Source organism: Nonlabens dokdonensis DSW-6 (assembly GCF_000332115.1).
Taxonomy (GTDB): Bacteria; Bacteroidota; Bacteroidia; order Flavobacteriales; family Flavobacteriaceae; genus Nonlabens; species Nonlabens dokdonensis.
Map to the genome: position 1 here is coordinate 1,498,696 of NC_020156.1, position 461,373 is coordinate 1,960,068.

Genomic DNA, 461,373 nt, shown 5'->3' on the forward strand with positions numbered 1-461,373 from the left:
GTGGCAAAAACGCTTAAAAAACAAGGACTTGAAATCACAAAAAGTAATAAAAAAGAGAATCCAAAGTATTACATAGAATACAGCGAGGTGATGCCACCTATAAAAGCATTTTCTAAACTATTTGAACATGAGTCCAACCCTACATCTAACTTTGTTGCTGTAATGACATGTGATCACGCATCAGAAAATTGTCCCTTTATTCCAGGAGCAGAGAAAAGAGTAGGTATTACTTATCTAGACCCAAAAGTTAGCGATGGTACACCTGAGCAAAAAGCCATTTATGAAGAACGCAGCACACAAATTGCTACTGAAATGAAGTATGTTTTTTCTAATGTGAATTCAATCTAATTTCATTGAAAACAATTACACGTTTTTTAAAACCAATCGGTATTATCTCCTATTTATCAATCGTATTTATGGGTAGTATGATTGGTTTACCTTTATGTTTATGGTTGGTTTTTGCTTTATTGAATCCAGCAGATTTAGAATTCTACCTAGCGTTATCAAGTCTCATAGGATTGATTTTAAATTTAGTAATTATAAGCAAAGCTAATTTTTCAAAATCAAGGAGCTTAGAAATTATTGCATTTATGTTTTTGTTGAGTCCTATTATTTATAAAATATTCAAGTATCCTATTGTTCTATCTCAGTATTTTTTTCTAATACCTTTTCTAATATTTCTAATTAGTTACCTTTTATTTATACTCAATTCATTTAAAATTATCGAAAAATCTAAGAATTAGATATTTTAAACTAATTCTTATTAAATGTAATTTATGAGCACAAAAAAACTCTCTTTTCTCAATCAATACCTAACCTTATGGATCTTTCTTGCCATGGCGATAGGTGTAGGATTAGGCTATGCGATTCCTGATATGGCGACTTATATCAACTCTATGAGCTCTGGAACAACAAATATTCCCATTGCTATAGGATTGATTCTTATGATGTATCCACCACTTGCAAAAGCCGATTATAAACTACTACCCAAGGTTTTTAAGAACACTAAAATATTAAGCATCTCGCTGTTGTTGAACTGGATCATCGGTCCTGTTTTAATGTTTGCGCTTGCGCTGATTTTCCTTCAAAACCATCCAGAATATATGGTTGGGCTTATTTTAATAGGTTTAGCACGTTGTATCGCCATGGTGCTGGTCTGGAATGACCTTGCTGATGGTTCTCCAGAATATGGAGCAGGATTAGTAGCTTTAAATAGTGTTTTTCAAGTTTTCGGTTATTCCTTCTATGCGTGGTTGTTTATTACCGTGTTGCCACCTTATTTTGGTTTTGACGGTGCAATTGTAGATATCTCTATTTCCACCATTGCAGAAAGTGTTGCGATTTATCTAGGAATCCCTTTTCTCATGGGAATATTGAGCCGCTATTTCTTAGTAAAAACACAAGGTAAAGAGTGGTATGAGAATGTTTTTATTCCAGCTATTTCACCTATAACGTTAGTGGCGTTATTGCTTACTATTGTTTTAATGTTTTCACTTAAAGGAGAATTGATCGTAGAGATTCCGTTTGATGTGTTGTTGATCGCTGTTCCATTAGTGATTTACTTTATTGTAATGTTCTTAATAGGTTTCTTTATCAGTAAATACCGTGGTGCGACGTACAGCGAGAATGCGGCTATTTCTTTTACTGCAGCAGGTAATAATTTTGAACTAGCCATCGCAGTAGCGATTGCGGTTTTTGGACTCAATTCTGGTCAGGCGTTTACTGGTGTAATTGGGCCACTTGTTGAGGTTCCTGCTTTGATTTTACTGGTTAGAGTAGCTTTTTGGTTGAGGAAGAGGTATTATTAATTTAAACAAGAAGGTTCACAATTGATAAGTAAATGTTATTTTTAAGTTTAAAAAAATCCTTTATATGGTTTACAATTTGAAAATTCTGTTGATATTTTTATGTGGATTAAGTTCATTTTCTCAGCATATACCTCAAGACTTTATAGTTACTAAAGAAAATGATACTATAAGGGGTTACTTCACTGAAGAAGGTTTAAAAGAATTTCACCCTAAGGATAAGCCGTATTTGAAATACCGCATGCATTACATTAAAGATGCAGTTGCTTATAGTCGTAATGGAAAATTATATGAATATTTTAGAAAAGATGTGGTAGATGGGATTTACAATAATGACAATTCTTATCTAACCGAAGAAGATCCTAATTATAATTATGATTACAAAAAAAACTTTTATCACAAATCTCTAAAAAAGCCCGACTATATTATTACCGTTTCTAAAGACACTGTATTCGGAAAGATATTTGAACAAGCAATAGGTGAAAAGTTATATTTAAAAAATAGAAATGATGAAAAAATTAAAATTAGATATAAGGAGGTTTTAGCCTATCAATACAACGGTAGTTTTTATACTACTTTTCCAGATTTAAAGAATGGTAAAAAAGATTTTTATAAATTGGAACGGACTGGAGAAATAGAACTTTATTCTCTGGAAAAAATTAGTTATTTCAACAGCACCGATGCATTTGGAAATTACAGTGGTGGAACTTATATATTTAATTATTATTTGTACGACGGCAATGAATTAAAACGAGTTAAAAATTTATACAAATCCATTTGTAAAGGACTCTTCAAAAAGGAATCTCTCATCTGTAATAAAATTAAAAGGAAAGAATTAACTATTGAAAATATGCCTTTAATTATGGATTATTACAATAATTTATAGAATCAAATCAACGATTTGTAGTAAATAAACATTTAGTCAATAAAGAAATTACTAATATTCTAAAAAAGTATTGAAGAAGAACCATTGATAATTCTATTTATAGATGAAGACTTAAAGCCGAATTGTTGATTTAAATTAATTTTAATTCAAACCAACTTTTAGTGCTATCTTTATATAAATTCACTGTTATGGTTGACTATAAAAAATATATTACCGTAGATAACGAAAGGAGATTTGGTACTCCTATCATCTCTGGAACTCGCATAAGTGTTTCTGATGTTCTCAACTGGTTAGCAAATGAAATGTCTGTAGCAGATATAATAAGTGATTTTCCAGAGCTGAACGAAATGCAAATTAATGCTTGTCTTTCCTTTGCTGCGCAAAGGGAAAGCAGAACAAGGGTCGCTTAATGAAACTTCTATTAGATCAGAATATTTCTTTTAGAGTCATTCCAAGTATCATTGAATATTTTCCAGAATCTCAACAAGTAAAATATTTGAATCTTCAAAACGCTACAGATCATGAGATTTGGGAGTTTGCACAACTACATGGATTTACTATTGTAACATTTGACGCAGATTTCTATAATATAAGTCAGATCAAGGGGTTTCCACCTAAAATTATCTGGTTGCGTACAGGAAACTTGACTTCAAATGCAATTACTACATTATTAATGAAGCACAAAGTAGTAATCAATGATTTTATAAATCATGACGACTTTAATAAAATAGCTTGTTTAGAGATAAATGAGTAATGATATATTCTTCAAAATTTATTTTTTCATTACAGATAAGCATAAATTTAATAGAAGTTCCTTCGCTTATTTTATTAGTACGTGCGGCATTTTGTTTAAGGAAAAGTTGCTATTCCTAAGATTAAAGATCGCTGCGTTGTTAGAAAATTTGATAGTATCTCGATTCAACCAAACATGCCAAGACGAATAATTGGCATATTGGTTACGAAAAAAATTTTAGGATTTGACATGCCAACTATTGGTGTTGGCATCGTCTAAATCTAATCGAGTTGCTTTTTATAAGCATAAGGTTTGACGATATTTGCAGCACCTAAAACCATTTAGGAATCGATCTCATGACCATCGTTTCAAAAGACCTATTAAAAGCTGCAGAAATTCTTTCTAAAGAAGAACTCGTTGCTATTCCTACAGAGACCGTTTATGGACTTGCTGGCAATATTTATAGCGAGACAGCGATCAAGAAGATTTTTGAGATGAAAAATCGACCGTTTTTTAATCCGCTGATTGTGCATATTCATAGTGTGGAACAAGTTGAAGATCTGGCGGTTGATTTTCCAGAAAAAGCACAAGAATTAGCAAAGGCTTTTTGGCCAGGATCGTTGACATTGGTTCTTAAAAAGAATGATAAAGTTCCAGACCTCATCACAGCAGGAAAAGATACCGTCGGGATAAGAATGCCCAATCATTCCTTGACCTTAGAACTACTGAGAAATTTAGACTTTCCAGTCGCCGCGCCTAGTGCAAATCCGTTTACTCACATTAGTCCAACGACAGCGCAACACGTGAAAAACTATTTTGACGGAAAGCTAGAAATGGTTCTTGATGGCGGCAATTGTACAAACGGTATTGAATCCACCATTGTCGGTTTTGAAAATGGTGAACCAGTTGTTTATAGATTGGGTTCTATTTCTGTTGAAGAAATAGAAAGGGTTGTAGGTAAAGTATCTGTCAGAAACAACAAAGAGCAAGCACCCAACGCTCCAGGAATGTTAGAGAAACACTATGCGCCACGCACAAAAACCTATTTAGTACAGGATATTTCAGCTTTTATCAAGCAACATCCTGATAAAAAAATAGGCCTACTACTCCACTCCACAGATCATGAGAGTTTTGACGTTTCTAGTATTACTTATTTATCAAAAACTGGAAATTTGAAAGAAGCCGCATCAAGATTATACAGCGCCATGCATGAAATGGATCAGCTAGATCTAGATATGATCATTGCGCAACGATTACCAGATTATGATTTAGGAAAATCTATTAATGATCGACTCGAACGCGCAACCAAGTAAAAGTTTTATTTTAATCTAGTATATAAAACTCAAAAGGTCGCAATACCAGCTGTCCATTAAATGTAATAGAAGTATTTGTCATAATATCAGTCCAGGTAGTATTATCTAAAGCAGCTGGGATAGTAATAGTTCTAGAACTGTTTCTAGTATTAGCAATTAGGATTACCTCATCTCCGTTCAATGATTTTTTAAACATGATTACATCAATATCATTATAAACTGTATTTGTTCCTTTTCTAGCAGTTGGAGAATTAGAATAAAAAGTCATCATTTTTTTATAACTTTCTAACATGGTTGGATTTTGGTTCCAATCGATGGACGAATTAGAAAAAAATGGAACTGTAGATAATTGGCCTACTTCCTGACTACCGTAAATTAAAGGAACGCCACCCATAAAAACAGTAACTGCTTGAGCAGATAAAGCTCCATCTATACCTCCAAAAATACTCACCGTAGTAGCATCCCAAGCAGATTCATCATGGTTAGTTGTAAATCTAACTACCTCTTTACCAGTAGGAACAGAAGTATATTCAATTGTTGCAACCTGAATTAAATTACTAGCAGGTTGTCCACTATAGACATTTTTTAAACCGCTATAAAAGTCCCAACCAAAACTCAAGTCAAATCCAGCATCAAAATGATCACTTCTATCGCCTTCTGCAAAAAGGATCAGGTCACGATTAGGAATACTGCGTACTTCTTGCCATGCCTGCGACCAAAAATCTGCAGGAACGCCGTCTGCATAATCGCATCTAAAACCGTCAATATTTGCCTCATAAATCCAGTATTTCATCGCATCGATCATAGCATCCCGCATATCTTCATTCTCATAATTAAGATCTGCAACGTCCTGCCAGTTCGTTCCAGCAGGATGAATAATAATACCATTAGCATCTTTTGTGTACCAGTCACTATTATTTCTAATCCACTCATTATCCCATGAAGTATGATTTGCGACCCAATCCAGTATTACAGCTATTTCACGTTGATGGGCTAGTGTCGTTAACCTTCTTAAGTCTTCTAGATCTCCATATTCTGTACTTACCGCTTTATAATCTCGCACAGAATAAGGAGAACCTACACTTCTCAGCTGGCCTTGTGGGTAAATAGGCATTAACCAAATCACATTCACACCTAGACTTTCAATATGATCCAGTTTATTAATCACGCCTTGTAAGTCACCACCGTTACTAAACGCTCTCAAATTAACCTCATACATGACGATATCCTCATTTGCTGGGATATCATTAAATGGTACTCCATATTGTTGGTAACCTTCTGGTTCTGTTACTCCTACTGGTTCTGTCTCATTTCCATTGGGACTTTCATCATCCTGATTGCAAGAAACAAATAACAAAAACGTATATAACAGCAAAAATCTTGATAGGTATTTCATGATCTTAATTAAATCTAATTTTTAACACTAAAATACGAGATTCTGAGAGTAATTGTTATTAGTTAGAATTTTGAAATAAGTTGTTTTAAGTTTCGCTTTCGCGAAAGCGGAACACCAATAATTAATTATCATTTTATAACAAGAACCATCGCTTGATGTGGAATTCCATCTTCAAGATATTTTTCACCGGTAGAAATAAATCCCAAATCGGTATAGAATTTATCGAGATAGCACTGTGCAGATATTTTTACAGATGGAAAATTTTCCGCTTTCGCATAAGCGAGACTAGCAAGCATAATGTCTTTACCAAAAGATTTACCTCTTTGTGAAGGACTTACCACTACTCTACCGATGCTCGCTTGCTCAAAGTAATCACCAGGTTTAAAAATGCGCGTGTAAGCAGCAATATGTTCCTTTTCATAACCTAAAATATGAATCGCTTTTTGATCTTTATCATCGATATCTTGATAAACGCAATCCTGTTCCACAACAAAAACCTCAGATCTGAGTCTTAAAACCGCATAAAGTTCTTCAATACTAAATTCATTAAATGATTTAATTACTGTTTTCATTTAAAACTGTTTAGGAACATTTTTAGGTTGTGGTGGCTTTACTCCTATGCGTATATCAGTAATAATCTTCTCTAGCATATTACCAAATTCTTCATCACCGTTTGCCATAAATTCTTGACGTCTCGCATCGAGATCATCGAGAGTTTCTTCTTTATCGTGATCGTCAAATTCTTCCAGATCACGCCATATCTCCATCAATTTTTTATGTGGATGAACAGCGGTTCTTAACTGGTGTATAATAATAGTTGCTTCTTTTCTCATAAAATGCCCAGCTTGACTGGATATCTTTTTATCGTTAATCACAAATCTTTGTTCCGCGTAGGCGGAGATCTTTTTTTCTTTATTCTTAATTAATGAAAAATGGCAGGTAGGAATCTCTAGGAATCCATCGCCTACTTTTTATTAATTACTGATTTCTGTATTTACAAAAATGACTTGTTATAATTTCTCAGTCCAAAAATACTATCATTTCTTACCTCTATAAGCTAAAGAAATCCTATTGTGTTCCAATAAGAGCTGCTCATCATCGAGATAACTCTTTAATAAATGAATGACATAATCGAGCTGGTCTTCGGTAATATTTCTGTAAGCAGGAGCTGGAACTACACTTTTCCACGGAGCAAACAAGGTATTATCTAAAGCGATGCGCCAGTAACAATGGTTATCAAAATTAAGGTGCAAATGTTTATTTGCCAGCTGATTGCCAAGATCTAAATACTGTTGCCGTTTGTTGAGATTCATATTTTTAAGAATCAAGATGAAAGAGTCAAGATACAAGAATTATGTTCTACAAATAAAATGAAGGTATTTATAGTTTGTAATTTTATGCTTTCGCGAAAGCGGAAAAATTCATTTATTAATTATCAAACCACCAGATTCCTGCCTGCGCAGGAATTTTACTTACGAACAAGCTATCTTATTCACACGATTTGCGTGACGTCCACCGGCAAATTCAGTTTCTAAAAACACTTCAACCATAGCTACCGCCTGTGGAATAGAAGTAAATCGTGCTGGAATACAAATCACATTGGCATTATTATGTTCTCTAGCAAGGCCAGCAATTTCTTTGATCCAGCACACAGCGCCGCGCACATTTTGATACTTATTAACCGTCATGGAAACACCTTGTGCACTACCACAAATAACTATCCCTATTTCTGAGCGGTTTTCTTGAATATCTTGAGCAACTTTGTGTGCAAAATCTGGGTAATCTACACTATCAAAAGTATCGGTACCGTGGTTAGTAATGTCATGACCTTTTTCTTCAAGCATTTTAACCACTGCTTGTTTATAATCTGGTCCAGCGTGATCATTTCCTATAGAGATTTTCATAAGAGGTGTGTTTTTACAAAAGTAATTTTATAATGTAAGTATTAGGATTAAATTCAAATAGTTTCATTAACAATGTTGGGGCGTTAAATTCATTGTTAATAACCTCATATAACTGTGGATAACATCAATTCATTTTAATTCAAATAAATGTAAATCAGTTTTTTATATATTGAAATAAGAGAATTTTCATTTATGAATGCCAGTAATTGAGGCTTCAAAAAACTATAGAATTATGGTTATTAACAACGACTTTTTTTTATGTAGTATAAGCCATAAATAACCTGTTGATAGAAATGGAAAGATGGTATTAGGAAAATCAAATTAAAAATTCCATAGAGATTTTATATCGAGAAAACCTAAATATAAGTCGTGAATTTTCCAGCTAGTTTTAAGACATAAATGCATAGAAATACACATTAAAAATAGCTGTATTTTGTCTACAATTAGATGTGAATAAAGCTTGTTAACAAATGTCAATAACCATATAGTTTATTGCTTATTATTTTACTTTACAATTAGTTAACGTTTAGACAACATGTGTATAACTGAGCATAAGTTTAGAACTTATCATAAACCTAATTATTTGCAGTAAAGTTATACCGCTATTCACACTACATCATCATCATCAATTTTATTTAAATTTTAAAAAAGAAAAAATGATATTGTTTATATATGTTGATAACAGTAAATATTAAAAACTGAATCGTAATTTGAATGTTAAGCTGTAGTGAAATAAAAATTAGACATAATTGAATGATCCAGAATATCTAGTATATAAAAATCTTAAGTAGACTTAAAAAGAAGGGATTTTTCTATAGCTTAAAAAACGTAATAGTAAAATTTAGACGTTTTGATCTAGGTGTAAAATCTCAGTGTATGTACTATTATTGGTAGTAGCGCTGGTAGGATTTAAAGCCGCAGAGGTTAAAATGTAAAGCACAACGATACCTGCTAGAAGGATTCCAGCAAATATATAAGTCGATAACAAAGGCTTTTTGATTTTCATGTATAACTATTAACTATTATATAACGCAAATAGTTGTACAAAGTTACACTATTTTCTTAATTAAATGTTAAGTAGAGTTAACTAAATGGTTATCATGGTGCTTTTAGAAAACATTTAAATTCTTACCCATCCTAAAAGGTTAACTTTGTACACAATATGAAGAAAAAGAAAAATAGAAACTCAAAGACGAAGTTTCCAAATTTAAGCCAGTCTGTGCTTAATGCGATTAAACAAGATCCTAACAAATCATTTAATTATAAACAAATCTGTGCAAGTCTAGGGATTACAGATTCCAGTGGCCGCAACCAGGTAATAAAGAAATTACACCAGCTTAAATCTAAAGGAAAGATTGAAGAAGTAGATCGTGGAAAATTTAAAATAATTAAAGCCATAGATTACTATACCGGTAGAATAGATGTGAGTACTCGAGGTACTGGTTATGTGATAACGGAAGAACTTGAAGAAGATATCATGATTCCTAAACGTTCTTTAGGTCAAGCGCTTAATGGTGATGAAGTAGAAGTCTATGTGTACCATAGAAAAAGAGGACAGCAACCAGAAGGTGAGATTACTAGAGTTATCAAACGTAAGAAAACAGAATTTGTAGGAGAAATACAAGTTCATGAAAAATTTGCATTTGTAAACGTTACAGATCCTAAAATATCTACAGACTTTTTTATTCCAGGTCGTGAAATTAATGGAGCCAAGGATGGACAAGTCGTCCTCGTAGAATTTGTAGAATGGAATGATAAACAAGATTCACCTAACGGTAGAGTAAAAGACATTCTAGGAGAACCTGGAGAACATGATACAGAAATACATGCAATTCTTGCACAATACGGTCTTCCTTATGAATTCCCTGCAGAGGTTGAAGAATATACTGAAAAATTAGACAAATCTATCTCTGGTAAAGAAATAGAAAAGCGTCGCGATATGCGCAATACTCTAACTTATACCATTGATCCGGCAGATGCTAAGGACTTTGATGATGCATTATCATTTAAAACTTTAGAAAATGGAAATTATGAAATAGGTATTCACATTGCAGATGTTTCTCATTATGTAAAAGAAGGAACTGTTCTAGATGATGAAGCTTATGAACGCGCAACATCAGTATACCTGGTAGATCGTGTAGTACCTATGTTGCCTGAAGTACTTTCTAACGGCGTTTGTTCCTTAAATCCGCATGAGGATAAGTTATGTTTCTCTGCTGTTTTTGAGATGGATAATGATTGTAAGATTCATAAAGAATGGTTCGGACGTACTGTGATTCATTCAGATCAGCGATTTGCTTATGAAGAGGCGCAACATATTATAGAAACTGGAAAAGGAGAAATTCCTGTTGAGATCTCGCTTTCGCGAAAGCAAACTTCCATAAAAGCTGAGATTGTAGAAGCCACGTTAAAACTAGACGAACTTGCAAAAAAAATGCGTGAGAAACGTATGGATTCTGGAGCGTTGAGTTTTGATAAAACAGAGGTAAAGTTCAATCTTAATGATGCTGCAGAACCTGTAGGAGTCTATTTTAAAACTTCTAAAGATGCTAATAAACTCATTGAAGAATTCATGTTACTAGCTAATAGGAAAGTAGCAGCATTTATAGGAAAAAAACAACCTAAGAAAACATTTATATACCGTATTCACGATGAGCCTAATGATGAGAAATTAGGAGCTTTAAAGAATATTGTAGTGAAATTTGGTCATAGTTTGGATTTGAGAGATCGTAAAACGGTAACTAAATCATTAAACAAATTATTGAGCGATGTAAAAGGTGCTAAAGAACAAAATATGGTAGATACTCTTGCCATACGTACCATGTCTAAAGCAGTTTATTCTACTAATAATATAGGTCATTACGGTCTGGCCTTTGATTACTATTCTCATTTTACTAGTCCTATACGTCGTTATCCAGATGTTATGGTGCACCGTTTATTACAGCATTATTTAGATGGTGGTAAAACAGCTAGCGAAGATTTATATGAAGAAAAATGCGAGCATTCTTCTGAAATGGAAATTCTTGCTTCTAAAGCAGAGCGTGATTCCATCAAATACATGCAGGTGAAATACATGAAAGACCATGCCGATGAGGAATTCCTTGGAGTAATTTCTGGAGTTACTGATTGGGGTATTTATGTAGAGATCATTTCTAACAAGTGTGAAGGGATGATACGACTAGGTGATCTTGATGACGATAGTTATGAATACGTAGAAGAAGAGTTTGCTGTTGTAGGTCGTAAGACTAAAAACACTTATACACTAGGTGATGAAGTTTATGTAAAAGTAAAAAATGCAGACCTTGTTAAGAAACACCTAGATTTCTGGATGATAGGAAGTAGGGAAGAGGTGGAGAGATAACATTATTAATTAGGTAATAAATTTAATTTAGGTGTTAGTTTTGAAGAGACTTCCGCCTGCGCGGGAGCTTTCATGAAAACCAAAATTTGTGCTACTTGTAATAAGGAAGATACTGTAATGTATAGAGTACAAATTACAGCAGGAAAGAAATGGATTTTCTGTTGTAAATCTTGTACTGAAAAACATCAGTCTCTACCCAATTATAAATATGGTGGCACCTGGAAAGGCAAAAGACATTGATATGAAAAAGCTTATTTACATTGTTGTTATAGTTTCATTCATATCCTGCAAGATGGAAAAACAACCTGTTGAAAATGATACCGTTGTATTGACTCAATTTCATTGGTTAGAAGGAAACTGGCAGCGTGTTAACGATAAAGAAGGATTGAAAACTTATGAATACTGGGAGCAAGATGTTAATCAAGACTATTTAGCTTATTCAGGAATAGGTTTTACACTTCAAGAAAAGGATACCGTTTTTAAAGAAGATTTACAGATATTATTTGAAGATAAACATTGGAATCTAGTAGTAACTGGTGTCAATGAAAATCCTACAGTTTTTAAAATAGAAGAATTTACAGAGGATAGTTTTACCGCTGTAAACCTTCAAAATGAATTTCCTACTCATATACGTTATTCACTTGAGAATGACACTTTAAAAGCAAGTGTTTCCAAGGATAGTACGGCAATAGGTTTTCATTTTATTCGATTATAGTACTATTTTGACGTGTTTCACCGATCATTTAATCACATGATCGATTATAATATTTCATTAGGAAACATTTTTTTACTAATACAAACAATAGTGAGATATTTGTACACTAGAGCCTGAGAAACTCTAGATCAAATATTCTTGATAATTGTATTGATGATTATCTTTCTTTTAAGATATAGATACAGTTTATCATAGTTTTTTTGGTTGGTTAGTATGAAATCCCAAATCATCTTTTGATGTTTGGGATTTTTTTAATTAAGAGTTTTAAAAACATTATTGGCACGAGTTTTGGATATATATGTATGAAGGTTATTAAGAGTAATTTTCATAAAGTTTTTTGGTTGGTTAGTAAAAAGCGGTATTTAGTAATAATTACCGCTTTTTCATTTAACGAGTTATTTTAACCTTAACTGTAACATATTCATAAAACGATTGTCTTTTAAAAAAATTAAATCATGAAATATCTATTTACCCTTGTAGTACTGTTCATATCTATCTCAAGTTTTTCTCAAAATCCTATTGAAACAGTAGTATCTGATTTTGATACTGTAAAAACTTTTGATTTAGTTACCGTAAATCTGGTAAAATCTACCGAGAATAAAATCATTATTTCTGGAGAAGATGCTGAGTTTGTGGAATATGTTCAAAAGAATAACATTTTAAAAATCAGAATGAAAACTGATAAGATTTTTGATGGTACGGAGACTTTTGTACATGTTTATTATAAAGAATTAAAAACGATAGATGCAAATGAAGGATCTATAATCCTTTCTAACGAACTGATCGAGCAAAATAGATTAGAAATTAAGGTGCAAGAAGGCGCTACTGTTAAAGCTGGTCTTACTGTTAAAAATTTAGATCTAAGAGCGGTTACTGGTGGTATTATTAACTTAACTGGTCAGGTAGAAGACCAAATAGTTGTTGTAAATACTGGCGGTATTATTGAAAATGCAAAATTAAAGTCAGATTATACTAAGGTAAAAGTACAAGCTGGTGGAGAAGTGGAAGTATATGCTACTCAAACAGTAGACGTCAACGTTAGAGCAGGTGGAGATGTCATCGTGTATGGTAATCCTACTAAGGTTGATAAGAAAACTTTATTTGGCGGTAGGATAAAAATTATGGATTAATCCATTTTATTTTACAGACAGTTTTTTAAGGATTCCGCTTTCGCGAAAGCGAGACCACAACAAAACAAATTCTCTATTTGTAAACCTATCGTCTTTTCCTACCTTTGAGCATAATCAATTTTTGAATGCTTGAAGATATTTTAAAAGCCTTACCATTAGGTCTTGTTATGGCATTTCTAATAGGTCCTGTATTTTTTGCTTTATTAGAAACTAGTGCGATTAAAGGTTTTAGAGCGGCAATAGCTTTAGACATAGGCGTTATAATTGCCGATATCTTATTCTTGCTTGCTGCCTATTTCATGACGTCAAGTATTCTGGATAAGTTAAAGGATGATCCTAGCTTATTCATTTTTGGAGGTAGTATTTTGTGTATTTATGGAATCGTTTCTTTTGTAAAAACTAAAAAAACGTTTTTAAAAGAGGTAGACACAAACGTTCTTGTGGTTAAAAAGAACAATTATCTTACATTATTCATAAAAGGATTCCTGCTCAATTTTATTAATATAGGAGTATTGGGCTTTTGGCTGGGACTTATTGTAGTTTTTAGCCCGCAGTTAGATAATGATGGTGAGCGCATTACTGTCTTTTTCTCTACCGTATTGATCACATACTTTATAGTAGATATAGGTAAAATTATTCTTGCCAAAAGCTTGAACAGATACCTGACGCCATTGAGAATTTACTGGCTCAAAAGATTGATAGCTATTATTATGTTTATTTGTGGTGCTGTTTTAATTTTTAAAGGAGCCTTTCCTAGCGCAACAGAAGAAATAGAGAATCAATTTCATTTAATGCCGGAAACAGAAGAAGTACGTCCTGTAGATCCAGAGCTTGAAGGAATGGAAGAATTTAAGGAAAAGGTGCAGCCTAAGATGGATGAAGAGAAATTACCATAATCCACAGTTATTTATTACCAGCAGCTAATTCTAAGCTCCATTTTTTAAACAAAAAATCCCCAATCAATTAAGATCGAGGATTTAAGAGGTACCAAGCGGATTCGAACCGCTGTACTAGGTTTTGCAGACCCATGCCTAGCCGCTCGGCCATGGTACCATAAGTGGATGGCAAAAATAACAATAAATTACTCGATTCCTATTTTGATCTTAAGAAAATAACGATCTTATTTTCTTTCCTCATTCATAATAATAACCACACTTTGAACATCACCACCTATAGGAGGATTAATCTTTGCAACTTTAACTTCAGCATATTGTACGAGAGATTCTTCTTTAAATATACGATTCAAAATACGTTGAGCGACTTGTTCAAGAAGTTTAGACCGCACAGCCATTTCTTCTACTATGATTTTATTTAAAGAAACATAATCTACAGTATCCTTAAGATCATCACTTATAGCACTTCTAGAAAGATCGGCCCTTACTTCTAGATCTACTCGGTATTCACTACCTATTAATTCTTCTTCGTGTAGACAACCATGGTTGGTATAAACTCTTACGTTTTCTAATCTTATTTTATGCATAGAACAAAGATAGGACGTACTGCGCTAGCAGTAAAATAAAGATTAAATTTGTACTCTTAAAATGAGTAGTAACGATGAGCGAAGAAACACGACCTAATAATTTTATAGAAGATATCATAGAAGATGATTTAGCAAATGGTCTTTCTAAGGATAAATTAAGATTCCGTTTTCCACCAGAACCTAATGGATTTCTACATATCGGGCACGCTAGTGCTATATGCCTCAATTTTGGTCTTGGAGAAAAGTACAATCAACCGGTTAATCTACGTTTTGATGATACTAACCCAGCAAAGGAAGAGGCAAAGTATGTAAAGGCGATTCAAGAAGACGTAAAATGGCTGGGTTATGAATGGGATAATCTATGTTTTGCCTCAGATTATTTTCAAGAATTGTATGATTGGGCGATTCAAATGATTAAAGACGGTAAAGCTTATGTAGATTCACAATCTAGTGAAGAAATGGCTGCTCAAAAAGGTACACCGACAGAACCTGGAGTAGATGGACCGTATCGCAATAGAAGTGTAGAAGAAAACCTAGCCCTTTTTGAGGGAATGAAGAATGGTGAATATGGTGAAGGTGAACATATCCTTCGTGCCAAAATAGACATGCAGTCTAACAATATGTTGATGCGCGATCCTATCATGTATCGTGTGGTAAATCGTGACCATCATAGAACAGGTAGTGACTGGAAGATTTATCCTATGTACGATTGGACTCATGGAGAAAGTGATTACCTAGAACAAATATCTCATTCCTTCTGTACGCTAGAATTTAAGCCTCATAGAGAACTTTACGATTGGTTCCTTGATAAAGTTGTAGATGCTGAAAAAGTACGTCCTAAGCAACGTGAATTTGCCCGCAGGAACGTTTCTCATACGGTAACAAGTAAGCGTAAACTTCAAAAACTGGTAGAAGCAGGAATCGTTAATGGATGGGATGATCCTCGTATGACCACTATTTCTGGTTTAAGACGTCGCGGTTATACAGCAAATGCCATAAAAAACTTTGCCGATTCTATAGGTATTGCAAAACGTGATAATCTTGTAGATATGAATCATCTAGAATTTCACTTGCGAGATGATTTAAACAAAAATGCAGATCGTGTCATGTGTGTTCTAGATCCTGTAAAGCTTGTCATTACTAATTATCCAGAAGATAAAGTGGAAATGCTTCAGGCAGAAAATAGTCAAGAAGATGAGTCAAGAGGTTTTAGAGAAGTTCCTTTTTCAAGAGAATTATATATAGAACGAGAAGATTATAGAGAAGAAGCAAACAAGAAATTTTTCCGTTTAAAGAATGGAAAAGAAGTACGTCTTAAGAATGGTTATATCATTAAAGGTGAAGGCTGTATCAAAGATGAGAATGGTGTAATAACTGAAATTCATGCGACTTACGATCCAGATTCTAAGAGTGGTAGTGGTACAGAGGCTAGTATGCGTCGTGTAAAAGGAACCCTACATTGGGTAAGCGCTGCACATGCGGTACCTGTAGAAGTAAGATTGTACGATCGTCTTTTTACAGTTCCTTCTCCAGATACTGATAAAGAAAAGGATTTCATGGAATTCATAAATCCAGATTCTTTAAATGTCATCACTGCCATGGCAGAGCCTGCGATGAAAAATCTTGAAGTAGGAGAAACGGTTCAATTTCAACGTATGGGATATTTTTGTGTAGATCCAGATACTACAGACGAGAAAATGGTATTCAATCGCACGGTTACTTTGCGAGATACATGGGCAAAGCTTGATATGTAAAATAATAATTCTAAGTGTTCCGCTTTCGCGAAAGCGGAATACTTAACAATGACTTTTAACAGCTGTTAATTTGTTGATGTAATCATTTTTAAAAGGTACATTTTATCAAAAATTTTATCATTAAAATATGATTTTAACTATTATTAACAGATAATTGATGAAATTAATAAGGATTTAGTAATAATGTTTGTAAGCTTAACTCACTATTAACCTTACTCAAATGACTTTAGCTCTAACTTTGTGGTACACAAAAAATTATATACATGTCAAAGTCATCAAATACATTAGTAGCATTAGTAGCAGGAGCAGCCATAGGTGTTGCCGCAGGAATGCTTTATGCTCCAGATAGTGGAGAGAAAACTAGAAAGAAATTAAAGAAACAAGCAAAGAAAGCTCAAAAAGATATCGATGCACAAGCTCGTAAGACTTACGCACAGGTTTCTGATAAAGCTGCACAGCTTACTTCAACTGTATCTTCCAAAGCGACTGAATTAAGAGGAACTGTAGGAGATCGCATTGAAACTGCATTATCAAGTGCAAGTTATAAGGCAGATGATGCTATCGTAGCACTAGAAGCAAAATTAGAGCAATTGCGTGAGCAAAATGCTAAGTTACAAAAGCCAAATACGGTACAGAATGCGATTAAGAAAGCATCTGCAAAAGTAAACGCATAAAACTTAGATTTGGGAAACAACATAACCGACAATTTTAGAGAATTTACTACGGCGACTCAAGATTATATTGAGTCGTCGATTAGTTACCACAAATTAGATCTTTTCAAAAAGGTTATGAAAGGAGTGGTATCTGGAACTTATAAACTCATTTTGGGTTTCTTCTTACTTATTGCTTTGTTGTTTTTAAGCGTATCCCTAGCCATTTATTTAGGTGAATTATTAGATAGTATTGCTTTAGGTTACCTTGTAGTAGGTGGAGTTTATTTAGTTTTAATGTTTGTTTTAACGTTATTCTTGAAGAAGTTTCTAGAGAAAAACTTGCTAAGAAAAGCTAGTGCTCAATTCTTCAACGATAATGAAGATATAAAAATTGATAAGTATGAGAGTTTACAATAGTTTTGACGAAATGGATCGTGATTTAAGATATCTTAAATTACAACAACAAGTCCATCAAGAAACGATGAAACTTCAAGTAAATGAAGTGAAAGAAAGCTTATCTGCAGTTTCTATATTATCTAATATCGTAGGTTCTATTGCAAAGAAAGCAGTAGTTCTTAAAGTAGTAAATAAACTTATAGGACTTAAAAAATAACTTGAGTGAAGGAATTAAAACAAAAAATGCGATCAGAAATGATCGCATTTTTTTTATTGGAAATAGTTTAAATCAAGTCTTATAAATCGTCGCTATCACCATATCCTGATTCACGATCTCTAGATGGACGTTCTCTTTTAGTTTCTCCATCTTTCTTTGCTGCCGTCTTTTTCATTTGTTCTCCTATTTGAGCACTTGCAGTAAAACTAGCTATCATGTTGTTAAGCATGTCGCTACCAGCTTGTGGAGAATTAGGTAATAGTATAAGATTTGAGTTAGTTTCTTCACCTAAAGATTGTAATGTATCATAGTGCTGTGTTACTACAATTAAAGCACTTGCTTCTTGTGAATTAATACCTACGTTGTTAAGAACATCTACACTTTCTTCAAGACCACGAGCAATTTCTCTCCTTTGGTCTGCAATACCTTGACCTTGTAATCGCTTAGACTCTGCTTCTGCACGTGCTTTTGCAACAATCTTGATACGATCTGCTTCTGCTTCATATTCTGCTGCTGTTTTTTCACGTTCTGCGGCGTTAATTCTATTCATTGCAGCCTTTACCTGTACATCTGGATCAATGTCTGTTACAAGTGTTTTAATGATGTCATAACCGTAATCCATCATCGCCTCGTTTAATTCACGCTTTACAGCAATGGCGATATCGTCTTTCTTTTCAAAAACGTAATCCAACTTCATTTTTGGAACTTCAGCACGTACTACATCAAAAACGTAAGCAGTAATCTGATCATGCGGATTTTGCAATCTATAAAACGCATCATATACCTTTTCTCTACGTACTTGAAATTGCACAGAGATTTTAAGACGCACAAACACGTCATCTTTTGTTTTAGTTTCAACGATTACATCCAGCTGCTGAATCTTCAAGTTTATTCTACCAGCAATTTTATCAATTACTGGAATTTTAAGTTGTAGACCAGATTGTCGCATACTGGTAAATTTACCGAAACGTTCTACTACCGCAGCGGTTTGTTGTTTTACAGTAAAGAATGTTCCCAGCAATAGGAAAAAGCCTATTACTAATAAAATCGGAATTAGAAATACCCCAAAGCCTCCCATATTATTTAAGTTTTAATGATTAGAAAAAGTGATCGATATAAATGTAATCTAGTTACTCTATATTAGTGTTATTTTTACGAATATTGTTACAAATATTATGAAATATACCTTTTTTGCTTTTTTACTAGTTACTCTTTATTTTACTTCAACCGCTCAAAATCAACTCACTGAATCAAATGTTATTCCTGCCATCCAGAATAGTTTTGAAGAGGTAGATCACGATATTACAACCACATCATCTGTAAATTATAGCCTACCGTCTCGCAAAACTTCTTACAACAACCGTTTAGGACTAGGTGTAGACGCTACATTTTTTAATATTTCTAGTGATGATGTTGAGGTTACTCAAGGAACAGGCTTCTCTATAAATTTTGAAACGCGAGGTGATTTTAGAGATGATTTTGATTTGATTTATTCTTTAGGAATTTTCAATCATAATTTTTCAGTAAATGAAAATTTCACAGGTGATCAAATAGATATGAGTATGCTAGGTGTAGAGATTAAATTCTTACTAGCCTGGAAAATTGCCCAGAAAGATTATTTCTCTATAGAGGCTGGACCAGCATTACAGCTCAATGGAGAATTGAAGATCGATAATGAAGACCGCTATGAAGAATCTTTTACCGGTGGATTAAATCCCATTCAATTGAAAGAGTTTCAAAACACCATGCCAGTAAATCTTAATGGTGTGGTAGGTTTCTCTGGTGGTGTGAGAAACTTTAGAGTTACCGCTCATTACCATTATTCATTTGTTGATGCTTTGACAGGTACAAATGCAGCAGATCAAGATATTGATGGAAACTTTAGTTTTATAAGTGTAGGAGCGAGGTTTTATTTCTAATCTCAGAAAATTTAGTTCCTTATTATAAAACCATAGATAATAGTATTTTAAATTTATCTGAGATCTCTTATTTAAAATTATCACTTCCCTAGTTACACAAAAAAGCCTGTTAGATATTATTTCTAACAGGCTTAATAGTAAAATTTATTTTTAGGTTATCCCAACTTTTCCATCGCGGTTTCAATACGCTTTACTGTTTCTTCTTTACCTACCATAGAAGCAATTTCAAAAACATCTGGACCCATAAGACTGCCTACTAAGGCAAGTCTTAAAGGCATCATTACTTTTCCAAAACCTATTTCTTGAGAGGTAATCCATCCTTTTACAGCAGTACTCAAGCCGGCAGCGCTATCATCATCGGTATTTTTAATTACTTCAATCACTTTAGACATGGTTTTGTTAGTATCTTCTTTCCATGATTTTTTAGCATTTTTCTCATCATAAGAATCTGGAGCGGTGAAAAAGAATCCAGCCAATTCAAAAAGATCTTCTGTAAAAACAGCACGTTCTTTTACAAGTCCAGCGACCATGTTTACATATTCCTGTGAACCGTATAAGATGTTTTTTTCTTGTAACGCTTTCGCGAAAGCGGCACCTATAACAGCATCATCTTGTTTTACATACCATTGCTGCTGGAACCATTTTGCCTTTTCTGGATCATATTTAGCACCAGAACTATTCACTTTATCTAAGCTAAATGCTTGAACCAACTCATCTAGACTAAAGATTTCTTGTTCTGTTCCTGGATTCCAGCCCAAGAAAGCAAGGATATTTACCATAGCTTCAGGTAAAAAACCATCTTCCCTAAAACCAGTAGATATTTCACCACTTTTAGGATCTTTCCACTCTAGCGGAAATACTGAAAAGCCCATTTTATCACCATCGCGTTTACTCAATTTTCCTTTACCAGTAGGTTTTAAAATCAGCGGTAAGTGTGCAAATTTAGGACGTTCCCAACCGAAGCTTTCATACAACAAAACGTGTAATGCCATACTAGGCAACCATTCTTCACCACGTATCACATGAGAAATTTTCATTTCATGATCATCTACCACGTTTGCAAGGTGGTAAGTAGGCATTCCATCACTTTTAAAAAGCACTTTATCATCTAGAAGACTGGTATCGATTTCAATCCCTTTACGGATTTCATCATACATGTGTAACGTCTTCAATTCTGGTTTAAAACGTACTGTATAATCATCTCCACGATCGATTCTTTCCTGAACTTCTTCTTTAGAAAACGTCAACGAGTTGGTAAAGTTGAGCCTATTATTATGATTGTAAATAAAAGTTTCTTTGTTTGTTTCAGCAGTTGCGCGGGCTTGTGCCAGTTCTTCTGCAGTGTCAAATGCGTAGTAGGCTGCATCTTTTTCGATCAATTCTTCTGCAAATGCGCGGTATATCTCTTTGCGCTCGCTTTGACGGTATGGCCCGCAAGTTCCTTCTTTTCCAGGTCCTTCATCATAAGGAATGTTGCACCAGTTTAATGCTTCTACTATATAATCTTCTGCACCTTCTACATACCTATTTTGATCGGTATCTTCTATGCGTAGAATAAAAGTTCCGTTGTGTTTTTTGGCAAATAAATAGTTGAAAAGTGCTGTTCTTACACCACCTATATGAAGTGGTCCCGTAGGACTAGGAGCAAATCTTACACGTACATCTGTACTCATTTCTTAGCATTTTTTAATGGAGTGCAAAGTTAGTGGTTAAATCTAAACTTAAACTTAAACTTAAACTTAAGTTTAGGTTTTGCCTGTTAAGAGTTTTTACTGACTATAACTTTTCCATAGAGGTAGAATTAATTCTGCACTTTTAGAATAGTATTATTCGTTTAATTTTTTAATTCTGCTATTTTCAGGATTGTTTCGTTCATACAGAATCTCAACGGAATCTACATTTTCAATATTATAATCAAAATATTGTGAATAAATGTTTTGGTAAACATCTTCACTTTGTTCATAAAAGAAATCATTTACTGTATATCGGTAAGTAATTCTAATAAAACCATTCATAGGCGCAATGCCTTGCAAAGTATTACTCGAATTATTCTTTAAATTAAGAATTTTTGCATGAGTGGAAATACTATTTGATAGAAAAGACTTTTTTATAAAATAGTTACTTGCTAATAATATAGTAATACCAAGAAGTAAAGCTAGAATTAAATATTTGAGCCATTTCCCATCTTTTCCATGTTTACGATCATGTTGTTGAATTAAATTATCTTCCGCTTTCGTTTCGGGACTTTTATTGGTGCTGTAAAATCTACTCCTAAACATTAATTAGTCAGTTCTTTTAGTTTTTGCAATTCTAATGATTCTTGCTTTGAACCTAAGTTTAAATTTAAATCTTACTCAACGCCACCATATCCTCAGGTACATGCTTATTAACTATAGAAAACCATAAAGGTGGAATAGTAGCAATGACCATCATGGTAGGATAGCCGTAAGGCAATTGTGGACTTACATCATGATAGTCGAGTAGTTGGTATTTTTTGTTTGCTCTGTAATGATGATCGCTATGTCGTGTTAATTCGTATAATAAAATTCTACCTAGCGCATGATTAGAGTTCCAGCTGTGAATTTCTCGCACTACTTCATAACGTCCAGACTTTTTCTTAGCTCTTCGTAAACCGTAATGTTCTAAATAATTTATAATTTCAAGCAATGAAAAACCTACAAACGCAACTCCTAAAGCTATGAACATGGTAGACCATGAAAAAATGAATCCTATAAAAAGCAAATAAGAGATTTGAACAATAGTGTACCAAAACATGTCATTCTTAAGTGAGAAAAAAGATCTACCAGCAGCTTTATTTAATCGGCTTTGAATTTTCCAAGAACTGGTGTATTGAGTAGTTACAGATCGCAGCCAGAAAGCGTAAAGATTTTCATTGTATCGAGCACTTGCAGGATCTTCTGGCGTTGCTGCTTTTAAATGATGATTGTAATTATGCTCTATATAGAAATGCATATACAAACTAGGAAGTAACAATAGCTTACCTAAAAACCGTTCCCATGTTTCCTGACGATGACCCAATTCATGAGCTACATTTATTCCATTACTACCTGCAACAATTCCTAAAGAAAAAATTAAACCTATCACTTCATAAGTCTCGTAAGTTTGAGTATAATAGGAGTAGAGCCCGTAAAATAGTGTACCAAAAATTATAGGAACATTAAGCCAGAGCAATACATCAAAGAAACTATTTTTAATTTTGCTTTCTTTTTCTTCGTCACTCAAATTTGATTTTAATGATGGCATCCATAGTTCAACTAAAGGAACAATAATAAATATGACAAACGGAGTTAGGAACAACCATATTTCTCCATAAGTAATTCCTATAATGCAAAATAACGGAACGATATATGCCGATAAATATTTAAGATCTTTCATTTACTATAAATAGATAAGTAGATAAATATACAACATAGTCGCAAACGTTAAGAATTACTTAAAAACCTACCCAATAGAACGCCGTTTTAATGACTTGTAACTCCATATACTTGATAAGATAACCTCTAACATAGAGTAGTATCATAAACCTCAGTCTAATCCGTTATATTTACGACTAGTACACGACAATATACAAAATGACAAATTTTGAAATCATAGAGCAAAAGCTCACACGTTTTATAAGTAAATACTATCGCAATGAATTGATCAAAGGATTGATCCTTTTTCTGGCGCTGGGTTTATTGTACTTTTTATTTACTGTAGTGATAGAGTATTTTCTTTGGTTGAACCCTTTGGGACGAACCATTCTTTTTTCACTCTTTATAATAACAGAGGTATTTTTACTCATTCGTTTTGTTGGGATTCCTTTGGCAAGATTGTTTAAATTATCTAAAGGAATAAATTTCAGAGATGCAAGTACCATGATAGGAACGCACTTTCCAGAAGTTTCTGATAAGTTAATTAATGTATTGCAACTGCATAAAAATGGTGGAGACGATGAGCTCACTTGGGCAAGTATCAATCAAAAGAGTGAGGAGTTAAAACCCATTCCTTTTACACTTGCGATTGATTATAAAAAGAACAAGAAATACTTACCGTATCTCGCAATTCCGGTGGTAATTATCGCTGGACTTTTATTTACCGGCAACAATGAAATAATTACAGACAGTGCAAAACGCGTAGCAGATTTTAATAACGAGTACATTCCGCCAGCGCCGTTCACATTTAAAATTCTCAATGAAGATTTAAATACGTTACAGCGCCGTGATTTCAAATTAAATGTAGAAGTGAGCGGCCGTAAGCTTCCAGAAAACGCTACTATCGTTTTTAATGATCAAACTTACTTCTTGACTCAAGAGGCTCCAGGTAAATTCAGTTTTATTTTCTCTAAACCTTCTATTTCTACACAATTTTATTTGCTAGCAAATGAAGTGACGAGCAAGAGGTATACTTTACATGTAGATGACGTTCCCGTACTAAATGGTTTTGAATTATTCATGGATTATCCGTCACATACTGGTAAAAAAGATGAGAAATTGTCTAGTACTGGTAACGCCATTGTCCCACATGGAACAACCATTACTTGGAATTTGAATACGTCTAACACGTCGCAAGTAGACTTTATAAGTAACAATGTTAGAAACAGTTTTGAGAAGATAGATGATGGTTTCGCTTTCGCGAAAGCGGTACTACAACCACTTAAATACAGCATTGCCACCACAAATGAAAACGTTAAAGATCACGAGGTGCTCAATTTTAAAATTGATGTGGTAAAGGACGAATTTCCAGAGTTAAAGCTAGAAATGAAAAAGGATTCTATAGATGATGACTTAATGTACTTTAAAGGGCAAGCGGCTGATGATTATGGAATTCGTAAAATGCAATTGGTTTACTATCCGTCAGATGATGTGTCCCAAATTAAAAGTTATGATTTAGGTAGTAATCGAGGTACATTCGACGAGTTCTTATTAACTTTTCCAGGTAATGTGCCTTTGGAAGCTGGTAATAGCTATCAGTTTTACTTTGAAGTTATTGATAATGATGCAGTTAGTAATTACAAATCTACTAAGTCAGAAGTTTTTTCCTATCGCAAACTATCTGACGATGAATTTGAAGACAAACAGCTTTCACAACAAAAAGAGTCTTTAACAAATGTTGAAGAAGCGCTCAAAGAACAAGAAAAGCAGCAAGAAAAACTGGATGAGCTCTCTAAGGAACAGTTACAGAAGAAGGAGCGCAGCTTTAATGATAAGCGCAAGCTAGAACAAGCTTTAAAAAATCAACAGAAGCAAGAGCAAAAAATGCGTCAGGAGTTAGAAAAGATGAAAGAGAATCTTGAAAAGTCTAATCCTGATGAAGATCCTATGAAAGAATTGCTGGAGGATCGTATGGAGAAAAGCGCAGAGGAGTTAAAGAAGAACGAAGAGTTACTCAAAGAATTGCAAGAATATCAAGACAAGCTCACTCCAGAGGAACTGAATGAGAAAATGGAGAAGTCTAAGAAGAATTCTAAAAAACAAAAGAGAAATTTAGATCAATTGCTGGAGTTAACGAAAAGATATTATGTGCAACAAAAGTTTGAACAATTAGGAAAAGAGCTACAAAAAATTGCACAGAAACAAAAAGAGCAATCAGAAAAAGATGGTGAAGAAAATAAGAAGGAAGATCAAGACAAGCTTAATGAAGAGTACAAGGAGTGGGAAAAGGAGCTTGAAGAATTAGAAAAGGAAAATGATGGTTTAAAAGATCCTATGCCTATGGAATTTGAACCAGAGGAGTCTGAAGAAATTAAAGAGGAGCAAGAGCAATCTAGTGATGACCTTCAAGAGTCTAAAACTTCTGATGCCAAGAAAAAACAAAAGAGTGCTGCTAAGAAAATGCAAAAGCAGGCTCAATCTATGGCATCTCAAATGCAAGCCATGGCCCAGGAAGGAATGGAAGAAGACTCTGATAGTTTACGTCAGATTCTAGATAACCTTCTAGTTTTTTCAGTAGAGGAAGAAGAACTGATGGAGTCCATGAAACAAATGAATAGACTAAGCCCAAGTTTAGGTAAGAAATTAAAGTTACAAAAAGACTTAGAGAAGGCGTTTGAACATGTAGACGATAGTCTATTTGCATTGGCGACGCGCAATCCAAAAATAGGTCAAGAAATCAATGATGAGGTAACTGATATTTATTATTACTTAGAGAAATCATTAGAACAAATTGCCGAATTCGAAATGCAGAATGGACAGATATCTCAGCACTTTGTGTTTAAAGGAGCAAATACGCTAGCTGAAATGTTAAGTAATACGCTAGATGCTATGAATAACGCAATCCCAAAACCTGGTATGGGAAAAGGTGGCGAACCGGGCGAAGGATTTCAATTACCAACCATTATTAAAAAACAAGAAAGTCTTTCTAAACAAGGTGAAGGGAAAGATGGTAAAGAGGGAAAAGAGGGCGAGTCTGGAAAAGAAGGTGAATCTGGGGAGTCTGGTGAAAGCGGTCAATCAGGGCAGAGTGGGCAATCTGGTGAGTCAGGTGAATCTGGACAAAGTGGTCAGTCAGGCCAGAACGGTGAATCTGGTGAAGGTGGAGAAGGTGAAGGTGGTGAATCAGGAGAAGGAAATGGAAAAGGAGGAGATGGAAAAGGTAAGGGTAATGGTAACGGAAATGGAGAAGGTCAAGGTGATGGAGAAGGCGAGGAGCAAGGTTATCGAGAGAGTGAGGAAGAAGCAAAACGTATTTATGAAATTTACAAGCAACAGCAAGAATTACGAGGTCAGTTAGAAGATATGATTCGTCGAGAAGGGCTCGAAGGCAAGGTAGGAGATATCACAGATAAGATGAAAGCCGTAGAACGTAAACTTCTTGATCAAGGTTTTAATCGTGAAGTACAACAGCGCATGATGGAAATCCAGCATGATTTGTTGAAGTTAAAAGATGCCGGATTAGAGCAAGGAGAAGAGAATCAGCGTGAGGCTAGAACTAATGTGAGAGACTTTTTAAATAATACAAATGCTAAAATTCCAGACGCATCTAAGTATTTTAATAACAAGGAGATATTAAATAGACAAGTATTACCTTTGCAGCCGCAATTTCGGAACAAGGTGAAGGACTATTTTAAATCTAATGATTGAATTTAATTACCAGAATAATTTTGAGCCATTAGGCGATCTAGAATATAGCAATTGGTTGAATGCGGTTGCTGTTTCCGAACAGAAAACTATCGGTAATCTATCCTACGTCTTTTGCTCTGATGAATTCCTTTTAGAGATTAATCAGTCGTATCTGAATCATGATAACTATACTGATATTATCACCTTTGATTATAATGAAGATGGATTACTTAATGGTGAGATTTATATTAGTACGGATCGTGTAGTAGAAAACGCGTCACGCTTTCGCGAAAGCGAGACAGACGAACTTCATCGTGTAATGGTTCATGGATTGTTGCATTTATGTGGCTATCCTGATAAAACGAATGAGGAAAAGGATGTAATGCGCAAGCTGGAAAATGAAAAAATAAAGATGTTTCACGTGAAACAATAGACTATGTTTAGTAGAGAATATGATGTTATAGTGGTAGGAGCAGGTCACGCAGGTAGTGAAGCTGCAGCTGTTTCTGCAAATATGGGAGCGAGCACGTTGTTAGTAACAATGAATCTTGAAACTATCGGTCAGATGTCATGTAATCCTGCCATGGGTGGTATTGCAAAAGGACAAATAGTTCGCGAGATTGATGCTTTAGGTGGACTCAGCGGAATCGTTTCTGATAAGAGTGCTATTCAATTTAAAATGTTGAACCTCTCCAAAGGTCCTGCAATGTGGTCGCCAAGAACCCAAAATGATCGTATGCTCTTTTCAGAAGAATGGCGTATGCAATTAGAAGCTATTCCATTATTAGATTTCTATCAAGAAATGGTAGTAGGTTTAATTGTCGAAGGCGGAAAAGTTGTAGGTGTTAAGTCATCTTTAGGTATTGAAATACGAGCTAAAGCTGTTGTATTAACTAATGGAACCTTCTTAAATGGTTTGATTCATATCGGTGATAAAAACTTTGGTGGTGGACGTGCTGGTGAAAGAGCTTCTACTGGAATTACTGGACAATTGGTCGACTTAGGTTTTGAGTCAGGGAGAATGAAGACAGGAACGCCACCAAGAGTTGATGGTAGATCATTAGATTATTCTAGAATGATTCCTCAACCTGGAGATGTAAATACCTCTAAATTTAGCTATAGTAATCTTACGACAAATTTGACCAATCAGAGAGATTGTCACATGACTTATACAAGTCCAGAGGTGCATGATTTGCTTCGTGAAGGGTTTGATCGCTCTCCAATGTTTAATGGTAGAATCCAATCTATAGGTCCAAGATATTGTCCGAGTATTGAAGATAAGATTGACCGTTTTGCAGATAAAGACAGGCATCAAATTTTTGTAGAACCAGAAGGATGGCAAACGTGTGAGGTCTATGTTAATGGATTTAGTACTTCGCTTCCTGAAGATGTCCAATTTAAAGCATTAAAATCGGTTGCAGGATTTGAGAACGTAAAATTTTTCAGACCGGGCTATGCAATCGAGTACGATTACTTCCCGCCTACGCAGTTAAAACATACTTTGGAAACTAAGCTGGTTGATAATCTCTACTTTGCTGGACAGATTAATGGAACAACTGGTTATGAAGAAGCTGCCTCTCAAGGTATGATGGCTGGTATTAACGCAGTAAGAAAGATACGTGAGGAAGAAGCTTTTATTCTACAAAGGGATGAGGCTTATATAGGTGTTTTAGTTGATGATCTAATAACAAAAGGTACAGAAGAACCTTATAGAATGTTTACGTCAAGGGCTGAATATAGAACTTTATTAAGACAGGATAATGCCGATTTACGTCTAACACCTCGTGCAGTTGATTTGGGTATTGTAACTGATGAAGCTCTAAAAAGAGTAGAGCGTAAACAAAACGAGTCTGAAAAAATGGTTCAATTTTTACGTGATACGAGTTATGATTTTAATGAAATGAATCCGTTATTGGAATCTAAAGGAAGTAAAAAAGTCACTCAAAATGATAAGTTATTTAAGGTTTTCTCAAGACCTCAAATTACTCTTGATGATATTAAGACTATTTCTCAAGTAAAAGAATACTTAGAAAAGAATGATTTAAATGATGATATTTTAGAACAAGTTGAAGTACACGTCAAATATGCTGGCTATATCGACAAGGAAAAAAACAATGCCGATAAGTTACACCGATTAGAGAATGTAAAGATTCCAGCTAACTATGATTTTAAAAGCATCAAGTCACTTTCTTATGAAGCAAGAGAGAAACTTACCAAAGTACAACCGGTAACCGTTTCTCAAGCAAGTCGTATTTCTGGTGTGTCACCTAGTGATATTTCAGTTTTGTTAGTTCATATGGGTCGATAGTTTCACGTGAAACAATTTATGAATTTGAAGTTTCCTAAATATTTTCTAGAACTTAAAGATCACTTTCTAACTCAAGAAAAATTTGATCTTTATATTGATCCAGAAACCGAATTAATAAAAACTATTCCGCAACCAGAAAATTTAGATCCTTATTATGAGAGTGAAGATTACCTATCTCATGATGACAATCAAGATTCATTTTTTGCGCGGTGCTATAATTTTGCAAAAGGTTTCAATCTCAAATCTAAAACTTCTTTAATAAGGAAATTCGCTCAAAATGGATCTGTATTAGATATCGGTGCTGGAGTAGGAGATTTAGTTCTGGCGCTGAAGGAAGCTCAATTAAGCGCAACTGGTTTCGAACCTAGCGAGAAAGCAAGAACTGTTGCTAGAAATAAAGGCGTGGATTTATACGCAAGCTTAAATGAAGTAGAGGCTAATAGTTTTCAACTTATTTCTATGTATCATGTTTTAGAACATGTACCAGATGTTGAAAAACAAAAGGAAAATATTTTGCAATTGTTAAAACCAAATGGTGTTTTAATCCTTGCTTTACCTAATTACGAATCTTTTGATGCTAAATATTACAATAGTTATTGGGCAGGTTATGATGTGCCGCGACATTTATTTCACTTCAATAAAAAAGCCGTAAAAAGTATTTTTGATAAAGAATTTGAGATTATAAAAATGCAACCGATGTGGTTTGATAGTTTATATGTTTCCATTTTATCATCTAAATACAAAAAATCAGCCTTCCCATTTCTTTCTGGAATATTCATTGGTTTGTTTTCTAATTTGAAAGCTATCTTCACAAATGAACCTAGTTCCATCACTTATGTGTTAAAAAAACGTTTTTAATACGTTTTGTACATCCGTTTTATCTGAAACTATGATATGTGTAGCGATAAACACAAAAGCGGCTTAAATCGCTTTATTTCGAACCAATTTCAATAGATGTAAATGATGGAAATTTTAGAAACTATAAGTTTTTATAATTCCATCAAATAAAGTCCAAAAATGCTAATCAAAAAGTAAATTCCTATTTGTGCAGCTCCTTGATAATCTTTTGCAATTCGCAAGCCGCTTAAAAGTACAAGTAATAAAATTGACGATATTATAAATGCATATTGCAACACTATTCTACTTTCTGAATTGATAAAAGAAAAGTTTCCATATAGAAATAGTAGGATCGAAGATAGTTCTACAACAATTATTACATAAATAGAAACAAGAACTAATTTTCTAGAAAGCCTTCCTTTAAACATTTCGTTGTAATACTTAATCGTTTTATTCCAATCCTTAATTTTTTCAAAAGCAGAAAAGAAATAAGTAATCGAAAGAAAAGCAGAGATTAGTATTACTGTCGAATTTGATAGGAGCATTTTTGTAAATTTATATTTTACTATCGGCTATTTTCCTAAAGGGTGGAGTTAATTCCACCCTTTAGGAAAATGACAAAGTGATTGTTTTATTCATTATTTGACTCGCGAGCCTTTCAATAAAAATCTTACTTAGAATGTAAGATACGCGTCATCCCTATACTCAAATCAGTAAGTACTATTTTACCATTTGCATTACGTTCTATATGATAAATGGCATCTTGAAGCTGCTTTTGTACTTCAAGCATACGGTTACCATCTACAAAAGGGGCAAATTTGCTTAAATCAAAACCACTTTGTGGTGATAAATAAACGGCGCTCTCTGCTTTATAATTTTTAAGCATTGCTTGCCTAAAGAATTCTATGCAATAATTTAAAAAGCGAATTTGAGTTTCTCTATTTACTGCAGCAATAGTATTTGCCCAATTCATTAAATCACTTATGGCGGTTATCTTGGTTTTAGCAACAAAAGCAGTACGAACCCATTGCACAAACCATTCTTCAAATTGTAAATCTTCAGCACTATTTTGTGAGAATTGAACTGCTTTACGGTAATCTCCATCAGCTTGCCTAGCTATTATAGAGCTTTGACTTTCAGTTAATTGTAGGTTTTTTTGTAATCCTTGGGCGATGACCGCAGCGTTTAATTTAGGTACATTAATGATTTGGCACCTGGATTTAATCGTGTTGATAATGCGATCATCAGATTCTGCTACTAATAAAATGATAGTATTTGCTGGTGGCTCTTCGATAAGCTTCAATAATTTATTAGCCGCTTCAGTATTCATTTTATCGGCTCCCCAAACGATGAGCACTTTATAACCACCTTCATAAGACTTAAGGCTTAGCTTTTTCATGATAAGCTGAGCCTCAGCAACACGTATTTCAGCATTTTTTTTCTCAATATCGATCGCTTTGTACCAGTCTGGTAAACTACCGTAGCTATTGGTCTTTACAAACTCGCGCCACTCTGCTAAGAATATATCAGATGTTGCCTTACTACTACTTCCTACACTGGCAGGCATAGGAAAGGAGAAATGTAAATCAGGATGCGCTAGGTTGTTTAATTGCGCATGACAGCTACTAGAATTATCATGACATAGAATATGTCTAGCATAAGCCACAGCCAGTGGTAAGACACCACTTCCTGTAGGACCTACAAATAATTGCGCATGAGCAATACGACTATTTTCTACCGTAGATTGTAGGTGCTTTTTAATGTGATCTAATCCTAAAACATCTTGATATTGCATAATGCAAATATAAGTTGATCACTTGTTTTTATTAATTTATCATTATAGCTTATTCTTAGGGTTTTCCCTTGAGGAAAATGTCCGCAGTACAAAGGGTTTTTGCGATGATATAATGATTATTTGTTATCTTCATATTAATGCGAAATCATAATATTTTACCTTATACACCAGAGGCCAGGGATCTTTCTAGAAAATTGAGAAATTCAATGACTAAGTCAGAAGGTTTGTTTTGGAAAAAAACGAAATCTTCACAACTAGGTGTAGTAATGAGAAGACAGATGCCTATACTGGATTATGTTGTAGATTTTTATATTAAAGATTTAGGAATTGCCATAGAAATTGATGGAAGTTCTCATGAGAATAATTTCTTGGAAGACGCAACAAGACAAGATAGAATAGAAGAACTTGGAGTGACTTTTGTCCGATTTTCAAATCATCAAATTCAGAATAACATGAATGAGGTACTAGCAGAGTTAAGGGAGTTAATCCATGATTTATCAGATTAATTTTTGCCGGTAAACACCCAACTCTCATCTTCCCTCAAGGAAAGAAGGTATTCTTTGATTTTCATCTACCTATAATTGCATTATGTTAACTAGGATTTTCCCTTGAGGGAAATGTCCGCAGGACAAAGGGTGTTTGCTCATGAGTAAAAATACCGCAAACACCCAACTCTCATCTTCCCTCAAGGAAAGACGGTATTCTTTGATTTTCATCTACCTATAATTGCATTATGTTAACTAGGATTTTCCCTTGAGGGAAATGTCCGCAGGACAAAGGGTGTTTGCTCATGAGTAAAAATACCGCAAACACCCAACTCCCATCTTCCCTCAAGGGAAGACGGTATTCTTTGGATTTCATCGACCTATAATTGCATTATGTTAACTAGGATTTTCCTTTAGGGAAATGTCAGCAGGACAAAGGGTGTTTGCTCATGAGTAAAAATACCGCAAACACCCAACTCTTATCTTCCCTCAAGGGAAGACGGTAATTTTTGATTTTTATCACCTTATCGCTACATTTTGTTCTTTAGTTTTTCCCTCGAGGGAAATGTCCGCAAGACAAAGAGTGTTTGCTCAAGAGTAAAAATACCGCAAACACCCAACTCTTATCTTCCCTCAAGGGAAGACGATATTCTTTGATTTTCATCACCTTATCGTTACATCTTGTTCTTTAGTTTTTCTCTCGAGGGAAATGTTCGCAGGACAAAGGGTGTTTGCTCAAGAGTAAAATGACCTCATTCTTTAGGTAACGATAACGTTATTGTAATTTCATATCCATTATATTTGTTTTTAAACCATTTGAAATTCAAAGAATGACCATAGAACAAATTAATTTTGAGAATAAAAAAGCTTTAATACGTGTAGATTTTAACGTACCGCTAGACGATGACTATAATGTCACTGATGCGACCAGGATACAAGCTGCCAAAGACACCATTATTCATGTGTTAGAACACGGTGGTTCCGTAATACTGATGTCGCACCTAGGTAGGCCTAAAAATAGTGAAGAAGAATTTTCATTAAAGCATGTTTGTGCAAAAGCAAGCGATATTCTAGGTGTTCAAGTAAAATTTGTAGAAGATTGTATAGGAGCAATGGCCGAAAATGCTGCTGCAGCTCTAGAAAGCGGTGAAGTCTTATTACTAGAGAACTTAAGATATTATAAAGAGGAGACTGCTGGAGATGCCGCTTTCGCGAAAGCGTTATCAAAACTAGCTGACGTATATATTAATGATGCCTTCGGTACTGCACATAGAGAACACGCCAGCACTGCCGTAATTGCTCAATATTTTGAAGAAAAATGCTTCGGAATGCTCATGAATAGAGAGATAGAAAGTCTAGATAAGGTAATGAAAACCCCAGAAAGACCTCTAGTGGCAATTTTAGGAGGCGCAAAAGTTTCGTCAAAAATTACGGTGATAGAAAACATTCTTAGCAAAGTAGATGACTTGATCATTGCAGGTGGGATGGCATACACTTTTATCAAAGCTCAAGGTGGTAAAATAGGAGATTCGCTGGTTGAAGATGATAAACAAAAATTGGCTTTAGAAATCCTTGAAAAGGCAAAAGAAACGAAAACAACTATACATTTACCAGTAGATGTCATTACGGCAAGTGATTTTTCAGAATTAGCAGATAGAGACGTGTCTGCTATAGACGCTATTCCCGACGGCTGGATGGGACTGGATATAGGAGAAGAGTCTAGAACAAAATTTCATCAAGTGCTTCAAAATGCCAAAACTATTTTATGGAACGGTCCAGCTGGTGTTTTTGAAATGGAACCTTTTTCAAAGGGTACGATTGCGTTAGGAAACTCTGTTGCAATGGCAACAAGAAACGGTGCGTTCTCGTTAGTAGGTGGTGGCGATAGCGTGGCTGCGGTAAAGCAATTTGGTTTTGAAGATCAAGTAAGTTATGTTTCCACTGGCGGCGGCGCAATGCTAGAGATGCTTGAAGGAAGAACGCTTCCTGGTATTGCTGCGATGAATAAATAAGCATTTAAATTACAGTTAAATACCTATTATAATTAAATTTTTAGAATCAGATGCTAGCCGGATATTTAAATCTAGTGCATCTGGCTCTATGAATTAGTAAGATACACTATGTATAAATACCTCCTATTTTTCCTTATTCCTATTTACACACTGCCTACTACAGCACAAGTGGTCGAGCAAGATTCTATAAAAACGCAAGGTAAAGTAGTCACGTATGAAGAGTATAAAAAACAGCAAATTCAAAATGATTCTTTAGAAGCAGAGACCATCCTTTCTGTAGAAATTCCTGTGCAAGAAATAGCGGTAGATACTACAATTTCAGGGACACCTTTGAAAATATATCCTGAGGTAGATGATTTTGATGAGAAGTTGCTTAATGAGTTGTATAATAACGATTTATATGATTATATGTACGATGAGATCGTACAAATGGATTATAGTGAGACAGTAAATCAAACGCTTCCTACAGATACGCTCAAGGCAAGACTTGCTATTATCAATGAGACCACACCTTTTCAGATTGATTATAACCCTATTTTAGAGAAGTTGATCAATAAGAAATTGAGTTATCAGCGTGTTTACATGGAACGTTTAATGACGCTTAGCGATTATTATTTTCCCATGTTTGAGCCTTACCTAGATCAATATGATATTCCACTAGAAATGAAATATCTGGCAGTTGTGGAAAGTGCTCTCGATCCTCGTATCAAGAGTAGAGTAGGAGCGACAGGATTGTGGCAATTTATGTTTACCACAGGTCGCAATTATGATCTTGAGGTCAATTCTTATGTAGATGAGCGCATGGATCCTATAAAATCTACACAAGCAGCGTGTAAATTTATGCGCAGTTTGTACAATATTTATGGAGATTGGGATCTGGTTCTTGCGGCTTATAATTCTGGTCCAGGAAATGTAAATAAAGCGATACGACGCAGTGGTGGCTATAAAAACTACTGGAATATAAGACCCTATTTACCCAGAGAAACAGCTGGTTACGTTCCAGCGTTTCAAGCGATGATGTATTTATTTAAATATGCGCCAGAGCATGGTTTCCAGCCGCAACAAACCATTTATAAAAGCATTGCGACAGATACCATTAGGGTAAAAAGAACTATTTCGTTAGAACATGTAGCACAATTTACAGATCAAGATCTCGAGGTCGTGCAATTTCATAATCCGTCGTATAAACTGGATATTATTCCAGTGGTAAAAGGCAGAAACTACAGTTTGCGATTGCCCATAAGAGATGCCGCAAAATTTGTGAGTAATGAGGATGATGTGTACGCTTTCGCGAAAGCGGAATTTGAAAAGAAAGAAAAACCGATACCAGAGCTCCTCAAAGCAGAAAGCAGAATCGTATATCGAGTGAAAAGTGGCGATTACTTAGGTAAAATAGCCAATCGTTATGGCGTGCGCGTCAGTCAAATCAAACGCTGGAACAGTCTAAGAAGTAATAATTTAAGCATCGGTCAGAGGCTGTATATTCATTCAAGAAATCCGATTACGAGCTCCAGCTCAAAATCGACTAAAACACCTAACACTTACAAAGTGAAAAGCGGTGACAGCTTGTGGAAAATAGCCAATAAATATGGCATATCTATTGCAAGCATACGTAAATTAAATCCTTCTAAATCCCAAAACTTAAAAGCTGGGACAACTTTAAAACTAAAGTAAAATGAATAAAATATACTTAATCCTTGCCGTTTGTTTTGTGTTGATAAGCTGCGATGATAGGGCAGTAGTAGTACAAGATAGCGCAGGAAAACTAAACGATATTCTAGTAATCATAGAAAATGACGACTGGAATGGCGCTTTAGGAGATACCATAAGAAAAGAATTTGCAAGACCTCTCGATGGCATCGTGAGAGAAGAACCTATGTTTACTCTTAATCATGTAAAACCTGCAGCTTTTAAAGGTATGTTGAGAAAGTCGCGTAACTACTTATTTGTTCAAAAAGCAGATAGCAGCGGTGTACGCATCAAGAAAGACCTGTTTGCAAATCCGCAAATAGGAATTATCGTTCGTGGAAAGAATAATGAAGAGATCAGCAATGTTATTACAGAAAATGCTGATGATATGGTTGCTATATTTAACAAGGGCGAGATAGAACGCAAGCAATTCCTAATGGATAAGGTAGCATTGAACACAGATCGACTCAAAGAGCGATTTGGTATTGATATTATTGTTCCACGAGCTTATCGCTATGCCACTTATAATGGTGAAGTAGATAACAATTTTTTCTGGTTGAGACGTCCTATCAAAGAAGGGACGATGGACTTGATGTTTTATGAAGTAGATCGCAACCGCATTAAACGTAGTGACAGTACTGTATTGGACATCGTTAAGGTCAGAGATTCTATTGGAGCTATAAAAATCCTTACCGATGGTGGTCCATTCCAGACCGAGCCAGCCTATTCTCCTTTCTTAAATGAAAGCCAAATAGACGGTAGGTTTGCTTTTGAAACCAAAGGAACTTGGGAAATTAAAGATATGTTTGCAGCTGGACCATTTGTCAATTATGCGATTTACAATAAAGAAAAAGACAACTGGATGATCATAGAAGGTTATGTAAGTGCACCTAGTAGTGCACAACGCAATTACCTTTTTGAAATAGAAGCGATCTTAAAAAGTTTAAAGTTTATAGAGCTGCAGAAGGTGAGTAGCAACTAGTGTATCATCTTTTTTATGAAGCAAGTTTCAAATAAAAACGCAACAAGCCTTGATGATTATAGAGCAAACTTGAATGCATTAGGAAAAGACAACCCTGCTGACATTTTACAACTCTTTAATAATTGGTAAAATGAAATATATTATACAAATATTAGTCATTTTTTTTGTATCCTTTTGCACAAGAACGGAAGATGAAAAAGCAACTTGTTACTCATTTTTAAATGGAACTAATAAAGAGGTTCAATTGGAGTTATATAATTATAACGGTAATAGAATAACAATCGAGATAGGCACTTACTTATCTTCTGGTCCTGGCTTATTAGTTAATAAATGTAAAGAAAGTCTGGATGTTCCTGGTCCTGTTTCAGTTTATCGTTTTGATTCGATTGTGGTGAAATTTGATAATACTAAAAAATTAACATTTTTAGGTAGATTATCTCAAGATGTCCCAGATCCCCTATTTTTTGAAGATTCATACCAAAGAGACGGCAATTCCTTGAACTTTTCCTATACCTTTACTGAAGAAGATTACAATAATGCAGTACCTTATTAAAAACGCAACAGATCTTGATGATTATAGAGCAAACTTAAATGCATTAGGAAAGGACAACCCTGCGGACATCTTGCAGTTATTCAATAATTGGTAGTATGAAAAAGCTATTAATTTTATTATCACTAGTACTAATTATATCATGTGATCCCGATCAGGAAGATAAAACAACTTGTTATTCATATTTAAATGGAACTAATAGAGATTTAAAACTTGAGTTTTATGATTATAATAGTGGACAATTTGTTACAGAGATAGGGATTTACGATAAAAATGGAATAGGATTGTTAACTAATTTTTGTAAATCGAGTAGAAGGGCATTGGGTCCAGTTTCAGTGATTCGAATGGATTCGATAGTTGTTAAATTTGATAATAATAAGAGGTTAGTGTATTTAAAGGAAAATGATTTAGGAGGTCCTGATTTACTATATAATACTGATGATTACCAGCGAGACGGCAATTCCTTAAACTTTTCTTACACTTTTACTGAAGAAGATTACAACGATGCAATTCCTTATTAAAAACGCAACTAATGAAAACAAAGTCTCAAATTATATTATTACTATTATTTTCAGTAATTCTTTACAGTTGTAATCCTGATGATGATAATCCTTCTACGCCTACACCAGTTGCAGTAGATAATCAATTTACAGTAGGTAGTACTGTCTATGATCTTGATGCTGGTTATAGATCACCTAGTTTTCCCGATAGTCCTGGTTTATTTTTAACTACCGTTGCATTAACAGGCGATGGTTTAACACGTAGTGGCAATCAGTTAACAGGAGTAGGTGATATAGTCGTTATTGAATTCTATACAGCTGCTAATAATGGACTGCAAGCCGGCACCTATAATTTAGACAGCCTTAATGATCAAGCGCTTACCGCATATGCGTACTATGGAATTGATTATGACTCTCAAACTGATAGTGCTGTAATAGAAGATGAGGTTTTTCAAGGAACGATTACTGTTGACTTGCTTACAAACGGTGATTTTAGAATTACAGGAACAGGCATCGCAGATGATGCAAATGCAAATTTCACGGTAAATTTTAATGGAGATATACCGCTAGTCAATTAGTTCTTGTCAATATTATTCCACAAAAAACGGCATCATTCTTAAAATGATGCCGTTTTTTATGAACCTTAATTTGAAAACTAACTTTCTATATTGTTAGTATCTTCTTTTTTATCGTTTTCATCTTTTGAGGCCTCTTTAAATTCTTTGATTCCGCCACCTAAGCCGCGCATCAATTCTGGTATTTTCTTACCTCCGAAAATGAGAAGAATCACTACTACAATAAGTATGATACTCCATAAGCCTGGCATTGCCAAAAAGAAATTTGCTATCATGATTTCAATTTTAATAGATTACAAAGATACAATAAGCCATAGAACAAGAAGTATTAAGGCTGTTAATCTTTAAAAATTTCACTTTATATCAAAATAAAGATAACAGGAGCATTTTTTCAAATCCAAAAATTTATTTTACCACATACCACATACCACATACCACATACCACATACCACATACCACATACCACATACCACATACCACATACCACATACCACATACCACATACCACATACCACATACTTTATTCCCTTAAAAACTATTTATATTTGTTACACGTTAGATAAACATGGCAAAAAAGAAAAAAAAGAACCAAAAGAATAAATGGACGCACCATTACCGCATGGTAGTGCTTAATGATGATACTTTTGAAGAACGCTTCAGTCTCAAATTGAACAGATTAAACGTTTTCATTGTTACCATTATAAGTGCGGTTCTTCTTATAGGTCTTACTACAGTTCTCATAGCATTTACTCCCATAAGAGAATATATTCCAGGTTATGCAGACGTGACGACTAAAAAAATTGCGCTACAACTCACTAAAGAAACCGATTCTTTAAAGCAACTCGTGGCAACAAATGACGAGTTCTACGGCCGTATAAAAATGCTACTAAATGGAGATATCACTGCAGATGAGTATGCCAGAATAGACAGCATCGCCAAAGTAGAAACAACAGTTGAGGTGCCAGATCTCAGTCCTATCAAAGAAGATAGTCTGTTAAGAGAAGAAGTCGCCCAAGCAGATCGTTATAGCGTCATCGCCGGAGCAAAAGCAAAAACCAACTTTGTTTTCTTCCCACCAGTAAAGGGAACTATTTCCGGCAATTATGATACAGAAATCAAACATTATGCGGTAGACGTGGTCGCAGCTTCAGGAACTCCCATAAAAGCCGCTGCAGACGGCACTGTGGTGTTTGCCAGCTGGAGTGCAGATACTGGTTACACTATTTTAATTGAGCATGCTTACGGCCTGATAACGGTTTACAAACATGCTGGTAGTCTCAATAAAGAACAAAACGATCAAGTTCTTGCAGGTGAGGTTATTGCAGGTGTAGGTAATACAGGAGAACTCACTACTGGACCGCACTTGCATTTTGAAATTTGGAGCGATGGCTATCCTCTCGATCCTACTAATTTTATCAATTTTGAATAAATGTCAATAAAGTCTCTTGCCGCAAAGGTTTTTGCCGCTACCATTGATAAGAAAACAAAAAAATGGGCATCTGATCCAGTAGGCTCACAGGATAAAGTTTTTAAATATTTATTGAAGACTGCTGGTAATACCGCTTTCGCGAAAGCGCACTCTTTTTCCAGCATTAAAACACATCATGACTTTATAGATCAAGTTCCAGTTCGTGATTATGAACAACTGCGACCTTTTGTCGATAGAGTAGTGGCAGGAGAAGAAGATATCTTATGGCCAGGAAAACCGCTTTACTTTGCTAAAACATCGGGAACAACCAGCGGTGCAAAATACATTCCTATCACAAAGGAATCCATGCCAGAGCATGTAAAAGCCGCCCGTAACGCCATTTTGAGTTATATCCACGAGACAGGAAATTCAAAATTTGTCGATGGTAAAATGATTTTCCTTCAGGGAAGTCCAGATATGGAGACTAAAAATGGCATTCAGTTGGGGCGTTTGAGTGGTATTGTGGCTCATTATGTACCTAATTACCTTCAGAAAAACAGGTTGCCTTCTATGAAAACCAATTGCATCGACGATTGGGAAACTAAAGTAGAAGCTGTGATTGATGAAACCCTGCCAGAAAAAATGAGCGTGATTTCTGGTATTCCTAGTTGGGTGCAAATGTATTTTGAACGTATTGTACAACGTACTGGTAAAAAAGTAGGCGAAGTATTTCCAGACTTTAATTTGTTCATTTATGGTGGCGTCAATTTTGAACCGTATCGAGCAAAATTTGACCAATTAATAGGTCGTAAAGTAGATAGTATTGAGCTTTTTCCAGCTAGTGAAGGTTTTTTTGCCTATCAGGATAAACAAAATGAGAAAGGGATGTTACTCCTTCTCGATGCCGGCATTTTTTACGAGTTCATTCCAGCCGATAAATTTTATGATAAAAATCCACCAAGATTAACAATAGGTGAGGTAGAAATAGGTGTCAATTATGTGCTTATTATTTCTACTACAGCAGGTTTATGGGCATACAACATAGGTGATACTGTTGCGTTTACGAGTACAAAACCTTATCGAGTTGTTGTTACAGGAAGGATCAAACATTACATTAGCGCTAGTGGTGAACACGTAATAGGTAAAGAGGTTGAAGAAGCAATGAAAGCCGCTTCACAAGAACTAGATGTTGTAATTAACGAATTTACCGTTGCACCACAATTAAGCCCGCTAGAAGGAGCGTTGCCTTATCATGAATGGTTTGTAGAATTTGGTGAGATTAATACCGACTTAAAAAAACTAGAAGCTTCACTAGATCTTCAAATGAGAAAACAAAACTCCTATTATGACGATTTAATAACTGGTAAAATTCTACAGCCTTTAAAAATTACATCAGTTCCTGAAAATGGTTTCAAACAATACATGAAAACCATAGGTAAATTAGGTGGTCAGAATAAATTGCCAAGACTTTCTAATGATCGTAAAATTGCTGAGGTGTTGGAGAAGATTATTTCTGACTCTTAGATCAAATTAGAATTCTATTTCCTTGAAAAAGCTAGTTTTCAATCCAAGCTTACAACCACATTTCGACACTTGAAAATAACTATCTTTGTCCCGAAAGAGAAAATATGCCAATAATAAACGTAGAACCACGTACAAGAGCTCAAGAAAGTACTAACGCCATAGAACGCATGTACATCACCATGCGACATTTATTTAATAGAGGTTTTTATAAACCCATGGGCGTAAGTGGAGAATCTTTAAGAGAATCTTTACTAACCTTGCGACCAGAAATTTATGGTTCCATAGGAGAAGCAAAAATAGAATTGAGTGGTTTACTTTATGTAATGGATCGATTGCCAGTAGGTATTGAAGAATGTACTTATATCAACTTGACTAGTGATGAAGGTTATGAAGGCTCTCATTTTAAAGCTATTATTCCTAAAAAAAGAAGGCGCAATTGCTATCGTATCGATGAGCAGCAAATGAATATAGAGGTGACTCGTGGAAGATCAGAGATCTATGATATTCTAACACACCTTACCTTCTTAATGATAGAATCGCATAAGATCATGAAACAAGTGATTGTAGGCGATAACGGCAATACAACAAGAGACTGGAAATGCTTAGAAGATGCGATAGCAAAGAAAAAACTTTCTAAAGAAGAAAAAGAAGTGGCGATAACGCATGTGGCAAATATTTTAGGCCGCACCTTTGATGAGGTAACTTCAGTTTATAAAGAATTCAGCACCACAACAAATCCCAATCGTTTTCTAAGCATTATTTATCACTTAGGAAGACTCGCAAAACAAGAAGTTTTGGATGAAGAAAAACGACTGGTCACATTTTCGCCAGTTTTAAGAGAACGATTAGGCCATCATATTCATGGTGATATCTGGGCAATGCGCATTAAAAAACATTTAGTCGAGCACGGCCTTTTTGATAGGCCATTACATATCATTAGTGCAAACTTACACAGTGTAATGAACTCCCTTTATGGTCCAAAAGCGCTTGCTAGTCAAATGCAAAAGAAAAGCCGCATGGAGATCTTTGCAGATCTTAGTAACGATAGCGGTAAGAAAAACCGTGATTTGATTAAAAAACATGCGCTTGCTAATGGGATGACAGAGCTTAAAGATCAAAGTGGTACTAATATAGACGTACAAATTTTTGATCTTTCTAATTGTGAATTTGAGAAAGTAGATTTTTGTGATATCCGCTTTCGCGAAAGCGAGAACTCCACAAAACCTGTTCTTATTGTTATGGATTATGCTTTTGGTGAACAAGCCTATGAAACTATGGATGAGTTGTTAAAACCATTTAAGGATGAAAACGGCAAAACACACCAGATGAATGTGCGATCCATAAATGTAATGGGTAAAGCTGGAATTTTAGAAGGCGATAAAGGCGATATCATGGTGCCAGATGCGCATGTTTTTGAAGGTACGGCAGATAATTATCCGTTTAAGAATAGATTGAGTAAAAAGGATTTAGAAAGTGATGACATTAAAGTAGTTACAGGATCTATGGTGACTGTTTTAGGAACCTCTCTACAGAATAAAGATTTACTAGAGTTTTTCTACAACTCAAGCTGGAGAGTTATCGGTCTAGAAATGGAAGGAGCACATTATCAAAAGGCTATTCAGGCGGCTTCTCGTGTGCGTCGTAGCATACGCAAGAAAGTAAAAGTAAGATATGCCTATTATGCCAGTGATAATCCATTAAAAACGGGACACACACTTGCCAGTGGTGGACTGGGATTAATAGGTGTAAAACCGGTTTATGTAATTACAGAAAAGATATTGGAGCAAATTATGGAGAATAGTATCTCATCTCAAGAGCAAACAAATTCTACTACAGACTCATAATTTTATTATTAATTACTCGTTTCAAAAGAATTCACATAGTTCAAGTATATTTGAATCCTTAACAAAATTGTTTACATGAATAACCAGCCAGATCAAAATCAAGAACAAGAGGTCGATTTAGTACCAGTATTTGTTTGGATAAGTAACGGATTTAAAAATTTGTTTAATGGTATAGGCAACATTTTTAAAGGGATTGCTCACTTTTTAGTGCTATTTCTAATATTTATCAAAAACAACATCATTCTGCTAGGAGTTCTGTTTGTAATAGGAGCTGCTCTTGGAATGTATTTGAGTAGAGAAAGTAAAAAGAACTTTACTGCACAATTAAGAGTACAGCCTAACTTTGAAAGCGCTGGACAGTTGATTTCTAATATAGAATATTATAATTCTCTAGTAGATCAGGAAGATTATCAAACATTAGGGCAACAGCTCAAGGTCTCTACAGAAGAAGCTAGCTATTTTGTAGGTTTTGAAATAGAGCCAGATTTTAATGATACTGAGTTGCTCAAAGAATACGATTATATGGCTCGTCGTGCTGATACTATCGCATTAGAAAATTATACCTTTGAAGGTTTTAAGAAGGCAAAGAGAGATATAGATTATCAGTTTTATAAAGTTTCAGTTACCTCAAAGAATAGGGCTGCATTAGAAAAGGCTGCACCAGATGTTGTGGAAGTGAAGGACAATCCATTAATCAAAGCTCAAAGAACTGCTAGTATTGAAACCACGGGCTATAATATTGCAAAAAGAGAATACCAACTTAAAGAGATAGATTCCCTTATTAGTGCTTATCAAATAGCAATTAAAGATAAAGATTCTGACCTTTCTAATGGAACTAATGTCTTTGTTAATGGGCAAAATGGAATGGTAGATTTCAAAAATCTATTTCAAGAAAAGTCAAATATTCTCTTTCTATTAGAAACAGAGCGAGAGAAAAAATATCAATTTGAAAATACGGTAAACATTGTTTCTTACCTTATTAAAAAAGGTAGTATCGAGAAGAAACATTTGACAGTAACATTTGCTCTTGTGTTCTTTGGCCTTGGTCTTATCATTGCGTTAATTCCTATCCTGTGGAGATTTTTGAACACCTATCAAAAGAAGGATTAAAATGAAAGTGAGTCCTACTCCTCTGTTTGATTGTATTATCATAGAGCCTGCGGTTTTTCCAGATGCTCGAGGCAAATTTGTAGTAGCCTTTGATAGTATCGCTTTCGCGAAAGCGGTTCCAAAACAAAAACCATTTATTACGACAAATGAAAGTACCTCTACCTACGGTGTTTTGAGAGGATTGCATGCACAAAAAGGCGAAGCTGCTCAAGCAAAATTAGTACGCTGTATTAGTGGTCGTATTCTCGATGTTGTAGTAGATTATAGGCCAGAATCACCTACTTATTTAAAACATTTCACTACCGAATTATCTGGTGAGAATAACAAACAACTTTTAGTTCCTAGGGGTTTTTTACACGGCTTTTCTGTACTTTCTGAAACGGCAATCGTGAATTATCAAATAGATAATACTTATCAACCAGATATGGAAATAGGCATCAGATATGATGATCCTAAGTTAAACATAGACTGGCAATTGCCTAAAGAAGATATTATTCTATCTGAGAAGGATGAGAAATTAGGCTATTTGTAAAGAAAAATTCTTTTTAACTAGCAATTTGAAGCTGTTTGTTCAATTGAAATCAATTCTCTATAAAAATGATTTAGCGACGTGTATATAATTAAAATATCAGTCTGAGCTTGCTTGTGCTGAGTTCATCGAAGTATCGAAGACGATGTTTGACAAATAAATAAAATTTGAAAAAAATTCTAATCACAGGAGCAAACGGAATGCTAGGAACAGCTATCGCAGCTGAACTAATAGACTATACATTATTTGTGTTTTCAAGTAAAGAACTGGATATAACTTGTAGTTTTCAACTGGACCAAAAAATCAAAAATATACAACCAGATTACATTATCAATTGCGCTGCATACACAGCCGTAGATCTTGCAGAAAGCGAGCAAGAAAAAGCGTTTAAAATTAATGCGATTGCGGTTCAAAAAATGGCGCAAATTGCAAAACAATATAATGCTACCTTAATTCATTTCTCTACAGATTATGTTTTTAATGGAGAGGCTACAGTTTCTTATTTAACAGATCAAAAAACAGACCCTATAAATGTTTACGGTGCCAGCAAACTAGCTGGAGAAAAAGCCATTACTCAAATTGACGGTAAACATTACATCTTTAGAATCTCTTGGTTATATGCACCGCATGGAAAGAATTTCTTCCGTTGGGTTGCTGAAACAGATATGAAGGAACTAAATATAGTCGATTCTCAGACAGGTTCTCCTACTAGCGCACTAGATGTAGCTACTTTTATAAAAGAGGTTATAGAAAACGATCCTGCGACATACGGAATTTACAATTTTACCAATCAAGGTGAGATGACGTGGTACGCTTTCGCGAAAGCGATAAATCAAAAGCTGGGATTAAGTAAAATGATACAACCAGTAGCAGAGTTTAAAACCGCTGCAAAACGACCTTTTTATAGTGTTATGAATTGTGAGAAGACTGAGCGTGTTTTTGATTATCAAATCCCTTCTATTGAAAAAGGACTGCATGAAGTGGTGAGGAGATTTAAGAGTTAGTTTATAGTTTTGTCCATTAATTATACTCAGGCTGCGGTTGATTTATTTAATTGTAGAAATTGCAACGCAACCATTTATAAAGGTATGCATCTACTTAAAAACCACTACTATGAAAATTATAACATTAACCTTACTACTATTCTTGCTAACTGCTATATCAGCAACGGCCCAAATTATTAACATTCCTGATCCTGTTTTTAAAACGGAGTTAACAACGACAAATTGTGTTTTTGTAAATGGTTTGGCAGCAAGCAGTGTAGATAGAAATGGAGATGGAGAAGTTCAAGTTTCAGAAGCGCTTGCGGTTACTGAATTAAGATTAACAAACGAGCTAACTTCTGATGTTACAGGTCTAGAGGCATTTACTAATTTAGAAGAAATAGTTTTTTTATACTACGGCGGCAACTCATCATGGCCAATGGTTTTTGATTTCAATCAATTAACCCAACTTAAAAAGATAGATGCCTATGCATTTCCATTTGATGTTCTTAATGTTAGTCAATTACAAAACCTAGAGGTATTAAGTTTTTATTTTACAGGTGGGTTAAACGATATTGATTTAAGTAATAATGCCCAGCTTAGAAGTTTTTATGTAGGTCCTGGAGGCGGAAGCTTTGCCACGTTGGACTTTTCAAATTGTCCTTTATTAGAATCTTTATTCATAGATAACGGTTCTGTAGGTTCTTTAAACATCAAAAATGGTTCTCTTCTAAATCCTAATTCATTTGGTGTTAACGCAACATATATATGTGTGGATCCCCAAGAGGAAAGGGAAATTTCCGGCCTAGTTAATCAAAACACTATAGTTAACTCTTATTGCTCTTTCACACCAGGTGGAGATTTTAATGAGATGAATGGATCGACTCGTTTCAACACATCTGGAAATTGCGCACCATCTGATCCGTTATTGAGTAATATCATGTATGGATATACTGATGGGAATTTAACAGGTGCTGTTTACAGCAATACTGGTAACTATAATATTTATGTACCATATGGTTCATACGCTGTAACCCCTCAATTAGAAAACCCATCCTACTGGAACATTACACCACCTAGCGGGACTGTTAATTTTCCAGCTCAAACATCTCCACAGACTCAGGATTTTTGTATAAGTGCAAATGGTTCAATAGAAGATCTTGAAGTGACGATTTTTGAAATGTCTGAGCCACGTCCCGGATTTGATGTAGACTATAGAGTTGTGGTGAGAAATAAAGGAAACCAGCCAGCAAGTGGAACAGTTACCTTAGAATATCAAAACGATTTTATGACCTTGTTATCTTCCAGTCCAGTAGCATCGACACCAATGGTAGATCAATTAAGCTGGGGTTTTTTAAATTTGAATCCATTAACAAATGTGAGTTTTGATTATACCATGACACTCAATACACCTACAGCAGCTGTGAATCCATTAGATATAGGTGATTTTGTAAATTTTACCGCGATTGTTAATGGAACAGGAACTGACGCTATGCCAGCTGATAATGCATTAGTTTATGATCAAGAAATAATCAACAGCTACGATCCTAATGATAAAACCTGTTTACATGGCGCAACCATCACACCTAGTCAGGTAGGCGATTATGTGTATTATAAAATCCGATTTGAGAATTTAGGGACTGCAAGTGCTGTTAATGTGGTGATCAAAGATGAGATTAATCTATCACAATTTGATATAAATACGCTTGTACCTTTAGATAGCAGTCACGATTATGTTACTCGAGTAAGAGATAACAACATAGTAGAATTCATTTTTGAGAACATTAATCTGGATTTTAATGATGCAACAAACGATGGCTACGTGGTATTTAAAATAAAGACATTGAACACACTTGTAGAAGGCGATACTTTTGATAATAACGCAGGTATTTATTTTGATTTCAATGCACCTATTATCACAAATACTGAGGTAGTAACCATCATGAGTACCGCTAGTATAGAAGAAGTAACCGATAAGAGCGTTGTCATTTATCCTAATCCTACTAATGGCATTCTACATATAAATTCAAAAAACAATCTTAAAAGCACGACTCTAGTAGATTTAAACGGCAGGTTTTTAAAGCAAATCAATTTTATAGGAAATAGGACCAATCAGCAGTTGGATTTCTCAACATTAGGAAAAGGCATTTACTTTTTGACAGTAACGACAGATTTTGGTTCTAGAGTAGAGAAACTGGTCATTAATTAAAGGATTTGTTTTTATCTCGCTTTCGCGAAAGCGAGACCTTAAGAATTACTTAGGAAACCTTATTTTTGCTTTCCTAGAATTAGAATATGTCAGTACAGCATCATAAAGTAGCTTTAATTACCGGAGTAACTGGTCAGGATGGCGCTTATTTAAGTGAGTTTTTATTAAAAAAAGGATATGAAGTACACGGTATCAAACGCCGTGCTTCATTGTTTAATACAGATCGTATCGATCATCTGTACCAGGATCCGCATGAGACTGATGTAAATTTCAAATTGCATTATGGTGATCTTACGGATACGACTAACCTGACTAGAATCATCAAGGAAACACAGCCAGATGAGATTTATAATCTTGCAGCAATGTCACACGTTCAAGTTTCTTTTGAAATGCCAGAATACACCGCAAATGCCGACGGAATAGGTGCGCTACGTATCCTAGAATCTGTACGCTTGCTAGGAATGGAAAAGAAGACTAAAGTTTATCAAGCTTCTACATCAGAATTGTATGGTAAAGTTCAGGAAATTCCACAATCAGAAACGACGCCTTTTTATCCGCGTAGTCCTTATGCTGTGGCAAAAATGTATGCCTACTGGGCAACGGTAAATTATCGTGAAGCTTATGGAATGTTTGCTTGTAATGGGATTCTGTTTAACCATGAATCTCCAGTACGTGGAGAGACATTTGTGACTCGTAAAATAACACGTGCTACTTCTAAAATTGTAAAAGGACTTCAAGATAAAGTGTATTTAGGTAATCTAGATGCAAAAAGAGATTGGGGACATGCTAAAGATTATGTGCGCATGATGTGGATGATCCTACAGCACGATGAGCCTGAAGATTGGGTGATTGCGACAGGAACAACGACTAGCGTGCGTGATTTTGTTCGCATGGCATTTCAATACGTAGGAATAGAACTAGAATTTACTGGAGAAGGCGTGGATGAGAAAGGAACCGTAAAATCTTGCTCAAATCCAGATTACCAACTAGAAATAGGAAAAGAAGTTGTAGCGGTAGATCCACGATATTTCCGTCCTACAGAGGTGGATTTATTGATAGGCGATCCAACAAAAGCCAAAGAAAAGCTAGGTTGGGTTCCAGAGATCGCATTACAAGAATTAGTAAATGACATGATGAAAAGCGATTTACACTTAATGTCTCGAGAAGAGTATTTGAAAAATGGTGGGTACCGCATTAATAACTATTTTGAATGAGCCTATCCCTAGCCCTTTCCAGCGGAAAGGGAACTACTAAAAATCAATAATTAATTTATTGTTAAGGCATTTAATATAAAAACGAATTTAAAAAGTCCTCTCCACTGGAGAGGATTTAGGTGAGGCAAAATGAATAAAGATTCTAAAATATACGTCGCAGGACATCGCGGTCTTGTGGGAAGCGCTATCGTTACTGAGTTAAAAAAATTAGGTTACACTAATTTTATTCTTAAAACTCACAAAGAGCTAGATCTTACAAATCAACAAGCTACAGCAGACTTTTTCACAGCAGAAAAACCAGAATATGTCTTTCTTGCCGCTGCTAGTGTAGGCGGTATCGTAGCAAACAATACTTACAGAGCAGATTTTATTTATAAAAATCTCATGATTCAAAATAATGTGATTCATCATAGTTATTTGAATGGAGTAAAGAAGTTATTGTTTCTAGGAAGCACGTGCATCTATCCTAAAATGGCGCCACAACCTATGCCAGAGGACAGTTTATTGACCGGACCATTAGAATATACTAATGAACCTTATGCGGTGGCTAAAATCGCTGGAATCAAGATGTGTGAGAGCTATAATTTGCAGTATGGCACCAATTTTATCTCTGTAATGCCTACTAATTTATATGGTCCTAACGATAATTTTGATTTAGAGAAATCACATGTACTGCCAGCGCTAATTCGTAAAATGCACCTAGGTAAATTATTAATGGATGGTAATGAGCAGGCATTAATGGATGATTTAGGTGTTGATGATATCGCTTTCGCGAAAGCGGAATTACAAAAACACGGTATCACAGAAAATGGCATCGCTTTATGGGGAACTGGCTCACCAAAGCGAGAGTTTCTATGGTCACATGACATGGCAAAAGCCTGTGTGTATTTGATGGAAAATAAAGACTTTGCTGATGTAAAAGGAAGCGAAAAAGACATAAGAAATACACACCTCAATATAGGAACCGGAGAAGATATCGCTATAAAAGACCTCGCAGAACTGATTAAAAAAACTGTAGGATATCAAGGTAAACTTGATTGGGATGCCACAAAACCAGACGGCACACCACGCAAACTTACAGACGTTTCTAAACTGCATGAATTAGGTTGGAAACACGAGGTAAATCTTGAAAAAGGCGTGGAGATGATGTATGAGGCTTATTTAGAAAAGTAAATAATTGTTAATCAATAGAATTAAATCTAAAGAAATATCTAAATATTTCAATAATGCTCTTTGGCTAATACTTGAAAAAGGTGTCCGTGTCATAGATGCATTTTTTATTGGTATTTGGATTGCAAATTACTTAGGTCCCGATGATTATGGAATCTTTAGCTATTCAGAGGCCTTTGTTTATTTATTTACTACAATAGCTGGTCTAGGTCTTGATCAAATAGTGGTTAAAGAATTAGTTAAAACTCCCGAGAAAAGAGACCAAATAATTGGCACGGCAATCGTTTTAAGGCTTATTGGATTTATTGCCATGGTTTCTATAGTGGTGCCGGTTATTTATTTTCAACAAGAAAGTGAAACTACTATTTATGTTATAGGACTGTTATCTCTTTCTGTAGCTTTTCAAAGTTTTAAAATCATAGATTTCTATTTTCAAAGTGAGGTAAAAAGCAAATACACTGCTATTTGTAACATAATAGTTATTAGCTGTGTAGCTTTATTTAAAGTCTATTTAATTGTTAATCTATACTCGTTACTATGGTTTGCATTTGCAATACTTATAGAATGGTTATTGTTAGCAATAGCATATATCATAGTTTATAAAGGCCAAAGATTAAGTATTACAAAATGGAAATACGATAAAAAAATAGCTCATTCTCTTTTTGATAAAGGTAAACTTTTAATCTTAGGCTCTGTTGCTGCCGCTTTATATATGAAGATCGATCAAGTTATGATAAAAGAATTTATGAGTGAATACCATGTTGGGATTTATAGCGTTGCAGTTAAGTTAGCTGGTGTATGGCTCTTTATAACTGTTATTATCACTCAGTCGATTTTTCCTTCCTTAGTCGCATTAAGAAAAGAAAATAGAGGTAAGTTTATTATAAGGCTTCAAAAGCTATACGATTTACTAATGAAAATTGCGGTTATGGCCTGTGTTCTTTACACGGTTTTCGGAAACTTAATTATTGATATTTTATTTGGAGAAGCCTATATGGAAAGTAGTGAGTTAATCGGGATTTACATATGGTCTATAGTATTTGTATTTTTGAGTAATGCTTCTTGGGGCTATTATCTTAATGAAGGATTAGAAAAAATTGCAAGCTTTAGGCTTATCTTAGGCGCCTTATTAAATATTTCTTTGAATGTTTATCTGATCAAAGAGTTTGGACTTAAAGGTGCTGCTTATGCTACTTTAATTTCTTATTCTGTATCGAGTTATTTTATCAACTTTATGTTCAAAAGAACTCGTGAGAATTTTTATTTACAAACAAAGGCTATAATTAATATTTTGAATCCCAAAACCTGGATCAAACCATTATGAATGAAGTTTTAAAAAGAGAAGAATTAAAAACACTTGAAATCTCCATAGATCAAGTTTGTACCTTGTTCTTTTATAAGAATAGAGTTATTAGAGGTGTTCATAAGCAATATCTTGAACAAGTCAAGGAAATGATGTCTAACGGTATGCTTGACGAATTAATTAGTAAAAAGCTATTTGTAAATACCTGGATCAGTGATTTGAAGGTTGAAGGTTTTGACCTCGTTATCGAGCATGAAAAAATTCAGTATTGGAACTATCCTTATGAATGGTCTTTTACTATGTTGCAGGATGCTGCTCAAACAGTGATTGATTGCAATAAAGTAGCAAACAAATATGGTTATGAACTCTTTGATGTACATGCATTTAATGTAGTCTACAACATGTCACAACCTGTTTATGTTGATTTTGGTAGTTTTTTTAAGATAGATCAAAGAAATGGAAAGGCTTGGTCAGGATATAACAATTTTTATAACTCCTTTTATATGCCCTTGTATTTATACAATAAAGGTTTTTCTGACTTGTCAAATAGTATTTATTTGCATTACGGTTTGTTTAGTGACAAGGATTTATTTCTACTTAGGAATAAATTTGCAACTTTATTTGGAAATAAAATAGCATCTCTTATTTTTAAGCTAAGTAATAGTAAAAGAAGGCTTGCAGCTGCTAGATATACTAGAGTTATTGAAAAGTACGGCAAGCATAAGCACATAAATAAATTATTAAAATTTAAAAAAATCTTCCAAAACAACTATTCTGTTTCTAACGCTGCCAAGTTACTAAAAGGTGTTTCAAAAAGTCATATCGACTCCTATTGGAAAGATTATCATAATGATAAAAACCCTTCTCAAGACGCTAGGTTTCTTAGAATTGCAGAGGTTATAAAAAAAGATTTATCAGATTCTAATTCCTTAATAGAGCTAGCTTCTAATCAAGGAAAATTTGCAAATTATGTTCTAGAGCAAACTCAAATTACTCAAATTATTGCAACAGATTATGATAAAAATGCACTAGATCAAATTTATCTGAATAATCGATCAAGCGATCAGGTTTTACCTTTATTATATGATTTTGTGCGACCTAATAATAGAACAAATACTAAAGTAATAAGTGATAGGATAAATGCCGATGTAGTTATGGCTTTGGCTGTTACACACCATCTAATCTTAACTCAAGATATTACATTAGATCATATTTTTAACGTGTTAAAGTCGTTATCGACTAAATACGTTGTAATAGAATTCATGCCATTAGGTTTATACTCGGGAGACATGAACAATATTCCTGCTGTTCCAGATTATTACACGTTAGAATGGTTTAAAACTACTTTTTCAGAATACTTTGATTACATGCTAGATGAAAAACTTGATGTAAACAGACATCTGTTTGTAGGTAGTATAAAAGAACAGTAAATGTTTTTAAGAAACACATTTATATTTATTTATTTGACTGTGACAGTCTTCCTGTTTACATCATTTCAAGTAAGTTTATCTTTATGGGTTTCTTTTTTTAGTAATGCGTTAATTCTAACATTTATTACGTATTTCCATATTTTTATAGAAAAAACTTACAGTCCTTTTTTAAGTACATATATAGTTTTCAATTATTTGTTTTTTCTATTAGCCCCTATGAATCAGGCAAATGTTATGACTGCCATGGAGTTTCCAATTTATGGAAATCAGTTTCCTTATAATGAATGGACTTTCATAAAGACAAATTTTCTAATCTCGCTTTTTCACATCTTCTTCTTTATAATTTATGTTGGTTCAAAGACGTTGATAAAAAAGTCCAATAAGGTCGTGACTAGTTTGAAAGGAAAAACCTATTTATTTCCTTCTATTTTTATCTTGTTCTCTGTACTCGTTCTTATTTTTAATTTTGGTTTTCTTATTGACGAGTATACTCGCCCCAGCTGGAAAGCACCAGATTACAATATAAGTGATTTGCTTATAAGAACTAAAGTTCTTTTTGTCATTCCATTAGCAGGGATTGTGTTATGTGTTGGTTACTTGCGTAAAAGAAAGTTACCGTTACAAAAACTACTTTTTGTTACTTTGAGTATTTTATTACTATTATTCATTTTACTGGTACTTAAAAACCCATTAACCGAGAAGAGAAACGCCCTAGGTCCTATTTATCTATTATTGATATTTTTATTTTACCCTAGATTAATTAATAGCAATGTAAAAACTACATTCTTGCTTTTCTTTTCTATGATTGTTGTTTTTCCCGCACTACAATTCCTAACCCATGTGGATTATGGATTTGCTGAATTGGTTTCTAATCCAAGTTTGATACTCAGGAAAAATGACTTAAGTCTGGGTTTTATGTCACTAAATTATGATGCTTTTGTCAATATCGGTGTTGTAATCGAAATAGTTGAAAATGATGGAGTTTCATTTGGTTTTCAATCTCTTAGTGCATTTTTATTTTTTGTACCTAGAAGCTTATGGCCCTCAAAACCAGATTCCTCCGGACTAGTAGTTGGTGATTATCTTATTGATAAATATGATTTTTGGTTTGCAAATCTTTCAAATCCACTAGTTTCTGAGGGATTTATGAATTTTGGTTATTTTGGTGTTCTATTAATGGCCTTTCTACTTGCAATAACAATTGTTTTCTTCTTAACTTGGTTGAATAGTAATGATTATCTTAAAAAAGCAATTGCATTTTATTTTGCGATGCACCTCATTTTTTTATTGAGAGGAGACTTTACAAATGGCTTTAGCTATTTTGTTGGAACTTTAATAGGATTATATATTATTCCTAAGATAATCATTTATATTTCAGGATTCATTCTTGATCAAAAAGTATGGGTTTCAAAGAAAAAGTAATAGAACACCTTCCTAAATACATTTATTACTTAACTGTAGTTATGTTCCTTATGCCTATAGTTCCTAGAGGTGCAAGACCCATCTTAATCGGTATCTATGCATTAGGCGCAATTACTAGTATGTATTTTGACAAAGAAAAATTCAGATGGGGTATATTTCTTCTTAATTCAAGCCTTTTCTTTCTTTATGTCTTCAGCTTATTATATACAGAAGATATACCATATGGCCTACGTAAGGTTTCTACTGGCGCTGCTTTTATAATTTTTCCATTGGTCTTCTCTAGCATGAGCAAACGTTGTCTGAGCTATATATTACAAAGGCGTTTTCAATTAATGTGGTTTTTTATTATCGCTACATTGTTACTTAATGTTGGTGCCTTCATAATTTTTAGTCAGAAATATTCATTTGATGAAGTCATCTTACATTTTATAAATATAATTAGAACTAATATTTCGGGATGGAAAATTCACCCTATCTATTTAAGTATGCACATTGGTGTTTCTATGATCTTCTCACTATTTTTAGTTCAGAGAGGAATCAGTTGGAAAAAACTCTCTATTTTAATAGTTATTAACCTTATTCTTATAGGGTTCTTGCTTATTATGATTAAAAAAGGCCCGATAATAGCGCTGTTATTAGTGGTGGCGTTCTTAACCTTAATGTTTAAGAATAAAAATCTTTATGTAGTCTTTGGAATAGGAACAATAGGTTTGATCTCAATAATTATTTTTAATCCTAAGGTAAATGAACGTTTTTCGGAGTTACTTCAGGTGCAAGATGCAAATGAGGAACTTGCAAATTCGACCAACATTAGATACTCCATCTATCAATGCGTTACAGATGTAATTCCACAGGCTGGTTTTTTTGGATATGGTGTAGGTGATGGTAAAAATAAGCTTGTAGAGTGTTACCAGAAAGACGCAAAGTTTCTTGCAGAAAACCGATATAACTCGCATAATCAGTTTCTAGGATTGATACTTAATGTTGGCTTTTTAGGTTTGTTTGCTTTTGCCATATTTCTTTTCTATCATCTTTTAAAGGCTTTTCGCAAGAAAAACTATTTGCTTATCGCGTTGCTGCTTTTCTATTCTATCGTCATGTTTTCAGAGAACATTCTAGAGAGGGAAAACGGAATTTTATTCTTCGCTTTTTTTATAAATTTATTTTTAATGTGGGATTATGTTATGGAAAAAAGATCAAATAAAGGAACACCCATAAATAAAATTATTCCCTAGTGAAATCATTATTTCATATTACAGAAGATATTTCCCGAGCAAGTGGTGGAGTGCGCACAGTTGTTAAGGATCTTAAAAACCAATTTCCACTATCTACTTTGCTTAGTACCGTTAAAGATAAAGACGATGTAGATATAATTGAATTTAAGAAAAGTGGTCCATGGCTGTATTCACCACAATTAAAAGAATATTTGAATCAAATACCCCAAAAACCTATTTTTCATTTGCACGGTGTTTGGATGCATGCACAATATATCGCAGCAAAAATTGCAGCGAAAAGAAAGGTGCCTTTTATAGTAAGTCCGCATGGTATGTACGAACCTTGGTTATGGAAAGAAGGCGCGCTTAAAAAGAAACTTTATTTTTATTTATTGTCAAAATCCGCTTTCGCGAAAGCGAGATATATACATGCAATAACCCCAGATGAACAAAAAAACTTACAAAAACTATTTTCTAAAACAGAAGTAGTTTGCATACCAAACGCAATAGAAATTGAAGACCTCATTGAAAGAGATAAGCCTCATAAACCATATATCCTATTCCTAGGACGTATTCACCCCAAAAAAGGAATAAAACTACTTATTGAAGTTTTCAATTCTTTAAAAGCGCTTGATTTTGACCTTAAAATTGCCGGTCCGGAAAACGATCATATCCAAGAATTAAAATTACTTGCCAAGGGTAACGAGCGCATATCTTTTTTAGGCGCCGTGAGAGGCAAAGAGAAAAAAAGACTTTATAGAAATGCTCATGTATTTATTGCGCCTAGCTATTCTGAGGTTGTTGGAATGGTAAACCTAGAAGCTGCAATGATGGCAACGCCAGTAATTACAACATATCAAACAGGTTTACTAAAAGAATGGGGCCAGAACGGAGGCATTCTTATTGACCCAAATCAAAAGGAATTAAAAAATGCTATTCAGGTAGTTTCTAAATGGACCAGCAAAGAAAGAGATGCCGCTGGTAAAAAACTTAGAGAATTTGTGATCAATGAGTATTCTTGGAAGGTCAATAAACCTAAATGGGAGCAGCTTTATAATTCAATGTCATGAAAAAGCTACTAGTTTTATCGTGTTATTTATGTATCATTTCAGGTTGCTCTGATACTTTAGATAAATATGAATTTCAAAATATGGTGCCATCAAAAAGCTTGATCCATGAATTGAAAAGCTCTAAAGAAAAAATAAAAGGTGCCCAAGATACAGATGAACTGGTAATTAAAATACAGTTTCATGGTCAATCAATAGTAAAAGGCATCAAAGAAAAACGTATAAAATCAACTCTTGAAAATGCTTTCCCTCATGTTGAGTTTAATATTACCAACACTGCTCGTAGTGGATTTCAAGTACCTCGATTACTGCCTTTGATGGAAAGCGATATTTATCCAGAACAGGCAGATGTACTTTTTTTTCATGCTTATGGAGGTACAGAAACTGGTGAATTAGATCAATTCCTTAAAAACCTAAAAATTAACTTTAAAGGCGATGTGATCATATTTAATCACCATCTATCTTTTCCAGATGATCCAGAACAAAATCAAAAACTTACTAAATTAGAAAACCATACATCAGTAAAAATAGAAAAACTCGCAAATTACTACGGATTTGGTTTTATAGATATGAGAAGCGAGTGGGCTACCTTTATTAGGCTAAATAAGAGCATTACAGCAGGTAATTTATTAAGAGATGGAATTCACCCTAACGAAGAAGGTAAATTAATCTTAGAGCACATACTAATGACACATTTCATAGATGCTATAAATACTATCTAGAACTAAAAAATTACCTTTGTTTACTAATTATTATTTCGTTTGAAAAATTACCAACAACTCCATCAGTTTCAATTACCACCTAATTTTAGAGGTCGTGGAGCTATAACTGTGCAGTTTTGGTGGTTAGTACAAAGTTCTCTTTTTGCTTGGTCACCGCAATTTATGTACGGTTGGCGCAGGTTTTTGTTACGGTCATTTGGCGCAAAAATCGGTAAAAATGTTATCATTAGACCAACAGTAAGAACACAATTCCCATGGAAAGTTTCTATAGGTAACTACAGCTGGATAGGAGATGATGTGGTTCTTTACAGTCTAGGAGAAATAGAAATAGGAGCACATGTGGTTATATCTCAAAAATCATACATCTGTACAGGAACGCACGATCCACAAGCCATCAAATTTGATATCTACGGTCATAAAATTACTATTCAAGACCAGTGTTGGATCGCTACCGATGTTTATGTAGCGCCAGGAATTACAATAGGTCGAGGAACTTTAGTTGGTGCAAGAAGCAGCGTTTTTAAAGATCTTCCAGCAGGAAAAGTATGTTTAGGAAGTCCGGCTCAAGTAATTAAAGATCGATAAAGATTCGTAATCAAAAAGTTTTTTAATCCTATTTACCAGTAACCTAATTCTTTACCTTTTTTAAATCTTAACCTACCTAATAGCTCGTAACCTATAGAATTGAAATGTATTCCGTCTATTAGCAAAGATGGCGGTGTCCTTTCTTTTTTCATCATTTCAAGATCTTGTTCGGTTGGGTGAGCAACATCTTTAGGCAATAGATCAAACGCAATTGCATCATATATAGCTTGTGTAGACATATATTTTTTTAAATCAATGAGTCTAGAACCATACTTTTCTCTTATCGGTCTAACATTTTTTTCAACTCCATTTCCATGCGAAGTAATGATAATAACATTGTTATCACCTTTATGTTCCACAAATAAGTCAATTTGATTTAATAAATCTTCAGGTGATTCATAACTACCATTTTGACCGATAAAAATCGTAGCGATACCATGTGCTTTATTTGATAATGAAGTTATTATTTTTGATTTTGGTATCGTTACATAATCTTTGGAAGCTTTTTCAATTCTATTAATGAAATACGTTCCTTTTTCAAGTGATAATTCACATGCTATAGAATCTATATAACAGGGGTTGATACCTGCGTTACCTTGTTTTAAAGGTAAAACATTACTATCGTTATAAGAGCTATAAAGTCCAGTTGGAATTTTAACCTTAGAACCATCTTTTGGAATAATGATGGATTCTTTTATATACATAGGAATAGCGCCATATCGTGCTCCTATGGTTAAAGTGTTCTCACCACCAACACCCATATTGATAACAGTCCATTCACTTCCTAAAAGTTTAGATGTGACGCTAGACATACTCGTTCCCTTTCCTCCAGCTCCTGCAGTTAAAGAGTCCCCAATATCAACCAATATTTTTCCTTCGTTTTGTTTTTGAGAAAAACAGCTTGAACTAGATAAGATTAAAAAGAGGTATATAAGATACTTTGAATTCATACAAATGATTTTTTCTTGATATGGCTTAACCGCAAAGGGTTTTGTCAAAGATACAAGAATAGAATATTACTGTATTGACTATATAAACAAGTTAATAATCAATTAAATTTGTTCAAACAATAGAACTAATTGTTTAATCTAATATTTACATTATTACAAATAAACTTGAAAGACAAACACATCACATTTATAGGCCTTAATTACGCCCCAGAAGACACTGCAATAGGCCTGTATTCTACACAAATGGTAGACGCCTTAATTAGTGCTGGCGCAACGGTAAGTGTGGTGACTGCTTTTCCTTATTATCCACAATGGAAGATCGCGCGAGCTTATCAAAATAAGCCCAAATACCTACAAGAAAAGAGTAATGGCGCAAAACTGTACCGTTACAAACAGTATGTTCCAGAGCAACCTACGTTCTTAAAACGGATTATTCACATTCTTAGCTTTACAAAAGGTAGCTTTTTCAATCTAAGAAAGATCAAGAATACCGATCTTGTTATTTCTATCATTCCATTTACATCAAGCGCATGGTTAGGTAATTATCATGCAAGAAGTCACAAAGCTAAAAGCTGGATTCACATACAAGATTTTGAATTTGATGCGGCGCTGCAATCTGGACTTTCCAGTGGTGGAAAGAAGTTCATCTTCAAATTTCTTTTTAGTCTGGAAAAGCGCATTTTAGGCAAAGCAAATAGGAATAGCACCATAAGCCATAACATGATTGCAAAGCTGCAATCTAAAACAGACCAGCCTACATATTATCTACCCAATTGGATTGATGAGAACCAAGTAAATCCTGCGGTTTCAAAACAACACGACTATCTTCAGAGTGATAAATTCAAGCTCTTGTATAGCGGCAATGTAGGTGATAAGCAAGATTGGGATTATTTTTCCGCTTTCGCGAAAGCGTTACCACAGCAATCTTACGAGATCATCATCGTAGGAGCAGGAGCAAAGTACCAGCAGTTAAAAGTAAATACCCAGCAAGAAAACATTCATTTTTACGATCCAGTACCATTTGAAGAACTCTCAGACTTACTTTGTAGTGCAGATGCTCATTTTCTATTCCAAAAAACAGAAGTACTCGATACTGTAATGCCTTCTAAATTGTTAGGCATGATGGCAAGTGAGAAGCCTTCGTTGGTTTTAGGAAATGAGGCGAGTGAAGTCAAAACCGTCATGAATAATGCAAATGCTGGCCTCTATTTTTCTAAGCCAGATGTTCAATTAGCTATTCAACAACTGGAAGTTTGGCGAGCAGACAAAGACCTTAGAAAAAAGATAGGAACAGATGCCCGCAACTATGTGGTAAAACATTTTTCTCGTAAAGAGATTCTAAATAAATGGGTTAAGGAGCTTTCTCAAATGATGTGTGAAAATTCCTTTCCTTAAAAAAGGAAAGGTGGGCAAATTGAGTGAAATGAGATTTGGTCGGAAAGGTTGGAAAAAGCCAGAAACCATTTATGCTTTTTATGGTAGAATAGACATAGGAGCTTTGTGAATTGTGAAATTATTGTTGGTTTAGCTTTTCAAATTTTGTTTTTTCTCTAAGTAAATGATTGTTTGTTCTTTGGGATAGTCAACACTTATTTATAATCTTATGTTTACATTTAGATTTCCTTTTATTTTTAATAATGAACCAACAAGAACTACTTTCCCTACTTGCGCTTAAAAAAGCACCGCTTATAGGTGATATTATAGCAAAAAAGCTCATCCGTACCTTTGGAAGTGCGGCAGGTGTTTTTGAACAACAATACAAAGACATTGCTGCCATAGAAGGAATAGGAGAGAAGAAAGCGCAGTTTATAAGAAATAAAGACGGTTTATTTTCTAAAGCAGCAAAAGAACTTGAATTCATTGAAGAAAACAATATCAAATACCGCGTTTATTACAATGACGACTATCCTGAGCGATTAAAATACTGCATCGATGGCCCAATCATTTACTTTGAGAAAGGAAACATCAATCTGGACAATCCGTTTACGCTCAGTATAGTTGGCACGAGGCAAATTACAACTGTAGGAGCTGCTTTTCTTGAGAAGTTCATTAATGAAATAGCACCATTAAATCCAATTATTATAAGCGGTTATGCTTATGGAGTAGATATTTTAGCTCATAAAATGGCCATTGAAAATGGCTTGCAAACTATTGCCGTTATGGCTCATGGACTGAATCAAACCTATCCTAGAAATCACGCTGCTCACAATGAAGATATGATGAAAAACGGTGGTTTTATAACCGACTTCTGGCATACTGATAATTTTGATCGTAAAAACTTCTTAGGACGCAATCGCATCATCGCAGGTATGAGTGAGGCAACCGTGGTCATAGAAAGTGCGTCAAAAGGCGGCTCACTGGTCACAGCAGATCTGGCCGTAGGTTATAACAGAGAGGTCTTTGCAGTTCCTGGAAGAGTAAATGATAAATATGCCATAGGTTGTAATGAGCTCATCAAACAATCTAAAGCACATATGCTCACCAAAACAGCCGACATCCCTTATATCCTAGGCTGGCAAGTACGTGACGTCGCTGTACAAAAACAACTCTTTGTAGAGCTTAGCGAGGATGAGAAACTAATTTACAGGTATCTGAAAGAACACAAAGAAGAATTATTAGACATAATCGCGTTAAATATCAAACAACCGGTACATAAAGTAGCATCACTACTTATGAGCATGGAGTTAAAAGGAGTTATTAAACCGCTTCCTGGAAAGAGATTTCAGCTCGCTTAATAAACATCATTCAAAGGTGCGGACTTAAGTCCGCACCTATGAATAGTAAACATAAATAAATTGAACGACCGCCTAAAAGAAATCAAAGAACAAGTTTACGGCCGCTGTAATCTCTATCTAACATATTACCAAGAAGAATTAGAAAGCAAAGAATACGACGCCTGCAGGTTTCGGTTAAATGATGCAAAAATCATTTCTAGAAGTTCTAAAATCACCCCTAAAAAAGCAGGCCAATTTGTTACTTTCTGGAAAAGAAATGGAAACGGACCTATCGAGCCTTTTGAAGAATCAGATGCTTTCGATTTTTTCGTTGTTAATGTGCGAACAGAAAAGAATTTTGGACAGTTTGTGTTTCCCAAATCTGTATTGGTTAAAAAAGGGATTGTTTCTACTAGTAAAAAAGAAGGTAAAAGAGCGATAAGAGTCTATCCATCTTGGGATCAACCTACAAACGCCACAGCCATGCGTTCTCAAAAATGGCAGTTGGGTTATTTCTTTGAAGTGAATGAAAAGAAAGGTTTTGAAAAGCTAAAAACACTTTATAAGAATAAATAATTTACAGACTTGACATGCCAAGTATTCTTCTTGGCATTGTCTAATTCAAGTGGCGATTTATAAATAAATAAAAATAAACACCTCAAAGGTTTGTCAAACCTTTGAGGTGTTTAAAACCTGATAAAATAAAAAACGACCTTTTCATAAGAAAAGGTCGTTCCTAACATCAAAACAGGCTCGTACCTAATGACGAGCCTGTTTTGTTACATAAGTTCCTTTAAGAACAAAGCAATGATTCCCAAGGTTATAATTGCTGAAATACTTAATGCAATCACATTATAAGTAGATCTTCCATTTTTATAGATCTGAATCCCAGAAAAAAGAACTAAAACTGGTGCCAGCAATGTCATCGGTAACATTAGCATTTCATGCATGACTCCTGCAATAGTCCATTTCATCTCAAATACATGAGTTATATAAACCCAGATGAAGAAAAGCATATTGAAAATACTCATGAATAAAATCATCTTATTTTTCTTCATGAATATAGTCTTGTTTCCTGATTCTTGCATCTTGATTCTATTTTTCACTTCCAATTCTCATCGATAAACTTCACATCTCTAGTGTTCTTTTGCACCGCGATGGCAGCAAATAGACTTAGTAAAAACGACATGCCATAGAATCCTTTTTCACTCAGTAATAAGTCGGCATTCCATAGACCTATGATTAATAAAACGATCGATGCGATAGTTACAAACCAGCTGATTCCGTAGTAAATATCTGTTACGGCGACGCCTTCTTGCTTATCTCTTACTGCTTTTTGGACCGATATGACAGAGAACAGCCCAAATAGCAAGATGACAAAATAATAGCCTTTTTCGTTGAGCGCCATGTCGGCATTCCACAATCCTATGCAGTACGAAACCATTCCTACCAGCAATGCGGTCCAGGATGCAGAGATGAATGCTGCAGTAGGTTTTCCAGTAAACACTTCTGGCTTTTTAACTTCTTTTTTCTCGGTGTTGTAATTCACTTGATTTTCCATTGTTGTTTGTTTTGATAGTACAAATATGTGGCGGCACAATAGTTTAGAAAAACCTATTTTTGATAAATTCTTACGATTGAAAAAGAGTGTACAGAATATTATATGTTGATAAAGAGTGTATTATTAAAACTATATGAACGATTTAATTACGTTAATTTATTCTTTGAATGACGATGATGTGGCTGCTTTTCTCGCTTTCGCGAAAGCGAGAAATCAACGAACCGACGTAAAAAACATACAATTATTCCAGCTGTTACAAAAAGGTGCAAGACGATATCTCGATATAAAAATCTATGGTAAACCAAATAAAAACGCCTTGCACGCGCTCTCAAATCGGTTAAAAGAAAGCTTGATAGAGTTCACCGCCATACAAGGTTTTTCAACAGAGTCTCAAGAAGAAATGCAGCTGCTTAAATTATTACTCGCAGCGCGCATATTTCTAGAACAAGGTCAACTCTCACTAGGATTTAAAACACTTCACAAAGCAAAATCAAAAGCCCAATCACTGGATTTATATGCCGTTTTACAAGAGATCTATCAAACTCATATACAATACGTGCATTTAGATACTAAAAACGATTTAGAAGATATTATAATAGCTTATCAGTATAACGAGCAGCTTTATTTAAAAGAATCGAGAATGGTCATGGCTTATGCGATGGTTCAAAAAGCCTTAAAAGCGCATCCGCCTAATATTTTTGAAGAGATTAAAAAACAATTGGATCGTTTTGATATTTTGATTGATCAAAACTTATCGTTTAAATCACTGTATCAATTAATGAACATTGCTACCGAAGCAGCAACCTTAAAATCAGATTATGCAAGTGTTTCCATTTTTATGAATCACGTATATAACATCGTAGAAAATAAAAAACACCTAGCCGATAAACATTTGTACTATCATCTAGAAATTATCTATTTGATGGCAGGAACTTGTTTTAGGAATCGAGATTTTGCACGATCACAAGAACTACTCGACCAATTGTACATAGAAATGCAAAAGCAAAAAGGAAAGTTCAAAAGCCAATTTCAAGAACGTTACCAGTTATTAAAAGCACTCAATTTAAATTATACAGGAGAAGCTGAAAAGGCATTGAAAGAACTAGACGAAATCAAAAAACCGTCACCTTCCACACGATTAGCTCAAATTATGGTTCTTTTTCAGCAGGAAAAATTGAATCTAGCACGTAAAACGATGAAAGAGCTGTATCATAGTGATGCCTTTTATGAAAAGAAAGAAGGCTTTTTATGGGTGATTCAAAAAAACATTCTTGAAATTTTAATCTACATAGAATTATTGCAACCAGATCTTGTGGAGTCTAGAATGAAGAGTTTTATGAAGCGATTTAAAATACGACTGGAACAAATAAACGAACACCGAGTGGTAAGCTTTATGAAGTTATTGCAATTCTATTTTGACAAGCCTTATGAGATAGCAAATGATGACTTTTCAAATAAGGTAGAACGGTCGTTTGAATGGAAAACCACAAGTCAGGAAGATATATTTGTCATGAGTTTTTATGCGTATTTAAAATCTAAAATGGAGAATAAAACTATGTATGAAGTAACTTTAGAGCTAGTGAATAAGGATTGATGCTTATACGACCAGATCTATGTAAAACATTACAATTCAGATAAAGGGAGACACTTTTAGTAGCTCTAGCAACAAAATCGAAAACATTGAAACAGGCTGTATTTTGAATAGTATAGTCTCTACGCAAGCGACAAGATAATTTCTAACCTGTGAGGTTTTGTCTAAAGGTAAATAACGTGAGTTCGATATAAGGATACGAGATATTTTAAAATTTAAAAAACTGATATTCAACTCCTCGCTTTAGAAAAGGCGAGGACAGATTGACCTCGTCGCACCAGCGACGATGCAATCAGGAGTGGTTGAAAGTCCCAAACCGTTGAAAGAATTCAATTCTATTTATTATAAAAATGAAAATAACTTAAGGAATATCAATCATTATTACGTCGAACTTACGTTAAATAGTATGTTCTTAAATCAATAAGCAAGTTGGGCAACCTCACAGGTTTAAAGCCTCTAGTCAAATCAAAGTCAGGTTTTAAAACCGATAAAAAGAAGTGTTAGCTTTTAAAAAGGGAATAATATCATATATCTAATGATATTTATCATCTTTTGAATCTTTCAAACTACTGTATTTTTGCACTATGGAATTACAACAAATCATCAAAAAGGCAACTGAAGAAGCCATCTCCTACCAACAATATAGAGCTTTTGTAGAAGCACATACTGCAAACGGCACTAACAGTGGCGATGAGGTTACAGAAGCCCTTGCCGAATATACAAAGCTCAACAACCAGCGCATGAAGCGACTGGATAAAACCATGAAACTACTTCCAGAAAACCAAGAGTTTCTTGAAGCATTTGATAAAGAGGTTTATTTCTTAATTATAACAGAAAGCTGGTGTGGAGACGCTGCCCAAACCATGCCTATGATGAACAAAGTGGCAAACGCCGCTAAAATCGATTTTAAAGTGGTTTTAAGAGATGAAAACCCAGAGTTGATGGATAAGTTCTTAACAAATGGTGGTCGCTCTATAGCTAAGCTAATTTTAGTTGATAAACGAACTGGATTACCAGTCACCACTTGGGGACCAAGACCTACAAAAGCAACCGCTCTCGTTGCGGCAGAAAAAGCTGCAAAAGGAGTTCTAGGACCAGAATTTAAACAAGAACTTCAAAACTGGTACAATAAAGACAAAGGAAAAGATACGGAGAAGGACCTTGTGGAGATTTTGAAAGGATTTTAAATAATAACAAATGGTTTATCGCAATACATCTTTTTTTTATAATTCACTTCAAGTAACGAATTGGTATTAAGATGATATCTAAAATGATGAATGCTAGTAAGCATAGTAGAATCATTTTCAGAAATTTAAATGTACATAAACCATGATTATTTAAGACTTCCCTTTCAATAATTGCCGTAGGTAAGCAATCTCTTCTTTAAGTGAAGTGATGTGTTCTTTATCTGCGTTGATTACAGATTCAATTATATCTGTGTTATATACCTTCGCATGAGTATTGTTGTTTTGAAAGATAGACTTACTTGTCTTCTCATTAAATAGATAAGCAATACTCACTTCTAAAATCTCTGCAATTTTTTGCACTTTAGGTACGGTAAGACGACTATCATTTTTTTCCAGCCTACCATAATTAGATTGTGTAATATCCATTTGCAATGCCATAGCTTCTTGGGATATACTTTTACGTTCACGAGTCTGTTTTATCCTAAAGCCTATTTTATTATTCATATTAATACTTTCAATAGTACTAATATAGATATATTTATTTAAATATTGAATTAAGTTTTTAAGTAGATTGGTGACGTATTGTATAGGAATGGTAAAAATTAAAATACCTCAATTTGTTTAATTAAAATTTATTATTATGAAAAATTTAGAGATGAATGAAATGACAAAATTAGTTGGTGCAGGAGAGTTATGTTTTAATAACGTTGCCTGTTATGGTGTCTCTACACTAATGGGATTGGTTAATCCTGTGGCTGGTATTCTTGCTGGTGGTGCTTGTTTATTTGCTGGCTGTGATGGTGAAGATGATGGTTCAACAACATGGTATAGTTGGTAGATGATGAATAAGTATTTACGTAGAATTTTATTTTTAAGTCCTAGTGCAATAATTTTATTTTACGATTATTATTACGCAATAATCTACATAATAATCGTTTGTGCGATAATACTTTCTTTAGAAAGAAAGTGGCTTAAATAAGTACAAATTTAATTTAAGTCTTTCCTCTAGGAAAGACTTTTTATTTCCATGTAATTTGATGAGAAAACTTGTTTTTTTTTTACTTATTGTTTTATCTTTAAGTTTAATAGAGCTTTCTGAGAAGCTACTTGACACACAACAGCTAGTATATAGTAGTTTATCAGAGCAGTTAACCAAAGAACGCCTCACTACTCAAATAAAGGTCATTAACGAATGGAAATTAATTAGATATTTTCTAATTCCATTTCTATTAATAATAAAAGTATCGTTAATAGCTGCAATTATCGACATGGGATGCTTTCTATTTAACAAAAAAATTAGATACAAAAACCTCTTAAATATTGTTATAAAAGCAGAGTTTATATTTTTAATAGTTATTGTGATTAAAATCGCTTGGTTCTGCTTCTTTCATACAGATTTTATTCTAGAAGATTTACAATATTTCTACCCACTTAGTGCGATTAATATATTAGATTATCAACAATTAGATCCTTGGTGGATTTATCCTTTACAAATGCTTAATCTATTTGAATTGGCTTATTGGTTCACACTTGCTTATTTAATAGGTAAAGAAATCGGCGATACAGTTTCTACCAAAGGCCTACAAATTGTGGCTAGCAGTTATGGTGTTAGTCTAGTGATATGGGTAGTTGTCGTGATGTTCTTAACAATAAACATAAGTTAGATATGAAAAAGAAAATTGTAATTTTATCACTGGCCGTTTTAGTTATTAGCATACTATCTTTTTTAGGTGTCAGTATCATAAGCAAAGCGAATAACAAAAAGGAAATAGCTGCAAAATTACAGCATATTCCAGATTTCAAATTTCAGCAGCTTAATGGACAGTCGTTTTCTAATGTTAGATTAAAAGATTATCTAAATACCATCTTTATCTATTACAATAGTGAGTGTGATTATTGCCAGCATGAAGCAGAAAGTATCAGTGAGAATCTAGATTCCTTTAAAAATGTTCAGTTTCTATTTGTCTCCTCAGAGCCTATAGAAACTATCAAAGAATTTTCTCAAACTTATTCTTTAGACCAACAATCTAATATTTATTTTTTACATGATCGTTTTGATATATTCAGTACTCGATTTGATGCAACTTCTATTCCTTACCTACTAATTTATAATGAAAATCAAGAACTTATTAAAAGGCAAAAGGGACAACTAAATGCAAAAGGGATTTTAAAGCTACTCAAAACACCATAGTCGAAACGTTCCATGAGTCAACTAAAAACTACTTCTCACAAGAATATAGAAAAATCACTAGTATTACAGCATGATCAGTCAGATTGTGGTGTGGCTTGTTTACTATCACTAATCCAATATTATAACGGTGCTAACTCATTAGAAAAATTACGAGAGTTAAGTGGTACGACCAAACAAGGAACAACCTTACTGGGTTTATATCAAGCAGCAAATCAATTAGGTTTTACGGCACAAGGTAACGAGGCAGATATTCAAGCACTTATAGTTCATGGCGAGCCACTTATATTGCACGTAATCATTGAAAATAGGTTGCAGCATTATGTGATATGCTACGGCTATGATAATGGTAAATTTATTATAGGTGATCCAGCAAACGGTGTTCAAAGCTATAGTAAAGAAGAATTAGAGGGTATCTGGAAATCAAAAACCTGTCTCACCTTAACACCTAATGAAACTTTTACCGTTGCTAAAACCCAAAATAAAAACAAAAAGCAATTGTTATTACAACTGCTTAAAGATGATTACAGGTTAATTACCTTTAGTGTTTTACTCGGATTAGGTGTTGCTACCCTAGGAATGGCGATGGCAATTTTCTCTCAAAAGTTAATAGATGATATATTGCCATCTAGAGATTTTAATAAGTTGATTACTGGGATCGTGTTGGTTGCTTTCTTACTCTTAATAAGAGTGCTATTCACTGCATTGCGCAGTTACTTTTTAATAGAACAAACCAAAGATTTCAATAATAGAATTATTGATAGCTTTTACTCTTCATTACTACAATTGCCTAAACCCTTTTTTGACACTCGTAAGATAGGTGAGTTAGTGGCTCGACTTAACGATACACAACGAGTACAGCGTGTAATATCACAGGTAATCGGAAATTTGGTTATCAATGCATTAGTAACTCTAGTTTCTTTAGGCTTTTTGTTTTATTATTCATGGCAAACAGGATTGATTGCTTTTATAAGTCTTCCTTTTTATTTCTCGTTAATTTACAGTTTCAACAAACGTATTATCAAGGCGCAAAAAGAAGTAATGCAAGGTTATGCTTTCAGCGAAAGCAATTTCATAACCTCTATGCAAGGTATTGCTACTATTAAAAACAACAACAGGCAAGATGTTTTTAAAAAGGTAAACCAATTGATTTATGGTAATTACCAAGATAAAGCCTTTCATCTAGGTAAAATTAATGTAAGATTATCTGTGTTTTCTGGCGTTTTCAGCGTACTATTTTTGATAGGTATATTGGTTTATACCTGTGTTCAGGTGTATGATGAAAGCATGCAATTAGGTGAGTTAATGGCAATTCTAGGAGTTGCAGGTAGTTTATTGCCATCTGTAGCTAGTCTTGCATTGATTACGATTCCCATAAATGAGGCAAAAGTAGCCTTTAATAGAATGTACGAATTTGCATCTATGGAGAAAGAGTGTAGTGGTGAAATTTCTCTTACACACTTCAATAAATTAGAAGTTAAAAATCTTTCTTTTCGATTCGCAGGTAGAAGTCCGCTACTAGAAAATATTAACTTTCAGGTATTGTCAAATGAATGCCTCGCTATTGTAGGAGAAAGTGGAAGTGGTAAAAGTACATTAGGTCAAATCATTCAGAAATTTTATCTCTATGAAAATGGAACTGTTTTAATTAATGATAACCAGTCTTTAAACGAGATTTCAACTCGTGAATGGCGTTCTATGTTAGGCGTTGTACCACAAGAAATCACGATTTTTACAGGAAATATTATTGATAATTTGTTACTTGGTCAGTCGGATACTTCAGAGAATATTGAAGATTTTGTAAACACTTACGGTTTTGAGTCATTTATTCAATCCTTACCACAGCAATATGCAACGATTTTAGGTGAAAAAGGCATTAACCTTTCTGGCGGACAGCGTCAGGTAATAGGTTTAATGCGCGCCTTGTATAAACGACCTAAGGTATTATTGCTAGATGAGTTTACCTCTGCTATGGACAGAAAAACAGAGCAAATGGTACTTCAATTATTGAATCGCTTGAAAAATGAAATGAGTATCATTATAATTTCACACCGTTTACATTCTTTACCAAAAATAGCCGATCGCATATATGTTTTGGAAAATGGAACAATAACGAATTCTGGAAACCACCAAAAACTTATGCTAACAAAGAATTTTTATAGTGACTTCTGGTCTGAATTAGAACTTTGATAACTACATCACTTACCCAATCCTTTCCTCAAAACCTCCTTAATGCCTTCTAGATTCTCCGTAAAATCCATCATTTGACTCAGGACTTGAGACATTTGATTCTGTCCACCTAGACCGTTGAGTTTATTGTTCTTGGCAAAAATCCCTTTGATATCTTCCCATCGTTGCTGTTCCTCTTGTGAGATGGTTTTTACGAGTTCTTTATATTTCAAAAGATTGGCCTCTGCAGCACTAGTTAAGGTTTGTGATTCACTTTCGTAATGAGATAACAACAGCGTTTGAAGTTCTTTGTCATCCATAATAGGGACTACTTTTGCCACTAGCTTATTCATATCACGATAAGAACCTTGTAGTTTAAAACTAGGTTCGGTACGGTACGCATCTTCCATTCCGGCACTTGAAATATAGGTTTCGTTTACTTTAAGAACGGTATCTCTAATCTTCAATACTTTTTCAAGCACGGCGACATAATCTGCTATTTCTTGATTACTGTGATTTCCTTTTAACTCATTATCACTTGCTCCGTTTTGAACACGATCGATTAATGCATACACATCATCAAAGTGTTTATTGCTTAATTGTTGTAATACTGGATTGCTTGTTAATGCATTTTCAACCAGACTTAGTTCAAACAAGTGAGCCGTATCGCCTATGATATCACCAAGGTTATAAATATCGGCACGGTTGGCAAGCATGTCTGGAATCTGGAATTTATCACCACTTTCTGTATACGGATTACCAGCCATAATCACACAAAATTTCTTACTACGTAAATCATAGGTTTTAGGCTTTCCATTATAAACTCCTTCAATCTTTCGTGTACCATCAGACAAACTGATGAATTTTTGTAAAAACTCAGGATTACAATGCTGGATATCATCTAGATATAACATCACATTATCACCCATTTCAAAAGCGAGATTTAGCTTTTTAAGCTCTTCTCTCGTTGCTGCATTAGTTGCCGCTTCAGGATCTACTGATGTAATTTCATGACCTATCGCTGGACCATTTATTTTCATAAATATCAAGCCTAATCGGTTTGCCACATATTCCATCAAGGTTGTTTTACCATAACCTGGTGGTGATATAAGTAGCAATAATCCCATGCGATCGGTACGTTTGGTATCACCTACCGTACCTAATTGTTTGGCAAGATTATCACCTATTAGTGGGAAATATACTTGATCGATCAATTTATTACGGACAAAAGAACTCAATACACGTGGTTTAAATTCTTCTAATCGCAAGGACTCTTTTAACTCTTCAGTTACCTCTTGCTTTGCTTTTCTAAAGGTTTCATAAGCAGGTACTTTTATCGTTGTAAAGTGCTCTAGTGTATGTACAAACTCATGATAATTAAACACAAACACACCTTCTTCAATAGTCTGGTGTGATCCTTTTAATCCATTGATATTTTCACTAGGTGAGATGGCAACTGTTTTATCAGCTGTCAGCTCTCCATAAAGTATGTTTGCCACACATTCGTTTACATAAGTCAGTAAAGATTGTTTTGAGTCCGCTTTCGCGAAAGCGGAAACCCAATGTCTCACCAGTTCCACTTTAGACTTCTCGTCCTCACAAGCTTCTAGACTTTTCTTAAATTTTAAATCGGCATTTTGAGATTTTATTTTCTTTTCAAAAGCTTCTTTTAATTGAATAGCGCTCGTGCTTACTGTGAAATGATCATTGTCCTTTAACTCGTTGAATAAATAGCTGGCTATGCTGCGAGCAGTGAGGCTCTCGAACTGCGATTTTGAATTAAGAATCTCATTTTCAATTTCTTCTATTATAAAGTCGTACTCCTTACTATCTGGAAAAACAGATAATACCTCACCAGCACTTTTCAAAATACGGTTGAGGTTAGATTGATGTTTTGTATCAAGCGCATTCCAAAAAAACTGTGCTTGCGCTCTCGTATTTGGGTCATAAGTGAGTAAGCCCAAATCATGGTGTTTATGTAATAAAACGCCTAAAATTTGTGCTGCGTCATGGTCATGAACACCTTTTACATAACCACCAGAATAGTTACCACTCGCGATTTCTTGAACAGTTGTCAGCAAATCTGCTGGACTCATTATTCTTAAAGCTTCTTTATCTCCAGATTTAAAAATAGAGTAGGCGAGGTAGGCAGATCTGTAGACTTGGTTATTTTCAGACACTAAATCTTGATTCCATATTCCTTGAGATTGCGTGAGAACCTCGTTATGTAATTCTTGATAGAAATCAGTTCCTGTTAAATGATAAAACAGCGCATTATCTTTAAAAACAATGGTAAGATCCAGTTGCTGTTTATTAACACCAAATTTGTGCTTTCCTAGTTTGATGATGTTATCACCATCTTCATAAAGTTCGTTCTTATCCTTGAGTTTTCTTAAAGCATCTTCACGAGCCACTTTAAGCGCTGTTTCTATCGCTTCGGCTTTTCCTGCGTCGTCCAGTTCTTTAAGTTGCCCTATGATGTCGCGCACCTTATTAATCATTAAATCGCTGGCAAAATAACCGTTGATTTCAGTAATACTATCTAGAGATTGCGCACGTTTTTGAACACCTTTTAAAATACGTTGAGCTGCATTTTGAAAAGCCATTGCCCTTTTATTGCGCGCCTCTACAAGACTACTTTTGCGATTGTCAAAAGCGGCATAAACCTCTTCTCGCTTTTCAATGATCTCTGTGATGTACTCTTCAAAATCGGCAAACTTTCCTTCAAGTTCTTCTAGCTGTATAGAAACTTTAGTAAGGAATTCATCACATTTCTCTGGCGTGTTTGCAATGTCTAAATAATTGATAATACTTTGATCAATCAGCTTGAGTTGCGCGGCAAAATCGGCTTGAGCTTCTTTTTTACCTACGGTTTTCACTTTATTTCTAATCGCCGCTTTTACCTGATTGATCGTCGCAAAAATGAGCGAGATATTCTCAATAATCTTAGTAGAGTGAGAAGTGTCTTCTATCTCTAGATTAGAAACGATGTCTATTAAAAGCTCGAGATCTTCAGCGATTTGATTCACTTCTTTCTCAAGGTTTTTGATCTCGATGACTTTTTTAGTGGCGTCGAGTGCTTTTTGTTTTTCGGCAACGGCGTCGTGGTAGGGCGCAAGTGCTTTATCGTCTAATAAAAAGGTCACTGCACGACGTGAGATCACCTCATTTTGCTCTACGATTTGCTCCTCGATTCCTTTGATAAAATCGGTGTCCACATAACGTATTTCATATAGACCTATCGCTTCACCACGTAAAGTGCGCAGCTGGATGAGCAGCTGTACAAAATCATTGATCGATTTAAAAGAAGTGCTTTTTACTTTACTAAAAAGGGCATCTGCCTTTTTGCCTATCTCTTTAGTTTCAGTTGCAGCCTGTTTGCGCAACTGTTTTACCTTTTCAAACTCGTCTATCGCTGCATTTGAAGCTTTGTTGATTTCTAATAATGGAAGGTTGAGTTGTTGCGTTTCTTCTTCAGGTAACCAATAATAAGCATCGAGAATATCTTTGGAAGCGCGAGCAATATCATCATATAAACCGCCGTAGCTGTCCTCTTTGTTAAGCAAAGTGAGCAGTTCGTTAGCTTCGGCCATCGCTTTTACGATATCCTTATTGCCTATCTTGAACAACATAGTGTCCTGATGTTCAGACGGCATAATGTTTCCTTTCAGATAAGGCGTTTGCCAGATTTGCATCATATGATGCTTAGTCTGCTCATCTTCTGTACGGAAATAACACAACTCACCTTGTTCCAAAATCGTAAACCCATTACATATAATAGGAGTTTTAACCGATTGGTCTATCACGTTATAGGACATCAACACATACAATCCTTGAGCAGGATTGTAGAAAACATACAAATGATCTTCACCGTTGGGCGATGCGATTCTTTGCTGGAATTTCAATTTTCCAGCATCGCTAGGGAAGACATTATATTCTCCAGTTTGCAAATAATAACCACTCGGGAAAATAATTCCTTGCTCGTCTGGCAACAATACCGCAGCCTGCGCGATACTGTCTATTTTTTCTACTTCTTTAATCTTGTGGTTGTATACAAAATAACGTGGCTCCTCTTGAAACGGCTTGATTTCTAGAACGATCAGGTTGCCTAAATCGGCATAGCGGTACTGCCCGTCATCGAGTGTCTGATCGCGGTGTTCTACGTCTTCACGGTAAATTCCCTGACCATCGTCTGTATTATCCTCAATTTTTATGGTAAGATCGCCACCTATAGTTTCTACAAAAACTTTATCCAGAATGGACACGTGGCCGTGCACACCAGCACGTTGATTATCACGTCCAGCTTCATTCCACTGGAAACCGTATTGCGCTGGAAAACGATACTCGTGCTCACTACGGTTATCCACATATTGCAATCCGTCGTCAGTTATCAACCACTTGAATGTCTTGATATCAGTAACCGAATCGCTAAGTTGGAATACCATATGCAGGTAATTCCCCATAATCGCAAACTTTGAAAATATCGTGTTGCGATAGTATTTGTACAGATTTTCAAAATCAGTTTGAAAGATTTCGTCTTGTATGAGGCTTAATTTGTTTCCGCTTTCGCGAAAGCGTAACGCATCACCAGCTTCACCACTTCTATCAAACTCATAGATACTAAAAACATCACTCAAGTGGATCTCGGTACGTAGTCCAAAGTGCACGTTGTAACCAAAGATGCTGTGTTTTCCAATCGTCACGATATCACGAGCGATACAGTTGTTTTCTGTATTCACACGATCATTTGCGATTAGTCGCGTCTCCAGTGAACCGAAAACCTTTTTACGTTCTTCATTAAGCGCATTGAGTCGTTGCTGCAAGTCATTTTTTTGCTTGAGTAAGCGGCTCTGGATGATCTCGTAGGTTCCTGAGTCGAGTTGGGTAGTGTCTTTTATATCTTTTTCTTCTGCCATTGTTTCTGTTAGTTCTTGGACGTATCGCATGCGTCTCTCCACTGTTGCCGCGCATTGCATGCGCCTTTCTCTCTACTGGACTTCATCTCACTCTGCTGGGCGGATGCGATCCGCCCTTACCATACTGCATATCTCAGAGCTTGAGCTTTGCTTTCAGCTGCTCGTCCCATTTTCTAGGATTGTCGTTGATATACTTGGTCACGTTTTCATAGTGTTGTTCCGTCTTGATGATTGCTTCGTTATAGTTGCGAACCCATATGGTCTTTTCATTAGCGAGAGCATCACATATTTTTATAAGTTCCAAGCTTTGTAGATTTGGAAGATCCATTTCAGCTTTTATAGTTTCTAAAACTTGTCTAGTCACAGCGCCTTTGTAACCGCGCACAATGGCGCCTAGTGAACCTGGCTTATTCATATGCTTTCCTGCAACAGCGCCGGCGCGTTTTTCCAATTCTTCAGGAGTGAATTGCTTCTGTTCTTGTTGTTGGTCAATATGAACTAGAAAATGCATATGGTCTGGCATAATCATATATGCTCCAAGCGAGACATTATCCCTAAGTTCCATTGTGTTTTCCCATTCATTAGCCGCTATTTCACCAAACTCATTCAACACCATTTCTCCATCCACGATCTTCCCGAACAAGCGTAGTCGATCACGAGTGACGATAGTAACGAAGTATCTACCGACTGATGTGTAGTCGTAGCCTTTAAGACGTACCGTTTTGCGATTGTGTTGGTTCATTTCTATGATGTTTCTACACGCATTGCATGCGCGTTTTCAACACATCGCATGCGTCTAGTATTGGGCGGATGCGATCCGCCCAATACTATGACTGGATCTATATATCTCCTAGCTTCTTACCAGAAAGCCCCATACCTTTTGCCATGTTCAACAAGTTACTGAGCATATTTTGCTCATCACCGTCGTCAGACTTGTTCTGTAGATTGCTTAACAAGTTTGCAATCGTCAGGTTCTTGATGTCCTCAGAGCTGATGTTATACTTGTCTGCAAAGTCCTTTACTTTATCCAATAAATTACCTTTTACGTCATCACTTCCTAGAATGGCATCTTTTACTTCAGATACAGTTTCAGAATGATTCACGAGTCTGTCATAACCTTTGGCCTTAGTGATCTGACCGATGATTTGTTCAAAGAACATGGTCTCTCCACCTACGATATCAATCTTAGCCGCTTTCAATGCATCTCCTATCACTTGTGCTTGCGCATCAGCAATGTCCTTCTGGATGTTGATTTGCGCTAGGTCTACTTGAAGTTCCTTATCTAGACGTAGTTTGAACTCTTCATGTTCTTTACCTACACCATCTAGTTTCTTCATCGCTTCAGCTTTCTCTTCAATTCCAGCAGCATCTGCAAGGGCTTTTTCTTTGATTACCTCTGCTTCAGCAAGTCCATCTTGACGTTTTGCTGCAGCTTTTGCGGTGATTCCGCTAGCCTCAGCCTCAGCCTTTTTCTGGATGATGAGTGCATCAACAATTCCCTGGCGCTCGCTGGCCTCAGCCTTAGCGTGCATTACTTGTGCTTCAGAAAGTCCTACAGTTGCTTCTTCCTTAGCAGTTGCTTCGGCAAGAATTTTACGTGCATCAGCTTGCTTTTCACTAGCTTCTTTATGTGCTAGCGCTTCAATATTGATTTCTTCAGCCTTTTGAACCGCAGCTTTTTTAGAAGCCTCAGCCGCTATGGTAATGCGTATCAAGTCATCTTGAGCACGAGCTTCTGCATTTGTAATCGCTACTTGTTTTACACGATCTGCAGTTTTGAAAGCCTCAATATCTTTCATGTTTTCTTGCTCTTCAACCACACCTTTTTCAAGAATCACGCGATCACGGATCACGTCTTGAATATTCTTTTTCTCGACCTCTACTACTTTCTCTTTCTCGATTTGAGCTAGAGTTACCACTCGTTCTCTTTCGGTCAATTCTAACATGCGGTCTTTTTCCACACGTTCTGTTTCCACAGCGTCAGTGCGTTGCTTATTCTTTTCTGCAACGATGATTTGACGCTGCATGTTTTCTTCGGCTACTTTTACTTTTTCTTCGGTAGCGATGCGAGCTGTTTCTGACTTGAGTCGTTCTTCTTCAGCCACTTTAAGCGTTTCGGCTTCTTCACGAGATTTGATGTTTGAAATCTCACGTTTTTGTTGCTCTTCTTTTTCGGCTAGTTGCTTATCAAGTTCTAGGATCGCTTCACGAGACTCAACATCTTGCTTGCGGATGGTTTTCTCTTCATCGCGCTTGATGAGGTTAGCCTTGATGTTTTGTGCTGCTGTAAGGTCAGTAATCTTCTTAATACCTTCAGCATCCAGAATATTATCTGCTTTTAAGTGAGAAACGCTGGTTTGCTCTAAAAAGTCAATGGCACAATCTTCTAAAGTATATCCATTTAAATCAGTACCGATAATGTCTACAATCTCATCACGGAACTCACGACGTGCTTCATAGAGATCAATAAATTGGAATTTTTTACCTACGGTCTTGAGTGCTTCAGAAAACTTGGCTTCAAAAAGATCTTCTAATGTCTCAATACGAGAAGCACGTTGCACACCTATAGTTTGAGCCACTTTCTTGATATATTCTACCTCGTTGTTGACACGCACGAAAAACGCCACTTTAATATCGGCTCGCATGTTGTCTTTACAGATCAACCCTTCAACGCCCATACGCTCGATCTGGATTTTCTTAACCGAAATATCCATAGTCTCTACACGGTGGAAAACCGGCACGACGTAAAGTCCTTTATCTGTTGCGACTTTTGTACCTCCAAAACCAGTACGCACGAGCGCCTGACCTTGATGTACTTTTTTGTAAAACATCGCAATGATCGCGAAGTATACAATTACAAGGAATAGAAAAATACCTACTCCTGTTACAATGATTCCTAATGTTCCGTCCATAGTTATTGTTTGGTTTTTGTTTATTTAATTGTTTTTATAAGTTATTTGGTTTTGATTTTTCAATATAATCTATTGCAATATCTGCGAGTAGGAAACCGTATAAATCAACACCTATGTGTTTAATTAATTCTATTCTGAATTTATCGCGATGATTAAGCAATTCTTCAAATTTAAAAATCTTTGCAACTGTTTTTAAGGAATGTGTAAAGTTAGCCTCAAAAAGCTCTTGAACCTTGTTAGGGTCAGATGCATTTGTAGCGCCTATTCTTCCTGCTACAGATTTTATATGCTCAAGTTTAAAACCTACTTGAACATGAAAACATGCTTTTATGTCTACTCTAATGTCGTCTTGACAAATAAGGTTTTCGTCGTCCAAAAGTTCTATGCGAACTTGTTTTATGGTCATATCCATCATTTCTAGTTGATGAAAAACAGGGACTACATATATTGCTGTTGTTGAAATTTTTGTACCACCTATTCCAGTGCGTATCAGGGCAAAACCTTGAGGAGCTTTTTTAAAGAACAATGCTATGATTAAGAAATACACCGTTATCAGTAAAAGAAGCATTCCTAATAATGTAATAATCATGGGTATAAATCCGTCCATAGTTTTTATTTATTTGTTTTAATGTTTGTGTCACACTGAGCACTTCGGTCAACTCAGCACAGGCTTATCGCAGTGTGATTTGAATAAGCTTTTTCAATTTATACATCGACTTCGACAAGCTCAGACTGACATTAGTTATTTCAAAACAGCCATGAAATAGCAGTAACAAAACCAATTATGAAACAAATTGCGATTGTCGTTAACATTAAGTAAATCCCTATTACTAAAATATAATCTTTCCATGATCTCTTTTGGTTTTCGAAATAATCACCTTCTAACTTAGAGCTTTTAATAATGTCAACTAAATCAAAAAAGAATTCAGAATTTTTATCAGTTAATTTATCGCTTATCACTAAATGATTTTCAACCGTAATAGCAGCCTCAAGAAATTCCGCAGCATAAAGCTCAAGACCATGTTTGTTTGCTTTTATATGACCAGTAATATTTTCTGGATCCTGATAATAACCAAACCGACTATCCTTGATTGAATTTTGAGCTCTTAGTTTTTTAATAAATAGTTCTAATTCTTCCTTTTCCAACTTTTACGCTTTACTCACTAAAAAATAGTTCTTATCATCGGATCGCTTGATGATGAGCACGCTTTCGCGAAAGCGTAACTCTGATCCATCTAATGATTTTACATAAATACTCATTACATTACCATCTGCCATGACCTCTGCATTTCCTAATTTATCCCCAGAAATGGAAGATAAAAGTAAGGCTTCACGACCTAAAAAGTCTACTGCTTTGTCTCCATCTTTATTCAAATTTTTGAAAAATGATTTGAATGGCGTGGTAATCACTTTAGTTAGGATCAAGGCTGGTACGAATGCTGCTAGAACAATGACAAAACCGAATGTGTTGTCATAACTACCAGTGATTGAGGTTGTGAGCACTGAAATCATCCACCACAGGAAAATCCAAAACGTAAAAGTGAACATGAATGGCAGGCCTACAAAGTTGAAATAGATCAAAAAGACTTGCCACCACTTGAGTTTACGAGTGCGTTTGTTCACTACGTGCTCACGATCAACTTCAGCATTTGCAACGTCCTGGAAATCCATATTTCCTCCTTCAATACCAGTGTCCAGATCAACATCTGCATCGATATCTACGTCTATGTCTACATCCACGTCTAGGTCAAAATCTATTCCTGTAATCATCGTGGCAAGCCAGTAGAGTATAAGAATGATTAACAACACGGTAAGTGTGATGTTTACTTCAGAGAATAATATGTTAAAATAGTTTTCCAAGGTTGGTTAGTGTTTAGTGGTTACTGGCGGATGCAATCCGCCGTTGCTTTAGCTCGTAAAGAAGTCAAAGATATTACTCAATGCTCCTGTGCTGGCTTTATAAAACTCTGTGTATTTGCATCGTGTGCAGGCTACGTAAGAGAATTTCTTGTTTTGAATGTCAAATATTTTGGAAAGCGTGCCGCCAGTAGCACGCATTTCTCCGGTTTCATAATCGTGATGACCGCATTTGACACATTTAAAATTTATGTTGCTCATTGTTTTGATTTTTTATGGCGGATGCGATTCGCCACTACGCCTCATCTTTTTTGATTCCTAATTGCTCTTTGAGCTTTGCTAGGTCATCGTCAAGTTTAGACTCAGACATGTCTGCTGCGGCATCAATTTCATCGTCTACCGACTTGGTTGTCTTAGCTAGATCTCCATAAGCCTCAGCAAGAGCTTCGTCTTGAGCGACTTTTTCTTTCATACGCTCGAGCATGCTCACCGTTCCTGTACTGTCTAATTCTGCCATTTGTTTGTTGACATTTTTAGTAGCATCACTCACTTTTACGCGAGCCTTCAGTGTTTTGAGTTCGTTTTCCCAGTTGGTAATATTTCCTTTGATGGTTTCAATGGTTTCCTTTAACTGTGCGACGTTTTTATCAAACTTCTCCGTGTCAGCACTCGCACGATTAGCGTGTTGTTGTGCTTCTTCTTTTTTGGCAAGAGCTTCTTTGGTAAGGCGATCTGCTGCTTCTACTTCCATGTCACCAGAGTGTGCTTTTTTAAGGATCAACATGGCTTTAGACTCATAGTCTTTAGCTTTTGCCACGTGCTCATCACGTTCATTTTTAGAACGTATAGCTAGAGCTTTTACTTGTGCCATAGCTTCTACGCTTTTGTTGAGGTCTGCTTTCATATCGCGTATTCCTTGCTCGGTCATGGTGATAGGATCTTCTAGATTATCTACTGCTTTGTTAGCTTGTGCTTCTCCTATTTTGAAAATTCTTTTAAATATATTCATGATTTTAGTTTTTTATGGCGGATGCGATCCGCCGTTACGTTTTCACTGCGCAATGTTTGCGCGGTTATGGCAGGTGCAATTTGCCGCTGCTAGTATTTTGAAAATTTGATAATATGGTCTGAGTACTCACTCATTAATAAACTCAAAGAGTTAAGAGTACCTTCTAACTCATTAAGGTCTAGGTTTTCTATTTGAAGTGTGTCTCTAAAGATAACTTTAGTACCACTTTCATCAAGTACAAATGCACCGTGTATGATATCTCTGTTTTTTTGAAGCAAGCTTTTAAAAACCTCTTCATTTTTGTTCTTGATCTTAAAAATATACTGCTCCATGATTAAAATAGGAGGCGCAATTCCTAAAATCATATTTTTAATACCATCACTTTCTTTTTCAATCACTAGAATTCCATCTTTTGGATTGTCTCTAATGATATCATAATTAAGTTCTAACAGGTATTCTTTAATGGTACTGAAGTAGTTGTTCATAGTTTTTTATTGGTAGGTTTAATATTACGAAAAATGAACTTCTTATCCCACAAAAATATGCAGTGCTGTATCAACGATGTAAATAATGAATAGTATCATGTTTAATTTTTTTGGTTAATATTTCTTTGATGGTCTCGCTTTCGCGAAAGCGAACTTCTAAAACGGCCTATTTTAAAAGCTATATTTCATTAAATATTCTTTCTATTTGTTGTTACCGTCCAGAAAGAATACTCAAAAAATTAGCGTAACTTAATAGTATTTGCTAATATTGTTAGTGTAAATATACACAAATTATTTTAATTGCAAATAAAATTAGCAAAAAATGTCGTTTTTTGGAAAAAATATTAAAAAGATACGAGGTATAAAGAGCTTAAGTCAGCAGGCATTTGCAGACCTATTTGGCTTAAAAAGAGGTACTTTAGGAGCTTATGAAGAAGGTAGGAGCGAGCCGAAAATAGAAACGATCATCAAGATTGCTAATTATTTTAGCATAACTATAGATGATATTTTAACCAGCGAGCTTACCGTAAACCAGCTATTAAAGTTTAATGATGCGCTTACGTTAACGCCAGAAGAGTTAGAAAGAGAGCATTTTGCTCAAGTGCCTTGCATCACCGAAAAAACTGCTGAGGATTATCTAGAATATTACGATAATGATGCTTTTATAGCCGACTTGCCGCAACTGACTCTACCTATAAATACTGAAAAAGACTTTATTGCATACACGGTTTCTAATCTGGAGCTGACGAAACATGATAAAGGTTTTTACCCTAAAGATGTAGTGATAGGAGAAAAGGTGCCTAAAAATGTGGTGTCAAAACTAAATAACGGTACTATAGTTCTTGCGGTAACCGATGAACAACTGATATTAAGAAAGCTGTATGTGACATCTAAAGGGCTGGTGTTGCGTGCAGATCATAAAAATATTGAGGATATCACTATCGATAAAAAGTCATTGAAGCAACTGTGGCGTGTGAGATATGTGTTTTTTAGACGTATTCCAGAGTTTTCAGACAGTATGGAAGATAAACTTGCTTTGCTAGAGTTGCAAATGAGGGAAATTAGGGAAGGGATTTGATAAATACATTTAAGCATCAACCAAAACTAGATTAATGAACGTAGATTTAAAAGGATATTTAAAGCAAATAAAATCTCTAAAACGAGGCTTTAATAAGGGTTTAGGTAAAGCGCCACATAAGCCTATTCTTTTACTATCTATAATTAGAATGATAGAACAGAATAAACTTTTAAGTAACAGAATTGAAATCACAAGCGATTTAATTCTGATTTTTAAGGAATACTTTAAAACTTTAGTTTTTACAGGTCATGTCGATAATTTTTCACTTCCTTTTTTTCATATGAAAAGCGAGCCTTTTTATCGTTTAATCCCTAACGGAGGCATGAGTCATAGATTAGGCAAAGAAAAAAGTATAAAGAGTATTAATAAACTTTCAGAGCTAATTGCTTTCGCAGAGATAGATAAAACTCTTTTCCAGCTTTTACAGCGACCTGAGGAAAGATCTTTAATTTACAATGTTATTTTTGAAGAGTATTTCACACAATTCAGTAATGATACTTATATCTACACAGATGTATCTGAAACTAAAATACAAGATGAAATTCTGAAAGAGTCAAAAGTTACATACCTTTCTAAATTGGAAAGATTAAGATCTAGCATCGATAACGATTCTTATGAGGAAGAGGTTTTTCTTAGAGGTGGAGTTTTTAAGAAAACCGTTCCAAGGATTTATGAATATACATGCTGTGTAACAGGCTTTAAAATTTCTACTCATTATAATATTCAAATGGTCGATGCGTGCCATATTATACCATTTAGTGTTTGTCAGGATGATACCATACAAAATGGAATTTCATTAAGCCCTAATATTCATAGGACTTTTGATAGAGGCTTGATAACTATTAACAATGATTATTTAGTACGAGTATCTCCTACTATTGATGCTAGTTCTACAACTAAAAGTATAATTGAACTCGATGGAAAACCTATCAAATTGCCCTCAAATAAAAATCATTACCCTTCTTTAGAAGCAATAGAATGGCATAGGAAAGAAGTTTTTTTGTTTTAGCTAAAAACGTGGATACCTCTTCCAAACGAATAAACTAAATGATATTGAAGACCAAAAAAAAGACCTTAGCGTTTACTAAGGTCTTGTTGTGGGCCCACCTGGGCTTACCGTGTCAAGCACGACACGGGCTTCTCGCCCAGTTGGGGCAATATTATCGATAACTTAAATTTAATCCATAAAAAAAGCTCCAACGTAATGTTGAAGCTTTTGTGGGCCCACCTGGGCTCGAACCAGGGACTTTCTGATTATGAGTCAGATACTCTAACCAGCTGAGTTATAGGCCCAATAAGATTATAGCTGGTAAAATCTTATCTAAAAAGTCTGCAAATTTAAACTATAAATGCGTACTCGCAAATTATTCTTCAATTTCTTGACATAATTCTACTAATACGCCATTTGTTCCTTTAGGATGTACAAAGGCTACCCATTTATTATCGGCACCGCGTTTGGGTTCTTTATTCAGGATTTGAAAACCTTCTTTTTCCAGTCTAACAAGTTCTGCTTTAATATCCTCTACTGCAAAAGCTACATGGTGAATTCCTTCGCCTCGTTTTGCTACATACTTTGCAATGGCGCTGTCATCGCTGGTAGCAGCAAGTAATTCTATTTTATTTTCTCCTGTCATGAAAAAACTCGTTTCTACCGCTTCACTTTCTACCGCCTCACTTTTATAGGGTTGACGACCCAATAATTTGGTGTAAACCTCGTTTGCTTGTTCCAGGTTTTTAACTGCAATTCCTAAATGTTCAATTTTACCAAACATATTCTTGATTTTTTAACGTGAAGATAGAGACAAGAGTTAAGAAACAAGAGTCAAGAAGTCTTTTTTTGAGATGAAAACCCACAAACTGAAAATTTTATAATCGTTTGTACCGGATTTGATAAAAATGAAATTAAAGGACTATTAATAAGGAACAACTTACCTTTGCACTATGGAAGAAAGTAATAGACAGAAAAAAATCGCTGGTGTCTTACAAGAAGATCTATCAGCTGTCATTCAGGATGTAATGAGAAAGAATGCCGTAAGCAACCTTATCGTATCGGTTACTAAGGTGACTGTTACTCCGGATTTAGGTTACGCAAAAGTGTACCTGTCTGTTTTCCCGGCAGATAAGGCAGCTACTGTTGTTCAAGAGATTGTTGAGATGGGACACGAGATACGTTATGAAGTAGCTTCACGAGTACGTCACCAGTTCCGTCGCATGCCTGAGCTCCAATTTTTCAACGATGATTCTTTAGAGTACATGGATCAAATCGATCAAGAATTAAAAGGGAAAAATAACCCTATTGAAAATCCAGATATTCTCCCACGACGCAAAAAGTCTTAGTGAATTTTTCTTTTTACATAGCGCGACGTTACCTCGTTTCTAAAAACGGAAAAAACGCCATTAATATCATAAATATCCTCAGTTTTATCATTACAGTGGTAGGAACTGCAGCGCTTTTTATTGTTCTTTCTGGCTTTTCAGGATTGAAAGATTTTAGCACCGAGTTTTCCAACTATTTTGATCCAGATCTTAAAGTATTACCTGTAAACGGTAAGACAGTAGAGATACCGCTTTCGCGAAAGCGAGAGCTAGAAAATATATCTGGAATAGCGTTAGTTTGTGCTGTAATAGAAGAAAAGGCCTTCCTGAATTATGAGGAAAAAAATGACATCGCTTTTATCAAAGGTGTTCCAGAAGGTTATGTGAATATGATAAGTACAGATTCCATTCTTTACTATGGTAGCTGGCTTTCTAAAAGTGATGCGCAAGTTGTTGCGGGCTATTCTCTAGCAGCACGATTATCACTTACAGTTAATGATTACGGGAATTATATGCAAATAATGGTTCCTAAACCAGGAGCTAATGCGATTAATAAACTCAATCTCAACAGTTCGTTTTCAAGATTAGACGCTATTCCTGTAGGTACTTTTAGCGTTAATGAAGCGCTAGATAGCAAGTATATTTTTACGAGATTAAGTGCTGCTCGCAAGCTGCTTAATTTGAGCGACTCGACGGCAAGTGCAGTAGAGGTAAAGCTTAAAGATGGAGCAAGCCAGAAAGAAGTAAGAGCCGCAATTCATGAGGTGTTTGATGAGCCTGTGAAAATCAAAGATAAATTCCAGATGAATGATGCGTTGTATAAAATGCTTAATTCAGAAAATCTGGTGGTGTATTTGATTTTTACTTTAGTATTGATCATTGCATTATTTAATGTGGTAGGATCGATCATTATGATGATTCTAGACAAAAAGAAAAACATGAAAACCCTCTTGGATCTAGGCGCTCCAGTAGAATCTTTGCGCAAAATATTCTTTATTCAAGGAAGCTTGATGACTCTTTCTGGTGGTGTCATAGGTCTTGTTATAGGCGTAGTATTTGTTGCTTTACAAGTGCAGTACGATTTAATTTATATCGCACCAGGAATTCCATACCCTTTTGCAATGGAACTAGTAAACGTATTTATTTCTCTAGCTACGATCGCCGTTTTGGGAGTTATAGCAAGTTATATAGGTTCTCGTAGAATTAACGACAGGTTGCTTTCTCAAGCAAAACTATGATCGCCAAATTTTTGAAGTACATCATCAAAAGCAGCAAAAACACCAGCACTGTCATCACTAGTTACCATTTTCATACGGTGTTCTTTAAAATTAGGGATTCCTTTGAAGTAGTTGGTGTAATGTCTGCGTGTTTCAAAAACACCTAGTTTTTCTCCTTTCCAGTCTATCGACATTTGTAAATGACGTCTGGCTACTTCAACACGTTCTTGCATGGTAGGTTTTGCTAGATGGGTTCCTGTTTCAAAAAAGTGCTTTACTTCTCTAAAAAACCAAGGATAACCTATGCTTGCGCGACCTATCATACAGCCATCAAGGCCGTATTCATCACGCATTTTCATAGCAAGCTCTGGAGTAGTCACGTCTCCATTTCCAAAAATAGGAATGTGTATCCGCGGATTATTTTTCACCTCTGCAATAGGAGCCCAGTTGGCATTTCCTTTATACATCTGTGCTCGTGTACGTCCATGAATAGAAAGTGCTTTGATACCTACATCTTGTAAACGCTCTGCTACTTCCATGATCTTAATAGAATCGTCATCCCAGCCTAAACGTGTTTTTACGGTAATAGGTAAAGAAGTATGTTTTACCATAGCCTCTGTAAGCGATACCATAAGATCGATGTCTTTAAGTATTCCTGCGCCTGCGCCACGAGAAACTACTTTTTTTACAGGACAACCAAAGTTGATGTCTATAATATCAGGCTTAGTACGCTCTACAATTTCAACAGATTGCAGCATGGAGTCTAAGTTGGCTCCAAAGATTTGAATTCCTACAGGACGTTCAGTTTCATAGATATCAAGCTTCATGGTACTTTTTGCAGCATCACGTATCAGCCCTTCACTAGAAATAAATTCGGTAAAAACAACATCGGCGCCATTTTCTTTACATAAGGTACGGAAAGGTGGATCGCTCACATCTTCCATAGGTGCAAGTAAGAGTGGGAAATCTGGTAATTCTATGTCGCCTATTTTAACCATGTTGCAAAGGTAAGATGTGTTTGTTGATCTCGCTTTCGCGAAAGCGGAATTATTTCAAAACTACTCTATTAATTTTAACTTTTTTTGAAGGCTAGTTTTTCTGAACGGCCTTTTTTAAAGATATTATTGCTGTTGTAATGTCCAGCACGTAGAGCCTTTTGTTCTTCATAAGGAAGCTGGATGATGTCGTTGCATTCTTCACTGCAACAGTTTTCTAGTTTTTCTTTGCATGAATCACATTGAATAAAAAGTAAATGACAAGCGTCGTTAGCACAATTAGTATGCGTGTCGCAAGGCTCACCACATTGATGACAATTTGCAATCACTTCTTCTCCTATCTTTTCTGAAAGCCTGTGGTCAAAAACAAAATTTTTACCCTTAAACTTATTTTCTAAGCCTTGCTCAGTAACTTGTCTATGGTATTCTATAATACCACCTTCTAGTTGGTAGACGTTCTCAAAGCCTTTATGCTTGTAATAGGCACTTGCTTTTTCACAACGTATACCACCAGTACAATACATGACCAGTTTTTTGTCTTGTTTATTGTCTTTCAGTTTATCCTCTATATAATCTAGGCTATCTCTAAAGGTATCGACATCTGGTGTCCAGGCATTTTTAAAATGACCTATTTCTGACTCGTAATGATTACGCATGTCCACAAGAACAGTGTCTGGATCTTCTATAAGATCGTTAAAAGAAGTTGCATTCACATGAATTCCCTTGTTAGTAACATCAAAAGTGGCGTCTTCTAGTCCATCAGCAACGATTTTGTTGCGTACTTTGATTTTAAGCTTTAAAAAACTTTCATTATCATGTTCACGTGCGATGTTAAGACGTACGTTTTCTAAGAAATTGATATGATCTAGGAAGTGTTTAAATTCTTCAAAACGATCAGCAGGAATAGAAAGCTGCGCGTTGATTCCTTCATGAGCTACATAAATTCTACCTAACACATCCATGGGATGCCAGTGTAAGAATAAATGATCTCTTAATAATTGAGGGTTTCCGATGTTATGATACTGATAGAAAGAAATAGTAAGGCGCTCTTTTCCAGCCTCACGTATTAAAACACGTCTTTCTTCAGCACTTAATTTGTTATACAGTTGCATGCTATAAACAGTTTATGTGTTGAATATTCTGCAAAGATAGGAAGAATTACCAAATGATAACTCTTTGTTTTTAATCGTTTTAAGATGTGTGTTTAACAATTAGTTATCATAATATTAAGATAATATTTTAATTATGCGTATTTTTTGCGCTGCAAATAATTAAATAATTGAGAATCTAAATAATAATCTTATGAAATTAAAATTACTTTTATTGAGTCTTTTATACACTTTTACGTGTTTAATAACTACTGCTCAACCTCCTAACGACACTTTTGCTGGAGCTATTCCGATTGTGATACCTACTCAAGGAGCAGCTTCACCGCAATTCACATTACCTTTTTCATCAGATGGGACCACTGATAGTGGACTAGATAATGCTGGTTGTTCTAACTCTGGTAATGATCAGTTTTTTACTTGGACGGCTACTAGTCTTTCTTTAACATTTAATTCATTGTCACCAGGTAATCCAGGTGTTGCAGTTTATGATGGATCCATGACATTAATTTCATGTACTGATACATTTGTGTCTGGTCAAACAGTTTCAGGATGGGCGCTTAATGATAATGTAGTAATTAAGATATTTGATTTTCAAGGTTCCAATGCGGATGTTGCATTTGACCTATTCACAATTCCTTGTCCAGCTCCTGATAATCTAGATGTGACTCCATCAATTACCTCTGCCGACGTCACTTGGACTAATAATTCTACTTCTACAGAAACAATATTAGAGTATGGAATTAGTGGCTTTACCGCAGGTTCTGGAACTACTATAAACATATCTGGTGGACTTACAACAGCAACGATCCCTAGTTTAATGGCAAATACAGAATATGATTATATACTAACTCAGGATTGTTCTGCTACGGGAGATGGTACTTCCACGGAAGCAACTGGAAGTTTTACAACATTATGTAACCCAATAACCCCAGATTATCTGGCTGATATGTCTTTAAATGTTCCCGATTGTTGGGCTGAAGCAAATAGCGGTAACGCTGCTAGCGGGCCTTCGGATTTAGGCGCAGGTTTATGGAGTGCTTCAAATCATAATGGAACGCCGAGTAATAGAATCAATTTATTCTCTAATACTAGAAGCGACTGGATTATATCTCCAGTTTTTGATTTATCCACAGCTGCTCCAAGTGAACTTAATATTTATGTAGCACTAACAGAATCTTCTACAAGTGGAACAGGAGCTGATTTAGGCTCTGATGATAGAGTTAGCCTGTTGATGACTACCGACAATGGTGCGACATGGACAGAAATGCAAGCTTGGGTACAAGGTACTGTTCCAACGGACATTGGTGAATCTATAACGTATGACTTATCAAGTATTACTGGTAGTGTTCAATTTGCTTTTCTTGGTGATGAAGGAAGTGTAAACGATCTTGAAGACGTTTACTTTCACGTAAGTACATTTCAAGTTAGGGAAACACCAACTTGTCCAGATACTATAAATCTGACTTTATTAAGTTTTACTGATGTAGATGCTACTATAAATTTTGATAGTGGTAATGTTTCAAGTTTAGGAAATTACGAGTATTCGTTAACCACAGTTTCAGGAGCTACTCCAGCAGTTTCAGGTTCATGGACAGACGTTGCTGGAGCAAATCCTAACGTTACTTATACAATTTCAGGTTTGAGCCCAGAAACTGAATACTTTGTTCATGTTAGGGAGGTTTGTGCTGTTGGTAATGAAGGTCCTTGGTCTATTACTCCTGTAACTTTTACAACAGCTTGTTCTCCTATCGCAGCTCCATATTTAGAAGATTTTGAAATGTTCACAACTTCAACATCTGCATTTACATCAGGAAATTGCTGGTCAGGAACGGGAGGATCTTATTTTTGGGAAACTGCTCCTGGAACTGATACTAGTTCTACGGGAACAGGTCCTGCACCATCTATTACTACCGGAAATTATTTCTTTACAGAAGCAACATCAGGTTCAATGGGAGATACAACAGACTTAATCTCTCCATTAGTAGATTTAACAGCACTTACTGCTCCTGCACTTTCTTTCAATTACCACATGTTTGGTGAAGACATGGGAACTTTAGATGTATTAGTTAATGGAACAACAAATGTTTGGACATTAAGTGGTGAGCAACAAATGAGCGATACTGATCCTTGGAGATTAGCAGTTGTAGATTTATCTGCTTTTGCAGGTCAAACGATATCTGTTACCTTCAGAGGAACTAAAGGCGTAGACTTTGAAAGTGATATGGCCATTGATAATGTAGATTTTGGCGAGGCACCTTCTTGTTTTCCTCCTATTAATATTGCGGTTGTAGCAACAACTTTTGATGGTGCAACTATTGACTTTACAAACAGCAATGCTTCAACAAATTCAAACTTTGAATATGGTGCTCCTGGATTTACTCAAGGAACGGGAATTATTTTACCACAAACCACTAGTACTTTTACAGTAACTGGATTGATGAGCGCTACCACTTATGATTTCTATCTACAAAGTGATTGTGGAATGGGTGATGTAACAACTTGGGAAGGGCCTTTTAGCTTCACGACAGACTGTAATTCATTTACCGACTTTAATGAAAATTTTGATGGAGTATCTACACCTGATCTTCCAGTTTGCTGGACTTCTTTTGTTACTACTCCTGCAGGTACTACTGCTGCTGTAGTTCAAACAAATACAGCTGCAGATAATAGTCCATCTAATGGTGTAAGACTATATAGCGGTAGTTTAACAGGTAATATAGGTAGTGGAACTACTGATGAAGGAGAGACTGTATTGATTTCTCCACAACTTAGTAACCTTGCTGCTGGAACGCATAGAATTAAATTCTTTGCTGATGCAGGAACGGCTACGAGCACCTTAGAAGTAGGAACAATGACTGATCCAACTGATCCAGCAACATTTACCTTACTTGGTTCTTTTGCACCTACAACTACTCATGCTGAGTATATACAGAATTTTGATACCTATACAGGAACAGACGAGTACATAGCATTCAGACATATTTTTGCTGGTACTTTTGACACGATGTATTTAGATGATATTGTTTGGGAGCCAATTCCTTCATGTGTAGCTCCCACTGATCTTGCTTTAGTTTCTGCTACAGATACTCAGGTGACTATTGGATGGACTAACAATGCAGGTGCTGCTGCATCTTCAGTGATTTATGGTGCACCTGGATTTGACCCTTTAGTAGCTGGTACTACGGTAGCTGGTACGGGAGACATGGCAACTATCACAGGTCTGGCTGCTGAGACAGCTTATGATTTTTACGTAATTCAAGACTGTAGTGCTACAGGAGACGGTCAGTCAAGCACTTCTGGTCCATTAAGTATCACAACACCTTGCGCAGCAATTCCAGCACCGTATTTTGTAGATTTTGAGAATTTCTCAGCAGCAACATCTGGTTTTGTAAATGACCAATGCTGGAATGAAATAAGTTCTACCATTTATGATTGGGCAATTGATGCTTCTGGCGGGACTACCTCTAGCGATACTGGACCATCAGGTGCATTTAGTGGTTCTACTTTTATGTTTGTTGAATCAAGTAACGGAGCAGATGGAGATATTGCAACGGTACTTTCACCAGCTATAGATCTAACTGCTTTGACAGTACCATCTTTATCATTTTATTATCATATGTATGGTAGTCAAATCACTAGTCTTGAAGTAGGAGTATCAACAGATAATGGAGCAACTTTTACGAATGAATTAACCATTACTGGTCAACAACAAATGGATAGTACAGATCCTTGGTTACAATCTATAATTGATCTTAGCGCTTATGCAAATCAAACGGTGATTGTAAGCTTTACCACTACAAAAGGAACTGGAACTCTTGCTTTTGAAGGAGATGTTTCCATTGATGATGTGAACTTTGATGAGTTACCTGTATGTAATGACGTTACTGCTGTAACGATTGATTCTGTTACCTCCGATTCGGTTACGGTAAGTTGGACAGAAAATAGTATTCCAGCATCTACAGCTTGGGAAGTAATTGCAGTGCCAGCAGGTGATCCTGCTCCAGCGGTAGGAACAAGTAACGCAACTACCAACCCTTTTACAATTTCTTCTTTGATGGGTATTACCTCTTATGATGTTTATGTAAGAGCAGATTGTAGTACGGCATTTGTGGGGCCAGTTGCAGCTACGACTGATTGTCCTGTTTTTGTTCCGGATACTTTTGAGGCATTTACCACCTTTGTTCCAGATTGTTGGGATGTTGCAGATGGTGGAGATCTCACTACGGGACCTACTAATCTTGGAACATCACAATGGTTTGCAGAAGAATTTGCACATGTAGGTTCAGGTAATGGAGCTGTAAATATTAATTTATATCGAGCAGTAGTATCTGACTGGATATTATCTCCTATATATGACCTTTCTGCAGGTGGCTATGAGTTGAATTTAGACGTTGCATTGACAGATTTTAACAGCACAGCTGCTGGTGTAATGGGATCTGATGATTTAGTTGCTTTAGCCTATACTACAGATGGTACAACTTGGACCGCATTGCAAACATGGGATCTTAACAATCAACCAGCAACAGCAGGTGAGACGTATAACGACGCTCTAACAGGTATAAATAGCACAACTGTTCAATTCGGTATTTATGCAACTGACGGTGCGGTTGACGATGTTGGTATCGATTATGATTTCCATATCGATAATTTTCAAGTGAGAACTCCACCTACTTGTCCAGATACTTCTAACCTAACTTTAGTTAGCAATACAGATGTAACAGCTACCATAAATTTTGATAGTGGTAACGCAACAAGTAATGGAGACTATGAATATTCTTTAACAACTGTTGCAGGTGCTGCACCAGCTGTAACGGGAGCATGGTCTGATGTAGCAGGTGCAACACCGAATGTAACTTATACGATTATGGGTCTTACTGCCGAAACAGAATATTTTGTGCATGTAAGAGAAGTCTGTGCTGTAGGTGATGAAAGTGCTTGGACTTTTGTACCAATTAATTTCACAACAGCTTGCGCACCAGTAGCTGCTCCATATACCGAAGACTTTGAAATGTTCACAACAGCTACTTCTGCATTTGCATCAGAGAACTGTTGGTCAGGAACTGGCGGAGCATACTTCTGGGAAGCAGCTCCTGGAACAGATACAGGATCAGGTGGTACTGGACCAAACCCTTCTATAACAACAGGAAATTATTTTTACACAGAGGCATCAAGTGGTGTTACAGGCGATACAACTGACCTTGTATCTCCATTAGTTGACTTAACAGCATTAACAGCTCCAGCATTATCATTCAATTACCACATGTTTGGTGCTGAGATAGGAACTCTAGATGTTCTAGTTAACGGTAGCGTAAATGTTTGGACATTAAGCGGTCAGCAACAAGCTGCTGATACAGATCCTTTTGAACTTGCTGTAGTTGATTTAGCAGCTTACGCTGGTCAGACCATATCAATTACATTTAGAGCCACAAGCGCAGGAATATTTGAAGGAGATATAGCTATCGATAATGTAAGCTTTGACGAGGCTCCTGCTTGTGTAAATGTAAATGGTGTTACTGTTGATTCGGTTACATCTGACTCTGCAACAATAAGCTGGTTAGAAAATAATATTCCACCAGGAACAGCTTGGGAAGTAGTGACAGTGCCAGCAGGAGATCCTGCACCAGCCGTAGGAACAAGTAATGCTACAACAAATCCATTCACCATTCCTGCACTTATGGCAAATACTTCTTATGATGTTTATGTAAGAGCAGATTGTAGTACTAGTTTTGCTGCACCAGTTAATTTCACAACGCTTTGTAATACGTTTACAGCGCCTTACACTGAAGATTTTGAAAACGCAGGAGCAACTCCTGATTGTTGGACTCTTGGTGGTGATGAAGACTGGTTGTTCAATTTATCAGGACCTAATCAAGTAGGTAATGGAGGAACTTTATCTGGCGCAACCGCTTCTGGTGGTTATTATGCCGTAGTAGATGACTCTACACCTGATGCTAGTAATGCTCAAATGGATTCTCCATTTGTAGATATCTCTACATTAGCATCTCCAGAATTAAGTTTTTATTTAATCAGTGATAATACAAGCGATACACGTCCTGTTCCTGTTAACGCAACTCTTACGGTAAGTGTTTGGGATGGTGCTGCATGGAATGTAGCAGGTACTTATAATACGGATACAGTAGGTTGGGAATTAAGAACAATAGATCTTAGTGCCTTCACTTTTACTGGACCAGCCCAAGCCCGTTTTTCTGTTGCAGACTCTGGATCGTTCTATGATGATATCGCAATTGATGACGTTACTTTTGATGAGGCACTTACTTGTATCAATGTGTCAGCTATAACAGTAGATTCTACGACAGCAGACTCTATTACGGTAAGTTGGACAGAAAATAATGTGCCAGCAGCAACTGCTTGGGAAGTAGTAGCAGTGCCAGCGGGAGATCCTGCACCAGCTGTAGGAACAAGTAATGCGACAACAAATCCATTTACTATTCCTGCACTCATGGCAAACACTTCTTATGATATTTATGTAAGAACAGATTGTAGTACGACATTTGCAGCAGCGATAACTGTTACTACAGATTGTACAGTAAACTCGGTTTACCCTTATGTAACTGATTTCACTAACAACGTACCTAATGCATGTTGGGACGAGGCTGGATCTGGAGAGATTACCGATGGTCCTATGACAGTAGGTGCTTCTGAATGGAGAGCAAATAGATCTTATGAAGACTTTGCAGGAAATGTAACTCCTAGTAACGCGATGAACTTATATCGTAACTCAGATCGTGAGTGGTTGCTTTCTGAGCAATATGATATGACAGGTACATCAAATGATGTTCTTTCTATTGAAGTTGCTGTTACAGATTGGACTAATACTGGTGCATCTGATGCTACTGATACGGACACTATGGGGTCAGACGATCAAGTAGATTTATTAATTACTACAGATGGTGGTACCACATGGACTTCTTTAATGACCTGGAATGCAGCAAATCAACCTGCTGTAGATGGAACTAGAGAAGACATCGATTTAAGTGCCTATACAGGTACGGTTCAATTTGCATTCTTTGCTACCGATGGAACCGTAGATGATACAGAAGACTATGACTTCCATGTAGGAATGTTTATCATAGATGGTACCGCAGGTAATAATGATGTATTTGAAAACTCTTTAAGCTTATATCCAAATCCTGTAAATGGTGATACTGTTACTATTAGTATGAGTAATACAAATAACGCAAGTGTTCAAATAGCAATATTTAATACTTTAGGTCAACAAGTATTGACGAGATCTTATCCTCAAGCAACAAATGAAATACGTATTGATAATCTATCTAGATTATCAAAAGGTATGTACCTCATTAAAGTTACCGATGGAAAACAAGAGTCCACCCTTAAATTTATTAAGGAATAAGTAGACCAATCATTTAATTAAAAAGGGGAATCTTTTCAAAGATTCCCCTTTTTTTATGCTGTAAAATATGGGATTATTGTGATGGTAAGAGTTCTTTTAATTTTAAACCCACAAATACTATATTATAAGTCATACTTATACCGCTTTCGCGAAAGCAAAATCTCAACATCCATTCTCAAATATTTCATACTTTAGGGTAAAATCAAGCTTTTCAAAGACATATTCCTATAAGCTTCTATTCCTTCCTGAACTCTCTTGAGTAAAAAGTATACGGTTCAATAAATGAGATACTTGTGATTTAAATTGATTTGAACACAGCGATTAAACGATAAAAACAACCTTTTTAACAATTAATTATGTTTTTTTCTTAACAAGGTCTGAATTTGTTTTAAATTGTTCAACTACAATATTTTAAACAACCGACTTATGAAAATTAAATTACTTTTAATGTTTTTGATTACAGGAGCTTTCCTGTTCCAATCAAATGCACAGACTTTAAATCAGTCCGCAAACTGGGCTGATTCGAATTGGTCATTATCAGGTACGTATACTGCAAGTGGACTACTATCTGACCCTACAGACACAGGAACAACCTTTACTTTTGATGATGATGCCGCCGGTAGCACTTCTTTTGACGATCTTCAACTAACCTCGCCCGTAATTGATCTTACCGCTGCAAATACTGCCGGAGAGACTTGGATTACTATTAGTGGTGACTACACCTTTAGATCTTTAGGAGAAATTTTAATTATGGAAATTTATGATGCAGATGCAATGACGTGGTCTACTTTACAAACATTTGCAGGTAATTCTTCTAATTTTGATTATCAAACTTGTACTGGCTCCACCGCATACATTACTCCTATTATCAATATTTCTGGGTATACTTCTACCCAGTTATCAGGATTTCAATACCGTATTTCTTATGATGATACGGACGATTGGATGTATGGATTTTGTTTTACCTCACCTACAATAACATCTGCTGCGCCACCTTCTTGTGCAGATCCTTCTAGTCTAACTGTTTCTAACCTTACAAGTACAACTGCTGATTTAGGTTGGACAGAACTGGGAACCGCGACTGCATGGGATGTAGAAATAGTTGATGTTACAGGTGGAGGAATGGCAACCGGTACACCGACTGCTTCGGGAGTTGCAAATCCTTATGGAGCTACTGGGCTTATGTCAAGTAATAACTACGAGTTCTATGTAAGAGCAAATTGTGGTGTGGATGGAACATCTGATTGGGTAGGACCTTTTGCATTCACAACAGCACCAGACTGCGGAGATACCGTTACAGGGTTGTGTTATTCTCAAACTAGTACCATTGAAGTGCTTGCGAGTTTTTCTGCTACATCTGGCGATTGGGCAGAGATTGTTTTCAACTCTGGAGGAATAGAATCTTGTTGTGATGAATTGATCGTTTATGACGGTTTAAACGGTACTGGAAATATTATTTATGGAGCATTATCAGGTGGTACTGCATCTAGCGATATTTCAACCCTAGCAGCAGTAGTCAGTACAACAGGTCAAATATCTTTAGCGATTAATTCAGATGGGTCAGTGACATGCGCTAGTTCTTCAACTATAGATCCTATTAGCGTTACTTTTAATTGTGTAACTCCACCTTCTTGTCTAGCTCCTTCTTCTCTAACAGCAATCAATATAACTGCTTTTACAGCAGATTTAGGTTGGATAGAAAATGGTACAGCAACTGCTTGGAATGTAGAAGTAGTAGATGTTACTGCTGGTGGAATGGTTACCGGTACGGCAACTGCAAGTGGGATAATGAATCCTTATACTGCAACTGGCTTAACATCTGATAATGATTATGAATTTTATGTACAAGCAGATTGTGGGGTTGATGGAACCTCTACATGGGCTGGTCCCTTTGCATTTAGTACAACTGTAGCTTGTCCAGCACCATCTGCCTTGACAGCAACTAGCATTACTGAAACCACTGCAAATCTAGGCTGGACAGAAAATGGTACAGCAACTACGTGGGATGTAGAAATAGTAACAAGTGGATCGACACCTACAGGTACACCAACAAGTGCTGGTGTTACCGGAAATCCTTATGGTGCAACCATGCTTACAGCAGATACTGCTTATCAATTTTATGTTAGAGCAGATTGTGGCGGAATGAATGGTGCATCTACTTGGTCTGGACCATTTAGTTTTAGAACAGCTTGTGTAGCTTTCACCGCTCCTTATACTGAAGATTTTGAAAATGCAGGAGTAATACCAAATTGTTGGAGAAATGGAGGAGATGATGATTGGTTATTTAACCTTTCAGGACCGAATAACGTTGGAGATGGAGGTACACTTTCAGGAACTACAGCTTCTGGAAATTACTATGCTGTTTTAGATGATTCCGACCCTACCGCTACTGATGGACAGTTAAATTCTCCATTTGTAGATGTCTCTGGTTTAACAGCTCCAGCTCTTTCGTTCTATTTGATAAGTGATAACACAAATGATACAAGAACTCCTAAAGTTAATGCAACTCTTACGGTTAGCGTTTGGGACGGTGCTGCTTGGAATGTGGTAGGAGTATATAATTCAGATACAGTTGGTTGGGAATTAAGAACTATTGACTTAAGTACATTAACTTTTACAGGCGCAGCACAAGCTCGTTTTTCAGTTGCTGATTCTGGAAGTTTTTACGATGATATTGCTATAGATGATGTAAGCTTCGATGAACTTCCATCGTGTTTTGCACCTAGTATTTTAACAGCAACTAATATAACTGCTTTTACAGCTGATTTAGGATGGACAGAAAATGGTACAGCAACTGCTTGGAATGTAGAAGTAGTAGATGTAACAGCTGGTGGAATGGTAACAGGAACTGCAACTGCAAGTGGGGTAATGAATCCATATACAGCAACTGGCTTAACACCAGAGAATAATTATGAATTCTATGTACAGGCAGACTGTGGTATGGATGGAACTTCGGATTGGGTAGGTCCTTTTGCGTTTACTACAGCTATTGCTTGTCCAGCACCAACGGCATTAAGCGTTTCAAATGAGACACTTACTTCTGCAGAATTAGCATGGACAGCAGGTGCATCAGAAACTCTTTGGAATATAGAACTAGTAGATGTAACTTCTGGTGGAATGGTAACAGGAACTGCAACCGCAACAGGTGTAATGAATCCTTATACTCAAACAGGTTTGGTAAGTGGAAATGATTACCAGTTTTATGTACAAGCAGATTGTGGTGGAATGAATGGAGTTTCTACTTGGTCTGGACCATTCAGTTTTTCTACACTAGTTAACTATTGTGCTGGGGACTCTTTTTCTGATCCAGGCGGTACGACAGGTAATTATAGCGATGATGAGAATGAAACCTATACCATCTGTCCAGATAATCCTGGAGATAAAGTGGTGATTAATTTCTCTGAATTTGATTTTGAAAATAATGGATCCAATTGTTATGATGGCCTTACTATTTACGATGGAGATGTTGCTACAGGGACTATAATTCCTTCTCCAGGAGGTACGACTGATGTATGGTGTTGGGATAGAACAGGATTTGGTGCTCCAGGAGGATCAGGAGACCTTTTAGGTGTTTCTATTGCTGCTACTAGTGCTTCAGGATGTATCACTATTGTTCTTACTTCTGATGGTAGCCAACAAAGAGCAGGTTTTATTGCAACGGCTTCTTGTGAATCTACAGTTTATTTATGGGATGGTACTGCATGGACTAATGCTCCAGAAGGTAGCATCACGGTTAATGATAATTTATATGTAAACTCAGGTGGAGCTGCAGCTTTAACAGCTGGAGTCTCTGCAAAAAATATTTATGTAGACGCTGGTGCTTCTTTAGACGCTAGTAATGGAGATCTTACTACTGGTGGTAACTTTGTTAATTATGGTACTGTTTCAGGAACTAACGCTGTTGTTTTAAACGGTGCAAGTGCTGATGTATCTGGTATTGGTTCTGTTGAAAACTTAACAGTAGGTGCTGCTGGCGTAGTAACCGTATCTGGTTCACAATCTGTTACAGGTACTTTAGATGTACTTTCAGGAGGATTGTTAGACGCAGCTGGTAACGTGACTATGGTTTCTAACGCTATGGGCACTGCCCGAGTAGATCAAATGGATGCAGGAGCTATTATAGGTGATGTTAATGTGCAACGTTATATTCCTGCTGGTAACAGGGCATTTAGATTTATAGGTTCAACGGTTACTGGTCCTACGGTATTTGATAGCTGGCAAGAAGCAGGATCTAATGATGCAGGTTTTGGAACTCATATTTCTGGTACAGTTGGTACAACAGGTACTGTGAATGCTACTAGTGGTCATGATGAAACAATTTCTGGTGCTGAAAGTATGTTTAGCTGGAATGAAGGGTCGCAAGCTTGGGCTGCGATTACTAACACTAGAACTGAAATTCTCAATGCAGGGTCTTTTTATAGAATACTTGTAAGAGGTGATAGAACTATAGATCTTTCTAATGACGCCTCTGTTCCTACCGCTACTACCTTGAGAGCAACAGGAGCGCTTCAGCAAACTGGTTATTCGGTAACTCCTGGGGTGGCATCAGGTGCTTTTTACACATTTGCAAATCCATATCAATCTAAAGTGACTATGGCAACAAGTGCAACAGGAACTTTTGTAGATATGTATTATTGGGACCCAACATTGGGTATGTTTGGTAATTATGTAGCGATTGATATCGCGACTGGTATAAACACAGGTGGAGTTGCTACTAATGTTCTTGACCCTGGTCAGGCAGTGTTTTTCCGTGATAATTCTGGAACTTCAAATGTTACCGTAGCGCAGTCTAATAAGGTTATGGGTAATGCAAACGCCGCTGTATTTAATGCAAATAATTCACAACAATCTTTAAGATTAAAGTTATATCAAACATCAAGATATAATACTAATTTATCTGAAAGTGACGGACTATATTTAAATTTTGACACATCGCACAGTCTTAATATAGACGGTAACGATGCTGTAAAATTAAATGGCTCAAATGCTAACATAGCTATTGAAAAGTCTACTGGAGACTTGTTAACAGTAGAAAGAAGACCTCTTCCTACAACAAACGAGACTATAAATTTGAATATATCTAACTATTTGACTGATAATTATACTATGGTTGCTACTTTAGATGTTCTTCCAGGTCTTACAGCATATTTAAAAGACAATTTCACTGGTAACTTGACACAACTAGTGCAAAATTCTATTACACCTATAAGTTTTACCGTAGATAGTAATAATACAGCTAGCATAGATGCATCACGATTTGAAATTGTTTTTGAAGTAATAGTTCTCAGTAATGATGATATCGCTTTTGGAAATGATATAAAAGTTTATCCTAATCCAGTAGACGGTGACGTGTTAAATATTTCTTTAGGAACATCAATTCAAGGAGATGTGGAGGTTACATTAGTAAATACTTTAGGGCAGCAAGTAATATCTAAAGTCTACGATGGAATTGCTAATGAACTGATTACCATGAATAATTTATCGCAATTAGAAAAAGGTTTGTATATTGCAATTATAAGTAACGGAGAAAAAACAGTTGCTAAAAAGATAATTTTAAACTAACTTTAACCTCAAAATAAGAACAAAATGAAAAAACTTAAATTTACTCTGTTAATAGGAATGCTAATGTTAGCAACAACTGCTTTCGCTCAAGGAGGTCTTGACGCTATTGCTTTTGATGATGAGCTATCTGACACTCCTTTACCTGGGATTGCAATTGCTATCATTGCAGCGATAGGAATAGGTATTGTAAAGCTAAGAGCTAAGAAATAATATATAGATTATTTTCAATATTGGGGAGTCCAGATATGGGCTCCCCTTTTTTTTGTTGCACGCTTTTGCGAAAGCGTAACCTTTGACAAGCATCTTTTACTAGTTTAAAATGAGAAATTTGTTTGAAACAAGAATAGTTTGTGATAGTTAATAAACTAAATAAATAACTATTGTTTCCATTAATCATAGATCTTATTTTTACCTAAAATTTTTACAATGGCAGACGATAAAGAAAAAGAAGCAAAATTAAAAGCCTTAAAACTTACTCTAGACAAATTAGATAAGGCGTACGGCAAAGGAACTGTCATGAAGATGGGAGATAAGCAGGTAGTGGAAGTGGATTCTATTTCTACTGGCTCTCTAGCTTTAAATGCCGCTTTGGGTGTAGGAGGTTATCCACGTGGTAGGGTTATAGAGATCTACGGTCCTGAATCTTCAGGTAAAACGACGCTTACCTTACATGCTATTGCAGAATGTCAAAAGGCTGGAGGAATTGCAGCGTTTATAGATGCAGAACACGCTTTTGATAGGTTTTATGCTGAAAAATTAGGCGTTGATCTAGATAACTTAATTATTTCTCAACCAGATAATGGGGAGCAAGCTTTAGAAATTACAGACAACTTAATAAGATCTGGAGCTATTGATATCATTGTTATTGATTCTGTGGCGGCTCTTACTCCTAAAAGTGAAATTGAAGGAGAGATGGGAGATAGTAAAATGGGTTTACACGCCCGTTTGATGTCTCAGGCGCTTAGAAAACTTACCGGTTCTATCTCTAAAACAAATTGTACAGTTATTTTTATCAACCAGTTACGTGAAAAAATTGGTGTAATGTTTGGTAATCCAGAAACTACTACCGGAGGTAATGCGCTTAAATTCTATGCATCAGTAAGACTAGATATAAGAAGGTCCACGCAAATTAAAGATAGTAGCGGCGCTGTTTTAGGTAATAAAACACGTGTTAAAGTGGTAAAGAATAAAGTAGCTCCACCTTTTAGAATGGCAGAGTTTGATATTATGTATGGTGAAGGAGTTTCTAAGTTAGGAGAAATTATCGACCTAGGTGTTAACTATGAAATAGTAAATAAGGCTGGGTCTTGGTTCTCTTATGAAGACACTAAGTTAGGTCAGGGACGAGACTCTGTAAAGACTATTCTTAAAGATAACCCAGATCTTGTTGAAGAGTTAGAAACTAAAATTATGGTGGCAATTAAATCCGTGAATGAGTAGTTCAACTCTCAAATAAGTATACTAAACCGCTATCATTTCATTGGTAGCGGTTTATTTTTTTTAAAAATGACGCAACCTTTTTATAAAAGTTGCATCTATTAAGTATAATGTTAAAAATAAATATGAAAATTAAGGTTGCGATAACAGGTTTATTAATGGTATTACTGCTTCATAGTTGTAGTCTAGATGATGGAGATGCTCCTATAATCAATTATCAAGCTTTACCAGTCATTGAAGTTGAATTGCCTCAAGCATTCACCTTTGGAGAAGTTCATGCCATACCAGTGATATTTGAATACACTAATAGTTGTCAGACGTTTGCAGGTTTTGACGTAACTTCTAATCTAAATCAAAGGGAAATTACAGTGGTAGCATCTGTCTCTGACAGTGGTTGTCAGGATGAAATCATTAGAACACAGCAAAACTTGAGGTTTTTGGCAGCAAGTAATGGGTCCTATGTCTTCAAGTTCTTTACAGGATTAGACGATAATGGTGAACCAGAATATTTGGAATATACTATACCTGTTGAAGAATGATTGAACTTTAAAATGTGGTCTATAAAGAGATTATTTCCTTATGTCAAAGAAATGATCGTAAAGCACAAAGAGAGCTGTATGAAGCTATCTCACCTAAGCTTTATGGATCCTGTTTAAGGTATGCTCCTAATGAAGCTGAAGCTCAAGATATATTACAAGATGCGTTTATAACCATTTTTAAAAAAATTGAGCAATTCAAGTTCAATGGTTCATTTGAAGGTTGGTGTAAGAGAATAACAGTGAATACTGCATTACAAAGGTATCGAGGTGCAAAGGTTTATGATCTTGTTAACGAAGATCAAATAGAAGATCTAGAATCTAGTGATGATGAAGAGTACATCGATGTAACGCTTGATGGATTATTAAATATGGTACAAGAGTTACCAGAGCGATATAGGATTGTATTCTCTATGTATGTAATGGATGGGTATAATCACAATGAAATAGCAGAAATGATGAAAATTAGTGTCGGAACTTCAAAATCAAATCTGGCAAGAGCAAGAAAGCATTTACAAAAAATGGTAAAAACATGGCGAGAATTAAATAATTCAACCGCTAGCTAAATATGAGTGACAAAAAAAACATAGACAGACTTTTTCAAGAAAAATTCAAAGATTTTGAGGTGCAGCCACCTTCAAATGTTTGGGATGCAATAGATAAAGAGCTTGATCAAAAGACCGATCGTAAGGTAGTTCCGCTGTGGTGGAAGTTTGCTGGTATCGCTGCGGTGTTAGCGATCTTATTCTCGTCTATATATTTAGGTATAGAGAATAATGAAGAGAATAAATCACAGCCATTTGTAACTGGTGATAAGGAAATTAAAGGCGATAAAAATATAAACGTTGAATCAAAGAATGACGATAATAAAAACGTAAAACAACTTCTGCCTGAAAGCAATTATAAGAGTAATAAAGAATCCCAATATGCAACTGAAGATCTAAAAACAGACAAAGACTCTTGGAGTAATTTAAATAAAAAGTCTGGCGGCAACAATAGTACAAATAGCCTTATTGAAAAAAACAATTTGATAACCTCTAGTGATAAACCTTCAGATACTAATTCTAATATTAAAAAAGAAAAGCCACTAACTAATCCAAGCTCATTGAACTCAAAATCGGATTCCCAGATAGGTATTGCTCAAACTGAGAATAATATCAATCAACCTATTAATAAGAATGAGAACAATAAGCCTGTAGGCTCCATTGAAAATTCTGCTGTTAATGGTGTAGCTGTAAGCGATAGAAACAATTCTAAAACACAACTCATTGAAGAAAAGAATAGTTCATTAAATAAAGACAAAGAACTAATAGATAATGCAGTTGTAGCAATAGATAGTACGAAGAACAGCTTACCTACTTTAGAAGAAATTGCGGCTCAAGAAATGAAGGAAGACAGTGTCAAAAACAAAGTGTTCAAAGGAAAATGGGCAGCTAGTACTCAAGTAGGACCTGTTTATTCTAATAGTATGAATGGTAGCGCTGTGAACAATGAAGTAGCAAATAATGACCGCAATGCAGGTTTTAATTTAAGTTATGGAATAGGCTTGAGTTATGAGCTATCACCTCGTTTAAGTGTACGAACTGGAATCAATCAGGTAAACATGAGTTACAGTACTCAAGATATAAATTATCAAGTAGATTTTGGTATCGCGTCCAGAGGAAATGTAGTAGCAAGTCAAATTTATAATTCTAGCGCTGTTCGTAACTCGTTGCCTTCAAATAATTTTATTGCTAACGATGCACTTCAAGCAGCATCGGTAACACAAGAGTTTACAAGTGGGCAGTTTCAAGGAATAAAAGGTGAGTTATCTCAGCAATTAGGGTACATAGAAGTTCCACTAGAATTAAAATACAGTTTATTAAACAGAAAACTCAAAATAAATGTTCTAGGAGGAATGAGCGCTCTTTTCTTAACAGATAACGTAGTATCAGTGCAAAATCCTGGAGAAAGACTAGAACTAGGAGAAGACTCTAATTTTAATGACTTCAATCAAAGCGCAAACTTTGGATTAGGTTTAGGGTACGATTTTACAAATCAATTAGGAGCTTTTATTGAACCTACATTTAAATATCAATTAAACGCATTAAGAAATAACGTCGCTGACTTTAGACCTTATACTATAGGGATTCAGAGCGGTGTGACGTATAAGTTTTAAATCGCTGACTATCATTGTACGTCAGTAAAGATTTCTCGTGAAAAAGGAAAAGAAGAATATTGAGGTTGGTTATTTTAAACTCAATTATTTGCAATGATGATGATAAGCCGTTCCAGTGCCATGGAGCGGTTTTTCTATTTTAAGCCTTTTCTAAGGAATGAAGAATGATGTTTCTTACGCTTTCGCGAAAGCGTGCTTTATCACCAGCCACATCCATACCTTTAGTCTCTATCGCGGCATGAGTCTTTGCCCTCATAATACCTGGACTGCCCTGAAAGAAGTGAAACGGGAAACGCTTTTTATTGTCAAATAAAGTAATAGGAAGAAGCGGTATTTGATGTTCAATGGCGAGTCTAAAAGCACCATCCTTGAAAGTGTCTAACACTACATCTTGATCTTCTGGCACTCCACCTTCAGGAAAAATACAGATTCCTACACCATCATGCATGCGTTTTCTAGCTCTATCAAAAACTTCTTTGCGACTTCTGGGGTTCTTGCGATCTACCAGTATGCAGGTGCGCTTATAGAAGAATCCAAAAATAGGAATTTTAGCCAGCTCTTTTTTTCCTACAAACACAAACGGATTTCTAGAAATTAAGAGCATCATCATTATATCTGTCATGCTCGTGTGATTTGCAACAAGCATATAACTCTGACCTTTGTCCATTTTCTCTTCTCTTTTTATGACCGGCCAAAAGCCCATTCCATAAATAATAATTGCCGCCCAAAAACGTGCAACCCTAAAGAATAAATGATAGGTATTTTCTGAAATAGTAAGTAAAACCAATAATGGGAAAAGAATAATAATAGGAACACCCATCAGTATGTAAAACCATACTCTGTATAAAGGCATTAATATGTAGCGTACCCATTTCAAGTCTTCAAAAATAGCAGAAAATACTTCTTAAACAATTAAATAGCCTGTGTTCTATCATCTTTTCAAATCGTATGTCAGCACAGTTTCTTTGTAGTGCATATTTGCCCAATCATTAGGTGATAGTTATAATCAGTTAGTATCTTTGAATTTCAATAAAAAACAATGGCTAGAATACTTACTGGTGTACAATCAACAGGTACACCACACTTAGGAAACCTTCTCGGTGCAATATTACCAGCGATAAAAATGTCTACAGATGAGAAAAACGATTCTTTTCTCTTTATTGCAGACATGCATTCCCTTACACAAATAAAAGACGGAGAGTTATTAAGAGAGAACACTTACTCAACCGCAGCAGCATGGTTAGCTTGTGGTCTCGATATAAGTAAAACTGTTTTTTACAGACAGAGTGATATTCCTCAAGTAACAGAGTTGAATTGGTATTTAGCTTGTTTTTACCCATATCAGCGATTAACTTTAGCACATAGTTTTAAAGACAAATCAGATCGTTTAGGAGATGTAAACGCAGGGCTTTTCACCTATCCTATGCTAATGGCTGCCGATATTCTTTTATACGACGCAGAGTTAGTTCCAGTAGGTAAAGATCAAATGCAACATATAGAAATCACTAGAGATGTAGCAGGTAGATTTAACCATCAAATGGGAGAAACTTTTATAGAACCTCAAGCTGAGGTTCAAAAAGATTCTATGCTCGTTCCAGGAACCGATGGTGAAAAAATGAGTAAGTCCAGAGGTAATTTTATCGATATCTTCCAGAGTGATAAAAAATTGCGTAAACAATGCATGTCTATAGAAACAGACAGCACGCCGCTTGAAGAGCCTAAAGATCCCGATACTTGTAATGTATTTGCTTTATACAAATTAATTGCTCCTGAGCAAAAAATTCAGGAAATGCGCAATAATTATGAGGCAGGTAATTATGGTTATGGTCATGCAAAGCAAGCTCTTTTTGAAGCCCTTTGTGAGCGTTTTAAAGAGGCAAGAGAACGCTATGAGCATTTAATGGATAATAAGCACGAATTAGATATGGCCTTAGAAGAAGGAGCGTTTAAAGCACGTCATATCGCAAATGATGTTTTAAAACGTGTGCGCTCTAAAGTGGGTTATTAATTCCCTTATCTTTATCATATAACAAAGCCTGTTCTAAATTCTAGAACAGGCTTTATTATTTATTATTTTATAAAAAAATTAAATTCTTAGATCAAATTAAATTTCATTAGATTCTTTGCAACTGACCTATTTTTTCAGCATCAGCGTCAATTTCCATACTGATCGTGATAAAAAGATTGCCATTATCCACATTATACGTGGTTCCGCTTTTTGGGCTACCATCTATTTCTTCCGGTTTTAACTTGAACATAGCACCAGTGATAGGGTCAATAATTATTCCTATCAAACCTCCGAAACCAATATTCCCAATGTACCAAGCATTAAACTTTTTTTCTAATTTAGTTTCATAAGTTTCGTACCCATCTAGCTTTAATATAATGCTATACTCTTGATTTCTTTTAAGGTTTTTCTGTATAGGAGTGTTTCCTATTTCTACTTCATTTATATAAACTTTTGCAGTACTAGGCTCAGAGTTTATTTCAACCATTTGTCTTGAACCAGAAATGATGGTAGCACAGCTGGAAAAGACTAGTATAAAAACTAACAAGATTGATTTCAAAATGATTTTCATAGTAGTTAGATTTTTAGTCAATTTTTAATTCATATTGTAACAAGGATGAAACATCTCCTTCATATTTATAGAGTTCAATCTTTAGTCTATAACAACTGCTTAATAAGTCTGGTTTCTTTTTATCTATGACTTTTACAATATTTGCACCATTTTTTCTAGCCTCAATTCTTGCTCTATTCATTAAGCTGTTGAAGCTGCAATCAGTTGAGAATCCAGAATCTTGAAATCTTAGATCACCTATTTTTGTTAAGTTTTTAGGTAGCTCATGTTCTAAATCCAAAAGCGCCACTTTCTCATCGATCGATAACTTAGGTTTTGGATTTATAAAATTAGAAGTGACTTTTGGGCTACAGCTCGTTAAGCCAATGACAGCTATTAATATGAGTACTTTAGAAAGCTGCTTCATATTTAAATTTATAATATTGAAAAACAGTGATTTTTAATTTGAAAACGAATTATGCAAAAAGCCCAGTCATTTCTGCATCAATCTTGTTTATGATTTCTCCTAAGTCTTCTGGATTATTTACAAAATCGATGTTGTCCACATCTATTATCAATAAATTTCCTTTTTTATATCCATGAATCCAGGCTTCGTAGCGCTCGTTGAGGCGACTTAAGTAATCGATAGAGATGCTATTTTCATAATCGCGACCACGTTTGTGAATCTGGTTCACGAGGTTAGGAATAGAGCTACGCAAGTAAATCAGTAAATCTGGTGCGGCCACAACTCCTTCCATAAGGTTAAACAAAGAGCTGTAATTATCAAAATCGCGTTGAGATAGCAATCCCATTGCATGAAGGTTAGGAGCAAAAATATTAGCATCTTCGTAGATCGTGCGATCTTGAATGATTTTTTTACCGCTTTCACGTATATCAAGTACCTGACGGAAACGACTGTTCAAGAAATACACCTGTAAATTAAAGGACCAGCGCTCCATGTCTGTATAAAAATCTTCTAGATATGGATTCTCTAAGACATCTTCAAACTGAGGAGTCCATCTATAATGTTTGGCAAGTAATTTAGTAAGTGTCGTTTTTCCAGCACCTATATTTCCAGCGACCGCTATATGCATCTTTAATTCTTAATGGGGTTGATTGAATAAACGTCCACACGTTTACCGTGGCAAAGATAAAGTTTTCCACCCTTTAGATAAAGGGAATTAACGTCCTTTTCTTTTATGTCGATGGTGTTGATCTCGCTTTCGCGAAAGCGGTATTCCTTATCCATCTTCATTACTTTAATTCTATTTTCTTTGATAAAAACAAGAGTCTCAAAATCATAATCTACAAACTCTACACCAGTAATAGAAAGGGTCGCTGTTCTACTACCGTAGGCATTATAAGTCTCTATTTGCTCATCACTTATAACATGGCAAAAATTATAATCACTCAGAAATTGGGTGACATTATCTTTTAAAACAGCCGTGCTTATCAAGGTTCTATCATTAATGTAATCGTATAGTTCTAATCTATTTTTATCTAAATCATGCAGCCAGAAGCGTCTTTCCCCAGCGAGTCTAGCATGCTCAAAAAAACGTGATGGTTGTAACTCGTTTAATAATATGCGTTGACGTTCATTAAGTCTATTGTCTAGTATAACAATAGTTTGAGTGTCTTTATAAAAGAGCAATATTTTTAAAGGATTGATTAAATCTACCTCGGTGAGGTCACCCAATTGTACATCATAGAATTGCTGTGTGATTTTGCCGTACTTTTTGAAAAAAACGTTGTCCTTACCATAATAAACAGCCTCAAAATCATCTACTCCATAAAATGAGTCTGCAACTAAGGAAAAACCTTGATCTGTCTTTTGTGCAAAAGCGATCGAGCAAATAAAAAGTAATGAATACAGCCATTTCATAGAAAGCAAATTACAACTATGAAACGGATTTTTAATACTGATCTTATAAATATGAGTTTTGGGGCGCTATTATCAAGTTATATCTGTAAAATTAAGTTGAATTTGAAGGCTATTATGGAGCGATCAATTTATAACCATAACCTCTTACATTTACTATTTCCAGCTGATCATCTTGAGCGATTTTTTTCCTCAGTTTAGTGATGAAAACATCCATACTACGTCCAGAAAAGAAATCATCATTACCCCATAGTTTTTTAAGTATGAATGTGCGATCTAGCACTTTATTCTTTTTAAGAACAAGATGATAAAGTAGGTGGGCTTCTCTATGTGTGAGCTTGGTGACTTCATCTTTGTAAGTAAGTTGTTGCTTAGGAAAATTAAAGGAATACGCTCCTAATTCATAGATTGCCGCAGTTTTTTGAACAGTTTGCCTACTTAATAAGTTTTCAATGCGCACAATCAATTCTTCCATTGAAAAGGGTTTCTTCAGGTAATCATTTCCACCTACGTGAAATCCTTCTAGGACATCTTCTGTTTGAGATTTTGCAGTTAAAAATATAATAGGAATCTCCTCATTCTCAACACGTATTTTCTTTGCAAGTTCAAAGCCATCCAGTTGTGGCATCATTACATCTAGAACTAAAATATCTGGTTGTTTTTCATGAAAAGCGTCTAGAGCAAGAGCGCCATTTACTTTATGTCGTACTTTAAAGCCTCTGGTTTCTAAACTTTCTTTTACTATCATTCCTAAAGCTGGCTCATCTTCGGCAAGGATGATATCGATCGTATTTTTATTCATAAGGCAGTATGATTTTAAATGTAGTTTGTGGTTGTGCAATAGCAATAATGCTACCATTGTGTTTTTCAATAATAGACTTCGTATAAAATAGACCTATTCCAAAACCTTTTACGTCATGGCGGTTTCCTTTTCCTACGCGATAAAATTTATCAAATATCAACTTAGCATCTTTACTGCTTAGATCATTACCACTATCAGCAACAATAAGTTGAACAGTATCAAAGTTTTTAGTCAAAGTAATATCCACTTGATCGCCACCATATTTTATGGCATTATCAATTAAATTATTGATAACATTTTCTAGGTGAAAAGCATCAGCCATTAGGGTTACTTCTTGATCTGGTTTTTGAAAAGAGATGGTTTTAGAGGTTTGATTTTGATGTTTTGCAATTACGGTTTCAATGAGCTCTGTAATTTCTAGGCTGCTCTTTTGAAGCATTAATTCTTTACTATCAAGAGTTGCGGTCTCTAGAATGCGCTCCACCATACCATTAAGTTTAGTAAGCTGGTCGCGCCCCATGCTTAAATACCTGTCGGTTTTACTTAGATCTCCACTGTTAGTAAAACTTTGTACACCTTCTAGAGCTGCACTTGCTGTTGCGATAGGTGTTTTAAACTCATGAGTAATGTTAGAAATAAGATCGTTTTTCATCTCACCTAGAGCTTTTTGCTTTCTAATAATTTGTAAGAGATAAAACAAACATAGTACTACAGCTGCAATGAGCAATGCACTTAAAATAATTCCTGTAAGGTTAAGTCTATAAATAGTAGGTGATAACCCAGAATAAGAAAGTAACAGCGCGTCGCCTTTTTTAAGCAATTCAGAGTTTGCTCTTAATACATTTTTACCTTTATCATTAAGTAAATAATTATTTGCATCAGTATCAACTATTTCTAGCTCAAAATCTACATTCAGGCCTCTTTTATTCAAATTAGAGTCGATTAAACTATCTACGCGTTGCAAGTTCATCTCCTTTTCTTGAAAACTCCTTACCACTTTGGCGGTTAAGGTAGATAAGGTTTTTTGTAAATTAATTTGGTCAGTAAAAAAGGTTTGTACCTCACTATAATTACCATCTGGTTTTTTAATGTTATAATTAGGAAAGTTCCATAGGTCTTTCACGGGCTCTATTTCATTCAATGTTTCCATAGTACCGCCTTGCGCAATAAAAATTTCACTCATTTCACTAGGAGCAACATTGTCAAGGAGAAAGCCACGTTGCCCAGCGGCACGCATTATGCTATCTGTCTGTCTAAAAAGCTTATCAAATTCACGTTTTCTGTTAGTTGTTTCTTTAACTATAATCCCAACATTGTTATCCGTAACCAGTTGTTCATAATATGCACTCACACTTTGATCTAGGCTTATTTGTAGATCTGAAACCAGACTTCTCTTTGATTCCTGAAAATTATTGTAATTCCAGTAAACCTGTATGGCAAGAGTAGTTGCAATAACTACACTTATCAAAATTAGAATAAAGTGATACTTCCTATCGTTCATAGTTCAAAGGTGCATTATTCCTATTACAGATGGAACTTGGTTAACAAATATTAACGCATCTTAACTGTGACAACTATAAAAATAGTTGATATTTGAGTATTCTTAAAACAACCATTATGAAATATTTTAATAGAACTTTTTTGCTATTTATAGTTCTCGCTTTCGCGAAAGCGTACTCAGCACAAGCACAACAAGACATTACAGGAATCGCGCATTATCAAAGTAAGATGACCATGGAGAAGCTGGAAGACAGCACAGGAATGCAAAAACTTGAACCTGCGATGCGCAAAATGATAGAGGATGCATTAAAAACTGCTGGAGAAGCAGAATTTACTCTTAAATTTAATCGATCAGAATCTTTATATGAAAAGATACAAGTATTAGAGGCACCTAAAAAACCTACTAATGGTATGAGTATGACTATTCAAATGTCAGGTGGCGGCGATACATATGGAACCACATACAAAGATTTAAAAACACAAACTTTTTTAAGAGAAGATAAGATTCAAGGAAAAGAGTTTTTAATTAAGGATAAAATCATGCCTCTGGACTGGAAAGTTACCGGTGAGACTAAAATGATAGGGCAGTACAATGTGATGAAAGCAACTTACACGTATCCTAAAGAAGAAAAAACGGAAGAAGAAAAGAAAGAGGCAGAAGAAAGTAATAGCCTTTTAAATATGGTTGAGGAAAAAGATCGAGTTATTACAGCATGGTTTACAATGCAAATACCAGTAAGCAATGGCCCAGGAATATATCAGGGATTACCAGGTTTAATACTAGAATTAAATGATGGAAACACGACTATATTATGTAATAAAATAGAAATGAACCCTGAAGATTTTGAAATTAAAAAACCTAAAAAAGGTAAAAAGATTTCTTTAGAAGATTTTGATGAGCTACAAGAGAAAAAGCAGAAAGAAATGCAAGAGCGGTTTAAAGGAAGAAAAAACGGTGGAGTTTTCATCGAGACTAGAGGTTAATACTGTTAAAATTATCTTAAGTTGAAACCTATCTATAATCGAGACGTCTAACCGTTGCAAGACTTTATAGCTTGCATTAATTTTTAACAACTACAGATGAAAAAATCAATTGTAATAGTTCTTACTATTTTATTTACAGGATTAATTCAAGCACAAGAATTTTATGGTGAGGCAACTTATATGTCTAAGACTAAAATGGATATGAGCTGGATGCCTGAAGGTCGTGAGATGTCTCCTCAACAAAAAAAGCGCATCGAAGAGCGCATGAAAAAAATGGGAGAGAAAACTTATGTCCTTAAGTTTAACCGTAATGAATCTTCTTATAAAGAAGAAAAGGAGCTTTCTGCTCCAGGTGAAGGAAGAGGTTGGGGAAACTTTATGGGAACCATGATGGGTGGAGAGAAGTATAAGAATTTAAAAGAAGGTCAGTGGATTGAACAACGTGACATGATGGGTAAAACGTTTCTTATTAAAGATAGCATCCCTAATTTAGAATGGAAAATTACTGGTGAAACTAGAATGATAGGTCAGTATCAAGCAATTAAAGCTACTGCCGTTAAAAAGAATAATGAGTTAGACTGGTCATCCTTTAGAAGACGAAGAGGTGACAGTCAGGTAGAAAAGAAAAAAGATAGTCTAGCACTTGCAGAAGGTAAGGTAGATGAGGTTTTTGAGCAAGATCCAGAAGTGGAGATCATAGCATGGTTCACACCCCAAATACCAGTACAACACGGTCCGGCAGAATATGCGGGCCTTCCAGGACTAATATTAGAAGTAAGTGCTGGTAACACCACTTTACTTTGCAGTAAGATTGTTGTTAATCCTGAAGAAAAAGAGGATATCAAGCCAGCAACAAAAGGTGAAGTAACCACTGAAGAAGAATACAATGTCATTTTCAAAGAAAAAATGAAAGAAATGTCAGAGCGTTTTAGAGGACGTGGTGGACGTGGTGGTGGACGCAGAGGCTAATTATTCATTTAGTAATGTCCTTCACTTATGAAAATGATTTAAAAAACCAACAAATGCGAGAATTGTCAACCTCTTTCTCGCATTTTTTTATCAAACAACTGTAAAATGAAAAAAAACCTACTCTTAGTAGTTCTAGCTAGCTTACTCTTCTCAATAGCAGGTGCCCAAACTGTGAAAATATCAGGAATCGTTGTTGATAGTACAGGGACACCATTACAAATGGCAAACGTAATTGCCTATCAAAAAGACAATAATTTAGGTGCTTTTGGAATCACAAATGATAGTGGAAAATACCAGCTGCTTAGCCTGAAAAAGGACAGTACCTATGTGTTGAAAGTGTCTTTCTTAGGACTGAAAACGATAGTAGATACGGTTAAAAATGTTCAAACAGATTTGACTAAGAACTATGTGATGCTCGAAGATGAAAATGCTTTAGATGCTGTAAACATAGTTTATGATATGCCTGTGACTATTAAAGGCGATACTATTACTTACAATGCAGATAGCTTTACAAATGGTACAGAAAGAAAGTTAGGTGATGTTTTACAAAAACTTCCAGGAATGGAAGTAAATGAAGATGGTGACATACAAGTCGAAGGAAAAACCGTAGAGCGAGTACTTGTAGATGGTAAGGAGTTTTTTGAAGGCGATTCACGTCTGGCAACAAAAAATATTCCTGCAGATGCTGTTGGGAAAGTAGAAGTGCTGAAAAACTACAATAATCAGAGCCAATTAAAAGGATTAGGTAATGATGAAGATCGTATCGCCATAAACATTAGGTTAAAGGAAGGAAAGAAAAACTTCTGGTTTGGAGAAGTGACTGGTGCCATAGGTCAAGGCGATGATGCTGTGCGTTATCAAGCTAAACCTAAAGCTTTCTATTACAGCCCAGATGTTTCTATTAATATTCTAACTGACTTTAATAATTTAGGTTTACAATCATTTACATTTAGAGAATACTTGCGTTTTACTGGATTTAATAGAGGTAACACGCGTAGTAGCGGTTCTTCTATAAATGTAGGAGTAGGCGCTGGCGGAATTTTAAATCTTCAAGCAAATCGTGCTAAAGAAATTGAAAGCAAGTTTGGAGCATTTAATGGTTCATGGCAAGCCAATAAAAAATTAAGCTTTGATGGGTTTGCGATTTTTTCAAGTACGGACACCGATCAAGAAACAATTACGAGTAGAGAGTTTATTGGTACAGGCGTATTAGAAAATACAGAAGATCGCTCTTTTCAACGCAATCAGATAGGGATTTTTAAATTAGGAGCAGACTATAAGCCTAATGAAAACTTCACCTTTGAATATGATGGACAAGTAAACCTAAGTGACGTGAGTCAGTTCAATGATTTTACATCTGCTCGAAGTGGTTTTGTAGAAGAAATTGATCAAAACGAATCTCAAAAACCAGTTACATTAGATCAATCCATTAATATGTATTATACCGCAAGTGCAAAAGATATTTTTGCCTTTGAAGGTAGATACATAGATGCCGAAGAAGATCCTTTTTATAACGCGATAAGAGATAGAATAGGAGTAGTGGACACACCGCCGTTTAGTGTGCCGGATGATCCTATGAACCCTAATGATCCAAATAATGTAAGCAATGGAGGAGCCTTAGGGCTGGACCCAGCAGATCCTTATAATATCAATCAACAAAAATTTGTCGAAAGCCAGAAGCTAGATACTAAAGTTGATTACTGGAGAATTCTCAATAAAAAGAGTAATGTCAATTTTACAGTAGGAACTTCTATTGTAAATCAAAATTATAACACAAATATTTTTCAAATATTAAATAACGGCTCTCGCAATGATCTAACTGATCCATTGCTAGGTAATGATGTGGATTATAAGTTTAGAGATCTTTATGCAGCAGTTCATTATAAATTTATCACTGGAAAATTCACGATTACACCAGGAGTAACGGCTCACAGTTTTCATATAGAAGACACACAATTGGGCAATACAAATGAATTAGATTTTCAAGAAATCTTACCAGACTTTAATGTTCGATTTGCATTGAGATCGAGTGAGAATATCAATTTTGATTATCGTAGAACGGTGAGTTTTACAGATGTAGAAAATTATGCTCTTGGAACTGTTTTTAATAATTACAACTCGTTATTCGCAGGAAATAATCAATTGACTGGAGCAACAAATGATAGGTATAGCCTGAATTATTTTAACTTTAATATGTTTAATTATACGAACATAAACGCAGGAATAACCTATACTAGGGCTACAGATGCTATCCAGAGCAACGTGAATATTGAAGACATTAACCAGCAAAGTGCTTTGATCAACTCACCTTTTGCAAATGAGTCTGCGACAGGATTTGGAAGATATTCCAGAGAATTTGGTAAAATTAGAGCTAGCGTTAATGCAGGTTTAAATTGGAGTACTTTTAATAACGTTATTAACGGAGAGGCCAGAGAATCCCAAAACATTACTCATAATTATGGCATAAGTGCTAGAAGCAACTATCAAGACGGCGTAAACTTTGACATAGGTTATGAAGTCCGTTTTAATAACTCAGATAATGGTGCTCAAGTAAACAATGCTACTACTCAAACCATTTCTCTTGATGCAGACTGGCAAATCAACAAAGCTTGGTTCTTTGATGTAGATTACGATTTAAACCTTTTCTCTACTTCCCAAAATGTTGAGAATAATTATGACTTCTTAGAAGCGGCATTATTTTATAATAAACCAGATTCTAAATGGGAATATAAAGTAGCAGCAACTAACTTGTTAAATACAGAAGCATTGAATAATAACTCTTTTGGACAAATTGCCACCAGCACTCAATTTTACACGGTGCAACCTCGATATGTTTACCTACAAGTACGTTACGATTTGTAAACTAATTTCATAATTTCTTAAAAGCAGCTTCTTGTTTTTAAGGAGCTGTTTTTTTTGTGTATAAATTTTAGTACTACCGCTTTCGCGAAAGCGGTATCCATTTTACTTCAAAGAAATGTTTAAAGTTTTTATCACAAACATCCTTTTTAGTTAAACTGCTCTTAACTCAATTGTTACTGTGTTAATTACTTATATTTTTGTCAATATGAAAAGAATATTATTGCTAATTATATTATCTGTGAGCACCTTAGTTCAAGCACAAGAATTTACCAACTCTCGCATCAAAGAAATGATCCAGCAGTACAGACAGCTAGATCGAGGTCCGTATAAAAGTATTAATTGGTTTTGTCCAGACGGTAGCGTAAGAGATGCCAAAGATCCATGTCCTAAGGAAATAGGAGAAGGAATTCAACACGCTAGTTACAAGCCAGAGATTAAAGAACTAGCTAAAAAACGACACATTTTTTTTGCAGAAATACTCGCTTCAAATGATTTATGGGAGTTTTGGGATGGGGAAAACAATCACAGTCGTATCAAACAGTACCAGCTCAATAAATACTTAGAGTCTATTGATAATGGATGGATTCAAGAGCGATCTCGCTTTTATCGTGGTGCAAAACAAATTGAGGATGAAGAAGAATGGGGACGCAAATTTTATTACACGGTCTTAGGAGATAATGATCTTGTAGATAGAGACTTTTTTCTTATAAGAGAATCCTTAAGAGATTTGCCTCACGATGGCGATACTAATCTGGCTCAAGAAATCCGTAGTTTAAGTAAAGTACTTGCTGAGCGTCATCCTAAATTCATGGATATACGTATTAAAATCCATGGAAATCCACAGGCGCAAGATATAGATGCTGTTAAAAACTGGCTCGATAAAAATGAAAAAGACTTAAAAGAAACTTCTAGAAAGGACTTCAATAAACTTATGAATGACATGCAGGAGTTTTTTGAACCGGTTTCTATAAAGGAGTTACCTAAAATGGTAAACGGCTGGAAAGAAGATGCTTACATAAGAACTCAAACAGAGTGGTTTTCTAATTTCTATGCAAACGAGACTGATCCTGCGATACTCGTTCCAGCGGCAGCAAACTTAATGTGCGATATTAGAAATAATATTAAAGAAGATAAAAGAGGCACTAGACGTACTAATGCGCTAGAGTTGAGTTTAAGACTGGAAGAATTAATATTTCAACAAGCAGGTAGTTGGGAACCAGTAGACTTACAAGAACACCTTGATAAAATTTATTCATTGAGTGAGGCTCTTGCCAGTGCTGGATATGTTGAAAACTGGGAATGGAACGCTATTGAAAAGGAGTTATTCCTATCTAAAGGCGCTACTATAAAAGCACATGAGCTACTTGACTTTTTAAATACAGGGCGTAGTCAGGTAGAATGGGGAACTGGTATGGTAAATGCCATATATAATGATGTAGTAGAAAAATATATTGCTTTTGAGCCTAAAGCTTATGGTTTCTATGACGACCGTATAAGAAGCTCGTTATTATTGCCATTAGGTGATGCAGTAGGTAATTTAGGAGCTTTAGTCTCCAGTCAGATAGGTTTAACTAGTGATATTGCTGGTGTCAAAAATGTTAGTACGGTGCGAGGTCTCAACCCTGGTTATACTAAAGGTGAGTTAGTTGTAGTTTCTGGAAATGCAGAAGGAATGCAAGTAGACCCTAACAAAATTTACATATTTGATCATCCACCTAGTGATTTAAAACCTGTCGCAGGAATCGCTACGGTTTCAGAAGGGAACTTAGTTTCTCATGTCCAGTTACTTGCCCGTAATTTAGGTATCCCTAATGCTGCTATTTCCATAGACAATTTAAATGACCTCAAAGAATTAGGTGGTCAGCAGGTTTTTTATGCAGTGAGTAATCGCGGTACCGTTGTCATAAAGGAAGCTGGCGATATGAGTGATCTGGAAAAATCACTGTTTAATACTTCCAACAAAAAAGAAAAGAAAACCATTAGAATTCCAGAAGGCAAACTGAAATTAGATGGAAAGTTACCCTTAGACATGGCAGCTGTAGGGAGTGCTGACAGTGGTATTCTTTGTGGACCTAAAGCTGCAAATCTAGGCCAGCTCAAGCAATTGTTCCCTAAAAATGTGGTGAATGGAATAGTTATTCCGTTTGGTGTCTTCAAGGATCATATGAATCAGCACATGCCACAAACCAGTGGTAGTTACTGGGACTTTTTGATGTCCGCTTTCGCGAAAGCGAAACAATTAAAAGCAAATGGATCTTCAGAACAAGAGGTTATAGATTACCAACTAGGTGAGCTAAAAACGTTAAGGGAAGCTATTGCTGTGATGCCTTTTAAAGATACATTTATTACGGCACTAGAGAATGATTTCAAAACCACATTAGGAGACGATTTAGGTAAAGTGCCTGTTTTCTTGCGTAGTGATACTAACATGGAAGACCTTGAAGAATTTACAGGTGCAGGATTAAACCTCACTGTTTTTAATGCAGTAGAAAGAGATAAGGTGATTAATGGAATACGTGAAGTATGGGCAAGTCCTTACACAGAGCGCAGTTTTAAATGGAGACAAGTTTACCTTGAAAATCCAGAAAACGTGTATCCATCTATTTTGATAATTCCTACAGTAGATGTGGATTATAGCGGTGTGTTAATTACTAAAGACTTTATTAATAATGATGATAATTCTATAACTGTTGCTATGAGTCGTGGAGCTGGTGGAGCAGTCGACGGTCAAAGTGCCGAAACTTATATCATCGATCAAGAAGGTAATGGCCTTTTAGTTTCTCCTGCAAGAGAAAACAAGCAGCGCAAACTTCCTAATACTGGTGGCTCTGTAATGGAGCACGTTGATTTTGATAATAGAATTTTAACTGATGAGAATTTAAAAACCATAAGAACGTTTGCTAAAACAGTTCATGATATCATGCCTGGCTCTAAAGATGGAAGCTACAAAGGAGCGTGGGATATAGAACTAGGATTTAAGGACGGCAAATTGTATTTATTTCAAATACGACCATTTGTAGAAAATAGTCAAGCAGTGAACTCAGAATACTTAAATTCTATCGATGCTGATGTAGATGTGAACACAGCTTTATTACTTCATAAACCAATAAAACTTTGAAAAATACAATCAAAATAATAGCTGTTTTCACGACAGCAATGTTGCTTACGGCTTTTTACCCTATTGATGGATATAAAAGAACAGGAATAAAAAGGTTGAAACGGCTAGAGAAGACTTTAGACAGTACCATCACAGAGTACTATTTGAAAAAAGGATCGTTTAAGAAGACCGATGAGATCAACTTATGGCTCTGTGAAGATAAAACTGCAACAGATTCTATTATGGTTGTGGATAAGGACTTTCAGAATGAAATGACGAGATTATTCCCTAGCCGAAAAGGTTATGGTATTACAGTACTCGATATCACAGATAGAGAGAACATGCGCTATGCAGAGTTGAATGAAAATAGCGGTTTCCAGCCTGGAAGTGTGGGAAAACTAGCTGTGGCAACTGCATTTTTTAATCAGTTACATGGTTTATGTCCTAGAGATTTTAAAATTCGCACACGATTGATGCGTGAGAAAGTAGTAAAATCTGGTGTTTGGGGAATAGGAGATCACCACACTGTTCCTATTTATGATATGGAAAAGGATAAATTGACAAAGCGTCAAGTAATCGCGAGTGATGAATTTACTTTATATGAATGGGTGGATCACATGCTTAGTGTAAGCAATAATGGTGCTGCAAGTATAGTATGGAGAGAAGCCTTATTGATGAAAATCTTTGGAGATAAATACTTTACTCTTACTCAAAAAGAGGCTGATGAATACTGGGAAACTGCTGATAAAAAGGAATTATCTGAAATTGCTACTGCTATCGTTAATGAGCCGCTAAGAGATTTAGGGATCACTCATGACGAGTGGAGACTAGGAAGCTTTTTCACAAACGGTCCAGACCGCTACGCAAGAGCTACAGGCGGCAGTATAGGAACTCCTAAAGGTTTAATGAAGTGGTTTATAGCATTAGAACAAGGTAAAGTGGTAGACCAAGAGTCTAGCCTAGAACTAAAACGATTAATGTACATGACCGATCGCAGGATTAGATACGCAGCTAGCCCACAATTAAATGAAGCTTCCGTTTATTTTAAATCAGGAAGTTATTATAGTGGTGGTGGCGCAAAATATGCTGGTACAAAGTTCAATTATATGAATAGTGTCATCATGGTGGAGCATCCTGATGGAACAAATTACATCGTTTGCTTAATGTCTAATATCTTAGGTAAGAATTCAGCAGGAGACCATATGTATCTCGCCAGTGCAATTGATAAACAAATTAGAAAGAAATACGAAGCTCCTAAGGAAAACTAGGTATCATTTCTTCAATAGTATTTGAATAGGAGCCAAGTATTAAAATGGCTCCTTTTTCATGTATAGATTTTTCTATGCGCTTTTTAAATTACCTTTTTTAAATTTCAGTGCCTCGAGTGCCGCTTCATTTATTTTATCAGAAGCATGATCAGAAGCCTGTATAAGTAATTGATAAGAATAATTATCTTCTTGAAACTTAAGAAGCTCAATGACTTTTAATACTATGGGTTCATCCTCTATCAATATTAGGGTCCTAATGCAATCTTCTTTGCTTTGTAAAGTAATATGATTGTGGTAATCGGTAGACTCTTGATTAGGAGCTGATAGACCACTTTCTAGTAATGGCAAAAGAAGCGATTTAAGATTACGTCCCAGCAATCCATCTAGGTATTCCATAGCGTGAATTTGAGAATCTTTTGTCTCGCTTTTTAGGCCTTTGTAAGCAACAAACACATCTTCTGGATTATAATATAAAGCCAGTAAGTTGAAAATCCTTTTCAGGTTAAGCTCAAGAGAACTTTTAACTTGTTGTATTAAATGAGAACGACTAGTCTTTATAGATAGCGATACATTTTTATTCTCAGGTAATTTAGATCGTTCCACAATACGAAGAGAGAAATAGCAACTCAGTAACTCTCTATAAAGTTTTGACTCACTAGAAATCATAGATTTTAAAGTCCGAATAGTTATATTGTATTCTACTCCAGTTTTACGCCAGTCATAAAGAAGATCAGAGGTTTTTGTTCTTATTGTAAAGTTGCCTCGTTGACTCATTTTAAATAAAGTTCTATAGGATTTTTCAGTATGAATTTTGCTAACTATTATAGGAATTTGTGATCTCTGTTTTGCGTTTATATTAAAATCCTTATATTTTTTGTAAAGCTGAGGTATAATGGCATTACCAAAACCAGAGATGGCTTTAATACTGCTTTCGCGAAAAGCGATATCTTCCAACTCTTTATATAGAATGGGAAGAAATTTTTCTCTAGCCGTTTCTCCAGCAGCTAGAAGTGCTGCATTCTTAAGGATAGGATTAGGATGTTTTAGATAACGAAAAATAATTTCGTGATAACGAGATCTTTTTATATAACCTAAAGTTTCAATTACTCGAGCAATTTCTGATACTCGCAGGTCGCCTCCCTTGTTTCCCATTTCATCTATAAAGACTTTAACCCTTAAATTCAGATTGTACTTAGCAGCAAGTCTTGGATTGTCTTCAGACTCTCTAGCTAGACACAAAAGTGCTGCTGTAGATATAAATTCGTCGTCATAGTTGAGGTACTGCTCAAAAAACTGATGTGAGATTTTATCTTGAGATAATAAATACTTCATAGTCGCAACTATAAGTTCATCATCTTTAATGTAAATAAAGTCTTGAACTTTAACCTGTGGCTTCTTAGTGACATAAGAGAGGTTTTCAATGACAGCAGCTTTAATTTGATGATTTTCATGATCAAGTAACTTTAATACGTCTTCTCTTATAGAAGGATGAGCGACTTCAGGAAGCCTTTTAATCATTAGTAAAATATCCTTTTCTGATCCTGATTGAAAAATAATACGCATATTTTCTCTGATGCGCGAAGAAGACTTTTTAGAATTCCCTAAATTTTCATTCATCATGATACTTTCTTTAAAAGTACCTAAGTATGTTTCTCTTACTTTAAAAACGATGTAAATCCATGTAATGACTACCGCTATAGTGATAGCTGTAATGTACTGAGCTGATAGGTCTAAACCTTTAATTACAAAAATCAACAAGAAACCTGCAATACCTGTAGCGAGACTATCTACAACTACATCAATAAAGGTTTTGGTTTTATTTTTAACACTTGCTGGAATAGGTAAAGAGAGCAGTTCTACCGCACTTTTATGTAATGATTGTTTCAAGCTGCCATCTAGTCCTTTTATTATTATTACAATCCATAATTCAGGAAAGACTAATAAACCCAAACAGAGCAAAACGATTCCTACGGGAAGAGCGATAAGACTCACGCTTATATCTGTGTTTTCAAGTATTTTATTAGTAATGAATAGCTGGATCAATAAGGAGATAATATTAAAAGTACTGAACCAAAATCCAAAAAACGAGGCTAAATCTTGTGGATCGGGAATATTTGCAGCAGCGATATAACTGAATTGATAGTCGACTAATTTTGCTACGAGTACTCCTAAACCTATAACAGCAGCGAGATAGGTAAGGTGCTTTGATTTATAAATAAGCTTTACGGAGGACTCTGTAGAAACTGTTGCACGTTCCTTTCTTTTAAACCTACTTAAAGTTTGTACTCTAGTTTTCCATACACGTTCAAAAACAATTATACAGGAAGCGATCAATAATCCAGCTAATATCATTAACGCGCCATTACCTAAAGTAGCCGCTGCAATTGATGTTATATAACCACCAGCGATTCCACCAGCAATTCCACCAGCTCCTATAAACCCAAATAACCTTTTGGCCTCACGCACATTGAACACCACGTTTGCTAAAACCCAAAATTGAGAGGTCGCGAGTAGTGCAAACATTCCCACCATGGTGTAAAATAAGTAAACAAAAAACGGTGTTACCCAATCAAAAGCTACTATAAATCCCATGATCACAAATCCCAGTGAGAACAACCCTAGCGTTGCTCTTATAATGTAGCGCAGCGGGAATTTTTCAAGAGATTTATTGTAGAAATAAGAAACTATTACAGCTGTTACAGCAATTATTATAAATGCTACAGATAGATTATCTGCACCGAGCTGGGATAAAAAAAGCGCACTAACTGTAGGTTTAACTATCAGTAGCGCGCATATAATTAAAAATATATACAGCTGCATTAATAGGGAAATCGACTCTTCGCCTTCCCTAATATCAAAAAATTTATGTGCCTGTTGTAATAATGACTTCATCATCTATTGAATCAGGAGCCAAGGTAGCATTTTGATCCATGGCAAGCTCTGCTGGCTTTACTAAATTTCTTATAATTTGTTCACCTCTTGGACTTTCAACCATAGCAACAAGAATGTATTTCTTACCTCTTGCCTCATCTATTACAAGAATAGAATCACAATGCCAGTTTTTCCATGAGCCACTTTTTCTATATAGTGTAGCTTCTGGAGCAATGACATCAAGCGTATTCACAAATTTATGGTGTAAACCAGGATTTACTAAGTACTTCAGCATTTGAGCACTGCGCTTTTCACTTATCAATTGGCCAGTTGCCAGCTGATAATAAAATTTTGCAACAGCGTCTGTGGTAGCCGCATGGCTTAATCCTCTAATAGGTTCTGGATTACGTTTACCTTGCGCGGCATAGCGTTTTCCTACCCATAATCCACCATTTCCATCTTTGTCGTAAAATGGATTTTCAGGATTACACATTAAGTCCTCAATACGTTGAAATCCTACACGATCAATCATGCGTGTAGAAGCTGCGTTGTTAGATTTATTAATCATTAACCACATATCGTTCTGCACAGTTTTAGTGAGGCGTAAATCTCCTTCTTCTATGGCATCAATCGCAGCGTAAAGTACAGCGATTTTAGGCATGCTTGCGGCATACATCATGTGATCACCATTAATATTTGCATATTTTATATTGTTCTCGTCAGAAAGGTCAACTAAACTTATGGACATACGCTTTTGTTGGATCAATCTAGTCCAATTCTTATTAGCGTGAATTTGATCTTGAAGTGCTAGTTGTAAACCAGCATCTTGAAAATTTATAACCTCAGGTTGAGGATCACCAGTTGGAACTAATGGAAATTTATCCGTTCCAAACGACACGTTAATCGCCAGTAAACTGAAGAGAAACATTAGGTTTTTTAACATAGTTATATTTAGTTTTAAGATTATATAATAATATAAGTAATAACTGCCACGAATATAAATTTATTGTGATATTTAACACTCTTAAAATCAAGATTTAACAGTTATTCACAAAATAAGATACTTTTTGTCTAAAGGCTTGATTTTACTACTGTTTTAACGATTACTTTTGTGCTCATGAGCGGTATTTACATCCACATTCCTTTTTGTAAACAAGCATGTCACTATTGTGACTTCCATTTCAGCACTAATTTGAAATATAAAGCTGGTATAATTGATGCTATTTGTGATGAATTACGCTTTCGCGAAAGCGAATATAAAAACACATTTGTACAAACCATTTACTTTGGTGGAGGAACACCTAGTGTCCTAGAAACTCAAGAAATCGAAAAAATATTACAAGTAGTTGACGATCATTATCATGTTAATGAAAAGGCAGAAATCACCCTTGAGGCAAATCCAGACGATCTCACTCTTGAAAAGATTATTGCATTTTCTAAAACAAGAATTAATAGGCTTTCTATAGGCGTACAAAGCTTTTTTGAAGAAGATTTGAAATTGATGAATCGTGCGCACAATGCCGCCGAAGCAGAATCTTGTATAAAAGAAGCAGTAAAATATTTCCCAAATATTTCCATAGACTTGATTTATGGTATTCCAGGTATGAGCAATGATCGATGGAGAGAAAATTTGTACAAAGCCATCAGTTTAAAAGTCCCTCACATTTCTAGTTATGCGCTTACCGTAGAAGAAAACACAGCGCTTAAATCATTTATTGAAAAAGGGATTGTACCGCAAGTAGAAGATGAGGTGGCACAGGAGCATTTCAATATTCTTCTTGATGTGATGCAGTTGCATAGTTTTGAGAATTATGAGTTTTCTAATTTTGGAAAACAAGGTTTTTTCTCTGAGAATAATACAGCTTACTGGACTGGTAAAAGTTATATAGGGATAGGGCCCAGTGCGCATAGCTTTGACGGTAAAAGACGTGGCTGGAACATTAATAACAATGTAAAATACATGAAGGCTATTCAAGCTGGAGAGTTACCTATGGAAACAGAAGAACTTACTTTGGTCGATCAATATAACGAATATATTATGACAGGTTTGCGTACTATTTATGGAGTTTCTCTGGAAAAAATTGAACGCGATTATGGCGCTAATTTCAAGGATTATCTTTTAAAACAAGCGCAAGAATATTTAAAAGATCACTTGTTATATTTAGATGGCGACACGTTACTAGTAACTAGAAAGGGAAAATTTCTTAGTGACGGCATTGCAAGTGAACTCTTTATGTTAAATTTGAGTTGATTAAAAAACTAACCAACTCATGGAAACCCAACAAGAATATAAAGATAGAATTCAATTACCATTTACATTTGATGTTGATCGATTGCTTAAAGAAGCGCACGACTTAAAAAAGGAGCATTACGAATATTATAAAGTGATTCCATTGCGGTCGCCTGCACATCTAGTAGACGCTTCTATACCTTTTCCACCACCAGCAGATGATTATGCAGACGGCACTTGGTGTGACTGGATGGATACAGCAGCTATGGAAAAATCACCTTATTTAAAAAGTGTTGTTAGTCGGTTTGAAGAGTATACTAAAGTTCATTTAGTGCGTTTGTTGTTTCTTGCTCCTAACTCTGTTGTTCAAGAACATACTGATCCTACTCTCGCGCTGGAAGAAGAAAAATCGATGATACGATTAACCATTCCTATAGATAATAATGAAGGCGTAGAATTTTATCTTAATAATACAATGGTTCCTATGAAAGTAGGAGAATGTTGGTATTTAAGACTTTCAGATCCTCATCGTGTGATCAACAATGGCTCATCAGACCGCATCAATTTAACTATCGATGTAATTCCTAATGATAAAATTATTGAGCTTATTGAGAAAGCTTCTTAGTTTTTAGATTCTAATAATCCATTTTTACTACTATGAGAAGATTACTTCTGTTATTGTCCATTTCCCTATTTCTTTATTCCTGTCAAGAAGAAGAGCAACTTACTCGTATCAATTACGATGAAATGACTGATTTGATCATGGCAAATAACTTCACCATGCCGGATGATGTTAAGTATTATGACCAAAATGGCAATCTACTTTCTAAAGAAGGAAAAGAAGCGCTATCTAATGATTTGCCTTATGCAAACTGGTTTATTAATGATGAGAATGTTTTACGTAAAGTCGAGTTCCAAGATTTAGAAACCGCAATGACCGCTCTTAAAAAAGAACCTATTTTTAGAGATATTAATCAAGTGAATTGCGATAATTTGAATCGTATATTAGAACGTATTCATGACAGAGATCAAGATAATCGCGGTGATAACATGATCGATGAAGAAGTGGACCAGCGCAATCTTACCGCCATAGAACAGATTCTAGAAAAATGTGGGATGCCTACTATAGAAACAGCTGGAGAAAAAGGAATGAGTGCCATATGGCTTGTGATACAGCACGCCAGTGCAGACAAGAGAACAGAATATTTCCCTGAACTACTTAAAGCGGCTGAAAACGGTGATCTAGAACGTCAAGATATCGCTTTAATGCAAGACCGCATGTTGATGGATGCAGGAAAACCTCAATTATACGGTTCTCAAATCATGATGAACGAAGACGGCACTTATGAACTTTACGACCTCAAAGAACCAGAAAAGGTAGATGCTAGAAGAGCCATTATGGGATTAGGTCCGTTGTCAGATTATGTTTCATATTGGGGACTAACCTTTGATGTGAAACAAGTCGCTGATAATTAATCTCACAAACTTTCAATTGCCTCTTTTTTAATTCGTTAGTTTTCTATAAATTTAGACTAACAATCAAACCAAACATTATGGAGGCGGCTAGATATTTTATTATCGGTATTACATTGGTAATCGTTTTATTATTAGTTTTTTCATTTATTAAAAACCGCAAGAAAAAGAAACGCATTAAATGATTCCTTTTTTGCTTGCAGGTGCCCGTCTCAAGCTTTAGCCATCTTTAGAAACAATTATTCAGCTAGCTTTGTTAATCAATTCTAGTTTTCTTTGTCGTCTATGGCGCTATTCTTACCTTGCTGTTTATAGTAAATCCGCTTTCGCGAAAGCGGAATTAAAAAATAACAACACCGTCTAATTACATAATTTTTCTATGAAATATCTATCTATAAATGCTAAGCTTTTTATTAAAAACAGAAAGAACTTTATGGCAAAAATGAAGCCTTCTAGTCTTGCTGTTTTTAATTCTAACGACGTTTTTACTACTGGTGCAGATAGTACATTACCTTTTACTCAAAATCGAGATCTTTTTTACCTAAGTGGAGCAGATCAAGAAAATACGATTCTTGTTCTTTTTCCTGACTGTCCAGATCCTGCACATAGAGAAGTGCTTTTTGTAACAGAAACTAATGCGCATATAGCTGTTTGGGAAGGTGAGAAATTAACTAAAGAAAAAGCTACTGAGGTTACAGGAATTAAAACCGTTTACTGGTTAAAGGACTTTGATAAAAAGTTTTTTGAAATGATGACGCAATGCGATACAGTTTATTTCAATACTAACGAGCATTACCGTCAGTCGGTAGAGATTGAAACAAGAGATGATCGTTTTATTAAGAAAACTAAAGCGCAATATCCTGCTCATAATTATGCAAAATCGGCTCCTATTCTTCAAAGATTGCGAGCAGTTAAAGATTCTATTGAGATCGATTTAATGCAACAAGCTTGCGATATTACAAATGCAGGTTTCCGTCGTGTGTTGAACTTTTTAAAGCCTGGTGTTATGGAATACGAAGTAGAGGCTGAGTTTTTACATGAATTTATAAGAAGACGCAGCGATGGATTTGCTTATACGCCTATAATTGCGAGTGGCAATAATGCAAATGTACTGCACTACATAGAAAACAATCAAGAATGTAAAGATGGCGATCTAATGTTGATTGATGCTGGAGCACAATACGCAAATTATGCCAGCGATATGTCCAGGACTATTCCTGTAAATGGACGCTTTACTGAAAGACAAAAACAAGTTTATGACGCCGTGTTACGAGTAAAAAATGACGCAACTAAAATGCTTGTTCCAGGAACTTTATGGAAAGAATATCATGTTGAGGTAGGGAAATTAATGACCAAAGAGCTATTAAGCTTAGGCCTGCTCGACAAAGCAGATGTTCAAAATGAAGATCCTAACTGGCCAGCTTATAAAAAGTACTTTATGCACGGTACTTCTCACCACATAGGATTAGATACTCATGACTATGGAATTCTGTGGGAACCTATGCAGGCTGGTAATGTTTTTACTGTTGAACCAGGAATTTACATTCCTGAAGAAGGTTTCGGTATCAGGTTAGAAGATGATGTAGTGATCAATGAGTCTGGTGCACCATTTAACCTAATGAGAGATATTCCTATAGAAACAGAAGAAATAGAAGAAATAATGAATGCTTAATTCTTAATTTCTAATTCAACTTCAGGACCATGGAGAAAAGCACTTTAAAAGTTTCTTTAATTCAAACGGAACTTCTTTGGGAAAGCCCTAAAGAAAATTTAGATCGTTTTTCTATTAAATTAGAACAGCTTTACGGACTTACAGATCTAGTGATACTGCCAGAAATGTTTACTACTGGTTTTTCTATGAAACCAGAAGAACTTGCAAGCGACGCATCAATTCTAGATTATTTAAAGAAACATGCTGTAAAAGGAAATATTGCTATCTACGGGAGTGTGATGTTTAAAGAAAACGATTCTTTTGTGAATCGAGGTATTTTCATGAGGCCAGATGGCTCTTGTGCGATTTACGATAAACGTCATACATTTACTCTTGCTGGTGAGCATGAGGTTTATGATTCTGGAAAAAATCCTGTTATAGCCGAATATTTAGGCTGGAAATTCAACCTGCAGATATGTTACGATTTGCGCTTTCCAGTTTTTGCAAGAAATACTCAAGATTATGATGTAATTATATTTGTTGCAAACTGGCCAGTACCTCGTGTAAATGCATGGGATGCTTTACTCAAAGCTCGAGCAATTGAGAATATGAGTTATTCTATAGGAGTTAATAGGGTAGGTAAAGACGGCACAGGAATGGATTATAGCGGTCATTCACAAGTGTATGATGTTTTAGGTAATGAGCTTATAATTCACCCTTGGGAAACTGAAGAAGTAAAAACGGTAGAAATTCATAAATCCGAAATAGAAACTTATAGGTCTAAACTCAAGTTTCTTGAAGATAGAGACGATTTCATTTTAAAGCATTAGCAAAAAATAGTTGAGGCAATTCAATTATTTAAACTTGCCTATATGCCATAATATCCCGCTAGGGTCGTGAACGAAAAACTCATCACCCCAGCCATTATAGTGTATCTTGGAAATCCTTACCGTAAGAAATCGATCAGTTAAATTTTTATCTAAAACCGCTTCTCTAAACGAGTCTACATCTTTTACTTCCAGAAATAACATAGAATTATCTACCCAATCTTTTACATAGGCATCTTGCAGATAAAAACCGAACTTGCCTATTTTGAAGTATGACATCGTTTCTGAAGTAATCACTTCTTCAAATCCGACTTCTTTATAAAAAGCTCTGGATTCTTTAAAATCCCTAGCGCCTATGAAAGGTTTTATGGAAAGCACTTGTTTATCCATCATTTCGCAAGACCGGCACGACCTAATTCTACTATGAGAGAATCACAAAAGGCACCTTCTTCTAGCTCTCCTATATTAGCTATTTGAATGGTATACACATCAGAAAATCCAGTTTGATCAACGATTGAAGTGTCACGCAAGGTATTTAAACTATTAACTAATCTAGATATTGACCAGTCGTTCATTTTAATGGAGTCTGCAGTAATTTTAAGACCTGCTTTTCCATATACTCCAGCGGCATTTCCACCTTCTATAAAACCGCTTAGACTAGGTGTAGAAATTTCTTTTTTAGGAAAATCTGTAGTGCAGGACGTTAGAATAGCAGCAACAAATAGAACAATTAAAAAGGGTCTCATGTGTGTGAAATATTTAGGAATAACGAAGATAAAGTTTCTTTATTCTAATACCTATTTAGATTAAAATGGAATGCTAAAAATAATTCCATAAAAAATCCCGATAAAATGACTTTCACTTTATCGGGATTTTTACAAAAATTTAGACTATTATGTTCTAATACCTTTAAGACGCTTCTCAATCTTTTGCTTTTTTGCTGTAAGCAATTTCATAAGATCCATTAATTCTTCGTCTTTTGTTTCTTTGTAAACTTCATTGATGCCTAGAATAAGCTCTTTTGCTTTTCTCGATGAATGCACTCTGTCGCTTGTCGACATATTGCTCATAGATGCTCCTAGCCATTCATTTGCGTCTTTTATTATATCCATTTGTTGTTTAATTTAATTTCGCTTTCGCGAAAGCGTAACCATTAAAATTCAATTACGATGCCAAAAGGTAACTTATTTTTTAATATTACCTAATAAAACATCAAGAATTTTGGAAATTCTTAATATCTGTAATATTCTGGCTTAAAAGGACCTTCTACTTTTACTCCAATATATTCAGCTTGATCGCTCTTCAATTCAGTAAGCTCAGCTCCCATTCTTTCTAGGTGTAGTGCAGCTACTTTTTCATCAAGATGCTTAGGTAACATGTAAACCTCATTCTCATAAGCATCTCTATTATTCCAAAGCTCGATTTGCGCAAGAGTCTGGTTTGTAAAAGAGTTACTCATTACAAAACTTGGGTGACCTGTAGCACAACCTAAGTTTACTAAACGACCTTCGGCAAGTAAGATAATATCTTTACCATTGATAGTATATTTATCAACTTGTGGCTTGATCTCAACTTTAGTGTCACCATGGTTAGTATTCAAGTAAGCAACATCTATCTCATTATCAAAGTGACCGATGTTACAAACGATTACTTTATCTCTCATTGCTTCAAAGTGCTCACCTCTAATGATGTCTTTGTTACCGGTAGTGGTAATTACAATATCTGCATTACCTACCACGCTCTCTAACTTCTTTACTTCAAAACCGTCCATTACAGCTTGTAATGCACAAATAGGATCAATTTCAGTTACTGTAACTATTGACCCAGCACCTTTAAAAGAAGCTGCTGTTCCTTTTCCTACATCTCCATAACCACAAACAACTACACGCTTTCCAGCAAGCATCGTATCAGTAGCACGACGTACTGCATCTACTGCACTTTCACGACATCCATATTTGTTATCAAACTTAGACTTAGTTACTGAATCGTTTACGTTGATTGCTGGCATCACTAAAGTACCATTCTTCATACGCTCATACAATCTGTGTACTCCTGTAGTTGTTTCTTCAGAAAGACCGTTAATTCCTTCAGCTAGCTCTGGGAACTCATCAAAAACCATGTTAGTTAAATCTCCACCATCGTCAAGAATCATGTTCAACGGCTTTCGATCTTCTCCAAAGAAAAGAGTTTGCTCAATACACCAGTTAAATTCTTCTTCGTTCATACCTTTCCAAGCATAAACTGGGATTCCAGCAGCAGCTATTGCAGCAGCAGCATGATCCTGAGTAGAAAAGATGTTACAAGAAGACCAAGTAACGTCTGCTCCTAAAGCAACAAGAGTTTCTATAAGTACCGCAGTTTGTATAGTCATGTGAAGACATCCAGCAATGCGAGCTCCTTTAAGAGGCTGCTCGTTTTTGTACTCTTCTCTTAATGACATAAGACCTGGCATTTCTGCTTCGGCAAGTTGTATTTCTAGACGTCCGTACTCTGCAAGGGACATATCTTTCACTTTGTACGGTACGTAAGGAACTGTTTTTGTGCTCATAAACTTATTGTTTTGGTATGTCAGTCGTTGATAGTATTAGAAATCAACAATTTAAATACCGTTTTATTTATTAAATTGCGGCTGCAAACCTACAAAAAATCAACCGATTTTTATGCCCCTTTTTAAATCCATTAACAACCGAGAAAATACGCAGGTATTTGTCTGGAAAATAACAGAGTCTGAAGCCTTTTTAAGAACAGGAATTGAACTTTCTGAAAACTCAAAAAATAGGCTTTTTACTATGAGCTCAGAATTGCACAGACGTGGATTTTTAAGCATCCGTCATTTATTAATACATGCAGGTTACACAGATTTAGATTTATATTATTCTGAGCATGGAAAACCTCATCTTACTGATGATAAATACATTTCCATAACTCATAGCTTTGAATTTACCGCTATTATTATAAGCGATGTTCCTATAGGGATCGACATAGAGAAACAACGTGAAAAAATAAAACGCATCGCCACTAAATTCATAGGATACGAAGAAGATTTCATAAATGCACTTGAAGATCCAGTAAAAGAATTAACTGTAATTTGGGGCGCAAAAGAATCGATGTACAAATTATATGGTAAAAAAGGCTTAGGATTTAAAGCACATTGTCTCGTAGCATGTTTTAAAATGGCAGCCTTGCAAACAGTTGCACGTATAGTTTATGAAGAGGACAATTTAAAATTTGACGTGTATTTTGAAGAGGTAGAAAATTTCATGCTAGCTTATGTAATTCCCTCTAGGAATGAATAATATTCTTAAAAGGATTGCACTAGCAAACCGTAATCTTGCCATTCTTATTGATCCAGAAAAAATGAAGGTGGATGCTATTTCCGCTTTCGCGAAAGCGGTTATGCCAACTATTTCTACACTTGAAAACCAGCTACAAATTGATCAATTTTATTTTCTGGTAGGTGGCAGTACTATGGAGAACGTTGATTTTGAAAAGTGGATCATTACTTTGAAAGAAAACACACATATACCGATCGTTATCTTCCCTGGCTCAAGTAAACAGCTTTCTGAAGACGCACACGGCATATTGTTTCTCAACCTCTTATCTGGACGTAATCCAGAATACTTAGTAGAGCAACAACTTCAAGCTGCTCAAAAATTAAAGAATACCAGCTTAGAAGTTCTTCCTACAGGTTATTTGCTGCTTGATGGCGGCAAAGAAACAGCGGTACAACGTATTTCTAGAACAAAGCCACTGAATCAAAATCAAATTTCAACCATTGTAAACCATGCTTATGCTGCACAACTGATGGGAAACAGATTGATCTATCTAGAAGCCGGAAGTGGAGCTACCCATCCAGTTTCTGCTGAAATTGTGCACGAAGTGAGTAAGCAAATAAATATTCCTTTAATAGTTGGTGGCGGATTGAGAACTATGCATCAAATAGAAGAAACCTTCAACGCTGGGGCAAAAATGGTTGTTATAGGAACGGCTATCGAGGAAGATATCAGTTGGAATGGCTAGTTTTGTAATGTTATAAAAAGAGAAATAGAATGAAAGCATCCATTGAACTGACCATGTCACCCCTTCAAGACGATTATGAGCAACACATCATTAATTTTATAAAAAGACTACGCGACTCAGAATTTACGGTATTAGAGAATCCGCTGGCAACTCAAATTTATGGAGAGTTTACTTCTATGATGTCTTTTCTTACTCAAGAAATGGAACGAAGCATGGAAGAAACTAAAGCGGTACTTTTTTACATGAAAGTGGTAAAAACAGACCGTCATGATTATGAACCATTTTTTTAATGGAGGTTTTTGAGTTTATTTTTGGCCAGTATCGTGATTATAGTAGTTCCCATATTGTTTTAGAACTTGTTGCAATTGCAGCAAGTATTATTAGTGTTTATTTTTCTTTTAAGAACAGTGTTTTAGTATTTCCTTTTGGAATAATGAGCACTCTGATATTTGTTTATTTATTATTTCAATGGAATTTATTGGGCGATATGGTAATTAACGCCTACTATTTTATAATGAGTATATATGGATGGTATTACTGGTTGCATGGAGGAATTCATGAGGAGCATAAACCTATTACCATTGTATTAAAAAAAGAATGGATCAGTTCTTTTGCCGTTTTTAGTAGTACCGCAATTGCGATCTATTTATTATACTTTTTTACAGAAAGACTTGAAAGTTGGATCTCCTACGTAGACATGATAACTACCGGTATTTTCTTTGTAGGAATGTGGTTAATGGCTCGTAGAAAATTAGAACATTGGCTCGTACTAGGTCTTGGAAATCTTATTTCTATACCACTATATTTTTATAAAGGTTACAGTTTTAGCGCTATTCTATATATTTTGTTATTGATTTTTGCCATCTTCGGCTTCTTACAATGGAAAAAATACCTCAACAGAAAACCTTTGACGGTTTAAAAATAGTCCTATATGGGCCAGAGAGTACTGGTAAAAGTACACTTGCACTGCAACTTGCTAGATATTTCAACACTGTAACAGTAGAGGAGTTTGCTCGAGATTATTTGCAAGAAAAATATGACGTTACTGGTGAAATATGCGCTTATGAAGATTTACTACCCATCGCCATAGGACAGCGACTAGCAGAGAATAATGCTGTTTTAAAAGCAAACAAATTTCTTTTTTGTGATACAGATGCTCTAGAAACCTACATATATTCTCATGCTTATTTTGACAGAGCACCAACTGAACTCAAAGAAGCTGTAAGAAAAAGCGATTATGACTTATATTTACTTCTTGATGTCGATGTCGATTGGACTCCAGATGATTTGAGAGACAAGCCAGACGACAGGAACGACATGTTTCAACTGTTTGAAAAAGGATTGCGAGAATTTGAAAAAAGCTATGCGATCATTAATGGAACAGGTAAAATGCGATTTAAGAATGCTTTAAAGGCGATTGAAAATTTGACTGACTAAATGAATCTTACAAATAAACAAAAAGAGCAATTAGAGAAAAAAGGAATTTCCGAAGAGCTTCTTATTTCCCAATTAGAACGGTTCAAAAAAGGCTTTCCCGTCGTAAAACTAGATCGTCCAGCAAAAGTTAATGACGGTATTGTGCCTTTAAAAGATTTATCACTTGAAAAACTGATCAATCATTATGAAGAGCATGTTTCAAACTTAAGTCTGATCAAATTTGTTCCTGCGAGTGGCGCTGCTACACGTATGTTCAAGTTTCTACATGAACTACTCAATAATTTTGATCCACAAGAAGATTCTTTAAATAGTTATATCAATAGTAATAAAGCACAAGAATTGTTTACTTTTTTTGTAGCAATGGAAAAATTTCCATTCTATAATGCTGTTATTAAATCTTTGAAAAGCAAACATAAAGATTGGTTATCTAAGCCGTTTCAAGCAAAGAAACTTCTTTTCATTGAAGAAATGTTACTAGAAGATGGTTTTAATTTTGCGGCTATGCCTAAAGGCCTTGTTCCTTTTCACAAATACAAAGACCATACAGCAACAGCCTTTGAAGAACACTTATTTGAAGCCTGTATTTATGCAAAAAGTGAAGGTGTAGCTCGTTTACACTTTACCATTGCACCTGCATTTAAAGATCATTTCTCTGATGAGTTTGCTCGTATCCAGGAAATAGTTGAGCGCAAAACAAATGCTACATTCGATATCAGTTTCTCTTACCAGTCTTCAAGTACCGATACAATAGCCGTTAATCAAGATAATGAAGCCATTGTTTTAGAAGATGGCTGTTTGTTTTTTCGTCCTGCTGGACATGGAGCTTTATTAGAAAATTTAAATCAGCTGGATGCAGATTTAATATTTATAAAGAATATTGATAATGTTACTACCTCTGCCCATGAACAAGAGATAGGGCGTTATAAAAAAATATTAGCAGGTTATCTTCTCAAGGTTCAAGAACAGGTTTTTGAATATTTGCAGCTTTTAAAATCTGGAACAGTAGATACAGCAATAAAGTCTGATATAGAAGAATTTCTAACACAACAATTAGATGCAGTACTACCTAGCGGTTATCAAAAATATGCACCAGAATATCAGTTAGAGTATTTGTTTAATCAGCTCAATAGACCTTTGCGCGTTTGCGGAATGGTAAAAAATGAAGGAGAGCCAGGTGGAGGACCGTTTTGGGTAGTCAATAATAAAGGAGAGCATTCTCTTCAAATCGTAGAAAGCGCTCAAATCGATACCAATAATAAAAAGCAAAAGGAAATTGCCAAAAAAGCCACTCATTTTAACCCAGTAGACCTTATTTGTAGTGTGCGAGATTATCAAGGAAACAAGTTTGATTTAATGAAGTATTGCGATCCAGAGACTGGATTTATTACCTATAAAACACGTAATGGTAGAAAGATTAAAGCCCAAGAACTTCCTGGCTTATGGAATGGTGGTATGGCTTGCTGGAATACCGTGTTTGTTGAAGTGCCATTAGAAACTTTCAATCCAGTAAAAACAGTAAATGACTTACTGAAATCTGCTCACCAATTGAATTAATGAACGTAGAGCTATTACATAAAGAAGTTCAGTATAAAGCAGTGGCGAGTAGTGGTCCAGGTGGTCAAAACGTCAATAAAGTAGCCACAAAAGTACAGCTGTATTTTGATGTTTTGAATAGTCTCGCTTTCGCGAAAGCGGAACAAGAAAGAATCATTAACAAATTGCAAAACCAACTAACTAAAGAAGGATTTGTGATCATAGGTTGTCAGGAGTCAAGAAGTCAAGCGAAAAACAAGGAGTTAGCATTTAAAAAACTAATCAACCTCTTATCGCAAGCGGCTCAAAAGCCTAAAATCAGGAAAAAAAGGACGATTCCAAAAGCCGTAAAACGTAAACGACTTAACGATAAGAAAAAACAAAGCGAGAAAAAAAAGGATCGTAATTTTAAGTATTAAACTTTATTCTCATGAGGTCTTTTTATCTTTTATTATTGCTTTTCCCCATATTTAGCTATGGTCAAACTGAGAATAACTTAGAAGCTGAGATTGTGTCAAAAATAGAACAGAATTGGAGCAAGCCAATTAATTCTACAAATTGGGGTCTAGGGGCACAGAAAGCGTTTTTTATCGAGATTGGACAATAATGGTTATACAATAAACCTAATGGATCTGAATTCTATTATAATATGAAACAATACTCCATAAATCTAGAGTACTCACCTTCATTAGATTCTGACATCAATCAAACATTAGGATTAAAAATAAGTTACGATCGTTACATCAGTATATTAACTTTAGGAATTGATGTCAAACCATTAACTAGTTTTGATCAGTCTACTGTCTTTTTAACTCCTAAAATTGGTTTCAACATATACGGATGGTTTCATCTTAGTTATGGAAGAAATATAAACTTAACCAATATTAATCTAAGAAATATAGGAGAGAATATGTTAATTTTAAAAATCTTAAATAACCACCCTTTAAGTAGTGGATATGACAGATCTCCTAAAGTAAGTTTTTAATCTAATTCACAAAAAAATGAAGTTTATATCTTATTTATTTCTCGCTTTTATTCTTTTAAGCTGTAATCAAACTAAAGAAATTACTGAAGACACTGATAGTATAGAAACGGATGTCAAAGCAGAAATTACCAACCAATTTGCCATTGTAATTCATGGCGGCGCCGGAACAATAAAAAAGGAGAATATGACGCCAGAGTTGGAGGCTCAATACAATGCAAAACTTACTGAAGCTATAAAAGCGGGACATGAAATTCTGGCAAATGGTGGTGATGCCATGGATGCGGTAGAAGCTAGCATACGTATTATGGAAAATTCGCCACTTTTCAATTCTGGGAAAGGTGCGGTTTTTACTCATGATGGAATTAACTCGTTAGATGCAAGTTTTATGGATGGCAAAACTTTAAATGCAGGAGCTATAGCTGGTGTTACCACGGTAAAGAATCCTATTTCACTAGCTAGAAAAGTAATGACCGATTCAGAACACGTGCTATTAAGCGGTGAAGGAGCAGATGCCTTTGCAAAATCATTACAAGATGATAGTATAGAAATAGTAGATAACAAGTACTTCTTTACAGAAAACAGATACCAATCGTTAAAGCGTGTTCTAGAAAGAGAAAAAGCTAAAGACCAAAAAACAGCTGCTGTTCTAGAGCTAGAAGATCCGTTTTTGAAGGATTCCAAATATGGGACTGTAGGTTGCGTAGCATTAGATAAGAACGGTAACATTGCAGCAGGAACTAGTACTGGTGGAATGACCAACAAAAAATATGGACGCATAGGTGATTCTCCTATTATAGGAAGTGGTACGTATGCCAATAATAAAACCTGTGGCGTTTCCAGCACTGGACATGGAGAATATTTTATAAGAGCTCAAGTCGCTTATGATATAAGTGCATTAATGGAATATGGAGGCAAAACCCTTAAAGAGGCAACCGAAGAAGTAATTCAAGAGAAGCTGGTTAATTTAGGAGGAACTGGTGGTATCGTTGCACTTGATCATTTGGGGAATATTTCCATGGAATTTAACACCGCTGGAATGTACAGAGCTATGATGGACGATCAAGGTGAGCTTACTGTTGGGATGTATAAGGAGTAATGAGCTGTGAGTTTGTGAGTTTGTGAGTTTGTGAGAAAAATGAAAATTCTGAAATAAACTCACAAGAAAAAGCGGAATTAATTCCGCTAAATAAAAAGAACGCCGTGAGGCGACAAAATTATCCATAGCGGCGGACTTCAGTCCGCTGGTAATGTCAGTAGAAATGCAAGAGAAAAATTCGGAATGCATTCCTTTTTTTTGGAAATAAAAATTGAAAAAGAAATAAATGAAAATCATATCCTATAACGTAAACGGCATACGCGCCGCGATGAAAAAAGACTTTATCAAATGGTTAATTGCTGCAAATCCAGATGTGCTTTGCCTACAAGAGATAAAAGCTCAAAAAGACCAAGTGGATACAGAGGCTTTTACAGCTGCTGGATATGAATACCAGTATTATTACAGTGCACAAAAAAAAGGCTATTCAGGAACGGCGATTATTTCTAAAATAAAACCAGATCATGTAGAGTATGGAACTGGAATAGAAACCATGGATTTTGAAGGTAGAAACATCAGGGCAGACTTTGGAGATATATCTGTAATGTCCATGTATTTACCTAGCGGTACAAATGATGCTCGATTGAGTTTTAAATTTGAATACATGGAGCAATTTCTAGAGTATACTAAAGAATTGCGCAAAGAGCATCCTAACTTAATTGTTTGTGGCGATTATAACATCTGTCATAAAGCTATTGACATTCATGATCCAGTAAGATTGAAAAATACCTCAGGTTTCTTACCAGAAGAACGCGAGTGGATGGATCGATTTGTAGAAAGCGGATTCGTAGATGCTTTTAGAATGTTTAATGATCAACCAGATCAATACTCATGGTGGAGTTATCGTGGTGGTTCAAGAGCAAGAAACAAAGGATGGCGATTAGACTACCACATGGTAAACGCGCCTTTAAAAGACCGAGTAAAAAGATCAGTCATTTTAAGTGAGGCAGTACATAGTGATCACTGTCCAGTTATGGTGGAGATAGGATAGTTTTCAACGACATTACGATCTTAATGGCAGATCCCAGATAAATTAGGAATAGGCTTTTAAGAAAATAAAATAGTTATTACTACCCAATTTTCTGGGAAATCATTCCTCCCAAAACCACAACAAACTCACCTTTAGGTTTTTTGTGTTCAAAATGAGCGATGGCTTCGGTAACAGTTCCTCTAAAATGCTCTTCGTACAGTTTAGTAATTTCACGTGATATAGAAACTTGTCGCTCCTCACCATAGTGCGTTTTAAAGTCGGCTAGAGTTTTTAATAATTTATGAGGCGATTCATAAAAAACGATAGTTCTGGTTTCTTCTTTTAGAAATTCAAGTCGTTTCTGCCTTCCCTTTTTTACTGGTAAGAATCCTTCAAAAATAAACTTATCGCATGGCAATCCAGAAACGGTTAGTGCAGGAACAAAAGCAGTCGCTCCAGGAAGTGACTCTACAGTAACTTCATTTTCTATTAATTTGCGAGTAAGTAAAAAACCAGGATCGCTTATCCCTGGAGAACCAGCGTCGGTTATTAAAGCCATTGTTTCTCCGGCTTTGATCCTTTTTACAATCGAATCACTAATTTTATGTTCATTATGCATGTGATAAGAAAGCATAGGAGTAGCGATCTCATAATGTTGCAATAATTTACCACTTGTCCGTGTGTCTTCAGCAAGAATAAGGTCCACCTCTTTCAGTATTTCAACACCACGATAAGTCATGTCTTTTAAATTACCGATGGGCGTAGGAACAAGGTAAAGTTTCATAGATGCGATATATAATGCAAAGATAAAGAAGTAGGGCTGGAGTAAAAGCACAAGCAGGTGAACTTGAATAGGTAAGAAGTTTATTTTTTTCTCGCTTTCGCGAAAGCGGAATAAGTACCATCTTCATCCAGCATTCCTTTCTTTTTAAAATTGAAAATATATAAACGGCTGTACCTCGCTACTAGCCGTCGCACTGATGATCCAGATGGTGGCAGCAAAAAGAACCACCTTGCCTACAACTGGGATTCTATGAAAATTTAAGAGCTGTTGATCTTGCCATTTTTGTGGTATAAAATGCCATAAAAAACCTATGAGCATGATGATGGCTACATTTTGATATCCAGCAATGACGCTCCACCAGTTTTGTGGGCTCCATTCTAGCATACCGATATTATCAATGATATTTAAAGCATTAGTAAAGTCTGAGGCTCTAAAAAAGATCCAGCAAAACGCTACAAAATGAAAAGTGAGAATACCAGCGATTAGTTTTAATGCGATATTTTTACTAGTCCATTTAGGAATGTTGAACGCTTTTTCTACGGCAAGAACACTTCCATGCATTGCGCCCCAAAGAACAAACTTCCATGATGCACCGTGCCATAAACCACCTAATAGCATGGTCATAAAAAGGTTAAAGTAAGTGCGCAGTTTTCCTTTGCGATTACCACCCATAGAAATATAAAGATAATCACGCAGCCAGCCCGATAGCGAGATGTGCCACCTGCGCCAGAATTCGGTCACGCTGATGCTTTGGTATGGCGTTCTAAAGTTGGGCGGTAACTGAAAGCCGAGTAGCAACGCTAGTCCAATTGCAATATCTGAATAACCGGAGAAATCGCAATAAATCTGTAGTGTATAACCATAAACGGCAAGCAAATTCTCAAAAGCGGTGTAGTTATCTGGAAAATTAAAAACTCGATCTACAAAATTGACGCTTATGTAATCTGATATCACGGCTTTTTTTATCAAGCCGCCTATGATGAGGTAAAAAGCATAACTCAATTCTTTTTTTGTGAGGTACAGTTTTTCATAGATCTGCGGAATGAAGTCTTTTGCTCTTACAATAGGACCAGCAACTAATTGTGGGAAGAAGGAAACAAAAAACATAAAATCCCATACATTTCTAGCAGGCTCTAATTCTCTTCTATAAATATCTATCGTGTAAGACATGGTCTGGAAAGTGTAGAAAGAGATTCCTATAGGTAAAAAGATCGTGTCAAAACTTAGATCACCAGAGAAGAGAGCGTTGAAGTTTTCGGTTAGAAAGCCGGTATATTTAAAATAAGCAAGGACGCCTAGATTGATAACACAAGATAAGACGAGTAACCATTTTCTAGTGCCCGTTTTTTTACTCTTGTAAATTAAATCTGAGATGTAAAAGTCTACGAAAGAAGAGAATATGAGTAATAAAAAGTAGATACCACTGCACTTATAATAAAAGAACAAAGAGAAAGCGATGACATAAAGAATTCGCAACCTGCGTACATCTTTCAATAAAATATAAATAAAGAAAAAGGCCAAAAACAGATACAAAAAAGCCTCGCTGTTAAACAGTAGAGGTTTTTGTGGATCATAACTGAGCCAGTCCCATATTACATTCCACTCTATCATTTCTTATAATCGTTGTAAGAGTTAAGTAAAGATTCCACGAGCAATTGTGCTTGTAACTGATAGCCTTTTTCTAAAAAATGAATTTTATCTTTAGAGGTCAATTTTGCTGCATACCAGTCAGGCATTGCTGCGCTGGTTTTAGTAACAGCATGAAGGTCATAAAAAGCCCACGAATTTAAATTTGCAAAAACTCCCATTTCATAAGCATAAACTGTAGCTGTGGAATTGATATTTTTACCATTCTTCATTGATGGTGGTGGAGAAGTTAACAACACACTTCCAGTCATTCCTCGTTTGATCATCTCGCGATTAAAAACATCCATGTCTTTCTTAAGCTGTTGCTCTGTATAATTATCATAGAAACTTTCATTAGTGCCCAAAGAAATGATAATAAGATCAGGATTTAAAGAAGCAAGTTGATCAAAGAATCGTGGGAATTTATTGTAATCACTAAATTTTGTTCCATTTACTCCTATAGCATGAAATTGAATTCCTTTTTTACCAGTACTTAAGAGTAAACCATCTAAAACATACTTGGACGCTTTTTCATTAGCTTTTATATACAATTTTGTAGTTCCAGCAGGAATTTGATAAGCGGTACCATCTTTAGTAGATAGATTAGTAAACGCTGCATCGTTTATTTTTTTACTTTCAGATGCGCCTGTAGGTATTTTAATAGACTGTCCTGCGTTAAGACGCGTATTTTTCATGCCGTTAACTCGTTGAATCGCTGTTACCGTCGTATTAAATTTACTCGCTATTTTACCTAAATAATCACCGCTCTTGATTTTATAGATTTTGGTTGTAGTTATTTGTTCTATAAGTTGGTTTTGATCGCTGGTACAAATGACAAAGCGTTCTGGATGTTGCGATATGATTCGTATCTCGTTAATCGGTTCTAATGAATCGCTTAAATTCATTTCTAATACGAAATTAGCATCTGTAGTTTCTAGATTGATACCACTTAAACCTACGTCATCGCTGCCATCACTTTTCACATTGCGCACTGCTTTCCACTCGCTGTTGGTTTTAAATTTTACGTCAATTGCGCCATTAGTTTTTGCAACTCGATAGGGGAAAACAAAACCGCGTCCTGCATTTCCAAATTTAGATTGCAATCCTTGTCTAATGTATTGTGGAAAATAGGGTCCTTGAACATGAGAATCTCCTATTTGAACTACAGTTAATTTTTCTCTGGTACCACTTTCTAGTTCTTCAACTTTTTTATAAAAATCATCTAAAAACTGAACGTTTTTGATTTCTTGAAAATCACGATCGATAAGCAATGGATTGATTTGCAGGTCGGCAATTTCTTGCGCAAAAGCAACTGTTGTCATGGAGCTTATGAGAAGGATAAAAAAACTTTTGATCATGAATGGTTTTAATTTTGTAAGCTATCGTTTTTGACCTTAAGACTATCGGTGACTTGCAATGCTGCAGGTTCCTTTTCTAAATTCTTTTCAATTTCTTCTGTTTGTTGTGATCTCGCTTTCGCGAAAGCGTCATAATCATTCATTAATTCTCTATAAATCATACGACCTATTTTTTGTGAACCTTGAGGGCTAAAATGAGTATAATCATTGTTCATATACTTATGATCATTCCATACACTTGCAGAGTTCTCTCCACCCATAAGGTGAAATAGACTCATGAATCCAGAATTTGTATTTGCGGCATAAATTTGCTGCGAGCGCAGAAGTTTAACAACGCTACTATCTGTTTTTATAAGGTCTCCTATCTTGGTTCCTCTGTCTGCAGTTCCTAAAATGAGTATGTCAGCTTCTGGGAAAGATTTTTTCAAATGCGCTACCACTTTACTCATACGACTGGAGTACCATGAATAATTTTTTGATTTTCTAGTGAGAACATTAGCACCAAATTGCAATATAATAAGGTCGTAACTCAGTGTTTTATCAAATTCTTTCATTTGCGCAGTATGAAGCAGGCTTAAAGGTAATCCAGAGTTGCCACGCTTAGAAAATCCATCTACATGTACTCCTGAATCATTAGAAAAATCAACACCATAAATAGGAAGGCCTTGCGCTTGGGAAAAGTCCAGCTCTACTCTTTTAGAATTCTTTGGAGAAAGTGTAGCTGTGTTGAGACTTCTCGTTCCATTCAATTCTATAGTTTGCATTAAACTGTCCTTATCAATTTTTATTTGAATTGCAGCATTTGGATTTCCCTTACCGTAATACAGCCTTGGCGAGTTAAGCCTATAAGAGTTTTTAATACCACTGGCTAAAAGTTTGAGTCCAGCTGTAGAATCTTGAGAAAAATGAACTGCTCCATTAATGCCATAAGGAATACTGTCTGCACGACCTTTCATAAAATTCTTAGTGTTCCAGTTGCCGCTAGTGTAATGCTTTATCGAGTAACGAGAACGAGCACTTTCTGATGTTATAGGTACAAAACCAACGCCTCTACCACCGAATCTTGTTTGAAGCGCGCTCCTAAAATCTTGTACTATTAAATCCCCATCAATCATGGAGTCGCCGTAATAAGCAATACGCACATTACCTTCTGTAGATTTTTCTAGTTCATAGAGCTTTTCAAAAAAGCGTTCAAGATTTTCTTTACCATTGTAAGTGGTGAGCGTTTTAGATTTAGGCAAGACGTACTTTCCTAAAGAGTCTGCTTCTTGAATAAGATTGTAGTTAAAGTCATTGACATCAATAAATCTATAATTACTTTTAACTGGTATTGCAATTTTTTTCTCGCTATCAGGTAGTGATGCTTTGCTGCTGTCTTCTATAATCGTACTCTTTTTATGTATCAATGAATCTTTGACAAAAAGGCTTTCTTCTGATTTGTCTTGTTCCATTTTCATAGCTTCTAGCATAAGGCTATCGACTACAATTTTGTTAGAATTTAATTGTTCTGCAAAAATTTTATTTGGTAGAAAAGGTTTAAAAAGAAAGAACAATAAACCACCAGCAGCAATGATGGTAAACGCATAAATAAACTGTTTTTGTTCCTTAAAACTCATGATAAAGGGTCGCACTAATTAGAACGATAGAAAAACGGTAATTTAAGAATAAGAGCTATAATTTAATACAAAAACCTTAGTAGATTATTAAAATCCAGTCACTAGTAGCTTTCTTGCTGCATTTATGCCACATCGTTGGTATTTATGGTAGGCTAGTGCAGCCCTTTCAGCGATTTTTGTGTTTTTTTCCTTATTGATCCAGCCATCTATTGCATATTTCAGAGTATATGCTTCCGGAGCCATGAGATGGGATGTCCACAGTAAAGGAATTGCATTTGTCTGTTTTAGGTACTTAGAAAAATAGTGCTTGCTATAGCAGGCGAGAATTATAGTTTCTATTTTGTTAGTTGATGGTTGAGAAAATGCGCCATTTACGTCAAATTCCATTAACCCATTATGACCTATATAACTTAATAAATTTGCATCGCCACCAAAACAAAGTTGGGTATCACCATCGTTGATTTGAAATCCATTACGACCAGCACTAGCTTCTAGAAAGTCTATAGTAGTTTGTTTTATATAAGCGCCGTCATAAGCATCTGCGAGTAGATAAGTGCCACTTTTTTTGTGTTTAAATAGAACACGTTCGAGAATTAATGAATCTACATCTTTGACAATACGGATAAGTGACCAATCCTTACTCTTTTTAAAGTAGGTCTTTAATCCGTAGCCAGCACCCCAATATAGGTTATGAAAAGGATTCTGACCGTTACCTATTTGCTCAGGAACAGGCGCAATCCCTTGATTTACATTATCGCATAAAGCTACGTAAACATGTATGGTTTTAACATCTTTAGTCGCTGCTGAGAGCATGTGAGCTCCGAATACAAGAAATAGTAAAAGTATTTTCATTAATAGTTAAACGTAAATGTGTTGTTGAATATTATTATTTCGCTTTCGCGAAAGCGAAATAATTAAAGCTCTTCTAGATAGAATTACGCCCTGATATAAAAAGGAGATACCAAATTTATTTGCTCTCTGAAAGAATTTATAATTAATTGTTGAGCTAATAATTAGAGGCAAAAAACTATACATAGGCACAACATTTTTATTAAATAATAATAAATAAAAAATACAATATACTGTTTTTCAATACCTTGTAGTTGATGTGTTTTCTTAGAGTTTTTAAGATGAATGTTATGCTGAATGTATTGTAATTTTACAATTCAATTTTATCAGAAAGTTAACATACAACGTTGTAGTAAAATTTTCTTATTTTTAATTAAACTAACTATTCATGAATAAATTTACTTTACTCCTTTTTTATTTTGTGGCTTTTATAGGTTATGCACAACAAGGTATTGTAACAGGAAAGGTTCTTGAAGCGTCCACAGGTGAAACATTATTAGGTGTTACCGTACAAAATGTGAATGCAAAAACTGCCACCACCACAGATTTTGACGGTGCTTTCTCCATAGCTGCATCTACTGGAGATGTGTTACGATTTTCTTTTATTGGAACTGTGACTCAAGATTACACAGTGGTAGATTTTGAGCCAATTACAATTACCATGCAGGAAGATGTTGCTGCTTTAGATGAAGTAGTTGTTGTAGGATATGGTACACAAGCAGTGCGAGAGGTTACAGGTGCAGTGAGTGTCGTTAAAAGCGAAGTAATTGAGAATTTAAAACCTAGTAGGGTAGAAGAAGCACTTCAAGGTCAGGTTCCAGGTGTAAATGTTACTTCTTCATCTGGATCGCCCGGTGCTGGTTTAAACATCAGAATTAGAGGAATCGGAACTAATGGCGATAATAGACCCTTAATATTAGTAGATGGAAATATCATCGAAGATCTAAGCGTTATCAACCCAGGTGATATTGAAAGTATATCGGTTCTTAAGGATGCTACTGCAGGGATCTATGGGGTAAGAGGTTCTAATGGTGTTATCATTGTTACTACTAAAAATGGAAGGAAGAATCAACCTTTAACTGTTGAGTATAACTCATGGGGCGGTTTTCAAGAAACTTCTAGAAAGTTACCTACATTAAATTCACAGCAATATGCGCTCATTAAAAACGAAGCGTTTGCTAATAATGGAGAGGCTATTCCTTTTACAAATATTTCCGACTTGACGAATACTAATTATCAAGATGAAGTTTTTGAAAATGGTTTCATTCTTAATAATGATATTTCTTTGCGTGGAGGAACAGAAAAATCTTTGTACAAGTTAGGTGTTGCTGTTTTTAATCAAGATGGTATTGTAGGAGCAAGCAAATCAGATTATGATCGATTTGTAATGAGTGGTAATTTTGATCATAAATGGACAAAGAATCTTGAAATGAAGACAGGATTTATCTACTCTTACACTAGTAATCGTAATATAAATGATGGTGGTTTAGGTTCCGTTTTGTTTAATGCGGTGAACATGGCGCCTACCATTCCTGTAAGGGATGCTGCTGGTGAGTTTTCTCTAGCAGAAGGATTGGGTAATGAGGTAATCAACCCTGAAGCACAACTAGCTAATACGTTCAACAAAAATAAAGTAGGTAAAATCAGCGGAAATTTTGGATTAACCTATTCATTTCTAGATCACTTTGAGGCTACTGCTCGTATTCAAGCAAATTATTCTGAAGCTTATGGGAATAACTTTAATCCTAGAGCATTTTATGGTTCTGGTAAAGTTTTTAATCTCACTGAAAATGTATACAGTGAATACGAAAACTTCTTTAGTGATTATACTTATGATGCTTTCTTGAAATACAAAAACACTTTTGCTGAAAAACATAACCTTCAGGCAATGGTAGGTATGAGTGCATTTAGAACTCGAGGAGATTTTAATGACATTACAGGATTTGGTAATGTTAGTAACAATTATAATGAAGTTAGTATCGCTGGAGCAGATAGAACAATAGATGGAGATTTAAACGGCGCTAGACGTTTTGACCAGCGTTTACTTTCCCATTTTTTAAGAGTTCAATACGATTATCAAGGAAAGTATTTATTCTCTGGTGTCATACGTAGAGATGGTAGTACAACTTTTGGTCCTGAAAACAAGTTTGGTGTTTTTCCATCAGCAAGCGTTGGATGGGTAGCGTCTGATGAGGATTTTTTAAAGGATAATAATTTTATAGATTTTCTTAAGATTAGAGCTTCTACTGGTCTCATAGGTAATGATAGAATTGGAGCATTTCGTTTTGCTTCTTTATTAACAGGTGAAGGACAATATGTTTTTAATGGTCAAATTATTAATGGTACAGCTATTGGCGCTTTGAGTAATCCAGAAATTAAATGGGAAGAACAATTCACTAGCAATGTAGGTGTTGATATGCAGTTTTTATCTAACAAATTGAATGTTTCTGTTGATTATTTCAATAGGCAGACTCAAGATTTATTGATAGCTCCTGATGTATCTGGAATTTTAGGATCAGGTGCTCCAGGATCTGCTGCGCCATTTATTAATGGTGGTGATATCCGTAATAGAGGATTAGAATTCTCTATAGGTTACTCAGATCAAATCACAGACGATTTTAGTTTTAATGTAAATTACAATTTAGCAACTTTAGAAAATGAAGTTCTTGCTGTAAATAACGATAATGGTTTTATTGAAGCTGGTGGTTTTGGAGTAGGACAACCGCCTATTACTAGAATGCAAGAAGGTTTTACCATAGGTTATTTCTACGGATTTCAAACTGATGGAATTTTTCAAAATGCCGCAGAAGTGGCGGCTCATCCATCGCAAATTGAGTTAGGAGCTGAGGCACAGCCTGGTGATTTTAGATACAGAGATGTTAATGAGGATGGAATGATCAATCTGGAGGATCGTGTTGAATTAGGAGATCCATTACCAGATGTTACAATGGGCCTCAACTTCAGTTTCAACTATAAGAATTGGGATTTTCAAAGTTTCTTTTTTGCTTCTATAGGTAATGATATGGTTCGTAATTATGAACGCAATCAACCACTTACTAATTTAACTACAAATATCTTAAATAGATGGACTGGTGAAGGCTCTACTAATTCTTTTCCAAGAGTAACTACTGGGGCAACCGCAAATCAGGTGTTTTCAGACTTTTATGTTGAAGACGCTTCATTTTTAAGAGCACAAAACTTACAAATAGGGTATACATTAAACGAAAGCGCTTTAAATAATGTCAAATTAAGTAAGCTAAGAATTTATTCAGCTGTTAGAAATGCATTTACATTGACAAAGTATCAAGGGTTTGATCCAAGTGCTAGTTCTGGAGACCCTTTAGCAAGTGGTATTGATAATGGTTTCTATCCAGTAGCAAGAACATTTTTAATTGGAATTAACGCAAAATTTTAAAAAACAATCAAGATGAAGATTTTTAAAGTATATATTTTATTATTTGTCTTTGTAGTCGCGTTTAATGCATGCAGCGAAGATTATATTGAGGTTGTAAGTGAAGACCCAAACTCAGAGAATTTTTTCAATTCACAAGAGGATTATGAAAGTGCCCTAGTTGGTGCATATGATTTACTTCAATCGAGTTATTTGAACGTAATGTTAGGAGAGATTGCTTCTGATAATACTTTAGCAGGTGGTGAAAGTGCCACAGATGTTATCGGTATCCAGCAAATTGATGACATGATTCATACTCCAGTAAATGAACAGTTATCAGATATATGGAGGTGGATGTTTGCGGGAGTGAATAGAGCGAACTTTATTATGGAGTTTCAGGATAAAACTGATTTTCCTGATAAGCCAAGAGTGTTAGGAGAAACAAGATTCCTCAGAGCTTACTACTATTTTGAATTGGTTAAGTTTTTTGGTGACGTCCCATTAGTGGTTGATCAAAGATTCCTTTTTGGAGATCAGTTTGAAGTAGACCGCACACCTAAAGCTGATGTTTATGCTCAAATTGAACGAGATTTGATCTTTGCAATAGATAATTTACAATACACAACTCCAGATGTAGGTCGTGCGACTAAGGGAAGCGCTCAAGCATTGCTAGGTAAAGTTTACCTGTTTCAAGAGAAATATCAAGAAGCTGCTGATGTTTTAGATGATCTTATTTTATCAAATGAATACAGTCTAGTGACTGATTACTCAACGATATTTGAAAATGATAATGAGAATAATTCTGAGTCGGTTTTTGAAGTGCAATACTCGGACCTAGAAGGAGCAGGTTTTGGATGTTTACAGTGTAGTGAAGGTAACGTAGCTGTAGGTTTTAATGGGATTAGAAATTATGACGGTCCTGAGTTTGATTCTGGATTTAGTTTTAACGTTCCTACCCAAGAAGTATTTGACCTTTTTGACGCTGCTGATCCAAGAAGAGATGTAGCCATACTCGATATAGATACTTTTGCCGCTTCAAATGGTGCCACATTTAGTACGGGATTTGAGCATACTGGCTTTTACAACAGAAAGTATATAGCAAGACAAGGAGATTTGAATACCGGCGATGCAAATTTGACTAATCCTAATAATTATAGAGCAATACGTCTTGCAGATGTTTACTTAATGGCTGCCGAAGCATATAATAGCGGTAACCTTGGTGATGGTCAAGCTAGAACTTATTTAAATACAGTGCGTACAAGGGCAAACTTACCAGATGTTCAACTTTCAGGTGTAGCTCTTGCAGATGCTATATTTCTAGAACGTAGATTAGAGCTTGTAGGTGAAGGTCATCACTTTTTTGATCTAGTTAGAACTGGAAGGGCTGCCACAGAAATCAACGGTTTTGTAACAGGAAAGCATGAAGTTTTCCCTATTCCTTTAGAAGAGATTCTTTTAGCAGGAAATAGATGGGAGCAAAACCCTAATTATTAATAACAAGAATTAAAATGAAAAATTTGAAATTTTTATTTGTTAGTATACTATTAGTTTTTGTCGCTACCACTAGTTGTGAAAGCGATGAGGATACAGACTTAGGTGCCGCTATAGAGGCTCCATCTGGTCTAGATGTGATTTTTAATATAACACAAGACAATTCTGGCTTAGTTACCATATCACCATCTGGAGTTAATGTTAGTAGTTTTGAAGTCTTTTTTGCAGATGGCACAGGAGAATCTGAGGTACTAGCATTGGGGCAAAATGCAGAACGCATGTATGCAGAAGGTAGTTATCCCGTAAGAGTTGTTGCTACAAACCTAAATGGAGACACAACTGAATTGACTAAAAATTTGGACGTTTCCTTCAGGGCTCCAGAAAACTTAGTTATAACAGTAACAGAAAGTTCTGTTTCTAATTTTGGGGTTTCTGTGTCTGCAACAGCAGATTTTGAGACAGCATTTGAGGTAACTTTTGGTGAAGACCCAGCGCTTGCACCAGTTGCTTTTATGGAAGGTGATACAGTGGACTATGATTACAATGGTACAGGAACTTATACTATTACAGTAACTGCTCTAAGTGGTGGAGCTGCGACTACAGAAACTACTGAAGTTGTGATGATAGTAGATCCGGTGAGTTTGCCTCTTGATTTTGAATCTACAACACTTAATTACAATCTTATTAATTTTGAATCAGCGGTATCGATAATTGCTAATCCTGACATTAGCTCTGGTAATGATAGTGCAAGTGTGGTTAGTATTGAAAAAACAGGAACCCAGACTTTTGGAGGAGTAGTAGTTCCTTTAAGTGCTCCGATCGATTTTTCTGGACCTCAAAATTTGAGAATGAAAACTTGGTCACCAATGCCTGTAGGAACAAAAGTGACAATAAAGTTGGAAAATGTTGATGGGTCAATTGCATCTGCAGACTATGAAGCATTTACTACAGTCTCCAGCGAGTGGGAAACGCTTTTCTTTGATACAGCAGGTTTAGATACAACACAACCTTTCAGTCGTTTTGTAGTATTTTTTGACCTTGGCGCTGCGCCTACTGGCGATGTGAATTATTTTGATGATATTGAGCTAGCTGAAGGTCCTCCTATTTTACTGCCTTTAGATTTTGAAGATCCTAATAGAATTTATAACATAGGAACAAATAACGGCGGCTTTTCTATTGTTGCTAATCCTGTTCCAGATGTAGTAAATAGTTCTAGCACAGTATTGCAATTTGATAGAAATGCAACTGGACCTAACAATTTTGCTTTGGTAGCAATAGTGGTAGATCAGCCTGTTGTTTTTAATTCTAACACTTCGTTTACCTTAAAAGTTTATTCTCCAAGAGCAGGTTTACCAGTCTGGCTCAAAGTAGAACGAATAGGAAATGGTGGATTATTTCAAGAGGTGACAAGTGTTACAACTACTGTGGCAAACGGATGGGAAGAATTAACCTTTAATTCGTTTACTGGTAATACTACAAATGATTTGAGAAATATAGTTATCTTTTTTGATCCTTTGCAAGCGACTTCTGCACCTGAGACGATCTACATTGATGACCTAATAAAAATAAATTAAAATAAGAGTTATGAAATATTTCTATAAACTTTTAATGATTTTCATAGTTGCTTTTACAATTCAATCTTGTCAAGATGATGATACAGAATTTGGAGCTGTAATTGCACCTTCTAATTTAGTTGTTACGGCAACTGTTCAAGGTCAGTCTATGACAGACCCAAATGGAGACGGAACAGGTATTGTAGTTTTTAATGCAACATCAGATAACGCTTTAAATTACTCCTATGATTTTGGTGATGGTCGTCAAGGTTCTACGTTTGACGGAACAATTGAGCATCGTTTTGTACAGTTAGGGACAAACACGTATAGTGTTACAGTTACCGCAACTGGAACTGGTGGAGCAGCAACAACACAAACTATTCTCTTAGACGTGTTGAGCACGTTTGACGATTCAGAAGCAAAAGAATTTTTAACTGGAGGCTCTTCTAAAACTTGGTATTGGTCTGTTGCAGAAAATGGACACTGGGGCGTAGGACCAACTAATTTAATAGGAGGTCAATCTCCAGAAGCTTATTATACACCTGCATTTTTTCCGGTTCCTGCTTTTGGTAGATATTGTAATGATCTTACAGAATGCTTCTATGAAGATGAGATGGTTTTCACTAAGGATGGAAATGATGTGATATACGAGCTCAAGAATTTTGGAGGAACGTATTTTCATAACACCTATTTATCTCAATTCGGTGGGCCATCTGCAATAAATGGAAACAATGATGATGAATGCTTGCCATTTACAGCGCCTGCGCCTGGAGTAATTACTTTTACGCCTACGCTTGATACTGACGTGCCAGTGGAGCAGTCCAGAAAAACTACTATGTTACTTGCAAATGACAGTTTCATAAGTTGGTACGTAGGTAGCAGTGAATATGAAATAATGGAGATCACCGCAAATCGCATGGTATTGCGTACAGTTCAAGCAAATGATCCAGCGCTTGCTTGGTATCATGTTCTTACCACAGACCTTCCTGTAAACCCTAATCCTCCATGTATCTAGGATAGATAAATAAGTATTTTTAAAAAGCCACTGTCATAGTGGCTTTTTTTATTCTCGCTTTCGCGAAAGCGGAACCAAGCCAACAGAATTAAAACACTTTATTAACAATACTGTTGAAAGGTAAGTGGATCAAGTTCTACTAAGAATAGGCAATAGCTAGTAAAAACTATTAAGATTCAATCCAAATAAGCTAGTAAATAAGCGCTTTTAACTATTACGATTGATATTGATACGACTGAAAGTTATCTTTGCGGCAAACTAAAAAATTATACATGAGCGCATTAGTAAAATCATCGCTTGCTAGAAAGTGGGTAATGGCACTTTCAGGATTATTTCTGGTAATATTTTTAACGCAACACTTTGTAATTAACATTACATCAGTCATTGCACCAGATACTTTTAATGAGTGGTCACACTTTATGGGTTACAACCCATTAGTACAATTCGTAGCGCAGCCTATTTTAATAGGAGGCTTGATCGTACATTTTATAATGGGAATTGTTCTTGATCTACAAAATAGAAAAGCACGTCCAGTTAAATATGCAAAGTTCTCTGGAAATTCAAATTCACAATGGGTTTCAAGAAACATGATCATTTCAGGACTTGTAGTTTTAGCATTTTTAGGATTGCATATGTATGATTTCTGGGTACACGAAATGACTGTAAAGTATATCGATGTACAACCAGAAGATCCAACAAGATATTTACCAGAATTAAAAGAGAAATTTGTAAATCCAGTGAGAGTTGGAATTTACGTTGTCTCTTTCATTTTATTAGCAATGCATTTATGGCATGGATTTAATAGTTCATTTCAATCTATGGGTGCAAAAGCTATCAATAAAGGTGATGGGTTGAGAAAAGCAACCTATGCATGGTCTGTATTGATTCCTGCTGGATTCATTTTCATAGCACTTTATCACTTTTTTTCTCACTAATAACACATAAATTATGTCAGTATTAGACTCTAAAGTACCTCAAGGACCACTTGCTGAAAAGTGGGTAACACATAAAAATACTATTAACCTAGTAAATCCAGCAAACAAACGTAACATTGACGTTATAGTTGTAGGTACTGGACTTGCAGGCGGTAGTGCAGCTGCCACTCTTGCAGAGCTAGGCTATAATGTAAAGACATTTTGCTATAACGATTCTCCACGTCGTGCGCACTCTATTGCCGCACAAGGAGGAATTAATGCTGCCAAAAATTATCAAGGAGATGGAGATTCAAACTTCCGTTTGTTTTATGATACTATTAAAGGTGGTGATTATAGATCTCGAGAAGCAAACGTTCACAGACTTGCTGAAGTTTCTTCTAATATCATCGACCAGTGTGTAGCTCAAGGTGTTCCTTTTGCTCGTGAATATGGTGGATTGTTAGATAACCGTTCTTTTGGTGGAGTTCTTGTATCTAGAACGTTTTATGCTGCTGGACAAACTGGACAACAATTATTATTAGGAGCATATTCTGCTTTAAATAGACAGATTAACCGTGGTAAAGTGCAGCCATTTAATCGACACGAGATGTTAGATCTTGTAAAAGTAGATGGAAAAGCTCGTGGTATTATCGCTCGTAATCTAGTTACTGGTGAGATTGAGCGTCATGGAGCGCACGCTGTAGTAATTGCTTCTGGTGGTTATGGAAATGTGTTTTTCCTTTCAACAAATGCAATGGGAAGTAACGTGATGGCAGCTTGGAGAACGCACCGTCGTGGAGCATATTTTGCAAACCCATGTTACACACAAATTCATCCTACTTGTATTCCAGTATCTGGAGAGCACCAGTCTAAATTGACCTTAATGTCAGAGTCCTTACGTAATGATGGACGTATCTGGGTTCCTAAAAATCTAGAAGACGCAAAGGCAATACGTGAAGGGAAAAAGAGAGGAGTAGATCTTAAAGAAGAAGATAGAGATTACTATCTTGAAAGAAGATATCCAGCATTTGGTAACTTAGTACCACGTGACGTTGCATCTCGTGCTGCAAAAGAGCGTTGTGATGCAGGTTATGGAGTAAATAAAACAGGTAATGCTGTTTACTTAGACTTTGAAGCATCTTTCTTAAGATACGGTAAAGTAGAAGCGCTGACTAGTGGTCATAAGGATGCTAGTGAAGCAGAAATGATTGCGCTAGGTAAGAAAGTCATCGAGAAAAAGTACGGTAACTTATTTGACATGTACCGTAACATTACTGATGAGAATCCATATGAAGTACCTATGAAAATATTCCCAGCGGTTCACTATACAATGGGTGGTTTATGGGTAGATTATAACTTGCAGACCACAGTACCAGGTTGTTTTGCCGCTGGTGAAGCAAATTTCTCTGATCACGGTGCAAACCGTTTAGGAGCAAGTGCCTTGATGCAAGGTCTAGCAGATGGTTATTTTGTATTGCCCTATACAATAGGAGACTATCTTGCAAACGAAATCAGAACAGGAGAAATTTCTACTGAAACTCCAGAATTTGAACAAGCAGAAAAAGATACTCGCGCTCGCATCGAGAAATTGATGAATGGTGCAGGAACGCATTCTGTAGACTATTACCACAAGAAACTTGGTTTAATTATGTGGAACAAATGTGGAATGTCTCGTAACGCTGAAGATTTACAGTCTGCAATGGATGAGATCAAAGAATTACGTGAAGACTTCTGGAAGAATGTAAAAGTTCCAGGAAGTGCTGACACTAAGAATCAAGAACTAGAAAAAGCAGGTCGTGTGGCAGATTTCCTTGAATTAGGAGAACTGTTTGCAAAAGATGCTTTGACTAGAGATGAGAGTTGTGGTGGTCACTTCCGAGAAGAATATCAGACTCCAGAAGGTGAAGCGCTGCGAGATGATGAAAACTTTGCTTTCGTAAGCGCTTGGGAATACAATGAAAACCCACGAGATGCTAAATTACACAAGGAAGACCTAGTCTTTGAAAATGTGGAATTGAAAACTCGTAGTTATAAATAATTGAATGTTAAATGTTACGCTTTCGCGAAAGCGTAATTAACTAAATATAAAAAGTATGAAACTTACTTTAAAAATATGGAGACAGGCTGGTCCTGAAGCCAAAGGAAAAATGGTTACTTATCCACTAGATGGTGTAGATGGTGATATGTCTTTTCTTGAAATGATGGATATTCTTAATGAAGAGTTAGTCAATAAAGGAGAAGAGCCAGTAGAATTTGATCACGACTGTCGTGAAGGAATTTGTGGATCTTGTAACATGATGATTAATGGACAACCTCATGGGCCGCAAAAATTGACAACAACTTGTCAATTGCACATGAGAAAGTTTAATGATGGAGATACGATCACTATTGAGCCATGGAGAGCAGCAGCTTTTCCCGTGATCAAAGATTTGATTGTAGACCGTTCTTCTTTTGATAGAATCCAGCAAGCAGGTGCTTATGTATCTGTAAATACTTCTGGTAATACCCAAGATGCCAACTCAATTCCTGTTGAAAAGGAAAAGGCAGATGAAGCATTTCACAGTGCAACGTGTATAGGTTGTGGAGCATGTGTAGCGGCTTGTAAAAATGCAAGTGCGATGTTATTTACCAGTGCCAAAGTATCTCAATATGCATTATTACCTCAAGGTGAAGTAGAAGCTACAAAGCGTGTTCAAGATATGGTACGCCAGATGGATATTGAAGGATTCGGTAACTGTACTAATACGGGAGCTTGTATGATTGAATGTCCTAAAGGAATTAAGTTAGAAAATATCGCACGTATGAACCGTGAATATCTAAAAGCTGAAACTTTGTCATAGTTTCAATACTTTAAACAATTAGTAAATCCCATTTCACTTTATTTGAGATGGGATTTTTTTATTGAGATATATACAGCAGGAACTTTTGATTCTATATCCTTTTCAGTAATTTACCTGCATGCGTAAATCTAAACTTCCTAGTGTCACCGAGTCCATCTTTACAACTATGAGTGCCCTGTCAAACAAACATGGTGCAGTAAATCTCTCACAAGGCTTTCCTAACTTTCCAGTAGATCCAGCTTTAAAAGAGCTGATTATAAAAGCTATTCACGACGATAAAAATCAATACGCGCCTATGGCAGGATTGATGTCTTTGCGAGCTGCTATTTCTAAGATGACCCAGCAGCAACATAGGGCTTTTTATCATCCTGAAAATGAAATTTGTCTTACAGCTGGAGCTACTCAAGGAATTTTTACTGCTATTCAAGCGGTAATTCATTCAGGTGATGAAGTCATTATTTTTACACCAGCATACGATTGTTATGCACCAGCGATAGAACTGGCTGGAGGGAAAGTGGTAGAAATTTCTATGAAATTGCCAGAATTTACCATAGACTGGCAAGAAGTTAAGGACAAACTTACTTCCGTGACTAAAATGATCATGATCAACTCACCGCATAATCCTAGCGGTGATATGCTGACTCATGAAGATATGACCAAGTTGCAAGATATTGTTGTCGAAAACAATTTATTATTGTTAAGTGACGAGGTTTATGAACACATTGCTTTTGACGGTAGAGAACATTTAAGTGCTGCTAGGTATGAAGGATTGTGGGAACGCAGCTTAATTACGGGCAGTTTTGGCAAGACTTTTCATGTAACCGGATGGAAAATGGGTTATTGCCTTGCTCCAAAGCATCTCATGGAAGAGTTTTATAAGGTTCATCAATATGTAGTGTATTGCGTCAATCATCCAGTACAAGATGCTATTGCTAATTACTTGTCCAAGCCTGAACGATATACAGAATTAGGCATATTTTATCAGAAAAAGAGAGACTTGTTCTTGAATCTTATAAAAGACAGTAGGTTTAAATTTAAGCCTGCTCATGGTTCTTATTTTCAGTTATTAGATTATTCAAAAATTACAGATGAGAACGATGTGGATTTTGCCAGACGACTCACTATAGAACATAAAATAGCGAGTATTCCTATTTCTGTTTTTATGAATGGAAAAGACCCCAATATGCTACGCTTTTGTTTTGCAAAAAAGGAGGAAGAAATTATAAAAGCAGCAAAGATTTTGAATAGTTTATGAGTCATAATTTTTTAGACTCATTAATTATTATGATTTTAATAAAAAAATGAAAATGAAATATTTATATCTATTCGCAATCATTATTTTGAGTTCTTGTTCTTCTCAAAAAATATCTAAAACCATGTCTACCGATGACTTTAATACAGCAGAGCAACCCTACTTTGAAGAGTGGTCCGGTGGTGCTCCAGGATCAGGAAATGGAGCAACTCTTTATTTTCCATTATCAATTTTAGAAGGTCATACTCTTGCAGCTGTCTATTTTAGAGGGATGGAGAATAATGTCGCCAGATTTATAAGCAACGATAAAAAAATGCTCATTTCTCGCTTTATGTATCCATCTGTTGCATATAACATGAGCGCAGACCCTAAAGAAGAATACGGTAATACCGTTCCCAACTATGAGGAAATACCTTTTGAGTTAAAAAACGATCAAGCGGTAATTGCTTTTGAAGCCAATGGTAAAATGAAATATGTAAAACTAGAAAACCTTACTCAAAAAGAAACTGTTGCATATCCTAGTGCGCCGCCACAAGGTCAGTAATCGAATTCACTCATTCATATCAAGGACTTGCTCATTCTCAATATTTCTAAGTCCTATTTTCTTATAGTTTTGACTCCAGTTTAAGTTTCAAACTATAGATTTCTCATATATGAAGAAGTGTTTTTTTGTACTGTTAGTAGTTTTTATGCTAGTTAGTTGCGTCTCAAAGAGAATTTCTCATATGCAGAAAAATCGTTTGTCAGCCTCCAGCATAGATTATTTCTCAGCAAGTCCAATTTACAAATTCCAATTTGAGATTGATACCATTACAGTTTTCGCAAGACGATATGAAAATAAAATTGAAGCAGAATTTCAATTCGATCATTTAGAAAATAAATTGTTTGGTGAATTTTATTTCAAGAATAATAATGTGTTTTATGTTCAATTCATTGAGGAAAGTTCTAAATATAAAATCTCCGATAATGCTTTTATGAGTACCCAAATAGTTTTACAAGACAGCACAATAGTTGAACAAAAATCACGTATGGGAATTCCAAGACGTTTTAATTGCTTAGGTATACCTAAAGATATTTCAGAGATTGCAGGTTACAGTAAAGATTTAAATCCAGAGTTTTTGAAAGAATTGACCATGTTGGTTATAAAAAAAGTAAAGAAACAAAATTATTAATGCCGATTTAATATGCAGCTTAGTCTTATTGCTGTTATTTGAAAGAACGACAATGATAACTTCTACTCTTACCTTCTTCTAGCAGTCAGCTTTCAAAGGGTAGAATTTATTCTACCCTTTGAAAAATAATACTACCTTTGATTTTCCATTACAACCACATTCTTGAGCTCCATAAAAAACCTTTTTAAGAATACGTTTATTTACGGTCTTGCGACAGTATTACCACGTTTATTGACGGTTTTATTGACTAAACTACTTACGGAGTATCTACCTGGCAAAGTTGAATTTGGTGAGGTCTCTATCATTTTTTCTTATATTATTTTTGCAAATGTGATTTTGACCTATGGCATGGAAACGGCCTTCTTTCGATTTTATAATGATGCCACTACCAAAGTAAAAACACTTAGCACTTCTTTAATATCATTGCTCATTACTACCCTAGTTTTTGGTATCGTTGCTTATTTGTTTATTGATCAAATTGAAATTGTCACAGAATTATCCTCGCAATACTGGAAATGGGTAATCGCCATTATCGTTTTTGATACTTTAATGGTTATTCCGTTTGCCTACCTGCGAGCGCAAGGAAAGTCTACTAGTTATGCGTTGATTAAACTATTTAATGTGGTAGTTTCCGTAGGAATGACTTTTATCTTTTTTACAGCTTTACAGTACTTTCCAGCAGTTGAAAAAATACTTCCAGGCGATAGAATAGAATTGTTTTTTATTGCTTTTCTTGCTGCTAGTTTCATTACTTTCTTAATAGTCATCAAACCCTATTTTATGAAATGGGAATTTGACAAAGTCCTATGGAAGAAAATGCTTTCTTACGGCTGGCCTATTTTATTAGCTGGTTTTGCTTTTGCCATAAATGAAACGGTAGATAAGATTTTATTACAAAAACTACTTCCCGTAAGTGAAGAAGAGGCGGAAGGAATAGTAGGTGTTTATACGGCCGGTTATCGACTTGCGGTAGGAATGACTCTTTACGCGCAAGCATTTAGATTAGGTGTAGAACCTTTCTTTTTCAGCCAGTCTGGCGATAAAAATGCAACCCAACACTACGCATTGATTACTAAAGCATTTGTTGCTTTTGGCTCTGTAGCATTGATGGCTTATGTGGTTTTGGTAGACTTGATCAAGCCGTATATTGTTAAAGAGGGATTTGAAACGGCAATGGAAGTCGTGCCGTTGATTTTAATCGCTTATTTCTTTTCTGGGATTTATCAAACGCTTTCTGTCTGGTATAAAATTCAAGATAAAACACGATATGGAGCCTACATTTCTATCACTGCCGCGATTCTTACAATAGTTGTAAACGTACTATTGATCCCGCATATTGGTTACATGGCGAGTGCTTATGCAACCTGTGCTGCTTATGGACTCATGATGGTGGTTTCCTATCTCATAGGAAAGAAACACCTTGCTGTTCCTTACGATCTCAAAAATATTCTCTTATATTTAGGAATATCAATCACGCTATCACTGGTTTTTTTCTATTACGTAAGAGAGGAATTAGGAGTAGAAAGCCTAGCTACTTATATAGTCGGAGCTGTTATGACTTTATTAGTTTTAGGAGTGGTTAGCTTTCGCGAAAGCGAGATCATTAACAAAATCATTAAAAGAAAATGACCATAAAGATTATAAATAAATCAGCACATGCATTACCTCACTATGAAACAGAGGCTAGTGCAGGAATGGATTTAAGAGCAAACATAGATGCAGCGGTTATTTTACAGCCACTGGAAAGAGCGATTATAAAAACAGGATTATTTATAGAATTACCCATAGGGACGGAAGCGCAAGTAAGACCTAGAAGTGGTCTTGCAGCAAAAAAAGGAATCACAGTCCTCAACGCTCCAGGAACTATTGATGCCGATTATCGTGGAGAGATAGGTGTAATTCTAGTCAACCTTTCCAATGAATCATTCACCGTTGAAAATGGTGAACGTATTGCACAATTAGTCATTGCAAAACACGAACGAGCAGACTGGCATGAGGTTGAAGAGCTAAGTTCTACGGAGCGTGGTGAGGGAGGTTTTGGGAGTACTGGAGTGAAATAACCCCAATTCCTGCGCAGGCAAGAATCTCAAGCAATCAAAAAAAGCAGATTTTAAATAAATTATATCAAAATATGAAAAACCTAATAATTATCTCTTTGGCATTGTTTTCTAGTTTAGCTTATTCCCAAAAGGAGGTAAAAGATAAATACTATCAAGAAGCTTGTGAGTGTATAGGTGAGATCGATAATAGGTTTGAAGAAGAAGAAAAATTTGAGGAAGTAAAAAGCTGTATTCAGTCGGCTCTAATGTCAAAGCAAATTCAAGAGAAACTCTTTGATATGATGGAAAAGACAAAAGATACTTTAAACAAAATAGGCGATATCAATAAGGTGGATTCTTTAGTGATAAAAGAAGATAAGAATATTGTTATCAATACAAATGAAGGCTATCAAGAGCTGGAAAGAAAATTACTCGATAATTGTAAAAGCCTTAAGAATCTTTTTAACAATGCCAAAGAATCTAGTGAAAAGTCAGTTAGTGATAACAGAAAAGCTCTAGAACTCTACGACAAAGGTTTAGGTTATTATCGAGAAGAAAACTTTGACAAGGCATTGGAGTTTTTCAAAAAAGCCACTAAGGAAGATAAAGAGTTTGCTTTTGCCTGGGACATGGTAGGCATTACTCAAAGGAGACAAGGAGATTACAAAGACGCTGTAAAAAGCTATAAAAAATCCTTGAAAATCGACCCTAGAGGTAAAATGCCATTGCAAAATTTACCTATTGCATACAGATTGCTTGAGAAATTTGACAAAGCAGCAAATGTTTATAAAGACCTCATTAAGTTCTATCCAGAAGATCCAGAAGGCTATTTTGGTTTGGGTCAATGCGGTATCTTTTTAGAAGATGATGACATGGCTATAGATAACATGATGATTGCTTTTACAAAGTACAATGAAATGAATTCACCTTACAAACAAGATGCAGAAATAACTCTAGTAAGTTTATATAAAGAAGCTAAGGAGAAAGGGAAGCTGGACAACTTTTTAAAATTTGCTAAAAAGCATAAGATCAACTTTGGGCAGGAAGAGGAAAGCAAAGAATAATCCACCTTCCATAGATAACACCCTATAAGTTTTTAACTTAGCGTTTTATATTTAAAAGACTTAAAGTCTATTTAATCAATTAACAAAGAGATTTTTTGAGTAATTATTTGATTTAAATCTCGATAAAATTAAGAGACAACCGCCTACGCGGTTGAGATGCTTATGAAAATAATAGTACCTATGGCAGGTCGTGGTTCACGATTGCGCCCACATTCTTTAACAACTCCTAAACCATTAATACCTATTGCAAATCAGCCTATCGTACATCGATTGGTAAAGGATATTGCACGCATACTTTCAGAACCAGTGGAAGAAATTGCGTTCATTCTTGGCGATCCAGCGTTTTTTGGAGATGATGTGGTTAAAAGTTTAGAAGAGCTAGCCCAAGGCCTAGGCGCCAAAGCTAGCATTTACCGCCAGTTAGAACCTTTAGGAACTGGACACGCCATAATGTGTGCAGAGCCTTCACTTTCTGGACCTGCTGTGGTAGCTTATGCAGACACCTTGATAAGAGCAAATTTTGAACTTGATCCTGCCGCAGACGCCGTTATATGGACTAAGCAGGTGGAAAAACCAGAGGCTTATGGTGTAGTAAAATTGAATGAAAAAGAAGAAATTGTAGAGTTAGTTGAAAAGCCACAGCAATTTGTAAGCGATCAAGCAGTTATAGGTATCTACTATTTCAAAGAAATTGCAGATCTTAAAAAAGAACTACAGTTTGTAATCGATAACGAGATTATCAACGGTGGAGAATACCAGATCAATGACGGTATTAAAAGAATGATGGCGTCTGGTAATGTTTTTAAAACAGGAACGGTAGACGAGTGGATGGATTGCGGTAATAAAGTAGTTGCCATTGAGACCAACCAGCGCATCATGAGTTTTATGGAAAAAGATGGTAGTGAAGAATTAAATTCTCAGCCTACTTTACAAGATTCTAAAATCATTCCACCTTGCGTGATCGATAGCAGTGTGGTGCTTAAAAACAGTACTGTAGGGCCTCACGTTTCTATAGGAGCTGGTACAGTAATTGAAAATTGCACAATAACAAATTCGCTCATTCAAAAGGATTCTGTTATTAAAAACGCTACATTAGAGGAAGCCATGATAGGTAACCACGTAAAATACGATGGGAAGTTTACCAGAATAAGTATAGGAGACTATACCATTATGGAATAGTTATTGAAAAATGAAACTTATGTTTAAATCATTGAAGTACCTCTTTATAATTGCAATATTCTTGCTGAGCAATATAGTTATGGCTCAGCAAGAAGTCTTTTCTGATGAGGTAAATGTTGATGATTTAGGAGATGTTTCTGACAGCTTCAAGGATAATTTCTTTAATGCATTGTCTGCCAAAGCCATTGGAAATCATGATAAAGCGATCGCTTTTTTACAGGTTTGTGAAGAGATACAGCCAGAAAATGGAGCAGTACAGTATGAGTTAGGTAAGAATTATTTGATGAGTGACGCTTTCGCGAAAGCGGAACAAAAAATAAACCGTGCCATAGAGCTTGCCGGAGAAAACGAGTGGTTACTGGAAACCTTGTATGATGTTTACGATAAGCAAAAAGAGTATGAAAAGGCGGTGGTAGTTCTTGAAAAACTAGCTGATATCAATGAAAACTATGAAGAACTGTTGCCCTATCAGTATTTTAGAATAGGCAAAAATCAAGAATCTCTTGCTATAATCGAGAAACTTGACAAACGATTAGGAGAAGATCAGAGGCGTACCGCAATTAAAAGGCAAATAGAAGCAAGACTCGATGCAAATGAAGCTAGAGACGGGAATATTGTAGAACTAGAAGCTGCAATAAAAGCAAACCCTAAAGACGAGAGATCTTACATCAATTTGATCTACTTGTACAGCAAGAAAAACAATACTGAGAAGGTCCAAGAAATAGCAGAATTACTGGATAAGAATTTGCCAGATAGTGATAAAGCACAATTAGCATTATACAAAATCTACCTAGAAAACGGTAGAACTCGCAAAGGAATAAAAAGTATGCGCAAGGTTTTTGAATCGGCTCAATTTGATACCGAGACTAAGATCAATGTCCTTAACGATTTTATCCAGACAGATGCTACCGAAGTAGAGGACGACGAGATTCAAGATGCCATTGACAGCTTTGCAGATGAAGTAGAAGATGTAAAAGCCTTTAATGCATTAGGTGACTATTACCTAAAGAAAAAAGATGCTGCAAGAGCTATTTCATTTTATGAGAAAGGTCTAGAAATCAATGATAAAGATTATGAGCTTATCAAAAAAGTGGCTCTTTTAAGCATAGATATTAAGGATTACAAAAAAACTATAGAGATAACTGAGAAAGCCCTCGACGTTTTTCCTGCTCAAGCTTTATTATACCTTCTTAACGGCGTTGCACACAATAATCTCAATGAACCAGATAAAGCTATTGACCAGCTAGAAACAGGTTTAAGCTTCTTGCTCGACGAGCCAAAACTAGAGAGCGATATTTACCAGCAACTCGCCTTGAGTTATGATAAAAAAGGAGACACAACTAAAGCCGCAAAAATGCGTTCTAAAGTAAAGACACTGTCTAACAAAACACAATGAAATACTTCAAGTACCTTTATATAGTAGCCGCATTTATAGTCATAGCCTGCGGTAGTACGCAACGCGCTGCAAACGATGCTGTTGCTACTGCAAAGAAGTCTAAAGTCGTTAAAGCCCATGAAGCAGCCCGTATAGACTACGAGACGATGAGAGCGCGACTTTCTGTTAGTTATGATAACTCACAAACTACTAGATCTTTTACCATGAATTTACGTATGGAAAAAGGAAAACAAATCTGGATGAGCGCAAGTATTCTTGGCTTTACAGGGGCAAAAGTATATATCACACCAGATCGTGTACAGTTCTATGAAAAGTTGAATAAGAGATCTTTTGATGGAGATTTTAGTTTAATAAGTGATTTTCTAGGAGAAGAAATTACATTTAATCAGCTAGAAGATTTGTTATTAGGTCAGGCAGTAGAATCCCTAGGTAAAAAAGATTTTAATATTGCAAATAACAATTATCAGTTTAGTGAAGATGCGATAGTTGTGAAGCTATTCAGCCTGCGTCCTTCTGATTTTAAGGTATCAGAACAGTCCATTTCCAAACCATCTGAAGGTAGTTATCTCAAGATGAATTACCCAGAATATCAAATCGTAGATGGAAAAATAGTACCCTTAGAAGTTAGAATTGAGGCAAAACAACGCAATCGTGATTCTAAAGTAGAAATGGAGTTTAAAAACGTTGAGTTTGATCAACAAATGACATTTCCGTTTAGCATGCCACAAGGTTATAGCACATTTAAATTATAGATGAGAAAGCATATTTATTTATCGGTAGTGTTTGTTTTGTGTTTCGCTTTCGCGAAAGCGCAATCAAGTAAAGCCGCTCTAGAACAACGTAAAGCTGAAATCCAGAGAGAGATCAATCAATTTGATAGACTGCTTAAAAACGTTAGGAAAGAAGAAAAAACAATGGTTTTGCTGGTAGAAACTATTGATAAGAAAATTGCTCGAACGCAAGAAATCATTAATATCACAAATAAACAAGCCAATAATCTAACCAGAACCATAAGAACTAATACGGCTGAAATTAAAAAACTGCAAGAAGAGATCAAAGGTCTCAAAGCAGAGTATGCAGAGATGATCGTGAAAGCTTATAAGTCTCAAAACGATCAAAGCCGCTTGATGTTTTTGCTAAGCTCCGAAGATTTTTTACAAGCCTATAAAAGAGTACAATACCTGCAATCTTATGCAAATTACCGTAAAAAACAGGCAGAAGAGATTACAGTAAAGTCAGATGCCTTATCTGAAAAAAACAAACTACTCGCTCAGGAGAAAGAGGAGAAGAATAAAGTGATTGCATTAAATAAGAAACAAAGAGCTGCTTTAAAAGAAGATAAAATAGAGCAAGAGAATTTGCTTGCTGTAGTTAGAGCAAACGAGAAAGAGTATGCAGCAGATATAAAAGAAAAAGCAAAGGAGCGCAATAAAATAGACAGAGAACTTAAAGCCTTAATCGCTGCCGATATCAAAGCTTCTAACAAAGGAAAAACTGGCGCGGTTGCTAATAAATTTTTCCTAACTCCAGAGGCAAAAATACTAGCCAATAACTTTAAAAGCAACAAAGGAAAACTGCCATGGCCAGTGGAGGAAGGTTTTGTGTCCAGACGTTATGGGCGACAACCGCATCCAGTAGTAAGATCCTTGACGATTGAATCTAACGGGATACGATTACAAAGTCCAGCTGGTGCAAAAGTACGCGCCGTGTTTGAAGGTGAGGTCATACGCATTACAAAAAGCAGGTACGGTATTCTAGCCGTTCACATAAGACATGGTAATTACACCTCTATCTACGATAACTTAAAAATCGTAAGTGTTGAAAAAGGAGATAAAGTAAATACCAAAGATGTAATAGGTGAGATTTTCACTTCTAATTCAGGTGAAACTGAATTAAAGTTTGTTCTCATGCAAGATACTGAAACCGTGGATCCTGCAAGTTGGATTGCTAGAAAGTAGTGTTTAATATAATACAATCTAGAAATCTCAAACAGATTTGATTTACCATGACTTGTTGAAGCTTTGATACAACCATTATCCTAGTTAGGGTAATCTAATAGTAAAGTAGAAACTTGAATTGATGGTGCTATTTAGGAAGTTTTATTTTTTTGAAAAGTATTGCAAAACGATAGCGATTACTTGAGTAACAACTAAAACTATTTTTATTTAAACTCCTCTAATAGTTTTTTACGTTGCTTTAAGTTAAATGTAGATTTTATTTCATCTATTTTTTCCAGATATTTCTGAGCATTTTCAAAATCTTCCTTTTTAAGATAGATCAATGCAGTATACCAATACTCTTCAGCTTTGTAATCATGATTGATATGCTCTAACTCTTTAAATTGATCTAATGCCAGTTCATATTCTGCTTGATTCAAGAAAGTGAGTCCATAATAAAACCTGATATTGGGGTCCTTTTTTCTATTTAATAGAAGTTCGAATTCCTGTTGAGCAAGTTGATAGTTTGCATTTTCATAAGCAGAAAACGCTGCCATGTTTTCATTAGTAGCATTACTTCTTACAATAGGTTGATAGGTGTTAGAAAGTGTACTGAAGTTTTCTTCATAAAGAGCATTTCCTGATTTTTGATCAAAAATATTCAAGAAAATAATTATGAAAACAGAAGCGGCAATTATTAAATAAACAGCGTTAGATCTTAATAATCTAAATTTAGAAGGTTTATTAATATCAATTTCAATTTCTTGAAATTTCTTTTTCAAGGTATCTTTTTCAGAAATTTGAAAGGCTATTTGAATATCTTGATGTGTTTCAAATGCTTCTTTAAAATCTGCATCGGTTTTCAGAAGGTGCTCCACTTTAAGTTGATCTTCATCAGAAATCTTTCCCGATATATAATCTTGTATGAGTTTTTCTGTATTCATTAGTTCACTTTAAACAACGATTTTAAGTGCTTTAAGCATCTCGATTTTTGACTGCGTACGGTATTCCCATCTTTATAATCTGTTAGGTTTACGATCTCATCGATAGTCAAATTTCTATAATAAAAAAGCTTTAATAAAGACTTGCAGGTTTTTGACATTTCCTCCAACCGTTTTGATAAAAGCAATTGCCTTTCTGTAGGACTGTCGTCTTCTATACTGATTTCAGTGTAGTCTTCGTTTTCTATTTCTTTTCTCAAAAAGCGTTGTTCTTTTTTTAATTTTTTAAATATTTTGTTTTTTCCTATTCCAAATAAATAGGTTTTTACACTACTAGATTTTAATTCCAACTGGCTCATTACAAACTTTTGATGCATAGCTATAACAGCATCTTGGTAGATATCTAGAACGTCTAACTCATCAAGAGAATAACGTTTAGAGTAATGTAAAAACTCTAATCTATAATCTAGATAAACCTTCTCTAAAGCTTTTTTATCATCGGCCCTTAAGGCTATTTGCAATTTATAATCTTCAGTAGCTTTATTCATTTAGTTACTAAAAGTGTGGAAAGGTTAACATGAAAACAAATATAAATTCTAAAGGTAGAGGAAAACCTCTAGATAAAGATATTAAAATGATTTCACTATCAGGTATTTAGTTCGCTTTCGCGAAAGCGGAATAAAAACAAACTATTAAAATCTTACTCTTCTTTTTATTTTAAAATATTTTTTTAATGAGATGTTAATATTTAGAATCTTAAAGGTACTAAGTGTGTAACCAAATCACAAATCTCATGAAATCAGTATTCAAACTGCTCATTATTATAATCATTTTAGGTAGTGCTCACAAAGCAGAAGCGCAACTTTTTAAAGGACTCAAAAATAAAGTAAAGAAACAAATAGAAAGAAAGACAGAAGATAGGATAGAAGAGGTTATCAATAATACCATTGATTCTTTGGGTGTAAAGAAACCTAAAAAGGCTAAGGATGCTGTTGAATCAAAAGAAGGTTTTGGAACAATTCTTTTAAATCATTCTCAAAAGTTTGGAGCTGTTTCCATTGAAGGAATAAGTCGTGTAAAAGTGATTAAGTCAAACGATGGTTATCAAATGACTGGCAACTGGTGGTCTCATGAAGCCGATATTTTTGACGGTTTTAATTTGATTATTAAAACAGCTCAAAACCTAAAACATGAAGAAAATAATAAAAACTTCAACAGCCGTCAAGTTTTTAAAATCCCTGAAGAGGCTACGTTAACCTTAGGCTACGATCCTCAATTATTAATTAAGAATGCAAAGCCAGATGATTATAAAGCAGCGGTTTCTGATGATTATCAAAAATATGATGTGTCTACTGGAGAAGTAAGTATAGATGTACTAACAGATGATAGTATCCAGATATCTTTTTCTGGGAAAGTAAGTTTACGTACCATTTCAAGAAATAGTAGTAATTCAGAATATGATGAAGAATCCTATTTTAAATCTACCCTTAAAGGAGCCATAGATGGTAATTCTCCTAAGTTTATAGACAATACTTCTATTAAACAGCCAGAAAGTGCTGAGCAAGATTCTGGTAATTATACCATTCCTCAATCTACAACATCAACTGCTCAACCAGGTGTTTATGAATTTACTCATGAAACTGTTGTTAAGATGACCAACTTAGATAAAAACGAGGTCTACAATATGTCATATTTATTTAATCCTAATGAATCTTATCTAGGCATAAAAGCCGATATGAGTGAATACTCTGACGAAGAAATGGCTGGTGAATCAATTATGGTTATGGATAACCAGGACATCAGAATTTTTGTGAGTACTCAAGGCATGAAAATGCAAATGTCACAAAGTATGATGGGTGGTAATCAAACACAAAACCCTACCGATCAAATGGCAAATTATGATTATACAAAAATTGATAGGACTGGAAGAACTAAAACTATTCTCGGTGTTGTTTGTGAGGAATATGTAATGTCTGATAGCGACGTGAAAATGGAACTCTGGGTGGCATCTAGCGTTCAACTACCCAACTGGTTTATTCAAAATAAAGAAATCATTAACGGCCATATCATGGAGTATACGGTTACCTCAAAAGAGGGAAATATGAAAGCAGAAACCACTGCAATTAAAGATAATATCAATACAATAATTAACTCTAAGGAGTATAAAAAAATGTTTTAAACCAATAGAATTATGAGAAATACATTAACAATCATCGTATTTATATTAAGTATTGCTTGCTCTTATGCACAAGTAGATATTACTCCAGATCAATTGACCTCAGTAGAAATAGAAAAAATTATTTCTACAGAAACAACAAGTTATATGGGTAATTCCATAAGTTTCTCAAATGATGGGTCTGTGTTGGCTATTGGGGAATATGGCTATGTAACACCTAGTTCAGTAGATAGCGGAAGAGTACAAGTGTATAGCAATGATACTGGTAGCTGGATTCAAAAAGGGCAAGATATAGTAGGTACGGGCGACAACTTTAACACATTTGGTAAAAAAGTAGTTCTTTCTGCAGACGGTAATACATTAGCTGTTTATGATTCTCAGATAGCTATTCAATTAAATGCAGGGCAAACGTTACAGAGTTTGTTTGGAAGTTTAGCGGTAGAATATTTTCCTTATATACAAGTATATCAATATAGCAACAACACTTGGTCACAGTTAGGTAATGATTTTTTATTTAATGGTATAGAAGATTATAGCGATATGTCTCTAAGTGGAGATGGACTGTCTTTGGCCATTGCAACAAAAACAGGTACAAATGTCTATGAATGGTCGACAAATACATGGTCAATTACAGGACAACAGATACCGTCAACAGACGTATTATTTGATGATAAAATAAGTTTGTCTAATAATGGAGAGACATTAATAGTAGGAGACCCATTTTATAGCGACCCTAACTCGGCTAGTCAGTTTTCTTATGAAGGTCAAGTAAAAGTTTATCAAAACATTTCAAATACCTGGACCCAAATAGGAAATACCATCAACGGATCAGATTTCTTAGGTTATTTCGGAAGCTTGGTGAGTATATCATCTGATGGAAATACCATTGCGATAGGAACTGCACAAACCAATAATAATGATTATGTCGCTATTCTAGAATTTGTTGGTAATAACTGGATATCCAAAGGAACAAATATTGCACAAATAGGAAATGATATAATTAGTATGGAACTTGCTGATGATGGAGATGCCATAGTTATCGGTGAGGCTTATAGTGCTAGAGTTTTAAAATACAATACAGATTGGGAACAAGTAAATGTGGCTGTAGAAGGTAATGTGGCCACAGATCAGTTAGGTTATGCAGTCACTATTTCTGGTGATGGAGACTTATTTGCAGCAGGCGCACCATCTATAGAAACTACTGGAGCAAATGGTTATGTAAGTGTTTATGAACACAACAAAAATAGTGTTACACGTTTTGGGAACGAAATTTATGGATATGGCACCCAAGATCGCTTAGGTAGTAGTGTAGCAGTTTCTGGCAATGGAAATATTATAGCTGTTGGAGCAAATGGTTCTTCTAACAATAGCGGTACGCTCGAGTACGGTCACGTTCGTGTTTTTGAAAAAACTGCTAATGGACTACAACAAATAGGTGTTGATATTAGAAGTACCACAGATTTTGATTCTGGTTCTTTTGGTACAGAAGTAGCCTTAAATGAAGATGGAACCCTTTTGGCTATTTCAGCTCCTTTTTTATTTACAAGTAATTGGGGAGCTGTATATACTTATGAAAGAATAGGAAATGCTTGGAGTCCTCTAGGAAATATAATTTATGGTGTTTCTGGTAGTCGTACTGGAACTTCTCTTGCGTTTTCTGAAGATGGTTCAATTTTAGCAGTTGGTTCTGGTGGTAATCCTGGAGGCGTTTCATCAGATAGTTATACAGGTTATACCACTGCTTATCAATACGATGGAATTACGAACACTTGGGTAACCTTAGGGGCTCCTATTCCTGGAGAAGCATCAAATGATTTTTCAGGAGGATCTATAGATTTATCTGGTGATGGTACTGTAATGGCTATTGGTGCAATTGGTAATGATGGAGCAACTGCCACTGGAGGACATGGACATGTAAGAGTATTTGAATATGTCAATAACAATTGGGTGCAAAAAGGAAGTGATGTAGATGGCGACCCTAGTTTTAATATAAATTTTGGAGGTGTTGTAACACTTTCAAATGACGGTAATACCTTATTAGTATCAGATCTTTTCTCACAATCAAGAGCTGGAAGTGTTGAAATATTTAGTTGGGATCAAATCAGCAATGATTGGACAAGTGAACAACTTTTAAGAACATATACTAGTTCTGGTCCTAATAATAGTCACAGATTTGAATTTGGTAGTGATACAGCTATATCTGATGATGGGAAAATTATAGTTGTTGGTGAATATCTTGCTTCTAGTAGAGGTAAAGCTCATATATACATTAAAAATGAAACAGGAACTTGGGTAGAAAACGATCTCTTTTTAGGAGGAACCCATAATAATAATCAGTATTTCGGAGGAAATCTTAGCCTTAGCGGTAATGGAAATACTTTAGTTGTAAGCTCTTCTGGACATAATGAAAATGGAACTAGAACAGGCATGGCTGGTGTGTATCATGTTAATTTATGTTCTACTATTGATGGCTTTGAAACTTTTACAGGTGCTGTGGCCACACCTGTAACACCTTCTGATAACTTAATAGTAAATGGAAGCGCAGAAATTATACCAATTACAGATAATGCTTGGACTGCTGTTTCAGGAAATTGGGAATGGCCTATTAGCAATAATCAAGGTGTGCCGGTTGAATTTGGGCATAAATATTTTAGATCTACTGTCTCTGGTACTGCAGAAATTTATCAAGATGTTGATGTATCTTCTTTTAGCGCCACAATAGATACTAGTAGTGAATATTTTTATTTCAGCACTTATCTTCAGTCTTTTCAAGTAAATGGAGTTGAAGACGATTCACAAGTTATTGTTGAATATAGAGATGCCACAGGAAATGTATTATCCACCTATGATACTGGTTTATCTCAAAATACACAAGCATGGACTTTGTTTGAAAACACGCGTCTCGCGCCTGTTGGAACAAGGACAATTCGTGTAAGATTGATAGCGATAAATAATAATCAATTTAGAGCACCTGCAGCATTTATTGACAACTTGTATTTAAATACAACATCTAACCCTAGTTTAATCAGTATACCAGACCCTAATTTTGAACAAGCATTAATCACATTAGGAATCGATACCGATGGTATTATAAACGGTGTGATGTTACAAAATGACACTGTAGGTGTTACAAGTTTAGACGTTAGCAATCAGAACATATCAGACTTTACAGGAATTGAGCATTTTACAGACTTATTGACCTTATTTGCGGTTGACAATAACTTGACTACAATTGATGTCAGTCAGAATACAGCTCTTACAGGCTTGGTGTTGACTCTAAATAATTTATCTAGTATAGATGTTTCTAATAACATCAATTTGAGCACTTTAATACTAAGCAATAATGTAATTACTTCTATCGATCTTTCTAACAATACGGCATTAACAAAGTTGTATCTTCAAGATAATCTATTATCAAGTATAGATACATCAACATTAACCCAATTATCAGAATTTGTTATTTCAAGAAATAATTTAACTGACTTAGACCTTACTACTAATCCAGCATTGATACAAGTGCTTTGTTCTGAGAATAATTTATCAAATTTCAATATTCAAAATGGATTCAACACTGCCATCAACGGTATATTCTTTGATGCCACGCTCAATCCTAATTTAACTTGTATACAGGTAGATGATGAGATCTACAGTAGAAACAACTGGTTAAGTGTTGATAGCCAGACAGATTTTAGCACAAACTGTGCTGCAATAACGTTTAATATACCAGATCCAAACTTTGAACAAGCACTAATCAATTTAGGAATAGATACTGATGCAACTGTAAACGGTCTTATGTTAGAAATAGATACACAAGGAGTTACAAGTCTTGATGTAAATTCTGAAAACATTTCAGATCTAACAGGAATTGAGTTTTTTAGGGAATTAGAAGATTTGACCGCGTTTAATAATAATTTATCAAGTATTGATTTAAGTCAAAACACGCAATTGATTTCAGTAGTTCTTGCTATTAATAACCTGACAACAATTGATTTAAGTAATAACCCAAATTTAATAAGTATAAGTCTTAATCAAAACAGTTTAACGAGTATCGACCTATCTAATAATTTGAGTCTTTTACAGGTATTTCTTAATGATAATAATATTGACGATATCGATGTCTCATTATTAGCCAGTCTGGAAAACTTTGGAATTGCAAATAATAATTTAAACGATCTAGATGTTTCTCAAAACACAAATTTGACCAGTTTATTCTGTAATGGTAATGATCTCTTTAGTCTCAATGTGCAAAACGGTAACAACACTAATGTCACTAATTTTGAAGCTCAAAACAATCCTAATCTTAATTGTATAGAAGTGGATAATATCGCTTACAGCGATACCAACTGGACCAGTATTGATACGCAATCATTCTTTCTATTAGATTGCTCGCCGTTAAATGATGATTGTGCCGCAGCTACTTCTATAACTTTAGCGCAAGACATTCCAGGAACTACTGCAAATGCAACGACTAGTGGAGCAAATCCTGCTTGCCAGCAAAGTGGTCTCGTAATATCTGATGTTTGGTATGAATTTGTTGCACCAGCTAGTGGTAGCGTGACCATGACCATTACTGCGCCACTTGCCATAGGTAAAATAGCGCTTTATGATAATTGTACCGCATTAGCTCCACTAGCATGTGCTCAAGATCAATTACAAGTTAATAACTTAACTGCGGGACAAACCTATTACCTACAAGTTTGGTTAGAAGCAAACCTAGGGCCACGCAACACGGCTGTAAACAATGCTATTTTATCACAATCTGGAAATTTTGTTTTGAATGTGCAGGACACGACTCTTTCTAATGAAAGTTTTGAACATCAAGAAAATCCCTTTCTATTATATCCTAATCCTGCAAGTAATCAAGTTCAGATAAAATCATCAGTGATTATGGATGCTATTCAACTTTTTGATACCACAGGTAAACTAATCAGAGAAGAGCGAGAGATCTATCGAGAAGAATTGTCTCTAGATATTTCAAGACTTCAAAATGGCATGTATTTCATTAAAGTTACTTCTGGCAACACCATAAAAACACAAAAACTAATCATCAAATAATACGATTATGACTCTTTTAAAAAACTTTAGTTTACTTCTTTTAGTATTCATAACAAGCTCCTGTTTAGGCGACAAAAAAGCTATTGATGTAGAAGAAATAGGAAACACCTCTTTTATCAACAATGACTTTAAAGGAAATAAAGTCAATTATTCAAAAGGAATGAGCGCCTGCGATCAACTTAATGCTGCTGCTATTGCACGTATTTATAACGTGTCTGAATCACTAGTTCATGTAGAAGATCCGACAAAATCAGATCGTTATGATAAAAACTTAGAGCCAGCGTGTATGTTTTTTATTGAATCTGGAGCGTCTGATTTTGAATGGCTTAGAGGTGGGATTTCAATAAACAGAGAGGTAGGAGCAAATGAGATGATGGGCGATATTGCCGAGGCTGCTGGTAATGGCGAAAATTGGGAAGAAGCATGGAGCTTAAAAAAATCGATTTCTAAATCTTCTGAATGGATTCCCAACTTAGGAAAGGCAGCACTTTGGAACGAGAGAAAAAAAATGCTAGAAATCAAAATGGAAGGTTACACCATAGTGATCAATCCATTAAAAAACATCTTGAATAAAACAGAAGTAGCTAAAAATAGAGACTATAAAAAAGTGGCTTTAGAAATGGCAAAGGCATCTGGTTTTATCAATGACTAACATTTTTATGGAGAGTAAGGGGTTTGTTTTGGTCTCGCTTTCGCGAAAGCGAGACCTCTATGAACATTGGTACACATAATAAAAACACAAAATTGAATCAAAAATGAAACAGTTAAATAAAGTTCTTCTAGTAATTCTTTTGATAGGCTGTACTTCTTGTTTGGGAGATCAAAAAAGTAACGCTATAGAAAATTCTGAAGATGAATACGAACAGTTACAAAAAACTCTGGCTTTACAAGAAGCAGAGGCAGAAAAAATTACTGAATGTCTTTGTAATGATTTCCCTACTGATCTTATAATGAAATATAATACAGACGCTAAACGTGTTGAAATAGAACGCGTAGAACTTGTTCCTGAAAAATTAGCGCATTGTAAAATAAAACTGTTTTATGGCGATAAGGAATATGAATATTGGGAAGGTCAAGTGAGCGCTTGGGTTCCTAAAACAGATCAACCATTTTTTCAATACAATCCAGAAAGGAATGCATCACTGTACCATAAAGTGGATGGTATAGGAGAAAAGGCTGTTTTTATATCAAATACGTACCAACTATTAATTCTTAAAGATGGTATTATGCACAGTATTGTGCCGCCTAATAGAGGTCGCACCACAAATACGGGAAAAGAAAATAAAGAGATTGCTTTAGAACTAGCAGCTTATTACCAATTATAAAAATAACCTATTATGAAAATGATTATAAATCTTTGCGTCATATGGTTTGTTCTTTTTACCACCATATTACATGCTCAACAAAATGTTACTTACGGTAATAAAACACTTAAACCATCTCAAGTTCTCAAAACTTCTATAGGAAATAGAGGCGAAACCTTTAGTTTCTATATTTCAGAACATGACATGAGCCCGAATGGACCTTGGGCAAAAGAGGTGAAACGTTTACAATCACTAGGAAAACAAGTTAACCCAAATGATGCTCCAAAGGGGCTTTCCCTCCATTTATCTGTTTACTTAAAAGAAGGTATTCCGTTTCCTATAAAACCAGAGGATAGTATTGTAGTCAGTTTATCTAACATAAAAAAACAACGAGCAGAGAACGACTATAATGAAATGCAAATAAGCAAAATAGACACACAAAAATCTCAAAAAGAAGGCGAGTCCTTAAAGGCCAGCAAAGCGAGCATAGAACAAGAAATGAAAGTCTTATTAAAACAAATGCAAGAAGGTAAAATTACACCAGACGAGTTTGCAAATAAATTAGAAACACTTTCTAAACCGGTATTGAATGAAATAGATAATTTAGAAATTATGAATCATCAAATCGAGGAACAAGAGGACCAATCCTATTATGATATTGTCTTTTTTGATACAGTAGATAATATAGAGGCAAATGTATTAGAAGGCAATTTGCATATTGTAGAGTTTAATAAAAACAGATTAGTTGCTTACATAAAAGGAAAACATATTGTAGAATGCACAGATGTGACGCGTATGAATTCGCCTTCAAAAATTTGTAAACAAGTAGATTCTCAATTGTATCCAGGTTTGCAAGTATTAAAAGAAGGGAATGTGTACTTATCCATAGATTCAAATTTTAAAGAGTTTCAGGACAATAGATGATTTACTAAAATACTATAAATTCAAATTGGTATTGCCCATAAATTTATAGACACTTTGTTGGCAAGTACGATTACTATTTGCAGTATTAAAAAGTGTATGTAGGATTTCGCTTTCGCGAAAGCGAGAATACTTAATAAACCTTTATACATTTTCAACAATAATATTTTCTAAACTAAGTCATTTATTTTCATACATTTAAGAAATAAATTTTAAAATTTATGAGACGCTCAAGTTTTCAGATGTATATAGTCTGGCTTATGTTCTTATTGGGACATCAGTTCAATTTTGCCCAAAGCCACACGAGTCAAGAAACAACAATTACTAATCCTAAGGTATGGATTGATGAATTATTAGACTACTATAATAAAGGAATGCAGGAAAAGGTAGTGCAATATGCAGATAGTATACTAGAATCTACTACTCCTTTAAATGAAAAAGATAGTTTAAATACTGCCCGTATATATCATATTGTTGGTAAGGCACAGTTCGAACAATTTGCTAATTATAAAAGTATAGAAACACTTCACATAGCTAGAAGTTATGCCGAAAATGTAGCTGGTAATGACACAGTATTGTCTGGAATCTATTATTACCTACATATCAATTTTGGAGTGCAGTCTAAAACATTCGAGACGTTAAAATATGGAGAAAAAGCATTGTATATCTTAGAAAACACTATGAATCCTAACTATGACTTGTTGTTAAAATTATATGGTAGAATGGCCGTCTATTCAGCAACAGCTGGATCGTTTAATAAATCAAGAAATTATTTAAAAAAAGGAAAGCAGTTTCTCCAAGATTTACCAGACCACATTGAGCTTCCTAATCCAAGGCTGAGTTATGAAATCAAATTATTGTACAGAAAGATGCTTATTGCTTTTGTTAGTGATAAATTAAATTTAGACGATAAAATCAACAATTCTGACCTTATAAATTCTGTTGAATTTGACAAGAAAAAATTAGATCTAATCTTTAATAAAGACAAAGATTTATTATCAAATCAAAGTGATGACTTTAATTATGATGATGCAAATGTTTACTATTATACGCTAGCCTTAAATTATTATTCTTTATTTAAAGCTGGCATAGAAAAAACAGATTATAACTTGTTACACAAAGAAATTGATAAGGCTATTGAACTATTACATAAAAAACATCACGCCAGACATTTATATCAATTTAAAAACACTAAAGCCGTCATTTTTAGTAAACAAGGTAAGTATGAAGAAGCGATGTCTTTATATGATACAATAATTGCTAATACTAATGATAATAATAATATTAGGGCTAATTTTTATATCAGTAGAGCTTTAGTTGCTTTTCAACAAAAAGATGTAATTAAAGCACAAGAAGATATTTACAAAGCCTTAACAGTAATTCATCAAGGAGAAGAAGTTTTAAAGAAAGATTATACTAATTTTAATGGTGGTTATAGGTTCAATAATGTGGTAACCATACACTCACTAGCAAATAGAATCAAGTTACTTGAATACGATTTTGATAATAAAGAGAGTTATTATACATCAATTTTTGAAGTTGCTTTCAAGCAGTTTACAACTACATATAAAAATCAAGGCCTGAATAAAGTTACACGTGATTTTTTTAACTCTATTGTCAATGAATTAGCAGCTAAAAATGCATTGACAAATAGCGATCTTTCACAAATTGAAAACGTTCAAAATTTTCTAGCTTGGAAAAGTTTTAATCAAAGCCGTAATATCATTCAATTGCCTGTTGTAGATTCTTTAGAGCAAATAGAATTCACAATTCGTAAACAATTAACTAGAGCAAAACAAACCAGGGATGTTAAAGCTATAGATTCTATTACAAGGGTGTTGTATAATTTTGAACAATTACTTAAAAAGAATTATCCAGATATTTCAAAATCAATAAGTGGAGATTTTGATATTGTCAATTTTCAGAAAAATCTTAAAAATGACGAAATTGTTTTAAAGTATGCTTTTTTTAAAGATGAATTTGCCTTGTTTCAAATAACAAAAGATAGTATTTTTTATGAATTAAAACCATGGCTTGAAAATGAGCAACAAATGCTACGGCAGCATTTGGATAATTTGAAAAAGCCCTTTTCAAAAATGGCATATGATAATAGTTTAGTTTCATTACTTATTCCAGATAAAGCACATGATTTTAAGAATTTAATTATTATTCCAGATGGAGTAATTTATCCATTACCATTTGAAACATTAAGTCACAACAATAGGTTTTTAATAGAAGATAAAACAGTAAGGTATTCTTCACACTTACGTTTTGTTAACGGGAGCAGTAACATAGAATATGAAAAAGACTTATCACTAACTATATATGCGCCAGAATACACAAACACAAATCAACAAATAGTAACCAGAAGTTCAGAAAGTTATCTTAATGGGGCAAGGTCCGAAGCGATTAGAATTGCAGAAATTTTTAATGCAGAGTCCTTTTTGGGAAAAGAGGCAACTAAAAATGCTTTTGTAAATAATAGATTGAAAGGTGATGTTTTACATCTTGCTATGCACGCAACTATTAATAAAGATGATGCTGTTTTGAGCTATTTCAATTTTTCAGATCAAGAAAAATTACATATTGAAGAACTATATGGATTAAAAATGGATGCTAAGCTAGCTGTTTTAAGCGCATGTAATACAGGTGTTTACAAAGAAAGTAAATCTAGTGGGCCACAATCATTTCAAAGAGCTTTTACATTTGCCGGCGTTCCTGCAACTGTTGCAAGTTTATGGGAAGTGCCAGACAATTCTACAAAGCAAATCATGGAGCGGTTTTATACGCATCTTAGTAAAGGCCAGACAAAATCACAGTCTCTTCAAAATGCAAAACTAGATTATCTCAATGTACACAGAGGTACTAAGTTAGGGCAACCCTATTATTGGGCAGGATTTGTGGTGTACGGTGAAGACGCGCCTATTACCGCTGCAAACTCTCAAGTAACTTTATATATCGCACTAGCGGTAATACTATTGGTAATTTTGACATACTTCTTTCTAAGAACTAGAAGCAAAAAAGAGAATTAAACTCCTAAAATCAAATACTTCACGATTTTAATAGGCATTTTATCTAGGTGGTTATTAGGATATTTTCGCTTTCGCGAAAGCGAAACCAACACAAATTAGGATAAAATAATTAGTCCTCAAAAAGCGCTTTCAACTCTGTCGCGTCTTTAGCCTTCATTTTTCCAGCGAGAACTAGACTTAATTGTTTACGTCTTAATGCGCCGTCATAACGTTCTTTTTCTACCTCACTTTCTGGTTGGATAGGAGCGATTTGTATAGGTCTTCCAGTTTCATCTACCGCTACAAAAGAATAGATAGCTTCATTTGCCTTAGTGCGTTCACCGCTTTCACGATCTTCTACCCAAACATCCATGTAAACTTCCATAGAGGTGTTAAAAGCTCTAGTCACTTGTGCTTCTATAGTTACTACACTTCCTAGAGGAACCATTCTATTAAAAGCAACGTGATTTACAGACGCGGTAACCACAATACGCCTGGAATGACGTCTTGCAGCGATACTAGCTGCACGATCCATACGTGCCAGCAACTCACCACCGAATAAGTTATTCAGCGGATTTGTCTCACTTGGCAATACCATATCGGTGACGGTAGTAAATGATTGTGAAGGTGTTTTAGGCTGCATGCTGCTTAAATTTTTTGCAAAGGTACTCGCTAATTTATGTTGAGGTAGTTTATTTAAGAAAAGTTTGAAGTTATAATTTTCCCGCTTTCGCGAAAACGTGTTGATAAATAATCACTCTAGAACACATAAACTTATGTTAAACGATATTAACAAAATATAAATAGCTGCTCAATAACCTAGATTTAAAGGAAATAAAAGCAATAATTATGAACGTAATTAACATTAGAAATAGTTTTCCCTTCCTTTGGAAGGGATTAAGGGTTGGCTTATTTGCCTTATTAACCCTAACAGCCTGCGATAAAAACGACGATGACAGCCCACAAGATCCAGTGTCTCAATTGCCGCCAGAGACAACTACTGGTGAAAATACCTTTGGATTTGTTTTAAATGGAGAACCTTTTAATATAACTAACACTTCTAATCAGTTTGCCATATATCAAAATGGATTTCTTCAATTTGGTGCAGCTGGTATAACAATTATTATTATAGATCCAATAAATGAAAATTTTAATTATGATTTAGTACAAACATCTTCAAATCAGGCCAAATGTAGATTTGCCATTGAATCACAAGATGGGTCGCTTTGTGTTTATGATTATGAAGATACAATATTGGGTTCATTAACATTTACAAACATCGATGACAATAATTTCATAATATCAGGAACTTTCGAGTTCTCTACTAATAATGAAGAATGTGAAAATATTGATATTACAAATGGGCGCTTTGATTTACAATACATACCGTAAAAGAAAACTTATAACAACTATCTAATATGAAAAAGACATTATTATACGTATGTTTATTGATATCCATCTTCGGATCAGCACAAAACAATGATTACTATAACCGCATGCAGCATATCTTTGGAAACATTGATACAAACAAAGTAACAACAGGATTTCTAAAAGATTTTGGGATACGTTTTGCAAATATGGAAGAGTGTGGTGGTGACTTAACAGCAAACAATTATGTAAATGAGAATGAATGGCAGTTGCTGTATAATTCTTTATGAAATATAACCCCTTTTTCTTACTCATATTAGTTCTCATTTCATGCAGTAGTTGTTCCAGCTCACAATTAATGAATGATTATAAAAAGCTCAATTTAAAAGGAAAGGTTTCCTCTGTAAAAATTAAGCAGTTTAAAGCTGTTGAGAATAACGGTGAAATAATTGTTCAGTCAATAGAGCAAAATGATAAATCTGTCGTTGTAGCTATCGACAATCATTTTTATTTTGATAGAAATGGGAAAACCATAGAGCGTCATTGGTTGATGAATAATACTTTGAATAGAAAATTTCTTTATGAGTATGACGATAGGGCACTTTTAAGAACAGAAAACGAATACAATTCTAGAGGAGATCTAGATGCTACATTAAATTACCAATATAAATTTAATGATCAAGGACAAATTATAGAGCAAAAACAAATAAACGGAGATGATGAAAATGATTCTTTTAGAAAAATTAGTCATTTTGAGAATGGTTTTAAAATAAAAGAAGAGCTTTATTATCCGAACGATGCTACTCCTGTTGAAATCAGAGTTTTTGATAATGACCAAAAAGGTAGAGTTGTAAAACAAACTATTTCTTACTCTGAAAACGAGATTGCAGAGATCGAAATGACAAAATATAATAAGGATGGTTATCCAGTTAAGATTACTACTCTATATAATGATACAGATATGGTCGAAGTTTCTGAAATGCGGTATCTTGAATTTGATAAACAAGGTAATTGTACTAAGATATTGATACTTGTAAATGATCAACCGAAAACTATTTTAAAAATGGAATACGCTTATTTCTAACTCAAATTTAAGTAATATTAAAAGTAGCTTTCTAATTCCCGCTTTCGCGAAAGCGAAACCTAAATACAACCCATAAAAAAACGCCTACAAATCGATGCTTGTAGGCGTTTTAAGTTTTTAAGTAAGCTCGTTACCATCTTTATCTTTGAAATGATATTCTAGATAAGTGTAGGCATCTCGAGGCATTACCTTGATCCATTTTTTGTGTTTCATAAACCACTTAGATCGTATAGAAGGATAGCCTTTTGTAATAAAAGCCGAAATAAAAGGGTGCGCATGTAGCGTTACTTTTTTGTGTCCAGCTTTAAGGTGTCTTTCTAGATTTTCTATGATTTCCTGAATGACTAGGATAGGAGCTTGAATCTCATTTCCATTGCCATCAGGGCTTTCCTCACGAGTTTTGATATTAACTTCTTGTCTTACACGCTGTCTTGTAATCTGGATCAAACCAAATTTACTAGGCGGCAAGATTTTGTGTTTTGCTCGGTCATCAGCCATTTCATCGCGTAGGTGTTCATAGAGTTTCTTGCGATTCTCTGCCTTACGCATATCGATAAAATCTACTACTATGATTCCGCCCATGTCTCTAAGCCTTAACTGGCGTGCAATTTCTGTTGCTGAGATCATGTTTGTTTCTAGTGCGGTGTCTTCCTGACTATCTGCTTTATTAGATCTATTACCAGAGTTTACATCTATAACATGCATTGCTTCAGTATGCTCTATGACTAGGTAAGCACCTTTACTCATAGAAACAGTACGGCCAAATGATGTTTTGATCTGTCGTTCTATACCATATTTCTCAAAAATGGAGGTTTTTGGATTGTGGTATTTTACAATAGACTCTTTATGTGGGGCAATAGTTTTTAAATAGTCTTTAATTTCTTCATATACTTCTTGATCGTCTACGATTATTGAAGTGTATGTATCGTTAAAAACATCTCTCATAAGGGAATTAGTACGACTTACTTCAGTCATAACTTTAGTTGGGAAAGGAGCTTTATGCATTTTACTGCACATGTTTTCCCATTTTTTTACAAGATTTTGTAAATCTTGGTCCAGATCTGCTACTAGTTTACCTTTTGCGACCGTGCGTACAATAACGCCAAATCCTTCAGGTTTAATGCTTTTTACAAGTCTTTTAAGACGGCTTTTTTCTTCTCTGTCTTCTATTTTTTGAGATATAGAAATACGATCAGAAAAAGGAACTAGAACAACATACCTACCTGGTAAAGAAAGCTCAGCACTGAGGCGAGGTCCTTTGGTAGAAATGGGTTCTTTAACAACTTGAACAAGAACTGGTTGTCCTGGTGTGATCATTTTTTCGATCGCACCGTGTTTTTCTAGATCTTTTTCAAATTTGATATCTTTAAGCGCAAAATTTTTGCGTCTGCCGCTTAAAATTTGTTTAGTGAATTTAAGTTGGGTAAGGTATTTTACTCCAAGGTCGTGATAGTGTAAAAAACCATCTTTCTCATAGCCTACGTCTACAAAAGTAGCGTTAAGGCCAGAGAGTACCTTGCGTGTTTTTGCAATGAATATATCGCTTACCGCAAACTTACTTTCTTCTTCATCTTTGTGTAATTCGACCAGCCTACCATTTTTAGTAAGGGCATAATCGATTTTTGTAGCACTGGAACGGATAATAATTTCTTTATCCATGATTCCTGTAATGTTTATAACCTCACTATTTCTAACTATTAGAAACAGTAAAGTACGTTTATAATTATCTGGTACAAATTATAGTAATTTGTACACTCAACGAGCTGTCATGAGCAACCCTATTTCAATGAACTCTTAAAAATAGAAAAAGTAGTCTTGGACTACTTTTTCTTTTTGTGACGATTAGCACGACGACGTTTTTTACGTTTGTGCGTTGCTACCTTATGTCTTTTTCTTTTTTTACCGCTTGGCATATCTCTTATATTTTTACTTAACTTTTACGTTTGTTTTCACTCCATCCACAAACACTTTTGCTGGTTTGAATGCTGGGATATTGTGAGCAGGGATTTTAATTGTTGTATTCTTAGAGATGTTACGTCCAGTCTTCTCTGCTCTAGTTTTCACTATAAAGCTTCCAAAACCTCTCAGGTAAACATTCTCTCCAGTTTCTAAAGAATCCTTCACTTCATTCATGAAAGACTCAACAGTTGCTTGTACATCATTCTTCTCCATTCCAAGTTTGTCTGAAATTTTAGATACGATATCTGCTTTAGTCATTTTTTAAATTTAATTAGGGTTATTAAATAGGGCGCAAATATACCTTAAAAAACTAAATTAGAAATCTCTAATTGATTAAAATTTAAGAAGATATATATTGCGGCCTGCATTTTAACGTATTTTATGAACTTTTCTCAGCAACTTATTGATTGGTACACAGTTAACAAAAGATCACTGCCTTGGCGAGATACTAAGAATCCCTATTTTATATGGCTTAGTGAGGTGATTTTACAGCAAACTCGCGTTCAGCAAGGGTTACCTTACTATAAAAGTTTTGTTAAAAAATTCCCGTCAGTGGAGAATCTCGCTCATGCACCTCAAGATGAGGTACTCAAATTATGGCAGGGATTAGGCTATTATTCTAGGGCTAGAAATTTACAAACTGCCGCCATGCAGATCGTCGATAATAATTCAAAATTCCCAGATAATTACAAAGATTTACTACAATTAAAAGGTGTAGGTGAATATACAGCCGCTGCAATAGCGAGTTTCGCCTTCGGAGAATCTGTTGCTGTGGTGGATGGAAATGTGTACCGAGTTCTATCACGTATATATGGTATTGCGACACCTATAAATGTTCCAGCTGGAGTTAAAGAATTCAAGTCTCTTGCTGGCAAATTATTAGATCAACATGATCCTGCAACCTATAATCAGGCGATTATGGAATTCGGTGCGATACAATGTGTTCCTAAAAGTCCAGATTGTAGTGTTTGTCCATTCCAAAGTAATTGTATAGCCTATCAAGAACAAAGGGTTAAAGAGCTTCCGGTCAAATTAAAAAAAACTAAGGTTAAAAACCTTTTTCATCATTATCTAGTGATTCAAACTCCTTCTAAGAAAACTGTTTTACATCAACGCGATAACAGCAGCATCTGGGCAGGCTTGTTTGAGTTTCCTTATATAGAAGCGCAAGGTGCGTTACTACCGCAAGAAATCATTGAAGAGAAGTTTTTTAAGGAACTGGTAGGAGAATCTCGCTTTCGCGAAAGCGTATACAATCAACAACCTATTATACATAAATTGTCTCATAGAAAAGTACATGCCTATTTCTGGATTATTGAACTAGATCAAGAACTGAATGATACTCTTAGCATTGAAGATGCAAGGGCAAAACCTGTTCATGTTTTGATGGAGCGTTTTATGAAAGAATTTTGGCAAGGGAAGTAAAAACTATTTTGTAATTTAGAAGTATAGGAGTGAGCAGCACTTCCTTATTTCATATCTTTGACGACTTTTTTAAAACGATACAAGGTAATAAACGCAATACAAACTAATTATGGCAGGAACGGTAAATAAAGTGATACTAATAGGTCACACAGGCGATGAGGTAAAAATGAAGTACTTTGAAGGTGGAAATTGCATAGGTAGATTTCCACTAGCTACAAATGAAGAATATGTAAACCGCAATACTGGCGAACGTGTTTCTAATACAGAGTGGCACAACTGCGTCGTTAGAAATAAAGCGGCAGAAGTCTGTGAGAAATACCTCAAAAAAGGAGATAAAGTATATATCGAAGGACGCATTAAAAACCGTCAATGGACTGGTGAAGATGGTCAACAAAGATATACGACAGAAATACAAGTAGCCGAGTTTACATTTTTAACTCCTAAAAATGAAGCCTCAGCACCTAGTAAGCCTATGAACCAAGCTCCTGCTAGACCTGCTCAACAAGCACCATCAAATTCTCAGAATAACGCAGCGACAAGTAATACTTACAGCCAGCCTGCTGCAAGTAATAGCAGTGTGAATGAAGATGATGATGACTTACCATTTTAAAAGAACCAAGCAATCACTAAGTGGATCCTGACCCATCACAATTTCTTTATATATCTATGATTTCTAGTGGAGATCAAATGATGTACGTAATAGTTTTCATTTTATTACTTATTGCTAGTGCCTTAATAAGTGGCGCTGAGGTAGCGTTCTTCGGACTTTCAAATACTGAGTTAGAGGATGAAAATGAAGACTTTGCTAGACGACACATCGTTCGCAAGCTATTATTTAGACCTAAAAAGCTTCTTGCGACCATCTTAATAGCAAACAATGCTATTAATATCACATCAGTACTGATTTTTAGTATTTTAAGTGATAGCTGGTTTGAAAATATTGCTGATTTTTATTTGTTTGATTTTCAGATCAATGTGCGTTTTATTTTAGAAGTAGTGGTAGTTACTTTTTTGATTTTGCTCTTTGGTGAGATTTTCCCAAAAGTATATGCAAATCGCAATCCTAAAGGTTTTGCCAGTTTTATGGCTATACCACTTAATATTCTAGATAAAGTTTTTAGCTTTTTGAGTTTGCCTATGCGTTATGTTACGCTTCAAATCCAAGAACGTCTAGGAAGTAAAAAATCAAACATTACTGTTTCACAATTATCACAAGCTCTTGAGCTAACAGATGAGAATGACACAACTGATGAAGAGCAACAGTTGTTACAGGGAATTGTAAGCTTTGGTAACACGCAAACTAAAAATGTGATGCGCAACCGTATGGATGTATTTGCTCTAGATGAAACATTACCGTTTATAGAAATTATTCCTCAAGTTATAGAAAATGGATACTCGCGTATACCATGTTATAAAGAAAGTATAGATCAAATTACTGGAGTTCTTTATGTAAAGGACTTGCTTCCTTATATTGATAGGAAAAACTTTGAATGGACCAAATTATTAAGAGAAGCTTATTTTGTGCCAGAGAACAAAAAACTAGATGATCTTTTACAAGAATTTCAAGAGAAGAAAAAGCACATCGCAATAGTCGTAGATGAATACGGTGGCACCAGTGGTTTGATTTCTTTAGAAGATATTATTGAAGAAATAGTAGGTGATATAAGCGACGAATTTGACGAAGAAGACTTAGTGTATTCTAAGCTCGATGATAAGAACTATATATTTGATGGTAAAACACAATTAAAAGACTTCTATAGAGTTCTTGATCTTGAGGAAGATAATATATTGATTTTTGACACGGCAAAAGGTGAGTCAGAAACACTTGCAGGTTTTATCTTAGAACAAACTGGTTATTTCCCTCGCAAATTAGATACTATTGTCTTTCATAACATTACCTTCCTTGTAGAAGTGATGGATAAAAAAAGAATCAAACAAATTAAATGCACTATAGCTTGAGACTTATAGCAACCTTATTAGTACTAATTTTATTATCTAGCTGCAATGACTCAGATGTTTTACCTAAACCTAGTGGACAACTTGCTTTGGATTTTCCTAAAGGTAATTATGTAGAAACAGAAAATACTGGTTGCCCGTTTTCCTTTGAGCTTAATGAATATGCTAGAGTTCTTGCAAAACGTGATTGCTCTATGAAAATAGAGTATCCAGGAATGGATGCGACCATTTATCTCAATTACAGACCAGTACAAGATAATTTGAGGCAGCTTCTCATTGATGGCCAGAAACTATCTTACGAACACAATCAAAAGGCAGATGTAATTGCAGACTATCCTTTTGTAAATCAGTTGAACAAATCCTACGGTATGATGTATGAAATAGAAGGAAACGCTGCATCTAACGCGCAGTTCTATGTGACTGATAGCACAAAACATTTTCTTACTGCTGCATTATATTTCAATACACAACCTAATTACGACTCCATTTTACCAGCAGTAGATTATGTAAAAAGTGACATGGTCAAAATGATGGAGACGCTTACTTGGAGGGATTAAAATACTTATTAAAGGGTATTTCATAATATTTTATTAAGAGTTATCATTGGTGTAACTAATTAATTAAAAATAACATGAAAACTTTCAAATCGATTTTACTCTTTGTATTTGCTACTTGCGTATTAATTTCTTGTGATAAGGATGATGATAACGGCGATGTCGCTGGAAACGGAACAGGTTCCTTTATGTATGACGGCAATGATTTTGCACTAAATAAAGGATCCATTATCAATTATGGTGGTTCAGGAAACTCTTTTAATTTTGACATAACCTTAGGCTCTCCTAGTTTAAGTTTCGACCAGTTTGGAGATTTTGATGGTACTGGTGATGCGATTTATTTTGAATTATGGACCGACCAGCAATCAGGTCTTAAAAACGGTACGTACAATTACGATCCTTCTTCTCAATCAGATTTTACATTTACAATTGCAGAGGTAGGAGTAGGCTGTGATACAAACGGCACCTGTACTTTTCAAGATTCTGCAAGATCAGGTTCAGTGACAATCAATAGGAGTGGTAATAATTACAGTCTTTCATTTAGCTTTATGACAGATACAGACGAAGTAATAACTGGTGCTTATGAAGGAACTTTAAGATCCTTTTCAGATATTTAAAAGAGAACCTTTTTATCATCAAACCGATCTGAAATCTAATTTTAGATCGGTTTTTTTATGTTTTTATATGATAGGTCGTCTTTTAAAAAGTAGCACCTTTGCGGTTTGAAATTTTATGGATCCTTCAAAGTTAAAATACGTTTACCTCATAATACTAAGTCTTATTTGGGGATCTTCTTTTATTCTTATAAAGAAAGCTTTAGGAGAAGAAAATGGTGAATTAGTATTACAGCCATTGCAGTTAGGAGCTGCACGGACGATAATATCTGGTACGATTCTAATTATTATAGGGTGGAAATCCTTTATATCTACCGATAAAAAAGATTGGCCGTGGCTTGCAGTTTCTGGACTTTTAGGAACTTTCTTCCCGGCATTCTTATTTGCTTATGCTCAAACTGAAATCGATAGTGCTATAAGTGCTATACTTAACTCTACTGTACCATTGATATCTTTGATAATGGGTGCCGTTATTTTTGGGATATCTTTTTCACGCAATCAGTTGATAGGTGTCATCATTGGATTAGCAGGAGCAATAGGTCTGGTCATAGCGGGAATGGAAAGTCACCCAAATCAAAACTATTTATTTGCAGGACTTATTTTAATAGCATGTGTTTGTTATGCGAGTAATGTGAACATAATCAAGAAGTATCTTCAAAACATAAATCCTCTTGCTATCGCTACTGGAAATTTCATTTTTATAGTCCCATTAGCGATCATTGTTTTCTTTTCATCAGATGGTCATTCTATTGAGTTTAATGACAGTCGAGTGCAAGAAAGCTTTTTGTATATAATTGTTTTATGTCTGTTTGGAACTGTTGCAGCCAAAATCATGTTTAACAAACTCGTACAAATGACCTCACCTGTATTTGCGACATCAGTTACCTATTTGATGCCTGTCATAGGGCTTACTTGGGGAGTTTTAGACGGAGAATTTTTCAACGTATGGCAAGGTGTTGCAACAGCCGTAATAATTTTTGCAGTAGTTCTAGTAACACGTGAGAAGAAAAAAGCCTAATCGATTACCTCACTGGCAACCATATAGTTGACAATTGCTTCTTTCATCAATAAAGATTGTTCTCCAGCTTTAAGCGATGGCAAATTTTCCTTTACAGTAAAATGTGGCCATTTATCGTCATCATAATGAGAAAACTCATAGTAACCATAAGGTTCTAACACGCGGCAAATAGCGATATGCATCAATTGCAGCTTCTCGTCTTTTTTAAATTTACGATGTAATTGCCCTAACTCCTGTACTCCTATAATAAATAAAATCGCATCAAGGTCCATTTCATCTCCATCTGCAAATTTTGATTGAAAAAAGGCTACAGTTTTTACCCATCTCTCTTTTAATTGCTCATCTCTTGTCATGTTACAAAGATACTTCTAGAAAGTTGTTCGGTATCTTAGAATATGTTATTTATTCCGCTTTCGCGAAAGCGGAAACTCAATCAGCAGTTGAAAATATACCCTTTTAGGGGTATTTTATAAACTGCATGTGGCACCTATATTTGAGCATTAGTCAAAAATTATTAGGGATATGTTTTTGATAAGTCCACTGGTCCATTTACCGGTGGACTTTTTTGTTAAATATTGGTAAAAGCTTTTTGAAACGATCGTTTCAATATATATTTGCAGTGATATTATGCCTCGAATAGAAACTTTTAATAGAGAACAAGTGCTTCAAAATGCCATGCAGGTATTTTGGGAGCGTGGCTATAATGCTACTAGTATGCAAGATCTTGTTGATGCTACAAGGTTAAATAGGAGTAGTATTTACAATAGCTTTGGTGGTAAAATGGAATTATATCAGGCTTCTTTAAATAAGTATCTAGAAGACACTCAATCTCAGTTTGCTCCTATTTTAAATAGTGATAAAAATCCCTTAGATAAAATACGTTCAATTTTTGAAAGCTTTTTATCAGAAATCTATCATGATTCTCGTGGTTGTATGAGTATGAATTGTAAGTCTGAAATGTCGTCAAATGAGGACTTGAGAAAATGGTTAGAAATTACTCAAGAGCAAACGTTAACTATGTTTCAGCAATTAATTCAAGAAGGTCAAAATCAAGGCGACATCAATAAAAATCAAAGCTGTCGTGTTTATGCATGGCATGTATTCAATTCCTTTCAAGGATTTAGAATGACAGGAATTTTAGAAAAGCAAACAGGTGTACTAAAAAGCATAATAGATAACAGTTTAAGTATATTAAAGTGAATTTTTTTTAACCCAATTTGGAACGATCGTTTCAATATAAAACAATTAATAATGAGTAAATTAAAAGGAAAAGTAATCGTAATTACAGGTGGTACAAGCGGTATAGGTAAAGCAACAGCTCAAGAGTTTCTTGATCAAGGAGCTAAGGTCATTATCACAAGTCGTAAACAAAATAATATTGATGCAACGATAAAAGAGTTAGGAGGAAACCTAACAGGTTTTGTAAGTGACGCTGGAAACTTTGATGACCTTCAAAATTTCAACAAGGAACTAGGTAAATACACAGATCATGTAGATGTTTTATTTGTTAATGCTGGTTTTGGTAAATTCACGTCTCTAGTTGATGCTGACGAAGAGCTGTTTGATTCTCAATTCAATGCCTTAGTTAAAGGTAGTTACTTCACTATTCAAAAAACACTACCTTATTTGAAAGCAGGTAGTTCTGTGATTTTAAATACTAGTGTTGTTACAGATATTGCAATGCCTGGAGCTAGCATTTATGGAGCTGCAAAAAGTGCCGTTTCTTACTTGACTAAAAGTTTTGCAAATGAGCTTAAAGAGCAACAAATAAGAGTAAACGCCGTGAGTCCTGGTCCTATAGGTACTAATTTTTTTAATGAGGCTGGAGTATCGCAAGAGCAACAAGAGGCAATGGCCACTCAGATACTAGCTCAAGTTCCTATGAACAGATTTGGTGAAGCATCTGAAATTGCAAAAACAGTAGCTTTCCTAGCAAGTTCTGATTCTAGTTTTATAACTGGTCACGAGATTCAAGTGGATGGAGGAATGGCACAGATTTAAAAGGATAAATCTGAGATGATAAGTCACAAGAGCTCAACATTTGAAGAACTCTTGTGACTTTTGTTTTTAGTATCAATCTACATAAATACCATTTTCTGGCATTTTAAAAGTCTGCTTATCTAGTCCTCCACGATCAATGTCTACTTTTGAGAAAACCCTAGTCTTTCCAGCGCTCACTGTAGGTTTATTCTCTTCTACTTTGTACCAGGTCAACTCCTTTGGAAGCAGTAAACCATTAACTTCTTGCCATTTATTGTATTTAATGTAACTGTATTCATTAGACTTTTCACTTTGACCATAAGTTACCGTATACGCAAGCCATTCCATTTTTTTAGTTTCTGGATGGTAATACAGGATGTAATTATCGTCTGGCGCGTCACCTACATTTGCTTCATAACCTATTTTAATTCCTGGATAAACTAAGCCATCTTTTTCTAATGGTGCCGCATCACTATAAACTATTCCATCGTCTGCCAGTAAAAAAGGCATGGCATAAAAATAAAACATCAAATTGTGATAGAATCGAGCACGTTCTTTAGGAAAATAGGTGCTGTCTTGAGCGATCCAGACTTTTCCATTAATAGAACCTATACTATAGTTAGGAGCTTCCAACATGATATCTCGTGATTTGAGGTCTGTAATGGTGCTTTGATCGTCCATATTATAAGTCATGCTTTTCATTTCAGACCATTCTTGAAGTCCTCCATGAGCGCTGAAAACATTTAGTAACTCTTCTGGATATCTAGATGTATCAATTGCTGCGATCTTAGCTTCAGTGGATGGTACCTCTTTTGAAGGGCTGTCGTTCTCTGTCTTGCACGATGTGATTACTAAAATACAGGCAAGGGCAATAAATAAATTTTTCATATTTCAAATTTAAATGTAAATATACAGCGACTGTTCAAGGCTAGATTATTAATAATGCCTAAGAACTTGAACATTTTACCTTTACCCATCGTAGCAATTAGTAATCTACAGAATCAGTTATAAAAATTTTAAGTTCAAGTTCTAACTCGTATCTTTAAACGCCAATAAAATTAAGCTATGAAACAATTTCTTTCTATTCTATTTTTAAGTTCTTTTTTGATTTCTTTTGCCCAAAATCCTAAAGCAACTCCTACGACAAAAGTTCAAAGTGGTCTTTTAAAAATGGAGCAAATGGAGCAATCATCTCCGTTTAAAAATCTAGAATTTAAAAACATAGGGCCTACAGTGATGTCTGGTCGCGTCGTAGATGTAGACGTAAACCCTAATGATCCTACCGAGATGCTTGTTGCCTACGCCAGCGGTGGATTGTGGCATTCTAATAATAACGGTACCAGTTTTACTCCTGTTATGGATAACGCAAGCACCATTAATCTAGGAGATATTGCGGTAGATTGGGATGCTAAAACTATCTGGGCAGGAACTGGAGAAAATAATTCTAGCCGCAGCAGCTATGCTGGAATAGGTTTGCTTAAATCAACAGATTGGGGTAAAACATGGAGTGAACCTATGCTTACTGACTCTCATCATATCGGTCGCATTTTAATAGACCCTAAAAACACAGATCATGTCGTGGTAGCCGTAACGGGACCTTTATACTCACAGAGCGATTCTAGAGGAATTTACGCTACAAAAGATGGCGGAAACACTTGGAATAAAACACTTTTTGCGACTAACATGGCTGGATTTATAGACCTAGCTGTTGCACCAGAAGATTTTAATGTAATGTATGCGGCAAGTTGGGAAAAAGATCGCAAAGCTTGGAATTTTGATGGAGATGGAGAAGCAAGTGCTATTTATAAAAGTACGGACGCTGGACAAACCTGGACTAAAATAACCACAGAATCCAGTGGCTTCCCTATTGGGACTGGAGTAGGCCGTATAGGACTTGCTGTTTATGATGCCAACACCGTGTATGCCATTCATGATTCGCAATTTAGGAGACCTAAAAAAGAAGACGATTCATCAAAAGATGAAAATAAAAACCTTTCTAAGGATGATTTTAAGCAGATGTCCAAAGAAGCATTTTTAGCATTAGAAGATAAAAAACTCAATACTTTTCTTAAACAAAACGGTTTTCAAGAAAAATACAGAGCGCAAAATGTAAAAAATATGGTTCGCGCTGGTGACGCAACTCCTATGGATGTTGCTAAGTACCTTGAGAATGCCAATACGCAGCTTTTTGATACACCAGTAAAAGGTGCCGAACTCTATCGCTCCAACGACGGTGGAAAGACTTGGAAAAAAACTCATGAAGATCAAATCGACAACGTTTTCTACAGCTACGGTTATTACTTTGCCCAAGTACGAGTAGATCCTAGCGACGTGAATCATGTTTATGTAATGGGTGTCCCGATAATCAAATCTGATGACGGCGGAAAAACATGGAAAAGCATTTCAAAAGAAAATGTTCATGCAGATCATCATGCATTATGGATCAACCCAAACAAAAGAGGCCATATTATTAACGGTAACGATGGCGGACTGAATATCTCCTATGATGATGGAGAGACTTGGATTAAAAACAACTCGGCTAGTGTAGGACAATTTTATGCGATTAATTATGATATGGAAAAACCATATAACGTTTATGGCGGCTTGCAAGATAACGGCGTTTGGGTAGGCGCTCATAATGCTAGAGAAGATAGATCATGGCATCAACAAGGTCAGTATCCATGGGAATCTATTATGGGTGGCGATGGAATGCAAATACAAATCGATTCTAGAAATAGCGATATCGTTTATACCGGTTATCAATTTGGTAATTATTATAGAATTAATCGCGACACAGAAGATGGGACTTATATCCAGCCAAAACACGAATTAGGAGAATCTCCTTACCGCTTTAATTGGCAAACTCCTATATTATTGAGTTCGCACAATCAAGACATCCTGTATTTAGGAGGCAATAAATTACACCGATCGATGAATCAAGGAGACGACTGGACTGCCATTTCTCCAGACCTGACTCAAGGCGGTAAAGAAGGAAATGTAACTTATGGCACGCTTACTAGCATTAGTGAATCTCCATTTCAATTTGGTTTAATTTACACAGGATCTGACGATGGATTAGTTCAAATTACAAAAGACGGTGGCGCAAGCTGGAATAGGATTAAAGGCAACTGGCCAGTGAACCTTTGGGTAAGCCGTGTGGTAGCTTCACAACACGATCAAGCGACTGTTTATGTAACCTTAAATGGTTACCGTTTTGACGATTTTACACCTTACGTTTTTAAAAGTACCGACTATGGTAAGACTTGGACTAACATCGGCAATTCTATTCCTACTTCACCAGTGAATGTGATTATTGAACATCCTAAGAAAGAAAATATCTTGTTTTTGGGAACAGATAATGCCAGCTACATCAGTACTGATTCAGGAAGTACTTGGAATCTCCTAAACAATGGCATGCCACCTGTAGCTGTTCATGACATGAAAATACAGCCAGAGGCAAATGATTTACTGATAGGAACACATGGTCGCTCCATTTACACGGCAAATCTGGATGCATTAGAATTATTAGGCGATGATGATAATTTCGCTTTCGCGAAAGTCGACAAAATGAGAGCTTCTTCTAGATACGGCTCACAAGGATTTATGTGGAGTGAAGGACCAGAGCCTAAAATTGAGTTGACTTTCTATTCAAAAATGGCTGGTAAAGTAAAAATGGAAGTCCTTATTGAAGATGGGAAAACCATTTATGAAAATGGAACAAATGCAAGTAAAGGTTTGAACTTTTATACTTATGATGGTAGTGTAGGTGAATATGCTTTGAAAAGATTTGATGAAGAAAACCGACCTAAAAAAGCAGATAACGGTAAGTACTACCTAACTAAAGGAACGTATACTATTAAATTGACTGGTAATTCTGGTACTGCAACACAAGAGTTGATTGTTGAGTAATTGATAATAAAAGTCTACTCTTCATTTAAAAAATCTTTATGAGTCAACTCAAAGTAAGACTTTTATTATTTATACCGATAATATTTTTATTTATTCAATGTATTGACAACTCAGAAAAAATAAACAAATTTGATGAGATGGAAAGTGCAATTCTTAAAGACAAAATTATTTGGAATAAAAATAAAAAATTAAAATGGTCGGACTTCAGATATGACCCAACGGAAAAATCTTTTGTTATATATACTAACGTTGGTTTAAGTGCAAGATATAATGTTGACAATCCAATAATGTTTCGTTCTTATACTACTTTTTCTAGAACAAAGTCCATTGTTTCTGATACAACTCACAAAGATGATTTGAGAATAGCACAAGCTAAATTCGATCTTTTAGAAACATATCGGAGAAAAATGCTACAAAAAGTTGATAGTATTAGAGGTTTGAAATCGAAAAACTTTGAAAAATCTTATTTTGACGATGTGCTTAAAAAATATTATAATGACTTTGACAAGGAATGGGAAATGTATAGACCAATCACTATTGAATCTTTAGAAACAGTTGAGAGAAAAATTGAAAAAGAATTGAATAAGTCATATTAACCTTAGAATCAATATGAAACATTACTTTTTAGTTCTCGTACTATTAATACTCAGTTGTGGAGAAAAACAATCACAACAAGAAGAATTATCCTATATGAAAACAACCATCCAACTAGAAAATGAGCAAGTTTCTATAGATCTTTCAAAACCTCATGATATCAGTATTGCGGTTCAAAACAATGCTGGCGTGGGCGCTTGGTATATTGATCAGCCGCAAATAAAGCACGTAGAAGTAGATGGTTATGTTGGGAATGTAAAATTGGGCGGCTCGACTAATTTTAATGATGTGAATTTTAATCCGCACAGTCATGGAACGCATACAGAATGTATAGGTCATATAACAGAAGAATTTCATAGTGTCAACGATGCGCTGGACGGTACGTTTTTTAAAGCACAATTGATGAGTGTGACACCACAAGAGATGGACGGTGATTTAGTCATTAATGAATCCGTAACTGCCGGTTTAAAAGATGGTGTAACCGCCGTGATACTGCGTACGATGCCCAATCCTGAGAGTAAGATGACTACAAATTATTCTAATACAAATCCGCCGTATGTAGATGCTGGCTTGATGTTACGCTTTCGCGAAAGCGGAATCAAACATTTTCTTATAGACTTGCCTAGTGTGGATAAAGAGAAAGATAATGGTGCACTTCTAGCGCATAAGTCTTTTTGGAATTTTGATGGAGAGCAACGGCTTGATGCAACCATTACCGAATTTATTTATGTGCCTGAAGCTGTAAAAGATGGTTTGTATATGCTGGACCTTCAAGTCGCACCTATTGAAAATGATGCGGCGCCATCGCGGCCTATTCTCTACCAGATATTGTAAATTTGACAAATGGATTTATTATTTTTTCTTGGACTAGCTTTAGGAGCCATTGCCTCGTTTTTTATTTTCAAATACTTCTTTAAAGGTGGTAAAAGAGAAAATAGACAAGAACAAAGCGTTGTGTTGATGGAGAAAATACGTTCTGTATGTAAATTCATTACGGTCGAAGGTGATTTTTCTGAAATTTACCACTATCAAAATGTAAAAGATAAAATTGCCAACTTCCTTCTAGGAAAAAAGAAAGCTATTATATTGATCAAGGCAAAAGCTCATATAGGATTTGATCTTACTAAAATAGAAATGGATAGCGATCCAGATGCCAAAACGATCACGCTTAGAAATTTCCCGCAGCCACAAATTTTGAGTATAGAAACAGACTTCAGTTATTATGATAAATCTGAAGGTTGGGCAAACTATTTCACCAGTGATGATCTTACCGAAGTAACACGCAATGCTAAACAGCACATCATCGATAAAGTTCCAGAAAGCGGTCTTATGGAACAAGCCAAAAAAGAGGCAATAATGGCGATTAAAATGATGGAAGGACTTGCTGCAACTATAGGATGGAAGCTGGATTACAATGCTTTGGTCCTTGATCAAAGTGTTGAGGATAAGAAAATAGAGAGATAAACGTATATTTGAAAAAAAAGCATTCTAATGGACTTACAATCTAGAAAAATCGAGTTTATTCAAGAGTTTCTAAAATTAGAAAGTGATGACGCAATTTCAAAACTAGAACTAACCTTAAAAAATATAAGTAACAAGTTAAAATCAGAACCTGTTGAGCCAATGACTATGGAAGAATTGAATGCTCGAATTGACAAATCTGAAGATGATTTTGTAAATGGTTCCTACATTTCAGCTGAGGAGTTGTTAGAAAAATTTAAGTAATGCTATTTGAGATAAATTGGTCCACAACCGCACAGGAACAATTGTTTCTAATTTATGAATATTATTCTGAAAAATTATCCTCAAAAACTGCCTCAAAACTCATTCGTGGGATTATAAATGAATCATTATCCTTAAAACAAACACCTTATCTAGGTCAAAAGGAAGTATTGTTAGAAAATCGAAGTAAAGATTTCAGATACTTAATTCATAAAAATTATAAGATCATATATGTTATCGACGAGGAAATTTATACCATAAAAATATATGATGTTTTTGATGTTAGGCAAAGCCCTAATAAACTATTTAGAAATATATAAAATCCATGCAAATAGACGAGCTTAGAGACTATTGCCTTTCTAAAAAAGGAGCGACTGAAGAATTTCCTTTTGATGAGGTAACGCTGGTTTTTAAAGTGATGAATAAAATGTTTTGCCTAGCTGGCTTAGAGAAATGGGAACGCGGAGAAAAAACTATCAATTTAAAATGCGATCCAGAACAAGCCATTAAACTACGTGAAAAATACGACGGAACAGTGATAGGTGGTTTTCATTCTAATAAAAAACACTGGAATACGATTTATACAGATCGGGAAATGCCTTCTAGAGAAATACAACACTGGATCAATCATAGTTATGATCTTGTTGTGTCTAAATTGACTAAAAAAGAAAAGGAGATTTTAAAAAATCTATAGAATTTAAAAAAGTAAAACCTACATAAAAACAGTTCTTTATTATACTGGAGCTGATAAAAAACTAAAATATTGCAATCACAACTTCACGATTTTTATAACGAGCGCATTGCTCAATTTACAGATTCTAGCAATAGACTTCAAAATCAATTGCGACTCTCCAGCACCTTCCGTTTTCTGGTTTTCATAGGTGGTTGTGTGGTGGTTTACTTTCTATTTGATTACTGGCAATATGCTGTTTTAGCAGCATTTTTAATTTTTGGCTTCTTCCTTTTCCTAGTTTCAAGACATGAAAATTTAAAACGCAAACGTGATTTTCAAATAGGCTTGCGTGATATTAATGGTAAAGAATTACAGATTCTAGATCGAGATTTTCATGGCTTTCCTACTGGGAAAGAATTTCTAGAAGATGATCATGAATACAGTCGTGATATTGATCTTTTTGGTGTAGGGTCTATGTTTCAATATTTGAATAGAAGTGTTACAAAAGATGGTGTGATCTCGCTTGCGCGAAAACTAAACTGCAACAATATTACCGAAATTGAAAAGAAGCAGAAAGCTGTAAAAGAACTGGCAAAAAAGGTAGATTTTAGACAAGAATTTTGGGCAACAGCAACTTTATTAGATAATGAAAAAGATCCTAATACGATGCTCAAATGGGTAAAGAGCTATCATTCTTTTGTGCCTAAAGTATTTTCTTGGTTGTGCTGGTTATTGTTTGCATTGAGTATAGCAACTTTTACATTGTACTTCTATGATCTAGTGCCCGGTTATATACCAGCAGCGGTGTTTTTTATAGGTTTAGGAATTACTGGAAAATATATTAAGCAAATCACTGCTTTTTCTGGTAACATAAGTAGCTTGGAACTTTTCTTCAGTCAGTACAGTCAATTAATTCTTGCAATAGAGAAGGAAACTTTTGAGAGCGATTTACTTGTTCAATTAAAATCACAAATCACCACAAATGGAGATCCTGCGTCACAGCGGTTTCATGATCTTGCAGGAGCTATAGGACGACTAGATCAAAGAAATAACATGCTTTTTGGTGTGCTTGCAAATGGTCTAGGGCTTTGGGACCTTAAGCAAGTACATACGATTGAAAACTGGCTGCAAGAAAATGCGTCACATATAGAAAATTGGTTACAAGCAGTTGCTGAAGTTGATGCTCTAAGCTCGTTAGGTAATTATGCCTATAATCATCCAGATTATACCTATCCTGAAATTAAAAAAGGTGAATTTCAATTGAAAGCTATTGACGCGCACCATCCATTATTAGATCCTCAAAAATCTATCGGTAACGATATCTCTATAAAATCTGGAGAGTTTTTTATTATTACTGGAGCAAACATGGCTGGTAAAAGTACCTTTCTTAGAACTGTATCGATGAAGATTGTACTTGCTAACACAGGTTTGCCAGTAAGCGCACAGAAAGTAATCTATAGCCCAATTAAGTTAATTACGAGCATGAGAACGAGTGACTCACTTACCGACGATGAATCCTACTTCTTTAGTGAATTGAAACGTCTTAAATACATTGTAGATAAAATAGAAACCGATCGGTATTTTATTGTACTTGATGAGATTCTTAAAGGTACTAATAGTCAAGACAAAGCAAATGGCTCTCGTAAATTAATAGAAAAACTGTCCAGAAAGCACGCCACAGGAATTATCGCCACGCACGATCTAAGTCTTACCGAGGTAGCAAATGAATACGATACGATTTCTAACTATTTCTTTGATGCTGATATTACAAATGACGAGCTTACTTTTGATTATAAATTCAAAGATGGCATTGCCACTAACATGAATGCGAGTTTCTTATTAAGGAAAATGGGAATTGTCGATCAGTAGGATCTTTTCAATTTTAATAATTTAAATCAAGAGGATTAACTGTGTGGTTTTAGCCTTATCTATTCCGCTTTCGCGAAAGCGAGAACATCATAATTCTAATCTTATCTCTTCAAAGCAAAATGTCCTCCGAAACTTTTAGGAACATTATTTTCAATATACTCCACTTTAAACCAATAGTCAGAAGAAGGTAAAGGCTGTCCATTATAAGTACCATCCCATCCGGCTCCGTTAGGATTTACTTGTTTTAATAATTTTCCAAAACGGTCAAAGATGTAAATAATAGTGCTAGGGTCATTATTGATGCCTATGATGTTCCATGTATCATGGAAGCCATCATTATTCGGAGTGAAAAATAAAGGATATCCTATTACATCTAAAGGTATTTCTACCATTGCGCAGCCTTCAGCATCTTGAATCACTATTATATGTGGTCCAGGAGTGACGTTATCAAAATTGCCGTTAAATTGCCATGGACCGTCGTCTAATCGAAAGATGTACTGATCTGCTGGGCCTTCTGCAAATGCTTCTATTCTATGTCTTTCTTCAAAATATCTCGTGACAACTTCAGCACCAAAACGATCTGGTGGACCCAATTGTCTCACTTCTGTTGTTTGTAAGCTATTACAAGCAGTAGCGGTATTTGTTACCGTTACGGTATACAATCCTACTTCAGTTGCTGTTAAACTAGCATCAGTCTCTCCGTTGATTGCTACTCCATCTAGTTCCCAAGTAAAATCTAAGCCAGCACTGTCAAGTCCGGTATCTAATGTGGGTGGTGAATCGGCAGCAAATAAAACACTACCATCACTGTTTAAGCATAAATAATATAAATCAAAAAGCTGTGGTACGGCAATTTCATTTACTACAAGGTCAAAAGTTGTAGTATCAAAACAGCCTGTACTATTTTCTAGTCTCACGTAAATGGTTTGCGGAGTAGTATTGTTTTCAAAGCTAGTGGTGTTATTAATAGGATTCACACCATTGTCTGCATCTTGCTGTGAATTGTGGTAAGTGACGTTAATTCCTGTTTGTCCGTTTAAAATTACAGCTTCATTATCTGTGAGATCAAAAACTTCTATAAAGTCTCCTGTATTATTTTCGTCACAAACTGTAAGCGCAGGAGCTGTATTTGCAATAGGAGCATCTCTAACTTCAAGCTCAAGGGTTGTTGAATTAGTGCAGCCCGTATTGTTATCCTCAACGACTACAAACACCGTTTGCGGATTTGATGTATTAGTAAATAAGCCATTGATCTCATTTGTTCTTGCCATAGCATCAGCTTGTGAGGAATAGAAGAATGTAGTCACATTAGAAGCGCCGCCAGTGATTTCGTTTCTTCTTGAGTTAAGATCAAAGATTGTGTTTCCATCTAAAACGTTATCATCACATAAGTCGTAAACCATTGGATCATTTATAATGGGAACTTCTTCTACATCGAGTTCAAACACTGCTGAAGAGTTGAAACATCCAGAAATGTTATTTTCTAATCGCACGTAAATACTTTGACTCCTACCTGGAGCGTTTTCATAAGCTGTAGGATTTGCAATAGGAGCAGTGTCTGCATCTGCATCTTCTTGGGATAGATGATAACTAATACTTACATCTGTAAAATCCTGAGCACCTATTATTTGATTTTCAACTAACGTAAGATTAAACGCCTCGACTCCATCTCCAGTATTGTTCTCATCACATAAGGTCAAATCACTTGGGTTTTGCGCGATGTTAGGCTCAACAAAAACAAAAATATTGATACTAGTAGTGTCAAAACATCCAGTATCATTAGTTGCCACTACACGAGCAAAAACAGTTTCTGGTGATGTTGTGTTCGTATATGTTGCTCCCAAAGGATTGGAGTCTGTATCTGCATCATTTTGTGTAGCATAATAGCTTATAGTTACTGTTCCAGGAGTATATCCAGGTGCTACCTGCGTATCAAAATCAGCTAAGGTGACTGCTGTGATTCCATCAGTATCATCATCACAAGCAATCACGTCTTGCACAGGAGCCGCAAAAACGTCATCTACTATTAATTGGAAAGGATAAATTACCACGCAATCAAAAGTATTGTCTTGAACTCTCACATAAAGTGTTTGCGGATTGCTCAGGCCTTGATAATTTGAAGTCGTGGGAACCACGTTATTTTGGTTTTGCGCATCTAATTCATTTTCATAAAAAGATACATTGTACTCGGTCGCATTCAAATCGGCTAACATTACATTTTCAATAATGGTAAGATCAAAAGAGCCAGGACCATTTGGATCGCAAGAAATTGCGTCTGGAGGACTAGCATCTGGTAAATCAACAAACTCAAGATTAACAACAGCATTTGCAACGCATCCTGTAGAAAAGGCAACGTCTACCGCATAAAAACCATTTTCAGTAACATCCAGAATAGGACTAGTTGCTCCAGGTATTACAGTTCCTGAGTTGCCTACTATAATAGAGTCAGACGTTCTCCAAGAATAAGTGAGAGTCGTGCCTGGTAAAGTAGGTAATGTGGCGTCTAATGTATAGGTTTCTCCTGCGCATAATGGATTACCTCTAGAAATAACTCTACTACCGCCCAAGTCAACGGTTATGTCAAAACTTCCTCCTTCTATGAATACCGCAGAGTCGTATTCTGAATCATTGGCGTCGGCGATGACGAGTTTAATATTGTAGCTTCTATTTGGTACAACGGCACTGGATGCAGTTAGCACATCTGTCTGACCATTAAACTGGATGGCACTTGAATTAGCAGCTGCGCCTAAATTAGGATTGCCAAAGATATTGCCACCTAAATTGTATTGTCCAAAAAATGATGGATTAACAGGTGGACAGGCAGCAGGTGGAGGATTACGCACTGTTATTACTTGAACCGGTGTGTTGCTGCCTGGAAGAGTGGCAAGATTTACTATATCACCAGTCACATTATCTGTTAGAATAAATGCAAAAGCGTCTGCAAAAGAGCATTCAAAAAAACCATTGTACTCCTCGCTTGCAAATAAATAGTCAAAAGAAATAAAGTTTCCAACTGGTGTGAAATCAAATGAAATCCATGTAGCATCTACTGAATTTAATGGAGATCCAGCGGCAGCCATAACTATTTCTAAATCTAGGTCGTTGCCAGACAATAGGTTGTCGCTGCTGTCAGCTAGGTTATTAGGGCCACTTGCATTGAGGGCGTTTCCTGTAGACAGGATAATCCCATCTTCTAGAGGAAAGGAAGTCCCATTGCTTTCAAAATAGGCAATACCATTCCTACCTGCACCTATACCAGTGCTTGATGAAATGTTGGAAATGGGTGTGCAGCCACCTTCAAATAAAACACCATCAACCAGCTCATCAACTGTAAATGTAGTATTATCAGTACTAATTTGTGCTGCATTGATTTGCACAAATAGCAGTGCTAAAATGATGAGCAGGTGTTTGTTCATTGGTACATTTTTTATAAAAATAAGCCTTGGAACTGTTATGATTAACTGATTATTCTTTAATTAACAATAATCTAGCAGCAACATCATTTATGAATTAGAGTAGAGTTTATGAAACAAATCATAGATAACTATTCCAGCACAAACGGATATATTTAGACTATGTTTAGTTCCATACTGTTTAAGTTCAACAGTTTCTTTACATGCATTAACCACTTCTTGCTGGACGCCTTTTACCTCATTTCCTAAAACAACAGCTACTTTTTGACCTTTTTGAGGTTTAAAATTGTACAAAGTTTTAGCTTCTTCAGCCTGTTCAATAGCACAGGTAAGGTAGCCATCTTTATGTAGCATTTCAATGACATCCATAGTTTGATCAGTATATTCCCATGCAACGGTTTCTGTCGCTCCTAAAGCCGTTTTTCTAATATCTTTATGAGGTGGCTGGGCAGTAATACCGCACAGATATATTTTTTCTACAAGATAGGCATCTGCGCTTCTAAATACTGAGCCTACATTATTCAAGCTGCGCACGTTGTCCAGCACAATAACGAGAGGTGTTTTGTCACTTTCTTTAAATTCATCACCTGTAAGACGTTCTAATTCTTCATTAAGTAATTTGCGCATGCCTTTGTAATTTGTTTATGAGGTACTCGCTTTCGCGAAAGCGAAACAAAAAAGGACAACTATAAAGCTGCCCTATTTTAAGTAAATAAAAGTAAATATTATAAATTGACAGCAGGACAATTACAACTCCAACGGTCTTTTCTACATAAGAAATCAATACCTAAAGTGATCTGGTGGAAACCACCATTTGCAAAGCGTATATCACCAAACTGATAACTATAATTATAACCGAAGGTAAATTCGTTATACTTAATCCCAAATAACGGAGAAAGTAATGATAAGTTTTGTTCTTGGACGCTATCTCCATCGAGGAACTCAGCTCCATCAAAACTTTGACGATAAGAAAGCCCCATATACAGAACACTGTTGTCGTTGAGGTCGTAGTATGCTTTTGCATTGATATCCATGAATTGCTCTGCCGTACGATCTGTACGCTGATATAATACAGATGGTTCAAACTGCCAGTCGCTATTACGAGGGGCAAATAAGTAACCTAGTGTAGCTACATAACGACGCTGGTTTGTACTTTCAAATCCTTCTGAATAAATCTCGCGGTTTTGAAAGATGGCGTTTTTCACGGTAAAGTGTGCATAAAACTCTTTATAGAAGTAGGACATTCCTATATCTACGTTAAAATAAGAGTCACTTCTTAAAACACCAGTAATAATTGGGTCAAAGTCAGTTAGGTCAAAATCAGATTCATCTAGCCTACTTTGTACCATACCAGCACTAATACCGAAGGAAAGTCTGTTTAAATCTTCAAATCCTCCACCTACTTGAAGGTGATAGGCATAAGATAAGTAAGCACCAGTTTGCGAATGATATCCATTTTTGTCATTAAATAAAATGGCACCTACACCGCTATTTTCTCCTACTCCAGTATTGAAACTTAAGGTTTGTAAATTAGGTGCGTCTTCTTGATCAAACCATTGTTGCCTTACAGTACCTCTTACTTTACCGCAAGCTGCAGCACCTGCCATAGATGGGTGGATCAAATAATAGTTGTCTGTTAAATAATCGATATAAACTGGGACACCTTCTTGTGCGATGGCTAGCTGACCACTAAAAACAACAGCTAGTAAAATGAATAGTTTCTTCATGTTTAGTTTTGTGTAACTTCTTAACGCATTTATAGGTAGAATTGTTTTGTATGGGCTATATGTTTATTAATATTACTATTAGAAATAGTTATAAAAAAAATTAAAGCCACTAGCATCAAATAACCTAGCTTTTGTGCGAAAAGTTTCAAATATATAAATTTTTGTCAGAGTAAATTGATTAATACGAATTATGTTAGATCGCAATTGCAATTTATTTACATTAATCGACCGAATACTGTTATAATCGATTTTAGTTGAGATTAGATTGTTATTATCAATGGAATTAATAGGAGTCGTTCATCATTTCAAGACTTATCTTTGTATTTCATTTATGTATTATGAAAAAGCACGAGATAACAATTATACCTACTAGTAATGAGGCGATCATTAAATTTGAGAGCAATCATTTTCTTGTAAAAAATCACAGTTACGAATTTAAAAATATTGATGAGGCAAAACCATCGCCTCTTGCTCAACAATTATTTTATTTACCTTTTGTAAAAACAGTTTATATAGCTCAAAATTTTATTGCAATCGAGAGGTACGATATTGTAGCATGGGATGATGTAAAAAGTGAAGTTGCAGATCAAATTTCAGAATACTTAAACAGTGGAGAGGTGCTTATTAAATCTGAAGAAGAGAAAAAGAAAGTACCGGTAACGGTATATGCTGAGGCAACACCTAATCCAAACGCTATGAAATTTGTTGCTAACAAAAAACTGACAGTAAATAGCAAGGAATTTAAAAGCATTAATGACACTGAGACAGATACGTTGCCTAGAGCGCTGTATAGTTTCCCTTTTATAAAGGAAATTTATGTTGATGAAAATTATATTTCTATTCAAAAACATGATGTGGTTTCTTGGGATGAGGTAACTCATGAAGTACGTTCTTTTATTAGAGAGTCACTAGAAAGCGGTAAAAGCATAGGAGAGACTAAACATGAAAGCGCAGCCATCGTTAAAGAAAAAGGAGAAACTGTGGACTTACCTAAGTTTGAGAATCTAGACGATGTTTCAAAGAAGATTGTCGAAATTCTCGATGAATATATCAAACCAGCTGTTGCAAGTGATGGAGGTAATATCGTTTTTGAAGGATATGAAGAAAGCAATGGAGAAGTACGCGTTATTCTTCAAGGTGCTTGTAGTGGTTGCCCTTCTTCTACCATGACCTTGAGAAATGGAATTGAAACGATGTTAAAGGACATGATACCAGGTAAGATTGATCGAGTAGTTGCCCTTAATGGATAAAATCCGTATCTTTTAAAATTGGTAATCACAAAAAGCACATGATATGGCAGTTTTAAAAGTAATCGAAATTTTAGCAAACAGCGAAAAGAGCTGGGAAGAAGCAACAAATAAGGCTGTAGAGCACGCCTCAAAAAGTGTCAAAAACATCAGATCTGTTTACGTAAATGAGCAAAGTGCTCAAGTAAAGGACGGCAAAGTTTCTGAGTATAGAGTTAATGTAAAGATCACTTTTGAAGTGAAATAATTTTATTATTAGTCATCAATTATTAGGCTATAAACAAGTTGTTTTATAACGATAAGAGATTGATAATTAAAAACCTTTAATAAATTTACGGAGCACGATTGAAATTTATCCTGTCCTAAATTCTTTTAGATAAAAAGGTTCAAAATAAGCGACATCAACAGTGTCGTTTTTTTTGTATTTATTCATAGCAAGATCACACATTGTTAGAGCTGTAGGATTTGTGCTCGAGTAAGTGTGTTTTTCTTCTAAAATAAGTTCCTTGAATTTTTCTACTCCTGTTCCTATGAAGGTGATGTTTCCGCTTTCGCGAAAGCGGGCAAAACTATTCTCATCTAGCACAACTGCGGCTGGTGGTTCTATTTGCTCCTTTCTATCAAAAATTGCCGCATATACTTCCATTCTACGGGCATCTAACATAGGAATTGAGATGTTTTCTTTGATTGTATTTTGTCTGCTTAAAGAAGCTAACGTACTAACAGCAATCATCGGTATGTCTAGCGCGTAGCATAAACCTTTTACTGCTGCTACACCTATTCTTAAACCGGTATAAGAACCTGGTCCTTCACTCACCGCAACGGCATCTAAATCTTTTTCTGAAAAGTTATTGCGAGTTAGAATCTCTTTTACGTAAATATGTAAGCGCTCTCCATGACTATAACCATCACTATTATCCTCTAATAGATCAAGGCAGTTCTCTATTTCCAAATCGTTTTTAAAATGACCTTTCTCACTAGCAAGCGCTACGGAGCAATTTGTAGAAGTCGTCTCTACGCATAAAATTAGCGACATTATTCTTCTTCTTTTACTTCTTCTGAGGAATTTGAAGCGTCTTTTTTATCATCTTTAGAAGTCACCGCTTTACCTGACCTTAGGGTTTTAGTGACTGTTCTATAAGGTCCAGTAATCACTTTGTCTCCTTTTTTAAGCCCAGATAAAATAACGATATTCTTATCATCTTGTATTCCAGTTGTGACTACTTGAAGTTTTGCTTTACCATTCTTTTCTAGATAAACACATTCAAACTTTTCATCGCTTGATGTAGTTTTGTCCCTCAAGGATTTTGTAGCAGTCTCTACGGTGTCGTTTTTTACAACAATAGAGCTAATAGGTACAGCGATAGCATCATTTTTTTCTCTAGTAATAATGTCTACGGTAGCTGTCATTCCTGGTTTGAATGGACTATAGTTTTCACTTTTTCCTTCCACTAATTCTTTATAACTGTCAGGTAGTATTCTCACTTTTACTTTGAAGTTGGTTACTTGATCAGCACTTAAGGTACCAGTTGCAGTGTTTGCAATTTCAGTAACTTCTCCTTCAAATTGTCTTTTCAAATAAGCATCTACTTCTACAATTGCTTTATCGCCTAATTCTATCTTTACGATGTCATTTTCATTAACATCTACTTCTACTTCCATTTGAGATAAATCAGCAACACGCAGTAGTTCTGTTCCTGCCATTTGTTGTGTACCTACCACTCGTTCTCCTAATTCAACAGCAAGTAAAGAGATCGTTCCAGTCATGGGAGCAAAAATACTTGTGCGCCCTAAATTATCAGTCGCCTCATTTACTGTTGCACCAGCACTTTGTACAGAAAAGTATGCAGAACGTTCTGCTGCTTTTGCTCTTTCATAAGCTGCAGTAGTCGTGTCAAACTCTGCTCTGGAGATAACTCCTTTTTCAAATAATGTTGCAGCACGTTGATAGTTTGCCTTTGCTTCTACTAAACTAGCCTTTGCTTGTTCAAATCCAGCTTTAGTATTTGCTAGTCCTGCTCGAGATCTACTCACACTAGATTGTAGCAAATCTGGGTTGATTCTAGCGAGAAGCTCTCCTTTTTGTACTGCTTGACCTTCTCTTATAGGTAATTCAATAATCTCACCAGGAACTTCTGGAGAGATGCTCACTTCAATTTCAGGCTTAATTTTACCAGTAGCACTTACAGTTTCAGTAACGTCCATAGCAACCACTTCCATGATTTCTACAGTGATCCCTTTTTCTCCTTGACCAGCAAACATTTTATAACCTACGAAGGCTAGAACTGCTACAACAAGAAGAATAACTATAATTAGTATTGCTTTTTTCATGGTATTAAAGTTTTAAGTCTTTTGGATCGATACCAAAAAATAATTCAAGAACCTTAAGTCTAAATATGTAATCGTATTTAGCTTGATTAAGGGAAATCTTGGTATTGTCATATCTCAATTTACTCTGACTAAAATCAAATGCGTTTGTTAACCCCACATTGTATCTTTCTCTAGCATATTCATAAGCTAATTCTTGAGACTCAAGTGATGTTTTTGCGGCTTCATAAGATTTATGTGCTCCTTGAACATCTACATAGGCTTGATAAACAGTGCTTTCAAGATCGAGCTGTGCTTGTTTGAGCTGCAGCTCACTTCTTTCTAGATTTATCTCATTACGTTGCACGTTACTACGAGCGCTGAAACCATTAAAAATAGGAATGTTAAGTTGGAATCCATAGCCTATACCATCGTTAGTATATAATTGCTCTATGAAAGGACTTGCACCTACGATAAAACTTTCTGTATTCGGCACTTCGCTAACGACAGCTTGTCCTGTATTTTCAACGGTTCCTATTTGTCTTGTAATTGTAGGGTTATTGGGATCAGCAATACGCTGTCCAAATGAAGTAGCATCAGTATATCTAGTATCGTAACCGAAAAACGCACTTAAAGTAGGGTAGTAAGCTCCTTTTGCAATTTGTAAATCTTTTCTAGCAAGCTCCACGTTTTGCTCTGCAATTTTAACTTCTGATCTATTTTCTTCAGCAGAGTTGATGATACTCGTAACAGGTTGGTCTGAAATACCAGAGTCTATAATTTCAAAATCATCTTCGGCAATATCAAAAGTGGCGTAATCATCAATTAAGAGTAGTTGTGCAAGGCTTACCTTACTAATAGTTACAGCATTTTGGGCTATAATAATTTGTTGCTGTTCACCAGCATCAGTTGCTTTAATTTCTAGTAAATCGCCTTTAGGCAATTGACCTGCATCCACAAGAGTTTGTGTTTGTTCTACTTGTTCTTTGGTGACAAGGTTTTGAGCGATTAAAGTCTCTAAGTTTGCTTTATTATTAAGAATTTGAAGGTAATTGTTTGCTACTGCTAGTGCAATATCATCCTTCATTTTATCTAATCTATACTGGTTAGCGATTTGAGAGATTTCAGCACGTTGTAATTGTCTAAAATTTCTTAGTCCATTGAAAACAGTATACCCAACGTTAATTCTTCCTGTTGCAGACAGGAAAGTTGTTGTTTGTGCATTGTTAGTTACTGGATTAAAACTAAGACCTGTATTTTCAGATAAACTTGTACTTGCCGATAAGCTAGGTAATAAATTTCCTATGGCACTTAACCTGTCTGCATCTACTGCTTTGAGGTCTAGCTCGCTTTGTTGTATGGAAATGTTGTTATCTAGTGCGTATTGTACACATTCTTGTAATGTCCATTGTTTTTGTGTTTGCGCTTTCGCGAAAGCGAAACTAAATAGAGCGATACTGCAAATTATTAACTTCTTCATAATGTGATAATGTCTATATGTAGATTTAAAATGTGATTTGTTACAAAAAAAATTAACCGCCGTAACCACCACGTCCTGTTGGCGCCTTTAAAGCGTTCCAAACCTTAATATTATCACCTTCAGAAACTCCTGAAATTACTTCCACATTGATTCCATTGCTTAATCCTAGCTCTACATCTCTGCGTTCAAATTGTTGATCTCCTGTAGCAACTTCCACAAAAGGCTTTTTAGTTTCAGGATCGTATTGAACAAGGGCTTCTTTGATGCTTAAAACGTTATCTCTACGATCTAAAATAATACTTGCATTTGCGCTTAATCCTGCGCGTATGAAGGTCGAGTCTTTTGCAGTTTCTTTTAATGTTCCTTTAATAGCAAACTGGATGGCTCCATTTTCTGCAATACCTTTAGGAGCTACGTAATCTAAGATGGCATCAAACTTTTTGTTGTCAAATGCTCCTACGGTAATTTCTAAGTCAAGTCCTTCTTTAATTTTACCTACCTCGCTTTCATCTACTTTTCCTTCAAAGATCATTTTTTTAATATCAGCAATCACGGCAATGGAAGTACCTTCATTGAAGTTATTTGCTTCTATCACTTGGTTTCCTTCTTTTACAGGTACGTCTAAAATCATACCTGCTACAGTAGATCTAATGGCCGTTTGAGCATATTTACCTAGCGCTCCAGATGTTGTTCCCGTGCGTAATATGTCATAATTCTGTTGTGCACCACGCAAGTTTACTTGCTCTTGTTTATAACGTTGCAACGCGTTATTGTATGCGTTTTGGGCAAGATCAAATTCATTTGCAGCAACGACACCTTTTTCAAAAAGGGATTTTTGTCTATCGTAAATAATTTGCTGATTATCTAGAGCTAATTTTGCAGTTTGTACAGAATTACGAGCTTGATCGATGCTGTTTTTTGCATTTGTAAGAGAACTTACATTAGGCACTACTTTGATTTCAGCAATTAAATCTCCAGCTTCTACAAAATCTCCAGCCACTACATGCACTTTATCAATCACACCAGAAATGTTAGGTTTGATGTTTACTTCTTCTTTTGGAACGATGCTTCCTGTAGCGACGGTTTCCTTGATTATGGTTTCCTTTGTAGGTTGCTCGGTAGTATAGGTAATAGGGTCTTGTTGATCCTTTTGCCAGATGTAATAAATTCCTGCTGCGGCTAGCAATACAATTACTAATAATGTAATTACGGTTCCTGTACGTTTCATTATGGTTTCTTAGTTGTTATTTTATTCTGTTCTTAATGCGTCTACTGGTTTCATAGTGGTAGCGCGTGATGCAGGAATAAATCCTGCTAGTAATCCTGAGATAGTTAGTATGATGAGCGCAATGATCACTACAGTGATGTTAACTGATGGGTTTGCAAAATTCTCTACAGTACCACTTTGATCTAATAAATAATTCATTACCCAAATTAATCCTGATGCAAAAGCAATTCCTGCTAAACCAGAAATCATGGTTAATACAATAGATTCTTGAAGAATTTGTGCTTTGATATTCCAAGGTGTTGCTCCGAGTGCGCGACGAACACCTATTTCATTTGTGCGTTCTTTTACGACTATAAGCATGATGTTGCTTATTCCTATTCCTCCAGAAAGTAATACTAATGCACCTACTACATATCCTACTAGTGATAACACATCAAAAAGACCTGTAAAACGAGCAAACATTTCTGCTCTATCAAAATTACCTATCGCACGTGTATCTTCAGGGTGAACGCCTCTTTGATCACGCATGATAGCCAATACTTGTTCTTTGATACTAGTTATTGAAACTTCATCTACTGCTGTAATCGCCATCCATCCTACATCATCAGCCGTGTTAAATGCTTTACCAAATGTGGTAAATGGAATAAAAATTGTATTTGCCTCTTCTTCGCTGTCACCTTGGGTATTAGGATTTTCAAACACACCTACTACTTTAAAGTTAACACCTTGTAATTTAATATATGTTCCTATAGGTTCTTCTCCTATATCGTACAATGCTTTTACAACATCAGTACCTATTACAGCACTTTTCATTTCTTTTTGGATATCAGAATAGTTGATCCATCTTCCTTTAACAATATCCATGTATTGCTGGTTGATATATTCTGGATAGTCGCCGTTCACTTGAAAAGCGCCAGTTTTTTCATTACGAGTAACATTATTAGCTCCTCGATAGCCTCCTAATTGTAATCTAGGAGAGACATATTTAAGTTCAGGTAATTTTTGTTTGAGAACTTCTACATCTGCTAGTTTGAATTGAACCCTACGGCCTTTATTCATTCCTTTATAAGCCATTGAGGTACTTTGGCCCCACATGAACATAGAATTTGTTGCGCTGTTAGCAAAATTTGCTGTAGCTCCATTTCTAAGCCCGTTAGTTAAAGCAAGTAAAGCAACTAAAATAAAGATGCCCCAAAAAACTCCAAACGCGGTAAGAATTGTTCTCAATTTATTTGAATTGAGCGCTTCTAAAATTTCATTCCATCGATCTCTACTAAACATATTATTCGTCTCTTAAGGCTTCTATAGGTTTAATATTTGCAGCTCTTCTAGCCGGTATAAATCCAGCAAGTGCTCCGGATACTACTAGAATTACAACCGTAGTGATTGATGTAGCAAAATCTACTGTAGGGTCTTTTATAAAATCCATTTCCATTGACGGACCTATTAACTCTAAAATTCCCACTCCTAAAAAGAGTCCTACAAATCCAGCTATTGCTGTTATAAAAATAGACTCTTGTAAGACCATCCATATGATCTCGCTTGGTAGGGCTCCGAGAGCTTTTCTTATTCCTATTTCTTTAGTACGTTCTTTAACTACTATAAGCATAATATTTCCTACACCTACAACACCAGCAATTATGGTTCCTATTCCTATAAACCAAAACACTGCTCTGATAGTGTCTATCAAACTATAGATCTTTTGAGCTTCTTCAAGTGTATCGTCCACTCTTATTGCAACTCTGTCGTCTGGCGCAACACTAAATTTTGATCTTAAATCTTGATCAATAGCTTGACTCATTGCAGCACTTAATGCAACAGCTTCATCAAAATTATCGCTCATTTTAACGGTATAAGCAATGCGGTCAATATTCTCACCAGCATTAAAAACCTTTTGGGCTGTTGTAACAGGTATAAATAATCGGGATTCTTCTCTAGAGCCGCCAGGATCGGTATAAACTCCTACGACTATAAAATTTATGTTGTTATTTAATAGTATGGTTTTTCCTATCGGATTAGTATTAGGAAAAAGATCTTCTTTCATTTGATAACCTATCACACCTACTTTACGAGACTCATCAATATCTGACTGCGATATAAATCTACCTTGTGATAAAGTTGCATTTTCAATCCATTGTTGGTCTGCAAAAACACCTTCTATACGATAGCTACCTTGCTTTTCTTTATAATTTACTTGTCCACCCCAAGATCTATATAGACTTGTTTTAAACTCAATTTGATCCTCGTATTTATTATTTAGGTTTTCATAATCCTTATTGGTCAATTGTAATCTTCGTCCAGGATTGAGACCTTTATAGCCTTTGGTTGTAGTTCTAGTGTTTATACTTATCCGGTTTGTCGCATCTTGTTCAAATTGAGAGCGAACTCCATTTTCAATTCCTGAGGAAAAGCCTAGCAGAATAACAAGAATAAGAATACCAGAAGCTACAGATAAACTGGTAAGAAAGGTGCGTAGCTTGTTCTTTTTAATAGTATCAAATATCTCCTGCCATCGTTCAATATTAAACATGAGCTTTTGCTTTTACTTGATTTACTAATCTGTCATCAATAATACGCCCGTCCTTTAGATTAACGATACGTTTAGTCATTTCGGCAATATCGGGCTCGTGTGTAACAACTAAGATAGTCCTTCCTTCTTCATTGATTCCTTGTATTAAATCCATGACTTCATAAGAAGTTTTTGTGTCTAAAGCTCCTGTAGGTTCATCAGCAAGAAGAACTTTTGGGTCACTTGCTAAGGCTCTTGCAATAGCTACACGTTGTTTTTGTCCACCAGAAAGCTGATTTGGTAAATGATTTGCCCAGTCTGCAAGTCCTACTTTCTCTAGATAGTGCATCGCTTTTTCATCACGCTCTTTACGACCTACTTTTTGATAGTATAGTGGTAAGGCTACGTTATCAATAGCATTCTTGTAATTGATAAGATTGAAAGATTGAAAGATAAAACCTAAAAACTTGTTGCGATACTGTGCCGCTATTTTCTCATTTAGATTTTTAATAGGAGTATTGTCTAGAGTATAAGAACCACTGTCGGCCTCATCTAGCATTCCTAAAATATTAAGTAATGTGGATTTTCCAGATCCAGAAGAACCCATAATGGATACCAATTCACCTTCTTTTACAGAAAAGTCAATACCTTTTAAAACATGTAAAGAGGTATTTCCTGTAATATAGGATTTGTGTAAATCAGTTATTTCTATCATGGTTAGTGCTTATAAAGTACGTAGGAACGAGTCTATTTTAACTAGACTGTAAATTTCTGCACTTGTTACACTAATTGTAATAATTATATGTTAATTGATGCTCAACCGATGTTTTAATCGACAAATAGTTGGAGGCTTAATGTTTTTTTAACTTTCTACCTCGTCTGATTTCTTTTGAGTATTTCTATAAATCATGTAAATAATCGCCCCTACTAGAATGTAAGGAAATGCCATGAGGTAAGTAATACCATTATTGAGTCCTTGAGCAGCTGCGGTATCTCCAGAGCTTTCAATTACGGCGCGGCACATGGCGCATTGCGCTTTCGCGAAAGCGGGAACACTAAAAACAATTAATACTATAAGGAGCTTTTTCATAAGGGTAAGTTAGTAGTAAGGTTGCATAAAAACATACACTAAAACTCCAGTAACGGCAATATACATCCAGATAGGGAACGTCCATCCAGCAATTTTTTTGTGTTTTTCAAATTTTTTATTCCATGCAAAATACATGGTATACAACACAAGCGGTAAAATGATGCCTGAAAGCACGATGTGACTTACTAAAATAAATAGATATAAATATCTCAAGGGAGCATCTGCTGGATAAGCAACTGGTTCGTTACTGATTTTTGAAATTACATAACTCACTAAAAATACAGCACTCAATACAAATGCGGTAGTCATTACCCATCTATGCGCGGTACGATTTTGCTTTTTTATAAGTATAAATCCTGTTGCAAGTAAAACCGCAGTCATACCATTAAGAACAGCATGAAATAATGGTAATAAACCAGCATCGATACCTAAGAAGTTATAGCGTTCGGGCATTAACATGAGTAATACCACAACTAAAGGCACTAAAATGGAAATTGTAATAATTATTGCAGGTCCTCTTTTTTCTAACATTTTTTTACTTATTTAATAAAGTTTCAGCATCTTCAATGATTTCTTGAATTTGGGCAGGAATATCGTTTTCCTGTACACCATTGTAATGATAAATCCAGTTTTCATTTTCCTCATCGATTTTTACTTTACGAGATCTTATAAAACCATTTCTATCTACAAGAGCAAAATTACCGCTGTGCTCAAATCTTATGTCTTCATTAGCACTCTCAGCAACGTATGCATTAAAACCTTCTCTACTGAGCTTATAAGTTGCCTCTTGATCTCCAGTTAGAAACAACCAGTTCTCGTTTGCGTTATATTTTTTTGCATATTCTTTTAAAACCTCTGGTGTATCATTATCCGGATCTATAGTTATAGATACGGTCCGAAAGTCTTTATAGTTTTCTAATTCTTTATTTATTTTAGACATATTCATACTCATAGGAGTGCAAATAGTAGGGCAAGTCGTGAAGAAAAAATCGATGACGTAAACTTTGCCTAATAAATCTTGATTTGTAATAGTGTCACCATCTTGATTTACAAATTGAAAATCTGGTACTTTATTGAATTTCTTTAAAAACTTGTCTGCTACAGGAATGCGATCTTCTGACCTGTTACTGTCTACAACTTTATCTTTATTGATATAATGAACCACATTTGTTACGGCAAAATAACCAAATATTATTATGATTATAGCTAGTCCTATATAGTATGGAGTATCCTTTTTCTTACTCATCTCTTTGTATTTTTTCGTCTCTGTTTTTCTTGAATGCAAACCTATATTCAGCAAGTAGAACTCTCATGTCGTCCATCATTCTTTTATTCAAATTTGCAATTAAATAGGTGTCATAACCATATACCATTCCTAGTTCTTCATCATCTGTACGACCGCGTAGGGAACGTTTTTTATCTATGATAAAAGCATGCTCCGAAGAAAGGTCTTTATTAAGACTTAAGTTAGATTGAAAGGAACTAAAAAGGTTCTGAATTGCTTCATCAGTACCTACTATAAAATGCCAATCGGACAAGTCGGTAGTTTCAGCCATTTGAGCTTTAATTTCTTCTATATCTTTTATTCCATTAGAAGGAAGGACGCTGATCATTTGATACCCATCAAATTCATGAAAATCTTTATAAATCTTTTCATTAACATTAGATACATAGCCTAACCTCGTATAAGGCTCATTTCCTAAAAAGGTAATTATGGAAACACTGTCTTGCAACTGGATGTGGTCTCCGTCAAGTGTTTCAAATTGATCTAGTTCCAATACTTGTTCTGTAACTACAGGAAGGGTTTTGAAGTGGTGTTCTCCATTTAAAAAAAACAAATAAGTAAGTAGAGGCAAGGCAAACAAAATTAGTAGCACGCTTATAATCGCTACTCTACTTGTTTGTTTTATTCCTTCAGCTTTAGGGAAATCGGACATAATTTAAATTTTGAACAAATTTGAAAATTGGGTACAAAAAAGGACGGAATAAAACCGCCCTTTATATTTTATTACCTAGTCGTCATTAGAAGTCTCTACTTACAGCGGCACTTTTGTAAACTTCATAGATATAATCTCCTTCTACTAATAGAATTGCGATTAAATATATGATCAAGAAAACTGCCGTCCATACTACAGCTCTTCTCAATCCACTTATTTCGTCACGCATGTGCATGAAGTCCCAAGTGATATAGTAAGCCTTAACTATAGTTAAAATGATAAATATCCAGTTTAAGAACTTTAATTTTAAAAAGGTACCATTTAAGAAATCTGGTTTGATGTATCCTAAAGCTACCTCAACAATAGTAATAATAGAAAGGAAAATCAAAACACCCCAAATTTTTTGAGTATTTGATTTGAACTTTACTAGACCTCTAAAGATCTCTAATTTATGTTCTGCGTGTCCGTCTGAATGTGCTGCGTGATCTGCCATTATAATATCTTAAATAATTTATACGAGGTAGAAGAATGTAAATACAAATACCCAAACTAAATCTACAAAGTGCCAGTAGAGTCCTACTTTTTCTACCATCTCATAACTACCTCTTCTTTCATACGTTCCTAAAAGAACATTGAAGAAAATAATCATGTTAAAGATAACACCAGAGAATACGTGAAAACCGTGAAAACCAGTAATGAAAAAGAAGAAGTCTGCAAAAAGCGGTGCTCCATATTCATTTTCGGTAAGGTTTGCACCTTCTACCACGCCTACGGCATCTTTATTCAACTTAGCTAAAGCGTCGGCTCTAGAAAGCACTAACTTCTCACTAGCGCCAGTTTCTTCATTTAAAACTAACTGTTGTGTTCTAATTGTAATATCAGGATTTGCCTCAAAGCCTTGCATCACTTCTTGAAGCGTATAGGTAGCACCGTAATCACCAGAAGTTTGGAACCAGATTCCTTCACTATTTCCATAAGGGGCCAACTCACGTGGGCCTACCGTAGCAAACTCATCTAATGCAACTCGCTCACTATGATCGTTTACGTTTACAAATTGTAATATTTTACCACCTTTAGTTTTTACAGCTCCATATTCACCAGCGATGAAGTTTTTCCATTCCCAAGCTTGTGACCCAACGAATATCAAACCACCTATTACAGTAAGTAAGAGGTAAAAAGAAACTTTTTTCTTATCCATGTGGTGACCTGCATCTACTGCAAGTACCATTGTTACAGAAGAACCGATCAAAATAAAAGTCATCAATGCTACATAAAACATAGGAGCATCAGTCCCGTGTAAAAATGGGAAGTGATTAAAAACTTCATCGGCGATAGGCCATTCCTCAATAAATTTAAATCTCGAGAAACCGTAGGCTGCAAGAAATCCTGTAAAAGTAAGTGCATCCGACAGGATGAAAAACCACATCATTAGTTTTCCATAGCTGGCATTAAGAGGCTTTGTGCCTCCACCCCATTTTTGTCCTTCGGTACCAGTAGTAGCTACTGTTGTATCCATAACATTAGATTAGTTGTAAGTTGCTGCAAAAATAGGTTAAAAAATATCTTTAGCAAAAACTAAAAACAGAAGAAGAAAAATCCATAACACATCTACAAAGTGCCAGAAAATTGCTCCTAATTCAAAACCTAACATTTCTTCCTTAGAATATTTTTTGGTAACAGCCTTAAATGTAATGACTGTCAGTGATATAAGTCCTGCTACAATGTGAGCAAGGTGTGCCATTACAATGATGTAAATAAAAGAACCAGCTACACTACTTCCTTTACCGGTAAAGAAAATTCCAGCGTCAGTTAAAGAACCAAAACCATAAAACTGCATCACAACAAAGGTAGTTCCTAATAAAAATGTGATTCCTGTCATCAAAGAAGCTCCAGAAAGGTTGTTACTTTTCAAGCTTTTTTTAGCAAGAAATAGAGTCAGCGAGCTCAGTAAAATAACACCTGTACTATAAAAAAATTCTGATGGAAGTTCCACCTCTACCCAGTCTCTACGGCTGCTACTTATAATATAGGCGCTAGTTAAACCAGCAAACATCATCAACAAACTCATGATAGCAAACCACATCATCTGTTTTTTTGATCTTGCGACTTTCTCCTTTATAGGTAATTGCGTTATATCTGTCATTATTATCTTAAAAATTTATCTACTACATATATAATCTGGATAAGAGTGATGTAACTCACACTCACCAACATTAATTTTTTTGCTACCTCGTTGCTACGTTCTTTATATAATTTGAAAGCGTAGTATAAAAACCAAGCGCCCAACGCTCCTACAATAACAGCGCTCCATACGGTCATATAAAGTTCGCCAGTCACTCCAAAAACAGGAATCAATGAAACCATAACTGTCCAGATCGTGTACAATATGATTTGCATTGCAGTTCCTTTATCTGCAGCGCCAGTGGGCAACATTTTAAAACCACCTGCTTTGTAGTCGTTCTCTAACATCCATCCTATCGCCCAGAAATGTGGAAATTGCCAGAAAAACTGCAACATAAACAAAGTACCTGGTTCAATCCCAAAATTACCACTCGCAGCTACCCAACCTAACATATAAGGAATCGCACCTGGAAAAGCGCCTACAAAGACACAAAGCGGTGTTCTAGTTTTTAAAGGCGTGTAAACCGCGGCATAAAGCACAATACTCAACGCCCCAAAAAAAGCTGTGGCAAAATTGATCAAATACAGCATGTAAATACCACTCAAAGCCATGATCAAGCCGTAAATCCATGCATTTTGTACAGAAACACGTCCAGTAGGTAAAGGCCTGTTTTGGGTACGTTTCATCAACGCATCCAGATCTTTCTCTATAATTTGATTAAAAACATTAGAAGATCCTACTAGAAAATAACCACCTACTACTAAAAGCAGTATGGTCCAAGGATCGTAAGTGTTAGCTGCAAGAAAATAACCAGCAATAGACGAAAACACTACTACTACCGATAGTCTCGGTTTAGTAATCTCGATGTAATTTTTAATTACGCTAGGAGATTTTTCTATGGCAGTCGTCTCACTCAAAAAAGCTGTTTTTTAAAGGTTTGCAAAGATACCTCACAACTCCTTTGCCGCAAAGGTTTTGTATAGCTTTCAGACTATTTTATGATTATGAAGAATTGTGTCTGTTCCGCTTTCGCGAAAGCGAGACCACGAAAAAAAAGAGAACCTCAAAAGGCTCTCTTTTTATTATAATTCTACAGTTTATTTATCCCACTACAAAATTCACAATCTTACCAGGTACAATAATCGTCTTGCGGATTTGCTTTCCTTCTAGCTGTTGCTGTACTTTCTCGTTATCCAAAACCATTTTCTCCAACTCGTTTTTTGAAATGTCTACCGGTAAATCCAGTGTAAATTTCATTTTACCGTTAAACGAAATAGGATAGGTCTTGCTGCTTTCTACCAAATGCTTTTCATCAAATACTGGGAAAGGCGCGTCACTTATTGACTCGTTATGACCCAATAGCGACCATAACTCCTCAGCGATGTGTGGTGCGTATGGTGATACTAGAACAGCAAGTGGTTCTAACACCGCACGACTGTTACATTTTTGAGTTGTCAACTCATTTACAGCAATCATGAAACTACTTACACTGGTATTAAATGAGAAGTTCTCGATATCATCTTGCACTTTTTTAATCGTCTTGTGCAAGGTTTTCATACTGTCAGGTGATGCTTTCTCATCGCTAACCGCAAATCCATTCTCATCATGATACAGTTTCCACAGCTTTTTCATAAAACCATAAACTCCAGTAATTCCAGCAGTATTCCATGGTTTTGCTTGCTCTAGCGGACCTAAAAACATCTCGTACAATCGCAAAGTATCTGCTCCATACTGATCACAAATATCGTCTGGATTTACGACGTTGTACTTGGACTTAGACATTTTTTCTGGTTCATGAGATGTGTCAAAATCATTATCTAGGTTTCGAATTTCCAAATACGTTTTAGTCAAATCTTTAACGTCTTGAACCCTATCTTCAATTATACAAGCGTTTTTAACTTTATCAATAGGAATATGAACTCTTCTTGTGGAAAAGGTTAGATTATAACCTGGTAATCCTTTTGGAATTTGACTTCTAATTTGTTCATCAAAATGTCTAAATTTTCTCTTGTCAAGATCGCAAAGCGTGTTAAAATTCCGTTCAAAAATTACCTTATCAGCCCATATTGAATCTTTAAATAAATTATAATGTTTGATGTAAAATTCTCCCATAGAATGAGAAACTAATGCTTCAAACTCATAAGAACCTTCTCTTGTATTAGGGGAATATATTATATCAATAGACATAGAATAAGCAAAAGCACTCTCCCCCAAAATCATACCTTGATTAATCATCTTTTGGAAGGGCTCTTTTACAGTGACTTTACCTAAATCGTGTAATAACTTCACCCAAAACCTACTGTACAACAAGTGACCTGTCGCGTGCTCGCTTCCACCTATATATAGATCTACATTATTCCAGTATTCTTGTGCTGCTGCCGAAAACATCTCGTCTTCATTATTAGCATCCATATACCTAAACATATACCAAGAACTACCTGCCCAACCTGGCATGGTGTTTAATTCTAATGGGAATACACAATCACGTTCGTCCTCATTAGAAACTACTTTATTTTCTTGCGTACACCAGCTCCAAGTTGTGGCACGACCTAATGGTGGTGCACCATCTTCTGTAGGTAAATATTCATCTACCTCTGGCAACTCGATAGGCAAGTGCTTGCGGTCTATCATTTGTGGCAATCCGTCCTTATAATATACCGGGAAAGGCTCACCCCAATAACGCTGTCTAGAAAATACTGCATCACGCAATCGGTAATTGGTTTTTCCTTTTCCTGCGCCTACTGCTTCTAATTTCTCAATCGCTGCTGCCATCGCACCAGTTTGATAGCTCATTCCGTTTAAGAAATCACTGTTACAAAGTGGTGTTTTATCTTTTGCGACATAAGCTTCTGCGCTGATATCTACACCTTCAAAAATATTCTTGATTTCAGGCATTCCTTCCTGATCAGCAAAAAAGTTGGCAAAGGCATGATCGCGCTCATCACCGCATGGTACTGCCATCACCGCTCCAGTTCCATAACCTGCCAATACATAATCACCTATCCAAACCGGCACAGGCTCACCACTTAATGGATGCGTAGCATAAGCACCAGTAAAGACACCAGAAATGGTCTTCACATCTGCCATGCGTTCTCTTTCTGATCGGGCAGCTGTTGCTTTTTTGTAGGCTTCTACGGCTTCTTTTTGCTCAGGAGTTGTTATTTGATCCACCAGTTCATGTTCTGGTGCCAGTGTCATGAAGGTGACTCCGTAGATGGTATCTGGTCGTGTGGTAAAAACTGGAATTCTGAATTCTGAATTCTGAATTCTGAATTCGACAAGTGCACCTACCGATTTCCCGATCCAGTTGCGTTGTATTTCTTTGATCGATTCTGACCAATCTAAACCATCTAAATCGTTCAATAAACGCTCTGCAAATGCACTGATTCTCATCATCCACTGGCGCATTTTCTTGCGCACTACAGGATGTCCACCACGTTCTGAAACACCGTTTACGATCTCATCATTTGCCAATACGGTTCCTAGTGCTGGACACCAGTTCACTTCTGTATCTGCTAGAAAAGTTAAGCGATAATCTAATAAAATTTCTTGTTGCTCTTTATCTGTAAACGCATTCCATTCTGCGGCTGTAAATTGTCTTAAATCTTCGTCTGTAGCAGCGTTGATGGTGGATGTTCCGCTTTCGCGAAAGCGAGATTCCAACAAACTTATAGGTTGTGCTTTGTCGGCATCTTTATCATACCAACTTTCAAAAAGCATGATAAAAATCTCTTGCGTGTATTTATAATAATCTGGTGAGGAAGTGCGCACCTCGCGATCCCAATCAAAACTAAAACCGATGCGGTCCATTTGTTCACGGTAACGAGCGATATTCTCTTTAGTAGTGATCGCAGGATGCTGTCCAGTCTGAATAGCATATTGCTCTGCAGGCAACCCAAAACTATCGTAACCCATGGGATGCAAGACGTTGTGACCGGTGTGGCGCTTGTAACGAGATACAATATCACTAGCGATATAACCTAACGGATGCCCAACGTGTAGCCCAGCACCACTAGGATATGGGAACATATCGAGTGCATAAAACTTAGGCTTATCAGAATTATTTACCGCTTTAAAGGTTTTGTTTTCTGCCCAATGTTTTTGCCATTTAGCTTCTATTTCTTTGTGATCGTAGAGTAACATAGTTTCTTCTTGTAATATGGCGCAAAAATACTAAAGCGTAGGGGAAATGTGGTCTTAAATAAATGAAGAGATGGGAAATAGGTTTTTGGTATTTAAATAAAATTGTATCAATCACTCCTAATAGCATCCCAACTAATGCTGCGAGGCCAATCTGTCTTATGCATTCCTCTCTCTGAAATAGCTCGTTGGATGCAAGTCTTAGGCAAGGAGTTCTCACTAATTCGAATAGAAAAAACTCCTTTCCTTAGCAAAGGAAAGGTGGGCAAAAGGAGCGTTAGCGAGTTTTGGTCGGAAAGGATGGATGAAGTGCCTTTTATTACTCACGTATTTCGCCATTTTTAGAGACTAAAAACCACGTTATCACGTTTGTGAATTAAAATATATAGTAGGAATACGTTCTAGGTCTGTTACTTTGTTATTTTTGTACCACAATTCAAGTAGCTGTAAAATTTATGTCATCACAGTCCAGTTATCAAAAACGTCGTTTGTTCAGCTCCTATTTTTGGGTGGTGATCAGTTTGTTTTTGGTGTTATTTATGCTCGGTCTTCAAGGTTTTTTCTTGCTCAACAGCCAGAAACTAGCCGATTACTTCCGTGAGCAAATACCTATGTCCATCTATTTTAAAGACACGGCTAAAGAAGTAGAAATGCGCCAGCTAGAGAAAACATTGCAAATGGCAGATTATACTAAAAATGCTGTTTTTGTAAGTAGTGAAGAAGGAGCACAGCGCACTAAAGAAGATCTAGGAGAAGATTTTGTAGCTAAGTTAGATGGATTTAATCCTATTCCTAATTCTATAGATGTACGTTTGATAGCAAAATTTGTAACAGCAACCGAAATCCAACAAATTGCCGATGATCTTGCCGCAAAAGATTTTGTGCAAGAAGTAAGTTATGATAAACCGCTAGTTTCTTTATTAAATGAGAATGTAAAACGCATCTCTTTCTGGATGTTGATCGTTTCAGGAATTTTTGTGTTGATTGCTTTTTTACTAATCAACAGTTCTATACGATTAAGTGTTTATGCCAAAAGATTCACCATTAAGACCATGCAAATGGTAGGAGCGACCAAAGGTTTTATACGTAAACCATTTATCATGACCAGCATCAAACTAGGTGTGATTGCTGCGATTCTTGCTTTAGGATTGCTTGCTGTTGTAGTTTATTATGCAAATGATATAGTTCCAGAATTAGAGATTTTAAAGAACTATGAAATGTTAGGGATTTTATTTGTTGGGGTTTTGGTTTTTGGAATATTGATAAGTTTGATCAGTACATTTTTTGCCACTTCACGTTATTTAAACTTGAAGACAGACCAGTTGTATTATTAAGATCGCATCAAGAGAATAGAAACAAGTGACAATAACTATTATTGAGAAAGGCAATAACCGATTCCGCATCGAGTGCGGAATGACAACCATATTATCATGAAAAAAGGAGCTAAAAAGGAATCACAGAACAAAGCTGGTACATCTGCTCATAACGTAGAACAAGTAGCAGAGGAAGAAAACATAAAACCAAGCTTTGAATTTATTTTCAAAAAGAAAAATTACATCTGGATGGTGATAGGCTTAGTTGTTATTGCTTTAGGATTTGCTCTTATGGCTGGCGGCGGTAGTGAAGACCCTGCAGTATTTAATGAAGATATATTTTCATGGAGAAGAATACGGTTAGCTCCTATGCTAGTTTTAGCTGGCTTTGGAATCGAAATGTACGCGATTTTATTAAATCCAGATAAGAAATAAATGGAAACAATAGACGCTATCATTTTAGGAGTTATTCAGGGTTTAACTGAATTTTTACCTGTTTCTTCAAGTGGTCACATTGAGCTAGGTAAAGCTGTTTTAGGAACAGATTTAGGTAACAAAGAGGAAAATTTGCTTTTCACCGTTGTAGTTCATTTTGCAACCGCTTTAAGTACCATTATTGTTTTTAGAAAAGATATTTTAAAACTTTTAAAAGGTTTGTTCTCATTTAAATGGAATGATGAAACACAATTTACGGCTAAAATAGTTTTGTCCATGATTCCAGCAGTAATCGTAGGACTATTGTTTGAAGAACAATTAGAAAAACTATTTGAAGGCCAAATTATTCTAGTAGGTTTTATGCTTATTATTACTGGACTGCTCTTATTTCTTGCAGGAAGAGCAAAAAGAACTGAAAAAGGAGTCAGCTGGAAAGATGCCTTGATCATAGGTGTGTCACAAGCTGTTGCTATGCTTCCTGGAATTTCAAGAAGTGGTGCAACTATTTCTACATCAGTATTATTAGGTAACGATAGGGCAAAAGCGGCTCGTTTTTCTTTCTTAATGGTAGTTCCTTTAATCTTTGGTAAGATCGCAAAAGATATGCTAGATGTGGTAAAAGGCGATACAGTTATTGACAATGTATCAATGACACCTTTAATTGCAGGTTTTTTAGCGGCTTTTATAGTAGGTCTACTTGCTTGTACTTGGATGATTTCACTCGTGCGTAAGGCAAAGCTTCATTACTTTTCTTATTACTGTTTTGCGATAGGAATTGTTGCTATTGTTGCTGGTGTGATGGGATCTTAGCCTATCTTACGTTTTCTTCGGCGGAGAAGAACCCCTTGCGAGGCTTGGTTGGATTTATTAGTTTAAATGATGTTCAATTAAATTTTCAAACCTTTCCGATCTAATTTTGCTCATCTATTCGTTCTGAATATGGTAGATTATTTAATTCCCTACTTTTGATGATCTAAAAATACGATCATGCAAAAACTACTTTTATTCTGCATTTTACTTTCTATCTCTACAACTATGGCGCAACAAACGACTTTTAAAGGTGCATTTTTAGAGAAATGGAACAACTCTCGTGATTATATATTAGAAGTTGCAGAGGCAATGCCAGAGGAGTATTATGATTACAAACCTACTCCTAAGCAAATGTCATTTAAAGAACAACTGATCCATATTCAAGGAAACATCATGTGGCTTGATCGTTCTTACTTTTCACAAGAACAGGTAACTGGCGAGCCTAAAGATTATAATCTTCTAGATAAAGCAGCGTTGATACAGTCTTTAAAAAACACCTTTGATGATGCATATCGCAGTATCGATCAAACCCAAGAAAGCGATTTGAAAGAAACAGTAAAGTTTTTTGCAGGACCCAAGTCCAAGCTGCAAATAATGAATTTAATGCAAGATCATGTGTCGCACCATCGCGGGCAGTTGCTTGTTTACCTCAACCTTAAAGGCATCACGCCACCTGGTTATAGCGGCTGGTAGCAACAGAGTTTATTTCATAAAAAACGGCTTCTAGAAATAGAAGCCGTTTTAGGTATTATTGATTTTAGATAAGTACGCTTTCGCGAAAGCGTGCTACTCATCCATCAACTGAATTTATTGAAAATCTGCGTCTGTTGTAGAATTTACTTCTACTTTCTGAACTGTAAACCCTAGATCTCTACCCATCATGTTAATGCCTATAGTCATAGGAAACATTACTCCGCTAGTTTCTTTATAATCACTATACTTCATTAAGGTGCTTGTTTTCTGTCCTCTCATATCTTTAGAGGCAGATTCTTGAGCAACTAACAATCCAGTGTTAACGTCATAGAAGGTTTTCTTATCGTCTGACCACTTGATAACGTACACTTGGTTTTCACCCATCATCTCAGCACCTGCAAGGGTTGCTTTTTCTGGTGAATAAAGCTCTGGAAAATACATTGCTTCTTCCATTACCATAGCAGCGTCTTCTCCTTCTAAGACTTGACTACCAGCCATACCGCTAACACTTGCTTTACCATTTGAGTATAACTGCTTTGACAATACGTTTCCACCCATTTTCATAGTCATATTCATTTTATCGCCTTTTGCACGTTTAACATCCATAATAAGCTCTCCTTGCGGTGCTGTATAAACAGCAAAATAAGAAGTAGAGTTAAGGTTGCTTACTGCTTCTTTTCCTCCTATAGCTTTAATGTAATTATCAAAAACCGTCTGAGCAGTTAATCCTGCAGGAATTTCAATGGTAGAAGGGCGCTCTGTTTCATTAGCATCTTTATCATAAAACTTAATCGGTACGGTCTTACCGTTGATCTTCATTTTTTCTAAAGGTTCTAAGATGTCTCCAGCTTTCCCTACTAAAACGATACGCAATTGGTCTGGATTCAAGTATTTATTTGCTACTCGCTTCACATCTTCTTTAGTTACTTTATCAATGTTTGCAATAAAGTCTTTGTAGAAGTCTTTGTCAAGATCATTCTTTTCTATGGTGATTGCTCGTCTTGCAACAACAGCTTTATCTTCAGATTGCATGATAAAGTTACCTAAGTATTTTGCCTTTGCAGTAGCAAGCATTTCGTCTTCCACATATTCGTTTCTGATTCGGGCCAATTCTTTAAAAGTCTCAACCACAGCGCTATCAGTTACTTCGTTACGTACTTTAGCTGTAGCTTGGAATGTTCCCATGTAGTTTCTTCCTGTTCCTATATTAGAACGAGCACCATAAGTATAGCCATTCTCTTCACGTAGGTTCATGTTTAAATAAGAACCAAAAGAGCCTCCAAATACATAGTTTGCAACAAGAACCGCGTGATAGTCTTCGTCACTCATTTTTAATGGTGAAAGGCTCATTACTGCTAGCTCTGTTTGTACTGCATTAGGGACATCAATAAGATTGATTTGAGTCTCGCTTACATCTGCAAGAGAAGGCAGGTTAGGCTTAGGAGCCATTCCTTCTTTCCAATCTCCGAAATATTCCTTTACTAATTTCTTTGCTTCTTTTTTCTCAATGTCTCCAGTGATTACCAAGTAACCGTTAGACGGCTTGAAATAGTCTGAATAGAATTTCTTAACATCATCAAGTGTAATTGCATTATACGACTCTTCTGTTGCAAATTCACCAGCTGGGTGATCTTTTCCGTAAACTAAAGCTCCTCTTACTTTTCCAGCAATTGCAGCTGCACTGTTTTCACCAGTTTTTAATCCTTCAATAGCTTGAGATCTTTCAAAATCCAACTCCTTTTGTGTGAAGTTAGGTTTAAAAGCAGCTTCAGCAAACAAGGCAAAAATATCTTCTTTATATTTAGAAAGTCCGCCAGCAAATCCACCGCCTACTCCTACGAAGATGTTAGCTCCTAAGAAATCTACTTTCTCGTTGAACTCTTCCTTTGGAGTTTCAGTAGATCCTTTGCCGATTAATGCTCCAGTTAAAGACTGTACTCCTGCAATATTACCTTCGTAAATAGGTGGGTTATTTAAATCAAGGTTCATGTTAATTGTAGGTAACTTTTTATCTGTTACTACAAGAACTTGAAGACCATTCTTTAATTCAAAGGTATATGGTTTTCCTAATTTAATTTCTGGTGTAGGACCAGACTCAGGCATTACCGATCGATCAATTTGTGCAATAGCAGTTACTCCAGTTAGGAACAGTGCCATTAAAAATATGAGTTGTTTTTTCATCTTAATATTATTTTTTGGTGATGGTAAATTCAGTTCTTCTAGACTGCTCGTATTCTTCATCAGAGCATTCTTTACTTTCACAATCTACAACTGGATTGTCTTCTCCACGACCTACAGCTTTAATTCTGTTAGCATCAATTCCTTTTGCAATAATGTAACTTCTTACAGCGTCAGCACGTTTTTGAGATAAGGTCTTGTTGTAAGCGTCGCTTCCTCTCGTATCTGTATAAGTTTCAGCAAGAATTTCCATAGAAACATTCTTGATCATCATATTTGCGATACGGTCTAATTCTTTACTTGCACTTTCAGTAATCACAGCTTTATCATTGTCAAAGTAAATTTTGTTGATCTGTAATTTATTGTCAACGACTTTTACTTCTTCCATTGCATCTTTCATTTCTTCTTCAGTAGGAGCAGTACCAGCTAGATAATCTAACTCTAATCTTTGATTAGGCTTCAAGTATTGATTTGCAACTCGCTTGATATCTTCACGAGTAATACTTCTGTAAATATCAAGTTCTTTGTTGATCAAGCTCGTGTCTCCCATTAACATGTTGTAACGTGCTAATGAAGCTGCGATTCCTTCTACTCTTGAGTTAGAGCTTACGTATTGTGCTTCAAAATTGTTTTGTAGTTTTTGATATTCTCTTTCTGAGATCAATTCTGTTTGAAGTTTTACGATTTCTTCATCCATAACTTCAGCAAGCTTGCTTAATGCTACATCTCCTTTTGCAAGAGCTCCCATGGTGTATGTTCCATAATCTTGATTAGATTGTCCAAAGGCTAGCACCTGTAATGCAATTTGCTCTTCATCAACCATTCTAACTTGCATTCTTGAACTAGCTCCACCAGTAAGTACTGCAGAAATGTAATCAATTACATAAGCATCACGATCTATAGATTTAGGTGTTATATAAGAAAATATCTTTACAGGAATCTGAATATTTGCATCGTATTCCGTTGCATATCTTGTTTCAGTAATAGGGTCTTCTTTGATTACTTTGCGCTCGTTTCTAGGAGCTTTATTAGGAATAGGGCCAAAATAATCTTCGATCATTTTTTTAGTTTCCTTAATATCAATGTCTCCAGCTACCACTAGAGTAGCATTGTTAGGATTGTAATATTTATCATTAAACGCTTGAAACTCATCTAGCTTTGCAGCATTTAAGTCTTCCATGGATCCTATAACACTTTGACCGTATGGGTGTTTCTTAAAAAGGTGTTTATCAATTCCCGTTCTATAGATAATAGCTCCATAAGGTGCGTTGTCAATACGCTGGCGCTTTTCTTCTTTTACCACTTCATTTTGAGTGTCTACGCCTACTTGTTCAATTTTAGGGTGTAACATGCGCTCACTTTCCATCCATAATCCCATTTCTAGATTGTTAGAAGGAAAAGTTTCATAATAATAAGTACGGTCTTGAGTCGTGTTTGCATTATTGCTTCCACCGTTTGCACTTACGATATCAAACCACTTACCGCGCTCAATATTTTCAGTACCTTCAAATAACAGGTGTTCAAAAAAGTGAGCAAATCCTGTTCTTCCAGGTTCTTCATCTTTTGCACCTACTTGGTACATTACAGCTGTTGTAACAACTGGTGCGCCGTTCTCTTGATGTAAAATAACATGTAAACCATTATCTAAATCATACTCGGTATATTCTACCTCTTGAGAAAAGCCAGTAGCAGTTGCAAACGCAACCATAAGGCTTAATACAATTTTTTTCATTTTGATTATTTTTTAGTTTCTTATGGAGTTAGTGTCTTTTCTATATGATATGTTACATAAAATACAAAGACTTCACAAAAATAAACGGTCTTATCAATCATACCGTTAAAGTAAAATCAAAATACTTTATATTATGCTTTAATTATAGCATCTTAGTAAAAAACTTATAATGAAAACTACACATACCATAAAATATTCTTTACTAATGGGAATAGGATTAATTGTTTATTTCCTAATTATCAACTCCTTTGGACTTGCTGCACAAAGCTATTTAAGCTTTTTCAATGCGATAATCGTAGGTGTAGGAATATTTTTTGTGATTAGAGATGTTTACAGAAATCAATCCCAATTTAAATATATGGATGGATTTGTTGCTGGGGTAACTTCAGGATTTATTGCTACCTTAATTTTCACCGTTTTTATGGCGATTTATCTGTTTGAAATTAATCCAGAATTAGCACAAGAACTAAAAACGCAAATTACTACCGCTGGAAACGGAATTGAGTTTGCTTTAATTTTATTTATTTTCCTTTCAGGGTTTGCGACATCAATTGTGACACCGTTAGTGATTTTACCTTTATATAAAAGATCATGGAACACTAGTGAGGTGAGAAATAAACAAAAACCTCTCATCCAGAGATAGTATATTTAACTTATTATAATCCCGCTTTCGCGAAAGCGAAATTGATATTAGAAACCTCAAAGAACTTCAATTTCTTTGAGGTTTTATTATTCTACGACTTCATGAAGGTAAATACATTTAAAGCTCAGTAAAATAATGACCAATAAATTTCTTTTATAATTTGTTGATAACTTTGCTAGTTAAGGGAATAGAGGTATATTTGCAGCCCGAAATTAATCACATTAATCAACAATTATGTACGCAATCGTAGAGATAGCAGGGCAACAATTCAAGATCGAGAAAGATCAAAAGTTGTTTGTACATCGTTTACAAGAGGATGAAGGTGCGTCAATTAACATTGACAAAGTTCTTCTTTTAGGAAATGGTGACAACATCACACTCGGCGCCCCAGCTATAGAAGGAGCATTTGCAGAAGCAAAAGTTCTGGGACACCTTAAAGGTGACAAAGTAATCGTTTTTAAGAAAAAACGTAGAAAAGGATACCGTAAGAAAAACGGTCACCGTCAGTATTTAACTCAAATTCAAATTTCTAGCATTTCTGCATCAGGAGGAAAGAAATCTGAATCTAAAAAGGCTGCTGCTCCTAAAAAGGAAGAAAAGCCAGTAGAGAAAGAAGTAGAAGCAAAAGAAGCTAATACTGATTTATCTAAGCACACGGTTGCAGAGTTGAAAGAACTAGCAAAAGAAAGAGGACTTGAAGGATATTCAGCACTTAAGAAAGCTGAACTTATCGAGTTGTTAAGTAAATAATAACCTTAAAAACAGAACAAGATGGCTCATAAAAAAGGAGTAGGTAGTTCGAAAAACGGAAGAGAATCAGAATCGAAACGCTTAGGTGTTAAGATCTTTGGTGGACAAGCTGCAATAGCTGGTAACATCTTAATCCGTCAGCGTGGTATGACTCACCATCCAGGTGAAAATGTATATGCTGGTAAGGACTTTACATTACATGCAAAAGTAGACGGACTAGTGAAGTTTACTAAAAAGAGAAATAATAGATCTTACGTATCTATCGTTCCTGTAGCTGAGGCTTAAGAACTATTTCTTTAAAACATATAAATCCCAAATCGATTTCTATCGGTTTGGGATTTTTGTTTACCATAAATTAAGTGTTTCTATTTCAATTAGAAATAGTTCTAATCCATTTAAGAGGCGATGCTTTTAAAGATTAGTATAGCATCACAAATTAAAAGTGTAATTCCTATCCCAGTTGGCCTGTAGTTGTACTACTTCTGGGAAGTATTCTACCTTTTCAGGCTGCCTGTTTTCTAAAAAGTTACCAGCGTCATACTTTCCATTTCCATTTGTATCATATACTATTCTCAAATAATAATCTCCTGGATCTAAATAAAAGAAGTCATAGGTTTCATTCTTTGTGACTGACTGCTCTGCAACGACACTTAAATCTTTTTTGACAACTTGAATGATGATCGGAAAAGAAGTGCCGCCGTTTAATTTTACACTTATGTTTCCTAAAGTGTTAGTTTTTTTAGTCGCATAATCATAGTTTAATGTATCAGTATTAAGTGCTCCATAAAAATCTGTAACTGCTCCAGGGAATAAGGTCATTTTATAGCGTTGATCTTCTTCTCGATCAAAGTCAAATATGACTTTGTTATTTAAACTGTCAAGTACGGTTGTAAATGCTACTGAAGTACTGTCTTTTTTTATAAGGGTGATTAATTTATCATTAATAGAAACAACTGGAGTAGAGGTAGAAATGCTCGCTGGAGTACGTAATGAAAAAGCAGCTTCTTTCTTTACGGTCAAGCTATCCTTTTCCATTTCTTTGAGTCGTACATTAAATTCTTCCGGCTTTTCATTATTAAGCTGTGCGATCATGATGATAGAATCTTCCTTTATCGCTGGACGGTACCAATATTGTAGTGTGTCTTTTTTCTCTAATTTAGTTATCCTGCTCTTTTCAATAAGTGAGGCATCAAAAGGGGTTACTTGAAGACTGTCTACGTTACCAGTATATGCTAAATATAGTCGGGAAGCAGCTTGCTGAGTAATTTTTTTGATTTCAGAATCAGCTTCTTGTTGATACATTCTGATTTCGTATTGTTGATCAGTAGGGATGATAATGTCTTCAGATATAAAACCGATTTTATCCCTGTTGGGATCAAAACGCAAGTCGCTATTTTCTTCTTTAAGCGCCACCATTTTATAAGTTCCTTCTTTAAGGTTTTCCATAGTAAATGTAGTAAGGCTGTCTAAGGTGTTCAACACATATCGAGGCGCTTCTTTATAAATGATGCTGTCTGTATATTCTTCATTGATTTCATAAAGCATGACGCTTATAAAATCGTCGGTTTCAAAATCTAGCGCGTCTGTAACTTTGCCTTTTAAGGTTAATGAATCGATCACTTCACCAGTACTAAAAACATACTTGAAAAATGGATAAGGATTAGTCTCATTATTATCTACAATACTTTCCCCAAAATTGAGGACATACGTAGTGTTGTCTTGTAAAGTGTCCGTAATTTCTATAGTAATTTTTTTAGACGGACTTCCTTGAGGGGAAATTATAGGGCGCGACTTTAAAGGTGGAGAGATGACCAGTTGTTTTTGTAAGTCATTTAATTTTACAAACTCGTCAAACTCGATCTCTATGATCTGTTTCTTGAAATTTCTAGTATAATTGTCAGGAAATATCCTCAAAATAACTGGCGGCTCTTCATCTACAGGACCACCAGTAGGTGAGCCTCTTTTAGCGCATTGAATTAAGGTCAATGCAATACATAAAGCTATAGTTATATATAATAAGTTCTTTTTCATCTGTTGATTTAACGGTTGCAATTTAAGATGATTGTTTCAAATTGATATATTAATTGGATTAGTTTATAAAAAACCAATTGGAAAATGGTGTATTAATCATTGGAAGTGAATTATCAATATTGCTACACTATAATAAAGGCAAAAAGAATCCCTGCAAAGTGTTTTGCAAGGATTGATATAATGGTTTATTCTCTGATGTCAATTAACTCACCGCTTTAAGCTTTTGAATAGCGCTCTTATTTAATTTAGAAGCGGCATACTCTGCAGTAACGACCAGTTCTTTGTCATTTCCACCAGGCATGTCAAACATCGCATCAGTTAAAATGGCTTCACATAACGAGCGTAAACCACGAGCTCCTAGTTTGTACTCAATCGCTTTTTCTACGATATAAGTAAGTGCCTCGTCGGTAATAGTGAACGCTATGTCGTCCATATCAAACAGTTTTTGATACTGTTTAATAATAGCATTTTTAGGCTCTGTAAGTATGGCTCTTAGAGTTCCTGCATCGAGAGGATTCATGTAAGTTAATACAGGTAAACGACCTATTATTTCAGGAATCATCCCAAAGTCTTTTACGTCTTTAGGAATAATGTACTGAAGTAAGTTGTCTTTTTGAACGACTCCATCGTTAGACATACTGGCACTAAAACCTACTGCTTGCATGTTTAACCTTTTACGTATTACTTTTTCAATACCGTCAAAAGCTCCACCAGCAATAAACAAGATGTTCTCTGTATTTACTTCAATAAACTTTTGATCAGGATGCTTACGACCACCTTTGGGCGGCACATTTACAACGGTTCCTTCTAATAATTTAAGTAAACCTTGCTGTACACCTTCTCCAGACACGTCTCTTGTGATAGATGGATTATCGCTTTTACGAGCGATTTTATCTACCTCATCTATAAAAACGATTCCTGTTTGCGCTTTTTCTAGGTTATAGTCTGCGGCTTGTAGCAATCTGGTAAGAATACTTTCCACATCTTCTCCTACATAACCAGCCTCTGTAAGAACGGTAGCGTCTACTATTGCAAGCGGTACGTTTAACATTCTCGCAATGGTTTTTGCGATGAGTGTTTTTCCTGTTCCCGTTTGCCCTACCATCATGATGTTAGATTTTTGAATCTCAACATCATCATCGGTATCTTTTTGAAGCAGTCTTTTGTAGTGATTGTACACGGCAACTGACATTACCTTTTTTGTAAACTCTTGACCTATGATATATTCATCAAGAAAAGCCTTTATTGCTTTAGGCTTTTTAAGGTCTAATTCTTCTTTAGAAACTCCAGCTTTATCAACGTTTGTATCTTCCAGCACAATACCATGTGCTTGCTCTATACAACGATCACAAATATGTGCGTCTAGTCCTGCGATAAGCAAATTAGTCTCTGCTTTATTGCGGCCACAAAAGCTACATTCTAGTTGTTCTTTACTCATATCTTTGTTTTGATGTCCAAGTGAACACCGATTAAAGTAGGTAGTATTCTTAATTGTTAGAATTTACTACTTTTATTTGTTGTGTTTCCGCTTTCGCGAAAGCGAGATCATTATATTAATCTCTTCTCAATACTTCATCAATCATTCCGTACTCCTTAGCCTCGTCTGCCTTCATCCAGTAATCACGATCAGAATCTGCATAGACTTTATCATAAGTTTGTTTAGAATGCTTTGCAATGATGGTATATAATTCTTCTCTAAGCTTCACTACCTCGCGAGCGGTAATTTCTATATCGCTTGCCTGACCTTGCGCTCCACTAGAAACTTGATGTATCATGACACGACTATGAGGTAAAGCACTACGTTTACCATCTGCTCCAGCACATAATAAAACTGCGCCCATACTTGCAGCCATACCGGTACAAATAGTTGCAACGTCTGGTTTGATAAACTGCATCGTATCGTAGATGCCTAGTCCTGCGTAAACGCTACCACCTGGCGAATTGATATATATCTGAATGTCTTTATTAGCATCTGCACTTTCTAGAAAGAGCAACTGCGCTTGTATAATGTTTGCTACTTGATCATTTACTCCAGTTCCCATAAAAATGATGCGATCCATCATTAAACGAGAGAAAACATCCATAGCAAGAACATTCATCTGGCGTTCTTCTATGATGTTAGGAGTCAAGTTAGTTGGGTACATGCTACCCATTATTTTATCGTAATACATGGAGTTTACTCCTTGATCTTTTACGGCAAATTTTTCAAATTCTTTAGCTATATCCATTTGGTAATATTACTTTTTATTGATCTAAAAAGGCGTTAACTAATTGATAAAAAAGTCAACGCCTAAAGATAGCCTATACTTATTCCTTCCCAAAGGGAAGAACATTTTAAAACTGCGAGATGCAATTTTTAGATTTATTATCTATTGTTGCAATAACACAATCAATAGAATGAGGTCATTATTTTAAGCGTCGTAAGCTTCTTTAATGAACTCTTCATAGGTTAATTCTTTCTTTTTAAGCTTTGCGTTTTCTTTGAAAAACTTCAACATTTTTTCATTTTGAAGTTGCTCGCTCATACGCTTTACTTCCTCTTGGTTGCTCATGATACGAGCAACTACTTGATCTACTTCTTCATCAGTAGCGTCAGTATGACCGTATTGTGCCATTTGTGCTTTGATCATGGTGCGGGAATAGTCTTGAAGGTCTTCAAATTTAAGTTGAAGGTCTTCATTATTCTTAACGATATTAGATTCTATCAACTGGTAACGCAACCCTTTTTCAGAGCGCTCGTATTCTGCAGCAGCTTCTTCTTCGGTTAATTCGTTTTCACCATTGTTTGCGATCCATTTTTTAAGGAAATCGGCAGGTAAATCAAATTTTGTGTTTTCAATTAAAGATTCTGTAACGTCAGTTAGAAGTTTTTGATCAGTTTGCTGTGCAAATTGCTTTCCAGCATCTTCACGCAACTTTTCTTTAAGTTCTTCTTCACTATTTACGGCTCCTGGACCGAATAGTTTATCGTAAAACTCTTGATTAAGCTCTGCTTTCTCACGTTCATTTACTTCAGTAATTTCAAACTGAACAGAAACGTTAAGATCTTTGGCTTTATCGTGCTCAATTTTCAGGCTGCTAGCAAGATCGTGGTCTTCGTTAAAAAGGCCTTTAGTTTTAAGTTCTAAAGTGTCTCCTACTTTAGCACCTACAAACTTCTTTAAGTTAGACTTTCCTTTGATCTTAGAGGTTGAGAAGGTAGCATCTACATTGATTTCTTCTTCATCATTTCTAAAAACACCAGTAACTTCGTCACCTTCTGCAACTTCTTTCTTTGCGATCAGTTTACCATAGTTCTCACGTATGCGATCTATTTGATCGTTGATGGTTTTATCATCTGTTTTAATCTCGTATTGAGTAATGGCTTTTTTACCTTTTACATCAACTTCAAAATCTGGTGCAAGACCTATTTCAAATTCAAAAATAAAATCATCTTTTCCCCAGTCTATTTCTTCTTGAGCTTTAGGCAATGGATTTCCAAGTAGGTTCAAGTCCTCTTCTGTAATATAGGAGTTGAGTTTTTCTTGGATCATTTTATTGATCTCTTCTACTAATACTGGAGTACGGTATTTTTTACGAATAAGACTAGCTGGAATGTGTCCTTTTCTAAAACCTGGAATATTTGCTGTCTTGCGGTAGTCTGCTAAGATCTTATCTACTTTTTCTTGATAATCTTCTTTTGTGATTTCAAGTGTAAGAGTCGCGTTAAGCGCGTCAATGTCAGTACGTTTAATGTTCATTGAAAGACTTTTAATTACTTTTAAAATTGGCTTGCAAAATTAGTCTTTATTTGCTTGCTATCAAAGTGATTAAAGGCTGTTCCTTTTTGAGTCGTTTATTGTTATAATTTGATTGTGATGTTGAAGATAGTTTCTGGTTTTGAGTCCATTTAAAAGTTAATCCTTAATTTATCGTTCTTCCTTATCTAGCATCTTGAAAAGTACCGATCTTGCAAATGCCAAGAGCAATGAAAATATTAAGGCCCAGAAAAAGCTATTCACATCAAATCCAGATACTAACCAGTCTGCCATATAAAGAATGATGACATTTATAACGAGAAGGAATAATCCTAGAGTAACTATTGTGATTGGGAACGTGAGCACAACCAAAATAGGCCTCACTATAAAATTAAGTATAGATAATGATAAGGCTACTAAGATTGCGTTTACGTAATTAGAAGTTTCAATCCCTGGTAAGATTTCAGAAAGTCCCATTACAAGAGCTGCTGTAATAAGTAATTTGATTATAAATTTCATCGCGACGATTTTATGTAAAAATAAAAAAATCTGCTATAGATAACTCCATAGCAGATTTAATATTGAATTAGTTCTTAATTATTGAACTTGATCACTCAATTGAATGGTAGAGTATGCTCCTATATCTACCGTAGGAAGTGTAGAACCATATTTACTATTAATAGCTTCAATGATCACATTTGCAGTAAAGGCATAACCTCTAGCTGTAGGGTGAACACCATCAAGAGAAAAACCACCACCAGTAGCGTAAGTAGAAGTTAAAACTCCACCGTTGAATGGCACACCAGTTGATGCAACTTCTGCTAGAGCACTACGTGCATCTACAAAGGCAAGATCGTTTGCTATTGCAAGTGCTTCGATTGTAGAGTTGTAAGCTGTTTGAGCAGCGCTTATTCTGTTTTGCTCATCTGGAGTAAGAACCCATCTGTCTTCTAAAGGGAAAGTTACACCATTTACAGAAAGTTGTCCAGCTGTTGCAGCATCTAATCCAGCTCCTGTTAGTTGTGCAAAACGAGTAGCGTTTAGTTCACCTATAACTGTTTGACTTGTAAAAGTTAAAAGATCATTTGCATTAGCTTGTCTTGCCTGACCAAACTGCTGTCCAAATAAAGTTGCAGTAGGTGCAGGAACTCCACCACCTATAAGAACCTGTGTCAGTTGAGCAGATAAATCAGTTAAAGATTCATCTCTAATAACTACTGCGCTTGCGCCAGTACTTGAAAATGTGATAGCTCTTTCTGGAACACCTAAGAATGCAAAAGCTTGATTTAATGGAGCAAATTGTGCGTTTAATGCAGGTATTTGTGGACCAAAAGATGGATTTGCAGGACTTAACGGAGCAAAAGGAACTGTTGTAAAAAACGGAATAGAAGTTACATCAGGAATGTTAACTAATGCACCTTTGGCGCCATTAGCAGTAAGCCCAGCAACTAGTTGTTGATATACACCACCGAAAACATTGTTGTTTGTAATACTATTATTTCCTTGAGTGGCAGGATTTACATTTCCTGTCTCATTGTTATCTACACCATCGCCACCATTAGTAGCATATCCTAAAATATCGTTATTACCTATCCATAAAGTAAAGAACGATCCATCAGCGGCAGCAGCATCACCTATTACTGTTGAAGATTCTGAGCTAGAAAAACGAGCATAATAAGGGTTTGCACTACCTACTGCTACTCCTGCAAGAGAACCATAATTAGGCGCAGCAAGGTGAAATACTCGTGCACCTGGGACTCCAAAATTATTTAAAGGTCCAGTTACTTTATTTGTAATATCAGTTGTAGGTGCTGCACCTGTAAAAACAGCAGGTCCTGCAGGGTTACCCATGCCGTCTGAAGCCAATACAAATTTGTTAGGCAAAATTTGAACACCAGCAGCTAGCAAGCCACCTGTATTGTCATTTACTAACGGTTGATTGAATTCTCCGCCTCCAGCAAGTTGCATTTGACCTGCAATAATGTTTGGGTATGAATTTAACTGCCCGTCTAAATATAGAGCACCATCAGCATAACCAGCAGTTAGCGAGTTTCCAACAGTAACATATTTAGTAAAGTCTGCTTCTCCAGAGGTGTAAACTCCACCATCTTCTATTGAATTCTCAAACTCTTCGTCACAACTCACTACGGCAACACTTGCCAGAAAGAGAGCTATTAATTTTATATTTAATTTTTTCATCTTTTTAATTTTTTACATGCTATAAGTTAGACCTAATCCGGCAATAAATGCTGACGACTTGTAAGTTCCTTCAAAAGGAGCAGCCACAGGAGAACCTGTATCAAAGTAAAAGTCATAAGATTCTGTTACTTCTTGGAACTGTAAGAAAAGTAATGAACCATCTATAGATAACTTAGGAGTTACTAAATATGATAAACCAAATGTATATCCGTCAGAATCGTTACGAGGAGTTTCTGGCGCAAAATAGCCTGATTGTACTGGAGACTCATCAAAGTAATAACCAGCTCTCACCGTTAATTTATCAGTTGCCGCATATTGAGCTCCAAATCTATAAGTAGAAGCATCTTTATAGTTTCTAGGATTAATAGAAGTTGCGCCATTTCCGAATTCTAGATCAAGACTGTTGTACTCACTCCATAAAGCTCTGTTGTAATCAAAAGCAAGAAGTAATTTATCATCTAGTAGTTTGTAACTAACACCTAAGGTAAGTTCAGCAGGAAGAGGCAATGTTGCTGTAAAACTTGTTTGACCATTAGAAGGAGTTAGTGAGCTATTAGGAAAATTAGAAAAAGTTGCTGTTCCTTCAGTACTTTCAATATCAATTAAAGAACGGTAGTTAAATCCTAAGGTAAACTTATCTGTAGGCGTAAACATTATTCCTGCACTCCATCCCCATGCGGTTACACCAGAATCTTCAATGCCTATATTAGAACGATTACCTTCCTCATCAGTAAGTGTCCTACTGGCGTTTCTATTAAAAGAAACACCTCCTATAGCAAGGATAGGTCCACCACCTATACTAACACTATCAAATAATTGATAAGATAAAGTAGGCTGTATAAAGATAGCACTCAATTCGATCTCGTTTACTAAGTGTGAACCAGACCAGTCTGTAGGCCAGGTTACATTACTTCCATAAGGTGTGTAAACACCTAAACCAACTGCAAAATCCTCAGTTACTTTGTACGTAGCATATAAATAAACAGGTGTTCCTGTCGGGCTGTCTGTTTCAGAAAAAGTTCCGAAGTCTTCATTTTGAAATTTTACATCAGAAAAAACACCAAATCCTCCTGCACTTATGTTCAATTTATTTTCTAAATGAACGATTCCAGCTGGGTTGAAGAATAGGATGTCTGCACTGTTAACAACGGCAACACCAGTGTGTCCCATAGCTAATTGCTTGTTACTTTGTGTACTAACACGATAACCACCAGCATATGCAAATGTAGAAATCAAACAGAGCACAACAAAAACTTTTATTTTATTCATAATCAAGGTTTTGAGGTATATATAAGGTTTATATGCGTCAAATTTAATATTTAATTCATATTACGCAAGCGTTTTCGTTATTATTATGCTTGCATAACAACTGTTATTTTATGAAATTCGTAACAATTGTTAAAAATTCTTGAGGTTTCTCTGCATGAAGCCAGTGTCCAGCACCTTCAATGGTTTTTAATTCCGCTTTCGCGAAAGCGTGCTCAATAACCATTAAATCGTTATCTAAAATATATCCAGAATTGCCGCCTCTTATGAAAAGAGTAGGAGTAGTGATTTGGTTTTCAATTTTTTGATGTGTTCCTACTCGATCTTGAGCGTCACCAAGAACTTTTAAATTGAACCTCCATCCATACTTCTTTTTATCTACTCGGTATAAGCTTTTTAATAAAAACTGACGTGTGCCAAAATCTGGAATCACTTTTTCTAGCATTTCATCGGCATCATTGCGAGAAGAGACTTGATCAAAATTAATACTACGTAAACCATTTATAATGTCACTGTGGTGTGGTGCGTACTCTTTAGGGGCAATGTCTGCAATGATTAGCTTTTCTAGATAGGAACTGTAGAGACTCGCAAATTGCATCGCTACTTTCCCACCCATACTATGGCCTAAAAGGACGATATTTTCTAATTGATGTGCATCGCAATATTCTTTTATATCTTGAGCCATGATTGCATAATCAAACGTATCACTGTGAAGGCTACGACCATGATTGCGCTGGTCTATAAGGTGCACTTGGAAGTCCATTTCACTCCATTTGCGCCCTAAGGTTTTCCAATTGTCTGCCATTCCTAGAAATCCGTGAAGGATGAGAAAAGGTTGTCCTTCTCCTAAAATAATTGAATGTAGCATTACACTAATTTTGCTTTATACATATTAACAACGTTTTCTAAACCTAGGTACAAACTCTCTGATATCAATGCATGACCTATAGAGACTTCTAATAAGTTAGGTATTTGCTTATTAAAATATTGAATGTTTTCTAGTGATAGATCGTGCCCAGCGTTGATCCCTAAACCTAACTCGTTTGCTTTTTGGGCAGCAAGAATATAAGGTTGTATTGCGGCTTCTTTATCGCTGCTGTAATTGCTAGCAAAATCTTCGGTATATAATTCAATACGATCTACACCTGTTTTTGCAGCGCCTTCAATTATCGCTATAACTGGATCAACAAATATACTAGTGCGTATACCTTGATCTTTAAAATGTTTAACGATGTCAGAAAGGAAATCTTTGTGCTTTAAAGTATCCCAGCCTGCATTAGAAGTAAGTGCATCTGGCCCATCAGGCACTAAGGTTACCTGAGCGGGCTTCACTTCGTCTACAAGTTTGATAAAACTTTCAATAGGGTTTCCTTCTATATTAAGTTCGGTTTGTACTACCTTTTTAAGGTCTCTTGCATCTTGATATTTGATGTGACGTTCGTCAGGCCTAGGATGAATGGTAATACCTTGAGCACCGAATCTTTCTAAATCTATCGCAACCTTTAAAAGATTAGGAACATCGCCACCTCTAGAATTACGTAGGGTAGCTATTTTGTTGACATTTACACTTAAAATCGCCATAATATCTTTTTATTTTCAAAAATACGAAGGAATTCAACAGAGGCATAAGTCAAGAATTGATTAATTTGCAATAAAAATTGCATTCATGAATATTCATCAGTTCATTATTAATGATGTAGAGCCTTTAGTCATTTCATCTCAAATATCGAGAGCTCAAGAAATTTTCTCTCAGCTCACTTATTCTCATCTACCTATTGTAGAAGACGATATCTACGTAGGATGTCTTTCAGAAAATGATGCTCATTGCTTTGAGTCCGATCAAGTTTTAGAAACAGTTAAGTATTCTTACAACTCCTTTTTTGTAAAGGAGAATACGCACTGGTTAGATGTATTAGAAGCTTTTGCGCAGCATCAAAGTAATATTATGCCAGTTTTAAGTCAGGATAATAAATATCTAGGTTATTACGAGCTTAAAGATATTATGGAGTTGTTCAATGACGCTCCTTTTATGTATGAATCTGGAGCTGTTGTTGTGGTTCAAAAAGGGAATACAGATTATAGTTTTAGTGAAATAGCTCAAATTGTGGAGTCTAACGATTCTAAAATGTTTGGTTGTTTTATAAGTGCTCATAAAGATCATTTAACTGAGATAACCCTTAAGCTTAGTCCACAAAACTTAAATGGAGTGCTGCAAACTTTTAGAAGGTACAGCTATGAAATTGTAAGCGCAGCAGAAGAAGATTCCTATTTGGATACCTTAAAAGAACGCTCTGACTATTTGAATAAATACTTAAACATATAGATGAAAAAGATCGCTATTTATGGGCAGTATTTGCACGATGATACGGTTAATACTTGTAAAGAGTTAATTCATTTGCTCCAAAAAAAAGGATGCGAGACACTTATAGAATCTAGTTTTCATGAGTTGTTGAAGGAAGAGAACATTGCTATGCAATTAAAATCTTTTCATACATTAGATAAATCTTATGATTTACTCATCAGTCTAGGCGGTGATGGAACTGTTCTCAGAGCTGTAGCTTACATCGGTAAAGTGAATATACCTGTTATAGGAATCAATACCGGCAGGCTAGGATTTCTCGCTACGTTAAATAAAGATAAACTTACAGAAGCTATTGATGCGTTATATAAGGGTTCTTATACTCTTAGCAAACGTAGCTTGATTACGCTCAGTTCTTCGGTTGGAGAGCATCATAACTCGCCGCATAACTTTGCTCTTAACGAGGTGACAGTAAGCAGGATGAATACAACAAGTATGATTCAGATTGAGACACGACTCAATAATGAACTGTTAACTAGTTATTGGGCAGATGGATTAATAATTTCTACACCTACCGGTTCTACTGGTTATAGTTTAAGTTGTGGTGGTCCTGTTATATCTCCAGATACTACAGCATTTGTTATTACACCTATTGCTCCACATAACCTCAATGCAAGACCACTTGTAATACCAGATCATACTGAAATAATAATCAAAGTAAGTGGTAGGGAAGAGGAGTTTCTTACTTCCTTAGATAATCGTATTGCATCCTATCCTAATGAAACTATTCTCACTCTTAAAAAAGCAGATTTCACTATTGATCTCGTAGAGCTGCAAGGTCAGAGTTTTATTAAAACCATAAGAGAAAAACTTCTTTGGGGAGAAGATAAACGCAATTAAACAATAAAATCAGCCTTTACTTGTTTTCAATACTACAATCGAGCATGTAAACCTCATGCTGGGTAAAGAGAATTGTTATATTTGCACGTTTTAAAATTTCCATGCGGTCATTATTTATTTTATTAGTTTTTTTAAGTTTCGCTTTCGCGAAAGCGCAAACCTATGAAGTAGGAATCTTTGCTGGTACATCTAATGTAATAGGAGATGTAGGTAGTACTCAATATATACAGTTTAAGGATATGGCCGTAGGCGGTATTTTTAAATGGAATCGCAGTACGAGGCATAGTTTTAGAGCCAGTATTATCGCGGCAAACATGGTAGGAGATGATAACGATAGTGACGATATTTCTAGAGACCTAAGAGGATTAAAGTATAATTACTCCTTAATAGAGGCGAGCTTAGGGATAGAATATACTTTTTGGGATTGGGATTTGTACTCAGGAAGACCTCAGTTTGTGCCTTATTTGTATACTGGCTTAACAGGTTTTAGTTATAGTTCGTTTGCACTAAATAACACAAATGAGTTGGAAGAGTATGATAATTCCATCGATATTGCGATCCCAATAGTTTTTGGTATAAAGGCAAATATCACACCTAAACTGATTCTCGCTGCTGAGGTAGGTGCACGATATACTTTTACCGATAATTTAGATGGAAGTAATCCAGACGGCGATATGGATTTTGACAGTTTGAGATTTGGTAATATTAATAACAATGACTGGTACATGTTTAGTGGCGTTACACTTACTTATACCTTTGGTCGTAAGCCTTGTTATTGTAATTTTTAAATATGGCAAAAGAACTACTTGACCTTAAAAAAATACCGAAACATATTGCCATCATTATGGACGGTAATGGTAGATGGGCTAAGAAGCAAGGGTTGATGAGAGTGCGCGGTCATGAAAAAGGTGCAAAAGCAATACGTCAAACAGTCAAGGTTTGTGCGGATTTAGGAGTAGAGCACATTACTCTTTATGCTTTCAGTACAGAAAACTGGAAAAGACCCAAGCTAGAGATAGATACTTTAATGAGAATACTGGTTTCTAGTCTCAGGAAAGAACTTCCTACTTTAGAAGAAAATAATGTTTCGCTTAAAGCAATAGGTAGATTAGATCTGCTACCTAAAAAAGCACAACGAGAACTTGCAGAGGTAATAGAGCTTACAAAGGATAATGATCGCATGAATCTTACGCTTGCATTAAGTTATGGCTCAAGAGAAGAATTAATCACAGTAATTAAACAAGTAGCGAGTCAGGTAAAAGACGGCTCACTAGAAATAGACCAAATTGATACTGACATAATTAATAAACATTTGTATACGAGTTATATGCCAGATGTTGATTTGTTAATACGTACAAGTGGAGAACAAAGGATAAGTAATTTTCTTTTATGGCAAATTGCTTATGCCGAATTATATTTTACAGAAGTGCTATGGCCAGACTTCAGAAAAGAACATCTGATGGAAGCCATACATAATTATCAAGATAGAGAAAGAAGGTTTGGTAAAACAAGTGAACAATTATAGAATGACAAAAAAGTTAGCAAACGCGCTGCTATTTATATTGTGTTTAGGTTTAAGCACATCCATTAAAGCCCAAGATAATCAAGGTGATCTAGCAATAGGTGACGCTACTAAATATAAAATAGGAGAGATAACCGTAACTGGTAGTCAAACCTATAATGAAAATACAGTGATTGCATTTACTGGCTTGCGTAAGGGAGAAGAAGTTTTTGTTCCTGGAGAGCGCTTGAGCCAAGTAGTAAAGAAAATGTGGGACTTAAAACTCTTTAGTGATATTAGGATTTTTGCCACTGAGATCATCGGTGATCCAGATGACGATATTATTGATACCATTAATTTAGAGATCAATATCATTGAAGTACCCAACCTTAATAATGTAACTATAGAAGGTCTACGCAAAGGGCAAATCAAAACTCTTAAGGAAGAGTTGAAGCTTACCAAAGGTAGAAAAGCTACTGAAAACCTGATAACTACCACTAGATCATTTATTGAGGATAAATACCGCAATAAAGGATTTCTTTATGCAGATGCTAAGGTAAAAACAAGAGTGATTCCCGATACAACAGGTGCTAATATCGTTAACATGAAGATCGATATTGACCGTGGTAAAAAAGTCAAAATATCAGATATCACCTTCGATGGAAATGAAAAACTTTCTGATAAACAATTGCGAGGTGCTATGTCAAATACTAAGAAGAAAAATATCTTTAGAGTATTTAAAAGATCTAAATACGTAGAGGAAGATTTTCAAGAAGACTTAGAGTCTGTTGTTGATGCTTATAAAGAAAACGGTTACCGTGACGCTCGTGTGTTATCAGATACTTTAATTAAGGAAAGCGATAAAACCATTGCGTTAAACATTGATGTTGAAGAAGGAAGAAAATATTACTTTGGTGATATTAAATTTATCGGTAACACCGTTTATACAGACGAGCAATTAAAAAGACTCTTCAAAATAGAAAAAGGAGATGTTTATAATGGAGTTGCATTTGATGAACGTATCAGCAATCCTGAAGATCCAGATTCTGATGATTTAACTAACTTATATCAAAACAGTGGTTACTTATTTTCAAATGTAAATGCTGTAGAGACTCGTGTGCAAAATGACACTATTGATTTTGAAATCAGAATTGTAGAAGGGAAAGAGGCATATTTCAACAATATAAGTGTAAGTGGTAATACAAGAACAAACGATCACGTGATTTACAGAGCTATCAGAACCTCTCCAGGAGAAAGATATTCCAGACAGAAAATCATTAATTCAATTCGTGAGGTAGGTCAATTAGGATTTTTTGATGCTCAAAAGATCAATCCGCAGTTGACTAATGTAAACCAAGAAGAAGGAACGGTAGATGTAGATTACGAACTTGTAGAAGCAGGTGCCAGCCAGATAGAGCTACAAGGTGGTTATGGTGGTGGAGGATTTGTCGGTACATTAGGACTGCGATTCAACAACTTCTCTTTACGTAACATTTTTAATGGAGAAGCTTATGAGCCAGTCCCTATGGGAGATGGGCAAACTCTAGCCATACGTGCGCAGGCAAGTACTATTTTTAGAACCTATAGCTTGAACTTTACAGAGCCGTGGTTAGGAGGTAAAAAACCGGTATCGTTTAACGTATCTTTTTCTCACAGTGAACAATTTCGTGTGAACCAGCAAAACTTTAGAGAAGTAGATAGAAATCAGCGTTTTCTAATTACTGGTGGAACAATCGGACTAGCAAAAAGATTAGAATGGCCAGATCAATACTTTCAGTTTTCTCAAGCGATTTCATTTCAGCATTATAACTTGAAAAACTTTCAAAGTCAATTATTTAACTTCCCTAATGGTTTTTCTAACAACTTAGCATATACCGTAGGTTTGAGTCGTAACAACGTAGGTGTCAACCCTATTTTCCCTACTTATGGTTCTTCATTTTCGATTACCGCTAAAATGACCTTGCCGTACTCTTTATGGAATGGAGTAGACTATGAGAATATAGAAGATAATCCAGATTTTCAAACTAATGGTGTTGCAGACTTAGGAAAGATTGATCAAGAGCGATTTAGATTTCTAGAATTTTATAAGGTCAAGTTTGAAGGAACTTGGTACACGCAGCTGTATGATAAATTAATCCTTCAAACTAAATCTGAATTTGGATTCTTAGGAGCCTATAATAACGATCGAGGTCTTGTGCCATTTGAGCGTTTCTTCGTAGGAGGTGATGGGTTAGGAGCATTTTCTTTGGATGGTCGTGATATTATTAGAATGAGAGGATATGATAACAGTGCATTAACAACTAGTGGAGATGGAGATACCGTATACAATAAGTTCTCTATGGAATTACGTTATCCTATTTCATTAGAGCAAGCGGCATCTATTTATGTACTTACATTTGCAGAGGCTGCAGGATCTTATGATCGATTCAGAAATTATAACCCATTTGACGTTCAGCGATCTGCTGGAGCAGGAATGCGTATATTTATGCCAGCCTTTGGATTATTAGGGGTAGATTTTGGGTATGGATTTGATGCAGTACCTAACGCGGCTACAACAGATCCTAGTGGCTGGAATGTTCACTTTATAATCGGTCAGCAGTTTTAATTATGGCATGATTATTTCAATAAACAATAAGCTTATGAAAAATAAGATTTTAATTTTAAGCATAGTAGCTGTTTTTAGTTTCGCTTTCGCGAAAGCGCAAAGAGGAATAAGAGTAGCTTACATAGATATGGAGTACATTCTTGAGAGTGTGCCAGAATATCAAGAGGCTTCAAAACAACTCGATCAAAAAATGCAAAAATGGAAGCAGGAGATCGACCAGATGGCAAACGAGATTTCTCAAATGAAGGCAGCGCTTCAAAATGAAAAAGTATTGCTTACAAAGGAGCTTATTGAAGAAAAAGAAGAGGATATCGCTCTTAAGCAGCAAGAGCTGGCCGAATACCAGCAAAAAAGATTCGGTGCTCAAGGGGACTTCTTGTTACAAAAGCAACAGTTGATCCAGCCTGTCCAAGATCAGGTTTTTAATGAAATACAAAAGATAGGTAGTCAGAAGAAATACGATTACGTCGTAGACAGTTCAGAAATGGCAATGCTTTATAGTGCTGAGCGTCATGACATCAGTGATCAAGTTCTAAGAGCAATAGGTAGAACAGGAAAACAAAAATCTAGAGAACGCAAACAAGCCGAAAAAGATGGAGTAGCCGAAAAAGATGAGCCATATTTATCTGTAGTGGAAGCTGAAGAGAAAGAAGCTAAGGAACAAGCCAAAGAAGATAAGAAAGAAGAAATACAACAGGCTATTTCAGAACGTGATGCTGCTCGTAATGAGGCAAAGAGAAAGAGAGACTCGGCAAGAGCAGCAAAGGCTGCTGCTTACAAAGAGCGTAGAGATAAGTTAATGGCAGACCGTAAGCGTAAAAAGGACAGCATACAAGCGGTAAGAGATGCAGCAAGAGAAAAAAGAAAAGCCGAGATAGAAGCTAAGAAAGCTGCACGCGAGAAGAAGAATGATCCAGACGGAGAATGATATAGGAACTTCTTATATTTGCAGCCCTCAAAAAATAAAAAGAAGAATAAAATTGATTATAATTAAAAATAAAATGAAACAAGTAAAAACCCTAATAGCAGCATTTACATTCATTATAGCAGGAGTCCAGATGGGCTTTGCACAAGATGCGCAACCTACAAAAGTATGTCACGTAGCTTCTCAAGAGCTTGTGGAATCTATGCCTAGTGCTATCGCTGCAGACAAGCAGTTGAGAAACCTAGCAAAAACTTATGAAACTAAGTTAACCGCTATGGACAAAGAACTTAAGACTAGATATCAGACAGCACAAGAGGCAGCTCCTAATAGAAGTCAAGAAGAAAATGAAAGAGTACTTGCTGAGCTTGCAGAAGGTCAAAAGAAATTAGAAGAGTACTACCAAAACTCTCAAAAGGCAATGGGTCAAAAAAGAACAGACCTTTTAAAGCCATTATACAAGCAAGTAAGAGAGTCTATCTTTAAAGTTGCTCGTGCAAAAGGCTTTGACTACGTTCTTGATTCTACTACAGGAACAGGAATCATCATGGCAGATGGTTATGACCTAACTAATGATGTAAAAGCAGATTTAGGTATCAAGTAATAGCTTACACCTTATAAACAAAGCCGTTAGGAAGTATTCTTAACGGCTTTGTTCGTTTTAAAAAGTAAGGTTACAATAATTGAAAGCCATTTTTGTCATGAGTAAATTCCGCTAGAATATCTTTTGCTTGTGATGTAGTAATCTCCAAATATTTGATAATGACGTCTATTTCGGTTTTGCTCTCGTTTCTAGGTTGTACCGATACGTTTTCAGCTTTTAGGTACTGTTTATTTTCTTCAGGCAAGTAGTAAATTTTGAATTTACTATGTCGGTTTGCTTTTCCTTTCTCAAAATCTCTTAAAACCTCAAGGGGATTAGATTGAATCTGTGCTGCTGCCAGATCACCAGAGCCTATCGACCTAAAATCTTTATGTAAGGTGTATTGGTCATAAAATTTATTGTATTGGTTAGAGATAGGTAAGGGAACGTATCTAAGAACCGCTAGAATAGGAGTGGCGATAATAATTCCCGCTTCAATAAGCCAAATGAACAATAAAGCATAATCTGTTACTTGAGTTCTAAAAACTTCGTAAGCTCCGTATTGATACAATTCAAAAAACAGTTCTTTTTCTAAAGAATTATAGAAAAGCCACCCTAAAGAACCTAAATACCAGCTTATGTCTGGTAATCCATCAAAGACTAAAAACCCTAGATAAGCTGTCCACTGAAAGTATAAGGTTAAAAGCCCCATAAAAATAGCAAGCCCCATTCTAATTTTATAGTTACTTACCTTACTGAGCTTACATAATACTAACACGGTGTATCCCATTACAATTCCTAGACCGATGACTAATAATACATTGATATAAATAATTGGACTGATGTAATTAATGGCGCTGTAAACATATCCCAATACTAATGATAAGAATACGACTGCAAGAACGCTTAGGAGTAAACTAGGCGCATGATATTTTCCAGATTCTTGATAGTATTTTAATTGATTATTCATATTTGTTTATCGTTTTTATATTTAAATAGCCTTACCATCAATGTAAATGCTGGTTCCTTTCACACTGCGATCATACATAATGATACTACCGGCGACCGCTACGTTAAGGCTTTTAGGAGTATTAAATTTTATAATATGTTGCGACTTTTCTAAAGCTGTATTTGGTAAACCATGATCTTCTGCACCCAATAGATAAACACAATTACGTGGATGTTTAAACTCTTCTAATGCGATGGCATCATCGGTGAGTTCTATTCCTATGAGCATCGCTCCTTTAGGTAGATGAGTCTGGAAATCTTGAAAAGTTTTGTAATGAAAATAAGGAATAGCACCTACTGCATTATGCGTGTCACAAGCTTGCTTTGCATAACGTTTGCCGATTGTAAAAATAAAATTAGCCCCTAGATTTTGAGCTGTGCGCCATAAAACACCTAGGTTTTCTGGGGTTTTACCGTTCATAATCCCTATACCGTAATATCCTTGCTCTAGATTATCTATTTTCATAATGCTAAGTTATTCAATTATCGATGGACATTTAATTTTTGAGAGAATGAAATTGGTTCCGCTTTCGCGAAAGCGGATGCTTTACCTACTAATTAGGATAAATTATGTAACTCAATCGCAACTGGCTCAATTATTGCTATTTTTACCTCAATGAAATTGTACACGAATAGTCTTAGAAATCGCATCTTCTTTTCCATGGTAGTACTCACCATAGTTGCGAGTGTTCTTATTGCTGGAATGTCTATTTATCAGTTCAAAGAACAGGCTAAGGATTACCATGAAAAAAGATTGTTTCGTAAAGAGATTGCTATCAAAAAAGATATTGCAAATGAACTTAGGGAAACAGATTATGAAATTACTACTGAAAACCTTCCTTTAATTTTTAGAGAAAGAATAGCAGGAATAAGCACCGTTCACGGAATGCAGGTTAATATCTATGACTTAGAAGGTAGATTAAGAAAAAGCTCTAGAACTCAGTTTAAGACAGACAGTTTAAGAAGTCAGGTTTCTAAAGAGATTTTACAAGAACTTGATAACGCTGAAGATGGTCGATATGTAAGAAGGTTTGAGCTGGATGGACAAAGCTATCGATCGAGTTATTCTTACCTCACTGATAATAAGTTTAAGAATATCGCAATTCTTAATTTGCCTTACATAGAAAACGATGATTTCATGAGTTATGAACTCGAGGAGTTCTTGAAGCGATTAAGTCTTGTATATACCTTAATGTTCTTGATTTCCCTGGTTTTAGCTTATTTCTTAGCACGTTATATTACAAGGTCTATCAGGAGTATTTCTGACAATTTAAAAGAGCTCGACATTTCAAAACGAAATAGAAAACTAGAAGTAGACCATAAAGGAACAGAAGAGATCAACACTTTGGTGGAATCTTATAACAAAATGGTAGAAGAATTAGAGGAAAGTGCGGTGAAGCTAGCAACAAGTGAGCGAGAGCAAGCATGGCGGGAAATGGCAAAGCAAGTAGCTCACGAGATTAAAAACCCATTAACGCCTATGCGATTAACGGTACAGAGCTTTCAAAGAAGATTTGATCCTACTGACCCTAATTATAAAGAAAAGCTCAACGAGTACTCTAACTCGCTTATAGAGCAAATAGACGTTATGAGCAATATTGCAAGTGCGTTTTCCACTTATGCTGCTATGCCAGCTCAAAAAAATGAAGAAACTGATGTGTGTATGGTGACACAACTTGCATTAGATATCTTTAATGAATCTAATATTCATTACTCGTCAGATTGTGAATCGCTTAAGGCGGTTTTTGATAGAACTCAATTGATAAGAGTGGTTACAAATCTCGTCAAGAATGCCATACAAGCAACTGATGTAAGCCACGAAAATAAAATTGAAGTTTCTGTAAAGCACGATGATTTAAAAATTTACATCATTGTATCTGATTCTGGAACAGGGATCCATCCTGATTTTGAAACGAAAATATTTGAACCTAAATTCACTACAAAAAACAGTGGTATGGGCTTAGGTCTTGCAATGGTAAAACAAATCGTAGAAAATTTTGAAGGTTCTATTGATATGGAAACCGTCTACGGTCAGGGAACTACTTTTACGGTTACCTTACCCAGAAGTTAATATCAATATAATCTAATATTGTAATCTTTCAAATACATGTAGATATAGGATTTTAAATTAACAACTGCTGATTTAAAATCAACTCGAGCTGTTTCTTTAAATCTTAAGGCATCTTCATCTCTTTTTATTTCATCGTTTACGGACTGTAAGATTTGTCTAACAAGTTCTTTAAGTGGTTCTTCTTTATTCATTCCTGTAACCTGTTCTAAATCTATATAGTCATCGCACACGGTTTCATACTCTGCTATTAGTACTTGAACGGCTGGTTCAGATAGTAGTTGCTGCTGGTCTTCAAAAATTTCTTTTACCGTTTTCATACTGCGGTAGTTTTTTGTATTCTATTTAATGTGATCTCAAATGTAGTTCCTTGATCTTTCTTACTGTCTAAAACTCTGATTTTTCCATTATGGTAATCTTTAATAATACGTTGAGCTAAGGATAGTCCTAAACCCCAACCGCGCTTTTTAGTAGTAAAGCCAGGTTTAAATACTTGATTCCATTCGCTTTTAGGAATTCCTTTACCGCTATCCTTTATTTTAATGAATATATTATAAACATCTGCTCTGAGGTAAATGGAGATCTCTCCTTTTCCTTTCATTGCATCAATACCATTTTTGATGAGGTTCTCAATAACCCATTCAAATAAAGGTTCATTCAACTTCACTGCAATAGGTTGATCTGGCAAGTCCACATCAAATTTCACAAGTTTAGAGGTTCTATTGGCGATGTAATCGGTTGCTTTTTGAGTTTGTTCTACTATATCTACTTCTACAAGTTTAGGAATAGAACCTATTTTTGAGAAGCGATCTGTAATCATTTTAAGTCTATTGATGTCCTTTTCCATTTCATCAATGTAAGTTGGGTCTACCTCTGTATCTCTTAAAATAGTGGTCCAGCCTACCAAGGAGGAAAGAGGTGTTCCTATTTGATGCGCACTTTCTTTTGCCATTCCAGCCCAGAGTTTATTTTGTTCACTAGCTTTATTAGAGCGATAGAAAAACCAGATCACAGAGAAAAATAAAAACATAATGACTACCAGTGCCATTGGGTAATATTTTGTTTTTGTAATTAAATCACTGTTTCCATAGTAAATGGTGGTAAAAGGCTTGTCCTCAAAGTAAGTGACTATGGGCTGATTTTCTTTTTTATAGACTTCTATAAGGTCCATTAACTTTAGACTATCTTGTTGAATGTGTTCTGGTAAATTGTTAGAAGTAATTTGACCTTTATTATTTACCACAATCATGGGAACAGTGCTGGTATTGGTTATTACGGTAAGACCTAGTTCACCTAGTTCGGCATTTAGTTTTTGATTATCAAGATCTTTTTGTGCAATCGCAAATTCACGAATATTTTTACGTTCGTTTTCCTTTAATTGTTGGAAAAAATCATAAGTATTCCAGAAAATAAGTGATGTAAAAAATACTGCAGCAACAATCATTGCCCAGCGGTATACATTTTTATTTGAGGTAAAATCCATTAAGAAATCTGAGTTTTATAAGAAATACAACGTCTTGTTAAGTAATTTATTGATTAATCCCTTTTTACAATTAGATAATAATCATCGTCCATAGGTAGGTAACCTTGATCATAAATAAAATAATAGACCGTTCCTTTTTTAGTAGTATAAATACTGGTGAAAAATGTAAAGTCAAATCCTGCTGCAAGTAGTTTATTCCTACTTACTTTGGTTTTGTCCTTAGGATTTAGTTCTTGTAAAACACGATAGTTTTTGCGTAACCTGTTATTAATATTACGCATGAGTGCTGTGCTGTCGCGATTTAATTTATTGTGTGCAACATTACGGCAATAATCACTACAGTATATTTTATCGGCCCTACCACGTACTTCTTCTTCACATTCAGGACATTTTCTCTTAGACATATTTGAAATACTATCTTCTAAAGGTACTAAACATTTACAAATGGATGAAAGGAACTTGAAGTTGAACTCGAACCTGAATCTGAATTTGAAATCTACAACAGTAATGAAATCCTTTCTTCATAATCGTTACTAATAATCCTTAATCTATAGTGTAAAAATTTCAATAAATTTATTTTGAGTTCTCTACTATTATTAAAACTTAACTCACCAACTCACCAACTCACCAACTCACCAACTCACCAACTCACCAACTCACCATTAACAAAACCATTCTTATAATAAACTTAAATGATCATAGAATTATTTTATATAGTTGCATAAGTCTTTACCTTTGTAAAAAATTAAAATTATGTACCCAGCAGAATTAGTTCAACCTATGCGTGATGATTTAGGTAACGCAGGATTTGAGCACTTATATACAGGTAAAGAAGTAACAGAAGCACTAAGCAAAGAAGGTACTACTCTAGTGGTAGTAAACTCAGTTTGTGGTTGTGCCGCTGCAAATGCACGTCCAGGAGCAAAAATGTCTTTGGAAAACGCAAAAAAACCAGATCATACAGTAACTGTTTTTGCAGGTGTTGATCGTGAAGCGGTAGATGTAGCAAGAGCTGCAATGATACCTTTTCCTCCTAGTTCTCCATCTATGGCGTTGTTCAAGAATGGTGAATTAGTTCATATGTTAGAACGCCATCACATAGAAGGAAGACCAGCAGAAATGATTGCTGAAAACCTTAAAGAAGCTTATAACGAAAACTGTTAATTAGTAATCGTTTAAAAAACTTAAAAGTGCTTTTGTGAAAACAAAAGCACTTTTTTTATTTAGTTCTTCTCATAGCTCTCTATTCAATCAGTTTTTTAATTAACCTAAAACCTAAAACCTAAAACCTAATACCTAACACCACATTTACTATGCACGCATATCGATTTAATCACATCTCGATCGTTCATTTGTAGATACAATTTACCTTTGCCAGATGCAAAAAATCATTTCATACCCTTTAACCGTTATTCACTTTCTAGTGTTTTTCTTGATATTGGTTATATTTCATCCTATACAGCTTATCTGTTATAAATTAGGAGGTTATAATCCGCATCGTAAGAGTGTTTATATACTTAATTGGTTTTTGATGCAGTCACAATTACCGCTTTTCAACACTTTTGAGATAGATTTTAAAACCGATTTGCCAGTTGGGCCATCTTACGTTTTTGTTTGTAATCATCAAAGTATGTTTGATATACCACCGCTTATTTATTATTTGAGAAATTACCATGCAAAATTCATTGCCAAAAAGGAACTCGCAAAAGGAATCCCGAGTATATCTCTCAACCTTAGAATAGGAGAGAATTGTGCTATTGATCGCAAGGATCGTAAGCAAGCTATTACAGCTTTAATCAAATTTGCTAAAAACGTTCATAAGAAAAAGCACAGTGTCGTTATTTTTGCAGAAGGTACACGCAGTCGTACTGGTGTTCCTAAACCTTTTCAAACAAATGGTTTAAAAACAATTTTTAAATATGTTCCCGATGCTGTGGTCGTTCCTGTAACAATAAATAACAGCTGGAAAGTAGATCGATATGGGAAGTTCCCTTATGGTTTAGGAAATAAAATTTCACTCACGATCCATGGACCTATTCCTATAGAAGGAAGAGATCATGATGAATTGATACAGCAAACTCAAGAAATCGTTCATAACAGTATAACTTCTACTGCGGTTTAGGGTTTGTGTTAATTCCGCTTTCGCGAAAGCGATACTAATTCTAAACGACTATCTTTACAACACAACATTGAAATAATGAATTTACCCCTTAAAAATAAGCGCATCGAGGTGATGCAATCTCTAGAGAGCAAAGTAGCATCTTTTATGGATCAATACCTGATTCCTGTAGATAAGATCTGGCAGCCAACTGATTTTTTACCAAATTCCCAGGAAGACACTTTCTTTGAAGAGGTAAAAGAATTGCGTGAACTTGCTAAAGAATTGCCTTATGATTTCTGGGTAGCCTTAGTAGGTGACACGATTACGGAAGAAGCATTGCCTACTTATGAGTCATGGTTGATGGATGTAGAAGGAATCAATCAGGTAGAAGGAAAAGGAAATATCTGGTCTAAATGGGTGCGCCAGTGGACAGGAGAAGAGAATAGACACGGAGATGTGCTGAATAAATATCTATACCTCTCTGGCCGAGTTAATATGCGTGAGATAGAAATCACAACGCATCATTTGCTTACTGATGGATTTGACATCGGTACGGATAGAGATCCTTATAAAAACTTTATCTATACTAGCTTTCAAGAATTGGCAACTTATATATCTCACAACAGAGTGGCAAAATTAGCTCGCGGATATGGTAACATTGCGCTTTCTAAAATGTGTCGCATCATTTCTGGAGACGAGATGCGTCACCATAAAGCATACAGTACATTTGTAACAGAAATCTTTAAAGTAGACGCAAGCAACATGATGATTGCTTTTAAAGAAATGATGGTACATAAAATCGTGATGCCAGCCATGTTTTTAAGAGAGTCAGGACAGTCTATAGGAGCAGCTTTTGAAGATTTTTCAAACAGTGCACAACGTATAGGAGTTTACACCGCGCAAGATTATATAGATATCATGCAAAAGCTCATTGATCAATGGGATATTGCAAACATGACGCATCTTACAGAAGAGGCAGAGAAAGCAAGAGATTATTTGATGAAACTTCCTGCGCGTATGGAACGCGTTTCTCAACGTATTAAAATACCAGAAGAGTCAGCAAAATTTAGTTGGGTAAATCCAGCACTAGTAGGAGGATAGGTACTCCATCAAATAATAATACATCAATCACAAAGGCCAAAAGTATTTTTTAGTTTTTGTGATTTTTGTTTATCTAATTTCTAACTGCTTTTTGATTAAGTTCTTAGAGTAGAATGTTAACTCAATAGTATTTGTAAAGCAACCGAATTTAAATATGCACCTTTTAAGTCCTGCGTCTTGTGTTTTGTGTCTTTCGGCGCGGCGGTCTGGTGCCTTAATCATAGATTAAACCACCATTTTCTCTTTTAACAAAGTAAGACCAACTCGCAGTGAGCCATAATCGATCTGTCCATCAAAATGTTCGTAAACTGGTTTGAGACTGTCGTAATCTTTTACTTTGTCAAAATCTTCAGCGATTAGATCGTAATCTTTTCCAGCAATCAATTTTTCTAGATCGATGTCGTTATGAGATTCATATCTTTTTGTGAGATGCGCTAGTATTGTAGACGGCTGGAACCCTCTTATTTCGGCTACTTCTTCTACCGTTTTTCCATCCCAGAAAAGCTTAACACTTTCCATTACGGTATCTTTTTTAGGGCCTGAAGCTTTTTTCTTTTTACGTTTAGGTTTTGCGACTTCTTCTCGGTAAACAAAATCTTCTTTACGAGAATCTTTCCATTCTTTGAGCATTCTTAAAAAAGGAACGCCGTACGTGTCGTGTTTATGTGTTCCTACTCCTACGATATCTGCAAATTCATTATCTTCCAGAGGTATTCTTGCCGCCATATCTTTTAACGTAGCGTCACTAAAAATCATATAAGGTGCAAGATTGCTGGAATTAGCTAGTTGTAGTCTTGTTTTACGCAATGCTTCATAAAGATCGCGATTCACTTCAGTAGGTAAAGCTTCTTGAGTTTGTTGAGCTCTTTTGGCAGCCAGTTCTTCTGGTTTAGGAATGACAGCTAGTGAGACTTTGCGACCATCAAAAAGTACTTCTTTTCCTTGTGGTGTTATTTTTAAGTGATTTTGTTCATGAAACGCAATCTCTATCAAGCCTTGATTGATCATTTGAACAATGTATTGTTGCCAGTCGTTCCATGAGGTTTCTTTACCAGCGCCATAGGTTTTAATAGCTTGAAAACCACTTTCCATTACGGCTGCATTTTGAGCACCACGCAATACATCGATCAATAAATTAAGAGAAGCTCGTTCTCCTGTTCTAACGATGGCGCTTAATGCTTTTTGAGCTTGTAAGGTAGCATCAAAGAAGTCTGGCTTGTTCAAGCAAACATCGCAGTTACCACAATCTTCATCTAGGTATTCATTAAAATAAGAAAGCAGCATTTTTCTCCTGCAAGTAAGCGCTTCAGCAAATTGCTTCATGCGCTCTAGCTTTGCTATTTGAACTTCGGCATTACCGCTTCCATCAGCAAATTTGCGCAGTTGGATCACATCTGCATAGCTGTGAAATAATAAGGCATGAGAATTTAACCCATCGCGACCTGCACGACCTATTTCTTGATAATATCCTTCAATGTTCTTGGGCATATTGTAATGAATTACAAAACGCACATTAGATTTATCGATTCCCATCCCAAAAGCAATGGTCGCACAAACTATTTTAAGATCATCTTTAATAAAGATTTCTTGAACATTTTCACGTTCTTCATGACTTAGTCCAGCATGATAAGCCGCAGCATCAAAACCGTAGGCTGTTAATTTACTGGCTATTGATTCGCAAGTTTTACGGCTCAAACAATAAATGATTCCAGACTCATCTTTGTTCTTTTTTAAAAAGCGACGCATTTGCTGTAAGCGGTTATTCCCTGGTCGCACTTCCAGCGTTAGGTTAGGACGGTCAAAGGAAGCAACATATTCCTGAGCATTTTGAATACCTAGTTGTTTTTTAATATCAGCACGAGTCGCACGATCTGCAGTGGCAGTAAGTGCGATGAGGTTAGCCTCTGGAAAACTAGTTTTAAAGTAAGACAGTTGCGTGTAAGCAGGTCTAAAATCGTGTCCCCATGTAGAGATACAATGTGCCTCATCTACAGCAATTAAAGAAACAGGAATTCCTTGTAAATGATTGTTCAATAAACCTATGCTTTCTGGAGCTGCATAAATCAATTTAAGATCACCTGACCGTAATTCTTGCAGCATCTCTTCTTGCTGCTTTGCATCTTGTGAGCTGTTGAAGTAGGAAGCAGGAATACCATTAGCTCGCAACGCATCCACTTGATCTTTCATCAAAGCAATTAGTGGCGACACGACTAAAGTGATTCCATCGAGAAGTAAGGATGGCAGTTGGAAACACATTGATTTTCCTCCACCTGTAGGCATGACCACCATTAGGTCTTTGCCAGCAATAACATCGTCTATGACTTGTTCTTGCAGTGGCCTAAAGCTATCATAACCAAAATACTTCTTAAGGAGTTCTAATTTTTTCATTCTAAATTGATTTGTATGGCGTGTAAGTACCAAAGATAGTATTTGCCCATCTTTTCTGGAAGCTTTGTTTATAACTTGAAGACGTGTTTCTGGTGTTGGAATTATTTTAAATAACCTTTTTTACAGCTACAATTTGTATTTTTCCGCTTTCGCGAAAGCGAAACCAACAACAAGCACTATGATTCATTTAGAATGTTTTAAGCTGCGGACTTCAGTCCGCAATTGTGAATTGATGAAAAAGAAAAATTAAATCAAGTAATTTTAGATTGAAAAAAGCGGCATTCTTAATTATGGTTGCTGTAAATGACTACTGAGATTAATAGAGTATAGAGTTTTCGGTCATCTCAACAGTTGCTCCTTCTATAAACTTTACAAATGATGTTTTCCGATCAGCGTTATCGTTTTTCAATTCAACCATTCCCATCCTATTTTGATTTGAGTTATTGCTATTTATTAAAAACATATATCTTCTTACGTTTTCAGAAGTTTCTAAAAATTTCAATTCTGACAGGTCAAATATGAATTGCTTGTTACGACAATAAATTATATCATCTAGAAAACCTTTCTCTACAAATAGTTGGAGTCCTTTAGCTTCTTTTGGTACTTCAAAAATTTCTCTGTTAGAAAGTTTATATAATATTTTTTGATCATTCTCAATTCTTTTTTTCTTAATATGAACTTTGTATTTAGTGGAATCACAGTAGAATCCTTCAGGAATAAATTTGGAATTTGGTTTTTCAAATCTAGTTTTCATAAATAGCCAATTGCCTTCATAGTTTAAAGATTCATTATTCGTAAGCCGCTTATAATTCTCTTCAGTATAATAAGTGGTATCTACCTTATAATCAATAGCAACTTTTTCCTTATCAACATTTTTTCTATTACATGAGATACATAAAATAACAAAAATCAGAATGTTTTTCATAATTCTTTAAGACGTTAGTGTAGATTCTATTCATTTATTTAGGCTGATTGTACTAATTATAATATTCACAGCTGTGGACTTCAGTACGCAGCTGTGAATTGATGCAATAAAAAATCAAACATGCTTCCCTACTTCAAAACCGTGTTTTCCTAAATAATGATTACCGCTTTGAATAGCATCTCCTTCTAACCTGGTTCCCATAGAATCATTCCACCTATTAAGGTAACCAAAAAGCGAAATCACACCTAACATTTCTACAATCTCACCATCATTCCAATGCTCGTGTAATCGATCTTGGATTTCTTGATTTACAGCATTAGGTACTTGACTGGCGGCAAGTGAGAAATCTAGTGCCGCACGTTCTGCTTCATTGAAAGCGGGATGCGTACGATATTCCCAGATGTTATCCAGTTGTTCTTGCTCAGCTCCATAACGCTCGGCAGCTCTTATGGCATGCGCTTGGCAATAACGGCAACCTGTGGCATTGCTAGAAACCCAAGCTATCATTCTTTTTAAAGCGCTGGTTACACGACCTTCGTTTGCCATTACTGCTTTATTGAGATTTATAAAGGCTTTAGAAATGGCTGGCCTGCGTTGCATGGTTAGTACAGAATTAGGGCAAAAACCTAATGTTTCATTGAAAAAAGCGGCAAGTTGTCCAGTTTCTGGATCGTGACTGGCGTCTAACGGTGTAACTAATGGCATAGAGAATTATATTTTACGGTAATTTAATTATTAAAGATAACAGATTTATAACAACCCATAAATGATAGTATCTTTACACCATGCGCTGGACTCTTAAACCACCACCAGATTCACAAAAACAGGCACAACTTGCTCAAGAGCTAGGTATAGACCCATTTCTTGCAGGTCTTTTAGTGCAACGTGGTGTAGACGCTTTCGCGAAAGCGAGATCCTTTTTCAGACCCAACCTAGAAGAACTGCACGATCCTTTTTTAATGAAAGATATGGATCTAGCAGTGAAGAGAGTTCAAAAAGCAATAGGAAACAATGAAAACATTCTTGTTTACGGAGATTATGATGTAGATGGAACGACTAGTGTAGCCTTGATGTCTTCTTTTTTAGAAAGCTTTTATGACCAAGTGACTACTTACATTCCAGATCGTTATGATGAAGGATATGGAGTAAGTTATAAAGGAATTGATTTTGCTGCAGACAATGATTTCTCGTTAATCATTGCGCTAGATTGTGGTGTAAAGGCTGTAGATAAAGTTGCTTATGCCAAAGAAAAAGGAATTGATTTTATAATTTGTGATCACCATAGACCTGGTAAAGAGCTTCCTGATGCGATTGCAGTTCTTGACCCTAAAAGAGCAGATTGTTCTTATCCTTTTGACGAATTATGCGGCTGCGGAGTTGGTTTTAAACTGTGTCAAGCCATTACAGAAGCAAATGAATGGGATTTTGACATATTGATTCCATATCTAGATCTTGTCGCTACTGCCATAGGCGCAGATATTGTCCCGATCATTGGTGAGAATAGAATTCTCGCTTATCACGGTCTTAATGTAATTAATATGAGTCCGCGAGCTGGTTTTGAAGCGATTATTTCTAACTTGAACAAAAGCACGCTTACCATTACTGATGTGGTTTTTATCATCGCACCACGCATTAATGCGGCAGGAAGAATGAAGCACGGTTTGCATGCTGTAGAATTATTAAAAGAAACCGATCTAGAAAAAGCAAAGGAATTTGCGGCAGGTATAGAAAACTACAATTCAGATAGGAGAGAGCTGGATCGGTCTATTACCGAAGAAGCTTTGCAACAAATCATAAGCAAAAAAGAACAAGATAATTTTACTAGTGTGGTGTATGATGCGGGCTGGCATAAAGGAGTGATAGGGATTGTCGCTTCCAGACTTACAGAATCGTTTTATAGACCTACGCTGGTGTTTTGTAAATCTGGAGATAAACTTGCTGCAAGTGCAAGAAGTGTAAAAGGCTTTGATGTTTACAATGCCTTAGAACAATGTACTGATTTTATAGAGCAATTTGGCGGTCATAAGTATGCTGCAGGGCTCACTTTACTTCCTGAAAACTATGAAAATTTCAAAGCTAGATTTGAAGAAGTAGTTTGTGCGACTATAGAAAACAAACATTTAACACCTGAGATACATATTGATTCTCAATTACCGTTAGAACGCATAACGCCTAAGTTTTATAGGATTATTCAACAAATGGCTCCTTTTGGTCCAGGAAATATGACTCCTATATTCATGACAGAAAATGTGGTCGATACTGGTTATGGAAAATGTGTGGGAAAAAATGAAGACCATTTGAAAATAAAGGTGGCTGCTCATAAAGAAGATAAAAATAATTTTAATGCCATAGGATTCAGCCTAGGCAGTAAGTCAGAGCTGATCACAGACGGCAAAAAATTTCATATTGCGTACTCCATTGATGAAAATGAATGGCAAGGAAATACCAGTTTACAATTAAGGTTGAGAGATCTCATGTCCTAAGTTTATATAAAGTGCTGATTTTTAAAATTGCTCCAGCTTAAAATCTGTACCATCAAAAACACCATAACGATACTGAGTAATCCAGTCGCCTAGATTGATGTAAGTAGAGTTCTCACCTACTTGAATTTCCATAGGTAAATGTCTGTGGCCAAATATAAAGTAGTCAAAGTGCTCTTCTTCCAGCTTGCGTTTGGCATATTGAGCCAGCCACTCGTTCTCTTCTCCTAGAAACTTAGCATCATCTTCACCAGAAATTAATTTATTTTTCACCGATAAATGCCTAGCAATGCCTACGCCTATGTCTGGATGTAGCCATTTAAAACACCATTGAAAAAATGGACTCGTAAAGATTTTTTTCATCCTTTTATAGCCTTTGTCACCTGGTCCTAGACCGTCGCCATGACCTATAAAAAACTTCTTGTTATTGAACTCAAATTGTTGAGGTTTATGATAGACAGGAATGCCCAATTCTTCTTCAAAATAACCGAACATCCATAAATCGTGATTCCCAACAAAGAAATAAATAGGGATACCGCTATCGGTAATTTCAGCTAGCCTCCCTAAAACACGTACTTGGTGCTTAGGAACTACGGTTTTATATTCAAACCAGAAATCAAATAAATCTCCTAAAAGAAATATAGCAGCAGCATCTTCTTTTACTTGGTCTAGCCAACTCAAAAATTTCTTTTCACGTGGCTTGCTCACTTCTTGAGTAGGCGCACCTAGATGGTTATCGCTAGAGAAATAAATTTTTTTTCCTTCGGGAATTTGCATAGCAGCAAAGATAGCAGAAACGTAAAAAGAAAAACAAAATCAAAAAGAAAAACAAAACTGGATATGACGTCACGCATATTCTGAGTAATCAAAGTGTATAACTTTTGACCGTAGATCGTGATGTTTTGCTTTTTAAAAAATCCAATATTGGTATTATTGAAGCTTACAAACAAGAAATACCATAGGAAAACGCTTTTGTTTAATGTATCGATAGGTCCATAACTTACTTTTCATTTTATTTTTACCTTTATTTTTTAATACAGAGTATCTTACACTTCATGATTAACAAACGTCTTCTTATTAAAAATTTATTAGCGCATAATGACGAGAATAGTTTCTATGATAAGAAGTTAAAAATTGAATTGGGCAATAAGGAAGGAAAGGCTAAATTTTTAAAACACATTTGTGCTCTTTCTAATTCTAATCCTAAAAACAACAGTTATGTAGTCATTGGTATAGACGATGAGACTAACGGAATAGTAGGAGTAGATTTTTTTGACGATTCAAAATTGCAAAACTTAGTCAATGCTTATTTGACTAATGCACCAATTATCCAATACGAGAATATTTCATTTCCTCATTTGCCAGATGGTAAAGTGGTCGGTTTGATTACTATTAGATCCCAAGATGGACTTACCGCACTACGCAAGAATATTTGGAAATATTATGGAGGTACGGTTTTCTTTAGAGATGGAAGTATTTCCATGCCTAAAGCTTTTGATGTAGAGATCAAAGACGTGAATTCTGAGTTGGTGGAGAAAATTGAAAAACAAGCAAGTAATAATATAGAACACACCCTAGATAGTGTCATAGAATTTTTAGATCGTAGAAATGACGGTTTAGAGACGCATTATAAGGTTTTTAAGGAGCAGTTTGTCATTTGCTGGTCGGGAAAGGTGAGGTTTAAAAATGATAGTAAGTATTATTATAGAGTAGATATTGAAATGATCAACGAGCAAGTGCGACTTTTCTATAGCACGCTAGATGAAGTGCAAATTACTTTTGATGATGATAGTTTTAGCATTCTTGAATTTGTAGAATTAGGTATAGGCTTGCAGAAAAAATACCACCCATTAGAACGCCAGACGTTGCGGTTTGCTCCTAATGGTACCTATAAATTGGAGAATAAAATTTTGTTTAATCCGCCCTATTATGATCGTAAAGTATTGCATCATATTTACAATACTAATCTATCGCTTTTAAATAAGATAACGATCGGTATCAAACTTAATGAGCAGGAATTAGTTGATTTAAAACAGTTGCCTGAAACCATGTTAATTTGTCAATTTAATAATGTAGGAGAGCCGGTAGATAAGATGAATTTTCACAAAAACTATTTAAAAATTTATCCTAAAGTTTATAAATCATATAAAGAAGCTTTACGTGTATTGCGTAAGGTAAAATACAATTCATAGTAAATGAGAACCATTACCATAGGAGACATACACGGCGGTTACAAAGCGCTCGTTCAACTCATAGAAAAAATAGATCTGAAAGATGATGATTTACTAATATTTTTGGGAGATTATGTAGACGGCTGGTCACAAAGTTATGATGTAATTGATTTTTTGATCTCGCTTTCGCGAAAGCGGAAACAAAATAAGCAAACACCACCCATTTATTTAAGAGGAAATCATGATGAATTAGTAGTTACAAATTTGCTTGCTAAAACACCGCATCCTATGTGGTTAAAACATGGTGGAGAAAGTACATTAAAAAGCTATACAAATAGGAGTGAAGAAGAGGTAGAAAGACATTTTAAATTTCTCAAAAATGACTTGCTTAATTTCTATGAATATGATGGCAATGGTTTTTTTCATGCCGGATTTCATAATTTAAAAGGTCCGCATTACGAATACTATTCTAATATCACGTATTGGGATCGTACTTTATGGGAAATGGCTCTTGCTTTAGATAATACATTAGATATAGAAAACGATCGGTATCCTAATAGATTGAAATTATATAAAGAAATTTTTATCGGTCACACACCTACGCATCGCTGGGATGAATATGAGCCTATGAATGCAGCAAATGTTTGGAATCTTGACACAGCAGCTGCTTACAAAGGACCATTAACTGCAATGTGCGTAGAATCAAAGGAAATCTGGCAAAGTGATCCAGTACATACCTTTTATCCAGATGAGAATGGTAGGAATTAAATTACCTTTGGTCTTACCCATTCAATAAATCTATTATCTGCTTTAGCTCGACTCAATGATTTAATCAACCTTTCTATAATTTTATTCTCTTATTCAATGAAAAATATTCAAATCCTTTTTATAATTCTTGCAGTTTATTTCTCTCAACAGGCCTATGCTCAAATTTCCTTTAAAAGAGGATACTTTATTAATAATTCAAATCAAAGAACGGAATGTTTGATTAGGGATGTAGATTGGAAAAACAACCCCACTGAATTTGATTACAAGAGTTCTGATAATGATGTTACAGAAGTAATCACTATGAACAACGTTAAAGAATTTGGAATTTATGATATTTCAAAATACGTTAGATCGCAAGTTCAAATTGACAGATCCAGTAGCGTTTTTAATTTAATGGATAACAATAAAGAACCAAATTTTAAAGAGGAAGAAGTGTTTCTAAAAGTGCTCTTGGAAGGAGATGCTAACTTATATTCCTATAACGATAAAAGCTTAAATAGATATTTTTTCAATATTGGTTCAAATGATATATCTCAATTAATCTATAAAAAATATAAAACTGTTGAAGATGAAATAGGAACCAATAATGATTTTAGAAGACAGCTATTTATAGATCTTAAATGTTCCACGATCTCAGTAAATGATGTGGAAGACTTAGGTTATTATAAAAGCGATCTTTTAAAGTTATTTAAAAAATATAATAGCTGTAAAGAATCCAGCTATGTTGTTTACGGTAAAAAGAAAAATTCTAATCTAATTCACCTTAACGTAAGACCAGGTTTAAACAGCTCTTCTTTATCCATTAAAAATGATCTCGCAAACTCAAGAGATTTAGATTACGGTACTAAAACAACAGTACGGATAGGATTAGAATTAGAATTAATTCTAGGATTTAATAATAATAAATGGGCGATAATACTAGAGCCTACTTATCAATACTACAATTCTGATCCAGACATTCCTAATCGTTCCAATACCGAGGCAAACTACCAGTCTATTGAGTTTCCTATAGGTTTGAGGCATTATTTATTTTTAAATGAAAAATCAAAAGCCTTTGTAAACGGTTCTTTTCTTTATGATTTCCCATTAGACTCGCAAGTTAGAAGGCTAGATGTTTCTTCTGATTTTAATCTGGCATTTGGTATAGGGTACAAATATAGCGACACCTATAGTTTAGAATTACGTTACCATACAAGTCGTGACCTATTAAGAGATTTCCCTTCTAATGAATCAGATTACAATACTATATCTATCATCTTTGGGTATTCCATTTTTTAAAAGCTCACTAAAATTTATTTCCTTAGAATAAATTGTAACGTTAGTTGCTTAATGCATACGTATAAAGAGGTGTGAGAATTTATTCCGCTTTCGCGAAAGCGAGATTATTCTAAAATTACTACCTTAGAAACCTAATTATAAAACAACAACCATGGGCATATTTGATAAAATTAAGGAAAAACTAAGTCATGAATTTATTGACATAGTTGAATGGCTAGACTACACAGACGATACCATTGCACATAGATTTGAGCGCTATCAAAACGAGATTAAAAACGGAGCAAAACTAATCGTAAGAGAAGGTCAAATGGCCGTTTTTATAAATGAAGGTCAGTTAGCAGATGTTTTTAAACCAGGAACCTACGACCTTACAACTCAAAACCTACCTATTCTTTCTACCTTGAAAGGATGGAAATATGGATTTAACTCGCCTTTTAAAGCTGAGGTCTATTTTGTAAACACAACTTTATTCACTGACGAGAAATGGGGAACTAAAAATCCTATTACGTTAAGTGATGATCGTTTTGGTCTTGTTGAAATACGTGCCTTCGGCACCTATGCTTTTAAAATTGAAGACGCTGGTAAATTCATCATAGACATTGTAGGAACCGATAATAATTTTACCAACTTTGAGATTAATGAGCATCTTAAAAGTTTAATTGCTACACGATTTACCGATACCGTAGGAGAAGCAAATCTTCCTATTGAATTATATGCAGCAAACACTTCTGAGCTTTCTGAGACTTGTCAAGAAGTAATGAAGCCAGAGTTTTCTAGCGTAGGAATTTCTTTAGAAAAATTCTATATCGAGAATGTTTCTATGCCAGAAGAACTCAAGAAAGAGATTTTTGAATACAGTCGTCTGGATAAAATTGATCTTGATAAACTGACTCGATTTAAAACTGCCAAAGCCATAGAAGCAGCTGCTCACAATGAAGGAGGAACTGCAGGCGCAGGAATGGGAATGGGAATGGGATTTGCACTTGCTCAACAAATGGGAGGAATGATGTCACCACAAATGGGACAACAACAGCAAATGCCACAACAACAGCAAAATCAACCGGCCGCAATGCCGCCACCTATGCCTCAGGCAGTGCAATATTTTTATGCTTTGAATGGTGCGCAATCTGGACCAGTATCTTATGAACAACTGCGATCTTACTTTGCTAGTCGTACGATAAATAAAGATACCTTAGTCTGGAAAGCTGGTATGGAAGGCTGGAAGGCGCTAAGCGATGTAGAAGAGTTGAAAGGTTTCCTAGGAGGCAATACTCCGCCGCCATTGCCTATGTAAAATTTTAAATGATACTGTGTAAATTCTATTTATCTATTTATCTATTTTCTGTAACACTAAAAGAAAAAACAAAGCTGCGATTTGAAAAAAGTAAAGGGAGATTTAATTGAGTTGGCAATCAGTGGAGAATTTGATTTAATAATTCATGGCTGCAATTGTTTTTGTACCATGGGTGCAGGGATTGCCAAAAGTATAAAAGAGAAATTCCCAGAGGCTTACAAAGCCGATTTACAAACAACAAAAGGTGATCATACAAAACTTGGTACGATCACGTTTGCTGAATCGGAAACATATAATGGAAAATTAATTGTGATTAATGGATATACTCAATTCAACTGGAGAGGAACTGGAAGGAAGGTTGACTATGATGCAATTCGAAAGGTTTTCGGTAATGTCAAACAAAAATTTTCTGGAATGAGAGTTGGCTATCCAGCAATAGGAGCTGGACTTGCAGGTGGTAATTGGAATATTATTTCCAGAATTATCGATCAAGAATTAGAGGGAGAAGATCACACTTTTGTAGATTACAAGAAATAATATGCAAAAAGGTAATCAGTAATTCACATCCATTATATTAAAAAACCTTGTAACTAATAAAACTGTTTGAAAGAAACCAATTCCATAAATTCCGAACGTAAAAAATCCTGTGTCAATTGTGGGGCAGAGCTCACTTATGAGCCAGGCACGGATTTGATAACTTGTGATTATTGCGGTCATAAAGAGGTGATCGAAGAGTCGCAACAACCTTTTCAGGAATTAGAACTTAATAAATACATGCAGGAAATGGGTGCGCAATCGCACTCTATGGAAATCACCATGTTGCATTGTAAAAACTGTGGTGCAAATCAGCATATAGAAGAAAGTTATAAATCTTTGCACTGTGTCTATTGTACCATGCCGCTTATTGTAGAAGATGCTTATAAAGATGACTGGATCTTGCCAGGTGCAGTAATTCCGTTTGCTTTTAAACAAGATAAAGCACATCAAATATTTAAGAAATGGGTTGCTGGTTTATGGTGGGCACCTAATAATTTGCAAAGAGCCAGCCTTAGTGCCGAAAATACAAAAGGTCTTTACGTTCCTTATTGGACTTTTGATGCTGAATTAGATGCACAATACACTGGTCAGCGAGGAGAATATTATTATGTAACACGAACTACAGGTTCTGGTAAAAACAAAAGAACCACAAGAGAGCGTCGTACGAGATGGTATCCAGCGCAAGGTGCGGTTGCTGGTTTTGTAGATGACACACTTGTAAAAGCATCAAAACAAAAAGGTGGGCAAATACCATCTAAAATAGCAGCATGGAACCTAACCGATCTCAAAACATTTGACACCAGATTTCTTGCAGGCTACGTGACTGAAAAATATACCATACCACTTAAAGACGGGCATGTCGATGCAAAAGAGAGAGCGAGAGAAATAGCGAGTAATTGGGTGAGACGTGATATAGGTGGCGATACCCAGCGCATTAGCAGTTTAGCTATGCAATTGAGTGAAGAAACTTTTAAACACATTTTATTACCGGTTTACATAAGTTCTTACAAGTTTAATAGCAAGCGTTATAATTTTTACGTGAATGGTCAGACTGGTAAGATTCATGGGACAAGACCTTACTCGTTCTGGAAGATATTCCTAGCGGTAGTTGCTGCTTTAATAGTAATAGCTGCGGTAATTTACTTTATTGATAGGAACAAGTAGGATGAGGTTTCCGCTTTCGCGAAAGCGGAATTATTCTTATAAAAAATGAATTATCTAAAGTTGATAACTAATGAGCAGATTTATAATTATTGTGTTTTCACTTTTCATTAGCTCAGGTGTTTATGCTCAAAATTACAAAGTAAAAATATCCGAACTAGAGAAGACATTTAGAAAAAGTATTGAGCAAGATTCTAAGAGAAGTATCAGAACGCTTTCAAATCCTTGGGTTATAAATAATACAGATAGTTTATTCTTTAAATCAGATATCGTTAAACTAATAAATCCTAAAACTCAATTTCAATTTGATTTTTGCAAGAAAATAAATTGGTCATTCTATAAAAAAGATAAATTTTATCAGGTTGAATCACAAGATTGTCAAGAACCAACTACTGCCAAAGTAGCAGATGAAAATAGTTGACATTGGATGACTTTATCAAAAACTGAAGCAGGATTAATTTTGAAAATTTATAATTTAAAAGGCTTGGTAAGTCAATATTTAGTTTTGTCAATCAAAAGAAATGATGTAGTAGATGAAATTTTGCTGAAAAGAATGAGTAAAATCTAATTCTGGCTGACTAAAATGATTTATACCCATTCCACAGGTTCTTTTAAGACCTTAAGAAGCTTTTCTTCTTCACTTCCAGCCTCTGGTTGATGATCATAAACCCATTGAACATGTGGTGGCAGACTCATTAATATACTTTCAATGCGACCATTTGTTTTAAGTCCAAACAAAGTTCCCTTATCATGAACTAGGTTAAACTCTACATAACGACCACGACGTATTTCTTGCCACTCTCTTTGCTCTGGAGTAAACGGTAAGTTTTTTCTTTTTTTAACAATCGGGATATAAGCATCGAGAAAATGACTTGCCATATCTTTTTGAAATGCTAACCAATCTTTCATCGAGAACTGCTCGCTTTCACGACAGTAATCATAAAATAAACCGCCTATTCCACGTGCCTCTTCTCTGTGAGTATTGTGAAAATACTCATCGCACTTTTGTTTAAAGAGCTTGTAGTCTGCCACTTGATGTCTGTCACAGACGTCTTTACATACCTGATGAAAATGGCGTGCGTCTTCTTCAAATAAATAGTAAGGCGTTAAATCCAGTCCACCACCGAACCAAGAGTCAACAATAGCTCCCGTTTTATCATACATTTCAAAATACCTAAAGTTAGCATGTACCGTAGGAACCATTGGGTTTTCTGGATGGATTACTAGGCTTAAACCTGTGGCATAGAAGTCTACGTCATTTACTTTAAAGTAAGATTGCATTGCTTTAGGTAAAGGACCATGCACAGCACTGATGCTCACACCACCTTTTTCAAAAACATTTCCATCTTGTATAACTCTTGAAAAACCACCGCCGCCTTCTTTGCGATGCCACTCGTCTTGATGAAAAGTCGCTTTCCCATCTACAGACTCTATTTTAGAGGTGATTGTATTTTGAAGTTCTTTTATAAAATTATAAAACTGTTTTTTAATCATGAAGCGTTGATTTGTGGCTTTTGAGAATCTGAAAGTGATAGGTTTTCTTCTTTGATCATTTCTTCTAGTGTTGCACGAGACGCAGCTGTTACAGAAAATGGTAATACGAGTATAACTCCTAGAACTGGTATAAATAGCATTCCCATAAATACGATTCCTATTCCTATTGCAATTCCTCTATTGCGTTTCACAAAGTTGATGCTATCTCTATATTTAAAGTGCCTTTCTAAGGTGTAATCAATGTTCCCAAAACCAGCGTAATAGGCTTGCACTATAAATGCGGTAATCGTAAATACTATACCTATGACGGGAATAAAGCTTAATAATAATAGAGGTAAAGTGATAAGAAGTTCATAGGCTATATTGCGCAGGTTAATGCGCACTCCACGCCATAACTGCTCCATATTTGTAGTGTCTCTATGTTGAATATGATTTCTCGCTTGCGGATAATAGTGTTGTTCAACACGTTCTGAAACTGGAGACATAAACGGTGCGCTTAACGCCATGACAACGTGTTTATAGAGTATAAATCCAAGAACTAAGATGACTAATACTCCTAGCCAAGTAGCGATTTCAGTAACGGTTTCATTGCCCCATTCCCATATCCAAGCTTTGGCAAAGAATCTTCCCAGATTATCTGATAGCCCATAAGCTGTAAAAAAAACTGCAACCCCAAAAAGAAAACTTATTCCCATGGGAACAAGAAAATACTTCCAAAGCTTTAATTGATTGATAAGCTTTAAACTGTCTTTATAAGAACTTAACCCTTTTAGAATATTTTTGAACATTGCTCAAAATTTATTGGCTATATTCCTTTACTGCATCCACAAATGCTTGTGCATTTTCTACAGGAATATTTGGTAATATACCATGCCCTAAGTTAGCAACAAATCGGTCTTTGCCAAATTCATTGATCATTTGAGTCACCATTTTATTGATTTCGGCAGGAGGCGAGAACAATCTCGATGGATCAAAGTTACCTTGTAGGGTAATATTACCGCCAGACAAGTATCGTGCGTTTCTAGCACTACACGTCCAGTCTACACCTAAGGCGCTAGCACCACTTTTTGCCATGTCACCTAGTGCAAACCAGCATCCTTTACCGAAAACGATTACCTCGGTATGAGGCTTTAAAGCATCAACGATTTGCTGAATGTACTTCCATGAGAATTCTTGATAATCAACAGGTGATAACATGCCACCCCAAGAGTCAAAAACTTGTACTGCATCCACACCATGATTTACTTTTTCTTTTAAGTAAGCAATTGTGGTATCGGTAATTCTTTGTAATAAAGTATGAGCTGCTTCTGGTTGAGTAAAGCAAAATTCCTTGGCTTTATCAAAGTTTTTACTTCCTTGACCTTGCACACAATAACATAAAATAGTCCATGGAGAACCAGCAAAACCTATTAAAGGAACACGATTGTCTAATACTTTCTTCGTCATGTCTATGGCATCAAAAACATAATGTAAGGAGTCCTTTACATCTGGTACAACTACTCGATCAAGATCTTTCACAGTTCTAATAGGATCAGGCAACCACGGTCCAACTCCAGCTTTCATTTCTACTTCTATATTCATGGCTTGTGGTATCACCAGAATGTCTGAAAATAAAATCGCCGCATCAGGACCTATTTGATCTATAGGCATTACTGTTATTTCTGTTGCAAGTTCTGGAGTCTGACAACGAGTAAAGAAGTCGTACTTTGCTTTCAGCTTCATAAAGTCTGGCAAATACCTACCTGCTTGTCTCATCATCCATACTGGTGGACGTTCTACTTCTTCTCCTCTTAATGCTTTTAAAAAAAGATCATTTTTCAACATTGCGTACTGATTTTATGGCTGTTATTAAAGTGTTTTCTACTGTTTGTTTATTTGCAATCACTATTGTGTCGTAGTAGTTGCGTGCTTCATCTGCTGTTGTGTTTCCTATGCATACTGCAATTAAAGGTTTGTTTTTAGGATTCGCTTTCGCGAAAGCGATAACACCACGAGGACTATAGAAACATACACATGCAAAAATACGATCAAAGCTTTTCATAATGGCAATAGAACGATAAACAAAATGTTCTTTGAAGGCTATTTTTTCGGCTTGAAATAACGCTGGAAGTTGATGTCTACGCTGCTTGCCACATAGATATAAAAACTTTTCTTGTGGATACTTGTTGATCAATATTTTAGCGAGGTCGCTGGCATTATCGGCTACAGCTACAGGTTCAATGTGGTGTTGATTTAAAAGCTGAGCGGTTTTCTCACCTACACAGGAAATATGCTCCTGCATTATTTTATACTTTAAAAGTGCAGGAATGGCATTTTTACTCGTAATAATAACGTGAGTGAAATCATCGTGCGCTTCAAAACTAACCGGTTCAATTTTAAGGATATCAAAATGAGTAATGCTCAGTCCCGAATTTAAAATCAATTCTGTTTGAGAATCGGTCAGTAGTTTGGTAGATAAAATACTGTTTATCATTTAATTAATTAGTGATTATGAATTTTGAAAAATAAATGAATAAGGTTTGTAAACTGTGAAATTACTGTCAAAATAGATAAAAAGACATCGTTAAACTGTTAATAAGACAAATGATTAATCACACCTCATCACTTTTTTCTGTTATTTACCGATTATTCACTTTATTTTTTTGAAAAATTAGCTGTTAATATTCATAAAATTTTGTTTAAGACTTATAATCTGCGATATTTACTAGTGAAAAGAGTAAAAAACAGAATCAATTAAAATGGAATTACCATCATTTCTTCACGATCTAACTGGAGAAGGCGATAAGCCATCTTTAGAATATGCTAATGAAATATTCAGTATGCTTGAAGTAGTAAAAATGCGTAAAAAGCAGGTATTATTACATTTAGGCGAAGTAGCACATAGTATATATATAGTTAAAACAGGGATTTTAAAAGGAAGCCTTAAAGATGAGGACGGGAATATGCATACCATACGTTTTGTCGCCGAAGGAAACGTCATGACCGCTATGTATAGTTTTGTAGATCAAAAACCTTCTAATTTACAAATCGAGTGTATCGAGTCTGGAGAGGTCTTATGTTTTAAACATCAAGACTTTGAATATATGAGTAAGTTATATTCAGGCTTGACACCGGCGTTTCATAAAATTATGTTGAAGCGCTATCACGACATGGTAGAAGAAAAATCACGTATGATAGGAGACGATGCTACAACTAGATATAAGAAATTTATAGTGCGTTATGCGCCTATAGTTGATCGGCTACCGCTCAAAGAGATTGCTTCATTTTTAGGTATACGACAACAATCTTTAAGTAGATTAAGAAGTAAAATGGACGCTAAGTAATTCCTACGCGGGCAACTGTTTTCTTAATCATTATCTTTGCAAAAAAAAGTTAGAGAATGGTTACTTCTATGACAGGCTACGGTAAAGCTGTCAATCAATTATCAGATAAAAAGATCACTATAGAGATCAGGACACTTAATAGTAAGAACCTAGATCTTAACATGAGAATTCCTTCAATATACAGACAGCAGGAGTTGCCGCTTAGACAGCTGGTTGCAAAATCTTTATTGCGTGGTAAGGTAGATTTTTCTGTTCATGTGGAGCAAACTGGCCTAGCGTCTAACTCTAAACTCAATCTAGAGATAGTAGAAAGTTACATGAGGCAAATGGCAGAGATCGAAGGAATCGATTACAATGATCCTACTCAGAAAATACAGCTTCTTGATATCGCTACTAAGTTTCCAGATGTTTTTGCGCAAGAAAGTAAGGAGATTTCTAAAGAAGACATTGAGTTTATAGAGAACACTGCTCACGATGCCATCAAGGCTGTACAGCAGTTTAGAAAAGATGAAGGTGATAACCTAGAATTAGAATTCAATAAAAGGATAACAAATATTAAGGTGTTACTTCAACAAGTGATTGAAGAGGACACAGTGAGATTAAGTGAAGTAAGAACTAGACTGGAGAAAGCCATTTCAGAGATTAAGGAAAAGGTGGATCAAAACAGATTTGAGCAAGAATTAATTTACTATCTAGAAAAATACGACATCACCGAAGAGAAGGTACGTCTAGAAAATCACTTGAGTTATTTTATGGATACTCTAAATATCACAGAATCGCAGGGGAAAAAGCTCGCTTTTATATGCCAAGAAATAGGTCGAGAAGTGAATACGATAGGTAGCAAAGCAAACCATGCTGGCATGCAACAACTTGTTGTACAAATGAAGGACGAATTAGAAAAGATTAAAGAACAACTGCTTAACGTATTGTAATGGAGGTATTACCTAAACTGATTGTTTTTAGTGCGCCATCTGGTGCCGGAAAAACCACTTTAGTGAGGCACTTATTAACTAAAGAAGAATTAAACCTTGCTTTTTCTATAAGCGCAGCTTCTAGAGAGGCGAGAGGTGGAGAAATTGATGGCAAAGATTATTACTTTTTAGGAATCAAAGAATTTAAAAATCGCATACGGGCAAACGACTTTCTAGAGTTTGAAGAAGTGTATCAAGATCAGTTTTACGGTACTTTAAAACAAGAAGTAGAACGTCTTTGGGGCGAAGGTAAAAATGTGATCTTTGATATAGATGTAGTAGGAGGATTGCGTTTAAAGAAAAAATTCCCTAACCGTACGATCGCTATTTTTGTAAAGCCACCATCTATCAACGAGCTTCAAATACGTTTAAAGAAACGCAAAACAGAAACTGCTGAAAAAATTGCTATGCGTGTCGCCAAGGCAAGTACAGAAATGGCTACCGCGCCACAATTTGACGTGATTATTAAAAATGATGATCTTGATGCAGCAAAAGAGCTGGCATACAAAACTGTTCATGAATTTATAAATAAAAAAGTCAGCAATGACGAAGAAGAATAGCATCGGTCTTTATTTTGGTACGTTCAATCCTATTCATATAGGTCATCTGGCTATTGCAAATTATTTAGTGGAAAATAGTGATCTAGATGAAATCTGGATGGTGGTAACACCTCATAATCCTCATAAAAAGAAAAAAACGTTGCTGGATGACTATCAGAGGCTTCATATGGTACATCTAGCTACCGATGATTATGTTAAAATTAAAGCGAGCAATATCGAGTTTGGTTTGCCACAACCTAGTTATACCGTAAATACATTGGCTCACCTTTCAGAAAAATATCCTGATAAGAAGTTTACACTTATTATGGGAGAAGACAATTTGAAAAGTCTTCACAAGTGGAAGAATTATCAAGTGATATTAGAAGATTATTCGATTATTGTTTATCCACGCGTTTCTTCGGGAGACCTACCAGAGCAGTTTATAAATCATTCTAAAATTACAAAGATTGACGCTCCAATCATGGAAATATCTTCCACCATGATACGCAATGGTATTAAAGAAGGGAAAGATTTACGTTACTTTATGCATCATCAGGTACAAAAGTATGTAGAGGAAATGCATTTTTATAAGTAGGTCTCTGACCTTTTCTCTTGTGGTATTTTGAGATTACTAGACTATTTTCCTTCCGCTTTCGCGAAAGCGAGATAACCACTCATTTCATTGATTATTAGAAGTGATTTTAATCATTCTATCTAAAAAATAATTATTTTTAGACAAGGCTAAACTTTAATTTACTCTTAACAAATTAATACTTTACCTTTGCCGAATGCATTCCGTATCAGAAGAAAATTATATTAAGGCTATTTATCATCTTCAAGAGGATCAAGCACTGGTATCTACAAATGAAATTGCTGGACGTATGAATACCAAAGCATCGTCAGTAACTGATATGCTCAAAAAGCTTTCAGATAAAAACCTGGCTGAATATATTCCTTACAAAGGAGCACGTCTGACAGAAAATGGAGTGCGTTGTGCAAATCAAATTATTAGAAAACACCGGCTTTGGGAAGTATTTCTAGTCGAAAAACTTGATTTTTCTTGGGATGAGGTGCATGAAGTTGCAGAGCAATTAGAACATATTCAATCTCAGAAATTAATAGATCAGCTCGATAAGCATCTGGATTACCCAAAGAAAGATCCGCATGGAGATCCTATACCTGATAGTAATGGTAATTATGAGGTGATCAATAAGACGCTCCTTTCTCAATTAACCGCAGGAGATATAGGTACACTTGTAGGTGTTATAGATACTTCGAGTAACTTCTTAAACTATCTAGATAAACATAACATTCAGCTAGGAACACAAATTACTGTTATGGAAAGAGAGGATTTTGATAATTCTTTTACACTTCAAGTAAATTCTGAATTACTTCAAGTCTCTCAACAAATAGCAGATAACCTCTATTTAAAAATAACATCATGATTAAACAATTATTTTTCATTGCATTACTTTTCATAAGTAGTGTATCGCTTGCTCAAACAGACGACATAGGAGCGTTAATTACTGACAGGCCTGACGCAACAGAATCACCTAGTTTAGTGAGGAAAGGTTTTTTACAAATAGAAACCGGTGGTTTTTATACTGATAATGGTGATGATAGTTTTAGAACCAAGGAAATAACCTATAATACCACATTGTTGCGATATGGTCTTTTGGAAAACTTTGAATTAAGGATCGGTTTAGATTATAGATCAACAGAATTTGAATCTAATGGACAGCAATTAGGGGAAAAATTAAATGGAACATCACCACTTTTATTAGGTGCAAAAATAGGAATTGCCGAAGAAAATAGATGGATGCCCAAAATGGCAATTCTCGGACATCTAAGCATGCCTTTCAGTGCAGGATCAGATTATAAACCAGAAAATACAGGTATGGATTTCAGGTTCTCCTTTGATCACACACTTAATGAACGGTCTAGCATAGCCTACAATTTAGGAGCACGTTTAGATGCAGAGAATCCGGAACTAGCCTACTTATATACACTAGCTTATGGATATGATCTCACCAGTAAAATAGGTGTTTATGTAGAGCTCTATGGAGATTTCCCTGAAGATTCAAGCGCAAACCACCTTTGGGACGCAGGTTTCACTTATTTGGCAAACGATGATTTGCAATTTGACCTCACCTTTGGTTCAGGAATTACTGAAGGTCAAAACTTACTTCTCAGTGCTGGTTTGAGCTATAGAATAAGAAAGAAGTAGGATGCAAGTTGAATACCGCTTTCGCGAAAGCGGAACTATAATAAAATCTCTCATTATGAAAAATATAATCCTTCTTTTACTAGTACTATCAATAGTAAGCTGTACAGATAAAAATGAAGAAAACGATATGTTAGAAGTCGTTACCACGACTACGATGATCACGGATCTTGTTGAGAATATAGGCGGCGACCTCATACAGGTCAATGGTTTGATGGGTAGTGGGATAGATCCACATTTATATAAGGCAAGTCAAGGTGATTTTAGAAAATTAGATAATGCAGATGTCATTTTTTACAACGGTTTACACCTAGAAGGAAAGCTGGTGGAGATTTTTGAAAAAATGAACGAGCAAAACAAGACGGCAATAGCTATAAGCAACGGGCTGTATGAGAAAACCCTTATAGGTAGTGAGTATTTTGCTAGTAATTATGATCCGCATATCTGGTTTGATTTGGAGTATTGGAATCAAATTACCAATTATGTGACGGAAAGATTATCAGAATTAGATCCAGAAAACAAGGCTGCTTTTGAGGCCAATCGAGATGCCTATTTAGAAAAATTAAAAGCCTTAAAAACAGAACTCTCTATAAAAGTGGAGGAGTTGCCTAAAGAGAAGCGTATTTTAGTTACCGCGCATGATGCTTTCAATTATTTTGGTAGAACATTTGACTTTGAGGTAGTTGGTCTTCAGGGTCTTTCTACAGCAACTGAAGCTGGCGTTAAGGACGTGCAGCGCATCACTCAATTTATCATAGAAAATGACATCAAAGCAGTTTTTATAGAAAGCAGTGTGCCACGACGTACTGTAGAAGCTTTACAAGCCGCAGTTAAAGATCAAAATCACGAGGTAAACATCGGTGGTGAGTTATATAGTGATGCCTTAGGAAGTGCCGGAACTGAAGAAGGAACTTATATAGGAATGTATAAGCATAATGTGAATACGATTGTTAACGCTCTCAAATAATGGAACAAAAAATTGCAGTTGCCGTAGACGATTTAACTGTTGCTTATAACTATAAGCCAGTACTTTGGGATATAGATTTATCTATTCCAGAAGGCGTTTTAATGGCTATTGTAGGTCCTAATGGAGCTGGAAAATCTACCTTGATCAAATCTATTTTGGGAATTATCGATCCCATAGCAGGATCTGTAAGTATATATGGTAAGCCATATGCAAAGCAACGCGACAAAGTTGCTTATGTACCTCAAAAAGGAAGTGTAGATTGGGATTTTCCTACGACTGCGCTAGATGTGGTGATGATGGGAACTTATGGTGCATTAGGATGGATCAAAAGACCAGGCGCCAAACAAAAAAAGCAAGCTCTAGAGGCACTTGAAAAAGTAGGAATGCTCGCTTTTAAAGGAAGACAAATTTCACAACTTTCTGGTGGGCAACAGCAACGTATTTTTCTAGCGAGAGCATTAGTGCAAAATGCAGCAATCTATTTTATGGACGAGCCTTTTCAAGGAGTAGATGCTACTACCGAAATCGCAATCATCAATATTTTAAAGGAATTACGTAAAGCTGGTAAAACAGTAATAGTTGTCCATCACGATTTACAAACGGTTCCAGAATATTTTGATTGGGTTACTTTTTTAAATGTAAAACATATTGCAACTGGTCCAGTAAAAGACATCTTTAATGATGATAATTTGACTAAAACTTATGGAATTAACTATAAAGTTGCCGTGCAGCAATGATAGTTATGACTTATGAGTTTATGAATATTGAATACTGATCAAGGAATATTGAATATGGAAGTTGAGAATGTCAGTTCAAACACTTATTAAAAAAGAATAACGCTTTCGCGAAAGCGTAACCAACAACACAAAAAGCGCGAAATGTAAAACTTGTTTTTACTTTTCGTTTTAATTTTATTTTTAAATTGGAACTAATAGACTTCTTTACAGATTACACGTTACGCACCATAACGCTGGGAACAGCTGTTTTAGGTGCTATTTGTGGTATGCTAGGAAGTTTTGCGGTATTGAGAAAGCAAAGCCTTTTAGGCGATGCGATTTCTCATGCAGCGTTACCAGGAATTGCTTTAGCTTTTCTATTTACAGGACTGAAAGATTCTAATGTATTACTTCTAGGCGCATTAGTCAGCGGATTTATAGGAACCGTATGGATACGAGGAATCGTGACTAAAACTCACTTAAAAACCGACACAGCATTAGGACTGATTTTGAGTTTATTTTTTGGTTTTGGCGAGTTGGTTTTAAGTTATTTAAAAAAACAACCAGATGCAAATCAGGCAGGACTCGATAAATATTTATTCGGTCAGGCAGCGACTTTGGTAGAAAGTGATGTGCTGGTGATGATTATAGTTACTGGAATAAGTCTGGTCGTGATGCTGTTGTTTTGGAAAGAATTTAAATTGTTGCTGTTTGATAAAAACTATGCGATGACTTTAGGTTTCAATACGCGTTTTATTGATGGATTGATCAGCTTTTTTATTGTTCTTGCTATTGTGATAGGTTTGCAAACCGTAGGAGTAGTTTTGATGAGTGCGATGCTACTGGCTCCAGCTGCCGCAGCGAGACAATGGACTAATAGTCTAGGTATGATGGTAATTCTTGCAGCAGTTTTTGGTGCTTTTTCTGGAGTTTTTGGAACTGCTATAAGTGCGTCTTATAATAATTTATCAACTGGACCAGTAATTGTTTTGGTCGCAGCAGTTTTTGTGGTGATTTCTTTTGTTTTTTCTCCAGGAAGAGGAATCCTTTTCAAACAAATAAGACTAATAAGAAACCGTCGTGATCTGGAACTAAAAAAGACCTTGTACTTTATGTACGGCATCGTAGAAAAACATCAAGATATTACCAGACCGCACTCGATTAGAATCCTTAACGGATTTCAAGGTTTTACTAAAGGAACTTTGAGCAAACTAGCCGATAAGAACTGGATTACCATTCAAGGACAAGACTGGGCACTTACTGAAGAAGGTTTTGAGACTGCGGAAAATTTATACAACAATAATATACCTGAATCATGAATAGTGAGTTAGCCATTATATTGATCGCTTGTCTTACTTCGGTCGCTTGTGCGATACCAGGAGTGTTTCTTGTATTGCGTAAAATGGCATTAATAAGTGACGCGATTAGTCATTCCATTTTACCAGGGATTGTGATCGGATTTTTTATTACAGAAGATCTTGCTTCACCATGGTTGATTCTGCTCGCAGCTTTTAGTGGGATTATTACGGTTGTTCTCGTAGAAGCGATTCAAAAAACAGGATTAGTAAAAGAAGATACCGCGATAGGATTGGTTTTTCCTGCATTGTTTAGTATTGGAGTTTTACTGATCGCTATTTATGCAAATGACATACATCTAGATACAGATGCAGTTCTTGTAGGAAGATTGGAATATGCTGCCTTTGATAAATTGATGATTGATGGAGTAAGTTATGGAGCAAAAAGTCTGTGGACTATTTCTGCTGTTTTATTGCTTACTATTATTTTACTTTTTGCTTTTTACAAGGAATTGAAATTAAGCACATTTGATATAGGTTTATCTTCTGCTCTCGGTTTTTCTCCTGTCATTATGCATTACGGATTAATGAGTGTCGCATCGGTAACTACAGTAGTTTCTTTTGATGCAGTAGGAGCGATATTGGTCGTTGCTTTAATGATCGCACCGGCAGCAGCAGCATATTTATTGACTACCGATTTGAAGAAAATGATCTTGCTATCTGTTTTATTTGGAATCCTGAGTGCGTTAGGTGGCTATTATTTTGCTGCTTGGTTAGATGCTTCGATTAGTGGATCGATAACTACTGTCTTGGGCTTGATATTTTTGTTGGTTTATCTTTTTGCACCATCCAAAGGATTGATTGCTGTTTTATTCAAACAAAAAAGACAACGTATAGAAGTGTCTTTATTGACTTTTTTACTGCACTTAAACAATCACGATAGTAAAGAGGAAAGAAGAGTAGCACATTTACAAGAACATATCAATTGGGGAAAAGTGCGTGCACAAACGGTTCTTGAACTAGCTGAAAAAAACAATATGATTCTTATTCAAAATCAAGTCGTTTCTTTGACACAGAAAGGCCTTGATTTTACCGAAAAAGCTTTGGACTACATTATCACGAATAAAGACGAAAAGATCGAAGACATGAAAGATGATTTCTTTTTGTTTAGAGGATAATCGATCACAGATCATGTCCATTCGATAGCATGATTCTATAAATCCAACTCCACAATCAAAGAATCAATTTGATCTTCAATCATATACGTAGAAGTTTTCATTCTGTAATAAGATCCATTTTCAATTTCGTATAATCTACCCAAATAGAGAGCAAAGAAACTAGCTTCTAGACTACCATCCTCATAAGCCTTTTTAAATTGAGGATAGAACTCTCTTCTTATTCCATCATTATTTGAATGATGAACGACTAAAGCAGGTGTTCTACTAAGAGTGTCACCATATGAATCTTTGCTTGGATATTCGTAATTATCTAGATACCATCGTATTTTATGAAGATTTAGGTCATCAATAGAATCCATTTTATGAAACATAGCCATTTGCGCTGCGTTATCAGATGGGTTCAAATCCGTATTGTTACTCTCCTTTCTTACAGCTTGATCGGCATCAAATATTTCTTGAAGAAATTCTTTTCTCTCTTCTACCGTTTCTAATTTTTTAAATGATAAAGAGTCTATAGCTTCTCCAGATTCAGATGCTTTTTGTTTGCATGACATCAATAAAATTAAAATCATAAAAATTGGTAAGTACGGTTTCATAATTTCTAATTGTTTTATTAAGTTGATATTACAAAGTATTAACTTCACATCAAACGAGGTGGAATTAATTCTGCCTCGTTTGATGTCGTATTTATCGCAGATCATTTTTTATCACGATACTTTTCAGAATCAATATTATAGGAATTAAAACTCCAAAAGCTAAAATGGAGGTAATAATAGTAATATTTAGAATCGTTGCGATGCCAAAGTAGATTACCGTAAATATTATAAACCATAGTATAAACTTGAAGCCTGAAGCGATATATTTTTTACTTCTCTTATAATCTTGATAGTAGGCTATTGCTATAAAAATAGACACAGGAGAAATGAGTAAAGGCAAAAACTGAAATAAAACGGAATTCATATTGATGATAAAGCATAAATATCGATTTATTAATTTAGATATGTACAAAAAAAGAGGCAGAATTAATTCCGCCTCTTGTGATATCTGGTAAATATTTATAAATTTCTAAAACTCAGCTTTACGCTTTTCTAAAAATGCATTAGTTCCTTCTACAAACTCATCGGTACCAAAACAAGAACCGAAATTATCAATTTCCACTTGATAACCATCTGTTCCATCTACAAAACCAGAATTTACAGCATCTATCGCTGCGCTTATCGCCATTGGGCTATTTCTCATTATTTTAGAAGCTAGCTTTTCACAAGTAGCAATCAATTCTTCTGGAGTTACCACATGATTTACAAGACCATAGGATTGAGCAGTAGCTGCATCTATCATTCCTGCCGTCATGATCATTTCCATGGCGCGCCCTTTACCTACAAGTTGAGGTAATCGTTGCGTACCTCCATAACCTGGTATCACACCTAATGAAACTTCTGGTAATCCTAATCTGGCATTATCACTTGCTACTCTAAAATGTGCTGCCATGGCAAGTTCGAGTCCGCCACCTAAAGCATAACCATTTACGGCAGCAATAACTGGCGTAGAACAATTCTCAACAGCGTCAAAGAGTGATTCTTGCCCTTTTCCAGCAAGTCTTTTTCCTTCTTCTGGAGAGAAATCTGCAAATTCAGAAATGTCAGCTCCAGCGACAAACGCTTTCTCGCCACTACCAGTGAGAATAATTACTCGAGTGTCCACATCCTCTTCTGCAGAAGATATTGCTTGACTTAATTCTTCGATCGTTTCTTTGTTGAGCGCATTGAGTTTATTAGGTCTATTAATAGTGATTGTAGTGATTTTATTTTCAGTAGTTACTAGTATATTATTCATGATAGATATTTTGATGATTGAAACAAAAATAGAGCAAAATTTATAGTACAATGACAACTTAAGGTTAAACCCTTTCTACACAGATATCGCCATAGTTACAATAGATATTTTGATATCAGGATTTTTATGTAATTCTTTGGCGCAAAGGGCAAGCGTTGTTCCCGTAGTGATCACATCATCTACTAATAGCACGTGTGTCCCTGGTTCTATTTTCTCCACAAGATCATAAGGAGACTGTGTTTCATCACTACGTTTTACTTGTCCTAATTGTGCTTGATTTATAGTGTTACGTTTTTTGATGAGTACGCTTTCGCGAAAGCGAGACCCCAAAGCTGCTGCCAGTTCTTTCCCAAAACCGTCTACTTGATTATAGCCTCTTTTTGCACGTCTTTTAGGATGCACAGGAACTGGAATTACCAGATCAATATCTTGAAAAGCTGGATCGTTTTGAAGCTCGGCAGCCATCCATTTTCCTAAAAAAGAACTTACTTCTTCATGACCACGGTATTTTAAATGATGGATTAATTGCTGTACCACACCTATTTTCTCGTAGTAAAAAAGGCTTGTTGCAGTTTCTACATTTACCCTTGCAAAGAAGAGTTCTTTCACTTTATCGTCTTTATCAAGATGCGTCAAAGCCATCGGGATTTCACTCCTGCAAGTCGTACAAATGATCTGTTCGCCAGTAGTTAAGCTGCGATCACATCCCATACATACCTCAGGAAAGAATAAGTTAATAAAATCAGAAATCCACAATGACACAAATTATTTTTTAGATTCGCACGTTATAAAGATAAACAACCTACTATGGCACAGCAAAAAGACAACCGTTTTCTCAAAATATTATTAGCGATTTTTTTAATTGGTTTGATAGGCGTAAGCGTCTGGTCTTATAATACTTTTCAAGAGAATGAAGATATTAAGACTGCTTTAAACCAAGAGAAACTTAAAATTCAAGAAGATCTAAAAAACATTGAAGCCGACTATACTCTTGAAATTGAAAAAGGCAACGCACTAAGTGCAGATATCACTGAAGCTCGAGATCGCATCACCAGACTAGTTGATAGCGTGAGCAGGCTGGAAGGTGACGTAAAAGTGCTTTCTAGATTAAGAACTCAATTGAATACCATTAAAAAGGAACGCGATTTACTTCAAGATCGCATCAACACACTTGAAGTGATCAACGAGAATTTGACCATGGTTAATGATAGTACGCTTGCGGCATTGAATACTGAAATTATTAAAAACCAAAATCAGAATTCTACCATTGCAAACCTGAATTCTAATATGGCAAGAGCGGCAACTCTCATTCCTACTAACTTTAAACCGGTAGGAGTAGTCATAAGAAACTCTGGAGCTCACAAAGAACATGAAAAAGCAAGACGTGTTGATGATATTAAGGTGTGCTTCACACTTCCAGAAAATCCGCTGGCGGCGACTGGAGTAACGTCTTTCTATCTTCAAGTTATCAATCCAGAAAATAACGTGATGGGAACTAATAAAACTGAGGAGTTTGATGGACAAAAGTTGACTTATTCTAAGGTGGTGCAGTTCAATTACAAGTCTAAAGAATTAGATCTTTGCGAGTTGATTAACGCAAACGAAGATCAAATTATAAGCGGTCGCTATAGAATTAATTTATATAATGGTCCTATACGAGTAAGCAGTAGTGAGCTGGAGTTGAGGTGATAAAAATCTAATTTAAATTCTTAAGAAAGCACGTTGCTAAAACGTGCTTTTTTTAGTCTATCATTTTAGGTTAGGACAGAGCTTTTAAAAATATTATTATTGTTACTATGAATTTAGGCACTGTAAAAAACAGGAAAGCATTAAGAGATTTTTGGTACGGTCTTTCTCCAGATCGCAGGTATTTTCTTAGAAAAGTGTTTTTTTGGCCGTTAGATACTCTTGAAAAAATTCTAGGAAGGCGACATAAATATGTCCCATCACGTGGGGCAGTTTTTACAGGTGGAACAGCCGGAGCAAGTAAATTTATTGAAGAAGCCCATCATCAATTACAGCTTTTACAATCCTATACTAATTTACAACCAGAGAATCATGTGCTTGATATAGGTTGCGGTGTAGGTAGAACAGCGATCGCTTTAACTGACTATTTGAACAAAAACGGTTCTTATAATGGTTTTGATCCAGTAGAAAATGGAATAGTATGGTGTAAAAAAGGAATAGGTGCCGATTACCCTAATTTTAAATTTACCCATGTAGATCTTTATAATGATTTGTACAAAAATCAAGGCGAGGATGCAGCGGTTTTCAAATTTCCTTATCAGGATAGTAAATTCAATCTCTGTTTTTCTTTTTCAGTCTTTACTCATATGTCAATAAAAGAAATTCAGAATTATCTTTTTGAAATGTATCGAGTGTCTAGTAAAGGTGCTGTTAACTTCTCTACTTTCTTTACCTATAATTCTCAAAATGAAGAATACATTTCCACTCGTGAGGGTTTTCAATTTCCTATAAAACGAGATGGGTTTAGGCTCATGCATGAAGATGTAACAGCCGGCAATATTGCTATTGAAGAGGATTTCCTGTTAAACATGATATCAATCGCAGGATTTAAAAACGTTCAAATTATCCATGGTTTCTGGAAAGATCAAAAGTATACGGGAGATAAATTAGAATATCAAGATACAGTGATATTTGAAAAATAAGGTAGTTTGAAAAACCTCGCTTTCGCGAAAGCGAAATACATAAAATTTGCGCTAGCATTCCATCGCTTTTTCTATTTTTGCAGCTATGGCAAATAACGATCAAGATCAGTTTAAGAAAGTACTCTCTCATGCAAAAGAGTACGGATATGTGTTTCAATCTAGTGAAATCTACGACGGTTTAAGTGCCGTTTATGATTATGGACAGAATGGTGTGGAGTTAAAGAAAAACATCAGAGAATACTGGTGGCAAGCGATGACACAGCTCAATCAAGATATCGTAGGAATCGATACAGCAATTTTTATGCATCCTACCGTATGGAAAGCTTCTGGTCACGTAGATGCTTTTAATGATCCTTTAATTGATAATAAAGATTCTAAAAAACGCTACAGAGCTGATGTACTGGTAGAAGATTACTGTGAGAAACACCTTCAAAAAGCCAATAAAGAGATAGAAAAAGCAGCAAAACGTTTCGGAGAAGATTTTGATGCAGACATGTATCGGGAGACCAATCCGCGTGTGATGGGTTACATGAAAAAAGCTACTGAGCCTACTGCAAGACTGGCAGAGTTGTTAGAGAAAGAAGATCTGACTGGTGTAAAAGCGCTGATAGAAGAACTAGGTATTGCCGATCCTGATACCGGTTCTAAGAATTGGACAGATGTGCGTCAGTTCAATCTCATGTTCGGTACTAAAATAGGTGCCAGTGCAGATACTGCTACAGAGTTATTTTTGAGGCCAGAAACCGCTCAAGGAATTTTTGTGAACTTCCTGAACGTTCAGAAATCTGGTCGTATGAAGATTCCTTTTGGTATCGCGCAGACTGGAAAAGCATTTAGAAACGAGATCGTTGCGAGACAATTTATCTTCAGACAGCGTGAGTTTGAACAGATGGAAATGCAATATTTTGTCAAGCCAGGAACAGAATTAGAGTGGTTTGAAATCTGGAAAGAAAAGCGCATGGCGTGGCACAAGTCACTAGGCATGGGCGAAGAGAACTATCGTTTCCACGATCACGAAAAGATGGCTCACTACGCAAACGCAGCGACAGATATCGAATTTGACTTCCCATTTGGTTTTAAAGAATTAGAAGGAATCCACTCTCGTACGGACTTTGATTTAAAAGCACATGAAGAACACAGTGGTAAAAAATTACAATTCTTTGATCACGAGGATAATAAAAATTATGTTCCTTATGTTCTAGAAACCTCTATAGGTTTAGACAGAATGTTTCTTGCCGTATTTTCTAACTCTCTAGTAGATGAGAAATTAGAAGGTGGCGGCGAGCGTACAGTTCTTAAATTACCAGCAGTTCTAGCACCGGTTAAAGCAGCTATTTTACCATTATTAAAGAAAGATGGATTACCAGAAATAGCAAATGAGATTGTAGACGAATTAAAATGGTCTATGAATGTAGCTTATGAGGAGAAAGATTCTATAGGTAAGCGCTATGCGCGTCATGATTTGAACGGTACACCATATTGTGTAACGATCGATCACGATACTAAAGAAGATCATGCCGTAACAGTAAGAGATCGCGATACAATGAGTCAAGAGCGCGTTGCCGTAAAAGATTTAAAGAACTATCTAGAATCTCGAGTGAGTATGGCTACATGGTTGAAGAAGATTTAACTTCAACTCAAATTTTTAAAACCAAAAAGGCAAGTATTGTCTTGGCTTGTTTGGTTGATACCTAAGAAGTTAGAAACTAGTCTTATAAAAAGAATCGAGATTTGATTTAGACAATGCAAACACAGATAGTTGGCATGTTAATCTGTCCAACATATATAATTTTTTTGAGAAACTAACAGGCTATGTGTTCGTATTATATTTTGAAAATGTTCTCGACTGCGCTCGAACTGACATTCTCTTTCAAATTCACGTTCAGGTTTAAGTTCAAATTCAAGTTCTATCTTTTCCCTAACTTCGCTCCATGAATTGGTTGGACATTATTATTTGTATTGTTTTATTAATAGGTCTTTACAAAGGTTATTTGAACGGCTTTTTTGTAGAATTGACTTCGTTAATAGCTCTAATTGCTGCCATTTATGGAGCTATCTATTTCTCTAATTTTGCTGGAGACTGGTTGCGAGAACAGGTGCAATGGGATGATGTTTATATCACCATCGCTAGTTTTATCATTACTTTTTTAGTAATTATTTTTGTGATTACTTATGTAGGTAAACTGATTACTAAGGTTGTAAAAACAGTACAACTGAGTTTTATTAATAAGTTAGCCGGTGCAGCATTTGGACTGGTTAAAATGGCTTTTTTAGCAAGTGTGATATTGATGTTTGTAAATTCTGCTAGTGGTGAATTTGATATTATTGCTACAGAAACTAAGGATAATAGTATCGTTTTTGAACATATAGAGCCTCTTGCTCCATTTCTTTTACCTAAAATCCTAGAGGAAGCAGACCGCGTGGATAGAAGATTGCGTGGTGATGATCGAGTTGATCAAGAGCAACAAGAAGAGCTAGAAGAGTTGCAAGATTCCACTTCTACTTTCGGTAGTTTTTAGTTTCTTTTATTTACTTAAAAAAAACCTCTTAAGATTTTAATGATCTCGCTTTCGCGAAAGCGGAATTACAAACAGCTGTAAATCATTGAGATGTGACTTTGGCATCATTTTCGTAATTCTAGTTATAACTTTTAAATACTACAATTATGAGAGCAATAACTACTTTTTTAGGATCTGCACTTCTCGCTTTAACTTTAACGAGCTGTGATACAGAAATTGTGATAGGTGATGGCTATGCTGGACCTACACTGAATGAAGTACTTGCTTCTAATGAAGTATGGTACGTAGATTTAAACAACACTCAAGGTGTTCCGGATGCGCCTTTTATGACGCAGGCATTTACTTTAAGCTTTGATTTTGGAACCTTGTATGCAAACAATAATCTGGTAGGCGTAGGAAGCGCCGGAGCAGGATTAGGAATAGATGTAGGTGCTTATGAAGCATCAGGTAGCCGTCTTTCTATTATTCACGATATAGATGGTCTTTATGACTTTGAGGTTGTGGTACGAGAATTTAATCGCATAGAATTAAGAGATTTATATAGCAACACGATTTATTATCTAGACGGTTATAATAGAAATAACTTTGATTATGATCAGTTGTTTTATGATAATATTCAATACTTCTTACAAGAATATCAAGCGTGGGAAAAAGTTCATACCAGTCAAGTAGGAGCGCTCAATGAATTTGATCAAGAAAACTATTTGAGATTTTTTCCTGGAAATAATGCTGATTTTTTTGAAAGTTCTACAGATAGAAACGGACTAAGTGCAGGAAGCATCTATTGGGACTTTTCAGGTTCTTATAATGTTCAAGATCAAACACCTGGAAGTATTAACAAGCAATTAACGTTGGGTTATGATTTTTTAGGGAATGATTATTTCGATCTTTACATCGTGAATGACAGCACTATAGAATTGTATCATATAGACAGTGGCACAACCTATAGATTTAAAGGACGTGGTTTTATACAATTAAAAAATAAAAACGGCGTTAATAGTAAAAAAGATAGAATGCTCGATTACAATAGAGCTCGAAAATAAAAAATGTCGATTGAAATCGATGAATGATTTGGTTGGTTGGAAACCGTCTGTGTAGCAGTCTTTGTTAACAGGCGGTTTTTTTGTGATTCATTTTTCTTTGAATATTTATAAGATCTGTGTTTCTCATAGAAATGGTTCTAGAAAACCTATTAATAATTTATCCTGAACAGACCATCTTATTCCATGTCCGCTTGCTATTCTAATTTCAAAAACTATTTGATGTTTGTAGTGATAAAAAGTATTCCACCAGGTATGATTTTCTATCATATTATTAATGATTTTTAATACTTCTGTTTGTTTTTGTTGTGGCGTTCCTTTTATTTCTCCCCAAAAAGTATTCTCTGATCGATCCACATGTTTTTCCCACGCACGTACTCCATAACTGATCTGTTTGTTATAAGGCTGTAAACAACTATCTATCATTTCTTGCTTTAGTAATGGCAATCCATCTACTGTTTTAATTGTAGCAGGAGTTTGTCGTTGCCCCATTATCAATAATATTTGCTCAAAAGGAACCGTATGAACCAAGCTAGCGATTTCTTTTTTATTTAAAGAGTTGGTTTCAAAATCATGCTCCTTTAATTTTGCCAGAGTTGAAGAAAAAAATGCAAAGGACAACGCTCTTTTGGGCGTTATCTCTTCAGAAAAATGAGGTAAAGGCAAGTGTAAATTAGAGTTAGATGAGTCTAGTATCAATAAATGACGAGCAAATTTTTCAAGGTGCTCTCCATGAAAAAACTTGCTGTGGACTTTCAGCCAGTCTTTTGAAACATGATGTTTGGAGCTTTTTATTAATTGGATCAATTTGTTTGTGAGTAGTAAATCCATACTATTTATAAAAGGTATTTTACTCTTGATTCTTTAAACACCAATCGAGAATTTTTGCAATGTTATTTGCGTCGTCTACACCTCTATGATGCGTTCCTTCTAATGGAAAATTCAATATGCCCAATGCTCCTTTCATACCAACTTTACCTTTCAATCCTTTTACTTCAGAAAAAAGCGTTTTCACATTAATGTGATTTTGAGCAAGCGGATATTCCATACCTCGCATTTTACATTGTTTTTTCATCATATTCAAATCATAAGCTCCATAACTCGCCCATGTATAATGATGTGCATGATATTCTTCTCTTAATTGAGTACAAGCCTCTTTAAAAGAAACACCTTCCTTATCTAAAAGTTCTTGAGTTATAGTTGTTAATTCTGTACAGAATGTACTTACTGTAGAGCGTTCTGGTTGAATTAAAATACCTTTTTGCCTAGTAATCACACTAGTGTTAGTATTTAATACGCAAATGCCTATTTCTATGATCTCGTTAACTTGACCTGTGGGAACTTTTCCATTCCAGCATGTGGCTTCTAGGTCGATAATTATTATTTGGTCTTTGTTCATCGTTTTAATTTTTTATTTAGTTGTTTTTGTACCTCTTACCAGATTCGAACTGGTACTTTTGCAATGCAAACAGATAGGCTATAAATGCGCTTCCCTACTTTAAATCTTGTTCATTTCGGTGCTTCTGCAAATTCTATTCATTAGTATGCGCGACACTAACGACATCATCCCATCACTCCATGGTTGCGCTAAAAACTTTTACCACAGCTCTTCCTTTTAAGCTAAAGAGGTATGTTTCTATAAAGTATATGTAGTCAAAGTAACCTATTATATGATTTGAAAATTATGACTTTGTCAATCTCTGGTTTATCAAATTATGTTCACAATTTTTTTTATTCTTTCTATAAAATCTTTAGTTGTCGAATAATCATTAAAAAACACTACTTGAGACGTGTTTTAAATCAGTTGATTCTAATTCTTTTAATAATACTTTTAAATTATTCTTTATCAAATTTTGATTGTAATATTTGATCGTTTTTTTAATTTCAGTCGGAGAAAGATCAAAAGCGTCTATTCCACAACACTCTGCAATACAATTAATTTCAAGATCATGCCAAAATTCTAAATCTAAATTCAAATAAACATCTGCATTAAAACTAATTTCTTTTTTCATTACTTATTTTTAAACGATACCAACTTTTAGATGCTCCATAGAAACATCTCTTTCAAATTATATCACAAATATTCATCCGTACTACGCAATCTTTCTGCGTAGTTAAAACAACCTGCTATTTTATAATAAAACAGCAGGTTGAAGTTATAGACTATGTTTTGATCTCGCTTTCGCGAAAGCGGAAACCTTACCTACCTTGAGCGGTATATATTTTATCTCTACGGTCTATCTCTCCAAACGGACTTCCCTTAAAAGTAGAAATGTTTAGAAAACCAAGTTCTTTGGTAATTAGAGAGTTCTTTTCTTTAACCGCTCCTATAGATTTATTCCCATAGTCTCCAGTGAGTTTGTTAGTCGCTGGATCTATGTCGCCCCAGAGTTTATCTGGTTTACCATTATCTATGGGTTCTACAAAATAGGTGATCCCAGTAATTTTTGAACTCACTATAAATCTTCCTGTTTTGTCTGTTCCGGTAAGGAATCGTTTTATTAAATCTTGACGTTTCATCTTGTTTTCGTTTTATAAATTATACTACTTTATCAGCGCAAGAAGAACTTGCAAATGCATGAGGTTTTGCTTTAAAAACAAATCCCATTCCTATGATGTATCCCATGGCATCTTTAAGTGCCAAGTTAGAATCAAATTTTGGATCTGTATTGATATCGGCATGTACTTCTAGAGCAACATCATGTTTGTCTAGAATATCACAGATTTCATAAGCTACCTCTACAGACATGGTTACTTCTTTGAGCATACGCTCTTTAATACTGATTTTCTTAGTTCCTTTGTGATTTCTCATAAACATAAAACCACCTTTTCCTTCTCGCAGTACCACGATAACTGTAGCATATTCTACGTGATTTTTATAAGCTTGAGAATCGGAGCCTACACATATTTTTATTCTGTGACCGGCTTTTTGTTCTCTTTGGATGGCATCATGAACAATTTCTGTAATAGGTTGATCATAGGTTTTACCACTAAAGTTTCTCCATTTTTGAGTGACAATTTTCATTACTATTCATTTTAACACTATTATTTTTTCTTCTTCTTTACGAGCGGTTTATAAGTGCTTTCATTTACCGTTTTGGTTTCTTTATCCTGTACGTGATTGATCAACTCCACAGCGGTTTTACCATGGTTGATGTATTGATAATCATCTAGATGTGAAGTTGTTTTCACTCTATTTGAAGATCGCAAAACGTCATCTACATGTGATGTATGCACTAACTTACTAGCTGGTCGAGCACATCTGCGTGCTAGATTGAAAGCAGCAAATAGAACGATTGCAATAAGTTTGATAGGCATTAGTACTTTTTTCATAATTTCTAGTTTTTATTCTATTTGTGTTTTAATAATTTGGGTGTCTTTGGGATTCGAACCCTATTCTCCTCATCCACAGTGAGACGTTTTACCGCATAAACTAAAGACACCATAATGTTGTGATAAATAAGAATCAAATACTTCGACTCTACTCAATACAGGCATTTATCTACTCGTATACAAGACGAGTGCTTTACCAGTTAGGCTATATCACAATTTGGTTAACTTGACAGGATTTGAACCTGTACCGAAAGATTCAAAGTCTTCCATGCTGCCATTACACCACAAGCTAATTAGTAGGTTTAATAAGTATTACGCTATAAACCTAATCGTACTTCGCCTTGGATTCGAACCAAGAAATCTCAGTGCTTAAAACTGATGCCTTTTCCAGTTTGGCCAGCGAAGCATTTGTAGAGGAAAAGAGATTCACTATGACATGCTCAGTGTAAACTTCTCATCTCTTTACCTTACTTTGTACAGGAAAAGAGATTCGAACTCTTAAAAACTTGTTTCTAAGACAAGTGCGTATACCAATTCCGCCATTCCTGCATGAATAAAATTGTACTCCGTAAGGGAATCGAACCCTTATCTTCTGCTCGAAAGGCAGGCGTCCTAACCGTTAGACGAACGGAGCATGTACCTCAACAACAGGTGTTGAGGATAGTCTGAGAAGCAGGACTCGAACCTACAACCTCTCGCTTCCAAAGCGAGTAAACTAGCCAGTTGTTCTATTCCCAGATAAAGCGGTTCATACGAGAGTCGAACTCGTATCTCCCGAGAGACAGTCGGGAAGGATAGCCATTACCCCAATGAACCATTTTTGCACCGTTACCAAGACTCGAACCTGGACTTAGAGATTATTGATCCCTTATGCTGCGCTTTACATTATAGCGGTTTGCCTTTGTGCTAATTCCAGAGCACCTATTGAGACTTGAACTTAAAACAGAAGGTTGAAAACCTACTACACCATCGATGCTTATTGTGGAAGTAGCAGGACTCGAACCTACACGCTTAAAAAAGACCTGATTTACAGTCAGGCGAGCCAGCCAGTTGCTCAATACTTCCATTAATTAAATCCATAAAAAAAGCATCTCCGATTAAAGAGATGCTCTGCATTACGTATATAAATATCTGTTAAGATGTTACATAATGTATCTCTTTGGGTTGAGTAAATCTTCTCCATTCAAATCTGCTTGTGATAAAACCGGCAGGAGAAGTATGCTTTTATGATTAATGGGTTGTATATATAAATAGTTCATAACTATAATTGTTTTGTTGTTTTGACGTTGCAAATATGAAAAGGATATTTTAATCTCACAAGCAAAAATGATATTTAAATAATTGAAAATCAGTATTTTAAGTTTAAATTTAGCGTGTTGTTTACCTGTCCGCTTTCTTGCAGATATCCTAATAGTTTACAACTGGCTGTCTCTCAATTGTTTTTTGCTTATCACTTATTTTCTATGTTCAATTTATACAATCATATATTTTTTTATAAAATATTCAAGTTATTTCATTCAAAAAAATCAATAAGTATCCACTGATTATACCTCAAATCACTATGTGGTAATGAGCACATTGCATATTGCTCAAATCCTATAAGTTGCGTTAATGAAATCATTAGTTAATTTTTTATCGTTGTCGCAAAGCTAATACATTACTACGCAATTTTATTGCGTAGTAAATCAAATGCCATTAGCACATGACTATAAATTTAAAAAGAAGCTGTTTTGTGATCTCGCTTTCGCGAAAGCGAACTAGTAACAACGATCCTTAATTTTAATAACTAGAAACTATAAAGCCGCATTTGAAACTCTTTATTATCTATGCATTTCACTAGGTTTTTAAACCGGGCGATAACCTTTACGAGTCTTTACACCTATTAAACGCAATTCTTCTTTAAGCACAGATACTTGATCCTTTAACTCTTTCCTGCTTTGCTGAGGAGAATTTCCTATGCGTCCATAACGTGTGACGATATCAAAACCATCTACGGCTATTTCCCAAAACTTATTACTGGAACCTTCGGTAAATTCATATCGTTTGAAAGTTAGATCGTTGTCAGAAGTCTCTTGTTTTTCAGTTTCTATGGTAGTAGAAGTAGTTTCTTCTATTGTTTCGGTTTCTTTAATAGATGAGTTTTCAGATGTTTCTTCGGTTTCAATTGGTAATTCTGTTTCAAGTTCATTTTCGATTGCAGAGTCATTTCCTTCCTCTTTTCCTTCTAACTTTTGCATGATCTTTTCTATCACACGTTCTGGTTGTTCTAACCAGTCTTTACTGTAAACATGTTGCAATTTCCATCCAAATGCTGTTAAAACACGTGGTTTCTGGCAGTATTGTTCTAAAATGTCGTCAGTGCGGTAATGATTTGATCGATCTATTAAAATGGCTAGTACATAAGATGAAGAATGAGTTTGCCTTACAGCAAGGTCACATTTAAAATGGGATTGACCTACGGCTTCATCTATTTGATACCCTTTTTCTTTTAGCAAAGAGGTAATTTGTTGAATTATAGGTAAACGCTTGATTTTTTTGTCCTGATCGTCGTCGTGCAAATGAAGGCTATCTAGAACAGAGTTTGCAGCAGCAAGTTTTCCATCAGATATGTATTGAGCGTATTTTAAAAAGCGCTTGAAGTAGTTAGCTCCTTCATTGTAATCGTTTTTAATATGTTCTGATTGAATAGAAGAAACGACTATCATGTTTTGTTTTGCTCTAGAGAAAATCACATTGAGTCTTTTCTCGCCACCACGTCTATTGATAGGCCCAAAATTCATAAACATTTTGCCCTTGTTATTAAAACCATAGCAAATACTCATGATGATGATATCTCTTTCATCACCTTGGACATTTTCCAGATTTTTCACAAATAATCCTATAAACTGATCTTCTTCTGTTCGCTGAAATTCTTCTTCTAGCAATCTTCCAAAATGTGGATCTTCTAACGCAAGTTGCTCCAGCTCTTCTTCTATAACACTTTGCTGCGCCATAGAAAAAGCCACAATACCGATACTTTTTTTAATATCATTCAGTAAGAATGAATGTACTAGATTTGCGATATATGCGGCTTCATCTTTATTAGTACGTTTATGATATACAGCATTTTCTAAATAATGAAAACTGATACTTCTGTTCAAAATATCTGTAGGATCGATTTCTTGATCGGGATCAATTACAGGAGGCAATGGATCAATTCCAGCATTAGGAATACGACTGTCTGGAATAGTAAGTAGATTTCTTTTATAAAAAGCAGCATTACTGAAGCTGATTAAACTCTCCCGACGGCTACGGTAATGCCAGCCTAACATGACAGAACTTAATTTACGAGCTCCTTGATTTAAAAGACTATCGGCGTCGAGATTGATACCAGTTCTTTCTTCTATTTCTTCTTCATCTTCTTCTTGATCTACAGCGTTTGAACTAAAAAAGTTAGTAGGTGGCATTTGCATCTCATCTCCTACAATAATGGTTTGATGGGTTCTAAATAGCGATGGCACGCCTTCTTCTACGGTTATTTGAGAAGCCTCGTCATAAATAACAACGTCAAAAATAGAAGTGTCGATAGGCATAGAATCACTTACACTTAGTGGACTCATTAACCATACAGGTTTTAATGTGGTCATAATATCCTGGGCATCTCCAGTTGCCAGTTCTCGTATGGATTTATAGCGCATACTCTTGCCAAACTCATTTTCTAAAATACGTCTAGACGCATTGTAGTTTTTTTTGAGTTCTTTTTCTTCCTCTGTTAATTGGGCAGCAACTGATTCTGTAATGCGTACTTTATTAAGGAATTGATCTCTAATTTTAGAACGTATGTAATCTACATTAGAGTTGTAATAAGCATCTAGTAATGAACTTATTTTCTGCACAGAATTAGACAGTCTATCCTCGCTAGACTGAGAAAATACAGGATCTTTTTCATATATTTCTTTCACTGACTTGAATGCGGTGTGAAATGCAATATCTTCTGTTTGCCAGTCTTTAACTCGCAAATTTTCTTGCATTGCAAGACTGGTTTCATGCAACTGTTTGATAAATGGAGTGAACAAGCCTAAGGTATGAACACTATTTTTTGCAGATTGCAACTTTTGATCAAATACTTCTAGTTCAGTATTCCCAAAATTGCAAAACAATTCCTCCAGCGCACTGTAAAGCGTATCAAACCTATTAGAAAAATTCAATAAAGATCGCACATAGCTGCTGTGATCGCCAGACAGCCATTTCTTGATAATAGCATCTGGCTCTCGTTGCTGTTCTTCAATCCAGGCAAAATCTATTAGGTAATCTGTAAGACCAAATCGTTGTGCAGCCTCATAACGCTGTTCTTCAAGTTCAGCAAGAGCAGTATATTCTTCATTTAATGTTTTAAGAACACTTCCTATTTCTGGTACAACTTGATGCGCCCCAAAATTATAAGCTCCTTTTACCTGCTTTTTAAGCTGGTACCAGCTGGGATTTAGAAATTTAAAGAAACTACCGTCTAGTTTGTTCCATTTTTCAAGAGCCGTTTGTGCATCTGTGGCATTAAATTTTTGGGTCCAGAATTTGTTTTCTTCAACAAACCGCTCATGTAATTTCTTTTGTTTTTCAAGCTTGCGGTTGAGGTTATCTAGTTCTGATGCTGCAATGCTGCTCTTATCAAAAATCCCCAAAGCATCTTTCTCAATGATATTGGATATTTTTTGAGCAAATTCAAACTCCTTTTTCCATGTATCGATCGATTGGTCCTCAACTTCGGTGCTTTGATTATCTAGTAATTCTATAAAACTATCCAGAGCAGCAGTCGCCACGTCTATTTTTTCTATGACGGCTGCTTTTGCATTAGGAGCATCTAATAACTTATTAGAAAGACCATTTAATGTATAATCGGCAATATTGTTTCCATGATTATTGAGCTTAATTTGCGCTATAAAATCCGTGATCCACGTTTGATTTTCATTCCACTCTTTGTAAAATGGTAAGTAAATCAGCTCTCGATCAGATAGCAATTCTTTTTCTTGATAATATTGTATGAGCACTTGATACAGCTCATATAAAGGCGGTTCTCCATCTCGCATGGTATCGTGAAACTGCTCAATTTTAGACAAATGAGATTCTATTTCTTGGATAGTTTTATCTCGCTTTCGCGAAAGCGAGACCGTATTCATATCCTTCTTCATAAAAGACTCATAAGTGTCTTTAAGATTCATGATAAAGGATTTTTTATCGGTTTGAGAATCGTGAATCAAGCAACATAACTCGTCTAGTTTTTTGTTCTTTAAACGGTGAAAAACAACATCGAGAGCAGCGCGTTTTTCACAAACGAATAATACCTTCTGATCACGAGCAACATAGTCTGCAATGAGGTTAGTAATGGTTTGTGATTTACCAGTTCCTGGCGGACCTTGAATAATATAGTTCTCACCAGATCTTGCTTTGAGCACCGCTTGAGACTGAGTAGGATCTGATTGTATTATAGGATATAATTCTTCTAGCTTGGTCTTTTTATAACCTTCTAAGTTGATGTTTTTAGGCTGATCGCTGAAGAGTTCATCAAAGACCTCATCCTTAATATCTGCTTTTATGATTTCAGAATAATCTCGCACGAGACTCATCTTGCGGTAATTAAAATTCCCCAAGGTAATATTACAAGTATCTACTTCCCACACCAGTGGATTCACTTCTCCATCATTATCGGTATGATAAAAACTGCGTCTACGTTCTGCTACGGCAAGATCGGAGTAAGGATTAATGTCCTCGTTGATGATATACTCTAACTCATTGTGTTTTTTGGCAATCAGGTCGTTAAAAATAGCAAGGCCTAATGGTTTGAGGTTATCGCTTTCATAAGAGTAATCATAATTACGTGTACTTAATCCTGAGTTGCGATTATTAAGCTTGCGTTTTTTAAGTTTAAAATTGCGCTTAGCAATTTTATGAATGAGCTGTATTTTAGGCTGGTCCCGCCACTGGAGATCTATGCCTGTTCCACCTAGCGAAATTTGATTTCTAATACTTTGTACTAGATCTTCAACACTACTGGTTTCTAAATTAACAAAATCAGGTAAATTGATGTCGTAAAGATCTTTCAAGTAGTAACTTAATACGGGATTGATTTCAGCTTCAGTATCGTTAATGGTTAATTCATACTTGTCTTTGATTCCTTTTTTCTTAGTTAAAGAAACCGGTAACAATAATAGCGGTGAGCTGATGCGCTCTTCTTCACTTTCTTTGAAATTATACCAGTGTAAAAAGGCTACAACAACTCTTAATTGATCAAAACCATACTCATTTTTACTTTTACGAGCTTCGAGCCTGATTTTATTAAGTGCTGGCGCTAGAAATCTGTTTCTGCGTATGTCCAGATATTTATTAAGATTAACTTTTTTCTTGCTTACAAACTGCTCCTCGATGTGACTGCTCCAAAATATCAAGTCTTTCTCACTTATATTTTTATAATCCAGTAGCATAGGGATAGAAGCTTCTGTGAGATTCATAAAGCTTCCTCTGTCATTAAAATACAGTAGTTTGTTTCTTTTAGAAATGTCAAATAGCCTACGTTTTAGCTTATCGAGAATGTAACTGCCTCGATCTGATAAATTGAGATTTCTAAAACCTTCTGTCTCGGTGAGATCTACATAATTCTCTGGATTAAAATCTCGATAATTTTTAAGCTTTGCAATTATTTCTTCTAGGCTAGGAGCTCTGTCTTCTCTATAAACTGGTGTCATTTCTCTTATGACATGATGCACGGTAGGATGCAGGTCTTTATTGTAAAAGTATAGCCGCTCTCTATTATCTATAAATCTCGTTAGTTCTTCCTTATCTCTAAAATCAATGGCATAAGCCACGCTGGCTAGTATGAAACCTAAAGTAAAAATTTCTGTCAATGGATCGTAATGACCTGTAGCAAGATCCCAAGATTTGTAAAATGGCAAATAGACCGGTTTTGTAACTGGCTTATCTAGATTTTCTTGAATCGCTTGATCGTCAAAAATATTACGATCATAATCATCACCTTCTACTTTACTTATCTCGCTGTAATTACCGCTTACTTCAACGGCATAACGTTGTGTAGGCTTAGTAAGTATTCTATTGGGACCTTTTTTAAATTCTTTTCCTTCAGAGTCTGTGACTAGAGTCCTACCATTATAATAAACATCATCGATAGAATAGATACCCAATACTTGATTGCGCGATCTCAAGAAATGAGCTTTTGCTAGCAATGGTAGTACTCGTGCTATAAAATCTTGAGTGGTGCTGCCACCATACTCTTTCAGCTCGTCTAGTAAGGAAAAAAAGCTCGCTTTATAATCACTCATCGTCGTACATACTATTTTCTTGGTTTTCGGTCACATTGCTTAAATCTGCCATCGCTTCTTCTTGGAGTTTTTTAAAATCTCTTATAGTCAGTTTTAATTCCTTTCTTAGAATACGTTCATAATCTTCCCGAAGTTCCAGCAATTCTGCAATTTCTAAAGTGTGTGCTAGCGGTAGTTTTTCTAAAGCGCTATCAATTCTAGAAAAATCGAGTAAAACGTAACATAAAAAGCTCTTTGTGCTGGGTGTCGTGTGTTTTAGCTTTTCTGAAAGAAAGTTTATGCCGTGCTTGTCACGGTACGAAAGCGTGCTTATATCAACCTCAACGCTTCTTTTAAACTCTGAGAAATATTGTTGTGCATGATTTGTTACTGCTGCAGAATTCATCCATTGAGGTTTAAGAATGAGTTGTATGAAGTTTAAGGTAAGCTTTCTAGTTGCTTCTTGCTCAAAGATATCGAGGCTATTGATATCCCATTTCCCTTCAATGAGTTGGTGCAGTTTTTCTTCGTAATCTTTTTCTTTGCGCGCTTTCAAATCAAGTGCAATACTTCTTATATAGGATTCTGGATGAGTGGTTTGATTTGTAGATTCTTCTTCCTGGCTAATGATTTCTTTGGCCTGATCTAAATAGCTTTGTGCGTTCACTTCAGTAAGTCCTGTGTTCAATTTGATAAGCATTTGTATCACGCTATAATGTTCACGACAGGCTTTAAAAGCGCCAGCGTCGCAAAATAATTCTAAGTACAATTGAAAAATACGAGCAGTTTCTATAATACTGTCTTCGCTACGAGAATCATTTGCCAGAGCGAGTACAATACGCTGTGTGACTTCAAAGTCGCCATCTTCTATTTTAAAAAACAGGTAGTGTGATAATTCATGAGCCACTAGGGCTTTGAGCTGTCGATCATCTAGTAATTGTAAAATGTTACCAGAAAAAACGATGTGCGCTTCTTTTTCAAGTATAGAAATACTGGCATTGAGCTGGATGCTATTGTTCTCTTGGTAAAATATGACTTGAGCATCAATATTTAATACGTTGCATATTTCTTTTGCAATGTTATATAAGGAACTGTGGCTATCTTGATCAAGACGATAGGTGTTTTTAAGTAAGTCCTTTTTGAAAGATTCTACTTGTTGAGTTTTGACCTTTTCGTCTTTGAACCATTGCCAGGTTTTCTTGCGGCTTTTTAAATGGTCACGTAGTTTTTTATGGTATGCGAGCGGTTCTAAAATCGCATTTTGATCCATCGCAAGATCTTCAGTCATGTAGTTATTATTCAAAATCTTATACAGATTCTAAATTTAGGGATAACCAATGAGTTTTCTGTAAGTGGAACAAAAGATTTTATTCTACTAATGGTTTAATAACGTTGCAAAAATAAGAAGGGATTATTCTTCCTCAGAGTAATCTGGGTAAAGAAAGGAATTATAAGGAAAACGTTTTACATGAATCTCGCGCACTTTATCATAGACCTTCTTACGGAAATCTTCCATATTTTCTTTCTCAGTTGCCGAAATAAAAATGACGTCTTCTCCCATTTTGGCCATCCATGTCTCTTTCCATTCTTCTAATGAGTAGTGAGCAGATGTACGTTCTTCTATCAAATCTGTTTCGTCATAATCTTGCGCTTGATACGCATCAATCTTATTAAAAACCATTATAGTAGGTTTATCAATAGCATCTATTTCACCTAGAATATTATTTACAGAGGCAATATGATCTTCAAAGGATTCATGAGAAATATCTACAACATGTAAAAGCAAGTCTGACTCTCGTACTTCGTCTAGTGTAGACTTAAAGGATTCTACCAGTTGTGTAGGTAGCTTTCTTATAAAACCTACGGTGTCCGTAAGTAAGAAAGGTAGATTCCTTACTACAACTTTGCGCACTGTGGTGTCGAGTGTCGCAAAAAGCTTATTCTCCGCAAAAACTTCGCTTTTTGAAACCACATTCATTAGGGTACTTTTACCTACGTTAGTGTAACCGACTAGAGAAACTCTAACTAGCGCACCTCTATTACCACGCTGTGTAGACATTTGCTTATCAATGGTAAGTAACTTCTTTTTAAGTAAGGTAATACGGTCACGTACAATACGTCTATCGGTTTCAATCTCTGTTTCTCCAGGACCGCGCATTCCTATACCACCTTTTTGTCTTTCAAGGTGTGTCCATAAACCTACTAATCGAGGTAAAAGGTATTCGTATTGAGCAAGCTCTACTTGAGTACGTGCATAACTTGTTTGTGCTCGCTGCGCAAAAATATCTAGAATTAGGTAGGTTCTATCAATTATTTTTGCCTCTAGAATTTTTTCTATATTTTTTTGTTGTGCTGGCGACAGCTCATCATCAAAAATAACTGTTCCTATATTGTTTGCTTTAACATAAGCAGCAACATCTTCCATTTTACCTTTTCCTATAAAGGTTTTAGGATTTGGCTTTTGCATTTTTTGATGGAAACGTTTGTGTACAGTCGCACCAGCGGTATAAGCTAGAAATTCTAACTCATCCATGTATTCATTAAGCTTTTCTTCATTTTGTTGTTGGGTAATAACACCTACAAGAATCGCTTTTTCGTATTCGTGATTTTCTAATTCGAGCATATAAGTTTATAGAGTATTACAAAGATAATTTTTTCTCTTAAAGCATCATGGTATTTAATAAGAGCTTGTGAAAACTATGGATCTGGTTAGCAAGAAACAAGAAACAAGATACAAGAGTCAAGAATCAAGAGCTTGAATAAAATTAAAAAGCCGTTTTACTTTTTTGGTAAAACGGCTTTTATAGTAAGACAAGTTGATGATATTACTTATTCAGTAAAGCTTTGGCATTATCAATAGCTTTCATTGTTTTATCTCTAAGGTTTTTTATTTCCTCTACCTCTTGCTCTAAAACTGGCATTTTTTTATCGATTGCTTCTTTAGTTTCTGGAGAAGGATCGCCATAAGGAAACTTTTCAGAATAGTCTTTCATCCACGTCATCATACCGTTGTGAGATGCTTTTAATTCTTCTGCAGTGCTAGAAATCGCTGTCTGATCTGATAATTCTCCAGCCTCAGCTTTTTCAGTAATTTCTCCTTTCAACTCCATCAATTCGCCCATTTTAGGCATGATCTCGTCATGCACTTCCATGGCTTCTGCCATAAGAGCATCATAGGTTTCTATTTGAGTTGCAAGTGCTTTCTCCTCTTCCGTTACTTCTTTTTTACAAGAAGTTAAAGTAAGTACCGCTATAGCAATAAGATAAATCGTCTTTTTCATAATTTTTATTTCAAAGTTAATAGAATAATTATATTCTACTAGTTAGATTACAGTTACAAATTTAGCTTAAAAGGCATATTGAACACCAGCTGTAAATACGTCTTGGTTTTTAAGTTGAACACCATTAAATTGCTGCGCCAGAGGTAGACTGTATTCTAATCCTAATCTAAAACCTTTCAAAGAACTGGTAGGAGCATATAAGTTCACGCCTAAACCTCCATTTAGAAAAGTTCCACCAGAATTTGCCGTGTCAGCAGTAATCACCATTAGCGGATTCAAATCTGGATTCACTCCATCAGTATCTTCTACAGCAACAGCTTCAATACGAGTAGAAATGCTCAACCAGTCAGTAGCTTTGTAAGCTGCCCAGTTGTTCCAGTTCAATCGGTCGCCTAAAGTATAACCGTTATCATTCTCGCCAAATCTTTTTTCACCTCTTACTTGAGAGCCCCAAGAGAAACACTTGCTTTGACCTAAATAAGTAAATGCAAGAATACCACTATACGTCCCACTTCCTATTTGCATAGGATAAGGCAATATCACCTCGTTGCCCATACTCGCAGGCGTTACATCTTCATTATCTATGCCGCCAGTAGGAAGAGAAATCCCGAGTTGACCATGAATACTATAAGAAGGTTTCTTGAATAATTTGTACAAAGCCGATAAGGAAATATCGCCTAGACCACTAGAAGTTGTAGTGAAATTACCACCCATAGCAGTAAGATGTTCCATACTCATATCCATATACATAGTCATCGCCATAAGCGTCAACTTATCTGTAGGAGCGTACATGGCACCTAACATGTGCATATTCATGCTCATTTCTGTAGGAGTAACCATATATTGCCCGCCATTAGGACGTAAAACACTTTCAAAAGAAACGTCTTCACTGCCAAGTCTCAAATCTTCCATCGTGGTAGTTGCAAATCGGTAAGAAACCATAAACTCTCCTTTTCCATGAGTGTGATCGCCCATTACATTTATAGGAGCGTGCCCATCAGGACGATTCCCTGTATGAATATGATCTGTTGAATTGTTGTTATCGCTTTGCGCGAAAGCTGATATACCAGCTAGTAATAATGCTATAATCTGAATTTTTTTCATAATAAATAAGTTTTACTAAGATTTCATCGAGAAACCAAAGCAATGGTGAAATAAACTTCCTAGTCTGCTCAATGCCTAGGAAAATAAATAAAACTAATACTATGAAAAGTGCCGTGGTGGTGGCTCGTAATTCCAGTAACTAGTAAAACTATAGGAATTATGATATTTAAAATTATCAGTGTTTTTTGAGAAAACACCTTGCATCAAACTAAACTGTTCTGGTGATTGAAAATAAAGCGGATAAAAAGCATTGTTCAACTGCACCGTTTTAGAGTTAGAATCCTTATTATTTGCAGTACTACTTAATGCAATTGTTTTACCTAGATGACATTTACCATTACACTGTAATTGTGGTCGTTCTTTATTGATACAGTATTTTGCCACAATCGCATCTATATTCAATTGAAAATAGAGGTAATAACTTGCCTGATAAGCGGGACGCAAGGCAAAAGTCATTAACATCAAAAGGGCAAAAATAGATTTGATAACGATTATTTTTTGCAAAGATAAATGACATCATAAAACGCGCGCTGCTATTTTGAAATAATTTTTTACTTCATGTAATTCTGATCCGATTAGTTAGACTTACTTTTGGATCAATTGAAATAAAAACGGCATTTGTTTCCCATAGCTTTTCATCCTATTTACCAGCATCCTTTGCCAGAAGGACATCGTTTCCCGATGCTCAAGTACGAGTTGTTGCCGCAACAGTTACTTCATGAAGGAACAGCAATAGAAACAGACTTCTTTGAACCTAGCAAATTATGCAATGAAGTTGACGTGTTAAGAGTCCATACCGATCAGTATCTAGAAGATTTAAAAGAGTTGACACTCGATAAAAGAGCCGCTAGAAAACTAGGTTTTCCATTGAGCGCGCAACTAGTGGAACGAGAGTTGAGAATTGCACAAGGAACGATAGAAGGTTGTTTAAAAGCCTATGATCATAGAGTAGCTATGAATGTTGCTGGCGGCACGCATCACGCTTATACTGATCATGGCGAGGCATTTTGTTTACTCAACGATCAAGCTATCGCTGCAAGATATTTACAACATCATGGTCTCGCAGAGAAAGTATTAATAGTAGATCTAGACGTACATCAAGGTAATGGAACTGCCGAAATTTTTCAAAACGATGACAGTGTGTTCACTTTCTCAATGCATGGCGCTGGTAATTATCCATTCAAAAAAGAACAATCAGATTTGGACATAGCCATTCCCGATGGTTATGAAGACGATTATTACTTAAGTGAGCTCAAAAATACCTTGCCAGATCTCATCGCTCAAGAACAACCAGATTTTATATTCTATTTGTGTGGTGTAGATGTTTTAGAAAGCGATAAGCTGGGAAAATTAAGCATGACTTTAGATGGTTGTAAAGAGCGAGATCGTTTTTCTTTATCCGCTTTCGCGAAAGCGAGAACAAAAACAAACGCTATCATACCAGTGCAATGCAGCATGGGCGGCGGCTATTCTCCAGAAATTAAGACGATAATTGAAGCGCATACTAATACGTTTAGAGTTGCGAAGAGTAGTTTCTTTTAATTCTTACCTTGCCTGAAATCTCTGTAATTATGTGCAAAATTCTTAAACTAACTTTCTTCTTGCTACTTCTTTCATGTAAACAAGATGCTAGAAGTAATGTTACAGAATCTGATTCCATTGAAACTGATAAGAAATCTGTAAACATAGAAGAGATTGACAATAAATCTTATTATAATCTCGAAACTGTCACCGCTTTTAATGGATTAACTTTAAGAGATGCCCCTAATTTGAATGGTCAGAAAATCGGTAAATTTAAATATCGAGATCAAATGGAAGTGATAGAAGCAATTTCAACAGATACTGTGATCATAAATGATAACGGCTTCCTGATACCAGGAACTTTTGTTAAAGTAAAAGATACTGACACTGATCTAGAGGGTTATGTTTTTGACGGTTTCCTCAGTAATAAAGATGACCTAAGTGACGCTTATGACGTTACATATAACCAAGAAATTAATAATGACCGCTTTCTCAGTGTTTATGAGCTAGAAAAAAGTGTTGTAGGAATTGTAATTCCTATCAATGCAGAGGATTCTCGTTTTACTTTCCAAGACTCTCTTATAATGAATTCTATGCATAGCGATGATGAATATAAGAGGTCAGAATATGTGTTACATGATAATACTTTCGCAAAAATCTATCAAAGCAATAAATTACTAGAAGAGTATGAGCATTATTTAAATCAAAAATTCTTTTTATACGGAGATACTAATACTGCTCGATCTGCAACTGTCATTGATATAGGCGTCAGTCTAGATGAATGTCAGGATCAGTTTATTTTTTTAGAATTAGAAGCTCCTTTTGATTTAAGTAGTTATTATTTTGCTTCAGAGCAAATGGTTAAATTTTCTAAAGTGGAACAAGAGTTGAAAATGCGAGAAAGTGAGTTTAATTATTATCAAAATATAACAAATACCTATTTCGATTGTGGCTATGCAGAAGATCATAGACATGTCACTCTTATAGGTAAGTTAGATAATGATACTTTTATGGGATATCGTTCTTTTGAAGAATATGAAGAACAAGGCAGCTCTGATCCTTATCGCGTTTTGTTACAATTTAAAAATGGTAAAATCCCTGTGGATTATATTACCTACCTTGACTTGTTTGGTTGTGCTTGTTTATAAACAAAGATTTTATTTCAACCATCCTTTTATTCTAACACTGCGAGCAAAAAGCCATAGTAAGATGGAGAGCACAGGCACTAAGATTAGAAAAACTTTATCTGCTGTTGCCATCATGTTCCAGGCGTCTACTGTTATTTCATAAACACGGCAGACGATAACTGCCACGAGTGAGAGAAGAGCAAGTAATACCGCTTGTTTCTTCTTGAAAAGTAGTGCGATACAGGCAAACAGACCAGCAAAAACGGCTACACCATACGCCCAAGTGTACCAGCTAGGGAAACTTTTGTAGAATTCGATTTGCTCTACAGTATACCCTTCCATCATCGCATCTGCTCCTCCCATTGCTTCAGCGCTCCATGCGCCTACGCCCATAAGATTCCATAAGAGAAAAAGGATTGCAACAATCCAAAACCACATTTTAGGTTGAGTAGAATAAGCCATATTAAATTTTTTAAAGGTTAGGACTGTAAGTTAATGAAAAGTTAATAAACCGTTTATCATTTATTCATACTTTGTTTTTAAAATTCATCAAAAACTATCTACGAAAACGTTTGAATCCTCAAAAAACATTTAAATTGCAGCCACCAAAAACAGCCTTTATTATGAGCAACCGATCTATGAAACCAGAAAGCTTGATGATGTCTTATGGTTATAAACCAGAACTGTCTGAAGGAGCTATTAAATGTCCCATATTTTTAACTTCTACTTTTGTTTTCAAAAGTGCCGAAGAAGGAAAAGCTTTCTTTGAACTCGCTTATGGAAAAAGAGAAAAGCTTCCTGGTGAAGAAATGGGATTGATTTACAGTCGCATCAATAATCCTGACCTAGAAATTTTAGAAAATAGATTGCGTTTATGGGATCAAGCAGATGATTGCGCTGTTTTTGAAAGCGGCATGAGCGCGATCTCTACTGTGCTTCTGGAATTTTTAAAACCTGGAGATTTATTATTGTTCAGTTCGCCTACTTATGGAGGGACTGATCATTTTATCAATCATTTTCTTCCTAAAATCGGAGTGCACACGCTAGGTTTTACATCTGACATGAGTGAGGAAGAATTGTATGAAACTATTCATAATTCTGACCATGCTGGCAGATTAACGCATGTACATCTAGAAACACCAGCAAACCCTACTAATGCACTTATCGATATAGAAATGGTGCGTCGTGTGGTAGACCGTTTTAAAACCGAAGAAAAAGTTACCATCGCTGTTGATAATACGTACATGGGGCCTTTATGGCAACATCCATTAAAGCACGGAGCAGATTTGGTAATGTACAGCGCTACAAAATATATAGGTGGTCACAGTGATTTGATCGCTGGAGCTGTTTTAGGAAATGCAGAATTAATGGTGCGTGTAAAAACGCTACGTACTTTTCTAGGTAACATGGCTTCTCCACATACAGGATGGATGTTATTACGCAGCCTAGAAACCTTAAAGATAAGAATGGAGGCGATGCAAGCTAATGCTATTCAAGTGGCTAACTTTTTAAAAGACCATGAAAAAGTTGCTCAAATCAAATACTTAGGACTCATTGAAGAGGGAACTCGCAATTATCAGATTTATAAAAATCAATGTTCAGGTCCTGGTGCAATGGTAAGTTTTTGTATCAATGGAGGCGAAAAAGAAGCGTTTAAATTCTTGAATTCTTTAAAGCTCGTAAAACTAGCAGTAAGTTTAGGAGGAACAGAAAGTCTTGCGGAACATCCTAAAAGCATGACGCATGCCGGAGTAGATGACGACCATCTGGAACACATAGGCGTTACCGATGCGTTAGTGCGTCTTTCTATAGGCGTAGAGAATTATGAAGATTTGATATGGGACATTTCTCAAGCGCTGGATCAAGTTGCTATTCCTACCAGCGAGCTTGTTTGATAGTTGATAAAGATTACTGGTACTTGTAAAAGGGATGATGAGGTTCTCGCTTTCGCGAAAGCGGAACACTTACCTACGTACAAGAATTACAATAGATTGCTATTAATTAATAGTTTTGGCACTTTCTTTGTCTACAATTATGCGAACTTTGCAAAAGCATCGTTACCCTTATTATGAAGACTAGATTACCCATTTTATTAGTTACCTTTTTTATGGCTTATTGTAGTTATGCCCAAGAACAGACCGCGACTGTGGAGCTGCCTCTTACTGAGCAATGCAAAAGCTTATTAAATAAAAAATTAGATTTTCTTATCGACGGAAGTTTTCAAGATGAAAAATCGCTTCAAAGAGAGATCGCTAGACTCAAAGAATGTGGTATAGATGATTATGATGTGAGCTTTTTTGGTCGTATGTCTTCTATGAGTGCCATGCTGCGCAAAATGACTAAAGAAAAGCAATTAGAACAACTTACATTTCAAGATTTATTTACCGAAATTGAAAAAATGAAAGCTACAGAAGCTTTTGAGCAAATGAAAAAAATCACCCAGTTATCTGAAACTCTTGCCACGCGAGTAGGAAGTCTTAAAAACTGGAATGAAGATATCAAGATTTTTCAAGAATTAGGAGCTTCAAAAAATGTGATCGCTCAAGTATTTGAATACTTAGAATCACATCCACAAAATTCTAAGACATATCAGGAGATTTTAGAGTCGTTTAAGAAGTAGTTCAAAATCTTTGGTATAAGAATTATTATTTTCAATTAAATAAAAAGATAATTCTACTTGTATTCTAATTGCAGCGTATCACTGAGCTTTTTAACTTTCATAAAAGTATCGCGGTAAATTCTTTTATTGGGTTTGCTCATATAATTATGTTCAGAAAGTAGTTCACTTACTAACTCTTTAGCATCGTCTACCTTTTCTCTTTCTAACAAAAATTGTGCTAATACTAACCTTTCAGGATAATTAGAATACCTGATGTCTAAAGCTCTCAGGTTTTTCTCGGCATTGTTGAATTTATCTAGTGCTTTATAAGATAAACCTAAGTAAAATATAACTTTTAAGGCTCTGTTCTCTGAGTTTGCTTTTAGTGGTTTTGCCAGTTCAATTACCGATTCATAATTCTTTAAATGATAATTGGTAATGACGAGTTGTTCCTGTAAGTAGGTGTCATTTTTATGAGCTCCATCTAGCAGTACCTCATAATTTTCCAATGCATTTTCATACTCTTTCCTTTGTAAATAAGCATCGGCTAGAGCTAGTCGATTAGAAAATGTATCAGCAAACTCTACTTTTTCTATTAAGTCTTTGATTCTTTTACCAGGATTGATGGCTGTTGTTATTTCTTCTCCTATAACATTTGAGTCTTTCTTATTGATAATTTTTAAGAAAACGTAAATCAAACAACCTATAACCGGAAGAAAAAATATAATCGCATACCAGTACAATTCGCTTCTATTTTGATAAGCATGGTAGAAGCAGTAAATCTGTAAGGCTATAGTAAGGTAGTAGAAAAGCATATCAACTAAGCGCTATTTTTTGAAGTTGCTACTACGCTTTTCCCAATTTTTGCGAGCGAGCTGCTGCATATCTTCGACATTATCACTTTCATCCATGATTTCTAGACCTAGCATGGTTTCAATAACATCTTCCATAGTGGCAACACCTTGCGCACTTCCATAATCATCTACCACAAGAGCCATGTGTTCTTTTGTAGCGATCATAGCTTCAAACAATTGTGGAATAGGAAGATTAGTAGAAACAATGGTAAGCTCTCTTCTTAAGTCCTCAAGAGTCTCGGCTGGTTTATCATGAATGATATCGGCTAGAATATGATCTTTTAGAACGTAACCTTTAATGTCATCTCTATTTTCTCCAAAGACTGGTATTCTAGAGAATCTTAGATCTTGATTTTGTTCAAAAAAGTCTTTTATTTTCATTTTTTGAGGCGCCATAACCATTACCGATCTAGGCGTCATAATATCTTTTACTTTAATATTATTGAAATTCATCAAGCTTTTAATGTATTGACCTTCGGTAGGTTCAAAAACTCCTTCCTGCTCGGCAGTTTCTGTAATCGCAACAAAGTCTTCTCTGGTCATCGTGTTCATGTGAGCACTTTTTCCTATGGCTTTAGTAGTAAGTTGCAAAATCCATAAAATACCAGTCCATTTTAATGGAAAGATCATAACATTAAGTGCCGTCGTAGTAAAACCAGCGAGTCCTTGCCAGTACGTAGCTCCTATGGTTTTAGGGATAATTTCTGAAACTACAAGGATTAAAACCGTCATTATTCCAGATACAATACCTACAAAAGGAATACCTAAATAGCTACTGTTGTAACCGCTACCGCTTACCATATTTTCAGCTTGTACACCTACTAGAATTGCTCCTACAGTATGTGCTAGCGTATTTAATGTTAGAATCGCTATAAGAGGTTTATCTACATCGTCTTTTAATGCTTTTAATGAGGCAACATAAGATTTTCCTTCTTGTTCTTTTACTTTAATAAATGTTCCCGTAATACTTAATAAAACCGCCTCAAGTATTGAACACAAAAAGGAAAAGAAAATAGAAACAACTGCATAAATTATTAATAATCCCATGTATGATTGATTTAAGACGTAAAAATAACTAATTATACTTCTCTGGTTACTAATTTGTTGCTAATACCGGTGAAAGCTGTTTGAAATTAAGGTTAGAAATGCTATTGATTTTGAAGTGCCAGCCACTCATTTCTTGTTATAGAATAAACTAAAAATGGTTCTGGATTACTATCATCTTTGTATGCTGCCTCTAGCTTCATTCCGTTATGTAAAGCGACATTTATGGAACCTTGATTATCCTTATGTATAACCGATACTAAACTGTTTCCAAAGTCTTTATCATAGCCTCTTTGAAAAGCAATATCTCTAAGTCTTACTGCGGCTTCTTTTGCATATCCTTGTTTCCAAAATTCTGGCAAAATGGAATATCCTACTTCAAGTCGTTTTAAACCATTCACCGTCTGAATCAACAATCCGCACTGTCCTATAAATTGATCTGTCTCTTTATGAATCATCACATTCATACCGCTGCTTCCTTCGTTATATCTCCAGAAAGCTTTCTCAAACCATTTTTCACATTTTTCGGTAGCGTTTAAATCAGCTTTCATTCCTAAAAACGTGCCAGTATGTTCTTCTTTAAAGATAGGCAACCAGGTCTCAAAATCATTTTCATGAAGTAATCTAAATCTGGTACGCAAAGTTTGCTCTCCTGTAAGTAGGTAGCTCATGAAATTGAGATAAAATGGAAAATCAATCTATTTAGGAAGCTTGCCTGTAAAAAGCCATGCTTGATCAAAGCCTAAAGCTCTCATTTTATTAAGGTCGTTAATAGCATCGTTGCGTTCTACAAAACTAGAAAAAGCAACGTTGTGAAGACCATATTTATTAACGCCTATTCTTTTTGCGTCAAAGCCATTTCTTTTCAGCTGTGCCACTCGCTTATCTGCATTTGCAGGATCTCTAAAGGCTCCAGCAACTACATGATATTTTTTCTCTAATGGTGCAACAGCTAGTTCTATGCTAGGTAAAGGTTCACTTATAAGAAAACTGGCGCTCTCTATCTTGTTAGTAACCGTTTCATTTGCCATTTCTTCTACAGCAATGGCATCTACGCGAGCTTGTTTTTGATAACCTTTGTAGCCTGCAAAACTTAATCCTATGAGGACTACTCCAGCTGCAGCATATCGTACCCAAGAACCAGAATTTGTGCGACTAGTTTCTAGTGGGATTACTGGAGTGGTTTCTTTTTCTATTTGTTCTTCAGAAGTTATGGCAACTGGTTTTTCAACACGATCTATTGCATAAGTTTCATGAGAAGAAAGGCCAAATGCTTCTGGTAAATAATTTACCAAATACATAGGAGTAAACTGCAAGGTGTTTTCTTCGCTACGAGAAAAACGACCTACTTTATGGATAGTAACAGAGCCATCGCTATCAATTTGCTTATCTAAAAAGCGTACATAATTGCGTATTTCTTGCACCGCTTGCTCATAAGAACAGTTTTGTACACTGGCGACATAGTTAGCCAGCAAACCATCGTTTTGTTTAATTTGAGCATTAAAACTCAATCCCTTTTTAGGCGGATATATCGTATGACTACTTGCAAAATGTTGAGCAGGAACACGACGTGAAATAAATGCACCAAAATCCGGTACAACCACGCATTCGTGTCTATAAAGTAAATCTGATATGTAATTAGCAATTTGCATAACACAAACATAAAAATTTTTGCAAAACGGTCAAGCACTTCGCACAACTAGTTATTAAGAAAATGCAACAGCGATTTCTAACGTGTTCATGTTTAAAGGTTCCGCTTTCGCGAAAGCGGTAATTTTATAAGTATTTTTTCAAAAAAGCTGTTCAAATACCTTTAATTTGCCTTAAGAAATTCATGCTTTAATGATCAACACCTTGCTGCAACAAGTAAATGACAGCGGCCCGATTTATAAAGAGACTGTTATGGGGCGTTTCCCTGTAGAGCCGTTTAATACCGCGAGTAATCTAATTTTTCTTGCCTGTATTATCTATTTCAGTATTTTGATATATAAATCTCATTATAAACACTGGTTTTTAAGATGTTGTATGCCGGTGTTTTTTATAGGATTTGTGGGAGGTACTATTTATCATGCATCCCGTAGTCATGAGATCTGGTTGCTCATGGATTGGGTTCCTATAGTGTTGTTATGTCTTGCTTGCTCGTTTTACTTCATATTTAGATTAACGGTTCCTGCTTTTCAAAAAGTTATGTTGATCCTCGTTATTTTAAGTTTACACATTATACCGCAGCTACTTCCAGTACCACAAGGATATCGCACCTCAACTGGATATCTAGGAACAGCCATAGGAGTTTTACTGCCTATTTTTATTTATGCTTATCGACACCAGTGGAAGCACTTTAACAATGTTGTGTTTACTATTCTAGCCGTGGTCACGGCGATTTGTTTTAGAACACTAGATAAAAAATACCCAATAGAATTCCTTCACATGGGAACACACTGGCTGTGGCATACATTTGGCGGGATAGCTGTGTTTTTCTTGATGCGCTACATTTATTTAGACGTCGAGAATTCTGAACGTTATAACACTAGAAAGCACTCATAAATTCATTAAATTTGCCAGTTCATAACGAGAGATCATGCTGGATAAAGTAAAAGAACACATTGAGAAAGTACAAGCCTTTAAAGCCGATTCTAAGGAGGCTGTAGAAGCTTTTAGAATAGAATATTTAGGTAAGAAAGGAAAGCTTAAAGACTTTTTTGACGCTTTTAAAGAAGTTCCTAATGAGCAAAAGAAAGCTTTTGGTCAGGCAATCAATGAATTAAAGCAAAAAGCCAGTGAAAAAGTAAATTCCTTAAAAGAAAACCTTGAATCTAAAGAAGAAGAGGCTGGTATTTATGGAGATCTAACACGTTCTGGCTATCCGCTAGAAATAGGAGCAAGACATCCTATTTCTATTGTTAAGAATCAAATCATTGATGTTTTCTCTCGTATAGGATTTAATGTAAGTGAAGGTCCAGAAATAGAAGACGACTGGCACAATTTTACTGCGTTGAATTTACCTGCTCATCATCCAGCACGAGATATGCAGGATACTTTTTTTATACAGACAGATCCAGATGTACTTTTAAGAACGCATACTTCTAGTGTACAGGTGCGTTATATGGAAGATAACAAGCCGCCTATTAGAACGATTTCTCCTGGACGTGTTTTCCGTAATGAGGCGATCAGTGCTCGTGCACACTGTATATTTCATCAAGTAGAAGGATTGTATATTGATAAAGATGTGAGTTTTGCAGACATGAAGCAAACGCTATTGCATTTTACTCAAGAAATGTTTGGTAAATCACAAATACGTTTGCGACCTTCTTACTTTCCGTTTACGGAACCTAGTGCAGAGATCGATATCTATTGGGGTCTAGAAACTGAAACCGATTATAGAATCACAAAAGGAACTGGCTGGCTAGAAATAGGTGGTTGTGGTATGGTAGATCCTTCCGTGCTTACCAATTGTGGTATCGATCCTGAAGAATACAGTGGTTTTGCCTTTGGAATGGGTGTGGAGCGCATTGCAATGTTGTTGTATCAAATAGGTGATATCCGTATGTTTTTTGAAAACGATGTTCGTTTCTTGAAGCAGTTCTCTAACGCTTTGTAAAAGTGATTTCAAAACTAATTTTTGTTTATAATGCTAACTCTGGAGCGCTCAATTCGCTTATGGATAGCGCGCATAAAATTATAAGTCCTAAAACTTACGATTGTAAGTTGTGCGATCTTACTTATGATGTGTTTAAAGAAAATGAGTTGTGGTCTCGCTTTCGCGAAAGCGTAACACATAACTACCCTAATTTACAGTTAGAGTTTCTTCATAAAAATGAGTTTGAAAAGGTATATTGGTCTAAATGGTTGCCTAAATACAGCTATCCTATTATATTGAGTGTAAGTGATGAGGAGCAGGATTATAATGATGGTTTTGGTACTAATTCTGGGATGGATATATTTTTAAGTACTGAAGAAATGAATGTTATAATGGAGTTGCCAGAGCTGATTAAAGCTATAGAAACTAGATTAAATCTAAGTTTTCCTTAAGGGCAGAATTAATTCTGCCCTTAAGGAAAGAATATGAATGTGAAATATTGTATCATGAGAAATATCAAATCGAGGAAACAGACCAGTTCATCAAGCAGATAAAAGATAAATTGAAAGCATGAAAAAAGATATTGTAATTCCAGTAGTGAAAGATGTTCACATCGCTATTCTTAAAGAATGGAACAAAGATTTTACTTCTCAAGACTGGATGGTTTACTTGATTAACGATACTCGAGAGCCGCTAGAATCAGTAATGATTATGAGTAGAGGAAAAAACCGCGATGGTCGTAAGACATCTACTTTGAGACATGCTTATAAGGTAGTCGCTGCAAAAAGTGCTATAAAAGTAGAGTTAATTATGGAAGAGGTGTTTCCCTTCTTAAACGAGTTTATTCTTACTTATTTCTCAGGAAGTACCTTATATGATAAAACATTTATGGCTGCGCCCAATACAATTAGCGAGAAAAACTTCACCATTTTACCAGTTCTTGAAAAGGAAGGATTTTTGTTAAAGTAAGAAGTTAGATAGCTTTCGCTGGATCAAATATCCAAAAGAATAAGTTTCAGCAGTTTTTTATTTCCTATCATGAGCTGAATCACAAATTTTCCCAAAAAAGCGTTTTTATAGTTAATACGTAGTTAAAGAGAGTTAGTTCCCTAGAATTAAGGCACTAAGTAATTGTAATAGAAAACAAACAAAAATTAAAAAACTTACAATTATGAAAAAATCAAAATTAATGGGCTTTGCCTTAGCAGCAGTAGTATTTTTTACAGGATCAATTGCACAAGCACAAACTAACATTGTGGAAGGAGCAGTAGCTTCTGATGCACATACGACACTTGTTGCAGCTGTAAAAGCAGCAGATTTAGTGGAAACATTATCTGGTGAAGGGCCATTTACTGTATTTGCACCGACTAATGCAGCATTTGATAAATTACCAGAAGGAACTGTAGCAAATTTATTAAAGCCAGAAAATAAAAAGACTTTACAAACAGTATTAACGTACCATGTAATTGCTGGAAAGTTTAATGCGAAAGATGTAATAGCTTTAATCAAGAAAAATAACGGCTATGCAACTGTAAAAACAGTAGCTGGAGCAGAGTTGACTTTATACTTGAAAGACAGTAAAGTAATGGTAAAAGACGGAAACGGAAATAGTGCCACAGTAACTGCAGCCGATTTAGATCAAACTAACGGAGTAATTCACGTTGTGGACTCTGTACTACTTCCTAAAATGTAAATCCCTAATTACATTTTAAGAAAGAAACCCCAAGCGCAAGCTTGGGGTTTTGTTGTTTTAAAAAAGTCGTTTATTCCACAAACCTCTTATCAGTTTCCATAGTTGTACCACAGTTGTCGCAATTTCTTAACTCTTCACTTGCATAGTATTCTTTAAATCTAGGTAAGAAATCCTTTTCTATATTATCTAGCTTGAAATAGGTCTCGTGTAATTTATGATTACAATTATCACAATACCATAGTAATCCATCAACAGCATTTGCACTGCTGCGTTTGCGTTCTATGACAAGACCTATGGAGTTCTCATGTCTTACTGGAGAATGAGGTACTTTTCCAGGATGTAAATACATATCTCCAGGACCTAGTTTCATTGTGCGTTTTTTACCATCTTCCTGAATATGAACTTCAATATGACCTTCTAGCTGATAAAAAAGCTCCTCAGTTTCATTATAGTGATAATCTTTGCGAGCATTAGGTCCAGCCACGATCATGACGATATAATCACCTGCATCTTTATACAGGTTTTTATTTCCTACTGGTGGTTTTAAAAGATCTCGATTCTCCTCAATCCATTTATTAAGATTGAATGGTGCTTGAATAGGCATGGTAATATGTTTTAGGATTTTAAAGGTAAGAAATTCTATTACATACTAATTATTCTGCAAAGGCAGAATCACCAATATTCATCCAAATTATTACGCCAGCGACTTTTTTATTTCTGCCATCAACTCTTTTCCTCCTTGAGAAAGAACTTTTTGTGATTGCGCTTTCGCGAAAGCGAGACATTCTTCCATCTCTACGTTATCGTACCACGACATCGTATCAGTTACATCTATTCTTTGCTTGCCATCTAAGCTCATAAGTGTTCCTGTAAAATAAAGCTGGTCGTTTTTTACCGTTGCGATAGCACCGATAGGAGCGGTACAGCCGCCTTCTAAGTCGCGTAAGAAAGCTCTTTCTATATCTACACAAAATGCTGTTTTTTGATGATTTAACGCGGCTGCAGCTTTCAGAACTTCTGTATTAGCCTTCATGGCGGCAATCATCATGGCACCTTGTGCTGGAGCAGGAATAAAGCTGTCTAGATCTGTGTATTCAAAGCCATAGGTAGCTTTGAGTTGAGCCAGTAAACCTATGCGATCGAGTCCTGCTTTTGCAAAGATAGCTGCATTCCAGTCGGTGTTGGTTTTTAATTTTGATAACCTAGTATTCACGTTACCGCGTAAATCAACAACTTTATGATGGCTGTACATATTCAACCACTGAGATTTACGTCTTAAACTACCTGTTGCGATGGTCGTTTCTTCGTCTGGATTAAAACTTTTCTTATAAACTAAAATGTCTTTACTTGACGCGCGTTCCATTACTGCAACTTGCACCATTCCTTTAGGTAATTGTGTCGGAACATCTTTAAGACTGTGCACGGCGATGTCAATTTCTCCTTTTACTAGAGCGACATCAAGAGTTTTAGTAAAAATACCAGTGATTCCCATCTCGTAAAGAGGTTCTGTAAGGTTAAGATCTCCTTGAGATTTTACTGGAAACAACTCTGTTTTGTGACCTAATGCTTCCAGTTGCGATTGCACTGTTTTTGCCTGCCACATAGCTAGCTCGCTATCTCTGGTTCCTATTTTTATTACTTTGGACATGCTACTAATTCTTGATGTTTTGGTTGAGAGATGGAAGTGCGAACAAAAAATGAAGTTAAGAACTCAATTGCTCCAGCTTAAAAACCTTGTTAAGTAAGTCGATAGCTTCTTCAGTACTTTCTTCTTCGTCTCTTAAGTGATTTGCAAAATGTCCCGCTATTTTCTGAATGATTTTATCGGCAATTAAATCAGCTTGTTCTTGATTAAAGTCGGTAATCTTTGTTCTATTTCCTTTTATTTCAGAATCCTTAAGAGCAGAAAGTTTTGTTTTTAAGGCATTCATCGTAGGTGCAAAACGACGCGATTCTTGCCATTGCTTGAACTCTGCGTGAATGTTATTGATAATTTCTTGAGCTTGTGGTATAAAATGCCCTCTATTTTCAATCGTGCGATTAGTCACTTGCGATAATTCGTCTAAATGTACTAAAGTCACATGATCTAATTCCTTAACATTTTCATTTACGTTTTTAGGAATAGATAGGTCAAGAATTAATAAAGGTTTGTTCGTAAATATCAAATCTTTAGAAACAGTAGGGTTTTGCGCTCCTGTAGCAACTATAAGAATATCGCTTTGTGCAATTTGTTCTTCTAGTTGAGCGTAGTCTCTGACGATTAAGTCAAATTTTCCAGCAATACGTTCAGCTTTGTCCTTAGTTCTATTAATTAATGTAATTTCCTTATTCTGCGTGTGTTTAATAAGGTTCTCACAGGTATTGCGCCCTATTTTTCCAGTACCGAATAATGTGATGTTTTGACTAGAGTCTTTAGAAAAATTCTCAAGTATGTATTGAACGCTTGCAAAACTTACCGAGGTAGCGCCGCTACTCAAATCTGTTTCGGTTTTAATGCGTTTACTTGCTTGAATAACCGCGTTGATCAATCGTTCCATATATGGATTGATCAACTGGTGTTCTTTAGATCTTTTAAAGGCAAGTTTTAATTGTCCTATGATTTCAAAATCTCCTAAAATCTGACTATCTAATCCAGTTCCTACACTAAAAAGGTGATCATTTGCTTTCTCATTTTTGTGAACGTAGGCAATTTTCTCAAACTCTTCTACAGTACCATGAGAGTGTTCACATAGTAACTTTATAAGCTGAAAAGGATGTTGGGCAAACCCATATAACTCGGTACGGTTACATGTAGAAATGACAGCTAATGAAGGAATTCCTTCTGCTTTGGCTTGAGTCAGTACATTTTCAATAGCATCTGCGCTAAGAGAAAAAGCACCACGTGTCTCGGCATCTGCCTTGCGGTAACTTATTCCTATTGCGTAAAAAGTATGATGTCTTGCTGCTGCCGCGGCCATAAATTCTTTTCTGTAGTAGTCGACAAAATTAAACCAGCATTAGCTATAAAAACAACGCTATAGGTTCCTTTTTCGTCGCTATGAGTTATCTTTGCTGTATCAAACTGTATAGTAGACTATTGGTGGTGTTTGTCTCGCTTTCGCGAAAGCGGAATAACCACTATTTAGAGTCATTTTAAATAAGAGTATTTATGGAAAACATCGCTAAAGGTGCTGCCGAAATTACCATTATAGAAGATGGATTTCACGTGATAAGATTGAAAAATGATAGTGCTGAAAAAGCTGTTTTTGAGCATCATGTAGATAGTAATTTTTTACAATTTCATTATTGTCTGAAAGGAAACGTGCAACTCGCTTTTAATCAAGGGAGTTATAAGCTTGATCTCAAAGAGCAAAACTCTTATTTATTGTATAATCCATCTAGAGATTTACCGATGGATTTAAGTATTTCTCCTCAAACATGGTTTGTATCGGTATTGATTTCTATAAAGAAATTTCACTCGCTTTTCTCTCCAGATGCAGAACATGTGAGTTTTTTAAGTCCAGAAAATAAGGACAAAAAATACTACGTAGACGGTAAGATATCACCATCAATGGCGGTGGCATTACACCAGTTGATGAATTACAATTTAAATGATACTATTAAACAGTTGTACTTTAAAGGTAAATCTTATGAGTTGTTATCACTTTATTTCAATAGAGAAGAAGATGCCAATCTAGAAGCATGCCCTTTTCTGGCCGATGAAGAAAATATGCGTAAAATAAAACGAGCCAAAGAAATAGTTATTGAGCGCATGATCGACTTACCGTCATTACCAGATCTTGCTTTAGAAATAGGTCTGTCTCTTAAAAAATTAAAAGAAGGATTCAAAGAAGTTTATGGCGATACCGTTTACGGCTTTGCACTAGATCACAAGATGGATTATGCAAGACAATTGTTAGATACCGGGCAGTATAATGTAAATGAAGTAGGCTTAAAAGTAGGTTACAGCACTGGAAGTCATTTTATAAGTGCTTTTAAAAAGAAATACGGTACAACTCCTAAAAAATACTTATCGGGCAGTTAATGTCATTCCCATTTGACTTGCATGTGCTTAATGTGATCTGCGAGCTTTTCACTAGATGTTTTTTCATTCTAAGAGTTTTTGAATAGCGCAAACTAGGTTAAAAAATTTCAATACATCTTTACTTTATAATTCAAAATGTATCTTGGTGTTTTCTTTTGCTACATAAATAATTGCTAATTTATAAATGGATTTTCCTTTTGACTTTGGGCAAAAAAGCTCTTTACTACTCATTTTCTTTTTTCACGGTCTAGTGTTCTCTATAATATTACTTAGACTAGGTATTGCTAATAAAAGTAAATCGAATAAATGGCTAAGCCTTCTTTTGTTTTTATACATCATGTACATTACACCATATATGCTCGGTTATGCTAATTGGTATTCTCAAAAATTAACAAGGGAAATTCTATTTTTCATTCCTTTTATGCAGGTTTTGCTAATCGGTCCGGTCATTTATTTTTACACAAAAAGTTTGCTGAACACCAAATTCAAAATGACTAGGGCAGATTATATTCATTTTATCCCTTGTTTTCTTTATTTAGTTTATAGTCTCATCATTTTTATTGTAGACAAAATTATTCTTGATGAATTCTATTTTTATGCTGATGGTCGTGATAAGGACTTGGCCGACTGGTATCAATTTGCAGGATTGATTTCAATGGGATATTATTTATTGATGAGTTTGAAGTATTATGCTAGTTACAAGCAATTAGTTTTTAATACAGTAAGTTATGCTGAAAATATTTTATTCAAATGGATTCGTAATTTTTTAATTGCTTTTTTATCTCTTTTAATTTTAAGAGTTCTATTCTTTATTTTCAATCCAGAATGGGGAGAATTTGGAAGTCAGTTTTGGTATTTTATTTCTTTTTCAATTGTCTTTTACTATATATCAGTTAACGGCTTTTCTAATGCTATAAAATCTTCTGTTTTAAATAATATCGATGTAAATAAGGTAAGTTTCTTCATGGAAGAAGACTCAAAACCAGATGTGGAGGATCAAAACACAGAAAAAGACATCGCGCTTTGGAAACCCAAAATCCTAATTTTGATTTCTCAAGATAAGATTTATGAAAACCCTACTTTAACTTTATCTGATGTTGCTGAAAAACTTAATACCACATCAAAAACTGTCACTTCTATTGTTAAGATTGGTTTTGGCATGAATTTTAACGACTTCATTAATTATTATAGAGTACAGGCAGTAATTGAGAAGTTAAAAAAAGGAGAGCAAAGCAGCAAAACATTATTAGGAATAGCCTTAGAATGTGGATTCAACTCTAAGGCTACGTTTAATCGGGCGTTCAAAAAACATACCTCTCTTTCTCCTAAAGAATACGCTTTTAAATTATCTAAAAAATAGGTCTCAAATCTAGATTTGCAGCGTTTAGTTGAGAATTAACCTTGACTTTTGTTATAAATATTATTCTAGTCATGAAAAAAAAATTATTCTTCGTCATCTTAACTATTTCAATTTCGACTTATGCTCAACGAACATTAAAAAGTATTGATTCTATTGTTAATTCAAAATTGACAGAAAAAGAACCAGGTTTATTTGTAGGAGTTGTTAAGGACGGTGCTGTTATTTATGAAAATTATAAAGGTTTAGCAAGTTTGCAACATAATGTAAAGGTTGATGTCAATTCACGATCAAATATTGCATCTACAGCAAAGCAGTTTACAGCTTTGATGATTTTAAATTTAGCTTTTGAACAAAAATTAAGTTTAGAGGACGATCTAAGAAAATACTTACCAAAATTATATCCTAATGTAAAGGATAAGATTAAAATTAGACATCTTATAAACCATACAAGCGGTGTGCGTGACTTTTATGATTTAATGAGCATACAGCAGGAGCCGTGGTGGAGAAGAGAAGGTTTAGATAATAATGATGCTATTGATCTACTAGAAAAGCAAGAAGATTTGGCCTTTACACCTGGTTCAAGATACATGTATAGTAATTCTGGATACACTTTATTAACTCGTGTTATCGAAGTTGCTTCTGGAGAAGACTTTCACGATTACTCAGAAATTTTTTTTAAAAATTTAGGAATGAACAATACTATATTCCTTAAAAATTACATGTATGTAATCCCAAATCAAGCCTTACCATATTCAGATTGGGGTGATGGTGTTTGGCAACAATACCCTATGATCACAAATCTTTATGGTGATGGTTTTTTATTCACAACATTAAAAGACCAATTGATTTTTGAGAAAGCAATACAAAATGCAAAACTAAATAATAACCGATTATTGATAGAAAGTCAAAAGCCAATACCTAATAGTGAAATTAAGACCTATGGTTACGGCCTAGAGCTTGAGGATAGATTAAATTATAAATCTGTTCATCATTCTGGAGGCACAGGTTCATATCATTCCCAAACTATTCGTTTTCCTGACGAAAAACTCACAGTTTTTGTAATGAGCAACAATAGTAGACTCTGGAGTGGCGCCATTGCAGATGAAATTGCTAAATTATTTCTGCCTGAAAAAGACGCTGAAATTGATTATGATAAACGTCTAGAAAATATTTCCAATAATATTGCAACATCAGAAATCCTTGGGCAATATCTTTCATCTGGTAATTACTTGATTCGTATAGAAGAAAACGATGGAAAATTGACTTGGAGAAATGGCAATAACAATCCAATTGAACTTAAGAAAGAAGAACAAAATTTATACAGTCTATCTTACGATTTTAAAACCAAAATTGGGTTTTACAATGAAGAATTAATTCTATTTTATCCTTCAGGCAAAACGACTGTTTACGATAAAATACCCAAAGAAAATGTTACACTTACAGATTTAGAAAGTTATGTAGGTCAATATTATAGTCGAGAATTGGACGTAGAATTCTCAATAAATTATATTAACGATAGATTATCTATTTCATTACACGGTTGGGATGAAGCGCAAGATCTGGAGGTTTTAAATAGAAATGAACTTTTAGTATTTGATTACATCTTAAAATTAGAGCGTGACCGATTTGATAGAGTTACGAGCATTCTCTTGACAACAAATCGTGTACTTAATAATAAATTCATTAAAAAAACCAACCTAATATTTCAGCCAAAAATTGAAACTGAGAATGGGTCCATTAATGTTACAACCATAGGTTCAAGAAATGGTGATGCTTCAGACATTCTATTAACTAAAAACTATCCTAACGGAAATGAAATTTGGTTCAAGCAATTTGGCGGAAACAGTTATGATAAAGCCAGTTCTATTATCGCTACTAAAGATGGTTATTTAATCATTGGTTCTACAAGTTCTTATGGGAAAGGGAACTATGATATGTTTGTCATTAAAACAGATAAAAAAGGGAATAAAATATGGCAGAATACCTATGGTGATTTTTACAATGAGTATGGTTATTCGGCTGAAAAGACTGATAAGGGATATTTGATAAAAGGGACTATCCAAAACTGTACATCCAACACAGATGTCTTTAATAGAAATTGTACAACAAATGTTTGGTTTGTATCCGTCGATGAAAATGGAAAAGAATTATCGTCTGAAGTTTTAGAGGAAATAGAGTAACATAAAAAAAGTATTGCATTAATTTCAGTTTCCCATTTGGATTGAACTTTAAACTCTATTCCCATTTTAGTTGCATGCGCTTAATGCGATCGGCGAGCTTTTCACTACTTAACTTTTCGCGCAAACGGTCTGTAATGATGGGAAAAGAGAAAGGAGTAGGCTTTTCACAAGCTTTCCAGACTATGGTTTGTTTTTCTATGCGTTCAAATGCTTCTCGCAATCGGTATTCTTCTATTTCTTGCTCATAGGTTTCTGTATAAGCTTGTCTAAATAGTAAATTGTCTGGCTCGTTATCTCTAAAGACTTCAAATAACAACTGGCTGCTGCTTTGAAGGTGTTTTACCTTAATCGCTTTGTTAGGATAACCGGTGAATACGAGACCAGCGATAACAGCAATGTCTCTAAATTTTCTTTTGGCGAGTTCTGTAGCATTGACACTTGCTTCTAGATCTTCTAAAATCATGTCTGATGTGATGAGGTTGTTGTCTAAAACATTTTGCATGTCAAACTCTTGGTCACTCAAAATCTCAAAACCATAGTCGTTATAGGCAAGCGAGAAGCTTATAGGTTGCAATAAACTAATGCGATAAGCAATCAGTCCTGCCATGGCCATGTGAACCAATCTTCCTTCAAAAGGGTAAAATACCGAATGGTATCCTTCTCTTGTTTTAAATGTTTCTATTAAAAACTCATGGTTTTGCGGGATGATACTTTCTCGCTGCTGTCGTGCAATAATATCTTTGAGTGCTTTAGCTTCTGGACTGCGTTTTTTGCTGCTTTGAAAATTTTGCATTTCTTCTCGAAGTAATTCTCCTAATTGCGAGGTGAGCGGCATGCGACTTCCCATCCAGTTAACGACTTTACCTTTTTTTCTTTTAGAATTGCGCACTTGTGCTACCATTCCTTTTAAGCGTACAAATTCAAGAGTTCTTCCTGCAAAAACAAATACATCGCCACGAGATAGCTGACTTATAAAATACTCTTCTATAGAACCTATGTAGCCACCAGTAACATATTTTACCGTGATATCAGTTCCAGTAACAATAGTTCCCATTTGTAAACGGTGACGCATTGCGATTCCTCGATCATCAATAAAATAACGTCCGTCTTCATCTATGGACACCTTTTTATATTCGTCATAAGAACCTAGAGAAGAACTTCCGTAAACAATGAAATTAAGACACCATTGAAATTCTTCAAAAGTCAGTTCTTGATAACAAAAAGTAGCCTTTACTTCAGGAAATATCTCCTGCGGATAAAAACCTCCAGAGATAGCAAGTGTACATAAATATTGAATGAGAACATCATAACAATTCAAATAAGGCAATCGATCTTCTACCGCTTGTGTTTTTACTGCTTTTTGTAAAGCACTGGCCTCAATTAATTCTAAGGCATGTGTTGGCAAAAAATAAATTACCGAAGTCTCGCCAGGTCTATGGCCAGATCTTCCTGCACGCTGTAAAAATCGAGCAACACCTTTAGGTCCGCCTACTTGAATAATAGTTTCTACAGGAGCAAAATCTACTCCTAAATCTAGTGATGACGTACAAACACAGGCCTTAAGCGACTCATTTCTAATCGCATTTTCTACCCAAATACGTGTCTCTCTATTTATGGAACCATGATGCATCGCTACCTCGCCAGCAAATTCTGGATGCTGGTGCATAATCGCTTGAAACCACAACTCGCATTGCGCTCTTGTATTGGTAAAAATTAATGTAGATTTACTGCTATTAATAATGTTTACTACGTTTTCCAGTAGATGCAACCCTAGATGACCGCGCCATGGAAATTTATCCATAGATGCTGGAATTATCGATCGAACTTCTATATCTTTTTTTAGATTTGCTTTGATGAGTACGCTTTCGCGAAAGCGTGCCGAATTCACACCTAATAAAACCTGTCTAGCTTGCTCGAGATTACCTATGGTGGCGCTAATTCCCCAAACGCGAAGACTTTTATTGATGCCTGCGAGTCGCGAAAGTCCTAATTCCATTTGAACGCCGCGTTTTGTGCCTAGCAGTTCATGCCATTCATCTATAATTATGGCATTACAATCTTGGAAGATTTTACTATGATCTTTAGTAGCGAGAAGTAAGTGCAAACTCTCTGGCGTGGTGATCAATAAATCGGGCATGGACTTTCTTTGAGCCGCTCTTTCTTTAGTGGTCGTGTCGCCAGATCGTATTCCTACCGTAAAAGGTAATCCTATGCCATCAACAAATTTTTGCGAGGTCTGAGCAATTTCTTGAGAAAGCGATCGCAGCGGTGTGATCCAGATGGCCTTGAGTCCTTTCTTTTTTTTAGTTTTATAATCAGGATTTGATTTGATGTAATTGAGGACAATCGCCACCCAAAGGGCATAAGTTTTACCACTTCCAGTAGGTGCATTGAGTAAGCCGTTTTTACCAGAGAGAAACGCTTCCCAAGTTTGTTTTTGGAAAGGAAAAGCCGTCCAGCCTTGTTGCTGGAAATAATCTTCGGCGATATGAAATAACTCTTCTCTTGTCATAAATTTTCCGCGCAGGCGGAAATCTTTTAGTTAAATTATCAAGTCTTTTTTAGTTCTTTACAGTTTGTTTACTTCGATTCCAAGCAGCCAGAAATCTTTTAGTTAGTATCTTGATCTCTTTTTTTCCTACATCGCCGTTAAAATTCTCTTACTCGCAGGCGGAAATCTTTAGATTAATATCTTGATTCTTTTATTTCTTTGCTGCTAGTCAGATTCATGCACCACTCCAGCGCCAGTCTTTTGGTTTAATTCCTTATTTCTAGTTATAACTTTTATTAAAATCTCGCTTTCGCGAAAGCGAAATGACCATCAACAAGTAAGATTACAACTTTAAATAGCAGACTTATGTTAGCAACCTATTAAATTTGGAATTTTAAAGTCTTATTATGTCAGAAAAGCTTGCAGTTTTAAAGGATAAATTAGAGGATAGACATCATGTTTTTATGGTTTATAAAAGTCAAGTAAATAAAGACCTAGAACGTTCTGGATTTAATGCTATTGAAATTAATGAACCACAAGAATTTCTGGACGAGCTAATTTCCCTCTTAAATGAAGCGATGGAGGATAGCGATCCTAAATTACAACAACTCTATTATCTGGCAGATGTGCAAGAGAAAAACTTAGAGCATGGTATTATTCTAGGCTTTCTAATGAGAGAATGGAGTAAGATTCAATTCAGATTAAGGCAATAAAAAAACCGTACGCAAGCACGGTTTCTTGATATTGCTTTTTTCGAGTTTTATTATTTATCTAAATATTCTAAACCTTCATTTAAGCTTTCCATGTAGTTTTCTAATAAATCTAAATTTTCTTCATCAAACTTCTTTCTAGCTTTTAAAAGTTCTTTATTAAAATCATACATCGCTTCATCGATCTCTTCTAGATTTTCTAAATGTTCTTCATTATCAATAGAAGGGTCATCGATTTCAGTTTCATATTCTTTGATTTCTTTGCGGATGTCATCTAACGCATCCATAACATCGTCTATTTTCAAATAGTTAGGCATAGTTGCTACCATTTCGTTGAAAGTAGTACTTAACGATTGCTCCAATTTCATTTGGTTTTCAGCATCTGCCTGATTAAATTCATTATAATCATCTTGAAATTGACGGTAGTTGTCAAAATCTACAATTGTAATAACCCCTACATCATTGTAATTTACATTATTTACAAAATCTGAATATGCCGCATAGTCTAAATCTTGCTTATCTAAACTTAAACGCATATCTACGATCTCATTGTTAAGGTCTGCAACTTTATCCTTTACATTTTGTATGTGTTTTTTAATTACTCTTGATGAGGCTGTTTCATCATTAAGATTCTTTTCTAGTTTTTTCATTGCTATTCTTGCATCTTCGACTTCTTTCATGATTAAATTAGTCTTTAGATAATTTGGCATATTAGACACAAAATAATTGAAGGACTCAATAGCTTTTTTTTCCTGCATCTTATCTCTCTTACTAGGATCAATGGAGAGATTTTTAATATTATTTTGAAGTTCGCCGTAAGAAGTAAAGTTTTTTAATGATACCATGTTGTTTTTATCCATAGTGACATTTTCTCTAGCTTCATCAGCCATTTTTTCTGCACTTTCTAAATTGTAAGTTATGACGGCAGTTGTATTATAATCATCGTTATTTTGATAATCTGCTTCTGCAACGCTTTGCTCATTTGCTAAATCATCTGTTTCTTTATCGTTATCCTTACAAGCTATCATAATTGTTGACAGCATTAATATTGTAAATATTGACTTCTTCATAATTATTGGTTTTTGATTTAAATAAGTATAATAATTATGAGCCTTTTCTTTATTAAGGATATTTTAAAAGCTTTATTTAAAAGATAATTTATGTTAAATGAAGTGAGAATTTATAAATTGATTGATAATTCTTTAAGATATCTTTATGGCTAAAAGCACAATCGATACGCTGTTTTTAAAATAATAACCTTACAAATGGCTGTATACCGTTTGCATAAATACTACGTCTATCATTAAATAATACATCATAGCGAGCTCCCACTACAAAATTACCTTGTTGATATCCAGCTCCAAGGAATAACGCAGGAACCCAATATTCATCGTTTAAACTTCTTTCTCTAAAGTTTCTATTAACTCGCAAGTATTCAAAATCGGCACTTATTTGAAGAAAATCTATAGGTTGACCGATGGCAATAAGGCTACCACCAACAATGGTAGAAGTAAAATCATCAAACCGATTCAAATCTCTTTCTGAATAACTGTAATTTAAACCTAAGCCAAGACCTACATAAGGATTTACTTGGTAGATAGCTTGTGGTGCAATCAAAACGGAAGAAAAGTTATTCCCAAAATTAGCGCCTATGTTACCTCCATAGCGCACGCGATTCCAGAAACTACCGTCTGTGTTTTGCTGGCTGAAAGAAATGCAACAAAATAGACCGAATAATGAGAATATGGTAATGTTTTTAATCGAATTGATTTTCATAATGCTTTGCTTAACAAATTGTACTGTTATAAATATACAAAAGTTGTTAAGATGAGCATTCATTTCTTTATTTTTGCTCTACAATCGTTAAAAAGGATAAATTTCCTTCCATATATGGACAAATTTTCATTTCTGAACGCAGCTCACACTGCATACTTCGCACAACTTTATGATGAATACTTAATCAATCCTGACAAAATAGAGCCGTCATGGCGAGCCTTTTTTCAAGGTTTTGATTTTGGAATGGAAAGCGCCACAGATGGCGATGTGGTTGTAGAATACATCGAAAGAGGCGAGTCTAAATCAACTCAAGTTCCAGATCAAATGATGAAGGAATTTAGTGTTGTAAAATTAATTGATGCTTATCGATCGCGTGGTCATTTGTTTACTAAAACAAATCCCGTAAGAGAACGTCGTAATTATGAACCTAAATTAGGACTAGAGAACTTTGGTCTTACTAATGCTGATCTTGATACACTGTTCGACTCCGGAGAACTTATAGGACTTGGAAAAGCTAGTCTTAAATCTATTATTGACCATCTAGAACAAGTTTATTGCGATAGTATCGGTGTAGAATACATGTATATACGCAAGCCGCATGAGATCAAATGGATCCAGAGCTGGTTGCATAGAAATAATAATCACCCATCTTTTTCTAAAGAGCAAAAAACTCAAATCCTAAAGAAGCTTAACGAAGCGGTTTCTTTTGAGTCGTTCTTGCATACAAAATATGTAGGGCAGAAACGTTTTTCTCTTGAAGGTAATGAGTCACTTATCCCTGCATTAGACGCATTGATTGAGAATGCTGCTGATAAAGGAGTAGATCAGTTTATTTTAGGAATGGCTCATCGTGGTCGTCTTAATGTACTGACTAATATTTTTGGGAAGCCTGTAAAGGATATTTTCTCAGAATTTGATGGCAAAGATTATGAGCAGGATATATTTGATGGTGATGTAAAATATCATTTAGGTTATACAAGTAAAAGAAAAACAGATAACGGTAACGATATTAACTTAAACATTGTTCCTAATCCGTCTCACTTAGAAACGGTAGGAGCAGTGGTAGAAGGGATTGCACGTGCAAAACAAGACATGCACAATCCTGAGAATTTTTCCAAAGTGCTACCGATAGTGTTACACGGTGATGCAGCGATTGCTGGACAAGGAATTGTTTATGAGGTGGTGCAAATGTCACAACTTGACGCTTACAAAACTGCTGGAACAATTCACTTAGTAGTAAATAATCAAGTAGGTTTCACTACTAACTATCTTGATGCTAGATCTTCCACTTATTGTACAGATGTTGCAAAAGTGACATTGTCTCCCGTACTTCATGTAAATGCAGATGATGCTGAAGCTGTAGTGCATGCCATGAATTTTGCGCTGGATTACCGTATGGAATTTGGTCGTGATGTATTTATCGATTTACTAGGTTATAGAAAGTATGGTCATAATGAAGGTGATGAACCTCGTTTTACACAGCCACAATTATATAAAGCAATAGGAAAGCATAAAAATCCGCGAGATATTTACGCAGATAAATTGCTTCAAGAAGGATTGATTGATAATAGTAAGGTCAAAGAATTAGAAGCTCAATACAAAGAGCGACTAGAAGAAGAGCTTGCAACATCTAGACAGATGGAAAATACCATTATCACTCCTTTCATGCAAGATGAGTGGAATGGTTTTGAGCAAGCTACTGAAGTAGAAATGATGCAGCAGGTGGAAACTGGTGTAGATCGCGATACTCTAGAAAAGATCACCGCTACTATTTCGCAGCTTCCAGAAGGCGAGTCCTTCATAAGGAAAATCAAAAAGATTATCGAGTCACGTCAGAAGATGTGGGATGAGGACAAGCTAGACTGGGCAATGGGAGAACACCTTGCTTACGGTAGTTTAATGATGGAAGGCTACAATGTAAGAATGAGTGGTCAAGATGTAGAGCGAGGGACTTTTTCTCACCGCCATGCCGTAGTGAAATCAGAAAATCATGAAAACGAATTCATTTTACACAATCATATAGATGGTGTAAAAGGTAAAATGGATATTTACAACTCGCACTTATCGGAGTATGGAGTTGTAGGATTTGAATATGGTTATGCTTTGGCACGACCTAATACGCTCACCATATGGGAAGCTCAATTTGGAGATTTCTCAAACGGTGCTCAAATTATGATGGACCAGTACATCAGTGCTGGAGAAGATAAATGGAAGAATCAAAACGGTCTTGTAAAATTATTACCACATGGGTATGAAGGGCAAGGAGCAGAGCATTCTAGTGCGCGTATAGAACGTTATTTACAACTTTGTGCTAGAGATAATATGTTCATGGCAAACTGTACAACGCCGGCAAATATGTTTCATTTATTGCGCCGTCAGATGTTAGTAAACTACCGCAAGCCGCTCGTTGTTTTTACTCCTAAGTCTTTGTTACGTTACCCTAAAGCGGTAAGCACGATTTCAGAATTTGAGAATGGTCATTTTCAGGAAGTAATAGATGTTGATGGTGACGCTTTCGCGAAAGCGAAAACACTAGTATTCACCTCAGGTAAATTCTATTATGATTTACTAGAATACAGAGAAGAAAATAAGCGCACAGATGTGGCACTGGTAAGACTTGAACAATTGTTCCCGTTACCAGTTGAGCAAATGCAAGAAATTATCAAAAAGTACGGATCAAAAGATATCGTATGGGCACAAGAAGAGCCTAGAAATATGGGAGCATATTCCCACTTGATGTTACACATGCCAGAGACCAGATCATGGCGCGTGTGCTCTAGAAATATGTATGCAGCACCTGCTTCAGGAAGTTCCACAAGATCTAAGAGAAGACAGGCAAGAATAATAGAAGATGTTTTTAATACCAACAAATAAATTATGGCTCTAGAAATGAAAGTGCCTTCACCAGGCGAGTCGATTACAGAAGTAGAAATTGCAGAATGGCTAGTTGCCGATGGTGACTGGGTAGAAAAAGATCAAGCCATCGCTGAGGTTGATAGTGATAAAGCAACACTAGAATTACCTGCAGAAGCGAGTGGAATTATCACTCTTAAAGCTGAAGAAGGTGATGCTGTTGCCGTAGGCGAAGTAGTTTGTCTTATTGATACAGAGGCGACAAATCCCAATGAAGGCGCTAAAGATGTTGAGAATTCGGGCCCAACTATGGGTGGTGGCGATGAAGGTGGTAACGCTGGAGATGTAGCAAAAGAAATGCGCAAAGACAATCCAGAGAGTAAATCTACTGGAGATAAAGCACCGCAACCAGAACAAGCAAAAGAAACTTACGCAAGCGGAACTCCTAGTCCTGCGGCAAAAAAGACTCTTGACGAGAAAGGAATAGATCCTAAATCTGTTTCAGGAACTGGTCGTGATGGACGCATAACAAAAGAAGATGCTGTAAATGCAAAACCATCTATGGGATCTCCGGGAACTGGTTCTCGTGGTGAATCTCGTTCTAAACTTTCTATGCTGCGACGTAAAGTGGCAGAGCGTCTAGTAAGTGCTAAGAATGAAACGGCAATGTTGACGACCTTTAACGAGGCAGACATGAAGCCTATTTTTGACTTGAGAAAAGAGTACAAAGAAACCTTTAAAGCAAAGCATGGCGTATCCTTAGGATTCATGTCTTTCTTTACAAAAGCAGTGGTTAGAGCGCTAGAAATGTATCCAGCGGTAAACTCTATGATCGATGGTAAGGAAATGATTTCTTACGATTTTGCAGATATTTCTATAGCCGTATCAGGTCCTAAAGGTCTAATGGTGCCAGTAATAAGAAATGCAGAGAACCTTTCTTTTAGAGGTGTAGAGCAAGAAGTTAAAAGACTAGCGTTAAGAGCAAGAGATGGAGATATCACAGTAGATGAGATGACTGGTGGTACTTTTACGATTACTAATGGAGGAGTTTTCGGAAGTATGATGAGTACGCCTATTATCAATCCACCACAAAGTGCGATTCTAGGAATGCACAATATTATCGAGCGTCCTGTTGTAGTAGATGGTAACATTGTTGCCAGACCTATGATGTACCTAGCCGTTTCTTATGATCATAGAATCATTGATGGAAAAGAATCTGTAGGTTTCTTAGTAGCTATTAAAGAAGCATTAGAAGATCCTATCAATTTATTAATGGATGGAGATGTGAAAAGAGCTTTAGAGCTGTAGTAAGTTTATGTACGGCTTGCACCGTTTTTAATTACTAATAACATATCAAAAATACCAGGCGAGAAATAGCTTGGTATTTTTTTTGTTTTCAAGGGACTGAAAAGCATTGATTTTAGATTTTATGAAAATTGTCAGGTCGAGCGCAGTCGAGACTGTTTATAGATTTCCTAGATTTAATCGATTTCAACGGTAATCGAACCCATCTCTAATGATTTATTTCTTAAAAACTTGAAATAATAGCAGTTACAGGTACTGTAAGCTGGACTGCTATTTTTTTAAGATATATTTTGTAAGATTTATAAAGTTAAATAAATGTTAAAAAACTAGGTATCTATCTATCTATCTATCTATCTATCCGCTTACCTTCACATTCCCTGAATTGTATAAATCATTAACCTGTCATTATCTCAAATGACAACTATACCGTATTCTATGTTCAGGAAATCCTATTTTTATTATGTATTTATAATCGTTCTTACGATTGCTATAATTTCTATTTCTTCTTGTGAGAAAGATGAAGTTTTTGAAGAAACTAGTCTTACAGAAGTCAATCCACCTAATTCTATTGACCCTAAAAAAATTAAACGTCAGACGTTGAATTGGAATGAATTTTCTGAAATAAATCAAATGAAAGGAACTTCTTCAATTTTTGAAAGCTTCGGTGTTGGGAATAATGGCTTTCAAATCCAGAACGATTCTACTTCTACCCATTTAATAGTCGATCATATAGAAATGTACACTTATCAAGGAGTTACAACTTTTACCTTTGTAATTATAGAAGATAATACAGATACATCATTTAGAAACTTGATCATTAGGACAGAAGATGATATTACTTTTAATGCTTATGTTGCTAAGTATGATCCATCTCAGGCATGGTTGGATTCAAATCACAGTATTACGCCTTTTGAAGGTGAGGTTGAACTAACTCCATTTACAGGTACTTATCAAAATAGTGTCAATAGTGTACCTGATTGTGCATTTAGCATTAATGTTGTGTGGGAATGTGATGCAGGATATAATCACCCACCAGGACATTCTCGATGTAATGTAGGAGGAGCAGAAATTGTAGTTTTTGATATAACGGTTACGTGTAGTGGTGGTCCCACTGGTGGCTCTATTTCTGGAGATAGTGATTATAATCCCGGTGATAATCCTGATAATCCATCTAACGGTGAAGCTACAGGAGCAACTACTAGCGGAAATGATACCACAAATCCTGGTAGTGAATTACCTATAAATGGTATTATTACGAAACCATTAATATCAGTCGGTCCGTTAGTTCAAATATTTTTCGATCAACTTCCAGCAAACTTAAGAGATTACATCAATCATTATGAACAATATGATCTCAGTATAACAATTGGTAATTTTTTAAGATTGCAGGGGCTTTCAGATGAAAATAAACAGTTAGTACAGGATTTCTTAGAGATAAGTATAAATAATAGGGATGTTAAATTTGAAAGATACGAAGAGTTGGTAGAATTGCTCGACAATGACCCTTTTGCTTTAATTAGAGACTGCTTAACTCAAAGCGGATTAGATAGTTCAGAATTTGTAAATCTTTTCAATCACACCATTCCACAAAGTTGTGAAGATAGATTAGAAGATTTGAGTTGGGGTATTAACAATTTTATCAACCAACCGATATCAGAGGGTAATGTACCATGTGCTAATATTGATTATTATGGAATTGAGATAACAACTATGCCTGATTTAGATAATGATGGTATTCCTGAAAATGAGAGTGATTTATTCATAGCATACAAAAACAAATTTTTAGACGTTGCAAGTGGAGAGCTAGATGATTTTCAATTCGAATCGAATATTCCAGCCAATCCAAGTAATACGGCAGATATATGGTGGAACTTCTCACCTTATCTTCCTTTAGATATGCAAACTTTCGACGGATTTAACCCAATCAGTGCAATTTTTACAATAAGTGCAGGTACTGACGGTTTATTAACTAATTTGACAGCAGATGAAGGAGCTGTTATTGTGTCGGATTATGTAGGGAACTCTCACTGGACTGTGTCTACTATTGAAACTCCCTTTGGCGTAACTGGTAGTCAGCCTTTTTCAGGGAATCGTCAATGGGGTATTACAAGAAATGCTCAAGGAAATACTGAGCTTTTTACTCGAGCAGTTGATGTTGCAAAAATGACTACTTTAATTGAAAACGATCCTTTTAATCAATTAACCGAAAAGCAAAACGATTATTATAATATTGCAAATGCTACTTGGGAAAATTTACAAAGCGAGGTGATTAATTGGATCAATAGTAAAAATGGTGTGGCATCAATCTCTTTGGATACTACTGTTCTTAAAGTAGACAAGGAAAAAATCCTTGAATTATTAAAACAGTCTGAAACAATTGATGAAATTAATTGTAATTAATGAAATTAGTTATTATTACTTTAAGGTTGGTTTTACCAGTTATTTTTCTTTCAATAGGGATGTTGACTTTATTGGATAGTTTTATAGGTGATTATTTGAGCTACCTTTATTTCCCTATATCATTTGGTTTAGTAATAGGTATTGCTAACATCAAATCAATTAATTTAAAAGAATTAAGAAAAGCATTTTTTGCTTTGTTATTATCATTGATAACATTTATATTAATTTTGCTTGTAATCATTGGAATTGGCGGTGGTTCTTTATCACTTGATGATTCAGTTAATGTGATTTATTCATTCATTATATATGTGATTGCACCATTTTTTGTGTTAACAGCATTTTTCAAGTACTATGATATTAAATTTACTAGAACGAATATTATATTCATAATTGTAGCAATTGTAGTGTCTTACTCTTACATGCAATTTTGCTCTGTTTTATTTGAGAATGAACCTCCAAGAATTGCAAACCCATATTTAATTTGGCAAGTAGTAGTGGCTGCAACTTTACAATCAGTGCTGTATAAAGAAGAGCTTTTTAGCTTTTTTGATGAGCTGCGAAGTGAAAATTAAAGCCATAGCATTAAAAAACCTCTCATAGAAAACGCAATTTTCTATGGGAGGTTTTTTTGCTCTGAGAATGTATTTATAATCCATAATCTTACAAAGCCACACTTCCCTGACTTACCTGCGCCTCTCTATTTATCTTTTTAATCAATCCTTGTAAAGCTTTTACCAGACCTACTTCTATAAATTCGGTAGCTCCACGCCGTTTTAACTTGTTTAGGAGCGTTGTGAGCAAATTCTCTGATTTGTGCTTCTATGATAATCTAATTGTTGTGCTATGCTTGTTTGGGTTAATCCAGTTTTCAACTGACTTTGAATTTGATACCTTTGATCCAATGTCAGTTGTTTGTATTTTTTAATACAAGACCAATATAAATATTGAACCTAAAATACCTGAGGCTAGCCTTAAGTGTTTTAAACTTACATGTTGCACTTATTACTTTAACTTAAATTTCAATAATATTTATAAACTAACAATTATGAAAACATTTATTTTTTTCACTTTAATACTTATCTCTTTCTTTTGTAGAGGACAGGTTACTATTAACATAAACGACATATCATTAGATGGTGTGCAGATATCTCAGATTGAAAAAAGGGCATTAAGTCAATTATTTGGTACAGCAAGTAATTGCACGAGTCAAGGAGAATTGCATAACAACTTTTTCTCTTGTATTGCTAACTTGAATTATTTCACATTTGACGATTCTTCTGTGTTGAACACTATAGAGGTTGAAAATCCAACATCAAATTTCGTAATTGAGTCTAATACTTTTTCATTAGGAAGTTCAATAAGTTCAATGATAATTAGCTATCCTAGTGCTTTAAAAGTTTCTACTAATGGCGAGCACTATTTGTTATTTGTAATATCTTATATTGATGATCTAGGAAATATTCAAATCTCTGACACAAACATTGAAATAGCATATTCAAGTAGTACCAACTTGATTAGATCAATTAGTTATTTTTCAATACCATAGAGGGATTTTCGCTGGCTTCTGTTAATTTGACAATAATTTCTCAAGGTCTTAGACGGTGTTTTGCAATATCAGTTCTATTTTTCATTTACGCTTATTACGAATAGTTACTTTTATTAAGTTCAGATATTTCACATAAAGCTTTGTAATACTTCAACAACGATATTTAAAAATTTAACAGGTAGTAAACAGGGTATTTACTTTTATAAAAAAACCACTCTTAGAAAACTTAATTTTCTAAGAGTGGTTTTTCATTCTAAGAACGTTAATACATAATTTTGAGACCTATTTAAGCCACACTTCCCTGACTCACCTGCGCTTCACGATCAATCTTTTTAATCAATCCCTGTAAAGCTTTTCCTGGACCTACTTCTATAAATTCAGTAGCGCCATCTTTGATCATGTTTTGAACTGATTGCGTCCATTTTACTGGAGCGGTCAATTGAAAAATCAAGTTGGTTTTAATGTCTACAATTCCTTCTACAGCAAATGTAGAAACATTTTGATAGATAGGACACGTAGGTATTTTGAATTCAGTTTCTTCAATTGCTTTTGCCAGTTCTTCACGAGCAGGCTCCATTAAAGGCGAGTGAAAAGCGCCACCTACCGGTAAAATCAAAGCTCTTCTGGCTCCTTTTTCTTTTAGAATTTCACAAGCTTTTTCAACTGCCGGTACTTCTCCAGAAATAACTAGCTGGCCTGTGCAATTGTAATTTGCTGCAACGACTACACCATCTACTTCTTCACAAACTTTTTCTACATCTTCATCTGCCATACCTATGATGGCCGCCATGGTGCTTTCTTGTGCTTCACATGCTTCTTGCATAGCTAGCGCACGTTTAGAAACAATTCGCAATCCATCTTCAAAACTTAAAGCTCCGGCAGCAGTAAGCGCACTTAATTCTCCTAGAGAATGACCTGCCACCATATCTGGTGCAAAATCAGCACCCATCATTTTTGCAAGCACAACAGAATGTATAAAAATAGCTGGTTGCGTTACTTTAGTTTCTTTGAGTTCGTCAGCAGTTCCTTCAAACATGATTTTAGAAATCTCAAAACCTAAAATATCATTAGCTTTATGGAATAATTCTTTTGCTTCTGGATAATTATCGTATAAGTCTTTACCCATTCCTGTGAATTGAGCTCCTTGACCTGGAAAAACGTATGCTTTCATATTGTTTGCGTTAGTTGAAGGCGTAAAAATAATGATTTGTTGTTTAGTTTCTATTCCTCAACCCTAAAGGGTGCGGAAACCGCCATCTTTCGTAATCTAAAATAAGCTGTTTTTCAATACAATTTCAAGTTCGACTTCAAGTTCAAAATTCAAAAGAATACTGCCTACTTAATTCAAATGAGCAAAGCGATTTTACGAACTGCATGCTGCCTACTACTTTCTCACCCAGGTTTCATAATCAAAACTATACTTATGCTTATCATCGGCTGGATGATGAAGTGATGTTTTGATCTTCCATTTGCTCTCGTCTATTTCTGGGAAATAAGTATCTACATCAAATGTTCCATGAACTCTTGTCAGCTCAATTTCATCAGCTACTTTCATTCCTAGTTTATAAATCTCGCCGCCACCTATAATAAACGGATTCTCATCGCCAGAAGTGGTGGCAAGTGCTGTTTCTAGATCATGAACGACAATGCCGCCTTCAGTTTTGTAATTTTTATCTCTAGTAAGTATGATATGTGTACGATTAGGTAATGGCTTAGGAAAACTTTCAAAAGTTTTGCGGCCCATGATGATGTGGTGACCTGTAGTTAAAGCTTTAAATCTTTTAAAATCATCTGGTAAATGCCATACCAGGTCTCCATCTTTACCTAATTCATTGTTTTGACCAGCTGCTGCGATCATGGTTATTTTTCTTTTGGTGTCATCATTATCTAGAACAAGCTTTGTTTTAGGAGCGATGTATTCCTTTTCAACTTTTTTTTCAAGTTCTTGAATACGTTTTTGTTGCTTAGTTACGAGACGATCGTATTGCTTTTTCTCCCATTCTGGACCTAACAATCGATTAGTAATAAATACTTTAAAAGCATGATAGCATAACAGTAAAAACCATGCAAAAACAATCCAAATCCACCATTCTATGCCTAGAACCTTTACTGGTTCAACTTGCATAAGTACTTGACTTATAATGATAAGACCTACCGCACCTACTAAGAAAACTACGAAGTGCGTAAATAAACCGCGTTTCTGTTTGATACGTCGTTGCGCATTTTCTATGAGTTCTTTTTGCTCTAAATCTATTCCGGTGTGTTCTTTGTTCTTCTTGCCAAACATTCTCGTTATTTTTACATCCAAATTTACATTATATTAAGCACAGACATTCCTAGCAATACCATAAAATGACAGATCAGTTTCCTATTCTTAAAAAGTACACGTATCTCAATACTGCAAATCATGGACTGCTCTCCCAAGACCTCGTGGATTACCGCAATTTGCTCAATCAGAAAATGAGAGATGAAGCTTCAGTTTTTACAAATAAGCGCAATATTTTTATTGATGAGGTGCGTCATACTATAGCAAACTTCATCGATGCAGATCCTGATTTTACAGCCGTTATTCCTAACTTTTCTACCGGATTCAATACGTTAATAAATAATATAGAACATAATGCAACCTTCTTACTTCTCAAAGATGATTACCCATCTGTAAACTGGCCAGTAGAAACACGAGGTTTTAAAACGCATCATGTTGCCATAGATGAAGATATGGAAGCACAAATCATGAAAGTTTGTGAAAAGGAGCGCCCAGATTTCTTTTGTTTTTCTATGGTGCAATACATTTCTGGAATCAAGATGGACTTGGAATTTATTAAGAAGTTAAAACAACAGTTTCCAGATATGATCCTGATTGCAGATGGTACTCAGTACGTAGGTAGTGAAGAATTCCGCTTTCGCGAAAGCGGACTAGACATCATCCTCGCATCTTGTTACAAATGGCTTCATGCTGGTGATGGCAACGGTTTTATTTGTGTAAAAGAGAACGTACAGGAATATATCTTTCCTAAATCTATAGGTTACCGCAGTGCGCGCAATGTGATGAATGCTAATGTGACTTTTATCAGCCGTTTTGAACCTGGACATCAAGATATGATTGCTTTTGGTACATTACAACAAGCGATTCTCAAAATTCAAGAAATGGGATGGGAGAAAGTTTCTGATCTTGTAAAAAAACTAGCTCATAAGGCAAAAATGGAGTTTGAAAAGAGAAACCTCTTGACCGCAGTTGTAGCCTCTAGAAAAGAACATTCCTCCATTTTTAATATTAAAGGTGATCAAGATTTGTATGAAAAACTACTAGTTCATGATATAGTGACATCATTGCGTGGTGATGGGATAAGAATTAGTTTTTCCTTTTTTAATACACAAGAAGACTTGGATAAGTTGCTTGAAGTACTAGATTTGTAAGTCACTTCATCATTTTATGAAAAACACTTTCTTTATTACGCTTCTGCTATTAGTTTCATTTGGATTTGCTCAAAATCCTAATGATTGTAGAGATGCCATTTTACTTTGTGGCGATACTGATTTAGGTATTGATCCAGATGGAATAGGAGCAAACGAGTTCAATTTGCCTGGAAACATAACACCTACTTGCTTCAACTTTCAGACCGATCAGGTATGGTTTAAGGTAGAAATAGAAACTACTGGTACATTTAGTTTTGTGCTAACACCAGACACTCCACAGGCCGATTATGATTTTGCAATTTTTGGGCCAGTGACAGATTGTAATAATCTAGGAGCTGCAATACGCTGTTCTAGTACTAATCCTAATGCTGCTGGAGTAACTGGTGAAACTGGCTTAAACGATACTGAAATTGATACTCAAGAAGGTCCAGGACCACTGGGTAACGGTTTTTTACAAGAGCTTACCGTCAACGCTGGGGAAATCTACTACGTGATCGTAGGACTTGCCATAGGTCAAGGTGGTTTTTCTCTTTCTACTAGTGGTAGTGCAGACTTGCCTCCAGCACCTACCGCAAATCCTGTTGATGATCTAGATGTATGTGATGATTTAGGCGCTCAGGATGGATTTAGAGAGTTTGATTTCTCACCATTAGACGCAGATGTTTTACAAGGTCAATCTAGCACAACTGTAACTTATCACGAGTCGCTCAATGATGCTAACATAGGTATAAACGCTCTTACTTTTCCTTATACTAATATTTCAAATCCGCAAGAAATATTTGTTAGGGTGATAAGAAATGATTCTGAATGTACCGACTTTACAGAGTTTATGATTGAAGTAGACGATACTAATGTAACAACAACTGCAGATGCTATAATTATATGTAGCGATAATACAACAGAGTCTTTTGATTTTGATAGTGTTATTGACACCTTAGTTCCTAACGCTGCAAATCTCAATATTACATATCATTTAACCGAAACTGACGCAGCAGATGATCTGAATCCGCAAGGGTCTGTTTTTACCGCAACGCTTGTGGAAGAAACCTATTTTATTAAAGTGATCGACCCTACAGGATTATCGTGTGAATTTGTAGTGAGCGTTCCGCTTTTTGTTGCAAATCCACCACAGATAGCAGCACCTCAAGATTTGTTTTTTTGCGATGATGATTTTGATGGTTTTTTAAGTGTGAATCTAGGCAATCAAAATCCAGATATTTTAAATGGTCTAGATTCAACCCTACATCAAGTACAGTTCTATTCTAATGCTACAGATCGCGCTAACGATCAAAACGCATTAGGAAATACCTTTACCAATACTCAAAATCCACAACAAATTTTTGTGAGAGTTACAGAAACGAGAACTTCTTGTTTTAGTGATGTAGCATTTAATGTGACTATAAATCCTAAGCCAGTTCTTGCTCCACAAGATGATATTACAGTTTGTGTAGACGCTGTAAGCCTTACTACTATAAGTGTTGAGTCTGGCTTTGATTTTTATGATTGGAGTACTGGTGAGAGTGGTTCTAATTTAAATTCTATAGATATAGATCAGCCTGGAAATTATACCGTTACGGTTACAAATAATTTTGGGTGTGAAAGTATGTTGACGATTACGGCCTTGCCATCAGATGTTGCTGTAATAGATGATATTATTACTCAAGATTTTAGAAATGGCGATAATACGGCTCAATTTCTAGTTTCCGGACCTGGAGATTATGAATTCTCTGTTGATAATGGTCCTTATCAAGATGCTAACTTTTTCAGCGGACTTTACAAAGGCTTCCATACCGTTCGTATACGAGATAAAAATGGCTGTGGTGTTTTAACTCAGGAATTTGTAGTGCTTGATTTCCAACAATTTTTCACGCCTAATGGTGATGGCTTTCATGATTACTGGACACTGGACGGATTAAGCGCATTTCCTACCGCTGTAATTTATATTTACGACCGTCATGGTAAATTACTTTTCCAGATGTCACCTGAAGGGCCTGGCTGGGATGGTACTTATCTTAATAATCCATTGCCTTCCAGTTCTTATTGGTTTACATTACAAATTCCCGATAAACCTTTGGTAAAAGGATTTTTTGCTTTGAAAAGGTAGTTTTATTATTCCGCTTTCGCGAAAGCGAGACTCCAACATAAAGAATTATTGTGATTGTAAACAGTTATTTTCTCCATGTAAAACGACCTTATCGCTCGTCCAAACACGCATTTTTTATTATGCACGCATAGTTAAACCTTAGATTTATGCTTTTTATCGATTTTAAGCGAACAATAACGAGACTTTTTTGTGAGAATTAACATATGTAAATATTTTTACAAAAAAAAATATGAATTACAAAAGTATAATCCCTGTATTACTTTTTTCTTTCCTTATTTCTACGATAAACGCTCAAGTAGGAGTAGGAACGGATGATCCCCAAGCGGCTTTAGATATTAATTCTACAGATTCTGGATTGTTATTACCTAGAGTAGATTTACAATCAGATACTGATAATACTACGGTAAAAAATCCCAATGGAACGGCATTAGTAAACGGGACAATGGTATGGAATACCGCGGCTACTGGAATTAAACCTGCTGGTTTCTATTACTGGATGGATGGAGAATGGACTCAAGTTATAAGCTCTACTCAAAAGACAGTTCATTTTGGTAAAATGATAATAGATGCATCAGGCTCAAAAATAATTACTGGAATAGGATTTAAACCAAGTTCTATTGAGTTTATAGCGGTAAACCGAGTACAAAATTATAATGATGGAGCCTATCGTTCTAGCAGTAATAACTCTAACGATGTGAGAATGGCAAGTGGTCAAATGACAGGTTTTGCAACTAATTATAATGGAGTAAAAAGTCAGCAAGTTATTTCTTATGGAACAAGTGGTTCTAGTATCAACAATATAGGTACGTATTCCTCAAGTAATCATTGTATTGCGGCTTACTTTGTTAATAACAATGGAGAGGCTATTCACGATAACGGTCAATCTAATAATGGGAGCGATGCTCAAGACGGATTAATTAGAGCATCTTTGACAACTTTTGATAATGATGGATTTACCATAAACGTGGATAAATTTCTAGCTGGTGCTACTTCAAATGATCGTACTAATCAAATCGTCGTAATTTTTAAGGCTTATAGATAAGTTGCTTTATATCATTAATTCCCTCTCCTGATTAGTAAACTTTAACAAGCGATAAGTTTGTTGTATAGTATTTGTTGTGGTCAGTTTTTATCTATTCTCGTGGTCCTATCGTAGTTTAGCAAAAAAAAGCAATGATTTCATTGAGATACATTATTCTACTTTTTTGTGCTATTCAATTTTCCTATGGGCAACAGTTTCCATTAGATTTTGAGAATAATCAGTTTTCGTTCACAGGTTTTTCTGGTTCTTCTTTTTCTTTTAGATCAGATCCTGCTGGAGTGTCTGGAAATGCTGGTCAATTTTTCAACGATGGCAGTTCACCTAGTCAAGGATTTTTTATAGATGTTTCTACCGCGGTTGATCTTAGCGCAGATCAAAATGTTACTCTAAGATTTTATGCCTTTGACCCTAATGCTCACAACATACTTCTAAAGTTTGAAAATGGGAATCAAGGAGATGTAGAAGTACTGCAGCAAATTCCTGCAGGAGCAAATGCATGGAAAGATGTTACTTTTGATTTTAGCAACGCAACGCTAAGCGGAGCTGGAACCAACGTTTCAGCCACAGGTCAGTACGACCGAGTTGTCATTTTTATTGACTTTGGTAATACAACTGCTGGGACTTATGTCATAGACGACATCAATAACGGTGCTGTAGCAACTCCATTCAATCCTATAGATGTAGTTTATACAGATTTAGTTTGGTCTGACGAGTTTGATACTTCAGGATTAAATAATCCAGTAGATCCAAGAAAATGGCATCATCAAACCCAACTTCCGGCTGGTGGCAGCTGGTACAATAACGAGGTGCAGCATTACACTAATAGAACGGACAATTCTTTTGTAGAAAATGGATTTTTGAATATAGTAGCTAAAAGAGAAAGCTTTTTTGATCAAGGTCAAACTAAACAATTTACTAGTGCCAGACTAAATTCAAAGTATGCTTTTACTTATGGTAGAGTAGATGTACGAGCAAAATTGCCATTCGGTAATGGAACTTGGCCTGCAATATGGACATTGGGTAAAAACATTAACGAAGATGGTGGTTTTTGGGATGCTACACATGGAACGACCAACTGGCCGTTATGTGGAGAAATAGATATTATGGAGCATGGTTTAGGTGCTGTGAATCATGTTTCTGCTGCATTGCATACGAATTGTGCAGGTTGCTCAGGAAACACTAGAAATTTTAGATCAACCACACTTCCTGATGTTGCAAATAATTTTCATGTGTATTCTATGAACTGGTCGCCACAACAAATTACATTTTTAATTGATGACGTACCATTCTACACTTATAACCCAACCGTAAAAGACGTTAATACCTATCCGTTTTTTGAAGATCAATATTTACTATTAAATGTTGCGATGGGCGGTTATGCAGGTACCATCGATCCTAGCTTTTCACAAAGTGCGATGGTCATTGATTATGTGCGCGTATATCAAAACACATTGAGTACTGATCAATTATCTATTGATACAACTGTAAAAGTATTTCCTAATCCTGCTAAAGAGCAATTCCAAATCAATGCCTCTCAAAAAATAGATAAATTAGAACTTTATAATGTTTTTGGGCAAGCTATAATTGAAAAAAATGATGACTGTGAAACTATAGATATTTCTAAGTTCGATAACGGCATTTACTTTTTGAAAGTTTATGTAGGCTCTTCCATTGCAACGGAGAAAGTCATAATTGCACATTAAAATATAATTTACAGCTTAAATTAAAGGCATTTTTTATTATCGTTATGCTTTTCTGATAGCTTTTTCTACCTTTTTTAAGAAGGAATTTTCCTTATCTTGGGCGTTTGTTTTAATTACAACACCACTAACCATTGGATTACAATAACAAGTCTGCAAAGTATTATAATAACGTAAGGCAAGAAATGCTTGCTTATCTTCCTAATAACCCTAAGACCATTATAGACATAGGTTGTGGAGCTGGTGCTTTTGCTGAAGCTTTGAAAAATAAAACCAAAGCAGAGACTTGGGGAATCGAGTATATGGATAAAGAGGCTCAAGTTGCAGCTACTAAACTGGATAAAGTTTTCTCAGGTCCATGTGAAGATTACTTAGATGAGCTTCCCGACAAGTATTTTGACGTGATATATTTTAACGATGTGCTAGAACATCTTACTTATCCCGATACAGTTCTAGAAAAAATAAAACACAAACTCACTAAAAATGGTGTTGTTATAAGTTCTATTCCTAACATACGTTATCACAATACCTTCATGCGATTGGTCTTTAAAAAAGACTGGATTTACAACGACCATGGAGTGATGGATAAAACCCATTTAAGATGGTTTACCAGAAAAAGCATTCAAAGAATGTACAAGCAGTTAGGTTATACTGTTCTTCAACATGAAGGAATTAATAAAAGTAAATCGATTAAACCGTGGTTGTATAATATTCCAGTATTATTCACACATCTAGATATTAGGTATCCGCAGTATGCTACTGTGGCTAGTTTTAAGCGGTAAATTACTTTTTACTTCTACATTCTGTATCATTTATAATATTTCTTTTTATTTCCCAAGCCCCAAACCTAAAGGGTACGGAAACACCGATATCTAGACTTTAAAATATAAGAAACCTTACCCTTTAAGGCTGGGGAAAAGGTTTCGTACTTCAATAACTTGAAATTAAATTACTTGTTAATAACTACACTTGAACACCAGTAGTTTATATCCTACATTTAGAGAAATATTACTGCCGTGAAATTATTATCCAACTTACCTATTGAAAATCTAACTCCAGAAAATGATTATTTAGGTGTCATTGAAAAAGGAGATATGATTGTGTCTCTTTTAAAGTCAGGAAACATTGAATTTGAGCAAATGAAAATGTTTGCTCTTTACGGTAATTGGGGTAGTGGTAAAAGTACTTTGATGAAATACATGGAAAGTAAACTTCAAGACGACTTTCAAACATTTTATTTTGATGCCTGGCAATATGAAAATGGTAAAGATTTGAGTTTTTCATTATTGGAGTTTATGACAGAAAAAGGACATGATTCCATTCAGAAGGTTAGTACCGATTTATTATCCTATGGTAAAAAGGTTTTAATAGGAGCTTTAAAAGGAAGTCATCCCATCGCTAGTGGAGTCATAAGTGAAATTAAAAGCTCCAAAGAAGAGTCATTTCATTACAAAATTCAACAATTCAAGAGGAAATTCAGAGAATTTGAAGAGGCTATTTTTCAACAAGAGAATGGGGAAAAGAAAACTAACATAGTTTTTATTGACGATTTAGATCGCTGTGAGCCAGAGAAAGTTTTGGATTTACTTTCAGAAATTAAACTCTTCTTTACTTATGGAGAAAGAACAATCTTCTTTTTTGGGGTTGATGAAAAAGCGGTACAGGTAGCGATAAAAACTAAATATCGAGATGTTGTAAAGTCGAATGAATACTTAGAAAAGGTTTTTGATTTGGATTTTCAGATGCCATCTAAAATTATTCTCTATAAATTAACTAATCAAGCTTTTTCAAATAAATTAATTCGACAGTTTAACGGGAAACATACGGTAAACTTATTAGTAGCCAAATTGTTTAATTATCTAGGTATAAATAATCCCAGAAAGATCAAAAAAATTCTGAACAAGTATCAAATTTTAATGGAGGCTTCAGAAAATACAAAATTAGTACATGATAAGGGATTAGTAATGATTTTGAAACATGAAGAATCTATGTTATTTATCATTTATTCAGTTTACCTTATAATTCTTAAAATGTTTTCAATTGAAGAATTTGAAAACTTTGGTCATACAGATGAGAAAATTCAGAAATTGTATTCCATATCTGGAGAAACCACAAATAAAGAGCCAAATTTGAACATAATTGGTCACATGGACTTAGACGAATTTAGTGAACAAATAAACATGAATATTTCTTTAAGCCAATGTTATTCAAATGCGATAAAAAACGTGAATCAATCAGGGTTGTCAGAGTTGCTTTATCTAACCATGCCTATTAATTTGGAAAGATTCAATATAAATTTTTTGCGAAGCAAAGATTCGTTTAATCTAATCAAAATTTCTAAGAATAATTATTCAATGAAGTTTACTTTATTTGTATTGGAAAATTTCATTTCAAATTACACTTTAAGCGATGATGATAAACTTACATTATCGATTTCTGACTTTAAACTATTAATTCGACAAATTATATAACATTTAATGCGCCTCTAACCAATTCTCACCAACACCAACTTCCACATCTAGTGGCACCGTCATTTTATAAGCATTTTGCATCTCGTCTTGTATGAGTTTTTTCATGTCTTCTAACTCGTCGTTATGAATGTCAAAAACCAATTCATCATGTACTTGCAGTAACATTTTAGATTGACACTGCATCTTTTCAAACTTTTTGTGAATATTGATCATCGCGATTTTAATAATGTCTGCCGCACTTCCTTGAATAGGAGCATTCACCGCGTTGCGTTCGGCTGCGCCTCGCACAACGGCATTAGAACTATTAATATTCTTTAAATAACGACGTCGTCCCAAAACGGTTTCTACATAACCGTTTTCTCGAGCAAAATCTACTTGTTCTTGCATATATGCTTTCAACTTAGGATAAGTAGCATAGTAAGTGTCTATCAATTCTTTAGCCTCGCTACGATCTAGATCGGTTTGATTACTTAATCCGAATGCGCTTACCCCATAAATGATTCCAAAATTCACAGTTTTTGCATTGCTACGCTGTTCTCTAGTGACATCTTCTATAGCGACGTTGAATACTTTTGCAGCGGTCGATGCGTGAATATCTTCACCACCTTGAAAGGCAGCGATCATGTTTTCTTCTTCGCTTAAAGCAGCGATAATACGCAATTCAATCTGAGAATAATCTGCAGCGACGAGTGTATAGTTTTCATCTCTTGGTACAAATGCTTTGCGCACTTGACGACCACGCTCGGTACGTATAGGAATATTTTGCAAATTAGGATCTGTAGAACTCAATCTACCTGTTGCTGCAACCGTTTGCATATAATTGGTATGGATGCGATGCGTAGCAGGATTGACCTGATTAGGCAATGCGTCCACATAAGTTGATTTTAATTTGGCAAGACCACGGTATTCCAGTACATCAGCAATAATTTGATGGTCTTTGGCGAGATAACTCAGTACATCTTCGGCAGTAGAATATTGTCCCGTTTTTGTCTTTTTAGGCTTGTCAACAAGCTTCATTTTACCAAACAATATTTCTCCCAATTGCTTCGGCGAGCCTATATTAAATTCTTCTCCTGCCGCTTCATAAATATCTTTTTCTAGACGTTCTATGTCTTCGTTCAGCTTTCGCGAAAGCGAACTTAAAAAATCACCATCTAGATTAACACCTTCTATTTCCATCGCAGCCAGCACATCAAGCAATGGCATTTCTATATCGTGAAATAACTTATCAGTTCCTGCGCTAGCAAGCTCTGGAACAAATTTCTCTTTGAGCTGAAAAGTAATATCAGCATCTTCAACGGCATATTCCTTTTGCTTTTCTAGCTCTACATCGCGCATCGATTTCTGATTCTTACCTTTCTTACCGATTAACTCGACAATAGATTGAGGCGTGTAGTTCAGATAGGTTTCGGCTAGTACGTCCATATTGTGACGCATGTCTGGATTGATGAGGTAATGTGCCAGCATGGTGTCAAACATCGGTCCTTTTACATTTACTCCATATTTATCCAGTACTTTGATGTCGTATTTGAGATTTTGTCCTACTTTCTCAATGGTTTCACTTTCAAAAAACGGTTTAAGTTCGTTAACCACATCTTGAGCAGCATCACGATCTTCAGGAATAGGCAGATAAAAACCTTTTCCTTTTTCCCAAGAGAATGCGATTCCTACTAGCTCTGCTGTTAGTGGATCAAGTCCAGTAGTTTCTGTATCAAAACAAACGCTGGATTGCTGCATCAACGATTGTAAAAACAGCTTTGTTCCCATTCCTTCTTGAACGAGTTGGTATAAATGGTCGCTAGTTGCAAGGGTTTGTCTTCCTGTAGTCGAAGCCTCGGCTGCTGTTCCAGATCCTGGAGCGTCAAATAAAGAAAACTGTCCTGCGCCGGCATCAGCATTTGAATTGGAACTTGAAGCGTTCTCGGCTGCGCTCGAACTGACATCCTTAGAAAAAATCTTTGCCATGGTTTCTTTAGCACGACGGAATTCTAGCTCGTCAAAAATTTCATGTACAGCCTCGACATTTGGATCGTCTAAGGTGTATTTTTCTGCTTTAAAAGTCACTGGGCAGTCCAGTCTAATAGTAGCTAGTTTCTTAGAAAGAAGACCTAATTCGGCATTTGCGATGACCTTTTCTTTCATTTTACCTTTAAGCTTATCAGTGTTTTCTAATAAACCTTCCATCGATCCATAAGCGGCTATAAATTTCTTAGCGGTTTTATCTCCTACACCAGGCAGTCCAGGAATATTATCACTGGCATCACCCATCATTCCCAGGTAATCGATAACTTGCTCAGGTCGTTCTACTTCAAATTTCTTTTGCACCTCAGGAATTCCCCAGATCTCGATTCCGTTACCCATACGAGCAGGTTTATACATAAAGATATTCTCTGACACTAACTGCGCATAATCTTTATCTGGTGTTACCATATAAGTGGTAAAACCTTCTTTTTCTGCCTGTTTTGCCAGCGTTCCTATCAAGTCATCTGCCTCAATTCCTGCCTCTTCTACGATAGGAATATGCATCGCTTTTAGGATTTTCTGAATATACGGTACTGCAATTTTTATCGCTTCAGGAGTCTCATCACGATTTGCCTTATAATCGGCATACATTTCTACACGTTCTTTGCTTCCTTCTTTATCAAATGCAACGGCTAGATATTCTGGTTTCTCACGTCTTATCACGTCAAATAGCGAATTAGTAAAACCCATAATCGCACTGGTATCCATGCCGGCGCTATTAATTCTAGGGTTTTTGATCAATGCATAATAACCTCTAAAAATCAAGGCATAAGCATCAAGGAGAAATAATCTTTTATCGTCAGTACCGTCGTTAGTCATCGTAAAAATTTAAGGATGCTAAAGATAAAAAATGAACCTAGGAAAAAGCGAGATATCAATGTCAATTATGACATTTTATACACAAAACCTCGATAGTAAATTGCTTTTTAAATAGTAATTGTTGGATTAGTGTTCCGCTTTCGCGAAAGCGGAATAAGAAAATCATTTGTGGTGCTTATGCTACGAGTAAAGGATTTGTAATATTACATTGGTTGTTAAGAATGTTCCCTTCCTCTTGGGAAGGGCTAGGGATGGGCTTCAAAGTCCTTCCGTAAATCCAGTTTTCTAAAAGTAGGTGAAACTAAAGCTGTAGTAATAACTGTAATTAATGTCATGGTGCCACCAAAAACAACGGCGGTAACCGTCAGACTGTCTCAAAACTCTCCCATTCTGCTTGATATTTATATCGATTTTTCCGATATTTATATATGGAATACTTGCAAAAAGAGTCGCGCAGTCAGCTCACTTTATACACCACATGCCTAGATGACATGATTGCCGCTGATAATACCGTTAGGGCTATTGACACCTTTGTAGACAGTCTCGATTTAGAACATCTAGGCTTTGCATCACTAGCATCTCAAGGAAGACCACCTTATGATCCAGCAGATCTTCTCAAACTCTTCATCTATGGCTACATGAACCGCATGAGATCCTCTAGAAGACTAGAACTGGAATGCAATCGCAACATCGAGCTCATCTGGTTGCTAGGCAATCTCAAACCAGACCACAACACCATCTCTAGGTTTAGAAAAAACAACCCCAAAGCCATTAAACGCGTCTTTAGAGCCACCGTGAGTATCGCCCAAAACCACAACCTGATAGGCGCCACCTTAATCGCTGGAGACTCCACTAAACTCAGAGCTCAAAACAGCAAGAAAAACAATTACAACCTCAAAAAAGTAGCCCGACACATCGAGTACATCGATAAAAAATTAGAGGAGCATAATACCGCTCTTGCAAAGCGGACAACGACCAAGAAAAGCAAGACCACAAAGACCAAATCGACAAGCACAACAAACAGCGCAAGCGTTACGAAGGAATCAATAAAACGCTGAAGGAAGATACCACGACCGAAAATCCGCAGTTGTCCACCAGCGATCCAGATAGCAGGCACCAAATTACTCGTGGGATGATCACAGAAGTATGCTACACCGCACAAACCACGGTAGATGCTGACCATAAAGTACTCCTAGATTATAAAGTTACTAACGAGAATGATAAAAAAGCGATGGGAAACATGCTGCGCAGAGCAAAATCTATCCTTAAAACCAACCAATTCACCGCTCTCTACGACAAAGGCTATCACACGGGCAGCGAGTTTAAAACAGCACACGATTTAGGCATCGATACCCTAGTAGCCATACCAGCTATAGGACGTAAAAGTCAAGCGCCCGATCCAGCTTATAACGTAGAACATTTTAAATACGATAAAGCATCTGACAGCTATCAATGTCCGCAAGGTCACGAGCTTAAAAGCAATGGAAACTGGTACAAAGCACGTAATTATAAGTTTAAGCAATATAAGAGTAGCGCCTGTAAAAGCTGCCCAGTCAGGTCGCTATGCACCACATCAAAAGCAAACGGTAAAATAGTCCAGCGTAGTGAATACAAACAGTACATAGAAGCTAATTTTAAACGAGTACAACAACAACCAGAGATCTATAAAAAAAGACAAGCCATCGTAGAACATCCATATGGCACCATAAAGCGCCAATGGGGTTTTGATCACATTATTACTAAAAAAGGAATCCAGAACGCCAGTGCAGATTTTGGCCTCATCGCTATCGCATACAACCTCAAAAGAATCCTAAACATCATAAAAGAGCAAGGAAAACTAGCCTTTATACTTAATAAACAACGCCATAAAGCCATTTTTAAGCTCCTATCAACATTTTTAAGCCTTTTCAAACCAAAAATAATCTTACCAACTCACTTTCTCAAAATCCATTCACTTCACTTTTCTAACGTATATTTAAACTGAAATCACGCAGTTTTGAGACGAACTGCCGTTCCCATTAATTTTGCGGTAACACCACTTTCAAAACCACCCAGCTCATTAGAAGAACCTACAAACATGGAATTTACTGAGGCAACACGGCCACGCATGTGGTCTGGTGTTTTAAGTTGAAGAATGGTCTGGCGTATGACCATAGAAACACCATCAGTAACACCACTAAAAAACAGCGCTACTACAGATACCCAAAACGAAGTAGAAAGACCAAAAACAATGATACAAATCCCAAAACCAAAAACGGCGGTAAGCAGTTTCATCCCTGCATTTTTACTGATAGGAAGATAGGCAGTAGCAATCATAGTAAGAATAGCACCTACTGATGGAGCTGCCCGTAAAATCCCAAATCCTTCACTGCCTACATCTAAAATTTCTTTTGCAAAAATGGGTAGTAACATTACTGCACCACCGAATAAAACGGAAATCATATCCAGCGTTAAAGCTCCCAAAATGGCTTTAGTCTTAAATACAAAACCCAAGCCTTCTTTTAAACTTTGGAGGATGGGCTCGTTGATCTTTGTGTTAAGGATAGGTTTTTTAGAAATAAAGAATACCGTCATAAAAGCTAGAGAAACCATACTAAAAACGATGCATAAAGACCAGTGTACACCAAACCAGCTTATCGCAAATCCAGAAAAAGCAAGCCCTGCAACCGAAGCAATTTGCCATGCGCTGCTGCTCCACGTTGCTGCATTAGGATATGCTTTTTTAGGAACGAGCAAAGCAATTAAAGAAAAAAGAATAGGCCCGAAGAACGATCTCAAAATACCGCCAAAAAATACCAGAGAATAAATACAGTATAAAATGGTATTGGTAGACCAGTTACCTGCAATCTCAGGCCAGGTCAATAAAAACAACCCTAAACTAATCAATGAAAATGCACCTATACACAAAGCGAGTAAATTGCGCTTTTCTCTTTGGTCCACGATATGACCAGCAAATAACGCCATGCAAAATGCTGGGATAAATTCCATTAATCCGATGATTCCCATGGATAAAGCATCATTTGTTAAGGAGTACACTTGCCATTCAATGACTATAAACTGCATGGACCAGCCGAAAACTAGTAAGAAACGCATCAGTAAAAAGACATTGAACTCTTTAAAACGCAATGCTGCGTAAGGATCGCTTTTAGTCATGTTTTAACCTAATAATAGATGGTTTAAATGTGCTGCGTTGCATTAAGCGAGGCAAGATACTAGTTTGATCCTACAACTAATTTAGTTTAACAATCTGCCAACAGTTTGAAGGCTTTTTATAGTATAGTTTCGCACGATGCGATTGTTCATATTTTTATTTATTGTTATTCTTTTAGAAGTCTATTCTTTCCAGTTAGTCAGGACTTTATCCCGTGGTCACTGGTGGAAGTGGATCTATTTAGCAGTTTCAGTTCTCGCTATCATAAATGTTATTTTGCAGTTCACCTGGCTTAATCCAGATCGATCGCAATTTTCCACAGTAAGGGATTTTTCAGTTACTTTCATGTTGGCTTTGTTAGCTTTAAAGTCAGTCTTCATTTTATTCATGCTAGGAGAAGATATTTATAGACTTATAGAAGGTGTTATCAACTCGCTTTCGCGAAAGCGAGAACCTGATCAAACATTCTTTCAAGGCAGAAGAGATTTTATTGCTAAGGTAGGTCTTGCAGTTGCTGCTTTGCCTTTTGGAGCAATTCTTTATGGAGCATGGAGAGGTAAATATGATTATCAAGTGCGTGAATATGAATTGAGTTTTGATGATTTGCCAGAAGCATTTGATGGTTATAAAATCACGCAGCTTAGTGACATTCACGTAGGAAGTTTTGACGATAAAGAGGAAGTGAAATATGCGGTCGATCTTGCTAATAAACAGCAAAGTGATTTAATATTATTTACTGGAGACCTAGTGAACAACGTAGCTACCGAAATGGAAGGCTGGGAAGCTATTTTTGGCTCTTTAACGGCACCTGATGGTGTTTATTCTGTTTTAGGAAATCACGATTACGGCGATTATGCGCAATGGGAATCTAAAGAGGCAAAAGCAGCAAATATGCAGCAGCTTTATAAAATCCAGAAGGATATGGGCTGGAGATTATTACTCGATGAGAATGAAAAAATTACTCGAGGATCAGATTCTATTAACATAGTAGGAGTTCAAAATTGGGGTGGTGGCCGTTTTCCTAAATATGGAGATCTAGAAAAAGCTTCTGCTGGATTAACTAATGAGGAGTTTAAAATACTTTTAAGTCACGATCCTACACATTGGGATTTACAAGTAAAAGGCGACGATAGGAAGTACCACTTGACATTAAGCGGTCATACTCATGGAATGCAATTTGGTATTGAGATTCCAGGTTTTATAAAGCTTAGTCCAGCGTGGTTCGTTTATAAAAAGTGGGCCGGTGTTTATAAAGAGGCCAATCAGTTTTTAAATGTGAATAGAGGTTTTGGTTTCTTAGGCTACTCTGGTAGAGCTGGAATCTGGCCTGAGATTACTGTTATTACTTTAAAGAAAAACCTCTCTTAACTACCATAATTGCTAGTATTGAGGTTTTTGCGTACATTTGATTATACTTAATTTGTTATTATGTCAAAGTTCGGTGAGCTTATAAGTGCAAATGTTCCAGTGTTGTTTAATTTTTTTACTAACTGGAATGAAGATACAGAGGCAATGAATGCCGTATTGCGCAATGTAGCTGCGGCCTTAGGTGATAAGGCCAAAGTCATTAAAATAGACATAGAAAAAAACCCAGAACTTTCTGAAGCACTACGTATTAAAGGCGTTCCTACTTTCATCATTTACAAAAATGGCGAAATGAAATGGAGACAGAGCGGTGTCCAAGACGATAACACACTTATTCATCATATCCAGCAGTTTTACTAATCGGCTGTTATGGAATCACTTTTCCAGCCTTGATCTTTTAAGAATTCTAGATATTGAGGTAGGATTTCTTGAAGCATTTTATAGCTTTTATCACTGTCGTGAAAAACGATAACGCTACCATTACGCGTATTTGTTTTTAAATTCTCGAGGCAAGAAGCTGCTGTTCTACGTTGATCAAAATCTCCTGAAAGTAGGTCCCAAAGCACTATTTTATAGCCTTTATCTACTAGTGATTTAGTTAGGCTTCCAGTAATGCGACCGTAAGGCGGTCTAAATAATTGTGAATTGACTTGTTGTGCGCATTTTTCTACATCTTCCATGTATTTAATACTCGAGGTTTTCCACGCATTTAAATGATGTTGCGTATGGTTTCCTATGGCGTGGCCTTGTTCTAAAAGTTGATTATAGGTTCTAGGAAACTGCTCTACTTTGTCTCCTATACAAAAGAAAGTTGCCTTAAAATCAAACTTGGTTAGTTCCTTAAGCACAAAATCAGTGACAATAGGCGTCGGTCCATCATCAAAAGTTAAATAAACCTTCTTTTTTTCACGATCTCCATGCCAGTAGTAGCTAGAAAATCGATCAGAAAACCAATCTGAAATACGATCTGGATAGGTTTTAATCTTCACTTAAAGTATCGATAGGGATTTCTTCTCGAGCAGTGGTTACATTATCCACGGCATTGTCTAACAAATCACGCAATTCCATTTCTTGTGCAGCATCTGGATACATTTCTGGATCTATATCACCATCTTTTCTGATGTAATATGCATCATTTAGATATCTTACAAAAGGCTCAAAGTAAACGTTATAGGCATCTACATGCTTATCAATCATCTCTTGATCTTCATAGAACACTGGAACTTCGGCAATAGAATTGTATCTTACTAAAGCTTGTTGAATACGGGAATAATTGTTCTCTTGCTCTTGCAATGTCAAAGCGTTATAATGATCCAACTCATCTTGATATTTGAGAATAATTCCATTTAATAATTTTCTAGCTTTTTCTATTTTATCTAGTTCATAATAACCAGATACGAAAGGCTCTAGCATTGAGTAATTGCCATAATATTCTAATGGCATGTGCTCCATTCCTATGTCTAATAGTTCTTCTGCTTTTGCGTATTGACCATCTTTCATAAGGGCTTCTGCAGCACGAGTGATGTTACTTCTATATCCTACGCTATTTCTTCTAGTTTCTACGTCGTGGTAAATATCTGGTGAGCCGCCATTGCCCCAATCCCATTTTTTGATGACCTCATAAGCATAATCAGGATCTATTCTTCCCATATCAAAAGGGTCTCTAGGATCTTCAGGAAGTGATTTAATAGGAATCAATCGGTAAGCAGCTCCATCTAACTGTAAATAATCTTTCATCCAGATGTAATCTTCATCACCAAATGCTCCTCCGGAGAAATAAATAGGACGTTCCCAGTTGTTTGCATTGATAATGTCCAGCATGAACAGTCTGTTTTTATAAACTGCGTTACTGTTGATGTTGATTACTATTTCGTCAACGATTTTATCTGCATCTTTTTGTGGTACCACGCCATTCTTTAAAACGGCTTCTTTATTTACAGGAATAGAAATAAATTGAGAAGGAAACGTGTGTTCATAATGCTCATTTCTCATTTGCACCTGTGTAAGCATTTTATCACTCGCTACCCAATCCATCCATTGATCTAGTTTCATGGTATCAGGTAACACGAGTTTAGAATTTTGATTCAACTCTGCCATACGTTGTTGGATCAACTCTTCATCTGCATAGTAAAGCACATCTCTTGTACCATATTTATATTTGCTATGAGGTAGTGTAGAAGGAACAGGCTCACTATCCCATGCTTTCTTTTTCATATCGTCCATGTACCAGTCGGTACTCAATAAAGAGGTACAGACTATACGTACATCTGTACGGTAGCCTTCTACTTCTTGAGCATACCACAATGGGAAAGTATCATTATCTCCTATGGTAAATATTAAAGCGTTAGGCAAACAGCTATCAAGGTATTTTTTTGCACTGGCAAGAGCTGTATACTTACCAGACCTATCATGATCGTCCCAGTTTTGGTAACCCATCAACAGTGGAGCTGCTGCAAAACAGGCCGTAAGTGAGATGATTTGAGCCATTCTGGACTTCATTACATCACGTAGCATAACATATACGGCATAAACTCCCATTCCTATCCACATACTGAAAACTAAGAACGAACCTACATAGGCATAATCACGCTCACGTACTTGAAACATAGATTGATTCAAGTAAAAGATAATAGCAAGACCTGTAAATAAAAATAGAATCAAAGTGACGTAAAATGATTTAGCATCTTTACGAGCATGAAATACAGCTCCTAGAATTCCTAGAATAAGAGGAAGGAAGAAATAGGTATTTCTACCTTTATTTTCTAACATATCATCGCTCAACTCGTCTTGAGTACCTAGTCGCCACTCATCGATAAATTTAATACCGCTTATCCAGTTGCCATCATAAGAATCCCATTCTCCTTGCACATCATTTTGTCTTCCAGTGAAATTCCACATGAAATAGCGCATGTACATGTAGCTTATTTGATAGTTAGTCATGTATTGCAGGTTATCATAAAAACCTGGTTTTTCAATATCCACTGCTTCTCTTAAAGAAACCAGTACTTCAACATATTCTTCACTATCAATAGTGCCTCGCTGTAACCTACGTTCATAATCGTCAAGAACAGAAAGCAGCTCTTGGTTATTTTCAAAACCGGGCTTTATGGTATAATCCAGTCCGCCCATAAAATCTATATAATTTGAAGCGCGTGAGGGATCTGTCATACGAGGGAAAAACCCTTTGTGACGGTCGTTAGTATTAGGAATGGCGTCTTTATAATTGTTTACAATAACATACTTACCTAGTTTATAATCCTTCTCATATTTCGGCTTTTCATCTTTAAAAGCTTCATTATCTTCAGTAGTTGGATCGTCTGGATTGTAACCTGCATACATGTCAGTAAATGATTCTCCATAGAATAATCCTGGGGACGGATATTGCTCACGATTGTAATAAGCTAGAAGAGCTCTGGCGTCTTCTGGTCTGTTTTCATTAATAGGCGTTCCAGCATTTGCTCTAATAGGTAGCATGGTCCAAGAAGAAAATCCTACTAGAACAAACATGATGCATAAAGTAATCGTGTTTAATAGTGGCAGGTTACGCTTTCGCGAAAGCGAGATCAAAAAAGCAAATAATCCAACAATTAATAAGAGAGCGATTATAGTTCCTGAGTTAAAAGGAAGTCCAATATCATTCACAAAAAACACTTCTAAATAACCGAAAATACTTAAGGTGTAAGGCAGTAGAAGTTTGAATACGAAAAGTAAAACGGCAACAACAGCAATATTTGCAACTATAAAGTTAAACGGTGTAATATTTTTATAATGCTTAAAGTACCAAAGCAAACCTATAGCAGGAATAGTCAATATTCCCATGAAGTGAATTCCAAAAGAAAGTCCTACTACAAAAGATATAAGAATTAGCCAGCGATTGCCACGTGGTAAAAACATATCACGTTCCCAAAGAAGACCTATGTAAAACATGGCGCTCATAAGTAGCGCTGCAGGTGCATAAACTTCGGCTTCCACTGCGTTGAACCAAAAACTATCGGTTACCGCATAAGCCAATGATCCTATTGCCGCTGCTCCTAAAATCATAACGTCATTTGCTCGATCTTTTAAAAGGTGTCGTTTAAGGAGCAATGTAAGCGACCAGAACATAAATAATATGGTAAATGCACTAGAGAAAACGGCAAGTAAATTTACAGTGTACGCGATATCAGTTGCGTCCATTGCAAAAATCGAAAACGCAGCTCCCATCATTTGATATAGTGGTGCTCCTGGTGGATGTCCTACTTCTAACTTTGAGGAGGTAGCGATGTACTCTCCAGCGTCCCAATAGCTTACCGTAGGTTCTACCGTGCTCCAAAATATGAAAAGGGCGATAGCAAAAACTGCCCAGCCTATAATTTTATTTAATTGTGCGTAGTTTAATTTCATAGTAGTCATTAACTCTGGCGAAAATAAGATTTATTGAACTTAATCACCACATAAACGTCAAATAGAAACTAGTCGTATATAATAGGGTCAATTATTGTGAGTTAATCAGTGTTAAGGAATTTTTTATGATGGGCAATTGGGGTCAAAATGCATTATGAGAGCAAGTTTTTCAATTTTTATTGATTTTTATTTGCTGAAATTGAGAATTGTTATAAATTTGCATCCCGAAATTGTCCCATGGTGTAATGGTAACACTCCGGTTTTTGGTACCGTCATTCAAGGTTCGAGTCCTTGTGGGACAACTTAAAAACACCCTTAATAAGCTGATTAAAAGCGAGTTAAGGGTTTTTTGTTTTTGAAAAGTAAGAACCAAAGTAAGAACTTTTCAAGTTTCAATTTAATAGATTAGCTTATATTTGATTAAGTATTGCGTTTTTAAGATCTGTTTTCAAGTGTCTACGTAATACTACCTAAAGCATCGTGCGAAACAGGATCGTTTCAAAAACCCCTGGGCGATGCTTTTTTATTATATCATATGACAACTATTAATTACACACCTCGCAAATCTGAAGTCTACGAAATGTATCCAGATGAACCAAAAAGCAATCTTAGAACCAGAATGAATTACATCATTAAGGAGAACGGAGGTAATATAAATAAGCATGGTTTAACGCCGAAAGAATGGCTTTTGCTCAAGGATGAATTAGGTGAGCCAACTCACGACCGAAATGGAGTTGCAATCGTCAATTCTTAGAATTGCAACCATTACAATTGCTTAATAGGAATTTATATAATTCCTAATGAATACATAAATACAAATCATTAAAAATCAGTTAGTTATAAATTTTTGAATACCCTCAACTTAATGTTGGAATTCTTGCAATTCCACATAATTACGAGGTATGCAATTGTTATTTTGATTGTAACTGAAATGTTTTAATTAATAATTTAATTGCTGGGTTTTTAGAAATCAATTTGTCAATGGCTTTTTCTTTTCTATTTTGGATATATACAATTTCCTTAGTTTCTATTTTAGGAATTGCTTTATTCTTTTGATATTTTTCAATGAAGTAGTCGGCTATATCATATCCGTTTTCTAGATCTTCAGTATCTGCTAATTCATATAAAAATTTAGAAACTGTAATGTCGAACCCAAATTCTTTCAATTCCTCTGCTTTTCTAAGCCATATATCGTAAGCGTTAAAGCCTTTTTTATTTCGTTCTGACAGATCTGGATAAAAAATTATTTTTCGATCAATTAAATCAATCATAACATTTTGATCTAGCATGCTTATTCCAGAGCTAGCAATCCAAATAAATTCAGATTTTATTGCGCTCATTATGCAGGCTGTTTTCTCACTTTCAACTATTGCAATTGGTTTAGTTTTATTTTCATTGATCAAGTGCATGCCGAATAATGCTTTCTTGTATTTAAATGAATCCCTTTTCCCTCTGTACAATACTTTGTGAAAGGAAGAAATTTTGAGATATGGTTCTTTTATTTTCCTTCCTGTTTTAGGGTTATAGTTCATAATCTTTCCATAACTCAACACATTATCAGGGCTTAACCTCCAAAATACTACACTTTTTTCCCAAGGTTTTGAAATCGTTCCGAGTAGGTACCTGGTAATTATTTCTTTCACAGTTTCTTTAGAAAACATGGTGAGTAAGAAAGTTACAAAATTGTTGTTTTGAAAGTTATAACCTTGAATCGAGATATGTTTGAGGTCTAAGTAATCAAAAGTCTTTATTTCCTCTTTTACTGGTTTGTTAGGAGTCCAATTGCTTTTAATATTATTTGACTTTAAGAAATCTTTTGGTGTTTTGTGATATCCACATTTAATTTCCCTATCGCATCTACCTAATTCGATAGGTAAGTATTCATTATTTTCTGTATCCCAGTACCTTACAAACCTTTTTTTATTGCAATCTGGATTAGGGCATATGTATTTTTTAGATTTTGGATCTAAGGTGTATCGATAGCTCATGATATTATTGATATTGTGATATTTTAAATTCTTTTCAATTTGATAATGAGTAATTTATGTTTGTGAAATAGTATTGATTAAATATCAATAGTATCACTTCAAAAACTCTATAAAATTCTCATTTTGATTTTATTGATACTATTATGATACTTTTATTTATAATTTAAGTTTCATAATTACAGTTAGTTATATTTAAAATGTATCATAATATCAAAAATGTCAACTGAAAATTACTTTTTCATATTTCCCGTGCCCTTTTTTCTTGAAAACACCATGGACTAAGTTACGTTTTGCGGTTGCCGAGCTTATTTTAATATCCTTAGCTACTTTTAAAGCTTCCGATGTTGTAAATGTTTGAGGAAGTAATTTGTACATTTTTTTAACACTATCAGTTGCAGTTGTCAATTTGTTTGATTGCCGATCTCTTATTTTTAATCCGTTATGTTCGAAGTATTTATACAGTTTAGTAGCTTTTTCAAAACTTGATATTGAAACGTCTCTAACTTTTTTGTCATTGGAATAATTATCTATTAATTCAATCAGTAAAGCAAAACGGTGTATGTAAGTTCTAAATTTTGCAGCCATAGAACTATATATTGTCAATTCATTATCATATTTATCAATAATTCTTTTATCGAATGTTTGAGCTCTTAAAAAAGCTTCATCAGAATAAGGTATGATTTGACCTAGCTCGTTATCGTAATCATCAAAAATATTGCTGAAAATGTTGCTGTAACAGTCATTTATCTTTTGATCAGTGGTATTATTGTTCAATGCTGTTTTATTTATTTTATCCGGAATTGAAAATAACAATCTATCTAGAAAACCACTTTGTGAACGATCTCCGGCATAGAGCTCATGCAAACGTCCTTTTTGAGTTCCTGCTATTAGGTTTATACAACAACTAGGAATAATTATAGTTCCAGTACCTTTCCTGGTCAATTTTATTTCTTTTCCATTGAATATTGTCAAATAATTATCCTCTTGGCTACTGCTGGAATATCTACTAAAACCATTAACCCAGCTCATTATTTCATCAGCAAAAATGCATAGTCCGTTTTGGTTGTTGTCGTGTTCTTGACAAAGAGCCTCATAAGTAAAATCCCTCATTAACGTGTTTTTTAATCTAGGCAGTTTTTCCGTTTGCGGATTTAATTGATAATTTGCTAATTGATCTTTGTAAGATTTATAGGATTCTTTTTCTCTAGATTTAATTGGATTAAAAGGAAGTTCCATAGCATGTGATTTACCGTCTCCAGCGTCACCAACAACTACAATCCATAATAAAGGTTTTTCAGTCCAGCCAGACTTAACTTGCAAGTGATATAAATTACCTAAAGCTGTACCGAAAGCAGACAAAACGGCACAGCTAAAAAATTCGGAATTAAAACCTAATGAATTTACATTTTCACTGATGTAATGTTGGATACTTTTCGGAAAAATATCCATGGGAAACGGATTAAGAAGGTTTGAATGATCTTGATCTAATTGTTCTAAAATAACATCCGTTTTTTTCTTTGAATAATCGTAGTATTTTGATGGTTCTATGTTGGTGCTCATTTAAAGTGATTTGAGCAGCTATACAATTATATTGCAATTACCAAGGTTGCAAATCAATTGCAATTAATGGAATTATCATAATTCCATTAATTGTATATCTTTGTATTGTGCTGTTTTATTAGTTGTTAGACGTGTCTATTAAGTGTTTCAAGGGAATTATGATAATTCCTATATTGATTGCAACTATCGAATTGCTTATCTGATTGCGAATTGCGGTAAAGAGATTTTGAAAGTAAAAAGCGGTCAACTCTTGCTTCACTAAATTTCCCCAATTCCAATACAAATCGATTAAGATTTATATCAAAATAGCCGTTATGAGATTTAACTTTCATAACGGCTATTTTTTAGTACCTCTTCGATATCTGATAATTGATATCTAACTCTATTTCCTATACGGAGAGGTTTTAATATTTCTTTTTTATCCCAGTCTATGATGGTAACCACAGAAACGCTTAGAAGATCTGAAACTTCTTTTCTCGTAATTAATTTTGAAAGTGGTTTAGGTAGCTTGTTTTCAATGCTTTCTAACCTTTTGTTTATTTTATCCATAGCAGCTAATGCGCTAGGATCACTCACGGATAATTCAATTGTTTTTGACATAATATTGTATTTGTTTGTACAATATTATATTCAACTTATATAACTTTTACTCAAGGGGCAACCCTACAAGCCACCCTTAGTGAGAAGGTTGTCTATAATTTTTTGTTGTCTTAGAATTGCAGGCGTGTGTTCTTTTGGTTGTTTTTCGAGAAGTTTTATAGCTTTCTTTACATTGTCTGTATGTCTTCCAATCATTTTAGATATTATAGTGTAAATATCCTTTTTCATCAAACTAGAATTTTCTAAAGCAGGAAGAGCTGTTAATTTATCCAATAAATAGATGCTTTGATAAGTTGTGAAATCACCTTTTTTAATTTGGTCAACGTCAATAGATTCAATTATTAACTTTTCATTTTTATCTTCGCTTTTTTCTAATTGCTCTTCAGATAATTTCTCTAAATATTTGTAAACTCTAAATTTTGCAATGTCATCAGAAAATTGTTTTTCTACATCATTGTAAATCTCAACATACTGTCCTAACATAGACGTGAGGTAATCAAAGCATCTATTTGATGTGAAATTCTCCATTATATGTTCTCTAACACCCCAAAAGTAGACATCCTTAGAATCATTATTTATTTCAACCTCTAGATTTTTCAAATTGAAAATATCTAAAGAGTCCATTCGATCATATAAAAATTGCAAGCGCTCTTTATTATCTTGAAATCTTACGATTTTACTATCTATTTCCCTTTTTGTGCGCTCTTCAAACTTGTGCCGACTATGGCTAGTATAAAACTCCTCCCACATCTCCTCTTTAATCACTGGGTTTAATATATATCTGGAGCCATTATAAACAATTGTTTTGCACAGGTCAATAGAATTCTTATCAACATTATTTTCCTGTTTTAAATCTGAGCCACTGATCTTTTTTTTGCTATTTAAAGAGCAATTTCTTAGAATACCTCGTTCAATGAGTAATTTCATTTGCTCACTAAATGCAAGTTCCTCAAAGTCCCAGCTTTCTCCTAAAAGTCCGAAATGATCAAAATCTAAAAAATTTGATTTATACTCAAAAAATAATTTATCGACAAAAGTCATTATTCGAATAATTGATTATATGCTTGCATCTGCCGTTAAATCTTGAATGATTTTTGAATGGATTTCATCATTGCTAAAACTCTTTCTGTATTGTTTAGCAAATTTTATAACGTCTCTAATCATTGAGAAGTGGTATGCTTTTAATTGACGATCTTTTAAATCTGAACTGCTATCTGATTGATTGTATTCCATATACAATTCTATCAATGTATCTTCTATTTCCTTGAATTCTACATTATCCATTTGTAATACTTTTGTCTCTGTTTTCATAGTTGTTTATTTAAAAAATGAATGTTCTGCTATTTTTTTTGCCTTATCCACATTAGTGGCTCGTATGTAAGAGTAAAATACCTTTTCAGTTTTGTGTCCAGATATCGCCATTATATCAAATGTCGGAATTCCAGCTTTATAGGCATTAGTGCAAAAGCTACGTCTAGCGGTGTGCGTAGTAATCAAATCATATTTAAAGTATGGTTTTGTAACCTCTTTACCTCCTAAAGTTTTTGTTACTGGAACTTTTTCTTTAATTTTTGCTTTAGCTCCTATAATTTTTAAATCTCTATTAATATGTTGATCTAGTTTTGGACTAGGAGGATTCCCATCGTATTTTTCAAATATTCTTATAACCTTGGAATTGCATGGAATTGTAATAATTTCCTTTGTTTTCTTTTGAGCCAACTGGATAAACTTGGAACCATCAATATCAATTATGTTTTCTTTGGTCAAATTGTTGAAATCTGAAACTCTCAAGCCTGTATAAGCACCGATTAAAAATAAATCTCTACTATGAGATAAACCTTTAGGCAATTGCAAATTAAAGATCGATTGCAATTCTGTTTCTTTGAGAAAAATCTTAGCAACTTTTTCAGTTGGTTTTGCAAATTCTCTTTTCTTAAAATCTATATTATTATGATATCCTCTAGAAAGGGCATAATTCATAACCGCTTTCAAATTTTTAATATGGTTTCCTATATAATTGTTCGAATAGTTTTGAGCTTGTAACCACTCAACAAATTTTTCATAAAAATCCATGTTTATGTCTTTGAAATCGACATCGCCAGTTTCCTTACAGTATTCCAAAAATTTCTTCTTACAAGTCTTGAGTGATCTTAATGTAGAATTAGCTAATGGATGTTTTGTTGATGGAGTTGGATTTTTAGTGTAATACTTGATATACCAATCATAGCACCATTTCAAGTTTTTAATTTCGTTTGTGTCAGTTGCAATTGCTATGTCTTTTTTAGTTGCACGACCTAAGACTTTCTTTATTAATGATTTAACTTCTTGATTGGTGAAATTTTCATTTGAGAATTGCAATTGTGTTAATTGCTGTTGAACTTCACTTAGTTTGTTATTTAACCACTGGTTTATAATACTGGAATTGTTCTCAATTGCAATATTTCTAACTCTTTGTTTTTCCTTATTCCAGCTCGAAACTTGATTGATCTTTTTTCCAGTAGCTATTACGACCTCAGTACCACGTCCGTAACTGTATGTTATTAAAATAGTACCTCTACTATCTTTAATTTCCTTAATTCTATAATTTAATGATCCTTTCAATCTAATTGCTTTAAAAAAGTAAGAACAAAAGTAAGAACATTTGCTTTAACTATCTTTAATTAACTTATATTTATTTTATCTATAATAATTAAATATGGTATATAAGTATTTGAAAGTCAACATTATTAAGGTTGAATTTATTGAGTTCAAAATAATAGCTATTAAAGATATGATGTGTTCTTGTGGGACAACATAAAACCCTGATTCTTAACAGATTCAGGGTTTTTTTATGCTTTTTAAATTCGCTTTCGCGAAAGCGGAAACTATTTAATTCTAAAGGTAATCACAGGCAGGCTAGAATGATTAACTACATCTTCACTCACGCTACCGTTGAAAAAATGAGATATTCCGCGACGGCCATGAGTTGCCATTCCTATAATATCTCCTTTTACGTCTTTTGTATAATTGAAAACACCTTCTTCTACAGATGAGTCGTTATAGATGACGTATTCAGAAGGTTCTACGTTGACATCTTTTAAATATTCTTTTACTTTAGCTTCTGCAGCTCTTGTGCTTAAAAAGTTAGATGGAGTGTTGACATAAAGAAGGTGCAGGTTGCAATTTGTGTTTCTTGCAAACTTGTCTGCTTCTTTCAATGCGCTTGTGGAATTAGGGTCTAAATCTGTTGCAAAAACAAAATCATTAACGTCAAGTCGGTTTTTTCTATCTTTTACAACAAGAACTGGAATTTCTGAATTGCGGACTATTTTTTCGGCATTTGACCCTATGAATAAGTTTCTCATGCCTTCTGCGCCGTGGCTTCCCATGACGATTAAGTCAGCTTTATGTCTTTTTACCGTATCCATTATCCCGCTAAACGCCGCACCAGTTTCTACGTCTCCATGAATAATCACGCCTTCAAGAAAGTCTGCTTTCATCAAGTTGTCAAACTTTTCTTTGGCAAGTTTCATAAAGAAAACAGCTTCTGGTAAGTTAGAGCTGGCATTATTTGCAAGGTGTAAAGGAAGGTCGAGCTGGTGTAGTAAAAACAGCTCACCATTATTTTCTCGTGCTATATCTGCTGCTACTCTAAGAGCGTTTTCGGCTTGAATAGAAAAGTCTGTAGGGACGATTATTTTTTTCATAAGGATTGGTTTTAATGTTTTAAATATACAAAAAAAACAAACTTTAGCGCTCTGTTTTTTAAGCCTTTGGAAATGCTTAAAAAAATACTATATTTGCAAAGTATTTAATCGAGTGCGAGGGGACAAAAGTCCCCTCTTTTTATAACTATGTTGAAAGAGAGAGTAGAGGAATTATTGAAAGAGGCTTTTGAAGAGCGATCAGATTTATTTCTGATAGACTTTAAAATGAGTCCCAATAACGAAATTAAGGTGGTGATTGATGGTGATGATGGTGTGAAGTTGTCGGACTGTATGTTGATTTCTCGCGCTGTTGAACATAATTTAGATCGTGAAGAGTATGATTTTTCTATTGAGGTGCTGAGTGCAGGTGCTGCAGCTCCCTTGAGTTCTTCTCGTCAGTTTATTAAGAACATCGGTAGAGATATTGAAGTGATTGATAAGGAAACAAGAAAAGAAACAGGGTTGTTGCAAAATGCAGATGATCAAGGTGGTACCATCACCTGGAAAGCACGAGAACCTAAGCCGATAGGTAAAGGAAAAGTTACTGTTCAAAAAGAGTGGTCGTTTAAATATCAAGACATTAAGCAAGCAAAAGTTGTTATAAAATTTAATTAAAAAGTAGTATGGAGAATCTCGCATTGATCGAGTCTTTTTCTGAGTTTAAAGATGATAAAATGATAGATCGTGTCACGTTGATGGCGATCTTGGAAGATGTTTTCAGAGCCGCTTTGAAAAGAAAGTACGGTGAGGACGATAACTTTGATATCATTATTAATCCAGATAAAGGAGATTTAGAGATATGGCGTAACAGAGTCGTTGTTGCAGATGATGAGGTAGAAGATGATAACTCTGAAATATCGCTATCTGAAGCTCAAAAAATTGAACCTGATTACGAGGTAGGTGAAGATGTTGCAGAAGAGGTGAAACTTATACAATTAGGTCGTCGTGCTATTTTGGCACTAAGACAGAATTTAATTGCAAAGATTCACGAACATGATAATACAAACATATTTAAGCATTTTAAAGAGCTTGAAGGAGAATTGTATAGTGCCGAAGTTCACCACATAAGACATAGAGCGATCATTCTTTTAGATGATGACGGTAACGAAATCATTATGCCTAAGGATAGACAGATACCATCTGACTTCTTTAGAAAAGGTGAAAACGTAAGAGGTGTGATTGAGAGTGTGGAGTTAAGAGGTAATAAACCTAACATCATTCTTTCTAGAACATCCCCTAAGTTTCTAGAAAAGCTTTTTGAACAAGAGATTCCTGAGGTTTTTGACGGTGTTATTCAGGTTAAAGCTGTCGTTAGAGAGCCAGGTGAAAAAGCAAAAGTGGCCGTGGATAGTTACGATGATAGAATTGATCCAGTAGGTGCTTGTGTAGGTGTTAAAGGTTCTCGTATTCACGGTATTGTTCGTGAACTAGGAAATGAAAACATTGATGTCATTAACTTTACCACAAACACACAATTATACATAGCCAGAGCTTTAAGTCCTGCTAAGATTGTTGCAATTACTCTAAACGAAGAAACTAAGAAGGCTGAAGTACGACTTAATCCAGAAGAAGTTTCTAAAGCGATAGGAAGAAGAGGTCACAACATAAGACTAGCAGGTAAACTTACCGGTTATGAAATTGATGTGATAAGAGAAGGTGGAGAAGAAGATGTGGAATTAACTGAATTTACTGATGTGATCGATGGATGGGTCATTGAAGAATTGAGTAAGATAGGTTTGGATACTGCCAAAAGTGTTCTAGAGCAAGACGTTGCTGACTTAATTAAACGTACAGATCTCGAGGAGGAAACAGTTTTAGACATTGTTAGAATCCTAAGAGCAGAATTTGAAGATTAGATTAGAAATTAAAGTCAATTCGTAACCATTTTATGGCTGAAGTAAAAAACATGAGACTCAACAAGGTTTTAAGAGAATTCAATATTTCTCTTGACCGTGCTGTGGAGTATCTTAATTCTAAAGGAATTGAGATAGAGGCTCGCCCTACCACAAAAATAGACGGAAGCGTCTATCAAGCACTTGCTGATGAGTTTCAAACTGATAAAAGCAAAAAAGTTGCCTCAAAGGAAGTAGGTGCTGAACGTCGCAAGGAACAAGAAGAATTGCGATTGCAGCGAGAAAAGGAACTAGAGGAAAAACAAAAAAGGCAAGAGGTTATTAAGGCTAAGGCTTCTCTTGAAGGACCTAAACAAGTCGGTAAAGTAGATCTCAATGCTGGTGCAAAATCAGACGAAGCTTCAAAACCTACCGAAAAAGTTCAGGAACCTAAGAAAGAGGTGGAGAAAGAACCTGAAGCTAAAGCCCCTTCCAAAAAGACTGAAGAAGAGTCTAAGGAAGTGGAACAAGTTTCTAACCGTCCTAAGGCTACAGGAACTACCGTCAAGGGTAAAATTGATCTTAGTCCAAAGAAAAAATCTAAATCTAAGTCTAAACCTGAGGCTAAGAAAGAAGCACCTAATGCTCCTGAAAAGAAGCCAGAGGTTGCAAAGGAATCTCCGAAGGTAGAAGATAAGCCAGTAGAAACTGCTAAAGCTACCGAAGAGCAGGACAAAGAAGTTAAGGAAACAGCAACTGGTGCTGATGGTCAAGAATCCGAGGTGATCAAGACCGAGTATAAAAAATTAGGTGGACTTAAAGTAACAGGAAAGAAAATTGATCTTTCTCAATTTGCTAAGCCTAAGAAAAAGACAGCCGATTCTAATAGAGGTAAAAGAAAACGTATTTCTAAACCAGGAGCTTCTGGACCAGGAGGGAATAATAGAAATAGCGGTAACAATAAGAATAGACGTGGTAGTGCAAACACTGGACGTAAAAATATTGTAAAAGAAGAGCCTACAGATGAAGAAATTCAAAAGCAGGTAAGAGAAACTCTTGAAAAACTGCAAGGGAAATCTTCTAATAAAGGTGCTAAAAATAGACGTCAAAAACGAGATAGACACCGTGAAAAAGTGGATGCTGCAGAGCAAGCAGAAGCGGAAGACAAATCATTACAGGTTACTGAATTTGTAACGGTAAGTGACTTGTCAACTATGATGGATGTTCCAGTGAACAAAGTAATCGGTGCTTGTATGTCCTTAGGGATGATGGTAACCATGAACCAAAGGCTGGATGCTGAAACAATGTCAATCGTTGCAGATGAATTTGGCTATGAAGTAGAATTTGTAAATGCAGATATTGAAGAAAGCATTGCAGAGGTTGAAGATAAAGAGGAAGATTTAGTAACTCGCGCACCGATCGTTACCGTAATGGGTCACGTAGACCACGGTAAAACATCGCTTCTAGATTATATTAGAAAAGAAAATGTTATTGCTGGTGAAAGTGGTGGGATTACACAACACATCGGAGCTTATGGTGTACAATTAGATAACGGTCAGAAGATTGCATTCTTGGATACGCCTGGTCACGAAGCCTTTACTGCCATGCGTGCACGTGGAGCTCAGGTAACAGATATCGCGATTATTGTAGCAGCGGCAGATGATGATATCATGCCTCAAACAAAAGAAGCCATATCTCACGCACAAGCAGCAGGAGTACCTATTGTTTTTGCAATCAATAAAATCGATAAACCAGACGCTAATCCTGAAAGAGTAAAAGAAGGACTGGCACAGATGAATCTCTTAGTAGAGGATTGGGGTGGTAAAATACAGTCTCATGACATCTCTGCAAAAGTAGGAACTGGTGTAAAAGAATTGTTAGAAAAAGTACTTCTTGAAGCAGAATTACTTGACCTTAAAGCTAACCCTAATAAACCAGCAACTGGTACTGTGGTTGAAGCTTTCCTTGATAAAGGTCGTGGATATGTATCAACAATACTTGTTCAAGCAGGTACATTAAAAGTTGGTGATTATGTACTTGCAGGTCCTAGACATGGAAAAATTAAGGCAATGCAAGATGAGCGCGGTAAAGACGTTCTAGAAGCTGGTCCAGCAACTCCAGTGTCTATTTTAGGTCTGGATGGAGCACCACAAGCTGGTGATAAGTTCAATGTATTTGAAGACGAGCGTGAGGCAAAATCAATTGCAGCAAGACGTACTCAATTACAACGTGAGCAATCTGTAAGAACTCAAAAAACACTTTCATTAGAAGATATCGGGCGACGTATTGCACTTGGTAACTTCCAAGAGCTGAACTTGATTCTTAAAGGAGATGTGGATGGTTCTGTTGAAGCATTAACAGATTCTTTCCAGAAATTATCTACTGAAGAAATTCAAGTGAATATCATACACAAAGGTGTAGGTGCTATTACAGAAAGTGATGTGCTACTTGCGACTGCATCAGATGCGATCATTATCGGATTTAATGTACGTCCTCAAGGAAATGCAAGAACCGTTGCAGATAGAGAAGAAGTTGATATCAGAACATATTCTATTATTTATGATGCGATCAATGATCTTAAAGATGCAATGGAAGGAATGTTATCTCCAGAGTTTAAGGAAGAGATTACTGGTAACGCTGAAGTAAGACAAACATTCAAGATTTCTAAAGTAGGAACCATTGCAGGTTGTATGGTAACTGATGGTAAGGTTTACAGAAATGGCGGAATCAGATTGATACGTGATGGTATTGTAATCCATACAGGAGAACTAGTCGCTTTAAAACGTTTTAAAGACGATGTTAAAGAAGTATCTAAAGGTTATGAATGTGGTATGCAAGTGAAAAACTTCAACGACTTGATAGAAGGTGATATTCTAGAATCGTTTAGAGAAGTAGAGGTAAAGAAAACCTTGAAATAAGAAGATCATATCGATATATAAAAAAAGCACCTCAGAAATGAGGTGCTTTTTGCTTTTAGTTAGATCAAAAATGATAAAAAGCATCTTCAATATGTTCTAGTTTTGTACCTGCTTTATTTTTAATTATCGCAACGATATCAAATCGTACTTCAAGATCTTCTTCGGTATAGTTTTCTATAAAATGATTTGCTGTAGCGACCAGTCTTTGAATTTGTCCTTTCTTTAAAAAATCCTGTGGATTTCCAAAATCTGGAGTAGACCTAGTTTTTACTTCTACGATAACAACAGTATTTGCTTTGCGGGCTACAATGTCTATTTCTCCTTTTTGAAACACATAATTACGTACCAAAATATCATAACCATTTTTCAGTAAATGAGCGGTTGCCATCTCTTCACCAGCATTTCCTAAGTCGTTATGTTCTGCCATTATTGAGTGAGATTAATTTGTTGATCAGTTATTTTTATATGTATTTCCTTTCCTAAAATTATAGTTCTATGATCTTCTATGTGACCAGCAGGAAAATTGAAAATAACCGGATAATCATAATCTGCAGTAAGTGATTGTATGATTTCTACTGCATTTTTACCAAACGGCGTTTCATGGTCATTCATATCTGTCATTCCGCCTACGAGTAAAGCTTTTAAACTTTTAAGCTTTCCAGCTCTTTTAAGTGAGTACATAATCCGTTCTAAATGATACACATATTCGTCGATATCTTCTATAAATAATACCTGATCTTTTGTTTCGGGAAAAGAGTTGCTGCCTAGTAGGCTATACAATATAGATAAATTCCCGCCTACGATCGGCGCTTTCAATTCTTGGTTTTTTAAAGCAAAGGTGTTGGGAATAGTAACTGTTAGTTGTTCTCCAAATAGTGCTTTTCTTAGGCTTTCTATACTCGTGTTCGGCTTGTTTTTTAATTCCAGCGGCATAAAGCTGTGAATACTAGAAAAGCCTTCTGATTGTAGTTTGCCATGCAATAAGGTGATATCTGAATATCCTATGATGGTGGTAGGTTCCGCTTTCGCGAAAGCGGAAAAATGAACTTCATCGATCAACTGCACGGTTCCATAACCACCTCTCGCGATCCATATCGCATGTACATCTTTGTCATCAATCGCTTGTTGTAAATCTGCTAGGCGTTCCTTTTTTGTCCCACCAAATTGATGCTCCATTTTACCGATAGTAGTACCAAAACTAACCTTTAATCCCCAAGATTCAAGTAGTTGAGCAGCTGGCAAAAGATCGCTTTTTTGAGCGCTTCTTGCGGTACAAATAATCCTAACGTGCTTGCCTTTATTTAAAAAACTGATCGGTAAATAACTCAAAAGGGTCGTTTTTTTAGTGGTAATTAAACTTTTTAAAATACTTTTAGTCACATTACTAAGTTAGTATTTTATATCCTAAACAGTTTTCTAATGTAACTAGAATAATTATGGAAGCCCTTTTAAATTGCAATACCGCTTCATTAGCGCCATATACTGATGTTCCTTCAAACCCTTGGGACATCGTTAAAGTACGCCACGTGTTACGTAGGTTAGGTTATGGGCTAGATGTTACACAAGAAAATAATGCGCTAAATCAATCGCCTAGTATTTTTATTGAAAATTATATCAATACAGCAGCAAATTATAGTGTGACGCCTGCACCGTTTTGGGCAAACTGGAGTGCCAGTGATTATGGAAACTTTGTCCAGGATCGCCAGCCACAAATAGAAGAATGGGGCAGCCAGGTAATTGATGACACTTTCAATTTAAATTTACGAGCTAGAATGACACTGTTCTGGCACAATCATTTTGTTACCAGGCTTGAAGATTATGCCGCACCCAGCTGGATGTATCAATATTACAATTTATTACAGACTCATGCTTTAGGGAACTTTAAAACTTTAGTAAAAGAAATAGGTAAAAACGAGTCCATGCTGGTTTACCTTAATGGAGTACTCAATAATCGTTTTAGTCCTAATGAAAACTACGCACGGGAGCTACTAGAGTTATTTACTTTAGGACAAAATAATAATTACACTCAAACCGATATAGTAGAAGCAGCTAGGGCATTGACAGGTTACAATAGCTTTACTGAGGCTGGCGCACCTATTAACTTTCAAAATATAACTTTTGACAATACAAATAAAACGATATTTGGAACTACTGCAAATTATAATCACGATTCCTTAATCGATCATTTATTTGCATCACGTCCTAATGAGATTTCTGACTTTATAGTTAAGAAGATTTATCGAGCTTTTGTGAGTCCAGAACTACCTGTAGCAGCAATAACAGATCAATTAGCACTTACTTTTAGAAATTCCAATTGGGAAATACTTCCAGTTCTCAAACAGCTTTTTAAAAGCCAGCATTTTTTTGACGCTGCAGCAATTGGGACTATTATTAAAGATCCTATAGATTGTTTATGCTTATTTATTAAAGAGTCAAATTTTAGCTTTCCGCAGGGAAATTACTATACTTTACTTTATGTCGCCTCTTTATTAGGTCAGCAATACTTCAACCCTATTGATGTAGCAGGATGGCAAGGCGATCGCGACTGGATCAACAGCAGTACAATAACTGGAAGATGGCAAGGTCTTGAATATATCATGTGGACCATGTGGAATATAGATCAAAACCTGTTTAGAAATATAGCTCTTGATGCATCGGCCTCGCTGAATGATCCTGCAATAATCGCTAGAGATATTGTGAATAGGTTCGTACCTCAAACGCTTCACACCACAACAGACTACGATCTTGCGACTACTGTATTTAAAGGTGATGTACCGCAAAATTATTATGATAATATGCAATGGGATTTGAACTGGAGTTCTGTTAATTATCAGGTAGTCTTGTTGCTACAACACATTTTTAGAATGCCAGAATTCCAACTTAAATAATCGCAGCATGTGTTCAAAAACTAATAAATATCAAGACCCTAATTCACAAGCACATCATGAAGAACATGAGGCGTGGAGTAGAAGAACTTTTTTACAAGCTTTAGGAATAGCTGGTGCTGGTGCATTTACTTTAGGAGGTTCTCAAATATCTAGCGCGATGGCTTCTCCCATTACTGCAGCACTTGCTGCAAGTGTAAATGATCGCGTGTTAGTTCTTGTGCGACTTAAAGGTGGAAATGATGGTTTAAATACTATTGTACCAGTTTATGATTACGGTACGTATGCTTCAAATAGAGCTACAATTGCCTTACCGCAAAACTCTTTATATAATTTAAGTCCAGATTTTGGTTTGCCCTCTTTTATGAGCAGTTTACAGTCGCGATGGGGAAATGGAGAAATGAAAGTCATTCATGGAGTAGGTTATCAAGGTCAAGATCTATCTCATTTTAGATCTAGTGACATTTGGGCGAGTACGGAGGCTACAGCTATTGAAGAAACAGGATGGATGGGTCGCTTTTTTGAAAATGAATATCCTAATTTTTTGCTTAGTCCGCCGGTAATTCCACCAGCGATACAAATAGGAAGTTTAGGAAACCTTGCTTTTGAAGGAACACAAACGAACTACGCCTTTTCTGTTGCAGATCCACAACAACTTTACAACCTAGCTCAAAACGGCTGGCAACATGACGCTACCGCGGTACCACCATGCACTTATGGAGATCAACTCAGTTTTTTAAGATCTACAACTAATAATACATTTCAATATGCCGGTGTGATCAATAATGCATATCAAGCCAGCACTACACAAGCAACCTACGGAAACCATTCGATAGCAGAGCAATTTTCTATAGTAGCACGACTGATTAAGGGGCAACTAGGGACTAAAGTGTATATGGTTACCCTAGATGGATTTGATACACACGCAAATCAAGCAGGTACTCATGCAGACCGCATGCAAAAACTATCAGAATCTATAGATGCTTTTTATGATGATCTAGCTGCTTACGGTAATCAAGACGAAGTACTTTGCATGACCATCTCAGAATTTGGTAGGCGAGTAGAAGAAAACGGATCTAATGGTACCGACCATGGAGCTGCTGCTCCCATGATGCTTTTCGGTGGTGGTTTAAATGGTAACGGTTTTATAGGTTCTCACCCTAGTTTGAGCAATCTAGATGCCAATGGGAATATGGTTTTTAGTACTGACTTTAGAGATGTGTATTCTACCGTCATGAAAGAATGGTTATGCATCCCATCTCATCTGGTAGATCAAGCGATGCTCAATCGCAGTTCTAGCAATATTCCTTTAGGGTTCAATTGTACTACCGCAGGTATAGATGATTTTGCTCATCAGGATTTTAAACACTTTGTGGTAAATAAATTAAATGCTGCTTATCTTCATTTAGAATTAACAAGTGGTCGTAAACTTGATATCCGCATATATAATTTGTTAGGGCAAGAGATAGGGCTTTTAGCAAATCAATACTTTATGCCTGGCAGTCACGACTTAGATATTAAAACGCAGTTGAGAACAAGAATGCATACTGGTCAGTACATTTATAAAATAGAAAGTGCTGGAAAACAATACAGCAGTCAGTTTATGATCAATTAAAATATTTGTGATATCGCTTTCGCGAAAGCGGAACAATACAAACAATTATCTTATCCAGATTCGGTGCAAAGTGTCTGAATTGGCATTGTTTACATTATCATCAACTTCCCAGTCATCTCCACCTGCGCCATTTTGTTTTATAGTCCAGTCGGAAACGTTGTTATCTCTAAAGGGTCTTCTGGTCATAGCGTAATCACCACGATTAGACTCTACTCTATCAGCGGTAAAAGGAATATTTGCCGTGTGACCAGTAAGAGGAACGTGATTAGAAATGAGATTTGCAAGATTCATCGAACCAGAGCCAGTTGAAAAGTAGCTTACTGTCTCTGATTGTGTAATTTTAAAATGTACCACTCTACTATGGTTCGAGGTAATTCCATAAAACCGAACCGTTTCAAAGTTAAACTCACTCAGTAGAGAGTTAGTGGCATGTCCCCAATTCAATGTTCCAGCTTCATCTACACCTAATGTGCTAGAACCTATAACTGGTAAATTAGAAGTTCTTAAAATATGATTAGGGTTTGTACCTCCTAAATGAAGGTAATTTAAAACTAACGTCCAGCCGCCACCATCAGTAGTCATATCACATTCACAATCAAAAGGAGCGATTCCTCCAGAGCCATCAGGATCAATCGTATAAACGCCGTCTACCGCAGCTGGATTTTCGGCTAGAATTTGTTTACAATCTCGTGGGTTTGCCTCTACCATTATTTGAAGGGTGATGGAATTAGTTACCCCACAGGAAGATGTTACGTCCACTGGAATGTTATAAGTTCCTGGTATGATAGTATTGTCTCCATCAAAAGTGATAGTAGGTTCACAGTCGTAAGAGCAGCCTAAATTAGTAGTAGTATTAGTAAATCCAGACGGATTTGTAGGTGTAACACTAGAAATAGTTCCTGGTAAAGTTCCTAATTGATCTATATCTAACGTAAATGTCACACTATTTGTTCCACTGGGAGGAACTGTCATTGATAATGCAGTTGCGTCTGGTGTGATAGAAAAATCACAACCAGTTACATTTATAGTTACTTCTATAAATTTGGTAACTCCGCAATCTGAAGTAACTTGAAAAATGATCGTTCCAGTGTCACCTGCTACCGCGGTACTCGAAGCTAATAACGTGATGTCTAGTGTTTGGGTTACAGGTGCGGGACTATTGTTATTACTCACATTGTCAAGTGTAACATCAAGATTAGCACTTGACGAAAAGAAAGAGGTCGATAAATTACCAGGAGTACCTATTGTTGCAGCAAAATCTAAATCAAATGAAGTAGAATTTCCTTTGTCTACACTTACGTTGATCACACTTGGAAAACTTATAAAATCACAACTTACTTCTGTTGCAAGATTGAACCACGATCCACCAGAATGAAATTGGAATGTGCTTACTGATGTATTGAAAATTATAAGACCATCTGGAATAGGTAAAGGAATATTTGCTCGGTCAGCATCGCTTAGCCTAGGGATTAAAACTCCTTTATCGCTAGAAACTATATCTAACATCGCTGCGTCATTTGGCATGTCAGTATTTACGCCTATTTGAGCAAATAAAAAAATCGGTAGTAGGAAACTGAAAAAGCTAATAAGTGTTCTCATAGCACACAAAAATAAAACAAATGATTTAATTGGTAAAGTCAACAGTCTGTTTTTGATGGTTTTATGATGCTAAATTAAAAAATAAGTAATATAAAAACTATAGATTTTAGTACTTAGATGCTGAATTTGAAATGGTTAATTAATAATATGTTTTGTTGCTTTAATTGTAAATTTGCAGCTTTCAAAAGAATTACATGAGCGATCAAAAACGATTTACGATCACGGCAGCTTTGCCTTATACTAATGGACCTGTTCACATAGGTCATCTTGCAGGAGTTTACGTTCCTGCAGATATTTTTGCGCGTTACCAGCGTATGAAAGGTAGCGATGTTGCTTTTATTTGTGGTAGTGATGAACATGGAGTTCCTATTACTATTAAAGCCAAAAAAGAAGGAATCACGCCTCAAGAGCTTGTAGATCGCTATCATAAAATAATTGATGACTCTTTTAAAGAATTTGGTATTTCATTTGATCATTATGGTCGCACCAGCGCACCTACGCATCATGAAACAGCTAGCGCATTTTTTACAGATCTGTATAACAAAGGTAAATTTGTAGAAAAAGTGACGGAGCAGTTATATGATCCAGAAGCAGACCAGTTTCTGGCAGATCGTTTTGTGGTAGGAACTTGCCCTAAATGTGGGAATCCAGAATCTTATGGAGATCAATGTGAGAAATGTGGTACTTCTCACAATGGAACTGATTTAATAGATCCTAAAAGTGCTATAACAGGAAATACACCAGAATTAAAAGAGACCAAACACTGGTTTCTACCATTAGATGAATACAGTGACTGGCTCAATGAATGGATCGTAGAAGGACATTCTAAAGATTGGAAGACTAATGTTTTAGGTCAAGTAAAAAGCTGGATTACAGACGGTTTACATCCTCGTGCGGTGACTCGTGATCTCGATTGGGGAATTCCAGTACCAGTAAATGGAGCCGATGGTAAGGTATTATACGTTTGGTTTGATGCGCCAATAGGTTATATCTCAGCCACTAAAGAATGGGCTGCAAAAGAAGGCAAAAATTGGGAAGACTATTGGAAAAATGAAGACACTTCATTACTTCACTTTATAGGTAAAGATAATATTGTTTTTCACTGTATAATTTTTCCAGCCATGTTAAAAGCGCATGGTGATTATATATTGCCAGAAAATGTACCAGCAAACGAATTTTTGAATCTGGAAGACGATAAAATTTCTACTTCTAGAAACTGGGCCGTATGGCTGCATGAATATTTACTAGATTTCCCTGGTCAACAAGATGTGTTGCGTTATGTTTTAACAGCAAACGCACCAGAAACAAAAGACAATAACTTTACTTGGAAGGACTTTCAAGCGAGAAACAACAACGAGCTCGTTGCTAATTTGGGGAACTTTGTTAACCGAGTAATTGTGCTTACTAATAAGTATTACGACGGTATAGTTCCAGAACCGCAAAACATGGAGCAGCGCGATATAGATACTTTGGAGCTTATAAAAACATTCCCTAATAAAATAGGAGCAAGTTTAGAACGATTCCGCTTTCGCGAAAGCTTAAACGACCTTATGGCTTTATCGAGTATAGGAAATAAATACATTGCAGAAGAAGGTCTCGAACCTTGGAAACTGGTGAAAACTAATCCTGAGCAAGTTCAAAATATCATGTATGTGTGTTTGCAACTTACTACAGCACTTGCAATTTTAAGCGAGCCTTTTTTACCGCATACTTCTCAGAAGCTTAAAAATATACTTGATTATTCCTCACTCGATGCGGAATCTGCTAATTGGAGTCGCGTTGCAAGTTCAGAAGTTTTACTTCCATCTGGTCACAACATCAATAAATCAGAATTGCTGTTTTCAAAAATTGAAGACGAGCAAATCCAAGCACAATTTAATAAACTAGAAGCTACAAAAGCTGCAAATGCGGCAACAATCCCTAATCTTATGCCACAAAAAGACGAGACTAATTACGATGATTTCATGAAAATGGACTTGCGAGTAGGAGAAATTCTAACAGCAGAAAGAATGCCTAAAACTGACAAGTTAATGGTCATGACCGTTGATACAGGAATTGATAAAAGAACTATCGTGTCTGGAATCGCACAATATTTTACTGCCGAAGAATTAATAGGTCGCAAAGTAACGGTTCTAGCAAATCTTGCACCCAGAAAATTACGTGGAGTAGAATCTCAAGGAATGATTTTACTTGCCGAAGACCCAGAAGGGAAATTGATTTTTGTAAATCCTGATGATGCGGTTGTGAATGGTGCTACTATTGCTTAAATTAATTATGTATAAATTCCCACTTTCCTTTAAAAATTTATTGCTGTTATTTATAACTAGTTTATGGACGGTTAAGAGTTTTATCGTTGCCGCTGATTCATTGAAGGTTTTTTTTAGTCATATTGGATATGACATAACAAAATTCATTCTTACTTAAATTTTTACCTAAACGAACAATTCATATTATTTTAATTCGTTTTTGTATTCTAAATTAACGCTACAATAATGAGAACAGCTATTTATTTATTTACCTTTTTGCTTACCGCAATTACTGCCGCCCAAGAAGAAACTACTTCGTTTATTAATAGAGGAGGTTATGAGTTAAACGGTAGTTTATCCTTTAGTACTTCAAAGATCAATAGGGAAAACGGTTTTCAAAGTGAATCTAGAGGTACTTTAATCATTTTTAGACCACAACTGGGCTATGCTGTAAAAAATGATTTTGTTCTCGGATTAGGTTTGGGATTTAGTTATTCAGAATCTAGAAATGAAACTGCAAATGTAGATGATATAAATAGCTCAACTTCTTATGCTATTACCCCATTTGTAAAAAAATATTTTAATATTTCAAAAAACTTTGCTTTCAACCTACAAGGTGAGATAGGTTATTCACTTTCATCAATAAACTCTACTAATAATCAGCTTGAAGATAATTCGAGCAATGAAATTTCTTTAGGAATCAGGCCTGGAATCAGCTATCGAATAAATGAAAAACTAGCTCTACAATCCCAAATAGGATTTTTAGGTTATAGTCAAGGTAATCTTGATAATGACGATACTACGGTGTCTTCTTTTAATGTTTCTTTGAACGCTCAAGATTTTACTATAGGTATTTCTTATTTTTTCTAACAGATGGGATAATGACTAATAAATTACAAGGAGTAACATCAACAAACTTTGGCTTTCTATAAATGTAAATGTCATTTATTTTTAATAGACTAATATGACAATTGATAATTTCTAAATAATTCAAATGAAAACAACACTTACTCTAATCATAGCTTTTATAATTCTAACCAGTTTTACAAAGGTTGAAGGTATCATTGAAAACAGCTTTAAGATAGACGAAGACTATAAAGTAGAAGGAACTTTTTCTGGAAACACTCAAGGAGAAGACAGTTTTCATTTTATTATCGCAAAGCATAAGGAAAACAAAAACTACCATATACTACCTTTTCAGTTTAAAAACGAAAAGGTCATAAAGATGGAGCCTATAGTATTTGATGAACAGCCTAGTGTGTTGTCATTTCATAATAATGGTGATCAACTATCTGTAATTACCTCCTATAAAGATAGGAAATCACGAAAATTTCAAGTGGTAGATGTAAATCTCACCGACCAGTCTTTTACTAAATCTGCGGTGATAGACGGAGAAAATTATAAAACAACCTTAAGAGAGAAAAATCAAAATTTTCTAGTGTTTTCAGAAAAAGAGTCTCTTAAAATTATAACCGTGAAAAGTGCAAATGAGATAAAGGATATTTCCATCAAAGCTACTGATGCTAACGAAGACTTTTTAAAATCACTTCATAAAAATAATTTAGACGCGATAAGTAGTCAAGAGTATGTGGAAAATGGTTCTATCAACGATTTTAGAATTTACAGCAATAATGGTACTATTACTATAACCCAAGAAAAGACTAAAGACGGAACCACTAATTTGGCTCAGATTAATACAAACAGTGACACAATAGAAGAGTTAGTGATCTCTAATTTTAAAAGTAAAGAAAAGGGAAAAGGAAAGTTGAAAAAAAGTACCTCTTATGTTTCAGAAAACAAATTGTTTTTAATGAATCTTAAAAAAGAAAATGCTACGCTCGATATTCATGATTTGAATACTAAAAGTAGCAAACAATTGGACATATTGAGTACGGATATCGCAAATGCATCTTCTAATAAAGCAGCAGTAGGTAATTTTCTCAAAAATGCTACAAAAGGTAAAAACCAACCAACAGTTACAGTCAATCAAGCAAAAAATGGCCAGTTAAAGTTAAGAGTTGATTACGTAAATAAGAAAATGTATAGTTATAATTATAACTGGTGGTGGCACCATCACTGGATGATGCAACAGCAAATGTGGATGATGCAGCAGCAGCAAAACCAAATGATTATGCAAAATAATATGCGTCGATTTGGTCCTAATGGATCAGAAGGATATCCTATTTACATATTTAAAAAGAAATCAGAATCATTTTTTGAAATAGCTTTGAATTCTGAGGGCAATATTATTCCTGCAAACGAGGTAACTACCATTCATAAAAATATTGATAAGGAATTTTACATTAAGGAAATAGATAATAATAAAAAGTTGAAGCATTCATCTACTGTTTTTACAGAGACGACTTTTAGATATATATCATATAATAAAAAATCAAAGACTTTTGTAATAAAAAGTAAGCCTTTAGATTATTAAATCTAGAATAATGTACAATTCATCTGTTATGAAATATATATATTATTTATTTCTCTTTTTCTCAATGGTGTCTATCGCACAGCCAGAAACAGCACACTGGAACGATCAAATACCTGATGCAGGTAAGTCGTACGTCACTTATGGAGATAATTTATCTCTTAGAGAAGCTCCAAATACAGATTCCAAGAAGATAGCGGTTCTACCGATTCATACTAAAGTAGAAGTTCTGGAGGTCGATGAAAATACCATCAAGGTTTTTAATAGGGAAACTCCATGGATCAAAGTTAAAGTGGGAAATGAAGAAGGTTATATTGCTTCAGGCTATTTAGCTCTAAGAAGTATAGAATTGGCTGAAGGTTCTTACTTAATTTATACCAGAAAACAAGATGCAAAAAACAAATATTCACAATCTGTTGCTTTCAGATATGTTACTAATAAAGGTTATACAGAATTAGGAGATTTTGTTATTGGGAATAATAGTTTTGATGTAAGATTATTAGGCGACAAGGGATTAAAAGGAATCGATGAGGTGATTCAAATTAATTATTTAGGAGAATCATGTGGTGAAGAAAGTGGTCGCTCTTATTTAGTTTGGGATCAAAAGAATCAAACTTTACAAAGCTTAGGAACCTTTAGTAGTATTGGAGATGGTGGCATGTATCACATGTCTGAAGATCTTATTTTCCCAGTTGACGCTGGCGGAATTGAAAATACCATTATTTACAATGGCGAAGAAGGTGAATCCACCGGCGATGGAGCAAATGATTACGTTACCGTAACTCGCTCTAAGAAAATCACATGGGTTAAGGGAAAAACAAAACTGCCTATTAAGTCTTTTGATTACAAAAATTAAATTTACAAAGTTGACTCACATACTAATTAATAATAAAGCTGATTTTCTCTAGGTAAGAAAATCAGCTTTATTAATTATATTTTGAGTACTCAAATTATTTTTATTCTTCCTCACTGTTATTTTCGTTGCTCACTTCAACCGATTTTGGGTTTCTGTTGTCTTTTTCGGTAATACCTTTAGCATGTGGTATTGGGTGTTTCCCTTGTTTATTTTCAAAATTTGACTTATCCATAATTACTTGTTTTTAATATTAACTACAACAAGTTAAAAAAAATAAGAGTTATTGTGAGCATCGCTAACAATACTTTAATATTAGAAACCCAACGTCTTGTAAGAATAAATCAAGGAATTTACTCCGGCAACGGCACATAACTATCATTACCATCCATCATAGGAAAGCTTTTTTCCCTCCAAGCTTCTTTTGCAGCGTCTATTTTTTCTTGAGAATGACTTACAAAATTCCAGTGGATGTAACGTTTTTCAGGAAATGGCTCACCGCCAAAAAGCAACACATGACTACCTGCATGAATCGTGATATTACAAACATCTTCCGTTTTACTCACGAGCATATTTCCTTTTTCAATCACATCACCACAAGCGCTTACACTTCCAGAAACTATGGTAACACCTATTTCGCCACTCAGATTTCCTGCGATGTCTAGTGGGTAATCTTCTGTGGTTTTGATATCTACCATAAATAATTCAGAATGTACTGGAACTGGCGATTTTCGACTATAACCTTTTCCAGCAACTAGTGTAAAACTTACCCCATTTTCTTCCCAAACTGGTAATTCAGAACCTTCTATGTGATGAAATTCTGGTTCAATATCTTCTAAATCTTTGGGCAATGCTACCCAAATCTGATAACCATGCATAGTAAATACCGACTTGGCATCTCTCAAATGTTGAGGTGTACGCTCTGTATGAGAACATCCTTTACCAGCGACCATCCAGTTTACAGAGCCTGGTTTAATCACTTGACTGGTCCCAATAGAATCTTGATGGGTAATTTGACCTTCTAATAAATACGTTAGCGTTGAAAGTCCTATATGTGGATGCTGGTCTACGTCCATATATTTCTCAGGACCTAAAGTAGTAGGTCCCATGTGATCTATAAAAATAAAAGGACCAACCATCCGCTTTTTACGAAAAGGTATCAAGCGACCTACGAGAAAATCGCCTATATCGCGGCTGCGTTCTTCTATAATTAAATCAGTATTAGACATAGCTTTTTATTTCCTATAAAGATATTAGGAATTCCGCTTTCGCGAAAGCGAGATAAAAATAAAACCTGTTGAACTCATAGCTCAAAGACTCACAAACTCATAGCTAGTCTTGCCACTCTGCAATAAAAAGATTCGTATCACGTCCACCACCGTTATTTCGGTTAGAAGAGAACGCTAAGTATTTACCGTTATTGGAGAATACTGGGAATGCGTCAAAAGTTTCACCGTGAGTGATGCGTTCTAGACCAGTTCCATCGGTATTGATCATGTATAAGTTGAAAGGAAAACCGCGCTCTGCTTCAAAGTTAGAAGAGAATAATACACGCTTCCCATCTGGTAAAAAGAAAGGCGACCAGTTTGCATTTCCTAGTTGAGTCAACTGGCGCAAGTCAGAACCGTCTGCATTACAAATGTATAGTTCCATTTCAGTAGGTTGTACGAGTCCTACAGCAAGTAAGTCTTTGTATTCTTTAATTTCGGTTTCGGTCTTAGGTCGTGAAGAACGGAAAATCAATTGCGATCCATCTGGTGAGAAGAAAGCGCCACCATCATAACCTAGTTCATAAGTGATTTGCTTTACGTCGCTACCATCTATATTCATCGTATACAATTCTAGATCACCGCTGCGATCGCTGGTAAAGACTATTTTATCACCTTGTGGAGAAACAGTAGGCTCTGCATCATAACCTTTTTCGTCAGTCAATTGAGCCGTGATATTTCCATCAAGATCGGCCACAAAGATGTCATAGCTGTCATAAATAGGCCATACATATTTACCATTTTCTTTCAATGGTGTGTCTGGACAATCGTCCATTTTCAAATGTGTACTGGCATAAATGATATGTTCGTTATCCGGCAAGAAATAAGCACAAGTCGTTCGTCCTTTACCAGTAGAGACCATTTTAGGCACGCTTTCGCGAAAGCTGTCTCCATTATTCATCAAGAACATTTGATCACAATTGACATCCCAATCGGCGTTGTTACTTTGAAAAATCAATTGTTTATCATCAAAACTCCAATAAGCCTCAGCATTATCACCTCCAAAAGTCACTTGATACATATTCTTAAAGTGCTTTTCACCTTCCATGATCAACGGATTTTTATTAGGTTCAGTTGCTTTTTCTGTTTCTGAAGTAGCTGTTTTTTCTGATTCTGCAGCTTCTTTACAGCTTATAAAACAGATTATTGTGATCAGGAATAGGAACGTTCTCATGTAGGGTTTAATTTTGTGCAAAAATAGGAGATAAACTTTATTAAGCCATAAGCAGTATCTTTATATTATCAAAACTCTAAATTGATTTAAAAATCTATTTAGGGTAGCCTTTTAAGCAAATAATTACTAAATAATACGACTACCTTAAGATGAAAATTACTACACTTTTTATAGCCTTACTTTTAATAGTTTCATGTAAAAATGAAGTTACTGTAACATCGCAAGATGTAACTCCTGTAAAAGGAAACATGAAGGCCGACGTTGTTTACCTAGCTTCTGACTCTTTACAAGGTCGTGAAACAGGAACTTCTTATGAATTGCAAGCAGCAGATTATATTGCAAAACGCATGAAAGAATCTGGCTTAGAACCTGAAGGAAATGAAGGGACTTATTTTCAGACTTTTTCTTTTAAACCTTCCAGCGATCCACATCAAGAAGCAGCTTTCACAGACGAGAAAGGCAATGGTTTTCTTACAGGAACAAATGTTATAGGTTATCTAGATAATGGCGCTGCACAAACGGTGGTGATCGGTGCACACTACGACCATTTAGGAATGGGTGGCGAAGGGTCATTATATCGAGATGGAGAAGCGGTTCACAACGGAGCAGACGATAATGCTAGTGGTGTTGCAGTAATGCTAGATCTTGCCTATGAATTGAAAACCAGCGATAAAAAAGGGAATAACTACTTGTTCATGGCTTTCTCAGGCGAAGAAATGGGATTACTAGGTTCTAACTATTTCACTAAAAACCCAACGATTGCTCTAGATTCTATTACCTATATGATCAATATGGACATGGTAGGCAGATTAAACGAGGAAAACAAGCTGGCCATTTATGGAACAGGAACTTCTACCAGATGGACTCAAATTGTAAACGCAGTCAACAAAGATTTTGAGTTGGCTTTAAGTGAAAGTGGCGTTGGTCCAAGTGATCACACATCATTTTATTTAAATGATATTCCAGTTTTACATTTCTTCACAGGTCAACATGAAGATTACCACAAACCAGGCGATGATGCAGAGAAGTTGAACTATGATGGAATGCAAAAAATATCAGACTATATTTTAAGAATCACAGCTGAATTTGATAACGCAGGAAAACTAGCATTCAGAAAAACAAAGAACGAAAGCGAAGAAGTACCACGTTTTAAAGTAGGTCTTGGCGTTGTGCCAGATTACTTATTTACAGGAAAAGGAATGCGCATCGATGGAGTGAGCGAAGAAAAACCAGCCCAAAAAGCAGGATTGATGAAAGGCGATGTTGTTGTGAAATTGGGTGATAGTACCATTGTTGATATGATGAGCTACATGAGAACACTCGCCACATTTGATAATGGCGATAAAACTAAAGTTACCGTAGATCGTGATGGTAAAATGGTGGAGAAAGAGATTGAGTTTTAGGTTTTGAGTCTTGAAAAATTTAATTAAAGTAGATAAAATCAAAGAAACAACTTCATTTAATGATGCTGTAGCTTATTCTGCAAAAGGAGAGGCGCTTACGAGTGAACAATATGTAAATCATATTAGTGATATAAGAGATAGAGTGGGAGATGGTGCGCAAACTTATACTACAAAAGAAGTCAAAGATTTTGTTTTAAATCAAACAAAGTCCTAATAAACTATTCTAGCTATTAAAAGAAAAAGAGTGAAAAACTTAAGATTAAGTATTACTATAATATCCATTTCATTTGTTCAGCTTTGTTTTTCCCAAGGCGAGGCAAACAATTGGTATTTTGGATTTCAAGCTGGTATTACTTTCAATAATGGCGTTCCTACTGCGCTAACAGATGGAGCTATGAATACATCTGAAGGATGCTCTGTAATTTCTGATAGTTTCGGCAATTTATTGTTTTATTCTAATGGTTCTGAGATATGGGATCGCTCTCACTCTCCAATGCAAAATAGCAATGGTTTGCTAGGTTCCTCTTCCAGTACTCAAAATGGAATAATCGTACCTCATCCAGGAGACTCTAATCTTTATTTTATTTTTACCTTAGATCAAATGGCGCAACCTGATGGCCTTAGATACCATATAGTAGATATGTCTTTAAACAATGGTCTAGGAGCTGTAAATTCTTTTAAAAATATATTGCTGCATACCCCATCTTTAGAAAAAATGACTGCAGTAGCACATGCTAATGGAAACGATATTTGGCTTATTGCTCATAAATATGCTAGTAATGAATTTGTTTCTTATTTGATTGATGATAATGGAATCAATTCCTTCCCTGTTACCTCTGCTGTAGGTTTTGTTCCTTCAACTACTGGCAGTACTGTGGGCAGTATGAAAGTTTCACCTGACGGATCCAAAATCGCTATAATTTATTCTTGGGATAACATTATTGAGGTCTTAGACTTTGACAGCAATACTGGAATAATATCTAATCCTGTTCAAATCGCAAATTTGTATGTCACAGTACCAGATGGGCAAGAAATAGCTTATGGTCTAGAGTTTTCTCCCAATAGTAGGTATTTATATTTTAGTTCTTTCATTGGTGGAATATTTCAGTATGATTTAATCAATTTTACTACATTTAGTATTGCTGCTTCTAAAATTGAATTAAGCTACGATCCACCGACTTCCCCTATTGAAACAGAGGAGCATTGTGCATTACAACTAGGACCAGATGGGAAAATTTATGTAGCGCATACTGGTCACAACTTTTTAGGTGTGATCAACAAACCTAATGAAGCTGGGGTTGCAGCTGACTATCAGTTTGATGGCGTATTTTTAGGATCGGGAAGATCAATATGGGGTTTACCGCAGTTTGTTTCAAGCTTTTTCTTTTCTAGTATATTAGTAGAAAACATTTGTCTAGGAGAAAACACTTCTTTCATTTTAAATTTTAATGATACGATTGATTCAATAAGTTGGGATTTTGGAGACGGTTCTAGCTCTAATTTAGAAAATCCTACACATATGTATTCTTCAGTGGGAACATATATGGTTCAAGTAACATTTACTTCTAATGGTGAAGTCTACACTAATGATAAAGAAATTAGAATTTTTGAACAGCCTACCGTATTTGCTCCGCAAGATGTATCAATATGCGATATTGATGGAAGTGGTATCTATGAATTTGACCTTACGCAATTAAATAATACCGTTCTTAACGGTCAACCATCCTCCATATTTGATGTTGTTTATTATGAAAATATCACAGACTATAATGAAAGAATTGCCATACCAGAGCCATCTAATTATACAGGGATTTTAGATTCAGGAATTCAGAATATAGTAGTAAGTGTAGAACACAGAGAAGCACAAGAATGTGATGCTGTAACCGATTTCAATATCACCGTAAATGAAAGTCCTGCATTGTCGATGCAAGAACAATGGGTTTTATGCGAAGGTGTTCCATTAGAGTTAGTTGCCGATTTTGGCTACGATAATTATCAGTGGTCCACTGGCGAAACCTCTCAATCAATCGAAGTAAATAGTATTGGGATCTACACAATAGCGGTATCAAATGATTATGGAATGGTCCAATGTGAAACCGTTAGAGAAATAGAAGTAGTCCAATTTCCAGAACCAGTAATTACGAATATTGAGATTAATGATTGGACTTTAAATGAAAACCATATAACTATTTATGTTGAAGGTAATCAACGTTATGAATACTCAATAGATGGTCTCAATTATCAAGATAGTAACCGTTTTGAAAACCTTGAATCAGGTGATTACACGGTGTTTGTAAGAAGCCTCGACGGTTGCTCTGAGATACAAAGAGTAATTTCACTTCTCTTTTACCCTAGATTCTTTACCCCTAATAACGATGGGTTTAATGACCATTGGCAACTGTATCATTCATTTCTAGAACCGGAGAACAAAATATATATTTTTGATCGTTATGGTAAGTTGATGAAACAAATCAGTCCAGAAGGACCAGGCTGGGATGGCACTTTTAATGGTAATCCTGTGCCATCAAGCGACTATTGGTTTAGGGTTGAGCGTAGTAATGGTGCTGTTTATAATGGACATTTTACACTGAAGCGTTGATACGTTTTGTTTTATTTGAAAAACGTTTCAATTTATTTTTGATTTTCGTTTTATTTTTGATTTTAAAACCTACTTTTGCACCCAATCTCAAGGGGTGCTTTTAGAAATAAAGGCTGAGATAATACCCAAGGAACCTGGGCGAGTAATGTCGCTAAGGGAAAAGATTTAGATAGATATGGTGTGTTATGTTCTTGCTTTCCATTTTATTTCAAAATGGAAGTTTATCCTGAGGTAGCTCAGGGCGAAAGCGTAAACCTTAAAAGTCTATTTCAAGAGAATCCTTCAAACATTTTATTTTAATCAAACCGAATAAATGCCCCTTTTATTTGAACTTAATTTAAGTTCTTATGAAACATTTACGTCGCGTTTTTATTGCAGCTGCACTGGCAACAACCAGTCTCGCAATGGCGCAAAACACACAAGTTAAAGACTCAACAGAGGCAGAAAAGCTGGAGGAAGTTCTAGTTAAAGCCGTGCGAGTAGACGCAAAATCTCCTATCACACACACTAATTTATCCAAAAAAGAAATTGCAAAACGCAATCTAGGACAGGATATTCCTATGCTATTGAATTTCTTGCCATCGGTTGTTACCACGAGTGATGCTGGTGCAGGAATAGGATATACAGGTCTTAGAATACGAGGTGTGAGTTCACAATCTACAAATGTGACGATCAACGGTATTCCTTATAGTGATGCAGAATCATTAGGAACGTTTTGGGTGAATCTAGGAGATTTTGCTTCTTCTGTAGAGAATTTACAAGTACAACGTGGAGTAGGAACGAGTACTAATGGTAGTGGCGCTTTTGGTGCGAGTATCAATATTTTAACCGACGGTTTTTCTAGAGAAGCTAGTGGTGAGATTTCTAATTCCTTCGGTAGTTTTAACAGTAGAAAACATACGGTGAAGTTTTCTACAGGCCTAATGGGTGCAGATGCCGAGCGTAGTCGAGGTATTGAGATCGCTGGTCGATTATCTAATATAGAGTCTTATGGTTATGTAGACCGAGCCTCTACAAGTTTAAAATCCTATTTTTTACAAGGTTCTTATGTAACTGATAACACGCTTATCAAGGCAGTTACTTTCGGAGGTAATAACGTGACCTATCAGTCATGGTTTGGTATCGACGCAGAAACACTTAGGGAAAATAGAACCTTCAATCCTGCAGGACAGTTTACAGATGAAAATGGAAACACGCAATTTTATGACAATGAGGTAGATGATTACCGTCAAGATCACTATCAACTGCACTGGAATGAGCGTTATAATAACAACTGGTCTACAAACGTAGGTTTAAACTATACTTATGGTCGTGGTTTCTTTGAACAGTTTAGAGAGGATGATGATTTTGCCACCTATGGTTTTGATGAGCTCACTGTAAATGGACAAACGGTAAACACAACAGATCTTGTGCGCCGAAGATGGTTGGATAATGACTACTATGTAATTAATGCAAATGCCAACTATAAGAATAATGAGATAGACCTCATCTTTGGAACTTCTATAAGTCATTATGATGGTGATCACTTTGGAGAAGTGATTTGGGCACGATTTGCTAGCCAGAGTAATATCAGAGATCGTTACTATGAAGGAAACGGTAAGAAAAATGATTTTTCTGTGTTTTCTAAAGCTACTTACAAATTGAATGATCGTTTCCAGTTATATGGCGATTTGCAATTAAGAAATGTGAATTATGAAACATCAGGTATCAACTCAAATCTTACAGAGTTTCTAGTAGATGAAAACTTTACTTTCTTCAACCCCAAAGCAGGTGTTACCTATAAATACAATGATAATAACGACTTGTATTTTTCTTATGCTCGAGCAAATAGAGAGCCTAATCGAGATGATTTTGAAAGTGATCCTAACGTGCAGCCAGAACAGCTTAATGATTTTGAATTAGGGTGGCGTCATAAAAATGGAAATTTCACTTTTAATGCAAATACGTATGTGATGCTTTATAACGAGCAACTCGTTTTAAGTGGTGAGATCAACGATGTAGGTGCACCGATTAGAACGAACAGTGGTGAGAGTTACCGATTAGGAATTGAGCTAGAAGCGATTATTCCTGTGAGCAGCAAATTTACCATTCAGCCTAATCTTGCGGTAAGTTCTAATAGAAATGTAGAAACGATTAGGTCTTTTGACGGCGGTTTACAAAATCTAGGTAGTACAGATATAGCTTTTTCACCCAATGTAGTAGCAGCAAATGCATTTGTTTATCAGCCAGTGAAGAACTTACAAATATCCCTATTGAGTAAATTTGTAGGAGAGCAATTTATGAGCAATACAGAAGCAGATGCGTCAAAATTAGATAGTTATTTCTTAAACGATTTGAATCTCATATATACGGTAAAGTCTAAATCTATATTTGACTCTGTAGTTTTCACTGGACTAGTAAATAATATATTTGATCAGAAGTTTGTTTCTAATGGTTACTACTTCACATTTGACGATGATTTTTCAAATCCAGGAACGATATCTACAGTAGAAGGAGCTGGATTTTATCCGCAAGCGGGAATTAATTTCTTAGTTGGAGTTACTTTGAATTTCTAGTTCTCAGTTTCAGTAAGCAGTAGGCAGGTGGATTTTGATATTGCTGCGCAAATCAAAATATTAGTAGGCAGTAGTTGTGGTTTTTAGCTTTGCTAAAAACTGCAACTGCAAACTGCGACTTTTTAATTAGAAACCCTAATGATGGCACCTATACGCTCTGCTCGATAAGCTTTTAAGCCATATTGACCATTACCTTGAATAGGCTGGCCAGTAATGATGTTATACTTATTATTATCGTCGGTGCAAGGGCAAGTTGCTTCTATGCCGCTTATAGTCATTCTAGAACACGAATTAGGAGAATGATTTGGGTCGCTCAGCTCGTAAGCCACGTATTGCGAGTTGTCTAGATTATAGATCACAAAGCCTCTTAAACCTTGGTTAGGAACTACCAGAGAATTGCCGGGAAAATTCAGATTGCCGAATTGTGGTAGGTTGGTATTCAAATCTACTTGAAAACCTATGTCTACCAGAAATGGGTTGTTATTACGGCCATCGTCGCTCGAGCAAGCAAAAATGACAAACATTAAAGATAGTAGATAAGCCTTGCGCATTTTCATAAAAATCAATTGATTGTAAAAGTATAACGAACTGATCGATATTTATTATATTTGTTAGATAATCCCGCAGCAATGATGGGATTTTGTTTTTTGTAATTACAGGCCATGAAGTAAGCAATGAGGCTTGTGTTTATAAAGGGTTATAATAGTTTCGCTTTCGCGAAAGCGAGAACAAAACAATCAAAAAAAGAAATTATGAGTAACGTATCATATTATACAGAAGAAGGATTAAAGAAATTAAAAGACGAGCTAAAACAGTTGAAAGACGTAGAGCGACCGGCTGCCTCACAAGCAATTGCCGAGGCTCGAGATAAAGGCGACCTAAGTGAAAATGCAGAATATGACGCTGCAAAAGAAGCTCAAGGAATGCTAGAAATGCGTATTTCTAAGTTAGAAGCCATTGTTTCTAGCGCGCGTATTGTTGATGAAAATACACTTGATTTATCAAAGGTATTAATTCATAGTACGGTAAAGATCAAAAACCTGAACAACAAAATGACGATGAATTACAAGCTCGTCGCTCAAAGTGAAGCAGATCTTTCTAAAGGTCATATTTCTGTAGAATCACCTATAGGAAAAGCATTACTAGGTAAAGAAGTAGGTGAAGTGGCAGAAGCTGTCGTACCAGTAGGAACCATAAAACTTGAGGTGCTAGAAATTACAAGAGGATAATCATGAGCATATTCACAAAAATTATAACCGGTGAGATTCCATCTTACAAAGTTGCAGAAACTGATGATTTTATTGCCTTTCTAGATATCAATCCTAATGCTCCTGGACATACGCTTTGTGTTCCTAAGAAGGAAGTGAATAAGATTTTTGATTTGGATAGTGAGACATATTTTAACTTGATGACTTTCTCACGTAAGGTAGCACTTGCTTTAAGAGAAGAGGTTTCTTGTTTGCGCATAGGAATGTCTGTTATAGGACTTGAAGTGCCTCACGTTCACGTTCATTTGATTCCGTTGAGAGATATGGAAGATATGCGCTTTATCAACAAAGTGAGTTTGAGCGATGAAGAAATGCAAGATATTGCTCACCGTGTGAAAGCACGATTTGATTCTTGATATCATTCATAGGTGCGGACTTAAGTCCGCACCTATGAATGATTTTAAAGTCTTAAAAAATTTAATTCAATCCTCTTTTTCTTACAAAAAACTCTTTCATTAAACGTGCACAAGGTTCTTCTAGAATTCCTTGAATCACTTTTGTTTTGGGATGTAGCTGAGTTCCCATAGTTTGATAGCCGCGTTGAGCGTCACTTGCTGCAAAAACTATAGTTCCTATTTGAGACCAGTATAAAGCGCCTGCGCACATTTGGCAAGGTTCTAAAGTCACGTAAAGTGTACAATCTTTTAAATATTTTCCACCTATAAAACTTGACGCCGCTGTAATAGCTTGCATCTCTGCATGTGCGGTTACATCGGTTAAAGTTTCTGTGAGATTATGCCCCTTTGCAATAATTCTATTTTGGGCGACAATAATTGCACCTACAGGAATCTCATCACGATCAAAAGCTGCCTGCGCCTCTTGCAGTGCTTTTCTCATGAAATACTCGTGGTCAAATGGTTCTATCATTTGGTAAAAATAAAGCTAAAAATAAAAGGAAGAATAGCAGATTAAGCTATTATCAAAAGAAGATACGTTTAGAATGAAATCATGTTCAACTAACTATCTGTAAAAAAGCCTGTAAGATTTGACATGCCAACTATTTGTGTTGTCATCGTCTAAATCAGGTCTCATTATATGATTTTAGATCATTATCTAATTTTAGCAATTGTAACCAAACATGCCAAGAATAATACTTTTCTTATTGGTTCCTATGATATTCAAAAAGTAGTACTAAAAATAATAGGCAAGACTTTTGATGAGGTTAGTTTTTAATTTAAAACACTAACCATGAAAGAATACTATTCCTTCAAAATTCCAGAGCCTTGTAATGAGGACTGGAATCAAATGACGCCTTCTGCAAAAGGCCGATTTTGTTCTTCTTGCGAGAAGACTGTCATTGATTTCACAAAAATGAGCTCCTTTGAGATCAGCAATTATCTTAAAGAAAATATGCACAACGGTGTTTGTGGGCGAATTTATAAATCTCAACTCGATCGTGTTGTGGTGCAAATACCTGCAAAAATGCTTTTGGAGCCGCGTCTAGCACATCGGTTCTTTGCATTGGCGTTATTAATTGTTATGGGTACAACTTTATTTAGTTGTGTGAATGATAGTGGCAATAAACAAAAAATTGACGCAGTTGAGGTGATTGAACTAGAAGATGCCGACTCTTTAATGTTAGGAGTGGTTCCACCACCTAAAGCAATTATAGATTCTACGGAAGTCGAATGCGGTCAAAATTTACAACCTGATTCTAGTGATGAGGTGATTCCTATAACTGGAGGTTTTGACGCTGCGCCGCCACCTGCAATTGAAACCGAAACCACGGGAGATATTACTATAGAAGGTGCGTTTTCAATAGATCATCATGTTTTTGATGAAAGCCCATATACAATTGCTCAACCACCAGAATTTCCAAATACTCCTAGTGGTATGAATAATGCAGAACGAAGAAAGTACTTCAGTGACCTCATACAGCAACATATTAAAACTCATTTTAATGAAAAGGTATTGGATACAACGATCTTAGGTAGGCATAGAATTTTAACTCAATTTAAAATTGATGTAACAGGAAAGGTAACTGATGTAAAAGTAAAATCTAAGTACGAAGTTCTAGAAAAGGAAGCTCGAAGAGTTCTGAAATTACTTCCTTTATTTAAGCCTAGTAAAAATAATAAAGGTGAAAATGTGGCTGTTACATATGCATTACCTATTATTTTAGAGAATAAAGTCTCTGATTTAGATCATGTTATCAAATCGTTTCCAAAAGTGATTAAAGATATTCCGTTTCTTATTGTTGATAAAACACCACGGTTTGTTGATTCTCCAAAAGATATTTCTGAAATAGAAAATTAAAAACTCTTTGTAAATAGAGTAGACAAACATGTGAATGATAATTTCAATAAAGAGATTGTTGATTTTAATTTAGTATCCACATACAAAGTAGAGGCTCAGTTTATAATTGATGCAAACGGTTTGATAACAGAGATTATGGCTATAGCTGAACATCCAGAGCTTGAAGCGGAACTTCAACGCGTAATTGAAATGTTGCCACATTTTATTCCTGGTGAACAAAATAGTGAGAAAGTTAGGGTTTTATATGCTTTAAGATTTAGGTTTGAAAAGAACTGATTACCTGATCAACAAATTACCAAATCCTTAAATCTTCTAATTACTTTTTCGGCTTACCTTTGACTTATGTCTGAGACTTTGCTAGAAACGATAGATAATCCTGATGATTTAAAACGCTTTCGCGAAAGCGAGCTAGAACAAATTGCTCAAGAATTAAGAGCTTTTATTATAGAAATAGTAGCTGCAAAAGAAGGTCACCTAGGTGCTAGTCTTGGTGTGGTAGAGTTGACTATTGCATTGCATTATGTTTTTAATACACCAGATGATCAATTGGTTTGGGATGTTGGGCATCAAGCTTATGGTCACAAGATACTTACCGGTCGACGTGATGTTTTTCATACCAATCGTGATTTAGGCGGGATTTCTGGTTTTCCTAAACGATCAGAAAGTGAGTACGATACCTTTGGAACTGGTCATAGTTCTACTTCTATAAGTGCTGCTCTAGGAATGGCGATGGCAAGTGCTTTAAAAAGCGAAGACAGAAAACATATTGCGGTAGTAGGCGATGCGAGTATTGCCAGCGGTATGGCGTTTGAAGCATTGAATCACGCTGGTGTAAGCGGTGCAGATTTATTAGTAATTCTCAACGATAATGCGATAGGAATAGACCCAAGTGTAGGCGCTTTAAAATATTACCTGACTAAAACCAAATCTGGTAAGGAAACTGGCAACGACAATATTTTTGAATCGCTCAACTTTGATTATTCTGGACCGATTGATGGTCATGATTTACCTCTTTTATTGAGCGAACTTAAAAGACAAAAAAGCTTAAAAGGACCAAGACTGTTACACGTGAGAACGGTGAAAGGGAAAGGACTGAAGCAGGCAGAAATAGATCAAGTGCGTTATCACGCACCAGGAAAATTTGATAAAATTACCGGAGAGATACAAGCGAGTGATAGTAGCAAGTTGCCACCTAAATTTCAGGATGTTTTTGGGCATACGATTGTAGAACTGGCTCAAGAAAATGAAAAAATAGTAGGGATTACACCTGCGATGCCTACAGGAAGTTCTATGAAAATGATGATGGAGGCGCTACCAGATCGTGCTTTTGACGTAGGAATTGCAGAGCAGCATGCAGTAACACTCGCTGCAGGAATGGCCACTCAAGGATTAGTGCCTTTTTGTAATGTGTATTCTACTTTTTTGCAACGTGCTTATGATCAAATTATTCATGACGTAGCACTGCAAAAGTTACCTGTGATTTTTTGTTTAGATCGTGCAGGTTTGGTCGGGAAAGACGGTGCGACGCATCACGGTATTTTTGACCTAGCTTATTTAAATTGTATTCCCGATATGATTATCGCAGCGCCTATGGATGCTGTGGAAATGAGAAATATGATGTTTACTGCTTCTCAAGGATTGGAATTACCCATTGCGATTAGATATCCGCGAGGTCGTGGCAAAATTGTGAATTGGAAACAACCTTTTAAAAAGCTAGAAATAGGTTCTTCAAGGTTGCTTAGGAAAGGTGAAAAGATTGCTGTTATAAGTATAGGACCAGTTGGGACGATGATTGAAGAATTGCTGGATCAAGAGAACCTTGCCTGTACTCATTTAGATATGCGCTTTTTAAAGCCTATTGATCAAAAAGCTATAGAGAGTATTTTTGAAAACCACGAACACGTCATTACCATTGAGGACGGAACTACAATCGGAGGTTTGGGAAGTGTTATTTGCGATCTAGCGGCTGGTTTTAATAAGGCTTTCGCGAAAGCGGAAACAGTAAAAATTCATAAACTAGGCATTCCAGATCAATTTATAGAACATGGCCCTACTGCCGATTTGTATAAAATCGCTGGAATAGATCGAGAGAGTGTTTTGAAATTAATTGACAGGTTGCTGTAATTATTTTATGATAATTTTCTCCGTGTGTAATTTACCCTTTGAAGACAGCTGAATGAGGTAAAAACCACTCTTCAAGGGAAGCTCAAGAGACGTTTCTTGTGATCCTATATCTTTTATAGTGTCAAACACTTGCTGACCGCTTAAATTAAAAACTTTGATCTCAGTTTCTGCAATTTCAGTGGTAGAAGAAATAGTAATATTACCATTAGAAACTGTAGGGTAAATCTGGATATTTAGATTTTCTAATTCAAATTCAGAGATACTTAAGGTATCAAAAGTACCGGTAAACATCCCGCGACCGTGTGTTGTAGCAAGAATAGTATTGTCTGCGGTTCTCAAGTCAAGGTCTACCACTCTCACGTTAGTCATTCCGTTTCTAAGCGGTTGCCATGTCGGATTTGCACTATTAAAATCACTTGTAGCAAAAACTCCTAATTCTGTTCCTATAATCACTTCTCCCGGTAATAATGGGTTGGGTAAGATGGCTTTAATGGGAATATCTGGAAGATTACCTTCCTTTGGGCTCCATGTAATTCCGCCATCATTGGTATACCAAATATTTTCTACTCCATAATTATGCATGGTAACATAAATTTCTTGTTCAGATAAACCAAACTCTACATCAGATACACTTCCTAAAAAGTTAGGGTCACTAATATTTAAAAAAATAGGGTTGCTGGTATTAGCATTTGTAACAATTAGAACAGTAGAAAATTCTGTACCTACCAGCAATGTGGTACTTGTTGTTGTGTATGGAGAAACTTTATAAGCTGTAGGTCTATTACCTGAGATCAAATTGTTTGAAATATTATCGCATATGGCTGCTGAAGCAAACAACTCGCACACTTCAATGGCATTTGTACCGTTGAAATTTCTCGAATTGGAATAAAGCACGTCCAGATTGCGATCGAGTTCTGCGACGTTAATAAAATCACCATCTGCATTAGGAGGATTATCGCTGCAATTAATCGTACTTGCACAATATCTAAAATCGTATTGTGGATAGCCTACCACTCTATGATTATTATATTGTGAGGTAATTACTGCGTAGCCATCTATATCATCTATCTCAGTATGGCCGCCATCTCCACCTAAAACTGGAGTAAAATCATTTGATCCTGCGATAGCATTATTAATGGCTTGAGTTCCATTATCCTGCGTGCCACCTACAATGTCATCGCCTCTACCTATGTTAGACGCTATACTGCCGTAATAAAACTGAGTAACATTATAGCCGTTAATTCTTGTGCTTATTGCATTAGAAGAAATATTTGCATTGCTAAAAGAGCTCGCCCATGATACTCCACCATCACTTCCTATTAGACCTTGATTAGTGTTTGTAGGATGAAAGGTAAGCGCATGAATATCTGCATGAACAAAAGGAGCGTTTATAAACTCAAGACCGAAGGCATCAATCCATTTGGAAATTTGATCCCAATTAGTACCACCGTCAGTGGATCTAAAAGTGTCTATTCCGCCGGCATAGATAATTTGATCGTTTGTAGGGTCTACTTCTATGACCAGATCATAAAAAGCTTGTCCTCGAGTGAAATCGTTAGGTGGTATGGAACTGTCTGCATCATCTGGTTCATTAATAGCCGTTGTTGTAAGTAAAGCGTCATTACTTACAAACAAGTCTCCTTGATTGAAAACTTGGGCGGCAACATAAAACAAATTAGGGTTAGTAGCGGAACAAGCTATTTCTACTCGATCTGCTCCAGGAATGGTGCTTTGAAGGTTCCAGTTCAACCCATCAGTAGATTTGTAAAGTCGTCCTCCACCGAAACTTGTTCCAGGAACTGTAATAGATCCCATGTACAGATTATTATCTGCGCTTATTTCAAAATCATTTGGTGCGATATAAAAAGTTTGACCACCGAAAGAATACTCCATAGATGGATTTTCTATTCTTGACCAGTTCGCGCCATTGTCACTACTGCGATATAGACCAGCGTTTTGAGCTCCGAGTATATTGTTAGGATTTGAAATATTGAAGTTAGGAGTTGCATAATTAGTAGACCCTATGCCTACATAAACTTCACTATTTCCGTTATTATCCCAAACTATCACATCGTTTATGAAAAATATTCCAGCGGTAAATAAATCAGATGGTGTATTTAATGTTCCTGCTCCTGCAGGCGTTATAGGGACTGCTGTCCAAGTGTTTCCTCCATCAGTTGTTTTATAAAGTCCATTTCCTACAGCTGCTCCAGCGGCATATTGTTCTCCAGTTCCTATATAAAAAGTCATAGAATCGTTAGGGTCAATGGCATAAGCACTAACGTTCAAGTTTGATGCTAGTCCAGGAATGATGTTCCAAGAAGAATTGTTGTCAGTAACGTCATTATTCACCCAAAGTCCACCGCTTACTCCACCAGCAAATACTCTATTGTAATCTATTCCATCACCATTATTTGCGCCTACATCATTAGGGTCGTAAAAGACGACTCTTGTTCTACCACCTACATTTGATGGTCCTCTTTCTTCCCAAGGTCTTGTACTGGAGCCAGGTGCGCTTTTTAAGATATTTGTATCAATTAATGCTACCTCATAAGGCGTAGGAAATCCTAATCGTGGATTCATAGTTAATTCCCACATACGCTCATTATAGGAATTAGGAGGTAAAGAAAGCTCTTTACGTTCTTTGCGTGATAAGTTTTTAGTTTCTTTAAAAGGACTATTTTCTACAAAAGCTTGATGCATTTCTCGAGCTTCTTTTGTAGATAATTCTTTTTCTCTGGAAATCTCGTTACAACCTGCTATTGCAGCTGTAATAAGAGCCAGACCAGCATAAACAAACCTTTTTTTCATAACATCATTTTTCTTCTCTAAAGATATTGATTTTATTAAACGATTCTAAGTATTTAAATCTTACCGTTAATCACTTGAAACAATGCGATGGACTTGCTGTCTGTCAAAGAAGCTACATAACCACAAACGTCTAGAATACGCTCATAAGTATTTGTTCCATTTAATTTCAATTCTTTACAGGATCTTAATATCAACTGATCGTAAGAAGTAGCGCAATCATTCAGTTCATTAATACTTGCGGTTACCGCAGCGGCTAGGATATCTTGCAAGATTTTATAACCAGCGATCTCTTTTTGAATCACTTCCTCATTTTGATATACCTTATTAACGGTAAGTCTTAAGATATCATCTATTTGAGCTTTATATTTAGACTTGTCTGTTAGCGCATGTTTGAAATTTCCAGCTAGTATCTCAGCTTCGTGTTTCATAAATAGCTCCACACAGTCTGTGATGAGGTTGTTAATGGCTAATGATCTTAAATAAGAAAGTCGTTCTTGAGTGGTAGAAAGTTGGGTGTAAACTTCTGTCCTTATGGTATCTCTTACTAGATTAATTAATTGTTCTAACGCATGATCTTCACTTATCCAGCCTAAATTGATACCGTCTTCAAAGTCAATGATGGTATAACAAATATCATCTGCCGCTTCTACAAGATAGGTAAGTGGATGACGGTAATGGGATTCTGGCGCATCGGTTTCATTTTCTAATCCTAATTCCTTTACGACGTCACTGAAGTGATCAAGGTCAGCTTGAAAAATTCCGTATTTCTTCTGTGAAATATGTTTGGATGGTCTATACGGTAGCGACTCTTTAGGATATTTTATAAATGCGCCTAGAGTAGCATAAGACAGTCTTAATCCGCCAGATGTTCCAGGAGTATCGAGATTTAATAATCGATATCCATTTGCATTTCCTTCGTAAGAAAGTAGGTCCTGTTGTTGCTTTCGCGAAAGCGTACTTATCATCTCAGCTCCTCGATCAGTTTTAAAAAAACTACCTATAGCTTTTTCCCCACTATGACCGAAAGGTGGATTACCTATGTCGTGTGCTAATGCTGCCGCAGCAACTATAGCTCCAAAATCTTGCTGTTTGTAACCAGAGTCCACAAGCTCTGGATGCTTTTCTAATATCAGTTTACCGGCCATTCTTCCTAAAGAACGCCCTACAACGCTCACTTCAAGACTATGTGTGAGTCTTGTGTGTACAAATCCAGTCTGACTTAAAGGAATTACTTGAGTTTTATCTTGTAGTGATCTAAAATGTTGTGAAAAAATAACACGGTCATAATCTACTTCAAAGCCTAAACGCAACTCATCTTGCAACGCACGAGGTCTAGGCTTTGTGTCGCCATATCTTTTAAGTGAAAGTAGTTGTTGCCAGTTCATTAAATATCAATTTTGGGTGCAAGATAAATTAATAAATAGAGACCTCAATTAACCTTAAGATAACATGCTTAACTGTAATTTAATAAAATGACCTTTTTTGATAATCTGTCTATAACGTCATTACTCAACTTTAAACTTTTCTTTGCAGCATCAAACTGAAAACTAAAATTCAAAAAAAGATGAAAAAATTATTTATTTCAATGTTAGCCATTGCTGCTCTAGCTATTACTAGCTGTGGTGATGATGATGATGCGATTTCTGGTCCAGATTTATCAGATAATCAAATTTCTGGTGTGATCTCAGAAAGTAAGACTCTTACAAACGATCGTATCTGGAATTTACAAGGTAGAACTACTGTTACAAGTGGAGCTGTATTAACTATCGAGCCAGGAACTATTATCAAAGGTTTGCCAGGTCAAGGAGCAAATGCTTCTGTACTTATTATAGCTAGAGGAGCTTCTATCCAAGCAAATGGTACTGCTGCTGAGCCTATCATATTCACTAGTATAGCAGATAATATCGCTTTAGGTCAAACTAACGGACCTAACCTTAACCAAAATGACCGCGGTCTTTGGGGTGGAGTTATCGTTTTAGGTAACGCACCTAGTTCATTAAGAGGTGATGTAGCTGCTGCACAAATCGAAGGTATTCCTGCAAGTGATACTAACGGTCTTTATGGAGGTTCAAATCCAGCAGATAACTCTGGTGTAATGAATTATGTATCTATCCGTCATGGTGGTACAAACATCGGTGAAGGTAACGAGATTAACGGTCTTACTCTAGGTGGAGTAGGAACTGGAACTACAATATCTAATATAGAAGTTGTAGCAAATGTTGATGATGGAATTGAGTTTTTCGGAGGTACTGTTAACGCAAGCAACTTATTTGTTTGGGCAGTAGGAGATGATGCTATCGATATCGATCAAGCTTATTCTGGTACTATTACAAATGCTGGTGTTGTTTTAGGTGATATTTCTGACCATGCTTTTGAAATTGATGGTCCAGAAGGTTCACTGAACGGTTCTTTTACAATCAACAACGCAACTATCTTTGGAAACGCAAATACTCCTAACGGTGAGTATGCAGATTACAGAAGTAGAGCTCAAGGAGCAACTAACAATGTTTATGCAACAGGTTTTAAATCATCTAGTGATGTTGAACTAGATAATAATGGTGTTGCTCAAAATTACTTAGATGGTGATCTTACATTCAGTAACTGGGTAATTAATCTACCATCAGGTGTAGCTGCTGCAAATGACATATTTGTTGAGAAAGTAGGTTGTGCACAAAACTGTGATGATGAAGATGATGCTAATGATATAGATGAAAATACAATTACTTCATTTACTTCAGATGCTACACAATGGGCAACTGCTGGTACTAGTGGAGGAGCGGATTTATCTGCTTTTTCTTGGACTTACTCTAATGCAACTGCAGGATTAGGATTCTAAACTGAATCATATTAAAACTATAATGCTCATCATAAAATAATATGATGAGCATTTTTTCAATTTAAAGATATAAATATTTAAAAATGCAAAATTCTAAACTTTTAGTGCTTGCAACCTTCTTTTTAGGTTTCTTTTATTCATTTGGACAAAATGGTACTCTTTCAGGTAAAGTAATAGATGGAGACTTTAACGATGTTCTAGCCTTTGCAAATGTTTCTGCAAAAGGGACAAACTATGGAACTGCATCAGATTTTGATGGGAAGTATTCTATAGAGATGGAGCCTGGAACTTACACTATAGTATTTACATTTGTAGGTTATAGTACTAAAGAAATCACAGATGTGGTTATCAAGTCAGGAGAAGTAACAAACTTAGATGTAACTCTTACTACTGCTGCTGATGCACTAGAAAGTGTTGTAATTACGGTTACTAAAAGGCAAAATTCAGAAAAAGCAGTTTTAGATGTACAAAAAAACGCAACTGTAGTACTTGATGGTCTTTCTTCAGAATCTATTAAAAAATCTGGATCATCTTCTGTTGCAAGCGCGGTAAAAGCGGTACCAGGTGTATCAGTTCAAGATGGTAAATTTGTTTATGTAAGAGGTCTAGGTGACCGTTACACTAAAACTTTATTGAACGGAATGGAAGTTCCAGGCTTAGATCCAGACAGGAATGCACTACAATTAGATATTTTTCCTACTGGTGTGATTGAAAACTTACAAGTAAAGAAATCTGCTACTGCAGATTTGACTTCTGATTTTACTGGTGGAATCGTTGATATATTAACTAAAGATATTCCATCAAGTGAAGAGTATTCCATTAGTTTAAGTTTAGGATACAATCCTTCTATGCACTTCAATGATGATTACTTAAGTTACAATGGTAGTGATACAGATTTTCTAGGCTTTGATGATGGTCAAAGAGATTCTCCTATAGCTATAGGAACTACTATACCTTTATTACAGCAAGATGGGCAGTTTGTAAGAACCTTAACTCAAAGTTTTAATCCAGAACTTGCTGCGATGAGAGAGAAAAGCTTCATGGACTTCGGTTTTAGCTTTGCAGGTGGTAACAAGTATAAGTTTGAAAGTGGTAATGCTTTAGGATTTACTGCTTCTCTTGCTTATAAAAATGAAACTGAATTTTACGACAATTTCATTGATGGTCAAGTATTCAGAAAAAGAGCAGATACCTCAAACAATGATCCTAGAGTAGATAGAACTCAACAAGGTTCCATAGGAACAAATAACGTATTATTAAATGGATTATTAGGGGTAACCTATAAAACACAGTATTCAAAATACCGTATCAATTTACTGCATATTCAAAATGGAGAATCTAATGCAGCTTTAATTTTTCAAGAAAATGCTGAGCGTTCCTCAAACCAAATCAAAAAAGACGTTTTAACCTATACAGAACGTTCTTTAACTAACGTTCTTATTTCTGGAGAGCACACAAATGAAGATGGGTCATGGAACACAGAGTGGAAAATAGCTCCAACACTTTCAAGAGTAGACGATAAAGATTTTAGAACCACTCCATTTAGAATTGATGGAGGTGTACCAACAATAGAACCTTCTGAAGCAGGAGATCCTACAAGATTATTTAGAGAGCTTGAAGAAATTAACTTAGCATCTAGATTAGACCTAACTAAAAAGCATAAATTGTTTTCAGAAGCTGCAAAACTTCGATTCGGAGCAGGCTTTACCTATAAAAACAGAGATTTTGCAGTAGATCAATATTCATTTATTTTGCAAAACTTCCAAAGTTCACAATTTAATGGTGACCCTAATCAAATATTAGATCCAGCAAATATTTATGATCCAGCTACCGGTTCTGGAGTTGCAGTAAGATCAGATTTTAATATTACTAACAACTTTGATTCTCAGATAACAATAGGAAGTGCTTATGTTTCTGATGAATTTCAAATTACTAATAGATTAAAATCTATCGTAGGACTTAGATTTGAAAAATTTGATTTAACCTATTCAGGTCAGAATCAACAAGGACAGATTTCAGATAATGCTAAGTTCATTGATAAAGCAGACTTATTCCCTAGCTTAAACTTAATTTACGATCTAAACGAGGCAAGAAGTTTCAAGTTGAGAGGATCTTATTCAAGAACAACAGCACGACCATCTTTTAAAGAAGCGTCAGATGCTGAGATTTTTGATCCGGTTTCTAACTTTTTCTTCATAGGTAATCGAGATATCCAGCCTACTTATATTAACAATATAGATTTAAGGATTGAAAACTATGGTAATGGAAGCGATTTCTTTGCCTTCAGTACTTTCTATAAAGACTTTACAGATCCTATAGAGCTTAGTTTTATTAGAGAAGCAGAAGGGCAGTTTACACCACTTAACTTAGGAAATGCTACAGTTTTAGGAGCAGAAGTTGAAGTAAGAAAGAATCTAGGTTTTATTACTCCTGGCCTTAAAAACTTCAATACTACTTTAAATGTTTCTGTAATTGATTCTCAACAAAACTATAGTGAAGATGAAGAAGCAAATAGAAGAGATACATTAAGAGACGGCGAGACTCTTGATGATACAAGACCATTGCAAGGTCAGTCTCCTTATCTTATTAATGCTGGTTTAGTTTATGAAACTGAGAATGACTTGAGAATCGGTACATTTTTTAATGTTCAAGGTAGAACATTACAGATTGTAGGTTCTGGTGATATTCCTGATGTGTACACTTTACCTTTTAACTCTCTTAATTTAACTGCAAATAAAACTTTTGGAGATAAAATCAAGCATAGCTTTGGTATCAAGGTAGAAAATATTTTAGGTGACGATGTAGAAAGTGAGTATGAATTTTTTGGAGCGGAGAATAGAACCTTCTCTTTCCGTAGTCCAGAAACAGCTTTTTCTTTAAGTTACGGGATTAAATTTTAAGTAATTAATTTTACTCTTTGAAAAAAGACCACTCGCACGAGTGGTCTTTTTTTGTTTAAAAGGATTGTAATTATTCCGCTTTCGCGAAAGCGGTAACCTCATTCATAACAGTAGCGTAACATTTAATCTATCGATATAGCCGACTTTTGCAGACTGAATAAAAACTAAGTAAATGTCTGATATTTATATATACATGCTTATTATTCTTGCTGGTCTAGCCATTACGGACTTAGTAGTAGGAGTGAGCAATGATGCAGTGAATTTCTTAAATAGTGCTATAGGTTCTAAAGCGATAAGTTTTAAGACTATTATGATTATTGCGAGTATAGGTATTGCCTTTGGAGCAATATCTTCCAGCGGTATGATGGAAGTCGCGCGTAAAGGGATTTTCAATCCTGGGGAATTTTTCTTTGATGAGGTCATGATCATCTTTATGGCGGTAATGATTACTGATATTTTACTACTAGATTTCTTTAATAGCTTAGGTTTACCTACTTCTACAACGGTTTCTATAGTCTTTGAGTTGTTAGGTGCAGCGGTATGTATGTCTGTTATCAAGATCAATCAAAATGACGGTGACACCATTTTAAATTTAGGTAAATACATCGCAACAGACACTGCGATTGATATCATACTAGGTATTTTACTCTCAGTCGTCGTGGCATTTATTATAGGTGGACTAGTGCAGTTCTTCTCGAGGTTGTTATTAACGTTTGACTTTAGAAATAGACCTAATTATCTCGCTGCCTTATTCGGCGGTTTTTCTTTAACTAGTTTGTTCTACTTTATCATTTTTAAAGGTCTTAAAGGAGCTGATCTAGGTTTTGTGACAGAGTTTCTTACTTCAACTGATGTCTATACATTTATAGGTGTTTCTTTTATCTTCTGGAGTATCATCAGTTTTATATATGTTTTTGCTTTAAAGCTAGATATTTATAAGCTCATTATTATTTTAGGAACTTTCGGTCTAGCAATGGCTTTTGCAGGAAATGATCTAGTGAATTTTATAGGAGTTCCTATAGGAGCTTATCAAGCATGGGAATTTGCAGAAGGTACAGGTCTTAAAGCTAGTGAGATTAACATGTCATTTTTAGGAGAGAAATTACCTTCTAATAAATGGTTGCTCGTTGCTGCTGGATTGATCATGGTGGCAACCTTGTGGTTTTCTTCTAAAGCTCAGGCTGTTGTAAAAACCTCTGTAGATCTTGCAAGACAAGACTCAGGAACAGAGCGTTTTCAATCTAATTTTCTTTCTAGATTATTAGTACGTTATTCTTTACTAGCTGCAGAAGGAATAGAGCGTATTGTACCGGAAAGAACGGCAAATTACATAAGCTCTAGATTTGAAAAAGCACCAGCTCCAGCAATAGTACCTAAGCATGCAGATAAGCCTGCATTTGATTACGTAAGAGCATCAGTAAATCTTATGGTTGCCAGTATATTAATTTCTGTAGCTACTTCTTACAAGCTGCCACTTTCTACGACTTACGTTACTTTCATGGTAGCAATGGGAACCTCGTTAGCAGATAAGGCTTGGGGAACAGAAAGTGCCGTTTATAGAATTGCAGGTGTATTAAATGTAATAGGCGGATGGTTCTTCACGGCTTTCAGTGCTTTTACTGCGGCAGCCTTATTTGCTTACATTATTTACATAGGTGGTATGTATGCTGTTGTAGGTCTAGTAGTACTAGCTGTGCTATTATTGATACGTAGTTTTATAGGCCATAAAAAATCTCAGAAAAAACAAGAAGAGACAGAAGAACTTAAAAAAGCAGAAAGTAAAACCATACAAGGAATCATTAATGAAAGCTCTGATAATGTGGCGACTGTTTTTAAACGTTCTAAGCGCATCTATAAAAACACTCTTGATGGCTTGATTGCGCAGGATCTGACGATTCTAAAGACTTCTAAAAAAGAAAGTAAAAAATTATCTGGTGAGATCGATGTCTTAAGAGATAACATTTATTTCTTTATTAAAAACCTAGATGAGAAAAACTTAGGAGCAAGTAAGTTTTACATTGAGGTACTCGGTAATCTTCAAGATATTTCGCAATCGCTCGATTACATTGCAAAATCTAGCAATAAGCACATTAGTAATAATCACAAGAGCCTTAAGTTTACTCAAATTAAAGATCTTAAAGAGATTATCTTACGTATTCATGAAATATTTGATGACGCACAAGAAATTTTTACGACAAAAGATTTCAATAGTTTAGAGACTATAATTTTAGAGAAGAGACAGCTGATTGAACTGGTTAATGAGAAAATCGATAAGCAAGTACATAGAACTAAGGATGATGAAGAGTCGCCTAAGAATACCACGCTTTACTTTAGTTTGCTGCTAGAAACTAGAGACTTGATGAACCAGACCATACACATCGTGGAGCAATATTACCGCGAGTTTGACGCTTCTGACAGGAATTTGATGTAATAAAAAGTTGGTGTTGATCTTGCTTTCGCGAAAGCGGAATAGTTAACCCACATTTTGAACGTAACATCGTATTTTAACGTGAGTTCGATATAAGAATACTAGACATTTAAAGTTTAAAATATTGATGTTCAACTCCTCGCTTTAGAAAAGGCGAGGACAGATTGACCTCGTCGCACCAGCGACGATGCAATCAGGAGTGGTTGAAAGTCCCAAACCGTTGAAAGAATTCAATTCTATTTATTATAAAAACAAAAATCAAACTAACTTATTGAATATCAATCATTATTACGTCGAACTCACCTTATTTTATCTAAAGGAGTATGTATAGGAAGTGTTTGAATCACTTCAGGAAGCTATTAAATTGATATTTCAGCTTCATACAAGTACAAAACGATGAACAATAAAAAAGGCATTTAACAATCGTTAAATGCCTTTTTAGCGTAAATAAAAGAATGTCGTTATGCTACTTGTTGATCTTCTTCAAACTCACCTGTGATTCTTTGAGTTTCTTCAACTCTTTCAGGATTTTTAAATCGCTGAAATCTCAACTTTGCTCTGTGTACAAGATATAATAAAACAGGTACAATAATCAGCGTTAAGAACGTGGCAAATAATAAACCGAAGATTACGGTCCATGCTAGTGGTCCCCAAAAGATCACGTTATCTCCACCCATATATATTTTAGGATCAAACTGGCTAAACAAACTAAAGAAGTCAATATTAAAACCTATCGCCAGAGGAATTAATCCCAACACGGTTGTGATTGCAGTAAGAAGTACTGGTCTCAAACGAGCTTTACCAGCTTGAACGATCGCAGCAAATGAATCTTCTTTGCTTATCAAGTGTTTATCGTCATCTATTCCTAATTCTTCTCTTCTACGCAGTTTGAGTATGTCTACGTAATCGATTAAAACTACACTGTTGTTTACCACAATACCTGCAAGGGAGATGATTCCCATCATGGTCATCATAATAACAAACGGCCATCCTGTTACCATTAATCCTAAGAACACTCCTATAAAACTTAGGAATATAGAAATCATGATGATAGTAGGCTTAGAAATACCTCCAAATTGGAAAATCAGGATGAAGAAAATCAATAATAGTCCAACCATTAAAGCGGTCATAAGAAAGGCTTGTTGTTTGTTTTGCTCTTCTAGTTGTCCAGTATAATCGATTTTAATACCATCAGAAAGACCCTCAAAATCCAGCATTTCGTTTTGGATTTGCGCAACTGCTGCGCCAGCATCGCTATAGCCTGGTTTCAGAGCACTGTACACGGTCACCACACGCTGATTATCTTTATGCTTAATGGCACTAAATCCAGAAACGTTTTCTTGAGTAGTAACAGCACTTACTGGAATTTCTAATACTTGACCAGATGCCATATCTCTATAAGTAATACGCTGATTGAACAACGAGCTGCGATCGTATCTATTCTCCTCGTTGAATCTTACATAAATATCGTAATCTTCTCCATCTTTCTTATAAATACCAGCTTTCTCTCCAAATATAGATCTACGCAATTGCATTCCTACTTGACTAGCGCTTATTCCTAATTCTCCTGCTTTCTCGCGATCTACTTTTACTTGTAGGGCAGGTTTGCTTTTATTTACATCAATCTTTAACTCGTCAACAGGAGCGATGTTTTTCTCGTTGAGAAATTTCACCATACGCTCTGCCGTAACAATTAATTCTTCATAATCATCACCTTGAAGCTCAACGTTAATAGGGTAACCAGCCGGCGGACCAGCAGCATCTTTTTCTACGCTTATAGCTATACCAGGAAACTTTCCTTGAACGGCTTCTTGTACTTTTTTACGTAAGATCTCACTGTCAGCACCATTACGGTATTTGTATTCACGCATAGAAGCAGTGATTTTCCCTTTATTAGGCATTTCAGCAGCACTACCACCATCTGTTTGTGGATTGCCAGCTCCTTCACCTACTTGAGAAACAGTACTTTCTACAAGGAAGTTTCTACCATCTTCAACATACATGTCTTGATTGATCACATCATAAACGATACTCTCAATTTCTTTGGTAGTCTTGTTAGTTTTATTGATAGAAGTACCTTGTGGATACTCGATATACACAATAATCTGGTTGGGTTTATTCTCTGGGAAAAACTCGACTTTTGTACGGCCAGTTCCTACAGACCATCCAAAATACAGCGCTAATACTCCAAAAAACATTACAGCCATACCAGCGGTAAAGAAATAGGGTGTTTTACCTCTAAGGGCAAACCTTAAAAATCGCTCGTATGCGTTATCTAACCACTTTAATATTCTACGTTGAAAAAATAAAGTAGCTCCTTTAACCACATATTTATACAGCCATAATAATATTACAGTTAGTACCATTACAGAACCTATACCTCTTATTGCGCCACCAAAAAGTAAGATAAGAACTCCTATTCCACCCATAACAGCGGTGATGAGAAGTAATTTCTTTACGGGAATGTTTTTTTCATCAATACTCATGTATTTTGAAACGAGCATAGAATTAAAGAATATAGCAACTACCAGTGAACTACCTAAAACTACCGATAGCGTTATAGGGAAGTATTTCATAAATTCTCCCATAACTCCTGGCCATAAACCTATAGGTACAAATGCAGCAACAGTAGTTAACGTAGATATAATAATAGGAACAGCGATTTCTCCAATTCCTATTTTTGCAGCTTTTGTGCGGGACATGCCTTCCTCGTCCATCAATCGGTAGACGTTTTCTACTACCACAATACCATTATCTACAAGCATTCCTAATCCCATAATCATGGCAAAAAGAATCATCGTGTTTAAGGTGTAACCCAAGAAGTTGAGGATGATAAAGCTCATTAACATAGACATAGGAATTGCAAAACCTACGAAAAGCGCATTCCTAAACCCTAAGAAAAACATCAAAACAGTAACAACGAGAATTACTCCAAAAATGATATTGTTAACCAAGTCATCTACTTGATTAAGTGTTCTACTAGAACCATCGTTAGTAATAGTAACTTCTATATTGTCTGGTATTTTACCATTCTCTTTGGCGTCAGCAATAATTTTTCTAATACTTTCTGATGCAGTAATCATGTTTTTTCCAGACGACTTCTTTACATCAATCATCACAACCGCGTCGCCAGATTCTCTTGCATAAGTGGTTTTATCCTCTTCTTTAAAGTTCACTTCAGCAATATCTTTTAGATAGATGGCGCCATTTTCATTTTTAACAACAAAGCGATCCAGCTGACTAGGTGTTGTAATTTCACCCAGAATTCTAATAGTACGACGCTGGTTTTCGGTCTTGATATTTCCAGCACTCATGGTTGCATTCCCACCACGTACAGCATTGATCACGTTGTCAAAGCTTACAGCAGCAGCAGTCATTTTGTAAATATCTACAGCGATTTCTACCTCTAATTCTTGAGCACCTCTTATACTTGCTTCTTTGATTTCTTGAAGTCCTTCAATTTCATCTTGTAAAAACTCTGCATATTCTTTAAGTTTTCTTACCGTATATGCTTCACCTCTCAAGTTGATGTTCATGATAGGTACTTCTTCACTCATTTTAAGATCAAACACATTTGGTTCTACCTTAGCATTATTAAAAGTAGGCCAGTCTTCGTTTGCAGTTTCTACATCTACTTCATCTTTGACTTTTTGCTTTGCTTCTTCTACAGAAATGCTGGAGCCTAGGATAGAACCTTCTTCAAATTCTACCGTGATAATGGAGTAGTCTTCTTGAGATGTAGAAAGTACCTCTGCAACACCAGAAATGTTTTTCAGTCGGTCCTCAAGAGGATCGGTGATGAGACGCTCTATATCTTCAGCGGTATTACCAGGATAAACACTAGAAATATATATTTTAGTTTCTTTTACTTCAGGGAAATCTTCACGAGGCATCGCAAAGTATCCTTGTACTCCTAGAATAAGAACTAGTCCTATCAAGATCCAAATTACAGTCGAGTTATTGATTGCCCACGAGGAAAATCCAAACTCTTTTTCACTTTTCTTACCCATTTCTTAAGCTTTTTTGATTCTTATTTGCTGATCTTCCTTAACACTACGTGCACCTTCAACTATAATGCGATCTCCTTTTTCAAGGCCATCGGTGATCTCGATCATGTTTTCACTGGTTTTACCAGTTTGAATAACTCTCCTTTTCGCGACAGCGGTATCAAATTGATCACCACTCTTTAAATCACTAGCAATCATCACGTATTGATCTCCATTTTGATTTTCACTAATTACAGCCAGTGGAATTAATATCGCCTCTTTATTTGTGTAATCATTAATTTTAAGTCTAGCCGTAAGGTTAGGTTTAATAGCGCCTTCCTTGTTTTCTACCGGGATTTCGATTCTAAAGGATCTATTTGCTGGATTAATGAAAGAGCTGGTCTGTCGCACATTGCTTTCTACAGTTTTGCCTAAAACTGGAAACTCTACTTTTACATTTGTTCCTTCGTTAACGGAAGAAATATATGTTTCTGGAACTTCTACTTCTATGTACATATTATTGAGGTTCACAATTCTCAAAATTTGAGTCATGCCTGGACTTACTGTGTTTCCTTGTTCTGTTATAACGTCATCTATAACTCCTGAGAAAGGTGCTGTAATGATCGTTTTTGCCAGCTGTTGTTGCATAGATTTAATCGCATTTTCTTGAGCCTCATAATTTGCTTTAGCTTGTAGATACTGAATCTCAGAACCTATCTTCTGATTCCATAATCGCTCTTGACGCTCAAAAGTAGTTTTTGCAAGTTGCGCTTGTACTTTCATTTGCTCAATGCTCTGTGACATTCCACCGTCATCAATTTTTGCAAGGCGCTGTCCTTTTGAGACTCTTTGTCCTTCTTTTACATAGACATTAGTTAAAATCCCTGCGGTTTCTGGCATTAGGGTAATGTTCTGTTTAGTGTCCACACTACCTTGTAACTCAATGAAGTGATTGAACATTGTATCTTGTACTGTTGAGATGCTTACAAGTGCGCCATCTTTCTGTACACTATTCTTATCAAGGTAATTCTCAATAGCTTTGATTTCATTTTCCAACTCTTTCTTTTGATTGAGTAGTTCTGTCTTCTTTTGAGCTATTACTTGAGTGTCTCCTGTTGCGATTAACTCGTCAACGGTAGGCGCTTTATCACCACATGAGGTGAGTATAAAAAGGCTTATAAATAAAATGCTTAATTTTTTCATGATATATAATTCAGTGGTGGTTTAGTTCTGTTTTATGAATTCTGGTGTGTTGAGAATGGTTTCAAGATTTGCTTTTTCACTTATAACTTGAAACATGCTCTGTAGGTAATTTGATTGCGTACTATACAATTGAGTTTGTGCTTGTCTTAAATCAAAGCTTGTAGCAATACCTTCTTTAAACTTGATGTTGTTTTTATTTTCTATACGCTCAGCAAGTGTAAGATTTTCTTTATTTGTTCTGTAATTATCAATTGCGATTTGGTAATTATTAAGCGCAGTTTGATAATTCAATAAAATTTCTTGAGTCGTACGGTCTAAATCAGTTTTGGCTTGATCCCAAGCTATCTTTGCGCGATCTGTTCTGGCTTGTCTTCCCAAAGAACTAAAAATAGGAACTGATAAACTTACTCCTGCCACACTCTGACCGAACCACCTATTATCTCCATCAAAAAACACAAAATCTTCTCCGAACGATTGAATCCCATAATTCAGAAATCCTGACAGCGTAGGAAGTGCCTTGGCTCGTTCTAATTTGTATTCTAGCCTTCTCTGTTCAGTAAAATTTGTTGCGATCTGGAAATCGGCATTGTTCTCTAGATTTAATGTTTCTTCATTTAAGCTAGGATCCATATTTTGAATAGCTAGAGCAGCTAGATCTTCTTCTAGAATGATCTCTTGATCTAAATTGATTCCTAAAGCCAGTTTCAACATATCAAGAGCAATATCTTCTTGTCTTTTTGCACTGTTTAGTTGGTTTTCTAGTTGCGCTTTAGTGATTCTAAGCTGTTCTACATCCTCTTCCTCGGCAAGACCGTTTTCATAAATCTTAGTGGTTTCTTCAAGGTTTTTATTTAGTGTAGTTAGGTTACGTTCTACGATAGAAATGTTCTCTTGTGTAAGAAGCACTCCACCGTAAGCATTGATAATTCCTTTTCTTACCTCAAGTTTGGCTTTGTTATTTGCGTTTTCAGAAAAATCAAGAAAAGTTTCTGAAGCTTCTAAAGCTACTATGTATGAACCGTCAAAAATCAATTGGCTTAATGTTGCGTTGAGATTTGCCGTCTGTCGTGGAGCACCAGGAATTGCTGTAAAACTACCAGGAGCTGCGTTGTCGTCAAAAAATATTCCAGGTAGAACAATCACAGGCGTTTTCACGTTGTAGTTGTAATCGATACCAGCATTAATCTGCGGTAATCCAGTAGATGTGGTTTCCCATTTCTGTTTCAATGCTTTTGCGATGTCTCTTTTGGCATTGATGGCTTGGTAATTATTTTCGAGTCCATAGTTAATGGCTTCTTCTAGCGTGAAGCTGTAGGAATCTTGAGTAGAGGTTTGTTGTGAGTGCGCTTTCGCGAAAGCGAGAACACTAAAAACCCATACATATAAAAATTTATAGTTCATTTAATCGTGGTTTGAGTTGGTGATTTTGTTTAATATTTTACGTCCTTGCGGAGTTACAATTCCTCTAATGTGGTAATCTAAATACTGATCATAAAGCTCATTAACAGGGTATTTTTGAGCAGGAAATATGTTTAGGTTTTTGATGCCTTGAATACCGATGAAGTACATACGAGCGACAAAGTCAGCATCTATATTATCTCGATATAATCCTTTTTCAATGCCTCTCGTAACATTCTTCTTGATGCAATTTTCCATATGCGCATATTGCATATCGGTAATTTTTTTATGAGTATCAGGATAGTATTTTTGTAATTGATAAACAGGTGATGTGTCGTCTCCTTTCAAGTGTTCCATGACAAATTTCTTCACGGTGTAAAGCTCTTCAATGGCATTTTCATTTTCACCATCTACGATTTGATCGACACCATTGCAAATGTGAGTACACAGTTGTAAGGAGGAAACATCAACCAGTTGGTTTTTATTTTTAAAATGATTGTACAAGGTTTTCTTGCTCATTCCTAGCTTGGTAGCAATTTCATCCATTGTTACACTTTTAAAACCAAGTGTTAGAAATAAATCTAGTGATGTTTGAATAATATGTTCCTTAATTGTAGCCATTTTGAATTTAAGATCGTGCAAATATACCGTTAGGAAACTTTAGAAACCCATAAAGTTTCCTAAGTTTTACAATTATTTAACAAGACAATTAATAATTCCTACAAAAAAGAAAAATGCAACAGTTATTTTTACCGCATGAATACATTGAAATCCCTTAGAACTACATTTTTAGAAGAGCTCAAATCAAAAGTTACTGCTACAGAGCCAGCTGGATTGTACGATCCAGTTCATTACATACTTGATTTAGGCGGTAAACGTTTACGCCCGTTACTGACTTTAATGAGTGCTGAAATGTATGGAGCTACTGCCAAAGATGCTATGAACGCTGCCATTGCGGTTGAGGTATTTCATAATTTTACATTACTCCACGATGATATCATGGATGCTGCAGACTTGCGACGTGGTAAGGAAACAGTGCATAAAAAGTGGGATGTCAATACTGGAATCCTTACTGGAGATGCCATGCTTATTATGGCCTACCGTCTTTTTGAAGATTATGATAAAGATAAATTTTACCAGCTTAATAAGGTCTTTTCAAGAACAGCACTTGAGGTTTGTGAAGGACAGCAGCATGATGTTGACTTTGAGACGAGAGATGATGTTAGTGTTCCAGAATATTTAAATATGATCAAGCTTAAGACATCTGTTCTTGTAGGTTGTGCTTTACAAATGGGTGCTATTATTGCAGGAGTTGATGAAAAAGAGCAGGAACTTATATACGATTACGGAATTAATCTTGGGCTTGCATTTCAATTAATGGACGATTATTTAGATGCCTTTGGAGACCCAGAAACTTTTGGGAAAGAAGTAGGTGGAGATATACGAGAGAATAAAAAAACCTACTTGTATTTAAAAAGTATTGAAAATAATGATTGTGCTACAGAACTTAAAGAATGGTTTGCCCTGCACTTTGAGAACATGACTGAGGAGCAAATAGATGAGAAGAAAGAAACGGTAAAAGTTTTCTTTGAGCAAAGCGGTGGCGCAAAAGCAACTCTAGATGCTATTGAGTCATATACCCAAAAGGCCTTAAAAAATATCGAGGAATTATCTATCGCTCCAGAAAGCAAAAAGCAATTAACTGATTTCTCATTACAATTAATGGGACGTAAAAGCTAAAGGTATAGCTTAAAAAAAGTCTTATCATTCTCTTGTTTTGAATGTGACGATTTCTAGTTTTATGGTATTAAAGCTTTTAGGTCATCAAGTGTATTTGCTTCTTCCATAGGTTTGTCTTTTCTCCAGCGTACAATACGTGGAAAACGTGTAGCGACTCCAGATTTGTGACGTTTGCTAGGAGCAATTCCTTCAAAGGCAATTTCAAAAACATGGTGCGGCGTTACAGACCGGACTGGTCCAAAACGTTCTAGAGTATTTTTTTTAATCCATGCATCGACTTTACGAAATTCGGCATCTGTGAGTCCAGAATAGGCTTTTGCAAAAGTTACCAGTTCGCCATCTTGCCATAAACCAAATGTATAATCAGTAAATAGATTTGCTCTTCTTCCATGACCTCTCATCGCATAGGTGAGTACTGCATCTACAGAAAACGGATCTGTTTTCCATTTCCACCAGTCACCTTTTTTGCGACCTACCAGATAAGGACTGTCTTTACGTTTAATCATCAATCCTTCTGACCGTTTTTCTCTAGCTAGATCTCGTTCCTGAGACATGTCGCCCCAAGAATTAAAACTCATGGTTTCTGATAGAAGCAAAGGCGTTTTTTCTTCTTGAGGTAAACCTTCTTCCTTTTTATTTAAGTCCAGCACAAGTTGATCTAAGATGGCTCTACGTTTTTCAAATGGCAGATCTCTTAAATCTTCTCCTTTCCATTCTAGCAAATCATAAGCGACTATGACAACGGGAACATCTTTTAATAGCTTTTTGCCAACAGTTTTACGACCTATTCTGGTTTGAAGGTCATTAAAGTTCATAATTAATCCGTCTTTGAATGGCAAGATTTCACCATCGATCACCGTACCATCTGGAATAGTGCTTATAAACTTTTGAAATTCTGGATATTTATCAGTAACAAGTTCTTCTCCTCTAGACCATACAAATAACTCGCCACTACGTATGATGGTTTGCGATCTTATTCCATCCCATTTATGCTCTGCACTCCATTGAGAAATATCTCCTAGCTCATCAACTTCTCCTTCTATAGCATAAGCCAGATAAAAAGGATAGGGTTTACCACGCATAGCCACCTCATTATCTTCATAAACTAATTCTTGAAAAGTGGTGTTTTCTCCAGTCCAGCTGCCCATCAATTTATGTGCAAGGACGTCTTTATCTATTCCAGTGGCATTTGCTAATGCTCTAGTCATTAATTTTTGGGAAACTCCTATTCTAAAACCACCTGTAAGGATTTTATTAAAAACAAATCGTTCGTAATAGTTCAATTGCAGCCAGTTATTCTGTAGATAGTCTCGTTTTTCAGATTCATCCTTTGATCTTAAATCGATAATCTCTTTAATGATTTGTGAAAGGCTTTTATCACTGGATTCATTTGAGGTAGGTAAAATAAGAGCGATGGTTTCTGCAAGGTCGCCTACTATGTGATAGCTTTCTTCAAATAACCACATAGGAACGCCACTTATTTGAGTAGCCCATTCCCGCATGAGAGTGGTGTTTACTGGTCTTTTAGGTCTTCTATGTGATAAAATAGCGATGGTCCATAGCTTGTCATCATCACTTGCCTTTTTAAAATAGTTGGTTAATGCAGCTACTTTAAGATTTGTTTTATTGGTGCCGTCTATGGTTCTAATAAGTTCTGCAAACTGTTTCATAACGCTACACTTGACTTTGGACCTGACTCTGATGTAGTGGCTGTTTTTTCCTCATTGTCTTTTGTCGTTTCATCAGACTCTTTTTCTTCAAGGTTTTCACCTTCGTATTGGGTTTTTTCACTGATGGCATTAAGACCTTTTTCTTCTCTTAAAAATCGAGCAAAAATCTCTTGATAACCATGTGTTGTGATGACATTTTCACAACCTGTAGCGTCTATACTTTCTAAGAGGCCATCCCAGTCACAATGATCTGAAAGAACAAAACCTTTATCAATAGCTCTTCTACGTCGGGCACCTCTAAAAGTCATCCAGCCACTGGCACTTGCCGTTACATAAGGTACCATTTTACGCATCCACGCACTTCCATGCGCACTAGGTGGCGCAATGACTATATTACCAGCTATTTCTTCTTTGGTAGTTTCTCTAGTGATGAGATGAAAAGGAGGGAAGTCTATTTGATCTTTCAAGACCTCTGTCATTTTAAAGACGGCGCCATGGCAATAAATCTTCATTTGTGAGGTGTTCAGATGTTTAATGATACGTTGTGCTTTACCTAGTGAGTAGGCAAAAAGAATAGAAGTCTTTTTTTCTTGGTGGTTTTGGGCACACCATAAATTAATATCTTCCATCACCTCACTTTGAGCTCTCCACTTGAAAGCAGGCAAGCCAAAAGTACATTCTGTTATAAACGTATTGCATTTTACAGGTTCATAAACTTTAGAAATACCATCGTCTTCGGTCTTGTAGTCGCCAGTAAATACCCAAACTTCTCCCTTGTGCTCTACACGTATTTGAGAAGAGCCAGGAATATGCCCTGCTGGATGAAATGAGAATTTTACATTATTAATAGAAAAAGAGTCGTTGTATCTAACGCCGCTCACATTTATATCTCCTAACCGGTGACTGATAATAGGTACATTATCATGATGAGTTATGTATTTTTTATGACCCCATCGAGAATGGTCTGCATGACCGTGTGTTATTAGTGCTTTAGAAACAGGTTGCCATGGATCTAGATAAACTCCTGCTGGTTTGCAGTAAATACCTTTCTTTGTAAATTGAAGTAGTGAATCACTCATGACCTAAAATTAAAGGACATGTGTTTAAAAGTAGATTAGATTAAGAGAAGTTTACCATTCTACAATTGATTAGATTTCTAATCAGTAGTTGGAATACTGTCATTTTTTTGGGCTTCTAGATCTGCTTTTAAAATCTCTAAAAGAGTTTTATTAGGTTGATCAAATTCATTGATTTTCCAATTTATTTGTAGCACTAATTCATCTAAAGCTAAGATAATGTCATTATATTTTTTCTCTATTTCTGCCGACTCTTTAATACGGTAACCTAAATATGATTTGTAGATGTGTAATCTAGTTTTTAAAACTATTAACCTTGAAATGATCGCTTGATCTACAAAATCATCAATAGGATTTTCTAGCATGTCATTCACATGGTCTATCAACTTGTTAGTCGCTGGAATGGAATGATCGTAATTTTCTAGTCCAGTAAGCAAGTTTTGAAAAGAATTCCAATCAAGCGCTTTTTTTTGTGCGTTGCCTATCAAGGTCATTTGTGATGATCTTAAAGCTAAAGCGGCGAAATCTAGCTGGTCCTGTTTAGACTCCTCAACAGGAGCTGGTTTACAGGCAACAAGTAGTAAAAAGGCTATAATAAAGATGCGCATAATGATAGAACGATGAAATGCAAATATGATTATAATTACTGCAATAAAAAAGAAGCACTTGCATGATTTAAAGCAGGTCAGTTTTGAAGATCTAGTGGTTAAGTAAGGTGTTTTTTAGGATTCCGCTTTCGCGAAAGCGAGATTATTATTAAAACTGTAATAAACTGATGGCTGTCGTTATATGGTGTTATTATATTTGCTATAAATATTTAAAAATGCCAACGAAGATATTAGTTATAGGCGCTTGTGGCCAGATAGGTACTGAGCTTACTATGAGATTGAGACAAATTTATGGAGGAAACCATGTAATTGCCAGCGATATACGTGATGGAAACGAGGAGATAATGGCTTCTGGACCTTTTGAAACGCTGGATGCGATGAATAAGAGTCAGATCGAAGATATTTGTTTGCATTATGAAATAGACGAAGTATATCTAATGGCAGCGATGCTAAGTGCGACGGGAGAGAAATTTCCTAAAAAAGCATGGAGTTTAAATATGGATTCTTTGATGCATGTATTAGATATTGCCAAAGAAGGTAAGATTAATAAGATATTCTGGCCATCTAGTATTGCGGTTTTTGGACCTACAACTCCTAAAGATGACACGCCTCAACACACGATTATGGAACCTACAACGGTTTACGGTATCAGTAAGCAAACAGGAGAACGATGGTGTGAATATTACCATCAAAAATATGGCGTAGACGTGAGGTCTATACGTTATCCTGGACTTATTTCATGGAAAACACTTCCAGGTGGTGGAACAACAGATTATGCAGTTGATATTTTTCATAAAGCGATAGAAGATAATGCCTATAACTGCTTTTTAAGTGAAGATACGGCCTTGCCTATGATGTATATGGAAGATGCTGTAAGAGCAACTACAGAGATCATGAGAGCTCCAGCAAGAGAAATCAAGCAAAGGTCTTCTTACAATCTTTCTGGAATGAGTTTTACACCTAAAGAAATTACTGCTGAAATACAGAAGCATTTACCTGATTTTACAATTAGTTACGAGCCAGATTTTAGACAGAAAATAGCCGATAGCTGGCCTAGTTCCATAGATGACAGTCATGCTCGTGAGGACTGGAGCTGGAAAAACGAATATGAAATAGGAAATATGGTTTCTGAGATGCTAAGTCATCTTAAATAATGAGCTATTGCTATAATAGCTATTCTTATATTTGCACTAATTAAAATAAGATTATGTCATTTTCAAGTTTATTTGAGTCTGGAGCTAGTGCCAGAAATAAAAGTCATTTTGCAACATTAGTAGCTCTTGCACAGGTTTCTGGAATGCAAGAAGAAGAAGAAGTGGTATTGAAAAGGTTTAAGTCTGTATTAGATATATCAGATTCAAATTATACCGAAATTCTTAAAAACCCAAATGCGTACCCAGTTGCTCCACCTAATTCAGCAGAAGAGCGTATCCAGTGGTTGCATGACCTTTTTAAAATTGTATTTGCAGATCATCGCATGGATGAAAATGAATACAAGTTATTGAAGAAGTATGCAACAGCAATAGGGTATAATGAAGAAGATGCAGCGTACTTAGTAGAACGTTCTATAGAAATTTTTAACGGGCACTTGAATCTGGACGATTACCGTTACCTACTCAATAAAAATAGATAGAGTTATAAAAACTTTTTAAGTCTAAGCCTTTTATAGATAGTGTTTAACAACTCATCATCTGTATAAGGCTTTTTTATGACGTCTTTAAACCCTGCAGCTTTATAAGCAGCTATGCTTTCTTTACTCGTATGAACTGTGAGAGCTAGGATAGGAATCTTTTTATTTTCCTCATTAGCAAATTGCTTGATAATACTTATCAACTCTATGGAGTCAATTTGTGAAATACTAGATGACATGAGAATAAGATCGAATTCACGATTCTCTACAGCTTCTAATAACTCTCTTGGATCTGTATAAACTTCTGTATTAAAATTACCAGTGCTTACTAATACCTTGAGAGCGGTAAATTGAGTAGTAGTGTTCTCATCTGCTATTAACACCTTTACTTTTTCAGTAAATTTATATTGCTCTACAGTAGAGGTTTTTTTAGGAGGAAGCTTTACTTCATGTAATGGATAGGCAACCTTAAGATTCACTATTTGTTGTGTGTAATCTTTGTCAATTTTATTGAATTTAACTGTACCGTCTAATAACTCAACTAATTCTCTTACTATAGAAAAGTTGAGCCCTTCTGGTTTCATCTTTTCTAGATCTTTTAATTCGTATTTATCTCCTAAGCCTTCTGGGACAATACCTTTATGATGAACTTGAAATCTCAAACTAGTTTTACCAGCTCTTTTATGATTTTCTGTCACCTCAAATTTGATATGGTTTCCATTATTAAAAATAAGTGCGTTTTCAATTAAGTTATTGATTACTTGTCCTATTCTTCTTTGATCACCTACCAAATAATCTGGTACGCCGCTGGCTACGTCCATTTCAAAAGTATTTTTTGAAAGAGAAACTTTAGCATTAAAATTCAAATAAATATTGGCTAACAAATCTTTAAATGAAAAAACTTCTTCTACTAGTTTTGAATTTCCCTTCTTCAGCTTTGAAAGTTCTATAACATCATCCAGTAATTTTCTGATAGAATCACTTTGTTCTTTTAGTGCTTCTACTAGTTTAGTTTGTTCTAAATCTAGTTCGCCCTTTAATAAAAGTGATGAAAAGGCACTTATTAAAGTAAGAGGGCTTCTCAATTCTTGAGAAAAGTTTTTAATGAACTTTGTTTTAAAAGCCTCTTTTTCTTGCAACAGGTCGTTTTTGATTTCCAAGAGCTCGTTTAAAATCAGCGACTGATTGCGCTGCTGAGCTACTTCTTGTATACGACTATAGAATTCAGAACGATCTCTTAAAATAATTACTCCAGAGTTATCTTTATGTGTAATGACTTCGACATCAAATGTACGGTCAAACATATTCACGCAGTCTAACTTAAGATGAGTTGAGCTAGAATTGAATAAGGAATCAATGGATTCAAAAAAGGGATGTGCCTCTTTAAGAGGTGCGCCTTTTTGAAAGTTCAATAACTTTTGATCAGAACTTTTAATAGTGCCATTTGAATCAATTGAAATAAATTGAACAGGAACTATAAATTCACCTTTTGAATTGCTACTCATTATGAAATAAGAATTTTAGCCATTTTTTCAAATAAGCGTTGAATGTTATTACCTTCTTTTGCACTAACTAACATATCTAAAAAATCCAACTCTTCTTTCTTTTGTGCAATCGATCCTTTAATCAATAAATCACTTTTATTTCCTACGGTAAGAATTGGGATGTTACCAAAGTTTTTAATCAGGTAATCTTTGTGTGCGCCTATATTTTCATAAGTTCTAGGGCGCGTCACGTCACTCACATAAATAAACCCATGTGTCCCGATTAAATAGGATTTTCTGATCTCTTCAATTTCGTCTGTACCTTCTGTATCCCAAATGATAAGGTTAACAGTATGCTCAGGAAGCTCAACTGTTTTCTTTAAGATGTGTACACCTATGGTTACTTTGTAGTCTTCTGCAAAAGTATCGTCTACAAAACGACGAATAAGAGAGGTTTTACCAACTCCAAAGCTTCCAACAATAACTATTTTTTTAGAGGACATTTTATTCTTCTGTAAATTTGTAAGTTTTGAATTTATCTAATAATAAATTCTCTAATTCAGTGCGATCGTAAATAATATTTCGTTTACTGATCTCTTGACTTATTTCTAAATTAAAATCTTCTAATTCATTTTCAAGTCTCTCGGTAAAAGTACCACTTACGGCACTTGCAATGTAATATTTATGAAAACTATGCAGGTGAATTTCATAAAGGTCGTATTCAATAGATTGCAAGTCATGATGGGTTTCTTTAAAAGCATCTTCTACAAAGGCTTTAATGGCTGTAAGCATGCCACTTATCATGTCTTCATCTACGGTCTCCTTAGTTTGATAACTACCTAACAGGATTCCAGAACCTTTTTCAATGACAAAAATTTGTTCCACTTCTGCCTTAGCAAGTCCACTTATTATAATGTCATTTTCTTTAACACCACTAAAGAGCGCTTTGAGTTTCCTTTTTATCGCTCTTCCAGAAAATACATCTTTAGTAGCAAGATCAACGTTTTCTGAAAGCATTTTGATCTCGTTAGAAATATATTTCTTGATCATTTTCCCTAAAATGGGATAAAGCGCCTCTACCACCTGATCTTTAGACTCTTCGATTTGTTTTTTGAGAGTTTTTGTAATTACTGGTCCTAATTGTTCGGGAATATTTAAGGCAAAAGTTTCTAGCTCCTCTTTAATGATGGGAGATACTTTTTCAGAAAGTTTTTCTCGTTCTCTTATAGTTTCCTCGAGATCAGAAATCTTTTTTGAGATGCTTTCTGTTAATTGCCTATCATCAGTAAGTAAGAGAGTACGTAATAAATCCAGCTTATCATCCTGGTTAATCATACTTTATTTTAGGCTTTTATTTTTTCACCTAATTCTATTAACGCATCACCTAACATAGAACGGCTTGTTTTGTCTTCGTCCATGTTCTCTAATCTATCGTCTATTTTAGACTCTAAGTCAGTTATACGTATGTTTAAATCTGTAGAAAGGCTATCGATGCTTTTGTGAAGCTCGTCCCTAGTTTCTTCAATCATATCATGCAATTCTTGTCGCTTTGCAATGATATCTTTCTTTAAAAGATCAAATTCAGAATCGTATTGCTGGATGTTTTCACCAAAAATAAGATTCTTAATAGCTTCTAATTTTGAGCTGCTATCTATAGATAATGATGCTTCCTCCGATTGCTTTTTGTCTTTTGCCATTCTGGTTAGGTTAAGCTACAAATTTAAGCAAAATTATCGAGGATATTTACTCATAAACTCTTCTGCTTTACGCACCATATTTTTACTACCACAAAAGAATGGTACACGTTGATGTAACTCATTAGGCTTCAAGTCCATAATGCGCTGATATCCGTCGCTAGCTAGTCCTCCAGCTTGTTCGGCAATAAACGCCATAGGATTACATTCGTAAAGCAATCGCAATTTACCATCTACTGATTTGGAGCTTTTAGGATACATATAGATTCCACCTTTAATCATATTACGATGTATATCGCTCACTAGACTTCCTATGTAACGACTTGTATAAGGCCTGTCACCTTCTTCTTGCTGGCAATATTTGATGTAATCTTTTACACCTTGAGGGAAATGCACATAATTTCCTTCATTCACGCTGTAGATAGAGCCGTCTTCTGGAAAGGTCATATTAGGATGAGAAAGATAGTAAGTTCCTAAAGAAGGATTAAGAGTAAATCCATTCACTCCATTTCCAGTAGTATAAACCAGCATGGTAGAAGTCCCATAAATGATATAACCAGCAGCTACTTGCATATTTCCTGGTTGTAGAAAATCTTCTAGTTGCACTGGAGTTCCTACTGGAGTCACACGACGGTAAATAGAAAAAATGGTACCTACAGAAACATTCACATCGATATTAGAACTTCCATCTAGTGGATCCATAGCGACCACATATTTATTACCATGGTCTTTACGTTCTCCTTCTATAGTAATAAAGTCATCATTTTCTTCACTGGCGATTCCACAAACAATTTGCCTATTAGTAAGAGTCCTGATAAAAGTGTCATTTGCAAATACATCCAGCTTTTGTTGATCTTCACCTTGTGTGTTGATCTCGCCAGCACTACCAGTAATATCTACCAGACCAGCTTTATTAACTTCATGATTCACCATTTTTGCAGCTAGACGTATAGAGTTAATAAGTCTAGAAAGCTCGCCACTGCTGTACTGAAAGTCAGACTGGTTCTCTATAATAAATTCTCCGAGTGATTGATTTTTTGTAGCCATAATATGATTAGTTACGCAAATATCTTAATAAAATATTGGTCGCTACAACGTTGTATTAGATACTTTTCACATTTTTTTACATGTCGTCAATTATATTTACCTAAAATTTGACCTATGATCGAGGTAAGAGAAGTTGTAAAGGAAGATTTTCCAAGAGTTCTAGAACTCATTAAAGAACTAGCGGTTTTTGAAAATGAGCCAGAAGCGGTAGAGGTAACTATTGAAGAATTAGAAGAAAATGGACTAGGCGATGAGGCATTATTTAAATGCTTTGTGGGTCTTTATCATAACAAGATCGAAGGCATTAGTTTATGTTACCCTCGTTTTTCTACTTGGAAAGGTAAAACCATTCACCTTGAAGACCTCATTGTGACAGAGAAAATGAGAGGTAAGGGTTTGGGTAAAGCATTGTATGATCAAGTACTTCAATATGCATATGAACAAAACGTGAGAAGAGTAGAATGGGTTGTGCTGGACTGGAATACTAATGCGATAGATTTTTATGAGAAAACAGGAGTGACCATGATCAAAGACTGGTATCTTGCTCAAATGGATCAAACTTCTTTAGAGAATTATATCAAGAGCAAATGAGAATATTCAAATTCGGTGGTGCCTCAGTTAAAGACGCAGCTGGTGTGCGCAACGTCTGTAAAGTGTTAAACACTATAGGTTATGAAAATACCGGTATTGTAGTTTCTGCAATGGGTAAAACGACTAATGCACTTGAGGAAATCATTGAAAGATATCTATCTGAAGATACCACCTACGTAGATCTTATAAGTCATTTGTATGAAGAACATATGGAGGTGATTGGTGCGTTAGAACAACCTAGTAATGATCAAGAAAGTGATTTTTCAGTCCGCTTTCGCGAAAGCGGAATCAAAAAAGACATCAAATATATAATCGAGTCACTGACAGAAGAACTATTGCGTAACAAGAGTAAAAGTTACAGTTTTTTATACGATCAAGTGGTAAGTCATGGAGAATTGATGTCTACAAAAATCGTGGCAGCCTACCTTAATGAATGCGGTATTCCTTTGCAATGGAAAGATGCAAGAGAGTTTATTAAGACCGACAATAAATATAGAGATGCTGCTGTAAAATGGAAAGAAAGTGAAAAACTAGTTAAGAAGAAGTGTGGTGCGCAGCTATTTATAACACAAGGGTTTATAGGTTCTGATGACAACGGTTTTACCACAACATTAGGTAGAGAAGGAAGTGATTACACGGCTGCTATCCTTGCTTACTGCCTCGATGCAGATAGTGTCACGATATGGAAAGATGTGCCAGGCGTACTTAATGCAGATCCTCGAGCTTTTCAAAATACCGTTCTGCTGCAAAAGATTCCTTATAATGAAGCGATTGAGCTGGCATTCTACGGCGCTTCAGTCATTCATCCTAAAACGCTACAACCGCTTCAAGGTAAAAAAATACCTCTTTATGTAAAATCATTTTTACTTCCTGAAGATGAAGGTACCGTAATTACTGACGCTGCAACCATAGATCCATTTATACCATGTTATATCGTTAGAAAAAACATGGTGTTCATGAAAATTTCCTCTAGAGATTTTAGTTTCATAGGAGAGAATAACATTTCTGATATTTTTCAAGAACTTAGTGAGCATAAAATGCAAGTAGGCTTATTGCAAAATAGTGCCATAAGCTTTTCACTTTGTGTAGAAGATAAATATAATAAACTTAAAGAATTACTTGCAGACTTAGAATCACGATATAAAATAAGTCATGTTACCGGTGTGTCACTTTACACGGTTAGGCATTACAACGAGGATGCTATGGAATTTATAGAAGCTGGAAAAGAAGTGTTATTGAAGCAACGAGCGCAAGAAACACTCCAATTAATCGTTAAAGAATAGTCAGGTTACAATTATCTTATATTTGTAATATGACAACCAACCAATTTCTATGGGATTAGTAAATGCAAAAGAGGTAGCAAAGGCTATCAATATAGATAAATACGGCTTTTTAGGCACTCTCGGAGGATGGTCGTTAATGAAACTTTTGCGTATATCTACTCTCAATAAATTATACAATAGACATAAGCATAAACAAACAGGCGACTTTTTAAATGGCTTGTTAGAGGATTTGCAAATTGAGTTTGAAATCCCTGAAGAAGATTTAAGGCGTATTCCTAAAAACAATGCTTTTATTACTATTTCAAATCATCCGCTAGGAGGAATTGATGGTATATTATTATTAAAACTGCTTCTTGAACGTCGTCCAGATTATAAAATTATAGCTAACTTTTTACTGCACCGCATCGAGCCGTTGAAGCCATTTATTATGCCGGTTAACCCTTTTGAGGATCGTAAAGACGCTAAGTCTAGTACCGCTGGGTTTATGCAAGCTATACGACATTTAAAAAACGACTTTCCTCTAGGAGTATTTCCTGCAGGAGAAGTTTCGACCTATAGAGATGGAAAACTCGTCGTAGATAAGAAATGGGAGGAAAGTGCTATGAAACTTATCCAGAGAGCTGAGGTTCCAGTAATTCCTATTTATTTTCATGCAAAGAATAGCCGCATGTTTTATAGGCTAGCAAAAATTAATGATGTTTTTAGAACAGCCAAATTACCTTCTGAGCTGCTTTCTCAAAAACACCGCGTTATTAAAGTTAGAATAGGTAACCCAATATCTGTCAAGGCTCAAAAAGAGCATGAATCGTTGGAGGATTTTACTGATTTTCTACGTAAAAAAACATACATGCTTTCTAAACCTTATGATAAAGAGGTGAAAAAGCTAAGTGACCTTCCTAAAACGATTAAAATTCCTAAAGCTCCCAAAAAAATTGCCGCAACGACAGATCAAAAGTCCTTGATCAAAGAAGTAGATGCGTTAAGAGAAATGGGAGATAAGCGTCTATTAGAATCTAAAAATTATGAAGTCTTTCTTTCTCAAAAAGAACACATCCCTAATGTCTTAGCAGAACTCGGTAGATTAAGGGAAATCACATTTAGAGCAATAGGTGAAGGCACTAATCAACCTACCGATCTTGATAAGTATGATAATTATTACCATCAAATGTTCTTATGGGATCGAGATGCAAATTGCATTGCAGGAGCCTACCGCATGGGAATGGGTAGCCAGATAAGTAAAGCTTACGGTCTTGAAGGGTTTTATTTAAATGAGTTGTTCAAATTTGAGCCAGAGCTTCATAAAATGATGAGTGAGTCCATTGAAATGGGCCGTGCTTTTATCATAAAAGAATACCAGCAAAAACCTATGCCGCTGTTCTTACTATGGAAAGGAATTGTGCATTGTACGCTTAGGTTTCCAGAGCATAAGTATCTAATAGGTGGAGTAAGCATCAGTAATAAGTTCTCTAACTTTTCTAAATCATTGATGATCGAGTTTATGAAAAGTAACTATTACGATCCATATATAGCTCAGTATATTACCCCAAAGCAAGACTTTAAAGTAAAACTAGAAGATGCAGATAAGGATTTTATTTTTGATGAAAGCGCTGCAGACCTCAATAAGTTTGATAAAATTATAGACGAGTTAGAGCCTAATGAATTACGTCTTCCTGTACTTATTAAAAAGTACGTAAAGCAAAATGCAAAAGTGGTTGCTTTTAATGTAGACCCATTATTCAACAATGCTGTGGATGGTTTAATGTATATACGCATTGCAGACCTTCCAGAAAGCACGGTGAAGCCAGTAATGGAAGAGTTTCAGGCAGAAATGGAATCTAAATACTTTAGCTCACAACAGGAAGATGGTGAAGGGTAAATAGCAGTGCTGAAAACTACACTCTAAATTGCGTAATTATTTTAATTTACCTAAAAACTTAAAATTTCTGGAATGTTGCCTTTAGACTATAAATTAAAAGAGTAAGAGTTTGTATTATTTCTTTTTTTGAAGATATTTTTCTGCAAATTCTATGCAATAATCTTGTAATTCTTTGCGGCTGGATTTGAAGGCTTTTTTTATCTCTTTATCTGTTCCTGAAGTTTTATCTAAATTATCCATATCTAGATGAAATATTTGTGCCTTTTTGGTCTTTGATGTTGCTATCTCGTTGGCTTTCTTGGAAAAGGTAATAATGAAGTCAAAGGTGATTTCTTCAATATCTTCAAATTTCATGCGCGACTTTTCTATAGGTATACCAAGTGAATCCATCACCTTTACAGCCATTTGATGAGTAGGTAACGGTTCTAAACCAGCGCTTATAACCTGTGTCTTCTTTGAGCTGTAGTAATCTAAAAAACCTTGGGCCATAGGACCCAAAGTTGAGTTAGTCGTACTTAAAACTAGAATTTTTAATGCCATGAGTAATTAAAAATAGCAAATGCTATGTGCAATGTTAACGCAAAGTTAAGTCCATTAAAATTGGTTCACAAAAAAAGGTCTTAAACTTAACATTTAAGACCTTATATATTTGTAAATCAAAAACTTAAAACCAAGCTTTTTTATTTAACTGGTAAGTGTGGTAAAATTCTTCATCAGACTTTGTCAGATAAATAATTCCCTCTATTAATCCTATGGTTCCTGGTATCCAAACAAAAAACGCTCCAATAAGGATACATGAAGTTAAAATACCCAAAATTGTAACCACAGCAAGAATAATTCCTTCGGTATTGTAACCTAAAATGAACTTATGAATACCGAAACCACCTAAGAAAATACCTAATAGTCCAGCCAGTATTTTCTTATTATCTTGACTATTTACAGTTTGATTAAAGTTTTGTTTGAATTCATTGGCGCTATTCTGGGCGCTATTTGCCGCATCATTAAATGTTTCTTTTGCTGCATCTTTGGCACTATCAAAACTATCTTTAGCGCTATCGTATCCGTCTGTACTCATTTTTTGTAATTTATGATTAGTTGTTGTAAATGTATATTATTTTTCAAAAAGGTGTTCATTTGCCGGTTCCCATAATTCAACTTTGCGATCATCACAATCTACAATCCAGCCAAATTTCCCGTAATCGAATTCCTCTATCTTACCGACTGTTTTAACTCCGTTTTGTTTCAGTTCTTCCATTAAACTTTTCAAATCTGCCACGCGGTAATTGATCATAAACTCTTGTTCTCCTGGCTCAAAATAAGTAGACTCTGCTTTAAACGGACTCCATTGCTGGCTTGCTTTTTCATCCAGCTTCACACTATCTGCTTGCCAGAAGGTACAACCATAATCATCTACCGGTAAGCCTAGATGTTTTTCATACCATTTCTTAGTGGCAGCAACGTCTTTACATTTAAAAAATATACCGCCTATTCCTGTAACTTTATTCATGATGGTTGATGGTTTGAGATAATTTTATTTGCAATTACTTCAGCAAGTTTATATTTAGATTCTACCGTCCAGCCTGCTACATGTGGGCTTAATATAACATTATCCATAGACAGTAGCTCTTTAAATGCCGTTGGAATTTCGCTTTTCATCTTTTTAGATGAAAGTTTATCCTGAGGTAGCTCAGGGCGAAAAAGAGATTCAAAAGAACCTTTTTCATATTCTAATACATCGAGACCAGCACCTAGTATTTTGCCATTTTTAAGTGCCTCGACAAGGTCAATAGTTACTACAGACTTGCCTCTTGCAGTATTGATAAGGTAAAATGGTTTTCTAAAAGCGCCGATAAAAGCTTGATCTATCATCTTTATAGTATCAGGAGTCTGCGGTATGTGTAGTGATAGGACATCAGCTTGTTTTTGTAGTTCTTCAAGACTTACTTGACCGCAATACATATCACCTACTGCTTTTTTGATGTCATAACAAATGACCTTGCAGTCAAACCCTGAGAGCTTTTTAGCAAAAGCCTTACCCATGTTTCCATAACCTATTAATCCTACCGTTTTACCTTCTAGTTCTACGCCACGATTTTCTTCTCGCTGCCACAATCCAGACCGTACTTCTTGATCTGCTCGATTCAAATGATTAAATAGCGATAGTAACATTCCTAATGCGTGCTCACCTACAGCATTTCTATTTCCTTCTGGAGCGTTGTAACACTTTATTCCTAGATCCTTTGCTGTTTCTAGATCAATGTTTTCAAGTCCAGCGCCTACACGACCTATAAATTTTAAATTACTTGCAACCTGCAAAAACTCTTGATTAATGGGGAACCTACTTCTTACTATCAGGCCATCATAACCAGCTATAACTTTCATGATCTCCTGTTTAGAAGAAGTGCAGTCATAATGATTTTCAAAACCAGCTTGTTCCAGTTTCTCTGCAAGAATATCGTGGTTGCTATCTAGGTGAAGTACTTTCATCGAATAAAAATAGGGTTTTAAATAATCAATTTATTCTGAGCAATATTTTAGTTCCTTAACAGTAAAATTAATTATCTAAGAACTATATGAGTTTTTACCTTGAGTGGTTACTTTGTTGTATTCTTTATCCATAATAAGAAAATAATTATTAAAGCTTTCCAATTCAATTTGAAGGACTTTGCTTTTCAAATTTACTAACGGGATACAATACACTCCTGATTCAGAAAAAGGATCAGAATTTATGTATATGAATTGGAAAAAATCATTGTTTTGAAATTCTTTAACAAAAATTCTGTCATTGGTGATTTTAATCTTATCTATGTTTCCCCCATATAAAATAGTGACGGTCAAGTTTTCAATTTTGACAATATAAGTGCGGTGTTTTTCTGTGTATATAGCTATTAGTTTGTATCCAAACCATTTAATATAATGAAGTCTAAATCCAAAATCAGAATGATTACTTTTAGGTTGCCAATTTAAAATTATTCCATTTGCATATTTTATTTTAATCGAACATCTTCCATATTCCTCATCTTGATACCAAGCAAGTCTATTTCCTTCAAAAGCGATATCCTTATATTTGATGTTAAAACTTGCTCTTTCGCTTTGCCAATGAATAGATTCATTTTCAATCAGAGGTTCAAAACCTTCGTTATTAAGGCAATCTTCAATGTCATTCCAAAAATTCATTATTATAAAATTTATTTTATCTACTATCTGGTTTTAAATTATGATACAGCTTTCATATCGTAAATCAAAAATCTACAATCCTTAATCAAACTTCCACCATGTTCAGTTCACTTTCAAAATCATATTGTAGGTCTTCATGTAAAGTCGAGATACGCGTTTTAATTAGCACAATTTGTCTTGCCATTAAGTCGCGCATGGTTTTACTGCGCAACACTTGTGGATGAGTTTCTCTCATTAGTCTACAAAAGTGTATAAGAAGCGCAACCTCGGTTTCTTTGTTGCCAGAGTAGCGAGCATATTTTTTAGTTTCTCTAAGCACTTTGCGCACACCTTTTTGTAAGCGGTAATTATTTGCCGTATTCAGCGCTAGAAACTGATTGTCCATAAGCGCTTTTACCTTAGCTATATAGTCGTCTTCATCAGTAGACTCAAAAAGTAAATAGGTGAGGAGTTCCTTATTTTCTTTTTTAAATCGCGACAGTCGCAATACGATCTTTATCAAATCTTCGTCAGATCTGAATTTAAGCTCTTCTTTTAATTCTTTTACCGAAGCCGTTTTCATAGGGGAAAGATAAGCATTGGGCTAGATTTAATTCTAATAGAAAAGTTAGAATAAAGTTAGGGTTTGCTGTGTAGTGCGCTTTCGCGAAAGCGTAATTATCAAAAAACTTCTATAACTAGAAAAGTAAAGGTACCATAGTATAAATAGTGCTTTTTTAAATCCCTATAATCGCTTTGGCAATCATAAAATAGATTAGAATTCCGAAGATATCGTTACTCGTAGTGATAAAAGGACCAGTTGCCAGTGCTGGGTCGATACCTCTTTTATGTAATGCAAGCGGCACAAAAGTACCTACAAGACCTGCTACAATAATAACCGCAAAAAGGGACGTGGAGATAGCAAGGGAAGTGAGCAACTCACCTTTTGTAGCAAATGTGTAAGCAAACAAAAGAATGGCGAGAATTACACCGTTAAGCATAGCGAGCAAAATCTCTTTTACGAGCCTGTTTCCTATACTTCCTTTAAGATCGTCGTTTGCAATACCTTGTACGATAATTGCGCTAGATTGAACACCTACATTTCCAGCCATTGCTGCAATAAGTGGCGTGAAGAAAAATAACACAGCATGCTTTTCAAAAATCTCTTCAAAACCGCCCATTATTGCTGCGGCGCCTATACCTCCTAAAAGTCCTAAAACTAGCCAAGGAAGACGTGCTTTAGTAAGGTCCCAAATACTATCATTTGCTTCAACATCTTGGGAAATACCACTGGCAAGTTGGTAATCTTTCTCAGCTTCTTCTGTAATAAAATCTACAATATCATCAATGGTAATGCGTCCTACGAGTCGTTCTAGTTCATCAATTACGGGAATGGCTTCTAGATCGTATTTACGCATGATGCGTGCTACTTCTTCTCCAGAGGTGTTTACTGTTACAAAATCAACTTTGGGAATATACACATCCTTAATAGGTGTAGTTTCTTTACTGGTGAGCAGGTCTTTGAGCGAGAGTCTTCCTTTGAGTTTATTGTTGTTATCGACTACATAAATGGAGTGAACACGAGTGACATTTTCTGCTTGAGCACGCATTTCACTTACACAGCCAGTAACGGTCCAGTTTTCGTTTACTCGCACCAGCTCTTTTGCCATTAATCCACCAGCGCTATTTTCTTCATAACGAAGCAGGTCAACAATATCTTCTGCATGTTGCTCATCTTCTATCTCATTGATAACTTCTTGAGCAATATTTTCTGGTAAATCGTTCAGGATATCGGCAGCATCATCGGTATCCATTTCTTCGAGCTCCTCGGCGATCTCTCGTGGTGATAGCGCATTTAAAACGCGATCTCTTTGAGCCTCGTCCAGTTCCATTAAGGCTTCGGACGTTTTTTCTGAATCTAAGAGCTTAACGATAAATACGGCTTGCTCTAGATTAAGCTCATCGATGATCTCTGCAATGTCTGCAAAGTGTACTTCTTCTAGAATACGTTCCAGCGTTTCACTGTCATTAGCTTCAATCAATGACCGTATTTCTTCTAAGAAGTCTTCTGTTATGTTGAATTGCATAAACGCTGGATTATTCTGGCAAATATAATTTTTTGAACTTTAGAAGCATGATTTTTATTCTTTTTCCTAAGAGCAGTATTAATTCTACCCTAAGAAAAAATATAGTTAGAAAATTTAACCAACTCCATAGGTGATTTCATTTTCATCTAAAACCTCTAACAACTCTGCGGTAACATTTACTTTTTGAAGTCTTGCTGACATGTCTAAAGAAATTTTTTCTTCGTGATCCTTCAGATTAAAATACAAACGATGATCTCCTTGATGCTTATCTAGTGTCTCCTTAAGTAATTCTATGCGCTCTTCTAAAACCTCGCTTACATGTAATTCAATCGTCAGTTTTTTGGCAGCTTGCGACATCACATCTTGTAATTGTGACATGGCAGTAAATAGAATTCTAGGATCTCGAGGTTTGCCCGTATTTTTATCGATCCAGCCTTGCTGAATTTTCACTTTGGCATGTAAAAAAGTATTCGGAATTAAAAAGTGTCTGAATTTTAAATAGTCTTCACCGAACATTCTAAACTCATAAGTTTCCTCATAGTCCTCCATAGTAAACATTCCCCAAGGCTTGTTTGCCTTACTCATCATATGACGTGCTTCTGTAATAACACCACAAAAAGTCAATTCTCTATTTACTAAAGGAGTGAGGTCTTTCATAGCCGCAAGATTTGCATTACAGAAAAACTCGATCTCTTTTTTATAATCATCCAGAGGATGTCCTGAAATATAGATTCCAACTACTTCTTTTTCTCTTTTTAATTTCTCCATCGTTCCCCAATCTTCGCAAATCGGCAATTGAGGTTCTGGTATTTGTACGTCACTAGCTTCTCCAAAAAGACTTACTTGAGCACTGTTTTCATTCTCTTGAAATTTTTGCGCGTATTTCACTACTTGTTCCAGAAAAATCTGTCCGTTTTCAAATTCATAGAAGAACTGAGCTCTATTTTCTCCTCCTAAACCGTCAAAGCCACCACTCAAAGCCAGTGCTTCAAAGGACTTTTTATTTGCTGCACGCAAGTCTATGCGCTTTGCCATATCAAAGATACTCTTGTAAGGACCATCTTTTCTGTTATCAATAATAGTCATTACTGCACCATGACCTAGACCTTTCACAGCTCCCATCCCAAAACGAATGGCTCCTTTAGGATTTACGGTAAATTTATAATTGGATTCATTAACATCAGGCCCTAATACGTCTAGTCCCATGCGGCGGCACTCGTCCATGAACTTAGTAACATCTTTGATCTGATTCATGTTATTAGAAAGCGTAGCTGCCATAAATTCGGCACCATAGTTTGCTTTTAGATAAGCTGTTTGATAAGCAATCCAAGCATAACATGTCGAGTGAGATTTATTAAATGCATAGGAGGCAAATGCTTCCCAGTCTTTCCATACTTTTTCAAGAATCGTGCGATCATGACCGTTTCCTTCTCCAGCATCTAGAAATTGAGGCTTCATCTTTTGCAGCGTCGCCATTTGCTTTTTACCCATGGCTTTCCTCAAAACATCTGCATCACCTTTAGAGAAGTTAGCCAGTTTTTGAGAAAGCAACATCACTTGCTCTTGATATACCGTAATACCATAAGTCTCCTGAAGGTATTCCTCCATGGCGTCTAGATCATAAACGATCTCTTTACGACCATGTTTACGATCAATAAATTCTGGAATATATTCTAGAGGTCCAGGACGATACAAAGCGTTCATAGCGATAAGATCGGCAAATTGAGTAGGTTTGAGCTCTCTCATGTATTTTTGCATCCCAACACTTTCATACTGGAAAATAGCCGTAGTTTCTCCACGCTGGAAGAGTTCGTAGGTTTTCTCATCATCTAACGGAATGGATTCTATGTCAAGCTCTATTCCATGGCGCTCTTTTATGATAGCAACCGTATCTTTTATCTGACTTAAGGTTTTTAACCCTAAGAAGTCCATTTTTAAAAGACCTGCGCTTTCTACAACTTCGTTATCAAATTGAGTTACGTAAAGATCAGAATTTTTTGCTGTAGCAACAGGCACAAAATTTGTCAAGTCATCTGGCGTAATAATGACACCACAAGCATGAACACCAGTGTTTCTAACAGATCCTTCTAGAATACGTGCTTGCTTTAATGTTTCAGCAGTAAGGTCATTTCCTTCGGCGAGTCCTCGCAGTTCTCGCACCATATCTGCATCATCGCCTCTAAATTTGCTACCTATTTCATTGTCCTCTAGAGCAAAAATCTTTTTAAGTTTAGCAAAGTCAGGAATCAACTTTGCAACACGATCGGCATCTTGTAATGGTAAATCAAGTGCACGAGCAGTATCCCTTATAGAAGACTTTGCTGCCATCGTTCCATAAGTGATAATTTGTGCCACTTGTGAAGCACCATATTTTTCAATTACATAATCCATCACCTTATGACGATTTTCATCATCAAAATCAATATCAATATCGGGCATGGATACACGATCAGGATTTAGGAAACGCTCAAAAAGTAAGTCGTAGTGAATAGGATCTACATTGGTAATCCATAAACAATAAGCGACTACACTTCCAGCAGCACTTCCACGTCCAGGACCTACGGCAACATCCATTTCTCGTGCTGCTTTAATAAAATCCCAGGTAATTAAGAAATATCCAGGATAACCAGTTCTAGCGATCGTGTCTAATTCAAATTCTAATCGTTCTTTAATTTCTGGAGTGATTTCTCCGTAACGTATTTTGGCTCCTTCGTAAGTAAGGTGTCTTAAATAGTTATTTTCTCCATTTTTAGTTTTTTCTATCGCGTCATTTGCATCTACAAATTCGGCTGGTATATCAAAGGCAGGTAAGAGTACATCTCTAGCCAATTCATAAGCTTCTATTTTATCGACTACTTCTTGCACATTAAAAATAGCTTCTGGAAGATCTTTAAAAAGCTCTTTCATTTCCAAGTCGCTCTTATAATAATACTCTTGATTAGGTAAACCGTATCGATAACCACGCCCGCGACCTATAGGTGTAGCCTGCTTTTCATTATCTTTTACACAAAGTAAAATGTCATGCGCGTTTGCATCATCTTTATGGATGTAATAGGTGTTGTTAGTAGCAACAATTTTCACCTCATGTTTTTGAGCAAATTGGAGCAATACTTCATTGGCTCTGTTTTCATCTTCTTGGCCATGGCGCATGATCTCAATGTACAAGTCTTCACCAAAATGTTCTTTCCACCACAAAAGTGCTTCTTCGGCTTGTTTTTCTCCTAGATTTAAAATTTTAGAAGGCACTTCACCATACATGTTACCAGTGAGTACAATAAGATCTTCTTTATATTCTTCTACCAGCTTTTTATCAATACGTGGCATGTAGTAAAAACCCTCTGTATAGGCTTTACTAGCCATCTTGGCTAGGTTGTGATAGCCATTTTTATTTTTGGCTAATATGACGATTTGATAACCGTTATCTTTATGAGTGCGGTCGTGCATATCTTCACAAACCTGAAATTCACAGCCTATGATAGGTTTTATAGGGCTGCGATGTGATCCATCTTCAGCATCTACCAGACTAGCATTGTATGCTTTTACAGCTTTAACAAAGTGAAATGCTCCCATCATATTAGCATGATCTGTCATCGCAACTGCAGGCATGTCGTTTGCTGCTGCTGCATCTACTAGATCTTTTACGCTAGCCGTAGATTGTAGAATAGAAAACTGACTGTGTGAATGTAAATGAGCAAATTTTACTTCATTTAACTCATTGAGGTTTTCCTTTATTTCTTCTTTAGTAATCTCTGGTGCAGCATCAGTTTTAAGTTTTTCAGATGCTTTTTTAAGATTGACATGTGGTATTCCTACCGGTTGGATAGTGGTAGGGTTGCTTTCGCGAAAGCGAGAAAAATAACCATCTTCTACTCCTAGTTGAGCCAGTGAGTATTGCTCCTTTCTAATAAGTTCTAGGAAACATCTGGTCGTTGCTTCAACATCTGCCGTCGCATTATGTGCCTCGCCAAAAGGTTGCTGAAATAAAAATTCATGCAACTCTGTAAGCGTAGGAAGTTTGAACTTTCCATAACGGCCACCAGGGATTTTACAAAGGTTTGCAGTGTGCTCTGTACAAGTGTCTAGAACAGGTAGCTCTTGAAGATCGTTACCTATTTGCGTGCGTTCAAACTCGGCTCCTGTAACGTTGAGGTCAAATTTTAAATTTTGACCTACTACAAATTTTGTTTTACTCAACGCAATGTTGAATTTAGCCAGCATTTCTTCTAGAGGGATCCCATCCTTTTGAGCCAATGCTGTAGAAATACCGTGAATTCGCTCTGCATCATAAGGAATGTCAAAACCGTCTGGCTGTATCAAATAATCTTGCGCCTCGATAAGGTTACCCATCGCATCATGTAATTGCCAGGCGATTTGAATCACACGTGGCCAGTTGTCAACATCTGTATATGGTGCGTCCCATCTTTTAGGTAATCCGGTAGTTTCTGTGTCAAATATTAAATACATGAATGCTGGTTCTAGTGCAGTGAGTAAAGCGATTTATTTAGGCAAGAATTATTTTTATAAATAATTGATTATAAGTCAATTAAAAAATTAAAAAATAAGATTTCACCGATTTTAAATATAGGTCTTTGCGCTGCTTTTTGAAAACCGAGTTATGAACAGGTTAGATTCAAATTTGTTATAAGTTAAGGTTACAACTAGAGCTAAAAAAACTCCCTAAATCATTATTTAAGACTTAGCGAGCTTCATTAAAATAAAGATTGAAGGATATCTAATACTTTTTTACCACCGAAGTGATTGCTTTATCAACAGCTTCTTTATAATTTTTACCAGCATTTTCTTCAATCATTCCCATTGCCATGATACAAGTTTCCTTGTCGTATTCTATACAGTATATCGTGCTTTTTATTGTAACGCCTTCAGCACTACTAGTTCCTGTCATAAAAAGTACATTTACTCCATTAATTTGTTTTTCTCCACTTTTCTCAAGTTTGAAGTCTTTAGGTGTATCGTTTTTAATTTTCTCCTTTGAAGTTTCATAATCCTGTGGTACATACATAGCCATAATTACTCCTTTTGGAACCTCAGATACATATGTGTTAGGCGTCACTTCCATGAAAAGTTCTTTATCGACGTCTATGTCTATTTTTTTGGACATTAATTCGAGTATTCTAGCCTCTTGAGCTTGGTCTTCTTTGGTTGCCTCTTGTGCTTGTAAACTACTCACTGAGATAAATAAAAACAATGAGAAAAAAATTAGATTTTTCATATTATACAGATTTAGAACTAAAGGTAACAAAAAATACTCTGTTAAGAATTAATTCTCAACAGAGTATTTCAATAAGGATGACTTGATTAAAGAGAGAAAGCTTGCTTTACTTGATCTACAAAGTCTAATTTTTCCCAAGTAAAAAGTTCTACTTCACGTTCTACTCTTCCATTATAAGGTGATTCAAAAACCAGCTTTTCAGTACGAGGTGTTCTACCCATGTGGCCATAGGCTGCTGTTTCTTGATAGATAGGGTTTCTTAATTTTAAACGTGACTCAATGGCTGCTGGACGCATGTCAAAAATTTCGGCTACCTTCTTTGAAATTTCTCCATCTGTTAAGTCTACTGTAGAAGTTCCGTATGTTTCAACGTTAATAGAAGTAGGTTCTACAACTCCTATTGCATAAGAAACTTGTACTAATACCTCTGTTGCAAGTCCTGAGGCAACAAGATTTTTTGCTACGTGACGAGAAGCATAAGCGGCACTTCTATCTACTTTAGAAGGATCTTTTCCAGAAAAAGCACCACCACCGTGAGCTCCTTTTCCCCCATAAGTATCTACTATAATCTTACGACCAGTAAGTCCCGTATCACCATGCGGTCCACCGATTACAAATTTACCAGTAGGGTTAATGTGATACGTGATATCGTCATTGAATAATTGCTGAGCGTATTCTGGTAATAACTTCTTTACTCGCGGAATCAATATTTCAACAAGATCTTTTTTGATTTGAGCCAGCATCGCGTCGTCATCATCATTAAAATCATCATGCTGCGTAGAAATTACGATAGCATCAATACGTTGTGGTACGTTATCATCGCTATACTCAATAGTTACTTGTGATTTTGCATCTGGTCGCAAATAAGTGATGTCTTTCATTTCACGACGTAAAGCAGCAAGTTCAATCAATATTTTATGAGAAATATCTAAAGCTAAAGGCATATAGTTCTCTGTCTCATTAGTTGCATAACCGAACATCATTCCTTGATCACCAGCACCTTGCTCTTCTTTAGTCGCTCGATCTACACCTTGATTGATATCTTGCGATTGCTCATGTATTAAAGAAATCACTCCACAAGAATCTCCAGAAAATTGATAAGCACCTTTTGTATAACCTATCTTGTTGATCACATCGCGTGCAATCTGTGCTGCATCGATATACGTATTTGATTTTACTTCTCCTGCAAGAACTACTTGTCCTGTAGTAACTAGGGTTTCACAGGCCACTTTTGATTCTGGATCAAAAGCTAGAAAATTATCGAGCAGTGCATCACTGATTTGGTCAGCAACTTTGTCTGGATGTCCTTCACTAACGGACTCTGATGTAAATAAATATGGCATTTTGTATGTGCGCTTTCGCGAAAGCGTAATAATTACAAACCTCGCGTGATTAATAAATACAAGAAGATAAGGTGGCTGTATTGTTTTGCGCAGTACACTGTTTTAGCGTTTTATGTTTTCTTATGAAAACGAGGTCGCAAGCAGCCAAATCTTTCCTCTTTATTGAATTGCAAATGTAGTAAATGATATTATTTAATTCAGTTGATCTTATAGGATTCTTAACAGAATAATGGAAACTAAGGATTTTCTATCTGTTTTTGAGATCAGATATTTCTTTCTTTAACGCATCGATTTGGGTTTGTTGCTCCTGTATAGATTTTACAAGAAGTGGTATCATCTGACCGTAATCAACGGCAAGAGATTTCTCTTCGTTTGTTGCTTCATCAACTATAGAAGGAATTTGCTGTTGTAATTCTTGAGCCATAAAACCATATTGTAATCTATTACTTTTATCGTTGATGTATTGATATTGGTAAGTGTTTATGGATAGTACCGTTGTTAAACCTGGCTGCATGGTCTCTATGTTTTTCTTTGTTCTTTTATCTGAAACTCTAAAGGCATTTTGAAAATAGAAATCACCCCATGCATTACCATTTCTACCTAAATCTTTAACACCATTTAAAACTGGAAAGTGGGCAAAATCACTGAACATATAGTCTGCAGTGGTGTTACCGCTGCTTCCTATATTGATTCTTAATCCACCATTGACGTCATTATCATTAGTATGTATGGCTTGCGAGTAAACGCGTCTAAAATGTCTGCTAAAAATCCCAAGGTCATAACCTACGTTATTAGTATTGTCTACAGAATTAACGGCTGGATAAAATTGATTATTATCCATAATCAGTTTCTGATTTCCAGAAAACGAATAAATAAAGTTTCCATTGTTGTTTGAAGAATTGAGGTCTAAATTTCTATCACTTTGAGTGATTTCAAAATTATCATTTCCTCTTTCTATCTTTATTCCTTGCCCATTTCTAGCAGTAGAAATATGCAATAGTTGACTAGGGTTGTTTTCACCTATACCAACGTCACCATTAGTTGTAACGCGCACTCTTTCCTCTGTATTTGTCGCGATGACTAAATCTTGATTATCCCAAGTACCTAGAAAATGCTGGTCGTTATTTGTACCAGCATCAGTCCCCATGTTTCCAGTAGTTTTCCAGAAGGAATTTGGGTCTGGATTGCTTACATTGTTGTTATTACCTGAATTTAATGGCTGCCATAAAGATCCATTCCAAAAATAAAATCCTGAACCGGTAACAGTGTTTGTATTGTAAACTAATAAGCTCTCTTCCATAAGGCCAGTTACTGGCGCTGCAGTATTCAAATTTTCAATATCGATTCTTGGGATTAATATTCCTTTATCTCCTGCGTCACTATGAATATCGAGTAAAGAACTGCTAGATGGAGTGGACGTTCCTATTCCCACTTGAGCAACAAGTGTGGAACAGAAAAAACATAATAGTAAAACTAATTTCATGTGGTTGATTTTAAGGATTTACGTTTAAAAGAAAACCTTAGTTGTTAATGAAAGGTTAACAATTGCGTTTTAGGTATAGTAGAAAATGTTAGAAAGTAGTAGATTTGAATATGCTATCACGTAAAACGAAATATGGTATTAAGGCGCTCACTTATCTTGCGCGTTTAAAAAATCAAGAACCTACCTCTATTGCTACTATTGCAGAGTCTGAGAATATACCGCACAAATTCCTAGAAGCTATTTTACTGGAATTAAGGAAGAATAGTATATTGGGTAGTCGCAAAGGCAAAGGTGGTGGTTATTATTTAATGCAGGATCCTAAAAAAATAAGAATGTCCACCGTGCACCGCATTCTAGAAGGTCCTATAGGCATGTTACCATGCGTGAGTCTTAATTGTTATGAAAAATGCGAAGACTGTGCAGACGAAGATGCTTGCGCCGTAAATAAATTGATGATAAAAGTAAGGGATAATACACTCGAGGTTCTAGAAAATCAAACCTTAGAGGACTTAGCTTAAATACATCATGCTTTTCAACTTTCTTAGAATAAATAGGATAGCTTCAGATTCCTATTCAAAATAAAAATACTCGTTAAATCCTATGGGGCTTGTAGGGTTTAAATAAAGTGTCTATATTTGCCGTGTTAAGTTTTAACAAATAGTTTTGGATAGGTCACCCAATGCGAGTTGTTTACGATATTAAGATGGGCTGTTTTCTTATTTTAACCTCTCGCGGTTGACCGTTCAAAAACCACATTCTTCCTCTTGATTAGTTTTTCGCTTTCGCGAAAGCGTCAATACAATCATTCATATTATATATTTCTTAAGTTATAGATGACTTAAATCATTTGTTTACCTGCCTTTTCATAACGACCTTTGCACAACGCTAATTATTTAGCCTTAAAGTTGCTATGACTCAAGATATGATTACTACAGATATACTAATTATAGGTGCTGGACCTACAGGATTATTTACCGTTTTTGAAGCTGGATTATTAAAGCTTAAGTGCCATATTATTGATGCGCTGGCACAACCTGGTGGACAATGTTCTGAATTATATCCCAAAAAACCTATTTACGATATTCCTGGCTTTCCAGAGGTTTTAGCTGGTGATCTCGTTGATAATTTAATGAAACAAATTGAGCCTTTCCAGCCAGGATTTACTCTTGGAGAACGTGCTCAAACCATAGAAAAACAAGATGACGGTTCTTTTATAGTTACTACCAGCAAAGGCACTCAGCACCATGCAAAAGTAGTTGCGATAGCCGGTGGTTTAGGTTCTTTTGAACCACGTAAACCAACTATTGAAGGAATAGAAAAGTACGAAGACAATGGGCTAGCTTACATGATTAAAGACCCAGAAGTATATCGTGACAAAAAAGTAGTCATTGCTGGTGGAGGCGATTCTGCTTTAGACTGGTCCATTTTCTTGGCAGACGTTGCTGCTGAGGTAACCTTAGTTCATAGAAGAGAAGAATTCCGTGGTGCGTTAGATAGTGTAGAGAAAGTTCAAGACCTTGTAGATGAAAATAAAATACGATTAGTAACTCCTGCTGAAGTTCTTGATATTAAAGGAGAGGACAAAGTAGAGTCTGTTTTATTACAACATAATGATAAAGCTAAGAGAATGGAAGTCATCGAGTGTGATGCTTTTATTCCACTATTCGGTCTAGCTCCTAAATTAGGACCTATTGCAGATTGGGGCTTAGAAATTGAGAAAAATGCCATCAAAGTAGATAATACATTAGACTATCAAACAAATATCCCTGGAATTTATGCCATAGGAGACGTCAATACCTATCCTGGTAAATTGAAACTCATTTTATGTGGTTTTCATGAAGCTACGTTAATGTGTCAAAGTGCTTACCAACGTATTTTTCCGGATAAGCGGTACGTAATGAAGTACACAACCGTTGGTGGCGTAAATGGCTTTGACGGTTCACGCAAAGAAGCCGAAAAAGCGGTAGTAAAAAAAATAGGAAATCACTAGAATGGAAGACATTAACATCACTATTATTGATCGGGAGGGAATAGAGCATAAAGTTCTCGCGCCTACTGACATGAACATGAACCTCATGGAAGTGTGTAAATCTTACGAGCTTCCTGTGCAGGCAGTTTGTGGTGGTATGGCTATGTGTGCCACTTGTCAATGTTATATCATTAGTGATCACGATCTAGGAGAACGAAATGATGATGAGCAAGCGATGCTTTGGGAAGCAGATCATGTAAAAGATAACTCTCGATTAGGTTGCCAGATTCCCATTACAGAAGATTTAGATGGATTGATCGTGGAACTTGCTCCAGAAGATTAGTCTTGGTTCTGAACCAGTCTTAGAATCTGTTAGAGAAAATACCAAATATTGATAAATGACAAGCTGATTGTCTTCATTACGTGAAGACATTGAAATAAATTCAGCGTGACAATAACAAATTTATTTGCATAAGAAACTTCTGTAGTCCATATTTGTATTGTTCTTTTAAATTATGACGTTATAAAGAAAGGTTGAGGGATTAGACCCATTGAAACCTTGGCAACCCTACAGTATTGTAGAAGGTGCCTCATTCTACCACCATATTTGTGGACAGATAACAATACGATTCTTAAAAATCTATCCTTTCTTTTTTATTATTTACTTTTTTGTTCTCGCTTTCGCGAAAGCGGAACAGTACTAAGTATTTACCTACTTCATAATTTTCTAGAATGTAATAGCAAACTATAAAATATTTGCCTTAACGAAAAGAAAAAATGAAGAAAGAATCCATTTACGATGCAGTGAAAAACAGAATTCTTGTGCTCGACGGAGCGATGGGAACCATGTTACAGAAACATAAATTTGAAGAAGATGACTTTAGAGGTGATCGTTTTAAAAACCATCCATGCGATGTAAAAGGAAATAACGATTTACTTTCCATTACACAACCAGAAGCGATTGCGGCTGTTCATAGAGCCTATTTTGAAGCAGGAGCAGATATTGTAGAGACAAATACCTTCTCTGCAACTACCATCGCCATGGCAGATTATGAAATGGAATTTCTAGTGGACGAACTCAATGAGCAAAGCGCGATCATCGCAAAACAGGTGGCCGACGAGTTTACAGCTCGTGAGCCTCACAAACCTAGATATGTAGCTGGTGCGATAGGTCCAACTAATAAAACAGCCAGCATGTCTCCAGATGTTAATGATCCTGGTTATCGTGCCATTACCTTTGACGAATTAAGAATTGCATATAAACAGCAAGCCGCAGCTTTGGTAAAAGGTGGCGTAGATGTATTACTAGTAGAAACCATATTTGATACCTTAAATGCAAAAGCAGCATTATTTGCTATTGAGGAATTAAAAGAGGAGCTAGGTAAAGACATTCCCGTAATGGTAAGCGGTACAATAACAGATGCTTCCGGAAGAACTTTAAGTGGCCAGACTGCTGAGGCTTTTTTAATTTCAATCGAGCATATTCCTTTATTATCGATAGGTTTTAATTGTGCGCTCGGTGCAAAACAATTGACGCCTTATTTAGAGTCAGTTTCTAGTAAATCAAATTATGGGATCAGTGCTTATCCTAATGCTGGATTGCCTAATGCTTTTGGAGAATACGATGAAACTCCAGAGCAAATGGCATCTCAAATTAAAGAGTATTTAGATAAATCATTGATCAATATTGTAGGTGGATGTTGTGGTACATCACCTGCTCACATAAAAGCCATTGCAGATATAGCAGCACAATACCAACCTAGATATATCCAAAACACTAAAACTACTGCTCATGTCTAAAGAATTCCGTCCTTTGAAGTTAAGCGGTCTCGAGCCGCTGGTTATCACTCCTGAGAGTAATTTTGTAAACGTAGGAGAACGTACTAACGTTGCTGGTTCTAAAAAGTTTCTCAGATTAATAAAAGAAGATAAATTTGATGAAGCGCTAGAAGTTGCTAGAGATCAAGTAGAAAATGGTGCACAAATTATTGATATCAATATGGACGATGGACTTATTGATGGAAAGGCCGCCATGGTTCGGTTTTTAAACCTTATTGCAGCAGAGTCAGACATTACTAGAGTTCCTATAATGATTGATAGCTCTAAGTGGGAAATTATAGAAGCAGGATTGCAGGTTGTACAGGGAAAATGTGTCGTTAATTCCATCAGCCTAAAAGAAGGTGAAGAAGAATTTATACGTCATGCCAAAGCCATAAAAAGATACGGTGCAGCAGTTATAGTTATGGCATTTGATGAAGTAGGACAAGCAGACAACTATGAACGCAGAATTGAAATTGCAAAGCGCAGCTATGATCTATTAGTAGAAAAAGTAAACTTTGCTCCAGAAGATATCATTTTTGACCTCAATATTTTTCCAGTTGCTACAGGTATGGAAGAGCACAAACTCAACGCGCTAGATTTTATTAATGGAACACGATGGGTAAAAGAAAATTTACCACACGCGAGTGTAAGTGGTGGAGTGAGTAATGTGAGTTTTAGCTTCAGAGGTAACAATACCGTACGAGAAGCGATGCACAGTGCTTTTTTATACCACGCTATCAAAGCAGGAATGAATATAGGTATTGTTAATCCTGCATTGTTAGAAGTCTATGACGATATTGATAAAGAATTACTAGAACATGTAGAAGATGTTTTATTAAATAGAAAAGAAGATGCTACAGAAAGACTCCTAGATTATGCAGAGTCGGTTACTCAAACTGTTAGAGTTTCAACCATAGATAACAGTTGGAGAGAACTGCCTTTACAAGACCGTATTACTCGATCATTGGTCAAAGGAATCGATGCTTTTATCGTAGAAGATGTGGAAGAAGCAAGATTATCTGTAAAAAGGCCTATTGAAGTGATAGAAGGCCACCTCATGACCGGTATGAATGTGGTAGGAGACTTATTCGGTAGTGGGAAGATGTTTTTACCACAAGTGGTTAAAAGTGCTCGTGTTATGAAACGTGCTGTGGCGCATTTATTGCCATTTATTGAAGAAGAAAAACTCAGACTCCAGGCCCCTAAATCCCCTAAGGGGACTTTTTCTTCTTGGCAAACTGCCAATCCGATTGCCTACGGCATTCTTAAAGAGCGTGTTAAGGCTAGTCGCCTCAATCCTACTGAGGCTGAGGCTAAACTTTGGGAGCATTTGAGCAATAAGAAATTAGATGGATACAAGTTTAGAAGAGAACATATAATTGGAATGTATATCGCAGATTTTGTTTGTCTGAAGGAAAATTTAGTAATTGAAGTAGATGGCGGTTATCATAACGATCTAGAACAACAAGAAAAAGATAAAGAAAGAACCGAGTGGCTCAACGATCACGGCTTCAAAGTCATTAGATTCACAAATAAAGATGTGCTTCAGAACATCGAATTTGTTCTTGACTCTGTCAAGAACAAACTCGAAAAAGTCCCCTTTGGGGATTCAGGGGCTGGGAAAGTGCTTATGGCAACCGTAAAAGGTGATGTTCACGATATTGGAAAAAATATTGTTTCGGTGGTTTTGGCTTGTAATAATTACGAGATTATTGATTTAGGAGTTATGGTGCCGCCAGAAAAAATTCTAGATGCTGCCATAGAACACAATGTAGATATCATTGGTTTGAGTGGTTTGATAACGCCATCGCTGGACGAAATGGTTTATCTCGCCAAAGAAATGAAACGTCGCGATTTTAAAGTCCCGCTTATGATAGGCGGTGCGACTACTTCGCGCGCGCATACCGCTGTAAAAATTGATCCAGAGTACGATTGCACGGTGGTTCATGTAAATGATGCGAGTCGTGCGGTAACTATTGCTGGAGAAATTATTGAGAAGAAGGATGGTGGTCATCTCGCTTTCGCGAAAGCGAAAAAAGAAGAATACACCAAACTAAGAACTGACTTTTTAGGAAGAGCTAAGAAAAAAGAGTTTTCAAAATTAGAGCAAGCTCGCAAGAACAAATTAGCTTTAGATTGGAATAATTTTGAGGCTGTAAAACCAAAAAAACTTGGCGTTCACACTCTTGATGAGATCGATTTTAATGAATTGAAAGACTACATCGATTGGTCGCCATTTTTTAGAAGCTGGGATCTACACGGTCGCTATCCAGATATTTTAACTGATGAGGTCGTAGGCGAGCAAGCGACAGAACTCTTTAAAGATGCTCAAGAAATGCTTTCTCAAATCATTGAAGAGAATTGGCTTGAAGCCAAAGCTGTTTATGGACTTTTTCCTGCTAATTCAGTTAATGATGACGATATAAAAGTAACCAGCGATCAAGAATACATTTTTAGAACATTAAGGCAACAATCTAAAAAAGCAGCAGGAAAACCCAACATTGCTCTTGCCGATTTTATCGCACCACAATCAATTGACAAACAAGATTATATAGGAGCGTTTTGCGTTACTACAGGTTTTGGTGTGGCTGAAAAAGCAAAAGAATTTGAAAAGGATCATGACGATTATAATTCCATCATGCTCAAAGCTCTCGCAGATCGATTTGCAGAAGCACTTGCAGAGTACCTACACTTGAGAATACGTAAAGAATTTTGGGGTTATGCTAGTGATGAGAATCTAGCAAATGACTCCTTGATTAAAGAAGAATACAAAGGAATACGTCCAGCGCCAGGATATCCAGCCTGTCCAGATCATTTGGAGAAATTGACGATTTGGGAATTACTCGATGTAGAAAAACATACAGGTGTGACCTTAACGGATAGTCTTGCCATGTGGCCAGCAGCAAGTGTTTCTGGATATTATATAGGTCATCCAGAAGCAAAGTACTTCGGTCTTGGGAAAATCAAGGAAGATCAAGTAGCAGATTATGCAAATCGAAAAGGCATCTCCACGGAGAAAGCTACAAAATGGCTCAATCCCAACATCGCCGATTAATATTAAGGACACTAAGCACAACAAATGAAAATTACCAAACATATACAAAAGGCTACAAAGCCACTTTTTAGCTTTGAGATCATTCCGCCAGTGAAGGGAAAGTCTATAAAACAATTGTACGACAACATCGATCCTTTGATGGAGTTTAAACCACCATTTATTGATGTAACAACCTCACGAGAAGAGTTCATTTATCTAGAAAAAGAAAACGGATTGCTTGAAAAACGACTGACTAGAATGCGTCCTGGAACTCTTGGAATATGCGCTTCTATACAAAACAGGTATCATGTAGATACTGTGCCGCACTTGCTTTGTGGTGGTTTTACTAAGCAGGAAACCGAGTATTTGCTAGTCGATTGTCAGTATTTAGGAATCGATAATGTCATGGCTTTACGTGGCGATGCACGAAAAGAGGAACGTCGCTTTGAAAAGACTACTGATGGACATGAGTATGCCATCGATCTAGTAAAGCAAATTCAAAAGCTTAATGAAGGAAGTTATTTGCATGAAGTAATTGAGATTACTTGCGATGTCGATTTCTGTATAGGTGTTGCCGGCTATCCAGAAAAGCATGAGGAATCGCCATCTATGAAAAGCGATCTTAAAAGGCTTAAAGAAAAGGTAGATGCCGGCGCAGATTATGTGGTCACACAAATGTTTTTTGATAATCAGAAGTATTTTGAGTTTGTAAAATGTGCACGTGCAGCAGGAATTCAAGTTCCTATTATTCCAGGAATTAAACCGCTAGCGACTAAGAAACATTTGAATCTCTTGCCACAAACCTTTAATTTAGACTTACCAGAAACTCTTGTTGAAGCTGTCGAATCCTGTAAAAATAATAAAGAGGTAAGACAGGTAGGAGTCGAGTTTTGTATTGAGCAATGCAAAGAACTTCTCGCGCACGATGTTCCAGTATTACATTTTTATAGCATGGGCAAAAGTGATAATATTGAGTCAATTGCAAGAGCTATTTTTTAATTTAAAAAGATTTTTAGCCCTTTAATCGATTAAATTCGAGATAGGTTTACATTGATTGATTTTTGGATACTTTTCTATCGTAGTTTCGTTTATATGTTTAAAACGTGTTTAGGTTTATTAATTTGTCTCGCTTTCGCGAAAGCGGTTACCGCACAAACTACAGAAGAATTTCCAAAAGTGGCAACGCTAGACGCCTCTTTTTTATATGGTTCGATATTAGAACACAATCCGGATATCGCACACTTAATCACTGATCATCCTACAGGAATTTTATTGAGTTACAATCGCAAAACCTTTGGTGAAGAAGAATGGCAATCTAGATTTGGGTTTCCAGATTGGGGTTTTAGTGCGGCTTACCAAGACATGAAAACCTACGAGTTGGGTGAGGCTTACAGCGCTTATGCTCATTATAATTTTCATTTTTTCAATCGTAATTTCCAATTGAGAATAGGTCAAGGGCTTGCTTATGTGACAAAGCCTTTTGATGAGATTGAGAATCCGCGAAACAATGCTTATGGTTCTACGATTACAAGTACTACTTACCTCAATGCGGTTTACAGAAAAGAGAATATTGTAAAAGGATTAGGTTTTCACGCTGGCGCAACTATCATTCATTATTCTAATGCAAATGTGAGAGCACCTAATAATTCTACAAACACTTGGTTTTTTCAAGCTGGATTGAACTATACGTTGAATAAAGAAAATATTCCAGAATTCAAGATTTGGGAGAAAAGAAAATATTCTGAGCCTATTCATTACAACTTTGTTGCAAGAACTGGATTTAATGAAAGTGATTACCGTGGTAGTGGACAGTTTCCGTTTTACGACTTTTCATTTTATGCCGATAAAAGAATCAATATTAAGAGTAGTTTAAATGCAGGAACAGAAGTTTTTATAAGTGAATTTCTTAAAGAATATAGAGACTATCAGGCTAATAGTTTTCTAGAAGAAGGAATTACTGGCGATGAAAACTTCCAGCGAGTGGGCGTTTTTATAGGTCATGAATTGCATTTGGGTAAAACCAGTGTTTTGACACAATTCGGTTATTATGTGTATTGGCCTATACCATTTGAATCTCGTATTTATAATAGAATGGGATTGCAAAGAAGACTTACAGATCATGTTTTTGCAAGTTTAACGCTCAAATCTCATGGCGCTGCGGCTGAAGGTGTGAGTTTTGGAATAGGATATAGATTATGAAGATGAATTATAAATTTACTCAAGCATTTTACTGGCCGTCATTACTATTGATATTGTTTGTTATCTCCTGTGATTCAGAAGATGGTTTGAACTGTACTCAAGCTGCTGGTGACTTTATCGAACAAGAATATGAGTTAGAGTCTTTTGATAAGATCTTGGTTTTTGAACGTTTGAAACTGACCGTAAAAGATGGACCAATTCAAAAAGTAGTGGTAAAAACTGGAGAGAACCTTTTAAATGATGTGGATGTTACCGTAAATGATGGTAGACTAGAAGTCGTTAATAATAACGGCTGCAACCTTGTTAGAGATTATGGAATCACCGAGGTTGTAGTCACGTCGCCCAATATTACTGAGATAAGATCCAGTACTGGAGAAGACGTGCGGTCAGAAGGTGTTTTAGGCTGGGATAATCTAACGTTACTTTCTAACGATGGCCCAGAAGAGGATTTTTATCATTCTACGGGAGATTTTAGATTGCAACTGGATGTTCTAAACCTTACTATCAATACTAATAAACTAAGCAATTTCTATCTTTCAGGAACTGTAGAAAATGCCGATTTCAATTGGGATGAAGGCGATGGAAGGCTGATTGCAAATGATCTAATTATTCAAAATGCGCAGATCTTTCATCGTGGGACAGCTTCTTGGAATGTGGACGTAAGAGAGAATATATCTGGGATCATAAATGGTTACGGCGATGTTATCTTGAAATCAAGACCTACCACCGTGGATGTTCAAGAAACCTGGCAAGGAAGATTGGTTATTGATAACTAAAAGGGATATTATGTTCTCGCTTTCGCGAAAGCGAAAACTAAAAAAAGCACCTCGATTAATTAAAACCGAAGTGCTTTCTATTCAAAAGAATTTTTTTATTTCAATACGATAGGAAGTTCTGTCCTGTATTTTCCCCATCCAGTTTTAAGGTGAACTGTGTTGTCTTTATTAGGAGAATACATGGTAATGCTTAATTGCTCCAAACTTTCACTATCCATAGTTACAGGAACGGAAACCGTTACCACATCAAGTTCTGGCTTGTGAGAATAATTTCCCCAACCGTCATTTTCTGAATTGATATGGAACGTCCATTCTTTTTCTGTAGGAGTTACTACGATAGAATAACGGCCAGCTTTAACTAGTTTATCGCCTATCATTGCGTCTTGCATCAACAATAGCTCTGTACTTTCATTGGCACCCAATCTCCAGGACTTACCGTAAACAGTAATGCCATCTTTTTTCTTGTCTTCAGTAGTAAATATGTTTCTATCTTTTAAGCTAGGTCTGCCATAAAGAACTCTAATTTTAGGCTCAGTAACACCTTTTCTAAAGGCACGTTTTGCAGCATCTGCAGGAAAGAATGCAGCATCCATCGGGCTTTTATCTACAGGACTAAATTCTTGTGCGTAAAGTGATGAAGTAGATAAGATTACCGCAAGTAATAAAATGTATTTTTTCATGATAAAGTTTTTAATTGGCTTTAAAAATAGACACTACATATCACGAAAACTTCACTTTAACAATACTCTATGATTCGGTTTTTTGAAATTCTGTTTTGTAAAGCATCAAACCACTAGATGGTGCGATGTGAGAAAGATGTATTTTAAGTATATTTGAAATAATAAGATTTTCAATTATGGTAATGACAATCAAGAGAGGTGCGACAAAAAAAAGCATCAAAATAATATTAGAAAATTTATCCCAGGATTTTAAACCTAAAGGTGTAGATGTAAAAAAATTTGTAGGCAAAATAAATATACCGAAAGATGCTTTAGATATTCAAAAAGAATTTCGTGATGAGTGGAAATAAGCTCTTTTTAGATACAAACATTATTTTGTATCTCTTAAACGGAGACCAGACATTGGCTGAACTGCTAGATGGTAAACAATTATATATTTCGGTAATTACAGAGTTGGAATTACTAGCTTTTAAAGGTATTGCTACTTCTGAGGAAGAAGTCATTAGTGAATTTATATCTCAATGTAAAACCATTTCTATTAATAAGACTGTAAAAGAAGAAACTATAAGAATACGCAAATCCTACGGAACTAAACTTCCTGATAGCATTATAATTGCAACTGCGTTATATCTAGATTTTCCTCTTATTACAGCTGATGTTGAATTTAAAAAAGTAGAAGAATTAACACTTGTGCTTTACGAGAATAATTGATTGATCTTTCTTAATAAAATGTAATAGCGTTATAATACTGAGACAAAAGCGCCTAGAAAGTTAGATGTTTTTTATTGAATTTAAATAAAGCTTCAAGATTGTGAATTTAGGTGGTCGTAAATAGTGACCGCTTTATTTTTGAAAGGGTTACAAGATTCTTGGTGTATTTTGATGTCAATTTAAAAGTAAATTAAATTTCAGTCAAAATTCATGATCTTATTAATACTTTAAATAAAAGAATTACAAAAACTCACTTTTGTAAAGCATCAAACCACTAGATGGTGCGATATGAGAAAGATGTATTTTTTTGCTACCATCTAATGTCTCTACAAACTCTTCTAAAGTAAGTTTGTGCATTCCTAAATCAATCAACATTCCCATCATAAGGCGTACTTGATGACGCTTAAATCCTGCTCCTGTCACTCTGAAAACAAAACTTTCTTCTGGGAAAAAGTTTGCGGTAAAAAGCTCATTCTTTTCAATGTAACAGCTTTCAATAGTTGAGGTAGTTTCTGTGGTTTCAGAAGGTTTATAAGTATACGACCAGAAGTCATGTGTTCCTTCAAATAATCGAGCTGCCGTTTGCATGATTTCTATATCCAGCTCACTTTTCATATATACCATCATAGATGCACAAAACGGATGGAACTTTTCTCCATGCGAAAAAAGATAAATGTATTCCTTAATTTTAGGAGCTTGAATGACATTAAAATCTTTGCCTGTCTTCTCAATTTCTAACGCTCTAATGTCGCTAGGTAAATTCTGATTAAAGTCGGCTAGGAATGAATCTGGTTCTAACTCTTTAGAATCGTCTAGGAATAATTCAATCCAAGTTTCATTTACCGATACTTTTGCATCTGTTCTTCCAGCGGCAAGAACTTTAAAATTAGAATGATCAAAAACATAACGCAAGGTTCTCAATACCATACGTTCTACTGTTGGGATGTTGTTGGGTTGTTTTTGCCAGCCATGAAATCTAAAACCTAGGTATTGCAGCTTGATCAGGAAAAACTGACGGTTATTTTGAGCAAAAGGTCCTGGATTCATAGAATTAAGTAGAAAGCAAAATTAGTTATTTCTCACCATTCCACTCGGCATAAAACTGATCTAAAAAATCCTGCATAAAGTAGTGACGTTGCTGTGCGATTTTCTTACCAGTTTCAGTATTCATTAAGTCTTTAAGCAATAGCAGTTTCTCATAAAAATGATTGATAGTGGGCGCAGTGCTTTTTTTGTACTGTTCTTTAGTCATGTTTAAATCTGGAGCAATCTCAGGATTATAGATAGCTCTATTTTTAAAACCTCCATAATTAAAAGTACGCGCGATTCCTATGGCACCTATCGCATCCAGTCTATCAGCATCTTGAACTACGTCCAATTCTATACTGGTAAAATTTTTGCTTTGATGACCGCCTTTATAAGAAATGTATTTGATGATATTTTCTATGTGGAGAATTACATCTTCTGGAACTTCAAGAGACTCCAGAAACTCTCGTGCTACTTTTGGGCCAACGGTTTCATCACCATCGTGAAACTTTGAGTCGGCTATATCATGGAGAAGTGCTCCTAATTCTACGATGACACGATCGCACTTTTCGTTTTGCGCGATCAATTTGGCATTTTTCCAAACTCGTTCTATGTGGAACCAGTCGTGTCCACCTTCAGCATTTTTTAAGGTGTTTTTTACAAACTCTACGGTTTTGTCTATGATTTGTTGTTGGGTCATGATTTTAAGTAAAACATCTTCAATTACAATTACATTCAACA

409 protein-coding genes, 10 tRNA genes, 2 pseudogenes and 1 riboswitch (2 of these 422 cut by a window edge) are annotated in these 461,373 nt (G+C 35.6%); of the genes and pseudogenes, 236 read left to right on the forward strand and 185 right to left on the reverse strand.

Annotation, left to right across the window (positions count from 1 at the left end; all coding sequences use genetic code 11):
- From DDD_RS06585 to DDD_RS06615, 6 genes are all read left to right on the forward strand, one after another.
- Positions 1–348, forward strand: the 3' portion of a protein-coding gene (locus DDD_RS06585; RefSeq protein WP_015362019.1) for an arsenate-mycothiol transferase ArsC. Its footprint begins 267 nt before the window's first position; the window shows 348 of its 615 coding nt (coding positions 268–615); the start codon falls outside the window, past its left edge; the stop codon is at positions 346–348.
- A 428-nt stretch (positions 349–776) separates the two neighbouring features.
- Positions 777–1,808, forward strand: a complete 1,032-nt coding sequence (arsB, locus tag DDD_RS06595) for an ACR3 family arsenite efflux transporter (protein WP_015362021.1) — start codon at positions 777–779, stop codon at positions 1,806–1,808.
- Between the two features lie 64 nt (positions 1,809–1,872).
- Positions 1,873–2,691 carry a hypothetical protein gene (locus DDD_RS06600; RefSeq protein WP_015362022.1) on the forward strand — a complete coding sequence of 273 codons (819 nt, stop codon included), beginning with the start codon at positions 1,873–1,875 and terminating at the stop codon, positions 2,689–2,691.
- 188 nt (positions 2,692–2,879) lie between these two features.
- Positions 2,880–3,101, forward strand: coding sequence for a DUF433 domain-containing protein (locus DDD_RS06605; RefSeq protein ID WP_015362023.1), 222 nt, complete (start codon positions 2,880–2,882; stop codon positions 3,099–3,101).
- The gene (locus DDD_RS06610) at positions 3,101–3,445 is read left to right on the forward strand and encodes a DUF5615 family PIN-like protein (protein WP_015362024.1); all 345 of its coding nucleotides are present in this window, start codon (positions 3,101–3,103) and stop codon (positions 3,443–3,445) included. The genes DDD_RS06605 and DDD_RS06610 overlap by 1 nt, the downstream gene beginning before the upstream one ends.
- Positions 3,446–3,780: 335 nt before the next feature.
- Positions 3,781–4,737: an L-threonylcarbamoyladenylate synthase gene (locus tag DDD_RS06615; protein ID WP_015362025.1), complete on the forward strand. Its 957-nt coding sequence runs from the start codon at positions 3,781–3,783 to the stop codon at positions 4,735–4,737.
- Positions 4,738–4,747: 10 nt separating this feature from the next.
- Here the strand turns inward: DDD_RS06615 and DDD_RS06620 are convergent, their stop codons facing one another.
- The 6 genes from DDD_RS06620 to DDD_RS17955 form a co-directional block, all read right to left on the reverse strand.
- Positions 4,748–6,133 carry an alpha-amylase family glycosyl hydrolase gene (locus DDD_RS06620; RefSeq protein ID WP_015362026.1) on the reverse strand — a complete coding sequence of 462 codons (1,386 nt, stop codon included), beginning with the start codon at positions 6,131–6,133 and terminating at the stop codon, positions 4,748–4,750.
- Positions 6,134–6,261: 128 nt separating this feature from the next.
- Entirely contained in the window at positions 6,262–6,705 is a 444-nt protein-coding gene (locus tag DDD_RS06625) for a GNAT family N-acetyltransferase (RefSeq protein WP_015362027.1), read from the reverse strand.
- Complete coding sequence (locus DDD_RS06630; RefSeq protein WP_015362028.1) at positions 6,706–6,966, reverse strand: hypothetical protein; 261 nt, start codon at positions 6,964–6,966, stop codon at positions 6,706–6,708. It lies immediately after the preceding gene.
- Positions 6,967–7,170: 204 nt separating this feature from the next.
- Positions 7,171–7,446 (reverse strand): hypothetical protein, encoded by a 276-nt coding sequence (locus DDD_RS06635; RefSeq protein ID WP_015362029.1) that lies wholly within the window; start codon positions 7,444–7,446, stop codon positions 7,171–7,173.
- Positions 7,447–7,605: 159 nt separating this feature from the next.
- On the reverse strand, positions 7,606–8,037 hold the full coding sequence (gene rpiB / locus DDD_RS06640) for a ribose 5-phosphate isomerase B (protein WP_015362030.1): 432 nt from the start codon (positions 8,035–8,037) through the stop codon (positions 7,606–7,608).
- An 841-nt stretch (positions 8,038–8,878) separates the two neighbouring features.
- On the reverse strand, positions 8,879–9,043 hold the full coding sequence (locus DDD_RS17955) for a hypothetical protein (RefSeq protein WP_015362031.1): 165 nt from the start codon (positions 9,041–9,043) through the stop codon (positions 8,879–8,881).
- A 156-nt stretch (positions 9,044–9,199) separates the two neighbouring features.
- Here DDD_RS17955 and rnr point away from each other — a divergent pair, with 156 nt between their 5' ends.
- The 5 genes from rnr to DDD_RS06660 all read left to right on the forward strand — a co-directional run bounded on the left by rnr (position 9,200) and on the right by DDD_RS06660 (position 14,139).
- Positions 9,200–11,398 (forward strand): ribonuclease R, encoded by a 2,199-nt coding sequence (gene rnr, locus DDD_RS06645; protein WP_015362032.1) that lies wholly within the window; start codon positions 9,200–9,202, stop codon positions 11,396–11,398.
- 72 nt (positions 11,399–11,470) lie between these two features.
- Entirely contained in the window at positions 11,471–11,638 is a 168-nt protein-coding gene (locus DDD_RS18105; protein WP_169316446.1) for a hypothetical protein, read from the forward strand.
- A 1-nt stretch (position 11,639) separates the two neighbouring features.
- Positions 11,640–12,113 (forward strand): DUF6265 family protein, encoded by a 474-nt coding sequence (locus DDD_RS06650; protein WP_146250771.1) that lies wholly within the window; start codon positions 11,640–11,642, stop codon positions 12,111–12,113.
- A 455-nt stretch (positions 12,114–12,568) separates the two neighbouring features.
- Entirely contained in the window at positions 12,569–13,243 is a 675-nt protein-coding gene (locus DDD_RS06655) for a head GIN domain-containing protein (protein WP_015362034.1), read from the forward strand.
- A gap of 125 nt (positions 13,244–13,368) precedes the next feature.
- Positions 13,369–14,139 (forward strand): LysE family translocator, encoded by a 771-nt coding sequence (locus tag DDD_RS06660; protein WP_015362035.1) that lies wholly within the window; start codon positions 13,369–13,371, stop codon positions 14,137–14,139.
- Positions 14,140–14,225: 86 nt separating this feature from the next.
- On the opposite strand, the gene DDD_RS06665 is transcribed toward DDD_RS06660, so the two are convergent.
- Positions 14,226–14,296: transfer RNA gene (locus DDD_RS06665), tRNA-Cys, on the reverse strand.
- 67 nt (positions 14,297–14,363) lie between these two features.
- On the reverse strand, positions 14,364–14,723 hold the full coding sequence (gene folB, locus DDD_RS06670; protein WP_015362036.1) for a dihydroneopterin aldolase: 360 nt from the start codon (positions 14,721–14,723) through the stop codon (positions 14,364–14,366).
- Positions 14,724–14,797: 74 nt separating this feature from the next.
- Here folB and DDD_RS06675 point away from each other — a divergent pair, with 74 nt between their 5' ends.
- The 4 genes from DDD_RS06675 (at position 14,798) to DDD_RS06690 (ending at position 17,743) form a co-directional block, all read left to right on the forward strand.
- Complete coding sequence (locus DDD_RS06675) at positions 14,798–16,477, forward strand: glutamine--tRNA ligase/YqeY domain fusion protein (RefSeq protein ID WP_015362037.1); 1,680 nt, start codon at positions 14,798–14,800, stop codon at positions 16,475–16,477.
- Between the two features lie 263 nt (positions 16,478–16,740).
- Positions 16,741–17,151: a YtxH domain-containing protein gene (locus DDD_RS06680; protein WP_015362038.1), complete on the forward strand. Its 411-nt coding sequence runs from the start codon at positions 16,741–16,743 to the stop codon at positions 17,149–17,151.
- Between the two features lie 9 nt (positions 17,152–17,160).
- On the forward strand, positions 17,161–17,547 hold the full coding sequence (locus DDD_RS06685; RefSeq protein WP_015362039.1) for a phage holin family protein: 387 nt from the start codon (positions 17,161–17,163) through the stop codon (positions 17,545–17,547).
- Positions 17,531–17,743 carry a DUF6327 family protein gene (locus DDD_RS06690; protein ID WP_015362040.1) on the forward strand — a complete coding sequence of 71 codons (213 nt, stop codon included), beginning with the start codon at positions 17,531–17,533 and terminating at the stop codon, positions 17,741–17,743. Before DDD_RS06685 ends, DDD_RS06690 begins: the two co-directional genes overlap by 17 nt.
- 79 nt (positions 17,744–17,822) lie before the next feature.
- Here DDD_RS06690 and DDD_RS06695 read toward each other — a convergent pair whose 3' ends face one another.
- Complete coding sequence (locus tag DDD_RS06695) at positions 17,823–18,821, reverse strand: SPFH domain-containing protein (protein WP_015362041.1); 999 nt, start codon at positions 18,819–18,821, stop codon at positions 17,823–17,825.
- 97 nt (positions 18,822–18,918) lie between these two features.
- Between DDD_RS06695 and DDD_RS06700 the strand changes: the two genes are divergently transcribed.
- A complete protein-coding gene (locus tag DDD_RS06700) occupies positions 18,919–19,662 on the forward strand; it encodes a hypothetical protein (RefSeq protein WP_015362042.1) in 744 nt (247 codons plus the stop codon).
- Between the two features lie 155 nt (positions 19,663–19,817).
- On the opposite strand, the gene gltX is transcribed toward DDD_RS06700, so the two are convergent.
- The 3 genes from gltX to DDD_RS06715 form a co-directional block, all read right to left on the reverse strand.
- Positions 19,818–21,335, reverse strand: coding sequence for a glutamate--tRNA ligase (gene gltX / locus DDD_RS06705; RefSeq protein ID WP_015362043.1), 1,518 nt, complete (start codon positions 21,333–21,335; stop codon positions 19,818–19,820).
- 153 nt (positions 21,336–21,488) lie between these two features.
- Positions 21,489–21,941: a hypothetical protein gene (locus tag DDD_RS06710; RefSeq protein WP_015362044.1), complete on the reverse strand. Its 453-nt coding sequence runs from the start codon at positions 21,939–21,941 to the stop codon at positions 21,489–21,491.
- Between the two features lie 64 nt (positions 21,942–22,005).
- Positions 22,006–23,058 (reverse strand): alkane 1-monooxygenase, encoded by a 1,053-nt coding sequence (locus tag DDD_RS06715; protein WP_015362045.1) that lies wholly within the window; start codon positions 23,056–23,058, stop codon positions 22,006–22,008.
- Between the two features lie 197 nt (positions 23,059–23,255).
- Between DDD_RS06715 and DDD_RS17960 the strand changes: the two genes are divergently transcribed.
- The 4 genes from DDD_RS17960 to DDD_RS06735 are packed head-to-tail and all read left to right on the forward strand — an operon-like array spanning position 23,256 to position 29,889.
- A complete protein-coding gene (locus tag DDD_RS17960) occupies positions 23,256–26,744 on the forward strand; it encodes a glutamyl-tRNA synthetase (RefSeq protein ID WP_015362046.1) in 3,489 nt (1,162 codons plus the stop codon).
- Positions 26,737–27,156: an rRNA maturation RNase YbeY gene (ybeY, locus tag DDD_RS06725; RefSeq protein WP_015362047.1), complete on the forward strand. Its 420-nt coding sequence runs from the start codon at positions 26,737–26,739 to the stop codon at positions 27,154–27,156. The genes DDD_RS17960 and ybeY overlap by 8 nt, the downstream gene beginning before the upstream one ends.
- A 3-nt stretch (positions 27,157–27,159) precedes the next feature.
- Positions 27,160–29,031 (forward strand): tRNA uridine-5-carboxymethylaminomethyl(34) synthesis enzyme MnmG, encoded by a 1,872-nt coding sequence (gene mnmG / locus DDD_RS06730; protein WP_015362048.1) that lies wholly within the window; start codon positions 27,160–27,162, stop codon positions 29,029–29,031.
- A gap of 18 nt (positions 29,032–29,049) precedes the next feature.
- The gene (locus tag DDD_RS06735) at positions 29,050–29,889 is read left to right on the forward strand and encodes a class I SAM-dependent methyltransferase (RefSeq protein WP_015362049.1); all 840 of its coding nucleotides are present in this window, start codon (positions 29,050–29,052) and stop codon (positions 29,887–29,889) included.
- 131 nt (positions 29,890–30,020) lie between these two features.
- Here the strand turns inward: DDD_RS06735 and DDD_RS06740 are convergent, their stop codons facing one another.
- Both DDD_RS06740 and DDD_RS06745 read right to left on the reverse strand, forming a co-directional pair.
- Positions 30,021–30,413 (reverse strand): hypothetical protein, encoded by a 393-nt coding sequence (locus tag DDD_RS06740; protein WP_015362050.1) that lies wholly within the window; start codon positions 30,411–30,413, stop codon positions 30,021–30,023.
- 125 nt (positions 30,414–30,538) lie between these two features.
- A complete protein-coding gene (locus DDD_RS06745; protein WP_015362051.1) occupies positions 30,539–31,663 on the reverse strand; it encodes a DNA polymerase III subunit in 1,125 nt (374 codons plus the stop codon).
- A gap of 137 nt (positions 31,664–31,800) precedes the next feature.
- Between DDD_RS06745 and DDD_RS06750 the strand changes: the two genes are divergently transcribed.
- The 7 genes from DDD_RS06750 to DDD_RS06780 all read left to right on the forward strand — a co-directional run bounded on the left by DDD_RS06750 (position 31,801) and on the right by DDD_RS06780 (position 38,459).
- A complete protein-coding gene (locus DDD_RS06750; protein ID WP_041566998.1) occupies positions 31,801–32,169 on the forward strand; it encodes an endonuclease domain-containing protein in 369 nt (122 codons plus the stop codon).
- An 809-nt stretch (positions 32,170–32,978) separates the two neighbouring features.
- The gene (locus DDD_RS06755) at positions 32,979–34,160 is read left to right on the forward strand and encodes a phosphoglycerate kinase (protein WP_015362053.1); all 1,182 of its coding nucleotides are present in this window, start codon (positions 32,979–32,981) and stop codon (positions 34,158–34,160) included.
- Between the two features lie 108 nt (positions 34,161–34,268).
- Positions 34,269–35,834 (forward strand): lytic transglycosylase domain-containing protein, encoded by a 1,566-nt coding sequence (locus DDD_RS06760; RefSeq protein ID WP_015362054.1) that lies wholly within the window; start codon positions 34,269–34,271, stop codon positions 35,832–35,834.
- A gap of 1 nt (position 35,835) precedes the next feature.
- Positions 35,836–36,831, forward strand: a complete 996-nt coding sequence (locus DDD_RS06765; protein ID WP_015362055.1) for a DUF4837 family protein — start codon at positions 35,836–35,838, stop codon at positions 36,829–36,831.
- Between the two features lie 130 nt (positions 36,832–36,961).
- On the forward strand, positions 36,962–37,384 hold the full coding sequence (locus DDD_RS06770; protein ID WP_015362057.1) for a hypothetical protein: 423 nt from the start codon (positions 36,962–36,964) through the stop codon (positions 37,382–37,384).
- A gap of 95 nt (positions 37,385–37,479) precedes the next feature.
- Positions 37,480–37,902, forward strand: coding sequence for a hypothetical protein (locus DDD_RS06775; RefSeq protein ID WP_015362058.1), 423 nt, complete (start codon positions 37,480–37,482; stop codon positions 37,900–37,902).
- Between the two features lie 11 nt (positions 37,903–37,913).
- Positions 37,914–38,459, forward strand: coding sequence for a hypothetical protein (locus DDD_RS06780; protein WP_015362059.1), 546 nt, complete (start codon positions 37,914–37,916; stop codon positions 38,457–38,459).
- Between the two features lie 77 nt (positions 38,460–38,536).
- On the opposite strand, the gene tatA is transcribed toward DDD_RS06780, so the two are convergent.
- On the reverse strand, positions 38,537–38,731 hold the full coding sequence (tatA, locus tag DDD_RS06785; protein WP_015362060.1) for a twin-arginine translocase TatA/TatE family subunit: 195 nt from the start codon (positions 38,729–38,731) through the stop codon (positions 38,537–38,539).
- 290 nt (positions 38,732–39,021) lie between these two features.
- Between tatA and DDD_RS06790 the strand changes: the two genes are divergently transcribed.
- The 16 genes from DDD_RS06790 to DDD_RS06865 all read left to right on the forward strand — a co-directional run bounded on the left by DDD_RS06790 (position 39,022) and on the right by DDD_RS06865 (position 58,190).
- On the forward strand, positions 39,022–39,885 hold the full coding sequence (locus tag DDD_RS06790) for a M23 family metallopeptidase (RefSeq protein ID WP_015362061.1): 864 nt from the start codon (positions 39,022–39,024) through the stop codon (positions 39,883–39,885).
- Positions 39,886–41,388: a GH3 auxin-responsive promoter family protein gene (locus DDD_RS06795; RefSeq protein WP_015362062.1), complete on the forward strand. Its 1,503-nt coding sequence runs from the start codon at positions 39,886–39,888 to the stop codon at positions 41,386–41,388.
- Between the two features lie 104 nt (positions 41,389–41,492).
- Positions 41,493–43,232 (forward strand): DUF6909 family protein, encoded by a 1,740-nt coding sequence (locus DDD_RS06800; RefSeq protein WP_015362063.1) that lies wholly within the window; start codon positions 41,493–41,495, stop codon positions 43,230–43,232.
- A 75-nt stretch (positions 43,233–43,307) separates the two neighbouring features.
- The gene (locus DDD_RS06805) at positions 43,308–44,342 is read left to right on the forward strand and encodes a hypothetical protein (RefSeq protein WP_015362064.1); all 1,035 of its coding nucleotides are present in this window, start codon (positions 43,308–43,310) and stop codon (positions 44,340–44,342) included.
- Between the two features lies 1 nt (position 44,343).
- Complete coding sequence (rfbC, locus tag DDD_RS06810) at positions 44,344–44,874, forward strand: dTDP-4-dehydrorhamnose 3,5-epimerase (protein WP_041566999.1); 531 nt, start codon at positions 44,344–44,346, stop codon at positions 44,872–44,874.
- Between the two features lie 164 nt (positions 44,875–45,038).
- Entirely contained in the window at positions 45,039–45,875 is an 837-nt protein-coding gene (gene rfbD, locus DDD_RS06815; protein WP_041567000.1) for a dTDP-4-dehydrorhamnose reductase, read from the forward strand.
- Between the two features lie 109 nt (positions 45,876–45,984).
- Entirely contained in the window at positions 45,985–48,063 is a 2,079-nt protein-coding gene (locus tag DDD_RS06820) for a T9SS type A sorting domain-containing protein (protein ID WP_015362067.1), read from the forward strand.
- 86 nt (positions 48,064–48,149) lie between these two features.
- Positions 48,150–49,277 (forward strand): GDP-mannose 4,6-dehydratase, encoded by a 1,128-nt coding sequence (gene gmd, locus DDD_RS06825; RefSeq protein ID WP_015362068.1) that lies wholly within the window; start codon positions 48,150–48,152, stop codon positions 49,275–49,277.
- Between the two features lie 129 nt (positions 49,278–49,406).
- On the forward strand, positions 49,407–50,450 hold the full coding sequence (locus DDD_RS06830; RefSeq protein WP_015362069.1) for a GDP-L-fucose synthase family protein: 1,044 nt from the start codon (positions 49,407–49,409) through the stop codon (positions 50,448–50,450).
- Between the two features lie 4 nt (positions 50,451–50,454).
- Entirely contained in the window at positions 50,455–51,771 is a 1,317-nt protein-coding gene (locus DDD_RS06835) for a flippase (protein WP_015362070.1), read from the forward strand.
- On the forward strand, positions 51,768–53,180 hold the full coding sequence (locus tag DDD_RS06840; protein WP_015362071.1) for a hypothetical protein: 1,413 nt from the start codon (positions 51,768–51,770) through the stop codon (positions 53,178–53,180). The genes DDD_RS06835 and DDD_RS06840 overlap by 4 nt, the downstream gene beginning before the upstream one ends.
- Before the next feature lie 216 nt (positions 53,181–53,396).
- Positions 53,397–54,602, forward strand: a complete 1,206-nt coding sequence (locus tag DDD_RS06845; protein WP_201764105.1) for an O-antigen polymerase — start codon at positions 53,397–53,399, stop codon at positions 54,600–54,602.
- Entirely contained in the window at positions 54,581–55,837 is a 1,257-nt protein-coding gene (locus tag DDD_RS06850) for an O-antigen ligase family protein (RefSeq protein WP_111474646.1), read from the forward strand. Before DDD_RS06845 ends, DDD_RS06850 begins: the two co-directional genes overlap by 22 nt.
- On the forward strand, positions 55,837–56,886 hold the full coding sequence (locus DDD_RS17260; protein ID WP_015362074.1) for a glycosyltransferase: 1,050 nt from the start codon (positions 55,837–55,839) through the stop codon (positions 56,884–56,886). The genes DDD_RS06850 and DDD_RS17260 overlap by 1 nt, the downstream gene beginning before the upstream one ends.
- Positions 56,883–57,605, forward strand: a complete 723-nt coding sequence (locus tag DDD_RS06860; protein WP_015362075.1) for an SGNH/GDSL hydrolase family protein — start codon at positions 56,883–56,885, stop codon at positions 57,603–57,605. Before DDD_RS17260 ends, DDD_RS06860 begins: the two co-directional genes overlap by 4 nt.
- A gap of 39 nt (positions 57,606–57,644) precedes the next feature.
- On the forward strand, positions 57,645–58,190 hold the full coding sequence (locus tag DDD_RS06865; RefSeq protein WP_015362076.1) for a putative colanic acid biosynthesis acetyltransferase: 546 nt from the start codon (positions 57,645–57,647) through the stop codon (positions 58,188–58,190).
- A gap of 32 nt (positions 58,191–58,222) precedes the next feature.
- Here DDD_RS06865 and DDD_RS06870 read toward each other — a convergent pair whose 3' ends face one another.
- On the reverse strand, positions 58,223–59,140 hold the full coding sequence (locus DDD_RS06870) for an SGNH/GDSL hydrolase family protein (protein ID WP_015362077.1): 918 nt from the start codon (positions 59,138–59,140) through the stop codon (positions 58,223–58,225).
- Positions 59,141–59,305: 165 nt separating this feature from the next.
- Here DDD_RS06870 and DDD_RS06875 point away from each other — a divergent pair, with 165 nt between their 5' ends.
- The 3 genes from DDD_RS06875 (at position 59,306) to DDD_RS06885 (ending at position 62,430) form a co-directional block, all read left to right on the forward strand.
- Positions 59,306–60,535: a WcaI family glycosyltransferase gene (locus tag DDD_RS06875; protein WP_041567001.1), complete on the forward strand. Its 1,230-nt coding sequence runs from the start codon at positions 59,306–59,308 to the stop codon at positions 60,533–60,535.
- Between the two features lie 242 nt (positions 60,536–60,777).
- The gene (gene dprA / locus DDD_RS06880; protein ID WP_015362080.1) at positions 60,778–61,875 is read left to right on the forward strand and encodes a DNA-processing protein DprA; all 1,098 of its coding nucleotides are present in this window, start codon (positions 60,778–60,780) and stop codon (positions 61,873–61,875) included.
- Positions 61,876–61,935: 60 nt separating this feature from the next.
- The gene (locus tag DDD_RS06885; protein ID WP_015362081.1) at positions 61,936–62,430 is read left to right on the forward strand and encodes a MepB family protein; all 495 of its coding nucleotides are present in this window, start codon (positions 61,936–61,938) and stop codon (positions 62,428–62,430) included.
- A 203-nt stretch (positions 62,431–62,633) separates the two neighbouring features.
- Here the strand turns inward: DDD_RS06885 and DDD_RS06890 are convergent, their stop codons facing one another.
- Both DDD_RS06890 and yiaA read right to left on the reverse strand, forming a co-directional pair.
- Positions 62,634–62,912 (reverse strand): hypothetical protein, encoded by a 279-nt coding sequence (locus DDD_RS06890; RefSeq protein ID WP_146250772.1) that lies wholly within the window; start codon positions 62,910–62,912, stop codon positions 62,634–62,636.
- Positions 62,913–62,956: 44 nt separating this feature from the next.
- Positions 62,957–63,415, reverse strand: coding sequence for an inner membrane protein YiaA (gene yiaA, locus DDD_RS06895; protein WP_015362083.1), 459 nt, complete (start codon positions 63,413–63,415; stop codon positions 62,957–62,959).
- A gap of 133 nt (positions 63,416–63,548) precedes the next feature.
- Here yiaA and DDD_RS06900 point away from each other — a divergent pair, with 133 nt between their 5' ends.
- Together DDD_RS06900 and DDD_RS06905 are read left to right on the forward strand one after the other, a co-directional pair.
- Entirely contained in the window at positions 63,549–65,009 is a 1,461-nt protein-coding gene (locus DDD_RS06900) for a hypothetical protein (RefSeq protein ID WP_015362084.1), read from the forward strand.
- A gap of 581 nt (positions 65,010–65,590) precedes the next feature.
- Positions 65,591–66,193, forward strand: a complete 603-nt coding sequence (locus tag DDD_RS06905) for a thioredoxin family protein (protein WP_015362085.1) — start codon at positions 65,591–65,593, stop codon at positions 66,191–66,193.
- Positions 66,194–66,343: 150 nt separating this feature from the next.
- Here DDD_RS06905 and DDD_RS06910 read toward each other — a convergent pair whose 3' ends face one another.
- Complete coding sequence (locus DDD_RS06910) at positions 66,344–66,697, reverse strand: helix-turn-helix domain-containing protein (protein ID WP_015362086.1); 354 nt, start codon at positions 66,695–66,697, stop codon at positions 66,344–66,346.
- A 160-nt stretch (positions 66,698–66,857) separates the two neighbouring features.
- Here DDD_RS06910 and DDD_RS17965 point away from each other — a divergent pair, with 160 nt between their 5' ends.
- The 4 genes from DDD_RS17965 to DDD_RS06930 all read left to right on the forward strand — a co-directional run bounded on the left by DDD_RS17965 (position 66,858) and on the right by DDD_RS06930 (position 70,571).
- Positions 66,858–67,031 (forward strand): hypothetical protein, encoded by a 174-nt coding sequence (locus DDD_RS17965; protein ID WP_158441679.1) that lies wholly within the window; start codon positions 66,858–66,860, stop codon positions 67,029–67,031.
- Between the two features lie 199 nt (positions 67,032–67,230).
- On the forward strand, positions 67,231–67,857 hold the full coding sequence (locus tag DDD_RS06920) for a hypothetical protein (protein WP_015362088.1): 627 nt from the start codon (positions 67,231–67,233) through the stop codon (positions 67,855–67,857).
- A 2-nt stretch (positions 67,858–67,859) separates the two neighbouring features.
- Positions 67,860–68,384: a peroxiredoxin family protein gene (locus DDD_RS06925; protein ID WP_015362089.1), complete on the forward strand. Its 525-nt coding sequence runs from the start codon at positions 67,860–67,862 to the stop codon at positions 68,382–68,384.
- A 12-nt stretch (positions 68,385–68,396) separates the two neighbouring features.
- Entirely contained in the window at positions 68,397–70,571 is a 2,175-nt protein-coding gene (locus DDD_RS06930; protein WP_015362090.1) for a peptidase domain-containing ABC transporter, read from the forward strand.
- An 8-nt stretch (positions 70,572–70,579) separates the two neighbouring features.
- Here the strand turns inward: DDD_RS06930 and DDD_RS06935 are convergent, their stop codons facing one another.
- The 9 genes from DDD_RS06935 to DDD_RS06975 all read right to left on the reverse strand — a co-directional run bounded on the left by DDD_RS06935 (position 70,580) and on the right by DDD_RS06975 (position 81,729).
- Positions 70,580–75,466 carry a DNA repair ATPase gene (locus tag DDD_RS06935; protein ID WP_041567003.1) on the reverse strand — a complete coding sequence of 1,629 codons (4,887 nt, stop codon included), beginning with the start codon at positions 75,464–75,466 and terminating at the stop codon, positions 70,580–70,582.
- 133 nt (positions 75,467–75,599) lie between these two features.
- Positions 75,600–76,208, reverse strand: a complete 609-nt coding sequence (locus DDD_RS06940; protein ID WP_015362092.1) for a transposase — start codon at positions 76,206–76,208, stop codon at positions 75,600–75,602.
- A gap of 97 nt (positions 76,209–76,305) precedes the next feature.
- Positions 76,306–78,378 carry a flotillin family protein gene (locus tag DDD_RS06945; RefSeq protein ID WP_015362093.1) on the reverse strand — a complete coding sequence of 691 codons (2,073 nt, stop codon included), beginning with the start codon at positions 78,376–78,378 and terminating at the stop codon, positions 76,306–76,308.
- 34 nt (positions 78,379–78,412) lie between these two features.
- The gene (locus DDD_RS06950) at positions 78,413–78,985 is read right to left on the reverse strand and encodes an SPFH domain-containing protein (RefSeq protein ID WP_015362094.1); all 573 of its coding nucleotides are present in this window, start codon (positions 78,983–78,985) and stop codon (positions 78,413–78,415) included.
- A gap of 140 nt (positions 78,986–79,125) precedes the next feature.
- Entirely contained in the window at positions 79,126–79,524 is a 399-nt protein-coding gene (locus DDD_RS06955; RefSeq protein WP_015362095.1) for a hypothetical protein, read from the reverse strand.
- 3 nt (positions 79,525–79,527) lie between these two features.
- A complete protein-coding gene (locus tag DDD_RS06960; RefSeq protein WP_015362096.1) occupies positions 79,528–80,238 on the reverse strand; it encodes an OB-fold-containig protein in 711 nt (236 codons plus the stop codon).
- A gap of 48 nt (positions 80,239–80,286) precedes the next feature.
- Positions 80,287–80,496, reverse strand: a complete 210-nt coding sequence (locus tag DDD_RS17515) for a zinc ribbon domain-containing protein (RefSeq protein ID WP_015362097.1) — start codon at positions 80,494–80,496, stop codon at positions 80,287–80,289.
- A 34-nt stretch (positions 80,497–80,530) separates the two neighbouring features.
- Positions 80,531–81,244, reverse strand: coding sequence for a PspA/IM30 family protein (locus DDD_RS06970; protein WP_015362098.1), 714 nt, complete (start codon positions 81,242–81,244; stop codon positions 80,531–80,533).
- A gap of 89 nt (positions 81,245–81,333) precedes the next feature.
- A complete protein-coding gene (locus DDD_RS06975; RefSeq protein ID WP_015362099.1) occupies positions 81,334–81,729 on the reverse strand; it encodes a type III secretion system chaperone family protein in 396 nt (131 codons plus the stop codon).
- A gap of 322 nt (positions 81,730–82,051) precedes the next feature.
- Here DDD_RS06975 and DDD_RS06980 point away from each other — a divergent pair, with 322 nt between their 5' ends.
- The gene (locus DDD_RS06980) at positions 82,052–82,807 is read left to right on the forward strand and encodes a helix-turn-helix domain-containing protein (protein WP_015362101.1); all 756 of its coding nucleotides are present in this window, start codon (positions 82,052–82,054) and stop codon (positions 82,805–82,807) included.
- Between the two features lie 34 nt (positions 82,808–82,841).
- Positions 82,842–83,816: an HNH endonuclease gene (locus DDD_RS06985; protein WP_015362102.1), complete on the forward strand. Its 975-nt coding sequence runs from the start codon at positions 82,842–82,844 to the stop codon at positions 83,814–83,816.
- A gap of 210 nt (positions 83,817–84,026) precedes the next feature.
- Here DDD_RS06985 and DDD_RS06990 read toward each other — a convergent pair.
- Positions 84,027–84,100, reverse strand: a tRNA-Ile gene (locus DDD_RS06990).
- A gap of 71 nt (positions 84,101–84,171) precedes the next feature.
- Positions 84,172–84,579, reverse strand: a complete 408-nt coding sequence (gene mce / locus DDD_RS06995; protein ID WP_015362103.1) for a methylmalonyl-CoA epimerase — start codon at positions 84,577–84,579, stop codon at positions 84,172–84,174.
- Positions 84,580–84,748: 169 nt separating this feature from the next.
- Here mce and rbfA point away from each other — a divergent pair, with 169 nt between their 5' ends.
- The gene (gene rbfA / locus DDD_RS07000; RefSeq protein WP_015362104.1) at positions 84,749–85,144 is read left to right on the forward strand and encodes a 30S ribosome-binding factor RbfA; all 396 of its coding nucleotides are present in this window, start codon (positions 84,749–84,751) and stop codon (positions 85,142–85,144) included.
- Entirely contained in the window at positions 85,144–86,361 is a 1,218-nt protein-coding gene (locus tag DDD_RS07005; protein ID WP_015362105.1) for an ABC transporter permease, read from the forward strand. Before rbfA ends, DDD_RS07005 begins: the two co-directional genes overlap by 1 nt.
- On the opposite strand, the gene dusB is transcribed toward DDD_RS07005, so the two are convergent.
- Both dusB and trhO read right to left on the reverse strand, forming a co-directional pair.
- Complete coding sequence (gene dusB / locus DDD_RS07010; RefSeq protein WP_015362106.1) at positions 86,346–87,338, reverse strand: tRNA dihydrouridine synthase DusB; 993 nt, start codon at positions 87,336–87,338, stop codon at positions 86,346–86,348. The genes DDD_RS07005 and dusB overlap by 16 nt on opposite strands.
- 74 nt (positions 87,339–87,412) lie before the next feature.
- Positions 87,413–88,447 (reverse strand): oxygen-dependent tRNA uridine(34) hydroxylase TrhO, encoded by a 1,035-nt coding sequence (gene trhO, locus DDD_RS07015; protein ID WP_015362107.1) that lies wholly within the window; start codon positions 88,445–88,447, stop codon positions 87,413–87,415.
- A 190-nt stretch (positions 88,448–88,637) separates the two neighbouring features.
- Here trhO and DDD_RS07020 point away from each other — a divergent pair, with 190 nt between their 5' ends.
- From DDD_RS07020 to DDD_RS07055, 7 genes are all read left to right on the forward strand, one after another.
- The gene (locus DDD_RS07020) at positions 88,638–95,819 is read left to right on the forward strand and encodes a T9SS-dependent choice-of-anchor J family protein (RefSeq protein WP_015362108.1); all 7,182 of its coding nucleotides are present in this window, start codon (positions 88,638–88,640) and stop codon (positions 95,817–95,819) included.
- Between the two features lie 426 nt (positions 95,820–96,245).
- Positions 96,246–101,381: a fibronectin type III domain-containing protein gene (locus DDD_RS07025; RefSeq protein ID WP_015362110.1), complete on the forward strand. Its 5,136-nt coding sequence runs from the start codon at positions 96,246–96,248 to the stop codon at positions 101,379–101,381.
- Between the two features lie 24 nt (positions 101,382–101,405).
- Positions 101,406–101,591, forward strand: a complete 186-nt coding sequence (locus tag DDD_RS07030) for a hypothetical protein (protein WP_015362111.1) — start codon at positions 101,406–101,408, stop codon at positions 101,589–101,591.
- Positions 101,592–101,807: 216 nt separating this feature from the next.
- Positions 101,808–102,821, forward strand: coding sequence for a recombinase RecA (gene recA / locus DDD_RS07040; protein WP_015362112.1), 1,014 nt, complete (start codon positions 101,808–101,810; stop codon positions 102,819–102,821).
- A 122-nt stretch (positions 102,822–102,943) separates the two neighbouring features.
- Positions 102,944–103,357 (forward strand): hypothetical protein, encoded by a 414-nt coding sequence (locus DDD_RS07045; protein WP_015362113.1) that lies wholly within the window; start codon positions 102,944–102,946, stop codon positions 103,355–103,357.
- 14 nt (positions 103,358–103,371) lie between these two features.
- Entirely contained in the window at positions 103,372–103,920 is a 549-nt protein-coding gene (locus DDD_RS07050; RefSeq protein ID WP_015362114.1) for an RNA polymerase sigma factor, read from the forward strand.
- A 2-nt stretch (positions 103,921–103,922) separates the two neighbouring features.
- Positions 103,923–105,512: an outer membrane beta-barrel protein gene (locus DDD_RS07055; RefSeq protein WP_015362115.1), complete on the forward strand. Its 1,590-nt coding sequence runs from the start codon at positions 103,923–103,925 to the stop codon at positions 105,510–105,512.
- Between the two features lie 139 nt (positions 105,513–105,651).
- Here DDD_RS07055 and DDD_RS07060 read toward each other — a convergent pair whose 3' ends face one another.
- Positions 105,652–106,365 carry a lysophospholipid acyltransferase family protein gene (locus DDD_RS07060; protein ID WP_041567008.1) on the reverse strand — a complete coding sequence of 238 codons (714 nt, stop codon included), beginning with the start codon at positions 106,363–106,365 and terminating at the stop codon, positions 105,652–105,654.
- Positions 106,366–106,551: 186 nt separating this feature from the next.
- Between DDD_RS07060 and trpS the strand changes: the two genes are divergently transcribed.
- Positions 106,552–107,520 carry a tryptophan--tRNA ligase gene (trpS, locus tag DDD_RS07065; protein ID WP_015362117.1) on the forward strand — a complete coding sequence of 323 codons (969 nt, stop codon included), beginning with the start codon at positions 106,552–106,554 and terminating at the stop codon, positions 107,518–107,520.
- A gap of 106 nt (positions 107,521–107,626) precedes the next feature.
- On the opposite strand, the gene DDD_RS07070 is transcribed toward trpS, so the two are convergent.
- The 6 genes from DDD_RS07070 to DDD_RS07095 all read right to left on the reverse strand — a co-directional run bounded on the left by DDD_RS07070 (position 107,627) and on the right by DDD_RS07095 (position 112,252).
- Positions 107,627–108,091 (reverse strand): PEGA domain-containing protein, encoded by a 465-nt coding sequence (locus DDD_RS07070; protein ID WP_015362118.1) that lies wholly within the window; start codon positions 108,089–108,091, stop codon positions 107,627–107,629.
- Between the two features lie 13 nt (positions 108,092–108,104).
- Entirely contained in the window at positions 108,105–108,497 is a 393-nt protein-coding gene (locus tag DDD_RS07075) for a hypothetical protein (RefSeq protein ID WP_015362119.1), read from the reverse strand.
- A 49-nt stretch (positions 108,498–108,546) separates the two neighbouring features.
- On the reverse strand, positions 108,547–109,164 hold the full coding sequence (locus DDD_RS07080; RefSeq protein WP_015362120.1) for a deoxynucleoside kinase: 618 nt from the start codon (positions 109,162–109,164) through the stop codon (positions 108,547–108,549).
- 2 nt (positions 109,165–109,166) lie between these two features.
- Positions 109,167–109,952: a hypothetical protein gene (locus tag DDD_RS07085; RefSeq protein WP_015362121.1), complete on the reverse strand. Its 786-nt coding sequence runs from the start codon at positions 109,950–109,952 to the stop codon at positions 109,167–109,169.
- 112 nt (positions 109,953–110,064) lie between these two features.
- Entirely contained in the window at positions 110,065–110,751 is a 687-nt protein-coding gene (locus DDD_RS07090) for a response regulator transcription factor (protein ID WP_015362122.1), read from the reverse strand.
- Complete coding sequence (locus tag DDD_RS07095) at positions 110,744–112,252, reverse strand: sensor histidine kinase (RefSeq protein ID WP_015362123.1); 1,509 nt, start codon at positions 112,250–112,252, stop codon at positions 110,744–110,746. Before DDD_RS07095 ends, DDD_RS07090 begins: the two co-directional genes overlap by 8 nt.
- A gap of 116 nt (positions 112,253–112,368) precedes the next feature.
- On the opposite strand from DDD_RS07095, the gene DDD_RS07100 reads away from it, so the two are divergent.
- From DDD_RS07100 to DDD_RS07120, 5 genes are all read left to right on the forward strand, one after another.
- Positions 112,369–113,235: a GLPGLI family protein gene (locus DDD_RS07100; protein ID WP_015362124.1), complete on the forward strand. Its 867-nt coding sequence runs from the start codon at positions 112,369–112,371 to the stop codon at positions 113,233–113,235.
- 96 nt (positions 113,236–113,331) lie between these two features.
- Positions 113,332–114,204: a GLPGLI family protein gene (locus tag DDD_RS07105; protein WP_015362125.1), complete on the forward strand. Its 873-nt coding sequence runs from the start codon at positions 113,332–113,334 to the stop codon at positions 114,202–114,204.
- A gap of 105 nt (positions 114,205–114,309) precedes the next feature.
- Positions 114,310–117,066 carry a carboxypeptidase regulatory-like domain-containing protein gene (locus DDD_RS07110; RefSeq protein WP_015362126.1) on the forward strand — a complete coding sequence of 919 codons (2,757 nt, stop codon included), beginning with the start codon at positions 114,310–114,312 and terminating at the stop codon, positions 117,064–117,066.
- 205 nt (positions 117,067–117,271) lie between these two features.
- On the forward strand, positions 117,272–120,184 hold the full coding sequence (locus DDD_RS07115; protein WP_015362127.1) for a PEP/pyruvate-binding domain-containing protein: 2,913 nt from the start codon (positions 117,272–117,274) through the stop codon (positions 120,182–120,184).
- Positions 120,181–121,431 carry a serine hydrolase gene (locus tag DDD_RS07120; protein WP_236613401.1) on the forward strand — a complete coding sequence of 417 codons (1,251 nt, stop codon included), beginning with the start codon at positions 120,181–120,183 and terminating at the stop codon, positions 121,429–121,431. The genes DDD_RS07115 and DDD_RS07120 overlap by 4 nt, the downstream gene beginning before the upstream one ends.
- A gap of 72 nt (positions 121,432–121,503) precedes the next feature.
- On the opposite strand, the gene DDD_RS07125 is transcribed toward DDD_RS07120, so the two are convergent.
- A complete protein-coding gene (locus tag DDD_RS07125; protein ID WP_083892385.1) occupies positions 121,504–124,326 on the reverse strand; it encodes an Npt1/Npt2 family nucleotide transporter in 2,823 nt (940 codons plus the stop codon).
- Positions 124,295–125,245: a serine hydrolase gene (locus DDD_RS07130; RefSeq protein WP_015362130.1), complete on the reverse strand. Its 951-nt coding sequence runs from the start codon at positions 125,243–125,245 to the stop codon at positions 124,295–124,297. The genes DDD_RS07125 and DDD_RS07130 overlap by 32 nt, the downstream gene beginning before the upstream one ends.
- Positions 125,246–125,419: 174 nt before the next feature.
- Here DDD_RS07130 and hemW point away from each other — a divergent pair, with 174 nt between their 5' ends.
- From hemW to DDD_RS07155, 5 genes are all read left to right on the forward strand, one after another.
- Complete coding sequence (hemW, locus tag DDD_RS07135) at positions 125,420–126,553, forward strand: radical SAM family heme chaperone HemW (RefSeq protein ID WP_041567009.1); 1,134 nt, start codon at positions 125,420–125,422, stop codon at positions 126,551–126,553.
- 19 nt (positions 126,554–126,572) lie between these two features.
- The gene (locus DDD_RS07140) at positions 126,573–127,157 is read left to right on the forward strand and encodes an aspartyl/asparaginyl beta-hydroxylase domain-containing protein (RefSeq protein WP_015362132.1); all 585 of its coding nucleotides are present in this window, start codon (positions 126,573–126,575) and stop codon (positions 127,155–127,157) included.
- A 32-nt stretch (positions 127,158–127,189) separates the two neighbouring features.
- A complete protein-coding gene (locus DDD_RS07145) occupies positions 127,190–128,008 on the forward strand; it encodes a DUF6624 domain-containing protein (protein WP_041567010.1) in 819 nt (272 codons plus the stop codon).
- 376 nt (positions 128,009–128,384) lie between these two features.
- Positions 128,385–129,677 (forward strand): aminopeptidase P family protein, encoded by a 1,293-nt coding sequence (locus tag DDD_RS07150; protein WP_041567011.1) that lies wholly within the window; start codon positions 128,385–128,387, stop codon positions 129,675–129,677.
- Positions 129,678–129,706: 29 nt separating this feature from the next.
- Positions 129,707–130,486, forward strand: coding sequence for a nitrilase family protein (locus tag DDD_RS07155; protein WP_015362135.1), 780 nt, complete (start codon positions 129,707–129,709; stop codon positions 130,484–130,486).
- A gap of 24 nt (positions 130,487–130,510) precedes the next feature.
- On the opposite strand, the gene DDD_RS07160 is transcribed toward DDD_RS07155, so the two are convergent.
- From DDD_RS07160 to ahcY, 4 genes are all read right to left on the reverse strand, one after another.
- The gene (locus DDD_RS07160) at positions 130,511–130,876 is read right to left on the reverse strand and encodes a VOC family protein (protein WP_322785953.1); all 366 of its coding nucleotides are present in this window, start codon (positions 130,874–130,876) and stop codon (positions 130,511–130,513) included.
- Entirely contained in the window at positions 130,873–131,229 is a 357-nt protein-coding gene (locus DDD_RS07165) for a hypothetical protein (RefSeq protein WP_015362137.1), read from the reverse strand. The genes DDD_RS07160 and DDD_RS07165 overlap by 4 nt, the downstream gene beginning before the upstream one ends.
- 147 nt (positions 131,230–131,376) lie before the next feature.
- Positions 131,377–131,595, reverse strand: coding sequence for a hypothetical protein (locus tag DDD_RS07170; protein ID WP_041567012.1), 219 nt, complete (start codon positions 131,593–131,595; stop codon positions 131,377–131,379).
- A gap of 119 nt (positions 131,596–131,714) precedes the next feature.
- Entirely contained in the window at positions 131,715–133,031 is a 1,317-nt protein-coding gene (ahcY, locus tag DDD_RS07175) for an adenosylhomocysteinase (protein ID WP_015362139.1), read from the reverse strand.
- 112 nt (positions 133,032–133,143) lie between these two features.
- Between ahcY and DDD_RS07180 the strand changes: the two genes are divergently transcribed.
- The 10 genes from DDD_RS07180 to DDD_RS07225 all read left to right on the forward strand — a co-directional run bounded on the left by DDD_RS07180 (position 133,144) and on the right by DDD_RS07225 (position 140,542).
- Entirely contained in the window at positions 133,144–133,779 is a 636-nt protein-coding gene (locus DDD_RS07180) for a 4'-phosphopantetheinyl transferase family protein (protein WP_015362140.1), read from the forward strand.
- Positions 133,772–134,503 (forward strand): geranylgeranylglyceryl/heptaprenylglyceryl phosphate synthase, encoded by a 732-nt coding sequence (locus DDD_RS07185; protein WP_015362141.1) that lies wholly within the window; start codon positions 133,772–133,774, stop codon positions 134,501–134,503. Before DDD_RS07180 ends, DDD_RS07185 begins: the two co-directional genes overlap by 8 nt.
- A gap of 29 nt (positions 134,504–134,532) precedes the next feature.
- On the forward strand, positions 134,533–134,793 hold the full coding sequence (locus DDD_RS07190) for a hypothetical protein (protein ID WP_015362142.1): 261 nt from the start codon (positions 134,533–134,535) through the stop codon (positions 134,791–134,793).
- On the forward strand, positions 134,793–135,422 hold the full coding sequence (gene pnuC, locus DDD_RS07195; protein WP_015362143.1) for a nicotinamide riboside transporter PnuC: 630 nt from the start codon (positions 134,793–134,795) through the stop codon (positions 135,420–135,422). Before DDD_RS07190 ends, pnuC begins: the two co-directional genes overlap by 1 nt.
- Positions 135,383–135,940 (forward strand): AAA family ATPase, encoded by a 558-nt coding sequence (locus DDD_RS07200; protein ID WP_015362144.1) that lies wholly within the window; start codon positions 135,383–135,385, stop codon positions 135,938–135,940. Before pnuC ends, DDD_RS07200 begins: the two co-directional genes overlap by 40 nt.
- Positions 135,941–137,494: a DUF4301 family protein gene (locus DDD_RS07205; protein ID WP_015362145.1), complete on the forward strand. Its 1,554-nt coding sequence runs from the start codon at positions 135,941–135,943 to the stop codon at positions 137,492–137,494.
- On the forward strand, positions 137,494–137,892 hold the full coding sequence (arfB, locus tag DDD_RS07210; protein ID WP_015362146.1) for an alternative ribosome rescue aminoacyl-tRNA hydrolase ArfB: 399 nt from the start codon (positions 137,494–137,496) through the stop codon (positions 137,890–137,892). The genes DDD_RS07205 and arfB overlap by 1 nt, the downstream gene beginning before the upstream one ends.
- 230 nt (positions 137,893–138,122) lie before the next feature.
- Positions 138,123–138,458: a hypothetical protein gene (locus DDD_RS07215; protein WP_041567013.1), complete on the forward strand. Its 336-nt coding sequence runs from the start codon at positions 138,123–138,125 to the stop codon at positions 138,456–138,458.
- Positions 138,459–138,474: 16 nt separating this feature from the next.
- Positions 138,475–139,554, forward strand: a complete 1,080-nt coding sequence (locus DDD_RS07220; RefSeq protein WP_015362147.1) for an isoaspartyl peptidase/L-asparaginase family protein — start codon at positions 138,475–138,477, stop codon at positions 139,552–139,554.
- Positions 139,555–139,780: 226 nt separating this feature from the next.
- Positions 139,781–140,542 carry an exodeoxyribonuclease III gene (locus DDD_RS07225; RefSeq protein WP_015362148.1) on the forward strand — a complete coding sequence of 254 codons (762 nt, stop codon included), beginning with the start codon at positions 139,781–139,783 and terminating at the stop codon, positions 140,540–140,542.
- Between the two features lie 79 nt (positions 140,543–140,621).
- On the opposite strand, the gene rsmI is transcribed toward DDD_RS07225, so the two are convergent.
- From rsmI to DDD_RS07250, 5 genes are all read right to left on the reverse strand, one after another.
- A complete protein-coding gene (gene rsmI / locus DDD_RS07230; protein ID WP_015362149.1) occupies positions 140,622–141,305 on the reverse strand; it encodes a 16S rRNA (cytidine(1402)-2'-O)-methyltransferase in 684 nt (227 codons plus the stop codon).
- Positions 141,306–141,449: 144 nt separating this feature from the next.
- Complete coding sequence (locus tag DDD_RS07235) at positions 141,450–142,916, reverse strand: MBOAT family O-acyltransferase (RefSeq protein ID WP_015362151.1); 1,467 nt, start codon at positions 142,914–142,916, stop codon at positions 141,450–141,452.
- Positions 142,913–144,289, reverse strand: coding sequence for a LysM peptidoglycan-binding domain-containing protein (locus tag DDD_RS07240; RefSeq protein WP_015362152.1), 1,377 nt, complete (start codon positions 144,287–144,289; stop codon positions 142,913–142,915). Before DDD_RS07240 ends, DDD_RS07235 begins: the two co-directional genes overlap by 4 nt.
- Before the next feature lie 8 nt (positions 144,290–144,297).
- A complete protein-coding gene (locus DDD_RS07245; protein WP_015362153.1) occupies positions 144,298–145,905 on the reverse strand; it encodes an SGNH/GDSL hydrolase family protein in 1,608 nt (535 codons plus the stop codon).
- 87 nt (positions 145,906–145,992) lie between these two features.
- Positions 145,993–146,757: a hypothetical protein gene (locus tag DDD_RS07250; RefSeq protein ID WP_015362154.1), complete on the reverse strand. Its 765-nt coding sequence runs from the start codon at positions 146,755–146,757 to the stop codon at positions 145,993–145,995.
- Positions 146,758–147,142: 385 nt separating this feature from the next.
- On the opposite strand from DDD_RS07250, the gene DDD_RS07255 reads away from it, so the two are divergent.
- The 17 genes from DDD_RS07255 to DDD_RS07335 all read left to right on the forward strand — a co-directional run bounded on the left by DDD_RS07255 (position 147,143) and on the right by DDD_RS07335 (position 168,018).
- Complete coding sequence (locus DDD_RS07255; RefSeq protein WP_015362156.1) at positions 147,143–150,169, forward strand: SusC/RagA family TonB-linked outer membrane protein; 3,027 nt, start codon at positions 147,143–147,145, stop codon at positions 150,167–150,169.
- A 12-nt stretch (positions 150,170–150,181) separates the two neighbouring features.
- Positions 150,182–151,639 (forward strand): RagB/SusD family nutrient uptake outer membrane protein, encoded by a 1,458-nt coding sequence (locus DDD_RS07260; RefSeq protein WP_015362157.1) that lies wholly within the window; start codon positions 150,182–150,184, stop codon positions 151,637–151,639.
- Positions 151,640–151,653: 14 nt separating this feature from the next.
- The gene (locus tag DDD_RS07265) at positions 151,654–153,210 is read left to right on the forward strand and encodes a hypothetical protein (protein WP_015362158.1); all 1,557 of its coding nucleotides are present in this window, start codon (positions 151,654–151,656) and stop codon (positions 153,208–153,210) included.
- 10 nt (positions 153,211–153,220) lie between these two features.
- The gene (locus DDD_RS07270) at positions 153,221–154,204 is read left to right on the forward strand and encodes a PKD domain-containing protein (protein WP_146250773.1); all 984 of its coding nucleotides are present in this window, start codon (positions 153,221–153,223) and stop codon (positions 154,202–154,204) included.
- Positions 154,205–154,476: 272 nt separating this feature from the next.
- Complete coding sequence (locus DDD_RS07275) at positions 154,477–155,139, forward strand: succinate dehydrogenase cytochrome b subunit (RefSeq protein ID WP_015362160.1); 663 nt, start codon at positions 154,477–154,479, stop codon at positions 155,137–155,139.
- A 13-nt stretch (positions 155,140–155,152) separates the two neighbouring features.
- Positions 155,153–157,156 carry a fumarate reductase/succinate dehydrogenase flavoprotein subunit gene (locus tag DDD_RS07280; protein ID WP_015362161.1) on the forward strand — a complete coding sequence of 668 codons (2,004 nt, stop codon included), beginning with the start codon at positions 155,153–155,155 and terminating at the stop codon, positions 157,154–157,156.
- Between the two features lie 55 nt (positions 157,157–157,211).
- Entirely contained in the window at positions 157,212–157,958 is a 747-nt protein-coding gene (locus DDD_RS07285) for a succinate dehydrogenase/fumarate reductase iron-sulfur subunit (RefSeq protein ID WP_015362162.1), read from the forward strand.
- 118 nt (positions 157,959–158,076) lie between these two features.
- Positions 158,077–159,213, forward strand: coding sequence for a methionine aminotransferase (locus DDD_RS07290; protein ID WP_015362163.1), 1,137 nt, complete (start codon positions 158,077–158,079; stop codon positions 159,211–159,213).
- A gap of 52 nt (positions 159,214–159,265) precedes the next feature.
- Positions 159,266–159,754 (forward strand): hypothetical protein, encoded by a 489-nt coding sequence (locus tag DDD_RS07295; protein WP_041567014.1) that lies wholly within the window; start codon positions 159,266–159,268, stop codon positions 159,752–159,754.
- Positions 159,755–159,863: 109 nt separating this feature from the next.
- Positions 159,864–160,382 carry a DUF6705 family protein gene (locus DDD_RS07300; RefSeq protein ID WP_015362165.1) on the forward strand — a complete coding sequence of 173 codons (519 nt, stop codon included), beginning with the start codon at positions 159,864–159,866 and terminating at the stop codon, positions 160,380–160,382.
- Positions 160,383–160,544: 162 nt separating this feature from the next.
- The gene (locus DDD_RS07305) at positions 160,545–162,011 is read left to right on the forward strand and encodes a lipopolysaccharide biosynthesis protein (protein WP_015362166.1); all 1,467 of its coding nucleotides are present in this window, start codon (positions 160,545–160,547) and stop codon (positions 162,009–162,011) included.
- A complete protein-coding gene (dut, locus tag DDD_RS07310; RefSeq protein WP_015362167.1) occupies positions 162,008–162,442 on the forward strand; it encodes a dUTP diphosphatase in 435 nt (144 codons plus the stop codon). The genes DDD_RS07305 and dut overlap by 4 nt, the downstream gene beginning before the upstream one ends.
- Before the next feature lie 71 nt (positions 162,443–162,513).
- Positions 162,514–163,485 (forward strand): tetratricopeptide repeat protein, encoded by a 972-nt coding sequence (locus DDD_RS07315; RefSeq protein ID WP_015362168.1) that lies wholly within the window; start codon positions 162,514–162,516, stop codon positions 163,483–163,485.
- A 162-nt stretch (positions 163,486–163,647) separates the two neighbouring features.
- Positions 163,648–164,664, forward strand: coding sequence for a sugar phosphate nucleotidyltransferase (locus tag DDD_RS07320; RefSeq protein WP_041567016.1), 1,017 nt, complete (start codon positions 163,648–163,650; stop codon positions 164,662–164,664).
- A 19-nt stretch (positions 164,665–164,683) separates the two neighbouring features.
- Positions 164,684–166,060 (forward strand): tetratricopeptide repeat protein, encoded by a 1,377-nt coding sequence (locus DDD_RS07325; protein ID WP_015362170.1) that lies wholly within the window; start codon positions 164,684–164,686, stop codon positions 166,058–166,060.
- A complete protein-coding gene (locus DDD_RS07330; RefSeq protein ID WP_015362171.1) occupies positions 166,057–166,812 on the forward strand; it encodes a DUF4292 domain-containing protein in 756 nt (251 codons plus the stop codon). The genes DDD_RS07325 and DDD_RS07330 overlap by 4 nt, the downstream gene beginning before the upstream one ends.
- Positions 166,813–168,018 (forward strand): murein hydrolase activator EnvC family protein, encoded by a 1,206-nt coding sequence (locus DDD_RS07335; protein ID WP_015362172.1) that lies wholly within the window; start codon positions 166,813–166,815, stop codon positions 168,016–168,018.
- Between the two features lie 203 nt (positions 168,019–168,221).
- Here the strand turns inward: DDD_RS07335 and DDD_RS07340 are convergent, their stop codons facing one another.
- Positions 168,222–168,941, reverse strand: coding sequence for a tetratricopeptide repeat protein (locus DDD_RS07340; protein WP_015362173.1), 720 nt, complete (start codon positions 168,939–168,941; stop codon positions 168,222–168,224).
- The gene (locus DDD_RS07345; protein WP_015362174.1) at positions 168,941–169,486 is read right to left on the reverse strand and encodes an RNA polymerase sigma factor; all 546 of its coding nucleotides are present in this window, start codon (positions 169,484–169,486) and stop codon (positions 168,941–168,943) included. Before DDD_RS07345 ends, DDD_RS07340 begins: the two co-directional genes overlap by 1 nt.
- Before the next feature lie 245 nt (positions 169,487–169,731).
- On the opposite strand from DDD_RS07345, the gene DDD_RS07350 reads away from it, so the two are divergent.
- The 6 genes from DDD_RS07350 (at position 169,732) to DDD_RS07375 (ending at position 181,426) form a co-directional block, all read left to right on the forward strand.
- The gene (locus tag DDD_RS07350; protein WP_015362175.1) at positions 169,732–171,117 is read left to right on the forward strand and encodes a DUF4412 domain-containing protein; all 1,386 of its coding nucleotides are present in this window, start codon (positions 169,732–169,734) and stop codon (positions 171,115–171,117) included.
- Between the two features lie 12 nt (positions 171,118–171,129).
- The gene (locus tag DDD_RS07355; RefSeq protein ID WP_015362176.1) at positions 171,130–176,169 is read left to right on the forward strand and encodes a T9SS type A sorting domain-containing protein; all 5,040 of its coding nucleotides are present in this window, start codon (positions 171,130–171,132) and stop codon (positions 176,167–176,169) included.
- Positions 176,170–176,176: 7 nt separating this feature from the next.
- Positions 176,177–176,821, forward strand: coding sequence for a hypothetical protein (locus tag DDD_RS07360; RefSeq protein ID WP_015362177.1), 645 nt, complete (start codon positions 176,177–176,179; stop codon positions 176,819–176,821).
- A 103-nt stretch (positions 176,822–176,924) separates the two neighbouring features.
- The gene (locus tag DDD_RS07365) at positions 176,925–177,494 is read left to right on the forward strand and encodes a hypothetical protein (protein ID WP_015362178.1); all 570 of its coding nucleotides are present in this window, start codon (positions 176,925–176,927) and stop codon (positions 177,492–177,494) included.
- A gap of 12 nt (positions 177,495–177,506) precedes the next feature.
- Positions 177,507–178,397: a hypothetical protein gene (locus DDD_RS07370; RefSeq protein ID WP_015362179.1), complete on the forward strand. Its 891-nt coding sequence runs from the start codon at positions 177,507–177,509 to the stop codon at positions 178,395–178,397.
- A 218-nt stretch (positions 178,398–178,615) separates the two neighbouring features.
- Positions 178,616–181,426: a CHAT domain-containing protein gene (locus tag DDD_RS07375; RefSeq protein WP_083892387.1), complete on the forward strand. Its 2,811-nt coding sequence runs from the start codon at positions 178,616–178,618 to the stop codon at positions 181,424–181,426.
- A 109-nt stretch (positions 181,427–181,535) separates the two neighbouring features.
- On the opposite strand, the gene DDD_RS07380 is transcribed toward DDD_RS07375, so the two are convergent.
- Entirely contained in the window at positions 181,536–182,048 is a 513-nt protein-coding gene (locus tag DDD_RS07380; RefSeq protein WP_015362182.1) for an acyl-CoA thioesterase, read from the reverse strand.
- 206 nt (positions 182,049–182,254) lie between these two features.
- On the opposite strand from DDD_RS07380, the gene DDD_RS07385 reads away from it, so the two are divergent.
- The 3 genes from DDD_RS07385 (at position 182,255) to DDD_RS07395 (ending at position 183,857) form a co-directional block, all read left to right on the forward strand.
- Positions 182,255–182,797, forward strand: coding sequence for a hypothetical protein (locus tag DDD_RS07385; protein ID WP_015362183.1), 543 nt, complete (start codon positions 182,255–182,257; stop codon positions 182,795–182,797).
- 26 nt (positions 182,798–182,823) lie between these two features.
- Positions 182,824–183,063 carry a hypothetical protein gene (locus DDD_RS07390; RefSeq protein WP_041567017.1) on the forward strand — a complete coding sequence of 80 codons (240 nt, stop codon included), beginning with the start codon at positions 182,824–182,826 and terminating at the stop codon, positions 183,061–183,063.
- 68 nt (positions 183,064–183,131) lie between these two features.
- Positions 183,132–183,857: a hypothetical protein gene (locus tag DDD_RS07395; RefSeq protein ID WP_015362185.1), complete on the forward strand. Its 726-nt coding sequence runs from the start codon at positions 183,132–183,134 to the stop codon at positions 183,855–183,857.
- Between the two features lie 117 nt (positions 183,858–183,974).
- Here the strand turns inward: DDD_RS07395 and DDD_RS07400 are convergent, their stop codons facing one another.
- On the reverse strand, positions 183,975–185,516 hold the full coding sequence (locus tag DDD_RS07400; protein WP_015362186.1) for an Rne/Rng family ribonuclease: 1,542 nt from the start codon (positions 185,514–185,516) through the stop codon (positions 183,975–183,977).
- A 267-nt stretch (positions 185,517–185,783) separates the two neighbouring features.
- On the reverse strand, positions 185,784–186,074 hold the full coding sequence (locus DDD_RS07405) for an HU family DNA-binding protein (RefSeq protein WP_041567018.1): 291 nt from the start codon (positions 186,072–186,074) through the stop codon (positions 185,784–185,786).
- A gap of 123 nt (positions 186,075–186,197) precedes the next feature.
- Here DDD_RS07405 and mutY point away from each other — a divergent pair, with 123 nt between their 5' ends.
- The 6 genes from mutY (at position 186,198) to DDD_RS07435 (ending at position 191,383) form a co-directional block, all read left to right on the forward strand.
- Entirely contained in the window at positions 186,198–187,241 is a 1,044-nt protein-coding gene (gene mutY / locus DDD_RS07410) for an A/G-specific adenine glycosylase (RefSeq protein ID WP_041567019.1), read from the forward strand.
- A 109-nt stretch (positions 187,242–187,350) separates the two neighbouring features.
- On the forward strand, positions 187,351–187,851 hold the full coding sequence (locus DDD_RS07415) for a single-stranded DNA-binding protein (RefSeq protein WP_015362189.1): 501 nt from the start codon (positions 187,351–187,353) through the stop codon (positions 187,849–187,851).
- Between the two features lie 20 nt (positions 187,852–187,871).
- Positions 187,872–189,200, forward strand: a complete 1,329-nt coding sequence (locus tag DDD_RS07420) for a gliding motility-associated protein GldE (protein ID WP_041567020.1) — start codon at positions 187,872–187,874, stop codon at positions 189,198–189,200.
- Complete coding sequence (gene gldD / locus DDD_RS07425; RefSeq protein ID WP_015362191.1) at positions 189,185–189,754, forward strand: gliding motility lipoprotein GldD; 570 nt, start codon at positions 189,185–189,187, stop codon at positions 189,752–189,754. The genes DDD_RS07420 and gldD overlap by 16 nt, the downstream gene beginning before the upstream one ends.
- A 74-nt stretch (positions 189,755–189,828) precedes the next feature.
- Positions 189,829–190,368 (forward strand): hypothetical protein, encoded by a 540-nt coding sequence (locus DDD_RS07430; protein WP_015362192.1) that lies wholly within the window; start codon positions 189,829–189,831, stop codon positions 190,366–190,368.
- A gap of 115 nt (positions 190,369–190,483) precedes the next feature.
- The gene (locus tag DDD_RS07435; protein WP_015362193.1) at positions 190,484–191,383 is read left to right on the forward strand and encodes a DMT family transporter; all 900 of its coding nucleotides are present in this window, start codon (positions 190,484–190,486) and stop codon (positions 191,381–191,383) included.
- Here the strand turns inward: DDD_RS07435 and DDD_RS07440 are convergent.
- Positions 191,380–191,736 carry a hypothetical protein gene (locus tag DDD_RS07440; protein WP_015362195.1) on the reverse strand — a complete coding sequence of 119 codons (357 nt, stop codon included), beginning with the start codon at positions 191,734–191,736 and terminating at the stop codon, positions 191,380–191,382. The two genes, DDD_RS07435 and DDD_RS07440, sit on opposite strands and share 4 nt — an antisense overlap.
- Positions 191,737–192,010: 274 nt before the next feature.
- On the opposite strand from DDD_RS07440, the gene DDD_RS07445 reads away from it, so the two are divergent.
- Together DDD_RS07445 and DDD_RS07450 are read left to right on the forward strand one after the other, a co-directional pair.
- On the forward strand, positions 192,011–192,583 hold the full coding sequence (locus DDD_RS07445; RefSeq protein ID WP_015362196.1) for a TetR/AcrR family transcriptional regulator: 573 nt from the start codon (positions 192,011–192,013) through the stop codon (positions 192,581–192,583).
- A gap of 51 nt (positions 192,584–192,634) precedes the next feature.
- A complete protein-coding gene (locus DDD_RS07450) occupies positions 192,635–193,384 on the forward strand; it encodes an SDR family oxidoreductase (protein WP_015362197.1) in 750 nt (249 codons plus the stop codon).
- A gap of 72 nt (positions 193,385–193,456) precedes the next feature.
- Here DDD_RS07450 and DDD_RS07455 read toward each other — a convergent pair whose 3' ends face one another.
- Positions 193,457–194,251, reverse strand: coding sequence for a DUF6503 family protein (locus DDD_RS07455; RefSeq protein WP_015362198.1), 795 nt, complete (start codon positions 194,249–194,251; stop codon positions 193,457–193,459).
- Positions 194,252–194,428: 177 nt separating this feature from the next.
- Here DDD_RS07455 and DDD_RS07460 point away from each other — a divergent pair, with 177 nt between their 5' ends.
- From DDD_RS07460 to DDD_RS07495, 8 genes are all read left to right on the forward strand, one after another.
- Complete coding sequence (locus DDD_RS07460; protein ID WP_015362199.1) at positions 194,429–197,272, forward strand: WD40/YVTN/BNR-like repeat-containing protein; 2,844 nt, start codon at positions 194,429–194,431, stop codon at positions 197,270–197,272.
- A 38-nt stretch (positions 197,273–197,310) separates the two neighbouring features.
- On the forward strand, positions 197,311–197,868 hold the full coding sequence (locus tag DDD_RS07465; RefSeq protein WP_015362200.1) for a hypothetical protein: 558 nt from the start codon (positions 197,311–197,313) through the stop codon (positions 197,866–197,868).
- 13 nt (positions 197,869–197,881) lie between these two features.
- The gene (locus DDD_RS07470; protein ID WP_015362201.1) at positions 197,882–198,700 is read left to right on the forward strand and encodes a cyclase family protein; all 819 of its coding nucleotides are present in this window, start codon (positions 197,882–197,884) and stop codon (positions 198,698–198,700) included.
- Between the two features lie 9 nt (positions 198,701–198,709).
- Positions 198,710–199,330: a DUF4230 domain-containing protein gene (locus DDD_RS07475; protein ID WP_015362202.1), complete on the forward strand. Its 621-nt coding sequence runs from the start codon at positions 198,710–198,712 to the stop codon at positions 199,328–199,330.
- A gap of 27 nt (positions 199,331–199,357) precedes the next feature.
- Positions 199,358–199,591 (forward strand): hypothetical protein, encoded by a 234-nt coding sequence (locus DDD_RS07480; RefSeq protein ID WP_015362203.1) that lies wholly within the window; start codon positions 199,358–199,360, stop codon positions 199,589–199,591.
- On the forward strand, positions 199,591–199,908 hold the full coding sequence (locus DDD_RS07485) for a type II toxin-antitoxin system RelE/ParE family toxin (RefSeq protein ID WP_015362204.1): 318 nt from the start codon (positions 199,591–199,593) through the stop codon (positions 199,906–199,908). Before DDD_RS07480 ends, DDD_RS07485 begins: the two co-directional genes overlap by 1 nt.
- 5 nt (positions 199,909–199,913) lie before the next feature.
- Positions 199,914–200,282 carry an MmcQ/YjbR family DNA-binding protein gene (locus DDD_RS07490; protein ID WP_015362205.1) on the forward strand — a complete coding sequence of 123 codons (369 nt, stop codon included), beginning with the start codon at positions 199,914–199,916 and terminating at the stop codon, positions 200,280–200,282.
- Between the two features lie 69 nt (positions 200,283–200,351).
- Positions 200,352–202,130, forward strand: a complete 1,779-nt coding sequence (locus tag DDD_RS07495) for a MutS-related protein (protein WP_015362206.1) — start codon at positions 200,352–200,354, stop codon at positions 202,128–202,130.
- A gap of 101 nt (positions 202,131–202,231) precedes the next feature.
- On the opposite strand, the gene DDD_RS07500 is transcribed toward DDD_RS07495, so the two are convergent.
- From DDD_RS07500 to DDD_RS07510, 3 genes are all read right to left on the reverse strand, one after another.
- Entirely contained in the window at positions 202,232–205,546 is a 3,315-nt protein-coding gene (locus DDD_RS07500) for a T9SS type B sorting domain-containing protein (RefSeq protein WP_015362207.1), read from the reverse strand.
- An 87-nt stretch (positions 205,547–205,633) separates the two neighbouring features.
- On the reverse strand, positions 205,634–206,170 hold the full coding sequence (locus tag DDD_RS07505; RefSeq protein WP_015362208.1) for an RNA methyltransferase: 537 nt from the start codon (positions 206,168–206,170) through the stop codon (positions 205,634–205,636).
- Positions 206,171–206,268: 98 nt separating this feature from the next.
- Positions 206,269–207,270, reverse strand: a complete 1,002-nt coding sequence (locus DDD_RS07510; protein ID WP_015362209.1) for a PorP/SprF family type IX secretion system membrane protein — start codon at positions 207,268–207,270, stop codon at positions 206,269–206,271.
- A gap of 338 nt (positions 207,271–207,608) precedes the next feature.
- Here DDD_RS07510 and DDD_RS07515 point away from each other — a divergent pair, with 338 nt between their 5' ends.
- Positions 207,609–208,520: a NifU family protein gene (locus DDD_RS07515; protein WP_015362210.1), complete on the forward strand. Its 912-nt coding sequence runs from the start codon at positions 207,609–207,611 to the stop codon at positions 208,518–208,520.
- Between the two features lie 43 nt (positions 208,521–208,563).
- The gene (locus DDD_RS07520; protein WP_015362211.1) at positions 208,564–208,764 is read left to right on the forward strand and encodes a dodecin family protein; all 201 of its coding nucleotides are present in this window, start codon (positions 208,564–208,566) and stop codon (positions 208,762–208,764) included.
- 105 nt (positions 208,765–208,869) lie between these two features.
- Here the strand turns inward: DDD_RS07520 and tsaB are convergent, their stop codons facing one another.
- The 16 genes from tsaB to DDD_RS07600 form a co-directional block, all read right to left on the reverse strand.
- Complete coding sequence (gene tsaB, locus DDD_RS07525; protein WP_041567021.1) at positions 208,870–209,553, reverse strand: tRNA (adenosine(37)-N6)-threonylcarbamoyltransferase complex dimerization subunit type 1 TsaB; 684 nt, start codon at positions 209,551–209,553, stop codon at positions 208,870–208,872.
- On the reverse strand, positions 209,553–210,848 hold the full coding sequence (locus tag DDD_RS07530; RefSeq protein WP_015362213.1) for an efflux RND transporter periplasmic adaptor subunit: 1,296 nt from the start codon (positions 210,846–210,848) through the stop codon (positions 209,553–209,555). Before DDD_RS07530 ends, tsaB begins: the two co-directional genes overlap by 1 nt.
- A gap of 4 nt (positions 210,849–210,852) precedes the next feature.
- On the reverse strand, positions 210,853–212,304 hold the full coding sequence (locus tag DDD_RS07535) for a TolC family protein (RefSeq protein WP_015362214.1): 1,452 nt from the start codon (positions 212,302–212,304) through the stop codon (positions 210,853–210,855).
- 52 nt (positions 212,305–212,356) lie between these two features.
- Positions 212,357–213,532, reverse strand: coding sequence for an efflux RND transporter periplasmic adaptor subunit (locus DDD_RS07540; protein ID WP_015362215.1), 1,176 nt, complete (start codon positions 213,530–213,532; stop codon positions 212,357–212,359).
- A gap of 21 nt (positions 213,533–213,553) precedes the next feature.
- Entirely contained in the window at positions 213,554–214,813 is a 1,260-nt protein-coding gene (locus DDD_RS07545) for an ABC transporter permease (RefSeq protein ID WP_015362216.1), read from the reverse strand.
- Between the two features lies 1 nt (position 214,814).
- The gene (locus DDD_RS07550) at positions 214,815–216,062 is read right to left on the reverse strand and encodes an ABC transporter permease (protein WP_015362217.1); all 1,248 of its coding nucleotides are present in this window, start codon (positions 216,060–216,062) and stop codon (positions 214,815–214,817) included.
- Positions 216,055–216,756, reverse strand: a complete 702-nt coding sequence (locus DDD_RS07555) for an ABC transporter ATP-binding protein (RefSeq protein WP_015362218.1) — start codon at positions 216,754–216,756, stop codon at positions 216,055–216,057. The genes DDD_RS07550 and DDD_RS07555 overlap by 8 nt, the downstream gene beginning before the upstream one ends.
- A 147-nt stretch (positions 216,757–216,903) precedes the next feature.
- Positions 216,904–217,131 (reverse strand): hypothetical protein, encoded by a 228-nt coding sequence (locus DDD_RS07560; RefSeq protein ID WP_015362219.1) that lies wholly within the window; start codon positions 217,129–217,131, stop codon positions 216,904–216,906.
- Between the two features lie 9 nt (positions 217,132–217,140).
- A complete protein-coding gene (locus DDD_RS07565) occupies positions 217,141–217,662 on the reverse strand; it encodes a DUF420 domain-containing protein (RefSeq protein ID WP_015362220.1) in 522 nt (173 codons plus the stop codon).
- A 4-nt stretch (positions 217,663–217,666) separates the two neighbouring features.
- Positions 217,667–218,377: an SCO family protein gene (locus DDD_RS07570; RefSeq protein ID WP_015362221.1), complete on the reverse strand. Its 711-nt coding sequence runs from the start codon at positions 218,375–218,377 to the stop codon at positions 217,667–217,669.
- Positions 218,370–219,068 carry a hypothetical protein gene (locus DDD_RS07575; RefSeq protein WP_015362222.1) on the reverse strand — a complete coding sequence of 233 codons (699 nt, stop codon included), beginning with the start codon at positions 219,066–219,068 and terminating at the stop codon, positions 218,370–218,372. The genes DDD_RS07570 and DDD_RS07575 overlap by 8 nt, the downstream gene beginning before the upstream one ends.
- An 85-nt stretch (positions 219,069–219,153) precedes the next feature.
- Positions 219,154–219,561 carry a cytochrome C oxidase subunit IV family protein gene (locus tag DDD_RS07580; RefSeq protein ID WP_015362223.1) on the reverse strand — a complete coding sequence of 136 codons (408 nt, stop codon included), beginning with the start codon at positions 219,559–219,561 and terminating at the stop codon, positions 219,154–219,156.
- A gap of 18 nt (positions 219,562–219,579) precedes the next feature.
- Positions 219,580–220,584, reverse strand: coding sequence for a cytochrome c oxidase subunit 3 (locus DDD_RS07585; RefSeq protein WP_015362224.1), 1,005 nt, complete (start codon positions 220,582–220,584; stop codon positions 219,580–219,582).
- Positions 220,585–220,620: 36 nt separating this feature from the next.
- Positions 220,621–221,211, reverse strand: coding sequence for a cytochrome c oxidase subunit 3 (locus DDD_RS07590; protein ID WP_041567022.1), 591 nt, complete (start codon positions 221,209–221,211; stop codon positions 220,621–220,623).
- A gap of 2 nt (positions 221,212–221,213) precedes the next feature.
- Entirely contained in the window at positions 221,214–222,107 is an 894-nt protein-coding gene (gene cyoE / locus DDD_RS07595) for a heme o synthase (protein WP_015362226.1), read from the reverse strand.
- 184 nt (positions 222,108–222,291) lie between these two features.
- Positions 222,292–225,333, reverse strand: a complete 3,042-nt coding sequence (locus DDD_RS07600) for a leucine--tRNA ligase (RefSeq protein WP_015362227.1) — start codon at positions 225,331–225,333, stop codon at positions 222,292–222,294.
- A 452-nt stretch (positions 225,334–225,785) separates the two neighbouring features.
- Between DDD_RS07600 and DDD_RS07605 the strand changes: the two genes are divergently transcribed.
- From DDD_RS07605 to DDD_RS07620, 4 genes are all read left to right on the forward strand, one after another.
- Positions 225,786–226,664, forward strand: coding sequence for a cell division protein FtsX (locus tag DDD_RS07605; RefSeq protein ID WP_041567023.1), 879 nt, complete (start codon positions 225,786–225,788; stop codon positions 226,662–226,664).
- Positions 226,665–226,760: 96 nt separating this feature from the next.
- Positions 226,761–227,078, forward strand: a complete 318-nt coding sequence (locus DDD_RS07610; protein WP_015362229.1) for a DUF3098 domain-containing protein — start codon at positions 226,761–226,763, stop codon at positions 227,076–227,078.
- Complete coding sequence (locus tag DDD_RS07615; protein ID WP_015362230.1) at positions 227,079–227,888, forward strand: undecaprenyl-diphosphate phosphatase; 810 nt, start codon at positions 227,079–227,081, stop codon at positions 227,886–227,888.
- A gap of 177 nt (positions 227,889–228,065) precedes the next feature.
- Positions 228,066–228,581 (forward strand): DinB family protein, encoded by a 516-nt coding sequence (locus DDD_RS07620; protein WP_015362231.1) that lies wholly within the window; start codon positions 228,066–228,068, stop codon positions 228,579–228,581.
- 114 nt (positions 228,582–228,695) lie between these two features.
- On the opposite strand, the gene DDD_RS07625 is transcribed toward DDD_RS07620, so the two are convergent.
- Both DDD_RS07625 and DDD_RS07630 read right to left on the reverse strand, forming a co-directional pair.
- A complete protein-coding gene (locus DDD_RS07625) occupies positions 228,696–230,762 on the reverse strand; it encodes a M16 family metallopeptidase (RefSeq protein WP_015362232.1) in 2,067 nt (688 codons plus the stop codon).
- A 7-nt stretch (positions 230,763–230,769) separates the two neighbouring features.
- Positions 230,770–232,491, reverse strand: a complete 1,722-nt coding sequence (locus DDD_RS07630) for an insulinase family protein (RefSeq protein ID WP_015362233.1) — start codon at positions 232,489–232,491, stop codon at positions 230,770–230,772.
- Between the two features lie 169 nt (positions 232,492–232,660).
- On the opposite strand from DDD_RS07630, the gene DDD_RS07635 reads away from it, so the two are divergent.
- The 3 genes from DDD_RS07635 (at position 232,661) to rpmA (ending at position 234,169) form a co-directional block, all read left to right on the forward strand.
- Positions 232,661–233,134 carry a DUF4199 domain-containing protein gene (locus tag DDD_RS07635; RefSeq protein ID WP_201764106.1) on the forward strand — a complete coding sequence of 158 codons (474 nt, stop codon included), beginning with the start codon at positions 232,661–232,663 and terminating at the stop codon, positions 233,132–233,134.
- Positions 233,135–233,368: 234 nt separating this feature from the next.
- Complete coding sequence (rplU, locus tag DDD_RS07640; protein WP_015362235.1) at positions 233,369–233,884, forward strand: 50S ribosomal protein L21; 516 nt, start codon at positions 233,369–233,371, stop codon at positions 233,882–233,884.
- A 21-nt stretch (positions 233,885–233,905) separates the two neighbouring features.
- The gene (gene rpmA / locus DDD_RS07645) at positions 233,906–234,169 is read left to right on the forward strand and encodes a 50S ribosomal protein L27 (RefSeq protein WP_015362236.1); all 264 of its coding nucleotides are present in this window, start codon (positions 233,906–233,908) and stop codon (positions 234,167–234,169) included.
- 144 nt (positions 234,170–234,313) lie between these two features.
- On the opposite strand, the gene DDD_RS07650 is transcribed toward rpmA, so the two are convergent.
- From DDD_RS07650 to DDD_RS07690, 9 genes are all read right to left on the reverse strand, one after another.
- Positions 234,314–235,915: an Ig-like domain-containing protein gene (locus DDD_RS07650; protein ID WP_015362237.1), complete on the reverse strand. Its 1,602-nt coding sequence runs from the start codon at positions 235,913–235,915 to the stop codon at positions 234,314–234,316.
- A gap of 202 nt (positions 235,916–236,117) precedes the next feature.
- Positions 236,118–237,353, reverse strand: coding sequence for an ATP-dependent Clp protease ATP-binding subunit ClpX (clpX, locus tag DDD_RS07655; protein ID WP_015362238.1), 1,236 nt, complete (start codon positions 237,351–237,353; stop codon positions 236,118–236,120).
- A gap of 115 nt (positions 237,354–237,468) precedes the next feature.
- Positions 237,469–238,143 (reverse strand): ATP-dependent Clp endopeptidase proteolytic subunit ClpP, encoded by a 675-nt coding sequence (clpP, locus tag DDD_RS07660; RefSeq protein WP_015362239.1) that lies wholly within the window; start codon positions 238,141–238,143, stop codon positions 237,469–237,471.
- A 183-nt stretch (positions 238,144–238,326) separates the two neighbouring features.
- Positions 238,327–239,655 carry a trigger factor gene (tig, locus tag DDD_RS07665; RefSeq protein ID WP_015362240.1) on the reverse strand — a complete coding sequence of 443 codons (1,329 nt, stop codon included), beginning with the start codon at positions 239,653–239,655 and terminating at the stop codon, positions 238,327–238,329.
- A 168-nt stretch (positions 239,656–239,823) separates the two neighbouring features.
- Positions 239,824–240,171, reverse strand: a complete 348-nt coding sequence (locus DDD_RS07670; protein WP_015362241.1) for a phage holin family protein — start codon at positions 240,169–240,171, stop codon at positions 239,824–239,826.
- 78 nt (positions 240,172–240,249) lie between these two features.
- Positions 240,250–241,851: an SGNH/GDSL hydrolase family protein gene (locus DDD_RS07675; protein WP_015362242.1), complete on the reverse strand. Its 1,602-nt coding sequence runs from the start codon at positions 241,849–241,851 to the stop codon at positions 240,250–240,252.
- A gap of 12 nt (positions 241,852–241,863) precedes the next feature.
- A complete protein-coding gene (locus tag DDD_RS07680) occupies positions 241,864–243,120 on the reverse strand; it encodes an OmpP1/FadL family transporter (RefSeq protein WP_015362243.1) in 1,257 nt (418 codons plus the stop codon).
- A gap of 103 nt (positions 243,121–243,223) precedes the next feature.
- On the reverse strand, positions 243,224–243,985 hold the full coding sequence (locus DDD_RS07685; RefSeq protein ID WP_015362244.1) for an alpha/beta fold hydrolase: 762 nt from the start codon (positions 243,983–243,985) through the stop codon (positions 243,224–243,226).
- Positions 243,985–244,698 (reverse strand): pyridoxine 5'-phosphate synthase, encoded by a 714-nt coding sequence (locus DDD_RS07690; RefSeq protein WP_015362245.1) that lies wholly within the window; start codon positions 244,696–244,698, stop codon positions 243,985–243,987. The genes DDD_RS07685 and DDD_RS07690 overlap by 1 nt, the downstream gene beginning before the upstream one ends.
- 85 nt (positions 244,699–244,783) lie before the next feature.
- Between DDD_RS07690 and DDD_RS07695 the strand changes: the two genes are divergently transcribed.
- From DDD_RS07695 to DDD_RS07725, 7 genes are all read left to right on the forward strand, one after another.
- Positions 244,784–245,440 carry a CBS domain-containing protein gene (locus DDD_RS07695; RefSeq protein ID WP_015362246.1) on the forward strand — a complete coding sequence of 219 codons (657 nt, stop codon included), beginning with the start codon at positions 244,784–244,786 and terminating at the stop codon, positions 245,438–245,440.
- On the forward strand, positions 245,441–246,316 hold the full coding sequence (locus tag DDD_RS07700) for an NAD kinase (protein ID WP_015362247.1): 876 nt from the start codon (positions 245,441–245,443) through the stop codon (positions 246,314–246,316).
- A gap of 101 nt (positions 246,317–246,417) precedes the next feature.
- Positions 246,418–247,104, forward strand: coding sequence for a type IX secretion system protein PorG (gene porG, locus DDD_RS07705; protein ID WP_015362248.1), 687 nt, complete (start codon positions 246,418–246,420; stop codon positions 247,102–247,104).
- 2 nt (positions 247,105–247,106) lie between these two features.
- On the forward strand, positions 247,107–247,841 hold the full coding sequence (locus DDD_RS07710) for an isoprenyl transferase (RefSeq protein WP_015362249.1): 735 nt from the start codon (positions 247,107–247,109) through the stop codon (positions 247,839–247,841).
- 1 nt (position 247,842) lies between these two features.
- Positions 247,843–250,422: an outer membrane protein assembly factor BamA gene (gene bamA / locus DDD_RS07715; protein ID WP_015362250.1), complete on the forward strand. Its 2,580-nt coding sequence runs from the start codon at positions 247,843–247,845 to the stop codon at positions 250,420–250,422.
- Positions 250,423–250,456: 34 nt separating this feature from the next.
- On the forward strand, positions 250,457–251,350 hold the full coding sequence (locus tag DDD_RS07720) for an OmpH family outer membrane protein (protein WP_015362251.1): 894 nt from the start codon (positions 250,457–250,459) through the stop codon (positions 251,348–251,350).
- A gap of 73 nt (positions 251,351–251,423) precedes the next feature.
- Positions 251,424–251,948 carry an OmpH family outer membrane protein gene (locus tag DDD_RS07725; protein ID WP_015362252.1) on the forward strand — a complete coding sequence of 175 codons (525 nt, stop codon included), beginning with the start codon at positions 251,424–251,426 and terminating at the stop codon, positions 251,946–251,948.
- A 70-nt stretch (positions 251,949–252,018) separates the two neighbouring features.
- Here the strand turns inward: DDD_RS07725 and DDD_RS07730 are convergent, their stop codons facing one another.
- Together DDD_RS07730 and DDD_RS07735 are read right to left on the reverse strand one after the other, a co-directional pair.
- Entirely contained in the window at positions 252,019–252,897 is an 879-nt protein-coding gene (locus DDD_RS07730) for a hypothetical protein (protein WP_015362253.1), read from the reverse strand.
- 21 nt (positions 252,898–252,918) lie between these two features.
- Positions 252,919–253,401 (reverse strand): RNA methyltransferase, encoded by a 483-nt coding sequence (locus tag DDD_RS07735; RefSeq protein WP_015362254.1) that lies wholly within the window; start codon positions 253,399–253,401, stop codon positions 252,919–252,921.
- 150 nt (positions 253,402–253,551) lie between these two features.
- Between DDD_RS07735 and DDD_RS07740 the strand changes: the two genes are divergently transcribed.
- Positions 253,552–255,006 (forward strand): sensor histidine kinase, encoded by a 1,455-nt coding sequence (locus DDD_RS07740; protein ID WP_111474653.1) that lies wholly within the window; start codon positions 253,552–253,554, stop codon positions 255,004–255,006.
- Positions 255,007–255,008: 2 nt separating this feature from the next.
- Here the strand turns inward: DDD_RS07740 and DDD_RS07745 are convergent, their stop codons facing one another.
- From DDD_RS07745 to DDD_RS07755, 3 genes are read right to left on the reverse strand one after another with little or no spacing between them, the layout of a single operon-like run.
- A complete protein-coding gene (locus DDD_RS07745) occupies positions 255,009–255,323 on the reverse strand; it encodes a hypothetical protein (RefSeq protein ID WP_015362257.1) in 315 nt (104 codons plus the stop codon).
- On the reverse strand, positions 255,320–256,486 hold the full coding sequence (locus tag DDD_RS07750; protein WP_015362258.1) for a sensor histidine kinase: 1,167 nt from the start codon (positions 256,484–256,486) through the stop codon (positions 255,320–255,322). The genes DDD_RS07745 and DDD_RS07750 overlap by 4 nt, the downstream gene beginning before the upstream one ends.
- Before the next feature lie 53 nt (positions 256,487–256,539).
- Positions 256,540–256,890 carry a hypothetical protein gene (locus DDD_RS07755; RefSeq protein ID WP_015362259.1) on the reverse strand — a complete coding sequence of 117 codons (351 nt, stop codon included), beginning with the start codon at positions 256,888–256,890 and terminating at the stop codon, positions 256,540–256,542.
- 349 nt (positions 256,891–257,239) lie between these two features.
- On the opposite strand from DDD_RS07755, the gene DDD_RS07760 reads away from it, so the two are divergent.
- The 3 genes from DDD_RS07760 (at position 257,240) to DDD_RS07770 (ending at position 259,688) form a co-directional block, all read left to right on the forward strand.
- Positions 257,240–257,650, forward strand: coding sequence for a BrxA/BrxB family bacilliredoxin (locus DDD_RS07760; RefSeq protein ID WP_015362260.1), 411 nt, complete (start codon positions 257,240–257,242; stop codon positions 257,648–257,650).
- A 214-nt stretch (positions 257,651–257,864) separates the two neighbouring features.
- A complete protein-coding gene (locus DDD_RS07765; RefSeq protein WP_015362261.1) occupies positions 257,865–258,608 on the forward strand; it encodes a lysophospholipid acyltransferase family protein in 744 nt (247 codons plus the stop codon).
- A gap of 75 nt (positions 258,609–258,683) precedes the next feature.
- A complete protein-coding gene (locus tag DDD_RS07770; RefSeq protein ID WP_015362262.1) occupies positions 258,684–259,688 on the forward strand; it encodes an acyl-ACP desaturase in 1,005 nt (334 codons plus the stop codon).
- Between the two features lie 225 nt (positions 259,689–259,913).
- On the opposite strand, the gene recQ is transcribed toward DDD_RS07770, so the two are convergent.
- The 3 genes from recQ to DDD_RS07785 form a co-directional block, all read right to left on the reverse strand.
- Positions 259,914–262,076 carry a DNA helicase RecQ gene (gene recQ, locus DDD_RS07775; protein WP_015362263.1) on the reverse strand — a complete coding sequence of 721 codons (2,163 nt, stop codon included), beginning with the start codon at positions 262,074–262,076 and terminating at the stop codon, positions 259,914–259,916.
- A 316-nt stretch (positions 262,077–262,392) separates the two neighbouring features.
- Positions 262,393–263,001 carry a hypothetical protein gene (locus DDD_RS07780; RefSeq protein ID WP_015362265.1) on the reverse strand — a complete coding sequence of 203 codons (609 nt, stop codon included), beginning with the start codon at positions 262,999–263,001 and terminating at the stop codon, positions 262,393–262,395.
- Positions 263,002–263,115: 114 nt separating this feature from the next.
- Complete coding sequence (locus DDD_RS07785) at positions 263,116–263,706, reverse strand: carboxymuconolactone decarboxylase family protein (RefSeq protein ID WP_015362266.1); 591 nt, start codon at positions 263,704–263,706, stop codon at positions 263,116–263,118.
- Positions 263,707–263,786: 80 nt separating this feature from the next.
- Between DDD_RS07785 and recJ the strand changes: the two genes are divergently transcribed.
- Positions 263,787–265,484 carry a single-stranded-DNA-specific exonuclease RecJ gene (gene recJ / locus DDD_RS07790; protein WP_015362267.1) on the forward strand — a complete coding sequence of 566 codons (1,698 nt, stop codon included), beginning with the start codon at positions 263,787–263,789 and terminating at the stop codon, positions 265,482–265,484.
- 21 nt (positions 265,485–265,505) lie between these two features.
- Here the strand turns inward: recJ and DDD_RS07795 are convergent, their stop codons facing one another.
- On the reverse strand, positions 265,506–266,258 hold the full coding sequence (locus tag DDD_RS07795; protein WP_015362268.1) for a UDP-2,3-diacylglucosamine diphosphatase: 753 nt from the start codon (positions 266,256–266,258) through the stop codon (positions 265,506–265,508).
- Positions 266,259–266,536: 278 nt separating this feature from the next.
- Between DDD_RS07795 and DDD_RS07800 the strand changes: the two genes are divergently transcribed.
- The 7 genes from DDD_RS07800 (at position 266,537) to DDD_RS07830 (ending at position 273,111) form a co-directional block, all read left to right on the forward strand.
- A complete protein-coding gene (locus tag DDD_RS07800; RefSeq protein WP_041567024.1) occupies positions 266,537–267,673 on the forward strand; it encodes an ATP-binding protein in 1,137 nt (378 codons plus the stop codon).
- Between the two features lie 3 nt (positions 267,674–267,676).
- On the forward strand, positions 267,677–268,420 hold the full coding sequence (locus tag DDD_RS07805; RefSeq protein WP_015362270.1) for a metallophosphoesterase: 744 nt from the start codon (positions 267,677–267,679) through the stop codon (positions 268,418–268,420).
- 96 nt (positions 268,421–268,516) lie between these two features.
- On the forward strand, positions 268,517–269,698 hold the full coding sequence (locus DDD_RS07810) for a tRNA modification GTPase (protein ID WP_015362271.1): 1,182 nt from the start codon (positions 268,517–268,519) through the stop codon (positions 269,696–269,698).
- Between the two features lie 151 nt (positions 269,699–269,849).
- Positions 269,850–270,992, forward strand: coding sequence for an SPFH domain-containing protein (locus tag DDD_RS07815; protein ID WP_015362272.1), 1,143 nt, complete (start codon positions 269,850–269,852; stop codon positions 270,990–270,992).
- An 81-nt stretch (positions 270,993–271,073) separates the two neighbouring features.
- Positions 271,074–271,529, forward strand: a complete 456-nt coding sequence (locus DDD_RS07820; protein ID WP_015362273.1) for a macro domain-containing protein — start codon at positions 271,074–271,076, stop codon at positions 271,527–271,529.
- Positions 271,530–271,595: 66 nt separating this feature from the next.
- A complete protein-coding gene (locus DDD_RS07825) occupies positions 271,596–272,693 on the forward strand; it encodes a hypothetical protein (protein WP_015362274.1) in 1,098 nt (365 codons plus the stop codon).
- Positions 272,694–272,763: 70 nt separating this feature from the next.
- Positions 272,764–273,111 carry a hypothetical protein gene (locus tag DDD_RS07830; RefSeq protein ID WP_015362275.1) on the forward strand — a complete coding sequence of 116 codons (348 nt, stop codon included), beginning with the start codon at positions 272,764–272,766 and terminating at the stop codon, positions 273,109–273,111.
- A gap of 167 nt (positions 273,112–273,278) precedes the next feature.
- Here DDD_RS07830 and hemF read toward each other — a convergent pair whose 3' ends face one another.
- The 4 genes from hemF to DDD_RS07850 are packed head-to-tail and all read right to left on the reverse strand — an operon-like array spanning position 273,279 to position 276,657.
- Entirely contained in the window at positions 273,279–274,184 is a 906-nt protein-coding gene (gene hemF / locus DDD_RS07835; RefSeq protein ID WP_015362277.1) for an oxygen-dependent coproporphyrinogen oxidase, read from the reverse strand.
- The gene (locus tag DDD_RS07840; RefSeq protein ID WP_015362278.1) at positions 274,181–274,972 is read right to left on the reverse strand and encodes an EI24 domain-containing protein; all 792 of its coding nucleotides are present in this window, start codon (positions 274,970–274,972) and stop codon (positions 274,181–274,183) included. The genes hemF and DDD_RS07840 overlap by 4 nt, the downstream gene beginning before the upstream one ends.
- 10 nt (positions 274,973–274,982) lie before the next feature.
- Complete coding sequence (hemE, locus tag DDD_RS07845; protein WP_015362279.1) at positions 274,983–276,008, reverse strand: uroporphyrinogen decarboxylase; 1,026 nt, start codon at positions 276,006–276,008, stop codon at positions 274,983–274,985.
- The gene (locus tag DDD_RS07850; protein WP_015362280.1) at positions 275,995–276,657 is read right to left on the reverse strand and encodes a uroporphyrinogen-III synthase; all 663 of its coding nucleotides are present in this window, start codon (positions 276,655–276,657) and stop codon (positions 275,995–275,997) included. The genes hemE and DDD_RS07850 overlap by 14 nt, the downstream gene beginning before the upstream one ends.
- Positions 276,658–276,922: 265 nt before the next feature.
- On the opposite strand from DDD_RS07850, the gene DDD_RS07855 reads away from it, so the two are divergent.
- The 10 genes from DDD_RS07855 (at position 276,923) to DDD_RS07900 (ending at position 285,397) form a co-directional block, all read left to right on the forward strand.
- Positions 276,923–277,507 (forward strand): Crp/Fnr family transcriptional regulator, encoded by a 585-nt coding sequence (locus DDD_RS07855; RefSeq protein WP_015362281.1) that lies wholly within the window; start codon positions 276,923–276,925, stop codon positions 277,505–277,507.
- 56 nt (positions 277,508–277,563) lie between these two features.
- Positions 277,564–278,439 carry a YicC/YloC family endoribonuclease gene (locus DDD_RS07860; protein WP_015362282.1) on the forward strand — a complete coding sequence of 292 codons (876 nt, stop codon included), beginning with the start codon at positions 277,564–277,566 and terminating at the stop codon, positions 278,437–278,439.
- Positions 278,439–279,038, forward strand: coding sequence for a guanylate kinase (gene gmk / locus DDD_RS07865; RefSeq protein WP_015362283.1), 600 nt, complete (start codon positions 278,439–278,441; stop codon positions 279,036–279,038). The genes DDD_RS07860 and gmk overlap by 1 nt, the downstream gene beginning before the upstream one ends.
- Positions 279,022–279,612 (forward strand): nicotinate (nicotinamide) nucleotide adenylyltransferase, encoded by a 591-nt coding sequence (gene nadD / locus DDD_RS07870; protein ID WP_015362284.1) that lies wholly within the window; start codon positions 279,022–279,024, stop codon positions 279,610–279,612. Before gmk ends, nadD begins: the two co-directional genes overlap by 17 nt.
- Positions 279,613–279,805: 193 nt before the next feature.
- Positions 279,806–280,462: a metal-dependent transcriptional regulator gene (locus DDD_RS07875; RefSeq protein ID WP_041567025.1), complete on the forward strand. Its 657-nt coding sequence runs from the start codon at positions 279,806–279,808 to the stop codon at positions 280,460–280,462.
- On the forward strand, positions 280,459–281,244 hold the full coding sequence (locus tag DDD_RS07880; protein WP_015362286.1) for a transporter: 786 nt from the start codon (positions 280,459–280,461) through the stop codon (positions 281,242–281,244). Before DDD_RS07875 ends, DDD_RS07880 begins: the two co-directional genes overlap by 4 nt.
- A gap of 55 nt (positions 281,245–281,299) precedes the next feature.
- A complete protein-coding gene (locus DDD_RS07885) occupies positions 281,300–282,208 on the forward strand; it encodes a metal ABC transporter solute-binding protein, Zn/Mn family (protein WP_041567377.1) in 909 nt (302 codons plus the stop codon).
- Positions 282,208–282,945 (forward strand): metal ABC transporter ATP-binding protein, encoded by a 738-nt coding sequence (locus DDD_RS07890; protein ID WP_015362288.1) that lies wholly within the window; start codon positions 282,208–282,210, stop codon positions 282,943–282,945. The genes DDD_RS07885 and DDD_RS07890 overlap by 1 nt, the downstream gene beginning before the upstream one ends.
- A 185-nt stretch (positions 282,946–283,130) precedes the next feature.
- Positions 283,131–284,243 carry a metal ABC transporter permease gene (locus DDD_RS07895; protein WP_015362289.1) on the forward strand — a complete coding sequence of 371 codons (1,113 nt, stop codon included), beginning with the start codon at positions 283,131–283,133 and terminating at the stop codon, positions 284,241–284,243.
- On the forward strand, positions 284,240–285,397 hold the full coding sequence (locus DDD_RS07900; RefSeq protein ID WP_015362290.1) for a metal ABC transporter permease: 1,158 nt from the start codon (positions 284,240–284,242) through the stop codon (positions 285,395–285,397). The genes DDD_RS07895 and DDD_RS07900 overlap by 4 nt, the downstream gene beginning before the upstream one ends.
- A gap of 35 nt (positions 285,398–285,432) precedes the next feature.
- Here DDD_RS07900 and DDD_RS07905 read toward each other — a convergent pair whose 3' ends face one another.
- The 3 genes from DDD_RS07905 to DDD_RS07915 all read right to left on the reverse strand — a co-directional run bounded on the left by DDD_RS07905 (position 285,433) and on the right by DDD_RS07915 (position 287,992).
- Positions 285,433–285,969 carry a hypothetical protein gene (locus DDD_RS07905; RefSeq protein ID WP_015362291.1) on the reverse strand — a complete coding sequence of 179 codons (537 nt, stop codon included), beginning with the start codon at positions 285,967–285,969 and terminating at the stop codon, positions 285,433–285,435.
- A gap of 493 nt (positions 285,970–286,462) precedes the next feature.
- Positions 286,463–287,230 carry an enoyl-CoA hydratase/isomerase family protein gene (locus tag DDD_RS07910; protein WP_015362293.1) on the reverse strand — a complete coding sequence of 256 codons (768 nt, stop codon included), beginning with the start codon at positions 287,228–287,230 and terminating at the stop codon, positions 286,463–286,465.
- A 75-nt stretch (positions 287,231–287,305) separates the two neighbouring features.
- Entirely contained in the window at positions 287,306–287,992 is a 687-nt protein-coding gene (locus DDD_RS07915) for a ComF family protein (protein WP_111474656.1), read from the reverse strand.
- 45 nt (positions 287,993–288,037) lie between these two features.
- On the opposite strand from DDD_RS07915, the gene DDD_RS07920 reads away from it, so the two are divergent.
- The 5 genes from DDD_RS07920 to DDD_RS07940 all read left to right on the forward strand — a co-directional run bounded on the left by DDD_RS07920 (position 288,038) and on the right by DDD_RS07940 (position 293,461).
- Entirely contained in the window at positions 288,038–288,919 is an 882-nt protein-coding gene (locus tag DDD_RS07920; RefSeq protein ID WP_015362295.1) for a hypothetical protein, read from the forward strand.
- Positions 288,920–289,026: 107 nt separating this feature from the next.
- Positions 289,027–289,899, forward strand: coding sequence for a class I SAM-dependent methyltransferase (locus DDD_RS07925; protein ID WP_015362296.1), 873 nt, complete (start codon positions 289,027–289,029; stop codon positions 289,897–289,899).
- A gap of 85 nt (positions 289,900–289,984) precedes the next feature.
- A complete protein-coding gene (locus DDD_RS07930) occupies positions 289,985–291,529 on the forward strand; it encodes a glycine--tRNA ligase (RefSeq protein ID WP_015362297.1) in 1,545 nt (514 codons plus the stop codon).
- A gap of 301 nt (positions 291,530–291,830) precedes the next feature.
- The gene (locus DDD_RS07935) at positions 291,831–292,418 is read left to right on the forward strand and encodes a CvpA family protein (protein ID WP_015362298.1); all 588 of its coding nucleotides are present in this window, start codon (positions 291,831–291,833) and stop codon (positions 292,416–292,418) included.
- Positions 292,419–292,564: 146 nt separating this feature from the next.
- Positions 292,565–293,461, forward strand: coding sequence for a hypothetical protein (locus DDD_RS07940; protein WP_015362299.1), 897 nt, complete (start codon positions 292,565–292,567; stop codon positions 293,459–293,461).
- 123 nt (positions 293,462–293,584) lie between these two features.
- Here the strand turns inward: DDD_RS07940 and DDD_RS07945 are convergent, their stop codons facing one another.
- The 19 genes from DDD_RS07945 to DDD_RS08035 all read right to left on the reverse strand — a co-directional run bounded on the left by DDD_RS07945 (position 293,585) and on the right by DDD_RS08035 (position 308,966).
- Positions 293,585–294,289, reverse strand: a complete 705-nt coding sequence (locus DDD_RS07945) for a hypothetical protein (protein WP_015362300.1) — start codon at positions 294,287–294,289, stop codon at positions 293,585–293,587.
- A 19-nt stretch (positions 294,290–294,308) separates the two neighbouring features.
- On the reverse strand, positions 294,309–294,857 hold the full coding sequence (locus tag DDD_RS07950) for a 3'-5' exonuclease (protein ID WP_015362301.1): 549 nt from the start codon (positions 294,855–294,857) through the stop codon (positions 294,309–294,311).
- Between the two features lie 370 nt (positions 294,858–295,227).
- On the reverse strand, positions 295,228–295,470 hold the full coding sequence (locus DDD_RS07955) for a DUF6331 family protein (protein ID WP_015362302.1): 243 nt from the start codon (positions 295,468–295,470) through the stop codon (positions 295,228–295,230).
- Positions 295,471–295,657: 187 nt separating this feature from the next.
- On the reverse strand, positions 295,658–295,978 hold the full coding sequence (locus DDD_RS07960; protein ID WP_015362303.1) for a hypothetical protein: 321 nt from the start codon (positions 295,976–295,978) through the stop codon (positions 295,658–295,660).
- 19 nt (positions 295,979–295,997) lie between these two features.
- Positions 295,998–296,483, reverse strand: a complete 486-nt coding sequence (locus tag DDD_RS07965) for a ribonuclease H-like YkuK family protein (protein ID WP_015362304.1) — start codon at positions 296,481–296,483, stop codon at positions 295,998–296,000.
- Positions 296,484–296,503: 20 nt separating this feature from the next.
- Complete coding sequence (locus DDD_RS07970; protein ID WP_015362305.1) at positions 296,504–296,791, reverse strand: hypothetical protein; 288 nt, start codon at positions 296,789–296,791, stop codon at positions 296,504–296,506.
- A gap of 38 nt (positions 296,792–296,829) precedes the next feature.
- Positions 296,830–296,902: transfer RNA gene (locus DDD_RS07975), tRNA-His, on the reverse strand.
- 107 nt (positions 296,903–297,009) lie between these two features.
- Positions 297,010–297,083: transfer RNA gene (locus tag DDD_RS07980), tRNA-Gln, on the reverse strand.
- Between the two features lie 40 nt (positions 297,084–297,123).
- Positions 297,124–297,197: transfer RNA gene (locus tag DDD_RS07985), tRNA-Leu, on the reverse strand.
- Positions 297,198–297,266: 69 nt separating this feature from the next.
- Positions 297,267–297,340: transfer RNA gene (locus DDD_RS07990), tRNA-Leu, on the reverse strand.
- A 13-nt stretch (positions 297,341–297,353) separates the two neighbouring features.
- Positions 297,354–297,425 (reverse strand) — tRNA-Glu (locus DDD_RS07995).
- A gap of 30 nt (positions 297,426–297,455) precedes the next feature.
- A tRNA-Pro gene (locus DDD_RS08000) sits at positions 297,456–297,529 on the reverse strand.
- Between the two features lie 244 nt (positions 297,530–297,773).
- Positions 297,774–297,856: transfer RNA gene (locus DDD_RS08005), tRNA-Tyr, on the reverse strand.
- A gap of 779 nt (positions 297,857–298,635) precedes the next feature.
- Positions 298,636–304,098, reverse strand: a complete 5,463-nt coding sequence (locus tag DDD_RS08010; RefSeq protein ID WP_015362308.1) for a DUF4011 domain-containing protein — start codon at positions 304,096–304,098, stop codon at positions 298,636–298,638.
- Positions 304,091–305,365: a M48 family metalloprotease gene (locus DDD_RS08015; protein WP_015362309.1), complete on the reverse strand. Its 1,275-nt coding sequence runs from the start codon at positions 305,363–305,365 to the stop codon at positions 304,091–304,093. Before DDD_RS08015 ends, DDD_RS08010 begins: the two co-directional genes overlap by 8 nt.
- 123 nt (positions 305,366–305,488) lie before the next feature.
- On the reverse strand, positions 305,489–306,700 hold the full coding sequence (hflX, locus tag DDD_RS08020; protein WP_015362310.1) for a GTPase HflX: 1,212 nt from the start codon (positions 306,698–306,700) through the stop codon (positions 305,489–305,491).
- 202 nt (positions 306,701–306,902) lie between these two features.
- Positions 306,903–307,358: a hypothetical protein gene (locus DDD_RS08025; protein ID WP_015362311.1), complete on the reverse strand. Its 456-nt coding sequence runs from the start codon at positions 307,356–307,358 to the stop codon at positions 306,903–306,905.
- Positions 307,359–307,424: 66 nt separating this feature from the next.
- Entirely contained in the window at positions 307,425–308,462 is a 1,038-nt protein-coding gene (locus DDD_RS08030; protein WP_015362312.1) for a transporter, read from the reverse strand.
- A gap of 99 nt (positions 308,463–308,561) precedes the next feature.
- Complete coding sequence (locus DDD_RS08035; protein WP_015362313.1) at positions 308,562–308,966, reverse strand: hypothetical protein; 405 nt, start codon at positions 308,964–308,966, stop codon at positions 308,562–308,564.
- 114 nt (positions 308,967–309,080) lie between these two features.
- Between DDD_RS08035 and DDD_RS08040 the strand changes: the two genes are divergently transcribed.
- Together DDD_RS08040 and DDD_RS08045 are read left to right on the forward strand one after the other, a co-directional pair.
- A complete protein-coding gene (locus tag DDD_RS08040; protein WP_015362314.1) occupies positions 309,081–310,004 on the forward strand; it encodes a histone deacetylase family protein in 924 nt (307 codons plus the stop codon).
- Positions 310,005–310,033: 29 nt separating this feature from the next.
- The gene (locus DDD_RS08045; protein WP_015362315.1) at positions 310,034–311,131 is read left to right on the forward strand and encodes an SH3 domain-containing protein; all 1,098 of its coding nucleotides are present in this window, start codon (positions 310,034–310,036) and stop codon (positions 311,129–311,131) included.
- A gap of 9 nt (positions 311,132–311,140) precedes the next feature.
- On the opposite strand, the gene DDD_RS08050 is transcribed toward DDD_RS08045, so the two are convergent.
- Complete coding sequence (locus tag DDD_RS08050) at positions 311,141–311,572, reverse strand: hypothetical protein (protein ID WP_015362316.1); 432 nt, start codon at positions 311,570–311,572, stop codon at positions 311,141–311,143.
- A gap of 161 nt (positions 311,573–311,733) precedes the next feature.
- Here DDD_RS08050 and DDD_RS08055 point away from each other — a divergent pair, with 161 nt between their 5' ends.
- The 3 genes from DDD_RS08055 to DDD_RS08060 are packed head-to-tail and all read left to right on the forward strand — an operon-like array spanning position 311,734 to position 313,730.
- Positions 311,734–313,005, forward strand: coding sequence for a cystathionine gamma-synthase family protein (locus tag DDD_RS08055; protein WP_015362317.1), 1,272 nt, complete (start codon positions 311,734–311,736; stop codon positions 313,003–313,005).
- A gap of 3 nt (positions 313,006–313,008) precedes the next feature.
- Positions 313,009–313,182, forward strand: a complete 174-nt coding sequence (locus tag DDD_RS17970) for a hypothetical protein (protein ID WP_015362318.1) — start codon at positions 313,009–313,011, stop codon at positions 313,180–313,182.
- The gene (locus tag DDD_RS08060) at positions 313,179–313,730 is read left to right on the forward strand and encodes a hypothetical protein (protein ID WP_015362319.1); all 552 of its coding nucleotides are present in this window, start codon (positions 313,179–313,181) and stop codon (positions 313,728–313,730) included. Before DDD_RS17970 ends, DDD_RS08060 begins: the two co-directional genes overlap by 4 nt.
- A 53-nt stretch (positions 313,731–313,783) precedes the next feature.
- On the opposite strand, the gene DDD_RS08065 is transcribed toward DDD_RS08060, so the two are convergent.
- From DDD_RS08065 to DDD_RS08080, 4 genes are all read right to left on the reverse strand, one after another.
- The gene (locus DDD_RS08065) at positions 313,784–314,524 is read right to left on the reverse strand and encodes a hypothetical protein (protein WP_041567029.1); all 741 of its coding nucleotides are present in this window, start codon (positions 314,522–314,524) and stop codon (positions 313,784–313,786) included.
- A 12-nt stretch (positions 314,525–314,536) separates the two neighbouring features.
- Positions 314,537–315,610 carry a CNNM domain-containing protein gene (locus tag DDD_RS08070; RefSeq protein ID WP_015362321.1) on the reverse strand — a complete coding sequence of 358 codons (1,074 nt, stop codon included), beginning with the start codon at positions 315,608–315,610 and terminating at the stop codon, positions 314,537–314,539.
- Between the two features lie 101 nt (positions 315,611–315,711).
- Positions 315,712–316,278: a GNAT family N-acetyltransferase gene (locus tag DDD_RS08075; protein ID WP_015362322.1), complete on the reverse strand. Its 567-nt coding sequence runs from the start codon at positions 316,276–316,278 to the stop codon at positions 315,712–315,714.
- 27 nt (positions 316,279–316,305) lie between these two features.
- Complete coding sequence (locus DDD_RS08080; protein WP_041567030.1) at positions 316,306–317,259, reverse strand: HU domain-containing protein; 954 nt, start codon at positions 317,257–317,259, stop codon at positions 316,306–316,308.
- 190 nt (positions 317,260–317,449) lie between these two features.
- Here DDD_RS08080 and DDD_RS08085 point away from each other — a divergent pair, with 190 nt between their 5' ends.
- From DDD_RS08085 to DDD_RS08105, 5 genes are all read left to right on the forward strand, one after another.
- The gene (locus tag DDD_RS08085) at positions 317,450–318,151 is read left to right on the forward strand and encodes a hypothetical protein (RefSeq protein ID WP_015362324.1); all 702 of its coding nucleotides are present in this window, start codon (positions 317,450–317,452) and stop codon (positions 318,149–318,151) included.
- Positions 318,152–318,185: 34 nt separating this feature from the next.
- Positions 318,186–319,205 carry a phenylalanine--tRNA ligase subunit alpha gene (gene pheS, locus DDD_RS08090; protein WP_015362325.1) on the forward strand — a complete coding sequence of 340 codons (1,020 nt, stop codon included), beginning with the start codon at positions 318,186–318,188 and terminating at the stop codon, positions 319,203–319,205.
- 2 nt (positions 319,206–319,207) lie between these two features.
- Positions 319,208–319,636, forward strand: coding sequence for a hypothetical protein (locus tag DDD_RS08095; RefSeq protein ID WP_015362326.1), 429 nt, complete (start codon positions 319,208–319,210; stop codon positions 319,634–319,636).
- 118 nt (positions 319,637–319,754) lie between these two features.
- Entirely contained in the window at positions 319,755–320,153 is a 399-nt protein-coding gene (locus tag DDD_RS08100) for a hypothetical protein (RefSeq protein ID WP_015362327.1), read from the forward strand.
- A gap of 202 nt (positions 320,154–320,355) precedes the next feature.
- Positions 320,356–320,877: a fasciclin domain-containing protein gene (locus DDD_RS08105; protein ID WP_015362328.1), complete on the forward strand. Its 522-nt coding sequence runs from the start codon at positions 320,356–320,358 to the stop codon at positions 320,875–320,877.
- 70 nt (positions 320,878–320,947) lie between these two features.
- On the opposite strand, the gene DDD_RS08110 is transcribed toward DDD_RS08105, so the two are convergent.
- From DDD_RS08110 to hemA, 3 genes are all read right to left on the reverse strand, one after another.
- Positions 320,948–321,481 carry a 3-hydroxyanthranilate 3,4-dioxygenase gene (locus DDD_RS08110; protein ID WP_015362329.1) on the reverse strand — a complete coding sequence of 178 codons (534 nt, stop codon included), beginning with the start codon at positions 321,479–321,481 and terminating at the stop codon, positions 320,948–320,950.
- 90 nt (positions 321,482–321,571) lie between these two features.
- A complete protein-coding gene (hemC, locus tag DDD_RS08115; protein WP_041567031.1) occupies positions 321,572–322,525 on the reverse strand; it encodes a hydroxymethylbilane synthase in 954 nt (317 codons plus the stop codon).
- Between the two features lie 55 nt (positions 322,526–322,580).
- Positions 322,581–323,834: a glutamyl-tRNA reductase gene (hemA, locus tag DDD_RS08120; RefSeq protein WP_015362331.1), complete on the reverse strand. Its 1,254-nt coding sequence runs from the start codon at positions 323,832–323,834 to the stop codon at positions 322,581–322,583.
- Positions 323,835–324,025: 191 nt separating this feature from the next.
- Between hemA and DDD_RS08125 the strand changes: the two genes are divergently transcribed.
- From DDD_RS08125 to DDD_RS08135, 3 genes are all read left to right on the forward strand, one after another.
- The gene (locus DDD_RS08125) at positions 324,026–324,901 is read left to right on the forward strand and encodes an AraC family transcriptional regulator (RefSeq protein ID WP_015362332.1); all 876 of its coding nucleotides are present in this window, start codon (positions 324,026–324,028) and stop codon (positions 324,899–324,901) included.
- 469 nt (positions 324,902–325,370) lie between these two features.
- On the forward strand, positions 325,371–326,261 hold the full coding sequence (locus tag DDD_RS08130) for a helix-turn-helix domain-containing protein (protein ID WP_236613403.1): 891 nt from the start codon (positions 325,371–325,373) through the stop codon (positions 326,259–326,261).
- 71 nt (positions 326,262–326,332) lie between these two features.
- Positions 326,333–328,441, forward strand: a complete 2,109-nt coding sequence (locus DDD_RS08135; RefSeq protein WP_015362334.1) for a serine hydrolase domain-containing protein — start codon at positions 326,333–326,335, stop codon at positions 328,439–328,441.
- 55 nt (positions 328,442–328,496) lie between these two features.
- Here DDD_RS08135 and DDD_RS08140 read toward each other — a convergent pair whose 3' ends face one another.
- Positions 328,497–330,953 (reverse strand): ligase-associated DNA damage response DEXH box helicase, encoded by a 2,457-nt coding sequence (locus tag DDD_RS08140; RefSeq protein WP_015362335.1) that lies wholly within the window; start codon positions 330,951–330,953, stop codon positions 328,497–328,499.
- 386 nt (positions 330,954–331,339) lie between these two features.
- Here DDD_RS08140 and DDD_RS08145 point away from each other — a divergent pair, with 386 nt between their 5' ends.
- Complete coding sequence (locus DDD_RS08145; RefSeq protein ID WP_015362336.1) at positions 331,340–331,645, forward strand: hypothetical protein; 306 nt, start codon at positions 331,340–331,342, stop codon at positions 331,643–331,645.
- Positions 331,646–331,695: 50 nt separating this feature from the next.
- Here DDD_RS08145 and DDD_RS08150 read toward each other — a convergent pair whose 3' ends face one another.
- Both DDD_RS08150 and DDD_RS08155 read right to left on the reverse strand, forming a co-directional pair.
- Positions 331,696–332,712, reverse strand: a complete 1,017-nt coding sequence (locus tag DDD_RS08150) for a hypothetical protein (RefSeq protein ID WP_015362337.1) — start codon at positions 332,710–332,712, stop codon at positions 331,696–331,698.
- 175 nt (positions 332,713–332,887) lie between these two features.
- A complete protein-coding gene (locus DDD_RS08155) occupies positions 332,888–333,418 on the reverse strand; it encodes a hypothetical protein (RefSeq protein ID WP_015362338.1) in 531 nt (176 codons plus the stop codon).
- Positions 333,419–333,532: 114 nt separating this feature from the next.
- On the opposite strand from DDD_RS08155, the gene DDD_RS08160 reads away from it, so the two are divergent.
- The 4 genes from DDD_RS08160 to DDD_RS08175 all read left to right on the forward strand — a co-directional run bounded on the left by DDD_RS08160 (position 333,533) and on the right by DDD_RS08175 (position 340,548).
- Positions 333,533–336,292 (forward strand): 2-oxoglutarate dehydrogenase E1 component, encoded by a 2,760-nt coding sequence (locus DDD_RS08160; protein ID WP_015362339.1) that lies wholly within the window; start codon positions 333,533–333,535, stop codon positions 336,290–336,292.
- A gap of 3 nt (positions 336,293–336,295) precedes the next feature.
- Positions 336,296–337,579 carry a 2-oxoglutarate dehydrogenase complex dihydrolipoyllysine-residue succinyltransferase gene (odhB, locus tag DDD_RS08165; RefSeq protein ID WP_015362340.1) on the forward strand — a complete coding sequence of 428 codons (1,284 nt, stop codon included), beginning with the start codon at positions 336,296–336,298 and terminating at the stop codon, positions 337,577–337,579.
- Between the two features lie 411 nt (positions 337,580–337,990).
- Positions 337,991–339,976, forward strand: coding sequence for a hypothetical protein (locus DDD_RS08170; protein WP_111474659.1), 1,986 nt, complete (start codon positions 337,991–337,993; stop codon positions 339,974–339,976).
- Positions 339,976–340,548 (forward strand): hypothetical protein, encoded by a 573-nt coding sequence (locus DDD_RS08175; protein WP_015362342.1) that lies wholly within the window; start codon positions 339,976–339,978, stop codon positions 340,546–340,548. Before DDD_RS08170 ends, DDD_RS08175 begins: the two co-directional genes overlap by 1 nt.
- A gap of 88 nt (positions 340,549–340,636) precedes the next feature.
- On the opposite strand, the pseudogene DDD_RS17845 reads toward DDD_RS08175, so the two are convergent.
- Positions 340,637–340,741 (reverse strand): annotated as a pseudogene (locus DDD_RS17845) (ACP S-malonyltransferase); the annotation flags it as partial.
- 17 nt (positions 340,742–340,758) lie between these two features.
- A complete protein-coding gene (locus DDD_RS18405) occupies positions 340,759–340,902 on the reverse strand; it encodes a helix-turn-helix domain-containing protein (protein ID WP_083892389.1) in 144 nt (47 codons plus the stop codon).
- 119 nt (positions 340,903–341,021) lie between these two features.
- Between DDD_RS18405 and DDD_RS08180 the strand changes: the two genes are divergently transcribed.
- Positions 341,022–341,522, forward strand: a complete 501-nt coding sequence (locus DDD_RS08180; protein WP_015362345.1) for a hypothetical protein — start codon at positions 341,022–341,024, stop codon at positions 341,520–341,522.
- 286 nt (positions 341,523–341,808) lie between these two features.
- On the opposite strand, the gene fabD is transcribed toward DDD_RS08180, so the two are convergent.
- Together fabD and DDD_RS08190 are read right to left on the reverse strand one after the other, a co-directional pair.
- Positions 341,809–342,693 carry an ACP S-malonyltransferase gene (gene fabD / locus DDD_RS08185; RefSeq protein WP_015362346.1) on the reverse strand — a complete coding sequence of 295 codons (885 nt, stop codon included), beginning with the start codon at positions 342,691–342,693 and terminating at the stop codon, positions 341,809–341,811.
- Positions 342,694–342,906: 213 nt separating this feature from the next.
- A complete protein-coding gene (locus tag DDD_RS08190) occupies positions 342,907–343,809 on the reverse strand; it encodes a dihydrofolate reductase (RefSeq protein WP_015362347.1) in 903 nt (300 codons plus the stop codon).
- Between the two features lie 65 nt (positions 343,810–343,874).
- On the opposite strand from DDD_RS08190, the gene DDD_RS08195 reads away from it, so the two are divergent.
- The 6 genes from DDD_RS08195 to DDD_RS08220 all read left to right on the forward strand — a co-directional run bounded on the left by DDD_RS08195 (position 343,875) and on the right by DDD_RS08220 (position 352,256).
- A complete protein-coding gene (locus DDD_RS08195; protein ID WP_015362348.1) occupies positions 343,875–344,939 on the forward strand; it encodes an aminotransferase class V-fold PLP-dependent enzyme in 1,065 nt (354 codons plus the stop codon).
- Between the two features lie 16 nt (positions 344,940–344,955).
- Positions 344,956–347,043 carry a T9SS type B sorting domain-containing protein gene (locus DDD_RS08200; protein ID WP_015362349.1) on the forward strand — a complete coding sequence of 696 codons (2,088 nt, stop codon included), beginning with the start codon at positions 344,956–344,958 and terminating at the stop codon, positions 347,041–347,043.
- 229 nt (positions 347,044–347,272) lie between these two features.
- The gene (locus DDD_RS08205) at positions 347,273–348,085 is read left to right on the forward strand and encodes a hypothetical protein (RefSeq protein WP_015362351.1); all 813 of its coding nucleotides are present in this window, start codon (positions 347,273–347,275) and stop codon (positions 348,083–348,085) included.
- Positions 348,086–348,216: 131 nt separating this feature from the next.
- Positions 348,217–349,788 (forward strand): family 16 glycosylhydrolase, encoded by a 1,572-nt coding sequence (locus DDD_RS08210; protein ID WP_236613404.1) that lies wholly within the window; start codon positions 348,217–348,219, stop codon positions 349,786–349,788.
- A 131-nt stretch (positions 349,789–349,919) separates the two neighbouring features.
- The gene (locus DDD_RS08215) at positions 349,920–350,567 is read left to right on the forward strand and encodes a class I SAM-dependent methyltransferase (RefSeq protein ID WP_041567034.1); all 648 of its coding nucleotides are present in this window, start codon (positions 349,920–349,922) and stop codon (positions 350,565–350,567) included.
- Positions 350,568–350,801: 234 nt separating this feature from the next.
- Complete coding sequence (locus DDD_RS08220) at positions 350,802–352,256, forward strand: KAP family P-loop NTPase fold protein (RefSeq protein ID WP_015362356.1); 1,455 nt, start codon at positions 350,802–350,804, stop codon at positions 352,254–352,256.
- A gap of 3 nt (positions 352,257–352,259) precedes the next feature.
- Here the strand turns inward: DDD_RS08220 and polA are convergent, their stop codons facing one another.
- Positions 352,260–355,097, reverse strand: a complete 2,838-nt coding sequence (gene polA, locus DDD_RS08225; RefSeq protein WP_015362357.1) for a DNA polymerase I — start codon at positions 355,095–355,097, stop codon at positions 352,260–352,262.
- A gap of 428 nt (positions 355,098–355,525) precedes the next feature.
- Between polA and DDD_RS08230 the strand changes: the two are divergent.
- A pseudogene (locus DDD_RS08230) lies at positions 355,526–357,081 on the forward strand (IS1182 family transposase).
- A gap of 2 nt (positions 357,082–357,083) precedes the next feature.
- On the opposite strand, the gene DDD_RS08235 reads toward DDD_RS08230, so the two are convergent.
- On the reverse strand, positions 357,084–358,250 hold the full coding sequence (locus tag DDD_RS08235; protein WP_015362360.1) for an MFS transporter: 1,167 nt from the start codon (positions 358,248–358,250) through the stop codon (positions 357,084–357,086).
- 136 nt (positions 358,251–358,386) lie between these two features.
- Between DDD_RS08235 and DDD_RS08240 the strand changes: the two genes are divergently transcribed.
- Both DDD_RS08240 and DDD_RS08245 read left to right on the forward strand, forming a co-directional pair.
- Positions 358,387–359,616, forward strand: a complete 1,230-nt coding sequence (locus DDD_RS08240) for a metallophosphoesterase (protein ID WP_041567035.1) — start codon at positions 358,387–358,389, stop codon at positions 359,614–359,616.
- Positions 359,617–359,676: 60 nt separating this feature from the next.
- Positions 359,677–359,973 (forward strand): thioredoxin family protein, encoded by a 297-nt coding sequence (locus tag DDD_RS08245; RefSeq protein WP_015362362.1) that lies wholly within the window; start codon positions 359,677–359,679, stop codon positions 359,971–359,973.
- On the opposite strand, the gene DDD_RS08250 is transcribed toward DDD_RS08245, so the two are convergent.
- Both DDD_RS08250 and DDD_RS08255 read right to left on the reverse strand, forming a co-directional pair.
- Complete coding sequence (locus DDD_RS08250) at positions 359,970–360,602, reverse strand: polysaccharide deacetylase family protein (RefSeq protein ID WP_015362363.1); 633 nt, start codon at positions 360,600–360,602, stop codon at positions 359,970–359,972. The two genes, DDD_RS08245 and DDD_RS08250, sit on opposite strands and share 4 nt — an antisense overlap.
- Positions 360,592–363,996: a glycosyltransferase family 117 protein gene (locus DDD_RS08255; protein ID WP_015362364.1), complete on the reverse strand. Its 3,405-nt coding sequence runs from the start codon at positions 363,994–363,996 to the stop codon at positions 360,592–360,594. Before DDD_RS08255 ends, DDD_RS08250 begins: the two co-directional genes overlap by 11 nt.
- Before the next feature lie 231 nt (positions 363,997–364,227).
- Between DDD_RS08255 and DDD_RS08260 the strand changes: the two genes are divergently transcribed.
- Positions 364,228–364,298, forward strand: a tRNA-Gln gene (locus tag DDD_RS08260).
- A 233-nt stretch (positions 364,299–364,531) separates the two neighbouring features.
- Positions 364,532–364,750, forward strand: coding sequence for a hypothetical protein (locus tag DDD_RS08265; protein ID WP_041567036.1), 219 nt, complete (start codon positions 364,532–364,534; stop codon positions 364,748–364,750).
- Positions 364,751–364,907: 157 nt separating this feature from the next.
- Here the strand turns inward: DDD_RS08265 and DDD_RS08270 are convergent, their stop codons facing one another.
- From DDD_RS08270 to DDD_RS08300, 7 genes are all read right to left on the reverse strand, one after another.
- Positions 364,908–365,984 (reverse strand): DUF6371 domain-containing protein, encoded by a 1,077-nt coding sequence (locus DDD_RS08270; protein ID WP_015362366.1) that lies wholly within the window; start codon positions 365,982–365,984, stop codon positions 364,908–364,910.
- 219 nt (positions 365,985–366,203) lie between these two features.
- Positions 366,204–367,544, reverse strand: a complete 1,341-nt coding sequence (locus DDD_RS08275) for a DUF3987 domain-containing protein (protein WP_015362367.1) — start codon at positions 367,542–367,544, stop codon at positions 366,204–366,206.
- Positions 367,545–367,865: 321 nt separating this feature from the next.
- Positions 367,866–368,144, reverse strand: coding sequence for a helix-turn-helix domain-containing protein (locus DDD_RS08280; RefSeq protein ID WP_015362368.1), 279 nt, complete (start codon positions 368,142–368,144; stop codon positions 367,866–367,868).
- 63 nt (positions 368,145–368,207) lie between these two features.
- Positions 368,208–369,185: a hypothetical protein gene (locus tag DDD_RS08285; protein ID WP_015362369.1), complete on the reverse strand. Its 978-nt coding sequence runs from the start codon at positions 369,183–369,185 to the stop codon at positions 368,208–368,210.
- Between the two features lie 15 nt (positions 369,186–369,200).
- The gene (locus DDD_RS08290) at positions 369,201–369,455 is read right to left on the reverse strand and encodes a hypothetical protein (protein ID WP_041567037.1); all 255 of its coding nucleotides are present in this window, start codon (positions 369,453–369,455) and stop codon (positions 369,201–369,203) included.
- 6 nt (positions 369,456–369,461) lie between these two features.
- Positions 369,462–370,745, reverse strand: a complete 1,284-nt coding sequence (locus tag DDD_RS17265) for a tyrosine-type recombinase/integrase (protein ID WP_015362371.1) — start codon at positions 370,743–370,745, stop codon at positions 369,462–369,464.
- Positions 370,746–371,008: 263 nt separating this feature from the next.
- On the reverse strand, positions 371,009–371,830 hold the full coding sequence (locus DDD_RS08300; RefSeq protein WP_015362372.1) for a universal stress protein: 822 nt from the start codon (positions 371,828–371,830) through the stop codon (positions 371,009–371,011).
- A gap of 147 nt (positions 371,831–371,977) precedes the next feature.
- On the opposite strand from DDD_RS08300, the gene rimP reads away from it, so the two are divergent.
- The 3 genes from rimP to infB are packed head-to-tail and all read left to right on the forward strand — an operon-like array spanning position 371,978 to position 376,580.
- Positions 371,978–372,445 carry a ribosome assembly cofactor RimP gene (rimP, locus tag DDD_RS08305; protein WP_015362373.1) on the forward strand — a complete coding sequence of 156 codons (468 nt, stop codon included), beginning with the start codon at positions 371,978–371,980 and terminating at the stop codon, positions 372,443–372,445.
- A gap of 8 nt (positions 372,446–372,453) precedes the next feature.
- Positions 372,454–373,686 carry a transcription termination factor NusA gene (gene nusA, locus DDD_RS08310; protein WP_015362374.1) on the forward strand — a complete coding sequence of 411 codons (1,233 nt, stop codon included), beginning with the start codon at positions 372,454–372,456 and terminating at the stop codon, positions 373,684–373,686.
- A gap of 32 nt (positions 373,687–373,718) precedes the next feature.
- Positions 373,719–376,580 (forward strand): translation initiation factor IF-2, encoded by a 2,862-nt coding sequence (gene infB / locus DDD_RS08315; RefSeq protein ID WP_015362375.1) that lies wholly within the window; start codon positions 373,719–373,721, stop codon positions 376,578–376,580.
- Positions 376,581–376,644: 64 nt separating this feature from the next.
- On the opposite strand, the gene DDD_RS08320 is transcribed toward infB, so the two are convergent.
- The gene (locus DDD_RS08320) at positions 376,645–377,007 is read right to left on the reverse strand and encodes a YraN family protein (protein ID WP_015362376.1); all 363 of its coding nucleotides are present in this window, start codon (positions 377,005–377,007) and stop codon (positions 376,645–376,647) included.
- A complete protein-coding gene (locus tag DDD_RS08325) occupies positions 377,007–377,909 on the reverse strand; it encodes a S66 peptidase family protein (RefSeq protein WP_015362377.1) in 903 nt (300 codons plus the stop codon). Before DDD_RS08325 ends, DDD_RS08320 begins: the two co-directional genes overlap by 1 nt.
- A gap of 107 nt (positions 377,910–378,016) precedes the next feature.
- Here DDD_RS08325 and DDD_RS08330 point away from each other — a divergent pair, with 107 nt between their 5' ends.
- A complete protein-coding gene (locus tag DDD_RS08330; RefSeq protein ID WP_015362378.1) occupies positions 378,017–379,468 on the forward strand; it encodes a DUF1800 domain-containing protein in 1,452 nt (483 codons plus the stop codon).
- Positions 379,469–379,475: 7 nt separating this feature from the next.
- A complete protein-coding gene (locus DDD_RS08335; RefSeq protein ID WP_015362379.1) occupies positions 379,476–381,080 on the forward strand; it encodes a DUF1501 domain-containing protein in 1,605 nt (534 codons plus the stop codon).
- A gap of 45 nt (positions 381,081–381,125) precedes the next feature.
- On the opposite strand, the gene DDD_RS08340 is transcribed toward DDD_RS08335, so the two are convergent.
- Positions 381,126–382,679 carry a fibrinogen-like YCDxxxxGGGW domain-containing protein gene (locus tag DDD_RS08340; protein WP_041567038.1) on the reverse strand — a complete coding sequence of 518 codons (1,554 nt, stop codon included), beginning with the start codon at positions 382,677–382,679 and terminating at the stop codon, positions 381,126–381,128.
- A gap of 194 nt (positions 382,680–382,873) precedes the next feature.
- On the opposite strand from DDD_RS08340, the gene metG reads away from it, so the two are divergent.
- From metG to DDD_RS08360, 4 genes are all read left to right on the forward strand, one after another.
- Positions 382,874–384,946 (forward strand): methionine--tRNA ligase, encoded by a 2,073-nt coding sequence (metG, locus tag DDD_RS08345; RefSeq protein WP_015362381.1) that lies wholly within the window; start codon positions 382,874–382,876, stop codon positions 384,944–384,946.
- 225 nt (positions 384,947–385,171) lie between these two features.
- Positions 385,172–385,795 carry an outer membrane protein gene (locus DDD_RS08350; RefSeq protein ID WP_015362382.1) on the forward strand — a complete coding sequence of 208 codons (624 nt, stop codon included), beginning with the start codon at positions 385,172–385,174 and terminating at the stop codon, positions 385,793–385,795.
- Positions 385,796–385,919: 124 nt separating this feature from the next.
- Positions 385,920–387,359: a hypothetical protein gene (locus DDD_RS08355; protein ID WP_015362383.1), complete on the forward strand. Its 1,440-nt coding sequence runs from the start codon at positions 385,920–385,922 to the stop codon at positions 387,357–387,359.
- Positions 387,360–387,387: 28 nt separating this feature from the next.
- Positions 387,388–388,212, forward strand: a complete 825-nt coding sequence (locus DDD_RS08360) for an SH3 domain-containing protein (RefSeq protein WP_158441680.1) — start codon at positions 387,388–387,390, stop codon at positions 388,210–388,212.
- Positions 388,213–388,312: 100 nt separating this feature from the next.
- Here DDD_RS08360 and DDD_RS18330 read toward each other — a convergent pair whose 3' ends face one another.
- The 3 genes from DDD_RS18330 to DDD_RS08370 form a co-directional block, all read right to left on the reverse strand.
- Positions 388,313–388,444: a hypothetical protein gene (locus tag DDD_RS18330; RefSeq protein ID WP_015362385.1), complete on the reverse strand. Its 132-nt coding sequence runs from the start codon at positions 388,442–388,444 to the stop codon at positions 388,313–388,315.
- A 118-nt stretch (positions 388,445–388,562) separates the two neighbouring features.
- Positions 388,563–389,438, reverse strand: a complete 876-nt coding sequence (locus DDD_RS08365) for a pirin family protein (protein ID WP_015362386.1) — start codon at positions 389,436–389,438, stop codon at positions 388,563–388,565.
- A gap of 103 nt (positions 389,439–389,541) precedes the next feature.
- Complete coding sequence (locus DDD_RS08370; protein WP_015362387.1) at positions 389,542–390,651, reverse strand: TolB family protein; 1,110 nt, start codon at positions 390,649–390,651, stop codon at positions 389,542–389,544.
- Positions 390,652–390,800: 149 nt separating this feature from the next.
- On the opposite strand from DDD_RS08370, the gene DDD_RS08375 reads away from it, so the two are divergent.
- The 4 genes from DDD_RS08375 (at position 390,801) to DDD_RS08390 (ending at position 397,208) form a co-directional block, all read left to right on the forward strand.
- Entirely contained in the window at positions 390,801–392,054 is a 1,254-nt protein-coding gene (locus tag DDD_RS08375) for a M28 family peptidase (RefSeq protein WP_015362388.1), read from the forward strand.
- Between the two features lie 10 nt (positions 392,055–392,064).
- Positions 392,065–392,268 carry a hypothetical protein gene (locus DDD_RS08380; protein ID WP_015362389.1) on the forward strand — a complete coding sequence of 68 codons (204 nt, stop codon included), beginning with the start codon at positions 392,065–392,067 and terminating at the stop codon, positions 392,266–392,268.
- Positions 392,269–392,298: 30 nt separating this feature from the next.
- Positions 392,299–394,653: a T9SS type B sorting domain-containing protein gene (locus DDD_RS08385; protein WP_015362390.1), complete on the forward strand. Its 2,355-nt coding sequence runs from the start codon at positions 392,299–392,301 to the stop codon at positions 394,651–394,653.
- Positions 394,654–395,000: 347 nt separating this feature from the next.
- A complete protein-coding gene (locus DDD_RS08390; protein ID WP_015362392.1) occupies positions 395,001–397,208 on the forward strand; it encodes a TonB-dependent receptor in 2,208 nt (735 codons plus the stop codon).
- Positions 397,209–397,330: 122 nt separating this feature from the next.
- On the opposite strand, the gene DDD_RS08395 is transcribed toward DDD_RS08390, so the two are convergent.
- A complete protein-coding gene (locus tag DDD_RS08395) occupies positions 397,331–397,759 on the reverse strand; it encodes a Rieske (2Fe-2S) protein (RefSeq protein WP_041567386.1) in 429 nt (142 codons plus the stop codon).
- A gap of 201 nt (positions 397,760–397,960) precedes the next feature.
- Between DDD_RS08395 and greA the strand changes: the two genes are divergently transcribed.
- The gene (gene greA, locus DDD_RS08400; RefSeq protein ID WP_041567040.1) at positions 397,961–398,437 is read left to right on the forward strand and encodes a transcription elongation factor GreA; all 477 of its coding nucleotides are present in this window, start codon (positions 397,961–397,963) and stop codon (positions 398,435–398,437) included.
- Positions 398,437–398,832: an HIT family protein gene (locus DDD_RS08405; protein WP_041567041.1), complete on the forward strand. Its 396-nt coding sequence runs from the start codon at positions 398,437–398,439 to the stop codon at positions 398,830–398,832. Before greA ends, DDD_RS08405 begins: the two co-directional genes overlap by 1 nt.
- Before the next feature lie 61 nt (positions 398,833–398,893).
- Here DDD_RS08405 and DDD_RS08410 read toward each other — a convergent pair whose 3' ends face one another.
- On the reverse strand, positions 398,894–399,343 hold the full coding sequence (locus DDD_RS08410) for a nucleoside deaminase (RefSeq protein WP_015362396.1): 450 nt from the start codon (positions 399,341–399,343) through the stop codon (positions 398,894–398,896).
- Between the two features lie 321 nt (positions 399,344–399,664).
- Here DDD_RS08410 and DDD_RS17270 point away from each other — a divergent pair, with 321 nt between their 5' ends.
- From DDD_RS17270 to DDD_RS08425, 3 genes are all read left to right on the forward strand, one after another.
- A complete protein-coding gene (locus tag DDD_RS17270) occupies positions 399,665–400,732 on the forward strand; it encodes an energy transducer TonB (RefSeq protein WP_015362398.1) in 1,068 nt (355 codons plus the stop codon).
- A gap of 30 nt (positions 400,733–400,762) precedes the next feature.
- Positions 400,763–401,008, forward strand: a complete 246-nt coding sequence (locus DDD_RS08420) for an energy transducer TonB (protein WP_015362399.1) — start codon at positions 400,763–400,765, stop codon at positions 401,006–401,008.
- A 66-nt stretch (positions 401,009–401,074) separates the two neighbouring features.
- A complete protein-coding gene (locus DDD_RS08425; RefSeq protein ID WP_015362400.1) occupies positions 401,075–402,856 on the forward strand; it encodes a 1-deoxy-D-xylulose-5-phosphate synthase in 1,782 nt (593 codons plus the stop codon).
- Here DDD_RS08425 and DDD_RS08430 read toward each other — a convergent pair whose 3' ends face one another.
- The gene (locus tag DDD_RS08430; protein ID WP_015362401.1) at positions 402,857–405,667 is read right to left on the reverse strand and encodes a T9SS type A sorting domain-containing protein; all 2,811 of its coding nucleotides are present in this window, start codon (positions 405,665–405,667) and stop codon (positions 402,857–402,859) included.
- Positions 405,668–405,720: 53 nt separating this feature from the next.
- On the reverse strand, positions 405,721–407,052 hold the full coding sequence (gene dgt, locus DDD_RS08435; protein ID WP_015362402.1) for a dGTP triphosphohydrolase: 1,332 nt from the start codon (positions 407,050–407,052) through the stop codon (positions 405,721–405,723).
- A gap of 179 nt (positions 407,053–407,231) precedes the next feature.
- Here dgt and DDD_RS08440 point away from each other — a divergent pair, with 179 nt between their 5' ends.
- The 3 genes from DDD_RS08440 (at position 407,232) to DDD_RS08450 (ending at position 413,834) form a co-directional block, all read left to right on the forward strand.
- The gene (locus tag DDD_RS08440) at positions 407,232–408,503 is read left to right on the forward strand and encodes a hypothetical protein (protein WP_041567042.1); all 1,272 of its coding nucleotides are present in this window, start codon (positions 407,232–407,234) and stop codon (positions 408,501–408,503) included.
- A gap of 83 nt (positions 408,504–408,586) precedes the next feature.
- Positions 408,587–411,403, forward strand: coding sequence for a TonB-dependent receptor (locus DDD_RS08445; protein ID WP_015362404.1), 2,817 nt, complete (start codon positions 408,587–408,589; stop codon positions 411,401–411,403).
- A 172-nt stretch (positions 411,404–411,575) separates the two neighbouring features.
- On the forward strand, positions 411,576–413,834 hold the full coding sequence (locus DDD_RS08450; RefSeq protein ID WP_015362406.1) for an inorganic phosphate transporter: 2,259 nt from the start codon (positions 411,576–411,578) through the stop codon (positions 413,832–413,834).
- A gap of 458 nt (positions 413,835–414,292) precedes the next feature.
- Here the strand turns inward: DDD_RS08450 and DDD_RS08455 are convergent, their stop codons facing one another.
- Genes DDD_RS08455 through DDD_RS08470 form a run of 4 tightly spaced genes read right to left on the reverse strand, consistent with a single transcriptional unit; the run spans position 414,293 to position 421,039 of the window.
- A complete protein-coding gene (locus tag DDD_RS08455; protein WP_015362408.1) occupies positions 414,293–417,841 on the reverse strand; it encodes an efflux RND transporter permease subunit in 3,549 nt (1,182 codons plus the stop codon).
- 3 nt (positions 417,842–417,844) lie between these two features.
- A complete protein-coding gene (locus DDD_RS08460) occupies positions 417,845–419,020 on the reverse strand; it encodes an efflux RND transporter periplasmic adaptor subunit (RefSeq protein WP_015362409.1) in 1,176 nt (391 codons plus the stop codon).
- A 21-nt stretch (positions 419,021–419,041) separates the two neighbouring features.
- Positions 419,042–420,421, reverse strand: coding sequence for a TolC family protein (locus DDD_RS08465; RefSeq protein ID WP_015362410.1), 1,380 nt, complete (start codon positions 420,419–420,421; stop codon positions 419,042–419,044).
- Complete coding sequence (locus DDD_RS08470) at positions 420,422–421,039, reverse strand: TetR/AcrR family transcriptional regulator (RefSeq protein ID WP_015362411.1); 618 nt, start codon at positions 421,037–421,039, stop codon at positions 420,422–420,424.
- Positions 421,040–421,174: 135 nt separating this feature from the next.
- On the opposite strand from DDD_RS08470, the gene DDD_RS08475 reads away from it, so the two are divergent.
- Positions 421,175–422,158, forward strand: a complete 984-nt coding sequence (locus DDD_RS08475) for a polyprenyl synthetase family protein (RefSeq protein WP_015362412.1) — start codon at positions 421,175–421,177, stop codon at positions 422,156–422,158.
- 59 nt (positions 422,159–422,217) lie between these two features.
- On the opposite strand, the gene DDD_RS08480 is transcribed toward DDD_RS08475, so the two are convergent.
- The 3 genes from DDD_RS08480 to DDD_RS08490 all read right to left on the reverse strand — a co-directional run bounded on the left by DDD_RS08480 (position 422,218) and on the right by DDD_RS08490 (position 425,512).
- Positions 422,218–423,828 carry an ATP-dependent DNA ligase gene (locus tag DDD_RS08480; RefSeq protein WP_015362413.1) on the reverse strand — a complete coding sequence of 537 codons (1,611 nt, stop codon included), beginning with the start codon at positions 423,826–423,828 and terminating at the stop codon, positions 422,218–422,220.
- The gene (locus DDD_RS08485; RefSeq protein WP_015362414.1) at positions 423,825–424,907 is read right to left on the reverse strand and encodes a ligase-associated DNA damage response exonuclease; all 1,083 of its coding nucleotides are present in this window, start codon (positions 424,905–424,907) and stop codon (positions 423,825–423,827) included. The genes DDD_RS08480 and DDD_RS08485 overlap by 4 nt, the downstream gene beginning before the upstream one ends.
- Before the next feature lie 77 nt (positions 424,908–424,984).
- Positions 424,985–425,512, reverse strand: a complete 528-nt coding sequence (locus DDD_RS08490; protein ID WP_015362415.1) for a hypothetical protein — start codon at positions 425,510–425,512, stop codon at positions 424,985–424,987.
- Between the two features lie 215 nt (positions 425,513–425,727).
- Here DDD_RS08490 and DDD_RS08495 point away from each other — a divergent pair, with 215 nt between their 5' ends.
- Positions 425,728–426,666: an NAD-dependent epimerase/dehydratase family protein gene (locus DDD_RS08495; RefSeq protein WP_015362416.1), complete on the forward strand. Its 939-nt coding sequence runs from the start codon at positions 425,728–425,730 to the stop codon at positions 426,664–426,666.
- A 53-nt stretch (positions 426,667–426,719) separates the two neighbouring features.
- A complete protein-coding gene (locus DDD_RS08500) occupies positions 426,720–427,145 on the forward strand; it encodes a TerB family tellurite resistance protein (RefSeq protein WP_015362417.1) in 426 nt (141 codons plus the stop codon).
- A gap of 2 nt (positions 427,146–427,147) precedes the next feature.
- On the opposite strand, the gene DDD_RS08505 is transcribed toward DDD_RS08500, so the two are convergent.
- Genes DDD_RS08505 through fbp form a run of 5 tightly spaced genes read right to left on the reverse strand, consistent with a single transcriptional unit; the run spans position 427,148 to position 431,367 of the window.
- A complete protein-coding gene (locus DDD_RS08505; RefSeq protein ID WP_015362418.1) occupies positions 427,148–428,647 on the reverse strand; it encodes an ATP-binding response regulator in 1,500 nt (499 codons plus the stop codon).
- Positions 428,647–429,129 (reverse strand): Rab family GTPase, encoded by a 483-nt coding sequence (locus DDD_RS08510; RefSeq protein WP_015362419.1) that lies wholly within the window; start codon positions 429,127–429,129, stop codon positions 428,647–428,649. The genes DDD_RS08505 and DDD_RS08510 overlap by 1 nt, the downstream gene beginning before the upstream one ends.
- A 1-nt stretch (position 429,130) precedes the next feature.
- The gene (locus DDD_RS08515) at positions 429,131–429,961 is read right to left on the reverse strand and encodes a hypothetical protein (protein ID WP_015362420.1); all 831 of its coding nucleotides are present in this window, start codon (positions 429,959–429,961) and stop codon (positions 429,131–429,133) included.
- An 8-nt stretch (positions 429,962–429,969) separates the two neighbouring features.
- Complete coding sequence (locus DDD_RS08520; RefSeq protein WP_015362421.1) at positions 429,970–430,323, reverse strand: hypothetical protein; 354 nt, start codon at positions 430,321–430,323, stop codon at positions 429,970–429,972.
- Between the two features lie 33 nt (positions 430,324–430,356).
- Positions 430,357–431,367 carry a class 1 fructose-bisphosphatase gene (fbp, locus tag DDD_RS08525; protein WP_015362422.1) on the reverse strand — a complete coding sequence of 337 codons (1,011 nt, stop codon included), beginning with the start codon at positions 431,365–431,367 and terminating at the stop codon, positions 430,357–430,359.
- A gap of 114 nt (positions 431,368–431,481) precedes the next feature.
- Between fbp and DDD_RS08530 the strand changes: the two genes are divergently transcribed.
- The 3 genes from DDD_RS08530 to DDD_RS08540 are packed head-to-tail and all read left to right on the forward strand — an operon-like array spanning position 431,482 to position 435,117.
- Positions 431,482–431,958 (forward strand): GNAT family N-acetyltransferase, encoded by a 477-nt coding sequence (locus tag DDD_RS08530; RefSeq protein ID WP_015362423.1) that lies wholly within the window; start codon positions 431,482–431,484, stop codon positions 431,956–431,958.
- Positions 431,955–433,241: an aspartate kinase gene (locus DDD_RS08535; protein ID WP_015362424.1), complete on the forward strand. Its 1,287-nt coding sequence runs from the start codon at positions 431,955–431,957 to the stop codon at positions 433,239–433,241. The genes DDD_RS08530 and DDD_RS08535 overlap by 4 nt, the downstream gene beginning before the upstream one ends.
- Before the next feature lie 49 nt (positions 433,242–433,290).
- Positions 433,291–435,117 carry a GNAT family N-acyltransferase gene (locus DDD_RS08540; protein WP_015362425.1) on the forward strand — a complete coding sequence of 609 codons (1,827 nt, stop codon included), beginning with the start codon at positions 433,291–433,293 and terminating at the stop codon, positions 435,115–435,117.
- A 114-nt stretch (positions 435,118–435,231) separates the two neighbouring features.
- Here DDD_RS08540 and DDD_RS08545 read toward each other — a convergent pair whose 3' ends face one another.
- The 11 genes from DDD_RS08545 to DDD_RS08595 all read right to left on the reverse strand — a co-directional run bounded on the left by DDD_RS08545 (position 435,232) and on the right by DDD_RS08595 (position 448,416).
- A complete protein-coding gene (locus tag DDD_RS08545) occupies positions 435,232–435,657 on the reverse strand; it encodes an arsenate reductase/protein-tyrosine-phosphatase family protein (protein ID WP_015362426.1) in 426 nt (141 codons plus the stop codon).
- Positions 435,658–435,781: 124 nt separating this feature from the next.
- Complete coding sequence (locus tag DDD_RS08550) at positions 435,782–436,192, reverse strand: TM2 domain-containing protein (RefSeq protein ID WP_015362427.1); 411 nt, start codon at positions 436,190–436,192, stop codon at positions 435,782–435,784.
- Positions 436,193–436,228: 36 nt separating this feature from the next.
- On the reverse strand, positions 436,229–436,624 hold the full coding sequence (locus tag DDD_RS08555) for a VOC family protein (RefSeq protein ID WP_015362428.1): 396 nt from the start codon (positions 436,622–436,624) through the stop codon (positions 436,229–436,231).
- Positions 436,621–437,604, reverse strand: coding sequence for a 2-hydroxyacid dehydrogenase (locus DDD_RS08560; RefSeq protein WP_015362429.1), 984 nt, complete (start codon positions 437,602–437,604; stop codon positions 436,621–436,623). The genes DDD_RS08555 and DDD_RS08560 overlap by 4 nt, the downstream gene beginning before the upstream one ends.
- A gap of 75 nt (positions 437,605–437,679) precedes the next feature.
- Complete coding sequence (locus tag DDD_RS08565; protein WP_015362430.1) at positions 437,680–438,294, reverse strand: hypothetical protein; 615 nt, start codon at positions 438,292–438,294, stop codon at positions 437,680–437,682.
- Positions 438,295–438,379: 85 nt separating this feature from the next.
- Positions 438,380–438,856: a hypothetical protein gene (locus tag DDD_RS08570; protein WP_015362431.1), complete on the reverse strand. Its 477-nt coding sequence runs from the start codon at positions 438,854–438,856 to the stop codon at positions 438,380–438,382.
- A 154-nt stretch (positions 438,857–439,010) separates the two neighbouring features.
- Positions 439,011–440,360 carry a magnesium transporter gene (gene mgtE / locus DDD_RS08575; RefSeq protein WP_015362432.1) on the reverse strand — a complete coding sequence of 450 codons (1,350 nt, stop codon included), beginning with the start codon at positions 440,358–440,360 and terminating at the stop codon, positions 439,011–439,013.
- Positions 440,361–440,474: 114 nt separating this feature from the next.
- Entirely contained in the window at positions 440,475–444,824 is a 4,350-nt protein-coding gene (gene dnaE / locus DDD_RS08580; RefSeq protein ID WP_015362433.1) for a DNA polymerase III subunit alpha, read from the reverse strand.
- 268 nt (positions 444,825–445,092) lie between these two features.
- Entirely contained in the window at positions 445,093–445,590 is a 498-nt protein-coding gene (locus DDD_RS08585) for a hypothetical protein (RefSeq protein WP_015362434.1), read from the reverse strand.
- 86 nt (positions 445,591–445,676) lie between these two features.
- The gene (gene metK, locus DDD_RS08590) at positions 445,677–446,933 is read right to left on the reverse strand and encodes a methionine adenosyltransferase (protein WP_015362435.1); all 1,257 of its coding nucleotides are present in this window, start codon (positions 446,931–446,933) and stop codon (positions 445,677–445,679) included.
- A 247-nt stretch (positions 446,934–447,180) separates the two neighbouring features.
- Complete coding sequence (locus DDD_RS08595; protein WP_015362436.1) at positions 447,181–448,416, reverse strand: tail fiber domain-containing protein; 1,236 nt, start codon at positions 448,414–448,416, stop codon at positions 447,181–447,183.
- A gap of 110 nt (positions 448,417–448,526) precedes the next feature.
- Between DDD_RS08595 and DDD_RS08600 the strand changes: the two genes are divergently transcribed.
- The 8 genes from DDD_RS08600 (at position 448,527) to DDD_RS08635 (ending at position 458,215) form a co-directional block, all read left to right on the forward strand.
- Positions 448,527–448,934 carry an RrF2 family transcriptional regulator gene (locus tag DDD_RS08600; protein ID WP_015362437.1) on the forward strand — a complete coding sequence of 136 codons (408 nt, stop codon included), beginning with the start codon at positions 448,527–448,529 and terminating at the stop codon, positions 448,932–448,934.
- Positions 448,935–449,338: 404 nt separating this feature from the next.
- Positions 449,339–450,406, forward strand: a complete 1,068-nt coding sequence (locus DDD_RS08605) for an NAD(P)/FAD-dependent oxidoreductase (RefSeq protein WP_041567390.1) — start codon at positions 449,339–449,341, stop codon at positions 450,404–450,406.
- Between the two features lies 1 nt (position 450,407).
- A complete protein-coding gene (locus DDD_RS08610) occupies positions 450,408–450,728 on the forward strand; it encodes a 2Fe-2S iron-sulfur cluster-binding protein (protein ID WP_015362439.1) in 321 nt (106 codons plus the stop codon).
- 175 nt (positions 450,729–450,903) lie between these two features.
- Positions 450,904–451,009: riboswitch (SAM riboswitch) on the forward strand.
- A 153-nt stretch (positions 451,010–451,162) separates the two neighbouring features.
- Positions 451,163–452,185, forward strand: a complete 1,023-nt coding sequence (locus DDD_RS08615) for a homocysteine S-methyltransferase family protein (protein ID WP_015362441.1) — start codon at positions 451,163–451,165, stop codon at positions 452,183–452,185.
- Positions 452,178–455,261, forward strand: a complete 3,084-nt coding sequence (locus DDD_RS08620; RefSeq protein WP_015362442.1) for a vitamin B12 dependent-methionine synthase activation domain-containing protein — start codon at positions 452,178–452,180, stop codon at positions 455,259–455,261. The genes DDD_RS08615 and DDD_RS08620 overlap by 8 nt, the downstream gene beginning before the upstream one ends.
- 24 nt (positions 455,262–455,285) lie before the next feature.
- Positions 455,286–456,239 carry a methylenetetrahydrofolate reductase [NAD(P)H] gene (gene metF, locus DDD_RS08625; RefSeq protein ID WP_015362443.1) on the forward strand — a complete coding sequence of 318 codons (954 nt, stop codon included), beginning with the start codon at positions 455,286–455,288 and terminating at the stop codon, positions 456,237–456,239.
- Positions 456,240–456,332: 93 nt separating this feature from the next.
- On the forward strand, positions 456,333–457,439 hold the full coding sequence (locus DDD_RS08630) for an acyloxyacyl hydrolase (protein ID WP_015362444.1): 1,107 nt from the start codon (positions 456,333–456,335) through the stop codon (positions 457,437–457,439).
- Between the two features lie 2 nt (positions 457,440–457,441).
- Positions 457,442–458,215, forward strand: a complete 774-nt coding sequence (locus DDD_RS08635; protein WP_015362445.1) for a head GIN domain-containing protein — start codon at positions 457,442–457,444, stop codon at positions 458,213–458,215.
- Positions 458,216–458,310: 95 nt separating this feature from the next.
- On the opposite strand, the gene DDD_RS08640 is transcribed toward DDD_RS08635, so the two are convergent.
- On the reverse strand, positions 458,311–458,895 hold the full coding sequence (locus tag DDD_RS08640) for a DUF2911 domain-containing protein (protein WP_015362447.1): 585 nt from the start codon (positions 458,893–458,895) through the stop codon (positions 458,311–458,313).
- A 182-nt stretch (positions 458,896–459,077) separates the two neighbouring features.
- On the opposite strand from DDD_RS08640, the gene DDD_RS17975 reads away from it, so the two are divergent.
- Together DDD_RS17975 and DDD_RS08645 are read left to right on the forward strand one after the other, a co-directional pair.
- On the forward strand, positions 459,078–459,245 hold the full coding sequence (locus DDD_RS17975) for a hypothetical protein (protein ID WP_158441681.1): 168 nt from the start codon (positions 459,078–459,080) through the stop codon (positions 459,243–459,245).
- A complete protein-coding gene (locus tag DDD_RS08645) occupies positions 459,232–459,606 on the forward strand; it encodes a type II toxin-antitoxin system VapC family toxin (protein ID WP_041567043.1) in 375 nt (124 codons plus the stop codon). The genes DDD_RS17975 and DDD_RS08645 overlap by 14 nt, the downstream gene beginning before the upstream one ends.
- A gap of 240 nt (positions 459,607–459,846) precedes the next feature.
- Here DDD_RS08645 and DDD_RS08650 read toward each other — a convergent pair whose 3' ends face one another.
- The 3 genes in view from DDD_RS08650 to DDD_RS08660 are tightly spaced (at most 25 nt apart) and all read right to left on the reverse strand, a layout consistent with a single transcriptional unit that may run on beyond the window.
- Complete coding sequence (locus DDD_RS08650) at positions 459,847–460,653, reverse strand: tRNA pseudouridine synthase A (protein ID WP_015362451.1); 807 nt, start codon at positions 460,651–460,653, stop codon at positions 459,847–459,849.
- A 25-nt stretch (positions 460,654–460,678) separates the two neighbouring features.
- Entirely contained in the window at positions 460,679–461,332 is a 654-nt protein-coding gene (locus DDD_RS08655) for an HD domain-containing protein (protein WP_041567391.1), read from the reverse strand.
- Positions 461,333–461,351: 19 nt separating this feature from the next.
- Positions 461,352–461,373, reverse strand: partial view of a hypothetical protein gene (locus DDD_RS08660; RefSeq protein WP_015362453.1) — the final stretch only. It continues 1,430 nt past the right edge of the window; only the last 22 of its 1,452 coding nucleotides appear in the window; its start codon lies off the right edge, out of view; the stop codon is at positions 461,352–461,354.

Excerpts from the sequence above, each read along its gene's own strand:
- arsB (WP_015362021.1), top strand. The coding sequence starts at position 777 with ATGAGCACAAAAAAACTCTCTTTTCTCAATCAATACCTAACCTTATGG.
- DDD_RS06600 (WP_015362022.1), top strand. The coding sequence starts at position 1,873 with ATGGTTTACAATTTGAAAATTCTGTTGATATTTTTATGTGGATTAAGT.
- DDD_RS06605 (WP_015362023.1), top strand. The coding sequence starts at position 2,880 with ATGGTTGACTATAAAAAATATATTACCGTAGATAACGAAAGGAGATTT.
- DDD_RS06610 (WP_015362024.1), top strand. The coding sequence starts at position 3,101 with ATGAAACTTCTATTAGATCAGAATATTTCTTTTAGAGTCATTCCAAGT.
- DDD_RS06615 (WP_015362025.1), top strand. The coding sequence starts at position 3,781 with ATGACCATCGTTTCAAAAGACCTATTAAAAGCTGCAGAAATTCTTTCT.
- DDD_RS06620 (WP_015362026.1), bottom strand. The coding sequence starts at position 6,133 with ATGAAATACCTATCAAGATTTTTGCTGTTATATACGTTTTTGTTATTT.
- DDD_RS06625 (WP_015362027.1), bottom strand. The coding sequence starts at position 6,705 with ATGAAAACAGTAATTAAATCATTTAATGAATTTAGTATTGAAGAACTT.
- DDD_RS06630 (WP_015362028.1), bottom strand. The coding sequence starts at position 6,966 with ATGAGAAAAGAAGCAACTATTATTATACACCAGTTAAGAACCGCTGTT.
- DDD_RS06635 (WP_015362029.1), bottom strand. The coding sequence starts at position 7,446 with ATGAATCTCAACAAACGGCAACAGTATTTAGATCTTGGCAATCAGCTG.
- rpiB (WP_015362030.1), bottom strand. The coding sequence starts at position 8,037 with ATGAAAATCTCTATAGGAAATGATCACGCTGGACCAGATTATAAACAA.
- DDD_RS17955 (WP_015362031.1), bottom strand. The coding sequence starts at position 9,043 with ATGAAAATCAAAAAGCCTTTGTTATCGACTTATATATTTGCTGGAATC.
- rnr (WP_015362032.1), top strand. The coding sequence starts at position 9,200 with ATGAAGAAAAAGAAAAATAGAAACTCAAAGACGAAGTTTCCAAATTTA.
- DDD_RS18105 (WP_169316446.1), top strand. The coding sequence starts at position 11,471 with ATGAAAACCAAAATTTGTGCTACTTGTAATAAGGAAGATACTGTAATG.
- DDD_RS06650 (WP_146250771.1), top strand. The coding sequence starts at position 11,640 with ATGAAAAAGCTTATTTACATTGTTGTTATAGTTTCATTCATATCCTGC.
- DDD_RS06655 (WP_015362034.1), top strand. The coding sequence starts at position 12,569 with ATGAAATATCTATTTACCCTTGTAGTACTGTTCATATCTATCTCAAGT.
- DDD_RS06660 (WP_015362035.1), top strand. The coding sequence starts at position 13,369 with ATGCTTGAAGATATTTTAAAAGCCTTACCATTAGGTCTTGTTATGGCA.
- folB (WP_015362036.1), bottom strand. The coding sequence starts at position 14,723 with ATGCATAAAATAAGATTAGAAAACGTAAGAGTTTATACCAACCATGGT.
- DDD_RS06675 (WP_015362037.1), top strand. The coding sequence starts at position 14,798 with ATGAGCGAAGAAACACGACCTAATAATTTTATAGAAGATATCATAGAA.
- DDD_RS06680 (WP_015362038.1), top strand. The coding sequence starts at position 16,741 with ATGTCAAAGTCATCAAATACATTAGTAGCATTAGTAGCAGGAGCAGCC.
- DDD_RS06690 (WP_015362040.1), top strand. The coding sequence starts at position 17,531 with ATGAGAGTTTACAATAGTTTTGACGAAATGGATCGTGATTTAAGATAT.
- DDD_RS06695 (WP_015362041.1), bottom strand. The coding sequence starts at position 18,821 with ATGGGAGGCTTTGGGGTATTTCTAATTCCGATTTTATTAGTAATAGGC.
- DDD_RS06700 (WP_015362042.1), top strand. The coding sequence starts at position 18,919 with ATGAAATATACCTTTTTTGCTTTTTTACTAGTTACTCTTTATTTTACT.
- gltX (WP_015362043.1), bottom strand. The coding sequence starts at position 21,335 with ATGAGTACAGATGTACGTGTAAGATTTGCTCCTAGTCCTACGGGACCA.
- DDD_RS06710 (WP_015362044.1), bottom strand. The coding sequence starts at position 21,941 with ATGTTTAGGAGTAGATTTTACAGCACCAATAAAAGTCCCGAAACGAAA.
- DDD_RS06715 (WP_015362045.1), bottom strand. The coding sequence starts at position 23,058 with ATGAAAGATCTTAAATATTTATCGGCATATATCGTTCCGTTATTTTGC.
- DDD_RS17960 (WP_015362046.1), top strand. The coding sequence starts at position 23,256 with ATGACAAATTTTGAAATCATAGAGCAAAAGCTCACACGTTTTATAAGT.
- ybeY (WP_015362047.1), top strand. The coding sequence starts at position 26,737 with ATGATTGAATTTAATTACCAGAATAATTTTGAGCCATTAGGCGATCTA.
- mnmG (WP_015362048.1), top strand. The coding sequence starts at position 27,160 with ATGTTTAGTAGAGAATATGATGTTATAGTGGTAGGAGCAGGTCACGCA.
- DDD_RS06735 (WP_015362049.1), top strand. The coding sequence starts at position 29,050 with ATGAATTTGAAGTTTCCTAAATATTTTCTAGAACTTAAAGATCACTTT.
- DDD_RS06740 (WP_015362050.1), bottom strand. The coding sequence starts at position 30,413 with ATGCTCCTATCAAATTCGACAGTAATACTAATCTCTGCTTTTCTTTCG.
- DDD_RS06745 (WP_015362051.1), bottom strand. The coding sequence starts at position 31,663 with ATGCAATATCAAGATGTTTTAGGATTAGATCACATTAAAAAGCACCTA.
- DDD_RS06750 (WP_041566998.1), top strand. The coding sequence starts at position 31,801 with ATGCGAAATCATAATATTTTACCTTATACACCAGAGGCCAGGGATCTT.
- DDD_RS06755 (WP_015362053.1), top strand. The coding sequence starts at position 32,979 with ATGACCATAGAACAAATTAATTTTGAGAATAAAAAAGCTTTAATACGT.
- DDD_RS06760 (WP_015362054.1), top strand. The coding sequence starts at position 34,269 with ATGTATAAATACCTCCTATTTTTCCTTATTCCTATTTACACACTGCCT.
- DDD_RS06765 (WP_015362055.1), top strand. The coding sequence starts at position 35,836 with ATGAATAAAATATACTTAATCCTTGCCGTTTGTTTTGTGTTGATAAGC.
- DDD_RS06770 (WP_015362057.1), top strand. The coding sequence starts at position 36,962 with ATGAAATATATTATACAAATATTAGTCATTTTTTTTGTATCCTTTTGC.
- DDD_RS06775 (WP_015362058.1), top strand. The coding sequence starts at position 37,480 with ATGAAAAAGCTATTAATTTTATTATCACTAGTACTAATTATATCATGT.
- DDD_RS06780 (WP_015362059.1), top strand. The coding sequence starts at position 37,914 with ATGAAAACAAAGTCTCAAATTATATTATTACTATTATTTTCAGTAATT.
- tatA (WP_015362060.1), bottom strand. The coding sequence starts at position 38,731 with ATGATAGCAAATTTCTTTTTGGCAATGCCAGGCTTATGGAGTATCATA.
- DDD_RS06790 (WP_015362061.1), top strand. The coding sequence starts at position 39,022 with ATGGCAAAAAAGAAAAAAAAGAACCAAAAGAATAAATGGACGCACCAT.
- DDD_RS06795 (WP_015362062.1), top strand. The coding sequence starts at position 39,886 with ATGTCAATAAAGTCTCTTGCCGCAAAGGTTTTTGCCGCTACCATTGAT.
- DDD_RS06800 (WP_015362063.1), top strand. The coding sequence starts at position 41,493 with ATGCCAATAATAAACGTAGAACCACGTACAAGAGCTCAAGAAAGTACT.
- DDD_RS06805 (WP_015362064.1), top strand. The coding sequence starts at position 43,308 with ATGAATAACCAGCCAGATCAAAATCAAGAACAAGAGGTCGATTTAGTA.
- rfbC (WP_041566999.1), top strand. The coding sequence starts at position 44,344 with ATGAAAGTGAGTCCTACTCCTCTGTTTGATTGTATTATCATAGAGCCT.
- DDD_RS06820 (WP_015362067.1), top strand. The coding sequence starts at position 45,985 with ATGAAAATTATAACATTAACCTTACTACTATTCTTGCTAACTGCTATA.
- gmd (WP_015362068.1), top strand. The coding sequence starts at position 48,150 with ATGTCAGTACAGCATCATAAAGTAGCTTTAATTACCGGAGTAACTGGT.
- DDD_RS06830 (WP_015362069.1), top strand. The coding sequence starts at position 49,407 with ATGAATAAAGATTCTAAAATATACGTCGCAGGACATCGCGGTCTTGTG.
- DDD_RS06840 (WP_015362071.1), top strand. The coding sequence starts at position 51,768 with ATGAATGAAGTTTTAAAAAGAGAAGAATTAAAAACACTTGAAATCTCC.
- DDD_RS06845 (WP_201764105.1), top strand. The coding sequence starts at position 53,397 with ATGAATCAGGCAAATGTTATGACTGCCATGGAGTTTCCAATTTATGGA.
- DDD_RS06850 (WP_111474646.1), top strand. The coding sequence starts at position 54,581 with ATGGGTTTCAAAGAAAAAGTAATAGAACACCTTCCTAAATACATTTAT.
- DDD_RS06860 (WP_015362075.1), top strand. The coding sequence starts at position 56,883 with ATGAAAAAGCTACTAGTTTTATCGTGTTATTTATGTATCATTTCAGGT.
- DDD_RS06870 (WP_015362077.1), bottom strand. The coding sequence starts at position 59,140 with ATGAATTCAAAGTATCTTATATACCTCTTTTTAATCTTATCTAGTTCA.
- dprA (WP_015362080.1), top strand. The coding sequence starts at position 60,778 with ATGAACCAACAAGAACTACTTTCCCTACTTGCGCTTAAAAAAGCACCG.
- DDD_RS06890 (WP_146250772.1), bottom strand. The coding sequence starts at position 62,912 with ATGAAGAAAAATAAGATGATTTTATTCATGAGTATTTTCAATATGCTT.
- yiaA (WP_015362083.1), bottom strand. The coding sequence starts at position 63,415 with ATGGAAAATCAAGTGAATTACAACACCGAGAAAAAAGAAGTTAAAAAG.
- DDD_RS06900 (WP_015362084.1), top strand. The coding sequence starts at position 63,549 with ATGAACGATTTAATTACGTTAATTTATTCTTTGAATGACGATGATGTG.
- DDD_RS06905 (WP_015362085.1), top strand. The coding sequence starts at position 65,591 with ATGGAATTACAACAAATCATCAAAAAGGCAACTGAAGAAGCCATCTCC.
- DDD_RS06910 (WP_015362086.1), bottom strand. The coding sequence starts at position 66,697 with ATGAATAATAAAATAGGCTTTAGGATAAAACAGACTCGTGAACGTAAA.
- DDD_RS17965 (WP_158441679.1), top strand. The coding sequence starts at position 66,858 with ATGACAAAATTAGTTGGTGCAGGAGAGTTATGTTTTAATAACGTTGCC.
- DDD_RS06920 (WP_015362088.1), top strand. The coding sequence starts at position 67,231 with ATGAGAAAACTTGTTTTTTTTTTACTTATTGTTTTATCTTTAAGTTTA.
- DDD_RS06925 (WP_015362089.1), top strand. The coding sequence starts at position 67,860 with ATGAAAAAGAAAATTGTAATTTTATCACTGGCCGTTTTAGTTATTAGC.
- DDD_RS06930 (WP_015362090.1), top strand. The coding sequence starts at position 68,397 with ATGAGTCAACTAAAAACTACTTCTCACAAGAATATAGAAAAATCACTA.
- DDD_RS06935 (WP_041567003.1), bottom strand. The coding sequence starts at position 75,466 with ATGGCAGAAGAAAAAGATATAAAAGACACTACCCAACTCGACTCAGGA.
- DDD_RS06940 (WP_015362092.1), bottom strand. The coding sequence starts at position 76,208 with ATGAACCAACACAATCGCAAAACGGTACGTCTTAAAGGCTACGACTAC.
- DDD_RS06945 (WP_015362093.1), bottom strand. The coding sequence starts at position 78,378 with ATGGACGGAACATTAGGAATCATTGTAACAGGAGTAGGTATTTTTCTA.
- DDD_RS06950 (WP_015362094.1), bottom strand. The coding sequence starts at position 78,985 with ATGGACGGATTTATACCCATGATTATTACATTATTAGGAATGCTTCTT.
- DDD_RS17515 (WP_015362097.1), bottom strand. The coding sequence starts at position 80,496 with ATGAGCAACATAAATTTTAAATGTGTCAAATGCGGTCATCACGATTAT.
- DDD_RS06970 (WP_015362098.1), bottom strand. The coding sequence starts at position 81,244 with ATGAATATATTTAAAAGAATTTTCAAAATAGGAGAAGCACAAGCTAAC.
- DDD_RS06975 (WP_015362099.1), bottom strand. The coding sequence starts at position 81,729 with ATGAACAACTACTTCAGTACCATTAAAGAATACCTGTTAGAACTTAAT.
- DDD_RS06980 (WP_015362101.1), top strand. The coding sequence starts at position 82,052 with ATGTCGTTTTTTGGAAAAAATATTAAAAAGATACGAGGTATAAAGAGC.
- DDD_RS06985 (WP_015362102.1), top strand. The coding sequence starts at position 82,842 with ATGAACGTAGATTTAAAAGGATATTTAAAGCAAATAAAATCTCTAAAA.
- mce (WP_015362103.1), bottom strand. The coding sequence starts at position 84,579 with ATGTTTGGTAAAATTGAACATTTAGGAATTGCAGTTAAAAACCTGGAA.
- rbfA (WP_015362104.1), top strand. The coding sequence starts at position 84,749 with ATGGAAGAAAGTAATAGACAGAAAAAAATCGCTGGTGTCTTACAAGAA.
- dusB (WP_015362106.1), bottom strand. The coding sequence starts at position 87,338 with ATGGTTAAAATAGGCGACATAGAATTACCAGATTTCCCACTCTTACTT.
- trhO (WP_015362107.1), bottom strand. The coding sequence starts at position 88,447 with ATGCAACTGTATAACAAATTAAGTGCTGAAGAAAGACGTGTTTTAATA.
- DDD_RS07020 (WP_015362108.1), top strand. The coding sequence starts at position 88,638 with ATGAAATTAAAATTACTTTTATTGAGTCTTTTATACACTTTTACGTGT.
- DDD_RS07025 (WP_015362110.1), top strand. The coding sequence starts at position 96,246 with ATGAAAATTAAATTACTTTTAATGTTTTTGATTACAGGAGCTTTCCTG.
- DDD_RS07030 (WP_015362111.1), top strand. The coding sequence starts at position 101,406 with ATGAAAAAACTTAAATTTACTCTGTTAATAGGAATGCTAATGTTAGCA.
- recA (WP_015362112.1), top strand. The coding sequence starts at position 101,808 with ATGGCAGACGATAAAGAAAAAGAAGCAAAATTAAAAGCCTTAAAACTT.
- DDD_RS07045 (WP_015362113.1), top strand. The coding sequence starts at position 102,944 with ATGAAAATTAAGGTTGCGATAACAGGTTTATTAATGGTATTACTGCTT.
- DDD_RS07055 (WP_015362115.1), top strand. The coding sequence starts at position 103,923 with ATGAGTGACAAAAAAAACATAGACAGACTTTTTCAAGAAAAATTCAAA.
- DDD_RS07060 (WP_041567008.1), bottom strand. The coding sequence starts at position 106,365 with ATGCCTTTATACAGAGTATGGTTTTACATACTGATGGGTGTTCCTATT.
- trpS (WP_015362117.1), top strand. The coding sequence starts at position 106,552 with ATGGCTAGAATACTTACTGGTGTACAATCAACAGGTACACCACACTTA.
- DDD_RS07070 (WP_015362118.1), bottom strand. The coding sequence starts at position 108,091 with ATGAAAATCATTTTGAAATCAATCTTGTTAGTTTTTATACTAGTCTTT.
- DDD_RS07075 (WP_015362119.1), bottom strand. The coding sequence starts at position 108,497 with ATGAAGCAGCTTTCTAAAGTACTCATATTAATAGCTGTCATTGGCTTA.
- DDD_RS07080 (WP_015362120.1), bottom strand. The coding sequence starts at position 109,164 with ATGCATATAGCGGTCGCTGGAAATATAGGTGCTGGAAAAACGACACTT.
- DDD_RS07085 (WP_015362121.1), bottom strand. The coding sequence starts at position 109,952 with ATGAAATGGCTGTATTCATTACTTTTTATTTGCTCGATCGCTTTTGCA.
- DDD_RS07090 (WP_015362122.1), bottom strand. The coding sequence starts at position 110,751 with ATGAATAAAAATACGATCGATATCATCCTTGCCGAAGATGAGCCAGCT.
- DDD_RS07095 (WP_015362123.1), bottom strand. The coding sequence starts at position 112,252 with ATGAACGATAGGAAGTATCACTTTATTCTAATTTTGATAAGTGTAGTT.
- DDD_RS07100 (WP_015362124.1), top strand. The coding sequence starts at position 112,369 with ATGAAATATTTTAATAGAACTTTTTTGCTATTTATAGTTCTCGCTTTC.
- DDD_RS07105 (WP_015362125.1), top strand. The coding sequence starts at position 113,332 with ATGAAAAAATCAATTGTAATAGTTCTTACTATTTTATTTACAGGATTA.
- DDD_RS07110 (WP_015362126.1), top strand. The coding sequence starts at position 114,310 with ATGAAAAAAAACCTACTCTTAGTAGTTCTAGCTAGCTTACTCTTCTCA.
- DDD_RS07115 (WP_015362127.1), top strand. The coding sequence starts at position 117,272 with ATGAAAAGAATATTATTGCTAATTATATTATCTGTGAGCACCTTAGTT.
- DDD_RS07125 (WP_083892385.1), bottom strand. The coding sequence starts at position 124,326 with ATGATGAAGTCATTATTACAACAGGCACATAAATTTTTTGATATTAGG.
- DDD_RS07130 (WP_015362130.1), bottom strand. The coding sequence starts at position 125,245 with ATGTTAAAAAACCTAATGTTTCTCTTCAGTTTACTGGCGATTAACGTG.
- hemW (WP_041567009.1), top strand. The coding sequence starts at position 125,420 with ATGAGCGGTATTTACATCCACATTCCTTTTTGTAAACAAGCATGTCAC.
- DDD_RS07140 (WP_015362132.1), top strand. The coding sequence starts at position 126,573 with ATGGAAACCCAACAAGAATATAAAGATAGAATTCAATTACCATTTACA.
- DDD_RS07145 (WP_041567010.1), top strand. The coding sequence starts at position 127,190 with ATGAGAAGATTACTTCTGTTATTGTCCATTTCCCTATTTCTTTATTCC.
- DDD_RS07150 (WP_041567011.1), top strand. The coding sequence starts at position 128,385 with ATGAAATATCTATCTATAAATGCTAAGCTTTTTATTAAAAACAGAAAG.
- DDD_RS07155 (WP_015362135.1), top strand. The coding sequence starts at position 129,707 with ATGGAGAAAAGCACTTTAAAAGTTTCTTTAATTCAAACGGAACTTCTT.
- DDD_RS07160 (WP_322785953.1), bottom strand. The coding sequence starts at position 130,876 with ATGATGGATAAACAAGTGCTTTCCATAAAACCTTTCATAGGCGCTAGG.
- DDD_RS07165 (WP_015362137.1), bottom strand. The coding sequence starts at position 131,229 with ATGAGACCCTTTTTAATTGTTCTATTTGTTGCTGCTATTCTAACGTCC.
- DDD_RS07170 (WP_041567012.1), bottom strand. The coding sequence starts at position 131,595 with ATGGATATAATAAAAGACGCAAATGAATGGCTAGGAGCATCTATGAGC.
- ahcY (WP_015362139.1), bottom strand. The coding sequence starts at position 133,031 with ATGAGCACAAAAACAGTTCCTTACGTACCGTACAAAGTGAAAGATATG.
- DDD_RS07180 (WP_015362140.1), top strand. The coding sequence starts at position 133,144 with ATGCCCCTTTTTAAATCCATTAACAACCGAGAAAATACGCAGGTATTT.
- DDD_RS07185 (WP_015362141.1), top strand. The coding sequence starts at position 133,772 with ATGAATAATATTCTTAAAAGGATTGCACTAGCAAACCGTAATCTTGCC.
- DDD_RS07190 (WP_015362142.1), top strand. The coding sequence starts at position 134,533 with ATGAAAGCATCCATTGAACTGACCATGTCACCCCTTCAAGACGATTAT.
- pnuC (WP_015362143.1), top strand. The coding sequence starts at position 134,793 with ATGGAGGTTTTTGAGTTTATTTTTGGCCAGTATCGTGATTATAGTAGT.
- DDD_RS07200 (WP_015362144.1), top strand. The coding sequence starts at position 135,383 with ATGGAAAAAATACCTCAACAGAAAACCTTTGACGGTTTAAAAATAGTC.
- DDD_RS07205 (WP_015362145.1), top strand. The coding sequence starts at position 135,941 with ATGAATCTTACAAATAAACAAAAAGAGCAATTAGAGAAAAAAGGAATT.
- arfB (WP_015362146.1), top strand. The coding sequence starts at position 137,494 with ATGAACGTAGAGCTATTACATAAAGAAGTTCAGTATAAAGCAGTGGCG.
- DDD_RS07215 (WP_041567013.1), top strand. The coding sequence starts at position 138,123 with ATGAAACAATACTCCATAAATCTAGAGTACTCACCTTCATTAGATTCT.
- DDD_RS07220 (WP_015362147.1), top strand. The coding sequence starts at position 138,475 with ATGAAGTTTATATCTTATTTATTTCTCGCTTTTATTCTTTTAAGCTGT.
- DDD_RS07225 (WP_015362148.1), top strand. The coding sequence starts at position 139,781 with ATGAAAATCATATCCTATAACGTAAACGGCATACGCGCCGCGATGAAA.
- rsmI (WP_015362149.1), bottom strand. The coding sequence starts at position 141,305 with ATGAAACTTTACCTTGTTCCTACGCCCATCGGTAATTTAAAAGACATG.
- DDD_RS07235 (WP_015362151.1), bottom strand. The coding sequence starts at position 142,916 with ATGATAGAGTGGAATGTAATATGGGACTGGCTCAGTTATGATCCACAA.
- DDD_RS07240 (WP_015362152.1), bottom strand. The coding sequence starts at position 144,289 with ATGATCAAAAGTTTTTTTATCCTTCTCATAAGCTCCATGACAACAGTT.
- DDD_RS07245 (WP_015362153.1), bottom strand. The coding sequence starts at position 145,905 with ATGAGTTTTAAGGAACAAAAACAGTTTATTTATGCGTTTACCATCATT.
- DDD_RS07250 (WP_015362154.1), bottom strand. The coding sequence starts at position 146,757 with ATGAAAATACTTTTACTATTTCTTGTATTCGGAGCTCACATGCTCTCA.
- DDD_RS07255 (WP_015362156.1), top strand. The coding sequence starts at position 147,143 with ATGAATAAATTTACTTTACTCCTTTTTTATTTTGTGGCTTTTATAGGT.
- DDD_RS07260 (WP_015362157.1), top strand. The coding sequence starts at position 150,182 with ATGAAGATTTTTAAAGTATATATTTTATTATTTGTCTTTGTAGTCGCG.
- DDD_RS07265 (WP_015362158.1), top strand. The coding sequence starts at position 151,654 with ATGAAAAATTTGAAATTTTTATTTGTTAGTATACTATTAGTTTTTGTC.
- DDD_RS07270 (WP_146250773.1), top strand. The coding sequence starts at position 153,221 with ATGAAATATTTCTATAAACTTTTAATGATTTTCATAGTTGCTTTTACA.
- DDD_RS07275 (WP_015362160.1), top strand. The coding sequence starts at position 154,477 with ATGAGCGCATTAGTAAAATCATCGCTTGCTAGAAAGTGGGTAATGGCA.
- DDD_RS07280 (WP_015362161.1), top strand. The coding sequence starts at position 155,153 with ATGTCAGTATTAGACTCTAAAGTACCTCAAGGACCACTTGCTGAAAAG.
- DDD_RS07285 (WP_015362162.1), top strand. The coding sequence starts at position 157,212 with ATGAAACTTACTTTAAAAATATGGAGACAGGCTGGTCCTGAAGCCAAA.
- DDD_RS07290 (WP_015362163.1), top strand. The coding sequence starts at position 158,077 with ATGCGTAAATCTAAACTTCCTAGTGTCACCGAGTCCATCTTTACAACT.
- DDD_RS07295 (WP_041567014.1), top strand. The coding sequence starts at position 159,266 with ATGAAATATTTATATCTATTCGCAATCATTATTTTGAGTTCTTGTTCT.
- DDD_RS07300 (WP_015362165.1), top strand. The coding sequence starts at position 159,864 with ATGAAGAAGTGTTTTTTTGTACTGTTAGTAGTTTTTATGCTAGTTAGT.
- dut (WP_015362167.1), top strand. The coding sequence starts at position 162,008 with ATGACCATAAAGATTATAAATAAATCAGCACATGCATTACCTCACTAT.
- DDD_RS07315 (WP_015362168.1), top strand. The coding sequence starts at position 162,514 with ATGAAAAACCTAATAATTATCTCTTTGGCATTGTTTTCTAGTTTAGCT.
- DDD_RS07320 (WP_041567016.1), top strand. The coding sequence starts at position 163,648 with ATGAAAATAATAGTACCTATGGCAGGTCGTGGTTCACGATTGCGCCCA.
- DDD_RS07325 (WP_015362170.1), top strand. The coding sequence starts at position 164,684 with ATGTTTAAATCATTGAAGTACCTCTTTATAATTGCAATATTCTTGCTG.
- DDD_RS07330 (WP_015362171.1), top strand. The coding sequence starts at position 166,057 with ATGAAATACTTCAAGTACCTTTATATAGTAGCCGCATTTATAGTCATA.
- DDD_RS07335 (WP_015362172.1), top strand. The coding sequence starts at position 166,813 with ATGAGAAAGCATATTTATTTATCGGTAGTGTTTGTTTTGTGTTTCGCT.
- DDD_RS07340 (WP_015362173.1), bottom strand. The coding sequence starts at position 168,941 with ATGAATACAGAAAAACTCATACAAGATTATATATCGGGAAAGATTTCT.
- DDD_RS07345 (WP_015362174.1), bottom strand. The coding sequence starts at position 169,486 with ATGAATAAAGCTACTGAAGATTATAAATTGCAAATAGCCTTAAGGGCC.
- DDD_RS07350 (WP_015362175.1), top strand. The coding sequence starts at position 169,732 with ATGAAATCAGTATTCAAACTGCTCATTATTATAATCATTTTAGGTAGT.
- DDD_RS07355 (WP_015362176.1), top strand. The coding sequence starts at position 171,130 with ATGAGAAATACATTAACAATCATCGTATTTATATTAAGTATTGCTTGC.
- DDD_RS07360 (WP_015362177.1), top strand. The coding sequence starts at position 176,177 with ATGACTCTTTTAAAAAACTTTAGTTTACTTCTTTTAGTATTCATAACA.
- DDD_RS07365 (WP_015362178.1), top strand. The coding sequence starts at position 176,925 with ATGAAACAGTTAAATAAAGTTCTTCTAGTAATTCTTTTGATAGGCTGT.
- DDD_RS07370 (WP_015362179.1), top strand. The coding sequence starts at position 177,507 with ATGAAAATGATTATAAATCTTTGCGTCATATGGTTTGTTCTTTTTACC.
- DDD_RS07375 (WP_083892387.1), top strand. The coding sequence starts at position 178,616 with ATGAGACGCTCAAGTTTTCAGATGTATATAGTCTGGCTTATGTTCTTA.
- DDD_RS07380 (WP_015362182.1), bottom strand. The coding sequence starts at position 182,048 with ATGCAGCCTAAAACACCTTCACAATCATTTACTACCGTCACCGATATG.
- DDD_RS07385 (WP_015362183.1), top strand. The coding sequence starts at position 182,255 with ATGAACGTAATTAACATTAGAAATAGTTTTCCCTTCCTTTGGAAGGGA.
- DDD_RS07390 (WP_041567017.1), top strand. The coding sequence starts at position 182,824 with ATGAAAAAGACATTATTATACGTATGTTTATTGATATCCATCTTCGGA.
- DDD_RS07395 (WP_015362185.1), top strand. The coding sequence starts at position 183,132 with ATGAATGATTATAAAAAGCTCAATTTAAAAGGAAAGGTTTCCTCTGTA.
- DDD_RS07400 (WP_015362186.1), bottom strand. The coding sequence starts at position 185,516 with ATGGATAAAGAAATTATTATCCGTTCCAGTGCTACAAAAATCGATTAT.
- DDD_RS07405 (WP_041567018.1), bottom strand. The coding sequence starts at position 186,074 with ATGACTAAAGCAGATATCGTATCTAAAATTTCAGACAAACTTGGAATG.
- mutY (WP_041567019.1), top strand. The coding sequence starts at position 186,198 with ATGAACTTTTCTCAGCAACTTATTGATTGGTACACAGTTAACAAAAGA.
- DDD_RS07415 (WP_015362189.1), top strand. The coding sequence starts at position 187,351 with ATGGCAGGAACGGTAAATAAAGTGATACTAATAGGTCACACAGGCGAT.
- gldD (WP_015362191.1), top strand. The coding sequence starts at position 189,185 with ATGCACTATAGCTTGAGACTTATAGCAACCTTATTAGTACTAATTTTA.
- DDD_RS07430 (WP_015362192.1), top strand. The coding sequence starts at position 189,829 with ATGAAAACTTTCAAATCGATTTTACTCTTTGTATTTGCTACTTGCGTA.
- DDD_RS07435 (WP_015362193.1), top strand. The coding sequence starts at position 190,484 with ATGGATCCTTCAAAGTTAAAATACGTTTACCTCATAATACTAAGTCTT.
- DDD_RS07440 (WP_015362195.1), bottom strand. The coding sequence starts at position 191,736 with ATGACAAGAGATGAGCAATTAAAAGAGAGATGGGTAAAAACTGTAGCC.
- DDD_RS07445 (WP_015362196.1), top strand. The coding sequence starts at position 192,011 with ATGCCTCGAATAGAAACTTTTAATAGAGAACAAGTGCTTCAAAATGCC.
- DDD_RS07450 (WP_015362197.1), top strand. The coding sequence starts at position 192,635 with ATGAGTAAATTAAAAGGAAAAGTAATCGTAATTACAGGTGGTACAAGC.
- DDD_RS07455 (WP_015362198.1), bottom strand. The coding sequence starts at position 194,251 with ATGAAAAATTTATTTATTGCCCTTGCCTGTATTTTAGTAATCACATCG.
- DDD_RS07460 (WP_015362199.1), top strand. The coding sequence starts at position 194,429 with ATGAAACAATTTCTTTCTATTCTATTTTTAAGTTCTTTTTTGATTTCT.
- DDD_RS07465 (WP_015362200.1), top strand. The coding sequence starts at position 197,311 with ATGAGTCAACTCAAAGTAAGACTTTTATTATTTATACCGATAATATTT.
- DDD_RS07470 (WP_015362201.1), top strand. The coding sequence starts at position 197,882 with ATGAAACATTACTTTTTAGTTCTCGTACTATTAATACTCAGTTGTGGA.
- DDD_RS07475 (WP_015362202.1), top strand. The coding sequence starts at position 198,710 with ATGGATTTATTATTTTTTCTTGGACTAGCTTTAGGAGCCATTGCCTCG.
- DDD_RS07480 (WP_015362203.1), top strand. The coding sequence starts at position 199,358 with ATGGACTTACAATCTAGAAAAATCGAGTTTATTCAAGAGTTTCTAAAA.
- DDD_RS07485 (WP_015362204.1), top strand. The coding sequence starts at position 199,591 with ATGCTATTTGAGATAAATTGGTCCACAACCGCACAGGAACAATTGTTT.
- DDD_RS07490 (WP_015362205.1), top strand. The coding sequence starts at position 199,914 with ATGCAAATAGACGAGCTTAGAGACTATTGCCTTTCTAAAAAAGGAGCG.
- DDD_RS07500 (WP_015362207.1), bottom strand. The coding sequence starts at position 205,546 with ATGAACAAACACCTGCTCATCATTTTAGCACTGCTATTTGTGCAAATC.
- DDD_RS07505 (WP_015362208.1), bottom strand. The coding sequence starts at position 206,170 with ATGCGCAAATTACTTAATGAAGAATTAGAACGTCTTACAGGTGATGAA.
- DDD_RS07510 (WP_015362209.1), bottom strand. The coding sequence starts at position 207,270 with ATGAAGAAACTATTCATTTTACTAGCTGTTGTTTTTAGTGGTCAGCTA.
- DDD_RS07515 (WP_015362210.1), top strand. The coding sequence starts at position 207,609 with ATGAAAAAGCACGAGATAACAATTATACCTACTAGTAATGAGGCGATC.
- DDD_RS07520 (WP_015362211.1), top strand. The coding sequence starts at position 208,564 with ATGGCAGTTTTAAAAGTAATCGAAATTTTAGCAAACAGCGAAAAGAGC.
- tsaB (WP_041567021.1), bottom strand. The coding sequence starts at position 209,553 with ATGTCGCTAATTTTATGCGTAGAGACGACTTCTACAAATTGCTCCGTA.
- DDD_RS07530 (WP_015362213.1), bottom strand. The coding sequence starts at position 210,848 with ATGAAAAAAGCAATACTAATTATAGTTATTCTTCTTGTTGTAGCAGTT.
- DDD_RS07535 (WP_015362214.1), bottom strand. The coding sequence starts at position 212,304 with ATGAAGAAGTTAATAATTTGCAGTATCGCTCTATTTAGTTTCGCTTTC.
- DDD_RS07540 (WP_015362215.1), bottom strand. The coding sequence starts at position 213,532 with ATGAAACGTACAGGAACCGTAATTACATTATTAGTAATTGTATTGCTA.
- DDD_RS07545 (WP_015362216.1), bottom strand. The coding sequence starts at position 214,813 with ATGTTTAGTAGAGATCGATGGAATGAAATTTTAGAAGCGCTCAATTCA.
- DDD_RS07550 (WP_015362217.1), bottom strand. The coding sequence starts at position 216,062 with ATGTTTAATATTGAACGATGGCAGGAGATATTTGATACTATTAAAAAG.
- DDD_RS07555 (WP_015362218.1), bottom strand. The coding sequence starts at position 216,756 with ATGATAGAAATAACTGATTTACACAAATCCTATATTACAGGAAATACC.
- DDD_RS07560 (WP_015362219.1), bottom strand. The coding sequence starts at position 217,131 with ATGAAAAAGCTCCTTATAGTATTAATTGTTTTTAGTGTTCCCGCTTTC.
- DDD_RS07565 (WP_015362220.1), bottom strand. The coding sequence starts at position 217,662 with ATGTTAGAAAAAAGAGGACCTGCAATAATTATTACAATTTCCATTTTA.
- DDD_RS07570 (WP_015362221.1), bottom strand. The coding sequence starts at position 218,377 with ATGAGTAAGAAAAAGGATACTCCATACTATATAGGACTAGCTATAATC.
- DDD_RS07575 (WP_015362222.1), bottom strand. The coding sequence starts at position 219,068 with ATGTCCGATTTCCCTAAAGCTGAAGGAATAAAACAAACAAGTAGAGTA.
- DDD_RS07580 (WP_015362223.1), bottom strand. The coding sequence starts at position 219,561 with ATGGCAGATCACGCAGCACATTCAGACGGACACGCAGAACATAAATTA.
- DDD_RS07585 (WP_015362224.1), bottom strand. The coding sequence starts at position 220,584 with ATGGATACAACAGTAGCTACTACTGGTACCGAAGGACAAAAATGGGGT.
- DDD_RS07590 (WP_041567022.1), bottom strand. The coding sequence starts at position 221,211 with ATGACAGATATAACGCAATTACCTATAAAGGAGAAAGTCGCAAGATCA.
- DDD_RS07600 (WP_015362227.1), bottom strand. The coding sequence starts at position 225,333 with ATGTTACTCTACGATCACAAAGAAATAGAAGCTAAATGGCAAAAACAT.
- DDD_RS07605 (WP_041567023.1), top strand. The coding sequence starts at position 225,786 with ATGTCATCACAGTCCAGTTATCAAAAACGTCGTTTGTTCAGCTCCTAT.
- DDD_RS07610 (WP_015362229.1), top strand. The coding sequence starts at position 226,761 with ATGAAAAAAGGAGCTAAAAAGGAATCACAGAACAAAGCTGGTACATCT.
- DDD_RS07615 (WP_015362230.1), top strand. The coding sequence starts at position 227,079 with ATGGAAACAATAGACGCTATCATTTTAGGAGTTATTCAGGGTTTAACT.
- DDD_RS07620 (WP_015362231.1), top strand. The coding sequence starts at position 228,066 with ATGCAAAAACTACTTTTATTCTGCATTTTACTTTCTATCTCTACAACT.
- DDD_RS07625 (WP_015362232.1), bottom strand. The coding sequence starts at position 230,762 with ATGAAAAAACAACTCATATTTTTAATGGCACTGTTCCTAACTGGAGTA.
- DDD_RS07630 (WP_015362233.1), bottom strand. The coding sequence starts at position 232,491 with ATGAAAAAAATTGTATTAAGCCTTATGGTTGCGTTTGCAACTGCTACT.
- DDD_RS07635 (WP_201764106.1), top strand. The coding sequence starts at position 232,661 with ATGAAAACTACACATACCATAAAATATTCTTTACTAATGGGAATAGGA.
- rplU (WP_015362235.1), top strand. The coding sequence starts at position 233,369 with ATGTACGCAATCGTAGAGATAGCAGGGCAACAATTCAAGATCGAGAAA.
- rpmA (WP_015362236.1), top strand. The coding sequence starts at position 233,906 with ATGGCTCATAAAAAAGGAGTAGGTAGTTCGAAAAACGGAAGAGAATCA.
- DDD_RS07650 (WP_015362237.1), bottom strand. The coding sequence starts at position 235,915 with ATGAAAAAGAACTTATTATATATAACTATAGCTTTATGTATTGCATTG.
- clpX (WP_015362238.1), bottom strand. The coding sequence starts at position 237,353 with ATGAGTAAAGAACAACTAGAATGTAGCTTTTGTGGCCGCAATAAAGCA.
- clpP (WP_015362239.1), bottom strand. The coding sequence starts at position 238,143 with ATGGATATAGCTAAAGAATTTGAAAAATTTGCCGTAAAAGATCAAGGA.
- tig (WP_015362240.1), bottom strand. The coding sequence starts at position 239,655 with ATGAACATTAAACGTACTGACATTGACGCGCTTAACGCGACTCTTACA.
- DDD_RS07670 (WP_015362241.1), bottom strand. The coding sequence starts at position 240,171 with ATGAAATTTATAATCAAATTACTTATTACAGCAGCTCTTGTAATGGGA.
- DDD_RS07675 (WP_015362242.1), bottom strand. The coding sequence starts at position 241,851 with ATGAAAAAATTAAATATAAAATTAATAGCTCTCTTTCTGGCAAGTGTT.
- DDD_RS07680 (WP_015362243.1), bottom strand. The coding sequence starts at position 243,120 with ATGAATAAAATAAAAGTTTTTGTTGTGCTCTGTTTGATTTCTACATTT.
- DDD_RS07685 (WP_015362244.1), bottom strand. The coding sequence starts at position 243,985 with ATGCTACATTCAATTATTTTAGGAGAAGGACAACCTTTTCTCATCCTT.
- DDD_RS07690 (WP_015362245.1), bottom strand. The coding sequence starts at position 244,698 with ATGGCGATTTTAAGTGTAAATGTCAACAAAATAGCTACCCTACGTAAT.
- DDD_RS07695 (WP_015362246.1), top strand. The coding sequence starts at position 244,784 with ATGAATATTCATCAGTTCATTATTAATGATGTAGAGCCTTTAGTCATT.
- DDD_RS07700 (WP_015362247.1), top strand. The coding sequence starts at position 245,441 with ATGAAAAAGATCGCTATTTATGGGCAGTATTTGCACGATGATACGGTT.
- porG (WP_015362248.1), top strand. The coding sequence starts at position 246,418 with ATGCGGTCATTATTTATTTTATTAGTTTTTTTAAGTTTCGCTTTCGCG.
- DDD_RS07710 (WP_015362249.1), top strand. The coding sequence starts at position 247,107 with ATGGCAAAAGAACTACTTGACCTTAAAAAAATACCGAAACATATTGCC.
- bamA (WP_015362250.1), top strand. The coding sequence starts at position 247,843 with ATGACAAAAAAGTTAGCAAACGCGCTGCTATTTATATTGTGTTTAGGT.
- DDD_RS07720 (WP_015362251.1), top strand. The coding sequence starts at position 250,457 with ATGAAAAATAAGATTTTAATTTTAAGCATAGTAGCTGTTTTTAGTTTC.
- DDD_RS07725 (WP_015362252.1), top strand. The coding sequence starts at position 251,424 with ATGAAACAAGTAAAAACCCTAATAGCAGCATTTACATTCATTATAGCA.
- DDD_RS07730 (WP_015362253.1), bottom strand. The coding sequence starts at position 252,897 with ATGAATAATCAATTAAAATACTATCAAGAATCTGGAAAATATCATGCG.
- DDD_RS07735 (WP_015362254.1), bottom strand. The coding sequence starts at position 253,401 with ATGAAAATAGATAATCTAGAGCAAGGATATTACGGTATAGGGATTATG.
- DDD_RS07740 (WP_111474653.1), top strand. The coding sequence starts at position 253,552 with ATGAAATTGTACACGAATAGTCTTAGAAATCGCATCTTCTTTTCCATG.
- DDD_RS07745 (WP_015362257.1), bottom strand. The coding sequence starts at position 255,323 with ATGAAAACGGTAAAAGAAATTTTTGAAGACCAGCAGCAACTACTATCT.
- DDD_RS07750 (WP_015362258.1), bottom strand. The coding sequence starts at position 256,486 with ATGGATTTTACCTCAAATAAAAATGTATACCGCTGGGCAATGATTGTT.
- DDD_RS07755 (WP_015362259.1), bottom strand. The coding sequence starts at position 256,890 with ATGTCTAAGAGAAAATGTCCTGAATGTGAAGAAGAAGTACGTGGTAGG.
- DDD_RS07760 (WP_015362260.1), top strand. The coding sequence starts at position 257,240 with ATGTACCCAGCAGAATTAGTTCAACCTATGCGTGATGATTTAGGTAAC.
- DDD_RS07765 (WP_015362261.1), top strand. The coding sequence starts at position 257,865 with ATGCAAAAAATCATTTCATACCCTTTAACCGTTATTCACTTTCTAGTG.
- DDD_RS07770 (WP_015362262.1), top strand. The coding sequence starts at position 258,684 with ATGAATTTACCCCTTAAAAATAAGCGCATCGAGGTGATGCAATCTCTA.
- recQ (WP_015362263.1), bottom strand. The coding sequence starts at position 262,076 with ATGAAAAAATTAGAACTCCTTAAGAAGTATTTTGGTTATGATAGCTTT.
- DDD_RS07780 (WP_015362265.1), bottom strand. The coding sequence starts at position 263,001 with ATGAAAAACATTCTGATTTTTGTTATTTTATGTATCTCATGTAATAGA.
- DDD_RS07785 (WP_015362266.1), bottom strand. The coding sequence starts at position 263,706 with ATGCCATTAGTTACACCGTTAGACGCCAGTCACGATCCAGAAACTGGA.
- recJ (WP_015362267.1), top strand. The coding sequence starts at position 263,787 with ATGCGCTGGACTCTTAAACCACCACCAGATTCACAAAAACAGGCACAA.
- DDD_RS07795 (WP_015362268.1), bottom strand. The coding sequence starts at position 266,258 with ATGCAAATTCCCGAAGGAAAAAAAATTTATTTCTCTAGCGATAACCAT.
- DDD_RS07800 (WP_041567024.1), top strand. The coding sequence starts at position 266,537 with ATGATTAACAAACGTCTTCTTATTAAAAATTTATTAGCGCATAATGAC.
- DDD_RS07805 (WP_015362270.1), top strand. The coding sequence starts at position 267,677 with ATGAGAACCATTACCATAGGAGACATACACGGCGGTTACAAAGCGCTC.
- DDD_RS07810 (WP_015362271.1), top strand. The coding sequence starts at position 268,517 with ATGAAAAATATTCAAATCCTTTTTATAATTCTTGCAGTTTATTTCTCT.
- DDD_RS07815 (WP_015362272.1), top strand. The coding sequence starts at position 269,850 with ATGGGCATATTTGATAAAATTAAGGAAAAACTAAGTCATGAATTTATT.
- DDD_RS07830 (WP_015362275.1), top strand. The coding sequence starts at position 272,764 with ATGAGCAGATTTATAATTATTGTGTTTTCACTTTTCATTAGCTCAGGT.
- hemF (WP_015362277.1), bottom strand. The coding sequence starts at position 274,184 with ATGATTAAAAAACAGTTTTATAATTTTATAAAAGAACTTCAAAATACA.
- DDD_RS07840 (WP_015362278.1), bottom strand. The coding sequence starts at position 274,972 with ATGTTCAAAAATATTCTAAAAGGGTTAAGTTCTTATAAAGACAGTTTA.
- hemE (WP_015362279.1), bottom strand. The coding sequence starts at position 276,008 with ATGTTGAAAAATGATCTTTTTTTAAAAGCATTAAGAGGAGAAGAAGTA.
- DDD_RS07850 (WP_015362280.1), bottom strand. The coding sequence starts at position 276,657 with ATGATAAACAGTATTTTATCTACCAAACTACTGACCGATTCTCAAACA.
- DDD_RS07855 (WP_015362281.1), top strand. The coding sequence starts at position 276,923 with ATGGAATTACCATCATTTCTTCACGATCTAACTGGAGAAGGCGATAAG.
- DDD_RS07860 (WP_015362282.1), top strand. The coding sequence starts at position 277,564 with ATGGTTACTTCTATGACAGGCTACGGTAAAGCTGTCAATCAATTATCA.
- gmk (WP_015362283.1), top strand. The coding sequence starts at position 278,439 with ATGGAGGTATTACCTAAACTGATTGTTTTTAGTGCGCCATCTGGTGCC.
- nadD (WP_015362284.1), top strand. The coding sequence starts at position 279,022 with ATGACGAAGAAGAATAGCATCGGTCTTTATTTTGGTACGTTCAATCCT.
- DDD_RS07875 (WP_041567025.1), top strand. The coding sequence starts at position 279,806 with ATGCATTCCGTATCAGAAGAAAATTATATTAAGGCTATTTATCATCTT.
- DDD_RS07880 (WP_015362286.1), top strand. The coding sequence starts at position 280,459 with ATGATTAAACAATTATTTTTCATTGCATTACTTTTCATAAGTAGTGTA.
- DDD_RS07885 (WP_041567377.1), top strand. The coding sequence starts at position 281,300 with ATGAAAAATATAATCCTTCTTTTACTAGTACTATCAATAGTAAGCTGT.
- DDD_RS07890 (WP_015362288.1), top strand. The coding sequence starts at position 282,208 with ATGGAACAAAAAATTGCAGTTGCCGTAGACGATTTAACTGTTGCTTAT.
- DDD_RS07900 (WP_015362290.1), top strand. The coding sequence starts at position 284,240 with ATGAATAGTGAGTTAGCCATTATATTGATCGCTTGTCTTACTTCGGTC.
- DDD_RS07905 (WP_015362291.1), bottom strand. The coding sequence starts at position 285,969 with ATGATTTTAATTTTATTGATGTCATGCAAACAAAAAGCATCTGAATCT.
- DDD_RS07910 (WP_015362293.1), bottom strand. The coding sequence starts at position 287,230 with ATGAATAATATACTAGTAACTACTGAAAATAAAATCACTACAATCACT.
- DDD_RS07920 (WP_015362295.1), top strand. The coding sequence starts at position 288,038 with ATGGCACAGCAAAAAGACAACCGTTTTCTCAAAATATTATTAGCGATT.
- DDD_RS07925 (WP_015362296.1), top strand. The coding sequence starts at position 289,027 with ATGAATTTAGGCACTGTAAAAAACAGGAAAGCATTAAGAGATTTTTGG.
- DDD_RS07930 (WP_015362297.1), top strand. The coding sequence starts at position 289,985 with ATGGCAAATAACGATCAAGATCAGTTTAAGAAAGTACTCTCTCATGCA.
- DDD_RS07935 (WP_015362298.1), top strand. The coding sequence starts at position 291,831 with ATGAATTGGTTGGACATTATTATTTGTATTGTTTTATTAATAGGTCTT.
- DDD_RS07940 (WP_015362299.1), top strand. The coding sequence starts at position 292,565 with ATGAGAGCAATAACTACTTTTTTAGGATCTGCACTTCTCGCTTTAACT.
- DDD_RS07945 (WP_015362300.1), bottom strand. The coding sequence starts at position 294,289 with ATGGATTTACTACTCACAAACAAATTGATCCAATTAATAAAAAGCTCC.
- DDD_RS07950 (WP_015362301.1), bottom strand. The coding sequence starts at position 294,857 with ATGAACAAAGACCAAATAATAATTATCGACCTAGAAGCCACATGCTGG.
- DDD_RS07955 (WP_015362302.1), bottom strand. The coding sequence starts at position 295,470 with ATGAAAAAAGAAATTAGTTTTAATGCAGATGTTTATTTGAATTTAGAT.
- DDD_RS07960 (WP_015362303.1), bottom strand. The coding sequence starts at position 295,978 with ATGAAACGTCAAGATTTAATAAAACGATTCCTTACCGGAACAGACAAA.
- DDD_RS07965 (WP_015362304.1), bottom strand. The coding sequence starts at position 296,483 with ATGAAAATTGTCACTCAAAAATGGAGAAACTTTAGTGGTAAAACCTAT.
- DDD_RS07970 (WP_015362305.1), bottom strand. The coding sequence starts at position 296,791 with ATGAAAAAAGTACTAATGCCTATCAAACTTATTGCAATCGTTCTATTT.
- DDD_RS08010 (WP_015362308.1), bottom strand. The coding sequence starts at position 304,098 with ATGAGTGATTATAAAGCGAGCTTTTTTTCCTTACTAGACGAGCTGAAA.
- DDD_RS08015 (WP_015362309.1), bottom strand. The coding sequence starts at position 305,365 with ATGACTGAAGATCTTGCGATGGATCAAAATGCGATTTTAGAACCGCTC.
- hflX (WP_015362310.1), bottom strand. The coding sequence starts at position 306,700 with ATGCTCGAATTAGAAAATCACGAATACGAAAAAGCGATTCTTGTAGGT.
- DDD_RS08025 (WP_015362311.1), bottom strand. The coding sequence starts at position 307,358 with ATGAAAAAGACGATTTATCTTATTGCTATAGCGGTACTTACTTTAACT.
- DDD_RS08030 (WP_015362312.1), bottom strand. The coding sequence starts at position 308,462 with ATGAAAAAAATTCAGATTATAGCATTATTACTAGCTGGTATATCAGCT.
- DDD_RS08045 (WP_015362315.1), top strand. The coding sequence starts at position 310,034 with ATGTGCAAAATTCTTAAACTAACTTTCTTCTTGCTACTTCTTTCATGT.
- DDD_RS08050 (WP_015362316.1), bottom strand. The coding sequence starts at position 311,572 with ATGGCTTATTCTACTCAACCTAAAATGTGGTTTTGGATTGTTGCAATC.
- DDD_RS08055 (WP_015362317.1), top strand. The coding sequence starts at position 311,734 with ATGAGCAACCGATCTATGAAACCAGAAAGCTTGATGATGTCTTATGGT.
- DDD_RS08060 (WP_015362319.1), top strand. The coding sequence starts at position 313,179 with ATGAAGACTAGATTACCCATTTTATTAGTTACCTTTTTTATGGCTTAT.
- DDD_RS08065 (WP_041567029.1), bottom strand. The coding sequence starts at position 314,524 with ATGCTTTTCTACTACCTTACTATAGCCTTACAGATTTACTGCTTCTAC.
- DDD_RS08070 (WP_015362321.1), bottom strand. The coding sequence starts at position 315,610 with ATGGGATTATTAATAATTTATGCAGTTGTTTCTATTTTCTTTTCCTTT.
- DDD_RS08075 (WP_015362322.1), bottom strand. The coding sequence starts at position 316,278 with ATGAGCTACCTACTTACAGGAGAGCAAACTTTGCGTACCAGATTTAGA.
- DDD_RS08080 (WP_041567030.1), bottom strand. The coding sequence starts at position 317,259 with ATGCAAATTGCTAATTACATATCAGATTTACTTTATAGACACGAATGC.
- DDD_RS08085 (WP_015362324.1), top strand. The coding sequence starts at position 317,450 with ATGATCAACACCTTGCTGCAACAAGTAAATGACAGCGGCCCGATTTAT.
- pheS (WP_015362325.1), top strand. The coding sequence starts at position 318,186 with ATGCTGGATAAAGTAAAAGAACACATTGAGAAAGTACAAGCCTTTAAA.
- DDD_RS08100 (WP_015362327.1), top strand. The coding sequence starts at position 319,755 with ATGAAAAAAGATATTGTAATTCCAGTAGTGAAAGATGTTCACATCGCT.
- DDD_RS08105 (WP_015362328.1), top strand. The coding sequence starts at position 320,356 with ATGAAAAAATCAAAATTAATGGGCTTTGCCTTAGCAGCAGTAGTATTT.
- DDD_RS08110 (WP_015362329.1), bottom strand. The coding sequence starts at position 321,481 with ATGCCTATTCAAGCACCATTCAATCTTAATAAATGGATTGAGGAGAAT.
- hemC (WP_041567031.1), bottom strand. The coding sequence starts at position 322,525 with ATGTCCAAAGTAATAAAAATAGGAACCAGAGATAGCGAGCTAGCTATG.
- hemA (WP_015362331.1), bottom strand. The coding sequence starts at position 323,834 with ATGGCCGCGGCAGCAGCAAGACATCATACTTTTTACGCAATAGGAATA.
- DDD_RS08125 (WP_015362332.1), top strand. The coding sequence starts at position 324,026 with ATGGAAAACATCGCTAAAGGTGCTGCCGAAATTACCATTATAGAAGAT.
- DDD_RS08135 (WP_015362334.1), top strand. The coding sequence starts at position 326,333 with ATGAAAAAAAAATTATTCTTCGTCATCTTAACTATTTCAATTTCGACT.
- DDD_RS08140 (WP_015362335.1), bottom strand. The coding sequence starts at position 330,953 with ATGACAAGAGAAGAGTTATTTCATATCGCCGAAGATTATTTCCAGCAA.
- DDD_RS08145 (WP_015362336.1), top strand. The coding sequence starts at position 331,340 with ATGTCAGAAAAGCTTGCAGTTTTAAAGGATAAATTAGAGGATAGACAT.
- DDD_RS08150 (WP_015362337.1), bottom strand. The coding sequence starts at position 332,712 with ATGAAGAAGTCAATATTTACAATATTAATGCTGTCAACAATTATGATA.
- DDD_RS08155 (WP_015362338.1), bottom strand. The coding sequence starts at position 333,418 with ATGAAAATCAATTCGATTAAAAACATTACCATATTCTCATTATTCGGT.
- DDD_RS08160 (WP_015362339.1), top strand. The coding sequence starts at position 333,533 with ATGGACAAATTTTCATTTCTGAACGCAGCTCACACTGCATACTTCGCA.
- odhB (WP_015362340.1), top strand. The coding sequence starts at position 336,296 with ATGGCTCTAGAAATGAAAGTGCCTTCACCAGGCGAGTCGATTACAGAA.
- DDD_RS08170 (WP_111474659.1), top strand. The coding sequence starts at position 337,991 with ATGACAACTATACCGTATTCTATGTTCAGGAAATCCTATTTTTATTAT.
- DDD_RS08175 (WP_015362342.1), top strand. The coding sequence starts at position 339,976 with ATGAAATTAGTTATTATTACTTTAAGGTTGGTTTTACCAGTTATTTTT.
- DDD_RS08180 (WP_015362345.1), top strand. The coding sequence starts at position 341,022 with ATGAAAACATTTATTTTTTTCACTTTAATACTTATCTCTTTCTTTTGT.
- fabD (WP_015362346.1), bottom strand. The coding sequence starts at position 342,693 with ATGAAAGCATACGTTTTTCCAGGTCAAGGAGCTCAATTCACAGGAATG.
- DDD_RS08190 (WP_015362347.1), bottom strand. The coding sequence starts at position 343,809 with ATGTTTGGCAAGAAGAACAAAGAACACACCGGAATAGATTTAGAGCAA.
- DDD_RS08195 (WP_015362348.1), top strand. The coding sequence starts at position 343,875 with ATGACAGATCAGTTTCCTATTCTTAAAAAGTACACGTATCTCAATACT.
- DDD_RS08200 (WP_015362349.1), top strand. The coding sequence starts at position 344,956 with ATGAAAAACACTTTCTTTATTACGCTTCTGCTATTAGTTTCATTTGGA.
- DDD_RS08205 (WP_015362351.1), top strand. The coding sequence starts at position 347,273 with ATGAATTACAAAAGTATAATCCCTGTATTACTTTTTTCTTTCCTTATT.
- DDD_RS08210 (WP_236613404.1), top strand. The coding sequence starts at position 348,217 with ATGATTTCATTGAGATACATTATTCTACTTTTTTGTGCTATTCAATTT.
- polA (WP_015362357.1), bottom strand. The coding sequence starts at position 355,097 with ATGACTAACGACGGTACTGACGATAAAAGATTATTTCTCCTTGATGCT.
- DDD_RS08235 (WP_015362360.1), bottom strand. The coding sequence starts at position 358,250 with ATGACTAAAAGCGATCCTTACGCAGCATTGCGTTTTAAAGAGTTCAAT.
- DDD_RS08240 (WP_041567035.1), top strand. The coding sequence starts at position 358,387 with ATGCGATTGTTCATATTTTTATTTATTGTTATTCTTTTAGAAGTCTAT.
- DDD_RS08245 (WP_015362362.1), top strand. The coding sequence starts at position 359,677 with ATGTCAAAGTTCGGTGAGCTTATAAGTGCAAATGTTCCAGTGTTGTTT.
- DDD_RS08255 (WP_015362364.1), bottom strand. The coding sequence starts at position 363,996 with ATGAAATTAAACTACGCACAATTAAATAAAATTATAGGCTGGGCAGTT.
- DDD_RS08265 (WP_041567036.1), top strand. The coding sequence starts at position 364,532 with ATGACAACTATTAATTACACACCTCGCAAATCTGAAGTCTACGAAATG.
- DDD_RS08270 (WP_015362366.1), bottom strand. The coding sequence starts at position 365,984 with ATGAGCTATCGATACACCTTAGATCCAAAATCTAAAAAATACATATGC.
- DDD_RS08275 (WP_015362367.1), bottom strand. The coding sequence starts at position 367,544 with ATGAGCACCAACATAGAACCATCAAAATACTACGATTATTCAAAGAAA.
- DDD_RS08280 (WP_015362368.1), bottom strand. The coding sequence starts at position 368,144 with ATGTCAAAAACAATTGAATTATCCGTGAGTGATCCTAGCGCATTAGCT.
- DDD_RS08285 (WP_015362369.1), bottom strand. The coding sequence starts at position 369,185 with ATGACTTTTGTCGATAAATTATTTTTTGAGTATAAATCAAATTTTTTA.
- DDD_RS08290 (WP_041567037.1), bottom strand. The coding sequence starts at position 369,455 with ATGAAAACAGAGACAAAAGTATTACAAATGGATAATGTAGAATTCAAG.
- DDD_RS08300 (WP_015362372.1), bottom strand. The coding sequence starts at position 371,830 with ATGAAAAAAATAATCGTCCCTACAGACTTTTCTATTCAAGCCGAAAAC.
- rimP (WP_015362373.1), top strand. The coding sequence starts at position 371,978 with ATGTTGAAAGAGAGAGTAGAGGAATTATTGAAAGAGGCTTTTGAAGAG.
- nusA (WP_015362374.1), top strand. The coding sequence starts at position 372,454 with ATGGAGAATCTCGCATTGATCGAGTCTTTTTCTGAGTTTAAAGATGAT.
- infB (WP_015362375.1), top strand. The coding sequence starts at position 373,719 with ATGGCTGAAGTAAAAAACATGAGACTCAACAAGGTTTTAAGAGAATTC.
- DDD_RS08320 (WP_015362376.1), bottom strand. The coding sequence starts at position 377,007 with ATGGCAGAACATAACGACTTAGGAAATGCTGGTGAAGAGATGGCAACC.
- DDD_RS08330 (WP_015362378.1), top strand. The coding sequence starts at position 378,017 with ATGGAAGCCCTTTTAAATTGCAATACCGCTTCATTAGCGCCATATACT.
- DDD_RS08335 (WP_015362379.1), top strand. The coding sequence starts at position 379,476 with ATGTGTTCAAAAACTAATAAATATCAAGACCCTAATTCACAAGCACAT.
- DDD_RS08340 (WP_041567038.1), bottom strand. The coding sequence starts at position 382,679 with ATGAGAACACTTATTAGCTTTTTCAGTTTCCTACTACCGATTTTTTTA.
- metG (WP_015362381.1), top strand. The coding sequence starts at position 382,874 with ATGAGCGATCAAAAACGATTTACGATCACGGCAGCTTTGCCTTATACT.
- DDD_RS08350 (WP_015362382.1), top strand. The coding sequence starts at position 385,172 with ATGAGAACAGCTATTTATTTATTTACCTTTTTGCTTACCGCAATTACT.
- DDD_RS08355 (WP_015362383.1), top strand. The coding sequence starts at position 385,920 with ATGAAAACAACACTTACTCTAATCATAGCTTTTATAATTCTAACCAGT.
- DDD_RS08360 (WP_158441680.1), top strand. The coding sequence starts at position 387,388 with ATGAAATATATATATTATTTATTTCTCTTTTTCTCAATGGTGTCTATC.
- DDD_RS18330 (WP_015362385.1), bottom strand. The coding sequence starts at position 388,444 with ATGGATAAGTCAAATTTTGAAAATAAACAAGGGAAACACCCAATACCA.
- DDD_RS08365 (WP_015362386.1), bottom strand. The coding sequence starts at position 389,438 with ATGTCTAATACTGATTTAATTATAGAAGAACGCAGCCGCGATATAGGC.
- DDD_RS08370 (WP_015362387.1), bottom strand. The coding sequence starts at position 390,651 with ATGAGAACGTTCCTATTCCTGATCACAATAATCTGTTTTATAAGCTGT.
- DDD_RS08375 (WP_015362388.1), top strand. The coding sequence starts at position 390,801 with ATGAAAATTACTACACTTTTTATAGCCTTACTTTTAATAGTTTCATGT.
- DDD_RS08390 (WP_015362392.1), top strand. The coding sequence starts at position 395,001 with ATGAAACATTTACGTCGCGTTTTTATTGCAGCTGCACTGGCAACAACC.
- DDD_RS08395 (WP_041567386.1), bottom strand. The coding sequence starts at position 397,759 with ATGCGCAAGGCTTATCTACTATCTTTAATGTTTGTCATTTTTGCTTGC.
- greA (WP_041567040.1), top strand. The coding sequence starts at position 397,961 with ATGAGTAACGTATCATATTATACAGAAGAAGGATTAAAGAAATTAAAA.
- DDD_RS08410 (WP_015362396.1), bottom strand. The coding sequence starts at position 399,343 with ATGATAGAACCATTTGACCACGAGTATTTCATGAGAAAAGCACTGCAA.
- DDD_RS17270 (WP_015362398.1), top strand. The coding sequence starts at position 399,665 with ATGAAAGAATACTATTCCTTCAAAATTCCAGAGCCTTGTAATGAGGAC.
- DDD_RS08425 (WP_015362400.1), top strand. The coding sequence starts at position 401,075 with ATGTCTGAGACTTTGCTAGAAACGATAGATAATCCTGATGATTTAAAA.
- DDD_RS08430 (WP_015362401.1), bottom strand. The coding sequence starts at position 405,667 with ATGAAAAAAAGGTTTGTTTATGCTGGTCTGGCTCTTATTACAGCTGCA.
- dgt (WP_015362402.1), bottom strand. The coding sequence starts at position 407,052 with ATGAACTGGCAACAACTACTTTCACTTAAAAGATATGGCGACACAAAG.
- DDD_RS08440 (WP_041567042.1), top strand. The coding sequence starts at position 407,232 with ATGAAAAAATTATTTATTTCAATGTTAGCCATTGCTGCTCTAGCTATT.
- DDD_RS08445 (WP_015362404.1), top strand. The coding sequence starts at position 408,587 with ATGCAAAATTCTAAACTTTTAGTGCTTGCAACCTTCTTTTTAGGTTTC.
- DDD_RS08450 (WP_015362406.1), top strand. The coding sequence starts at position 411,576 with ATGTCTGATATTTATATATACATGCTTATTATTCTTGCTGGTCTAGCC.
- DDD_RS08455 (WP_015362408.1), bottom strand. The coding sequence starts at position 417,841 with ATGGGTAAGAAAAGTGAAAAAGAGTTTGGATTTTCCTCGTGGGCAATC.
- DDD_RS08460 (WP_015362409.1), bottom strand. The coding sequence starts at position 419,020 with ATGAAAAAATTAAGCATTTTATTTATAAGCCTTTTTATACTCACCTCA.
- DDD_RS08465 (WP_015362410.1), bottom strand. The coding sequence starts at position 420,421 with ATGAACTATAAATTTTTATATGTATGGGTTTTTAGTGTTCTCGCTTTC.
- DDD_RS08470 (WP_015362411.1), bottom strand. The coding sequence starts at position 421,039 with ATGGCTACAATTAAGGAACATATTATTCAAACATCACTAGATTTATTT.
- DDD_RS08475 (WP_015362412.1), top strand. The coding sequence starts at position 421,175 with ATGAATACATTGAAATCCCTTAGAACTACATTTTTAGAAGAGCTCAAA.
- DDD_RS08480 (WP_015362413.1), bottom strand. The coding sequence starts at position 423,828 with ATGAAACAGTTTGCAGAACTTATTAGAACCATAGACGGCACCAATAAA.
- DDD_RS08485 (WP_015362414.1), bottom strand. The coding sequence starts at position 424,907 with ATGAGTGATTCACTACTTCAATTTACAAAGAAAGGTATTTACTGCAAA.
- DDD_RS08490 (WP_015362415.1), bottom strand. The coding sequence starts at position 425,512 with ATGCGCATCTTTATTATAGCCTTTTTACTACTTGTTGCCTGTAAACCA.
- DDD_RS08495 (WP_015362416.1), top strand. The coding sequence starts at position 425,728 with ATGCCAACGAAGATATTAGTTATAGGCGCTTGTGGCCAGATAGGTACT.
- DDD_RS08500 (WP_015362417.1), top strand. The coding sequence starts at position 426,720 with ATGTCATTTTCAAGTTTATTTGAGTCTGGAGCTAGTGCCAGAAATAAA.
- DDD_RS08505 (WP_015362418.1), bottom strand. The coding sequence starts at position 428,647 with ATGAGTAGCAATTCAAAAGGTGAATTTATAGTTCCTGTTCAATTTATT.
- DDD_RS08510 (WP_015362419.1), bottom strand. The coding sequence starts at position 429,129 with ATGTCCTCTAAAAAAATAGTTATTGTTGGAAGCTTTGGAGTTGGTAAA.
- DDD_RS08515 (WP_015362420.1), bottom strand. The coding sequence starts at position 429,961 with ATGATTAACCAGGATGATAAGCTGGATTTATTACGTACTCTCTTACTT.
- DDD_RS08520 (WP_015362421.1), bottom strand. The coding sequence starts at position 430,323 with ATGGCAAAAGACAAAAAGCAATCGGAGGAAGCATCATTATCTATAGAT.
- fbp (WP_015362422.1), bottom strand. The coding sequence starts at position 431,367 with ATGGCTACAAAAAATCAATCACTCGGAGAATTTATTATAGAGAACCAG.
- DDD_RS08530 (WP_015362423.1), top strand. The coding sequence starts at position 431,482 with ATGATCGAGGTAAGAGAAGTTGTAAAGGAAGATTTTCCAAGAGTTCTA.
- DDD_RS08535 (WP_015362424.1), top strand. The coding sequence starts at position 431,955 with ATGAGAATATTCAAATTCGGTGGTGCCTCAGTTAAAGACGCAGCTGGT.
- DDD_RS08540 (WP_015362425.1), top strand. The coding sequence starts at position 433,291 with ATGGGATTAGTAAATGCAAAAGAGGTAGCAAAGGCTATCAATATAGAT.
- DDD_RS08545 (WP_015362426.1), bottom strand. The coding sequence starts at position 435,657 with ATGGCATTAAAAATTCTAGTTTTAAGTACGACTAACTCAACTTTGGGT.
- DDD_RS08550 (WP_015362427.1), bottom strand. The coding sequence starts at position 436,192 with ATGAGTACAGACGGATACGATAGCGCTAAAGATAGTTTTGATAGTGCC.
- DDD_RS08555 (WP_015362428.1), bottom strand. The coding sequence starts at position 436,624 with ATGAATAAAGTTACAGGAATAGGCGGTATATTTTTTAAATGTAAAGAC.
- DDD_RS08560 (WP_015362429.1), bottom strand. The coding sequence starts at position 437,604 with ATGAAAGTACTTCACCTAGATAGCAACCACGATATTCTTGCAGAGAAA.
- DDD_RS08565 (WP_015362430.1), bottom strand. The coding sequence starts at position 438,294 with ATGAATTTTTGGAATGACATTGAAGATTGCCTTAATAACGAAGGTTTT.
- DDD_RS08570 (WP_015362431.1), bottom strand. The coding sequence starts at position 438,856 with ATGAAAACGGCTTCGGTAAAAGAATTAAAAGAAGAGCTTAAATTCAGA.
- mgtE (WP_015362432.1), bottom strand. The coding sequence starts at position 440,360 with ATGCAATTCAACATAACAGAAGACTTCTTAGAAGAAATACGGTCATTG.
- dnaE (WP_015362433.1), bottom strand. The coding sequence starts at position 444,824 with ATGTATTTAATATTTGACACAGAAACTACCGGATTACCTAAAAGATGG.
- DDD_RS08585 (WP_015362434.1), bottom strand. The coding sequence starts at position 445,590 with ATGAAAAATCTAATTTTTTTCTCATTGTTTTTATTTATCTCAGTGAGT.
- metK (WP_015362435.1), bottom strand. The coding sequence starts at position 446,933 with ATGCCATATTTATTTACATCAGAGTCCGTTAGTGAAGGACATCCAGAC.
- DDD_RS08595 (WP_015362436.1), bottom strand. The coding sequence starts at position 448,416 with ATGAAATTAGTTTTACTATTATGTTTTTTCTGTTCCACACTTGTTGCT.
- DDD_RS08600 (WP_015362437.1), top strand. The coding sequence starts at position 448,527 with ATGCTATCACGTAAAACGAAATATGGTATTAAGGCGCTCACTTATCTT.
- DDD_RS08605 (WP_041567390.1), top strand. The coding sequence starts at position 449,339 with ATGATTACTACAGATATACTAATTATAGGTGCTGGACCTACAGGATTA.
- DDD_RS08610 (WP_015362439.1), top strand. The coding sequence starts at position 450,408 with ATGGAAGACATTAACATCACTATTATTGATCGGGAGGGAATAGAGCAT.
- DDD_RS08615 (WP_015362441.1), top strand. The coding sequence starts at position 451,163 with ATGAAGAAAGAATCCATTTACGATGCAGTGAAAAACAGAATTCTTGTG.
- DDD_RS08620 (WP_015362442.1), top strand. The coding sequence starts at position 452,178 with ATGTCTAAAGAATTCCGTCCTTTGAAGTTAAGCGGTCTCGAGCCGCTG.
- metF (WP_015362443.1), top strand. The coding sequence starts at position 455,286 with ATGAAAATTACCAAACATATACAAAAGGCTACAAAGCCACTTTTTAGC.
- DDD_RS08630 (WP_015362444.1), top strand. The coding sequence starts at position 456,333 with ATGTTTAAAACGTGTTTAGGTTTATTAATTTGTCTCGCTTTCGCGAAA.
- DDD_RS08635 (WP_015362445.1), top strand. The coding sequence starts at position 457,442 with ATGAATTATAAATTTACTCAAGCATTTTACTGGCCGTCATTACTATTG.
- DDD_RS08640 (WP_015362447.1), bottom strand. The coding sequence starts at position 458,895 with ATGAAAAAATACATTTTATTACTTGCGGTAATCTTATCTACTTCATCA.
- DDD_RS17975 (WP_158441681.1), top strand. The coding sequence starts at position 459,078 with ATGACAATCAAGAGAGGTGCGACAAAAAAAAGCATCAAAATAATATTA.
- DDD_RS08645 (WP_041567043.1), top strand. The coding sequence starts at position 459,232 with ATGAGTGGAAATAAGCTCTTTTTAGATACAAACATTATTTTGTATCTC.
- DDD_RS08650 (WP_015362451.1), bottom strand. The coding sequence starts at position 460,653 with ATGAATCCAGGACCTTTTGCTCAAAATAACCGTCAGTTTTTCCTGATC.
- DDD_RS08655 (WP_041567391.1), bottom strand. The coding sequence starts at position 461,332 with ATGACCCAACAACAAATCATAGACAAAACCGTAGAGTTTGTAAAAAAC.